This window comes from Methylomonas sp. Uni0011, assembly GCF_056850255.1.
The window spans coordinates 1-461,373 of record NZ_JBVVNO010000001.1 but is presented as its reverse complement, the minus strand read 5'-3'; the positions used below and the strand labels follow the sequence as shown (position 1 = coordinate 461,373).

The following is a 461,373-nucleotide window of genomic DNA, read 5'->3' as shown; positions in this document are numbered from 1 at the left end:
GAAATTCAGGCTGCTGTTTAAATCCCAACGCGCCGTCAATTCCAACTGTTGGCCGACCGAATCGCCGCTGCGGCCGGTTTTGTCCTGCAAGCCGGTGCCGGCCCAACTGTCAGTCGGCGAGGCCAGCCAGAACAAGCGATGGGAAACCGATGCTTGCAGGTCGCTTCGCGGCGAAAATGTGATGCGGGCGCCGGGCGAGTTGATGTTGGTGCGGGCAAACGCGCCGTAGATGCCGGTGGCGCCGAACTCGAAGCGGCGGGCGCCGTATAAGGTATCGAACCTCTGGTCTTTATTGTCGTGGGGATTGTCGTCGCCGCTAGCATAATCGTATTCCAGTGTCAGATGCGGGGACCAGGCTGTGTCAAAGCTATAACCGATGTCGGCATGTTGGTACCAAGCCGAGTGGTTCTGGTCAAGTCCGTCTCGACTGCCGCTGCTGGCTCTTACGGTGCCGAACTGGCCGATAGTTTCCAGTTGAAAGTCGAACTGCGACTTGGCCGGTTTGATAAACCAGCGGGCGCCGGGCGTAAAGTAGCGCCGGTTGCGAGTCTGATTGCGGATGCTGTCGCCTTCGTCCAGATGGTACAAATAAACTTCGGCGCTGGTGTGCCAGGCTAAATTGTAAAGTTCAAAAAAGCCTCCGGAAAACCAAGTGTGGCTGTCTTCCTCGTCGAATTCATGAGTTTCCGCCAGCAAATCGATCGCTGCCGTCGGGTAGCGGTTGACCGGCATTGTCACAAATCCGGTGAATTGCCAGGTGTCGTAATCTAACAAGCGCAATTTGATACCGGTAAAGCTGTTGATGGTATTGCGCATGGCGTTGCGAGCAATCAGGCGTCGGCTGCCCAAATTCAGCGTTTGCCGACCGGCGACCATTTCAAAGCCGAGTCCGCTGTAGAACATATTCTGCCTGGCCCAGGCCAGATAGCCTTGGAGAAAGTCTGCCTGGTCGGCGAGGGTATTGTTGATGCCGGAACCGCCGTCGGCAGCCAAGGCTCTGGCATCCAGAAATTCCGCGCCGAGGCGAAAGGCGTTGAAACTGGCTTGTAGCCAAAGATCGCTTTGCAGCGCAATTTGCTGGTCGCTGCCTTTGCCGTTGGCTTTGAAGGCATTGTCCAAGGTTTCGTAGCGTGTGCGCTGTTCCAAGCCGATTGCCAGCCATTTCGGTAATCCAAGGCTATCGTGCAAATTCCAAACCGGCTTTTCGTATTTATCGTTTCCCAGCAAGGCATCGGGCATTTGACTGGAAAACGGAGCGAATGGCGGCCGGCTGTAGGTTTTCTGTTCCGCAGCTCCGACTGCAGTTGCCGCGCTGGCCAAGTAAAGACTGCCGGCCGCCAATGTTGTCAGTGGGTTACAGGTGGGTAGTGGTTTCATCTTTAAACCTTATTCATCGAAGTTGATCCGTTGCCCGATCAAGCGTACGTCTAAGTCCATTTGTTTCGGGCGCCCTGTTTGTGGCTCTGGTTTGGTTAAGTACGGTATTAGCTTACTCATCGTTATATCTTTGCGTAAATAACGAAGAATGAGAATAGTATGTTTCCGGCTTGGTAATAATCACCGCCGGATCAAAGAAATCGGGCCCGAGGCCGCGGTTAGGCGAGATAGTCGTTGCGGCGGCGTCATCGGTCGTTTGGGAGGGGCTCATTATTTTGATATTCCATGTTGGAACAGCTGCCGACCGGGCTAGACCCCGCAGGCAGGAATCAAGAAGTTGCCGTCACAGTGTCGGTAATCGAAGCCGAGTAAACGACATCAAGCTGGCCGGGCCCAGGCTGTTGCCGCAGCGGTTTCATGCAAAACCTGGTCGCAAACCTTACATAAACTTCGGCAAAGGTTCTGGTGTGATGTCGTGTTTGCGACAATGTCGGTCATAGGCCGGCTGAATTGGCTTGTTTTTCCGCTGCAGAAATGCGGCTGTCTTTGAATAATCCTAAGAATGATAAGGATTTGGCAAGCTGGCAAGCCTCTTGCTTTGCAGCACAGTAATACGATTTCATTCATCCGACAGGAGACTTTCCCGATGTTACTCGAGAGCTACGACAGCCAAGGCCTTTTGACTATTACTTCCGTGCTCGGCAAAACCAGTACGGCCGGAGTATCCGCCTGGCGCGGCGATCTGGTGTTGGTAGAAGGCGCTATGCGCGAAGGCGCCACCAATCCTAACGATCGTAATCCGCCGAAGTTGTTGATTCATCAAGCGGCGATGCTGGCTGATAACGAGAAGATCTTGTTCGTCAACGGCGTGGTTTATAAGCTCGACTCACTGCAAGTGTTCGTAGAAAAGTACAAAGCGGGTTTGACTCCTGAAACCCTGGCTTTGGTGTACGTCGAAAATATTGGCAGCAATTTGGAAGTCGAAATCGGCGGTGTCAAATTCAAATTAGTGCCCTACAGCGAAGGCATGGTCTGGAACGAAACCATGGAATTGCTGTACATCGAAAAGGCCGACCTGAAAGGTCAATCTGCCGAAGACAAGGTGGTGACGGTATATGAAGCCGCCAAAGATTTTAAATTTAAGGCGGAGACGGTGGACTACCAAACGGCTTTAAGCAAAACCATCGAAGTCAAGCGCGAAGCCAGCTACGGACCGGTGTAAACCGGCTTTATCCAGGTCGGGAGCGAGCATGAAAAACTTTAAAACGGTTTCGGTTGCCGAATCGGAACATTTGATAGCCGAACAGCAACCGATGATTTTAGATTGCCGCGATCTGAAGGATTACCGGGCCGGTCATATCGACAACGCCATGCATGTACACGAACAATTGCGCGATTCCCTGCTCAGAAAGGGCGATAAGACCAAGCCCTTGCTGATTTACTGCTATTACGGCCACGCCAGCGAACATTTGGCGGAAATGTTCGGCGATTTCGGCTTTCAAGCGGTTTACAGTCTGGCCGGCGGTTACGCCGACTGGAAAGAGCAGCACAAACTATAAAGGTAAGGCTATGGAACAATTATCACGAGATTTGGCGTTGCGGATTGCGTTGGCGTCGCGGGTGCTGCCTGGAGTCGATATCGCAACGCTAATCGGCATCTTGCACGAAAAGGCCGGCTCGCCGCTGTCGGACGAGAAATTGAAGACGATCACCGTCACCAATTTAAAGACCGGAATCGGCAGCCACGACGGCGAGGAGGACGGCGAGGACATCGATATCGGCTTGGCCAATATCAAACTGGCCGTGCGTTATCTTTGGGGCGAAGAAGATGGTGACGAGGGCTTGCCGGAAATTCAACCGTACAAAGACGGTGATTTGCCGGAGTCGATTCGGGTCGCGATTGCTTCCAACAGCGGCGCTTCATTGAACGGCCATTTCGGCTCCTGCATCCGCTTCCTGGTATACCAATTGTCGCGCGACGATATGCGCTTGGTCGATATCCGTTCCACCGTCGATGCCGACGCGGCCGAGGATAAAAACCTGTTTCGCGCCGAACTGATCAAGGATTGCCACGTGCTGTTCGTGCAATCGATCGGTGGTCCGGCAGCGGCTAAAGTGATCCGCGCCGACATTTACCCGATCAAGATTCCGGACGTGATCGAAGCGACCGATCAATTGCGCGAGTTTCAGAAAGTGTTCGACGCGCCGCCGCCTTGGATGGCTAAGGCATTGGGCAAAACTGCCGAAGAACGCAAACGCTTCGTATTGCAGGAATAATCAAGCAAACCGGCCGGCAATCAGCTTACTTGGGCAGTTGCCGGTTCAGTCGGATCAGGAAGGTGGTGCCTTGGCCGGCTGCGCTGACGAAACTCAGCGAGCCGCCGTGCTGCTGATTTATGATGCGGTGAGCGATATACAAACCTTGGCCGCTGCCTTTGCCGACATCTTTGGTCGTAAAAAACGGATCGAATATTCGGTCTTGAAGCGGCTCAGGAATGCCAGGCCCGTTATCCGCGATCCGGATTTCGACGCCATCGGTGACGCTTGCAGTGCTGATCCGAATCCGGCCGTGGCCTGTTTCGCCATCCTCGATCGCTTGAGCCGCGTTGATAACGATGTTCAAAAACACCTGGTTTAGTTCGCCGGGGAAGCATTCTATATTCGGCACCTCGGCAAAATCGGTTTCGATCTCGGCGATATATTTGTAGCTGTTGCGGGCGATCAGCAACGTATTCTCCAGCGCCAGATTGACGTTAATCCAGCCGGCATTACTTTGGCCGCTGTGGGAAAAACCTTTCATCGCTTGGACGATACGGACGATTTGCGATATCCCCTCCAATGATTGTTCGATGGCTAACGGTGCGTCTTCCAGAATAAACGCCAGATCTTCTTTACGCTCCAGGGCGTCGATCAGTGGGCTGTTATCTGCCTGGGCCGATAATAGTTTGCGGTACTGTTCCAGCAGACGGGTAATGCTGCCGAAAAAGTCGCCGATGGCTTTGATGTTGTCGCCGACGTATTGGGCCGGCGTGTTGATTTCATGGGCGATGCCGGCGGCAAGCTGGCCTACCGCCGCCAGTTTTTCGGCTTGCAGCAGGTTTTTGTTGGCTTGCTCGATCGCTTGGGTGCGCAGCTCGATTTGTTGGTCCATGTAGCGCATGATGTGTTGCGATTGCCGGTTCAATTGCCACTTGCGTAACACGGCGTGAACTATCTGGCGCAACTCCAGCGCACTGAACGGTTTTTCCAAGATCAATAACTGGTCGCTTTCGCCGAGTTTGGCGACCACTTGCTGCCAATTCAAGGTTGGTCCGCTGCTACAGAGTACCGCGTGCAAATTGGGATCGATTAGCCACAGACGGCGGATTAACTCGATGCCTTCGCCATCCGGCAATTCGTTTTCGACAAAGATCAATTGGTAAGGCTTGTCCGATTCCAGGCCGAGACAAATATCCGCTTCAGCCGCGGTTCCGCCGGTACGGCCCTGAAAAATGTAGCTCAGGGTTTCGGTAGCGTTCTGCAGCGACGCGGCCGTGTCGCCATTGAACATCAAGTCGAGCTCGTCGCGTAAAGCAGGATCGGGGTCCACGATCAAAATTCTGGAATGGTCTTCGGTTTCGATAAACATACTTAAAATCCGAATTGGCTTAGATTCAGTTTAATCCACAATGCGGCCGGCAGGCGCTATCGGTCGTTAGCGGGTCAGTGCCCGTTGGATGCTTGGCAGATGGATGTCAACCATCGATATGTCATCGGTTTGCGACTGTTGCTGGCGATGTAGGTGCAAGCGTTCGGCTACATGGTCGATCCGGCGCATGCCGGGCGGGGTGTCCGTCAATGCCTGTTGCAGCCTGTCGGCACCGAACAAACTCAGATCGTTGCCGATTTGGTCGGTGACCCCGTCGCTGTAGGCAAAAATCGATTCGATTCCGCTGATATCGTATTCGGAGATGTTGTCGGTCAAGCCGCTGCCGGAGACAATGCCGAGCGGCAGATTGGCGGAATGCAAGTTTTCTATGAGCTTGCCGTAGCTGTCGAACAGGAAGATATCGGGCATGCCGCCATTCCATACCCGAAACCGGCCGGTTGCCAAATCCAGTTTAATCAGCGATGCCGCGCAGAATAAACCGGTCGGCAATTTGCGGCACATTTTCCGGTTAATGATACCGACGAGTTCTTCCAATGGCGGATGATCCAAACATTGCTGGTCGAAAATCTCGGTGACCAGCAAACCGCCCAGGGCCGATTGCAGACCGTGGCCGGTCAAATCGCCCAGCATCAGGTAAAAAGCCTGGCCGTCGCGGCTGACGGCGTTCAAGATAAAATCGCCGCCGACCCCGTCTTTGGCCGATAGAAAAAACTCCAATCCGTCCGGTACTTGGTAGCCGTATTTACCGAACTTGCTGCAGACGATTTTGGCTGCTTCCAGTTCGTGTTCCAGCAGCGCCTGTTTTTCCGCCAATTCGGCATTTCGTTGCTGCAATTCCTGATTTTTCTGCTCGAGTTGAATGCTTAACTGGCGTCTGGAAATGACCAGATTGTATTGTGCAATTGCGTCGCCGATGACCTTTCTAGTCACTTCCAGCGGGCAGGGTTTCGGTAAGTAGCGAAAGACATGGGTGTCGTTAATCGCTTTGATCGCGATGTCGAGTTCGATATTACCGGTCAGTATGATTTGCACGCTGTCGGGCGACAATTCCCCGGCCTGCTTCAGAAAATCCAAACCGTTGATTCCGGGCATGGCGTAATCCGACATAATCACAGCGATATCGGATTCGCGGCGCAGTATCGCCAAAGCTTCTGTGGCCGAGCTGGCGGTATATAAGTCGAACTGGCGGCCCAAAGTGCGTTTAAACAATTGGAGCATGTTGTTTTCGTCGTCGACGCACAGAATTTTTTCCGGTGTATTGTCCGCCATTGCTCGCTCCTATTTTTTTTCGAAGAACGCGGTTACTTTTTCGGCCAGCGTCTGCCAATCGGCGAGGCGATGCAGTCGGCCGATTCGCTGCAGGTAGCTTTCGTCCAACTGCATCTCGAACAAGCGGTCGTTGCCCGGCCGTTCTGTCGGATTTGCCAGGCAAGCTGCAACATGCACTGCGGTTAACTCATTGACCGTCTGGTATTCGGATTCGCTCGGCGCGTTTTGCCACAAGATCGATTCCACGATCAGGGCAGGAATTTTCCATAAACTCAAGACGTAAGCTGCCGCAGCTGAGCGGGTAAAACCGAAAATCTCAGTTTCCAGTGCGGCCACGGGGGTGTTGCTGCGGGTGGTTTGCTCCCGGAGCATTTTGAATTTGTCCCCGCCGCGCGACATGAAAATAAGCAAACCCATGTTGTGCAATAACCCGCCGACATAGGCCTGATCCGGCTTGTCACCGGTTTGCTGTTCCGATAGTGAGATCAGCCTTGCCAGTTCTGCAACCCGGCTGGCGTCTTGCCACAGGTATTCCATGTAGCGCTCCATTTCCGGGTCGCTGACGGGGAAGGCGGTCTTGATATGGACCGATAACACCAGGCTGTTGAGTTTTTTCAGGCCGATCAGATTAATTGCGTCGGTCAGATTCGATACGGTGCGTTGCAGACCGAAATACGGCGAATTGACCAGATGCAGCAGCTTGGCGGAAAGCACCATGTCCTTGGCGAAGATTTCGGCGATTTGCAAGTTGGTGACGCGTTCGTCGGCAATAGCGGCGTTCAGGTCGTGGTAGATTTTCGGCAAACTCGGTAAATGGCTGGCTTCGCCGACTTCCGCCGCGATCCGCGGGTTATTGACGTAATCCTGGGTTTTGAAAACTTGGGTGATTGCTTCCCGCAATACTTCGGCACTACAGGGTTTGGTCAAATACTGGTGAGCCACTTCCAGGCCACGACTCAACGTTTCTTCGTCGGCGTAGCCGCTAAGGATCATACGCACCGTAGCAGGGTAGATGTCGGCCACCCGTTTCAACAACACGTCGCCGCGCATTTCCGGCATCATCATGTCGCTGACGATCAAATCGATGGGTTGATGCTGCATGATCTCCAAGGCTTGTTTGCCGCAGGTGGCGAAATACACGCTCCATTGTTCGCGGTAAGGTCGCAGTTGACGTTGAATGCCGCTAATCACATTTTCGTTGTCATCGACAAATAGGATGTGTTTTTTGGCGTCCACGCGTTTTCCTTAAGTCGGCCCAGTGCTTCCGCTCGCAGCCGGGTGTCGCGGACAGTGCAAGCGATAATCGGTCTGGCGTTTCGGAATGAAAGGCATCGGTCGGGGCGAGTCAGCAGTCAGGAGCGCTAAGTTTAGATAAGAGCGGCCACTTTGTCTGACGCCGATCGGCTGGAAATCGACGCTGCCGCCAAAAATGCGGCCCACCGCCGGTTCTGTCGGGTGTCGGCGAGGATTTAGCGACATTGACAAGGTTTTGGGCAACTGATAGCTTTGCTGCTGGCACTCGGCAATGTGGAGTGCTAACGAATTTTGAAGGTATCGAATGTGGCTGGCGGACAGGATTTAAACGAACGATCGCTTTATTTGCTAAAAACCCTGGTGGAGCGTTATATCCAAGACGGCCAACCGGTCGGCTCGCGCTTGCTCTCCAAGGACCCGAATTTGAAATTGAGTCCGGCCAGCATCCGCAACGTGATGGCGGATTTGGAAGAGATGGGCTTGATCCATTCGCCGCATACCTCCGCCGGGCGGGTGCCGACGGTCAGCGGCTACCGTCTGTTCGTCGACAGTCTGCTGACTGTCAGACCTTTGGCTTCCAACGAACTCGACCAGTTACAGGCTGGGTTGCATAGCGAGACCGAGACGGCCAGCGATCTATTGGGCAAGGCCTCCAAGCTGTTGTCCGACGTCACCAAAATGGCCGGGGTGGTCACTTTGCCGCGCCGCGACAGCGTTTCGTTACGGCACATCGAATTTTTGCCGATGTCCAGCACCCGGATTCTGGTGATTTTTGTCACCGACACCGAAGAAGTTCATAACAAGATCATCCACACCGAAAAACAATTCTCTGCGGCCGAATTGCAGCAGGCTGCCAATTATTTGAACTCGGTTTTCTCCGGCCGCAGTCTGGCCAAGATTCGGGAATTAGTGGTGAAGGACCTGGAAAAAGATCGGCATTCGGTCAACCAGGGCATGATCGATGCGGTGAATATGGCGCAATTGGCCTTCGCGCAGCAGCCCAACGACGATTATGTGTTGAGCGGCGAAACCAATTTGATGGGTTTTTCCGAGCTGTCAGACATGGAGCGGCTCAAACAGTTATTCGAAGCCTTCAGCCAAAAACACGGGGTAATCCATTTGTTGGACCAATGTCTGCAGGCCGACGGCGTTCAGATTTTTATCGGCGAAGAGTCCGGCTATAGCGTGTTCGAGCGTTGCAGCCTGGTGACCGCGCCGTATTCGGTCAACGACGAAGTGGTCGGCGTGCTCGGCGTGATCGGCCCGACCCGGATGGCTTACGAAAAGGTGATTCCGTTCGTCGACGTAACCGCAAAATTATTGGGCGCGGCCTTGAATCCGAAATAAAAGCCCTTATCGTTAGCCCAACTCAAAAAATTAGAACCATGGAGAAACTATGAGTCACCAGCAATCGAGTCACGAACAGCAACCCGATAGCGAATTGATCGCCGAGGTATTGGAGCAAACCAAGCCTGCCTTCGAAGAAGCGGCGGCAGAAGAAACGGCAGGCGAAGAGACGGTCGGTATCGAGTCCTTACGCCAGCAATTGGAACAAGCTCAACAACAGGCGGCGGCTAATCTGGATAAAGCGTTGCGGACCCAAGCCGAAATGGAGAATTTGAAAAAACGGGTACAAAAGGATTTGGACGACGAACGTAAATACGGCTTGGCCAAATTCGCTAAAGAATTGCTCAGTGTGCTGGACAGTCTGGAATTGGGCATTCAGGCCGCCAGCGGCGACAGCCCGGAAGTGGTCAAGTTGCGCGAGGGCAGCTTGCTGACCGTCAAACAATTCGAATCGGTGTTTGCCAAGTTCAATATCGAAACCATCGATCCGTTGGGCCAGCCGTTCAATCCTGAATTCCATCAGGCCATGGTGATGCAGCCCAGCGAAACGGCCGAACCGAATTCGGTATTGAACGTATTTCAAAAAGGTTACGTTTTAAACGGCCGGTTGCTACGCCCGGCCATGGTGGTGGTGGCCAAGGCCGCCGACAAACCCGCCGATAGTGCAAAAATCGATGAGCAGGCTTGAAAATCCAACGATCAACCGCATATCGCTAACAACTTTTTAACTTACCTCTTATTCAAGTCTGGAGAATTTCAATGGGCAAAATGATCGGTATCGATTTAGGAACCACCAACTCCTGCGTCGCCGTACTGGAAAACGGCACCGCGCGGGTCATCGAAAATAGCGAGGGCGCCCGCACCACGCCTTCCATTATCGCCTTTACCAACGATAACGAAGTCTTGGTCGGCCAATCCGCCAAGCGTCAGGCGGTCACCAATCCGGAAAACACCTTGTTTGCGATCAAGCGTTTGATCGGTCGTCGTTTCAAAGAAGACGCGGTGCAAAAAGACATCAAAATGGTGCCTTACAAAATCATGGAAGCCAACAATGGCGACGCCTGGGTGGAATGCCACGGTAAAAAAATGGCGCCGCCGGAAGTGTCTTCCCGGGTGTTGATGAAACTGAAAAAAGACGCCGAAGCCTTTTTGGGTGAAGAAGTCACCGAAGCGGTCATCACCGTACCGGCGTATTTCAACGACTCGCAACGTCAAGCCACCAAAGACGCCGGCCGCATCGCCGGTCTGGACGTCAAACGCATCATCAACGAGCCGACTGCGGCAGCGTTGGCGTTCGGTATGGACAAACCGAAAGGCGACACCACCATCGCGGTCTATGACTTGGGCGGCGGTACTTTCGATATTTCCATCATCGAGATCGCCGAAATCGAAGGCGAGCACCAATTCGAAGTATTGGCGACCAACGGCGACACCTTCCTGGGCGGCGAAGACTTCGACTTGCGCATCATCGATTTCCTGGCCGGCGAGTTCAAAAAAGACACCGGCATCGATTTGCACAACGATCCTTTGGCTTTGCAACGGCTGAAAGAAGCAGCGGAAAAAGCCAAAATCGAATTGTCTTCGGCTGAACAAACCGACATCAATCTGCCGTACATCACCGCCGATGCCTCCGGTCCGAAACACTTGAACGTCAAACTGACCCGCGCCAAACTGGAATCGCTGGTCGACGATCTGATCGAGCGCACCAAGGGCCCATGTCTGCAGGCGATTAAAGACGCCGGCATTTCCACAGCAAAAATCAACGACGTGATTCTGGTCGGCGGTCAAACCCGGATGCCGAAAGTGCAAGCTTTCGTTAAGGAATTGTTCGGCAAAGAACCGCGCAAAGACGTCAACCCTGACGAAGCCGTGGCGTTGGGTGCAGCAATTCAGGCCGGCGTATTGGGCGGCGACGTTAAAGACGTGTTGCTGCTGGACGTGACTCCGTTGTCGCTGGGTATCGAAACCCTGGGCGGCGTAATGACCAAATTGATCGAGAAGAACACCACGATCCCGACTAACGCTTCGCAAACCTTCTCGACGGCGGACGACAATCAAACCGCGGTCACCGTGCATGTGTTGCAAGGCGAGCGGGAAATGGCATCCGGCAATAAATCGTTGGGCCGGTTCGACTTGCAGGACATTCCGCCGGCACCGCGCGGCATCCCACAAATCGAAGTGTCGTTCGACATCGACGCCAACGGTATCTTGAACGTCTCGGCCAAAGACAAAGCCACCGGCAAAAAACAATCCATCGTGATTAAAGCCTCCAGCGGTTTGTCGGACGACGAAGTCGAACGCATGATCAAGGACGCCGAAGCCCACGCCGACGAAGACCGTAAGCTGAAAGAACTGGTCTCGGCCCGCAACTCGGCGGAAGGCATGATTCACGCCACCGAAAAATCGCTGAAAGAATTGGGCGACCAAGTCAGCAGCGATGAAAAATCGGCGATCGAAGCGGCGATCAAAGACCTGAATGCGGTACTGAGAACCGATGACAAAGACGCCATCGAAGCCAAAACCAACGCCTTGACCGAGCTATCGGGTAAACTGGCCGAACGCGTCTACGCCCAAAAAGGCGGCGCCGAAGCGGCTGCCGCCGGTGCTCACGAACACGCGACCGGCGGCCAACAAGCCGAGCCCGATCACAATGTGGTCGATGCTGAGTTTGAGGAAGTTAAGGACGATAAGAAGTAAGGTGTAGGGCGGATCGCAAAAGCCGATCCGCCTAAAGTCTTGAACAATGGCAACAGATTGACTCAAGGATAATTTTAAATGCCGGAATTAGAAAAAGAAGCTATAGCGCTGCTTGTTTTTTGCTTCCAGGTTTCGTTTCCGCTTGGGTCCTTTATGGCTTGACTTCTCAAGTCAAGCCATCTCAATTTGAGCGGATTATTCAAGCACTTATCTTTACGTTTGTTGTTCAGGCACTGATTCCACCAGCAAAGTCAGCACTTTGTTTTTTTGGTAAATTCGTTCAATTAGGCGTATGGGATCGATCTGCTGAAAATTTTGTGAGGCTCGTAATTGCGATAATTATTGGCGTTTTGCTTGCCTATTATATAAACACTGATTCTTTTCATAAAAAGCTTAGGCGGGTTGGATTTACAACCAGAACCTCTTTTCCGTCGGAGTGGGTTGGTGTTTTTTCAGAACATATTGCTTATATTGTTCTCCATTTTAAAGATGGTCGGCGATTATATGGGTGGCCCAAAGAATGGCCAACGCAATATGATAAAGGACACTTTTACATCATGCAGCCGATATGGTTGGGAGATGATGGCTCTACAATAGAGCTGAAAAACGTGGATGGAATACTCGTAAATGTCGCTGACATTAAGTGGGTTGAGTTTATGAATAATATCGACGGAGAAGTAACATGAGAAAAGGTTCAAATCCGCCTCCGCCTCCGCCTCCAGTTCAGACTGGAGATGGTCAGGTTGAAACAAAAAATAGTAATCCTCATGCACCTAAACTGAGGCCTGCGCCGCCGCCGCCGCCGCCGCCTGCAACGGGTGGGTAAGCTAGCTAGCCCGCGTAGGTCCGATTACGCTAACGCTCATCGGAGCTACATTGTTGAATAAATAGGCGAGATGAAAAATGCCAAAACTCTACGAATATTTTGGCCTGATCATCATGTTTTACGCCAATGAACATGAACCGGTGCATGTCCATGGCAAATGCCAAGGCCGATAGGCTAAAGCGGAAATTATTTTGACCGATGGGCAAATTGATAGTATCCGTTATTTGCAAGTGACCGGTCGTGAAATGTTGTCCGAACGCGAGTTGCAATATTTTCGCGAAATTGTCAGTGCGAGAGCGGTTGAAATAGTACAGAAATGGATAGACTATTTCGTTTGGCATAAATCGATTCACTCCGAACGTATTTGCAGGCGGCTAAAATGAATCAAACTATTAACATAAGCTCTGCTACTTTTTTGGGCGATTATCGTATCAGTCTGCAATTTGATGACGGAAAGCAACAGACTGTCGATTTTAAAAACTTTCTGGTGCGATCAAAACATCCAGATATACGTGCTTATCTTGATGTTGCCAAGTTTTCAGACTTTCATATCGAATATGGCGAATTGGTTTGGGGTGATTATGACTTGTGTTTTCCAGTGATCGATTTGTACTTAAATCGACTTGAACACAACGGATATATCGAGTCTGCGGCATAGCTATGAAAGATGCCCTTGATGAAGCATCGCGACGAGCTAAAGAAATAGATGATGGCTTGGTTGAATGTATTTCCGCGGAAATTGTGGCGATAAAAGCGCGCGAGTTATTAAGCGATCAGTCAAAATACAGTCAGTACGTAGTTAATTAAGATTCAAAGAAGCCTACAGCGTGTAGAAACCTAAGGCTGTGTTTCGCACCAAGAGGTGGAAAAACGTTTCGAGAGATGGCTCAATCAAGATGATGCCTAATATTCCTGGATAATTAGTTTTAGATTATCCGGTTAGAACAATTAAAAAAGCAATTCGTATTTAATATAAAAATGGCCGCAAAAGAAGATTTTTACAAACTGCTGGAAGTGGATCGCAACGCCAGCGAAGCCGAAATTAAAAAAAGCTATCGCAAGATGGCGATGAAATACCATCCGGACCGCAACAAGGATAATCCGGACGAGGCCGAGAAAAAATTCAAGCTGATCAAGGAAGCTTACGAGGTGTTGTCGGACTCGAAAAAACGCTCGGCTTACGACCAATTCGGCCATGCCGGTGTCGATCCATCAATGGGCGGCGGTCGTGGCGGTTTTACCGGGGCCGAGAGTTTCAGCGATATTTTCGGCGATGTCTTCGGCGATATTTTCGGCGGCGGCCGTCAGCAGCGCAGCAGCGTACAGCGCGGTGCCGACTTGCGTTATAACCTGGAATTGACGTTGGAAGAAGCAGTCGGCGGTACCGAAGCCACCGTTAAGGTACCGGTGCTGGTCGCGTGCGGCGAATGTAACGGTAGCGGCGCCAAGAAGGGCAGCAGTCCTGTCACTTGTACTACTTGCCACGGCCACGGCCAGGTGCGGATGCAGCAAGGCTTTTTCTCGGTGCAGCAAACCTGTCCGACCTGCCGGGGCACCGGCAAGCAAATCAAGGACCCGTGCCCGAAATGCTACGGCCAGGGTCGGGTGCAGGAAACCAAAACCCTCAATGTCAAGGTGCCGCCTGGCGTGGATACCGGCGACCGCATCCGTTTGGCGGGCGAGGGCGAGGCCGGCCTGAACGGCGGCCCATCCGGCGATTTGTACGTGCAAGTTCAGGTCAAGGACCATCCGATTTTCACCCGCGACGGCGCCAACTTGTATTGCGAAGTGCCGATCAGTTTCCCGATGGCCTGTCTGGGCGGCGATTTGGAAGTACCGACCCTGGACGGCAAGGTCATGCTGAAAATTCCGCCGGAAACTCAAACCGGCCGCATGTTCCGCTTGCGCGGCAAGGGGGTCAAGCCGGTCAGAGGCGGCGCAGTCGGCGATTTGCTGTGCAAAGTGCAGCTGGAAACCCCGGTGCACTTGACCAAGGACCAGAAAGCCTTGATCGAAAAACTCGGCGAATCCTTGTCCGGCGGCGGCAAACACCACAGTCCGCAAGAACACAGCTGGATGGACGGTGTGAAAAACTTCTTCGACAAACTGACAGGATAAGCCATGCAAAGAATCGCGGTTGCCGGCGCTTCCGGGCGCATGGGCTTATGTTTGATCAAAGCGGCACTGGCCGCCCAGCAGGCCGAATTGACCGTTGCGGTATCGCGGCCGGGCAGTCTGGCCGTCGGCCGGGATGCCGGCGAATTGGCCGGTCTGGCGCCGGCTGGGGTAAGCGTTACCGACGATTTGGCGGCGGTTGCCGACCGCTTCGACGTGTTGATCGATTTTACCCGGCCCGACGCGTCGATGAATTACATCGAAATTTGCCGCCAGGCCGGGAAAAAAGTGGTGATCGGTACCACCGGTTATTCCGACGCGCAGAAAGCGGCCATAGTGGCCGCGGCTGACGACGTGGCGATGGTGATTGCGCCTAACTTCAGCGTCGGCGTCAATCTCTCGCTCAAATTGTTGGAAATGACCGCGAAAGTGATGGGCGATTACACCGATATCGAGGTGATCGAAGCCCACCACCGCCATAAAGTCGATGCGCCGTCCGGCACCGCATTGCGGATGGGCGAAGTCGTCGCGGCGGCGTTGGGGCGCGCTCTGAAAGACTGCGCGATCTACGGTCGGGAAGGTGAAACCGGCGCCCGCGACCGCAAAACCATCGGTTTTTCGACGATTCGTGCCGGCGATATCGTCGGCGAGCATACGGTAATGTTTGCCGACGAAGGCGAGCGGGTCGAAATTACTCACAAGGCCAGCAGCCGGATGACGTTTGCCAACGGTGCGGTTCGCGCGGCAATTTGGTTGGCGGACAAACCCAAAGGCCTGTTCGATATGCAGGACGTGCTGGGCTTGAAAACTTGAGCCTGGCACGGTAACGGCCGGGTTCGAGCCCGGCCTCAACGTCTTAAAATCAGCAATATCTTATATTCGCAGCGGCGTTACTGCGCCGGCCAGTTTATAATGCCGGTAGTCGGCGATAACCTGGGCGTGATCGAAAGCCAGAACGGCCGGCAAACTGTCGAATGTAAACAATCCGCAATTTTTCGCATCGTCCGCCGCCAACGGTTCGCCGTGGGCCGTTGCCAAATATACGGCAGTGACGGTGTGGTTACGCGGATCCCGGGCCGGGTTGGAATAAAGCCCGAGCAATGCGGTCAGTTCGACGTCCAATCCGGTTTCCTCCTTCGCTTCCCGAATCGCCGCATGTTCGACGGTCTCGCCGACGTCGACGAAGCCGCCGGGTACCGCCCAACCATAAGGCGGATATTTGCGTTCGATCAATACGAACGGGCGTTGCGGATGGTCGATCAATTCGATCAGGATGTCGGCGGCAAGTAGCGGTGTAATCGGTTTCGGCATAGCGGTCACGAGGCTGAGTTAAACGTTAGAATATCGATTGGCGTTAGTTTATACCGGTTTATACCGGTAGCCGAAATGTGCGTGGCTCAGCAAAACGGCGTTTTCGGTTTGGCATGTCTGCCGGCCGGACTATAGTGCTATCGGGGAACCGACCGATGGCTCGAGTCTGTGCCGACTGGAAATTAAATAAAAAAGAAATACATGAACGAATTTATTCCCGGCCAACGCTGGATCAGTAACACCGAATCGGAACTGGGTTTGGGCATGGTCGTCGAGGCCGAAGCCAATCGCGTCACCGTCTTGTTTTTAGCCACCGGCGACCGGCGGGTCTATGCCAAGGACAATGCGCCGCTGACGCGGGTCCAGTTCAGCGCAGGCGACGTTATCGAATCGGTGGAATACGCCAAGATCACGGTGCAGCAGGTACAGCAACACGCCGGCCTGCTGACCTATATCGGCTTGGATGAAGACGGTCAGTTGCAGCAAGTCGACGAAATGGAATTGAACCACCATATTCAATTCAACAAGCCGCAAGATCGCTTGTTTACCGGCCAATTCGACCCGACCGCCTGGTTTTTGCTGCGTTACGAGACCTGGCGCCGGCAACAGCAACATCAACAATCCGCCGTTAAAGGCTTGCAGGGTGCCCGCGCTGCGCTGATTCCGCACCAGTTGTACATCGCCCACCAGGCCGCAAACCGCTCCGAGCCCCGCATCATGCTGGCCGACGAGGTCGGTTTGGGCAAAACCATCGAAGCCGGCTTGATCATTCAGCACCGCTTGATCAACGGACTGAGCCGGCGGGTCTTGATTCTGGTGCCGGAAAGCCTGATGTACCAATGGCTGGTGGAAATGCTGCGCCGCTTCAATTTGCGTTTCAGCCTGTTCGACGAGTCGCGCTGCATGTCGTTTGCCGACGAAGGCAATCCGTTTCTGCATGAGCAATTGATTCTGTGCAGCCAGCAGTTCTTCGCCGACTTTCCCGAGCGGCGCGAGCAGGCGCTGGATGCCGGCTGGGATTTGGTCGTGGTCGACGAGGCCCACCATCTGGAATGGAGCGCGGAGGCGCCGAGCGAAGAATATCTGTTCGTCGAGCAACTGGCCGCGGCGGCGCCGGGCTTGGTGTTACTGACCGCTACCCCGGAGCAATTGGGCAAGGAAAGTCATTTCGCCCGCCTGCGCCTGTTGGATCCGGACCGTTTTTACGATTTTCAGCAATTTCTGGCTGAGGAAAGCCAGTTCGAGCCGGTCGCCCGCCTGGCGAATCTGTTGATAGCCGGCGAAAGATTGGATGCCGAGCAGCAAGCGCTGTTGCAAAAGTTGCTGCAGCACGACAATGTCGACAACTGGTTGCAGCAAGTCAACGCAGAAGACGGTGGCGCGCGCGAAGAGTTGATCAAGCTGTTGTTGGATCACCACGGTACCGGGCGGATTTTGTATCGCAATTCGCGGCATACCGTACAGGGCTTTCCCGACCGGCAACGCCACGCCTATCCGTTGCAGGGCGAGGATAGCGCCGATTTGGCCAACAGTCCGTACTTGCATTGGCTGGTTGCTAAATTAAAAGCGTTGGGTGACGAAAAAGCCTTGCTGATTTGCAAACGGGCCGACACTGCAATCCAATTGGAACAGTTGCTACGGCACCATGTCGGTCATACTGCGGCGGTGTTTCACGAAGGCATGAGCATCGTCGAGCGCGACCGCGCCGCCGCGTTTTTCGCCGACGAAGAGAGCAGAGCGCAGTTGTTGGTGTGTTCGGAAATCGGCAGCGAAGGCCGCAATTTCCAATTCGTGAGGCATTTGATTCTGTTCGACTTGCCGGAAAATCCGGATTTACTGCAACAACGCATCGGCCGCCTGGACCGGATCGGGCAGAAGCACGTGATTCAGATCCATATCCCTTATCTGGTCGGCAGCGCCCAGCATGTGCTCTACCGCTGGTACGAGGAAGGCTTGGATGCGTTCAGACATAATTGTTCCGGGGCCGCACAAGTGTTGAAATTGCTCGGCAGCGAATTGGACCAGGTATTGCACGGGCGCGAACCGGCCGCCATCGAGATGTTGCTTGCCAAAACCCGCGACTTGAACAGCCGGGTGGAAGAAGAACTGCACAAGGGCCGCGATTTATTGCTGGAACTTAATTCCTGCCGGCCGCAGGAGGCTGCGCATTTGGTGGAAACGATCTATCAGAACGAGCGGGACGGCAGTTTGTGGCCTTACATGGAGGCGATGTTCGATTGTTATGGGGTCGATGTCGAGGACCATTCCCGGGATTGCTACATCTTATGGCCCAGCGAAAACCTGCGCATCGCCCATTTCCCGATGCTGCAGGACGACGGCCTGACCGTCACGGTCGACCGCGACATCGCCTTGGCCCGTGAGGACATGCAGTTTCTGACGGCTGAGCATCCGATGGTTTTGTCGGCGATGGATTTGGTTTTGTCCAGCGAGACCGGTAACGCGGCGGTAAGCGTGGTCAAACATCCGCAGTTGAAAGCCGGGCAATTTTTGTTGGAGCTATTGTTCGTGGCCGAATGCAGTGCACCGGCCGAATTGCAGCTCGGTCGGTTTTTGCCGCACACGCCGATCCGCATCCTGGTCGACCAAAACAAACAAGATCTGACGGCGGCCGTCGGCCACGATAGTCTGACCGAGACCGGTGACAGCTTCGATAAACTGCAGGTAGCCCAGTTTTTGCACAGCCAGCGCCAGCACATTCAGGACATGATCCTGGTGGCCGAGCGGCTGGCTGCGGCACAGATGCAAAGGTTGGTTACCGAGAGCGGCAATCGGATGATCGCGGCCTTGACCGGCGAGATCAAGCGGCTGGTGCGCTTGAAAAAGATCAATCCGGGTATCAAACCGCAAGAAATCGAACAACTGAAACAGAAAACCATGCTGTCTCACGAATGCATCCAGGATACCCAGTTACGGCTGGATGCGGTGCGGTTCGTGATTACCAGTTAGCGGTCAATGCGTCTTGATAAATACGGTGGAGTTATCCAGCTCGATGCATTCGAACATCACATCGTCAATAGAGCCGTCGATGTGATCCACGTAATGCACGCCGCATTCGGAGTCGTTTTGTTGGTGTTTCAGGATGCCGTGGACGCTGAAGCAGGTACCGGATTCGGGCAGCGTCATCGTAATTTTGATATGGCCGATGATTTCTGCCGCGATCGGTTGTTTCAGTCTGACGCGAATTCCGCTGTAACTGATGTCCAGAATATCGGCGTCCAGTGCGATTTCCTGTTCAGCGGAGTAAAAGCGCAGGCCGGCTTGCAGGCCTTTGGGTTGTAATCTTGGGTGATTACGTTTCTCGGTCATCGGGCGCCTCCTTAGAAAGATTAACTTGCCTGTTAGGGTGGTTATTTTAGATAAAAAAGTCGGGTTTTGCCGATTTTTGGTTGGCAAAGCGGTGCTGGATATTTTGGATTCGCGTCCGGATTGGCGGGCGCCATGTTATAGGTTGATTCATGCTATTTTCAGAGTTGGGCTTATCCGAGCAACTGCTGCGAGCGGTTGCCGAGCAAGGCTATCAGACGCCAACGCCGATTCAGGCGCAGGCGATACCGGTTATTTTGCAAGGGCGTGACGTGTTGGCCGGGGCGCAGACCGGCACCGGCAAGACGGCTGGCTTCACGTTGCCGTTACTGCACATCCTGCAGCAACAGCCGATTCCGCAAAAGCCGCGGCCGGTCAGGGTGTTGGTGTTGACGCCGACCCGCGAACTGACCCTGCAGGTCTATGAAAGCGTCAGAACGTACGGCAGGCATTTGCCCTTGTTTGCCGAGGCGATCTTCGGTGGCGTCAGTATCAATCCGCAGATTCAGAAAATCCGCCGCGGCACCGATATCGTTGTCGCGACGCCGGGGCGCTTGCTGGATTTGATTCAGCAGCAGCATTTGGATCTGTCCAGTGTCGAGCATTTCGTGTTGGACGAGGCCGACCGCATGCTGGATATGGGCTTCATCCGCGATATTCGCAAAATCATCGCGCTGTTGCCGGAAAAACGCCAAAACCTGTTGTTTTCGGCGACGTATGCCCCGGAGATCAGCGCACTTGCCGAGCAATTGCTGAACGACCCGGTCGAGATCGCCGTGGCCAAACGCAATGCGGCCGCAGATACTGTTTCGCAATTGGTTTACGGCATTCAGCGCGAGTACAAACGCGAACTGTTGTCGTATTTGATCGGTCACGGCCATTGGCAACAAGTGTTGGTTTTCGTCCGTACCAAACACGGTGCGGACCGCTTATGTAAGCAATTGATCAAAGACGGCATTCGCTGCGCGGCCTTGCACGGCGACAAGAGCCAGGGCGCCCGGGTTCGGGCTTTGGACGATTTCAAGAAAGGCACGATTACCGCGTTGATCGCGACCGACATTGCTGCGCGCGGCCTGGATATCGATCAATTGCCGCATGTGGTCAACTTCGATTTGCCGCAGGTTGCCGAAGATTACGTCCATCGCATCGGCCGTACCGGACGCGCCGGTGCCGAAGGGCAGGCTATTTCGTTGGTGGATCCGGAAGAGGCGCATCTGCTTGCGGCAATCGAAAAGTTATTGAAACGGCAGATTCCGCGCATCGCCGATACCGGTTATCCGCGAGTGTCGCTGGAGTCTGGCAACGCAAAGCCGGTGGCGGCGCGGTCCAAACCGCAGCAAACCGGGCGCCGCGCCCAATCCGGTACCGAAAAGTCCGAACCGGGCAAACGCAGCCAGCCGCGCAAACCGCGCCGCGGCAACACTAACGCCGCTAAGCCTCGTTAGCGGCGGCAGCGCCGATGTGGATAGCCAGCCAGACTGTATCCTGGTCCGGGCTGGTCCAATCGACCCGGTGCTGGCAATGCGCCGGGATCATCACATAGTCTCCGGAAGACATCTCTAGCGCTGGCGCCGTTTTAAAACTCAGCCGCGCAGCGCCTTGCAGTACCATGACCCATTCGTCCCAGGCCTGATCGTACCAGGCATCCGTTTCTGTGAAATGCCCGCGCGAGACGATGCGCTCGATGCGCAGATTGGGCGCGGCGAGCAAGGTTTGGCATAATTCATCTGGCAACTGAACTGGAATGCCTGTAAAAATAGACGAACTGCTGATGCGCATAAGGCAGATAAAAATAAAAAATTTGGGGGAGGTTACGAATGAATACTACGCCGTTTAACACACTAATTCAGACTTTCATCGGCAATATACCCGACGCGATGCGGCTGTCCAGCCGCTTATGCGACAAAGCCAAAGCCTTGGATTTTCTGGCACCGCTGCTGATCCGCTTGTATTTGGCCCCGGTGTTCTGGATGGCCGGGACCAAGAAATTCGCCAATTTTTCCGATACGGCCGAATGGTTCGGCAATGGCGATTGGGGCTTAGGTTTGCCCGCGCCTTACGTGCTGGTGTTTTTGGTGGCGCTGTTCGAACTGGTCGGAGCGTTATGTATGTTATTGGGTTTTGCGACCCGGCCGATTTGCCTACCGTTGATGGTGATCATGGCGGTTGCCGCCGTCACCGCGCATTTGCAAAACGGTTGGCTGGCGATCGCCACCGGCAGCGGAATTTTTGCCACCGACCGGACGGTCGGCGCGATCGAACGCCTGGAGCGGGCCAAGGAAATTTTGCAGTCGCAAGGCGACTACGACTGGATCACCGAACACGGTGCCTTGGTCGTTTTGAATAACGGCATCGAATTTGCCGCAACTTATTTGGTGATGCTGCTGGCTCTATTTTTCTTGGGCGGTGGCCGTTTTGTCAGCGCCGATTATTGGTTGCGCCGCCGGTACGGAATTGACTGATAGTATCGCCACGCCGGCAAACTCTTGCTTGGGTGCAAGGTATCCATCGGTAACGCTTCAGTTGCGATAATTCTGTACCAGCACCCAAGGTTTGACTACCACGGCCCAGACCGAGCTGTCGGCGGCGACCCAGGCAGAAGCTTGGGCGTCGGAAACGTGGCCGACTTGTCCGGCATTCAGCCAAGCCTCGACCTGGCGTTTGTTATCCAACGCAAATTGGCTGGCGACCTCGATTAAATCCAATTCGTCGGCAACGGCTATTGCCAGGCCGGCGGCAAAAAAACGCTGCAATTCCGACCAGGGAATAGTCGACGTTTCCAGATTCATCTTGGCTTTTTCCAGATCGGCTACGGTCTCGCTCATTTACATTTTCCGGTTGTGGCGGGATGTTGTAGTATGCTGCGCTATTTTATCGCAACCCGGTTTTAAAACAGAAATGAGGAATTTTCATGTCGTTGTTGAGTTCATTTAAGAAGCGTTCGACCTTGGATGCCGCCATCAAACAAGTCGCTCAAGCCCGCAAAAGCGAAGGCAGCAAGGCCGAGCAACTGTATAAAGGCGCCTACCAAGGCTTCGCTAGCGTTATCGCCGACCATTTGATTGTATCCGAAGCACTTTATCACTGGGGATTTGGGCTGTTACACGAAGCCAGAAGTCTGGATGCACAACAAGCGATCGAAATCTACGAAGACGCGATTTCAAAATTTTCGTTTTGCTTGCTGACCGCACCGCATTATCTGGGAGCGGCCATCGACGGCGGCGTCGCCTTCATGGAACTGGCTCGCATCAGTCCGGATTCGGCAAAGCCGGAGTTGTACAAATTCGCCGAGGACTTTTTCGAAAAGGCCGGAGCAATTCAAAAAGGCAGTGCGGCTTACAATTTGGCTTGCATTCACGCGTTACGCGGCGACCACGATGCTTGCCTTAAAGCGTTGCAAACCGCTCGCGAATTCGGCAGTTTGCCGGACGAGCAGAACATTTTGCAGGACGCCGACATGGTCGCGGTAATCGATAGTCAGTGGTTCAAGGATTTTCTAGAGGAGCTGCGCAAACAACCGGAGCCGGCAACGGCGGACGAGACCAAAGATCAGCCGGTAGACGTTGAGCCGCGTTTTAAATTGGAAAAGAAAGAAGATTTCGATTACTACTCGAAATAGTCTTTGCTAGTCGGCGGCAGTCGCCTGCCGGTGCGGTCAAACCCCGCGAGCGCACCGCCGGGCGGGGTTTGTTGAGTAAGGATTTATTGCTTGGCGCCAGCTAACATGGTCGCCAGTTCACCTTTGTTGTACAAATCGGTGACGATGTCGCAACCGCCTACCAATTGGCCGTCGATATACAGTTGCGGGTAAGTCGGCCAATTCGAATATTCCTTCAGCGCTTCCCTTAATTCCTGGTCTTCGAAAATATTGAAGTGGTTGTATTCGGCGTTACAGGCATCCAATATTTGCACCACCCGGCTGGAAAACCCGCATTGTGGAAATTCAGGCGTGCCTTTCATGTACAACAATACGCGGTTTTCGGATAACTGATTTTGAATTTTTTCAATAATACTCATGGTTGATCTCGGTTGCTAAACGTTATTCGGATTCTATCGATCGCCATTGCGGATTAGAAGTTCAACTTCAAAACCATGGCTGGAGACTACAAACATACCGGTAAAACCGAGCATGCGGTAATGACTCTGCCTAACTGAAGCAATATCGGTGCCAGCAATGCTTAAGTCGAACAGGTTCAGATTCAGCCCGCATCGGCGGCAGGCGAGGGTAGCGAAAAGCGTTCGCTAAAGCCGCTCCTATCGGATTTCGGAGCGGCCTGCCGATCAAGCTTATTTGGCTTTGGCCAATTCCGCGCGCATTTCGTCGATCACGGCTTTGTAGTCCGGTTTGCCGAAGATCGCGGAACCCGCGACGAAAGTATCGGCGCCGGCTTCTTTGATCTCGCGGATGTTGTCCACTTTAACGCCGCCGTCGATCTCCAGGCGAATATCGAAGCCGCTGTCGTCAATGATCTTTCTGACCTGACGCAGCTTGTCCAGCGCCGACGGAATGAAGGATTGGCCGCCGAAGCCGGGGTTGACCGACATCAACAGGATCATGTCGCATTTATCCAGCACGTGGTCCAGAAAAGACAACGGTGTGGCCGGGTTGAACACCAGACCGGATTTGCAGCCGTGGTCGCGGATCATTTGCAGGCTGCGGTCGATGTGGCGCGAGGCTTCCGGATGGAAGGTAATGTAACTGGCGCCGGCTTTGGCGAAATCCGGAATGATGCGGTCGACCGGTTCGACCATCAAATGGACGTCGATCGGCGCGGTGACGCCGTGCTTGCGCAGCGCTTCGCAGACCAGCGGACCGATAGTCAAATTAGGCACAAAATGGTTGTCCATCACATCGAAATGCACGATATCCGCACCGGCATTTAAAACATTAACGACTTCTTCGCCCAAGCGCGCGAAGTCTGCGGAAAGAATGGAAGGTGCAATCAGATTGTCAGCCATCTTTTGATCCTTATAGGTCGGGTTAAAAAGCGGCATTATAACTTTTTTCCGCAGTTTGGCTAAAACCGGGATGGGCAGCGGCCGACTATGATGCCGTTTCCAGCCGTTCCTGGCGGTATGTGGCTAAAAATGCCGCAAATTCCGCCGCACTCAGTGGGGCGCTGGTCAAAAATCCTTGGTATAAATCGCATTGCCGACTTTTTAAAAACGCCAGCTGCTCGGCAGTCTCGACGCCCTCGGCGATGACCCGCATGCGCAGGTTTTTGGCCATGGCGATGATTGTCGCGGTGATTTCCATGTCGTCGCTATGGTGCGGAATATCCTCGATAAAACTCCGGTCGATCTTCAACACGTCCAGCGGCAGCGATTTCAGATTGGCCAGCGACGAATAACCGGTACCGAAATCGTCGATCGCCAGGTGCACCCCTAAATCGTGTAAATTGTGCAGAATTTGGATCGCCTCCTTTTCACGCTTCATCAACGCGCTTTCCGTCAATTCCAGTTCCAGCAGATGAGCCGGGAAGCCGGTTTCCTGTAAGGTTTTGGTGACCACACTGCGGATATCGCTGTGCAGGAATTGTTGCGGCGACAGATTGACCGCCAACCGCAACGGAGGCAAGCCGGCGTCCAACCATTCCCGGCCTTGACGGCAAGTCTCGCGTAACACCCAATTGCCGATCACAGTGATTAATCCGGATTCTTCGGCGATCGGAATGAAGTGAGCCGGTGAAATCAAGTCTCCCGCTACGGTCAGCCAACGCACCAGCGCCTCCGCGGCGAGAATCTCGCCGGATTCGACATCGATTTGCGGTTGGAAAAATACCCGTAATTCGCCGTGCTCTACCGCTTGGCGCAGGCGGATTTCGATATCGATACGTTCGCGGGCGGCGCGGGTCAATGCTTCGGAAAAGTACTTGAACCGGTTGCGGCCTTCGTTTTTAGCTTGGTAGAGTGCGGTGTCGGCGTGCTGGATCAACTCGTCCGGGCTGGTACCGTGCTCCGGAAACAGCGAAATTCCGACGCTGACGCCGATGCGCACCTCGTTGCCACCGGGCAGACGCCAGGTTTGGCTCAAGGTCTTGATGATTTGGATGGCGACGTGGGCTGCGGCTTCCGGGTGGCCGATGTCTTCCAGTAAGATCACAAATTCGTCGCCGCCCAGGCGACATACGGTATCGGAGCTGCGCAGGCGTGCAGTCAATTGCTGGGCGACCATTTGCAGCAAATTGTCGCCGGCCAAATGGCCGAAGCTGTCGTTGACATCCTTGAAACGGTCAAGGTCCAGCATTAGCACCGCCATTTGCGCCGATTGGCGCCGAGTTTTTTCGATCGTATGCTGCAGGCGAGACAGAAACAGCATTCGGTTCGGCAGCTTGGTCAGCGGGTCGTGATGGGCCAGAAATTCCAGTTCCTTTTCCGAAGCCTTAAGTTTGGTGATGTCGGCAAACACGCCGACATAGTGGCTGACCGCGCCGTCTCCACTCCGCACGGTACTGATACTCAATAGCTCCGGATAAATGTCACCGTGTTTCCGGCGATTCCAGATTTCGCCCTGCCAGTGGTCGGTCGTGTCGATGCTACTCCACATCTCCCGGTAAAACTCGCTATCGTGCCGGCCGGAACTGAGCAGGCGCGGACTGTTGCCGATCACTTCTTCCGCGCTGTATCCGGTAATGGTGGTGAACGCCTTATTCACCATCATGATGCGGCGGTCGGCGTCGGTGACCATGACGCCCTCGCGGGTACTTTCGAAAACCGCTGCGGCCTGACCGAGCGTTTCTTCGTTGGCTTTGATTTCGGAAATATCGGTAATCGTGCCGACGTAGCCCAGCAAATTGCCGGTCTCGTCCAATTCCGGCTCCGCCCGGCCTATCACCCAGCGGATTTGGCCGTCGAGGTGTTGAAACCGGTATTGCAGGGTAAAGGGCTTGGCCGCGGCTATGCACGTGGCCCACTCGGCTTTGACGCGCTCCAGATCGTCGATGAAAATAGCGGCAGCCCAGCCGTTGCCGTGCGCCTGATGGTGGCTCAGGCCGGAAATTTCGCACCAGCGCTGGTTTACATAGTCGCAGCTTCCATCGCGGTCGGTACGAAAAATACCGACCGGGGCGATCTTCGACAAGGTGTGGAACAACAGTTCGCTTTCCTGTAACGCGATTTCGGCTTGCTTGCGGGCGGTAATGTCGCGCAGAGCAATCACAAAAGCCGGGGCCGCATCCCATTCCAATGGGGTGGAACGCATTTCGGCCCAGGCGATGCCGCTGGGTCGGATCAGATTGATATCGTGGTGAACGGCTTGGTCGATGGTCACCGGGATTGCCAGTGTCTGGCCGGTCAGCGGACCGCGTTCCAGCAGTTGCTCGGCGGCTTGATTGGCGTAAAGAACGATGCCTTGCGGGTCGACCACCATCACGCCGTCGGTGATGGTGTTTAACATCAGCTTCAGTTGTTTGAGAGTCTGCGGCATCGGTTAGAGTCTGGATTAGCTTTTGGCTCTGACGGTCAGGACGACGGCACCCTGCGTTTGGGGCGTGCTTGCCGCGACTATTGGATACATCCGCGACAAGTTGCCGAGCAGTTTCTGATACAAGCCATTATCCAGAGTAAAAGAGCTTGCGAAGGTTTTTATATCCGACGTTTTATCCGGCATGTCCTGGGTCGGGCGGGTTTGTTCTAGCAGGCGCCGGGCGTCAGGATGCGGCGATGCTCCAAAGCGCGTCAAGCACGAATTGAACGCGCTGGGTTCAGCCGGACTCTCGTTAACCAACAAGATGGTGTTTACCATGAGATAGTTCTTTGAACGTCGAGAATGAGGATCGTGGAAATTTTAACCGGATGCTGTAACCCGGGCCGCGCTAGTCTCCAAAGTCTTAGTTCTGCAAAAACGCCAAGAATACCTCCTCGATTGCGCCAATTGCTCAAGGGGCGATGCCTGTGAAAGTTTCCTGGACAAGCACTTGTTCTATAATCGCAAGCTTTTGTCTTTCCGCCAAGGAGAACTTATGGCCGCCACCGCTTCCGCGATGTTGCCGCTCGGTACCGTCGCTCCCGATTTCCGCTTGCCCGACACCGTGACCGGTCGCGAATTCGCGTTGCAGGATTTACGCGGCGAGCGGGCGACGCTGATCATGTTCATCTGCAACCATTGCCCCTACGTTTTGCACGTCAAGCAACAGCTGATCGCGATCGCCCGCGATTATGCCGACGCCGGCGTCGCAACCATCGCCATCAGCGCGAACGATGTCGCCAATTTTCCGGAGGATGCGCCGGACCGGATGAAAGCGATGATGGCCGAGTGGGGTAATCCGTTTGCCGCCTACCTGTACGACGAAACCCAGGCGGTGGCCAAGGCTTATCAGGCTGCCTGCACGCCGGACATCTATCTGTTCGATGCCGATTTGGCCTGCGTTTATCGCGGCCGGCTGGATGCGGCGACGCCAAAGAATGCCGAGCCGGTGACCGGCGCCGATTTGCGCAACGCCTTGGACGATCTGCTTGCCGGCCGGCCGGTCAGTGCCGAACAGATTCCGAGCATAGGTTGCAATATCAAATGGAAGCCGGCGCAATAGGCCCGGTGAGTTACCCATAGGCCAGGAGCGCGCCGGCTTTTGCTGCCGATATTTTTGCCAGCTTGAGGACATGCACTATGCTTGATCCGATCATTTCACCGGGAGGCACCCATGGCAGAACAACAGGCTCAGCCGCTGCATTTCAGCGGTAGCGGCGGCGAGTATTTTCGACTTTGGATAGTCAACGTTTGTTTGAGTATCGTGACATTCGGGGTTTATTCGGCCTGGGCCAAAGTGCGGCGCAACCAGTACTTTTACCGGCATACTCGTCTGGCCGGAGCCGGTTTTGATTATCACGGCGACCCCAAAGCCATCTTGAAGGGCCGCCTGATTGCCTTTGCCCTGTTCGCCGCGTACACGCTGACTAGCGGTTTCTCGCCCGCGGCCGCGACGATGATTCTGATTCTGATCATGGCCTTGGCGCCTTGGTTACTAGTGCGGTCGCTGCGTTTCAGATTGCACAATACCAGCTACCGCGGCTTGCGCTTTGGGTTTCGCGGCCAGACCGGGCCGGCTTATCTGGCGTTTTTGCTGTGGCCGCTACTGGCCGGTTTCAGCTTGGGTTTGTTATGGCCGTTTGCCCAGCAACGCATGGCTGCCTACACCCGCAACCACAGCGCGTACGGCAGTGCCGAGTTCCGTTTTTCGGCGACGGCCGCCGCGTATTACGGAATTTACCTGATGACGCTGATGTTGGGTGTGGTTCTGTTCGCCGGTTTGACGGTATTGACCAGTGTGCTGGGAAGCAACGGTTGGTTCGCCGTGGAAGAAGGCCAGTTGACGGCAATGAGCTTGTTGCTGGCGGCGTTCGGTACCTATCTGGGGCTGCTGTTATTTGCGTATCCCTACGTCACCGCGCGTTTGCAGAATCTGGTTTGGGCGACGACGACGCTGGGCGAACACCGTTTCGTAGCCAATGTCAGCGCTTACCAGTTGCTCGGTCTGATGTTGAGTAACGTCGTGTTGGTGATACTGACGCTGGGATTGTATAAGCCGTTTGCCGATATTAGGCTGGCGCGTTACCGGATCGAACATCTGCAAGTACTGGTGGCCGGCAGTATCGACGATTTCGTGGCCGGACTGCAGGCCAACGCTTCGGCTGCTGGCGACGAAATGGCCGAGATGTTCGATTTCGATATCGGCTTGTAAATGCGGGTAGCAGCGGTTTATTACGACGGCCGTAGCGCTAAGGCTCATCCGGTCACGTTATGCCTGGAGGGCGATAAACTGTTGTTGCAGGGCAAGGAAGTGGTTCGCCGCGAGGTGTTGACGGGCCTGGAGATTCAGCCGCCGCTCGCGAGCACGCCACGGGTGATAATGTTTGCTGACGGTGCTCGTTGCGAGGTGGCGGATAGCCGCGGCTTTGCCGAGTTGTTTCCCGGCACCGACAGCCGGGTGGCTGCGTTGGAAAATAGTTGGCGCTGGTCGGGATTGGCACTGCTACTGGTTCTGGTGGTGGCCGGCGCCGGGTACGTGTGGGGCTTGCCTTATGCCGCGCAACGGCTGGCGGAACGTATTCCGGTCGAGCTGGCCCAGAGCCTGGACCGGCAGGTTCTGGCCGATCTGGACCGGCACCTGTTGCAACCCAGCCGGTTAAGCCCTGAGCGCCAGGGGCAAATCAATGCCAAGCTCGGGAATTTGGTTTTAGCCGATGAGGCCGGCCGGCCGGCCGGATTGGAGTTCCGGGCCAGTGCGGAATTAGGTGCCAATGCCTTTGCCTTGCCGGGCGGCAATGTGGTTGTGTTGGACGCTCTGATCGAATTGGCGGATGATGACGAACAGATCGTCGCGGTTTTGCTTCACGAGATGGGACACGTGGCCGGAAGGCATGCCTTGCGGCAGTTGTTGCAGGCGTCCGCGGTCGGTTTGGCGCTGGCGTGGTACGTCGGCGATTTCAGTCAAGTGCTGGCCGCGGCGCCGGCCTTATTGCTGGAAGCCCGCTATTCGCGCGAATTCGAACGCGATGCCGATCAATTTGCCGCCGATGCGCTAAAGGCCAACGCCATTCCGCCCGGCCGTCTGGCGGATATGCTGCAGAAATTGGAAGCGGCCCGGCAAGGCAACTACAACCGGAAGTTTGCCGACGGTTTGGATTATCTATCCAGTCACCCGAGTAGCGAAGAGCGCATCAACCGTCTGCGCAGTCAATGAGTCGCTGCCGATTTTTCAAGATCAAGAGTGAGCAAATGATTAAATCCTGCTACGGCTTTGTGCTGGCGGCGTGGTTCGCGGCCGGTTGTGCCCAGCCGGTGCAACCGCAGGCCGCACCGGATACGGCTCGATTACACCATTTGGCGATCGTCTGGCTCAAACAGCCGGGCAATGACCAATTGCGTCGGCAATATATAGAGGCCAGCCGGCCGCTGGCCGGCTTGCCTGGAGTAGTGGCCTACGAAGCCGGCACCCCGGCCGCAGTTCAGCGCAGCCGGCCCAACGCGGCGCTGGACGAAAGTTATGATGTGGCGATTTACGGCGTGTTCGAGAGTCGGCAAGCGTACGAACAGTTTCTGAAAAACCCGGAATATTTGCGCGTCGCCCAGCAAGTGTTGCGGCCGTTGGTGGATAAGTACAAGCTTTACGAGTTCGCGGAGCCGGACTGGCCGAAACTGCCTTAACCGTTATCGGTTAAGGTGATCGGAACGGTCTCCGCGATTAATCAGAGCGGGTGGTTGCGGTGTTATTGTTTTAAAGCCGAAGCCACTGCGGCGCGGCGAGTGATTTCGGCCCAATCGCCGGCGTCGACCAGATCGGCCGGCGCCATCCAAGAGCCGCCCACACAGGCCACGTTATTCAGCGCCAAATACTCCGGCGCGTTTTTCGGATTGACGCCGCCGGTCGGGCAGAATGTGACTTGCGGTAGCGGGCCGCCGAGCGATTTCAGCATAGGAATGCCGCCGGCGGCTTCGGCCGGGAAGAATTTCATCGCGGTGATGCCTTTGTCCAGCAAACGCATCACTTCGCTTGGCGTAATGACGCCCGGCAGCAACGGCACGCTGGTCTCCAATGCCGCATCCAACAGGCTCTCGGTGACGCCGGGGCTGACGATGAACTGGGCGCCGGCGTCGAGAGCATGGTGCAGAGTCTGAACGTTGATGATGGTACCGGCGCCGACGATCGCGCCGGGCACCTCGGCTTTGATCTGGCGGATCGCGTCCAGGGCCACTGGCGTGCGCAAGGTTATTTCCAGCACTTTCAAGCCGCCGTCGACCAGGGCTTTCGCCAGCGGGACGGCGTTTTCCAGATTATTGATCACCATAACCGGCATTACCGGCGAGGTGGTCATGACTTGTTTGATGGTTACGGTCATAGCTTATGTTTCTCTCTGTTGGCGGTGCTGCGCCCGCGGGCGGACGCGGTGGCCCGGCTGAGGGACTTGATCGAGTATTCCCTGTGCCGGGCTTGGGTTGTAGTTATTGTTAATCCACGTAAAACAAGTTGGTGGCTCCGGTTTCCGCCGACGAGGCGTGGGCGCGGAAGCCGCCGAACAATTCCCGGCCCATGCCGAAATGATGGCCTTTGGCGCTATTGGCTGCCACGGTGCGGGCTTCGAATTCGGCCGAATCGACTTGGACGTTGACTTCGCCGGTCTGCGTGTTCAGCGCGATGATGTCGCCGTCGCGAACCTTGGCCAACGGGCCGCCGTCCAGACATTCCGGACACATGTGAATCGCCGACGGCACTTTGCCGGAGGCGCCGGACATGCGGCCGTCGGTAATCAATGCTACTTTGAATCCTCTATCCTGCAATACGCCGAGCGGTGGCGTCAGTTTGTGCAGTTCCGGCATGCCATTCGCTTTCGGGCCCTGAAAACGGAGCACGACGATGCAGTCCTTTTCCAGCTCGCCGCGCTTGAAGGCGGCAACCACGTCGTCCTGATCGTCGAATACCACCGCCGGAGCAGTGACGACTTGGTGTTGCTCGGCGACCGCGGAAATTTTCGATACGCCGCGGCCCAGGTTGCCGTGCATCACGGTGAGGCCGCCGGTGGGTTGGAACGGTTTGCTTACCGAGCTGATCACCGTTTCGTCTTGGCTGGCACTAGGGCCCTCCGCCCAATGCAGCCCGCCGTCGGTCAGTTTCGGCTCCCGGCTGTATTGTCCCATGCCGCGTTCGTCGCCGATGGTCAAAATGTCGCCGTGCAGCAGGCCGTTGCGTAGCAATTCGGCTATCAAGACGCCCATGCCGCCGGCCGCTTGGAAGTGGTTGACGTCGGCCGAACCGTTCGGGTAAATCTTGGCCAGTAGCGGTACGATTTTCGACAATTTGTCGAAGTCGTCCCAGTTGATGATGACGCCGGCGGCGCGGGCGATTGCGATCAGATGGATGGTGTGGTTGGTCGAGCCGCCGGTGGCCAGTAAGCCGATGATGGCGTTGATGATGGCTTTTTCGTCGATGGCATGGCCGATAGGACGAAAATCGTCACCCAACGCGGTGAATTTCAAAATTTGCCGAGCGGCCGCTTTGGTCAGCTCGTCGCGTAGCGGCGTATAGGGGTTGACAAAGGAACTGCCGGGCAGATGCAGGCCCATGATTTCGACCATCATCTGGTTGCTGTTGGCCGTGCCGTAGAAAGTGCAGGTGCCTGGGCTGTGGTAAGACTGGGATTCCGACTCCAGCAACTCCTTGCGGCCGACCTTGCCTTCGGCGTACAACTGGCGTATGCGAACCTTTTCTTTGTTAGGCAGGCCGCTCGGCATCGGGCCGGCCGGGACGAATACTGCCGGCAAATGGCCGAAGCTCAAGGCGCCGATCAGCAGGCCAGGTACAATTTTGTCGCAGACGCCTAAATATAAGGCGGCGTCGAACATATTGTGGCTGAGGCCGATCGCAGTCGCCATCGCGATTACGTCGCGGCTGAACAGTGACAACTCCATACCGGGCTGGCCTTGAGTGACGCCGTCGCACATTGCCGGCACGCCGCCAGCGAATTGCGCCACGCCGCCGGCTTCGCGCACGGCTTGTTTGATCAGGCTCGGGAAGTCCTTGTAAGGTTCATGGGCCGACAACATGTCGTTGTAGGCGGAGATGATTGCAATATTGGCTTTTTGCGCGCCGGCCAGATCGTCTTTTTCGTCGCTGGCGCAAGCGGCAAAGCCGTGGGCCAGGTTACCGCAAGCCAGTTTGGCGCGGTGCGGGCCTTTTTCGACGGCGGCGTCGATGCGGGCAAGATAAGCCGCACGAGTTTCGCGGCTGCGTTTCACCACGTCTGCGGTGACTTTTTCTAAAGAGGGATGCATAAATTATCCTGATGCTTGACTTGGTGGCCTACATGGAAAACAAGGTTCCCCATGCTAGGGTGGTTCGTTTGGCTAATGCGTATTCGGCTTTTTTTCCAATATGATCCAAAAGCTCAACCAGCTCAATAAGTCGCGGCTCACCGACCTGAACTCCGATGCCAATTTGGGCATGATGCGATCTATCTGCTCGGCGCCGAGCTGGTCGATCGGCGTCAACTGCGTAATCTCCAGACCCGCTTTGCCCGCGGCTTCGACGTATTTGTTTGCGCGCCAACGGTTAGGGAAGCCTTTGTGGGAGTACATCAATCGGTACAGCGGTCGCGGCCAGGTTAAAAAGTCGAACGCTTGGTAACGGTCCAAGCCGTGGCTTTTCAGATCGACCTTGTGAATCGATTTTCCGTCCGGTTTTAACGCTGCGTCAATATCGGCAAACGTGGCATCGATATCGTCGACATGTTCCAGCACCGCCCGGGAAATAATCAAGTCGTAAGCCAGGCTTTCGCCCGACAATCCGTTTGGGGTGACCGCGTAGTTGACGGTGCCGGCGCTGAATCCGCTTTCCGGATCTCCGGTGCTGTTGAAGGCAGCCATCGCCCTGGATTTCTCGTCGCCGGTCAAGCCCTCGCAGAGGGCTTTATAGATCGCGGCGTTTTTGGCATTGATTTTATTCAGCGGAAATCGGTCGACGCAGCGAACCTGTGCCGCGCCGTAGGCGTATAACAGCAATGCGACCCCGAGCACGTCGCCAGGCCCGTATTCCAAAATAGTCTTGCCGGCCAGAAACGTTTTGAATTCCGCCGGTTCCAGACCCAATTGCCGGCGGTAATCTTCCACGCACTCGAAAAAATAGCCGGCAACGTCTGCAGAGCTGCCTTCATCGCCGCCGCGCCCGGTTTGGCCGGTAAGGCGGACATAAAGGCCAGGCGAGAATCGGGCGATTTGATTGGTGGCAACAGCCTTCGAAAAAAGGAGGATGTCTTTGCAAATGTTCTCGGTGTACAAAAGCGGCTCCTTTTCAGCGTTATTTATGATGTTGCCAGCCCGGGATCAGGGAGCCCAATACAACTCGACCGGCGCCTGCTCCTGATTCAACAGCGCCCGGATCGGCATGTCTTCCACCGGGCCGGGCTGTTGGGCTTTACCGAATACGGCCAGTTTGTCCTCGCCGGTGAACAGGATCACGATGCGCTCCGAGTTCAGCAGGCCGTTGCGGGTCAAGCTCAGGCGTTCGGTATTGGCACCGGTGACCTCGCTCTGCACCGCATTGATCGCCGCGGTCAGTTGGGTGTTGTTTTCGCTCAGCGCCTCGGTCAGACCGGAGGCGTGCGGAAACAACGACGCGGTGTGGCCGTCGATGCCCATGCCGACGATGCTCAATGTAAACGGTTGCGGTAAGGCCTGGTAACGGCCTTCGGTTTCGGCCTGGCCGGCAGCGGCGGTCGCGGCGGCGGTTTTCATGCCGACGAACTCGACGTTTCTAGCGTTGTTGATCAACAGGCTGCGGCGGATCAGGGCTTCGTTGCTGGCACTGTGCTCAGCGTCCACCCAGCGTTCGTCGACCAGCGCGACTTTGATTTTTTTCCAGTTCAGATCGGATTTGGAAAGTGCTTCATACAGCGGCGCCGGTGTGGTGCCGCCGGAAACCAGTAGCACGGCATGGCCGTGCTTGCTGATCGCTTCCGACAACACGTCGTGGCATTCCGCTACCAATGCGGTGAACAAGTGGTTTCGCTGTTCGAAAAAAAATTCTCTAACCATAATCGTTGTACTCGTGATGGATTTAGATGGTTACTCTTCCCACGCGCGGCCGTCGCGGGCCAAAAGCGCTACCGAGGCGATCGGGCCCCAGCTGCCGGCCGGATAGGATTTGGGCGCGCTGTGGCTGTGTGCCCAGGCGTCCTGGATCGAATCGACCCAAGTCCAGGCCTGTTCGATTTCCTCGCGGCTCAAAAACAGCGTCGGATTGCCGCGCAGGGCTTCCAGGATCAGTTTTTCGTAGCCGCCGAAGATGCTGTTTTTCTTGAAGGTCTCCGAGAAACTCAAGTCGAGCTTGGTTTGCTGCAGTTTGATGTTGCCGTCGATGCCGGGCACTTTGTTCAGCATCACCACCTCGACGCCCTCGTTGGGTTGCAGGTGGATCACCAGTTTGTTGGCGGGCAGGTCGCGGAAACTGTCTTTAAAGATGTTGTGCGGCAACTGTTTGAAATTGACCACAATCTCGGTGCGCTTGTTCGGCATGCGTTTGCCGGTGCGCATATAAAACGGCACGCCGGCCCAGCGCCAGTTGTCGATGTCGACCCGGATCGCGACAAAACTTTCGGTGGTGCTTTCCTTGTTGGCGCCTTCCTCTTCCAGATAGCCCGGCACAGCCTGGCCTTTGATGAAGCCGGCGGTGTACTGGCCGCGCACGGTTTTCTCTTCGACGTTGCGCGCCGTGATCGGCCGCAGCGCTTTCAGAACCTTGATTTTTTCCATGTGGATGCTTTCCGCTTCCAGGTCGGCCGGCGGTTCCATCGCGACGAAGGTCAGAATTTGCAACAGGTGGTTTTGCAACATGTCGCGTAACTGGCCGGTCTTGTCGAAATAGTCCCAGCGGCCTTCGATGCCGATGTCTTCGCCGACCGTGATCTGGATGTGGTCTATCGTATTGTGGTTCCAGTTGGTGGTGAAAATCGAATTGGCGAAGCGCAAGGCCAACAGGTTCAACACGGTTTCCTTGCCCAGATAGTGGTCGATCCGGTAGACCTGGTCTTCGTGAAAGGCGTCGGCGACGGCGTCGTTGATTTCTTTTGACGACTTCAAATCGTGGCCGATCGGCTTTTCCATCACCATCCGCGATTCCGGTGTCAACACGCCGCAGCTTTGCAGGCCCTGGCAAATGCTTTTGAACAAAAACGGTGCGACGGCGAAATAATTGACCATGACCCGTTTGTCCGGCTCCACGGCGGTGTTCAGCCGCAGGTATTGCTCAGGCTGAGTCAGGTCTATTTTCAAATAAGACAGGCGCTTGGAAAAACGTTGCCAGATTTCTTCGTTGATGGTGTTGTTCAAAAACGCCTCGAGACTGGCGCGGGCGATTTTGACGAAACCTTCGCTGGTCTCGTCGAGCCGGTCGACGCCGACGATGCGGGTGTCGGGTTCGAGTAATTCGGACTTTTCCAAGCGATATAACGAAATCAACAGTTTGCGCTTGGACAAATCACCCAGCGCGCCGTAAATCACCAAGTCGCAGGGTTTGTAAGTGTGGTTTTTCATTCAATGGTACCCAAATACGCTGAAATCCGTTCGGTGCCGGCGGCTGTTCCGGACGGTGGCAAAATCCGGCGGGCCGAAATTAGCCGAAAATGCCGCCATTATACCGTTCCAAGAGCTTTTCGAACAAGAAAAAAGCCTGGAAGCCTTGATTTTACTGGGTTGTGCAGGAGGAACGGCTCAGCCGAAGCTTTCCGTGGTATAGCGGAAAAATCGCAGGCTGTCCGACCAATAAGCGGCCGGCAGGCCGGCTTTTTGTTTCAGGTGGGTCAGGAAACGGGCCGGTTCGGGCAGGTCGTCCCAAACCGCCGGTAGAAACGTCGCCCGCCGGCCGCCTTCCTGCAGAATCAAGCCATCCACGCCGGGGCGAAGCTGCTGCAGCAAGTCGGCTTCCGACTTGACCGGCAGCGGTTCCGCCGGCGCCAGCACCGAGATATGCAGATCGAGTCCGGCCAGCTCGCTGTCCCGCAGCGGCGGGAAGCGCGGATCGCGGAAGGCGGCGGCGAAGGCGTTTTCGGCCACGTCTTCGGCCAAAGGCCGCTGCGCTTCGAGCATGCCGATACAACCGCGCAACTGGCCGGCGCGTTCCAGCGTGACGAAGGTGGCGCGGCGGGCGGATAATTCGCCGGGATACTGCGCCGGATCGACGCTTGACGGCCGGCCGGTTTCCAGGCCGTGGCTAATCGATTGCCGGGCCAGCGCCAACAGCCGTTGGCGTTGGTCGTCAGTCAACGACATAGGCACCGTAGCCCACCACTTGCTGCTTGTCGCCGGCGGTGTCTCCGGAGTTGCGCAGGTCTATGGTTTTGATCGACAGGCCTTTTTCTTCGAGTAATTTTAATAGGCCGTTCACCGCCACCTTGCCGCAGGCGTCCTCGCCGCCGATGTCCTGGTAGCGCAATTGTTCGATCAGTTGGCTGGTATTGCGGTCCATGCGTTGCGCGGTGGCGTAAGGGTGGTAGTGGCTTAGGTCGGAGCTGACCACCAGCAAGGTTTCCGGGCCGTCCCACAGCAGATCCAGCACTTGACTGACTTGGTCCGGGCTGGCGTCTCCGGCCACGATCGGCACCAGGCTGAAGTCCCGCAAGACTTCCTGCAGAAACGGCACATGGACTTCCAGGCTGTGTTCCAGGGTATGAGCCTGCTCGATATATTCGACAAACGGTAGTTGCAATAAAGTTTCCACCGCGGCCCGGTCCACCAGGACGTCACCGAGCGGCGTGGTGTAAGCGTGGGTTCTGCTGACCGCCAGACCGCGGAACGCCACCCGGTGCGAGGGTCCGATCAATACCACGCGCTTGATAGAGCCGGCTGCCGGCTTCAAGCGTACATAAGCGCTGGCCGCGATCGGCCCCGAATAGATATAGCCGGCGTGCGGGGCAATAATGGCTTTGGGAACTTGGTCCGCCGGTTCGGCCTGCTGCAGAAAGCCGACGATTTCGGCGTGGAGTTGTTGGGGTTGCGCCGGGTAGAAGCGGCCGGCGACCGCTGGTTTTCTGTTCATGCGCTGATCCTTATTAGAGTTGTAATCGATCAGTAAGCCTGGGCCGGCTGCGGCTGTCGAAATAACTACAGTTCGCGCCTGCTCCGGCGTTATTCTACTGCTAACTGCATCGGTAACGACCGGATTTTTTCGGCGAGGTTCAAGGAGCAACACCATGGCTACATTACTCAGTTCCGACACTGCTGCCACCCGCTATTGGCACGTCCTGGCCGACGGCAAAGTGCAATGCGATTTGTGCCCGCGCTTTTGCAAACTTCACGAAGGCCAGCGCGGCTTGTGCTTTGTCCGGCAGAATCTGGGGCAGAAAATCGTCATGACCAGCTACGGCCGTTCCAGCGGCTTTGCGGTCGACCCGATCGAAAAGAAACCGCTGAACCATTTTTTGCCCGGTACGCCTATCCTGTCGTTCGGCACCGCCGGTTGCAATCTGGCCTGCAAGTTTTGCCAGAACTGGGATATCAGCAAATCGCGGGAAATGGATACTTTGATGAGTCGGGCCAGCCCGGAAGCGATCGCCAAGGCGGCATTGGAGCAGGGCTGCAGCAGCGTGGCTTATACCTACAACGATCCCGTGGTGTTTCATGAATATGCTATCGATACCGCCCAGGCCTGCCGTGAACTCGGGTTGAAGTCGGTGGCGGTGACCGCCGGTTACGTTTGTGCCGACCCGCGCGCCGAGTTTTACCGCAACATGGATGCGGCGAATGTCGATCTGAAAGCGTTTTCCGAGGATTTTTACCACAAAATCACCGGCGGCCATTTGCAGTCGGTGTTGGAAACGTTGGTGTATCTGAAGCGGGAAACTCAGGTTTGGTTTGAGCTGACCACCTTGCTGATTCCGGGCGAAAACGATTCCGAAGCCGAATTGCAGGCGATGACGCAGTGGGTGGTCGAGAATCTGGGGCCGGAGGTGCCGATGCATTTCACCGCCTTTCATCCGGACTGGAAAATGACGGATAAACCGCATACGCCGGCCGCGTCGCTGCTGATGGCCCGCAAAATCGCGCTGGAAAACGGCGTGCGTTACGCCTACGTCGGCAACGTGCACGACAAGGCAGCGGAGAGTACTTACTGTCACCACTGTGGCGAACTATTGATCGGCAGAGACTGGTACGTGTTATCGGACTGGAACCTGGATGCTGCAGGCAATTGCCGCTTTTGCGGTACGCGTTGCGCCGGCCTGTTTCAAGCCCAACCCGGCGCTTGGGGAGCAAAGCGGCGGGCGGTAAGTTTTTGAAAATTCGGACTATGCTTGATTTTGCGAAGAGGTTCTCAATATTTTGCGGATTGTGAAAAATTAAATATGATGTGGCTTTAACGGAAGCGACCTACTTTAGCCGTGGTTTGCCGATATATGCGACGGTTCGCCCCGTCGTCTGCACCAATAGATACCGAGTTGTTTTAACAGTCCGGGAGCACGAATGAAAAAAAAGCGCAATCTCGACCGCGACGGGTTGGACGGTATACTGCCTGATTTAAGGAAGGGCGTGGCCGCACCAGCGTCCGCCTCGTCGCGAGAGGCGACAGCGGCCAAACCGCGCCGGGCGAAGGTGATACCGCTGTTTACCGCACTGGGCGTGTTGGTGGCGGCGGCGTTGTGGTTGGATCGCTATGTGCCGAGCCTGCCTGTGGCAGGAACCGATTCTTTGGCTTCGGCGGCAGGCGGCGGAGCCGGAACCGACTCGAAACAATCAGCGATTTTGGCCCCATCGCCAGCGATAGCCGATGGCGGGAAAGCGGAGCCAGTTGCTGCCGCCAGTCCGAATCAAGCCGGGCAGACGATTGACGCCCACCCCCCTGCGGAGGACATTTTGGCGCAATTGCCGATCGAACCCACTGCAGCTGGTATTCCCAAAACAACCGCGGGAAGCGGGACGGATGTCAATGCGCCGGCCGGCCTACGGTTTACCGTTTATTTTAAATTCGACTCCAGCCAGCTGACGTCGCAATCGAGTGCCGCTGTGGGCGAATTACTGGCGGCGGCGCAAAGCTGTTCCGGGAAAATCCGCTTGCTCGGACATACTTGCAATTTAGGGACCGACGCCGGCAACCGCTGGCTCGGGCAGATCAGGGCGAATACCGTCAAAAAGATGCTGGTTGCCCGCGGTGTTCCAACGCAAAACATCGTTACCGCCTCGGATGGCATGGCGCAGCCGGCGGCGCCCAACGACACCAAAGCCGGCCAGGCGTTGAACCGCAGGGTGGAACTGCATTGCCTGGACCAATAACCGAACGAGGAGAGTATAGGCCATGTTACAAAATACCAAATCAGATTATCAGATCGCCCAGCAGCAAATTCTCGACGGCATTATTTCCGGCCAGTTCGAAATCGAAAACCGCAACGATTTGGGGCCCTTGATCCCGATTCGCCTGTTTCAAGCCTTGCGGATGGTGGCGCTGGGGTCCAACGTCGAGGACATCCTGGGCCAGGGCGCGCCGTCGCTGGTTTACCATTCCGGGCAAAGCCTGGGTTTGGCCATGGGTCAGATCGCCGTGGCCAACATCGATAAAGACCTGGAGACTTACGTCGGCAAGATCAAAATGCTGTGTCGGCAATTGAGCATCGGCCTGGTGGTGCCGGATAAAGTCGATTTGTCTGCCGGGGTGCTGGAGTTGCGCGTCGACGAGTGCGTGTCCTGCGCCGGCATTCACAATGTCTCGGCGCCGATCTGCCATTTCGAGGCCGGTATGGTGGGCGGTATCGTCAAGACTTTTTTCAAGCGCAACGTCAAGGCAACCGAGACCAAGTGCAACGCGTTGGGCGACAAGACCTGTCTGATCCGCGTCGATTTGCTGTAGGCAGGCCTATATAAAACGATAATCAGGAGTACGGCATGAGTAGTAACGTCCAATTTCTCGATCCGCGGAAATCTCAAAACAACGAGATCGATTCGATTTTGCGCAACCTGATGAGTATCCAGGGAGTATCGGCGGCGGCGATTGTCGATAGCGACGGTTTTGTCACCCATATTCATCGCGATTTCGAAATCAACACCGACGCCATCGGCGCCTCGGTGCAGGTGGTGTTCGGTGCGGCCGCCAAAGCCGCGCAGCATGTCGGCCACCATTCCACCAACATGGTGATTTGCGAAAATTCCGAGGGCTATATTTTGTCGACGCCGATCGAGGCCGGTTTCATGCTGGCTTTGGTGACGCAACGCGAGGCGCTGCTGGGTCGGGTGCGCTTTGAGTTGAAAGAAACCATTCCGGTGTTGAAACGGCTGTTTAGCAGTTATCTGGCTAATTAAGACGCATTGAAGTGACAGATATGCATTGGTTTGAATCCCAGTTGGCCGAATTGGATCGGCTCGCTGCAGATTATCTCGCCGCGCAACGCCAATCGGGCGGCGATATCGTCAATGTCAGCGAATCCGCCAGGACCAAGCGCGCGGCTTTTATCGACGCTGTACAGGCGCTGGTGGACAAGGTGGTCAAAATCAAAGGGATAGCCGCTTGCGCGGCGTACCACGACGGCCTGATTCTGGCGCAATCGGCCGAGGCGCCGCATATCGACGCTTTCGGCGCGGTGATTCAGGAAACCATTCGTGCCGCTCAGCACGGTCAGGTCTCGTTGAGTCTTGGAGCTATCGAACAGATCGTTATCGTCGGCGTCGACCATAAACTGGCCATGCTTAGCGTCGGCCCTATCATTTTGTGCATTTACAGCCCGAAACAGGTCAATCTGGCTTCGGTGTTGAGCCGGCAGGCTTAAGTTATTGCTTTCGCCGCCGGTGCGGCGTCACAGCTCGGCGAGGTTGTCGGCAGGCGCGTTATTGTGCGCCAAGTCGCTAATCGGCGAGTTTTGGAGCGCTTCCAACTCGCTTAATTTCTTCCAGCGGTTAATAATCAGGCAAAACAATTGCGCGGTCTGCTCGGCATCGTACAACGCCGAATGGGCACGGGAGTTATCCCAGTCCAGTCCTGCCGCTTGCGCGATTTTGGCCAGTACGGTCTGGCCGTAGACCAGGCCGCCCAGGGTAGCGGTATCGAAGCTGCTGAACGGGTGAAACGGGCTGCGCTTATGGTTGGTCCGGTCGATCGCGGCATTCAGGAAGTTGATGTCGAATGCGGGGTTGTGGCCGACTAAGATCGCCCGTTTGCAATGGTTGCGTTTAACGGCGGCCTTGATTGGCGTAAACAACTTGTTCAATGCCTCTTTTTCTTCGATTGCCATGCGGAACGGGTGGTAGGGATCGATACCGTTGAACTTCAAGGCTGCTTCGTCGAGTTCGGAATTTTTGAACGGGATGATATTGCAATGGTGTTTTTCGGTAACCCGCAGCAGGCCGTCCGCATCGGGTTCGACGATTACCGCGGCGATTTCCAGCAACGGGTTTTTTTTGGCATTGAAACCGGCGGTTTCGATATCGACAATGACTGGCAAATAGCCTCTGAAACGATCGCCTAACGGGTTGAAAGTGCTTTGCATCGAGCTGCGGGTTGGTAAAAAAAATGGGTTATATGCTATGTTACGTGAGTTTTGGATAGGTATAAACAATATTCAATTTGATGAGGTTTGTTATGCAAAATAGAAATACCACTTGGCTGGTCGCAGGGTTGTTGGCTTTGGCCAATGGTTGCGCGACGGTACACACCGTCGATCCTAAGGATCCCTGGCAGAGTTGGAACCGAAGCGTACAGTCGTTCAACGACGGCGTCGACGACTACGTGATGAAGCCGGTGGCTAAAGGCTACCGCTGGGTGACGCCGGACGTCGTCGACCAGGGCGTGACCAATTTTTTCAGTAACATCGACGATATCGGCGTTTGTGCCAACGACGCGCTACAAGGCAAATTCGGCCAGTCCGGAGCCGACGGCGCCCGGTTTCTGGTCAATACCACGGCCGGTGTAGCCGGTTTGATCGATGTCGGTAGCATGATAGGCTTGGCCAAACACAATGAAGATTTCGACCAAACTCTGGGTTACTGGGGGGTTCCGACCGGTCCGTATTTGGTGTTGCCGTTCTTCGGACCCAGTTCGCCGCGCGGCGTATTCGGGTTGGTCGGCGACGCGGCGATGAATCCGTTTACTTATGCCGGCATCTACTTGAACCCGGGTTGGGTAGGCGCCGCCGCATCGATCGGGCCGGGTGCGTTGAAAGTGATCGATGCCCGTGCCGATTTGTTGGGTCTGGAAAAAGTCGCGACCGAAGCGGCGTTGGATCGGTACGAATTTTTCAAGAACGCCTATCTGTCCAGACGCAACTACCTGATCCACGACGGCAACGTGCCGGAAGACGACGTGCTGAAATTCGACGAAATGAAAGACCAGGGTTACGGGCCGTGGGATCCTAACCCGTATTAAGTTTTTTCCGATACTAAACCAAGGCCGCTGGGCATAAGCCTCGCGGCCTTTTTTATTCGGCGAGGCTGGTGTTGACTAAGTCTGCCGCCACCGACTCCAGCCGGGCCGGCACAATCAAGTTTTCCAGAGATCGGCCGGTCGGGACGTTGCAGGCCACCCGTAAATAATTCGGGGTATAGCCGAAATAGCGCAGATCGCCGTTTGCCAACGTTTCGGTCTGGCCTTCCCACAGCACCGGCACCACGCATCCGAGGTTGCTTTCGGTAAATGCCTGTTTCATTGTTTCGGCCAGCGCGTGCAATTCCCGGCTGCGTTGCCGTTTCAGGTCCGGCGAGATTTGATCGGGTAGCCCGGCGGCTTTGGTGCCCTCGCGCGGCGAATAGCTGAAGATGTGGATATGGCCGAAGCCGACGCGCTGGATGTATTCGACGCTTTCCCGCCATTCTTGCTCGGTTTCGCCGGGGAAGCCGACGATGATGTCGGTGGTGACGTTGAAATGCGGAATCGTGCTGCGGGCTTGGTTCACCAATTCGGCGAACTCTGCGGTTTTGCAGCGCCGCGCCATGCGCCGCAACACGCTGTCGCTGCCGCTCTGTAACGGTAGATGCAGATGCGGCATCAGCCGCGGGTTTTTGAATAGCTCGAAGAAACCGTCCGGCAACTCCCAAGGCTCCAACGAGCCCATGCGCAGACGCGGAATCTCGGTCCGCGCCAAAATGGCTTGCACCAGTTCGGCCAGATTGCTGCCGATATCGCTGCCGTACCCGCCCAGGTGCACGCCGGTGATAATGGCTTCGTTGATGCCTTGCGCATGCAGTGCATTGATTTCGGCGACGACCTCGTCGACGCTGCGGCTGCGTTCCTCGCCACGGGCGACGGTGACGATGCAAAACGTGCAGCGGTAACGGCAACCGTCTTGAACTTTGACGAAGGCGCGTTGGCGGCCGCGGCTAAACAACGACACCTCGCCGGGTTCGGTCGACATTGCCGGCATGCTGTCCATGTTCAGTTCGCTCAAAGTGCGTTCGACCAACTGGTTTTTGTCGTTATTGCCGACTATCAGATCGACGCCCATCAATTGTGCGGCTTCGCTTTCGTTCAAGGTGGCATAACACCCGCTGACTACCAGTTTGGCTTGCGGATTGTCGCGGTGCACGCGCCGAATCAATTGTTTGGATTTTTTCACTGCATCCTGCGTCACCGCGCAGGAGTTGATCACGACCAATTGCGCGTCGTTGACGTTGCGGGTGATGGCATGGCCTTTGGCTTGAAAGGCCTGGGCCCAGGTTTCCAGTTCCGCCTCGTTCAGACGGCAACCGAGGGTTTTTAAATGTATCTGCATTTGTGCTTCGTTTCCAAATTTTGCGGCGAATCGAGCCGCCGGTTCGGCGATTAGCCAAAAAACCAATAAGTCACCAAAATCGCGGCAACGATGCCGCCGATGTCGGCAATGATGCCGCAGGCCGCGGCATGGCGGATGCGTTTGATGTTAACCGCGCCGAAATACACCGCCAGCACGTAGAACGTGGTTTCGGTGCTGCCTTGCACCACCGAAGCCAGCCGGCCGGCAAACGAATCGGCGCCGTGGGCCTGCATTGTATCTATCATCATCGCCCGCGCGCCGCTGCCGCTGAACGGCTTCATCAATGCAGTCGGCAGACCGTCGATAAAGCGGTTGTCGATACCGCAATAATCCACAAGCCAGCGCACGCCGTCGGTGATAAAACTCAACGCGCCGCTGGCCCGGAATACACCGAACGCCACCAGCATCGCCACCAAATACGGAATGATGCCGATCGCGGTTTGAAAGCCTTGCTTGGCGCCGTCAATGAACAATTCGTAGGCGTTGAGGCCTTTGCTTACGGCGGCGGCGATGAACGCGACCACCAACCCGAGCAAAATAACGTGGCTGGCCAGCGACGACTGCGCCAGCATCTGCGCTTGGCCCAAGCCGGAGAAATAGCTCAATATTCCGGCCAGCAATGTGCTGATGCCGCCCAAATAGGCCAATACCACTTTGTCTAACAGGTTGATCTTTTGCACCCAGGCCACCGCCAGTAAGCCGGTTAAGGTCGACACATAGGTTGCGATCAAAATCGGCAGGAACACGTCGGTCGGATTGGCGGCGCCGAGCTGGGCCCGGTAGGCGAAAATCGTCACCGGAAACAATGTCACCGACGAGGTGTTGATCACCAAAAACAGAATTTGCGCGTCGCTGGCTTGCTCCGGCCGCGGGTTCAGCGTTTGCATTTCCTGCATGGCTTTGATGCCCATCGGCGTAGCGGCGTTGTCCAGGCCCAACATATTGGCGGCGATGTTCATCGTAATCGCTCCCAGCGCCGGGTGGCCCTGCGGAATTTCCGGCATCAACCGGCTAAACAGCGGGTTCAGCGCGCGGGTCAGTAATTCGATGAAACCGCTGTGTTCGCCGATTTTCATGATGCCCATCCACAACGCCAAGATGCCGCCCAGACCCAACGAAATTTCGAACGCGGCTTTCGCCAGACTGAACATCGCCGCGACCATTTCCGAAAATACTCGAGTGTCGCCCAGCAGCAAGAGCTTGAAACTGGCGACGGCGAAGGCCGACAGGAAAAAAAAGACCCAGATCAGGTTGAGCACAAGGAAAGGCGATTTGGATTGGCAACGGCAAAATTAGCGCTATTTTAGCAATTTAGCTTCGTCGGCGGCGCGGAAAATAGTAATTCGTGCAAGCGCTCTGACACTGCGGTTCAGCCCACGTAACGAAACGGCAAATAGTGTGGATGCCATTGGTTGGCAGCAATAAAGTCGGCCAAATTTGCCGGATCCAGATCGGTTCGGCTAGCCGAGCCGTCGGCGATGGCTTTGGCTAGCACCCGTTCCGCGACGTAGCTGCTGATTTTCTGCAAATCGGCAATAGGCGGGTAGATCGCGCCGGCGTCGGGTTCGAATTCGGCGATGTAGTCGGCTAGGGCATAAGCCGATTCCAGCACCATCGCGTCGCTGATACAGCGACACTCGCCGAGCATAGCCGCCAAGCCCAGGCCGGGAAAGATGAAGGCGTTGTTACCTTGGCCGATTTTGTGGCGGGTGCCGCGGTATTCGATATCGGCGAACGGACTGCCGGTGGCGACGATGGCGCGGCCCTCGCTCCAGGCGATGATGTCCGCCGGCGTCGCCTCGCAATTGGCGGTCGGATTGGACAGCGGCATCACGATCGGGTTGAGGCAGTTGCCGGTCATGGTACGGATCAGCTCTTCGCCGAACAAGCCGGCGGCGCCGGTTAGTCCGATCAAGACGCTAGGTTTGGCGTGGCTGACCACTTCGAATAACGAGGGCTGGCTATGCTCAGGAATACCCCAGGATTGGCCGATCGTTGCCGGTTGGGCGATGCCGTGTTTGTAGTGCTCCAGTTCCCGGTCTGCGACGACCAGGCCGGATATGTCGACCACGTGCAGGCGTTGCCGGGCTTGGGCCTCGCTCAATCCGGCATCCATCAGGCCGGCCTTGATCACGCTGGCGACGCCAATACCGGCGGCGCCGGCGCCGGCAATGACAATGGTCTGTTCGGTCAGCGTTTGGCCAAGCCGGCGGCAGGCGGCCAATATTCCGGCCAGCGCCATTGCGCCGGTACCCTGGATGTCGTCGTTGAAGCAGGGCACTTTGTCCCGGTAGCGGGCCAGCACGTCGAAGGCCACGTCCTTGGTAAAGTCCTCCCACTGAATGATGGCTTTGGGCCAGATCCGATGGGCGGCGGCGACGAATTTATCCACCATCGCAAAATAGGCCTCCCGCCCCAAGCGTTTGGCGCGCACGCCCAAATAGTGCGGGTCGTCCAGCAATTCGTCGCGGTTGGTGCCGACGTCCAGGTTGATCGGCAAGGTTTGGAACGGGCAGACGCCGCCGCCGACCGTATAGAGCGCCAGTTTGCCGATGCAGATCGACAGGCCGCCCATGCCTTGGTCGCCGATGCCCAGAATCGCCGAAGCGTCGGTGACCACGATCATGCGGATGTCGTGCCAGGGGTAGTTTTTTAAAATCGCATCGGCGCGGTCGATGTTGTTCGGCGACAGCGTCAAGCCGCGGGCGGTGCGGTAGAGCGAGCTGAACTTCTGCACCGCGAGGCCAATGGTCGGGGTATAGACGATGGGGACCATCTCTTCCAGATGCCGCTCCAGTATTGCGTAAAACAAGATTTCGGAGCGGTCCTGGATCGCTCGCAGAAATTGGTATTTGGAAATATCGTCGGCCTGCTGCCGGTAACTGAAATACAAACGCTCGATTTGTTGTTCCAGCGTCGTGATTTGCGGCGGCAATAAGCCGTCCAAACCCAGATCAATGCGCTCCTGCTCGGTGAAAGCGGTGCCTTTATTGCTGGCCGGCAACTTCAGCAAGGTCATGCCGCGGATAGACACCGCCAAGTAAGAGTTGCCGTCCTGGTCTTGGCGGTATTCGAAGTAGTCGCTGAGTCTGGTCATCGGGTGAGTGTAGTTATTCCCAAACAGCCGTGCAGTCTATCCGAGCCGGCAGGCGTTTGCTGGTTTGATTATTGGTATCAGCTACAAGCAAATGCGGTGCCAGGGCCAGCCCGATTGCGCGACTTGGCCGGCGGATCGGCTTAACTCGGCTGCGATTTCGGTTGGACTTTGCATTTGAGGCGCGATTATGCGGGTATCGGGCCTGTTTTAGAGTTTTAGCTTACAGAATATGGTGGAATGAGTTGCGGTAAAGCTTGTTTGGCCCAAGTCGCGATTGATGTAATCTCGATATCGCGACCCGCGACGAGGAATGGTCGCACCAATAACGGACTCAACCGATCCCGGCGCACTGAAATAGTTCGGTGGTGCCGGTGCTCCCTGGCGAAGCGGCCGGTCGCTTCGCCAGGGAGCAGGGCTATCAGATTTTCTTTGCCAACGCGGTGGCGTAGCCGGTGTAGCTGTGCGGGGTCAAGGCCAACAGTTCGGCTTTGGCGTCGGTCGGAATCTCCAGTTTTTCGACGAAAGCGCGCATGCCGTCGCCGGTGACGCGCTGGCCGCGGGTCAGTTCCTTCAATTTTTCGTAAGGCTTTTCGATACCGTAACGCCGCATCACGGTCTGGATCGGTTCGGCCAACACTTCCCAGTTCATATCCAAATCTTGATCCAGTGCCGCCGGATTCAATTCCAGCTTGGAGATGCCTTTCAAGGTCGATTGAATGGCGATGCTGGTGTGGGCGATACCGACGCCGATGTTGCGCAACACGGTCGAATCGGTCAGGTCGCGCTGCCAGCGTGATACCGGTAGTTTGTCGGCCAGAAAGCCGAAAATCGCGTTCGCCAAACCCAGGTTGCCTTCCGAATTCTCGAAGTCGATCGGATTGACTTTGTGCGGCATGGTCGACGAGCCGACTTCGCCGGCGATGGTTTTTTGCTTGAAATAACCTAGCGAGATATAGCCCCAGACGTCGCGGTCGAAATCCAGCAAAATGGTGTTGAAGCGCGACAGGGCGTGGAAAAACTCAGCCATGTAGTCGTGCGGCTCGATCTGGATCGTGTATGGGTTGAAAGTCAGGCCCAGCGACTCGACGAAGTGTTGCGCGAACTGCGGCCAATCCACTTCCGGATAGGCGACGCTGTGGGCGTTGTAATTGCCGACCGCGCCGTTGATTTTGCCCAGCAATTCGACCTTCGCCAATTGCTCCCGTTGGCGTTGCATGCGGGCGACGACGTTGGCCATTTCCTTGCCGACCGTGGTCGGTGTGGCCGACTGGCCGTGGGTGCGCGACAGCATCGGTTGCTCGGCACTGGCCAGGGCCAATTGCTTGATCGCTGCTATCGTGGCGTCGATCTCGGCCAGAACCAGACCGCGGCCTTCTTTCAACATCAAGGCATAAGACAGGTTGTTGATGTCTTCCGAAGTACAGGCGAAATGGAAGAACTCGTTGATTGCGTGCAGCTCGGCGTTGCCTTTGACTTTTTCCTTCAAGAAGTACTCGACGGCTTTGACGTCGTGGTTGGTCGTCTTCTCGATGTCTTTGACGGCCTGGGCGTCGGCTTCGGAAAAATCGCTGACAATATTATCGAGCACGCGGTTCGCTTCTGCGGACAAGGCCGGTACTTCGGATATCTTGGCTTCGGCGGCCAGGGCTTGCAGCCAGCGCACCTCGACTTCGACCCGGTAACGAATCAAGCCGTATTCGCTGAAAATGGGGCGCAAGGCGTCGACTTTACTGGCGTAGCGGCCGTCGATGGGGGAGATGGCTGTTAAGTTAGTGTCAGTCATATTCTGTAAAAGATTTTTCAAGAAAAGTGGTAAATGGGATGGCGATTCAATTATTTGACTGGTTTGATGCCGCCTCTTCTTCCCAAGCCATAACCGACTCGATATACATCCGGTAAATTGATACGGCCATCGCGCATGACTTCGAATATACCTAAATCGACTAAATCTTGTTTGATGCCTTCTGGGCCTTGATTTAAGCGGCTGGGAGGTAGTCTTACCGTTTCGCTGTCAATGTTGTTTAGTTTGCTGATAATATTCTGTTTGTTCCATATATCTTCAATCATATTAAAAGGACAAGGGACACTAATTCCTTTCAATGGGCTGATCAAAAGTTGCACCCAAGGGTAGTCTTCCTTTAATTCATTGACTCGGATATTGGATGCTTTTTGTACACCCTTATTAATAGCCTGATAGTGGAGTGCAAATTTTTGATCTTTAACTAAGTTGTCTGTGGCGGCTTCTCTCAAAGCGGCTAGAAAGCTTCTTGGGCTAACTTTGCCACGACTATCACCCAAATGATTGGGTAGCCATGTATAAGGAAATCCTCTTCGCGCGTCGGTCCCCATCCACTCGCCAGCAAGTGCATGGAAAATATTCCGTTGTACTGTTTCGTTTTTTTGCATTTCTTCTGGAATAATCCAGACGTCGAATGCAGAATGCTTATTCCAGTGTTGTTGAAAGAGTTGTGAACATCCGTTTCGAAATTCCTCGCCGCCGTCAGGAGCATTGCCTAAATATTGCCAGAGCAAATTAAATAGCTCTAATTTGTTCCATTCCAATTTAGCAGGATTGTTGATGAGCTTTGAGCTATCAGGAAAGTCGGTTACATAAGGATCTTCCAGCATATCCGGTCGGGCAAAGATCTTTAGACGAATAGCACGAAAAGAACGGAATTCTAAAGCGACTTGTAATAAACCTTTTAACAACTCTTTTAACGACCGCCAGTCATCGGCTGTGCGGTCAAGTGCATCGAATAAAACAATAGATTTTTTATTTTCACTGGCTAGCCGAGTGTCGAATTTAAGCAGTTGATTACCTAGGATTTCAAAATTAGATTTATAGTGTTCTACTCGTTCTGACCATAAAGATTGGTCTGATATACCAAATTTCTCAGGGCCAAGAATTGCCCAAGCAATAACTGTACTCCAAATGTCTTGGGCAGATATATTTTTTTTTAATAAACTGGCCAATACCTTTTTTGTAGGATAGTGCGGGGATGGCGTTTGGCCAAATCCGGTATAGCATTCAATATTGGCAAGCTCTGAACGAGGAGATAAGTCGGATACCAATTGGCGGCGATCCGGGTCTTGCAATTCCAGCCACCATTCGCTTTTTCCTGCGCCTCGAATCCCTTCAACTAGCATATTGTCGGGGTGTAGAGCTTTGGTATGAATGGGGGGGACATAAAAAAAACGCATGTCGATAACCTTGTCACCTGATTGCTGTTGCTGTTCAGGTAGGGCTAAAAATGCTTTGCGAAGAGTTTCGATTGGAAAAGCTTTCATGCGAAATATTCACCTAAGGCAAGGCGGCTGGCAGTTTGTAAAAAATTACCATAACAAGCAATTATTTGCTTGTCATTGCTGCGGAAATATTCTTTCGATTGCGGGTTAAACTCCTGAAACGTTATATTCCATAATATTTCAACAGGGAAATGAGGGGCACCATCGTCGCTTAACGAAAAGTTGAATTTATCATATTCATTCGCATCTGCTTCCTCATAGATTGTATCTAAGAATAGGGTGTAAGCAGATTCTTGACAACGAATGATATAGTCTTCCCTGCCTAGTTCAGGCACCATTCCGGCGACTATCTTTAGATTTTCCCTGAATTTAGTTAAATTCACATTCCATTTTTCCCAATGACTAAATAAGTAACGGTAAGCCTGCCAGGTTTGCGGTGTGTTGACCGCAAACAAAAAGGCCAAGTCCGTCAAGCGGGTAATGGCAATGGCGGCAATATCGTGAATACCGGCGCGGCTATCCAATAAAACTATGTCTGGTTTTTCCTGGGCTTCCAGTGCTTGCAATAATTCGGAGAGCCGGTGAGCGAAATCTAGTACTTTTCCGTCCCGGTTGATGTCGATATAAACGCGGGACAGTTTGGCAATATAATCCTGCTCCTTGCTTCCTGTGGCGGATACTACCCGTATCGTTCCTTCGGTCGATTCCGCTAGGGGACTGGTGGCGACCATGTCGCGCAACAGCCATTCGTCGGCTTGGCCGACGGCTTGTTCCACCAACCAATCGACCACGCCAAAATCCGCCACTCTTTGTTGTGGCAATAAAATCTGGCCTATGCCGGGCGATTCCAAGTCCAGGTCGATAACCAAGACTTTTTTGCCTTGTTTGGCCAAATACCATGACCAAATCGCAAGCGCAGTCGAACGGCCGACTCCGCCTTTGATACCGAACAAGGTAACTCTAGGCGGATGCGGTTGTTCTTTAATGGGTTGGCGCAGCCAGTCTTGGCCGGTGATTTGTCTATCCAGCAAGTAGATAGGTCGATCCGTGCCGTGAATGAGTATCTTATCCGGTGACTCGATAATACTTCGACTATCGAAAATGTCTTGCTGATATAAAAAAATGGCGTCTGGAGTATAAGAAAAATTGCCCAATAATGTGCTGAGCTCTTTTGCCAATATTTTATGTTGGTCAGTTTGATTTGATTGCAAAAACAAGCGGACTTTGCCGAACAAATCGCGAATCAATATCGGGTCGTGATCTAAAGCGTTATAGTGTTCTTCAGTAAAAGCGATAGCTTTAGTTAAGGCATCCTGAAATCTGACAGTATTGTTCATTGAATAACTCCGTCAGTAAATAATTGTTGCAATAAGTTCTGTAGGCTTATGGTTATCGAACGATGAGCGGCAGTCCGTTGTTGATCGATGCAATTATCATGAACATAGCGTTGAAAAATGTCCCAATCACTAAATTCATTGTTATTCGGTAATGGGTGATTTGCCGCTAATCGTCCGGCAAAGTTTATAGAGAAATAATTCCATAAATCTTTGGTAACGTCTTGGTCGAAATGTTTTCGATGGCTCTTTGTTTTAAAGTCGCCAGTTGATGAGTCGACGCTGGCTGGATCGAGGCCGGAAATAATTCGCTTTAAAACACATTCAGACGATAAACCGTAAAGTTGGTCTGCATTAGCCCATCGCGAGTTGCTGTAGAGTAACTCTGCATCGAGATAATGGCGCTGAGCGGCATTTTTGAAATCGACCTTCATCAGCTCTCGTTTGCCTTAGACTCAATAATCCCACCACCCAAACAAACCTCGCCCCGATAAAACACCACCGACTGCCCAGGCGTGATCGCGCGTTGCGGCTGGTCGAAGCGGACTTTGACGCGGCTGCCACTGTCAATCGGTTCGACGACGCAATCCTGGTCAGGTTGGCGGTAGCGGGTTTTGGCGGCGCAACGGATGGTTTCGGTCAGGGGTTGGCTGGCGCACCAATCCAGTTGGCCGGCTTCCAGGGTATTGTGCAGCATCAGCGGATGGTCGTGGCCCTGGCCGACGATCAGCACGTTCTTATCCAGGTCTTTGTCCAGCACGAACCACGGTTCGTCCGGTGCGTCTTTGACGCCGCCGATACCCAGGCCCTGGCGTTGGCCCAGGGTGTAATACATCAAGCCGTGGTGTTTGCCGATATATTTGCCTTCCGGGGTGCGCATTTCGCCAGGTTGATGGGGCAGGTAGCGTTCCAGGAATTCCCTGAACTTACGTTCGCCGATGAAGCAGATCCCGGTGCTGTCTTTTTTACGGCTGTTGGCGAAGCCGGCTTTATCGGCCAGCGCCCGAATTTCGGTTTTGTGTAGATGGCCGATCGGGAACAGCGTTTTCGATAGCGCTTTCTGGCCCATCGCATACAAAAAATAGCTTTGTTCCTTGGCCGGGTCCAGACCTTTCAAAAGTTCGAATTCGCCGTCCCGTTCGCGGACGCGGGCGTAGTGGCCGGTGGCGATGAATTCGGCGCCGAGGTCTTCGATGGCGTAGTTCAGAAACGCGTTGAATTTGACGTGTTTGTTACACAAAATGTCGGGATTGGGGGTGCGGCCGGCCTTGAATTCCGACAAAAACACTTCGAATACTTCGTCCCAGTATTCGGCGGCGAAGTTGACGGTCTTTAATTCGATACCCAATTTGTCGGCGACTTGCTGGGCGTCGGCCAAATCCTGCATCGCGGTGCAGTATTCGGTGCCGTCGTCTTCTTCCCAGTTTTTCATGAACAAACCGGTAACTTTGTGGCCTTGTTCTTGCAGCGCTAATGCGGTGACGGAAGAATCGACGCCGCCGGACATGCCGACGATGATGTGTTTGCTCATGCGTGGTCTAAAAAAGTTTGTAACAGGCTGAGCGGGTAACGCTGGCCTTTCAGGTATTCGTCGATGGTAGTCAGCACCAACGGGCTGCGCAATTGGTCGCGGCGGGTGCAAATCTCGTTGCGGCTGAGCCAATGAGTGCCGATAATGCCATCGTCGAGCGCTTGCGCCGGATTGTGATTGTCGACGGTGCCGGCGAAGCAGAAGCGCAAAAAACTGGGCATTTCCGGGTTTCTCCGCCATAGTTGGGTCGTGATCAGGGCTTCGGGCTGAAACTCCCAGGCGGTTTCTTCCCGCACTTCCCGGATGACGGCGGCGATTAAGTCTTCGCCTTCTTCCAAATGTCCGGCCGGTTGATTGAACGCAATGCCATGTGCCGTTGTCTCTTCGACCACTAGAAAACGCCCGTTTTTTTCGATTACAGCGGCGACGGTAACGTGGGGTTTCCAGACCATATTGTCGACATAAAACGTTAAAAGGCGCGCATTTTACTAGAAATGTTTTTTATATGGGTAAAGATTGAAATTTAATGTCTAAGGCGCTATTTTTAAGAACACAGCGATTTTGCACCACAGAAGTTTATGTCCGATTTTGAACCCTTTAAAGACGTTGACGGCACCACTGCGCTGCAAGAAGCCAAGCCGCAGTTGAAACGGCCACCGTTGTATAAAGTCATTTTGCTCAACGACGATTTCACACCAATGGATTTTGTCGTGGAGATCTTGACCGACTTTTTCAACATGAGCCAAGAGCGGGCTACGCAGGTGATGTTGCAAGTGCATACCCAGGGTGTTGGGGTATGCGGCACCTACACCAAGGACGTTGCCGAAACCAAAGTACACATCGTTAACGAATACTCCCGTGAACATCATCACCCGCTGATGTGCACGATGGAAGAGGCGTGAGAGGTAAGCCATGCTAAGTAAAGAACTGGAAGTGACACTGAACGCCGCTTTTACCGGGGCTCATGCCAAGCGCCACGAGTTCATCACCGTCGAGCATTTGCTGTTGGCTTTGCTGGATAACGTGACGACGATCCCGATCCTGATCGCCTGCGGCTGCAACGTCAATGCGTTGCGCGCCGAACTCACCCGCTTCATCGACGAGACCATTTCGCTGATCCCGGAAGGCATCCAGCGCGAAACCCAACCGACTTTGGGCTTTCAGCGCGTGTTGCAGCGGGCGGTATTTCACGTCCAGGCGTCCGACAAAAAAGAAGTGACCGGTGCCAACCTGTTTGTCGCGCTGTTCAGTGAGCAGGATTCGCATGCGGTTTATCTGTTGAACAAACAAGACATCACGCGGTTGGATGTGGTGAATTATCTGGCGCACGGAGTTTCCAAAATCGAGCAGTTCAGAAAAGAGAGCAGCGAGGAACCGGAAGGCGAGCGCGGCAACAACGAGAATTTGACCAGCCCGCTGGAAAAATATGCCACCAACCTGAATGAAGAGGCCCTAAAAGGTAATATCGATCCGTTGATCGGCCGCGAATTGGAAGTGGAACGCACCATCCAGGTGTTGTGCCGGCGGCGTAAAAACAACCCGCTGCTGGTCGGCGAAGCCGGGGTCGGTAAAACGGCAATCGCCGAGGGTTTGGCGAAGCGGATTGTCGAAGAACAGGTACCCGATATTTTGATGAACAGCACAATTTATTCGTTAGATATGGGGGCCTTGGTTGCGGGTACCAAATACCGCGGCGATTTCGAAAAACGTTTAAAAGCCTTGATCAACCAATTGAAAAAAGAGCCGGATTCGATTTTGTTCATCGACGAAATTCATACCATCATCGGCGCCGGCTCGGCGTCCGGCGGGGTAATGGACGCGTCCAATTTGATCAAACCGGTGTTGGCTTCCGGCCAATTGCGCTGCATCGGTTCGACGACTTATCAGGAGTACCGCGGCATCTTCGAAAAAGACCATGCTTTGGCGCGGCGCTTCCAAAAAATCGACGTGGTCGAACCGTCCATCGAAGATACGGTATTGATTCTGAAAGGTTTGAAATCGCGGTTTGAGGAGCATCATGGCCTGAAATACACCCAGGAAGCTTTGCGGATGGCGGTGGAATTATCGGCGCGCTATATCACCGATCGGCATTTGCCGGACAAGGCTATTGATGTGATCGACGAAGCCGGCGCCAGACAGCGCTTGTTCACGGCTGGGGAGCGTAAAGAGACCATCGACACCGCCGAGATTGAGGAGATCGTGGCCAAGATCGCCCGGGTGCCGGCGCAATCGGTGTCGTCCAACGATATCGACAAGCTTTCCAATCTGGAAAAGAACCTGAAAATGCTGGTGTTCGGTCAGGATGAAGCGATTTCTGAACTGGCTGCCGCGATCAAATTATCGCGGGCCGGGCTGCGTGACACTACCAAAACCATCGGTTCCTTCTTGTTCGCCGGCCCGACCGGCGTCGGCAAAACCGAAGTGACCCGCCAGTTGGCCAAGGTGCTGGGCATCGAATTGATCCGCTTCGACATGTCGGAATATATGGAACGGCATACCGTCTCGCGTCTGATCGGCGCTCCTCCGGGTTACGTCGGTTTCGATCAGGGAGGTCTATTGACCGAAGCAGTGACCAAACATCCGCATGCGGTGTTATTGCTCGACGAGTTGGAGAAAGCCCATCCGGATGTGTTCAATTTGTTGCTGCAGGTCATGGACCACGGCACCTTGACCGACAACAACGGCCGCAAAGCCGATTTCAGAAACATCATTCTGATCATGACCACCAATGCCGGTGCCGAGGAAAGCAGCCGGGCCTCGATCGGTTTTACCTTGCAAAATCATGCGTCGGACAGCATGAAAGTGATCGAACGCGGTTTCTCGCCCGAATTCAGAAACCGTCTGGATGCGATTGTTCAGTTCAAGCCGCTGGATTTGGCGGTGGTTGGTAGCGTCGTCGACAAGTTTATCTTCGAGTTGGAAGCGGTATTGGCCGACAAGAATGTGACGTTGACCTTGGAGCCTGATGCAAGGGCATGGCTGGCCGAGCACGGCTGCGATCCGAAAATGGGGGCAAGGCCGATGGCGCGTTTGATCCAGGAAAAAATCAAGAAGCCGTTAGCCGAAGACTTGTTGTTCGGGCGCTTGGCGAATGGCGGTCATGTAAGGATACATGTCGAGAACGATGAATTGGCATTTGCCATTGAAGGCAAACAGCTAGTCGTTTCCGAATTGAATCAAGTGATGTAGAGCGGAGAGGGAAGCGCTAGCCCGGAGCGGGTTAGCGGTTCCGGAACGTGATGCGGCCTTTGGTCAGGTCGTAAGGTGTCATTTCTACGCGAACTTTGTCTCCGGTCAGGATGCGGATGTAATGTTTGCGCATTTTGCCGGAGATATGCGCGGTCACGATGTGGCCGTTTTCCAATTCGACGCGAAACATCGTGTTCGGTAGGGTGTCGATGACCTTGCCGTCCATTTCAATTTGATCTTCTTTTGCCATAGTAAAAGCCCATAAAGTTAAAACGGCTATGTTAGCATGAATCCTCCGCCGGGCTTCTAAAAATGTCGGCAACAGCCATGCGCCGACGCCGTTAAACTTTCCGCTTCACTTCGATGATATTGGGCAAGTGACTGATCCGGGTCAACACCGAGCTGAGTTGCGCCGTATTCTCGATCTGTATCGTCATGTGCAAAATCGCCGACAAATCCTCGTGCGTTTTTAGCGACGCATTGCTGATATGGATTTTCGCGGTCGCCAAAACTTGCGATACATCGTTCAACAGGTTTTGGGCATTGAACGCATGGATCACGATCGGTACGCTGTGGTGTACCGACTTTTGCCCGCTCCATTCCGCTTTGACTAACTGCAATTGCTTTTCCGCCGACAAATGGCGAATGTTCTCGCAATCCTTGCGGTGTATCGTGATACCGCGTTTATGCGAGATAAAGCCGATGATATCGTCGCCCTTCACCGGCGAGCAGCAGTGCGCCAGCGTGGTGACGACATTGTCGATATCGTCGATGGTCACCACCGATTGCGCCGTGGATTGGCTTGGCACCAACTTGACCGGGGTCGGTTCCAATTCCGGAATTTTCAGCGCATTCGCCAATTGCCGATTATTGATGCCGCCGTGCCCCAAAGCTTCGTATAGATGCTCGGCGTCCGCTATTTTGAAGTATTTCAACAACTCGGCGATATCGACGGTTTTCAAACCCAGGCGTTTGCTTTCCTTGTCCAGAATTTGCTTGCCTGCAGCAATGTTTTCGGCTTGCTGCTGCTGTTTGAACCAGCTTTTGACCTTGCTGATCGCCCGCGGCGTTTTCAGATAACCCAGGTTCGGATTCAGCCAATTGTGATTCGGGTGGCCATTTTTGACGGTAATAATTTCGACTTGTTCGCCGGAGCTGAGTTTGTAAGTCAGCGGCTTGATCTGACCGTTGACCTTGGCGCCGCGGCAACTGTGGCCGATTTCGGTATGAATCGCATAGGCAAAGTCCAATGGTGTGGCGCCTTTGACCAAATCGATTAGTTTGCCGGCAGGTGTCAACACGAATACCCGGTCGGAAAACAATTCGGTATGAAAATTTTCCAATAGATTGTCGCTAGTGTCCTTGTCTTCCAACAATTGTCGGAGCGAGGCGATATTTTTCTCGGTCGCAGCATTGAATTTGCTGCCTTCCTTGTAACGCCAATGTGCGGCGACACCCAGTTCGGCGAATTCGTGCATGGCTTTGGTGCGGATCTGGATTTCGATCCGGTTGCCGAGAGGGTCCAGCACGACGGTGTGTAGCGATTGATAACCGTTTTCCTTCGGATTGGCGATGTAATCGTCGAATTCGCGCGGAATATGCTGCCATTGGGCGTGCGCCAAACCCAGCACCATGTAACAGCTGGGAAGCGATTCGACCACCACTCGCACCGCCAGTAGATCGTAAAGATCGGAAAGCGCCAATTGTTTTCTGCGCATCTTGTTCCAGATGCTGTAAATATGTTTGGGCCGGCCGTAAACCTTAGCCGCCACGCCGTGTTCTGCCAGCAGCGCTTTCAGCTCTTGCAGGAACCGATCGATACTGGCTTGGCGCTGTTCGCGGTTTTCCGCCAGCGAGGCGCTAATAAAACGGTAATTGTCCGGATCCAGATAACGGAAGGCTAAGTCCTCCAATTCCCATTTGAACTGGCTGATCCCGAGCCGATTGGCTAATGGCGCATAGATATCCAGCGTTTCGCGGGCGATGAAATGACGGATTTGCTCCTGTTCCAGATGCAAGCCGCGCAAACGCTGTATCCTCAGCGCCAGTTTGATCAACACCGCCCGCACGTCGTGGGTCATTGCCAATAGCATGCGGCGCAGGATCTCGGCCTGATTGGGTTGGTTGGCCATTTCCGGCGTGTAAATACTGACCTTGTTCAGCCAGTCCACGTCTCTAAACAAATCGGCCACCGTCGCGCCGAATCGCTCGCGCACCTGGTTTTCGTCGATCCGATCAGCGATGCGGGAATCGCTCAGCAAAGTCGCCAGAATGGTTTCCAGATCGATATGCACACCCATCAGGATGGCCGCAACATCGATGCCCTTCGGCCGCTGCGATTCGATGCGGTTGGCGCCCAATTCGTCGATCCAGGCCAGGGCTGCGTCGATTGTAGCGCGGTCGGTTGCCGAGAAACTGGGAAATAGCGCGCTGGCGCGGGACTCGTGATTTGTCATGCGGATATTCTAAACGCGGTTCTGTACGGCAAAATAAAAAACACGTCGAAAAAGTTGGCAAGCAGCCCAGTGCAGAAAAAAATGTAATTTGATCTGGGCGCACTGTGGATGGGGGCTGGTCAGGGCCCGGTTAGAAGACGGTCGGAGCCGTTTTTGCCAGCTGAAAATCGTAATACCGTACTAGTTTCGGATTTGACCGGCAGGCATTGACTAACCATCGGCCAAGCTAGTGGTATTCAGATGGTAATGCTGTCTCGATAGCTGGCGCCAAGTCGGTTTGGGCTACCCCAATTGCCGGCTGGATCGCTGAGCCACAGCGGCTGTCCGGCAATTGCAGAGTAGTGTTAACCTGGATTCATCACGTCTTGGCTGCAAGCGCCTTCATCTGAACCCGAACCTGGCGAAAATCCGACTAATGGCGTTCTTTGGATGTGATCGCGCCTTTGTCGTTGACCGCTACCCGCCATTTGCCGCTAGGGGCGCTAACGATCAATTCATACTCTTCACCGACACCGTTCGGGTTTACCACCAACTCGGCTTTTTCGATGCGGGCGTCCGGGAAATTGGCTTTAACGGCATCGGTCACCATAGGTGGCACTTGCTGCGGATTTTCCAATACCAGCTCACCGGTAAACAGCGCGCCGTTGGCACGGAACAATTCGTGCAGAACTTGGCCTTCAGCATCCTTGAAACTGACTTCCAGCAACTGTTGGCCGAAGTGGGTTTCCATGGTGCCAACCATATCGGTTGCCTGCGGATGACGTTTCAAAACGCTGGTTCTGACTTTGTCCGAAACGGCGGCTTCTTCGGCGAAAGCCTGACCCAAGGCGGCGCTTAAGGCAACTGTCAGCATTACAATTGGAAATTTACGCATGTATCCTCCTGTCGAATTATTATTGTGCGGGCCAAAAACGGCCAATATTTCCGAGCGCGAAAAAGTCGCGCCTAGCGCAACATTAATGCCATGATTGACGGATAAAGTCACTAGGCGGATTCGTGAGTTTGGCTGTAAACCTCGCTGGGGCGGCCCATGCACAATCTGACGAAGACGCGGGCGGCGGCGATGCCGTTGACGACAAAGGCCAGCGTAATGGGCAGGGCAAACCAAGGATGCAGCCCGGTGGCGTCGGCCAATAGCAGGTCTTCGCCCAGAAATGCCGGCGTGATCGGGAATCCTACCAAACCCAGAAAGCTCAGAAACAACAGCAGCGAAGCTCGCGGCCGGGTTTCGGCCATGGCCCGGTAGCGGAACGGCTCCTCGGCGAAGTTTTCCTGCGCCAGCATTCGGCGTAGCACGCCTATACCCAATAGCCAGGAGGGCAGCACGCCGCTCAAAAACAGCAGCACGTCCGCATAAGCCGCGGGATCCATCATCCACACAGCAATGCCGGCCAAGCCGCAACTGGTTGCGATCGCGTTCCAGACTTTGAACGGACTGTGTTTTTGGCTGAACGCGCTCAGTGAGGCTACTACCATTGCCAGGGAGATCGGGATCGATAAATAACCGCGATCGAACCAGGTTTCGTTTTCGCCGAGGATGATCAATCCGATCAGACCGACGCTGCTGAAATACCGGATCGCAGGCCTGACCTGGTTCATGCGGGCGCCGATTTGCTTCAGCGGGTCCCACAAGGTCGAACGTACCAAGCGTTCCAAATTACCTTCCTGCAACGCGAACACGTATAGGGTGTTTTGCAGTACCGCCGGCAAGGTGTCGCGGATGGAATTGGGCAGAAATTCCCGCATCGCGCTGGGTTTGATGACGAAGTCGGTATCGACCGAGCCTTCCACCCGCAGCAAATGGGCGACGATAGACGGCGAGACCAGCAACTGGTAGCAACGCAGGAAGGCGTTGCCGAGGAAATGCACCAGAACCAAGGTTTCCAGGCCCAGCGACAATTCCATGAACATGAAGCCAACCTGGGTGATCGAGGCGTAGGCGACCTGGCCTTTGATATTGGATTGGGTTTTTTCCGACAGATTGGCGATTACGACGGTCAGCAAGCCGATCACCAACACCATGGTGCGCGGCAAGTAATGGTAGGTCCAGATCGGCATGGTGCGTAACAATAGAAACACGCCCAAATGGATCGATAACGCACCGTAAAAAATGGCGCTGGACGGCGTCGGCCCCTCCATCGCCCGCGGCAACCAGAAGCAGAACGGGAATTGCGCCGATTTGCCGGAGGCGGCGATCACGATCAGCCAGGACAATATCAGCAGCGACGCATAACCGGCCGGCGGCATTGCAGCGTGTTGGAACAAATTGGCCAGTTGGCTGAAATGCTGGCTTTCGTGAAACAGCAAATGGCTCATCCAGGCCCCGAGCAGCAAGCCGACGTCGCAGAAGCGGTAAATGCTGTAAGCGCGCAAGGCGTTGCGGATGGGTTGCGGCCGGTGCCGGTAAAAGGCGATCAACAAAAACGACGAGACGCCCACTATTTCCCAGCCGGCGAATAGCATATCGATCGAACCGGACAGAATCACCAGATTCAAACCGAATGCAAAGCCGAAGATTGTCAGGAAGAAACGCTGGTAGCCGGTTTCGCGGTGCAGATAGACCCGGCAATAACGCACGATAATCGAGAAAATCACCCAGGCGCAGAATAAATAGACCGCGCTGATCCGGTCCAAATAAAACAGAATCGGAAAGCGGTATTCGCCTTGTGTGTAAAGATCGAACCAAGCGAATTCGTGAGCCGGAAAACCGGCAACAGCCCAGACCGCCAACAAGCCCAATACGCTGGCGCCTTTCGCGCGGCTGGTCCACAGGCTGATCGTGGAAATGCGTTGCTCGCTGCTGCCGAACAGCAGGATCACTAGCATGCCGAGCAGCGGAAATGCCAAACAGGCCAACATCAAGCCGTTCATGCGTGTCTCCCTTGTAACTGATGTACCGGTATCGTTGCGGTCTTGCCGAGGATGATTTTTTCCGAGTGGGGGGCGGCCGGAGTTTGCAAGGTATCCGGCAGTTCGATGTTTTCCCAGCGGTGTTTGGCGTATAGCTGCAATTCGTGGCTGGCGGGGTCGCAGCTGACCAATCTGATCCATTCGCCGTCCAGCCATTCCTGCAAACCGCCGATGCCGGCCAAGGCTTTATCCATAATAGCGGTGGTTTGTTCCACCACCATCAGCAGTCGGGCCGGTTCGTGAACTTCGATCATTTGCGAGGGCAAACCGGTACGCAGATCGCCTTCGACGCCGTTGGCGACGCCCAGCAAGCCGATTACGTTGTGCGGTAGCTTGGTGCCGGCGCCGTACACCGAGTTGTCGATCCGGGAGAACAAATATTCCAGGTTGATACCGCCGCAGACCGGAATGATCGCAGACAGAATCTTGGCCATGATCTCGCCGTTGGGATCGCTGGCCGGATCGTAGGAATGCAGAAACGAGCGCCGGTCCAGAAATAATTGCCGGCTCAATTGGCGGCGGCCGACCAGGCAATACAGGTTGTTGGAATGGTTGTATTCCGGGCGCGGTTCGAAAATCGACGAGGCGCGGGCGACGACGTGTTGATGCGCTGCTTTATTGGAATGCGATTGCGGGCCCAATTCGAACCAGCGGCAACGTTCGCGCGCGTTGCGTAACAGGGCGTGGTGCATGTCGTGCTTGAAGGCGTGCAGCACTTTATGGTCGCGGTGCAAATAGGAATTCGGATCGAAATAAGTGATTTCGTCGCGGCTGGTGTTATGCAGCGCCGGTACGAAATAAGTGGCGGCCGGAATGTCGATACCGCGTTCACGCAGGATTTCCCGTACCGCGTCCTGATTCGCCATCCAGGCGAAGGCGCGGGCATTCGGCGCGCCGGGTTTGCCGGCGCAGGCGCCGCAGTCGTAGGCGGCAAAATGCGGATTGTTCACGCTGCTGGAGCCGTGGGCGACAATGACTACCAAAGGTGCGAAATCCTGGGTCAAGCCGATATTGCGCAACAAGCCGCCGACGCGGTCGGCCATTTCCGGAAAGGAAAAGCCCAGTAAATAGCCTTCCGGCGTGGGTTCGTCGGTTTCGCGCAGCAGGTGCAAGTGGCTGTGAGCCTTGACCTCGCTGAGCTGTTCGATATTAAGCAGGCCGGCGCCGGGGCGGAATACGTTCCAGGCCAGGCGCGCCGCGTAACCCAAGCCCAAAGTTTGGGTAAACAGCCAACCGCGCAGCATCGAATGCGCCGTGAAGTGCAGGCTGGAAAACTTACCGGTTTTTTGTTTTGTTTCGGCTTGGTCTTCCGCCGCTTCGACGATCAAATGTTTAGGCTCAATCGCGGTCGGGCATTGCGCCACCGGATAGACGTCGTCCAGGCCCTGGTACAGGAAATCGATGCCGAAGAAACCGGCGGCGCCGAAGGTTTGGATTGCCGGATTGATTTCTTCCAAATGCCGGCGTAACGAGCATTCCCGGTCGTCGATGCAAAACAGTGCCTGCGCTTGCACCGCCGGCTTGGCGGTTGGCGACCGGCCCGGAACCGGCTGGTTTTTCAAAGCCTGCAACAATTCGCTATGCAGGGACCATTCCATGGCTTCGTGCCAGACTTTCAGCCTTAACGGAACCTGAGTTTGCATCGCGCCGCCGTTGAAGCGCGGCACCGAATCCAGCTGTTTCAAGGCGGCAATATTGCCGAAATTGGCACCGCGTTTTTTCTGCAGCAAGGCTAGTTCACAGGCCAGTTCGAATGCGATCAATTGCTGCAACGAAATATCGCGGCGGGCCAGCAAGGTTTGCGGATTCAGTTCGATCAGTCTGACCATGCCGGACCAGCCCGGATGGCCGAGCAGCATTTCCAGAATGTACTGTTCGTACCAGGTTTCGAGGCCGACCATGCGTTGCAAACAATGCAGAATGACTTGATCCGGGCCGAGGTTGAGCAGGTCGCGTACGCTTTTTTCTTGAAACGGATATAGCGGTATGAGGCTGTTTTGGGTTAAGCGCAACACGCAATCCCAAAAACTCTCGTTTGCCTTCGGTAAGCTCCAGCGGCTGATACCCTGATCCAGAAAGTTGGCCAGTAGACGGAATAACACCGGATGCGCCAGCGCATTCAAATCCACTTCCAATTCGTTTAGCCAACGGGTACGTATGCCGTGATTGGCTAGGGAAGTCGGCGGGTAATGGCTTTGCTTGTCTGTGCTGAACAGGCTGTCGCGCAGCGCCCGGCGCTGGTTGTCGTTCAAGTCGGCACGTTGCAAAGCCCAGTCGATGGCATGGTCGCTGATCCGGCCTTCACGGTAGCGATTTTGGTAATCGGAGAGCGGCAAATAGCTGCGCGCGCCGAATATTTTTGCCGCCAGCGCGACGCCTTCGTGAAACGGCAAGTGCTGTACCGCATGTAAGGTATTGTGGTGGATGAAGTCTTTTAGAGGGCCTTGCGTCGGCAGCCAGTGCGAGACGTTGTCAATGGCGCGATTCAGGTCGAAACCGCTATCTCGGCGGTCGGAGTGGCTGTCATTCGACTCCGCCGAATGATAAGTATAGCTAACCGGTTCCATGTACTAAACCTCGTTGGTCAAAAGAGCTCTCGCCGGTTGCCGGGTGGTTCTGCGCATCCTGGCGGCAGCCGATGAAGTGAAGACCGGCCGGTATGGCGCTCAGCTTTATGGCACAGAGGCTATTACAGGCCGAAGCCGGGCCGTAATCGGACCAATCCGGGCGGGGATGTCAATCAAGGCTAAGCATGGCGCGTGCCAATTTTATCTATTTGAATTGCAATGGTTTTATTTGTTGAGGGTGCGTGGCTGGTGCAAAAAACGTTGACGGGCGGTTGATTTAAACCAATCGGTACGGCCTTGCAGGGTTTCCGGCTCCGGTCGCCGCGTCGGGCTTGCGTAGCGTTTTGATAGCGGCCGACACCGACGGTTTTGCTACGCGGGCCGGCCGGGCAGCGCGGCTCCGTCGCAACGGCTTTCGGTTACTTGGGTGGCTGCGCTGGACCAGTGGGCGTCGGCCGGAGGAGGCGCAGATTGGTGCGCTTCGCTCGCTGCCGCGCTCGGATCGATGCACAGCGCCTGCGAATGATACCGGCGAGCGGTCGGGCAAAGGTTGATTTCAACCAGTAAGCCGGGTTTTTATAAACCATTCCGCTGCAGGACAAGCACTATTCGCTGCTGCGGATGCCTTTCGGCGCCGGGGTCGGCCGAGAAAACCGGCGCTTGGCCGCTGTTGGTTGGAACTGGCATATTTCTTGTTTGAAACTGGTTTTTCAATATCGAACGAGCGCTATTTATGTCCCCCGTATCTCAGCTTGTGTTGCCGAAAACCGGTATTGCCGGCCTGTTCGAAAACTGGCGCAGCGATTTGCTCTCCGGCTTTCTGGTGTTTTTGATTGCATTGCCGCTATGTCTCGGTATCGCGATGGCATCCGGTTTTCCGCCGATGTCGGGCATCATCACCGCCATCATCGGCGGGGTGGTCGTCTCCCGCATCAGCGGCTCGTATGTCACGATCAACGGTCCGGCGGCCGGTCTGATTGTGGTCATCGTCGATGCGGTGCAGTCGCTGGGGCAGGGCGATGCGATGGCCGGTTACCGTTACACCTTGGCGGCGATTGTTGTCGCCAGTGTGTTGCAGATATTGCTCGGCGTGTTCAAAGCCGGCAAGCTGAGCGCTTTTTTCCCCAGCTCCGTCGTGCACGGCATGTTGGCCGCGATCGGCATCATCATCATGGCCAAGCAGGTTCATACCTTGTTAGGGGTGAAACCCGAAGCCAAAACCCTGCTCGGTACGATTGCCGAAATTCCGCATTCGATCATCGAAATGAATCCGGAAGTGTCGTTGATCGGTTTATGCGGACTGGCCTTGCTGGTGGTTTGGTCCTTGATCAAACAACCGACCCTGAAGATGATTCCGGCACCGCTGCTGGTGGTTATGCTCGGCTTGGCTTTGGGCCAATACTTCGATCTGGACCATATCCACCAATACCTGTTTTTACCCGAAGCCGAAATTTTGCCGCACCACCAATACACCATAGGCCCGACCTTTTTGGTGGCGGTGCCGGAGAATTTCATGTCCGGCTTTTACTTTCCGGATTTTTCCAAAATCGCCACCGCCGAATTTTGGGTGGCTGTCGTGACGATTTGGCTGGTCGGCAGCCTGGAAAGTCTGTTGAGCGCATCGGCCGTGGACAAACTCGATCCGTACAAGCGCAACTCCAATTTAAATCGGGATCTGGCCGCGGTCGGCGTCGGCAATTTGATCGCCGGCATGGTCGGCGGCCTTCCGATGATTGCCGAAATCGTGCGTAGCTCGGCCAATATCAACAACGGCGCCAAAACCGGTTGGGCCAATTTCTTCCACGGTATGCTGCTACTGATTTTCGTAGCGCTGTTTCCGCGCTTGATTCACGAAATTCCGCTGTCTTCGTTGGCGGCATTGCTGGTCTTCACCGGCTTCAGGCTGGCTTCGCCGAAAGAGTTCGCCAAAACCTTGTCGGTCGGTTTGGATCATTTCGTGGTGTTCGTGATCACCATTATCGGCGTCATCGCCACCGATTTGCTGGTCGGCGTCGCGATCGGCATCGTCGCCGAGTTGCTGATCCACATGACCCGCGGCTTAAAACCGGGCAATGTGTTTTCGCTGGCCTACCACGTCAACCAGACCGATCCGCGCACCTACCATATCTCGGTCAGCGGTGCGGCGGTGTTCTCCAACTTCATCAGCTTGAAAAGCTTGTTGGCGGATTTTCCGCAAGGCGAGAACGTGTTCTTCGACCTGACCGACGCTGACTTGATCGACCATACCGTGATGGAGTTTATCCACCACTATGCGGAAGAGTATCGCCACGCCGGGGGCAAATGCGAAATCGTCGGCCTCGACGAACATCACAGCTACTCCGACCACCATCTGGCTGCACGCCGCAAGCTCAGCGTTTGACGCGCTAACAGGCCGGCACCGTCCGTGTTTCGGGCGGTGCCGGAGCATCATCGGCCCACCGGGCCAAACCGCAATCACCGCAGACAATACTCCAATGTTGACCCCGGAGCGGTCGGCTACGCCCGAGTTTTGCCTGCAATCACTGGAATTCGATCTGGAGCAAAGCGATGGCCGAACACTCATATCCTCTCAATCGGTTGAAAATCATCTTGTTTATGTTCACAGCGGCCGGTGCGGCTTTGGCGCATGCCGGCGAATTGGCGGAAGATACCGGCGCTTGGCTGCAAATCGTCGGCGAGGGCAGTCTGCAATCGGTCGATCCGTCGTTGGCGAAAGGCCGCATCTGGCTGGAAGGGCAGTCGCGTTTCGACGGCAACTGGGGCCATTGGTACCAGGGCATGGTGCGTTCCGCGGTCGGTTACTCGTTGAGCGACCGGGCGACGATCTGGGCCGGTTATACCTGGCTGCCGACGCAGAACATCGGCAAGCCTTATATCGCGCAACAGGATATTTGGCCGGCGTTTCGCTACATCCTGCCCACCGACATCGGCACCTTCACCTTCCGCACCATGTGGGAAACCAATTTCCTGCGCGGCGACCAAGTCCGCGAGCGGCCGCGGCAGATGATCAAATTCATGCATCCGTTCGATTTCGAACCGCGCCTGAGCTTCATCGCCTGGGACGAAGCGTTTTACCGGGTTAACACCACCGCCTGGGGCGGCAAATCCGGCTTCGACCAAAACCGGGCCTTCAGCGGCCTCGGCTGGAATTTCAACAAAAACGTTCGGGCCGAACTGGGTTACTTGAACCAGTACCTCGACGACGCCAACCACCGCGATGCCAAGATGCACCATTTGGGCATGGCGTCGTTGTTCGTCAACTTCTAGTAACAAATCCGACTGACTGGGGAACGATGAATGTCGATCCGATCCGGAACCAATTGATCGGTTAGTTGGTGGACTTTTTGTTCGGTTTGGCTGATGCACAACACCGAGAAAAACGCAGACAATGTAGCTGTTAAACTGCGACAGACCCAGAGGCTGTTGTCGGGCCGCTGCCAAAAACACCGGCTTTTTTGCGGAGCCGGATTTCAATTTCAATGGACCGAATTTAAATGCCAAAACCTTATGCCCGTTTCAAAGACATTTCCGTCAGCGAAAGAATTTTGAATACCGTGTTTCTGTTGACTATCGGTCTAGGCTACATCGTGGCGCTGATCAATATGTACTACACCCACCAGGGCCGCGACGGCAAGCCGGGTTTGTCGATCGAAGACATTGTCATTATGTACCACGGCTCCAATAACCAGACGCGGCTCGGCTCGGCCATCAACGGCATCATGGAGCCGAATCTGAAGTACCAAAGCGACAAGGAAGTCATCATGAAATGGATACACGACGGCGCCGAACAAAACGGTTACGAAAAGGACGTCGCCCCGATTCTGAACCGCGATTGCGTGCATTGCCACAATCCGGCGGTGAATCCGTCCTTACCCAATTTGACTAACTTTGCCGGTGTCTTGGAAGTGGCGCATTCCGGCGGCGCTTCGGTGCCGGTATTGGTCAGGGTGTCGCATATCCATTTGTTTGGTATTGCCTTCATCCTGTTTTTTATCGGCAAGATCTTTTTGCTGTGCGACATCAACATTTACGTCAAACGGGTAGCGGTGGTGATTCCGTTTGCGGCGATGTTGCTGGACGTGCTGTCGTGGTTCATCACCAAATCGATCTCCAGTTTCGCCTACGTGGTCGTGTTGAGCGGCGCGCTGATGGGGCTGTCGATGGGGGTGCAAATTTTACTGAGCATCTACCAGATGTGGTTTTTCCGTAAAGACGTGGCTGCTTGAGACCGAGCGCCGGACTAAGATTGCGCCGCTTTGCTGTGCGGCGGGCTTCGATACCAACTTGAAAAAAATTTTATAAATATTCAAAGCTATTGAACTTTATCGATCGAGCCCCATCTTAAACAGCGATCGGGTTATCGCGTTGGCTTGCGTCGATTCGATCTGTTTCTTCCTTAGAACCTCGTGGCTCCTGCCTGGATCGGTACCCAATGGGCTACCGGTCCTTTTTTTTGTCTGACGTACTATTGCTGCGACCGGGCACCGTGGTGATAAAGCGCTTGTCCGCTGGCGCCGTGGGTCCGGGCCGGATCAGGATTGCGGTACTTGCGCCGAGCCGCTGTGAACCGAATTGAGTTGTGGGAAGAGCGGCCGGGGGAAAGCGCCGCTTAGCGCTTTCTCCGGCCGAGGAATGGATTACTTATCGCATTTATGGCCACTGCCGCAGCAGTCTGCCATGTTACCGCCGTGTTTTTGGCAATGTTCGGCACCGCATTCATGGGCGGCTGCGCCTTTGTGGTGGGCGCAATGGCCGGCGTCGCAATGTTTGGCCGCGTCGGCTTCGTGGTGCGCACAGTGCTCGCTGCCGCATTCGTGAGGTTTGGCGTTGGCATCGCCCGCGCAATGTTTGGCGCAGACCGCGTCTTTGGCGTGCGGATGGTCGGCGCAATGTTTTGCGCAATCGTGGTCGGCCAAGGCTTTGTCGGCGCAGTGTTTCAGACAGGCTTTATCTTTTTTGCCTTTACTTTTTTTGCAATGCGCTTCGCAGTCGTGCGACGCATCGGCTTTGTGTTTGGCGCAATGGTCGGGATTTACTGCCGGCACCGGCGCGGCGGCAGGAACCGGAGCAGGCGTCGGCGCTACTGCGGCAGGGGCCACTTCGGCGGGCTGGGCATTGGTCTCGTCGACCGGTTTCGCCGATTCGCAGCCGCTGAGGGCAAACAACGCAGGCAGTATCATGGCCAGCAATAAATGACGATTCTTCATGAGTATCTCTCTATGGTGGGTTAAGGTGACAGGATTTTAGTAGTAAGCAGGCTGTGCGGCAAATTAAATTGCGTTATTTAACATAGTTTATTTTTTGCAGCATAAATCGCCCCGCGTTTGCAGTCATTCGAATAGCGGCGAAGTTTATTGACCCACGTAAACTTGGGTCGCTGGAAATTCCGCCTGGATTCCCGGGGTTTAGCGGGCTTTATCCTGGCAACGCAGGGTAAAAGTCACCGGGCCGTCGTTGACCAACGAGACTTTCATGTCGGCGCCGAAGCGGCCGAATTGGCAACCGGGGTAGATCGCCGCGGCGCGTTGCCGGGCGTATTCGAACAATTCCCGGCCCATCTCCGGCGGCGCGGCCGTCGCAAAGCTGGGGCGGTTGCCGCTGTCGGTGTCGGCGGCCAGCGTGAATTGCGGCACCAACAGCAGGCCGCCGTTGATATCGCGCAAGCTCAGATTCATCTTGTCGTCGGCATCGGCGAATATCCGGTAATTCAGAATTCGCTCCAGCAGGCGATCGGCTTGCTTAGGGGTGTCGGCTTTTTCCACGGCCAATAAAGCCATGATGCCGGAGCCGATAGCCCCGATATCGATGCCGTCGACCGTGACTTTGGCTTGGGTGACGCGTTGGATGACGCTGATCATGCCTGTTCCTGAAATTGAAGAAAATAATCGCCGCCGGCGATGGCGCGCAAGCCGGCGGTCGGCCGATTGTATAGGTAAACCCAGGCCGACAAAACCCGCCGGCCGGCCAAACGCACCGGACGCCGCACCCGGCGGTATTCGTGCGGCGGCGGAAAATGCCGCGTGCATTCTTCGTAGCGGTCCAGTGCTGCCAGCGCGCGCCGGCCGTTGCGCAGACGGTAGACTTCGCCGTGGACCCGGCCGCAGCCGGCGTCGACTGCGCCCGGATAGCCGTCCAGCCGGTAAAGTCGGCCAGCCAGCGTCGCCCGGCCGACCCATTCGCAGCCGGCCAGCAGCGGGTGGTTGCTGCAAGCTCCCGGTTTTCGGCGCAGGCTGCCGTAGACGAACAGGTAATCGCGGATCGGGTTCAAGGGGGCGTTGGTTAGAAAATCAGGTTGATCGGGCCGGCTTCGGCCGCCGAAAAAGCGGTCCGCCGAGCCGGTAGGCGACCCGGATGCCAAGCAGTATCGCCAAAACCGAGGCGAAGGCAAGCGGATTGCTCAAGTCTTTTTTCACCAGCCACCAATAATGAACGACACCGCCGATTGCGCAAGGGTAGACCAAGCTGTGCAAGCGCAGCCAATTTTTTCCGCCCAGCCGGCGCAGCATTTGATCGGTGGAAGTCACCGCCAACGGAACCATCAAAACAAACGCCGGAAAACCCACGGTGATATAAGGCCGCTTGGCGATGTCCTGGACGATGGCCTCCCAATCGAAGAACTGGTCCAGTACCAAATAAGCCAGCAGATGCAGGCTACCGTAGCCGAACGCGAACAAGCCGAGCATGCGCCGCAGCCGGATCGGCCAGGTCCAGCCCGACAGCCGGCGCAGCGGCGTCACCGCCAAGGTCACCATCAGCAAAGTCAGGGTCCAGAAACCGGTAACGTGGGTGATTTTTTCGATCGGATTGGCGCCCAAATTGTCCAGATAGGCGTTGACGCCTAATTTTCCCAGCGGCAGCAAAGCCAGGCAAAACGCCAAGATTTTTATGCCGGTGAGGGCTTTGCCGTTCAGCGATACCTCAGCCATAGGTCAAAAGTAGCGAGCCAGGTCCATGCCGGCGTATAGCGGCGCGACCTGTTCGGCGTAGCCGTTGAACATCAAGGTTTTGCGTTTCAGGAATTCGCCGATGCGGCGTTCCTTGGCTTGGCTCCAGCGCGGATGGTCCACCTCCGGATTGACGTTGGCGTAAAATCCGTATTCCCTGGGGCCGGCCTGCATCCAACTGGTGGTGGGCTGTTGTTCCAGGAAGCGGATCGCGACTATCGATTTGGCGCTTTTGAAACCGTACTTCCACGGCACCACGATCCGCACCGGTGCGCCGTTTTGCGGCGGCAGCACCTCGCCGTACAAACCGACAGTCAATAGGGTTAGCGGATGCATGGCTTCGTCCAGGCGCAGGCCTTCGCGGTAGGGCCATTCCAATACCGCCGATTTTTGGCCGGGCATCTGCTGCGGATCGTGCAGGCTGACGAACTCGACGTATTTGGCCTTGCCGGTCGGTTCCGCGCGTTTGATCAGTTCGGCCAGCGGAAAACCGACCCACGGTATCACCATCGACCAGGCTTCGACGCAACGCAGGCGGTAAATTCGTTCCTCCAGTGGCGCCATTTTCAAGATTTGGTCGATATCGAAGGTGATGGGTTTCTTGACTTCGCCTTCGATGCTGACAGTCCAGGGCCGGGTTTTTAAAGTGCCGGCGCGGGCGGCCGGATCGTCCTTGCCGGTGCCGAATTCGTAAAAATTGTTATAGCTGGTGACCGACTGCAACGGCGTCAAAGATTCGTCGGCATTGAATTCCGACTTTTTGATCTCGCCGAAGCCGCCCGCGGCCCATAGCGGTTGCGGTAATAGCGCCGCTAACGCCGCGCCGCCCGCCGTTTGCAAGAATTTGCGGCGGGCTTGAAATAAGTGCTTAGGCGTGATTTCGGCGGCCGGGATTTTGGGATAGTCGTAATTTTTCATGGATGCCTTCTGGTCCGGAAATTAAATTGCAAACGGCTTGCGTTGTTCAGTGATAAGGATTTTGCCGCCAAGTTCCGATTAGGTTTGGCTGGCGCCGCCCGTCGGGGCCAAAAACACCGCAACGGCGTCGTAACTCAGTGCTAGTACCGGCGGATCGGTTGAGCCCAAAGCCGCCGATAGCGCTACGGCGTGCGAACCGGCGCCGACCACAAGATCCGGTTGACCCCAATAGGCCAGCAGCACATCGCACAGGCTGCGTAACTCGCCCGGAACCGTAATATCGGCCCGAAACGCCATGGCTTGGCCGCCGCGGTTGCGGATGCGTTCCGCCAGCCGTTCCGCGGCGTCGCGCCGATCCGGGTAATTCAACATGACTCTGGCGCCGGCCAGAGCCAGCGCTTCAGCGGCGGCCGCGCCTGCGGCGCAAGTCGCGTCGATCACCAGCACAGTTTTGCCGTGCAGAGGCAAATGGGCGTTTGAAGTCGACATGCATCAATCCGGCCGGCGGTGCAACTGCGCCAGCCAGGCATCCACCGACCAACGGCCGGGACCGTGCGCCATCAGCGCCAGCAACAGCAACCCCCAAGTCCGGTGTTGTTCCAGGCCGGCCGCGCCCAGTTGCGGATAAGACACCACCGCGACGATATTGAAACCGAACAGTAATGCCGCCGCCGAGCGGGCGTAAAGGCCCAGAAACAAACCCAGCGGCCCGAGCAGTTCGATGGCGGTGGCCAGCACGGCTGCCGCCGGGCTCGGTAACAGCGGCACCGCATATTCGAATTGGAACAGATATAAGGTGCTGTCCCAACTGTTCAACTTGAGCCAACCGGAAATCCAGAACGCGTAGCCGACCCAAGCGCGCAGCACCAAGTCGGCGAGCGGCGTCAGCTGGTGGCGCAATCTTAGGAAAAATGTGTTTACGGCTTTGCCCGGCACGGCCGGACCAGGATTCGCGATACGCGTATTCATGGAGTTAACCTCGGTTACAGTAAAACGATATCGGCCAGCAGACCGCTGCGTAGCCCGGCCAAGAGCCAGGACTCGACGGCGAAATCCGGATCGCATGCCAAAGCGGCGCCGACGGCAGCGGTTAAGTTTGCTCTGCCGGCTAAGGCCGTTAAACAACGGTATTCCGCTAATGCCAACGGCCGAATCTCCACTTCCCACTGCGGCCGGAATACCAGTAGCCGGCAACCGCCCGCATCCAGATTGACGTGCGGATCGCCGAGATAATCGGCTTGGTTGCTGAGCCAGATCGGCAGCAGCGGATAGCCGGATTCGATCAAACCGGCGCTGGGATGCAATTTTGCCGTCAACTCGCCGCAATCGATTTGGCTGAAATCATGCAATGCCGTTAACGTCGGCGCGGGGGATTCGGCGGCATGGTAGGCCCGGTGGTAAAGCCATTCCAGACTAGCCACGTCGGCCAGATAGGGCAGGCTGGCGGCAGCGGCAAAGCCGGCAATCAGCTCGGCGAAATTCGCGCCGAATTCAATCAGACAAGCCGCGGCTGGCGGATATTCGGCGATATACGCTCGCGCCAGCCGGTCGAAGAAGCCGGCGCCGACCAGGCGGTATACTACCGGGTAAGTGTCGCCCAAGGCCTGGCTCAAACCGGTTTGGGTGTTGTTGCGGTAAACGGCCATCCGCCGTTCCGGGGCGATGCCGTTAGTGACAATACCGGCCGGAATCCGGGCGGAGTCGCCAAACACGAAACCGGTAAAATCGCGTTGCAGCTCATGCAGCCTGGACATAATTTTGCTCCATATAGCGATCGGCACGCGTGGCCTGATCGATAAGGGTGTGCCAATCGGGCAAATCCGCATCCCACTCGATCAACGTCGGTCGGTTGCCGAACAGTTTTAAAACCATGCGGAACAACTGCCATACCGGCTCGGCGACCGGGCCGTCGTGGCTGTCGATCAGGATTACGTCAGCGCCGATTTGGTTGCGGCGGTGGCCGGCCAAATGGAATTCGGCCACGTGGTGGGCATCGAGTGCGAGCAGGTAATCCAGCGCATCCCAACCGTGGTTGTGGCAAGAGACGTAAAGGTTGTTGACGTCCAGCAGCAGGCCGCAGCCGCTGCGGCGGGCCAATTGGCTCAGGAATTCGGCTTCGCTGTAGTCGGCATAGTCGAACTGCAGATAACTGGACGGGTTTTCCAGCAAGATTGGCCGGCCGAGGAAGTCCTGCACCTGCGCCACCCGTTGTACCCATGCGGCGAGGGCCGATTCGGTATAGGCAATCGGCGCCAGATCGTTGAAATAGCGGCCGCCGAACGCACTCCAAGACAAATGTTCGGACACCAGAGCCGGCTCGATGCGTTCGATCAACTGCTGCAACTGGCGTAAATGGCGCCCGTCCTGGGCGTCTACCGAGCCCAGCGACATGCCGACGCCGTGCAGGCTGAGCGGATAGTCCCGCCGCAGGCTTTCCAGCATCCGTAGCGCCGGGCCGCCGGCAGCGAAATAGTTTTCGCTGTGCACTTCCAGCCAGGCCGGTTTGGCCGGGCTATGCAAGGCATCGCGGTAGTGCGGCGAACGCAGCCCGATTCCGGCCGCAGCCGGAATCGAAGCGTTAACGGCGCCGAAGGATAGGGTATTGCGTGACTGCGCCATGGCCGATCCGGATTACATGCCGGCCGGAGCTTGCAGGCTGCCGCCGCTGATGCGTTCGCAGGTGCCGGCCGGCAACGCGATGAAGGCATCTTTCTGGTTATCGCTGATTGCGTGGCCGGCGCACGCGTTGGACAAGGTTTTGCAATCGTTCTTGCCGGCTTTGGCGACGCCGTAGCATTTCTCCATATCGTTTTTGTCGGCGGCCGCGGCTGTGGCTGGCAATCCCATCGCGCTCATGGCCAGGATGGAAGCCAAAGCGGTGCTGACGACGGTAGTTGGGTTTTTCATGGATAGTCTCCGTTAAGTTAGATTAGTGAAGTGTCGGCAGCCTGCGCCGCCCGACACAGCGAATATCGCAAGCGCCGTGCCAGGTCCTGTTGTGGAAAATTAGTTAAATTTAATCAATGGTTTGTAAAAACTTGGCGCTATCGCTGGTCAAGTTTGCGCTGAAGAGTGCCGCGATATTTCGCGGCGGCCGCCAAATATGGTGGCCTTGGCTTGGCGGCCGCGGCTAGAATGTGGCGGCGTTTTGCGGCATCAATTGTTTTCGGCCACTCTTTTGTAAATATGGACCCAAGCGATCCCAACGATTTTTCGATTTTGAGGGCGGTGGTCGAAGGCACCGCTCAAGCTACCGGCGGCGACTTCATGCGTTCGTTGGTGCGCAACTTATGCCTGGCGACCGGCGTGGCGAACGGTTTCGTCGCCGAGTTCGCCGAGGCCAAGACCCGGGTGCGCTGCTTGGCGTTCTGGACCGACGGCGAATTTCTGGACGATCAGGAATGGGATTTGCCCGGTACGCCGTGCGAAGACGTGTTGCGCGGCAATTTCTGCCATTACCCGTCCGGCGTGTCGCAGATGTTTCCGGACGAGCAGGGGGTGGAAAGTTATTTGGGCGTGCCGCTGCGCGACGGCGAAGGCGAAATACTCGGCCACTTGGCGTTGTTCGATACGCGAGCGATGCCGGAGCGGGACAATCTGTTCTATGTCTTCAAAATCTTCGCCGCCCGCGCTGGGGCGGAATTGAACCGGCTGCGCATCGAGCAGCAACTGCGGCTCAGCGAACAGCGCTTTCGCGAATTGTTCGACGAAGCGCCGATCGCCTATGTGCACGAGGATGTGGAAACCCGGTTTCTCCAAGCCAACCAGGCGGCATTGCGAATTTTGGGTTTGACTCCGGAGCAGGTAAGCACCACGCGCGGCATTTCCCTGGTGCCGGAGACGCCGGAAGCCCAGGACCGGTTGCAACAGGCGTTCGCATCGGTCGAAAAAGGCACGGATAGCGCCGGCGTGGTGCTGGAATTGCGGCGCAAAGACGATGGCCGGCCGGTCTGGATTCGCTGGTGGTCGAAAACCGATCCCAGCGGCTGTTTTCTGCGGACGATGTTCATCGACATCACCGCCCAAGTCTTGATGGAACAGGAGCAAGCCAAGTTGGAGGCGCAAAACCGCTACCTGCAGGAAGAAATCAAGGCCGAGCACAATTTCGAGGAAATCGTCGGCCGCAGCCCGGGGCTGCGCTCGTTGCTGCACCAGGTGCAGCGTGTGGCGCAGACCGACGCTTCGGTGCTGATTCAAGGCGAATCCGGCACCGGCAAGGAACTCGTGGCGCGCGCCATCCACTCCGCCAGCAAACGCAAACAGCGGCCGCTGATTAAAGTCAATTGCGCGGCGTTGCCGTCCAGCCTGATCGAAAGCGAATTGTTCGGCCACGAAAAAGGCGCTTTTACCGGTGCGATCAGCAAACGTATCGGCCGTTTCGAACTGGCCGAAGGCGGCACGCTGTTCCTGGACGAAGTCGGCGAAATTCCGCTGGACGTGCAGGTCAAATTATTGCGGGTGATCCAAGAACGCGAATTCGAACGCGTCGGCGGCCAGACCCCGATCAAAATGGATGTACGGGTCATCACCGCCACCAACCGCGACTTGTTGCAGGAGGTGGCGAACAAAAATTTTCGCGAGGACTTGTTCTACCGGCTGAACGTGTTTCCGCTGACTACGCCGCCGCTACGGGAGCGGCTGGAAGACATTCCGCTGTTGGCCGATTTTCTGATCGGCAAATTCGCGCCGAAAATCGGCAAAAAAATCAACGGCGTCGGCGCCGAATCGATGCGACGTTTGCAGAACTACCGCTGGCCCGGCAACATCCGCGAACTGGAAAACATCATCGAGCGCGCCATCATCCTGGCCGACGGGCCGTGGCTGGAGATCGGCGCCGAGCAATTGCCGGGCAGTGCGACGGATATTTCAACCGCGCCGCTGCAGATCGGCGACGCCAGTCTGGATGCTGTCGCCCGCGAACATATCCTGCAGGTGCTGGAGCAAACCCGCTGGGTCATAGAAGGCCCGCAAGGCGCGGCGCAGCGCTTGCAGGTCAAGCCCAGCACGTTGCGCTATCGGATGCGGAAATTGGATATTCGTAAGCCGCGATGACAGCCCGCATCGAATTCATTGATTGCATTGCGAAATCGGCGGCGCCGGATTACGTCAGGCCGGCGGTCGACACCAGTCCAAGCGGCGAATGGTTCGGCCAACCGGAGCTGAGATGAGCAATCATCCCGAAACCGTAAGCTACGATCCGCTCGCGCTCTGCGCCGCGCTGGGAATTGCGGTCGAAGCGGTCGAAGCCCGCGGCCTGCGTCTGTATCCCGCCGCAAAACGCTTGGCCGTCGCCGATGTCGACCATAAGGGCAGGGCGTTTCTAATGACCCCGGCCGCCGGCCGCGCCTGGCAGGCGATGAAGGCCGCCGCAGCGGCCGACGGCATCGAGATTTACCTGATCTCGGCCTACCGCAGCGTGGAACGCCAGGCCGAGATCATCCGCGCCAAGCTCGACGCCGGCGCGGCAATTGCCGAGATCCTGACCGTGCTGGCGCCGCCCGGCTACAGCGAACACCACACCGGCCGCGCCGTGGATTTGACCTGCCCGGATGCGCCGGCGGTGCAACAGGGCTTCGAACTGACCGCTGCTTTCGCCTGGTTGCAGGTCAACGCCAATCGCTTCGGTTTCGTCATGTCCTATCCGCCGGACAACGCCTCGGGTTATCGCTACGAGCCTTGGCATTGGTGTTATCAAGATATTTCTTAAGATTTGCGGCCGGCGCTATCGCTAAGGTCGCATTTTTTAAATCCGGCCGTTGCCGGCTAAGGGCCTTTCCGGGCGAGTCGGGTCGGCGGGTTTGGTTAAAGCCGGCGGCTGGTATAAAATCTTGCGGTGTTCAATCACGTCCTTGCCGGTCAAGCCGGCCCTGCATCCGCGTTTAATGCTTCTAGCCAAACCCACTAAACATCCGCTGCCGTATTTTCCGGACAGCGCGCAATTATTCGCCCCTATTGCCCATCTGCCGTGGGCGGTGTTCCTGGATAGCGCCCAACCTCACAGTCGTCAGGACCGTTACGATATTCTGGCTTATGCGCCCGTAACCACTCTGCAAACCTACGGCAACCTGACCAGGATCGAACGCGACGGGCAGGTCGTCGAAAGCGCTGCGGACCCGTTCGAATTGTTGAAGCAGCAACTGGGACAGGTATTGCCGGCAATCGACGGTTTGCCGTTCTGCGGCGGGGCGATCGGTTACTTTGCCTACGACTTGGCCCGGCGTATCGAAAAATTACCTGCCATCGCCGCGGACGCCGAGGGCATTGCCGACATGGCGGTCGGCATTTACCGTTGGGCGGTGGTCGTCGATCATCAGCAACAGCAAAGCTGGCTGGTCGGTTACGGTTTGACCGATGAACTGCTACAACGCTTAATCGCCGAGTTCAGCCAACGATCGCCACAGGGTCCGACTGCAGCTTTCCGGGTGTTGCAGGCGCCTGCCGCCAACATGGACAAGCGCCAATATGCGGCGGCCTTCAACAAAATCAAAGATTATTTGAAAGAAGGCGATTGCTACCAGATCAATCTGACCCAGCGTTTCAGCAGCGCCTGCGTCGGCGAGCCGTGGCAGGCCTTCGAGGTGCTGCGGCGGATCAATGCCGCGCCGTTCAGCGCCTATTTGAATCTGCCGGACGTCCAGGTATTGAGTTCGTCGCCCGAGCGTTTTTTGAAAGTGACCGACGGCGCGGTCGAAACCAAGCCGATCAAGGGTACCCGCCCGCGCCGTGCGGACCCGGAACAGGATCAAGCCCAGATCGAAGACTTGGTGGCTAGCGCCAAGGACAGGGCGGAAAACGTGATGATCGTCGATTTGCTGCGTAACGACTTGGGCAAGTGTTGCCGGAAAGGTTCGGTCTGGGTGCCGAATTTGTTCGCAGTGGAAAGCTACGCCACCGTGCATCACTTGGTCAGTACCGTCACCGGCCAGTTGGCGCCCGGCCAGCATGCGCTGGATTTGTTGCGCAGTTGTTTTCCGGGCGGCTCAATCACCGGCGCGCCGAAAATCCGGGCCATGGAAATCATCGAGGAATTGGAACCGCATCGGCGCGGAGTTTATTGCGGTGCGATCGGCTACGTCGGCTTCGACGGCAATATGGACACCAATATCGCGATCCGGACCCTGGTGCACAACCGCGGCACGATTCGCTTCTGGGCCGGCGGCGGCATCGTCAATGATTCGGTACTGGACGCAGAATATCAGGAATGCTTCGATAAAGCGGCGGCACTGTTGCAGGTGTTGGCGCAATTTAGCGAATGATTTGCGTCGTCAAACTAGGCGGCAGCTTGTTGGAAACGGCGGCATTGCCGGCTTGTTTGGCGGCGGTGGCGCGGCGGCCGGGACTTAAAGTCATCGTTCCGGGCGGCGGCCGGTTTGCCGACCAGGTTCGCGCCGCGCAACGCGATTATCGGTTCGACGAAGTCGCGGCGCACCGGATGGCCTTACTGGCGATGCAGCAGATGGCCGAATTGATGCGCGGGCTGCTGCCCGAGCTGGAAATCCTGGTAGCTACCGACTCGCTTGCAGCCGGGGCGGCGGCCAAAACCTGGGTCTGGGCGCCGCAAGTCGCCGAATTGGATGCGGCCGGAGTTCCGGCTAGTTGGGACGTCACCTCGGACAGTCTGGCCGCCTGGCTGGCCGGGCGGATTGCGGCCGACGAATTGGTGGTGGTCAAGTCGGCGCCGGTCGCGGCCGGGACCGACTGGCCGGAATTGCAGCGGCAAGGCATCCTTGATCCGGCTTTTGCCCGTTTCGCTGACGCCGCTTCCTGTAAAATCAGCGTGGTCAATAAAGACGACTTCGTGTTCCATCATGATTAATTTCCTGAAAGCCCTTCTGAACCGGCGCTTGCGCAAAGCGTATTACCAGAGCCGGGAGTCCCTGCTCGGCCACCATAAACGCGACATCGTCGTGATGCAGGTCGACCAGGCCTGTCATAGCCTGAAAGATAGCCGCGACCAATTCGTCGAGGCGCTGGATAAATTCAAAACCCTGGTGCATTTGCCGGAGAGTTCGTTGGAACAACGCTACCAGCAATTGAAGCGGCGCTACGATGTCTGCCGCAGCAAGGCCGACACCGTCAGCCAAAAGATACAGGCGGTGGAGGAGGTCAGCGAGGCCTTGTTTGCCGAATGGGAAGCGGAGCTGGATTTGTACAGCAATCGGGCTTTGCGTGCCCGCAGCCAGCAGCAATTGAAAAAATCCCGCCAGCAATATGCGCGTTTACTCAAGGCGCTGCAAACTGCGGAAAATCGGATGGTGCCGGTATTGGCGGCGTTTCAGGACCAGGTGCTGTTTTTGAAGCACAACCTCAATGCCCATGCCATTGCAGCGTTGCGGCACGAGTTCGTCGAGATTGGCGTGGATATTTCGAAGTTGATCGAGGTGATGGAGAAAACCATTACCGAGGCCAGCCTGTTCGTTGCCGTCCTTGCGGATCAGAAGCAACTGCCGGCCCCGGTGGCCGTACGCAAGTAATTACATCGCGTGCATTTTGTAATCGACCCGTGCCGGCGGGTTTTTATCGCGGGCGTCAGGCGTTTTCTTGCGGTTTTGGTCGATGCGCTCTTGCGAATACTGGGTAATCATTTGGTCCCAGGATTCGTATTGAGCGTACTCTTTGTTGCCGGACGACTTGCGTTTGGCGAACAATTCCTTGCCGGTTTCTATCAACTGTTCGGGGGTTTTGCCGTCAATTGCGTCCAGGAACTCCTGGTTGCTGCGGATCTCGTCGCGCAGAGTCCAGAACGACACTTCGAATTCGATGCGTTGGTCCAGCGGCAATTTTTCCTTGATATGGCTGATCGACCTGTTGACGGTTTTCATGCTGCTGCCGTTGATCTGGTTGCTTTTATTGCAACCGACCATCACCGAACAGAGCAGTAAAACCAATACCGTTGACGCTTTTTTCATAGTGCAGCCCCCCAGTGGCTAAATAAACAAACCCGATTTTTGTATTTATAATGGTTGTAATGCGGGTCACCCAACAAACCAAATTACTCGGTAATTAAAAACACAAGCTTACCACATGCTGGATTTTATCCAACTTCTCAAACAGCGTTACGAAATTGTGCTACAGCAGTTGGATCGAAAACATTCCCGCTTCGGGGAATACCAGCAACGCATAGAACAGTTACTCCACGCCGAAGCCTTCATCCGCAAAGGCCAGCTGCTGGAAAACCAGCCGGGCTTGCCTTTGCAGATTGCCGTGATCGGCCCGACCCAGGCCGGGAAAAGTTCGGTCGTCAATTTGTTGTTGAATAGCGATAGCGCGGGCGTCAGCCCTTTGGCCGGCTATACGGTCCATGCCCAGGGCTTCTGTCATCGAGTGGCAGCGGAGGCTTGCGACGGCCTGCAGCATTATTTCGGCCGTTTCCAGCAGCTGGGGCGCGACGCGTTACGGCCGGGGCGTTACGATTGTTATTCGCTGAGTCCCTGCGGCAACGTTTCCGCCTGGCTACCCGACTGTGTACTGTGGGATACCCCGGATTTCGACTCGATCGACTCCGCCGATTACCGGGAGGGCGTGGTCCGCACCATCGCCTTGGCCGACGCGGTGATTTTGGTGGTCAGCAAGGAAAAATACGCCGACCAATCGGTTTGGGAGTTGATGAAATTCATCGAGGCTTACCAACAGCCGACCCTGATTTGCGTCAATAAGCTTATGGAAGGCAGCGAGGCGGTCATTTTGGAATCGTTGCGCGACAAATGGCGGCAAACCCGGGCCGATCCGCCGCCGCCGATGCTGGGGATCTTGTTCCAGAAAGCCCCGGCCCAGCCGCAATGGCCGGCCCGCGCGGGTAGCGCGGTCGCCGAGCTGACGCAGAAAGTCATCAGGAACAAGCATTCGGTCAAGCAGCAACAGCTTGTCAGCCGCTATTGGCTGCCTTGGCTAGAGCCGGTATTCAGCGAGCACCACGCCCAACGCCATTGGCAGACCCTGGTGGACCAATGTCTGGCCGACGCGTTGAACGACTACCGGCGCGATTATTTAAATCACCCCCATCACTACCAGACCTTCCAGAATGCATTGTTGAATCTGCTGACGCTGTTGGAGATTCCCGGCTTGGCGCGGGTATTGGGCAAGACCCGACGGGCCATGACTTGGCCGTTTCGCAAATTGCTGGATTGGGGCAATGCCAAATCGGCGGCCAATCCCAGCCACGAACTGGCGGTGTTGCAGCAATTGGGCGAGCATTTGCTGATCCGGCTGGCCGACCGGGTGCTGGAGAAGACCGAAACCGAGCCGGCCGACAGCTATTGGTGGCGGGAAAACGCGATGGCCCTGCGCCAACGCCGCGGCGAAATTTTGCTGGCCTACCAACGCGCGGTCGATAGTTACCACCAAGATTTCCAGCAGGACGTCGAAGCCGCCGCGCAACGCTTGTACCGCAAATTGCAGGATCAGCCGCTGATTCTGAACAGTCTGCGCGCGACCCGCGCCACCACCGACGCCGGCGCGATGCTGCTGGCGATTCAGGCCGGCGGCATCGGCGTGCAAGATTTGGTGATTACGCCGCTGATCTTGACCATCACCTCGCTGCTGGCGGAAAGCGCCATCGGCAGTTACATGCATCGGGTCGAAGCCGAATTGAAACAGCACCAATTCACTACCGTGAAAAATACCTTATTCGACGACTGTCTGGGGCAGCGTTTGTACCAACTGCCGCTTGCCGTGCATAGCCAGACCCGGTTCAACATCTCCGAACAACAATGCCATGCCGCAGAGCTGGCGCTGAAAGAGAAGAAACATGGCTTGCGCATACTCTGAATTGGTGGCCGATGCCCAACGCTGGGCGACAAACGCCGCTGCCCACGGCCGGATAAGCGCGGAACAGGCCGGACTGTTCGACAACCTGGATCAAGCCGGCTCGGGGCCATTGTTTAAGCCCGACAGCGGTCAAACCGACATGCCGCTGATCGTCGCCTTCATGGGCGGGACCGGCGTCGGCAAGAGCAGCCTGTTAAACCGCCTGGCCGGCCAGGCCATCGCCAGGGCCGGCATCGAACGGCCGACCTCGCGGGAAGTGACGCTCTACCATCACCAGAGCCTGAGCATCGATAAACTGCCGGAGGGTTTGCCGCTGGACAGCATCAAAATCAGCCGTCACCACGATGAGAGCAATAGCCATATCGTCTGGATCGACATGCCGGATTTCGATAGCGTCGAACTCGGCAACAAACGCTTGGTGCTGGAATGGCTGCCGCATATCGACGTATTACTGTACGTGGTCAGTCCGGAACGTTATCGCGACAATAAGGCTTGGCAATTGCTGCTGGCGGAGGGCGCCAAACACGCCTGGTTGTTCGTCATGAACCAATGGGACCGCGGCCTGGCCGTGCAATACGACGACTTCAAACAGCAGCTGGCCAAGGCCGGCTTCGCCGACCCCTTGCTGTTCCGTACCAGTTGCAGCGAACCGGATGGCGACGAATTCGGTCTGTTGCTGGAGCAATTGCGACAGTTGTCCGGCCGGCATAACGTTGCCCGCTTGGAACGCCGCAATCAGCAACTGCGGCTTAGACGCCTGCAGCAAACCTTGCAACAGCTGGCCGCCGAGATCGACGGCCGCGATTTTGGCGCCTTACAGACTAATCTCGACGCGCTATGGCCGCAAACGGAAGCGAATTTGCATCAGGGGTTGGCCTGGGCCATGCAGCAGCTTGCCAAGTGTTGGGCGGACAAGCTTGGCCAGAACGCCGAGATTTCGTTATGGGACGAATGGGCGCAAAACCGGCTGAACGATATGCTCGACGAACTGATTCTGCAGGCGGCGCAAGCCAATTTGCCGACCAAACCGCTGAAGTCCGCGCTGCAGACTATCCGCGAGAACGCCGGTAAGACCCTGGCCGCCCAAACCGAACTGGCCGGGCGCCAAGCGATGTTGAATCCCGGCAACGGCGCCCAGCGTCTGCTGATGAAGGCCGCGGCTGTCGGCGAAACCTTACTGCCGCTGGCGGCAATGGGAGTGGTCGGCTATCAGGTTTTTTCCGGCTACTACCACAGTGCCGCCGAAAACAGCGCCTACCTCGGTACCGACTTTGCCGTGCACAGCGTGCTGCTGATCGGTTTGAGTTGGCTGATTCCGTTTTTCTTGCACAAGAAAATTCAGCCTTCGTTGTATAACGCGGCATTAAAGGGCTTGCACAAGGGGTTGCAATCGGCCTTGGCGGCGGTGTCGGCCGATATCCGCCAAATACTGGCTTCGGAACAACAGGGTAACCAAGCGCTGCGTGCCGAGTTGCAGGGGCTGATCGCGCGTTGCGCGGTGGCGCCGGAGGCGGCGATCGAAACCCAGAGTCTATTGGGCCGGGTATTGTTGGCCGATGGCGGTTAACCGATTTCGCAACGGGTACCGTTGATATTCGCTGCCTGCCACAATCACTGGAACCGGCCGAATGCCGCCTTGCCGCCAAACCGGCTGGCTTGGCCGGTTTACTCCACCAGCGGCAGAATCAAATAGTCGGTCCATTTCCGCTCGCCGTCGGCCTGGTCTGCGGTCGGCAGCAGGGTTTCGTTCCAGCCGCCGCCGAGGGCTTTGACCAGTTGTACCGCCGCCGACAGGCGCTGCCCCAATAACTGCACGGCGGTTTGTTGATTGGCCAGCGCGGCGGTTTGCGCGGTCATCACGTTCAAATAACTGACGGTGCCGGCTTGGTATTGGTTGTTGGTCAAGGCCAGCGCTTGTTTGGCGTTGGCAACCGCTTTGTCCTGGACTTGGCTTTCCTGTTCCAGTATCCGTAACGCGGCCAAATTATCCTCCACTTCCTGAAAGCCGGTCAGCACGGTCTGCCGGTAAGCGGCGACGCTGGCGTCGTAGGCGGCGATGGCCTGTTTGTATTGGGCGTTCGTCACGCCGCCGTCGAATAGGGTCAGGGCCAGCCCCGCCGGACCCAATGACCAGTAGCGCCGGGCCATCGTAAACAGATTGCCGGGGTCGCCGGATTGGAAGCCGTTGGTGCCGGCCAGATTCAACGTCGGGTAATAGGCGGCTTTGGCGACGCCGATTTGGGCGTTGGCGGCGGCGATCTGGCGCTCCGCAGCGGCGATGTCCGGCCGGCGCTCCAGCAACTCCGACGGCAGGCTGACCGGAATACCGGGCGGTTGCGCGTTCAGCGGCGCCGGGTCCAAAGCCAATTCGGCCGGTGTTTTACCGATCAATACTGCGATTGCGTGCTCCAGTTTAGCGCGTTGCACCCCCAGGTCGATGGCTTGGGCGCGCACCGTTTCCAACTGGGTTTCGGCCTGGACCACGTCGGCTTTGGCGGCGACGCCGACCGCATAGCGGTTTTTGGTGATTTCCAGGGTCTTGGTAAACGCGGCGATGGTTTCATCCAGCAGCGCCTTCTGCGCGTCCAATGTCTTCAATTGAAAGTAATTGTCGGCTAACGTGGCTTGGCTGGACAGAATCAAGCCGTGCAAGGTGGCGGCGCTGGCTTGGGCGCTGTCGGTATTGGCTTCCAGTTGGCGGCGGACCCGGCCCCATAAATCCGGCTCCCAGGCGATACCCACCGCCTGACCGAATAGATTGCGTACGCCGGCAACGGCGACGTTTTGGCCGGTCGCGGCTTTGAAACGATTGAAGCTGCCGGTCAATGTAGCCACCGGCAACAGCGACGATTGCGCCGATTGCACCAGATGCTGGGCTTGGCGGTATTGGGCCTCGGCTTGAATCACGGACTGGTTGGCGCCGGCGACCTGTTCTTCCAGGCTGTTTAACAGCGGGTCGCCGAAAATTTCCCACCATTTGCCCGGCAATCCGCTGTCGCGCGGCTGAGCCGGCTTCCAGCCTTTGGCTTCCTTGAATTCGTCGCTGATCGTGGCTTGCGGGCGCATGTAATCGGGACCGACCGTGCAGGCGGCCAATGGTAGAACCAGTAAGCAACAGACTGCGGCAGTTTTTTGTCGTGGACGCATGAAATTACAGTGGCTGGGAATTCGCCGCCGGACGGGCGGTCGGGTTGCTGAAACGGCCGTTGAGCCAGAGTCGGAAACGGTCCAGGTAAAGATACACCACCGGCGTGGTATACAAGGTCAGCAGTTGGCTGAAAACCAGACCGCCGATAATCGCTATGCCCAACGGCTGCCGCAATTCCGCGCCGTAACCGCTGCCCAAGGCCAGAGGCAGTGCACCGAACAAGGCGGCCAAGGTCGTCATCAGAATCGGCCGGAACCGTAGCAGGCAGGCTTCGAAAATGGCGTCGTGCGAGTTCAGGCCGTGTTCGCGTTCGGCCTGCAAAGCAAAATCGATCATCATGATGGCGTTTTTCTTGACGATGCCGATCAGCAGGATCACGCCGATCAAGGCAATGATGCTGAATTCCTTGCCGCAGGCCATCAACGCCAGCAGGGCACCGACGCCGGCTGATGGCAAGGTCGAAAGAATGGTGAACGGATGCGTCAGGCTCTCGTAGAGGATGCCGAGCACGATGTAAATGCTCAGCAGCGCCGCCAACACCAGCCAGGGTTGATTGCGGAGCGCCTCCTGAAAGGCCTTGCCCGAGCCTTGAAAGCCGGCAGTGATGTTGGCCGGCAGGCCGATGTCGCGTAATGTCTGCTCGATCGCGGCGCTGGCGGTCGACATGGATACGCCGGGTTTCAGGTTGAACGATAATTCGCCGACGGCAAACTGGCCCTGATGGCGCACCGTTAACGGCGTATTGCTCGGCGCAAAACTGGCCAGCGCGGACAACGGAATTTGCTTGGCTTGGTTGGGTCCGCCGCTGCCGGCTTGGCCGGGCGCACTGATATAGAGTTGTTTCAAGGTCTCGGTCGACTGCCAGTATTGCGGCGCTACTTCCATGATCACCCGATACTGGTTTAACGGGTTGTAGATCACCGACACCTGACGCTGGCCGAAGGCGCTGTTCAGGCTATTGTCGATCAAGGCCTGGCTGACGCCGTAGCGCGCCGCCAGATCGCGGTTGACGGTCAGGCCGATCTGTTCGCCTTTATCCTGCTGGCTGGTACTGACGTCGCTCAATTCCGGCAATTTGGCAAAGGCGGACTGTACCTTGGGCGTCCATTCCCGGAGCAGTTGCAGATCGTCGGCTTGCAGCGCGTAATCGATCAGGCCGAACGACGGCCGGCCGCCGATGCGCAATTCTTGCGACGGCGATATGTGCAGATTGGCGCCGGGTATCCGCCCGGCCGCTTTGCGTAGTCGCTCCATGACGATGTCGATCCCGTCGCGCTGTTGGTGCGGTTTCAAGGTGATGAATATCCGGGCACTGTTCGCGCTTTGCGAGCTGCCGGCGAAGCCGGCGACGTTGGCCACCGCCGGGTCTTTCAGCAGGATGTCCGAGATCTGCCCGAACTGCTTTTGCAAGGTTTGGAACGAGGTGTTCTGATCGGTTTGAATTTCGCCCAGCAGTCGGCCGCCGTCCTGGGTCGGAAAAAAGCCTTTGTCGATATGGATATAAAGATAAACGTTCAGGCCTATCGTCGCCAGCAGCAACACCAGTATGAATCGGCCGTGGCGCAAGGTCCAAGCCAGGCTGGTGCGGTAAAGATGTTGCAGCCGGTCGAAGCCGGCGCCGATTGCGTAATAGAGGCGGCCGTGTTGCCCGCCGTCGCGACCCAGCCAGCGCGCGCACAGCATCGGCGTCGTCGTCAATGAAACCAGCAGCGATACCAATACCGCCGCCGACAGGGTTACGCCGAATTCGCGGAACAAACGGCCCGGCACGCCGCCCATCAGCAGGATGGGCAGGAATACCGCCACCAACGATACGCTCATCGACAATACGGTGAAACCGACTTCGTTGGCCGCCAGCAGCGCGGCCCGGAACGGTGGCACCCCTTGTTCGATATGGCGGTTGCTGTTCTCGACCACGACGATGGCATCGTCGACCACGAAGCCGGTGGCAACGGTCAGCGCCATCAGGGTCAGATTGTTGAGGCTGAACCCGCACAAATACATCACACCGCAGGCGCCGAGCAGGGAGGCGGGTACCGCGACGATGGGCACCAGCGCCGAGCGCGGGTTACGCAGAAACACCAACACCACCAGGATCACCAGCGCTACCGCAACGAACAGGCCGTGTTCGACTTCCCGGATCGAGGCCCGGATCGACAGCGAGCGGTCGACCACCACCGACAGCTCGATATTGCTGGGCAGCGCGGCCTTTAATTGCGGCAACACCGCCAGCACTTCGTCGACGGTCTGGATCACATTGGCCAACGCTTGCTTGCGGATGATCAACAATACCGACGGCTTGCCGTTATGCAGGCCGGTGTTGCGCAGGTCTTCGACCGAATCGACCGCCTGACCCAGGTCGGAAATCCGCACCGGCGCACCGTTGCGGTAAGCCACAATCAAGGGCAGATACTCTGCGGCCTTACGCGCCTGGTCGTTGGCCTGAATCTGCCAGCGGGTGTCGGCGTTTTCCAACACTCCTTTCGGCCGGGTGACGTTAGTCTGGGCGATGGTGGTGCGGACGTCGTCCAAGCCTATGCCGTAATGGCTGAGGGCGTTGGGATTCAATTCCACCCGCACCGCCGGCAAGGCCGCGCCGCCGATCTGCACTTGGCCGATACCGGGAATTTGGGAAATTTTTTGCAACAACAGCGTCGAGGCGGCATCGTACATCTGGCCGCGAGGAATGCTGTCCGAGGTCAACGCCAGAATCAGGATCGGCGAGTCGGACGGATTGTCGCGCCGGTAGCTGGGCCGATTCGGCATGTTACTGGGCAGCATGCTGGCGGCCGCGTTGATCGCGGCTTGCACGTCGCGGCAGGCGCCGTCGATGTCGCGATTCAAATCGAATTGCAGCGTAATCGAGGTGGAGCCTTGCGAACTGTTGGAGGTCATTTCGCTGACCCCGGCGATGCGGCCCAACGCCCGCTCCAGCGGTGTGGCGACGGTAGTGGCCATGGTTTCGGCGTCGGCGCCGGGCAATTGCGCCTGCACCGACACGGTCGGGAAATCCACCTGCGGCAACGACGACACCGGCAAACTCAAAAACGCTAGTATCCCGCACAGCGAAATCGCCACGGTCAGCAGCGTGGTGGCGACCGGGCGGCGGATGAACAATGCCGACAGATTCATCGCGACTCGCCGTTGGCTTCGGCCGAATCGTCGCCGTCCAATCCCAATGCCGTTTTCACCCGCCGCGCCAGATGATCCATCGCCAGATAAATCACCGGCGTGGTGTACAAGGTCAGCAGTTGGCTGAGCAACAGGCCGCCGACCATCGTGATACCCAGCGGATGACGCAGTTCTGCACCGACGCCGTTGCCCAGCATTAACGGCAGGGCGCCGAGCAGCGCGGCCAGCGTGGTCATCACAATCGGCCGGAACCGCAGCAGACAGGCCTGAAAAATCGCCTGTTCCGGCGGCAGGCCTTGCTGGCGTTCGGCGTCCAGCGCAAAGTCGATCATCATGATCGCGTTCTTCTTGACGATGCCGATCAACAAAATAATGCCGATGATACCGATGATGCCCAGATCGTTATTCGATAGTTGTAAGGCCAGCAGCGCGCCGACGCCGGCCGAAGGCAGGGTGGACAGGATCGTCAGCGGGTGGATATAGCTTTCGTAGAGTACGCCGAGGACGATATAGACCGTGACGATCGCCGCCAGAATCAGCCATAGGGTATGGGTTAACGAGGCGGTGAAGGCTTGGGCCGCGCCCTGGTACTGGCTGCGGATCGACAACGGCAATTCGATATGCTGCTTGGCCGCTTCGACCGCGGCAATCGCGTCGCCCAAGGCGTAACCGGGCGCCAGATTGAAGGATACGGTGCTGACCGGATACTGGTCGAGATGGTTGATCGCCAAGGTGGTCGGCCGCTCGGATAGGTGGGCAATCGCCGATAGCGGCACCTGGCTGCCGTTGGTGGAGGGCACCCGCAATTCGTTCAGCGCCGTCGGACTGGTTTGCTCGGCCGGATCGACTTCCAACACCACCCGGTATTGGTTGGCCTGGGTAAAGATGGTCGAGACCAGACGCTGGCCGTAGGCGTTGTACAAGGCATTGTCGACCGCCGCCGTGCTGACGCCGAGCCGGCTGGCCGTTGCCCGGTCTATTTCGACGAACACTTGCCGGCCTTGATCCAGCACGTCGCTGACCGCGTCGCTGAATTCGGGCTTAGCGCGCAGCTCATCCACTAATTTGCCGGTCCAGCGGTTCAGTTCGTCCCGATCGGCGCCTTCCAGGGTAAATTGATACTGGGTGCGGGTGACGCGGTTTTCCATCGTCAAATCCTGCACCGGTTGCAGATATAACTCGATTCCCGTCAGTCCCGTCACTTGTTGCTGCAACGACGCGATGACTGCGGATGCCGGCGGCCGCTGCCCGTGCGGTTTCAAGTTAATCAGGAAGCGGCCGCTGTTTGGGGTCGGGTTGATACTGTCGACGCCGATGAAGGAAGACAGGCTTGCCACCGCCGGGTTGGCCAGGATGACAGCGGCCAACTTTTGCTGCTGCTCGGCCAGCGCCTGAAACGACACGGTCTGCGGTGCTTCGGAAAAGCCTTGAATGATGCCGGTATCCTGGCTGGGGAAAAAGCCTTTCGGAATCCACAGGTACATCGCCACCGTCAATGCCACGGTCGCAAAGAATACCAACAGCGTGGCGGTTTGCCGGCGCATCACCCATTCCAGCGTGCGGCCGTAAACCGCGATTAATCGGCCGAACCAGCCGGTTTCAGGCTCGGCCCCGGCCTGGCTGCTGCGCAATAATTTGGCGCACATCATCGGCGTCAAGGTCAGCGAGACCACCGCCGAAATCAGAATCGCCACCGCCAAGGTGATTGCGAATTCCCGAAACAAGCGGCCGACCACGTCGGACATGAACAGCAGCGGGATCAACACCGCGACCAGCGAAAACGTCAGTGAAATAATGGTAAAGCCGATTTGCTCGGAGCCTTTCAACGCGGCTTGCAGCGGCGATTCGCCGCGCTCGATGTAGCGGGAGATGTTTTCGATGACCACAATCGCATCGTCCACCACAAAGCCGGTGGCGATGGTCAGCGCCATCAAGGTCAGGTTGTTGATGCTGAATTCGGCCAGATACATCGCCGCGAAAGTGCCGACCAAGGACAGCGGCACCGCGACGCCGGGGATAATGGTCGCCGGAATATTGCGTAAAAACAGGAAGATCACCATCACCACCAGCGCCACCGCCAGCAGCAGTTCGAATTGGACGTCGTGGACCGAGGCGCGGATGGTGACGGTGCGGTCGGTCAAGGCCGAGACTTCGATACCGCCGGGCAGCGAGGCCTGCAATTTGGGGAGTAATTCTTTGATGCGGTCGACGACTTCGATCACGTTGGCGCCGGGTTGGCGCTGAATGTTGACGATGACCGCCGCGGTGTCGTTAGCCCAAGCGGCCAAGCGGATGTTTTCGGCAGCGTCGACCACGTTGGCGACGTTGGCTAACTTGACCGGGGCGCCGTTTTTGTAGGTCACGATCAACTCGCGGTATTCGGCGGCCGAGCGTAATTGGTCGTTGCTGTCTATCGCCGCCGCTCGAGCCGGGCCGTTGATCGAGCCCTTGGGCTGAGCCACGTTGGCGGCTGCGATCGCGGCGCGGACGTCTTCCAGGCTGATGCCGTAAGCCGCCAAGGCTTTGTGGTTGGCCTGTATCCGCACCGCCGGCCGCTGGCCGCCGCTGATGCTGACCATGCCCACGCCGGGCAACTGGGCGATTTTCTGGGCGATGCGGGTATCGACCAGGTCTTCGACTTTGAACAGCGGCAGCGTCTTCGAGCTGACCGCCAAGGTCATGATCGGCGTGTCGGCCGGGTTAACCTTGCTGTAAATCGGCGCCTGCGGCAAGTCGTTGGGCAGGAAATTGGCGGCGGCATTAATCGCAGCCTGCACGGTTTGCTCGGCAACGTCCAAGTCCAGGTTTAGGTTGAACTGCAAAGTGATGACCGACGCCCCGCCGGAGCTGGTCGAAGTCATTTGGGTCAAGCCCGGCATTTGCCCGAATTGGCGCTCCAACGGCGCGGTGACGATCGCGGTCATCACTTCCGGGCTGGCGCCGGGGTAGAGCGTGGTGACCTGGATGGTCGGATAATCGACCTGCGGCAGCGCCGATACCGGCAACAAGCGGTAGGCCAGCACGCCGACCAGCAATAGCGCGAACATCAGCAGCGAGGTTGCTACCGGCCGCAGGATGAATAGCTTGGACGGATTGAAACCGGCCTTGCCCGGTTCGCTGAAACTCATGCATTATCCCCGTCGCCGACGTTTGCCTGCTTCGCCTTCCGCCGGGTTTGGGTTGGCCGGGGCGGCAACGGCCTGGCCGTCCCTTTCGGCAACATCGACTTTGCTGCCGTCCTTGACCCGGTCGCTGCCGTTGACGATCAGAGCCTCTCCGGCCGCCAGTGCTGCCGGCACCGCGATCTTTTCGTCGTTGCTCGGGCCCGGTTCGATCCGGCGCAGATGAGCGACGTTTTCGCCGTCGACGATAAAGACGAAGGGGCCTTGGGCGTCGTGTTGCAGTGCCGCGGCCGGAATTTGGGTAACCCCGCGCAGCGTGTCCAGGTGCATTTTGACGTTAACGAACTGGTTGGCGAACAGGGTTTGTTCGCGGTTGTCGAATTGGGCTTTGAGTTTGATGGTGCCGGTAGTCGGGTCGATCTGGTTGTCCAGCGCCATCAGTTTGCCGTCGGCGAGCTTGGTTTTGCCGCTGCGGTCATAGGCTTCGACGCCAATGTCTTTGCCTGACCGGTAGTGTTTCGCCACCTCCGGCAATTGGTCTTCCGCCAAGGTGAACACGATGTTGATCGGCTGGGTTTGGGTGATTACGACCAAGCCGGCGGCGTCGCTGGCGCGGACGATATTGCCCTGGTCGATTTGCCGTAAGCCGACTCGGCCGGCAATCGGCGCGGTCACTTTGGCGTAACTTAGTTGTAATTTGGCGTTGTCGACCTGGGCCTTATCCATTTCCACGCTGCCGCGGTATTGTTTAACCAAGGATTCTTGAGTCACGGTTTGCTGGGCGGCGATCGAATCCTGTTCCAGCAGGGTTTGGTAGCGGGCTTGGTCCAGCTCGGCGTTTTTCAACAGCGCTTCGTCGCGTTGCAATTGGCCTTGAGCCTGTTGTAACTGTACTTGAAACGGCCGCGGGTCGATTTCGGCCAGCAGGTCGCCGGCCTTGACCGGCTGGCCTTCGCTGAAATAAACCTTGACCAGTTCGCCGTCTACCCGCGGTTTGACTGTGACGGTGCGGAGCGCGGTGACGGTGCCGAGTGCGTTCAGATATACCGGGAAATCGCCGCTGCGCGCGGTCGCGACCGATACCACCGCCGGTGCGTCGTCGTCCTGGCCAAAGCGTTTGCTTTTAGCGCCGCGCTCGGCTTTTTTGTCCGGAGCGGTTGTCCCTTGAAGGAAATAAATGCCGGTGCCGGCTGCACTGAGCGTCAGCAGGATTGCCAGCCAAAGCCGGATTCGGCTTTGGCCGCGTGTCGGCGGAGTCGTTGCTTGATTTGTCATACGGTTGTGCAATTTAACTGTACTCAGTGAGCGGGAGGCGGCTGGCGGCGGTTGGTTGCCGGACCGGCTTGCGGGCGGATTCGGTATTGGGCGTTGTCATGCGCGCTGCTGTTGGGCCCTTAACAAACTGGGCATTTGAAATGGCCGATTGGTTTTGAAATAAACATTTAGCATTTTGCAGTGTGATTGGCTGCTGCCAGCGGACTCAAATCGTATGGCTTTGCTGAATCATATCGGAGTGTTTGCATTGCCGCGCTATTTTTAGGTCGGCTGTCGTGTGCCGAGCGAGCGGATATTGTGACGTAATTGCGGCCGACGCGTTCCGGCGGGAATTGTAAAATCCGGTAAAATCCGGCGCCGCAGCGGTTGGCGGGGCGAAACCGGCGGGACGTTTAGAACGCCAAGTACAGGTATGCGGTGATTGCGGTGGCGCTAATGCCGACGATTTTCAATTTGTCCAGACCGCTTTGCTGCTCCCAGAAATAGCCGTAACTGGATTTTTTCCGCAACGCGAATAGCAGCAGTTTGTTCAGCCAACGTTTGCCGGCTGCCGGAATCCTGCGGCCGACGAAATATGCTACCACGGAAGCGAGCGTGACAATGGTATAGAACACGATGACCTGGGTTTCGTGAGTACCGGTATGCAGTAAATGTTCGACTACGTGGTCCAGGCCCATTTCCAGGTATTCGAACAGCAGATGGGCGACATGCAGCGCGATTTCCCACAGATGGTGCAGTAACCCGAGCAGCAGCGCCCAGGCCAGATCCGGCATCGCCAGCGCCGTTAGCAACAACGCGGCGGTTAAGGCTTTGATCGTCATTTCTTGTTTGTTGCGGCGGTCGACATGGCGCCGCAGCAATGCGCCGTCGGCTTCGCTCAAGTTGACGAAGCGGATCCCTACCGTATGCGGATAGCGGTTGTCTTCGTAGGGGTTGCTGGGTTTGCAATACACCACCTGGCCGCAAGTACTGATCGTGGTCATGCTCGACAACAACAGAATTCTGAGGAGTAAATAGTCGCCGGTTAGCATGCGCTCTTTCGCGGTGAACGACATACCGTTGGCGCTGATATTGGCTTGCAAGGTATCGTTTTCGACACTGCTCGACGGCGGCAGGACTCGTCCGGCCCGGCCTGTGGTGTGGGCGGACAATTCGCCGTCGGGTATCGCTTGGTAGAAAAGGTTGACCTGTTCGTAGATGCGTAGCGCCAACCTGCGGTTGTGGTGTTGGGTCTGGGTTGCGGTCAAGCTCATCGAAGCCCTCGTTACTCAAGCGGATTACTGTCTGATAATAGCCAATACCGCCGATTTCTCAATCTGCCGGTCCACTAGTCCGTTTGCGGCAAGCGCCGGTCGAAACGCGGTACACTACGCGGCGCGCGGCCCACGCCGCATTTTGACCCTTTCGCCGCGACTCGACATGCATCTGCCCGCTTATTTCAATACCGCCTTCATCAAATTACTCAGTTTCCGCTTGTTGATCGTGTTGGCCTACCAGATGATGGCTATCGTCGTCGGTTGGCATATTTACGAATTAACCCATGACGCGTTGGCATTGGGGCTAATCGGTCTGGCCGAGGTGATTCCTTATTTCTGTTGCGCGTTGTTCGCCGGTTACGCGGTGGACCACTATTCCCGGCGCTGGTTCGGTCTTGGCGCCAGCCTGCTGGTGGCCTTGAACGGCCTGATGTTGGTCGCGGTATCCGAAGCCTGGATCGCCAACCGGCCGCTGGTATGGATTTACGCGGCGATTGCCTTGACCGGTATTGCCAGAGCTTTCATCGGCCCCAGCTACAGCGCGCTGTTCGCCTTGGTCCTGCCGCGCGAACAATACGCCCGTGCCGCGGGCATCGGCAGTTCGGCATTCCAATTCGGACTGGTGGCCGGACCGGCCATCGGTGGTTTGATTGTCGCTTGGGCCGGTAAGACCGCGGCTTACGAAACCGCGACCGGGTTGTGCGTGCTCGCCACGCTGGCATTGTTGTCGTTACGGGTGGCGGAGCCGCAGCCGGCGGAAAGCGCGCCGATTTTTACCAGTATCGGCGAAGGCCTGCGTTTCGTGTTCGGCAATCAAATCGTGCTGGGCGCGCAGTCGCTGGACATGTTTGCGGTATTGTTCGGCGGGGCCGTGGCGATGTTGCCGGCTTTTATCCACGAAATTTACCATTACGGGCCGGAAGGTTTGGGCATTCTGCGCGCGGCGCCGGCGGTCGGGGCGGTGATGATGGGTTTATTTCTGGCCCGGTTTCCGATCGATCGCCACGCCGGGCGCTGGCTGTTGGCGGCCGTCGCCGGCTTTGGCGTCTGTATGATCGGCTTCGCCCTGGCGCGAAATTTCTGGTTGGGCGGCGCGTTTTTGTTGTTGTCCGGTCTGTTCGACGGCGTCTCGGTGGTGATGCGCACCACGATTTTGCAATTGGCGACGCCGGATCCGATGCGCGGCCGGGTGTCGGCCATCAACGGCATCTTTATCGGCTCGTCCAACGAATTGGGCGCATTCGAGTCCGGCGTCGCGGCGCGATTGATGGGTTTGGTGCCGTCGGTCGTGTTCGGCGGCGTGATGACCTTACTGGTCGTGGCCGGCACCGCAAAACTGGCGCCGCAATTGCGCCGTTTGCAATTGCGGCAATTGCATTGATCGGCATTCTCAGGCTTCCCGAAACGAGGCGGGCAAAACCATGGCGACACCGTTGATTACCCGGCAGGGTTACGAAAAATTGCAACAGGAATTGGATCATCTTTGGCGGGTGGAACGGCCGGAGGTGACCAAACTGGTGACTTGGGCCGCCAGCTTGGGCGACCGCAGCGAAAACGCCGACTACCAATACAACAAGAAGCGCTTGCGCGAGATCGACCGCCGGGTGCGATATCTGCAAAAGCGGCTGGATTGCTTGAAGGTGGTCGATTATCACCCGGAGCAGGAGGGCAGGGTGTTTTTCGGCGCCTGGGTCGAGATCGAGAACGACGAGGGCGAAAAAAAGCGGTTTCGGATTGCCGGCTACGACGAGATTTTCGATCGGAAAGATTACATTTCGGTCGATTCGCCGATGGCGCGGGCCTTGTTGAAAAAGCAGGTGGATGACGATGCCGTGGTCAAAACCGATGCCGGCGTGTTCACCTGGTATATCAACTCGATCGAGTACCAGAAATAGGCGCGCCGGGCGGCAAAAGGGCTTATCATGTCGGCTTTTTTCACCGGTAAAGACGCCTTATGCAAATTTCAGACAAAACCGCCGTTTCCATCCATTACACCTTGACCAACGGCAGCGGCGAGCAGTTGGATAGTTCCAGAGGCGAAGCTCCGCTGGTTTACCTGCACGGTGCCGGCAATATCATCGCCGGCTTGGAAGCGGCTTTGACCGGCAAGCAGGCCGGAGACAAGTTCAACGTGACGATTCCGGCCGACCAAGCCTATGGCGAAGTGTCGGAAGAGATGATTCAGGTTGTTTCCAGAAATATGTTCGATGGGATGGATATCGAAGTCGGCATGCAATTTCACGCCGAAGTCAGCTACGGCCCCGGCATTATTACCATCACCCAAATCGATGGCGACGACATTACGATAGACGGCAATCACCCGCTGGCCGGGGAAGATTTGACCTTCGACGTCGAAGTGGTCGAAGTCCGCCCAGCCAGCGCCGACGAGATTGCCCACGGCCACATCCACGGTGCCGGCTGCCATCATTGATCTTGCTGTGACACCGGCCAGGGAGGGCCGGCTTCGGCAAGGGTTTTTGCCAAACCTCCATCTTCCAAGCCATCGATTTGAAATCCCGCCCGCCGCAGCTAATCTTTGTAGTTAAACGGTGACGGGAAGTCTTTTGAATTTGCCGTTTCCAGGAAAGGCGTAAAGCCGCGGCGCCCACTTTTTTCCGGCTGCAATGCTTGTGAGACCGGAGTTCCCGATCGGCGCAAGCCTTGCAATTCTATCCTTAACAAACCGCCGGATGGCTTTGCCTTACGGATTGAATGCTTGGATATCAATGAATGGCTACTGCTAACCGCTCCGTGTCGACGTTATCGCCGCATATTCTGGCGTTGGTCGAGTTCGCCGCCGCCCTATATCGACCGGGAGAGTTCTCCGTGAACCGAGAGGCAGGTGTTTTGTTGCGCAACCCGGTCTGGTCAAGATCGCGCATCAGACGCCGCCGCAACAATTGCTGCCTGCCGCCGGGCTGCGTCGCGGGGCGGCCGTGAAACGGACATTCGCCTTGCGCCTGAGTACAAGCTTGCCGGCGTTGGTGATCGCGTATTGCGGTTTGCAGCTGTGGTACCAGCATGACGGGCTATCGAGCGCTAGCCAAACCGGCGAGCTACAGCAGATCCGTCATGTGGCGGCTGATGCCGCGCAGGATATCGAAGCCTTGTTCCGGCGCGGCCAGCCGGAATTGATTGCCGGACGCATGGCCGCTTTGGTCGTGGACGTTAAACGCGATAGCGCCGCGTTGTTCGACGACAACGGCATGGTGTTGCAGGCGACGCGTTCGGAATGGTTGGGCAAAAGTGCTGCCGAATTGTTACCTGAGCTGGGGGCCGCGGAGTTTGTCCGACTGCGTGCGGAGCGGCAAGTGTCAATCCGTTTCCTCCCCGACCGGCAGCAGGCGACGGTCTATCAAGCGGTGACAATGGTTTCCGGTGCCGACCGGCTGGGTCCCGATCCGGTCGGATTGTTGGTGTTGCAATTCGGTCTGTCGCGCGACAGAGAGGCCAACGGGGCCGCGTTCGGCCATGCAATTGCCCCGGCCTGGGTTTTCGCTGTTTCGTTACCGGTTATGATCGTTTTAGCGGTTTCGCTGGGGCTGATGCGGCCGCTACGGCATCTGCTCGATGTGCTGCGGCGTTTTGCCGGCGGCGACTACCTGGCGCGCGCGCAATTGACCGGCGGCGGAGAGATGGCGTTGTTGGGCGAGGCTTTTAACCGAATGGCGGCCGAATTGGCGGCTACCGTCGCCGGACTGGCGGAGAGCAACGATCATTTGACGGCGATGCTGTCGGCGATCGGCGATGCCTTTATCGCTACCGATGCGCAAGGCCGGATCCGTTTCATGAACTGCAGCGCGCACCAATTGACCGGTTGGCAAACGGCTGACGTTGCTGGCCAGCCGCTGGAGCGGGTGTTCCGTAGCCTCGATCCCGATAGCCCTCCGGTCCTTGAAGCGTTGGCGGCCGGCAGTCGTACTGCACTGGCCGACTGGCTGGTTCTGCTGGCTAAAGACGGCACGGAATACCCTGTCGCCGGCTGCGCAGCGCCGATCTTCAGCCCCGACGGAGCCAGGATCGGCTGGCTATTGAGGTTTCGCGATGCCGGCTCGGCGCGGGCTGCGCAAGATTCGCTTGAGCAGGAACAGTCTCTATTGCGCAGTCTGATTGACGCAGTGCCGGACCAGATGTTTTTGAAAGACCGCGATGGGGTTTATCGCGGATGCAATAAGGCATTCGAGAGCTATGCCGGCATCGGCGCAGCGGAATTGGTCGGCAAGTCGGATTTCGATATTTTCGACGGCGAAACCGCTGATTGCTTTCGCGAACACGACATGCGGGTTTTGCAGACTGGCCGATCCGTCCGTTTCGAGCGCCGGCTCGCGCTCCCGGCTGGCGGGCAGGTTTGCTTGGAAACGGTCGAAACCCCGGTGTTCGGTCCGAACGGCGAGCCAACGGCTTTGGTCGGAATCAGCCGCGACGTGACCGAGCGGATCGAAGCCGAAGACCGTTTGGAATTGTCGGCGCGGGTATTTCAGGACGCGCACGAAGCCATCATGATTACCGATGTCGGCGGCACCATCGTCGACGTCAACCCGAGTTTCTGTAAAATCACGGGCTACTCGCGGGACCAGGCGATAGGCCAAAATCCGCGGATGCTCAATTCCGGCCGGCATCCGCCGGAGTTTTTCGCCGATATGTGGCAAGCCGTTCGCGAGCAGGGTTATTGGCGGGGCGAGATCTGGAACCGGAAACGCAACGGCGAATTGCACGCCGGGTTGCTGAGTATCTCGACCTTGTCGGCGAGCGGCGGCGAAGTCAGACACTATATCGGGCTGTTTTCGGATATCACCGAGAAAAAGTTGTCGGAAGAGCAGATTTGGCGTCAGGCCAATTTCGATAGCTTGACCGCGTTGCCCAACCGGCGCATGTTTCTCGATCGTTTGGCGCGCGAGATCAAAAAAGCTCACCGCCACGGCAGCGTAGTGGCGCTGTTGTTTCTGGATCTGGACCGGTTCAAGGAAATCAACGACATTTTGGGTCATATCCAGGGCGACAGCCTGTTGCAGATTGCCGCCGAACGGCTGGTCGGTTGCGTCCGCGATACCGATACCGTCTCGCGCCTGGGGGGCGACGAATTCACCATTATTCTGCCCGACTTGGAAAACGGCGAAAGCGCCGAACGCGTGGCCCAGAATATTCTGCGTACCATGGCGGAGCCGTTCCCGCTCAACGGCAAACTGAATTACCTCACTGTCAGCATCGGTATCACGCTATATCCGCACGATTCCTTGGATCAGGAACAGTTGATCAAAAACGCCGACCAGGCGATGTACGCCGCCAAGGAAAGAGGGCGCAATGGTTACAGTTTTTTCACGGCGTCGATGCAGCAAACCGCTCAGTTCCGCTTGGGTATGGTCACCGATTTGCGCAGCGCGTTGGCCAACCGCGAATTCGAGGTGTATTACCAGCCGATTGTCGAATTGCCGGGCGAAGCGGTGACCAAGGCCGAAGCCTTACTGCGTTGGCGTCATCCGCACCGCGGTATGGTCAGTCCGGCCCAATTCATACCTTTGGCGGAAGAAAGCGGTTTGATCCACGAGATCGGTGATTGGGTGTTTCGGCAAGCCGCGTTGCAAGCCAAGTGTCTGCGCGAACGCTATCGAACCGATTTCCAAATCAGCGTGAATAAATCGCCGGTGCAATTCCGCCAGCGTTCGGGCGCCGAATTTGCCTGGCTCGATTACCTGAAGAGTTTGGAACTGGACGGCACGGCAGTCGTGGTGGAGATTACCGAGGGCTTGTTATTGGATGCCCAAACCGTGACTAAAGCCAGGTTGCTGGATTTTCGCGACGCCGGAGTGCAAGTCGCCATCGACGATTTCGGAACCGGCTACTCGTCGTTGTCCTACATCAAAAAATTCGACATCGATTACATCAAAATCGACCGCACGTTTATCAACAACTTGAGCCCGGGGTCGCAGGACGAAGCTTTGTGCGAAGCGATTATCGTCATGGCGCACAAATTGGGTTTAAAAGTGGTCGCCGAAGGCGTGGCGACCTTACCGCAACGCGATTGGCTGATCGCAGCCGGTTGCGATTATGCGCAGGGCTACCTGTTCGCCGAACCGTTAGCCGGGCCGAAACTGCTGGAGCTGTTGGTTGGCGGGGTTCAGAACTGAGCGCCGCCAGCCTAATGTTTGCCGAATCAGGGTTGGCGCAGGAGTTGTTCGCACTGCGGCGGCAGGGGCGGCGGCGGTTGCGGGGCACTTTTGCCGGGCGCTTTGGCTTCGTCGGAAAACCACCAGGCCAGACTGGCGTCGCAGCCGTCGCCGGCGGGTAGCGGCTCTTGCGCTTGGCACAACGCGTTATGCGGCGGGCATTTCAGGCGGACATGGAAATGATCGTCGTGCTTCCACCAAGGCCTGATTTTACGCAGCCAGTCAGTCGCGCCCGGCGATTTGCGGCTGCACAGCTCTTGCTTAATGCTGGGATTGACGAAGATACGATCCACTTCCGGCTGCCGGGCGGCGGCTTCCAGGACGCGGGCGTGTGCCGCGTTCCAGGATCGGCGATCGACGGCATCGGCACGGCTATCGACTACGGAAATCGCGTTCTTGGTTTCGCGTTCCGCCTCGCTCAAGATGCGCGGCTCGGCCGGATTCAATAGCAAAAACCAGATGTCGACGTCCAGCCCGGTTTGGTGGCTGCGGTGTCCACTCGGCGTCGGGCCGCCGCGCGCTTGGCCGAGGTCGCCGATCAACAGCGTCCCGAGATTGTCCCGCGCCGATATCAGGCCCAGTTGTTGGATGAAGTTGATCAATGACGGGTGGCCGAAATAGCGTTTGCGCGACAGGCGCATCACCTGGTAACCGGGGCCGTCCAGCGGTAGCGCCCCCGCGCCGGCAATGCAGCCTCCGTTATAGGTACCTATGCTTTGTCCGGCATCGCTGCTGGGGCTGGTAACCGCCGCCCAGTCGGCAGCGGTGGTGTCGGCGCCGGCGGATTGAACGTAGGCGAGGAGGCTGAGGCAAAACCAGATCAAGCCAAAGCGGGATTGGGGCGCAATTAGGGATTTCATGAGTTAGGCGGCAATACGGAAGATATGGGTGGCGGCGTCAAACTGCGGTGCGGGCGCAGGGCTTCGGCAAGCCGTCTGCCCAGCACCATGCTGGGTATTTCCAAGACATGATAAAACACCAGGGACAATCCTTGCACGGTAATGATGGTTCCCAACCAGCCGCCGAACCACAGCAGCAATCTATTCTGGCTGATATGTTCCAGAGCAATCAGTAAATGCGGCGTCAGGTTTATCAGCACTGCCATGTGCGTCAGATAAGCACTGTAAGACACTTTACCGATTTGGCGCAACGCGGCGATCGATAACAGTTTTTGCCAGCGCGGCGACGCGGCGAACACCGCCAAAATCAGGCCGGCACCCAGGCCGGTGCCGAGCCACAGCGTGTTTTCGCCGACCGACTTTGCGGTAAACAGCGTATCCGAGGTGTATAACAGCAGGCCGCATAGCAGTAACAGATAGCGCAAAGGGCGCCTGCCGCGCAAACGGGTTTCCAGCGCCTGGTGGTATCTCGCCAAGGTCAGGCCAAGCACGAAATGCCACAGGAAGAGCGACACACCCAGCAGGCCGGTGGCGAGGGTGCTGAAAAACAACAGCCAGGCCGTACCTCGCTGGCTCAACAGCAAGCCCAGCGGTAGCAATAAGGACAACACCAACTCAATGCTGAGCGTCCAGGCTTGCGGTAACAATACAATCAGTTCCGGCAGTTTTGGCAAAAAAGCTTCGCGCAGCATTGCCGGGAAGTCCAAGGGGTAACGGTGCCACATGTCAACGATCCATGCGCTTGGCGCCAAGCGGCTAGACAATGGCGGGCGGTCGAAGTGTAGTGCGAACAAGCCGGCGCTTATGGCTAGCACCAGTAAGTAAGGCAGCCAGATTCGACATACGCGGCCGATCAGAAAACGATCGAGTTCGAAACGGCCGATATCGGGCGATTGACCGGCCGGAAAGTATTTGAGCGACAACACGAAGCCGCTCAGTACGAAAAACATCGAGACTGCGGCGGTGCCGTCCCACCAGATATGTGCCGGCGAAAAGTCCAGGATGCGCTCGCAGAGCGCCGACTGGCAGGGTAGGCCGTAAGCGATGACGAAGTGTTCGCTGATCACGGCGAGTGCAGCCAGGCCGCGGATGGTGTCCAAATAACTGATGTGGGTTGTCGTTGCCAAGCTGAGTGCTTCCAAACAGGATTGAGGTTTTTTACCCAGCTAGATATAGCAGGGCTTGCCGATTTAGCCATTCGTGGTTAGGTTTAATTCCGCGGGTCGGCTATATTTTTCGAGCGACCGGATGGGCAAGGCTAGGGCCGGTGTCGGGTAAATTTCCCGGCGAGGGAAGCGGCCGTAGGTCCGGGAACTACTTCTCCAGGGGGTGTCGCGCCGAAGCCGAGCCGATGTGCAACCGGTTCCGGCTAAGGCACTGATAAATAAAAGCGAGTAAAAAAAGGCCGTTCGGGTAAAATGCTGCCTCCAATTTAGGCCCGCGCCTGTTGTGCGCCGGCCCTATCCAACCTTCATTTCCGTTGAAACGTTTCTAATGAGCATGCACCTAATTGCCGGGATATTTTTTGCAATCGCCTGCTGGATGGCCGGGCCATTGCAGGCCGCCGATTCCGCCAATTCCAGTTTCATCGTGTTGAATTACCACGATATTCTGGAGGAAGAAGAAAGAGTCCCGCCGTTCGACCGGATGGCGGTGAATAAGGATCACTTGAACAACCACTTCGCCTGGCTGAAGAATAACGGCTATCGGGTGATCAGCATCCAGGATTTGCTGGACAGCATGCAAGGCAAAAAACCGTTGCCGAACAAGGCCGTGTTATTGACCTTCGACGACGGCTACCAAAGCTTCTACAGCCGGGCGATGCCGCTGCTGAAAAAATACAAATACCCGGCCACGCTGGCCGTGGTCGGCAGTTGGTTGGAGCAGCACAGTCATGCCGGCACCAATAAACCGCTGATGACGCCGGCCCAAATTCGCGAAGTGGCGGCTAGTGGTTTGGTCGAAATCGCCTCCCACAGTTTCAACGCCCATCATGGTATCGTCGCCAATCCGCAGGGCAACGAACAAAGTACGATCACGACCCGGCTCTACAGCAGCGAATACGAGGAATACGAAAAAGACGAGGATTACCGGAAGCGGATTTTTCAGGAGCTGGAGAAAAGTTCTGAACAATTGCTGCAGACTCTGGGCCAGCGGCCGCGGGTGATGGTCTGGCCTTACGGCGAATATAACGCGATCGCGTTGGAAGCGGCGAAAAGCGCCGGCATGCCGCTGACCATGGGCCTGAACGACGGTGCCAATACGCTGGCGGACGCGGCGGTGATGAAGCGGATGATCATGACCGACGACCCTAATGCCGAACGCTTCGCCACCATCGTCACCAAATTGCGCACCGGTCGCGAGTTGCGGGTGGCGCACGTTGATATGGATTACATTTACGACGAGGACGAAGCGCAGACCGAGAAAAACCTGTCAGCGGTGGTCGAGCGGATCAAGGCCAGCGGCGCCAATACGGTTTACCTGCAAGCCTTTTCCGACCCGGATGGCGACGGCAATGCCGACAAACTATACTTTCCTAACCGGCACCTGCCGATGCGGCGGGATTTATTCAACTACGTGTCGCTAAGGCTGAGAAAGGGCGCTGACGTCAAAGTCTACGCCTGGATGCCGATGATGGCCTATAAAGCCGACGTGCCGTTGAAATGGTATGTCAAGGAATGGCGCGACGGCGAGCCGCAGTTGTCCCGTCACATTTATACCCGCCTGTCGCCGTTCAATCCGGAGGCTCGTCAATTCGTCGGCGAGATTTATGAAGATCTGGCCAAATACTGCGACTTCAACGGCATCCTGTTCCACGACGACGGTATCTTGTCGGATTATGAGGACGTATCGCCGCTGGCGATGGAATTCACCAGTAAGGTCTGGGGCTTGCCGGCCGAGTTCGATACCATCCACTCTTCCAGCCAGTTGCGCCTGCGCTGGGCTCAGCACAAGAACGAGCTGATGGGCCAATTCACCGACTATCTGACCAATAAAGTCCGTTTTTATCGGCCGTATATCAAAACCGCGCGTAATTTTTATTCGTTGCCGTTGTTGAAGCCGTATAGCGAAGAGTGGTACGCCCAATCGCTGAGCAGCTTTATGAAGCATTACGATTACGTGGCGATCGAGGCGATGCCGTTTATGGAGGAAGCAGAAAATCCGAAGCAGTGGCTGGCGGAATTGGTCGAGAAGACCAATCAGTATCCAGGGGCATTGGACAAAATGGTGTTCGAGTTGCAGGCCGTGAACTGGAAAACGCAACAGGACGTCCCGATGCCGGTATTCACCGAGCAGTTCCTACTCTTGAAAAAACTGGGCGCCAAGCATATCGGTTATTACCCGGATAACGTTTTTCACGACCAGCCCAAATTGGCGGAGTTGAAAAAGTATTTTCCTGTAGAGATCAAGGATTGAGTCGACCGTGGACCAACTTTTAGCGCAACCCTGGGTGCAACATCTGATCGATCTGTGGCTGATCGGGCGCGAACGGCTGGAAGAGGTGCCCTGGTGGCAATTCAACGAATGGCTGTCGCGTTTCGTGTTTTATTACCCGCTGTTGATGGCTTACGTCTGGATGCTGGGCGGCATCGTCTATTACATTCGCTGGGAGCGTAACCGCGGCAATGTGTTGGCGGATTTGCCGGTGTTGGCTGACTATCCGCCGGTGTCGATTCTGGTCCCGTGTTATAACGAGGGCGAGAACGTTCGCGAAACTATTGAATATTTGTTGCACCAACAGTATCCGAATTACGAAATCATCGCCGTTAACGACGGCAGCAAGGACAACACGCTGGAAATCCTGCACGAACTGGCCGACCGGCATCCGCAAATCCGCGTCGTCAATCTGGCCAGCAACCAGGGCAAGGCCGTCGGTCTGCGCACGGCGGCGCTGCTGGCCAACAGCGAGATATTGATCGGCATCGACGGCGACGCCTTGTTGGCGCCGAACGCAACGGCGTGGATCGTCAAACATTTTCTGGAAGATCCGCACGTCGGCGCCGTGACCGGCAATCCGCGCATCCGCAACCGGTCGACCTTGTTGGGCAAGATTCAGGTCGGCGAATTTTCGGCCATCGTCGGCATGATCAAACGCGCCCAGCGCTCCTACGGGCATGTGTTCACGATATCCGGCGTGATTGCCGGTTTTCGCAAGACCGCCTTGCACGACGTTGGTTACTGGAGCCCGGATATGGTGACAGAAGATATCGATATTAGCTGGAAAATGCAGTTGGCCGGCTGGGCGATCCGCTTCGAGCCCAATGCGCTGTGCTGGGTGTTGATGCCGGAAACGCTGAAAGGTTTGTGGAAACAACGCAGCCGCTGGGCGCAAGGCGGGGTCGAGGTGTTGTTGCGCTATTTCCGGCCGTTGCTGCGTTGGCGTTCGCGCGGCATGTGGCCTTTGTATTTGGAATGTTGCGTCAGTTTGAGTTGGGCATTTTTGGTGGTGGCGATGCTGGCCTTGGTGCCGTTGGACTGGTTCAGCAGCGAACCGCAGGAAGCCTTGGAAGACTTATCGCCGCACTGGACCAGCATGCTGCTGTGCGTGACCTGTCTGATCCAGTTTGCAGTCAGTTTGACGATAGACTCGGTCTACGAAAAGAAAAGCGGCGGCTCGGCTCAGCATTACTATTGGATGATCTGGTATCCGATCGTGTACTGGTTGATCAACGTCGGCACCACAATCAACGGCTGCATCAAGGCTTTAAGGAAAAAGCGCGGCCAGCGCGCGGTTTGGGTGACTTTGGATCGAGGGTTGCGGCAAAAATGAAAGAGATCATCATCAACCAGCCGCATTTGCAAAGTTTTCAGCAAAAATGCGCGTCGGTCTTCATGGCTTTCATGAGTTGGGCGTTGTGGCTGTATTTTTTGTGGCCATTGTTCACTTTGGCGGCTTGGCTGATGGGCTTGAAAAGCTTGTCGGACGAGATCCGTTGGTTCGGCGGATATAAAACCTTGCTGGAACTGCTCGAGCTCTACGGCCAGATCGTGCTGGCGATAGCGCTGTTCTGGCTGTGTTGGACTGTGTTGCTGTCCTGGCGGCATTCGGTGGTGGCGCCGAAACGCACCGCACCCGTCACCGATCAGCAATTGGCGGTTGCGTTTAAAGTCGATTTGGCCGGACTGGGTAAAGCTCGGACGGGTAACAAATTGACGGTACATTTCGACGAACATGCCGGAATAACCGCGATTCGCCACGACTGACGCGGTTACCATTTCGTAACTGCGTTTTTCTAGCGGTTGGTGTTAAACTGCATGGAGCGTATTTATGGACTTGGGATTATGCAACTGGCAATTACCGTATTGGGAGAAAAGTCGAACGGTTTTCTTGGGGAAATATTGTCGGCGCTGAGTGCTTGCCAATGCAGCGTGCTGGAGCTGCGCACCTCCAATCTGACCGAGCTTACCGCCGCCTATCTGTTGATCGACGGCAATTGGAACCATATCGCCAAGCTGGAAGGCATGCTGGATGCGATCAAAACCCGTCTGGAAATCCAGATGAACTTCCTGCGGCCGAGCCAGGAGCCGCAAGCGATCGAAGGCGTACCGTACACGCTGGAAACCATCTCCGTCGACAAAAGCGACATCCTGTTTGCCGTGACCTCCTTCCTGTTGGATCGCGGTATCTGTATCGAGGAAATCTCGGCTAGCCGGCACAACGCGGCTTTTTTCAATACCGCGGTATTTTCGACCAAATTCATCCTGTTGGTACCGCCGTCGGTGCGGATTCTATCCTTGCGCGAAGAATTTCTGGATTTTTGCGACAGCTTGAACATCGATGCCATTCTCGAACCCGTTAAAAGGTGATTTCATGACCGCCATAGCTATCGGCACTGCCGTCCCCGATTTCGAAGTAGCCGCCACCGGCGACAAATCCGTCAAACTCAGCGATTATCGCGGTAAAAAAATCGTGCTGTATTTTTACCCGAAAGACAACACGCCGGGCTGCACCCAGGAGGGCCAGGCCTTTCGGGACAATATCGGCCAATTCGAAGCGCTGAATACGGTGGTGTTGGGCGTATCGCGCGATAGCGTCAAGGTCCACGAAGGCTTTAAATGCAAACAAGCGTTTCCGTTCGATTTGTTGTCCGACCAGGACGAAAGCCTGTGCGGTTTGTTCGACGTGATTAAAATCAAGAATATGTACGGCAAGCAAGTGCAAGGTATTGAGCGCAGCACGTTTCTGATCGACGAGAACGGCGTGCTGGTCAAAGAATGGCGTAAGGTGCAGGTCAAAGTCCACGTAGCCGAGGTGCTGGATTTTCTCCAATCGCTTTGACCTCAATGGTGGCTCTTTGCAAGCCGTGCGTTGCCATTTTTTCTGCTACCGGTGTCAGTCTAGGTCATCTTTTTTGTCTAACGCACGCGCTATCGGTTTTTTGTTTTTCGAAGCCATGGCCTTAAACCCTTCAATCCGCTCAGGATTGTGAACTCCGGCTTATTTGGGCGATAATGCCCAAGCTAATTAATCATTTGGACCACGTTTATGAACGAAATGCTGTCTTCGGGTATTGAGTTGATGCTAATCGGCATGGGGATGGTTTATGCCTTTTTGGCGATGCTGGTGGTTGCGATCAATACCATGAGTAATCTGGTCCGGCGCTATTTTCCGGAGGTTCCGTCCAAATTTCCCGAACAGCCGGTTGTCGCCGGTAACGATAAAGCGGTGGTTGCCGCGATCACCGCCGCAGTTCTGCAGTACCGCAAAAAGCATAAAAACGGATAGTTACCCACAAGGTAAGATCTGTTACGACCCAAAAAAGTCATTAGGAGAGTAAAGAGTGGAAAAGGTAAACAAGCCCCTGGGAATTACTGAGGTGGTATTACGCGACGCCCATCAGTCAATTCTGGCGACCAGGCTGCGTATCGAAGACATGCTACCGATTTGCGAGCAGCTCGATCAGATCGGTTATTGGTCGATCGAATCCTGGGGTGGCGCGACCTTCGACGCTTGCATTCGCTACTTGGGCGAGGATCCTTGGGAACGGTTGCGTTTACTGAAGCAAGCCATGCCCAATACGCCGCAGCAAATGCTGTTTCGCGGCCAAAATATCCTGGGGTACCGCCATTACGCCGACGATGTGGTCGATAAATTCGTCGAGCGTTGCGTGGTCAACGGTATTGACGTATTCCGGATTTTCGATGCGATGAACGATATGCGCAACATCGAGAGAGCCATCAAGGCGGTGCTGAATACCGATGCCCATGCCCAAGGTACGATTTCCTACACCACCAGCCCGGTGCATACCATCAAAAAGTGGGTAGAGCAGGGCAAGCTGATCGAGGATATGGGGGCGCATTCGATCTGCATTAAAGACATGGCCGGTTTGCTGACCCCATACGACGCCTACGACCTGATCGGCAAATTGAAGAAGGCTGTGGCGATCCCGGTACATCTGCATTGCCACGCCACCACCGGATTGAGCGTTGCGACCTGTATCAAGGCTGTGGAAGCCGGCGTCGATAATGTCGACACCGCAATCTCTTCGCTGAGTATGACTTACGGCCATACGCCGACCGAAACCATCGTCGCGGCATTGGCCGGACAGAAACGCGACACCGGTCTGGATTTGGCCAGGCTGGAAAAAGTCGCGGCTTATTTCCGCGAAGTGCGGAAAAAATATGCGCAGTTCGAAGGCAGCCTGAAAGGGGTCGATAGCCGTATTTTGGTATCGCAAGTACCGGGCGGCATGCTGACCAATATGGAAAGCCAGTTGAAGGAGCAGGGCGCGGCCGACCGTTTCGATGCGGTACTGCAGGAAATCCCGTTGGTACGCAAAGATTTGGGTTACATCCCGCTGGTGACGCCGACTTCGCAAATCGTCGGCACCCAGGCCGTATTGAATGTTCTGGCCGGCGAGCGTTACAAAACCATCAGCAAAGAGACGGCCGGCGTGTTACGCGGCGAGTATGGTGCGACTCCGGCACCAGTGGATAAAGAGTTGCAGGTACGAGTGTTGAACGGTGCCGAACCGATCGATTGCCGGCCGGCGGATTTGTTGGAGCCGGAAATGGCTAAGCTGGTAGCGGAAGTCAAGGCGAAAGCACAGGCCGAAGGCGTCAAGTTGGCCGACAATGTCGAAGAAGATGCGCTGATCGATGGCCTGTTTGCGCAAGTGGGCTGGAAATTTATTCAGAATCGGGGCAATCCGACCGCATTCGAGCCGGCACCTGGAGCGGAGCCGGCCTCTGTTACCGTGCCGGCTGCCGCAAAATCGGCGGGCGAAGCCGAAACTTACACTGTGAATGTGGATGGCAAAAATTACCATGTCGCAATCGCACCGGGCAACGGCGAAATTGTGGTGAAGCCGTCCTCGGCATTGGAAAACGGTCCGATGTTGGCCTCGACCGCGCCGATCGTCAGCGGCAGCGGCGTCGTCGAGTCGCCCTTGGCTGGTGTGGTATTGAAAGTGAATGTCAACGTCGGCTCCCATCTGTCCGAAGGCGACGTCGTGTTAATCATGGAAGCCATGAAAATGGAAACCGAAATTCGCGCCAAAGTCGCCGGTATCGTTAGCGCCGTCAACGTGCGCCAAGGTGACTCGGTAGCGGTGGGCGACGTCCTGGTCACGTTATAAACGCCTAAGATTTAACTTGCTCCGGCCGTCCGCAGTGCGGGCGGCTAAAGCCCAATTTAAACTCGACGGCATGTCGCAATGGTGTCGTCAGCCAACCAAATCGAATAAATCAAGCCATGGAAAATCTCCGACTCTTGTGGGAAAGCACCGGTATTTACAACATTACCCAACCGCAGATCATCATGATGGCGGTGGGATTCCTGTTGTTATACCTGGCGATTAAAAAAGGCTTCGAACCGCTATTGTTGTTACCGATCGGTTTCGGCGCGGTACTGAGCAATATTCCGGTGGCGGGCATGGTCGACGAGGGCGGTATTCTTTATTACATGTATGGAGGTATCAAGGCCGGTGTATTTCCGCTGTTGATATTCATGGGCGTCGGGGCGATGACCGATTTCGGGCCGATGCTGGCGAATCCGAAGACACTATTTCTGGGTGCGGCGGCCCAGTTCGGTATTTTTGCCACGTTGTTCGGCGCGCTGGCTTTGAATGCGGTGCCGGGTATGGCGTTCAGTTTGAAGGAAGCGGCAGCGATTGCGATTATCGGTGGTGCCGACGGCCCGACTGCAATCTATGTTGCCTCCAAACTGGCGCCCGAGTTATTGGGTGCAATTGCCGTCGCCGCATACTCCTATATGGCGTTGGTACCGTTGATCCAGCCGCCGATCATGCGGGCATTGACTAGCGAGGAGGAACGCCGCATTGAGATGCAACAACTCCGCACTGTCGGAAAGGCCGAGAAAGTCGTGTTTCCGTTGATGCTGCTGATTTTAACGGCGCTGTTGCTGCCGTCTGCAGCGCCGTTGGTCGGCATGTTTTGCTTGGGTAACCTGATGAACGCGACCGGCGTGGTGGATCGGCTGAGCAAAACCGCGCAGAATGAATTGATCAACATTGTTACGATTTTCCTGGGCTTGTCGGTCGGTTCCAAGCTTAGCGCCGAGGCGTTTTTGAAAGTACAAACCTTGGGCATCCTGGGCTTGGGCGCCGTCGCCTTTGCGATCGGTACCGCCAGCGGCGTCATCATGGCTAAAATCATGAATCGTTTCAGCAGCACGCCGATCAATCCCTTAATCGGCGCGGCAGGCGTTTCCGCGGTGCCGATGGCGGCCCGCGTCGCCAACAAAATCGGTCTGGAAAGCAATCCGCACAACTTCCTGCTGATGCATGCTATGGGGCCCAACGTAGCCGGCGTGATCGGTTCCGCAGTGGCGGCCGGGGTTTTGTTGAGTTTGGTACGTTAGTTAATCGAAATTTAGGGAAAATTTGGCGTTTTACGATGAGTGTAGGATCATCGAAAACGAAACGCTTCAAAGTACTTTGGCTCACTTCGAGCTATCCACGGAATGAAGACGATAGCTCCTCCATATTTCTGCGGTATTTGGCGGAGGCCCTGGCAACACGTCAGATCGATATACAAATTCTTTCCCCGGATCATCCGGAAATTCAAAACACAGAACAAGCAAGTGGCATAACCAGTCGCCACTTTACTTATTTCTTTCCGCGCAAGCTGCAAAAACTGGCCTATGGTTCAGGCATTTTGCCTAACTTGCGTGCTGCACCATGGTTACTGTTGCAAGTGCCGTTTTTTATCATTTCGATGTTAGTAACCGCTGCTGGGCTAATATTTAGAGATCGACCCGTTTTGATACATGCTCACTGGATTTTTCCGCAAGGAACGGTGGCGGTAGTATTAGGTAAGATATTCAGAATCCCGACAATCGTCACAGCGCACGGCGGTGACGCCTTTGCATTGCAGGGGCTTTTTATCGGAGCTATAAAACGATGGACTATTAAAAGTTGCTCGGCTTGGACTAGCAATACACGTGCAACTGCCGTTGCCGTAGGTTCTGATCTGCCTACGCCATGCATAATTCCGATGGGTATAAACTGCAAGAAATTTCTAGACTTAGATACTGAAAAAATACCACTCCGACCGGACCCGGAAAAACTAGTACTGTTGTTCGTCGGGCGTTTAGTCGAAAAAAAAGGTGTAGCAGATTTATTGAGGGCTTATGCCCTATTACCAGAGGTCTTGCGAAAACAAACTGAGTTGTGGATTATTGGCGACGGATCAGAGCGTAAAAAACTCGAAATGTTGGCGATTGACATGGAGTACATCAATTCGATTCGTTTTTGGGGCCGTATTCCAAATCAGAAGTTGCCCGGCTATTATGCATCCGCAGATCTTTTTATTGCGCCGTCCATTAAGGATATGCACGGAGATACTGAAGGTCAAGGAGTAATGCTTTTAGAAGCAATGGCAAGCCGTTTACCGATCATTACAACTAATGTCGGTGGAATTGGCTCTGTGATAACTCACGAAGAAACCGGTCTATTGGTAAATCCAGGCAAACCTAAAGAAATTTCCATGGCCATTGAACGGCTACTTAACGATAATAAATTACGAGCGAGACTTAGTCTAAAGGCATTTGAAGCCGTACAAGATTACGATTGGTTAACAATATCTGAAAAATTCATTAGTTTATACAGAGAGTCAAAAATCGGTGCAAAAAATGAGTTTTGAAGTAAACGAAAGAGCCGAAGTTGAGATGGCCTGCGTAATAGTTACCTACAATCCAGATAGAAATATATTGTGTTCCGTACTTTCACAATTGTTGAAGTCACCCGTAGCAATCTATATTGTGGACAATTGGTATTCAAATGAGTCTACTGGTTATATAAAGGAATTGTACGCGCAGTATTCTGATAGGATCAGATTGATTTGTTTGGAAAAAAATTACGGTATTGCAAAGGCGTTAAATGTTGGCGTCGATCAAGTGATAAAGGACAAACATGAATATGCGCTTTTGTTAGATCAGGATAGCATCCCTCAGGATGGATTGCTTGAGGAAATGTTACGCGCAGCAAAACTGCTTTCGAAGACTGACACGCAAACGGTTGCAATTGGTCCACGCTTGTACGACCCGAGATCAAATAACTGTATCAAGTTTGCCTCACTTAAATGGGGGATTTGGAAAAGAGTTGGCTGTGAAGGAAATAATGGAAATTTAATTAAATGTGAGTTTCTCAATTCGTCAGGTAGTCTTATTTTTTTGAAACACTGGGATACTATTGGTCAGTTTTGTGAAGAGTTTTTTATAGATCACGTGGAAACAGAATGGTATATGAGGGTGAGATATTTAGGATTCAAATGCTACGGACTGTGTAGTAAAAACTATCTCATACATTATATGGGCGACAAAATATGCCGCTATTGGTTTTTCGGCTGGCGTCATATGCCGCATAGGTCGCCAGATCGACACTACACAATAGTAAGAAATGCTATTTGGCTATGGAAGTTAGAGCACGCACCATTTGCTTGGATTCTTAATGCCTCAGTAAAAATTGTTTTTACTTTGCTATATTTTTCCGTTTTTGATGAAAGCGGAAAAAATCAAGCTTTGTATATATTGAAAGGGATTAAAGATGGGGTGAGCCAGAAACCATCTTTTAGTTAATGCGCTTGTTCAGTATAGACAATCAAATATATCCGTTATTGTCGTATTTTTCATTTAATTGATGGTCGGTTTTAAAAGGGCTGTTTTTAAAGTAATGAGCTGAGTCGGAGGTAAACGCGGAATTGTCAATTATTTCTTCCTGATTGGTTTTTTGAGCTACAACCAGAATATGTAAGGGTTCAATAGCTTCAACTGCTCTAATTTTCAATTGCATGTAGTCAATAAGTTTAACGGCAAGACGGGTGTCAAAAACATGGTGATGAAAACAGCGGTTTTCAAAGTTCCGCTCAGAACGGGCCTTAAAGCAGTCCATGTCTCCGGCTTGTTTATCGAGTTCTAGGTCATGTAATGCAAGAATTTCAGGCATATGTGTAAGGTCATCTTCTCCTGTATTGTTTATAAAGTCAGAAATAAGATGTTCCATTGTGGTTACTGGTCGACGATGGTCGAAAGTGCCATCTTTGTGGGGAAGCAATATTACTAATAATCCATCCTGTTTTAATATTCTTATCCATTCAGATAATGCGAGAATAGGATTCGCAGAATGTTCAAGCATGTGTGACGATAATAGAAAGTCATAAGAGTTTGAGGCAATATTTGTTAAGTTGGTTGCTTCAAAAAAGAATTGCCACCCTGGTTTTTTCTTGGGATTAAAATAAAAAGTTTTTCCATTCTCAATCTTACCTTCCCAGGTTGTATCGTTGTTAAAGTTGCAGTTATCAATTCGATATGGAATAGAATAAACCGGGAAAACGTTCCTTTTCATAAATACTGAGCTCGGTCCCCCAATTTCCATGCCTATTTTACCTTTGAACAAATGTTGTGTCTTTGAAAAACATTTGGCTTGGTATGGGGATATGTTTATAAGATAAAAATACGTGGATTTTACCAGTTCAAAAAATCCTTTTTTTAGTAAAACAGCTTTAGCTTTTCTAATAATATTGTAGGGCATAAGTAATAGTTTAAAAAATAATCAACAACTGAGCGAAAATACGTCGTCGAGCCTAACTTTAACCAATCGCTTCTGGAAATAATCATATTTTGTATAAAAAATTACAGAGAATTAGTGCCTTGTCAAGCAGATTGTAATAAATCGTCAAAAATGCCCGCATGGGTGGGAGGGATGGGGTTCTTGTTAGAGGTTTTTCAAGATTCAAAATGGTTTTAAATGGGGGTAAATATGTATCTATGGCATTGTGAAGTGAATATTTATAGAAAACTTCCTCTTGGGCATGTTTTATTATTGAAGTTGTTTTTATCTTGTCAAGAAGTACGCTCTCTATGGCTAAAAACCACGATTTAGGGTTATTGTTAACTAGAATTCCATTTAAGCCGTTATCTATACATGAGCGATATGGTGTGATATCGCTATAAATTCCAGGAATACCTGCTGCAGAATATTCGAGCCATTTTATATTGCTTTTACATTGATTAAATTTGGTGTCTTTCAATGGTACTAAAGCAATATGTATGTCTAAGCTTTTCAAGTAAGAGGCATAATCTTTATAGTTTGGTTTGAAGTCAATGCTGCTAACCGATGGATGGTTGCGAAATGCCTTAGGTGCATCCCCGAAGAAAATTACATTAACTCGGTCTTTATATGCTTTTAAGATATCAAAAACAGGTTCCTCTATGATGGACCAATCTTCTTGATGTGTGGGTGTTCCCGATATTAATATGTTGAATATATCGTGGCGGGGTTTTGGTTGTTCAATGAATAAATTATGGTTTAACAGGTTTTGGGTTACATAAATCGGACGCTGAGTATGAGGGGTTAGTTCATTTTTTAATGCTATAGTGGAAACAGTGATTAAATCAACTTCTTTTATTAGCCATTTAATATAGGGTGATACTGTTTTGAAATAAAAAAAACGAGGATGTTCTGGCTGGTTATCGAGAAGCAAGTCATCCAGATCATAAACAATTGGGATCCCCATGTTTAACAGCGACAATAATAGTTTTGCGGTTTTTTTACTTGGAAAGTCTCGTTGAATAATTATTAAGTCTGAGTTTTTAGTTGGATGAATATCGAAGTCCTTGTTTAAGCAACTTTTCCGGGTGTTCCAGATGATTTCCCAGTTAAGCCAGGACAAAGGATAAAAAAGTCTGATAGCCGAACAAGCGTCGGTTGTGCAGCCTTTTGAATAAATGGAAACAGTTACGTTTTTTTTTTGTTTAACTTCTTTCATCTGGCTAAGAGTGCTTCATAAATGTTGCCTATTCTTCAATAGAAAAAGGTCAAAATTTAGTTACAGTAACGAAAATATTTTCTTATGATGGGTTAAATGCTTGTCCCGGTATGCAATGTGCTAAATTAATCTTTTTTTTAATAAACGGCCTGATAGGTAAAAAGCCATGACTTTTATTGGATTTAATTGAAATGATTTTCGCATTTCTTTATGAAATTTTTTACCATTTTTATTGAAATATTCTCTTGTTCTATTAGGGTTGGTAATAGGTATTGTCTTGTATTTTTAGCATAATCGATATCGTCGAACCCGTACGCAATACCGTAACGCTTGCTTTCTTGTATTCTCCATTGATCTTTGCTTAATCCTTCTTCGGGGATAACAATACTTGTGCACCCGCATAGGACGGCGTATTCAGAATACATGGTATGTAAATCATACGAAATACACGTTTCTGCAGAATTAAAAACATCTGCAATTTCCTGGTGTTGCAAGTCGTCAATTAATATTGAATTAGTAAGGTCGTGTACTATTTTTCTGCCACGGCCTTTTCTGAGAATGTAACAAGTACCGTTTCTTTTGCCAAAATTGCGCTGATAATAAATGTCGTTGAGCAAGAAAATTATTTGCAATAAATTATCTTCATCTTGATTAAGGTTTTTGTCATTGAATGCTAGTTGATAAAAAAAATATAGCTCGTTTTCGAGATAGTTTATTGTTCCGGTATGAAATCCAGGTTTGTGTAAAAACCAGCGGACAATTTTCTTTGCAAACAGTGGATTCCCGTCAATTATTTCAGGGTAAATTACAATGGCATCTTTTAGGTCGGAGTAATTTGCGGTAGGTGTGATAAGGTCTCTCGATACCTTGTATTCTAATTCTCCATATTTTAATCGATGCCGTAATGCGCAAATGCTTTTTATTGGTTGTGGATATACCCAATTCGGTTTTTCAAAAGGCCACATTAACGCAGTTTGTCCTTCCAGATTTAAAAAATGACAAAGTCGGTGTAATGCAATAGAGCCGCCTATGTTTTCATTGAACTCAGGTGAATAAATAATGAATTTATTTTTCATTGACGTGAATTTTTAGCGTTAATAAAATTAGTTCTTTTAAATAGATGTATCCATCTGTTTTAATTAAGTTATTAGCTAAAATATAAAAAACGGTGAAAATCAGCGATTCTACCGCGAAAAAATGTGGGAATTGTTCTGAAAATATATTTGATGAAAATATAGAAATAGCTAAGGATATAGTGGAGATCAGCATCTGGACTATAATTGGCTTTGCGATTCTGATGTAGGATATTTCTATTTCTTTGGTTGCAAATAGAATGTTTAATAGAAGCATGGGAAAGGTGCTTACAATCATACAATACAAGTATGCTTTTACACCGGATATGTATAGAGCTATAATGTTTATGCTTGTTATCATCGCTTTATATATTTCCAGTCGGAAGAAGGATTTAGAATTGCCGCGACAACTTAGGGTGCTTACTAAAACAGCGTTAATGGGGTAGCTATATCCGGTTAGAATGAATAACTTGAAGAATTCACTAGATGACGACCATTTTTCTGAGAATAGAATAATTATTATCTCATCTGAAGTTAAGTATAAATTACCAGTTATCAGAAATGAAATGAAGCTTGTTATTCCGATTGTTTTTATTATGACTTTCTGAAGCCTTGGTAGGTTGTTTTGAATTGTACTTAAAGTTGGGAATAATGTATCTATGAGGCTTCCCGATGAGTATTGTATTAATATGGTATTTAGGGATTTAGCTCGCTCAAAATATCCTAGCGTAGTAGATGTAACTAGCTTTCCAATGGCTAATATGTCTACTCTTTCAAGTATCGATGAAAGTATTGCTGATAAAAACATTCTAAAGCCAAAGCTCCATAATTGAGCTAGTGCTTTCCAAGAAAAACTCCAAATAGGTCTCCATTTTGCGACCTTCCAAATAATAATATTGTAAATTAAGCTCATTGATAATGCTTGGGCTGCAAGGCTCCATATGCCCGCATTATTTAATGCCAGTATAATGCCTAAAAATCCACTCATTAATGTGGTTAACAGGCTATATTTTGTTAATAATGCGAAGCTTAATTCTTTGCGTAGTTTTATTATGCTAACGCTGCCAAAGGCGTTTAAGACGAATGAAGGGGATATAGTCCTTATCACTGCGGCTAGTTTTTCATTTTCATAAAAAAAACCAATCCAATCGGCTGATAAGAATGTTATGAATGTTAAGATGAGTCCGGTTGCCAGATTGAAATAAAAAACAGACGAATAATGTATTTGCAGTATTTTTCTTTTTTGGATGAGCGCGCTACTCAATCCGAAATCGCTGAAGATGCTTGTGATTCCAATAATAACCATAACTAGCGCCATTATGCCAAAGTCTGTTGGTTCTAATGTGCGTGTAAGGATTATTGATGTAATAAATCCAATTATTTGTCTTATGGTTTTTCCTGAGAAATCCCAAAAAAATGCCTTTATTCCCTTTGATTCTATATTTTGCAATGATTTTACGCTTAGATAATGTTGTTCAGGGATGGGGTTAATATCTTTGATGATTATGTGTTCTTGGTTGTATTGTAGTTTGTAATTTAAGATAAAAGTATTGGTACGAGCTTGAGCTAACTTGATGAAGACTTATTGCTATTCACCTTTTTATGTCGTAAGCGAAAGCAAGGTAAAAGCAATATAAAATCAAGAGCGAGAGCACAAGAAATTTCATGAATTCAATGCGATAATCTATATGTTTTTAACTAAAGATATTGATAATTTATTATTTGAGAGTTGATATGTAAAATGTTTTTGCGTATTTTTGTTAATTCCGGGCAAGATGAAAGTCCTTATTTATCTTCTTGTGTTTTATAGTAATATTAACCCTGTTAATTCTGTAGGACTAATATTGAATTCAGGTTGTTTGGGTTGTATTTGGCCAGGAATTCGGTATTGGCGTATCGAAATCTATGGCTTCTTCGAAATCTAGATTTGGTGAAAACTCTCCGGCTTTATAAGAGCAATTAATTATTATTGGATATCCGTTTTCATTGAATTTTATTCGTTTCTCCTCCCACCATCTCAATACTTGTAATAACATTTTGCATTGTTGAACGAAAATAATATGTCTATTTTCTGCGATGCTTTTTTCTGGGTTAAACGGAATTACCGACTGAATAATTGGATAACCGGTATCTATCCCTTCGTCAATCAAATGAATTGTTGCGCCAATAAACTTTGATCCTGAGTTTATTGTGTCCCCAAATCCGTCTAGTCCTCTGCATGCTGGTAGAATTGATGGGTGAAGATTAATTACCCTATTCTTTGAGGCTATCAAAAATTCACCTTTAAAGATTTTTGTATAGAAAGATATATATAAGTCTGGTGGATTTAATCTATATTCGTCTAACAAAAAATTGGAAAAACTTCTTCCACTTTTTGTTTCAAAAATCTTGGTCGGTATGCCAAAATCTTGTGCTATCTCAATCGCCCTACATCTGCGATCTGAGACTACATTTATTACGCGATCTCTAAAGTATTTTTTTTCCAAAAGTTTGCTAAGAACTCCTCCGTTGGTGGAAGAAATAATCACGGCTTTAATCATTATGGTATTTTATTTTTACTAGATATGAAATCGGCAGAATTTAAGTGGTTCTTAATCTCAATTAGGCCTGCCTCCATCAACACATCAATTATTGAAAGAGATGAGGTAAAGCTTGGTGATCGCTGTTTGTAAGTGATTGGTTTCATAAAAATGATTTTTAATTCAATATCTGCGGCGCTAAATGCTTTTGTATCATATAAATCTTGACCACCTTGCAAATTAATATAGGTTGTGGCGTCTTCACGCTTGCATATGTCAATGATTCGCTCTTGGCCAGATAATAAGGTGTTTTTATAGGCGACACTTGATAGCTTGAACTCGGTATTAATTGATAAAAGTGACGCAAGGGTTTCCAATTGGTTTTTAAGATAATCTGATAGGCTATCTGTTTTGTAGCGAATTATCCTGTCTATCGTAGGAAATACTTCTTCGAAAAATGGAGATCTTTTATAAGTTATCTCAATGGATTTCAATATTTTATTTTGCCAGTTTGATGCTAGCATTTTTATTTCGCAAATATGCTTGTTTTGTGAGGCGTGATTTAGTGGAATCGTAATATATTTAGGGCTTCCGTTAATTAATATGCGATTGCGATTGATCCAGCCTCGATTAATATAATTTACGTCATCATATATAACAAATCGATCTGCTGCGTGCATTAGCTGCCAATAGCCAATATATGGAAAGAAATAAGGTTGCATGATAGCTAACCGGGTCATTCACTTTCCTTTTTGATTACTTCTAGGATAAAATCAATCTGATCGTATTGCAAATCCGGATAAATTGGTAAACAAATTACTTCAGTTGCAACCTTGCTTGCTATTGGCAAGTTCGATTTGTTAGCTGAGGGCAATCCTCTATACATTGGAAATTCACTAATTAGCGGGTGGAAGTAACGACGAGCATAAATGCCGTTGTTTCTCAGTTTTTGGAATAACTCATCACGGCTAAGCCGATACTCTGGGCTCACTAGAATAGGAAAATAGGCGTAGTTCGCTACTTTTTCGTAAGTGAGAGATAAACAATGAATACCCTTTATGGATCGCAATTCTTTACGGTAATGGGCGTCCAGAGCTTTACGTTTATTTAGTGCTTGATCAATGCTTTTGAGTTGTAACAAGCCAAGAGCGGCATTAAACTCATTCATTTTGCCATTAATACCTGGCGCAACAACAGTTACTTCATCTACAAAGCCAAAGTTTTTAAGGTGGTCGATCCGCTGTTTGGTTTTTGCATCTGGACAGACGATTGCTCCACCTTCAAAAGTATTAAATACTTTGGTTGCATGGAAACTTAACACGGATAGGTCTCCATGCCTTAGAATACTACCCCCATCATCTTTTACGCCGAAAGCGTGAGCGGCGTCGTATATAATCTTGAGGTTGTAATTATCGGCAATATTTTGAATGGTTTCGACGTCGCAAGGATGACCATAGCAATGAACTGGCATTATCGCTGTTGTTTGTGGGGTGATTGCCGATTCTATTTTTGCAGGATCTAGATTGAGTGTGTTGGAAGCAATATCTACAAAAACCGGTTTTATCCCATTCCATAGTAAGGCGTGTGATGTTGCTACGAAAGAATAAGGCGTTGTGATAACCTCTCCGGTAATACGTAATGATTGCAATGCCGTAACAAGCGCTAAGGTACCATTAGCGAATAATGAAATATATTTAATCCCTAAATAATCGCAAAGTGCTTGTTCAAATTGTTGATGAAAAGGCCCACCATTGGTCAGTATTTTACTGTCCCAAATTTGTTGTAAATACGGAATAAATTCGTCAAGAGGTGGTAATGACGGTTGTGTTACATATATTTGGTTGTTCACATGAGACCTTTTCAATGGGATCGTAAAAACATGATGCCAAGTGTAGTCATGTAGTAGCCATTCTCATAGTGATCTATCCAGTGTTTCACTGACAAATTGTTGAGAGACTTGTTTAAGTTCAAAGGTATCAGAACGTTGAATGAAACCGTTTCCGATTGTAATGCACTTTGATGCACTCAAAGATAGGCTGTTGCCAGATCGCCTATCCAGCCACTCCAATCTTCCAGCTTGCCGGCCACCAAATGCAACACACCGTCTTCCTGCTGGATCGTGCCGGTCACCGACAGCAGGCGGGCTTTGAGTAAGGGTTTGCGCTGGGCCATTGCCGTGGCCGGCCAAACCACCAGATTGACTTGGCCGGTCTCGTCTTCCAGGGTCACGAATGTGACGCCGGACGCGGTCATCGGCCGTTGTCGGCAGATCACCAGGCCGGCGACCTGGGCGATGCTGCCGTTGCGGCGTTGCCATAGTGACGCCGCTGTCGTTACGCCCCGGCGGCGCAGGCGGGCCCGCAACAAGGCTAGCGGATGGCTGCGTAATGTCAGTCGGGTGCTGGCGTAATCGGCGGTGACGTCCTGGCCGAGGCTGGGCGGTTTCAATAGCGGCGTGGCTTCGGCAATGGCCGGTACGCCAAATACCGAGGTTGGCGGTTCGATGCCGCCGGCCGCCCAAAAGGCTTGGTGGCGGTTGCCGGCCAGGGCCTGCAAGGCATCGGCGGCGGCCAGAAATTCCAAATCCTGCCGCTTGAGGCCGGCGCGCGCCGCGAGATCGGCGACGTTGGCAAACCGGCCTTGCAGCCGGGCCTGGACGATGGCATTGGCAGTGGCTGGCGCCAGGCCTTTGACCTGGTTAAAGCCCAGCCGCAAGGCCGGCGCCACATCGGGTATCAATTCCAAGCTACATTCAAACACACTGGTCTGCACGTCCACCGGCCGTACCTCGACGCCGTGGCGCCGGGCGTCCTGCACCAGTTGCGACGGGCCGTAAAAGCCCATCGGCTGGCTGTTCAGCAGTGCGCAACAAAACGCCGCCGGATGGTGGCATTTGAACCAGGCCGAGACATAAGCCAGCAAGGCAAAGCTGGCGGAATGCGATTCCGGGAAGCCGTAGTCGCCGAAACCTTTGATTTGCTGAAATATGCGCTGGGCAAACTCGGCGCTGTAGCCGCGTGCGCGCATGCCTTCCAACAGTTTGCGCTCAAACGGCTCCAAGCCGCCCTTGCGTTTCCAGGCCGCCATCGCCCGGCGCAACTGGTCGGCTTCGTCGGCGCTAAAGCCGGCTGCCACCATGGATAGTTGCATCACTTGTTCCTGAAAAATCGGGATACCCAGGGTACGTTCCAGCACCGCTTTCACTTCCGGACTGGGATAAACGATCGGTTCCAGCCCCTGGCGCCGGGCCAGATAGGGATGCACCATTTCGCCCTGAATCGGCCCGGGCCGGACGATGGCGATTTCGATGACCAGATCGTAAAAATTTGCCGGTTGCAAACGCGGCAGCATCGTCATTTGCGCGCGCGACTCGACTTGGAATACGCCGATGCTGTCGGCTTGTTGCAGCATGCGGTAAACCGCCGGGTCTTCGGCCGGGATGTCGGCCAAGGTCCAGGCTGCGCCGGTTTGCGAACCGGGCGGACGACTATAGTGGTCCAGATAACTCAGGGCACGGCGGATTGCGCTGAGCATGCCCAGCGCCAGAATGTCGACTTTCAGCAGCCCCATCGCTTCCAGGTCGTCCTTTTCCCACTGAATCACGGTGCGGTCGGCCATGCTGGCGTTTTCCACCGGCACCAGCCGCGACAGGTTGTCGCGGGCGATGACGAAGCCGCCGACGTGTTGCGACAAATGCCGCGGAAAGCCTTTGATTTGTTCGACCAGGGCAACCAAACGTTGCACGGTCGGGCTGGTTGGATCGAAGCCGCATTCTTGCAACGCCTCCGGCATCAATTTATAGCCGTCCCAGCGGTCCACCGTGCCGGCCAGGCGTTCGATCTGCGCTGCATTCAAACCCAGAGCCTTGCCGACGTCGCGCACCGCGCTGCGAGAGCGGTAAGTAATCACCGTCGCTGCCAGCGCCGCGCGGTGGCGGCCGTATTTTTGGTAGATGTATTGAATGACTTGCTCGCGGCGTTCGTGTTCGAAATCGACGTCGATATCCGGCGGCTCGTTGCGCTCCCGCGACAGAAAGCGCTCGAATAACAAATTCATCCGGCTAGGGTCGACCTCGGTAATCCCCAGGCAAAAACACACGGCCGAATTGGCGGCCGAACCGCGGCCCTGGCAGAGGATGCCTTGCTCGCGGGCGAAGCGGACGATGTCGTGCACGGTCAAAAAATAAGGCTCGTAAGCCAGATCGGCGATCAACGCCAATTCGTGTTCGATTTGCTGGCGGACTTTGTTGGGTTCGCCAGTCGGCCAACGTTTGCGAATCCCTGTCTCGGTCAAATGTCGCAGCCAGGTTGCCGGCGTATAACCGTTCGGTACCAGTTCGCGCGGATATTCGTAGCGCAATTCGCTCAGCGAGAACTTGCAGCGTGTGGCGATCGCCAACGATTGTTGTAGCCATTCCTCCGGATAAAGTTGGGCCAGCCGGGGCAGGGAGCGCAGATGGCGTTCGCCGTTGGCGAATAAGGCATAACCTAATTCCGGCAGCGGCCGGCCGAGGCGGATCGCGGTCAAGGTGTCCTGCAACGCTTGCCGCGAGCGGCGATGCATATGCACGTCGTTGCAAGCCACGACCGGGATGCCGACGTTGTTCGCCAATTGCCGGCATTCGGCCAGCCAGACCTCATCGTTGCCGGTCAGGAAACGGCCGGCGCCCAGCCATAGGTCGCTGCCGAACAGCTGCTGCAGCCAAGCGCCGTCGGCCGCCGGAGAACCGGTGCTGGGCAGCCAGATCGCCAGACAACCATGTGGTAAATGAGCAGCGAGATCGGCCCGGCTCAAGCGGTAGCGGCCTTTATCGGCCTGGCGCCGGGCCAGCGTAATTAATGCCGACAGGTTGCCGTAACTATCGCGGTCGGTGGCGAGCAACAATAGCTTCAAACCGTCGTCCAGACTGAATTCGCTGCCGACGATCAACTGGATGTTGTGTTGGAGCGCGGCCAGATGGGCGCGCACCACGCCGGCCAGAGAGCATTCGTCGGTCAGTGCCAATGCTTGGTAGCCTAGCGTGGCAGCCGTCTCGACGAGTTCTTCCGGGTGCGAGGCGCCACGCAGAAAACTGAAATTGGATAAACAATGCAGTTCGGCGAAGCCGGTGGCCGCCGCGTTGCCGTCAGCCGAACAAGCCATGTAGATACCAGCCCCGGTTGCCGGCGAGTTCGCGGAACAGCCATAGTTTGCGGCCCAGACGGTCCTGGCCGATAAAGTAGTCGCGGCGTAGCGCTTGATTGTCCCACCAGCCGGATTCGATGCGTTCGGCCGGCGACAGTAGCGTGAAACTGTCGGCGCATAACGGTTCGGGCGCGTGAAGTAGCCAAAGCGGGCGGGGCGATGCCACGGTCAGCATTGCCGCTTGGGTTGTATCGTGATGGTGCGCGCGTTCCGGCCGGTGGTCGGCGGCGACGGCGAAGCGTTGTAAGGCATGGTGGCCGAGCCGGTTCTGCACTTGGTCCAGCATCGCTTGCCAGTCGCTGTTGGCTTCCGTGGTCGGCTCTTCAGCGAACAGCGAACTGATCGCCGGCTGACATGGGGCGATTTCGCTACAGAGTAGCTCGACGCCGAGGACCGGCGCCGGTAGCGGGCTGCGTTCCAGTTTTTCCCGCAGCAAGGCCAGACAATGGCCGGCATCGCGGTTGCCGTGGCGAAAACGTAATTCCAGCCGGGTCGACGGCCGGCGGTGGTGGTGCAGGTCTAGCGCTACCGCCAGCGCCACCGCGTCGCGCTGTCTCAGGAATTCCTCCCAAGCCTCGACCAATTGTGCGATGGCCGGGAAAAAATGGTCCAGCCGGGTCAAATCGATCGGCAATTCCCGGCGAGCGGCAAAGGCCGGCGGTTTGTGAAAGGCGTTGAGAACCGTAGGTTGCAGACCGAGCAAGCTATCCAGGCGTTGCAATAAACCGTTGCCGTAACGCCGGGCCAAGCCGTCGCGCGGTAAGCGCCACAGGTCGACCAAGCGGCGGATGCCGGCATTGCCCAGGCGGGTCAAGGTTTTGCCCTCCAATCCCAAGGCTGCGATCGGCAACGGACCCAAGGCAGAACGCAGTTGGGCGGGCTCCGTAATTTGCATTTCCAAACCCAGGCCGGCCAACAATTCTGCAGCGGCGGCGGTTGGCGCAATCGCTATGGCCGGGGTGTGGCCGGCCGCCAGACAAGCGTCGCGTAGTTTTTGCCTGAGGTGGTCGGCGCCGCCGAACAAAGTTAGACAACTGCCGATTTCGAGTAGTACGCAATCGGGTCGGTCCAGGCTGACCCAGGGGCTGAAATGTAAGCCGATGTCGGCCAGTCGTTTGAGTGCCGCCTTTTCGGCCGCGGGGTCACGCGGCAGTAAAGTCAGTGTCGGGCATAAGGCTTGGGCGGCGTTTTGGCTCATGCCCGGTTCGACGCCGGCCTGGCGCGCTACCGCCGAAACGGCGTAAAGGCCAGGCCGGCCGTTGAGGGTGGCAATGGCGGCGATCGCTTGCGTGGTATCGATTTTCAGCGCCTCCAAGGCCAATGCCGGAAAGTGCGCGCATAGCCAGAGCTTGGCGGACGCAGCCGGGGCTTTGGCAATAGTTGTCGAACGCGGTAGCGATTGCGGCGAGCGGGCAAGGGCGGTGGCGGCCATTGGCGGTTCAAAACCTTATGGTCAGCCTGCTGCGGCGCAAGCTGCCGCGGGCCTTGATGATGTTTAAAGTCAGACCGGTTGCGCTTGGGCATACACCGATGCGCAAGGCAGCGCCGGGGTAGCTTTGGCCGGGTAGCACGAACAGGACGGCCAAGGCCGAGCCGGTTTCGGCGGCCAATTGCAGCCGGCGGATTTGCCGGTTGTCGAGTCGGCGCGGCCACAGTAAGGCCATGCCGCAGCCGCCGCTGCGTAGCAGTTTTTCCCCACTCCATGGTATATCGTCCGCGGTATCGACGTTGACGGCCAGCAGTTGCGGCAAGGCCAAGCCAGCCTGGAGTAGACCCGGTGCATAAGGTTGATAGGGCGGCGCAATCCAGACGATGTGGCGCCCGGCCCGGCTCAAGCTGGCCATCGCCGGCAATAGCAGGCGCAATTCGCCGCAGCCCACGGCAGGGATGGCGATTTCCGCTAGCGTACCGAGTGGCCAACCGCCGCCGGGCAATACCGCATCCAATTCCGGAAAACCGCTGCCGACCACGGGCCAGGCGGCGTGGTCGCTGTGCAGGCCGCGCCAGATCCCGGCCCGGCTACGCAGCAAATCTTCCAAGGCCTGATTCATAATGGTTCCCGGCGAATCACGCCGACTACGATACCCTCGATGGCTAATGCCTCCTGGCGTAAATCGATGCGGAGGGTTTTGAAATCCGGATTGGCCGGTTCCAGATAAGCGATATCGCCCTCCAGCCGCAGCCGTTTCACGGTGGCCTCGTCGCCGATCCGCGCCACCACCAGTTGTCCGCTGCGCGCGTCGGGCCGGCGTTGCACGGCCAATAAATCGCCGTCCAGGATGCCGGCATCGCGCATGCTCAGGCCGTGTACCCGCAATAAATAATCGGCCCGCTGCTGGAATAATTCGGGGCCGAGCTGGCAGTAGCCTTCGATATGTTGTTCAGCCAGGATCGGCTGGCCGGCCGCGACCCGGCCGATCAACGGTAAGCCTGGATCGGTGCCGGGTTTTAGCAGGCGAATGCCGCGCGAGGCGCCCGGCGTCAGTTGAATCGCGCCTTTCTTGGCCAGTGCCTGCAAGTGGCCGCGAATAGCGTTGCCGGACCCCATGCCGAAAGCCGCGGTGATTTCGGCGATGGTCGGCGGAAAGCCTTCCCGCACCAGGGTTTGCTCGATAAAGTCCAGAATTTGCTGCTGGCGGTGGGTGAGGGGTTTCATGCTGTCTTTATAAATACTGATTTTATAAGCAGTATATTTCGATTGGGGGAGGGATTCAAGGAAAACCCAAGCCAGCATGGCGCGGCCGCCAAGTAGGTTTATTAGAGTGGATGGTCTTTTAAATCAATCGCTTATAAATATGGCGCCGGTTGGGTGCTTGTATAGTTTGGCATTTAGTGTAGTTTTTAGGCGTCGATCATTTTATAAACCCGCGCTAACCCAGGACAAAAGCCCGAATTTATGCTTTTCAACTCCTACACCTTCATCCTGGCTTTTTTGCCGATAACATTAGGCCTGTTTTTTTTCTTGGGCCGTTATGCCGGCCGGAGAGTGGCGATTAGCTGGCTGGTTGCCGCCTCGCTGTTTTTTTATGGCTGGTGGAATCCGGCTTACCTGGGCCTGATTATCGCGTCGATCTTTTTCAATTATGCCATCGGCACGCTGCTGGGCGACGAGCGACGCGCGCTGTCTACCCGGCAGCGAATCTTTGCCCTGGCCGTCTCGGCCAATCTGGCGGTACTGGGTTATTACAAATACGCCAATTTTTTTCTGGAAAACCTCAATGCGGCCCTGGGTACCGGCTACGCGCACGCCGAAATCATTTTGCCGCTGGGTATTTCATTTTTTACCTTCACGCAGATTGCCTTTTTGGTCGACGCCTACCGCGGTGAGGTGAGGGAATACAATTTTCTGCACTATGCGCTGTTCGTGACCTACTTCCCGCACCTGATTGCCGGCCCGGTCTTGCATCACCGGGAAATGATGCCCCAGTTTGGCAGACCCAGCATATTTCGCTTCGACTCGCTGAATTTTGCCGCCGGCCTGAGTTATTTTGTCCTGGGCTTATTCAAAAAGGTGGTGATCGCCGACAGTCTCGCCGGTCTGGGCGCGCCGATATTTGCCGCTGCCGCCAAAGGCCAGCAATTGATGCATTTAGATGCCTGGGGCGGGGCTTTGTCTTATACCTTTCAACTCTATTTCGATTTTTCCGGCTATTCGGATATGGCCATCGGCTTGGCGTTGATGATGGGGGTGCGGCTGCCGTTGAATTTCAATTCACCGTATAAAGCCGTCAATATCATCGAATTCTGGCGGCGTTGGCATATGACGCTGTCGCGCTTTTTACGCGACTATCTGTACATTGCGCTCGGCGGAAATAAAAAGGGTCCGCTTCGCCGCTACGCCAACCTGTTGATTACCATGTTACTTGGCGGACTGTGGCATGGCGCCGGCTGGACTTTTATCATCTGGGGGGCTCTGCACGGCTGCTACCTGATCGTCAATCATGGTTGGCACGCAGTGCGCCGTTCTCTGGGGCACGATCTGGCATCGTCAAGCCGATTGGGTCGGGTATCGGGCAATTTGCTGACATTCCTGGCTGTGGTCGTCGGCTGGGTGTATTTCCGCGCCAACGATGTCGATACTGCGCATCGGATTTTAGCCAGCATGCTAGCGTTGCCGCAGCTTCAGCTGTCGCCGTTTTACTCGGCCGTGGTGCAACAGTCGGCGTTGGGAGCCTGGGTGGCTGTTACCGGTGTTAGCGTCAGTGCGGAAGCCATTTTGCTGGCGGTATTATCGGTTGCGGTGAGCATTACTTTTCTCGCACCGAATACCCAGCAAATCATGGGGCGCTTTTATTTGGCGCCGCGCGGAGCGGAGGAGTCGGCTGTTTTAATCGATAACGGGATCTGGTCGCCAAACCTGCGCTGGGCCGGTCTGATCGGTTTGGCCGCGGTTTGGGCCTTACTGGGCCTGACCCAAATCAGCGAATTCTTGTATTTCCAGTTTTAACCGATGACTATCACGAAACAAGCGAACAAGTATCTGTTGTGCTGGGCGAGTTGCGTCTTGGGAGCCCTGGCGCTGATTGCCTGGTTGAATTGGTTTATTAATCCCTTCAGCATTTTCGACGCGCCCGCCGTCGCCGGCATTAACGCCAATAAACCCAACTATGTGGCCCACCTGCGGTTGACGCACCCCTACCGGATCGAGAACCTGCAGCCGGAATGTACTATTTTCGGTACTTCGCGGGCCGGACGCGGCTTGGCACCCGATCAGCCGGCGTTGGCCGGTTTGGGCTGTTACAACGTGGCCGTGCCGTCGGTAAGCATGTACGAGATCAGACGTTACTTTCAACATGTACAAGCGATCAAGCCGCAGAAATTGGTGATTTTGTCTCTCGATTTAAGGGTGTTTCATCCTGAACCGGATACCAGTGGCGCTTTTTCCGAATCACGTTTAGCGGTAACCGCTGATGGTCAAAACCAATTCAATTTATTTTCGGCCAAACTACCGGACTTAGCCTCATCGCTGCTTTCGGTATCCGGGTTACAAGCCAGTTTGAGTACGGTGCGCAAGCAGTCCTGGGGCAAAGACACCTTGGCTGCCAACGGTTTCTGGCAGCCCTTGACCGACGATTTTGACCATATCAAAACTTTTCGGTTTTACACGCGTAGCTATGTGCAGCAGTTTAAGGAAATGCAGCAAAACATCGACGGTTTTCGCAAAAGTCTGGACGATTTTCGCCAACTACTCAGGCAAGCGTATGCCGAAGGCGTTGAGGTCAAGTTGATTATCCACCCGGCTCACGCTTGGTATTGGCAAACGTTATGGTTGTCGGATTTGTGGCCGCGTTTCGAGGCGATGCAACAGGAAATTGTGAACATCAATGCCGAAGAGGCGCTACGTGCCGGTCGCCAGCCGAATCAGATCTGGGATTTCAGCGGCAGTTACGGGCCGGCCTTGGAAGCAGTGCCTGCCCAGCCAAGTCAACTGATGCATTGGTTTTGGGAGCCGGCGCATTACAAGAAAACCTTGGGGTACTTGGTAATGGACAGAGTGATGGACGTCCGGTCTGGTAATGCCGAATTCGCCGATTTCGGCGCCCGTCTGGACAGCGGTGGTCTGCCAGAGTATCAGGCTAAATTACGCGGCTTGCAGGAGTCTTACGCGACAAACTATCCCGCAGACGCTGCGGCGATTGGAACAATCGTGAAGCAAGCGGCTACGGAAATGGACCGTACTGCGGCTAAAGTCGATCCTTTAGTGCCATGAAGCTGCGATTGATTCTAACCCTGGCTTTGGTTGCCGCTTGCTCGTATGTGGCGGGGGCAAAGACCTATGCCACGGTCTACCAGTGGCTGCATGGAACTGGCGCCGACAAACCCTTTAAATGGCCGGAAGGCTTCGGCATTCGGGATATTCCAAGCAGCGTCGACGGCAAGTTGCAAAAAGCTTATTTTTACTCCGCCCCGACTAGCTCGAAGCGGCCTTTGCTGATCAGTTTGCATTATTGGGCGGGCAACTACGCCACGCCCGATGCCTTGGCGGCCTTAGCCAAACTGAACGATTGGAACTACATTCATCCCGACTTCCGCGGACCGGCGGTCGCTACCGAGAACTGTTTAAGCGATCAGGTTATTGCCGATTTGGAAGATGCGGTGAGCTTTGCCTTAACTAACGCAAATGTCGACTTGCAAAATATTTATGTGGTCGGTTTTTCCGGCGGGGCCTATACCGCATTGGGCTGGTACGCCAGAACCCGACATCCGGTCAAGGCTTGGCTGGCCTGGGCGCCGATTAGCGATTTGGCCGAATGGCAGTTACAAACCAAACATAGCGGCAGAGCCGATTTAAGCGATTATGTGCTGGCTTGCACCGGCAGCGGCGCGGCAATCGATGCCGGCGCGGCGCGGGCACGCTCTCCCTTGTACTGGCCCTTACCAACGAGTCCCCGGGGGCGAGTCGAACTGTATGCCGGGATTAAGGATGGTCACAAGGGAACCGTGCCGATTGCGCATTCGCTTGCTTACTTCAATCGTCTGGTCGATCTATATGCCAAACCCGAGGCTGCCGTCGAGCCCGGTCTGGCGATGCGCTTGTTAACGCAAGGGGAAGCTGCGGGCTCAACCCGTATCGGCGACAGAGTCGTTTTTTTGCAGCGGGACGTCGGGTTTGCGTCTCTGACGGTCTACGATGGCGGCCACGAGTTGCTGGCCGATTACTGTTTCGACCGGCTGTTGCAGCTGGCGAGATGATTCGAGTATTGCGGCCTTAAGCTTGATTTAGTTTGAAAACGACGATATCGGGTGCTTAATCTTCCGGTTCCAATACCCGGTACAACATTTCCTTGACCGTCTGTGGATTGAACGGTTTGTCGCAGATGCCGGAGACTCCGGCCTTATGCACGTTGGCCAGCCGGGTTTCGTTGTCTTCGCTGGTGACCATCAGAATAGGGATGATCGAGTTGCCCAGATCCTGGCGGATCGCGCGGATTAATTGCTGACCATCCATGATCGGCATGTTGTAGTCGGTCACGATCAAGTCGAAGGCGTTTTGATTTAAGCTGAACAGATCCAGCCCCGCCTTGCCGTCATGCGCTTCGGTGATTTTCTCGATCCCCATATTGTTCAGTACCCGGCTGATATGTTTCCGGGCCAGTTTACTGTCGTCCACCACCAAAACTCTCACGTTCTCGATATCGTAATGTTCCAGACTGATCTCTTGCGGGTCAATGAATTCGATGGTGGAACGGAGCGCGTGTTTCAAGTCTTCGTGGGCGAAGGGCTTGGGCAATATCGCCACGACGCCGGCCTGACGGATGTTATCCAGTACGTCGAAGCTGGATTCGCTGGAAATCAGCATGAACGGGATATGGTTCAGCACTTCGTCTTCCCTGAGTTGCTCGATCAACTCCGTTGCCATCATGTCCGGCAAATACAGGCTGCTGATAATCAAATCCGGTTGATGGCTATGCAAACTTTCCATCGCCGCCGCGCCGCTGGAGACGCCTTCTACCTTGGCGATACCTTCGCCGCGTAAGTGCTGCAGAATGACTTTAAGTTGCGTCGGCGACGGTTCTATCAACAAAATCGACAGGTCGGCAATATGGATAGCATGCATAGGACGTTACTCTGTTTTCTATCGGAAACGGTGGTTGCGGGCAAAAAAAACACCTGATCGCTGCCGGCAAGATTAAAATTATCGATTGTTCCGCCGCTTGTCCGGCGAAATTTACGACTCAGGATAGACCTAAACCCACATGATTCAAGAAACCTTGGTAACCACCGTCAATCCGCAAGGCGAGGTTCATATTGCCCCAATGGGTGTGCATGTCGATGGCGATTGGCGGATTATTCTGCCGTTTCGGCCATCCGCAACGCTGGAAAACCTCTTGCTGAGCAAAACGGCAGTCATCAATTTTTGCGACGACGTCCGAATTTTTGCCGGTTGTCTGAGCGGGCGCCGGGATTGGCCTTTATTGCCGGCCGAGCGCGTGGCCGGTTTTTATCTGGCCGATAGCTTGGCGCACGCCGAGCTGCAGCTGGTGCGGGTCGAAGACGATGAACTGCGACCTAAATTGTTTTGTAAGGTAACTCATACCGTTAACCACCGGCCGTTTCAAGGTTTTAACCGGGCGCAGTACGCGGTACTGGAAGCCGCCATTCTGGTCAGCCGGCTCCATATGTTGCCGCCGGCAAAAATCCAGGCCGAGTTGGATTATTTACGGATCGGATTGGAAAAAACGGCTGGCGAAAAAGAACGCGAAGCCTGGGCCTGGTTAATGGACGTTATCGCACAACATCAATCCGGAGCGCAGGCATGACCGGCATGTTAGCCAGCGTGAATAGCCTGGAGGAAGCCCGGTTGGTGCAACAGGCCGCTGTCGATATCATTGATTTGAAACAACCGGAACAGGGCGCTTTGGGCGCGTTGCCGGTGGCAGCGGTGACAGAAATCGTCAATGCGCTTCCGCAGGCCCGGATCAGTGCGACGATAGGCGACTTGCCGATGCGACCCGAACAGATCCTGCCGGCGGTTCGGAACATGGCGGCTACGGGTGTCGATTACGTCAAAATCGGGTTTTTCCCGGATGGCGATTGGCTTGCCTGTGTCGATGCCTTGCAAGCGGTCGCTGGACAGGATATTGCATTGATTGCGGTGTTGTTTGCCGACACTCGCCCGGATTTCGGCATCATTGCCCAATTGCGCCGCGCCGGTTTTCGCGGCGTCATGCTGGATACGATGGACAAGCGCTGCGGCTCGCTGACCCAATTGCTGAGCGGCGCCGAATTGGACGCGTTCGTCGCTGCGGCGCGCGCGCAAGGAATGTTGACCGGGCTGGCCGGTTCTTTGCGTCTGGAAGACGTACCCGATCTGCTGGAGTTGGCGCCGGATTATCTGGGTTTTAGAGGAGCTTTGTGCCAGGAATATCGCCGAACCGCGCAGCTGGATTTGGCGCGCATTCGCCGCATCCGCGCATCGTGGCCGGCCGAGGCTAACCGAGCGGTTGATGCCTGAGTTTTATTCCGGCGCATAAATCGCTGGTGGATGAATTGGGGGAGCTGTCGCGCTGCGGCGCTCGCAAGGCGTGTGGTCGGTGCCGGCGGCCCGGTTGCAATCGTCCAAGCGGTAGCGGTAACAAATTGCGCACCGGTTCAGCCGGCGCTGGTAGCGGGCGTAGGCCAGGATCAGCAGGCGATCGAAGCGCTCGTGACCTTGGTTCTGGGTATGGCGTTTGATTAGCAGCAGGGCGTAGAGCCGACGCGCCTGATCGATCAGAGTATCGTTGTCCATGCCAGCCGCCTGCAGGGTCTGCGGGAAAAAATATCCATGACCGGTTAAGCGTAGCTCGGAACAGTGCGCTGCGATGCTCAGCCGGCTTGGTCTCATTGTCCTAGGTCTCACGTTTGAACGCAATCGCCGGTCGCGAATTTACGGACGGCATTCTCGAAACTGTAGTTGAGTTGAAGGCCGCTTAAATCTCTCTGCTATCCTAGCCGTATGTCCTAAATTCGTTGGCAATACCATGGCAAATTCATTCGGTCCTACGCTCAAATCAATCGATTCCGGCTCTGTTTACGGTTTAACGGTGGGCCTGGGATTGGCTGGCGGTTTATTGGCGGTCGTACTGGCGGACTTCAGTATGATTAGCGTGCTGGGCGGAGTGGCGTTAGTGTTGGCCGGTGCCTTGGCCGGCTCGGCGTTGGTCAACAGGCAGCAAGCGGTTTTGCATGAACTGAACCGGACTTGGCGCGGCGATGAAGAAGCAAAGCTAAAAGATTTGGAAACCTACGTAGTCGAATTGGAGCGTATGTTCCTGCAGATAGTCCCGATCCTAGTGCGGCAAGTACAAACCTCGCGTACCCACACTGAGCAGGAAATCACCGTGTTGACAGATCGCTTTGCGGCGATGGTCAACCAATTGGAGCGATTGATCGCCGGCGGTCGCCAAAGTCGCCAAGATCGCGGCGTCGACGTATTGTTCGCCGAGACCCGCGAAGCCCTGACCACGGTGTTAAAAGTGTTGAGCCAAATTCAGGACGTCGAGCACGCGGTGGTCGACGAGGTCAGAAAACTATCGACTCACACCAAGCAACTGGATTCGATGGCTCAGGAGGTGCGCAAGGTGGCGGAACAGATCAATTTGTTGGCTTTGAATGCCGCGATAGAAGCCGCCCGCGCTGGAGAAAACGGCCGCGGCTTTGCGGTCGTGGCCGACGAAGTGCGGAAATTGGCCGGTTTCTCGTCGGCTACGGGCGAAAAGATCAGTCGGGCGATCGAAGGTATCAATTTGGCAATGTCCTCCACCTTGAAAATGTCCGAGGCATCCGGGACTTCCGACGACAAAGCCATTCGCGACGCCGAGCTGGCGATTGGCAGAGCGCTCGACGATCTGCACAAAGCCTTGGAAATGTTCAAAGGCGACGCCGACAATTTGCGCAGTAACAGTGCGCAAATTCGCGACGAGATCTATAGCGTACTGACGGCATTTCAATTTCAGGACCGCGTCAGCCAGATGCTGACTCATGTCGAGCACAATCTGGCCAGTTTGCAGAGCGCTGTCGGCGGGATACGGAATGTCGGGGTTCGCCATGCCGATAGCCTGAATGTCGGCGAGACCCTATCCCGGATGGAGCTGAGCTACACCATGCCTGAGGAATTGCTTAACCACACCGCTGCCTCGGCCGTCGGCCACCAGAGTTCTTCGAGTAGTAGCGATGAAATAACCTTTTTCTAGAGTCTTGCGGGGCGGTCTGGCTAAATGCGGCATCGCGATATGCATGGCGGTTGCTATTCCTTTAGCGATGCGGCTTACCGTGTGTGAAATTACGGCCTGAAGCTGCTTTGACAAATGACCGCTTGATGTCCATCACAACGGATTCGGATTCATTACGTGGCGCAGATGCGCCACCGCGGCGGCCGGTGCGCAATCGCCGGCATCGATTTCTGCGTCGTCGACCGCGCTCGGCAATAACTCGTTAAAATCCCGGTAAACCAAACCCCAGTCGGCGGCAAGCTGTTTTATCAGGAAACGGCCGACGCCGGCGCCCAGCAATACGCAACCTTGTGGTTGCTTAGCCGAATTCAGTATTTTGCGGCAGGCTTCGCCGAGTTTTTGTTGCTGGCTGTGTTTCAGATAGGCGGCAAATGCCAGCCAAAGCGGCCAGTCGGCGGCGTCGAATTCGTAACCGGTTAAACGCGACAGGCGCCGGGCGCTGGCCAATGCGGTTTTTTCGGCGCCGTCGGCGGTCTCAGACTGATCGTGGACAGCATTCAAGTCGCCGGTCAGCCGGTAGACATCGGCCATTGTGGCGAATAGTTCGGCCATCAGCCCCATTTGCCGGCCATTGAACTCGGCCTGCTGGGCAACCGCCATCACCGGTGTTCTGACCACGCCGGTATAGACTAACTCTCCCGATACCAAGCGCTGGTAATCGGTAAAGCCTTGTATCCGGGGCTGCGATCGTTCGATCAGCACAATATCCGTGGTCGTGCTGCCGATGTCGACAAACAGCGCATCCGGTACCTGTTTGGCGGCCAGCATAACGCTTGCCAGCCAATTGGCGGACGCGATGTCCATGCAATCCGCCGAGCTTACCCGGCCAGCCGGCACAAAACCGCGTAAACCGGCAAAGACGTCGATAGTTTCCGCGCCGTAATGGCGACACATCGCGTCGATAATCGCGGCGACGCCCTGTTCCCGGCCGCTAAAACAGTCCACTAGTTCGCCGGTCATCGTCAGCGCGTGGCGGCAGCCGCGCAAATCCAGGTCGGCAGTCAATTCGGCGAGAGCGTCATGCAAGTAATCGAGGCCTTTCCACAACGGGCAAGCGGCTTGGCCGACTCCGACGATTTCGCCGGCGGCGTTCAGCAAAGCCAATTTCAGGTGGGCGCCGCCGACATCCCAACCGGCTATCCGAGAGGCTGGCGCTGATCTCATATCGCAACCTCTACGCATTGTTGTCGGGTTGGGACCAAGGATGGTGCATCGTCCCGTAGCCGTAACACTTGTGCCGCCACGTTAATGCCTGTGGCCCGACCTATGCCGACATAAGAGCTGGTCAGGCGCGGATTGATTTCGAGTACCTGGGCCCCGGATTCGGCGGTTTCGATCAAATCGACACCCGCATACCCCCATAAGCCGGGTAAGGCCGCGGCGATCCGGTCGACCAAGTTGCGATAATGCTCGCTGCATTCGTTGTCGATATTGACCAAACAGCCGCGTAAACGGAATCGCTGTTGTTCCAAGACGATTTGTTGTTGGTTGCAGGTCAAAAAATAGCCCTTGCCGTTGTTGAATAAGGCCGACAGGCTGATGGCTCGGCCTTCGACGAGGGGTTGTACGACATAGCGTTGCGGTGCGTTTAAAGCTGCAAGTGCCGCTGGCAACGCTGTGGCGTCGGCAACCAATGTGTCCTGGCAACCGGCGCCGTCAGCGACTTTTATCACGACGCGTCCGGCGAAGTCCGGATGGTGGTGGGCAGGGTAGGTCGCGACTGCCGGTATCGAGTGCGCTGCAAGATGACGGTATGTCGCTAATTTGTCGGCGCACAGCGTCAATGTCGCGGCGTCGGACAATAGGGTTTCGATACCGTTATTGCGGGCCAAATCGGCCAGGCTCTGCAGGATGCCGCCGGTTTCCGGGGCGATCGGCCAAAACAGGTCGGCTTGCTCCAGTAACACGGGGAGCTGGGTCATGATGTCCTGGCCGGCACCGATTCGGACCCATTCGGTTGTCTCCGAATCCATCTCCAACTCGCAGCGTTCGTCTAATGGAACCTTTATCCGTATTTGCGGAATACGCTTCAGTTCGTGCAACAAAGCCTGTAACATCATGCGGCCTTCCGCAAGCAAAGATGTCGGCAGAGCCTCGCCGGCCAGGCCGCCGCCGCTAATGTATTCGAATACCAGAATCGTCAGTTGTTTCACTCAGTCACTCCATGCAAATTATTCCAGTCATTGATTTAAAAGACGGCTTGGTGGTACACGCCAGTGGCGGGGACCGCAGCCATTACCGGCCGGTGCATCTGAATTCGCAGCTCGTTACCGGCAGTTCGATAGCTGAAGTGGTTTCCGGCTTCTTGAGTTTGTATGCGTTTCCGGTGTTTTACATCGCCGATCTGAATGCCATTGCCGATAACGGCAATCATCGCCAAATTCTCGAGCCGTTAATCCGGCGCTATCCGAATATCGAGTTTTGGGTCGATAGCGGCCTACCGCAACCCGGCTTGGGCTCCGCACAACCGCATAACCTTAAACCTGTGATCGGCACCGAAACTCGGTTGTCGCCATACGATTTAAGCAACTCTGCGGCGGTTTTGTCGCTGGACTTCAAACACGACTTAGCTCTGGGCGATGCGCGTTGGTTGGAATTGCCGCAGTATTGGCCGCAGACGGTAATTGCAATGACGCTGGATAAAGTCGGCGCCGATTCCGGGCCGGATTTTGCCAGACTCGATAGTCTGAGGCACAGGCACCCCGATACCCGTTTGATAGCCGCCGGTGGAGTGCGCGGTGTCGATGATCTGCGCCGGCTGGAAGCGGTCGGAATGTCCGGGGTACTGATTGCCAGTGCATTGCACCACCGCCGTATCGGTGTGGCTGAAATTAGCAAATTTTAGACAAAAAAATACCCCGGCGAGCCGGGGTATTTTGTACAACCTTCGATACTAAAAAATTAAACGTTGTTAGCAGCGAACGGGTGTTTGGCGTCTTTTCTGGCAGCCAATACTTCTTTAGCAGTCGGAGTGCCGGCTACAGCACGAGCGATCGCTTCTTTGGTTGCTTTGTAGTTGAATTCTTCGATTTTCGCGTCGTCGTCAGCCAACCAGTGGATGAATACGCCAACGGAAACGAACAAATCGTCAGCTTCGTCAGCAGGAATGGTACCGTCTTCAACAGAGTCAGCAACCGCTTGAGCAACGGCGCGTTGTGCAGGTCCGAACATTTGAACGGCTTGTTTTGAACCTTTGATGGTTACTTTGTTGAACAGGATGGTAGCTGGTTTAACCAACAGGTTAGGCGCAACTACAGCCAACAGGGTAGAGAAACCGTCTTTGTTGTTGGTCAAAGCATTTGCAAACGCGGTTTCTGCCGCTGAGCCACGTGGGCCCAAGATCAGGTCGATATGGGCAATTTCGTTGCCGTCACCAACCAAAGACTCGCCAACGCGCATGTTTGTAATTTTTGCCATTTTAAATTTATCCCCTAAAGATAAGATTGAACCAAAAAATAGACACAATAATGTCCCAAAATATAGTTTCTGCGAAGTTCCCTCTATAACTTACCAACCATTTCCTGGCCGATAAGCTGTTCCAGAAGCACCACCAGTACTGTCGCTACAGTCATGTCAGCTGTCGTACCCGGATTGATTCTTTGTGCCTTAAAAGCTTTGTCCAGTCCGTAAAGCACCGGAAAAAGCTCTTCAGGCTCAATGGCGAGCTGCATCGCCTGATCGAGCGATTCCATCTCTACCTTGATCCACTCTGAATACCGCTTTCCATACTTCCGCTCGATATGGCTATCGGGATAGTGCGCCAACATTGCGGCGAAAACCGCTAGCGCAGCCCATCCAGAATCGCCAGACAAAACGAAAGCACGATTATATCGTAAAACTGAGAAATCAAAAATGTCTTTAAAATTGGTGGCGTATTGTAAGGCGATTCGATCTTTGTCTGCGGCAAAGCGCATCGCTTCCATTAAAGTGACAGCGGCTTTTTCCTGAACGTCGTGTTGCTCGGATTCGCCGAGTCCGGCCGGTGCGGCTAACACAATGGCCTCGAATACCCAGTCGGCATCTGCTTGGGTAGTAGCTTGCAATACACACTCGAGCGCTTGGCGCCAGGATTGCCCCGGCTTCAAGCTCGCTGCCGCCTGAATTAACGGTGCGCAGAGTAAAACGATACCCAGATTGGTGTTGCAGGCCACGGCTTCTCGAGTGGCTTTGATGGCGTAATAAATTTTTTCGCCCAGGCTAAGTTTCGGGTCGGTAAGCGGCCCGCTACTGACTTGCGCACTGAGCCGAAAATCGTCGACCGTCATATCGTGTGCCGGACTGTAAATACTGACGTTGCCCGGCTTGAACGCCTGCAATTCGATTTCACACGCTTGGCGATAAGCGTCGATGAGTTGTTGCCGGTTCAGCATGGCTCGCTCAAGTAACGGCTCAGTAAGTCGGCGACCAAAATTTGGGCGATATTCGACTCGCAAACGCCTTGCAAACCCCGCCAGGCCGGAACGCTGTTAACCTCAATGATTCGGTAAGTGCCGTCCCGGTCTTTGATCAAATCGACGCCGGCGTAATCCATTCGTAAGGTTTCGACTGCTGCTACAGCCAAATCGGCTAACTCGGGCTCCATGCCGATGGCCTCGCAACTGGCGCCGCGGGCAACGTTATTCAGCCAGGAAATGCCGCGCCGCCGCATGGCGGCTACTGCTTTGCCGTTCACTACGAATACCCGAACGTCGGAGTAACCGTCGCCGTCACATTCGACGAAACGCTGCAGATAGTAAATACCGCGGCTGCCGGTCAGCCATAACAAATCGGTGGATTTTTCGATGCGGCGAATTCCTTCGCCTTGTGAGCCGAACAACGGTTTGCTGATCAAAAAATTGCCGAGTTGCAACTCGCGTTCGGCGATTATCAGGGCTTGTTCGCGGTCGCGCACGACCCAGGTGGCTGCCGATGGCAGCCCGGCCCGATGCAATAGAAAGCTGGTCATGCCTTTATCGACGCTGCGTTCTATGGCGCCGGCGTCGTTATAAACCGGAACGCCGAGCAGTTTCAAAGCGTGAAGTATATCCAGATAAAAAACCACCTCTTCCAACGATCCGCCCGGTACTCCACGGACGAAAATCGCAGCGGGCAGGCGGTCCGCGAAGCCGGGGATGACTATCGGCAGATCGTTATCGTGAATCTGTATCCGGCAGTCGGTCAGGGAAGCGTATGCGGCGTCAAAGCCACGATCGGCAAAAGCCTGACACAACTGTTTGCCGTGCCAGCCGGGATCGTCGGTAAAAATTGCAATTCGGCGCAATGGAAAAGATGCGGTAAAAGTTAGTCGCAGGGCGGCGGATCTGACTGGGCAAATTCCGCCGCCGGGAGGGAAGGTCGGCGAGAGTTACGCGCCGAACGACTGGTTTAACAGTGCATTGTCCAATTTGCCGGCACGGAAGCTTTTGCCGGATTCGACGGCGGTGACGATCACCACGGCCGGGCTGAACAACATTGCGTCGATTTTGAAGAAGTCGTATTCGTAGGCTTTAAAAATCTCGGCGAACGGTTTTCCGTAATCTTTGGAAGTCGAGCTCGGCAATTCTTTGGCCAATTTCTCGGCGGCCGCGTCGTCGCCTTTAACGAACAAATGCACCTGTCCGGCGAACAAAATCGCGTCGTTAGTCCGGCCCATGGCCTTGACGAAATTAGGGTGTGGCGGGCAGATCGGCGCGCTACCGGAGCCGTCGATGATGTTTTCCAACGGAAAGTGCAGGGCATGGGCCTTGTGCATCGCTACCTCCAGTACCCGTCCGACGACTTGTACGCCGCCGGCCAGACTGCTGGTCGGGGTTACGATGATCGTCAGTTTTTCCGGAGCTACGCCGCAGGCGGCCGCGACTTTTTCGACAATTTCTAGCGGCGGCACAGCATCGTTTTCGATCACCAGCACGGTCTGTTCGGCGCTGTCGCGGTATTCCAGTTCTTTATAAAGCTCCTCAACCGGCTCTACCGATCCATCCTTGACCTTGGTAGCCATCGCTCGGGCCGGGCCGGAACCCAGCGCATAATATTTGCCGTGCGACAAGCTCCAGCCGGCATATTGGCTACCGAGGCAGGACAATACCGGATTGGTGGCATGCACATTGATGGTCAGCGGCCAGCTCTCGGTGTAAGTGCTTTGCGAAATGGTCGCCGTGCCCATGCCACCCATGCAGATTTCGGTAATGATACGGCCTGCTTCCAATCCGCCGGGCACCTTAATACCTGCGTCGATGATGGTGCAACCGTTTTCGAGTTTCTCAATGCCCAATCTTAATTTGTCAGCGTTATCCAGCAGCTCCTGCACTAAGGGCTGTGAAAGTTGATTGACGCTCGCCTGATATTGCATGAATTAATAACCTGATTCTAAGAGAGTTTGAAGGATGGCCTGCCGTTGCCCCAATTGCTCGGCAACCTGCCGCGAATTTTTTCCGCCGGCAATAATACTGCATATCGGCTGGCCCACGCCAACAATCGAGCCTGCGACCGGCCGATCTACGGCCCAATCCGGCCAAATCACATGCGATTCGATCTTTTGTGCTTTAGTGGCGTAAATGGTTTGGTAAGCACGCGGTTCGGTGCTGATCTTGCCGGCGCAGATATCCGCAGACTCAAATACGGTCGCCAAGTGCCTCAGCAGTAACTCCTTGCCATAAAGCTGGGCGCTGGCGGAAATGCGCGGATTGATCTCCAATAGATGAATGCCTTTGGCGTCGAGCATGAAATCCAAAGTGTTGAGTCCGCGTAATCGGTATGCGGCTGCAAGTTTATTTGCTGCTTCAGTCACTTGATGACGGGTAGTGGCGGGCAGTTCTGCTTGGCTGCTGATGCCGCCAAAAACGAAACCATGTCCGGGGCTTGGCTCGACGCACCATTGGCGATTGAATCCGATCACTTCAATGTATTGGGCATGAGCTACAAATAGCACCGACATTGCCTGGCCGTCGATAAAACGTTGCCAATAGCCGTCCACGCCGGCTGAAGCCTGGTTGCGGCTTATTCCAATCCCACCGTAGCTGTGCCAGGGTTTAAAAATCCAGCCGTCGCCGGGGGATTTTGCTGCAAAGTCGACTGCCGGGTATGAGATGCCCAGTTTGTCCAACATTTCAAAGAAATAAGGTTTGTTTTGCGTGTTTTGGAACACCTCTGCGGAATTGCCAAATACGCGCTTATGTCCTTGCAAATGCGTTAACGTTTCCGGATGGGCTTCAAAGCCGCTGCCGTAAATCACCCCGTCTATGGCATGTTCTCTGAGTGCAGCGTGTACCGCTTCGCTAACGTGATTCCAAGCCAGGGAGGTGGTCTGGTATACCTGTCTTGCCATATCCAGTGTGTCTGCGTCGGCGTAACAATCGATGGCTACGACGTCGCAGCCGATGTCGGTGCACATCCTGGTCAGCATTCGCGCGGATTTTGCAATTGCCAACAAACACTTAGGGAAAATAGAGCGGGGCATGGTATCAGCTTGTTCGAGTCTGTCGTAAAAAATACTAGATTCCGCCGAAACTTTCTGAAATAATGCACGGCTATTGGAGAGCTGGCTGAGCGGTCGAAAGCGGCGGTCTTGAAAACCGTTGACGGCTTATACCCGTCCTGGGGTTCGAATCCCTAGCTCTCCGCCATTATTGAAAGGCCTTTGAATTTCAAAGGCCTTTTTCGTTTATAGCGCTATTAAATGGCGTTTCCTAAGTCCGTCTTGATTTGGCTGCGTTGGATATTTAGCGCGGTTCGGCTTGTTCAAACCATATCAAATTGGTGATTCAGTCGGCTCAAGATGCGTTTCATGTAATACCTGCTGATTTTCTGCCAAGAGACGTCGTTATCCACAAAGTTTAATTTGCGGGCCAGCAGGCTCGGGCTGTCGCCGGAATAAACGGTGATGCGTTTGATTAGAAGCGGGTTGCTATCGGGTTCTCGCCATCCGGGTTGTGTAGTGCATGCCAGCTTGTATCCCGCAAGCTTGGCTGCTGCTAACGAATCAGCGTTGAAGCGGCCGAAGGGGTAGGCCAGGCTGTTCACGGGCGCGGTCAAAAGTTGCTCCAGCAAGGTTTTGGCTTGGTCGAATTCTGCAAGTTGCTGGTCATGGTTAAGTAACGAAAGATCCGGGTGTGAGTGGGTGTGCGACGCGATTTCCATTCCCGCAGAATGCATTTCCAGCAATTGGCCCGGGTCGAGCATCCGGGTTTGCTGGGACTGTCCGCCCAGCCAATGCGCGTGGCCGCCGATACAGTCGGTAGTAATGAACCAAGATGCTTTCATGTCTCGTTCGACTAGGGGTAAAAAAGCCCCCTCGTAGTTGTCTTTATAACCGTCATCGAAGGTCAGAACTACGCTTTTCTCCGGCAGTAAATGCGGCTTATCCAGGTCTCTGAACAGAACGGTATTCCAACCGTTTTGCTTCAAGTATTTCAGGTGCTTGGCGAACAGGCTCGCCTCAATCGAATATACCGACTCCGGTTTTTCGCTCGGGGTGCCGTGGTACATCAACACGATGGGGCTGCGAATGTGGGGCATGGTTGAGGCTGTAAGAGGTCCAGGTTTTGGGGGGATGGATAAACGTGTCTTGCAAGCCTGCAAGTATAACAGGGAAGGCCGGCTTGGAAGTTTGCCGGCACCGTCACCGCGGGCGGGTTTCGATCCTTGTTGGGGGGAAAATTGCGCGCAAATAACCAAGCGCTTTACTTGGTTATTAAATAAGACTAAAATGGTCCCCATTGTGGAGGGTGCGGATGTTGCGATTGAGCAAGCTGACTGATTATGCAACGGTAATCCTGAGTCATATGGCTCGGGAATCGGGTCGTTTGCACGGAACGTTCGAATTGGCCGAGGTTACCGGCATCGCTCAGCCGACCGTCAGTAAGATATTGAAAACACTAATGAAGGCTCAAGTCGTGGTTTCGGTGCGCGGAGCTAAAGGCGGATACGCCTTGGCGCGAGAGCCGGACAGAATTACCGTTGCTGCCATTATCGGCGCACTGGAGGGGCCGATAGCTTTGACCGAGTGCAGTGCTTCACATAAGGGCTGCGACCAAGCCAGCGGTTGCCGAATACAAGGCAACTGGCATTTGATAAATCAAAAAATCGCCAATGCGTTGGAATCGATTACGCTGGCAGACATGGTGTTGCCGTTTAAACCGCCGGAAGAAGTGTATATTCCGGTCAATCAACTGTTTCGATAAAAGTACTAAAGCCTATGTCCACCTCCGCTAAAGAAATCGAAAACCTGATCAGCCAGGAATACAAACAAGGCTTCGTCACCGAGTTGGAAGCCGATACCTTTCCGCCGGGATTGGACGAAGACGTTATCCGTCGTCTGTCCAAAGTTAAAAACGAACCGGAATTCATGCTTGAATACCGGCTAAAGGCGTTTCGCCATTGGCAAACCATGAGCGAACCGGACTGGGCACAACTAAAGATCGATCCGATCGACTACCAAGCCATCAGCTATTACTCGGCGCCTAAGTCCAAAAAAGATAAGCCCAAAAGTCTGGACGAAGTCGATCCGGAATTGCTGGAAACTTACAAAAAACTTGGGATTCCGCTGGATGAACAAGAGCGGCTGGCCGGAATCGCGGTTGACGCGGTGTTCGACAGCGTATCGGTCGCCACCACCTTTAAAGGCAAGCTCAAAGAGGCCGGGGTGATTTTTTGCCCGATTTCCGAAGCGCTACAGGAGCACCCTGAACTGGTCAAACAATACCTCGGTAGCGTCGTACCGGTTGGCGATAACTTTTTCGCCGCATTGAACTCGGCAGTGTTTACCGACGGTTCCTTCGTTTACATCCCCAAAGGTGTGCGTTGTCCGATGGAATTATCGACCTATTTCCGCATCAACGCCGCCAACACCGGCCAGTTCGAACGCACCTTAATCATTGCCGACGAAGGCTCGCACGTGTCCTATCTGGAAGGCTGCACCGCGCCGATGCGCGATGAAAACCAGTTGCATGCTGCCGTGGTGGAATTGGTCGCGTTGGACAACGCCCAGATCAAATATTCCACTGTACAAAACTGGTATCCCGGCGACAAAGACGGCGTCGGCGGTATCTACAACTTCGTCACCAAGCGCGCCGAATGTCGGGGTCGTAACTCCAAGGTATCGTGGACCCAGGTGGAAACCGGCTCGGCGATCACCTGGAAGTACCCGAGCTGCGTGTTGTTGGGCGACGATTCGGTCGGGGAGTTTTACTCGGTAGCCTTGACCAACAATCTCCAACAGGCCGACACCGGCACCAAGATGATCCATATCGGCAAAAACACCCGCAGCACCATCGTGTCCAAGGGTATTTCCGCCGGCAAAGCGCAGAACACCTATCGCGGTTTGGTCAAGGTCGCCAAATCCGCCGAAAACGCCCGCAACCATACTCAGTGCGATTCGCTGCTGGTCGGCGATAAATGCGGCGCGCATACCTTTCCGTATGTCGAGGTCAAACAACCGTCGGCCCAGATCGAACACGAAGCGACCACCTCGAAAATCAGCGAAGACCAATTGTTCTTTTGTCAGCAGCGCGGCTTGTCGGCGGAAGACGCGGTGTCGATGATCGTGAATGGGTTTTGTAAGGAAGTGTTTAAGGAATTGCCGATGGAGTTTGCGGTGGAGGCGCAGGCGTTGTTGGGGATTAGTCTGGAAGGGGCGGTTGGTTAAAAGGTTTTTCGTTCCATCTCCCTCAGGGAGAGGGCTAGGGTGAGGGCGATTTTAAGGTGTCGCTATCGCGACGGTTTGTTTTAGAGTCGGGTCTCGGCCCGACGGCCGAGTAACTTTTCTTTGTTTGGCCAAAGAAAAGTCACCAAAATAAAAGCCACCCGGAATTCCGCCTTAATCCTACGCGTCTCGTTTTTGGCGAGGGTTTTCGAAAGGGCCATCCTTGGCCCTCCGAAAACGAGCGGCATCCCTGCCGCTCCCCTGCGGGCCGATCTCGCCAAAAGCTGCGATGCTCGGGGCGGAATAACGGGAACAACCCCCTCGTGAGATTGAAAGTATTTGGATGAATTGGATGTAAGATGTTTTTAGCGATATAGGAGTTTATCGTGATTGTATTTTTAGAAAATAATTGGCTTTCAATTGTTTCTATTTTGATCGGTATTATTGTTTCGTATGTTTTTTATAAGTTTCAAAAAAATGATTCGATATCTGCATCTGTCGAGAGAAAACGACATGCCACTGATGAGTTAATTGATCTGGTCGAAAGTTACATAATTAATAAACAACAATTCTCTGAAGACATTATTGAAAATCTCATTGCGGCAGCTGAACGTAGCTATTCAGTAAACTTGAGAGCTAGCTGCACTGCGATTTCTATTCTTCAAGATGTGGCTTTTAGACTTCAGCGTAGTCGGCATTTGGATTTGAAACAAAAGGCCGAGTATTCGGAGAAAATTAATCAGTCAATTTTAGAAATCAGAGAACAATCTAAGCCGATTCATTCAGTCATGTTTGATTTTGAAATTAAAGATAAATTTTTTGAGCTAGCGCGTTATCTGGAGCCGGGAAGTGAGACAGAGGCAAACGAATTGTTTGAGCAGATAATGGAGCTTGTTGATAAGCATGTGGCTACCTCATTAGACAGTTATCAAACGGATGCCAGTTTCAAGCGTCTACGGGTAATTACCTCGGTGTTAATGGGTTCTGTTGTGTCCCTCGTTGCTTTTGGTATTGGAATTAAATTGGTGCCAGATTTAAATGCCTTAGATAGTATAAAAAGATTTATATCAGTTTTTGTTCCGGCGGTTCTATTAGCTGGTGGAGTATCACTAGCTATTGAGGCGATTGGTTTTTATCGTAAGAGAAGGAGTAAATCGCTTAGGTCTGAGTAGCAAAGCATAATCGGACCTAATCAGATTTTTGAAATTTTAAATACGGGGATGTTTTTCCCCGTATGCCGCGCCGAGCACCGGAGCTTTTGAACGGATCAGTCCGTAGGGGCGCCGCAAGGATGCGGCGCGTTGCCGAAGGGGCAGGAAGCCCCTTTCGGCAACCCCGTTCAAAAGCGAGGAGCGCAGGGAATAAGCGGCATCCGGGTGTCTTTTCTTTTGGATACTTTTCTTTGGACAAGCAAAGAAAAGTATCTCGCCTGTCGGTGCGAGAACCGACTTACAAAACGCCGTCGCGTCAGCGACACAAATTAAAGATTTAAATGCTGGGTTTCGCGTTGCTCTACCCAGCCTACATTTTAAAAACTTAGGTAAAAAACGTATGCTCAGCATAAAAAATCTCCACGTCACCATCAACGACAAACCCATATTAAAAGGTCTAACCCTGGACATAAACCCAGGGGAAGTTCACGCCATCATGGGCCCTAACGGCGCCGGCAAGAGCACCTTGTCGCACGTGCTGTCAGGCAAACCCGGTTACAGCGTCACTGAAGGCAGCGTGACTTACGACGGGAAGGATTTGCTGGATATGGACCCGGAAATCCGCGCCCGCGAAGGGGTGTTTTTAGCGTTCCAATATCCGGTCGAGATTCCCGGCGTCAGCAATATTTATCTATTGAAGGCGGCCCTGAATGCGATGCGCAAGCACAAGGGCCTGCCGGAAGTCGATGCGATGGATTTTCTGACCATCGTCAAAAGCAAGGTCAAGTTGTTGCAGATGGACGAGAAATTTTTGTACCGCGCGGTCAACGAAGGTTTTTCCGGCGGCGAGAAGAAGCGTAACGAGATTTTGCAGGCAGCAGTGCTGGAGCCGAGATTGTGCATCCTCGACGAGACCGATTCCGGCCTGGACATTGACGCGTTGCGGATTGTGTCCGACGGCGTCAATTCGCTACGTGCCGCCGAGCGCTCGTTCTTGATGATCACCCATTATCAACGCCTGCTGGATTACATCAAACCCGACGTGGTGCACGTCCTTGCCGACGGCAAGATCGTCAAGTCCGGCGGGCCGGAGCTGGCGTTGGAGCTGGAAGAAAAAGGTTACAGCTGGCTGGAAGGGCAAGCCGCATGATCGCCGCCGAACAATCAGCTTATTCTTATTTGGCGGCCTATCAAGACTTGGCACCGTCGTTGCCGGGTGTCGATCTGCCATGGTTGCAGCAACTGCGTGCCGAAGGTTTGGCTGCGTTTGCCGAGCGCGGTTTTCCCAATATTCGCGAGGAAGAATGGCGCTACACCAATCTGTCGGCGTTGAACAAAACCGTGTTCGCGCCGGTTGCTGAACAGGGCATTGACGAGGCTTGGTTACAGTCATACCGCCTGAAAGACGCTTATAGCGTGGTGTTGGTTAACGGTCGCTATGTTGCCGGTTTGTCGGCTTTGTCCGGTTTGAACGACGGCGTCAGCGTGCGCAGTTTGGCCGAGGTGCTATTTCAAAATCCGGATTTGGTCGCCGGCAAATTGGGTCAAGCGGTTGCCGCTAGCGAACACAATCTGGTCGCGTTCAACACCGCCTGGTTCGCCGATGGTGTCGTGATCGAGGTTGCCGCCAAGCAGCAATTGGATAAACCGTTGCAGATTCTGCACGTGGTGACCGAGGCCAACGCGCTGGCCGTCAGCCGCAATCTGTTCCTCGTCAACGACCAGGCCGAAGCGGAAATCATCGAAACTTACGTCGGCAGTGCCGACAGCTATTTCACGGTGTCCGTCAACGAATGTCTGTTGGGCCGCAACGCCGGTTTGACTTTGTACAAAGCGCAATTGGAAGCCGCCAAGGCGCAGCACTTTGGCGGTACTTACGTCAAACAAGCGCCGGATAGCCGTTTTGCTCACCACAATTTTGCACTCGGCAGTTTGCTGGCGCGTAGCGATATTCATAGCGATCTGGACAAAGCGTCGGAATGCAGCTTGAACGGCTTGTTCGTCGCCAGCGGCCGCCAGCATTTGGACAATCACACGCGCATCAATCATTTGCAGCCGCACGGTATCAGCCGCGAGTTTTATAAAGGTGTGCTGGATAACAAGGCGCGTGGTGTGTTTCAGGGTCGGGTAGTCGTTGCGGAAGGCGCGCAACACACCGATTCGGAAATGAATAACCGCAATTTGTTGCTATCGGCCGATGCTGAGGTCGATACCAAACCGCAACTGGAAATTTACAACGACGATGTCAAATGCTCGCACGGCGTCACTGTCGGCCAGTTGGAAGAAAAGTCGGTGTTTTATCTGCAATCGCGCGGCGTCGATGCGGAAACCGCACGAAACATTTTGACCTTCGCTTTTGCCAATGAAATGGCGGATAAGGTGGAGAATGCCGAGTTGAAGGGCTTGCTATTGCAGGAGTTATTGGCGCGGTTTCCGGCGATGAGTTTGTAGGACCAACGTCTATAAGATGTCGGCGACCCGAACCTGAATCTCCGGCAGAGCAACCAGATTGACAGTGTCTGCCTTGGCTAACGTCGTTTGCTCCTGGTAATCGCCATCGTCGGGTTGCCGGTAGATTTCCAGGCAGTTGTCGATCAGATTGACGATCCAATACTCGGGGATTTGGTGGGTGGCGTACAAACGGCGTTTTTGCTCGCGGTCGAAACGTAGCGTGCTGTCGGAAACTTCGATCAGCAATAGCACATCGCCAGCCTTGGGGTGTCGGGTGGTGTAAAAATCGGGGTCGGGTTTTAGCAATAAAAAATCCGGTTCCGGTTCGGACAGGTCGCCAAGTTGAACGGGATTTTGCGAATTGACAATGGCTCGGCCTTGAACGCGCAGCGTTAAGGCATGAATGAGTCGGGCAACATGCCCGGCATGATTAAAGCCAATCGGTGCCATATGCAAAATTTCTCCTTCGATCAGTTCCAGGCGCGCTTCAGGCGGAAAAATCCCGGCCTCGCCCATGCGATGCCACTCGGCGATGTCGGTGAGGTGTTTTTGCGGGAAAACGGCGACCATAGTTTTATCCAATGAACGAATCGACTGAATCGATTCTAGTGTTTAGAAAAGACGAAATCAATTAAACCAAACAGTTAGCGATGAGCACATTTCCAATCGAACACATCCGCGCCGACTTCCCCATCCTCGGTGAAAAGATCCGCAATAAACCCCTGGTTTATCTGGACAATGCCGCAAGCTGCCAAAAGCCGCAAGCGGTGATCGATGCCATCGTGCATACCTATAGCCACGAGTACGCCAACATCCATCGCGGTGTGCACACGCTCAGCGTCAAGGCCACGGATCGCTTCGAGGCGGCGCGGGAAAAAGTCAGGGCGTTCCTCAACGCCAACAGCGAAAAAGAAATCATCTTCGTGCGCGGTGCCACCGAAGCGATCAATCTGGTTGCGCAGAGTTACGGCAAGTCGCATCTGAAAGCCGGCGACGAAATCGTGATTAGTGCGATGGAACATCACGCCAACATCGTGCCTTGGCAGATGCTGTGCCAGCAGATCGGCAGCGTTTTAAGAGTCGTGCCGATCAATCAGCAAGGCGAATTGCTGTTCGATGAGTTCGAGAAGCTATTGAACGCCAACACTAAGTTGGTCGCCATCACTCACATGTCCAACGCGCTGGGTAGTATCAATCCGGTCGAGAAAATCATCGCAGCCGCCCACGCCAAAGATATTCCGGTGTTGCTGGACGGCGCTCAGGCGATTCCGCATATGCCGGTTGATGTCCAGGCGCTGGATTGCGATTTTTACGTATTTTCCGGCCACAAACTCTACGGCCCGTCCGGCACCGGCGTGTTGTACGGCAAGCAAGCCCTGCTGGAAGCAATGCCGCCGTATCAAGGCGGTGGCGACATGATTCGGCAAGTGACCTTCGAAAAGACTACCTACGCCGGACTGCCGCACAAGTTCGAAGCCGGTACCCCGGCGATTGCCGAAATCATCGGGCTGGGTGCCGCGATTGACTACGTCAGCGCGATTGGCATGGACAACATTGCCGCTTACGAGGCTGAATTGCTGGATTACGCCACCGAGCAAGCCCGGCAAATCAAAGGCCTGAATATCATCGGCCAGGCCGAGCATAAGGGCGGCATCCTGTCGTTCACGCTGGACCACATCCACCCGCACGACATAGGCACCATGCTGGACAGCTTGGGTATCGCCGTGCGCGCCGGTCATCATTGCGCGATGCCGGTCATGGATTTTTACGGCGTGCCGGCCACGGCGCGCGCGTCATTTGCCATGTACAATACCCGGCAAGAAATCGATATTTTGATGCAAGGCATCAAGTCCCTAATTGAGGTGTTTGGCTAATGTTTGACGAATTACGCGACCTATACCAAGAGGTCATCTTCGACCACAACCGCAACCCGCGCAATTTCCGCATCATGGACGATGCTAATCGGCGGGTGGACGGTTTTAATCCGCTGTGCGGCGACAAGCTCACCTTGTTTTTGAAAATCGGCGGCGACCACGTGATCCAGGATGCCAGTTTCCAAGGCTCCGGCTGCGCGATTTCCACCGCGTCGGTGTCGCTGATGACCGAAATTATCAAGGGCATGAGCGAAGCCGAAGCCGAAGCCTTGTTCAAGCAGTTCCACGAAATGACCACCGGCAAGACCGAGGACATCAACCTGGAAGCGATCGGCAAGCTGGCGGTATTGGCCGGCGTGCGCGAATATCCGGCGAGGGTCAAATGTGCGACCTTGGCCTGGCATACGCTGGATGCGGCGTTGAAGAATCAACAGGAAGCCGTTTCCACGGAATAGTGTCTGGGCACAAACTCGCCGTATTGCGCGGCGACGCGCTCCGCGACGCCAGGCTGGCGCAGCATTTGGCTGTCGACCTGGTGGACTTGGAACAAGCGTTGGCCGGTGATGGCGATATTTTTTTGGCTTACCGAGACGGTTGTCTAAAACTGCTGGACCGACAAAACCTGAAAAAAGGTGGGCTGGCGGTCGAAGTCGATCCCCGCCCCGGCGAACAGCATTCCTATCCCGCCCCGAAAAAAGATTTGCTGGCGCAGGCGGTTGGTAAGAAAAGCCATACCGTGGTCGATGCTACCTGCGGTTGGGCCCAAGACAGTCTGGTCTTGTTTCGGATGGGTTATCAAGTCACCTGCATCGAGCGTTCGCCAGTAATGGCGGCGTTGATTGCAGATGGTTTCGAACGCTTGGCGCAAAAGGATTGGGTGCTGCGCCGCGAATTGCAACCACCGCTACTGCTAGTCGGAAACGCCATCGAGTTAATGGCGAACCTGCCGGAAGCGCCGGACTGCATTTATCTGGATCCGATGTTCCCGGTGAAGCGCAAGCAATCGGCGGCGACCCGCAAGTCAATGGCTATGCTGCGCGATATTCTCGGCGATGATCTGGATCGGCAACAATTGTTCGATGCGGCCTGGGCCGCGACCGGCAAACGGGTGGTCGTCAAAAGTCCGGATTACGCCGAGTCGCTGGGCGGCAAACCAAACGAGAGTTTGCAGGGCAAACTGCTCCGTTACGATGTGTATTTGAAATAGACGAAAGTCGTTTTACCCAACAAGCGAGAACAGCATGGCAGAGTGGATCGATGTACTGGCGGCCTCGGCGCTGGCCGATGGCGAACATGTGGTGGTGGATGTCGACGGCGACGATGTTGCCGTGTTCAACATCGGCGGCGAGTTTTACGCCATTGCCGATGTCTGCACCCACGACGGCGCCGAGATCGCCAGCGGCGAACTGGACGGCGACGAAATCGTCTGTCCGCGTCACGGCGCCCGGTTTTGCGTCAAGACCGGCCAGGTTAAATGCGCGCCGGCTTACGAGGATGTCGCCACGTTTCCGGTGCGGGTCGAGGCCGGTCGGCTCCAGGTCGCCGCGCCGGAATGAGGCGAGCCGAAATGGCTGGTTGTCAAACCAACATATAGCCGACGCTACCGGCCAAAAAGGCGAATTCCACCGCCAACAACTGCGTTTTCTGCAACACCGGCAACATCTCCCAGTAGCTTTGCCAGCGTTCCCGCAAGCGCACGTAGCATTCTATGCAGTAGCGTTTGGCCCGCTTCAACCAGATCGGCAAATGCCGGACGATCCGGTACAAAATGCCGGCAGCGATGGCGCAACTGCTGTAAAACACGATCATTTGCGCCTGGAACTTGCTGAAACCGAAAACGTGCGTCAACAACTCTTCAATGGCAAAGGCTAAGCTTTCGTAAACGGTATGAACCGCCACGCCGAAAAAGTGCAAAGTTTCGACAGGGAATTTGACGCAGACGATTAACCCGCCGACCAACACCAAAGTCTTAACTACCGTTGTTCTAGAAAAATCGGCTCTATCAAACTTTCTAATCATACTCATCACCTCATTGTGAGTAATCCAAAGGTGCGGCGACCGCGGCCTGAAAGTCGGCATGGGCCTTGAACAGGCTGGCTGCCGCATCGGCGGCTTGCAGCGTCGCGTCGCCGCTGGCTATTTCACGTAGATTGACAAATAACAAAGTCGTTTCACCCCATTCGAAGCGAGTGCGTTCCCCTTCCTCCAACTGACGGGCCGCTTGCCGCTGCTGTTCGCTCAGCGTTAGCCGTTGGCGGGCGGCGTTCAAGGCTGACAGCACATCCTTCACTTCAGCATTGATCCTGTCCTCGGTGCCGGTACGCTCCCAGCGCAGACGCTTTAAATTCGCCGCTGCCGTTTGCGCCCGACCGCCGGCGACCCGTTGTTGTAGCGGTATATCGACATTCAAACCCAGATAGAGTTCGTCGCGGTTCAATTTTTCTTTGGCATAACCGATATCGCTGGCGCCCATCACCGAGAAATCCACGGCCGGATTGCGCTGGTTGTTTTGCAAAGCCAGTTCGGTCTCGGTCTGCTGACTCTGCAATTCCAAACGTTTCAATTCCGGCCGTTGGCTGCGGGCCAAATGAGCGGCGTTTTCGAAATCCGCTTCAATTTTCGGCTCGCGTTCCGGAAAGCCGCTCGGCAGCAACTCGTCGGTGGGCAATTGCGGTTGGCCGTCGGCGTCGCGCCAATACAAAGACAATTGAATCGCGCTTTGCTCCAGCATACGTTTGGCGGCAACCAGTCGCTCGCGGCGCTCGATGATGGCCCGCTGGTTGTCTAGCGCTTCGAAATCCGGAATATCGCCGGCAGCGACTCGCTGCAGAATGCCGTCGTTACGCTGTTCGGCAATTTGCAGCAGTTGCGCCGCGGTGCGGGCGCGCAGACCGGCCAAGACCCAGTCCCAATAGCGGTGGCTGGCCTGGCGGCGCACTTCCAATAAAACCTGATCGAACTCGTGGTTGGCGATCAATTTGCCGAGTTCGGCCTGTTGCAAACTGGCGCGGCGGCGGTCGATCTCGCGGTTGCGCCACAACGGGATGTTGACGCCGATTCGCGCCTCACCGTCGTCGGCAGTCTGGCTTTTGCCTTCGTAGACCGGATATTGGCCGGTGCCGCGCCGCCAGCCGCCGAAAAAAGTCGCGCCCCAAAGGGGCGTCGGTTGTTCGATCACCACATCGTAATTGCGACTCTCGTACATGCCGGCCACCGACCAGCGGTTTTGCGATTTCAATAAGGTATCGAAGCCGCCTTCTGCGGTTTGCAGCTCGCCGTCGGCGACTTGCTTACGCTGCTCCGCCGCCAGTAAGCCTGGAAACGCCCGCAAAGCCGCGTCCAACACTTCCGCCAAAGCCAGCGGCCGCGGTGCGGGCGCTGGCTCCGCCGAGGCCAGCAGCGGCAACCAGACTAAGATCAGAATCGCTGCTCTGGTTTTCATTCTTTTTTCTCGCCACTATCGGCTTTCTTGTCATCGCCTTTACCGGCGTCCTTGACTTCGGGCTCCGGCAATACCAGCGGCGGGAAGCCGTTGAAGATCCGCCACAATTCGTAGCCCAGCGTGACTTGGCCGAGCAAGACCCAACCGTTGACCCTTACGCCTTGGCGGAGAAAGCGCACTTCCGGCCAAGGAATGTCGTCCGGATCGGGTTGCACCAGGATCCGAAAATGCCCCTTGCCGTCGTCGGTGGCGTCGATCAGCACTACCTGGCCGCCAAACGAACCGATCGAAAATTCGGGCCAGCCACCGAACTGGATGGCGGGATAACCTTCAAATTGCAGCCGTACCTTGCTGCCGGAGACGATCAGCGGCAGGTCGTTGCCGTCGACCCATAATTCCACTGCACGCTGGTCGGTGTCCGGCACCAGGATCGCCAGCGGCTGGCCGGCCTTGACCATTTCCGCATTCGGGTTGGCCAGCAAGCGCAATACCGTACCGTCGCGCGGTGCGGTGATGGTTTGGGTTTGCTGACGAGCCAGGCGGGTTTCCACCTTGAGTAAGTCGGCGCGCAAATAATTTTGGTCTTCGATGGCCTTATTCAGCTCGGCGCGGGCTTTTTCGACGCTGGCCGTGGTGTCGGCGGTCAATTTGCGCAGATCGGCGCCCACCGCGTCGACTTCGCTCTTGGATGCCGCCAGTGCAGCGTGGGCGCGGTCGAGATCGGCGCTACGTTGTGCCATTTCCAGTTGCGCCAGCTCCAGTGTCCGCCGCGAGGCCAGACCTTTGTCTTGCAATGTCTGTTGGCGGGTCAAATTCAACGACGATGTCAAGCGGGCTGCACTGGCGGCTTCGGCGCCTTGCGCGGCTTGGCGTTGGCGTTGGCGAGCCATTTCCAGTCGCGATTCGGCTGCGGCCAGGGCTTGGGGTCGAGCCTGTTCGGCCATGCGCAATTGTTCCCGAAAGGTTTCCACCCGGTTGTCGATCGCGGTTTGCCGGCCGAGCAAGGCCTGGCGTTCGCTCTCCAGCCGTTGCAGCAGCAGCGGGTCGTTGTCGCGTAACTCGGCGAGCACTTCGCCGGCCTTGACCCTGCTGCCTTCCTTGACCAGCCAGCGCGAGATGCGGCCTTCCACCGGAGCGCCTACGGTTTGTTGGCGGTCGCCGGGGATATAGGCGACGACGCGGCCGATACCGCGTACGTTCTGCTGCCACGGCGTCAGTAGCAGCAGGATCAGCAGCACGAGTAGCAGCAACAACAAGGAACGGGCGATTTTGCCGGCGATCGGCGCGGTGATCGCGTCGCGCAAATCGCCCAATCCGGTGTTGGCTAGCCAGTCATCGGTGTTGCTGTGCATATCATTCTCCCTTGGTATCGTTTTCGACCAAACGGCCATCGGCCAGCATGACTTGGCGCCGAAAGTGCGCCAACACCAGCGGCTCGTGGCTGACGACCAGTAAAGTCCATGGCGCATTGGGCGCCGTTAATGCTTCGAGCAGAACCGGCAGATAACGAGTGTCGATGCGGTCCAGAGCCTTGTCGATCAACAACAAGTTAGGGTTGCCGGCGATGGCCCGTGCCAGGGTCAGTCGTAATGCTTGTTCGTCGTTCAGCGGGCCGCCTTGCGGACAAAGTTCGGTCTGCATGCCCTCGGGCAGCGCCGAAACCGTCTCCAGCAGGCCGACTTGTTCCAGGGCTTGGCGAAGCTTTACCAACGGTAAATCACGTCCCAGGCTCAGGTTCTCGGCAATTGTCGCTTCTACCAGCTCGGTATGGCGAACCAGAGAGACGTGGTCGCGTAATTGGCCCAGGTTCAAATCCCGTAAGTCATGGCCGTTCAACAAGATCTGGCCGGCGCTCGGAGTGCGCAGGCCGCAGATGGTATCCAGCAAGCTACCGCGTTCGGCGCCGGTGCTTATCGCCAGTTTGTCGCCGGCAGCTAAAAGCAAATCCAGACCGTTGGCGCCGTCGCAGTAAGGGCTGTCCGGCAAACAGAGTTGGCGGATTTCCAGCCGGTAGGCAGACTCGGTAATTTCCGGTTGTCCGTCTTGCGCCGTTTCTTGTGGTAGATCCAGCAAATAGCCGATCTTGTCGACGCTGGCGACCAGTTCATAGAAGTTATCCAGGTTTTTGCCGAGTCGGGTCAGGCCGTAGACCATGGCGTTGACCACCAACTCGGCGGCAATCAACTGGCCCAGGCTGAGCTGGCGTTCGATCACCATCCAGCCGCCCATGCCCAATAAGGCGGTGTTGGCCAGGGTATGCAACACCAGAGCGCCTATGTTCTGCCTGGACAGAATTCGGAAGTGAGCAACGCAGGCTTCGAGGTAGTGGTGGGCGAACTTTTCGGTTTGCTGGTCGACGAACTCGGCGCCAGCCCGGCTTTTGCCGAGCAAGGGATTGGCGGCGATATTTTCCAGCCAGGCGGCGGCCGCGTATTTGGCTTTGGATTGTTCGATCGCGGTCGGAATCCCGCGTTTGCCCATCACGAACAGAATCAAGTACAGGGCTGCGACCAGGAATAAATCGAAGGCCAGTAGCAAAGGGTGGTAAAACGCCAGCAATATCATGCCGATCAGCGTTTGCAGCAGATAACCTAGGGTTTCCAGCAGCAAGGATGCGGCGGTCTTTTGCAGCGAGACCACGTCGAAGAAGCGATTGGCCAGCTCCGGCAAGTACTGGTGGTCGCGCACCGACATCACAGCGTTGCGTAAGCGTTGGGCCGATGTACCGAATAAGCGTACGAACAGCCGCCGCTGTAGCATCTCCACGACGTAAAACTGTAGCGCCACCAGAGTATTGCTGAATGACAGCAATACCAGCAGGATTAGCGTCAATACCACCAGGGGTTGCAACAGCGCGCCGAAGGCGATGGTGTTTACCAGTGCCTGTACCGCGATCGGCGTGGCCAGCGACATCAAACCGATACCGACGCCGTAGGCCAGCAACGAGCCAATGTCCTCGCGTTCGGCCAGCATGAGCTGTTTCAGGCGGTGTAGCGGATTTGATGTAGCCATAGTGTTCTCCGTAACGGACTAGCAAGATTAGCCGGTATTGCGCATACCGGCCGCGATAGCGTTGATGGTACGTAGCAATGGCTTCATCGCGGCTATTTCTTCGCCATTGTCTTCCGTTTGTCTGACCGCCTTGAGCAGATCGGCCTGCAAAAAGTTCAAGGGACCCAGATAATCGTTGCGCCGATGTAAAGAAGCAGCCAGCTCCGGATTATCGGCCAGCAGTTTGTCGCTTTCGGCAATTTCCAGAATCCAGTCCACGCAACGGCGGTGCTCGGCGGCGATCAAGCCATGGATACGCTTGCCGACTTCCGGATCGGCGCACAAGGCGGCGTACTCGCGGGCGATGTCCATATCCGATTTGCTTAATGCCATCTGCGCGTTGCTCAGCAGATTCCGGAAGAACGGCCAGGTGCAGTATAACTCGCTCAGAGTTTTCAGCCGCTCCGGTTTGCCGGCGCACCAATTTTCCAGGCTGGAGCCGATACCGTACCAGGCCGGGAAGGTCTGCCGGGATTGGGCCCAGGCGAAGACCCAGGCGATGGCCCGCACCGATTTTTTCGAGCGATCCTGCTTTTTCCGGTGCGACGGCCGCGAGCCGATGTTGAGTTGACCGATTTCGGTGACCGGCGTGGTTTCGTAAAAATAGTCCAGGAAACCGGGCGTATGTTCGGTCAATTGCCGATAGCCGCGCTCGCCCAGGGCAGCCAGTTCGCTCATGATCGCCAGCGATTCGGCCCGGTCCGGGGCGACCGGCTGCACCAGGCTGACGCTGGCTTTCATCAAGCCGGTGATGCCCATGGTCAGTTCGTAGACCGCGGTTTCCATATTGTTGTAGCGGTAGAATAACACTTCGCCTTGCTCGGTGAATTTAATCTGGCCGCGCACGGTAGCCGGCGGTTGCGCAAGAATCGCCTGGTGGGTGGGGCCGCCGCCGCGGCCGACGGTGCCGCCGCGGCCGTGGAATAAACGACAGGGGATGCCTTCGCTGTCGCTGATTTCCATGACCAGTTGCTGAGCCCGGTAGAGGCCCCAGGCCGAGGCTAGAATGCCGCCGTCCTTGCAGGAATCGGAATAGCCCAACATCACTTCCTGACGCTGGCCGTAAGCCTGTTGCAACGCGCGGTAGACCGGCTGCGCCAGTAAGGTGCGCAAAACTGTGTCGATATGGCTTAAATCTTCGATAGTCTCGAATAAGGGTGACACGCCGACATGGCAATACCAACGGCCGCCGATGCGGCCGGCCAGGCCGGTTTGTGCGGCTAACAGCAAGACCTCCATGATGTGGCTGGCCGAGTGGGTCATCGAAATCACGTAGCGGCTGAAACAGTCGGCGCCGATTTCCCGGCGCATGTCGGCCATGACTTGAAACACTTCCAGCGTTTCCCGTGTGGCGTCGCTCACCAGCCGATTGTCGTAGCTCAAGCTGCCGGGCGCGGCGATCGCTTCGCCCAACAATTGCAAGCGTTCCGATTCTTGCAGGCTGTGGTAGTCGATTTGCAACGCCAGGGTAAATATTTCCGCCACCGCATCGCTATGCCGAGTCGATTCCTGGCGCACGTCAAGCTGCATCAGATGGAAGCCGAAGGTCTCGACCAGCCGGATCAAGTCCAGCAGCTCCAGGTCGGCTACCGCTTGATCGCCGTGGCTGATCAATGACTCGCGGATCAGCCGCAAATCGGCTAAGAATTGCGGGGCGCCGGCGTAGGCGTGAATATCGCTGGCGCCCGACGTTTGCTCGATGCGCTGTTCGACCCGGTTCAATGCCGCTTCCAGCCGGTATTTCATTAAGCTTAATTTGTGGCGGTAGGGTTCTTGGCGGCAGCTGAGTTCCAATGGAATTGCAACGTCGCCCAGCAGCTCGCGTTCGTGTTGCAGGCTTTGCAAAAACGCTGCAGTGGGTTGGCACAAGCCGTACGAATAAGACAGTTGTTCGCGTAGCGCGGCGACCCGGGCGATGTAGGCTTGCAAGACGGTGCGGGTCTGCATCCGCAAAGCCAGCGCGGTGGTTTCCGGTTTGACGTTAGGGTTGCCGTCGCGGTCGCCGCCGATCCAGGAACCAAAGCTGAGGAAATTGGGGATTTTGACCGCGGCCGCGTCGGCGCCGTAGACGTCATGCAGGGCGCGCTGGAAATTGCGGTACACCCGGGCGGTGGCTTCGAACAACGACAGCGGAAAGTAATACAAGCCGGCGTCGATCTCGTCGACTACGCCCATGCCGCGGGCGCGTACCTCGTCGGTCTTCCACAGCAATTGGATCTGGCTGTGCAGCCGCTCCAGCACTTCGGCCCGGAAATAACCTTTCAACCGCGGGTCGTCGAGTTTCTCGTGGCTCAGAAAGATGTTGCGTAATGCGCCGCGAACCGCCCGCCGCTTGGCTTCGGTCGGATGCGCGGTCATCACCGGCATATAGCTCAAATTATCGAGTAAACATTGCAATTGGCCGACATCGACGCCGGCCTGACGCAAATTCAGTAAGGTATCGTGGAACGAGCCCGGCCAAAAGTGCTTGTCGTTTTCGGCCAGGCGCCGGCGCTGGTGCAAGTTGGCTGATTCCTCAGCGATGTTGAGCAGACTGAAGAACATGCTGAAGGCGCGGATCACTTCGGTTTGCGCCTCGGGCGGCAGCTTGTTCAGCGTGTCCGATAACTGTCGGCGGCGGCTGGCGCTATTGTCGCGCTGTAACGCAGCGAATTGGCGTTGCAGTTGCTCGACCATGCCGGAGATGTTGGGGCCGGCTTCGGTCTTAAGTACTTGCGCCAGAATTTGTTTCAGTAAGCGGAAGTTGCTGCGCAGGGCTTTGTCGTCGTATGTCTGGGCGGTGGTCATGGGTAGTCTCGCAAAAAATTTGTCTTGACCAAAAGATATGCCTTGTTAAAAAAATAGTAAAATCGGATAAATAAATTTATTTCATAGAAAATAACGATGTATTAAGGCCGTGGATCGAATCAATTACCAGCATCTTTACTATTTTTGGGTCGTTGCTAAACATGGCAGCATCAGTGCCGCCTGCGAGGTATTGCATTTGGCCCAGCCTACCATCAGCGGCCAATTGGCGATATTCGAACAGGCCGTAGGCTGCCAATTGTTCGTCAAACAGGGGCGGAAATTGGTATTGAGCGATACCGGGCGTGCGGTATTTCACTATGCGGAGGAGATATTCAGTCTGGGGCGCGAGTTGACGCACATGCTGAAAGGCGGCGGCGGCCGCGGCATGCGCCTGAATCTGGGTATCAGCGATGCATTGCCTAAATTGTTGTCTTACTGTTTGGTCGAGCCTTTATTGCGGATGGCCGAGCCGGTTCAGATCCATTGTCTGGAGGACAAGACCGAGCGTCTGCTGGCGGAGCTGGCCCTGCACGGCGTGGATCTGGTGTTGTGCGACGTACCGGCCACGCCGGCCAGCGGTGCCCGAGTATTCAACCATTTTCTGGGCGAGTCGCAGGTGGCGATTTTCGCCGCTCCGGCGCTGGCCGAACGTTACCGCCGCGACTTTCCGCGTTGTCTGAACGGCGCGCCGTTTCTGTTGCCGACGGCTAATACCGCATTGCGCCGCTCGTTGGACCAATGGTTCGATGTCAATCAAATCAGTCCGACGGTGCAGGTCGAGGTCGAAGACAGCGGCTTGTTGAAGACCTTCGGCGCCGGCGGCAGCGGCTTGTTTTTCTCGCCGCTGGCGGTGGCGGAGGCGATCGAGAACCAATACGGAGTGCGCACGTTGGGCATCGCCGACGGCGTGGTCGAGCGGTTTTATGCAGTGACCGCACAGCGGCGGCTGAAGCATCCGTTGGTGAATACGATTTTGGAGCAGGCGCAAAAAGGCTTGTTCGGCTTGTTGTCCGATACTGCGCCCGTTTCGGACTCGGCCACTGTTAGCCGCGCTTAGGCGGCTTCGCTGAGGCTCGGTTCGGGGCGGCCGATTTGCCCCGGTTTTTGTAACCTAGTAACCTTTAACGATCTCAACCAAGCGCGTCACTGTCATGGAACACTTGATCTGGAATATCGATCCGATTCTGGTCGATTTCGGTTTTTTAAAAATTCGCTGGTATGGTTTGTTGTTTGCCTGCGGTTTCGTCGGCAGCTTTTTGACCATGCAATGGATTTACCAGCGCGAAGGCAAGAACGTCGAGGAACTGGATACCTTGCTCTGGTATATGGTGATCGCGACCATCCTCGGCGCCAGGCTTGGGCACACGCTGATTTACGATCCGGGTTATTACCTGTCGCACCCGCTGAAAATCCTGGCGGTATGGGAGGGCGGCTTGGCCAGCCACGGTGCCACCCTGGGCATCATTCTGGCGTTGTATCTATATCGGCGCAAATACGGCGATAGCTATTTCTGGTTGCTGGACCGGGTCAGCATTCCGACTGCATTGGCCGGCGCCTTGATCAGAATCGGCAATTTTTTCAATTCCGAAATTCTGGGTATCCCGACTGCGCAGCCGTGGGGTGTGGTGTTTTCTCGTGTCGACCACTTGCCGCGCCATCCGGTGCAGCTTTACGAAGCGTTTTGCTATCTGCTGGTTTATGTCGTTTCATTGCGAATTTATACCAAGCGCGGCGGCCAGCCCGGCTTCGTATTCGGCAGCTTTATTGCGATGCTGTTCAGCGTCCGTTTCGTACTGGAGTACTTTAAAACCGAGCAAGCCATGTACGACAACGGTATGGCGATCACCACCGGCCAGTTGTTGAGCGTGCCGTTTGTATTGGCCGGAATCGGTTGTATCGTCTGGTCGTTCCGCACGCGGGAATCCAAACCGGTCGGCTAATCGTTTATAATCACCGGTTTTTTATCTGCGCCGGGTTCTTTGCCCGGCGTTTTGTTTGAGCATAGGTTCATGCAAGAAATTAATCCGATTAAATACAAGATTGCCGATCTGCGCGAGCGTAGCGCCGGGTTGAAGAACTATCTCGATTTCGACAGCAAAAGCGAACGGTTGGTGGAAGTTTTGCGCGAACTGGAAGATCCGGCGATCTGGAACAAACCGGAACAGGCGCAGGCGATGGGTAAGGAACGGGCGATGCTGGAAGGTATCGTCAATACCATCAAGGATCTGGAGCAAGGCCTGAATGATGCCGAGGAGTTGTTGGCAATGGCGGTCGAGGAAAACGACGCCGATACGGTCGATACCGTCGCCAGCGATCTGGAAGGCTACGAGAAACAGGTTGCCAATCTGGAATTCCAGCGCATGTTCAGTGGCGAAATGGACCCCAACAACGCGTTTCTGGATATCCAGGCCGGTTCCGGCGGCACCGAGGCGCAGGATTGGGCATCGATGATAGAGCGCATGTATTTGCGCTGGGGCGAGGCCAAGGGCTTTAAAACCGAACTGATCGAAGAATCGCCGGGCGATGTGGCCGGCATCAAGAGTGCGACGATTAAATTCGAAGGTCCGTATGCCTTTGGTTGGCTGCGTACCGAAACCGGCGTGCACCGCTTGGTGCGCAAATCGCCGTTCGATTCCGGCAACCGCCGCCATACTTCGTTCGCGTCGGTTTTCGTCTCGCCGGAAATCGACGATGATATCGAAATCGACATCAACCCGGCCGATTTGCGGATCGACGTGTATCGCGCCAGCGGCGCCGGCGGCCAGCACGTCAATAGAACCGAATCGGCGGTGCGGATTACCCACGCGCCCAGCGGCATCGTCACCCAATGCCAAAGCGACCGCTCGCAGCACAAGAACAAAGACACGGCGATGAAGCAGCTCAAGGCCAAGCTGTACGAGATGGAAATGCTGAAACGCAGCGAAGGCTTGCAGGCGATTGAAGACTCCAAATCCGACATCGGCTGGGGCAGCCAGATTCGCTCCTACGTGCTGGACCAATCGCGGATCAAGGACCTGCGCACCAACGTCGAAACCGGCAATACCCAGGCAGTATTGGACGGGGCGTTGGATCAGTTTATTGAGGCGAGCTTGAAGAGCGGGTTGTAAAACGAACCTTACCTGAACCGGAGGGAGTAATGAAAAATTTTCAACGGATTACTTTCGACCAGAATCTAATGGGTGGGAAACCTTGCATACGCAGCCTTAGGGTCACCGTTGGTACTGTGGTCGGTTTGGTTGCCAGCGGTTATTCGGTGCAGCAGATTCTCGATTTATACCCTTATTTGGAGGCTGACGATATCACCGAGGCGTTGCGCTTTGCGGCTTGGCGAGCCGAGGAAATCGAATTGCCTTTGCACGCGGCGTGAAACTATTGCTGGATATGAACTTGTCGCCGGCCTGGGTGCCGGTGTTGGTTGGCGCGGGGTTCGAGGCGGTGCATTGGTCAGAAATAGGCGCAGCAAATGCCGCTGATCACGTGTTGTTTGGATGGGCGCGTGAGAATGGCGCCGTGGTTTTTACCCATGATCTGGACTTCGGGACTTTGTTGGCGCTGACGGGGGCTGAATCGCCCAGTGTGTTTCAAATTCGCACTCAAAACATCGCACCGCAAGCGTTGGGGCCGCGGGCAATCGAGTTGTTGCGCCGTTTTCATACCGAACTCGAGAACGGCGCTCTGGTCGTTGCCGACGAGTTACGCGAACGGGTGCGCTTGCTGCCTCTGGACCGATAGTTAATTTTTATTTTTGCTTTAGTTTTTAAAAACATGTCAGAACTCGAACACGACGAACAGGAACAGATTAAACAACGCCGGGAAAAACTGAATGCCATCCGCGAGGAAGGCATCGCGTTTCCGACAGATTTTCGCCGCAACGTGGTGGCCGGAGAATTGCTCGCGGAATATGGCGAAAAATCCGAAGAGGAATTGTTGGCCGAGCCGATCAGGGTCAAGATTGCCGGTCGGATGATGACGCGCCGCATCATGGGCAAGGCCAGTTTTTGCCATTTGCAGGACATGTCCGGCCAGATTCAGGTTTACGTCGCGCGCGATAACCTGCCGGAGGGCGTCTATAACGACCAGTTCAAGAAGTGGGACATCGGTGACATCCTCGGCGCCGAAGGTACCTTGTTCAAAACCAAGGTCGGCGAGCTCAGCGTCAAGGTCGACGACATTCGCCTGCTGACCAAAGCCTTGCGGCCCCTGCCGGAAAAATTCCACGGCATCGCCGATCAGGAGATCAAATACCGCCAGCGTTACCTGGACTTGATCATGAGCGACGAGGCGCGCAAGACTTTTGTCATGCGTTCGAAAATCGTCAATTACATTCGCGACTTTCTGGTCGCTCGCGACTTCTTGGAAGTGGAAACGCCGATGATGCAGGTGATTCCGGGCGGCGCGACGGCGCGGCCGTTCACGACTTTTCACAATGCGTTGGATATGGAATTGTATCTGCGCATTGCGCCTGAATTGTATTTGAAACGCCTGGTAGTCGGCGGCTTCGAACGCGTGTTCGAAATCAACCGCAATTTCCGTAATGAGGGCCTGTCGACCCGGCATAATCCGGAATTCACGATGCTGGAGTTCTATCAGGCCTACGCCGAATACGGCGACTTGATGGATTTGACCGAAGCCATGCTGCGCGGTATTGCTGAAGATATCGTCGGTAACACTCAAATCGAGTACCAAGGTGAAACTTACGATTTCGGTAAGCCGTTTGCGCGGATGACCGTGCTGGAATCCATCCTGCATTTCAATCCCGATTTGACGCTGGCCGATTTGACCAGCCGCGAAGCGGCGGTCAAGGTTGCCGAAAATCTGAAAATCCCGGTCAAGGACAGTTACGGCCTGGGCAAGGTGCAGATCGAGATTTTCGAGAAAACCGTCGAGTACCGTTTGATGAACCCGACCTTCATCACCGCCTATCCGGTGGAAGTGTCGCCGCTGGCGCGGCGCAACGACAATGATCCGCACGTCACCGACCGTTTCGAGTTCTTCGTCGGCGGCCGCGAGATTGCCAACGGCTTCACCGAGTTGAACGACGCCGAAGACCAGGCCGAGCGTTTCCGCAAGCAGGTCGAGGAAAAAGAGGCCGGCGATAACGAAGCCATGCATTACGACGCCGATTACATCACCGCGCTGGAACACGGCATGCCACCGACGGCCGGCGAGGGCATCGGTATCGACCGGTTGGTGATGTTGTTCACCAACTCGCCGAGTATCCGCGACGTGTTGCTGTTCCCGCATATGCGGCCTAAACATTGACGGAATAATTGGCGTAACACCGGCTACGGCCGCGCCGTTGCCGGTTTTGTGCGGCCGCCAATCGCGAAAATTAATCTTACGGGAAGTGAATTATCATGGGTGTCGAAGCCAAACAATTCAAAAATGCGCTGAAATTATGGGCCAGCGGCGTCACGGTGGTAACCACCCTGAGCCGGGAAAACCAGCCTAAGGGCATGACCGCGACCGCCTTCAGCAGCGTATCGCTGGAGCCGCCGCAAATTCTGGTGTGCCTGAATCAGGCGACCGATACCGGCGCCGCGCTGTTGGAGAGTCGCCGCTTTGCGGTCAATATCCTCGGCGAAAGCCAGGAAGACGTCTCCAACCAGTTTGCCGGCAGTACCACGCAGGAGCAGCGGTTCGCTGCCGTACCCTGGCAAGCCGGAGAAAACGGTGCGCCGGTCTTGGACGAAGCGCTGGCGGCTTTGGAATGTCGGGTGGTGCAGCAAATCCAGGCCGGAAGCCATTGGGTGGTGATCGGCGAAGTCGACCGCGTTGTCTGCCGCGATGGTGATCCGTTGCTTTACTACCATTCCGCGTATCGGCGGGTGGCTGCGACCGACTAATTGGCGGGCGGTTTGCTGATTTGTCGCATTGTTGGGTTTGCGACAAATTTACCAAGATTTGTAAGGGAAAATATTTAACCCGGTTAGCGGGTCCCGTTAAAGCGCCGCGAAAGCAGCGGTATTTCCGATTTCACAACTGGCAGAAATTTTGCTTCCGTGTAAATGGATTCTATCCATTTTTAGTGTTATCACGGAGTTAACAATGTCAGTAAAGGTTATCAAAGAATTTTCCGAGAAAGCCAAAGCCGATGAGGCTTTGAAAGAAAAGCTCAAAGCTTGCTTGAAAATCAAAGAGTTGATTTTACTGGGCAAGGAATACGGTTTTGAGATCGATGAGGTCTCGTTATATCCGCCAAATGAACCGCAATTCGTTGAGGAACAGCTGTCGGAGAGACTGGTCAAGGCCTTGCTCAGGGCTTAAGCGAGCCCGACCGCCTCTCGCCGCTTGGCGCGGGGCGGTTTCCCAACCGGCTGTTGCGGCCGGTAACCCCAAAACGACTCCAAGGCGGTAAACTATCCGGCTGTCTTCGAGGAGCTTTTCCACATGTTCAATCCCACCGCCAGGCCCCAGTTGATGGGGATACTCAATGTGACTCCGGATAGTTTTTCCGACGGCGGCAAGTTTACCGGTGTGGCGGCAGCCGTGAGCCAAGCCGAGAAAATGATCGCCGAGGGTGCCGACATCATTGACGTCGGCGGCGAGTCGACCCGGCCCGGCTCCGATCCGGTCACCGCGGAAGAGCAAATTCGCCGGGTAGTACCGGCTATTCGTGCAATTCGCCAACTCGATCCGACGCTCAGAATCAGCATCGATACCATGTCCAGCCAAGTGGCGGCGGCCGCTCGCGATGCCGGTGCCGATATCATCAACGACGTATCGGCCGGGCAGGGCGATAGTGATATGTTGGCTTTCGCCGCCCGCAGCGGCATGCCCATCATTCTGATGCACATGCAAGGCGCGCCGAAAACCATGCAGGAGAACCCTTACTACGAGAATGTCGTCGAGGAGGTGGCGGCAGCCTTGCAACAACGCATCGATGCGGCTTTGAATGCCGGGATTGCGGCGCAGAATATCGCCATCGATCCCGGTATCGGTTTCGGCAAGCGTAAGCAGGATAATTTGCAGCTATTGGCGCATCTGCAGCGGTTTGTTGCGATGGGGTATCCGGTGCTGTTGGGCGCCAGCCGTAAGCGCTTCATGGGCAACATCTGCAATGTCGAACAGCCCGCCGAGCTAGTCACCGCCACGGCGGTAACCACGGCGCTGGGCGTGATGGCCGGCGTGCGGATGTTTAGAGTGCACGACGTCAAAGCCAATCGCCAAGCCATCGATGTGGTCTGGGCGATCAAAACGGCGTAGTGAGCGGCTTACATCCGCGGCTGCAAGCCTTTCAAACTCAATTGCAGCCGTCGCCGTTGACGCGGGTCGACGATCCGATCGTATCCGGGCGCGGCATCCAGCTTTGGTTGAAACGCGACGATCTGCTGCACCCCATCGTGTCCGGCAATAAATGGCGCAAACTCAAATACAGCCTGAACGATGCGTTGTATCGGGGCGCCGATACCGTACTCAGCATGGGCGGAGCCTATTCCAACCATTTGCATGCCTTGGCCTTCGCCGGCCGTGCTTTGGGCTTAAACACGGTGGGCTACATTCGCGGCGAGCGGCCGCCGGAACTGAATCCAACGTTGCAGGATTTGGTGGCCTGGGGCATGGAGCTGCGTTTTCTGTCGCGCCAGCACTATCGGCAATTGCGCGCCTTTAGGACCCCCGACAGCCTGCCGGGCCTTAAACCGGGAGAATATTGGCTGCCTGAAGGCGGAGCGCTGGATTTGGCGTTGCAGGGCGTCGCCGAATCGGTCGCCGAAATCGATATCGGCTTCGATACTCTGGCCGTTGCCTGCGGCACCGGCACCACGTTGGCGGGTTTGATCGGCGCTACGCCGGCCGGCACCGAATTGATCGGCGTCGCCGCGCTGAAAGGCGGCGAATTCCTGATCGAAGATATCCAGTCCTTGTTGGATGCTGCTGGCGCTGCCAACGATGCCGCATGGCGGATTCTGACTGATTACCACTGCGGCGGCTTCGCCAAGACCACCCCGCAATTGCTCGATTTCATCGTAGATTTTCAAAACCGGCACGCTATCGAGCTGGAACCGGTTTACACCGGTAAATTGCTATATGCGCTATACGACTTGATCGCGCGCGGCTATTTTCCGGCCGGGCATCGTATCGTTGCGATGCATACCGGCGGCTTGCAAGGCAAGCGCGGTAACGCTTAACCGCCAGAAAAACCAAGCGTATTGAGTCGCGGGGCAAAATAGCGATAATAACGGCTGCCCAAAATAATAACGATAGGTGGCACCGTGGCGACAGTAAGCCTGACCAACCCCCAACCCGACATAGCCCGGCCGATGGCGGTGTCGTTCCGTTTTCTGCTCGGTTTGTACGCCATCGTACCGCTGAGTTTGGTGCTGGTGTGGCTGGACAGCGCCGGATTCGACCACGCTTTGCGCGAAGCCTTGCCGACCAGTCCCAGCCATTTCCTGTTGTTCCAAGTCTTGTTCGGCACGCCGCATATCATCGCCAGTAATTTACTGCTGGCCAGCCACACCGAGTATCTGGCGACTTACAAAAACAAGCTGATCGGCATGACCGGCTTTATCGTGCTGTTTTTCGGGGTCGGCAGCCTGTTTATTCCGTACCGGGTGTTGTACCTGATCAGCGCCTGCTGGACGGTTTACCATGTGTTGAAACAACAGCACGGCGTCGCCAAGGCCGTGTGCCGTTTGCCGAACCGGTTGTTTTATCTGCAATTGTGGCTCAGCGTAAGCGCCGGAATCTTTACCTATATCGGCATCTTCATGCACAACAGCCTGGAGCCGGAACAAGCCGCCCGGGTGTTGCAGGTTGCGGTATTGCTGACTGCGGCCTTGTGTATTTCTACGCTGGTGTGCCAACGCTACGTGTCGAACCGTTTGGGCTGGTATTTTTTGTGGGCGAATACCTTGTTGGTGGTCGCCAGTTGTTACGTCTACAGCCAGCAGTATTATTTTTTGGCAATTTTGATGCCGCGCCTGGTGCATGACATTACCGCCTATAGTTTTTACGTGACCCACGACGTCAACCGCCATGGTATTCGCCCGGAAAACGGATTGTTTCGCTTGGCCGCAAACTGCCGGATTCCGGCGGCGGTGGTATTGCCGCTGTTATCGTTTATGTTGACTTACCTGTTGCAGGCTTACGGCGACGGCTTGGTCAATCTGTTGCTACAAACCCTGTTCGCGACGCAGGTCTACAAAGCGGTCACCTTGGGGCTGATCGGTTATCTGGCCTTGATGCACTACTACACCGAAGCCTTCGTCTGGACTGCCGGTTCACCGTTGCGGCGCTACATTCGGTTTAGCGGTGTCTAGCCCGTCGCCGAGAGTCGCCCGGGACGGCTATGGCATCGGCTATGCCGTCGGCAGTTGTTGTTTGGGTGCCGTGCTGGTCGCCGGCGGGGCAGGCGGTGTCTGTGCCATCGGGCGGTTCGCAGCGACGGCAAACTGGCTGGTTCCCGCTGGGGAATCGAACGCAAAGCCGAGTTGTTGAAACGCGAGCGCGAGGCTTTGACCGCCCGCCGTTAGGCGACGCTTAAACGCCGATGTCTTCGTTCCAGAGTTCGGGCCGGGCGGCAATGAAATCCCGCATTAATTCGATGCAGCGCTGGTCTTGGATTATTTCCAGCCTTACGCCGCGTTGGCGCAGTAATTCTTCTTCGCCGACGAAGGTTTGGTTCTCGCCGATTACGACGCGCGGGATGCCGTATAGCAAAATCGCGCCGCTGCACATCGCGCAAGGCGACAAGGTGGTGTAGAGCACGCTGTCGCGGTAGACCTGGGCCGGTAAGCGGCCGGCATGTTCCAGCGCATCCATTTCGCCGTGCAGAATGGCGCTGCCCTGTTGCACCCGGCGGTTATGGCCGCGGCCGATGATACGATTCTGATAAGCCAGCACCGAGCCGATCGGGATGCCGCCTTCCGCCAAACCGGCTTCGGCTTCGGCGATCGCGGCTTGCAGAAAGGCGTCCATAACCGGCGCTTTAGTCCAGCGTGTAACCGACTTTGATCGTGACTTGCCAGTGGGCGATTTTGCCGTCGGCGATATGGCCGCGGGTTTCGATTACTTCGAACCAGCGCATATTGGCCACCGATTCGCCGGCCTTGACCACGGCGTTTTCCACCGCGTTTTCGATGCTGACAGTGGACGAGCCGGTTAATTCGATTTTTTGGTAGACATGGTCTGGCATGGCAGCCTCCGCAAAAATTAAAACAATGCCTGGAAACGGCGCGCGGCTGCGAACGGGTCGCCGTCGAATACGCCGCCGATGACGGCGAGTAAGTCTGCACCGGCTGCCAATAGCTGTCCAGCGTTTTCCGGCAATATGCCGCCGATCGCGACGATAGGGACTTGCAAGCTGCGCTTGGCTATTTCTAGCGTGCCGATTTCGGCCGGCGCGGCCAATGGCTTGGAGCCGGAGGGGAAAAAGCGGCCGAAGGCCACGTAATCGGCGCCGGCGGCGACGGCCGCAGTCGCTCTGCCGATGTCGTTGTAGCAGGAGACGCCGATGATCGCGTCGGGCCCCAATGCGGCCCTGGCGGCCGCCAGGTCGCCGTCGTCGCGGCCCAAATGCACGCCGTCGGCATCGACCGCCAGCGCCAATTCGACGCTGTCGTTGATCAATAGCGGCACCCGGTAAGCGTGGCAAACGGCCAACAGCTCGGCGGCCAGTTTGCCGGCATCCAGCGGATTTTTGTCGCGGTATTGAATGACGGCGGCACCGCCGCGTAACGCCGCTTCAACGTCTGCGACGACTTGAGCAATGGATTTGCCGTCCGGTTGGGTGATGGCGTATAGGCCTTTGCCGGGAAACTTCATGCCTCCACCCAAAATAGCCGGTCCGGATGATGTTGGCCTTTTCCGGGCAGGTAGGCCGCAGCCAGGGATTGCCAGGTAAATTCCTGGGCTTCGCTGACGGCGGTGAACATGTCCAGGCCTTGCGCCAGCAACGCGGCAATCGTGCTGGCCAGCGTGCAGCCGGAGCCGTGGTAGTGGTAGGGCAGGCGTTCCCAATTGAAGGTTTGGTTGAGGCCGTCGGGCATGTATAAACGGTTGTGTACCAGCTCGGAGTTTTCGTGGGTACCGGTGATTAGCACGTACTCGGCTCCGCGCTGTTGCAGCCAGTGCGCGCAGTCGGCCAGATCGGTTTGACCGGAGAGGCGGCGGGCTTCATCGCTGTTGGGGGTGAGTAAGGTGGTGAGCGGGAGTAGTTCGGAGACGATGACGTCTATCAACTGCCGGCCGGCCAACTCGGTGCCGCCGCCGGCAGCCAGCACCGGGTCCAGTACCACCGGAACGGTTGGATATTGCCGCAATACCTGGGCAATCGCTCTGGCGACTTCGGCGTCGCCGATCAGGCCGATTTTGCAGGCGGCAACTATGAAGTCGTTTAACAGCGTTTCGGCTTGGCTGAGAATATCCTCCGCGCGCTGCGGAATCAGCTTTTTGACGTTGCGGCTGTCTTGTTCGGTCAGTGCCGTGACGATGCTGGCGGCGTGGCAGCGGTGGCTGGCGATGGCTTCGATATCGGCTTGAATCCCGGCGCCGCCGCTGGGGTCGTGGCCGGAAAAACACAATACGATCGGCCGGCTCATGCTGCGTCTCCGCTCAGCAAGGCCAGAAATTCCTGCTCGCTGATTACCGTGACGCCCTTTTCGCGGGCGGCGTTGGTTTTGTTGGCGCCGACATTGTCGCCGGCCACCAAATAGTCGGTCTTGGCCGATACCGAACTACCGACTTTGGCGCCCTTGGCTTTGGCTTGTTTGCTAAGCTCGTCGCGGCTGCCGCTGTGCAAAGTGCCGGTAAATACCAAAGCTTTGCCGGCCAACGGGTGTGCGTTTTCGTCGGGTTGCGCTTGACTGGCCTGTAAGTTAAATCCCAAAGCCATTAAATTATCGAACAAGGGTTTGATATTGGCGAAGCCTTCGGTAATCACGGCGGCGGTTTTTTCGGCAAAACCTTCGATCGCGACGATATCGGCTTCGCTCAATTCGAAGATAGCTTGCAGGGGGTAGTGGGCCAGCAAACGTTCGCAGTTGCCCAAGCCCATGCGGAACACGCCGAACGCGGCCAGGAAGCGCCAGTCTTCGACCGCTTCGCGCCGGCTGCGCAACAACTGGTCGACCAGATTTTGCGACTGTTTCGGGCCGAAGCCCATGCTTTCGAATTGCTCGGCGTTGAGGGCGTAGATTTGGTCGACGCGGCGGATACCATGTTCGTACAGGCGTTTGATGCTGGCGGCGCCGAAACCGTCGTTGTTTTTCAATACCCTGAAGAAATGCTCCATGCTGTTGCTGATTTGTGCCGGACAAGCCAGATTGTTCGGGCAAAGCAGGTAGTCGTTATCCCAAATCAAAGCGTGGCCGCAACTGGGACAGGCCTCGGGGATGTCGGGTTCGGCCGGGCGGATGACCGCCTCGATTTTCGGAATCACCTCGCCGGAACGTGCCAGGCGGATCAGCGCGCCGGGTCCGATGCCCTTGTCCAGCACCATTTTGTAATGGTGGGCCGTCGCCCGCGACAGCAGGGCGCCGCTGAGTCGGGTTGGTTCCAGCTCGGCGACCGGCGTAATCCGGCCCGAGCGCGAGGTTTGCGGCACGATATGCAAAATTCTGACTTCGGCGGTTTCCAAATTTTCCTTGTACGCCAACTGCCAGCGGTGGTGGTGGCGGGTCGCGCCTAAATACGTTTTCAATCCCTCGTCGGCGATTTCCAGAATCACGCCGTCGACGTCGTAGTCGACTTTATGCCAGATGGTTTTGACGTGGCTCTCGAAGTCGGCGATCAATTCGGCCCAGGCGCCGGTCCAGGCCGGCAGTAACGCAAACGGATAAAATACCGCGGCATGGTCGTTGATGGCTTGTTGGGCGTGTTCGTCCAGCTCTTTTTCCTTGATCACGCTGGCCTGAAAATTCCGCGGGTTGTCGAAAAAGTCGGCCAAGTTCCGATCGAAATAACTGCGGCTGACCACGATTTCACCGGCGCCCAGCCCGCGCTGGCCTTGGTTGGCAACTTGCAGGCCGCGCTCGAACACGCGGCTGATGTCCTGGCCTTTGCGGCCGTCACCGCGGGTATACAGCATGCGGCCGTCGTCGTAGGCGGCGTAACCGTCCAGTTTTGGCGTGATCTTGAATTGCAGCTCGGCAAAGTTCTGGCCCAGTTCTTCCGCCGCTTTTTCGATGCGGGCCGCCCAGCGTTCGACTTCGTCGCGGCTGTAGGCCTTGTCGGTCGATAGCATCATCACCGGCAGATCGACGGTTTTACCGGCGAAGGCCGGTTCCGGCTCCACTTCGTGCAGCAATGGATGTTCGGGCTGGCGCTTTTTCAGTTCGGCCAGAAACACGAAATCGTAGTCGCTGTCGCTGATCGCCGGTTCGCCGCCGCGGTAGAGGGCGTTGGCGACTTTCAAAAAGGCGATCAACTCGTTATCGGCGGTGGATTCGATTTGCTGCGGATGGCGACACAGCTCGCAAAAGCGGTGTTCGCCGATGTCCTGCAACTCGTCTCCGGTTTGTTGGAGCAGGCGTTTTTGGCTGTCGCTGAGCATGCGGGTGGTTTGGAGTGGGTAGGGCGGCGATTATAGGAGGATCGCACGGCAAAAAAAAGGCGGGAGAGTAAACTCGCCCGCCAGGCATCTATCTTTCAAGAGGATCATGTCGACGGTAGGAAAGCGTTCGACATGGCTGCAGTTTAGGGCTTTAGCCGATAAAAGCATTGACCCAGGTCAATGTTTGTCGGCTTTTTCTGACGCGGAGGTCTAAGCAGGTTTACAGGATTTACACAATCCGTGTATCTCGATGGTTTTCCGTTGCGGGATGAAGTTGGCAGTGGTCAATTCCACCGCCAGCGCGCTCAGTACGTTTGGGGCGGCGCGCTCTTCTACGGTATGGCAGGCGGTGCAGATCAGCAAGAGTTGGTCGTGTTGGGTGCCGGAGCAATGGCAGCCGACGAAAGCATTCAGACTTTCCACTCGGTGAATCAGGCCTTGTTCCAGTAAAAAATCCAGCGCCCGGTAGACGGTCGAGGGTTTGGCGGCATCGTTGACCGGGCGGATTTGGTCGAGCAGATCGTAAGCTTTAACCGCCTTGTGGCTGTTCCAAATCAACTCCAGAATTTTGTGCCGGATCGGGGTTAACTGCACGCCGCGTGACAAGCAAAGCTGTTCCGCTACACTTATCGCTTTTCGAATGCATTGGTTGTGGTCGTGTTCCGCGTGGCTGATACGTTCTGATTCTGTCATTTGCTGGAAGAGTGATAAGGTTCATTCATTTGGGCGTCCGGCTTGTTTATAGTGCCAGCATCAACAGGCCATTTCAATTCATATCGAAGTTGTCTGCTGATATGATGTGACAGCGCTTCCACGGGCGCCATAGTATGGTTGTTGGATACGCGGCCGGTGAGGAGCACGGCGTGGTGGCAAGTATTTTTTGAGGCAATTGATGAGACGGATTACGTTCCTGGTTTATGCGGTTCTGTGGCTAATGCTGCTTAGCCTGAACCTATACCAGCAAGTAATGGACACCAAACAGTACGCGCAAAATATCGCCACCCGTCAGGCCGAAATGTTTTTCGATCACATTGTGCTGGTCAGAAAGTGGAATGCCTCGCACGGCGGCGTGTACGTTCCGATCGATCCAGGCACGCAACCCAATCCTTATTTGAAAGTGCCCAACCGCGATGTCGAAACCAAGGAAGGCGTCAAGCTGACTTTGATCAATCCGGCATTCATGACCCGGCAGTTGGCGGAAATGAGCCAGAGTCAAAGCGGTATCAACTTCCATATCACCAGTACCGAACCGTTGCGGCCGGAGAACAAACCGGATAGTTGGGAGGCCGGAGCGATGGCTGCGTTCAAGCAAGGCCAAAAAAGCTTCAGCGGGTCCGGCATGATCGACGGTAAACCGTTTTACCGCTATATGGCGCCGTTGCTGGTCGAACCGGAATGCCTGAAATGCCACGATCAGGACGGATACAAGCTGGGCGACGTGCGTGGCGGCGTCAGCGTGAATATACCGGCCTCCAGCCTGGATAGTTTCGTCAACGAGCGGGTGGAGCATTTGGTGATCACGCATGCTATCGTCGCGCTGATCGGTTTGATTGTGTTGTTGTTGTCGTATTTGGCGCAAGCCCGGCTGAGCAAACGACTGGACAAAGCCCAGAGCCGGCTGCAATTGGCCTATTTGGATTCGCTGACATTACTGCCGAATCGTCGCTACTACGACGCTTTCGTCAAGCGCGAGTGGAAACGGGCGTTAAGGCATCAATACCCATTGTCGATGATTATGATCGACATCGATTTTTTCAAATCCTACAACGACAATCTGGGGCATTTGGAAGGCGACCAGTGTTTGCGGCAGGTGGCAAGAACCTTGAAACGGTTTTTTCGCCGGCCCGGCGATTTGATCGCCCGTTATGGCGGCGAAGAGTTTTGTGTGGTGGCGGCATGCGACGCCGACCAAATCCTGGTGTTGGCGGAAATCCTGCGGAAAGCGGTAGAAAACATGCGGATGCCGCATCCGGATTCGAAGATTTCCGAGTTTGTAACGATCAGTCTCGGCGTGGCGACCATCATTCCGGGCCACGATCAAGCCTTCGATAGCTTGCTGTATCGTGCCGACCAAGCCTTGTACGACGCCAAGGCTTCGGGTCGGAACCGGGTCGGACGTTACCGGGAATAAACAGCGAAGCGGCCAGCGCCTGGTTTTGGCGCGCCGGCTGCGTCGGCTTATATTGGCTTATTTTCCAGCAGTTTGGCGTGGGCAGCCGCCAGCCGGGCCACCGGAATTCGCGGCGCGGAGCAGGAGACGTAGTTCAAGCCCAAGTTATGGACGAAACGGATCGAACGTGGATGACCGCCGTGTTCGCCGCAAATGCCGATTTTCAACTCCGGGCGTTGTTGCCGGCCCAAATCCACCGCCATTTTCATCAGTTTGCCGAGGCCCTCGATATCCAGCGTTTCAAACGGGTTGTCTTCCAACAAGCCGGATTCTTCGTATAAGGGCAGGAATTTGTTTTCGGCGTCTTCCCGCGAGAAGGAGAAGGTGGCCTGGGTCAAGTCGTTGGTGCCGAACGAGAAGAAGCTGGCCGTCGCCGCCAAGCGGTCGGCACGGGTGCAGGCTCTGACCGTTTCGATCATCGTGCCGAATTTGAAATTCAGTTTGATCTTGTACTGGCTTTCGACCTCGTTCTGGATTTCGTCGACGTAGCCTTTCACCTTTTTCAGTTCTTGCGCCGTGATAACTTGCGGCACCATGATTTCCGGCTCAACCGGAATCCGTTGTTTGATGCAACGCGCCGCCGCCTCCAGAATCGAGCGGATCTGCATCTTGTAGATTTCCGGATAGCTCATGCCCAGGCGAACGCCGCGGTGGCCCAGCATCGGATTGACTTCGTACAGTTCCAACACCTTGTCCAACATCATCTGCTTCTTGGCGATCGCTTCCAGAATCACGTCTTCGTTCAGCCGGTTGAAGGGCGCCGGCAGGTCGCCGGCATTGGTCAAGGTGTCCAGCGTCACCCGTTGGCCCTTGACGATGGTCAGGTAATGTTTCAGCGCGTCCAGTTCGTCGGTCAATTGGTGTTCGTTGGGTAGGAACTCGTGCATCGGCGGGTCCAGCAAGCGGACGGTAACCGGGTGCGGCGACATCGCTTCGAACAATTGTTCGAAATCGTCGCGCTGAATCGGGAACAGTTTGGCCAGCGCCGCTTCCCGCTCTTCGGTGTTGTGGGCCAGGATCATGTCGACTACCAGCGGCAACCGGTCGGCGGCGTTGAACATGCGTTCTGTGCGGCACAGGCCAATGCCTTTGGCGCCGTAACTGACCGCCAGACGCGCGGTTTCCGGCGTGTCGACGTTGGCGTGGACCCGCAGCCGGGCGACTTCGTCGGCCCAGCCGAGTAAGATTTTCAGTTCATCGGAGAATCGCGGGGCGATGGTCGGAATCCGGCCCAGATATATATTGCCGTTACTGCCGTCGATCGTGATCAGATCGCCTTCCTTGATGTGGATGTCGCCGACAATGGCTAGCCGCGCCCGCACATCGACCTTGATGTCTTCGGCGCCGGCGACGCAGGCCTTGCCCATGCCCCGCGCCACTACCGCGGCGTGCGAAGTTTTGCCGCCGCGGCTGGTCAAAACGCCTTGGGCGGCGAAGAAACCGTGGATGTCCTCCGGTTTGGTTTCTTCCCGCAACAGGATTAAATCCTGACCGGTTTTAGCCAGGCGGACGGCGGTATCGGCGTCGAATACGCAATGGCCGCAGGCCGCCCCCGGTGAAGCCGGCAGGCCGGTGGCGATCGGTTTGTTGGTGTGATCCGGCGCCAGTTGCGGATGCAGTAACTGTTCCAATAACTCCGGATTGATCCGCAATAAGGCTTGCTCCTTGCTGATCAGGCCTTCGGCGACCATGTCGATCGAGGTCTTGACCATCGCCGCCGCATTCATTTTGCCGTTGCGGGTTTGCAGGCAGTACAACACGCCGCGTTCGATGGTGTATTCGTAGTCCTGGACTTCGTGGTAATGCGCTTCCAGTTTGTTGCGCAATTCCACCAATTGCCGGTATTGCTCCGGCATTTCCTTGGCCATTTCGTGCACCGGTTTTGGGGTGCGGATGCCGGCCACGACATCTTCGCCTTGGGCATTGACCAAATATTCGCCGTACATCTCGTTTTCGCCGGTGCCGGGGTTGCGGGTGAAGCCGACGCCGGTAGCGCAATCGTCGCCCATGTTGCCGAACACCATGGTCACAATATTGACTGCGGTGCCGTTGGCGATATCCGGGGTGATGTGGAATTCTTTGCGGTAGTCGACCGCCCGTTTGCCCATCCAGGAATTGAATACGGCGCAGATCGCAATTTCCAATTGCTGGTAAACGTCTTCCGGAAACCGCCGGCCGGTTTCTTCATGCACGACCATTAAGAACAATTCGCTGATTTCTTGTAACTGGTCCGCGCTCAATGCGACGTCGGCCTTGATGCCGGCGGCGCGTTTGACGTTGTTGAAATGGGTGTCGAATTTCTCGTCTTCAATCCCGAGTGCGACCTTGCCGAACAGTTGAATGAAGCGCCGGTAAGCGTCGTAAGCGAAACGCGGGTCGGAAGTTTCCTCGATCAGGCCGGCCAGGGTCTGTTTGTTCAGGCCCAGGTTCAAGATGGTGTCCATCATGCCCGGCATCGAAATCGCCGAGCCGGACCGCACCGAGACCAGCAGCGGGTCGTTGGCGCCGCCGAAATGTTTGCCGGTCACCCGCTCGATCTCTGAAATTTGTGCGCGCACTTCGTCCATCAAACCGTCCGGCAAGCGTTTCTGTTCCAGGTAGCTGAGACAGGTTTGGGTAGTGATGACAAAGCCCGGCGGCACGTTAAAACCCATTTGGGTCATTTCGCACAGATTGGCGCCTTTACCGCCTAATAAGGCCTTGTTTTTACCATCGCCGGTGTTGAATGAGTAGCTGTATTGTGCAGTCATTGTCGCTCTTGTCGAAGTGGTGAGAATTGAGGGCTCGCAAGCCGACGGAGCGTTGCCGGGAGCAGCGCCGCGGCCTGCGGAGAAATGCGGTTAGAATACCCTCACTTTTTACCGATTTTTTTACGCTATTACAAGTTGCTCGGAATGGATAATTCGAACGTGATTATTATTGGCGCTGGTGCATCCGGGTTAATGTGCGCCATCGAGGCCGGCAAACGCGGCCGTAAAGTCCGGGTGCTGGATCATGCTAACCGGGCGGGCAAGAAAATATTGATGTCGGGCGGAGGTCGCTGCAATTTCACCAATTACACGGTGGAGGCGGCAAATTACATTTCGCACAATCCGCATTTTTGCAAATCGGCGTTAAGCCGCTTCACGCAATGGGATTTCATCGATTTCGTTCACCGGCATCGAATACCCTACCACGAGCGTTTGCACGGCCAATTGTTCTGCGACGACAGTGCCAAGGATATTCTGAACGCGTTGCTGGCGGAATGTCGGCAATATGGCGTGGTCATCGAGTTGAATTGCCGGATCGATAAGTTGCAACAGACAGAAAACGGCGGCTTCGTCTTAGACACCAGCCTCGGCGAGCGCGGCTCGGACAGCCTGGTGATCGCTAGCGGCGGTTTGTCGATTCCGAAGATGGGCGCCACGCCGTTCGGCTATCGGGTCGCCGAGCAATTTGGCATCAAGGTTTGGCCGACTCGGGCCGGCCTGGTGCCGTTGACTTGGCAGGATGACGATGGTCGGCGCCTTGCGCCGCTATCCGGAATTGCCGTGGCTTGTCGGGCTAGTTGCGGCGAGCGGACTTTTCGGGAAAACCTGCTGTTCACCCATAGAGGTTTGAGCGGCCCGGCGATTTTACAAATCTCGTCTTATTGGCGCCCCGGCGAGACCTTATCGATCGATTTGTTGCCCGAATTCGATCTGGTCGAACGCTTGAAAGCCGCGCGTAGTAATGGCAACAATACCAAATTGCAAAATTTACTCGCAGAGTATCTGCCCAAACGACTGTTGCAAGCCTTGCTCGACGACAATTACCTGCTGGCTGCGGCGGCAAATTGCTCCGACAAGCAAATAGATGCGGTGGCTGCACGCCTCCACACCTGGACCGTCAAACCAAACGGCAGCGAAGGCTACCGAACCGCAGAGGTTACAGTAGGTGGAGTCGATTGCGACAGTCTTTCGTCAAAGACCATGCAGTGTTTGCAGGTACCGGGTTTATATTTCATTGGCGAGGTGGTGGACGTGACCGGATGGCTGGGCGGCTACAACTTTCAATGGGCTTGGGCGTCGGGCTGGTGCGCCGGACAGTACGTTTAACCGACGACCTCAAAGCGCCAATTCGCCGGCTGGTAGCGAATACCGGACTTCGACGCGGCTAGCCAGCCATACCGGCCCATCCTTCCGAGCCGAGCTGCGGATTTAGGGTTGGTCGATCAATCATGCTGTGTGATAATCGGTCTGCCTGCTAAGCTTCTGCTAACAGAATACTGAGGAAACCATGTCAAACGAGACTTTAACGGTTAGGCATAATGCCACCGGGAAAGAAGTGGAATATCCGTTGTTGAAGGGGTCTTTAGGTGCAGATACTGCGGATATGCGCTCCTTGAACAAGGATTTGGGTTGTTTCACTTACGATCCGGGCTTTATCGCGACCGCCAGCTGTAAAAGCAAAATTACCTATATCGACGGCGACAAGGGTATCTTGTTGTACCGCGGTTATCCGATAGAGCAGTTGGCCGAGAACTGCGAATTCACCGAAGTGGCTTACTTGCTGATGAATGGCGAGTTGCCGGATCAGACCCAGTTGCGCGACTTCAACGAGGAAATCAGCGACCGCGCCACTATCCACGAATCGCTGCGCAAATTCTTCGACGGTTTTCATTACGACGCCCATCCGATGGCAATGCTGGTTGGAGTGGTCGGTTCCTTGTCGGCGTTCTACCATAGCGATTTGAATATCAAGGATCCCGACAGCCGGCGCATCTGCGCGGCAAGGCTGCTGGGCAAGATGCCGACTATCGCTGCCGCGTCTTACCGGCACTCGGTCGGTAGGCCCTTCGTCTATCCGCGCATGGATTTGAGCTATTGCGAAAACTTTCTGAACATGATGTTTTCGCGCTCTTCGCAGAACTACATCGACCAGAACCACTACATCGATCCCAATCTGGTCAAGGCATTGAACCTGCTGTTCATTCTGCATGCCGACCACGAGCAAAACGCCAGTACCTCGACGGTAAGGATGGCCGGCAGCACCGGCGCCAATCCTTATGCCTGCGTCGCGGCCGGGATTGCCGCTTTGTGGGGACCGGCGCACGGCGGCGCCAACGAGGCGGTGTTGAACATGCTGGCGCAGATCGGCAGTGTCGAAAACGTACCGAACTACATTGCCAAGGCCAAAGACCCGAACGATCCATTCCGCCTGATGGGGTTTGGTCATCGGGTTTACAAAAACTTCGATCCGCGGGCGACCATCATTCGCAAAACCTGCTACGAGGTCTTAGAGCGCACCCATACCAACGACCCACTATTCGAATTGGCGTTGGCTTTGGAAGAATTTGCCCTGAAAGACGATTACTTCATCGAGAAAAAACTCTATCCCAACGTCGATTTTTATTCGGGCATCATCTACAAGGCACTGCATATTCCGGTGGATATGTTTACCGTGATGTTCGCTATCGCCAGGACCGCGGGCTGGGTCGCGCACTGGCTGGAAATGATGGAAGAAACCGCCACACCGATTAGCCGGCCACGGCAGCTTTACGTGGGGCCGCCGCGCCGGGATTTTGTGGCAATTGTCGATCGCCAGCCTATTGTCAAATCGATATGACACCATCGAACGTTAGCGACGAAAAAGTGACTGCTGAGGAGACGGCGGCATTAAAGCCGGCTTCAGCCGAACCAACCCCGGCCAAGCCGGAAGAGTTCAACGGTCCGAAAGGACCGGAACCCACTCGCTTCGGCGATTGGGAGCGCAAGGGACGATGCGTCGATTTTTGACGCCGCAATTACTTCAAACTCAACATAGGGTCATTTATGTCTGCCAATCGACCGCTTTCCCCCCATTTGCAGGTGTACCGCTTACCGTTGACCGGGTTGGTATCCATCAGCCACCGGATGACCGGCGTGTTTTTGTCTATGGGCCTGGTGTTGTTCGTGTACGTGCTGTTTGCCATTGCCGCCGGCGAAAGCGCCTATCTGGCGATGCAGGCGTTTATGGCGTATTGGTTGTTCAAACTGGTGTATTGGGGCTTTATTTACGCGCTATTTTTTCATCTGGTCCATGGTATCCGGCATTTGATCTGGGATGTCGGTAAGACCTTCGAGCGGGCGACGCTGGATAAATTTGCAATTTACGAACTGGCGTGTTCGGCGTCGTTGACGCTATTAACGTTTATCGTTTCCTGATTAGGGAGGATGGTTATGGATTACAAAGCCTGCGTGGAAAAAGCGGCCGATTTTTTCTCGGTCCACAGCGGATCCGGCCACTTTTGGTACCAGCGGGTGACTGCAGTTGCTTTGGTGCCTCTATCGGTTTGGTTGTTGATACTGTTGCACAAGGCCTTGAATGCGCCATACGCCGATACTGTGACATGGTTGTCGTCGCCGCTTAATACGCTGGCTATCATCGCTTGGACAGTTGCGGTGGTTTACCACGCCGCTTTGGGGGTACAGGTGGTGATCGAGGACTACGTATCGACGATGCCGGTAAGGCATTTGGCGATTCGGGCTACCAATCTGACTTTTTTGGTTTTGGGCATCGCCGCGTTAATGGCGATCGTCATCATTCTTCTGGCAAGGTAAATCATGGCCTCAGCATATAACATCATTGAACACCAGCACGATGTGGTGGTGGTTGGCGCCGGCGGTGCCGGCTTGCGAGCGACTTTCGGCATGGTGGAGAAAGGGCTGAAAACCGCTTGTATCAGCAAGGTGTTTCCGACCCGCAGTCATACGGTGGCGGCGCAGGGCGGTATCAGTGCGGCATTGGGTAACATGGGCGAAGACGACTGGCGGTTCCATATGTACGATACCGTCAAAGGTTCGGATTGGCTGGGCGACCAGGACGCCATCGAATACATGTGCCGCGAGGCAATTCCGGCCATCATCGAACTGGAGCACTATGGCGTACCGTTTTCGCGGACAGCGGAAGGTAAAATTTACCAGCGCGCGTTCGGCGGCATGTCCACCCATTACGGTAAGGCGCAGGCGCAACGCACTTGCGCGGCAGCCGACGTTACCGGCCATGCCATTCTGCACACGCTGTATCAACAAGCTTTAAAGCACAACGCCGAGTTTTTCGTCGAATACATCGCGCTGGATCTGATCATGGAAGACGGCGAATGCCGCGGCGTGCTGGCGTGGTGTCTGGATGACGGTTCGATTCATCTGTTTCGCGGCCATCAAACCGTGCTGGCGACCGGCGGTTACGGCCGGGCGTTTTTCTCCTGTACCTCGGCGCACACGGTGACCGGCGACGGTAACGGCATGGTCCTGCGGGCCGGTTTGCCGCTACAGGACATGGAGTTCGTCCAGTTCCATCCGACCGGTATTTACGGCTCAGGTTGTCTGATCACCGAAGGCGCGAGAGGCGAGGGCGGTTACCTGACCAATTCGGAAGGCGAACGGTTCATGCCCAATTACGCGCCCAACGCGAAAGACTTGGCGTCGCGCGATGTGGTCAGTCGGGCGATCACGATGGAAGTTAACGCCGGCCGCGGCGTCGGTCCGAAACAAGACCACGCATTGCTGCACCTGGAACACCTCGATCCGGCCATCATTCACGAACGCCTGCCCGGTATCGCCGAAACGGCGCGCATCTTTGCCGGCGTCGATGTCACCAAACAGCCGATTCCGGTGATTCCAACCGTGCATTACAACATGGGCGGTATTCCGACCAACTATAAAGCCGAAGTCGTGACCTTGAAGGACGGCGATCCCGACAGCGTGGTGCCGGGTCTGATGGCGATCGGGGAAACGGCTTGCGTCTCGGTTCACGGCGCCAACCGGTTGGGATCCAATTCTTTGCTGGACTTGGTCGTATTCGGCCGTGCCGCCGCGATTCGTGCCACCGAATTGATCAAGCCGGGCATGCCGCACAAACCGTTGGCCAAAGACGCCTGCGACAAAGCCTTGTCGCGGTTCGACACTATCCGCCATGCCGACGGCAGCAGAAAGACCGCTGAGATTCGCTTGGACATGCAAACCACGATGCAGGCCAAGGCGGCGGTATTTCGTACCGCCGAGACTTTACGGGAAGGCGTGGAACGCATCGGAGAGATTGCCGCATCGTTCGGTGATGTCAAAGTCGGCGATAAATCGTTGATCTGGAATACCGATTTGGTGGAAACCCTGGAGCTGGATAATCTGTTGGGCCAAGCCCAAGTCACGATTGCCGCCGCCGCCAACCGGCAAGAAAGCCGCGGCGGCCACGCCCGCGAGGATTTTCCGCAGCGTGACGACAAAAACTGGCTGAAACACACATTGACTTGGCGTCAGGATAATCAAGTAACTATCGATTATCGTCCTGTTCATTTATATACGCTGACTGACGAAGTGGAAGTCGTGGCGCCGAAAGAGAGGGTCTACTAATGGTTGAATTTACTTTACCCAGAAACTCCGTCGTCAAGAAAGGCAAGCTGTACAAAGCTGACGGGGCCACGAATATCCGTCTGGTTCAAGTCTACCGCTGGGACCCGGATTCCGGCGAGAATCCGCGGATCGATAGTTACGAGATCGATATGGATCACTGCGGGCCGATGGTGCTGGATGCGATTTTGAAGATCAAGAACGAAATCGATAGCAGCTTGACCTTTCGCCGCTCCTGTCGAGAAGGGGTCTGCGGTTCGTGCGCAATGAACATCAACGGCAAAAACACCTTGGCCTGCACCAAAGCCATCAGCGATTACCAAGGCACCATCAAGATATTCCCGCTGCCGCATATGTCGGTAATCAAGGATTTGGTGGCCGACATGAGCCATTTTTTCGAACAGTATGCATCGATCAAACCTTGGCTGACGGCTTCAGCTGAAGCGCCGGCCGATAGCGAACGGCTGCAAAGTCGGGAAGATCGGGCTAAATTGGACGGTCTCTACGAATGTGTGCTGTGCGCCTGCTGTTCGACCAGTTGCCCGAGTTATTGGTGGAACAGCGATAAGTACCTAGGGCCGGCGATTTTGTTGCAAGCCTACCGCTGGTTGGCGGATAGCCGCGACGACAACGATAAGGAACGCTTAGACGAATTGGACGAATCGTTCAAGCTCTACCGCTGCCATACCATCATGAATTGTACCGACACTTGTCCGAAAGGTCTGAATCCGGCCGAGGCCATTGCCGAAATCAAGAAGCGGCTGGTAGAACGCGACCACTTGTGAGCGAATTGAATAAACTGCGCTGGCGTTGCCGGCGCGGCACCTTGGAACTGGATTTATTATTGCTCCGCTATTTAGAACACGCGTATTTGTCCGCCCCCCCAGAACGGCAACATGCCTTTCTACGCGTATTGGATATGGAAGACGTCGAACTGATGCCGTATTTGATGAGCGACCGGTTACCGGCAGACGCTAGTTTGGCAGAGCTGGTTATTGCCATCCGCTCATTACCTGCCATACAGCAAACGGACGAATCGTCCACTACCCCCGACGACATATCGAATTAAGCCGGTTTTTTGTTTGCCCATCTATTCTCGGTTCGGTAGCCACCGGACGCCTTATCGTTACCCAATCTTATGATGAAAAAGAGCGACTTCAATTACCGCTTGCCGGAAGAGTTAATTGCCCAATATCCCTTGCCGCAGCGTAGCGCCAGCCGCCTGTTACACCTGGATAAGTCAAGCAGTGTAGTGTTTGACCGCCAGTTTACTGATTTGGTCGACTTGTTGTCGCCTGATGATTTATTAGTATTCAATGATACTAAAGTGATTCCAGCCCGTATTTTCGGTCGTAAAGCCAGCGGCGGTAAGGTCGAGATTTTGATCGAACGCATCGAAAGCCAGCAGCAGGCTTTGGCTCATATCAGAGCCAGCAAGTCGCCGAAGCCGGGCGCCAGGATTCAGTTGGAAAACGGCTCTTGTCTGGAAGTCGTCGAGCGGGAGGCGGATTTATTCCGTCTACGTTTTTCTGGGGCTGATGGTGTCCTGGCGTTGTTGGACGAAGTTGGACATATTCCGCTGCCGCCGTATATCAATCGCGATGATGAAAATAGCGATCTGGAACGCTATCAGACCGTATTCGCGGAGCAGGCCGGCGCCGTCGCGGCGCCGACCGCCGGTCTACATTTCGACCAAGCGATGTTGGATAGGCTGGACCGCAAAGGGGTGAAACGGGCGTTTGTGACCTTACATGTCGGTAGCGGTACCTTCAGGCCGGTGCGAGTGGAAGACCTGAGCCAGCACACCATGCATAAAGAGTTTTACAGCGTGTCGCAAAGCGTTGTCGCTGCAGTCGAAGCTGCGCGGTTGCGGGGAGGGCGGGTGGTCGCGATAGGGACGACTGCGGTCAGGGCGTTGGAGTCGGCGTCAGCTGGCGGTCAGCTGGCGGCGGGAGTCGGCGATACCGATTTGTTTATTACGCCAGGTTACCGTTTTAAATCGATCGACGCGTTATTCACCAACTTTCATTTGCCGGAGTCGACATTACTCATGTTGGTTTCCGCATTTGCCGGTTACGACGCGGTAATGGCCGCCTACCGCCATGCCATAGACCAACGTTACCGTTTTTTCAGTTACGGCGATGCGATGTTGATAATTTGATGCCGATTTCCTATGTCCGGCTAAATCCAGGCTATTCGATTTCTGAACATAAACCTGTTTATTTGGCCCAGCAGGTGGTGGCGTCCAAACTGCCACCCGACACGCTTTTCGTTCCCAAGTTATTAATGATCAGCGTGCCGCATTTGTCCGAGGTCTGCCTGCCGGTCGGTGAGGCTTGAATTGTGTAAGAATTCTGAGTTGCAGCAAAAATCGTTAAATTGTAAGTGGCGGTTCCACCATCAATGGGTACCTGTGTGGCATAAATCGACGGCGAGCCCGTGTCATTCGAATTAGTTCCGCAAGCATCTGCTCCGCCTGCTCCTCCGGCGTCGCAGTAAGAATTGGTGGCGGTGAATTGCCGCTCCAACGCGTTTGCCAGCCCCAGTAATGCGCCTTTGGCGTCGCTACGCCGTGCACGCATGACATAATCCTGATAACTGGGAATGGCTATTGCGGCCAAAATGCCGATGATGGCTACGGTAATCATCAGTTCGATCAAGGTGAATCCCATCTGTCTCTTCATGTGCTTACGTTCCGATTTACACCTGCGTTGTAGTTTTGGACTGTCCCGTACGGCCGTCGCCTGTCTTTATTGAATTTGAATCCAATATTCCCGTTTTACCGTACCTGAACTCCCTGTTCCTGAGCCGCTGCCGCAGTTATTGGCGATCGTCATGATTTCTCCGCTACTGCCGGACATTTCTTTGAACGCAACACACTTAGTGCTGTCGTTGGACTCTAGCCATATCGGAGCTTTTGCGATGCCGACTGTGGACTGCAACCCAGTGACCGAAAACAGGACACCGTTGATTTTAACTTTGTCACTATCATCGAATTTCTTGTCGTTATTCAAATCGAAAGACGAAGCAGTGGGTGCTCCTCCAGTGATTAAATCGATTTCGTTCAACCACGTCGTGCCTCCGGACTCGCAGGGATCCGATTTAGGTATGGTGGTCGCGAATATCACTCTGCCATACCTGATTAGCGGTGCAGAGTTTACCCGCTCGCCGACACTGAGATCGAGATACCATCCTCTTTTCGAAGACCAGTCGACGGTATTGCTTGTGGTCAAGCGGATGTCAGAACCGAATGCAGTCGTCGTGGTCACGATGGTTTGCGATTGTAATGCCGAACGCGAAACAGTGCCGGAGGTGCTGGGTTTGTCCCAGATACCGTAAAACGTTTGCCCGTCAGTGTTGGAGGCATCGGTGGTTGTTATGTAACTTCCGGTGCCGAAATACACTAAAAACCCGCCGTCGGGGTGGCCGCCGGTTAGTGGTTGCGATGTAATGGGTTGTCTTTGATTTGCACTATTTACTGCCGTAAATAGCGCGGCACCGCCGTTGCCCAAACCCCAGGCCGTAGAATTTTCGCCACTTAAATCGAATTTCCATAAATTTCCCTGTAAGTCGCCAGCATAGACTGCATCGATAACTTTGTCACCATCGGCGTCCAGGAGATACGGTGTCGATAACCCGTTGCTAGTTTCGCTATTAGTCTCGATCTTTTTGATCAGATCGCCATTGGACAAATTGACGATGAATAAGAATGCTCTGCCGGATGAACTGTTATAACCGTTGCCAAAAATCGCCGCCCAGATAACGTTGGTACCGTTTCGAAGTAGGCCGATTTGCGGCTGGCTGTAGGTGTAACCTAAGTCGGTCGCAATGGTGGAATCCTTCTCTAAATTCGCATTGTTCGGAAACTCCCACATCACATTGGTTTGACTGAAATTTGTCGGATCGGTGACATCTAAAGCATAAATAGTCTTGCCGCCTTTGCCTAAACCGCCGACCAAAACTGTTTTCCATGAGCCAGACAAGTAGGCGTCGCTGGCTAGGGGGCCGGAGTCCACAAAGTAGCGGTGATTATAATCCGGGCTGGTTAGGGCACTTAACTGACCGTAAACCCCGGCCGGAATATAGGCAAATATTTCTTTGCCGGAATTGGTCTGGCCTGTGTCGGCTTGGAAACCATGCAACATGCCGTCGTTGGCCCCAACGTATACCATGGGAGTTCGATCAATATTGTCTGCGATATAAGTAGCGTAGGTGGATTGTCCAGCGGTACCTGAAGGCAATGCGGTAAAACCGAAATCAGTGTTTTTCACAAAGTAGGGGTCGGAGTTTACTATGTCGCCAAGAAGGGTGTTTTTACGTTTACGGAAGTCGCTGATTGTGTAGCCGCGGAGCCAATTCAGTCTGTTTGTGCAACTATTGTCGGTGCCATTCAAAGCCGACTGTTGTGAAGAATTAAGCGTTGAACAACTGTCAAATAAAATTCCATTAGTGCCATTGTAAGTGAATATGTGTTGTTTCCTAACATCAGGATCGGGAATCAGTGTTGCTGCATCCCATACGCTGTCTAAGGGCAGACCTGTCGTTGGATTGATTGGTCTGGCGTAGAAATGCCCAGACCAATCCGACGGGTCGAATTGCGCCTGATAGAGCAACGTTGTCGTTTGCAAACCGGTGGAGTTGGCTGCCAGCGCGGCAGCGGTCATACTTTCATCAGCCACCTCGTGCAGGATGCTGTTGAATGCGTCGACCAAGTCAGCCGCACTTTCGGTGCCGAAAAATTTGCCTCTGCCGCTGATTGCCGCATGCCATAAGTCGTAAATTTTGCTTGGCGTGGAAGCTACATAACCTGCACAGCTTTCCCCGTTTGCAGTATAAGGCCAGCAAGACTGGGATGGAGAACTGGAACTCGTTGTACTGGTGGGGCAGGAGGTGCCCGCCACCAGCTTGTCATAATCGCCAGTGTAAGTATTACCGCCCCAGTTCGGATAAGGACTGACCAAGCTGCCGCTTAATCCCAGACCAACCGAGTACGTGTTCAAATGTTGCCAGGTTGCCGGATCATTTTTGGGATTAAACCATTCTTCCGATTTTTTTGCGGCCAAGTCGGTGTTGGTCGACGCTTCCCGAATCAACGGACTCAGTTTGTTGTCGATGCCGGTTTGCAGATCCTGCGCCCAATAGTAAAAGGCGACGTCGGAAAGATTGGTGGCCTGTTTGTCCCGGAATGGGAAACTGGGTGTCCAACTATAGTTGCTGCTGCCGTCCGGGCCCAGCGGAACGCTGGTCGCGGTACTATTGGTGTCGCCAATACCGGCGTAGTCGGAAGCGGCATCGCCGCACCAACTGCCGTCGGTCATCATCAAGTGGACGCTACGGCGGCAGGCATAATGGTTGCCGTCCAAAATTTGTGGATCTTCCGCGTAAGGGTGATTGATATTCACGGTGCCCTGGAAATATTTGCCAGCATTGTTTGCCGCTTTTAGCAAGTAAGTACCGCCGGACGCTGGGAATCTTGACAGCCAGTTGAACAGATCTTCTTTGTGAGTCACGTCCCTGGTTTCATAAACGGTAGTGGTGACTGTTTCGTTCCAGGAAATTACTACGTTGGAGATATTTGAAGAATCGCTGGCGATGCTGTTGGGAACATTTATTCGGTATACGCCGCTGTTAATGGATGTTCCAGTGGTGTAATAGTTCTTACAGTAAGTAACGTTGCTGCAACTGGCCGTTACAAGGCCTAGAGTCGCATTGGCAGGCGAACCTTGGCCGGATGTAGGCGGAAAACCTGTCCCCGCAACGGGTGAAGTTTGGGTGCAGCTACTCAGTTCGATACGATCCCCGGAATTGCTACTATTAAATTTAGCAGTACATGTATAACTATAATGTGTTGTTGTCGTGTTGCTACTGAGTATTGTGTTGGTTGTTTCGGTGTGAGTAACCGCGTTCAATCGACGTATACGGTTGTCGATACTTTGCCCAGGACTGCCCCAGCCGTTGCAACTGGTGCCGAAACTGTTACAAGAATTGATGGCCTGCCAAGCGACCCGAATGCTACCACTCAGACCGGCAAAACCATTCATCGCTGCCGATACAGTCGCCAAGTTGCGTGTCCGGTAATAAGAATACCAGTTAGCGAAATTTTGTTGCGCAGTGGCCGACAGTGTTGTGACATCGTAGTAATCGTAGCAATCTTCATCGGATTTAGTTCCGTCGCAGCTAGCGTTTGTACTATCAAACAAATAATAAAAAGCGCGGCCGCCGGAAGATGGAGAAGACGCAAAAGTCTGCGAACTATTGTTTGGGTTATATTCGAGTGTCACACGGTAATTGCTCGATAAGTTCACTGTGCCGCGACTGGTATCGAAACCGTTAATCGGTGCGTCGGTGAAGCTAACGTTCGGGTAACAGGTCGAAGGATTGGTATTATCCAACTTACAGTTACCGCCGTTGTATTTGGGAGGAGGGGTATAAGTTACAGTTGGATTGTAATAGATCGCGTTGAAATTGGCGGCTTTGAAGCGTTTTGTGCCTTGATTGGTATCCAAACCATCCGGAACGTAGCCCCAAGCCATACTGCCAGAATCGTCCAGTGTCAGCAGAACGTTAGGAGGCATGCTCGCGGTCACGAACAACGGCAGATCGGCGATGTCGAGGTCTGTCGCATGCGCAACAGGCGCTTGTATTGTAGCGACCAGTGCTACCGCTAAATACGCAAATATGTTGATTGAACTCGGCTTCATGGGCGACTCCCTAACCGTAATTGGCTGGATCATGGACTTGGGGTATAGCTGAAAGCAGCTTGCAGAATCACTACGGCACTGGTGTCTCCCCCTACCGCACGCGTAGTCACGCGGTAATGTTCAACAGTACCGACATTGGGCAGTTTTTCTATGATGTAGCGCGGATTTTCCGCAACACCGGTGACGGTATAGGATTTATAACTCGCCCAGTTGGCAATATTGCCCCAATAGCTGCTGTCGTTGGCGTGAGATGGATTGTTGACTAGGCCGGCAGGGACGGCACCGGTCCAGGGACCGACTCGCCAAGTGGTCAGTGTATTGCCGGCGTTTTTTAAAGCGGCTTCTGCGGCTTGAAATGCCATGTCCCGGTTCCTGGTATTCCCAGCCATCCTTTCTTCTAAGCCGCTGTTTTGTACTGCGTTGTTGCCAATCAGCATTAACGCCACTAAAAAGATCAAAGCGGTAAAAAGCACCACGCCGCGTTGTTTTGAAGGGAAGTTGTTGTAGCGCGAGAGTTTCATTAAAGCCTCACAGGCGATTTCTGATCGCTATCGTGGTGGTGAAGACTTTACGCAACAGGTTGTCCGCAGCAGTCGTGCTGGTTCCGTTGTAAGTATAGGTTTGGGCCTGTGAGGTAATTCCTTGCTCGTCCTGGCGGGATACCATCAGTAAGCTGATACGCAAACCCAGCACTTTGGACCAATCCGTGACGTTGCTGGCCGTAACGTAACTGTCGACGGTTTGGTCAGCCGGAACCGTAGTGTCAATACCGTAAGTAACTTGCATGTCTTCTACGCCATCAATCAACTCCTCCGCAATGGTATTCGCTGTAGGCGTACCCCCTACCGTCGCGGACCGCAATCTTTCTCGGTACAAAGCAGGTTCCCCGGCGGCGTTTGTTCGGATGTAGTAGGTGTTGGCGCTTAATTCCAGTACTCCACTGTTTGCTGCAAAGGTCACGGTGGATCCTGGATTAGCGCAGTTAACGGGTGTGGGGATCGCCCCCAACTCTGAGGTACAGTTGCCGGGCGATATTCCGGTCTCGCCATGTGTGATCGTGGTGCTAGTTACGGCGCTAGCTTGAAATATCGCGGTGTTGGTTGTGCCGCTGATCACTAGAATGTCACCGGCACTGAAATTATGGGCGGCGCTTAGAGTTATTGTCGGGGGTACATGGCTACTGACGATCATTTCGGTGGCTTTGTCTGCCCGAATTGCACTGAATGAGTCTCCGCGAAGCCGATCACCAGCACTCATGTCAGCCGGCAAGCTATCCTCATAGCCCCGGAGCGGTTGAGTCAGTAGTTTTTTGCTCCACCAAGTTGCTGATGTGTTTGTGACGTCATTGCACTCTGAAGATGTGCAGGCCACATAACCGGAGAATCCGACCATTCGGGTGTCTCGGTCTATTGCTTCGAAAGCGAAACGAGCGTTTTCTTGCATGCGCGACATCACTTCCTGTACCCGAAAGCTTTGCCGGCTAGCCAAAAAAATACTGCCGATCGCACCAATGATGATCAAGCCAATCGTCAAGGCCACCATCAGTTCGATGAGTGTCACTCCTCGGTTAGCGGAGGCAGGGCTAGAGTGTCGATACGCGTTTGAATGACGGGTCATATCACACTGCGAGTTGAAAAACTGGTCACTACGCCATCTCCGTCTTCATCCCATTGCACGTTAATGACTGCGGTTCCACTGCTGTTGACCGAGAGGCTGGCGTCGCCAACAGGTAGGGCGGCACTTACAGTGTTTTTCCAATCGCCGAGGTCTGAGCGCAGCGCCGCGGCGCAATTGGTTAGTGCATTGGGTGGGGTTGGCGGTGCTGCACCGAATGCCACGTTACAATTGCCTGTAATTGCCGAAGTGCGATTGAGCCTGAGTCGCTCCAACACGTCGTTTGCCAAGAATGTGGCTTGGCTGCGCAAAAACGCTGAATTATTGTTTTTCACCGTGGTGGCCAACAAACCGGCGTAACCCAATAGACCGATTGCCACGATCAACATCGTGATTAAAACCTCTATCAAACCGCTGCCGGTCTGCTTGAAACTTGGAGACGCAGACTGTTTGGCTGGGTAGTTCATTAAGGGCTGGTGCATGACGTCAGTTCGCTGGCTAAGTCGCTTTTTTCCGGAATGCCGTCACGGTCGCTATCGCGACCTTGACCAACACGCCCGGTGGGACCGACCACAACCAGGCGCGAAGTTCTGGATTCAGGGAGATTGTTGCCGTCGTGGTTGTCGCATATCGCGAACGTCCCCTGGGTGTTGCTGTCACCAGTCGGCTTGTAGTGGATAAAGGATGTAAATGTATTAGAACGCAATGTGAAGTTTTCCGGCAGACCTTCGTAAATCCTTAGCACGCAATCTTCGCCCGATTCGCAAAGATTGTTGTCACCATCGTCGTTAAATACGTTAGTGACTGCGTTGGTTGAGCGATCGATGTCGATAAATACTTGCCATCCGTTTTCCCATTGGGCTCCTGTTCTGGCTGCAACGACGATTTGGCCGCGCTTTATCGCTTCGTTGCGGGTGTAGTTTAGAGCGGTAACGAGCTGGTTGGCGGCAGAGGTAAGGCGGCTGCTGCGCACTGCGGCTGTAAAGCTTGGAATCGCGACAGCGGCCAGAATACCGACGATGGCGACGACTACAATTAACTCCACCAAGGTAAAGCCGAGCAATTGCGCCGATTTAAGTTTCATTCTTCGGGAAAGCTCCAGGTTGATCGAAAGGTTGTTCTTCGAGAACTAATAACCGGACCTGAAGATAGCACAGGATCAAACAAAGTTATGAGAGCTGAAACAAAATTCGGCGCGACCTCGCAAGATCGGATTTCAGTAACTACACTCTTGTAGGAGCTTGACTACACTTCCTGCGTCTAGGAATTGGAGTAACGCTCGGCGGAGCCAAAACGGCAATTTCGACTAGGTTTTTTACTGTGACTTAAAACTGGAGGAAATAATTGTGGCGACGATTCTTGCCGTAGACGATTCGGCATCGATGAGACAAATGGTGGCGTTTACTCTGAAGGGGGCCGGCTACAGCGTAGTGGAAGCGGTCGATGGTGTGGATGCTTTGAACAAAGCCAAAGGGCAGGCTTTCGATTGTGTGGTGACCGATGTCAACATGCCCAACAAGGATGGAATCCAATTGATCAGAGAACTGCGGGCGCTGCCCAACTACAAGTTCACGCCGATGTTGATGTTGACGACTGAAGCGGGGTCAGACAAAAAGCAACAGGGTAAGGATGCCGGAGCAACCGGCTGGATCGTGAAGCCGTTCAATCCTGATCAGTTACTGAAAACAATCAAGAAAGTGATGGGCTGAAGTCCAACGGCATCTTGACAGTCATTTTTGGGTGGTTGTATGGCAATCGATATGGCGCAATTTCATCAAGTGTTCTTCGAAGAAAGTTTCGAAGGATTGGATGCGATGGAATCCGGCTTGCTGAACATGGATACCGGCGATGTTGATGCCGAAGAGATCAATACTATCTTCCGTGCAGCCCACTCCATAAAAGGCGGTAGCGGCACATTCGGCTTTAACGCGGTGTCCGATTTCACCCACGTGATGGAGACATTGCTCGACGAAATGCGCGACGGTCGGCGTAAAGTGACGCAACCGGCCGTAGATGTTTTACTGGGTTCGGTCGATTGCTTGCGCGATATGTTGCAATCGATCCAGATCGGCGCCGAAATCGATCAGGCGACGGTCTCGGCCCACAAGCAAGCCTTGGATAACGAGTTGCGCAATGCCGGGCAGCCGGCCGGCGACCCTAGGGGCGTAATCGCTCAGCCGATCCTACAGCAACCCGCTCCGCAGCAAAGTGATACGGCGGAACTGAGCGGTTGGTCGATCGCGTTCAGCCCGCATCTGAACTTACTCAAAACCGGCAACGAACCGGTAAGGATGTTCAGAGAATTAGCCGCTCTGGGAGAATTAAAGACAACGGTTGATTTACAAGGCGTACCCAGTCTTTACGATCTGGATCCTGAAGAATGCCATTTGTCTTGGAAATTGCACGTCGCGGGAAACATCCCGGCCGGCGAAATCGACGAAATTTTCGATTGGGTGGAAGACCACTGCGATTTGGCCAAGCAGCCCATCCATCAGTCAGACGCGGTGCACGTTGAGCAACCGGTTGATATTCCGGCAGTGACTGCCAGCGTGGCGGCGGTCGAAGCCAGGCCTGAGGCGGAGCCGGGAAACGAAACCGGCGCGCAAGCGGCAGATGCGAAATCGGCCAAAAAAGACGATGCGAAAGTTGCCGGCAAAGGCTCAAGCTCGATTCGGGTCGATACCGGTAAGATCGATACCTTGATTAATATGGTTGGCGAACTGGTCATCACTCAATCGATGTTGAGTTTGTTGGGCGAGCACTTTGAAATCAACAAGCTTGATCAGCTAAAAAACGGCTTATCGCAATTGGAGCGTCACACGCGCGAATTGCAGGAAAGCGTAATGAATATTCGGATGCTGCCAATCAGCTTCGTATTCAGCCGGTTTCCGCGTTTGGCGCATGACATCAGCAGTAAGCTGGGTAAAAAAATCGAGCTTCGATTGGTCGGCGAAAATACCGAAGTGGATAAAACCGTCGTCGAGTTGCTGAGCGATCCTCTGGTACATCTGGTCCGCAACAGTCTGGATCACGGTATCGAAATGCCCGAAGTGCGCGTTGCGGCCGGCAAACCCGAAACCGGCACGGTCACCCTTGAGGCGTACCACCGCGGCGGAAATATCGTGATTGAAGTTTCGGACGACGGCAAAGGTTTGGACAAAGAAAAGTTGCGCGCCAAAGCGGTCGAAAAAGGCTTGATTGATGCCGATGCCGTACTGAGCGAAAAACAGACATACGAGTTGATCTTCATGCCTGGTTTTTCGACGGCGGAAAAATTGACAGACATCTCCGGCCGCGGCGTCGGTATGGATGTGGTGAGGCGTAATATTCAAGCCTTGGGCGGCGATATCGAAATCTTGTCGGAGTTGGGTAAGGGCTCGACTATCTCCATCCATTTGCCGCTGACCTTGGCGATTTTGGACGGCCAATCGATCGCGGTGGGCGACGAGACCTACATTTTACCGTTGGGCTCGATTATTGAATCCCTGCACGTCAGAGAAGAGTTTATTAACCGGGTGGCCGGGAAGGGCGAGACCTTTTTGCTGCGGGGCCAATATCTGCCGGTGATCCGCATTCACGAGATCTTTAAAGTACCCAGCGCCAAAAATACCAAATTGACCGAAGGATTAATCGTTGTGGTTGAAGGGCAAGGCGCACGCTGCGGATTGTTTGTTGACGACTTGCTAGGCCAACAGCAAGTCGTGATTAAGTCGCTCGAAGCCAATTATCGGCGGATCGAAGGCGTCTCGGGGGCGACCATCCTCGGCGACGGCTCGGTTGCGTTAATTTTGGATATTCCAGGATTGGTCCGATTATCAAATCAATAATTGCTGCGAATTAAATATGACTCATAACGCCGAAACGATTACCTCCGAACAGGCGGAAGCCATCAATCAGGAACATCTGTTGCAGTTTTTGAGTTTTACCCTGGGCCGGGAAGAATACGGAGTCGATATTTTAAGGGTTCAGGAAATCAGGAGCTGGGAACCCGTGTCGCGTATTCCGAACGTCCCCGCTTACGAAAAAGGCGTCGTTAATCTGCGCGGTGCGATCGTACCCATCATCGACTTACGAGAGCGGTTTCAACTCGGACGCTGCGAATATACCGCGCTTACGGTGGTGGTGGTGCTACAGGCTAAAGTTGCAGACCGGACTAGAATTATGGGCGTGGTGGTCGATGCGGTTTCCGACGTAGTGGACGTCAATAAAAAACAGATTCAAACCGCACCCGATTTTGGGGCCAAGGTCAGTACCGAGTTCATAACCGGTCTGGCTTCAGTGGGCGGCCGGATGGTTATGCTGTTGGACGTCGATAAACTACTCAGTCTCGATGGTGTAAATGATGAAAATGACAATTCGAACAAATAAAGCAAGAAAATTAGCGGCTAAGGAGCGTTCAAAATGAAGATAAACCATCCGGTAACCGACCGTGAAGTGTTGATGAAAGAAGGCACCATCCTGGTTACTAAGACCGATTTAAAAGGTCGGATTGTCGACGTTAACGAAGCCTTTGTCGAAATCAGCGGATTTTCGAGAGAGGAATTGCTTGGCCAGAACCACAATATCGTTCGCCACCCGGATATGCCGCCGGAAGCGTTCGCCGACTTGTGGAGTACGATTTCCAAAGGTAAACCTTGGCGGAATTTAGTGAAAAATCGTTGTAAATCAGGCGATTACTATTGGGTGGAAGCAAACGTTTCGCCTGTTTTCGAGCAAGGCAAGGTCACCGGCTACGTCTCCGCCCGCTATGCACCGAGTCGGGAGCAAATCCGTGCGGCAGAGCTTTTGTACGACAGTGTCCGTAATAAGAAGAGCCAGATCAGATCGGATCGGTTTGTCGATAAGATCAATTTCGTCAATCGGCTGAACATAACCGCCAAACTGGTGCTATTCGCGCTGCTGTTGCTGCTGCCCGGCGCGGTTTTGCTGGGGATGGTCAACCAAGACAAAAACGCCGACATCGAATTCGCCAGAAAAGAAATCCGCGGCGTAGATTATCTAAAATCGTTGAAACATTTGCTTGTCCAATTGACCGAACATCGAGGAGCAAGCTATCTGGCCTTGTCTGCGGCCGGTAATCGCGACTCCGCCGCATTGGGCCAATCTGCCAAACGGGTTGCCGATGCGATAAAAGCGGCTGATGCGGTGGATGCCGAGTTTGGCGCTGAATTCAACAGCACCGAAGCGTGGCAAAAAATCAAAAGTGATTGGGCGCTACTCGAGCCGCAAAACGCAGCGCAGCTGACTGCGCAAGCCAGTTTGGCTAAGCACAGCGAGTTGGTTGAGAACGTTACCAAGCTGATGATTCATGTTAGCGACCAGTCGAATTTGACGCTCGATCCCGAGGTAGGCTCCTATTATGTGATGAACGTTGTCTCGATACGGCTACCGGAATTAATCGACCATGTCAGCGAGCACATGGCGAATGCGGTTGTATTGGCAAAAGCCGGGACTAGTCTGGACCCGCAAGCCAAAATCGAAATGGCCGTGGTCGACCAGCATATCGGCGAAAGGCTTGGAGAAACCGAACATGATTTGGCGGTGGCGTATGCCGCCGATGCCGAAGCGAAAACGGCGCTGGCCGACAAACAGGAGATACTGTTTGGCGACACGGCAAAGTTTTCCGATTTGATCAAACAAAATTTATATCTGGCGTCGGCGGTGAACGTTTCGCCGGACCGCATCGCGGTTTCCGGTGCGTCGGCCTTGCAAGCGGTGAATGCCTTATACGATGCCGCAAGTCCGTTATTGAGAAGCATGTTGCAGAAACGGGTCGATGGACTGGAGCAGGAAAAATATCGTCAGTTCGCAGCGGTAAGCGGATTGATAGTGATCGTAGCGCTGATCGGGTTCGCGATTGTCCGCCACATCACTTCGAATCTGCGTACTGTGAAAGGGGTATTTGCCAAAATCACGGAGGGTAATTTCCGTAGCACCATTCACTTGGACGGGCACGACGAACTGGGCGATTTACTACGCAGCTTGCAAATGATGCAAGTCAATCTGAATGTCGACATTTCCGACACACGGGAACGAGCCATAAAAGCCACTCGCGTCGAACGGGCCTTGGATAACGTCAGTTCGTGCGTGATGTTGGCGAATAGTAACTTGGAAATTATCTACATGAACAGAGCGGTAGCGGAGTTGTTCAAAAACGCCGAGCAGGATATTCGGCAGCAGTTACCTCGCTTCGATTCGTCCAAATTGATGGGGGCAAATATCGACCAATTTCATAAAAATCCGAGCCATCAGCGCGGTATGTTGGCCAAATTGGAATCGACTTACAAATCAGGCCTGGAAATCGGTAGCCGCCATATGAATATTATCGCCAATCCGGTCATAGACGCAGAAGGCAACCGGATCGGCACCGTAGTCGAGTGGCTCGATAGAACCCACGAAGTGAAGATCGAACGCGAAATAGCTGAAATCGTCGAGGCGGTAAAAGTTGGAGAGCTCTCCAGTCGAATCGAGTTGGGCAACAAGCAAGGCTTTTTTGCCTCGCTCAGTGCAGGCATTAACGAATTGACCGACGTCATCGAAAACGTATTCAGCGATATCGGCAGCACAATGCAGAGTATGGCGGAAGGTGATTTGACCAATCGTATCGATCGCGATTACCGGGGCACCTATTTGAAATGCAAGAACGACATCAACAGCACGATAGACAAATTGAACGAGATATTCGGCCAAGTCAGCGAGTCGGCGCATTTTATCAATAACTCCTCGCAAGAAATTGCGAGTGGAAACAATAACTTGTCGCACCGAGCCGAGCAGCAGGCGGCCAATCTGGAGCAAACGGCTGCCAGCATGGAGCAACTGACCAGTACGGTGAAAAACAATGCCGATAATGCTCAGCAAGCCAACTTGGTAGCCAATAATGCCAAAGATCTGGCTGAGAAAGGCGGAAACGTGGTTAAGGCTGCAGTCGCGGCGATGCAAGAGATCAACGAGAGCAGCAATAAAATTGCCGACATCATCGGTGTCATCGACGAAATTGCATTCCAGACCAATTTGTTGGCATTGAACGCATCGGTGGAAGCCGCCAGGGCCGGTGAACAAGGACGCGGTTTCTCGGTGGTGGCGACCGAGGTCAGAAATCTGGCGCAGCGCAGTGCGACGGCAGCCAGGGAAAGTAAAGAACTGATTCAAAACAGCGTGCAAAAAGTTCGAGCCGGAACCGAGTTCGTCAATGAAACCGGCAAGGCGCTCACCGAAATCGTTGCCGGCGTCAAAAAAGTGGGCGACATTGTGGCCCAGATAGCGGACGCCAGTGTCGAACAGTCTGCCGGTATCGGCCAGGTCAACCAAGCCGTGGCGCAGATGGATGAGATAACCCAGCAAAATGCTGCATTAGCCGAAGAAGCCTCGGCGGCAAGCGTATCGATGAGCGATTTGTCTACCAATATGGTCGAGATGCTCGCTTTCTTTAAAACCGACAAAAACATTGGTCAACAACCTGTTGCGCAGCGTGGACATAGCCCCACGGTCGCCCGGACGGAGGTTGTGCGTAGCGCTCCTGTTGCGGTTCCAGCCGCAAATACGCAGCCTGCCTTTGCCTCTAAATCGAACGATGCGGATGACGAATGGCAGGATTTTTGAGGGTGTTGCAAACATTATCGAGCGATCGGCGAGGACGATGAGCCATGGCAACCAATAAGCAGGTTGAACAATTTCTGACGTTCGAACTGGCGGGAGACGCTTACGGTATCGATATCTTGAAAGTCCAGGAAATCCGGGGTTGGGAACCGATCCGTAAGATTCCGAATACACCGGCTTTCGTCAAAGGTGCGCTGAATCTGCGCGGGACCATTGTGCCGATTATCGATTTGCGCGAGCGGTTTCAGATGGAAAAAGTCGAATACACGCCGGTGACGGTGGTGATTGTCATGAGTATCCAAACCGCAGCCGGAACCACTGTGATGGGGGTCGTTGCCGATACCGTGTCCGACGTGTTGGATATTAATCCGGCGGATATTAAAAACGCGCCGAATTTGGGGACTAAAATCAATACCGAATATATGCGAGGCATGTATGTCGGCAAAAAACACATGGTGATGCTGTTGGATGTCGACAAATTGCTGAATCCGGAAGAGTTCATCAATATCGCCAATTTGCAATGAAGGCGAAAGTCATAGCCGTACTGAATCAGAAGGGCGGTGTTGGCAAAACCACGACTTCGGTCAATTTGACCCATGCTTTGGCCAGATCCGGAAAGGCGGTAACTGTGATCGATCTCGATCCGCAGAGTCACTTGGCGGTGTCGCTGGGAATCGTCGGGCCGCAGCCGCAAGGGGGGATCGATGAAGTCATGCTGAATTGCGGTTCGTTACAGAGTCGATGCATTCCGGCCAGAAAAAATTTGAATCTGGTGGTGTCCGGCCCACGCCTTCAAGAAATCGAGCAACTAAGCGACGGCGATTCCTGCCGCGGCGATTTACTGCGTAAGGCTTTGGAATATTCGGATCCGGATCAGGACTTTATTTTTATCGATTGTCCGCCGTCTTCGGGCGTGCTGGTCGCGAATGCCTTGTTCGCCGCCGACGAGATTTTGATTCCGATGACCAGCGATTATCTCGTTCTCCAAGGCTTGTCGCATTTGATGGGGACCATCAAGAAATTCGAGGCGGCGTTGCAACGGCAGTACCGTTTTTCGTTGGTAATGTCGCGTTACATACCGACGCGGCGGTTATCCGCAGATGTATTGGATCTGGTTAAAAACTATTTCCCCGGCAAAATTTTGGCGACACCGATCAGGGAGACGGCGTTGCTGGCCGAGTGCCCGAGTTTTGGTAAGACTATTTTTGAGTATCGTCCAGGCTGCCGTTCGGCACGGGATTTTGCCGAATTGGCCAAAGACTTTTTGGAAAATAGGGTGATGTAATGGCTGAAAATGGCGAAAACAGTTTGATTGGCTACGATCCGTTAGCCTGGATGCGAACCTTGGATCCTGAGGAGCAAGCCGCTGAGGCGATGCCAGCGGCTGAACCCGCCGATGGCGAGGACACCGTGACATCGGTAACGGAAGCCGCCGATGCCATCGTCTCCGATACGGCGTCAACCGACGAATTATCGGAATCCGTGCCGCAAACGTCCGCTAAAGGTAGCTTGGCGTTGGAACCGTTGTTGAATATACAGGGCGTCGCCGATTTGCATCAAAATTTGATGCAAATGTTAAGCCGGTACGATGCGATCGACATAGACGCCTCGGCGGTGGCCAGCATCGACACGTCGACTCTTCAATTGCTGGTGATTCTGAAACGGACGGCCGCCGGGTTGCAGAAAGTCGTGGCGATCGATTTTCCTTCGGATAAGTTTATCGAGGCGGCGGAGCTGTTAGGTGTCTCCGAAATGCTGGAGGTCGATACCGCTGCCTCCGGTTTTTTTTAAACCTCTCCGGTTCGCTATCGAATGGCTACAGGCAATATGGCAAGCAGTATTCGCGAATTCGAATATACTCACGCGGATTTCGATGTTCTTCGAAAAATTTCCCGCCAGTATTCCGGCATATTAGTGCCGGACGACAAGTTCGACATGTTTTATTCCCGGCTAGCGAAGCGGATTCGTCTGTTGGGTCTGAGCAGCTTTAAAGAATATTGTCACTATCTCACCGACCATCCCGACACCGAGTTTACCGAGTTCATCAATGCGGTTACGACCAACCTGACTGCGTTTTTTCGGGAAAACCACCATTTCGAATATTTGAGTACTACCGTGGTGCCTGAGCTTTTGAAAAAAAAAGCCGGGACCAAACAGGTCAAAATTTGGTCGGCCGGGTGTTCTACCGGTGAAGAGCCCTATTCATTGGCGATAACCTTAAAAGAAAGGTTGCCGGCCGATTGGGATATAAAGATTCTGGCGACCGATCTCGATACCAATGTGTTGGCCACTGCCGCCAGCGGGGTTTATAGCGAAGAGCGCGTCACCGGTATTGCCGAGCAGCGACTAAAGCGCTGGTTTCAAAAAGGCAGCGGCCGGCAGGCGAACAAAGTGCGCGTCAGAGCCGAATTGCGTCAATTGATAACCTTCCGGCAATTGAACTTGATGCAGGAATGGCCGATGCGCGGCGGTTTCGACGCTATTTTTTGCCGAAACGTATTGATTTATTTCGACCGCGAAACCAAAGCCATGCTCGCAGAACGCTATGCCGGTTTGCTCGATACCGGCGGTTGTCTGTTTATAGGCCATTCGGAATCGTTGCATCAGCTCGATACCGCCTTCGATCCGATTGGAAACACTATTTACAGGAAAGCGCGCAAGTGACCCGTCATACAGTCGAAAAACCACCGATCGCCGGCTTCGAGGGCATAAACCGCTACTGGGATCAGGAAAACCAAATTATTGCCGCGAAATTGATGCCCGGCGACTACTATGTCACCGGTGCCGATGAAATGATCACCACTGTGCTGGGGTCTTGTGTGTCGGCATGTATTCGCGATTGCGAATCCGGAATCGGCGGTATGAACCACTTCATGTTGCCGGAGACCAGCCAAAATCGTTTGAACGCGCGCGACGAAGCCGTGGTGGGCAATGCCTTGCGTTACGGCAATTACGCCATGGAGCATCTGATCAACACCATATTGCAACATGGCGGGAAACGAAAGAATTTGGAAGTCAAGTTATTCGGCGGCGGCAAAATTATTGCTTCGCTGAGTGACGTCGGCGCTCGCAACGTGCAATTTGTGTTGGATTATGTCGATACGGAAGCGTTGAAGTTGGTTTCTCAAGACTTGGGCGATATCTACCCGCGTAAAGTCAATTTCTTTCCGCGTACCGGACGCGTCAGAATGAAAAAAATCAAAGACTTGCATAACCAGACCATTTTCCTGCGCGAGAAACAATACAGTTTCAGCATCAAAGACGCACCGGTTGAAGGCAGCGTCGAGTTGTTCTAGAGGCGAACATGGCAAAAATAAAGCTACTGATCGTCGACGACTCGGCCTTGATCCGGCAGATGCTGACGCAAATTTTTAACGAGGCCGGCGACATAGAGGTCGTGGGCACGGCCAGCGATCCGTTGATCGCTCGCGATAAAATCAAAGCGTTAAACCCCGATGTGCTGACGCTGGATGTGGAAATGCCGCGTATGGACGGTCTGACGTTTCTGAAGAATCTGATGCGTTTGCGGCCGATGCCGGTGGTGATGATTTCGACCTTGACCGAAAAAGGCGCCGAAGTCACCTTGGAGGCTTTGGCTTTGGGTGCCGTCGATTTTGTCGCCAAGCCCAAAGTTGACGTATCGCAAGGCTTACGGGCTTATGCCGACGAAATCGTTAGTAAAATCCGGGTGGCGGCACAGGCCAGGGTAAAGGCTTTGGAAACGCCTAATCCCCGCGTAATTCCCAGCCATACCGACGGCTTGGCAAACACCGTGATGAAAAAACATTTCAAGACTACGCACAAAATCGTCGCATTAGGCTCCTCCACCGGCGGAACCGAGGCGGTCAAACACTTGGTGAGGACTTTGCCGCGGACCGCCCCCGCGATCGTGATTGCCCAGCACCTCCCGCTAGCCTTTAGCGCTTCGTTCGCCAAGCACGTCAATGATGCTACCGACATGACAGTGGGCTTGGCCGAGGATGGGCAGCCGATAATGCCAGGGCATGTCTACATTGCCCCCGGCGATCGCCACTTGCTGGTTGCCCGCGACGGTGCCCGCTACATTTGCCGCTTGGACGACGGTCCGCCAGTGAATCGGCATAGACCGTCGGTTGAAGTTTTGTTTCGTTCGGTAGCGCAAAACGTGGGCGGTAACGCCATCGGCGTGATGTTGACCGGAATGGGGGCGGACGGCGCCAAAGCCATGCTGGAGATGCGCGAGGCCGGGGCGATCAATATCGTGCAGGACGAGGCTTCCAGCGTAGTCTGGGGTATGCCTGGGGAGGCCTTCAAACTGGGTGCCGCGCATCATGTGCTATCCTTGAACCGAATAGCGGAAAAACTTTTAGCCTTGGCGGAATAGATTATATGGTGCAGTTTTTTAAGGATAACGGTGTTTTGATTGGCTTGACCGCTGTGGTGTTAGTGCTGCCGTTATTGATTGCCGATACCCGGGTGTATTGGGCTGCAACCGGATTGCTCAGTCTGCTGTGGATGTTCCGCACGTTTCGTATACAGTCAGCCGGCATGCTCCGGCAAGCCGCTCAAGGCGAGCAAAATGAAACGGACATATCCAGGGCGGTTGACAGTTATCTGATTCACCTGAGCGATTGTATCGAACAGGAAAGCAGCACTTTTCGCAGTGAGCTTAACCAATTGAAGGCGATGTTGGCGGATGCGGTCAGCACCATGTCCAATAGCTTCAACAATTTACATGCCTTGACCAGCGGCCAGTCAACGGTGGTTTGCTCGCTGGTATCGGATTTGGAAGATAGTGTTGAGCGGGACAGTGCGCATATCAATTTCACCAGTTTTACCCACGAAACCGATAAAGTCTTGCAATTTTTTATCGACCACATCGTGCAAATCAGTAAGCAAAGCGTGGAAATGGTCGCCGTGATCAACGACGTCGGCGACCACATGGCCCATGTCGAAAAATTACTGGGCGATGTGCAGAAAATCGCCGACCAAACCAATCTGTTGGCGTTGAACGCGGCCATCGAAGCGGCGCGGGCAGGCGAGGCGGGGAGAGGGTTCGCCGTCGTGGCCGGCGAGGTCCGCAATTTATCGAAAAACTCTGATAAGTTCAGCGAAGAAATCAAGGCGGTTGTCAAAGCGTCCAAAGATAACATCCGCAATGCACGCGATATGATCGAAGTGATGGCGTCGAAGGACATGAACCTTGCGTTAAGTTCCAAAGCCAATATCGACAAGATGATGTTCGATATCAGCACGATCAATGCAAACGTCGCCCGAAACGTGGACGAGATTTCCCAACTGACCGGGAAGATAGAAGTCAGCGTGGGCAACGCCGTCAGAGGGCTGCAGTTCGAAGACATGGCCCGCCAATTGATCGAACAGATGCAGGCTAACCTGGACCATTTCGCCGCATTGAAAGACGAAGTTGCCATCGGTATGGCGACGTTCAAAGCGGGAAACCGCAAGGAGTGGCAGTTGGAATTGGGGCAGGGATCGGATCGTTTAAGGCAGATGAAACAACAATGGCAGGCCGGTAACTACCGCGTGGTATCGCAATCGTCTATGGACGAAGGCGATGTGGATTTGTTCTGAGTTTGCCGTTCGGGCAATTTTGCGATAAGGAGAAGCTATGGGTATTGAGGCAAGAGCCGATTCTGGCGTATTACACATTAAGGTCAGCGGAAAATTCGATTTCGGTTTGCATAACGAGTTTCGCGAAGCCACCAAACTGGCTGAGAGCGGCGTGAAACAGATTGATGTCGATTTGTCCGGCACTGACTACATGGACAGCTCAGCGCTGGGGATGTTGTTGGTGTTGCGCGATAAGGTCGGCGGCGACAAGTCGGCGATCCGGATAAAGAACGCTCGCGCCGAAGTAAAAAAAATACTGGAAATCGCCAATTTCGATAAACTATTCTCTTTGGTTTAACGCCTTTCCTTTTTCCCGTCCGGTAGTTGGGTGCCGGCTCTTGCCGGACCTTCGTCAGCGCTCCATGAACCAGTACAGCAATAATTCCAGTCACGGCATCGTGCGCCTTTTTTTACGGCGTTTCTTACCCAATTCGCAGGTGGCCGGGTTGGCGATAATACTGTTGGGCGGTTTCCTGCTGATATACAGTCTGTTGGGGCTGTTGATGCCGGTATTCGTTGCCGTGGTACTCGCGTATCTGCTGGAGGGCCTGGTCGTCAAATTGGAGTTGCGCGGCGTGGCGCGGCTACTCGCGGTGCATCTGGTGTTTTTTGCCTTTACGGCGGTGCTGGGTTTCGTGCTGTTCGTGTTGGTACCGATGGTATCGGAACAGACCGTACAATTGGTTCAGCACATCCCGGAAATCGTGTCCAGAACCCAAGCCGAGATCATGCGCTTTCCGGAGCGCCATCCGGAGTTGATTTCGGAAACCCGGATTCGGGAAATCATGTTCTCGATCCAACAGGATTTGCTCAAATACGGCCAGGACCTGATATCGGGCTCCGCCCAATCCTTCGTCGGCTTGGTGGCCGTAATCATTTACCTGTTTCTGGTGCCGTTAATGGTGTTTTTCTTTTTGAAAGACAAACAGGTGCTGCTGGGGTGGATGTTACAGTTCCTGCCCGCCGACACCAGCTTGAGCCTGCGAGTCTGGCAGGAAGTCGACAAACAGATCTCCAACTACGTGCGCGGCAAGTTTGTCGAAGTCTTCATCTTGTGGGCAATAAGTTATCTGGTGTTTTGGTGGCTGGGTTTGAATTACGCAATGTTGCTGGCAGTATTGATGGGATTGTCCGTGGTGATTCCCTACGTCGGCGCAACCTTGGTCACCTTTCCGGTGCTGGGCGTGGCTTATGTACAATGGGGAGTCGGCGGCGGCGACCAGTTCATGTACGTGTTCGTCGCCTATTCGGTGATCCAAGCCTTGGACGGCGTAATTTTGGTGCCGCTGCTGTTCTCGGAGGCGGTCAATTTGCATCCGGTGGCGATCATCGTTGCCATTTTGTTCTTCGGCGGCTTGTGGGGATTTTGGGGCGTATTTTTCGCAATCCCATTGGCCACGCTGGTTAAGGCTGTGTTAACGGCGTGGCCGCGCTGGGAAGCCAACGGCACGTTGGCGGGCTAGCTTACAAATTGTCCGAGGCAAAATCGGCCAAACGCGAGCGTTCGCCGCGGCGCAAGGTGATGTGAGCGCTATTGGGCCAGTTTTTGAAGCGGTCCACCACGTAGGTCAGACCGGAACTGGTCGCGGTCAGGTAGGGCGTATCGATCTGCGCCAGATTGCCGATGCAGATGATTTTGGTACCCGGTCCGGCCCGGGTGATCAGGGTTTTCAGTTGCTTCGGCGTCAGGTTTTGCGCTTCGTCGATAATTAGATAGCGGTTGAGGAAGGTGCGGCCGCGCATGAAATTCAGCGAGCGGATTTTTACCCGGTTCATCACGACGTTTTGCGACGCGCCTTGCTCCCATTCGGTATTGCCGGCCCGGCTGCCGAGCAGTTCCAGATTGTCCATCAGTGCGCCCATCCACGGCGCCATCTTTTCTTCCTCGCTACCCGGCAAAAAGCCGATGTCCTGACCGACCGGCATGGTTTCGCGGGTCATGATGATTTCCTGATACAGCTTCCGCTCCAACGTCAGCGACAGGCCGGCCGCCAACGCCAGCAGGGTTTTGCCGGTACCGGCCGAGCCGATCAGGGTTACGAAATCCACTTCCGGATCCATCAAGGCATTCAACGCAAAATTTTGCTCCCGGTTTTTGGCGAAAATGCCCCAGATATTATTGTGTTTAGTCCGGAAGTCCCGCGCCAATTGCAGCACCGCGGTCTCGCCGTCGCAGCTTTTTACGATCGCCTCGAAGCTGTCCTCGCCCTCCATGTAAAGGTACTGGTTCGGATACCACTCCCTGACCGCCGGCCCGTTGATCCGGTAGTAGGTGTTGTTGTTTTCCTGCCAGGATTCCATCTTGCCGCCGTTTTCGTCCCAGAAATCGGCATCCAGCGCCAGGCTGCCGCTGTAAAGCAGGTCGATGTCTTCGATGGTCTGGTCGTTGTGGTAATCCTCGGCGTTGATTTGCAGCGCGGCAGCTTTGATGCGCATATTGATGTCTTTCGACACCAAAATCACGTTGACGTCCGGATATTCCTTGCTCAAAGCCAGCACGATGCTGAGGATGGAGTTGTCGGCGATTTGGCCCGGCAGATCGGCCGGTAACAGATGCGACAATTGCCGGGTTTGAAAAAACAGGCGACCGTCGAATTCGCGCTCGCCGGCCAGCCCGTGCTCGATCCGGGACAGCGGCAGGCCGTCTTTGATCGATTGCTGGTCGGCGTCGCGGATCAACTCGTCCAGAAACCGGCTGACTTGGCGGACGTTACGCGATACGTCGGATAGGCCTTTCTTGGCGTGGTCCAGCTCTTCCAATACCACCATCGGGATGAATACGTTGTGCTCCTGAAACCGGAAGATTGACGTCGGATCGTGCATCAAGACGTTAGTGTCCAGGACGAACAATTTTTTACCGGCGGATTGTATATTCATGGGTTCCTTTTCAAGATCGGTTGCGGCGTTGGCAAGCATGGAGGCGTGCCACTGTTTGTCTTTCTACTCCATCCCGCGCGCCATCGTCAACCGGGCGGGATTTCGGCTTAAATTCCGCTAAAGCGGCGGCTGCCGGACGGAATCAAAAAAGCGGCTGGCAAGCGCGCTGAAATCGGCGAATTTTCTATACTTAAGCCGACGCCATGCCGAAGCGCATAGTCGGTTACAATACCCGCGCTGGCCGTCGATCTCGAATCGATACATTTACTTCCAGGATTGCTTTATGAATTATTCAGTATCAAACCAGCCCGACTTGGATTGGAGCCAAATCAGGGAGACGATCAAGCTGTTGACGGTCTCGGTGGCCCAAGTTGAGAGCAGCATTAAAGACGGCGACGAATCGGTTAACGCATTGGCCAGTACGTTTACCCATATGGTCGACGATATGCAGAAAATTCACGAGTTTCTAGCCTTGGTCGCCCCGAACGACTCGTCCGCTGCGGCTTTGGGCTATTGCGAGTCGATGCAGGACAAGATCAATCAGGCGATCGTGGCGTTTCAATTCTACGATCGCATGCAGCAATGCCTGCAGCACGTCTCGAACAACCTGAAGGGCTTGTCCGAGATCATCGAGACGCCGCACCGGCTATACAATCCGCTGGAGTGGCACAAATTTCAGGAAAGTATTCGCAGCCGCTACACGATGGAGTCGGAAAAAGTCATGTTCGACGCCATCCATCAAGGTAAGAGCATCGAAGAGGCGCTATTGTTGTTTGCTCAGGCAAGTGCACAGAGCCGTCCGGACGAGATCGAACTGTTTTAACTTTTTATCTGTTTGAATTGGCATCACTAATGAAAAATAAATGTTTGTTGGCCCTGGTCCCGTTTTTGCTTCTCGGAGCAGGTTGTAGCAGCGTAGCCGAACCACCGGTGTCAGGCAGCTCGCCGACGAAAAAGATTGCGAAAAAGCCGGCGGCAAAAGCGCCGGCAACAGCCGTCGCCCCAAAAAAACCGGCCGCAGGTCCCAACCCGACCGCAACTTATGCCATTGACAGCGGCCCCGGCAGCGTGAAAGTCGAGCCCAATTTGCCGGCCTTCCGCGCCGAACCGTTGATGCCGCCGGCCGACGTACCGCCGGCACAGCCCGGCGCGGCGGCTCCGGTAGTTCCGGTCAATCCGACTACGCCGCTGGCTACCGTGCCGGCGCCGAGATATGCGGTGGAAGACGCCGCGATTCCGAGCGGGACGCCACCTGCCGTGCTGGCGCTACTCAGCGAAGCCGACCGTAGCCGCAACAGCGGCGATCTGGATGCCGCTGTCGTCGTGATGGAACGCGCGCTGCGCATCGACGCTCGTAACCCGACCTTGACCTACAAACTGGCCCAATTGCGCCTGAAACAGAACAAGCCGCAACTGGCCGAGGAACTGGCCGGCAAGGCGGCTCTGCTCGCAGGAAGCAACCTGGATTTGAAACGTAAAAGCTGGATGTTGATTGCCGAAGCGCGCAACATGCAGCAAAACCCGCAAGGCGCCAAACAAGCCAAAGCTAAAGCCGAAAGCTTTTTCGGTCATTAAACCGGCTGAAGTTGCAGCGGAGTCAGTGTTAGCGTGAGTAAACTGGATGAAGTGTTCGCTAGCGATGGCGCTTTGGCCGGCATCATCGCCGGTTACTCGCCGCGCGCGGCCCAGATCGAGATGGCGGAAAAAATCGCCTACGCCATCGAATCGCAACAAAACTTGATCGCCGAGGCCGGCACCGGCACCGGCAAGACCTTCGCCTACTTGATTCCGGCCATCCTGTCCGGCAAACGCGTGATCGTGTCGACCGGCACCAAAAACCTGCAAGACCAGTTGTTCAATAAAGATCTGCCGCTGATACGCAAAGCGTTGGCGAAACGGCCTTTTAAAGCCGGTTTGTTGAAAGGGCGGGCCAATTATTTGTGCACCTACCGCTTGGAACAGGCGCTGAATTCCGCCTTCGGCTATAGCCGGGAAGAGGCGTCGGCGCTGGCGCAAATCAAGGCCTGGTCGAAACGGACCAAAACCGGAGACGTCTCGGAAGCGGCCGATGTCCACGACGGCGACCCGGTCTGGTTTCACGCCACGTCGACCACCGACAACTGTCTGGGTCAGAATTGCCCGGACTACGCCGATTGCTTCCTGACCAAAGCCCGCAAACAGGCGCAAGAGTCGGATATCGTCGTGGTCAACCATCATTTGCTGTGCGCGGACTGGTCGATTCGCGAGACCGGATTCGGCGAGTTGCTGCCCGATGCCGATGTCGTCGTCATCGACGAAGCGCATCAATTGGCCGACACCGCCTCCAATTTTCTGGGCGTGACCATCAGCGGCAAACAGCTGACCGATCTGGCCGACGATGCCCTGGCCGAATATTTTACCGATGCCAAGGACATGCCGGACCTGCGCACGGCTTGCGAGGATTTGCAGCACGAAGTCAAGGACATGCGTTTGGCCTTTGGCTTGGAGCTGAGGCGTGGCGACTGGCAGGAGATCGAAAGTAATCCGAAAATCGCCGGCGCCTTGGAGTCCCTGCAAAAGCAGTTGGCCCGTTTGACCGACCAATTGGAGCGGGCTTCGGTGCGCAGCAAAGGCCTGGAGTCCTGCTTCGACCGGGCCGAGGCGTTGGATGCGCAACTGGATACCTTGATTAGCGACAAGGACGGCCAATGGATCAAATGGTACGAAACCTACAGCAAGTCGTTCACGCTGAGCCGGACTCCGCTGGATATCGCCAAGGAATTCCGCGGTTTCATGGCTCGCCATAAGGCCACCTGGATATTTACCTCGGCAACGCTCAGCGTCGCCAACAATTTCGTGCATTTCTCCAAGAGCTTGGGTTTGAGCGGCGCGTTGAGCCAAAGCTGGGACAGCCCATTCGATTATCCGAATCAAGCTTTGTTTTACCACCCCAAGGGCCTGCCGCAACCGAACGATCCGGACTTTACCGACAAAATCGTCGATTTTGCGTTGCCGGTGTTGGAAGCCAGCCGGGGCAGGGCATTTTTTCTGTTCACCAGCCACCGGGCCTTGCAGCGCGCCGCGCAATTGCTGGAAGGCAAACTCGACCACCCCTTGCTGGTGCAAGGTACCAAGTCCAAAGGTGTGTTGCTGGATCAGTTCAAGGAACTCGGCAATGCGGTGCTGTTGGCCACCGCCAGCTTTTGGGAGGGCGTCGACGTGCGCGGCGATGCCTTGTCCTGCGTGATTATCGACAAGCTGCCGTTTGCATCGCCGGGCGATCCGGTATTGAAGGCGCGGATGAACGCAATGGAGAAGCAGGGGCGCAACCCGTTTTTCGAACACCAATTGCCCTCTGCCATCATCATGCTGCGCCAGGGCGTGGGCCGCTTGATCCGCGACGTCAACGACCGCGGCGTGTTGATGGTTTGCGATCCGCGCTTGTTGAAACGCTCCTACGGCCAGATGTTTCTGGATAGCGTGCCGGCCATGAAACGCAGCCGGGATATCGCCGACGTCCGCCAATTTTTTGCATAACGAAGGAAAGGCTTTGAAGTTACTAGCGGTAGAAACCTCGACCGACGCCTGTTCGGCGGCATTGTTCATCAACGGCGAAATCCGGGAAGAGTTTGCCATCGCGCCGCGCGAGCACACCAAGTTGATTCTGCCGATGATCGACCGTCTGATGGCCGAAGCGCAACTGCGGCCGCAACAGTTGGATGCCATCGCCGTCAGCCGTGGTCCCGGCTCGTTTACCGGCGTTCGCATCGCCGGCGGCGTGGTACAGGGTATCGCCTACGGTGCCGATTTGCCGGTGGCGCCGGTATCGACCCTGGCCGCGATTGCTCAAGATTTCTTCAATAAGCGCAGCGATCCCGAAATTGCATTTACCGCGATGGATGCGCGGATGGGCGAGATCTTTTGGGGCGTTTATCGGCGCAGCGACTTGGGCTTGGCCGAATTGCTCGGCGCCGAAGCGGTTACGCCCGCCGCGGATATTCAGGTCGGCGATGAAACCGGCTATGGCGTTGGCTCCGGCTGGACCGAGTACGCCGAGCTGCTGGCGCAGCGATTAGGTCAGCGGCTGTTGTCCGTCGAAGCCGAAGCAATATGGCCGCGCGCCGCCTGTATCGCCCAACTCGGCGCATTTCTGTGCGCCAACGGCGGTGCGGTGCCGGTGGAGCAGGCCATGCCGGTCTATTTGCGTGACAAGGTCGCGAAAAAGCAGTCGGAGAGGTAATAAATTAACGGATTCAGCAAGTTAAGTTGTGGCCGTTAGCCGGCAAGGCAAATGTCCGGCAAGGTTTTCCGCCGCTTGTGCGGTACAATGACCTTCTTTAAGCCGACTTTCTAGCCCATGGCGCAATATTTCGAAATCCACCCGAAGAATCCGCAGCCGCGGCTGATTCAACAAGCCCTGAATATTCTGCGCGACGGCGGCGTGATTGCCTATCCGACCGATACCTCATACGCGTTGGGCTGCCAGATCGGCGACAAGGCGGCGATGGATACCATCCGCGCGATTCGCCGGCTGGACGATAATCACAATTTCACATTGATTTGTACCGATTTATCGCAGGTATCGACCTTTACCAAAATGGGTAACGATGCCCATCGGCTGATCAAAAAACTGACGCCGGGGCCGTTCACGTTTTTGCTGGATGCGACGCGGGAAGTGCCGCGCCGGCTGCAACACCCGAAAAAGAAAACTATCGGCGTGCGGATACCGGATCACGTCATTGCCAGAACCTTGGTCGAGCAGTTGGGCGAGCCGTTGCTGACCACTACCCTGATCATGCCAGGCGAAACCGATGCGCTGGCCGATCCTTACGAAATCAGGCAGCGCCTGGAAAAAGAGCTGGCTCTGGTCATTGACGGCGGCGTGATCGAGCACCAATCGACCACGGTAATCGCCTGCGGCGATAAAACCATCGAAATAGTCAGGCAAGGTATCGGTATCGCGCCGATGTTGGAGTAAAAACGATGATGGACGAATTAACTCTGGTGCAGCGCATCGTGGTCTGGATCTTACCGGTGATTTTTGCGATTACCGTGCATGAAGTGGCTCACGGCTGGGTTGCCAAACTATTGGGCGACAATACCGCGGCGTCGCAAGGCCGGTTGACGGTGAATCCGCTCAAGCATATCGATATCTTGGGAACCCTGATTATTCCCGGCTTGTTGCTGCTGACTTTCACCGGGTTCGTATTCGGTTGGGCCAAGCCGGTGCCGGTCGATCCGCGTAACTTCAAGAAACCGTTGCAGGGTATGGCCTGGGTGGCCTTGGCCGGACCGGTGTCCAACCTGTTGATGGCCGCGGCCTGGGCGTTGATCGCCAGGCTGGGGGTGATGCTGGAAATCGAATTTATTTCAATGCCTTTTATCTACAGCGGCGTGGCCGGCATCAGCATCAACCTGGTATTGGCCTTGATCAATATGTTGCCGATCCCACCACTGGACGGCAGCCGGATATTGTCCGGTATGCTGCCGCATTACTGGGCTTGGCAATATAACCGCCTGGAACGTTTCGGCTTTGTGATTTTGCTGATTCTGTTGGCGACCGATGTCTTGAAATACGTCCTGGCCTACCCGTTGTATTACGCCCAGCAATTGTTTTTCAGTCTGGCGGGAATTTAGGTTTGAACGAAACCGCATTAGCCGTCGAGCCGGTTGCGGCGCCGTTGGCCCTGGTCCAAGGCCAGCCGTTCCAGGAACTGCCGGAAGACCTCTACATTCCGCCCGATGCGCTGGAAGTGTTTCTCGACGCCTTCGAGGGGCCGCTGGACTTGCTGCTGTATTTGATCCGCCGCCAGAATCTGGATATTCTCGACATTCCGATCGCGCAGATCACCCGGCAGTACATCGCCTATATCGAAATGATGGAAAACCTGCGCCTGGAACTGGCCGCCGAATATTTGGTGATGGCGGCCTTGCTGGCCGAAATCAAATCGCGGATGTTGTTGCCGCGTCAGCCGGAGAGCGAGGAAGAGGAAGAAGATCCCAGGGCGTTTTTGATCCGTAAATTGCAGGAATACGAGGCGATCAAGAAAGTCGCCGAAGAGATCGATCTGTTGCCCAGAAACGAGCGCGACACCTTCGAATTCGGCGTCGACACCTCGACTGTCAACGTTCGGCAGATTCTGCCGGACGTGGAACTCAAGGAATTATTGCTGGCCTTTCAGGACGTGTTGAAGCGCGCCGAACGGCTCAGCCACCACCACATAACCAAAGAGCCTCTATCAGTCCGTGAACGAATGGCAGCCATTTTGGAAAAACTTAACCGAGCAGATATCCTCCCTTTCCCAGCGTGTTTTACCCGATGTGAAGGAAAAAACGGGGTGGTTGTCGCGTTTCTTGCCATCCTTGAACTCTCCAAGGAACGAGTCATCGACATCTTTCAGCCCGAGCCCTACGCCGGCATCCACGTCCGTTTCCGCGCCAACACCGGCACAGGCGATTGAGCCGCCGCCAACCGCCAGCCTTGTCGACCATGTTAGCCCGCCAACCAAGCCTCGCGCCCCGCGCAAGCCGCGGATCAAACCCGAGCCGGTCAAAATTTTGGTTCCGGTCAAGCGTCGGGCAGTACGGTTTCCACCCGGCTGGAGCGGCGAATCTCGCGTCCAACCGGAGCCGCGCGAAGCGCCGGCACTCCTTGCCGAGCCTGCGGGCCGGCGTGCAGTACGTTTGCGGCCTAATTGGCAAAGCGATTGGCGTAAACCTGAAATCGAGCAAAAATCCGAGACTATTGCTATCCGCCGCCGCTCGACCCGCCTGCCGCCGCAATGGGCTGCCGTCATCCGCGCCAGCGAACACCAGGCTATCATCGTCGAACGCCATTTGCCGGCGCCGGAACGGGTTAAAGACTGCGACATGAACACCAAGCGCATCGTCGAAGCCATCTTGTTTGCCGCCAATCGGCCGATGACCATCCGTCAGATTCAGGAGGCCTTTCCGGAACTGGAACAGCCGGACACACTGACGATTCAGATGGCCCTGGAAGACATCGCCCGCGATTACGCCGACCGGCCGATCGGCCTCCGGCAACTGGCCAGCGGTTACCGGTTTCAGGTGCGTGAAGGCCTGTCGCCTTATGTGACCCGGCTATTCGAGGAAAAACCGGCCCGCTACTCGCGCGCATTGTTGGAAACTCTGGCCATTATCGCCTACCGCCAGCCGGTGACCCGTGGCGAAATCGAGGACATTCGCGGCGTCAGCGTCAGCAGTTCCATCATCCAGACTTTGCTGGAACGGGAGTGGATTCGGGTGATCGCCCATAAAGAGGTGCCGGGCCGGCCGGCCTTGTTCGGCACCACCAAACTATTTCTGGATTATTTCAATTTAACTTCGTTGAACGACTTACCGACCTTGCAAGAAATCGCCGATTTCGATTTCGGTAATCCGCCGCAACCGCAGACCGAGCAGGACCACAGTGAAAGATCGCAAACCGTCGAAACCGCAACAACCCTCAACCCGTCCGGAGCACCGGAAGCCGATGGAACCGAACCGCAAACCGAAGTCGGCGCCAATGCGCAAGCCGAAACCGGCGCCGACGGCGAAAAAGGCGTCACCCTCCACTGACAACGTAAGCACGGGCGGCGAACGGATTCAAAAATTGCTGGCCCGCGCCGGTTTGGGTTCGCGGCGCGAAATCGAGCGCTGGATCAGCGAAGGCAAGCTGTTGGTCAACGGCAACCCGGTGCAGTTGGGCTACCACCTGAAACCGGATGACCATTTGCAGATCAACGGCCGCATCGTCAAATGGGAGAAATACGCCGAACAGCCGACCCGGGTGTTGGTGTACCACAAACCGGTCGGCGAATTGGTGACGCGGCGCGATCCGGAAGGCCGGCCGGTGATATTTACCCAACTGCCGCGGCTGCAGGTCGGACGCTGGATCGCGGTCGGCCGATTGGATATCAACACCTCCGGCTTGATTCTGGTCACCAACAACGGCGAATTGGCCAACCGCTTGATGCATCCGTCGCGGGAAGTGGAGCGCGAGTACGCGGTGCGGATCCTGGGCGAAGTCGACGATGCCATGCTGGAGCGCTTGAAAACCGGGGTTGAGCTGGACGACGGCCCGGCCCATTTCGAAGACGTCAGTTTCTACGCCGGCGAGGGCGCCAACAAATGGTACTACGCCACGGTGAAACAGGGCCGCAACCGCTTGGTAAGGCGGCTATGGGAATCGCAAGGCGTCAAAGTCAGCCGCCTGATCCGGGTCCGCTACGGCGACGTCACGCTGCCGGAGCGGGTCAGGGCGCATTCGTTTTATGAATTGGAACCCAAGGAATTGCAGGGGTTGATGGAGTTTGTGGGGTTGTAGTCTGAGGAATTCCGCGTTTCCTGAGCTCGCGCGGGATAGTCTGTAACAGCTTCAGTTCCCGGATCGTTGATAAAGCTGTTCCATCCTTCGACTGCCCAAGTGCAAGAGTTTTACAGGGCCAACTGTTTTTAAGATCAACAGTAGCTGGCTACCGCTCAGCTTGATCGATTACCGGTTTGCGAAAGCGTAAAGTCATGCGGTCGCTTTCGCCGATGGCGGCGTATTTCGCCCGGTTTTTCGCGCCGAGGCTGAAGCTGGGCGGTAAATTCCAGACTCCGCTCTCATGGTCTTTGCTATCTGCCGGATTGGCGTTGATTTCGCTGGCGGCTTCCAGCTCAAATCCGGCCTGTTCGGCCCAGACAATCACTTGATTTTGCGTGGTGTAACCGGCGCTGCCGCCGTTGGCTGCATCCGGATTGGCCCGATGTTCGACGACGCCTAAAATGCCGCCGGGCTTCAATACGTCGAAACAGCCGCGAAACATCGCTTCTGCAGTACCGTTTTCCCGCCAATTATGCACGTTGCGAAAGGTCAGTACCCTGTCGGCCGAGCCGGGAGGGCCGAATCGGGGGTGGCCTTCGTCGAAGCGGCGGATTTCCGGTCTGCCGTAAATGCGGGGTAAACGCGCCAGTTTGATTTTCAGGGTTTTGAGTTGCCGATCGTAATAGTGCTGCGAACTTGGGTTAACGGCACTGTCCGGGTCGATCACTGCCGCGACGTAATGGCCGTTGTCCCTTAGCAAAGGGGCCAGAATTTCGGTGTACCAACCGCCGCCGGGGATGATTTCGATCACGGTTTGATCGGGATAGATTTCAAAAAAGCTTAAAGTTTGTGCCGGATGCCGCCAGATGTCGCGGGCGACGTTGGCCGGCTCGCGCCAGTGTCCGGCGATCGCGGCTTCCAGGGTAGAGCTTGCCGGCGCGGAAGTTTCGTTGGGCGGAGTACAGGCCGCCAAAGCGGTAAGGATGCATAAATGAATGCTTCTTGCCATCGGTTCCGGCCTTGTTTCCGGGAGGGGAGTCGGCTCGAGGCCTGGGCGTTCAATATAACGTGTTCGCGGCCATCGTCAACCCAGCCAAACCGGAGGGTAGGTGCCGATCTTTGTCATCTCGACCTTCCAGCCTAATCCGGGCGAATCGAGATACCTTGTGCTCAATTGATTTCGTTTAGCACGTCTTCCTCGGCGTAGAATCGGTTTTCGGTGATGACGTCGGCGGCGATGCGATTGTTGAGCAGGTTGTCGACGTCGTCCAGCACGCGGTCGACGATGTTCGGGATTTCGGCGCGTTCGGCCGATTTTTGCAACGCGTTACCCCATATGCCGACGTGCCGGGTCGTGATGCGGCGCACGCTATTGTCTTTGGCCCATTCCGCGGCGATGGCGATGCCCAATCGGCGCAGTTTGGCTTCTATTTCGCGTTTGACGCCGGGGTCTGTAATTTTGCCGGCCAAATCCCGGCTGATTTGGTTCCAGCCGGTCGGATACAGGTCCCAGCCCTGGTAAAAACGTTCGACCCAGGCCAGGTATTGGTCCAGGCTTTGCAGCTCGGCATTGCGGCGGTCTTGCAAGTAAAACGCGGCAAACCCGGCTTGCGCCGGCAAGCTGGCCGGCCATGCCGCGTGCCGGTCGGCGCTGGTCGCACAGCCACCCAGCCAGCCCATCGCCAACAAAATCAGAATACGGATTGTCATGGCACGTGTCCGGAGCCGAGAATAAAACCTCGATTTTAGGGCGCGGCCGTGACAGGACGGTTAAGGTCCGGTTACGGTTATTTGACGCAAGCCAAACGCCTCCGGCTCAAAACAATTCGAAGCGGGCCAGGTAACCGAAGTGGTCGGATACGGCCGGATAAAACTCGTCGTTGAAAATCGGCGTCATTTCGCGGACCCGCAACGGCTGGCCCTTACGTTTGAAGATGTAATCGATGCGCCGCGGCGGACTGTGGCGCCAGCCGTCGATCTGGCATCGGAAAGTCGGTTCGTAAAACCGCTGCGGGTGCAGTTCGTGGTATTGGTCGACGTATTCGCTGTTGCCGACGATTTGATGGTAGGCCTGCTCGCCGGCTGGAGCATTGAAATCGCCGACCATCAAATCGCCGCGGACGCCGAAATGGTAACGCGACCCGATCAGCCATTTCAGCCGTTCGTATTCCTGATGGAAGCCGTGGTGGGCCCAGCTCAAATGCACGTTGGCCAAGTGCAGCAGGCCGAAGTGGGGGATGTCGATGCAGCTCAGCGTGACATTGCGCGACATGTAATTGTCTTTGCCGGAATCGTGCGAGACGTAGGCGGAATAGTTGTGCCGCAGCGGATGGCGGCTGAGGATCGCGGTGCCTTCCCGCCAACGCTGAAAACCGATATGGCTCCAATCCTGGTGGATGTGGAACCAATGCCCCCATTCCCGCAAGCGCCGGCAAATCCGGAATGCCATGTTCGACGGCGCCTCACCATAAGGCTGAGTAATAGGATCGTACCGGTATTCGCCGACTTCCTGAAAGCAGATCGCGTCTATGCCTTGTTGGGCAACGGCTTCGGCGATGATGTGCACCTCGCGTTCGTGCAGGTGCATGGTTTCGAAGCAGTTGTGGCGGGAGTGTTGCTGGTAGGTATGCAGATTCAGCGTCAGTAGCGAAAACACCGGCGCTCCAGCCGAAAACGGTTTAACCCAATTTGGCGAATTCGGTTTGCAGCGTGGTCAGAAAGGTTTCCCGCGCGACCTGGGCTATGCCCAATTGTTGTTGCAGCCGCTGAATCTCGGCGTCGACGATTTGCAGATTGGCCAGTTGCGCTTTGGCAAGCTCGCTAAGGCTGTCGATCGGGTGGGTTTTGTCGCCTATGGTCAGGGTTGGAGAAGTGGTGTTGGTGTCAGTCATCGAATAAATCCGGAAGTGGTCAAGTAAGCCGGCCCGACTGCCGGGCCGAATCTTATTTCAGTTTAATCGGGAAATATTACAAATTTGTTAGCGTTGGCAGCATGCCGGAAATGGCCGCTGTCATAAATCGGTCATCTGGCCGACGTATCCTCGATCGGTATCTTCAACTTCCGGCCGCGGCCGCTCGACCATGCAATACTCGGCAACCGTACACGGCAGAAGCGTCCGTTTCGCCGATCTGCGTACCTTGATGGCCAAGGCCTCGCCCAGACGGGCGGCCGACGAATTGGCCGGATTGGCGGCAGAATCGGAATTCGAGCGTGCCGTCGCCCAGCAAATTCTGGCCGATGTGCCGTTGCGCGAATTTCTGGAGCAACCCTTGATTCCGCCGGAACGCGACGAGGTCAGCCGATTGATTCTGGAACGTCACGATCCGGCGGCCTTTGCACCGGTGGCGGCGTTGTCGGTCGGCGAATTCCGCGACTGGCTGTTGGCCGATACCGGCGACCTGACGGCTTTGGCCGCCGGCTTGACGCCGGAAATGGTGGCGGCGGTCAGCAAGATCATGCGCAATCAGGATTTGATCGCGGTAGCGCGCCGCCTTCGCGTGGTCAGCCGGTTTCGCAACACGCTGGGTTTGGCCGGGCGCCTATCGACCCGCTTGCAACCCAACCACCAGACCGACGACCCGCGCGGCATCGCCGCCAGCATCATCGACGGTTTGCTGTACGGCAGCGGCGACGCGGTGATCGGCATCAATCCGGCCACCGACAATCTGCACAACGTGCGCACCTTACTGGAATTGCTCGACGACGCAATCGGCCGTTACCAAATTCCGACCCAGTCCTGCGTACTGTGCCACGTGACGACGGCAATGGAGTTGATGCAACGCGGTGCAGCCGTCGACCTGGTGTTCCAATCCATCGCCGGCACCGAAGCGGCCAACCGTAGTTTCGGTATCGATCTGGCGCTGTTGGGTGAGGCCAAAGCGATGGCCGAAGCGCTGAACCGGGGCGATGTCGGCAATCAGGTGATGTATTTCGAAACCGGCCAAGGCAGCGCGTTGTCCGCTAACGCCCATCACGGTGTCGACGCCCAAACCTGCGAGGCGCGGGCTTATGCCGTGGCGCGCGAGTTCGCGCCGTTGCTGGTCAATACCGTGGTCGGCTTCATCGGCCCGGAATATCTGTACGACGGCAAACAAATTATCCGCGCCGGCTTGGAAGACCACTTCTGCGGCAAATTGCTCGGCCTGCCGATGGGCTGCGACGTGTGCTACACCAACCACGCCGAAGCCGACCAGAACGATATGGACAACTTATTGACCCTGCTCGGCGTCGCTGGCTGCAATTTCATCATGGGCATACCCGGCGCCGACGACGTGATGCTGGCTTACCAGAGCACCTCGTTTCACGATGCCTTATATCTGCGCCAAGTGCTGGGCTTGCGGCCGGCGCCGGAATTCGAAGCCTGGCTGGAGCGGATGGGCATTTTCGACGGCGAGAACCGTCTGTCGGACTTGCGTGCCAAAGCCCCGTTGTTGAGCCGGTTCGCGGCCTTGCTCGAATAATGTCCGCGCCCGACCCCTGGTTCGAACTCCGGCGTTACACTCAGGCCCGCATCGGCCAGGGCCGGGCCGGCTGCGCCACGCCGACTGCGGCGCAGCTTGAATTCCAACTGGCCCACGCGCTGGCGCGGGACGCAGTGCATCAGCCCTGGCAAGTCGGCGATTTTGCCGAGGCGCTGGCGGCAAACGGTTGGCAAACCTTGCGCTTGGCAACGCCGATCCACAGTCGGCAGCATTATCTGCAGCGGCCCGATCTCGGCCGCGTCCTGGATCAAACTAGCCGCGACCGTTTGCAAAAACTGGACTTGCCGGCCGCCGATGTGGCGCTGGTCGTAACCAACGGCTTGTCCTCAGCCGCCGTCGAACAGCACGGCCTAGCGCTATTGGCGGCGATAGTCGCAGCTTACGCCAAGTGTTCGCTGAGCCTGGGTCCGATTTGCCTGGTGCCGGACGCGCGGGTCGCGGTCGCCGACGAAATCGGCGCTTTGCTGGGGGCGAAACTGGCGGTGATTCTCGTCGGCGAACGGCCCGGCCTGAGTGCGGCGGACAGTCTGGGCATTTACTTGACCTACGCCCCGCAACCGGGTCGCACCGACGCCGAACGCAATTGTCTTTCCAATATTCGCCCACCCGCAGGCATGAGCTACACCGCGGCGGCGGCCAAATTGGCGTATCTGAGCTGCCAAGCCTTACAGCGGCAACTGTCCGGCGTGGCGTTGAAAGACGATACTGACGATATCGCTATTGCGGCCGCTCCGGGTCGCGCCAACCTCAAGCCCTTGAGTTAATTTTCAGTCCGGTTGTAGATATCCGGCCTTACTGTTTTACCGATCAAGGTCCATCGCACCGGGCCTGCGCTGACCACCAGATGGCAAATCAGAGTCGGCAAATCGTTTGGCGTAGGGGCGTTTTGCTCCGGATTTGTGCCACCTGAGCCGTTCGAGTTTTTCAGGTAAAAAATCGCCCGTGTTTTTGCTGCTCAGAAATCAGCGCTTGCTTCTCCAATAGGCCTTCCTGCGCATGAGCTTCGCACCTTCCTCCCTCCGCAATGCTTTCCGGATTCATCGCTAAAGCCGATTAGCCACCGTTCCATTGCATAAGGTTCGGAAACAGCGATAAATATTTCGATGCGGTGCTTGCCAAATAGAGTTTGTTCGGAAATAATAAAAACGAAACGTTTCATTTTTATTTACCGGAGCAGACGATGGCAGCGGAAACGACGAACAAACCTAAAGTGGGTAGGCCGAAAGCCGGTACCGAAGCCGAGCGCAACGATCATTTGCTGGATCAGGCACTGGTGTTGTTCATGCGCGAGGGCTATGCCGCCGCCAGCATCGCCAAAATCGCGGTGGCGGCCGGGGTTTCGACACGGACCATTTACGAACGCTATAAAAACAAGGCGGAATTAATGCTGGCGTCGGTGGATAGGCTGGTCGAAACCGACATTTCCGAAATGCAAGGTATCGAAAATTTGGAGCATCTGTCGTGCCGCGACGGCCTGATCGCGCTCGGCGAAAAGCTGCTGGGCAAAGTCATGCAGCCCGATATGATCTCGTTTTACCGGATGGGCGTCGCCGAAGCCTGCCGGTTTCCGGAACTGAGCGATTTGATCAAGAACACCGGTCCCAAGCGCATTCAAGAGATGATCGCCGCTTACCTGCACCGGCACGCCGCGGAAACCGCACTGTCGGTAGCGGAGTTCGAGCCGGCGGCGGCCCTGTTTTTGGAAATGTTGATTGCCGAGCCGCGAAACAAAGCCTTGTTCGGCATTCTGGAAACAGATTGGGATGCTCGCGCCCACGTCGAATTCGTAGTGCAGGTGTTTTTATACGGTATCGCCGGCCGGAGGCCGTCATGAAGGCCGCGATCATGACCATACTGGCCGGCGGCGCGCTGGCCGGCTGCAGCGTGTTTCCCGATTACGTTCGACCGGCCGTCGACACGCCGGCGCAATGGCAAGTTCGACGCACCGAGGCCGACGGCGCGGCGGAACGGCTGGACTGGTGGCGCCAGTTCAACGATCCGGTGTTGACCCGCTTGCTACAGGCCGCCGAACAGGATAATCCGACGCTGGATCAAGCCGTAGCGAGCATCGCTTCGGCGCGAGCCAGTCTGGCCGGGGCGGAGGCGGGCGGCATGCCCGGCCTGACGGCAAATGGCGCGTTCAGTCGTTCCAAGGGCGGCACGTCCAACGGTATCAACGGCCAAGCCAGCGGTGCTATCGGCACTGGGTTCAACAGCGGGATTACCCAACTTCTGTCCGGCAGTCTGGATGCCAGTTGGGAACTGGATTTGTTCGGCAAATTCGCCTTCGGTCGCCAAGCCGAGCAGGCCCGGCTGGATGCGGCTGAATTGGCATTGCACAACGCTAAAGTGAGTTTGGCGGCGGAAGTGGCGAGCGATTACGTCAGTTACCGGGCCTGCCAACTGACCGCGGCGGCCTATCAAAACGCAATTGACTCAAAGCAGGATACTGCCCGCCTGACCGGCACTCTGGCTCATGCAGGCTTTTCGTCACCGGCCGACGCGGTCTTGGCCGAGGCCAGCCTGCACGCCAGCGAATCCAGTCTGATCGCCCAACGCGTCGAGTGCGACAACACGGTTAAAGCCTTGGTGGCGTTGACCGGCCTGGCCGAGACCGAGTTGCGCGCTTGGTTGGGCAGTGGCAGCGGCCTACCGGTCCCGACTCAATTCCGGGTGGATAGCGTGCCGGCCGATCTGTTGACGCAACGTCCTGATCTGGCAGCCGACGAGCGCAAGCTGGCGGCGGCCAGCGCCGACATCGGCAACGCGGTCGCCAAGCGCTATCCCAGCGTCAGCCTGACCGGTTCGATCGGCAAGCGCAAAACCGAAACCACCGGCTTGACCCTGAGCAGCAACACCTGGTCGATCGGCCCGACCGTGACCTTGCCGATCTTCGACGGCGGCGAATTACGCTCCAAGGTCGATAGCGCCGAAGCCGCCTATGCCGGCGCGCTGGCCACGTACCGGAGCGACATTCGCGACGCGGTCAAGGAGGTCGAGCAAGCCTTGGTCAATCTGAGCGGCGCCGAGCAACGCGAAAGCGTCGAAGCCCGTAGCGCCGAACAATATCGTCGGTATTTTCAAGCGTCCGAGCAGAACTGGCGGGCCGGCGGCTTGAGTCTGCTGTCGTTGGAAGATGCGCGCGGGCAGATGATCGCGCAGGAAATCAGCCTTATCACTCAACAACAAAATCGCGTGCAGTACTGGATCGCACTTTACAAGGCTCTGGGTGGCGGATGGCGCGCCCAGGATACGCAAATGAGCGTCGGCGACGCCCGGCACGAGGAACAATTATGAAGATACGGCAAACGCTACACCTTAAAACCTGGTTTGTCGGCCTGACGCTGGCCGGCCTGAGCATCGCCGTGCTGGCATTCGCCGTCAAACCGGCGCCGGCTGAGGTTGCCGCCAAAACCAAGGCGGTGCTGGCAGTGGAAACGCTGACGCCGAGCCGGCAAGACTGGCCGACCACGATCAAGGTCAACGGCGCGGTAGCGGCTTGGCAGGAAGCCAAAATCGGCGCCGAAATCGGCAGTTTGCGCATCAAACAAGTCTTGGTCGATGTTGGCGACCGGGTCAAGCGCGGCCAGGATTTGGCGGTGTTGGCCGACGACACCGTCGTTGCCGAACTGCACAAGCAACAAGCCAGTGTCGATAAAAGCCGGGCGAATTTGGCCAAGGCCCGCGCCGACGCCGCCCGCGCCCGCGAAATTCAAGACAGCGGCGCGCTATCGTCGCAGAAAATCGACGAATACGTGATCGCCGAACAAACCGCCCGCGCCGATCTGGCCTTGGCGGAAGCCGAGTTGGAAAACCAGCGCATTCGCTTGCGCCAGACCCACATCGTTGCCTCGGATGATGGCGTGATTTCGGCGCGTAGCGCCGGCCTGGGCGATGTGGTGACGGCGGGCACCGAGTTGTTCCGGCTGGTGCGGCAGGGACGGGTTGAGTGGCGGGCCGAGGTCAACGCCCAGCAGCTCGCCCAAATTCGGCCCGGCCAAACCGTTGAATTGAGCTTGGCGGACGGCGGCCGGGTGAGCGGCACTGTGCGGATGACCGCGCCAACCGTGGACGACGCTACCCGCAACGCGCTGGTTTACGTCGATATTCCCAATGCCGCCGCCAAACCGGGCATGTATTTGCAAGGCAGCATCGCCGTCGGCGAACAGGCTGCCTTGGTCGTGCCGCAGACCGCGCTGGTGTTGCGGGATGGCCGCGATTATTTGTTCGAAGTCGCCGAATCCTCGGTCGCCACCGGGACTCAAACGGTGATACAGCGCAACGTGGTGACCGGCCGCCGGGTCGGCGACTGGGTGGAAATCCGCGAGGGCATTGCCGGCGATGCCCATTTGGTTGCCGGCGGCGGCGCATTTTTAAAGGACGGCGACATCGTCAACGTTACGCCCAAGATCTAAACCGGGTCTAAGCCATCCGTCGGTTAAAGCGCCGGCGGGCACCTGCCAACGGCAGCTTTTTCAACCACGATGCCGAACGCATCACCATTTATCAGCGCCCAAGCGCCGGGTCGAGCGGTTTCGGGCGCGGGAGTAAAATCATGAATTTTTCCGCATGGGCCATCCGTACGCCGGTGCCCAGTATATTGTTGTTCGTGGTGTTATCGATTTTGGGCGGCATGGGTCTCAAGCAATTAGGCAAACAAAACTTTCCGGACATCGAAGTGCCGACCATCACCGTCGCCGCTACTCTGGAAGGCGCGGCGCCGGCGCAATTGGAAACCGAAGTGGCGCGCAAGATCGAAGACAAGATCGCCGCGATCGGCGGCGTCGAGCACGTGCGCACCACGATCACCGACGGTTCGGTTTCGATCAAGGTCGAGTTCAACATCGATAAAAATTCCGAGGAGGCGCTGAATCAGGTGCGCAACGCGGTGGACGGTGCCCGCTCGGAATTGCCGTCGGCGATGGCGGCGCCCATCGTCTCTAAGACCACGACCGCCGGCGGCGCGATTTTGACCTACGTGGTCAGCGCCGAAAACATGGACGAAGCGGCCTTGTCGTGGTTCGTCGATAACGACATCAGCAAGCGCTTGTTGGCGGTGACCGGCGTCGGCAAGGTCACCCGCACCGGCGGCGTCGATCGCGAGGTGCACGTTGACCTGGACCCGGTGCGGATGGCGGGCTTGGGCGCGCTGGTCAGCGAGGTGGCGACGCAACTGAAAAAAGTACAGCAGGACGCGTCCGGCGGCCGCGGCGACATCGGCGGCGGCGTGCAAGCGGTGCGCACCCTGGGCAGGGTGGCGACGGCCGGCGAGCTGCGCAACCTGGACATTCCGCTGGCCAACGGCAGCCACATCAAACTGGACCAAATCGCCGACATCAGCGACACCATCGCCGAGCGTTCCACCTACGCGACCTTGGACGGCCGGCCGGTGATCGGCTTCGACATCGTCCGCAACAAAGGCACCAGCGAAGTCACCGTGGCCGAAGCGGTGCGCGCGGCGCTGGCCGAGTTTGCCGCCGCGCATCCGCAAGTGCAAATCCGCGAGGCCTTCGACACCGTGCAGCCGGTCGAAGACAACTTTACCGGCTCTATGCATTTGCTCTACGAAGGCGCCTTCCTGGCTGTCATTGTGGTCTGGTGGTTTTTGCGGGATTGGCGGGCGACTCTGGTCGCGGCGGTCGCCTTGCCCTTGTCGATTTTGCCGACCTTCGCGGCGATGTGGTATTTCGGCTTCAGCCTGAACATTCTGTCGCTGTTGGCCCTGGCCTTGGTGGTGGGGATTTTGGTGGACGACGCCATCGTCGAAATCGAAAACATCGTCCGCCACTTGCGGATGGGCAAGACGCCGTTGCAAGCGGCGATGGACGCCGCCGACGAAATCGGCTTCGCGGTGATCGCCACCACGTTTACCTTGGTCGCGGTGTTCTTGCCGACCGCGTTCATGGGCGGCGTAGCGGGCAAATTCTTTCGCCAATTCGGCGTGACCGCCGCCGCCGCGGTACTGGCGTCGTTGTTGGTGGCGCGCTTGCTGACGCCGATGATGGCGGCCTATTTACTGAAGCCGCATCCGGAACGCGATAGCGGCGACAGCGCGGTGATGCGCATTTATCTGCGGGCGGTCGAGTGGTGTCTGAGCCATCGAATCACGGTCGGCGTCGGCGTGGTGGTGTTCGTGGTGGGTTCCTTGAGCTTGATGCCCTTGTTGCCCAAGGGGTTCGTGCCGGCGGCGGATAACAGTCAAACCAAGGTTGCGTTGGAATTGCCGCCGGGCAGTTCGCTGGCGCAAACCCGGCGCATCGCCGTCGAGGCCGAACGCCGCTTGCGCGAATTGCCCGACGTCACCCAGGTGTTCACCGCGGCCGGCGTCTCCAGTAGCGGTGGCGGCGGCGCGGATGCCGCGACCACCAACTACGAAGTGCGCAAGGCCACCTTGACCTTGAGTCTGCGCGACCGCGCCGAGCGCCCGTATAAACAAGCGGCGGTCGAGGCGGCGATTCGCGAGAAATTGGCCGATCTGCCCGGCGTGCGGGTGGCCGTCGGTGCCGGCGGCAGCGGCGAGAAATTGCAATTGACGCTGGCCAGCGACGATCCGCAAGCCTTGCGCCGGGCCGCCGATGCGGTCGAGCTTGAGTTGCGCCAACTGCGCGGTCTCGGGAACATTACCTCCAGCGCCAGCCTGCAACGCCCGGAGATTCAAATCACTCCGGATTTCGGCAAGGCCGCCGAATTGGGCGTCACGGTCGAGGCCTTGGCCGACGTGGTGAGGGTCGCCAGTTACGGCGATTACTCGAACGTGATGGCCAAGCTGAATCTGCCGCAACGGCAAATTCCGATTCGGGTGCGGCTGGCCGAATCCGTCCGCCGGAGTCTGGACGAAATCGGCCAACTGCGGGTGGCCGGACGCGGCGGCAGCGTCAGTTTGGCCACCCTGGCCGATATTCGCCTGGCCGGCGGCTTGCAGCAAATCGACCGGCTGGACCGGATGCGCAATACCACCTTCGACATCGAGTTGGGCGAGCGGGCGGTCGGCGACGTGTTGGCCGAGGCCATGCAATTGCCGACGCTGCAAAATCTGCCGGCCGGCGTGCGCACGATAGAATCGGGCGATGCGCAACGGATGAACGAGTTGTTCGGCAGTTTCGGCGGGGCGATGGCCATTGGCGTGTTGTGCATTTACGTGGTGCTGGTATTGTTGTTCGGCGACTTCAGCCAGCCGGTGACCATTCTCGGCGCGCTGCCCTTATCCCTGGGCGGGGCTTTTCTGGCCTTGCTGATGACCGGCGGCAGCTTCGCGATGCCGAGTGTGATCGGGCTGTTGATGCTGATGGGCGTCGTCACCAAAAACTCGATCCTGCTGGTCGAATACGCGATGATTGCCCGCCGGGAGCACGGCCTGAGCCGGCTGGACGCGGTGATCGACAGTTGCCGCAAGCGGGTGCAACCGATCCTGATGACGACGATCGCGATGGGCGCCGGCATGCTGCCGATCGCGCTCGGCCTGGGCGCGGACCCGAGTTTCCGGGCACCGATGGCGATTACCGTGATCGGCGGCTTGCTGACATCGACCGCGTTGAGTCTGGTGGTGATTCCGGTAGCCTACACCGCGATCGACGACCTGTTGAGTTTCGCCCGCCGTCTTTTTGCTTCGGTTCGACCCGGAAACGATGGTCGCGATGCAAGATACGGATTGGCCGAATAACCGGTTTAACGAGTTGGAGACCAAACTTGAGTAGGCGCTGAGGGGAGAGCAATCATGCCGCTCTCCCAAATCTCCGGGGGTGACTTGAAGGGGTGGGGCTAGGCGACTGCGCCGGCAGGCTGTTTAACTGCGGCAATAGGCCCCCGGATACTTTCCCCGATCCGGGGGCGCAGGAATCAGGCAATCTCGGCGCTGCTGATCCACAAATCGTGCTTGTTGCACAAACTCAGGGCGTAAAGCGTGCCGACATAGCCGTCCAAACTAAAGGTCGAAACCGGCACCGGGTCTTTACTTGGGTCCAACATGTGTTCGGCCAGGAATTTGTAGTCCTTGTCCAGCAGCACGTGTTTGACGATGTAATGCTCGTATCCTTTCATTTCGTGCGGGGTGGTGACTTTTATGCTGATTTTGCCGCCGTCTTTGGTCGCCTCGATCACCGGCAAGTGGGTGGCAGCCTTTCCGGCCCAGCGGCCCTGAGCGTCCTTGGTGTAGAACAGGTCCCCCGGCGGTGTCGGTACCGCGCCGGCTGCCGCCGAAGCAGCGTGGGGAAGGGCCAGGCCGGCTACCGCGCCGGCCGCGCTGAATTTAATAAAATCGCGACGTTCCATAATAATTTTCCTGGGTTGTGATGGCTGGATGTGGGCGATTAGGCCCGGTAGCTAACGATAATGGATAAATCCGGCCGGGTAAACCGCTTAGACTTGCCGGAGCTGGGATAACACGGAATCCGGGCGGCCAATTAATCGTCGGCGTAGACGCGGTTAACCAGTTCTTTAAACCAGCGCGGCCGGAAAATAACCACGTATAAGCCCAGTGTGCTGGTGATCGGAATCGGTCCGACGCTAAAAATCATGAACACTAAAAACACGGCAGCGCATTTGAATCGGGTCGCGGAGGAGGCTTTCATTGTGGTTCTCCGCTAATGCGGGCATCGCCGGCTGGCTGCGGCTTGCCGCTCGGTTTCGGCCAGTACGGTAGCGCCAGAATCAGGATGCAGACCAGCCAAGCCAGCAATTGCCGGTTCTGCAAGGTATAGCCTAGCGCGACCGGCAGGCCCTCGCCGATGCTGGGGTGGGCCTGGATAAAGTCGTAGGCCGACATGAAAGAATAGGTTTCGCCGGCGACCACGCCGAATATGCCCAAGCCCAACAAAAATGCCAGGCGGCCGCTGTATTTGCCGGCCTGGGCCCGGCTATTCGTCGTCAAGTCGCCTAGCCGGCGGCATACGGCTAGCGCAGCGATCCCCACGGCCGGAATCGTGAATTGCTCGACCGGAAAACTCAAATAGCGGCCGTCGAACGCCAGTAGATAGGTTTTTGCGACGGCCAACGCCATGAACAGCAAGTACCCGGTTTGCAGCGCTGCGCGGCAGGGTGCCGGAACGGCTCGCTCGGTTACTGCGGCGTAAACCTGGATCAGCAGCAGGCCGGCGAGTGCCGCATTGCCGCATATCATGATCAGCGTGTAGGCCTGTTGCCAGACGCTGTAACTGGTCTCCCAGGATAAGTCGGCCAGATGCACCAGGCATCCGCTGAATACCTGGATCAGCAGCAGATACGCCGTTAGCTTCGGCCAGGCCAAATGTTGTAAAGCCCGCCGGCCGATGCCGGCCGCGGCCAGACTCAGCGCCGCGCCCCAGCCGAACTGCTGCAGCCAGTCCGGATTTTCTTGTACCGGTCCGGTCAGTGGAAACACCGGTTCGCGGTCTATGTCCAGTAAGCCCCAATTGGCGCCGACCACGCCTTCGTTGTGGCTTTTCCAGGGCTGGTTGAAAGCTTCGACGATGTTGTAATCGAAACCGTGGCGGTTGGCGACCTGAATCAAATCGCGGATATAACGCGCCGAGTTGACCACGCCGGGTACTGCGGCGCCGCGCTGCCTGCCGACCGAGGGCCAGCCGGATTCGCCGATCAGAATCGGTTTGTCGACGCCCATGCTGCGGGCCTTTTCTTCGATCTGGCGCACGATTTTTTCGACGTGGTCCGCTGCGTGTTCGATCGCGACCGGTTCGTCTTCCCAATACGGCAGGATATGCACGGTGATGAAATCCACTTCCTGGAACAGCTGCGGATATTGCATGTAACTGGACCAGACGTCGGCATAGGTCACCGGTTGTTTGACCGCTTGCTTCACCTGGCGGATGTAAGCGATCAGCGTGTCGATATCCATGTCCTTGCGCAATAACACTTCATTACCGACGATGACCCGGGTTACGACGTCCTGGTGCTGGTTGGCGGCTTGAATCAGGCTCTGGATTTCGACTTTGTTTTCCGGGTGGCCGTCGCCGAGCCAGGCGCCCATCATCATATTTAAACCGTATTGGCGGGCGTATTCCGGTGTCGGTTGCATGCCGCCGCGCACGGAATAGGTGCGAATGGTGTACGTTTTGTCGGCGATCAGCCGGGCGTCGGTGTCGATATGCTCCGGCAACGGAAATTTTTGGGCGATCGGGCTAAAGCCGGCGTGGTAAGGCGCAAACGACAGGCTGCGCAATTTGCCGGACGGCACGTCCGGGCCGGCCGCTTGCGGTTGGTTGCGATACCAAGCGATGGAGCCGTGGGCGACGAAAACGAGTAGCAGGCAGAGCAGGACTTTGAGCGAAGACATGCGGATGAGGGAAGCCGATAATGAATTCGGCGATTATACACCGGCCGTTGCGGTGCCGATGTCCGCGGCTGCAATAGTGATGACGGCAACGGCCGTGCGAATCTATTGCCGATGAAGGAATTTTAAACTGTGCCAAAATTATCGAAATAGACGGGCGCGCATCAGCTCCTGGCAAGCGATCCCATTATCCGGACCATTCGAACATTTTGGCATGGCGAGAAACCGATTTATTTTGTTTGCAACGACGGCCTACCTGATACTCGGTTTGGCCTGGATATTTTTATCCGACACCTTGTTGGCTCACATTACCGACACCGAATCTGTGGTCTGGTTTTCGACCGCAAAAGGGGTGTTGTTCGTCGTTGCCACTACCGGTTTTCTGTTTTTTGCATTGAATTCGGTCGCGACCGTTTCGGCAGCCGATCAGGCCCAATCCCATCTGACTTCGGCGGTAACCGGTTTTCTCGATAAGCCGCGGCGTTGGCCCATGTACCTGTTTGCCGTCTGCATTACGCTGGCGACGATGTGGGTCAGGCAAGAGTTCGCCATGCCGTTCGGTCAGCGGCCGATGCTGGTGCTATTCATGATCCCGGTCGTGTTCAGCGCCTTGCTTGGCGGCAACGGGCCAGGGTTTACCGCGACGCTGCTGTCGACGGGTTTCGTCTGCTATCGGCTCCTGCTGCCGCTGGACAGTTTCGTGGTGATATCGGCGGTGGAAAGTTTGCAATTGGCGATTTTTCTGCTGTCGGGGATTACCTTGTCCTCTCTGAGCGGGCGCTTGCAGCGTTCGTTGGTGGAAGCGCAAGCCACCCGCTACCTGCTGCAAGCCATCGTCGACGGTACCCCGGATGCGGTATTCGCCAAGGATGCGCTAGGCCGATACGTGCTGGCCAACGCCGCCACCTGTGAATTCGTCGGCAAACCGCTCGCGGAAATCATCGGCAAAGACGACTTGGCCTTGTTTCCGGTGGAGGTCGGGATGGCCTTCATGGCCAACGATAGGGCGGCAATGCTGAGCGGCAAACCTATCATGCTGGACGAACATCTGGAAAACCGGGACGGTCTGATTCTGGAGTTTTCGACCATCAAAGGGCCGGTCGTCGGCCGCAACGGATTGCCGATCGGCATGTTCGCCGTTGCCCGCAACGTGACCGAGCGCAAACGCTTGATGGATACTATCGAGCAACAGCGAATAGCGTTGGCGGCCAGCGAAGCCCGCTTTCGCCAGATGTACGAGCAGTCGCCCGTGGCCTTTTCCACCAGCAACCGCGATGGCGCCTTCGTCTCGATGAACCGCGAATTCGTCAATCTGTTCGGCTATGGGCCGGACGAATTGCCCAGCATAGAAGATTGGCGGGACAAGGTGATCGCCGATCCCGAATCGAGTCTGCAGCAATCCGAGCTTTGCCGGCAGCGGTGGGCCGAACTGGCGGAAGCCGAGTTAACCCAATCCGAGTTATCGGTGCAGTGCAAGGACGGCAGCAGCAAAACCGTGCTGCTCGGCCGGGTCCGGTTGGGCGACGAAATGTTGTTGTCGGTGTTGGATATTACTCAGCGCAAACGGGCCGAAGACGCCTTGGCCGACAGCGAAGAGCGGTTGCGGATATTGATCGAACATGCGCCGGCGGCATTGGCGATGTTCGACCGGGACATGCGTTACCTGGCGGCCAGCAAACGCTGGCGCGAGGATTACCGCTTGGGCGACACCGCATTGTACGGCGTATCGCATTATGCCGTGTTTCCGGAGATCGGCGACGACTGGAAAGCTGTTCATCGCCGCGGCCTGGCCGGGGAGGTGATCCGCAAAGACGAGGATTGTTTCCGGCGTAGCGACGGCAGCGTGCAATGGTTGAAATGGGAGGTACGGCCATGGCCGGCGCGAGATGGTTCGGTCGGCGGCGTTGTTTTCTTCTCCGAAGACATTACCGAACGCAAGGCCGCGGAGAGCGAACGCTACCGCCTGTCGGAGGCCTTGCGTCAATCCGCGGCTCCCAATGTAATCGCCGCTGCCGACGGCACCATTGAATTTGTCAATCCGGCGTTTTTGCAATTATTCGGCTATGCCGAGCATGAGGTCTGCGGCCGCCACCCGAGTTTTTTGGTGCCGGACGACCCGGACAGCAGAGTCGAACAACTGGACATATTGCGGCAGGCTTTCGAGCAGGGCGGTTGCGCGCGGGAAGTTGTGCGGCAAGCCAAAGACGGTAGTGCCGTGCCGGTGTTTCTGACCGTGTCCAGTATCCGCGATGCCCAAGGCAATTTTCTCGGTCTGATGACAACGATTTTCGATCTGCGGGCGCTCAAGGCCAAAGAAGCGGAACTGGCGGTGCGGGAAGTTTTTTACCGTACCATCCTCGATAATGTCCCGGCCATGATCGGGTACTGGGATAAAGATTTGGTCAATCGCTTCGGCAACGCCGCTTACGCGGATTGGTTCGGCATCGATCCCGCAGTGATGCGGGGTAGACACATGGGCCAAGTGTTGCCGGAGGGGGTTTATCCGAGCAATCTGCCTCGGGTTGCAGCGGTGTTGCGCGGCGAAAAACAGGTATTCGATACCGAATACCCGGCGCTTAACGACCGCCCGGCGCGGCATGCCATGGTGCAATAAATTCCCGATATCAGGGACCACGAGGTCAGGGGATTTTATGCAATCGTTTCCGATGTGACTCATCTGAAGCAGGCCGAAGCCGAACTGGAAAAACACCGGTTTCATCTGGAGCGCCTGGTCGAAGCCCGAACCGGGGAAGCCAGGCAAGCGGAACAACGCTACCGGCAAGTGGTCGAGTCGGCTGCGGAAGGCATATTCGAACTCGATGCCCAAGGTTTGGTGCGGATGGCGAATCCGGCGGCGGCGCAATTGTTGGGCTATGCGGTCGAAGACATATTGGGCCGCAACGTGCACGATGTGATTCATTACCGGCGGGCCGACGGCCGGCGTTGTGCTGCCGAAGCCTGTCCTTTGTTCCATGCGGTTGTCGCCGGAAAGGAATTGAGGCTGGACGGCGAGGTGTTCTGGTGTGCCGACGGCCGTGCGCTGCAAGTTTCCGTCGCCACGCAGCCGGTTTGGAACGGTGACGGCTTGTCCGGCGCGGTGATGAGCTTCTATGACAATACCGAACGTTATTTGGCGGATCAGGCCAGGGAAGATGCGCGCCGGGCCGCCGAGCAATTGGCGAGGATGAAAAGCGAGTTTTTGGCCAATATGTCGCATGAGATCCGTACGCCGCTTAACGGCGTGCTCGGTCTGGCCCAGATCGGTTACCGCGACAGTGTGGGCCGGGGCGAAACCCAGGAGATATTTTCCCGTATTCTCGATTCCGGCAAATTGTTGCTGACCATCATCAACGATATTCTGGATTTTTCCAAAATCGAAGCCGGCAAGCTGGAAATCGAAAGCGTGCCGCTCGATCCCGGCTATTTGGCCGACACCGCCTTGCAAACCTTTGCCGAGGCCGGCGCCGCTAAGAATCTGAAATTGCTTGTCCAAAACGACGCATTGCCCAAGGCCTGCCTGGGCGATCCGGTCAGAATTTCCCAGATCCTGATCAACCTGATTGCCAACGCCATCAAATTTACCCAGACCGGCGAAATCTGCCTAAGCGGCAGCTGCGAGGGCGGCGAGTTGGTGTTTCGCGTCCGCGATACCGGCATCGGTATTGCCGAATCCAATTTGGCTCGATTGTTCGAGGCGTTCGAACAGGCCGACAGCGCCACCACCCGCAAATTCGGCGGCACCGGCCTGGGCCTGGCGATTAGCCGGCGTCTGGCGCTAATGATGGGCGGTACGCTCGAGGTCGACAGCAGACTGGGTGTGGGTAGCACCTTTACTCTGCGCCTACCGCTGCGGCTGATCGATCACTGCGACAATCCGGTTGCAATCACCCGCACTACCGGCGAAAGGCGTCTGGCCGGCCTGCGGATACTGGCCGCCGAGGACAATGCGATCAATCAGCTGGTGCTGGAGGATTTTCTGCGCCAGGAAGGCGCCGAGGTGCAGATGGTCGCTAACGGGCGTTTGGCCGTCGAAGCAGTGCAACACGCGCCGCAGAACTTCGATCTGGTGTTGATGGATGTACAGATGCCGGAGATGGACGGGCTCGAAGCAACCCGGCTCATCAGGCAAATTGCGCCGGCGCTGCCGGTGATCGGCCAGACCGCTCACGCCCTGAAAGAAGAACATATGCGCTGTTTGGCGGCAGGAATGGCGGCGACTTTGACCAAACCGCTCGATATCGAAACCCTGGTGTCGGCCTTGCGCGATCAGATTGGCAATGCCGGTGCCAATCCGGGCTTGGCGCCGTTGAGTTTAGGCCAAGCGGAGCCGACGCCATTGCCGCCAGTCGATTGGCCGGCGCTTGCCAAAAAGTTTCCGAATCAAACCGATTTCGTCGACCGTTTGATTCGTATGGCGGCCGAGCACCACGCAGGCGATGCCGAACTATTGCGCCAAGCGCTAGCAAGCCGGGATTTAGAGGTACTCAAGGAGATGGCGCACAATTTAAAAGGCATGGCCGGCAATGTCTGCGCGCCGGAGTTGGAAGCGGTTGCGATTCGGGTGTTGCGTTCGGTCCGGCTTGGCGACGAGCATGCGTTGCGCCAAGCCGAAGAGTTGATCGAGGCCTTGCAGCGGGCCATCGCCGAGTTGAATCGAGGCCGTCCCGGTTGATGCCCTGCGGCCGGATGCTTGAACCGGCCGCAACCAACTAGAGCTTATGCGCTGGCCGGCGCGGTAAACCGGAGGCGGCGACACAGCGCTAACCAGCCGGCGGCGAACAACCAGCCGGCAGCCGGCAACGGTACCTGGCTGACCATGGCGTTGGCGACCAGCGCATGCATCGCCGCCGTCGGATGGAAATCATCCCAAAACACATGATTATTCGGATCGGCGCAGGCGTCGGGTAAGCTGACGCAGGCGCTGACCGCGTCGCCGAAGCCGAATCCGGCCGGATTGGCGACGATGGCATTGAATAAACCGAACGAGTCGAATTCGACGATGTCGGTGGCGGCGAACTGGTTGTCGACCAGACCCAATAAACTGGCCAGGGTTTGGTTGAAGGTCAACGAATATTCGCGCGCCGGGTCGATCACGCCCTGGCCTTGGCTGGTGACGAACGGCGTCAAGCCCAAATCGGGCAAGTTGGGCACCAGGATGGTTTCTGCGCCGAAAGCCGCCAACGCACCGACGTAACCGGCGATGTTGGTTGCGGCGGTTTGTGCCGCGTTTTTGGCGACTGCTCTGGGGTCGAGGCCGGATTGAGTTGCCAGCGGGATATAGACGTCGGTCAGATAGTCGTTGGCACCGCCCCAGACGAAGTGCAGGGCATTGGCGGTCGGGGCGGCGGTGTTCAGATAAAAACCGATTTGTTGGGCGATGCCCGGTAGAGCGAAACCGCCGGGGACCGACTGCGAGCCGCCGTCGCCGAAGTTACCGATGCCGCTGGTGGCGCCGGAAACCGAGTAATTGAAAAAATTGCCGGCGTTGGCGCCACCGGGCAAAACCGCATTCGCCACCCGCTCCACGGCGGCAGGGCCGTTGGAATAGCGGCCTTCAAAATAGGGCGGGCAGGGATGGTTGGAATCGCAATTGCCGTTGGGATTGATAGGTCCCGGATAGCCATTTAAAAAATTGTAAATGCTCCAGACCGACGAGGCGCTTTTGCCGCTGTCGGACAGCGAGTCGCCGAAGGCATAAACGCTGGAAAAATTTGCCGCCTCGCTTCGGCCGGCGGCAGTTGCCGCGATCAGAATCAGGGCGGCGACGGATAGTTTGTGGTTCATGGGATGCTCCCTTTTGGCAGTTTAAGTTAGGCCTTCCCGGCGGATTTTGCTCCTGAATTCGTGCGTTTTACCTCGCCGAAACGGCTGCGCTTTGATCGGCGTCAAACCTTCGCAATACACGGCTTTACCGATCCCAGCCGTCCAGCAATTCTATCCAGTGCACCACCGGCAGTTGCGCCGTTTCCCGTAAGTGCAACAGGCAGCCGATGTTGGCGCTGGCGATCAATTCCGGTTGCCCAGCTTGCAGTGCGGTAAGTTTGGCCTGGCGCAGGCGGCCGGACAATTCCGGTTGCAACAACGAATAGCTGCCGGCCGAGCCACAGCACAAGCCGGCATCTGCCACCGCCGCGAGCTCGAAACCCAGGCCGGTCAGCAGACTTTCGACGACGCCGGACAATGGCTGGCCGTGTTGCAGACTGCAAGGCGCCTGAAACGCAATTTTGCGCGGGTTCACCGCCAACTTGGCGATATCCTCGGCCTGAATGATTTCGGCAATGTCCTTGGCCGCGGCCGCGACTTGCGCCGCCTTTGCGGCATAGTCCGGGTCGTCGCGCAGCAGATAGCCGTAATCTTTGACCATGGTGCCGCAGCCGCTGGCGGTGATGACGATGGCTTCCGCCCCGGCCTGCAATGCCGGCCACCAGGCGTCGATTCGGCGCCGGATCGTGTCCAGCGCCGCTTCGCGCTCGTCCAGATGGTGCGCCAGCGCGCCGCAACACGCGCTTGGGCCTTGAATCACGCTGATGCCGAGACGGTCCAGCACCCGCGCCGTGGCGGCGTTGATGCGCGGCGCCAGCGCCGGCTGCACGCAACCTTCCAGGATCAGCATCCGCCGCCGGTGGCTTAGCGGCGGCCAGGTTTCCGGCGCCGGTTTGGCCGGTACCTTGGCCCGTAACGCGGCCGGTAGCAACGGTTTCGCCAGCCGCGCCAGTGTGGCCAGCGGCGTCAGCCGGCGCGGGTAGGGCAGTATCGCCAGCAAGGCCCGGCGCAGCCAGCGCTGCCGCCACGGCCGCGCAATCCGGCCGGCGGCGATTTCCCGGCCCACATCGAGCAAGCGGCCGTATTCGACGCCGGACGGGCAGGCCGATTCGCAGGCGCGGCAGCCCAGACAGCGGTCCAGATGGTGTTGGCTGGAGGCGCTGGCGTTCTGGCCCTCCAGCAATTGTTTGATCAGATAAATCCGGCCGCGCGGCCCGTCCAGTTCATCGCCTTGTAAACGGTAGGTCGGGCAGGCGGCATTGCAAAAGCCGCAATGGACGCAGCGCTGCAACGCCGCTTGAGCGGCGTCGATACCGGGGTGGCCGGCCAGGCTTGGATCGATTCGGGTTTGCATGGGCTTAATCCGGGAGGGGGACGAACAGGCCGAGCGGATCGAAGGCCTGGCGCACGCGGCGCTGCAGCGCGGCCAATTCCGGCGCGATGCGCTGCCGATCCGAACCGGCCTCGCCGCGAAACAGCCGTGCCTGGACTCCGGCAGCGGCGCAGGCCCGATGCACCGCTGCGGCCGATTCGCCGGTTTTCAGCCAACGCTGGGCGCCGCCCCAATCCAGCAACCAATCGCCGGCCAATTGGGGTTGCGGTGCGGCCGGCGCCATCGCGATCCGCCACAAATTGCCCGGCTGCTGGAAAAACGGCAAACGTTGTTCGCGCAAGTCCTGCCAGAACGCGTCGCCGTCGGCGTCGATATCGCCGCCGATCTTGGTTGCGGCGGCGCTCACCGCCTCTGCGGCGCCGGACAGCCTGGCCCGGACCCGGCCGCCGGCGTAAGCCAGCGCCGACAGCGGCCAGGGCCGGCCGGCCAGACGGTTCATGAACTCGATCGCGGCGGCTGCTTCGGCCGGCGCGAATGCCACGGTCGTCTCGGTTTCCGGCCTGGGCAGTACCCGTAACGAGCTCTGCAACAACAGACCCAGGCTGCCCAGCGCGCCGACCATCAGCCGCGACACGTCGAAACCGGCCACGTTTTTGATGACCTGGCCGCCGAAATTCAGCTCCTCGCCGCGGCCGTTGACGATCTGGCAACCCAACACGAAATCGCGGGCGCTGCCGGCGAATGGCCGGCGCGGGCCGGAAAAGCCGCAGGCCAGAGTGCCGCCGATGGTGGCGTCGGCGCCGAAATAAGGTGGCTCGAAGCCCAACATCTGACCATGTCCGGCCAGCGCGGCTTCCAGTTCGGCGAGGCGGGTGCCGGCGCGGACCGTCACCACCAGTTCGCTGGGTTCGTAACCGACGATGCCGGTGTGTCCGGCTACTTCCAATAGATCGACGCCTGCTACCGGTCCGGTATAAAAGGCTTTGCTGTTGCCGCCGACGATGCGCAGCGGCGTGTTGGTCGCCGCGGCCCGTTCGATGTAGTCGCGCAATTCGGCGCTCCTATCGCCGGCCATCAGAATCGCTCCAGATCCGGATGCGGCAGTTCGCCGCGATGGACGTGCATCCGTCCGAGTTCGGCGCAGCGGTGCAAGGTCGGCACCGCCTTGCCCGGATTCAACAGAGCGTAAGGGTCGAAGGCGCGTTTCAAGCGCTGGAATTGTTCCAATTCGCCGCTGCCGAACTGCACGCACATATAGGGAATTTTTTCGCTGCCGACGCCGTGTTCGCCGGTGATGGTGCCGCCGACCGCGACGCACAGTTCCAGTATTTTGCCGCCGAAGGCCTCGGCTTTGGCAAATTCGCCGTCGACGCCGTTGTCGTACAAAATCAAAGGATGCAAATTGCCGTCGCCGGCGTGGAATACGTTGACTACCGCCAGGCCGAATTCCGCCGTCATCTCGGAAATTCGGCGCAATACCTCGGCCAGGTGTTTACGCGGAATCGTGCCGTCCATGCAGTAGTAATCGCTGGCGATGCGACCGACCGCCGGAAACGCGGCCTTGCGGCCGGCCCAGAAGCGTTTGCGTTGCGCTTCGTCGTCGGCGCTGCGGATTTCGCTGGCCCCGGCCGCCGTCAGCACCGCGATGGCGCGTTCGCTGTCGGCCGCCACCTGTTCCGGCAAACCGTCCAGTTCGCACAGTAACAATGCCGCGGCATCGAGCGGATAGCCGGCGTGGACGAAGGCTTCGGTGGCGCGGATGGCCGGGTTGTCCATCAGCTCCAGGCCGGCCGGCAGCAAGCCGGAGCTGATCACGGCTGCCACCGCCGCGCCGGCTTGCTCGACGCTGGGAAAAGCCGACAACAGCACCCGCGTCGCCGGCGGCAACGGCAGCAGCCGGACGGTGGCTTCGACCACGATACCCAGCAAACCCTCCGAGCCTATCGCCAACGCCAGCAGGTCGTAGCCCGGCGCATCGAGGCCGGGGCCGCCCAGGGTCAGCAGTTCGCCGTCTATCGTCGCCAATTTGATCTGCAACACGTTGTGCACGGTCAAGCCGTATTTCAGGCAGTGCACGCCGCCGGCATTTTCGGCGATGTTGCCGCCGATGCTGCAGGCGATTTGCGACGAAGGGTCCGGTGCGTAAAACAAGCCGTGCGCTTTGGCGGCTTCGGAAATGGCCAGGTTTCTGACGCCGGGCTGGACCGTGGCGGTGCGGTTCAGCGGATCGAGCGCCACGATGCGGTTCATCTTGCTCAAACCAATGACGATGCCGCCGGCCACCGGCATCGCGCCGGCAGCCAGACCAGTGCCGGCGCCACGCGGCACCACCGGCACCCGCTGCTCGCGGCATAAGCGCATCAACGCCAGGACTTGCTCGGCGGTTTCCGGCAGCGCCACCAGCTCCGGCAGGGTGCGGTAGGCGGACAGGCCGTCGCATTCGTAAACCCGCAAGCGCTCGGGCTCGGTGACGACGTTGGCGGCACCGAGCAAGTCGAGGCATTGGCGGGTAAAGGCGGCAGATAAAGGCATGGCCGATTATAACCACAACTCGGCGACCGGCGGCCAGGGTATGAATACCGAGCTGAGGTTAAGACCGGTACTGCCTTTAATTTTACGGCTGAGTGCATTCTAAGGTTGGATAGCCCAACGTCCATCCGAAGCGATAATTGCCCGCGTTGTGCAATACGTGGTTGACACAATATCTGATTTGCAAGATCTATTTCGTGCGAACTGCGGTTCGAATTCAGCTAGGGCAGTATTGGTCGAACTCGCGCACTTGGCTCAGCCGATGGGATGGCATGCCAGCTTTTGCCATGGCGAATGAGTAAAACCGACCCCAAGCCGACTTTCGGCTGCAATTTTTGTATGACTGCAAATGAGCACAAAGCCGTCATCCCATTTCCAGATTTAGAAAAGCCAATGTGTCTTTTATAATCAGCCGAGTTAGTACAAATGTACTGGTACAAATGTAATATTGCTTAATAGTGAAATTTATTTAACAATCCGCACAAGACTTGGGTTTAGTTGAAGTGTGCTATCCACCCATTTTTGACGGTCGCGTTGCTTCAAAGCAGTCACTCAGCTAAATACAGGTAATGCAAACTGGCGGACCACAAAGCAGCCGTTGGCAACCTAAACCAAGAACCATGAGCAGCCTGCTAAAAAAATTTCCAAGGAATCTATGTAAATTGAGTTAAGTAATATTTAACTTTTTTCAAGATTTAAACTGATTAACATCTGAAGCGTTAAGGCTCAGCAGCTGATTCGTGCTGACTTAAAATAAAAACAAAAAAGCTAAACAACTTAATATCTTGTGAGGTTGCATGAGTGGGGCAAGTAGAGGATCAGCTGATGCAATTACTATCTACATACCGGCAGAGTGCTTGCTTGCCTTAGTGAATACATTTCCGTTAATCCGACTACGTACACTTGTACCGTTTCTATGTCCTCAGCCCATAAAGCTCTGCTTTGGATCCCATCTTTCACTTTATTATGTTACATGTCCTGACAATGAATCGTATGGTCTAGGTTGGCAGTTTTCTTTACCCATGATTTCTCCAAAACGAACATGGGTAATTTCGTTATGAGTTGCATTTTTACTTCACACAAAACGGTAAGTGAAAAGGCTAAATCCGTCCTATTTTTGGAAATGTTCTGTTTCAAATGCTTTAGATATATTAAATTTTTATATGTTTTATTGATATTAACTTTTCCATTAAAAGCATCTGCCGATGAATGTAGTTTAAGCTTTACATTAAATCCAGCTTCAAGTTCAAAATCAACGCAACTTGCTGTTCTGTACGAAACATTGATCAATTCGAATTCAGATGTTTTTTTAAAAAAATCTACAAAAATAGAATTTAGCGAAGAAAATAATTGGAATGTTTTGATCAATAAAAAACTGTGGCCGGATGACTTTTACCTGGAAAAGAGAGTCACTGAAGCGTTTAAATTTGTAGAAGAAGGTAAATTATACCTTCTTCTACCGAATATAGAAATTGAATACATTGATTATAAGGATGCTAACAATAGGATTATTCCAATTTTGCGTGTTACTCTATTGAACAAGGCCGACAAACAGTTACTTGATGAATTAGTTGAAGAGGTTTTAAAAAAACATAAAGACCAAATCAATCTAGGAACTCAAGGAATTGTCGGCACAGTCATTTGTCCCAGAAGAGATGGCTCTATCTTGGGATTAACGCCTGAAATAGTAGAAAACAAAATAACCTTAACTGATACAAAATCAATTGAAAATGCCTGGATTTCACCTATAAAATTTCCAAGCGTACTGATCGATAATGATATTCAAACCATAAGTCCTGACGGACTTATGGTTGGAGATGATCGAAGACGTGATGTTCTAAAAACTTCTGATATTAACTATAACCAAGGGAATAGTCTTTATCATCCATTTATTGACGGTTCCTTGGAGTCTTCTAAAGTATTATCTCTATGCCAATTACCGCCAAGACAACTTGGTGACGCAGATATATGGCAGCATGCTCTAAATGTTCTAGGTGTGTCGATTGGGAATTCAGCTACTTGTCAAAATCGAAAAGTAGAACGATTATTAGCTCCAGGAAACTCATCAGGATTTATATCTACACTATATCTAGACAAGCCTAACGAATATCATGGCCATGATGGATTGACATTTATCTTACCTTTTTCTAACTGGAAAATAAGTAGTGAAAATCAGAATAATATAAGAAATATAATAAAAGAATATCAGAGGTTTTTAATAAGCGATGGTATCGCCGTAGTTTCAGCACCTCAAAGACGATCTGACAGTCCAAGAGATTTTCCTCCTTATCAACTCAATCCATTTGATCAAAGACAGTGGCTTTCAAGTTCTACTATTAGTGAATGTAATGAGTACCCAGCATGTCTAGGTTTCTATGACTTAGCATTAACCGTTGCCGCAAGTCTTGGTAACGAAACGAAACTCTTTGATGAGGAAAAATATATACTTGGGTCAGGAGTAATATGGATTGCTGCCCCAGGTAAAGATATATTAACAGCATCCTTAAATAATAATGAGTTTGGTCAGAAGATTCCTGAATTTTCTTTAGCATCTGGTTCATCTTCTGCCGCTGGAGTTGCTGGGTCAGTAATTGCTGCTTTACGACAAGCACCTTTCAATATTCAGATTGCTTGGAAAGCATTGGCGATTATATCTTCAGGCGTAGAAATTGACGAAGACGGAGATAAAGTTAGATTCGGCTATCTTAATGAAAAGGCCATTGACCGTATATTTAGACTTGCAATTAATAAAAATCTTAAAGATTTGGTTGAAACAGGCGGCAATCTGAGAGAGGCCAAATTAAGAGCAAAGAAATATGACCCAAAAGTATGTCCAAATGCAAATAGGAAATACGGGTGTATTCGACTTTTTGAAAGTAACATTCAATATAATAAATCTTTAAATCCAACTGCACCCTTGCCTCAAATTATTCCATTCAATTATGTGTTAAGGCTAATACTTGAGCCTTCTAAATATCATGGCATCGACGGAGCTCCAATGTTTACTGTTGTTTACTTGGCAGCACTACCACCCCTTGAAAATTACAGAAAAACTGTTTATTTGCCAGTAATACGACGTCATGTTCTACTTGCACCAGACATATCAGGTGTAGCGCCTGAGTGTAATATTCAAGGAAAGGAGTCAGATAACTCTTGTATATATGAAGAGGGAGCAGAAGGGATTTTTGGGATAAATCTATTAAAATCGAGTGTATATTTATCGCCATTGAGAGGACAAGACTAATGAAGGTGTTTTTATTTTTTTTAGTTATTTTCCATTTTACCAATTACGCTCACTCAGAAGTTATTGGAGAAATTGATCCCAGAAATATTGATATTGAATCTGATACTCCATTAGTTTCATTTAATGAAGCAAAATTGCCGGTCAGGCTTCGCTTCGAGTTCTACGAAGGAATTCTTGCCAATAAAGGAATTGAGATTCTTGCTGGAGGTAAGACGATTGGCAAGTTAAGGGAATCAAATAACATCATAGAGCTAGATGATAAAACCATTGAAATTGAGATCCCGTTAACAACTCCAGGAGATGTTGTATTCCATGGTGATATATCTGGAAAAGCAGTATGGAGCGCGTTAATTAGACTGCAATCTCGGGTAAAAGTTGAACATATACAACATGAAGCTCATATCGATTTAGTTTCTGGTATAAATGGCGATGTAATCAGTAAGGGTTTCGACGCAATTGTTGGAATACAAGCGGATACCCCAGACGGGAAAAATCTTGTAACATGCTCTGGATTCCAATTCGCTAAAGGTATAGTTCTAACTGCAAGGCATTGTTTTGGTGATTCGAACACAAAACTGAAAGGTTTACCCGTAGTGGTACGATTTGGACTTTACTATGATACCAAATTAAGAGAAAACTCTGTTATTGGAAAGGTACTTGAAGATAGCCCAGTGAATGAGTTGGATTATGTAGTAATTAAACTTGATTCAATACAGCCTAATAGAGGAATCCTTAAACTATCAGCTAATGATATTATTTTGAATAATACAAAATTAAAACTTATTGGATTTTGGACTGGTGGATACTACGAAGAAGATAAAGCAGGAATTTATACAAACTCTGATGAAGACTGCCAAATTACAGATGACGGACTTAAATCCATATCTAGCGCATGCTCTTATCCAAGATTTAAACATAGATGTGATGCTGAAGAAGGGACTAGCGGAAGCCCATTGGCTGAAGAATTTGAAGAGGAAGTTATAGGTATCCATGTCGCTGGGTTAGGTGGGGCAAACTGTGCAGTCAGAAGCTCTTCTATAATTGCGGATTTAAAAAGTAAAAATGAATGGGATTCTGATTGGTAATTTTTTCAATATAAATAAATATAAATCTATGATACACAATAAAACTAACAAGCTAATCGTTAAATGCATTTGTCTGGTTTCTTTGCTTTTTTTATTAACTAGTTGTGCACCTAGAAGTAGTTATCTTGGGGATGTAAAACAATTATCTGAAGCCAACAAAGCACTTGGAGAGCGTATAAAAAAAGAAGAATTGACTCTAAGAACTAATCTAAGACTGCAAATGTTGAGGTGGGCTCAAAAACAAGCAGTTATAAATGGTAGTTTGGGCAATGATCCAGACTTTAAGCTTTTTTTGTGCGATCCCATTCGACGTAATGCTGGCATATCACGAAAACAAGGTCACCTTGATGCAACTGCTAGCGGTTTAGAACTTGTAGCAGCGCCACCAGAAAAAGATTTTAATAAATTATTATCTTCGCTTGGAAACGATTACGAAATAATTGGGAAACCTGGAGAAGAAGGTCTTTCTAAAGATAGACAATGTAAAGGAGATATTGATCAATACTTAAAAACTGTCTTACCAGATGATGCGCTTCCAACAAATGTTGAATTTCTCCAGTTTGTAGCAGCAGGACAAGCAATTTACGAAGTGTGGCAGAACGTTGGGAAGCCTATAGCAACTGAAATACTTCTGCAAATTGACGAGGGCCGTAGAGCTGATGCGTTAAAAGAATATTTAAGTAATAAAGACAATATTAAAGCACTTCGAAATGCTGTTGATGGAGGGAAGATTATGATTAATTATCAGGAAACTACCCGAAGACATCTTAAAGTAAAACTCGTAAAAGACGCGTTTGACGATTGGAAAGCATCTGTAAATAAAGCCATGCCAGCAAAACAATGTATAGGCCAGACTACTTATGACAAACTTTACCCATGTGTTAAAACTATTTGGAATAATACCGAATCACAGAGTGAAAAATTAATTAGTGCTGCCGCAGAGTATGATATTGAAATTGATGAAAACGTTGGAGATGCTCCTGACCGACTCCTTAAAGCCGTTAAAAGCCTTGAGGATACCGCTAATGGCGAGTTTACTATTGATATCGCAAATGAAATTTTTTCAAGCCTTGCAAAAATGGTGGATAGTGGAAAAACAATTTCAAATACTTTATCTAACGATGAAAATAAGGAAAAAATTTGTTTGATGGTTGTTCAGGTAAATAAAGCATTCGGAAATAATAATAATGATGAAAGTCGCTGCAAAAAGTCGGCAAAATAATATCAACCATAATTTCACGTCGGGATTCTGCTTTAAACACTGATGGACATAAGGATATACCTAATCGCAATTTGGGGATTAACGCAACAGTTATTCCGAGATTTTCTACGTATGGCAACCGTCGCATGATAATAAAAGCTCTTGTTGTGGGCTGAGTTGTTTGTCGGCGGTTTTGCTAAACGTCTAAATCTGGCGGTTATTATGTACTGGTAAAGAAAATCTGTTTGCCTTATATCGGCCAATCAACTGGATCGCTGGTTACCTAATTGTTGAGATTGAATTTCGGCCTCGACGGTCAGGTATTGGCCGAACTAGCTCTGTCATATTTGAAAGGGTAAAACAGACCCATTGTTGTCTATTGCCAAGCGTGATTCAATGGCGACAATTGGCCGGAAGGAGCCTAACGGCTGTAGATCCAACCAACCCCAGGAAAGTCATTAGCGCCAAATTCCGATCGATTTTAACCAAGCATGTTTTCACCGGCTACCGGCACTTAAAACCGTTTTGAAATCACTCCCAACCTCAAAATGCACGTAGCCAATTTTACGTTTTCAGATTAGCAGAACGATCGTCATGTCGGCCGTGCGAGCAGACCAACTCGCTTACCAGAGCTAAGCCGATACCAGTTGCCTCGTAGCTGCGCGCACAAGTCTGGTACCCGATGGAAGCGTACGAACACGTGGTTAAGTTGGTCAGCCGCCATACCGGCATCTTTGTCGCGCACGTCTAGATCAACCCATTGTCCGCATTTACGCATCGAAACCTGAATTTCGCCGACAAAGGTATGTTTGATGGCGTTGCTCAGCAGAGTAAATAGCCCCCGACAACCGCCGGGGGCTTTATAAAATGAACCGCTCAAAGCGGTAACGGGGACGCTAACGCGGCCCGAGCAATTCCGGCTACAGAGCGTTGGGGTTTAACCGGGTGCGCCTTACCGGTGCACAATGCAAAGCCGACAAATTGTCGTGTCCGAACCTGCAAAACACGGCGGGTGCGGGCCATTATCGGGCTGCCAATGCCAGTTTTGCGCTAAGGATGATGGCTAAATCCTTGTTTTTAAAAATATCCTGAAAACGGCAATCCCGCTGCCCGGCTAACCGAGAATTGGCCGCGAATTTGCTTGCAGTGTCGATGTCCGGGAATGCCGTTGCCCGCCTTCCCGTAGGTTTCGTTCAACTGTAATTGGAGAAAGGCAATATGTTCGAGCACAAAGCATTAGATGGCCAATGGAACCGGGTGGTGCCGGCGACCGAGAGTTTCGTTAACGGCGAGATTCTGGAATGCCGCGACAACGTCGGCGACGAACCGGGAAAAATCAGCCGGCGCCAGTATGCGGTGATCGGCGACCGTCTGGTGGAGCGCTGCCTGCCGCCGGAAGCGATCGGCGATTTTTGGAGTCACGATGTTGCCCAATTGTCGTGGTGGGGATCGGTCATGAATCCGCCGCATTGCGGACTGCTGGCCGATTTCAACACCCAGTATGGCGGCTTGCACCGCAGGGATCTCGATGTCGGTCACAACGTGGTCGCTTACGCCGCCGCCGGCGAGGAAATCACCTTGGGCAAAGCCGGTTATGCGGTAAAGCGCGCCAGCGATAACGCCGAGTTGGTTGCGGCGTCTATGCTGGAATTACGCAAGCTGTATTACGCCTGAGGCAGCGGCCGCCAGGGCCGGCGTTGCCGATCCGGTTACCGGTCAGCGGACAAAACTCGGCATTCGCCGCAGACAACCCAGGATTCAGCATAGTGGTTGCAAAACTGGGCTAAAGAATCGCAAAGGCCAAGCAGCCTTTGCGCCCAGCTTCAAGTAAATGCAATGTTTGGGGGAGCGGCGGTTTTTGGCGTCGCCGCGAAGTCTTACGAATAGCGGGATTATCTGGACTTAGGCTGATTTTGGTTTGCAGCCGACGTTTTGCTATGTCGCAAACCCCGCAACTCACGGGGATATGTAGGATCTGCAATGCGGCTTGTGTCGGACCGGCAGTAGCGGGAAGCAATCTGCGTATACTGCAAACGGATTTAGGCGATTGATTTTATTTAAAATATTTTTCAGTCGGCGGTTGCGGTCCGGGCCGGTCGCGGCCCTTGCAAACTGGTCCGTATCTTGTTTGTCAGTTCGGTAAACTCGGAACGGATCGCACCATGGATACCCAATTGAACGCCAGGCTTTTGCAAGACTTCGCTTGTTTTATCGCCGAAGCCAAACCTCTCTTGCAGCGCCAATATCTACAACGCTTGGCTGCCGATTTGGCGAGCCAACAGTGGCAGGGTTGCTTCCAGCGGAATCTGGTGGCGGTGCTGGCGGCATTTTATCCACAGGCCTTGCAACAGCTGAAAGCGCTGCCGTTCGACACCAGCCAGGTCGGGGTCGAAAACGGTATGAGCGAACTCACCGGCCAAGTCTTGACCGCATTTGCCGGATTTAGCGACGAGTTGATTTTGTTCGCGGTCGATAAACACCGCACTTCCTGCGCGCTGTCGAATTTTGCGGAAGAACATAAACCGGACCGGGATTACCTGAATGCGACGCGTCGGGAGATTGCCGGTTTATGGAAAACTTTCGCGCTCGATTTGAACCGGCATTTTCTGGAGGGCCGATGCTGAAACTTTATATGACGCCCGGTTCCTGTTCGACCGGCATCCATATTTTGCTGGAAGAACTGGACTTGGTGTTCGAAGCGCAAATCGTCAATCTGCTGGCCGGAGACCAGCACAAGCCCGAGTTTTTGGCGATTAACCCGAAAGCGACGATCCCGGTTTTGGTTAAAGACGACGGTTCGGCCATCACCGAGTTCCAGGCCATCGCCTATTGGCTGGCGCGAACTTACCCCAAAGCAGGGCTATTGGCGACCGATCCGGATCAGGCCGCGCAAGCGATCGAATTGATGGATTATGTGGTTGCTACGATTCACGGCCAGGGGTTCCAGCGCTTATTCGTGCCGGAGAAATTTGCGATCGATTCTGCCCAGTACGACCAAGTCAAACGGCAGGGGACGGCTATCGTCAATCAGGCTCTGGCTTTGGTGGCGCGGGCTTTGCCGGAGCAGGGCTATGCCTTGGGCGGTTTCGGCATTGCCGATGCCGCGCTGTTTTATGTGGAATTCTGGGCCGACCGATCGGATATCGAGTTGCCGGTGCGTTGTCGGCAGCATTATCAGCTGATGTTGTCTCGCCCGGCCGTCAGGCGGGTTTTGATGGAAGAAGGGTACCGTCCCGGCTGAAGCGCCGCAGGTTGCTGCCGAGTTCGGCCGGGCGCAAAAAAAGCCTCTATCAGGCAGCGATAGAGGCCGTAGAGTGCGCGGTGCAGGAGTTCACCGCTGTGAGCGAGGGAACGTTAGCGGGATTGGCCCGGTGCGGCTGGTGCCGTTTCGAACCGAATTGCGCTAACGACGGTTTCACTATAGCCCGGCTGGATCAATTTACAATATGTGCTTGAATGCATTGTTTATTTCGTGAGAGAAAACAATTCTGGGCTGGAATTCGCCGGGCTTTGTTGTTTTAATTGCGAGATTAAGTGACTTGTCGGCTTCCTAAAGCGCCAAGGCGCGGAACTCGCTGCAAATCCGCGCCCTTTGCCATACCCGTTCGAATTCCTCGCTCAATTGCCGGTTTTGTGCCGGTAAATTCGGGCTCCAGTGTCCGTCGTAGCGGTCGCTCTGCAATTGAAACAAATAACCGCCGTTGTCGTTGGCGATGAATGCCGGCCTAAAATTCAAATCCTCGGCTTCGACCGCTGCCCTGATCGCAATATAAGACGGCAAACGTTGCGCCAAATCGATTAAAGGAAGTTGTTGGCCGCGAATCGCTTCCGGTTCCTGAACGATGATGCGGACTTCGGCGCCGCGCTGGTTACGCAACGCGAATTGTTTCAAGGCTTCTACCAGCGGTTTTTGGCTGTAGAGCCGCGAATCCAGGTTGCGGCTGTAGATGCAGAGCAGGCGGCGGGCTTGCTGGACCAAAGCCAAGGCTGCTTCCGCCGCCGCTTCCGGCGTTTGCAGGCGTATGGCGGGTACGCTTGGTTCAGGAGCGTCGTCACTCTGGCGGGACATCGGCGCCGGCGCGGCAACGGTCAGACGGATTGCGGTATGCGGAATCCCGGCTTCAAGGAACTCGGCGCCGACGGTTTGGAAACCGTAGCGCCGGTAAAACCCCAGCGCTGCGGTTTGGGCGTGGGCGGTGACTTCGCTCAGCCCCAAATTGCCGGCCAGTTCGATCAAGCCGCGCAATAGCGATTCGCCAACCTTTTGCCGGCGCCATGCCGGCAGTACCGCCATTCGGCCGATTCTGCCGGTCGGCGACAGGCGGCCGCAACCGATGGGCCGCCGCTCGGCGTCGCGGGCAATCAGATGCCGGCAATCCCGGTCCAAATCGTCGAATTCGATTTCCGGCGCAATACCTTGCTCGACGACGAACACTTCGGTTCTGAGGTAATGCAGGTCGGGAAAGTCAGCGGCATAATTGGCGGGTTCCAGATAGAAACTCGGGATGTTCATCATGTGAATCGATATTTGCGGTTGGACTGGTGGCTGCGCCGTTCAAGCCGGCAGTTGGTAATGCTTTTCTTGGAACAGAGTCAGACAGGCATCGACCGCAGCGGCGTCGTAGAGCGTGTTGCGGTGCTCGGCAATCTCCCGTAAAGCGGCGGCTATGCCCAGGCCGGGCCGGTAAGGGCGGTGGGAAATCATCGCTTCGACCACGTCGGCGATAGCCAGAATCTTCGCTTCCGGCAGAATGTCCGCCCCGACTTTGCCTTGCGGATAGCCCGATCCGTCCAGCCGTTCGTGGTGTTGCAATACGGTCTGGGCGATCGGCCAGGGAAAATCGATCGATTTCAGGATTTCGTAACCGGTTTGCGGGTGGAGTTTGATCAGACCGTATTCCAGTTCGTCCAGCTTTCCCGGTTTGCATAAAATTTCGGCCGGCACTTTGATTTTACCGATGTCGTGAACCACCCCGGCCAGGCTCAGGCCTTCGATTAAATCCGGGCCGAGTCGCATTTGTTGGGCGATTGCCGACGCCAGATGAGCCGTGCGGCGTTGATGGCCGGCCGTGTATGGATCGCGCATTTCCACCGTCGATGCGATCGCGGTGACGAACGACAGCATATTGGCTTTCAATTCCGCGGTGCGTTCGTTGACCAGAGATTCCAGGCCGTTTCGCAAGCGCGCCATTTCCAGATGGGTGCGGACCCGGACCAACAACTCCTCCCGCTGGTAGGGTTTGGTAATAAAATCGACGGCGCCCAATTTAAAGCCGTCGACTTTTTCGTTGATCTCCGATAACGCCGTAACGAAGATGACCGGCACGCTGCGGGTTTGCGGGTAGGCTTTCAAGCGGCGGCATACCTCGAAGCCGTCCATGTCCGGCATGCGCACGTCGAGCAGGATCAATTCCGGCGGATTGAGCAACGCCGACTGCAAAGCCAGTTCGCCATTGATGGCCGAGCGGATCTCGTAGCCCTCCGACTGCAACAGTTGGGTCAACAATTTTAGGGAGTCCGGGGTGTCGTCGACGGCGAGGATTTTTCCGTTCACTGGCGTAGTTGTCCAGAGCAGCTTTACAGATATTTAAGAATAGCTGGATAGTCGAAGTTGTCGACCAGTAGCGCCAGGGTTTTTTGTAGCGGCCGATCTACGCCGCCGATGCGTTCCAAGACTTCGGCTATGCGCGCTTGTTCCAGGCTTTCCAGTGCCGTTTTCAAGTCTTTCCGCAATGGTTCCGGCAGGGCGGCAATCATCGCCGGGTCCAAGCTTGCGTCCTGGGCAGCGGCGGTTTCCGTCCGGTAAACGAATTCGACGCCGAGGTGTTTGGCCAGACAGGCGTAAATTTCTTCGGCCCGGTAGGGTTTGCGGATGAAGTCGTCCATACCGGCTTGCAGCATTTCCTCGCGCTGCTCCATAAAGGCGGAGGCGGTGACCGCGACAATCTTGACCCGATCGCCGCCTGGCAACTGCCGGATGGCTTGGGTGGCTTGCATGCCGTCCATGTGCGGCATACGCCGATCCATCCAGATCAAGTGCGGTTGCCAGGATTCGAACACTGCCACGCCTTGCGCGCCGTCTTTGGCTACCTGGATTTGCATGCCGATATCGGTCATCAGCCGGCCGAGTAGCAGCTGATTTTCCAGTTGATCCTCGACGATCAAAATCCGATATTGCGGTTGGCCGGGGGCCAGTCCGGTCACTTCGCCGAGGCTATCCGCCGCGCTGGCACGGACTTCCGGCTCCGCCAACTCCGGCAGCGGTAAATCGATGCGGAACAACGAACCCTTGCCGACGCTACTTTCCAGCGTCAGCTGTCCGCCCATCAGTTGCACGAACTGGCGGGTAATGGTCAAGCCCAAGCCGGTACCTTTACTGTCGCCCTGGTCGCCGAGTTGCACGAAGGGCTCGAAGATGTGCTCCCGCTCACTGTCGGCGATACCGGGACCGGTGTCTTCCACTTCGATCCTTAGATGGCTGTGGTTGTTTTGTTGTGTGCCCAGACGCAGTGTGACGCCGCCTTGCTGGGTAAATTTCAAGGCGTTACCGAGCAGATTGATCAACACTTGGCGCAGACGCGCCTCGTCGCCGCAAACGAAGCGCGGAAATTCCGAAGTTTGGTCGATTAACAATTGCAAACCCTTGTCGCGCGCCCGCATCGACATCATGTCGCTGACGTCGCGGATCATGGCGCCGAGATCGAAGCGGCTACGTTCCAATTGCAGCCGGCCGGACTCGATTTTTGCCATTTCCAGTACGTCGTTGATCAAGCTCAACAAATGTTCGCCGCTGCGGTTGATGATGGCCAGATTGTGGTGTTGGCTGGCCGGGAGCTGCGGATCTTTTTGCATCAGGCTGGAAAAACCGAGAATGGCATTCAGCGGTGTGCGCAGTTCGTGGCTCATGTTAGCCAAAAACACGCTTTTGGCTTTGTTGGCGGCTTCGGCCTGATCGCGGGCGCGCTGCAATTCCGCCGGGCTTGGCAATTTCAGCGCGCGCGGTATGACCCACCAGATCGCGAAAGAGGTGGCGATGCCCACCAGGGCGGATACGGCTTTGACATAGGCATCCAGCCAGTAAAGCGGAATCCAGACCGTCACCACCGATAACAGATGGGTGGCGGCGCAGGTCAGAATGAAGGTGATAAAAAAGCCGAGGTACAGCCAACGGTAGGACAAGTCTTTCCGTTTCCAAACGAAGTAGGCGATGCCGATCGGATAGGTAAAATAGGCCAAAGCCATAATCGCATCGGAAGTCACCATCAGCCAGAGCAGGCCCGGACTCCAGGCCAGGCAGTACCCGTGCGGCATAAAATCCTTGGTCCCGAAAAATTCGGCAATGCTTTGCATGATGACGACCTCCTCTGGCGAAAGCGGGTTTGTGCTGGAGTCCGTGGTTGGCGGACTGGAGTGGCAGAATATTGCCTAATCAATTATAAAGACAGCGAGTTACTGGTGTCGCGGTGTTCCTGGCGGCCCGGCTTATAAGCTAGAGCCAAAAATGCCCTATAGGGCGTGGAAGCTGTTGTTTTCGAACGGGTCGGTGCCGGGCTCAACGGCAAGCGCTTGGCGGTCGTAAAATTTACGCGGGTTTGTAACAATATAACGCTGTATTGGACCGTCGAAATCTAGTAACTTAGTATTAAAGCCTGCGGCTCGCCGCATGGAAAGCGGAATCCGTCCCGTGTCTATTGCGCACGGACTCCGATCGGTCTTCAGTTCAAGGTGAGAATGAAATCCCGCGACGTTAGCTCTGCCGATTCCGGCACTCAATTCATCGATTCCTTCCTCCAACTTTTAGTCGAGCAGGACGTGCTTGACGGCGCCAAATTGAAATATGCGCAACGCGTGCAGGGCAAGCTGGAATCGCCCAAGCCGATTCTGGTGGTGTTGTGCGATTTGGGTTACGTCACCCATGCGCAGTTGGTCGAGGTGTTCCGCAGTCATCCGTTAAAAGTCAAATTGGGCTTGTTTCTGGTCGAATTCGGTTTTATCAGCGATAGTGATTTGCAACTGGCTTTGGCCCAGCAACAGCAGGCAGGCGGAGGCAAACGCCTGGGCGAAATCCTGGTCGAGCGCAATCTGATTTCCGAATCGAGAATGCTGGAGGTTCTGGCCGATCTGATGGGTATATCCGTGATCGACCTCAGCCTCGCCAACGTCGATCAGAGTCTGATGACCAAACCGATGCTGAAATCGGCGAACAAACACTGCTTTCTGCCGATCGAAAAACAAGTCGACGGCGTGTTGGTCGCGTTCGGCGACCCCATGGATCAAACCGCGATCGCAACGGCACGACACGTGCTTGGTGCCGAAGTGATTCCGGCAGTGGGCCGTTATTCCCAGATCATGCGTTTTTTGCTGAATTACGAACGCAATGCCCGGGAGGAGAAAGCCGCCTTCGGAGAACAGTCTGCCGTTGCCTCGGTTAATGAAATTTTCGAGGATGCAATCCGCCAAGCGGCCAGCGATATCCACATCGAGCCGTTGGAGCATAAGTTGCGCGTCCGTTTCCGGATCGACGGCCTGATGGTGCATTATCGGGATTTTCCGGTCGCAATGGCCCAGGCCATGATCAGCCGGATCAAGGTCATGGCCGGCGCCGATATCGCCGAAAAGCGCCGGCATCAGGATGGCCGGGTATTGTTCGAGCAGGTCGCCACCCATCATGTAATCGATATGCGGGCATCGTTTTTCAGTACCATCAACGGCGAGAAGATCGTACTGCGCTTGTTGAACCGCAAAACCGAATTGCTGGATATTCATGAAGTCGGGATGGCGCCGCTGATGTTGGAGCGGTTCCTGCTGGATTCGCTGGATGTCCCGACCGGCGTGATTATCATTACCGGGCCGACCGGTTCGGGCAAAACCACAACGCTATACAGTGCGGTCGACTATTTGAACGGTCCGGAAGTCAGTATCGTTTCGGCCGAAGACCCGGTGGAATACGTGATCGATGGCGTTGCCCAGTGCTCGATCAACCCGAAAATCAATTTGACCTACGAAGAAACCCTGCGCCATATCGTGCGCCAGGATCCGGATATCATCGTACTCGGCGAGATCCGCGACCGATTCTCCGCCGATACGGCAATTCAGGCCGCGCTGACCGGCCACAAGGTATTGACCACATTCCATACCGAGGACAGTATCGGCGGCCTGTTGCGTCTGTTGAACATGGAGATCGAGGCGTTTCTGATCTCGTCGACCGTGGTGTCGGTGGTTGCCCAGCGTTTGTTGCGCCGAGTCTGTAAGCATTGCGCAGAACCGTTCCAGCCCGATCCGGCCCTGCTCCGACGGCTGAATTTGACGGCGGACGACGTGATCGGCGCCCATTTTCTGTTGGGCAAGGGCTGCGATAAATGCCGTTTTACCGGTTACTCCGGGCGGGTTTGCGTGTTCGAGTTGTTGTCGATGAATGAGTCGGTCAAGGATGCGATCTTACAACGCAAGACGTCCTACGAAATCCGCCGCGTCAGTCTGGAGACCGCCGGTTTGGTGACTTTAGTCGAAGACGGGCTGGTCAAGGCCGCGGCCGGAATTACTTCACTGCAAGAAGTGATCCGCAACCTGCCGCGCTTCGGCAAGCCCCGTCCCCTTTACGAGCTGCGCCGTTTGCTGGGCAGTCGCTGATTTAATCAACTAACTAACATGAGCGAAAAATCATTAACGGATATGATCGATGAATCCATCGCCAGCGGCGCCGGTGCGCTGCCGGTGTTCCCGCGGGCGGTAACGGAATTGCGGCAGGCCTTGCAAGACGAAAACCGTTCGCTGGATAACATCGCCAAACAACTGGCGATGGACGCCAGCTTGGCCAGCCAGATCCTGCGGGTAGCGAATTCGTCGTTTTATGCCGGCCTGAGTTCGGTCAACACCGTCAAAGACGCAGTCGTGCGTCTGGGCTTGCCGCGTATCGTCCAGATTGCGACCTTGGTAATGCAAAAGGGCATGTTCAGCGCGCGGGACTCTGCGACTGAAAAATACATGGCCAAGCTGTGGCAGCATAGCGTGGCGGTGGCGTTGGGCGCGGAATGGTTGGCGAAACGGCTGTCCTTCCATGCGATCGCCGAAGAGGCCTTCATGGCCGGCCTGTTTCACGACATCGGCGAATTGCTGCTATTGCGCTGCCTGGATGATTTGCGGGCTCAGGATCCCAAACTGAATTTGCCGGAGGATTTGCAGCTCGAATTGCTGATTCGCCAGCACGAAGCCAGAGGCGCCTGGCTGCTGCGGTCCTGGAATCTGCCCGAAACCTATTGTAACGTCGCCGAGTCCCATCATCGGCCGGTTACCGAGGATACCGGTACCGTCGAATTGGTGGTGCGGGTAGCCGACATGGTGGCGTACAAGCTGGGTATTGCCTCCCAACCCCAACCGGACTTGGTGGTCTCCAGCAGCGAAGAAGCGGCCCGGCTCGGTTTGTCCGAAATCGCACTGGCCGAGCTGGAAATTGCTTTGGAAGATTCGTTGGCCTTGTCGGCCTGAGCTGTCGATACGGTCGCTAATTGCGGCGGCTTTGCATTAGAATGCGCGACAGGCCGCGTGCTTGGGCGCGGACTTCCTTTCTCTACCAACCCGTAGGAACAATGACCATCGAATTTCTGATTAATTTTGCGATTCAGTTGCTGGGCGCCGCGGCAGCCGCGGTGCTGGCCTACCGTTCGTTTCAAAAGCGCCGGATCCAGCTTGGCGCGGAACCGACTCTGCCGCAATACTTCATTCGCCGCAGCACCTACTGGACCGGAATCGGTTTGTACTGTGCCTTGATGGCGGCGTTGTTTTGTTTGTTGACCTGGCAATGGCTGCCGCTGGAGCCGTTGGTGACCTTGGTCGTCAGCCACCTGCGGGCCGGCAGCCTGGTCGAGCTGTTGTACGGTTTGGACGGCAACAAGTTGCTGCCGCTGATCGCCGCCGGTGTCGTGCTGTTTTTGATCGGTTGGGAAAGCGCGTTCAATCCGCTGCTGATTTTGCGCGATAGCATACACGATGCGTTCGCGATCCCGACCAAAGCGGTCGAGGTCTACAACGCCTTGATCAAATCCCGCCTGTCGGCGGTGGACGACAAAATCAAAGGTCAAATCGCCGACCGCCTGTTGGTGCAAAGCATCGACGCCGGCGATTTCGACAAAGCCGGTGCCACGGTCGAGTACAAATGGGCCCATAACAGCCTGTTGTTCGACCGAATTCAGCATTATGCCGACCAATCGTCTTACCGGCGGCTGTTCAGCGAACCGTCGCTGAAATGGGGCGAAATCTGCATTTCCTATAACGCGATGTCGGAAAAGGTCGCGGTATGGAAGGAGGCCGAGCCGCACTACACCAAGACCGTCAATCTATTGAAGGAACTGGACCGGCTCAGTGGGCTGCTGTGCCGGTTGCTGGCGGCGCTGGTTGTGTTCGGCAGCGCCAATGAGAACGAAATCTGGGCCACCGTGAAGGAACTGGGCGGTAACGTCCATGAGGCGCGGCTGAAGCATACCTATAAATACCTGCTGATTTTTGCAGCCGCGACCACTTTCGGCGTGATTTTGGGGCGCGAGGTCTCGGTAGCGTTGCACAACGTGTTTTTGTTTCCGGACAAGCCGCTATCCCACTTCAGTTACACCACGTTACGCTGGATTGCCTATTCGATTGCGATTTACGTGTTGCCGATCGCCCTGGTGTTCGTATTGCGTAGCGTCGCTTTCCGCCACCAGCAGGAGCCGGCCGACCGCTACTACGGCTTTTATATGGCGATGATGTTCGTCGGTTTCGTGGTCAGCACCTCGATATCCACTTTCATCCTGGAGCTGACGTTCTACCATCGCGGCGACTTCAATTTCCTGGACAGTTTCCTCGACCATGCCCGGTGGGGGATCATGCCGGCGTTGATCAGCGGCTTCGTCGCCTACCGGATGGATGCGCCGGCCAGCGACGCCGAAACCTTGAGCCAAGCCGCCATAGCTGCCGGATTGCGCTTTCTGGCCTGGGGCGGTATTGCCGTGATCTTCATGCTCTATGCGACCGACGATTTGGCGTTGGAAAAACTGAATCTGCGCTTCACCTTGGTCGGCACAGCCTTCTTCGTCACCGGCTTGCTGGGCGCCGCGACCCGATTCAAGACGGCAAGCGACTAATCAGCAAAAAGGGCCGGAATTCCGGCCCTTTTCATTTACGCATTGCTGAGCTCGGCAGCCCGGCGAACGCTAAAGTTGGCGCTGCGGGAAACGACACGTCCCGCAGCGGTTACAGGGCTTATGCCGGCACGATCAAGCTCGGGTCGTAATCTTCCGGCGCTTCGTAGCCCAGCAGATTCAACACCGTCGCGGCGATGTTGGACAGGCCCGGCGCCGCCAAGTCGTCGCGTAGCTTGTAGGCCGGATCGGCTTCGCCGGAGACCAGTACCAACGGCACCGGGTTCAGCGTGTGCGAGGTTTTGGCCTTGGTGCGGCCTTCGGCGTCGCGGGTGACGTTGCCTTTCTTGTCCAGTTCGTACATTTCGTCGGCGTTGCCATGGTCGGCAGTAATCAATGCTACGCCGCCGGCCTGCAGAATTACCGGAATCAAGCGCGCCAGTTGCAGATCCAGGCCTTGCATCGCGGTCACCGCTGCTTCGAAGTTGCCGGTGTGGCCGACCATGTCGCCGTTGGCATAATTGACGCGCAGGTATTTGTATTGGCCGCCTTGAATGGCTTCGATCAGCGCATCGGTAATCTCCGCGCATTTCATCCAGGGACGTTGCTCGAACGGCACTACGTCGCTGAGGATCTCGACGTAAGTTTCCAGTGCATCGTCGAACTTGCCGGAGCGGTTGCCGTTCCAGAAATAGGTGACGTGGCCGTATTTTTGCGTCTCGCTGATCGCGTATTGAGACACGCCGTTTTTGGCCAGGTATTCGCCCATGGTTCTATCGATGGCCGGCGGCTCGACCAAAAAGCGCGGCGGCAATTTGGTGTCGCCGTCGTATTGCATCATGCCGGCGTAAGTGACTTTCGGCAGCGGGCCGCGATGGAACGGCGCGAAGTTCTCTTCGGTGAAGGCGCGGGAAATCTCGATGGCGCGGTCGCCGCGGAAGTTGTAGAACACCACGGCGTCGCCGTCGACGATTTTGCCCAGCGGCTGGCCGTCTTTGGCAATCACGAAACCCGGCAAGTCCTGGTCGATGACTTTCAGTTCGTTGCGATAGGTTTCGATCGCTTCATGGGCGCTGGCAAACTGGCGGCCTTCGCCTTTGACGTGGATGTCCCAGCCGCGTTGCACCATGCTCCAGTCGGCTTCGTAGCGGTCCATCGTGATTTTCATGCGGCCGCCGCCGGAAGCGATGGCAACGTCGAAATTAGCGTCGCTTAAGTCCTCCAGATACGCTTCGAACGGATCGACGTAATCCAGCGCAGAGGTTTCGCCGACGTCGCGGCCGTCCAGCAGAATGTGCAGCCGCACTTTAGACACGCCTTCCTGTTTGGCGCGATCGATCATCGCTTTTAAATGGTCGATATGCGAGTGTACGTTGCCGTCGGAAAACAAGCCCAAAAAGTGCAGGGTGCCGCCTTGCTTTGCGGCGGCAACCACTTCGTGCCAGGCGTGGCCTTGCCACAGGTGGCCGCTGGCGATCGACTCGGCCACCAGTTTGGCGCCTTGGGCGAACACCCGGCCGGCGCCGATGGCATTATGGCCGACCTCGCTATTGCCCATGTCCTCGTCGCTGGGCATGCCGACAGCCTTGCCGTGCGCCAGCAATTTGGTCATCGGAAAGTTGGCCATCAGCTGGTCCAGCATCGGTGTGCGCGCGGCTTTGACGGCATCGCCGTCGTCGCGCGGCGAAATGCCGACGCCGTCCAGAACGATCGTAACGACCGGGCCTTGGCAAGGGGAGAAGCGGGAAGATTTTGCTAGTTTCATACTGTTGTCGGATCGATGGAAAAAAGAAACCGTTGGAATAGGGCACCCGACTGTCTGCCGGATCAACCCGTCGCTGAACGATACGGCTCGCCAGCAAATAAGCCGGATATGTTAACTCCGATGACAGCATCAAGGAAATCGGGATGGCGGTAAAGACCAAAGGTCTGATCGGTTGGCGTGGATGCGGATTAGGGGCGGTGGTGAGAATGTAACCCGTGTGGTGCTGATGTCGCTGAGGTGTTTGACGTTTTCGACCCGTTGCGGTCTATCAGCTAACATGATTCAATGGCAGCAATTGGATCATTACCAGACATAATTTTTTCGTCACCGATGATATACAGAAGGGACAATTATATGCATATCAATAAATTATCGCTTCAACGAGTATTTTTGGTAAATATACGGAAACCATCCAATTACTAGTTAGCGATATCTATGTGTCGCCTTCAATATTTAGTAGTTGCGTTGCTAATCGTATTTGCTGCGAGTAATGGCTTCGCCGACTGGGCAATTGTTGGTGCCACATATAACTGTAACGGCGAATCGCTTACGCTTGAGGGGATCGTAGATAGTTCTAGCGGGAGTATCAAGCCCAAGCCAGGAACGACGAAATTGGTTAAGAGCAAGAATATTATTCGTTGCTCAGTAGGCGATTCCGCTGTTGAAGCACGTGTGTTCGCAACGCCTCCATCAGATCATGGCGAATGCGGTAGCGCTGGAACCGTGTGGTTAGCTTCAATTCGAATCAACGACGAAGACTACCTAACCGAGCCTGGGTACATAAATAATTACTGCACGATGCAACCGAGTTATAGCAAAGTTGTAGTTAAAAAAATGCGCAAATCCATCGTCCTAAGTACCTGTCGCGCAATCTGGGATTGGGGAAATGAATTTGAAAATGAAAAATGCGATGAAATCAATATCGCTAACCCGGCAGTCAACACGGACGCTACGCGATAAATCCGCGTAGCGCAGGTTACTTCTTCGGGTTAATTAAAAGAGCAGTATCCAGCATCAACCGGTCATTCAGAAATCCACCTCGATAGACTGCTTTTGGCCGAAAACGACCTATTTGGTGCCCTCAAAAAATCACGAGTAGCCGCTATTTACCAAACAACTCCGCCATCGAAATCACATTCTTCGCCATTTCGCCGATCGGCATGTTGCGGTCCATCGCCAGCTTGCGCAGGGCGTGGTAGGCCTGGTCTTCGGTATAGCCTTGCGATTTGATCAAGATGGCTTTGGCCCGGTCCAGCAATTTGCGGTCTTCTAGCTGGGTTTTGGTTTTTTTCAGTTCTTCTTTCAAGGCATGCTGCTCCTTGAAGCGGGCGATGGCGATATCGACGATGGCCTTGATCCGTTTCGGCTCCAGGCCATCGACGATGTAGGCGCTGACGCCGGCTTTGATGACTTTGTTGATGGTGTCGGTTTGCTGGTCTTCGGCGAACATCACCACCGGTAACGAAAAACTCTGGTTGATTTCGACGATGGTCTGCAGGACCTCATCGGTTGGGGTATACAGGTTTAATACCACCACGTCGGGATGCAGGGTTTGCACGATCTGCAGCATGTTCAGCTCTTTTAGCCTGAGCGTGACCACCTCGCAGCCGTGTTGGCGTAACGCCGCTTCCAACAGGCGCTCGCTATCGAATTCGTCGACGACTAAAACGTTCAATCCGGCCATGGTTAATCCAATGCGATTTTCAGCAACGAGCCGTCAGGCATGATTTCGGTAATGTAGTTTTTCGGTTCTTCCAGGTAGTAGATCAGACCGAGTAGTAACAGGCAGCAGGCGCTAAGAATCAGGAAGAAGGCGGTCGCCGAGACGAAGGTCAGCAAAATCAAGAACACGATGGCGCCGGCATTGCCGTAAGCGCCGACGATGCCCGCCACCTCACCGGTGATCGCGCGTTTGACCAAGGGCACAAAGGCAAAAATTGCGCCTTCGGCCGCTTGCATGAAGATCGAACACACCAAGGTGACGACCACGGTAACGGCAATCGACCATTGCGGCGAAATGAAGGCCATCAGGAGGTAGCCGCCGGCCAAGCCGGCTGAAAATAGCGTTAGCGATAATTTACGACCGATCTTGTCGCTAAGCCAGCCGCCTGCGGGGCGGGCAATCACGTTGGTCACGACGAAACTGGAAGCCAGCAGGCCGGCATCCAGCATGCCCAGGCCTTGGGTTTGGTTGAAGGTTTTGTAAAAAAATATCGGCAGCATCGACAGTACCGCCAGTTTGGAACCGAAGGTCACCAAATAGGCAATGGCCAGGATGAAGACCTGTTTGTAGCGGTAATGGTGGATGCTGGCGATCGGCTGGCTGAGACGGTCGGCGTTGTTGTTGACCAATTGGTAGCAGTGAATCAGGAACAGCAGCCAAACCACGCTATGTAACATCAAGGTGTAACCGGGGCTGATGACGGCGATTTCCGGCGTCGACAGCTTCCAGGCCAGCAGCGACATTGTGGTGTACAGCGGCGCCAGACTTAACATGTACAAAAACAAGTCGCGAATGCTGGTGACTTCCATTGTTGCCGAGCGCCGGGTTTTCAAGGCGGCGATTTCGGGCGGGAAGTTTTCGACGCTAAAGTAGTAAATAACCGAATAGACCAGGGCGATGCCGCCGGTCAAAGCAATCGCCGTGCGCCAGCCGTGGTCGGCGCCGAAGTAAAATGCCAGTCCGGGCAGGAAGATCGCGGCGAACGCCGAGCCAAAATTGCCCCAGCCGGCGTAAATTCCTTCTGCGGTACCGACCTGGCTGGCCGGGAACCAGTCGCCGATGATCCGCACCCCAACCACAAAACCGGCACCGATGAAACCAAGCAGGAAACGCGACCAAGCCAATTCGGCGAAATTCTCGGCGCTAGCGAACATGAAACAAGGGATGCTACATACCGCCAATAACACGCTATAGCTGATTTTGGCGCCGAACCGGTCTACCAGCATGCCGGTGATGACACGCGCCGGAATAGTCAACGCCACGTTCAGCAACAGCAGGATTTCGGCTTCAGTCTCGCTGATCCCGACATCTTGCTGAATCAAGACCAGCAGCGAGGCGTGGTTGAACCAGATGACGAAGCTGATGAAAAAAGCGATCCAACTCATATGCAGGACTTTAGCTTTGCCCTGCATACTCAGCAGTTTAAACGGGGTAAATGACATGCGAATTCCGGGGTTGTCGATTCGGTAACTGTTAGCAGCTAGTATGCCAGCCCTGGCGGATAGCTGGAGCGGCCGTTTTGATCGGCTGATTGCTTCAATTTGGTGCAAAACCGTGCCAAGCTCGCCTTATTTGGGTGCAATGTTTAGGGGTTTGCGCTAGATAAGATCAAGTAGTGCCATTTTATCAATGCTTTATGAGTTGGCATGTATTTTGTTTTCCAATTCGCAAGTCTTGTCTACAGGCTTACCCCCCGTGTTAAATACTGGACAAAGGCGTCCTGCTCGAACGAGTGTACTCGTTTCGTCAGGACGCCTTTTTTTTTGGCCGGAAGTTTGGGTGCCGGGACAAGTTGCGAACCCTTTCGCCGAGTAGCCACAGAATGGTTAACTCGGCGCCTACGGATTAATCTGAATCGACAGAGGCCTGAGATGAGTAACAAACAAACCCTGGTTGTGATTGGCAACGGCATGGTTGGCCAGCATTTTTTGAGTAGTTTGGCGGGCAGTGCGGCGCTTGCAAACTACCGGGTAGTCACGTTCTGTGAAGAACCGCGCCCTGCATACGATCGCGTGCACTTGTCGGAATATTTTGCCGGCAAAACCGCGGCAGACCTGTCTCTGGTCGAGTCCGGTTTTTTTGCCGAGCACGGCATCGAAATTCATTTGGGGGACAAAGCCGTCGAGATCGATCGCGCCGCCAAGCAAGTCACGTCGGCGAAAGGCTTGACGATAGCGTACGACAAGTTGGTATTGGCGACCGGCTCCTACCCGTTTGTGCCGCCGGTGCCTGGCCACGAGCGGCCACAGTGTCTGGTATACCGCACCATAGAAGATCTGGACGCGATACAAGCGGCGGCGGCGCAATCCAAGGTCGGTGCCGTGGTCGGCGGCGGCTTGCTGGGGCTGGAAGCTGCTAAGGCCTTGAAAGACTTGGGATTGGAAACTCACGTGGTCGAATTCGCCCCGCGCTTGATGGCGGTGCAATTGGACGAAGGCGGCGGCGCGATGCTGAAACACAAAATCGAAGCCCTCGGCGTCAACGTTCATTTGAACAAAAACACCACCTTGATCGACGACGGCATGCACTGCCGGCACAAAATGAATTTTGCCGACGGCCAAGTGCTGGAAACCGACATCGTGTTGTTCTCGGCCGGGATTCGGCCGCGCGACGAGATCGCCCGCCAATGCGGGCTGGAAGTCGGCCCCCGCGGCGGCATCGTCATCGACAATCAATGCCGAACCTCTGATCCGGACATTTACGCTATCGGCGAATGCGCACTGTGGAACGGCCAGATTTTCGGTCTGGTCGCGCCGGGTTATACCATGGCCAGAACTGTCGTCGCCGCATTAAACGACGACGCGGCCAGCTTTACCGGTGCCGACATGAGCACCAAACTGAAGCTGATGGGGGTCGATGTTGCCAGCATCGGCGACGCTCACGCCAAGACGCCGGGAGCATTGGTTTACACCTACCAGAACGGTTCGGCCGAAATCTACAAACGCTTGGTGGTCAGCCAGGATCAAAAGCACCTGCTCGGCGCAGTGTTGGTCGGCGATGCCGCCGGCTACGGCACCTTGTTGCAATACTGCCTGAACGGTATCGAGTTGCCGGAAAATCCGGATTCGTTGATTTTGCCGCAGCGCTCCGACCAATCGGTGGGACTGGGGCCCGACGCGCTGCCGGCGTCGGCACAAATCTGCTCCTGCCACGACGTCAGTAAAGGCCAGGTCTGCGGCGCGATCGAAGCCGGTTGTCTGACGTTGGGCGATTTAAAAGCGCAGACCAAAGCCGCCACCGGTTGCGGCGGTTGTTCGGCGCTGTTGAAGTCGGTATTGGACTGCGAATTAGGCAAGATGGGCGTCGCGGTCAGCACCGACCTGTGCGAACACTTTGCCTACACCCGCCAGGATTTGTACAACCTGATTATGGTCGGCCAGATCAAAACCTTCGACGAATTACTGGATAAACACGGCAAGGGCTTGGGCTGCGAGGTTTGTAAGCAAGCCGTCGGCTCGATCTTGGCTTCTTACTGGAACGACTACATTTTGGAAAAACCGCATATCGGTCTGCAGGATACCAACGACACCTTCCTGGCCAATATGCAGAAAGACGGCACTTATTCGGTGGTGCCGCGGATCGCCGGCGGCGAAATCACCCCGGATATGTTGATCGTGCTGGGACAGGTCGGCAAAAAATACAATTTGTACACCAAAATCACCGGCGGCCAGCGCGTCGACTTTTTCGGTGCCCGGCTGGAGCAATTGCCGGCGATCTGGCAGGAACTGACCGATGCCGGTTTCGAATCCGGCCACGCCTATGGCAAGTCGCTGCGCACCGTCAAGTCCTGCGTCGGCAGTACTTGGTGCCGCTACGGTGTCGACGACAGCGTCGGTTTGGCGATCGAACTGGAAAATCGCTACAAGGGCTTACGGGCGCCGCACAAAATCAAATTCGCCGTGTCGGGTTGCACCCGGGAGTGCGCAGAGGCCCAGGGCAAGGATATCGGCGTCATCGCCACCGAGAACGGCTGGAATCTGTACGTTTGCGGCAACGGCGGCATGAAACCGCGCCATGCCGATTTGTTCGCCACCAACCTGGACAAGGAAACCCTGATCAAATACATCGACCGGGTATTGATCTTTTATGTGCGTACCGCGGCCCGGCTGCAACGCACTTCGGTCTGGATGGAAAACATGGAAGGCGGTCTGGACTATTTGAAGTCGGTGGTGATCGACGACAAGCTCGGGATTGGCGGCGATCTGGAGCAGCAGATGCAGCGTGTCATCGACACCTATCAATGCGAGTGGAAAACCACCTTGCAGGACGAACAACGCCTGAAACGGTTCCGCCATTTCGTCAACAGCGACCAAGCCGACGACAACGTGGTGTTTGTCGAGGAGCGCGGCCAGATTCGGCCGGCCAACGATTTCGAGCGCAAACATTTTAAACTGGTTGAGGAGGCCGCCTAATGAACAATTGGATCGATGTCTGCAGTATCGACGATTTGCAGCCGGATTCCGGTATTTGCGCTCTGGTCGGCGGTCAACAAGTGGCGATTTTTTATCTGCCGCGACGGCAAGCGGTTTACGCGGTCGGTAATTTCGACCCGTTCAGTCGCGCGAATGTGTTGTCGCGTGGCATGATAGGCGACATCGGCGGTGAGCCGATGGTGGCGTCGCCGATGTATAAGCAGCATTTTCATTTACATACCGGCGTCTGTTTCGAAGATCCCAGCGTCGCAACGCCTGCATACCGGGTCAGAATCGATCGCGGCAGGGTAGCGGTGCAGTTGCCGGAGTAAACCGATGAAATACCGCTATTACATTGCCGACGTATTTACCCGGCAAATCTTTAATGGTGCCCAGATTGCGGTGTTGCCGCAGAGTAACGGTCTAAATACCGAAACGATGGTTGCCATCGCCAAGGAATTGAACCTGCCAGAAACCGTGTTCTTGTTTCCAGGCCAGGGTGCGGGTAGCGGTCGGCGAATGCGTATCTTTTCTCCGTTAGGGGAGATTCAGTTTGGCGGTCAGTCCATTGTGGCCGCGGCCTATGTGATGGCCGCTTGCGGCGATATTGCGTTGGCCGACCCGGTGACGCCATTGTTGCTGGAACAAAACGTTGGCGTGATCGAAGCCAATATCTCCAGCGCCGGCGGTAAGCCGACGTTGGTGCAGTTTAGCCGGAGCATTAGCGCCGTCGTCGACCGTTTTGCCCCGAGCGATGAAGAGCTGGCCCAATTCCTCGGTTTGCAAATCGCCGACTTGGACCATAAGAAATATTCGCCGCGCCTGGTTTCCTGCGGATTTCCGTATCTGGTGGTGCCGGTGTGGAGTTACGAATCGGTGCGCAAGGCCCGATTTAATTATTCGGCGTGGAGCCAGTCCAGCGCCCCGCAAACCGCCGCCCAGGAAATTTTGCTGTTCGCGCCGAAATCGCCGAACCCGGAAGCCGATTTCACCTTGCGTTTGTTGGGACCGAACATCGGTATGCATGAAGACCCGCCGGTCGGCAGTGCAACGCCGGCTTTTTGCAGCTATCTGTGTTCCTTCGAACACACGCGTAAGGGTACCCATGTGTTCGCCGTCGAGCGCGGCCACCACGCCGGTCGCCGCAGTTTGATACAGTTGGAAATGGACAACAAGCAGCAGGAGTATCTGACGGTCCGGGTTGGCGGACAGGCGGCAATATTTGCCGAAGGTACTATCGATTTGTCGGATTGAACCGACGTTTTACAGCCGGCGCGTGCCCGCAGCCGGCTGCATTTGCCGGCTTATTCCCGGCTTTTAGCGCGTTTTGAGGTTGAGCCGACGCGTTTTTTGCTTTTGTCTTTCTTGACCAAAGCGGCGTCGAAACGGGAAATGTTCAACGGCTTGCCGGCCACGCGCACTTTTTTCAAAGCTTGAAATAAGTCTTTCGGCATGCCGGCCGGTAACTCCACGGTGCTGTAGTGTTCCTCGATTTTGATACGGGCGATGTGGTCGCCGTCGATGCCGGTTTCGTTGGCAATGGCGCCGACGATGTTGCCGGGCTTGACGCCGTCGGCGCGGCCGACTTCAATGCGGAACATTTCCATTTCCACCGCGCCGACGCGGCCTTTTTCCCGGCGCGGGCCACGTTCGCCCCGCTCGGTTTGCGGTTTGCTATCGGCATCTTTGCGCGGTTTTTTGCCGCTGTCTTTGAGCAGCAACGGTGTGTCGCCCTGCAACAGTCTGGCCAGGGCCGCGGCGATGTCCATCGCCGGAACGTTATGTTCCACCTGGTATTGGTTGATCAGCTGCGTATAAAAACTCAGTTCTTCGCCGGCCAGCGTGTCGGTGATGCGCTGTTTGAATTTGTTGATCCTGGCGTTGTTGATGAATTCGGTCGACGGCAGCTGCATTTCCTCGACTTTCTGTTTGGTGGCCTGTTCGATATTGGCCAGCAGGCGTTTTTCACGTGGCGAGACGAACAGGATCGCGTCGCCGGTGCGGCCGGCGCGGCCGGTGCGGCCGATACGGTGAATATAGGACTCGGTATCGTAAGGAATGTCGTAGTTGACGACGTGGGTGATACGGTCGACGTCCAGGCCGCGGGCGGCAACGTCGGTGGCGATCAGAATATCCAGCTTGCCGCTTTTCAGGTTGTCGATGGCGCGTTCGCGCAGTGCCTGCGACATGTCGCCGTTGATTGCCGATGCGGAAAAACCGCGCGCCTCCAATTTTTCGGCCACTTCGATGGTCGCGGTTTTGGTGCGGACGAAAATGATCATGCCGTCGAAATTTTCCGCTTCCAGAATCCGGGTCAAGGCGTCCATTTTGTGCAGACCGCTGACGAACCAGTAACGTTGGCGGATGTTGGCTGCCGTGGCGGTTTTGACCTTGATCGTGACTTGTTCCGGGTTGTTCAGGTATTGCTGGGCGATTTTGCGGATCTCGCTTGGCATCGTTGCCGAGAACAATGCGGTTTGCCGGGTCGGCGGAGTTTGTTCCAGGATCCATTCCACGTCGTCGATGAAGCCCATCCGCAGCATTTCGTCGGCTTCGTCCAGCACCAGGGTTTGCAACTGGTCCAGTTTCAAGGTGCCGCGGCGCATGTGGTCCATGACACGGCCCGGTGTACCGACGATGACATGCGCGCCCCGGTTCAGTTGGCGCAATTGGCTGGTGTAGTCCTGGCCGCCGTATATCGGCAGCACATGGAAGCCTTTGATGTGAGCGGCGTAGCATTGGAAGGCTTCGGCCACCTGGATTGCCAGTTCGCGGGTCGGCGCCAGCACCAGGGCTTGCGGGTCTTTTTGCTTGATGTCGATGCGGTTCAGGATGGGCAGGGCGAAGGCGGCGGTTTTACCGGTACCGGTTTGGGCCTGGCCCAACACATCTCGGCCGGCCATGACGAACGGTATGATTTGAGCCTGAATCGGCGAAGGGGTTTCGTAACCGACGCTTTCCAGCGCTTTGAGTATGGGATCGGCGAGGTTGAGATCTTTGAAGGAAGGCGCGGTTGCGGAGGGCGTATCGGACATTAAAAATACCTGTAGATGAAAAGAGATCGGCCGGCTAGGAGCACAGTCATAGCCGGCATTGTAACGCAGTTCGGTTGAATCTTGCTTAACTTATTGATAATTACAGAAAAATATCGATACGCTATGCTGCCCGGTTTGCCGAATAGCTCAGGCAAATAAACAGAAAAAATTGGGCGCCGAAAATCAGGTTCGCCATCAGCAAATGCACCGGTTGTGCAAACGCCGGGAAGCCTAAACGGTCCAATGTGACACCGGCCAGAATAGCCGTCACGATTAAGCCCGCCAGGACATAGCCTAGCCGCAACAACAGGTTGCCGGCGGCCGCTTGCTCGCGGATTTTCCAAACCAGCCACAGGTTGGTAAACAGAATAATCGATGAAAACGAGCGGTGGACGTAGAAGATGATTGGAAAACTGTCGCGCCAATATTGGCGGTCAATGTAACTGTGTTCGTGAGCGATGTAATCGACTGCTTCCCGTACCTGGGTGCCCATCGCGATTTGCAGTAAGGTCATGCCCATGGCTACTTTCAAAACCGTCGCGAAACGCGGCGTCAGCCAATGTGTGTCTATCGCCTGGAGCAGAGGTTTCTGCGAGCGGGCGATGGCATAAATCAACAGTGCGACGATGCCCAGGGCCAGCAGCATGTGCAGCGTAATCATCAGCGGTTTCAGGTTGCTGGCTACCACGGCCGAACCGAGCCAGCCTTGAAAACCGACCAACAAGAACACCGACAGCGCCAAATAAAAAATAGTCTTGTCGGCTTTCAGATAAATGCGCGAGGACCAGGCCGTCAGGAAAATCAAGAAACCTATCGTCACGCCGACCAGGCGGTTGGTGTATTCGGTCCAGGTCTTCACCGGATTGAAGGCCGTATTCTCGTAACCGCGCGCAGCATATATTTCGTGGTAATTCGCCGGAAGCTGCGATTCGTCGGTGGGTGGGACCCATTGGCCGAAGCAGGTCGGCCAGTCGGGGCAACCCATGCCGGCGCCGGAGGCGCGGACGATGCCACCCACCAGAATCACAAAATACACGGCGAATATTGTCAGCGCGCCTAGGCGACGGAAGCGGGCGGCAGCCTGATCGTCTATCATGGTGTGGCGGGGTTATAAAAACATGGACTGGGCCAATTCGATCTCTTCGGAAACCCCTTCGATTTCCAAAATTTCGGCATCGGCTTGCAGGCCCAATTTGGCAAAAGCCGGCACCGTACTCCAATCGACCCGGCAGGCGGGGTGATCGGTACCGGCGATGCTTTGTAAGAAGGCAACTTGTACCAAGTCCACATAGTCGGCTTGCGGACCGGAGTCCCGCTGAAAATCGACGTATTCAGACGGCACCCGCTTCAATTCTTCCGGAAAATTCCAGGTATTCATGATGAGTTTACCGACGTGCGGATGGGCCTTTTCCAATAGTTTGTCGAGTCGGGAGGGGCTGTCGCGGAATTCCGGAATTTTTTCCACCAAGGTCAGTATCGGCAGTTTGCCGATTTGGTGGATCAGGCCCGCCAGCATGGCTTCGTCGGCGTTCAAGTGTGGAACGAAAGAACTCAGGGCGCGGGCGATCGCCGAGACGTTCACGCCCTGTTCCCAGGTGCTGCGGAAGTAGCTTTCCAACAATGCGCTGGCAGGCGTAAACATCTGCTGCATGATCAGGCTGGTGATCAGAGTCCGGATCGTGTTGTTGCCGAGCCGGGTTACCGCCATTTGAATGTTTTTGATTTCAACGGTGCCCCGGTACAAAGGGCTATTGGAAACCTGAATCAGACGTGCCGAAATTGCCGCGTCGGTGGCGATGATTTCAGCCAGACTTTGTGCGGTGGCGTCGCCTTTGCTAACAGCTTCTCGGACTTTGATGGCAACGTCCGGCAGCGTCGGCAATACCAGACGATTGGCGTCCAATTCCGCTTGTACGTGGACCAGAAAGTCTTGAACTGATTTGAATTGCATGAATGAATTTCCGTTATTGGACCGAAATCAGCGTCAGTTGCGCGTTGTTATCGCCGTCAAGTATAAGGTGTTTTGGCATACCATCAACTATTTGCAGGACCAACAATAGGCGCGTGCTGTTTTCCCAGGTGGCGGCAGTGAGGACGCTTCCGACCGTTTGTGTGTCGCCGTCCAAAACGGCGGCGCCAGGCTGCGGTTGGCTGGCGCCTGAGCAGGCTGCCACGAACAACGCGCGTTTAACTTTACCGAGGTAATGAGTCCGCGCCACAATTTCCTGGCCGGTATAACAGCCTTTGTTGAAACTGATACCGCCGAGTCGGTCGATATTCAGCATTTGCGGGATGTGCTGCTCGGACTGCTCCGGACCGAACCACGGTAAACCTGACGCTATATCGTGGTAGCGCCATTCCGCCGGGCTCCCGTGGGTAAAACCGGGCTGACCAGTCAATTTTTCTACTTGGCTAGCGACTTCGTGTTCCGGCACCAGCCACAAAAACCGTTCGCTGCCGGGTAGCTTGAGCAAGAGCTCCGGGCCGGTAGACACTGCAAAATCGGCCTGAAGCAACGTTCGGTCGTTGAAGTTGCTGGCGCAACCGGTGATCCCGAATATTTTCAGCCGGTCGTCCATCGTCAATTCCACTTTGGAACGCAGCACATACATGCGTAGTTTGCGGTAAACGCTGTCCCTTAGCGCGAGCGGCAGAATCAATAAGAATCCTGGTGGCGTTTTGACCACTAACAGCGTACTAATGACCCGGCCCTTGGCGTTACAAAATGCCGCGATGCTGGCTTGCGATTCGCTCAGGTCGAGCACGTTGCAGGTGAGTTGGCCTTGCAAAAAGCCGGCGGCATCAACACCGTTGACGCCGATGGCAGCCAACCCGGTGTCGGCGTATAGTTTTTGGGGAAGTTTCGCTGGTTCTGCCGCTACGGCCGGAGTAGGGTCTACAATCATAAGGCTGTTAAAACCGAGAATAATTTGATTAGTTTACCTTAGGTAAGGCCGGGTGAAGGTTTTGTGACCAAAAATCTCGAGCAAAGCGTGGATTTTAACTTTGGCGTTTCCCGACAGCGCCGGATATGTGTTAGCGTCTTGCACAGCTTGGCGTTGGCCGGTTGTTGGCTGAATGGGTTACCGGCGGGTTGCCGGGTAAGTCTGGCGGCGTTGGTGGTTTTGAGCTGGGCCAAAGCAATTGTGGCCGAAAAGGTCGGGCCAATCCAGTTACGCTTCCATTTGAGCCGAGGCTGGTCGGTACGAGAAGGGCGAGGCGAATTTCTCCCGATTCGCTTGCTGCCCAGCTCCGTTGTTAGCCGGGTGGTGGTGGCGGTGCATTGGCGCGACGGGAGTGGAGTCCGCAACTCACTCGCGGTGTTCCCTGACATGTTGCGACGCGACCAGTTCCGCAGGTTGTTGGTGTGCCTGAAAATTTCCCAAATTGACCAAACCAAATGAACGCTACTTCTCGAACCATCGCGTTAGAAATAGGTGCATTGAAAAACCTGCCGGCCTTACCTGAGGCCAGTGTCAGAATACTTGCTGCCGTGAATACGCCGGATATTTCGATAGATAGGCTGAGCTCGGTGTTGGCGTTGTCACCAGCGCTGGTAGCCAGACTGTTGGGATTGGCCAATTCTGCCTATTTTTCCCGCGGTGGTGTTGTCAGTGATTTGCGTACCGCGATTTTCCAGGTTTTGGGTATGGACTTGGTCAAGTCGTTGGCGTTAGGGATTGTGTTCAACGCCCAATTCGATACCACTAAGTGCCAACATTTCGATAGCGAGCGCTTCTGGAGCGAGTCGCTATTGATTGCGATTGCGGCGCAAAAATTGGCGACGGAAAGCCGCCATTTACATGGTTTCTCGGTATCGACGGTTTATACCAGCGGTTTATTGTTGAATATCGGTTTGCTGGCGCTCGGATTTTTGCTGCCGGAGCAGCTGAACGCGATCCTGGAAAAATGCAAAACGTCCGGGGAAGCGGTCGGTGACGAAATTGTCCGGGAATTTGGGCTTAGCCATTACCAATTCGGCTACGTGTTATTGAATAGATGGCAATTGCCGGTGGTGTATCAGACCGTACTGGCGAACTTCCGGCAACCCAATTTTAGCGGCCCGGAACGGCCTTTGCTGGTATTGCTCGGTTTGTCCCGCCAGTTAAGCGCCCGCATTTATAGCGGAACGGCGGTAAATAGCGGCGTGGTGGATGCGGCTTGTCGCGAAATCGAATTATCGGAACTAGCTATCGAAAACCTGGTGGATTGGCTAGCTCAAAACAAGCAGGCTTTAGATAGCTTGGCCGGCGTGATGGGGGCGCGATGAATTCGCAATCCGAAGGTTCAAATCCTAGTCAAACCAGCGGCATTCATGACTTGGTGATGGATTTATTCAACGCCTTGTCGGCGATTAAGCAGTTGTCGGAACTCGACTGCCAGATCGACGACGAAGCCCTGCTGGTAAAACAAGCGCTCACCGGCTTGATTCAGTATCAGGACATGGAGCGCTGCTCGTTTTTTATGCTGGATGATTTGGGATGCCTGACCAATTTAGCCGGAACTAGCATTCAAGAGTCACTGCAGGTGGTAGAGTCGGTACCGGACACGCCGCTAACCTTCAAAATCGGCGAGGGGATAATCGGTGCGGCTGCCGCGACCGGTGAGTTGCAGTATTGCCGAAATTGCCCGGAAGACCCGCGTTTCGAAAGAACGGCGGATGCTACGCCGCCGGGTTCGCTGATCAGCGTACCGGTGTTCACCTTGAATCGGCAGCTGATCGGCGTGTTGAACGTGTCGCATCCGCAGCCGTTTTACTTCAACGATTGGCACATCCGCTTGCTGGAAATCTACAAAAATATCCTCGGTCAATTGATTACTAGCCAACGTTTGTTGCGGCAAATGGAGCGACGAATCGCGTCGCGGACGGCCGAATTGGAAAGTCTGGTCGCTGAAACCAATCAGCTCAAAGAACATTTCGCCAGTATGTCAATGCACGATCAGTTGACTGGCCTGCATAATCGGCGATTTTTTTACGATCAGGTCGAAATTGTTGTCGCCCAGCATATGCGTTATCGCAACAGCTTGTGTTTGTTGGTGCTCGATATCGATCATTTCAAAGTTGTTAACGACCGCTTTGGCCACTTATTCGGTGACCAGATACTGGTCGGTGTCGCTTCCGCATTAAAACGCCAAGTCCGCAGTACCGATATATTGGTGCGTTTCGGCGGCGAAGAATTTGTATTGATTTTTACCAATACGGCGAGCGAGAGCGGTAAGGTTTTCGGCGAGCGGATTCGGCAGGAAATCAGTAAATTGGAATGGAAATTGGGCGGTCAGAGGGTAAACGTGACACTGAGTATCGGCCTGTTTTGCTTGGCAGCCGACAGCTATTCGGATAACTTGGCGCCGGACATCGACGAGATGATTAACTGTGCCGATGCGGCGCTTTACCAGGCCAAAGCCAATGGCCGCAACCAATTAGTAGTATTCGACGACCACATAGTGCGCGGCGATTAACGTTGTCGGCTCAAATCGGTTGTTCGGCGGCATTATCGATTCTAAAATCGGCGCGATTGTCATCAAAACGGAGAACGGCGTTGTGTTCTCTTGGTATCTGGGAGGAGATCGAATGAAACAAATGTTACCGCAGTGCGTTTTATCGCTGGGATTGATATTAGCAAGTTGGGTGGTGCAGGCCGATCAAGCCAGCGACATGCAAAAAATGCTCAACGATCAGGTTATGGCCAAACCCTTCAGCGTTGAGGACGAAGCCAAACTCAACAGCTACATCGAAGAAGCGACGAAAAGAGGTACGCCACCGAAGTCCGAGCCCAGTAAATACTGGCGCCGCGGTTACACCTGCAACGATTTACGGCGTTACTCTTGGAACGATTACCGGGATTGCAGTTATTACTACCGTTATTACGGCTATTATTGGCCTTACTAAATTGCAATTTTATTTTTGGATCAATTCATTTGGAGATATAGATGGCTATTGCTCGAAACACATTCATGAAACTTGCCGGTGCGGCGGCTGTGGCCGCAATGTTGGGCGGGTGTGCCGCCGTACACACATCGATTGCCAAAAAGGACCTGGACGTCCAAACCAAGATGAGCGACACGATATTTCTCGATCCGGTCGGGCCGGAACAGCGCACCATCTTTCTCGATGTGCGCAATACCTCGGACAAAGCCAATTTCGACGTGATGTTACCGGTGAAACAAGCTCTGCAGTCCAAAGGTTACATCATTTCCACCGATCCGGAAGCGTCGCATTATTGGTTGAGAGCGAATGTGCTCAGTGTCGATAAAGCCAGTCCCACCGCGGCGGAATCGGCGTTGCATTCCGGCTACGGCGGTTCGTTGGCGGGCGCAGCGGCCGGTGCGGCAATCGGCGGCGGCCTCGGCGGTTGGTCGGGAGCCGGTATTGGCGGTTTGGCCGGTGTCGCGGTTGGCGGCGCCATCGAAACCATCGCCGATGCTGCAGTCAAGGACGTAACCTACATGGTGGTCACCGACATCGAAATCGCGGAAAAGGCCAAAAGCGGTGTTGTCGTCAGGCAGGACAGCCAACAGGACGCCAAGCAAGGCATCGGCGGTTCGCGCCGGCAAACATCTTCGGAAGTCAGCGACCGAAAAAAATACCGCACGCGGATCGTCAGCACTGCCAATCAGGCCAATTTGGAATATGAGGCGGCGGCGCCAAGCTTAACCTCCGGTTTGGTCAGATCGATCTCCGGTTTGTTCTAAAACGCTTTTGCTTCTATCCGATACCTTTGCTGCGCCAGCTGTCCAGGCGAGGGTATCGGTTCTCAATTCGTAAAATCGCTGTATAATCCGCCGCCTCTCCAACCCGGCCATGTTGTGCCGGACATTCCTGTCAAATTTCGAAATTATTGCTATGGCACTTCATTGTGGAATCGTCGGCTTGCCCAACGTCGGCAAATCAACCCTGTTCAACGCGCTGACTAAAGCGACCATCGCTGCCGAGAACTATCCTTTCTGCACCATCGATCCGAATGTCGGAGTGGTTCCGGTACCCGATCCGAGGATGGATAAACTGGCTGAAATCGTCAACCCGGAGCGGGTATTGCCTACAACCATCGAGTTTGTCGACATCGCCGGACTTGTGGCTGGCGCCTCGAAGGGCGAAGGTTTGGGAAACCAGTTTCTCGGCAATATCAGAGAAACCGATGCGATCGTGCATGTGGTGCGCTGTTTTCATGACGATAACGTGATTCACGTTGCCGGTAAGGTCGACCCGGTCAACGATATTGAAGTCATCAATACCGAATTGGCCTTGGCCGACATGGCTTCGGTGGAAAAAGCCTTACAGAAATCGGCCAAGGCTTCCAAATCAGGTAACAAAGACGAGTTGGCCAGAAAGCAGGTGTTGGAACGGGTCCTGGAACACCTGAACGCCGGTGAACCGGTCCGCACCTTGGGGCTGAGCGAAGACGAAGCTAAATTAATTAAGGAATTGTGTTTGATCACGATCAAGCCCACCTTATATGTGGCGAACGTGCAGGACGACGGCTTCGAAAATAATCCGTTGTTGGATAAGGTAAAAAGCTTTGCCGACGGCGAAGGCTCTAAAGTGGTGCCGGTATGTGCTGCGATCGAGGCCGAAATCGTACAGTTGGACGACGCGGAAAAGGTCGAGTTTCTCGCGGATTTAGGTTTGGAAGAGCCCGGCTTGAACCGGGTGGTGCGAGCGGCTTACGAGTTGTTAAATCTTTCAACCTACTTCACGGCAGGGGTCAAAGAAGTCAGAGCATGGACGATTCCGGTCAATGCGCTGGCGCCGCAAGCAGCCGGCGTGATTCATTCGGATTTTGAAAAAGGCTTTATCCGGGCCGAAGTAATTTCGTATCAAGATTTTGTCAATTACAAAGGCGAACAAGGTGCGAAAGATGCCGGCAAATGGCGTCTGGAAGGTAAGGAATATAAAGTGCAGGACGGCGATGTGATGCATTTTAGGTTCAACGTTTGACAAGGTTTTGACGCGTCAGTATAATGATTGCTTGTTTCGTTGAACAAGATTTGTGGCGACATAGCTCAACCGGTTAGAGCGCGGGATTCATAACCCCGAGGTTCCAGGTTCGATTCCCGGTGTCGCCACCATTTAAAGCAAGGGCTTGAGATTTTCTCAAGCCCTTTTTTTATGCGCGTTCGTCGTCCCGCCCGTGGGTAAGGCTTTGTCAGGGTTGGTCGATTATTGGTTGGTCTGTTCGGGGGTTAGTACCGTGTTAGTCGGGACGCGGCTGTTGTCCGGAGCCGGGTAGTCCTTGGTGTAATGCAGACCGCGGCTTTCCTTGCGTTGCTGTGCGCAGCGAATGATCAGTTCGGCAACAATTACCAAGTTGCGAAGCTCTAGGAGGTCGCTGGTAATGCGGAATTGGCCGTAGTATTCGGCGATTTCGTCTTTCAGCAACACCAGTCGATTCATTGCCCGTTCCAGACGCTTGTTAGTCCGGACGATACCCACGTAGTCCCACATAAAGCGGCGTAATTCGTCCCAGTTGTGGGCTATCACTACTTCCTCGTCCGAGTCGCTGACTTTGGATTCATCCCAGTCGGGCAATGCTATCGGTTCCGGCAGTTGGTCGAAAATCCGCCGGATATCCTGGTTAGCTTGTTCGGCGAAAACCAGGCATTCCAATAACGAGTTGCTGGCCATGCGGTTGGCGCCGTGCAAACCGGTGCAGGCAACTTCGCCGATGGCGTATAAACCCGGAATGTCGGTACGGGCATTCGCGTCCGTAACGACGCCGCCGCAAGTATAATGAGCGGCCGGAACCACTGGAATGGGTTGCTGGCTGATGTCGATGTCCAATTCCAGACACTGCATGTAGATGGTCGGGAAGTGCTTTTGAATGAACTCTCGGGATTTGTGGCTGATATCGAGATACACGCATTCGATACCGTGCTTCTTGATTTCGCTGTCTATGGCACGGGCGACGATGTCGCGCGGCGCTAATTCCATACGTTCGTCGTAGCGGCGCATGAAGCGTTCGCCGTCCGGTAAAATCAAATGACCGCCTTCGCCGCGTACCGCCTCGCTGATCAAGAAAGAACGGGCAGTGGGATGATAGAGGCAGGTCGGATGAAACTGCATGAATTCCATGTTTGCCACTTTACAGCCCGCCCGCCAGGCTAGCGCGATACCGTCGCCGGTGGAAATGTGCGGATTGGTCGAATATAAATAGACCTTGTTGGCGCCGCCCGTGGCAAGTACCACGATTTTTGCCGCTATCGTCTTGATTTTTCCGGTTTTGCTGTCCAGAACGTAGGCGCCGCATATTCGCTGTTGCTCAGCCCCCAGCTTGGTCGCGGTGATTAATTCCACGACATTGTGGTATTCCAGCAAATTGATGTTGGGATGAGCTTTGGCCCGGTCGATCAAAGACAGCGATACGGCTTTGCCGGTAGCGTCGTCACTGTGTACGATACGCCGGTGGGAGTGTCCGCCTTCCCGGTTAAGATGCAACTGTTTTACACCGTCGGCGTCGTGTTCTTCGGTAAAGTTGACGCCTTGAGAGCGGAGCCATTCTATACTTTGCCGGCCTTGGGCGACGGTGAGGCGGACTATGTTAGGGTCACACAGCCCGGCGCCGGCGATTAAAGTATCCTCGATATGCGATTCGATGGAGTCGTGACGGTCGTCGAATACCGCTGAGATCCCGCCTTGGGCGTAGTAAGTGCTGCATTCGGTCAGCGCAAATTTCGCCAGCACTGCGACTCTAAACCGATCCGCCAAATGTAGTGCCAAGCTCAGTCCGGCGCCACCGCTGCCGGCAATCAAGACGTCGTAGTGAAGGTTTGCGTTTGGGACGGTATTGCTATGGGTCAAGGTCGTCAAGTTGATCAGCGAAGGAAAAAGTTCAAACCGGCCGGGAATAATATCTTGTTTTATCTGGCCGGCAATTTTTTTTGTATTGCCAGAACTAATAAGGTTTAATTCTGTCCATCTCATCAGAAAAATAGAGCAGTGAACGAACAAATTAGCAACACCGAAGATGTCGATCAGAGCTTGGTGCGGAGGGTGCAGCAAGGTGATAAATCCGCCTTCGATCTTTTGGTTTTAAAGTATCAGCATAAGATCGTCCACTTGGTGAATCGTTACGTTAAAGATCCCAGTGAAGCGCAGGATGTGGCACAAGACACCTTTATCAAAGCCTACCGGGCTCTGGGCGATTTCCGCGGAGAGAGTGCCTTTTACACCTGGCTTTACCGGATCGCGATAAATACAGCTAAGAATTATCTTTTGTCGCGCTCCCGTCGCCACTCCGATTATGAGATCGACGTTCAAGATGCGGAGCAGGTGGAAAACGCGCCGCAATTGAAAGATATAGAAACGCCCGAGCATCAACTGATGAACGAGCAAATTGTCGCTGTAATACGAGCGGCTATTGAAAATTTACCGGAAGAAATGCGAATAGCAATTACTCTCCGAGAATTCGAAGGGATGAGCTATGAAGAAATAGCCGAGGCTATGGATTGCCCTATCGGCACCGTGCGTTCGCGGATTTTTAGAGCCCGCGAAGCCATTGACCAAAAATTAAACCCATTGCTCGACTAAAGGTGTATCGATGCAGGAACAACTTAACGAAAAACTATCGCAATTCATAGACGACGAACTGGATGGCGCGCAATCGCTGGAGTTGCTGACGGCCGTTAGCGAAGACGACGCCCTGAAAGACAAGCTAAGGCGCTATCAAATTGCCAGTCAAGTGTTGAAAAGTAGTGAGTATTCGCTGGTGAGTAGCGATTTTGCCGACAAAATCCATCAGCAATTACGTCATGAACCGATTTATTTCATGCCGCGACAGAAAGCGGCGATAAAGTGGCAAAAAGCCGGGCTTGCGATCGCTGCATCTGCAGTCCTCGCCGTTGTCTGGCTAGCCAGTAAAGTCGAGCCTAGGCAAGCTAATCCGTTCAGTGCCGTCGGCGTGGTGGCGCATAGCGGTTCGGAGTCAACTGAAATGCACGCCCGTTTTAAGGACTATTTGCAGGCTCACGACAACACGCTTTACGTAAACACGGTGCAGGCGGCGCAACCTTATGCGCGGGTGGTGGGATATTCGCAGGAATAAGGACGTGAGATTATTACTGGTTGTTTTGATCGGCTTGATCGCCGAAACCGCTGCCGGCGACAATCTTACGGCGGTGCAATGGTTGGATAAAATGAATCTGGCGATGAAAACCCTCAATTACGAGGGTACCGTAATTTTCATGAAAAACGGCCAGATCGAAACCATGAAATATCGACATAGCGTCGATAACGGTGTCTCGCAGGAACGCTTATCTTCCTTGAACTCGCCGATGAGGGAGGTGACGCGCAAATCCAACGAAGTCACTTGTGTGTTCAAGGAAACCAGCGAAAAGGTGATTAACCACCATCCGTTGGACAGTTCTTTTATCATTAACATGCCGAGTAGTGCGGCGATGTTACAAAAGTCCTACAACTTGGAACTGGCTGGTCAGGAATCCGTCGCGATGTTGCCGGCGCAAATCGTTGCGGCGCAGCCGAAAGACCAACTGCGTTACCCGAGAAAAATTTGGATCAACACCCAAACCTTTCTGCCGTTGAAAATTGAAGTTTATGGCTTGGAAGGGCATGCTCTGGAACAAGTCATGTTCACCGACTTGAACACGCAGGCTGGAGCAGAACCCCTCAACGGCAATAACGTTGACGATAAGTTCCACACTAAACACATCCACAGCGCACAAGCCGAGCCTTTGGACAGCGCTACATTCGTTTTGAAAAATTGGCCTCAGGGTTTCGAGCCAGTCTTTTTTATCCGCAACTCGATCCAACAGTCGCAGAAAGCCGTAGACCATCTGTTGGTCAGCGACGGCTTTTCCACCGTTTCGGTTTACCTCGAAGCTAAGGAAGCCGATGGCATCAACGGTTTGCATAGTTTGGGAACTGTCAACTCTTTCAGCAAAGTGATAGACAATACCCAGATTACCGTGCTCGGCGAAGTTCCTGCGGAAACAGTCGAACTGATTGCCGGCGGCATCGCGTTTCGGCAATAAACGTCTTCTTATATTTCATTCGTACGTTTGGAGATTACATGCTTAATAAGCTGTTTTATGGATTTCTTATAATGCTTTTGGCGATCAACTCCGGTTACGCCCAACTGCCTGACTTTACCGAAATGGTGAAGACCAACGGCGATGCCGTGGTGAATATCAGCACCACCCAGAAAGCGACCGATTCGCAAGCCGGGGCCGACCCTCAGCAAATGCCGCAAGACATGCCGCCGGAGATGGAGGAGTTCTTCCGCCATTTCTTCCAGGGGCCGGGCCGAGGCTACACGCCACGGGAAACCAATTCGCTGGGTTCCGGCTTCGTCATCTCGCGCGACGGCTATATCCTGACCAATCATCACGTGGTGAATAATGCATCGGAAATCGTGGTCAAATTAAAAGACCGCCGGGAATTGATCGCCAAATTGATCGGTTCCGACGAAAGTACCGATGTGGCTTTATTGAAAGTCGACGCTAAAGACCTGCCGGTGGTGGAAATCGGCGCACCCGACCAATTGCAAGTCGGCGAATGGGTATTGGCGATCGGCACCCCGTTCGGTTTCGACCAGTCGGTCACCGCCGGTATCGTCAGTGCCAAGGGTCGCAGTTTGCCGGACGGCAACTATGTGCCTTTCATTCAGACCGACGTGGCGATCAACCCCGGCAACTCGGGCGGCCCGCTGTTCAACATGCAGGGCAAGGTGGTCGGCATCAACTCGCAGATCTATAGCCGCTCAGGCGGTTACATGGGATTGTCGTTTGCGATACCGATAGACGTGGCGATGAACGTGGTCGACCAAATCAAAAGTAAGGGCAAGGTTTCGCGCGGTTGGTTAGGCGTGCAAATTCAAGACGTTACTCGGCAATTGGCGGAGTCGTTTGGCATGGACCGTCCGCACGGCGCGTTGGTATCAAAAGTGATTCCCGGCGGTCCGGCCGAGAAAGCCGGCATCCAGATTGGCGACATCATTGTCGAATTTAACGGCCAAGTCATCGAAACCTCAGGCGAATTGCCGCCGCGGGTAGGCATGACGCCAGTCGATGAAAAAGCTAAAGTCAAAATCATTCGCCAGGGCGACAAGCAAGACATTACGGTAAAAATCGGCTTGTTGCCGGCGCAGCAAAGCATGGCGGCTGCCGGACCGTCGGCGGCTCCGGAGACTGCGGTGAACCGATTGGGGCTGGCGGTGGCTGATCTGACTGCTGAACAACGCCAACAGTTGCAGGTGGAAAAGAATGGGGTCCTGGTCCAGAAAGTCGGTAAAGGGATTGCCTTGGATGCAGGGATTCAGCCGGGCGATGTGATTTTGCGGATTCAAAACACCGTGGTGCGCGATGCCGCTGAATTCAACAGCATCGTCGCCAAATTACCGGTTGAAAAATCTATTGCGCTTTTGGTACAACGTAACGGCAGTCCGGTGTTCTTGGCTTTCAAAATCGAAAAATGATTGAGGTGACTCAATGCCTGCCGCCAGTAATGTAACTCAATTGATCGGCAACACGCCGTTGGTCAAATTGCAGAAAGTCGTCGAGGAAAACTCGGCGACGGTATTGGTCAAGCTTGAGTCGAGAAATCCCGGTGGCTCTGTAAAGGATCGCATCGGTTTAGCCATGGTGCAGGCGGCGGAAAAAAGTGGTCAACTGCGAGGTGGCGGGATCATTGTCGAACCCACCTCGGGCAACACCGGGATTGCTTTGGCGATGGTGGCCGCAGCGCGCGGCTACCGTTGTATTTTGACGATGCCGGAGACCATGTCGGTCGAGCGGCGGCAATTGTTGGCGCTTTACGGAGCGGAAATCGTTCTGACGCCCGGTGCGGACGGCATGAAAGGCGCAATTGCCAAGGCGCAGGAGATCGTCGCCAACCATCCCGGTGCATTTATGCCGCACCAGTTCGAAAATCCGGCCAATCCTGAGGTGCATCGACAGACCACCGCTCAGGAAATTTGGTCAGCCACCGACGGTCAAGTCGATGCGTTCGTCTGCGGGGTCGGTACCGGCGGCACCATTTCCGGCGTGGCTGATGTTATAAAAAACCGGAATCCGCAATTCAAAGTGATTGCAGTGGAACCGGCAGAGTCGCCGGTCATTTCCGGCGGTAGCCATTCTCCGCACAAAATTCAGGGGATCGGCGCCGGTTTCGTGCCGAAGAATCTGGAAGTCGATTTGCTCGACGGCATCGAACTGGTCAGCACCGAACAAGCTTTTTCGATGCGCAAACGCTTAATCGAAGAAGAAGGCATCATGGTCGGCATTTCCTCCGGGGCCAGCGTTTGCGGCGCGGTCAGGGTGGCCGCGCAAATGGGGCCAGGCAAGACCGTTGTCACCATCGTCCACGACACCGGCGAACGTTATCTCAGCATGAGTTGAACCCGAGTTCGGGTTTTACGCTGGTCATTAGAACAATAATTATGAACGACACCAGCAACAAGCACCGGCCCGGCGGGCCCGGCTATTTTCTGAATCGGATACAGACCCTATTCGTCAGCATGCTGCGCATCTGGACGATACCCATCGTTCTTATGTTGAGCGTTTCCTCCGGTTTTACCACTTATTACGGTCTGTCGCATTTCATCACCCCGTGGATCGCGCTGGTGATCACCGTCGCCATTCAATCCATCATCGTGATTTGCTCGCTGGAGATGGCCGGGATTCATTGGACAGCCAACCGGATTCGATATTTCTCGGTGGTGGCGTCGTTGACCGTGGCGATCGCCGCCTCGATCACTTTTTCTTATTTCAAGTTTTACGAAATATCCGAGCGCGAAACTCTGCACATCAACCGTCTGAATCAATTGCGCCAGCAGAGCAAGGACTATCTGGACGCCGTGCTGCAGATCAAGAGCCGAATCTCGCTCCAGCAAAAACAGGATTTGGATAAAGCCTCACTCGACGCCAGCCAAGCCTATTTCGGCACTCATAATCAGATCGGTCCCGGCTACAAGAATCAGGTCGGCGAAGGCCCGTTCTGGCGGCATTACAACCAGATTTACCAGGAAAAAAAACAGGCGTTGCAACAGCAGGAGCAAACCTTCCGCGAGCTGGACGAGCACATCCGCCAATTACACATAAATTTGAATCAGCTGGATGTCAGCAGCGACGAAGCTACCTACGCCCAATTTTTGAAGCACTACCAGGATATCCAACTGGGCGTGAACCAATTGGCCAGCAGTATGGGCGTGAGTCCGCCGGATGCGCCGTTGCCGATGACCTACAAACAATTCGTCGAGGACGTGAAACCGTCGTTTGCGATGTGGCGCGGATTTTCCTGGTTTGCTTTCGTCTGCGCGGCCATGGTGGATTTTTTTACCGTGCTGCTGTCGTACCGATTGGAGTTCACCGCGCCTGGGCCATTGACGGTGCAGGAGGAAGAATTGGTATTCGAATGCCTGCGCCAGTTCACCGAGTTTCGCATCAACCAGAATGACGAGCTGGAAATGGTGATCGAAAAATCCGATCTGGAAAAGGCCCGGCGCTATTCGGATTGGACCCGGATGTTTGTGGTCGGCCTTCTCCTTAGCCGCGGATTTTTGCGCAAAGTGGACCACCGTACTGTGGAGTTCGCGCCCAACCTGTATCCGTTGGTTGCCGAGAAAATGTCGGATAAAATCGCGGCTCTGAAACAAAAGGCGCTCACTGCGCCGGCCGGCCATGAATAGCTCAGTATCGGAACTGGATGCTTGGCTCACCGGCAGCGATCTGCAGGATGATTTAGGTGCCGATGACAGCTACTGGTTGGCCGGTTTCGATGCCGACCGCCAAGTAGTGCTGGTTAAGTTGGGGCCTTATCAAAAGCTGTATTTGCGGCCGAAGCAATTCATCAAGCGTTTTTACCACACGCTTTATCCGCTACCGGTGGAGTCCTGGCCTTACCGCCGGCAGATAATGCTGTTCGAAGGGTTTTGCACGCTGGACTTGGCGCTGGATTTGCGGTTTCAGGCGACATTCGATTACGCACAGAAAAATACCGAATTGTTGCCGGATATCAACGCCCATATCCGTAATGTCTACGCCGCTATGGTCGAGGATGCCGTCAATCTGGAATTGCAGACTCTGGCAGACGGCAACTGGGTCAATACCGGTCTGGCCGATGCCGAAAAACGCATCGCCCAACGCATCAACGAATTATTGGCGCAACAGCAGATTCAGTCTTTGGCGGTTTGCAGGTTGAACGCCGGTTTTGCCGAATTTCCCGATGTCCAGTTGGGGCGCGACGCCGTTTACGTCAACGTACTGAAAAAAACCTTCGAATTGAACCAGACCAAAAATCTGGAGTTGTCGCGACAACAGCGCTTGCTCGAAGAAGAGGAAATTCACGAAAAACGCCAGCAACTGGAACATTTGCGGCGGATGATCGATCTGGAACAACAGATGCAGGCGCTCGAAGCCGAAAAACAGCGGCGTTTGGCTGAAGACAAATTCGAGCAATTGACCCAGCAACTGGCAATCGAAAAACGGCTGCATGCCGAACAACTGCGGCACGATACCGAGTTACAGGAAATGCGCTTCGAAGCCGAATTGCTCAGCCAGGAAAAACGCCAGGTCCGGCAACGTAGTGCCGAGAACCGGCAATTGACCGACCAATTGGCGCACCGGGCGGGATTGCACGAGCAAGAAGTCTTGGCCGAACTTCGTATGCAGCAGCGGGCGCGAACTTTGATGCAGGAACACGATTTGGCAGAGCCAACAGGAGGCGAGCATGGAGAGGCTTAATTCGACGCTATTGATCGTCGTATTCGGCGTATTGATGGCAATGTTGAGTGGTTGTAGTGTTAATTCGACGCTACAGTTCCGTACCGAAATCGATGCTTTGGCCGCGCCCGGCGCAACGATCGGCAACCGTTTTCTGGTATTGCCGGGCAATCCGGGCGGTAACGAGCAGGATTTGCAATTCATCGAATTCAAAGGCTATATCGAAAAGGTACTGGCTAACCGCGGCTTCGTCAAAGCGGCAACAGCTCAGGACAGCGATCTGGTGGTGTTTCTCGGCTACGGCGTCGGCCAGCCGGAAGTGCACCAATACGCTTACGACGTGCCGATGTGGAACGATTGGGGCTACTTTTACCCGTACCGAAGATCATTTTATTACCGCGGGTTTTATCCGGGTTTTGCCGGCACCGGATATACCCAACGCATCGACACGTACACCACTTTTCGCCGCTATCTGACCTTGGAAGCCTGCGAAACCGGGCCTTATTTGACGCAGCAGCAACGCAAACAACTGTGGAAAACCAGCGTGCAGAGCAGCGGTGTTAGTAACGATTTGCGCTTGGTGTTTCCTTACATGGCTGCCGCGATGCAAGGCTATATTGGCGCCAATACCGGCCATATGGTGACGGTGGATATCGACGAAACCGATCCGTTGGCGCGCAGTTTATTGGGGCCGCTCCCGGCCGCCACACCGCTGCCGCCCCGGTAAAACACAATAATCACAGTCAGGAGCTCGCCATGAACAGATCGAACCTTTGCCGATACGGATTGGCCGTCGCTATCGGCCTGCTGAGCCAAACCGCATTTGCCGCCAAATACAATTTGGAACCGGGTGATGCGGTGCTGACCAATTGCCGCGACATTTACACCAAAGGCGAAATCAAGGCCAAAGTCGACGACGGCTACACCGTGCATTTTCCGAAGCACAGCGGACCTATCCATTGTCCGCCGTTTCGCTGGCATGCGGAGTTTGTACTACCGTTCCAGTCGGTGCCGGAGTACCGGCTGCAATTTCTGGGCGGACTGAAGCGGGATATCGTGTTCAAGCTCGGCGAACCGGTGACGTTTCGGGTGGAAACCGACAAGCGCGTCGTCAAAAACAGGAATTCGATCGATATTGACGCCCAAATCACCGATATCAGCGCCAACGGTGCGATTGCGGTCAAATTGCTCAGTACCGACCCGGAAGCGGCCGCGACTTTCTGGCAATGGATAGGCGGCAATTACGTCGATTTGCGCCACAAATACTTGGAACCGGAGCGGGCCAAGCGTTCTCGCTAAGGCGTCGGTTCGCTTTGCCACCGTTGCAACAGCGCGCGGTGGGCTGCCTTATCGGGTAAGCCGGGGCGGGCGCCCAAGCGGGTGCAACATAACGCGCCGGCGGCACTCGCATAACGCAGCAACTCGGGCCAGGCCAAACCGGCCGCCAAACCGGCGGCGAAGGCGCCGTGAAACGCGTCTCCGGCCCCGGTGGTATCGATCGCCGTGACCGGCGGCGCGGCCAAACGGCCTGCTTCCTGACCGGCCCGCCAAACCAGGCCGCGTTCTCCCAGCGTGACCACCACCCAGGGTGCAATTTCCGCCAACCCCGACAGCGCCGCGTCAATGCCTCCGGAATGCTGAAGCGCAAATTTTTCCGAACACACCAAGTAGTTTATTTTGTTCAGCAAGGCTTCGGTGCCGGAATGTAACGATCCGGCATCCAGAACGGTCGGAATCTTTTCGGCGGCGCAGCGCTCCAGCAAGCGCGCTGAAATATGCGGCTCGTGGCCGTCGCACAACACCACTTTGGGCCGGATCACCCCGAAGTCCACACTGTCTGCCGGTAGCGCTCGCGTGTCGCCTTTGTAACTAATCAACGCGCGCTTGCCGTCGGGCTTGACCAGTACTGCCGACAATGGCGTCGGCGAGTCGCCGCGGACGATGCAGCAGGTATCGACCCCATGGCTTAGCAATTCGCTTAAATGGCTATCGCCGTAGACGTCGTTGCCCAAATAGCCGCTGAATCCTGCGCGGTAACCCAGTTTCGCCACGGCGACCGCGGCGTTTGCCGCCGGGCCGCCGCCGCAGCCGAGCAATGCGTCGGCCACCGTTTTTTCGTCGGCTGCGGGATGGTGCGGTACGCTGAACACCAAGTCGTAGCTGGCATGGCCGACGCAAAGTACATCCAAATCAATCAAGTCCGGTTCCATATGCAGGTGCGGTTAGCGTTTAATCCAGGCCTTTGCTGCGGTTTTCCATCCGCCGCAACAATTCGCCGATGATGGCTCGGTACAATTCTTCGCCCAAATATTTGTCTTCGACGCCGCTGTCGATGCTGGGGTTGTCGTTGACTTCGATCACATAGCCTTTGCCGTTGATTTCCTTGACGTCAACGCCGTAGAGGCCGTTGCCGATAGGCTGGGTGGCTTTCAACGCCGCGTCCAGCACCGGCTTCGGTACTTCGAAGGTCGGCAGCGTGGCGAAATTGCCGCTGTCGGTGCGGTTGGTGCCGTGGCGGTAAATTTGCCAATGGTTTTTCACCATGAAATAGCGGCAGGCATACAGCGCTTTGTGGTTGAAAATGCCGATCCGCCAATCGAAATCGGTATAAAGAAACTCCTGCGCCAGCAATAAAGCGGATTGTTCGAACAATTCGGCGACCTTGGTTTCCAGTTCGGCCCGGTTATTGACTTTGACGATGCCGCGCGAAAAAGAGCCGTCCGGCACTTTAATAACGACCGGAAAGCCGGCGATGGCTTCCAGCTTGTCCAGGTGTTCGGTGTTGCCTTTATGCAGAATCCAGGTTTTCGGCGACGGCACTTTGTGGGTGCGGAACAGATCGGCCAGATAGACCTTGTTGGCGCAGCGTAGAATCGAGGTCGGGTCGTCGATCACCACCAAGCCCTCCGCTTCGGCCTTTTTCGCGAAACGGTAGGTATGGTGGTCTATTGCTGTGGTTTCGCGGATGAACAGGCCGTCGAACTCGGGCAGGCGGCCGTAGTGGTTGTGGGTGATCAATTCCACGTCGACACCCATTTGCCGGCCCACCGCGATGAACTTCTTCAGCGCGCCGCGGTTGCTGGGCGGCAGGGCTTCCGCCGGATTGATCAAGATCGCCAGATCGAAGCGCGCATTCTTGCGGGCCCGGCTTTTACGCCAGACTTTTTTGCTGAAGCGGTCCAGAGCCTCGGCAAACAGGGTTTGCATCGTGTCGTCCAACTGGCTGGGCGAAACCGCTTTCAAATCGGTGATTTGCCACTGTTGTTCCAGGCTCAGCGTGATTTCCAGAATCGGGCAGGCGAAACGTTCGAACAACAAGCGGGCCAGTTCCTGAAATGCCGGTTCCGGCGTCGTGCCGAAATAACTGTACAGCCGGTATTCGCCGGTCTGGTGCTGGTGCTTGAGGGCGCGGGCCAAGGGCTGGTTCAAATCCTCCAGCTGCAGTCGGTACAACGCATTTTTGCCCAGATCGTTGATGATCTTCACCGAGGGAATCACGTGGTGATTACGGGCTTCGGCCAGCAACGAGCAATAGTAACCGTCAGACAGATAGCTGTAGCTGCTGCACAGATTGATAACCCGCACCCGTTGGTCGGGGTCGGTCTGTTCCATGGCCAGATAGGTTTCGAAACTGACGACCTGCTCGCTGGGATAATAAGGGTTCCAGTCGGAAAGATTGTCGACGACCAGCAGCGTACTTGCCATGTTGCTCAAACTCGGTGGGTTGGGGAGGCTGAATTTTGAAACCAGACAGGTTTTTAAACAAGGAGTAATATTTCTGCTTTATCCGACCGAGGCTGCTTGCTGCGAAATGTCCTATTCCTATGCCGATATCGATGCCAGCGTTTTTCCTGCCAGTTATGCCGAAGCCAGGCAACAGTGGTTACAACGGGTGGCCGCACTCGATTGCCCGATGCAATTACAGGCGTTTCCCTGTTCCGGCCTCGGGCCGGACGGCGAAGCGCTGGTAACCGATAGCGTCTGGTTGGGCGATGCCGATGCCGCCAACGTCGTGGTGGTATTGGCTGCCACTCACGGCATCGAAGGATTTGTCGGTAGTGCCGGCCAAATCGATTTGCTCGATTCGTTGCGGGCCGGGCGGGTAGTCATGCCACAGACAAGCGCGGTTTTGTTGGTACACGCGTTGACACCCTGGGGTTACGCCTGGCTGCGGCGTTGCGACCGGGATGGCGTCGATTTGAACCGGAACGCGGTGGACTTTTCGGCGCCGTTGCCGGAAAACCCGGATTACAAGCGGCTGCGAGAGGCCATATTTCAGCCCGACGCCGAGCAACGCCGCCAGGCCTTCGCCGATTATGCAGCGCAATACGGCCGGGTCGCGTTGGAGCAGGGCATCAGCGGCGGCCAATACACCGATCCGGAAGGCCCGTTCTACGGCGGCCGGGCTCCGGCACACGGCCGCTTGGTGTGCGAAGCATTGATCAGCAAATATGCGCTGCAGCAGCGGCGGTTGGCGGTCATCGACTTGCACAGCGGGCTGGGGCCTTACGGTTACGGCGAAATCATTTGCGACCACGCGCCGGACAGTCCCGGTGCGGCAGTGGCCAAGCGTTGGTATGGCGATTCGGTGACCTTGCCGCTGGCCGGTACCTCGAGTTCGGTGCCGAAGCTGGGCCTGTTGGATTATCTGTGGCACGCGGCGATGACGCCGGAAAGCTGCTATGTCACTTTGGAGTTCGGCACCTTCAGCACCGACCGTTTGTTCGAAACCCTGCTGCGCGACCACTTGATCTGGGCCCAGGACGGGAACGGCGCCGAACGGCAGGTGCACGCCCAGCTCATGCTGGCTCACTTTTGCCCGGCGGCAACGGCCTGGAGAGAAATGGTGTTGTTCCGCATCCGCCAAGTGATCGGTCAGGCTTTGCCGGGAGTCTCGGTTTGAATATCGGCTTGCGGCCGGCGCAAAACGCCGATCTGGCGGCCTTGGTCGCTCTGGAAAACGCCAGTTTCAATACCGATAAATTGAGCCGGCGCAGCTTCAAACACTGGTTGGCCAGCGAGCACCGGGCGTTGTTACTGGCTGAATACGATGGTCAAACGGCCGGCTATATCCTGATCATTTACCATCCCGGTACCCGGCTGGCGCGGATTTATTCGTTGGCCGTGGCGCCGCAATTGCGCGGAAACGGTATTGCCAAGGCCTTGATGCTGGCCGGCGAGCAAGCGGCCGAAGCCGACGGCCGCCTGTATTTGCGGCTGGAAGTCAGCGTCGATAATTTGCCGGCAATCGGACTTTACGAGACCTTGGGATACAAAAAATTCGGCCTGTACCGCGACTATTATCAAGATCATAAAGATGCCTTGCGCTACCAAAAGCGCATTCGCCGTTACCACGACCAGCCGCAGCAGCGACCGGTACATTGGCTGCGGCAAACCACGCCGTTTACCTGTGGGCCGGCCTCTTTGATGATGGCGCTGCACGCGTTAAACAAGCAGTATTTGCCGTCGCGGGAAGAGGAAATCGAAATCTGGCGCGAAGCGACGACGATTTTTATGACCTCGGGCCACGGCGGCTGCCATCCGTTGGGGCTGGCATTGGCCGCAAAACGCCGGCAATTCGCCGTCGAGGTTTGGATCAACCAAAGCGGACCGCTGTTTATCGACAGCGTGCGCAGCGAGGATAAGAAACAGGTGGTCGAATTGGTCGACAACCGCTTCAAACACCTGGCGGCCGAGCAGGGGGTCGCCGTGATTTACGCCAATATCACCCAGAACGATTTGACCGCCGCCTTCGAGGCCGGAGCGATTCCGTTGATTTTGATCAGCACCTTCGCGATGGATCGCAAGAAAACCCCGCATTGGGTGGTCATGAGCGGTTTCGATAAAGACTGCCTGTACATGCACGATCCTGATCCGGAAGAGGGCCGGCAAAGCGAGCTGGACTGCCAATTCATTCCGATCGCGCGTGAGGATTTCGACCGGATGTGCTGTTTCGGCAAGAGCCGTTTGCGTACCGCGGTGATTGTCAAAGCCGGTTGACCCGTGTCAGGCCGCGCCTAACAATTTCGCAGCGCATTCTCTTCCGCCGCGGCAGCGGCTAAAATACGCCACTTTCAGCCAGCGGAACCGAAACCGAAATGCATCCCTCTGATCGAGACGAACACAAAAAAGTGAAAAACATTGCCGCCATCGTTTACCTGTTGGTGTTGGGGTTTCTGGTCGGCGGTTCTTATCTGCACCAGCAACGCACGGAAACGGCGGCGGCTAGTCCGGAACTTGCGGCGAAACCTCAGCCGCAATAAACCCTGAATCCCGGATATTGCCCGGCGAATTGACATCGCCAGGCAACAACAGTAACTTAGCCGGCTTTCTCAAAAAAGCCGTTCGCAAAATCTGACCAACAAGAGCCGTTAATGGAAGAATTTCACCGCATCAGCCGTCTGCCGCCTTACGTATTCAACATCGTCAACGAACTGAAAGCCAAAGCGCGCGCCGCGGGCGACGATATCATCGACTTCGGCATGGGCAATCCCGACCAACCGACGCCGAAGCACATCCTGGACAAGATGGTGGAAGTGGCGCAACGCGGAGACACCCACCGTTATTCGGTGTCGAAGGGCATTCCGCGCTTACGCAAGGCCATTTGCGGCTGGTACAAAAAGCGTTTCGACGTCGATCTCGACCCCAATACCGAAGCCATCGTCACCATCGGCTCGAAAGAAGGTTTGTCGCATCTGGCATTGGCAACTCTGGGCCCTGGCGATGTGGTATTGGTGCCGAATCCGGCTTATCCGATCCATCCCTACGGTGTCGTAGTCGCCGGTGCCGACATTCGCCACGTGCCGCTGACTCCCGGCGTCGATTTCTTCGCCGAATTGCAGAAAGGCATCGACGAGTGCTGGCCGAAGCCGAAAATGCTGATTTTGAATTTTCCGGGCAACCCGACCTGCCAATGCGTGGAATTGGACTTTTTCGAAAAAGTCGTCGCCATCTGCAAGGAACATAACATCTGGATCGTGCACGACATCGCCTATGCCGATATCGTGTTCGACGGCTATGTCGCGCCGTCGATTCTACAGGTGCCGGGTGCCAAGGACATTGCTGTCGAGTTTTTCACCCTGTCCAAAAGCTACAACATGCCGGGCTGGCGGATCGGTTTCATGTGCGGCAATCCGACCTTGGTCTCGGCATTGACCCGGATCAAGTCGTATATGGATTACGGCGCATTCACGCCGATCCAGGTGGCGGCGATCACCGCGCTGGAAGGCCCGCAGGATTGCGTGCAGGAAATCTGCGACATGTACAAATCGCGCCGCGATGTGTTGTGCGACGGCCTGAACGCGATGGGCTGGCTGGTCGAAAAACCGAAGGCGACCATGTTTGTCTGGGCCAAAATCCCGGAAGCCTACCGCGAGATGGGCTCGATCGAATTTGCCAAAAAACTGATCATTGATGCCAAAGTCGCGGTATCGCCCGGCATCGGCTTCGGCCAATTCGGCGACGACCATATCCGTTTCAGTCTGATCGAAAACGAGCAACGCACCCGCCAAGCCTTGCGCAGCATCCGTAATATGCTGAAAAAAGACAACGTTGTATAATCGCCCGCCGTTTTGGGTAAACAAAAGGAGTCGGATTTGAAGCCGGTTAGAGTTGGAGTATTGGGGCTGGGCACCGTCGGCGGCGGTACCGTCAACGTGTTGAAACGCAATGCCGAAGAAATCGCCCGCCGTGCCGGCCGCGAAATCGTCGTGACGCGGGCGTCGGCACGTGAGTTGAATCGCGCCCGCATCTGCGATACTCAAGGCATTGCCTTGACCACCGATCCATTCGAAATCGTCAACGACCCGGAGATCGACGTCGTCGTCGAGCTGATCGGCGGCTACGACCTGGCGAAACAACTGGTGTTGACCGCGATCGCCAACGGCAAACACGTCGTCACCGCCAACAAGGCGCTGATCGCATTGCACGGCAACGAGGTGTTCGCCGAAGCCAGCAAACAAGGCGTGATGGTATTGTTCGAAGCGGCCGTGGCCGGCGGTATCCCGATCATCAAAGCCATCCGCGAAGGCTTGGCCGGCAACCGGATCAAATGGCTGGCCGGCATCATCAACGGCACTGGGAACTTCATTCTGACCGAAATGCGCGACAAAGGCCGCGATTTCGACGACGTGCTGAAAGAGGCGCAAGCCCTGGGTTACGCCGAAGCCGACCCGACTTTCGACGTCGAAGGCATCGATGCCGGCCACAAGCTAACGATTCTGGCTTCGATCGCGTTCGGCATTCCGCTGCAATTCGACAAAGTCTTCACCGAAGGCATTACCAAGATCACCCGGCTCGACGTGGAATATGCCGAGGCCCTGGGCTACCGGATCAAAAACCTGGGCATCGCCCGCAAAACCGACGACGGTATCGAGTTGCGGGTGCATCCGACCTTGATTCCGAAACGGCGCCTGATCGCCAATGTCGACGGCGTCATGAACGCGGTGCTGGTATGCGGCGATGCGGTCGGCCCGACTTTGTATTACGGCGCCGGGGCCGGTGCGGAACCGACAGCATCGGCAGTCGTCGCCGATTTGGTCGACGTCGTCAGAGCGATGACCAGTGACCCGGAAAACCGGGTGCCGCATCTGGCGTTTCAAGCGGACGCCATCGCCGACATTCCGGTGCTGCCGGCCGACGCGATCAAAACCGCCTATTACCTGCGGTTGACCGCCGAGGACAAACCCGGCGTGTTGGCCGATGTCAGCCGCATTCTGGCGGCGCACCACATCAGCATCGAAGCCCTGATTCAAAAGGAGCCGCCGGCAGGCGAAACCTCGGTACCAATCATCATGCTGACTCAGCAGACGCTGGAATGTGAAATGAACGCGGCGATTGCCGACATCGAAGCCCTGGCCACCGTCAGCGGCAAAGTCGCGCGCATTCGCCTGGAAACCTTAGGATAAACAATGGCAAAACCCACACGCTACACCGGCCTGATCGATCGTTACCGCGACCGTTTGCCGGTCTCCGACGATACCCGGATCATTAGTCTTTGCGAAGGCGACACTCCGCTGATCCAACTGCAAAACATCCCGCGCCTGATCGGCAAGGATGTCGATATTTACGTCAAGTTCGAAGGCCTGAACCCGACCGGTTCCTTCAAGGACCGTGGCATGACCATGGCCGTGACCAAAGCGGTGGAAGAGGGTAGCCAAGCCATTATCTGCGCCTCGACCGGCAATACCTCGGCCGCGGCCGCGGCCTATGCCGTGCGCGCCGGCATTCGCGCCTTCGTGCTGATTCCGGAGGGCAAGATTGCGTTGGGCAAATTGGCGCAGACCATGATGTACGGCGCCAAGATCATTCAGATCAAAGGCAACTTCGATGCCGGTATGGCGATAGTCAAGGAAATCGCCGACCATGCGCCAGTGACCATCGTCAATTCGATCAATCCCTATCGGCTGGAAGGTCAAAAAACCGCGGCGTTCGAAATTGTCGACGCCCTGGGCGATGCGCCGGATTTCCACTGCTTACCCGTGGGCAATGCCGGTAACATCACCGCCTACTGGAAGGGTTATAAAGAATATTCTAGCGACAGTGCGACGCACAAAGCCGTGACCAAAAAACGTCCGGTAATGTGCGGTTATCAAGCCGCCGGTGCCGCGCCGTTTCTGGCCGGCCACCCGATCGAACACCCCGAGACCGTCGCCACGGCGATACGGATCGGCAATCCGCAATCCTGGGACGGCGCCTGGACCGCACAGAAACAATCCGGCGGCTGGTTTGCCTCTTTCACCGACGAACAAATCCTGGCAGCGCAAAAAATGCTGTCTGCTTACGAGGGCATCTTCTGTGAACCGGCTTCAGCGACTTCGTTGGCCGGGGCCTTGTTCGACATCGGCAACGGGAACATTCCGGAAGGCAGCACCATCGTTTGCACCCTGACCGGCAACGGTATCAAGGACCCGGATACCGCGATCGCCCAATGCCGGGACGACCAGCCGGTGACGGTCGAAGCTACCCTGGACGCAGTGAAAAGAGCGATTCTGGATAACATGTGATCCTGGCATTGTTCCCGCAAAAGCCGGCTGCAGCCGGCTTTTTTATTGGCTGATATGTATCTGCAAAGCGTAAAAAAAGTCATCGTTCCCCGCCCGGAGCAGGTTAAAAATCCGCATTTCGGCGAGATGGATCCGGTGTTGCAACGGATTTTCAACAGCCGCGGCATTCAAAATGCGGAGCAACTCGACCGCGGCTTGGCGCGTTTGCCGTCGCCCTGGTTGTTGTCCGGCATGAAAGCCATGGCCGAACACTTGCTTGCCGCCTTGGAGCGGCAAAGCAAAATCACTGTGGTGGCCGACTTCGATGCTGACGGTGCCACCAGTTGCGCGTTGGCATTGAAGGGTTTGGCCTCGTTGGGGGCGGAAAACCTGGATTTCGTGGTCCCCAACCGTTTCGAATACGGTTACGGTTTGACACCGGAAATCGTTGAGCTGGTAAAACGGCAGAGTCCCGATGTCATTCTTACCGTCGATAACGGCATTTCCAGTATCGACGGCGTCAAAGCCGCGAAAGCCGCCGGCTTCACGGTACTGATCACCGACCACCATTTGCCCGGCGCAGAGCTGCCGGCAGCCGACGCCATCGTCAATCCGAATCTGCCCGACGATAAGTTTCCCAGCCGCAATATCGCCGGCGTCGGCGTCATGTTTTATATCCTGATGGCGTTGCGCATTCGTCTGCGGGAAACCCATTGGTTCGAAAAACGCCGAATTGCCGAACCCAATCTGGCCCAACTACTCGATTATGCCGCTTTAGGTACTGTGGCCGACGTGGTGGCGTTGGATCAGGTTAACCGGATTCTGGTGCATCAGGGCCTGTTGCGGATTCGTTCCGGCCAATGCCAGCCCGGCATCAAGGCTTTGGTGGAAGTGGCCGGGAAGTCGCTGTCCGCCATTCACGCCAGCGATTTGGGTTTTGCCGTTGCACCGCGGCTGAACGCTGCCGGGCGGATGGACGACATGACCCTGGGCATCCAGTGCCTGTTGACCAACGACGCCGGCTTGGCACGGGATATCGCCGAACAATTGCATGTGCTGAACCAGGACCGCAAGGAAGTGGAAGGGCAGATGAAAACCGAAGCCATGGCTTTATTGGCCGAGATGAAGGCTTTAGACGAGCAGCATGTTCCAGCCGGGGTTTGCCTGTTCGACGCCAATTGGCACCAGGGAGTGATTGGAATTCTGGCAGCGCGGATCAAGGACCGCGTGCACCGGCCGGTGATTGCGTTCGCCCCGGCCGAGAACGGCGATATCAAAGGCTCGGCCCGGTCGATTGCCGGCGTGCACGTGCGCGATGTGCTCAGCGACATCGCCGCCAAGCATCCGCAGATTTTGACTAAATTCGGCGGCCACGCGATGGCGGCCGGCTTGACCATAAAGCTGCACGATTATCCGCATTTTGCGCTGGCCTTCGCCGAAACGGTGGCGGGCAAACTGGCAAACGTTGACTTGCAGCAGAAGGTTTATTCCGACGGCGAACTCGACGAACGCCATCTGAGCTTGGAATTCGCCGAAACCTTGCGCCAGGCCGCGGTGTGGGGGCAGGCGTTCCCGGAGCCGGAATTTCATGGCGTGTTCGACGTGATCCAATGCCGTATCGTCGGCCAGCAACACCTGAAATTTGTGCTGCGATTACCGTTCGGCGGGCAACTATTGGATGCGATTGCCTTTTTCGCCGATCATCCGGAAAAATGGCTCGGCTGCCGCAAAATCAACGCGGCGTACAAATTGGACATCAACGAATTTCGCGGTCAACGCAGCCTGCAACTGTTACTGCACTACTTGGAAAAATGGGAGTGAGTTGGCCGATGACTGAAAAAGTTTTGCGCTGGATCGAGACCTACCCGGTTGCCCTAATTCTGACGGCTTTGGCGGTGCGCGCCATATTTTTGTTGGCAAACGGGCTGGATTTGATCGGCGACGAAGCGTATTACTGGGACTGGTCGCGGCGGCCGGACTGGTGTTACTACAGCAAACCGCCGATGGTGGCTTGGCTGATCGGCCTGTCTACCTGGTTACTGGGCGATTACACCGTTGCGGTGCGAATGCCGACCTTGGTGTTGGGGACGGTATTTCTCTGGTTTTTTTATGCGACGGCACGCGCTTTTTACGGCGGCCGCGGCGGGGCCTTGGCCTTGTTGTTGATTTTGGCGACGCCGATCAATGTGCTGGCTAATTTTTTGATGACGATCGATCCCCCGCTGTACTGCTTTTGGATCATCGCGATTTACCATTTGCGCCGCGCCCTATTCGATGGCCAAGCGCGGGCCTGGTTATGGGCCGGCTGCGCCAGCGCAGCGGCTTTGCTCAGCAAACAGGCGGCATTGGCCTTGCCGGCGATGTTGCTGATCTTTCTGGTCACCGATAGCCAACGCCGCCATCTGCTGAAAAGGGAATTTCTGTTGTATTTATTGCCGATTTTAGTCGCTGCAGTGCCGATCCTGTGGTGGAACCAGCAGCACGATTGGGTCATGTTCGGCCACAGTCGCAGCCACTTCGGCAATCATGAGCCGGTCCCGATTGGCAAGCACGTGCAATGGGCGCGGGATTTTCTGCTGTACCAAATCCTGTTGATATCTCCGGGGATTTTCGTATTGCTGCTGCTGAGCAGCCTGCAGGCCGTGTTCAAGTTCGGTGAACTTGGTGCCGAGCAGCGCTTTCTGCTGCTGATGGGGCCGGCGTTATTATTGGGTGTGTTGCTGTTGAGTTTTCTGCAAAAGGCTCAGGGCAACTGGCCGATGCCGTTCTATTTTACCGGACTGATACTATTGGCCGGCGAACGCGCCGCCGGTTACTGGCGGCGCAGCTTCAAATACGCGCTGGCTTTCGGTTATTTGATGGTGATTACCACCTACGCTTTACCGATTCTGTTGCAGGCGTTCAATCTGCAAAACACGGCGCTGGATCCAACCAAACGCTTCAAAAGCTGGCGGGAATTGGCGATCGATGTTCATTTTGAGCGATTGATTAGTGTGCCGAGTGTTGAGGACACGTTTTTGCTGGCGCTAGGCCACCGTTATCTTGCCAGCGAACTGGCATTTTATCTGCCGGACCATCCCCGGACTTACCGCTTCGAAACCAGCGGCGAGGTCAGTAGCCAATATGAGGTATGGCCAGGACCGGTTGAGTACATCGGCAAAAATGGTTTTGTCATCGCCGAACAAACTCGCGACTCGTTGCCGCCGGTGTTGACGACGGCATTTGAGCGGTTTCGGTTCTTGGCGGAAATAGCAAATCCGGATCGGCCGGGGGCGAAATACTATTTGTACCTCGGCGAAAACTTGAAATTCTGGCCGGACCCGGTCAGCCCTGGATTAACTCACAAGGATGCCCATGTTACATCGGACAATTAGGCGCGCCCGGCGCGAACTGGCGATATTGCTAATACTGGCGGGACTCACCACATTGCCGTTTTGGTTTAGTGATTTGGATCTACGTCTGGCCGGATTGTTTTACCGGCCCGACAGCATCGGCGATGTTTGGCCATACCAGCATTGGGGGCTGTGGGAAGTTTTGTACGACTACGCGTTTCCGTTCACGGTATGTGCCGGCACCATTGCGCTGATTGTTTATATCGCCAGCCATTTTCATGCTTATACCCGCAGGTTCCGCTTGCGAGCGTTATATATTCTGTTGGTGATTGCCATCGGTCCCGGATTGGTGGTCAATTTGATCTTCAAAGACCATTGGGGGCGAGCCCGGCCGGTGCATGTCACCCAATTCGGCGGCGAGCATCAATACACGCCGCCGTTGAAATTCGGTCATACCCCGGATAAATCCTTCGTCTGCGGCCATTGTTCGGTCGGATACAGCTTCTTCGTGCTGTATTTTTTATCGCAAAACCATAAGCTGCTGTATTTTGGATTGACACTGACGTTGGCTTGGACGCTGGGCTTTACCCGAATGACCTCGGGAGGGCATTTCGTGTCCGATATTTTATGGTCGGGTTACTTGGTGTTTCTGGTGGCTTATGCCTTGTACTACGGCTGGTATGTGCGGGTTGCCAAATTGCATCTACGCCCCGAGCGTTGACTGTAGCGCCCTTCGCTGCCAACTTGTTTGCCGGCCGGGCCGATTTAACAGGCTGAGTTTTCAAGGCCGGCTTGATATAATGCGTCGGTTTTAGTTCACCTTAACGAGAGATTTGCATGATTCAAGGTAGTATCGTTGCGCTGATTACCCCGATGATGGAAGACGGTGCGGTGGATGAAGCCAGCTTAAAAAAACTGGTTGAATTTCATATAGAGCAGGGCAGCGACGCACTGGTGGCGGTCGGCACCACCGGCGAATCGGCAACTCTTGACGAAGACGAACACTGCGCGGTAATCAAATTCGTGGTTGATTGCGTAGCCGGCCGGATACCGGTGATCGCCGGTACCGGTGCCAATTGCACCCGCGAAGCGATCCGTTTGACTGATCGGGCCAGACAAGCCGGAGCGGACGCCTGCTTGCTGGTGACGCCGTATTACAACAAGCCGACTCAGGAAGGTTTGTACCTGCATTACAAGGCTATCGCCGAGGCAGTGGACATTCCGCAAATTCTGTACAACGTGCCCGGCCGCACCGGTTGCGATTTATTGCCGGAAACGGTAGGCAGGCTGGCCAAGATCGCCAACATCGTCGGCGTTAAAGAAGCCACCGGCAAACTGGAACGCGTCAAACAAATCCGGGATTTAACCGACGCATCGTTTGCGCTTTACACCGGCGACGATGCCACCAGCTGCGAATTTTGCCTGATCGGCGGTAACGGCAGTATCACCGTGACCGGCAACGTGGCGCCCAAGCTGGTGCACCAAATGTTGGCGGCGGCAATGCGGGGCGATAGAGTCGAAGCCGAAGCGATTGACGCCCACCTTACCGGTCTGCACCAGGCCTTATTCATCCAGTCAAATCCAATTCCGGTGAAATGGGCTGTTGCGGAAATGGGTTTGATCGGCAAGGGTATTCGCCTGCCGCTAACCTGGCTCAGCGCGGAATGTTTCGACACCGTGAGAGCTGCGATGCGGCAAGCTGGCGTTTTGCCCTCATGAAATCGACGAATTTTCTACGGTTGGTATTTACCGGCGCTTTGGTCAGCCTTATGCCGGCCTGTAGTTATGTCAAAAGCTGGTTTCCCGACAAAGAGCGCGATTACCAATTCACGACCGAAATTCCCGAATTGGTGATCCCGGACGATCTCAAACGCAAAACCCTGGCTGCGCCGCCCGCTGCTGCGGTGGTGGCGAAGGCGGAACCGGTTGCCGCTGTATCCCCGCAACCGGTTCCCACGAAATCGGAAGAGGCGGTTGCCCAGGCTAGGCCGCCGACCGAGTCGGTTCGGCCTGCCGAAACCTCGGTACCTGCGCCGCGTCCGGCAGCCACAGCCAATGTCAGCAGCTTGCAAATCGACCAATCCGCGCAGCAAGCCTGGTGGCTGGTAGGCAAGGCCTTGAGCCGGCAAAAACTGGAGGTCGTCGAACGCAATGTCGATAAACGCTATTTCTTCGTTAAATACGACCCGAACGCCATCAAGCCGGACGACGGATCGTTTCTGGATGAAATCAATTTCCTGTTCGGCGACGATCCGAGCCGTGAACAAGAATACAGAATAAGCGTCAACGAGTTGGATGCCCAATCGGCCGAAGTCACCGTGCAAGACGAAGCGGGCACCACGCTGTCCAACGACGTCGCCACCTCTTTACTCAGATTAATTACCGACGGTATCAAGCAGGATATGTCGGCGGAACCCACGGAAGCGCCGGCGGAGAAATAGCCGTTTGCGCTAAGTTCGCGTTTGGCGGCTACGCCGGCGCGGCAAGCACATCTCTTTTGCGTTACAGACCTTCGAATTTATTATGTTGATCCTTCCCGGCACCTCCGCATTGTCCCGTTTCCGTATCGAAAAATTGCTCGGCGATTTACAGGCTATCGAAGCCGGCATCGTCGGTTTCGATGCGCGCTTTCAACATTTCATACAACTCGACGACCAACTAAATCCGGCGGACCAGGCCATGCTGGCGCGCTTACTCGACTACGGCGATGCCGCCGACCGCGCGCCAACTGCCGGCGTTGACCAGGAACCGGCCGGAACCCTGTGGGTGGTGCCGCGTCTGGGTACGATTTCGCCATGGTCGAGCAAGGCCTCGGAAATCGCCGAGCGTTGCGGCTTGACTGCAGTTAAACGCATCGAACGCGGTATCGAGTACCGTTTTTTTGCCGACGCGCCGTTGGCCGATGCGGTTAAACAGCGTTTGGCGGTGGTGTTGCACGACCGGATGACTCAGCAGGTTGTGTCCGACACCGACGGATTGGACTTGTTTGTCAGCCACGCGCCGAAGCCCTTACAAACCGTCGCCATCATCGAACGCGGCCGCGCCGCGTTGGAACAAGCCAACACCGAACTGGGCCTGGCTTTGTCGGCCGACGAGATCGATTATCTGACCGATAGCTTCAGCCAGTTGGGCCGCAATCCGACCGACGTGGAACTGATGATGTTTGCTCAGGCCAATTCCGAGCATTGCCGCCATAAAATCTTTAACGCCAGTTGGACTATCGACGGCGAGGAACAGGCCAAATCGCTGTTCGCGATGATCCGCAATACCCATAACCTAAACCCGCAAGGGGTGTTGTCGGCATATAAGGACAACGCTTCGGTGCTGGCAGGCCCGACTGCGCAGGTTTTCATCCGCGACGCCGATAGCCATCGCTACGGTTACGTCGAGGAAGCCGCGCACATTTTGATGAAGGTCGAGACTCACAACCATCCCACCGCGATCTCGCCGCATCCCGGCGCCGCGACTGGTTCCGGCGGCGAGATTCGCGACGAAGGTGCCACCGGCCGCGGTTCCGCGCCCAAGGCCGGTTTGACCGGCTTCAGCGTGTCGCATCTGAAAATCCCCGGTTTTTCGCAGCCCTGGGAAGCCGACAACGGCAAGCCGGAACGCATCGCCTCGGCTTTGGACATCATGCTGGAAGGCCCGATCGGCGGCGCGGCGTTCAACAACGAGTTCGGCCGGCCCAATCTGGCCGGCTATTTCCGCAGCTTCGAGCAGCCCGCCGAAAACGGCGAAGCCAATCAATTCCGCGGCTACCACAAGCCGATCATGATCGCCGGCGGCCTTGGCAACATCCGGCCGATGCTGGTCGAGAAACAGCCGATTCCGGCCGGGGCGTTGATCGTGATTTTGGGCGGCCCGGCGATGCTGATCGGCCTGGGCGGCGGCGCGGCCTCGTCGCAAACCTCCGGCGCCAGCGCGGCGGAACTGGATTTTGCGTCGGTGCAACGCGAAAACCCGGAAATGCAGCGTCGTTGCCAGGAGGTGATCAACCACTGCAACTCGCTGGGCGATAACACACCGATTGTGTCGATTCACGACATCGGCGCCGGCGGCTTATCCAATGCGGTGCCGGAAATCATTCACGATTGCGATCGCGGCGGCCGCTTCGAATTGCGCAAGGTGCAAAACGCCGACAAGGGCATGTCGCCGATGCAAATCTGGTGTAACGAAGCGCAAGAGCGCTACGTGGTCGCGATCAAGCCTGAATCCCTGGCACTGTTTCAAAGCTTCTGCGAGCGCGAACACTGCCTGTACGCGGTGATCGGCCATGCCACCGACGAGGAACACTTGACCCTGAGCGACGAATGGTTTGGGCAGTCGTCTCCGATTGATTTACCGATGTCGGTATTGTTCGGCAAGCCGCCGAAAATGCACCGCGACGTGCAACGGCTGCACAAAACCTTGCCGGATTTGGCTTTAGATCAAGTCGAGCTGGCCGAAGCAATTAGACGGGTATTGGCGTTTCCGGCCGTTGCCGACAAGAGCTTCCTGATCCACATCGGTGACCGTTCCGTCACCGGTCTGGTCGCTCGCGACCAGATGGTCGGGCCGTGGCAAGTACCGGTGGCTGACGTTGCGGTCACCGCGTCCGGCTTTCAGGCCTACACCGGCGAAGCGATGGCGATGGGCGAGCGCACGCCGCTGGCCTTGATCGACGCGCCGGCATCGGGTCGCATGGCTATCGGCGAAGCCTTGACCAATTTGGCCGCTGCCCGCATCGGTCAACTGAACGACGTCAAGCTGTCCGCCAACTGGATGGCGGCCTGCGGCAGCCCCGGCGAAGACGCGGCCCTGTTCGATACCGTCAAAGCGGTTGGTATGGATCTCTGCCCGGAATTGGGCATCGCGATACCGGTCGGCAAAGACTCATTGTCGATGAAAACCGTCTGGCAGGACGATCAGGGCAACAAAACCATGACCTCGCCGCTGTCGTTGATCATCACCGCCTTCGCGCCGGTACAAGACGTGCGCGACACGCTGACGCCGGAATTGAAGAACGAGGACAGTGTATTGCTGTTGATCGACCTGGGCCAAGGCAAAAACCGCCTCGGCGGCTCGGTATTGGCGCAAGTTTACAATCAGCTCGGCAATCAAGCGCCGGACTTGGACAACGCCGACCTATTCAAACGTTTCTTCGACGCCGTCCAAACCCTAAGCCAGCAAGGCCTGATCCTGGCCTACCACGACCGCGCCGACGGCGGGTTGCTGGCCACGGTTGCGGAAATGCTGTTCGCCGGCCGTAAGGGAGTCGATCTGGACTTGTCCGATTTGTCCGGCGACGCTCTGGCGGCGCTGTTCAACGAGGAGTTGGGCGCGGTGCTGCAAATCAAAAACAGCGACTTGAACCAAGTCGCCCGTCTGCTGGATCACGCCGGCTTGGACGACTGCAGCCACGTGGTCGGCCGCGTGGTGGCGGGCCAGCAGTTGCGGATTTTTAAATCCGGCCAGCAACTCTACAGCGCTACGCGCGCCGAGTTGCAGCAAATCTGGTCGGAAGTCAGTTACCGGATGCAGGCACTGCGCGACAACCCGGATTGCGCCAAGCAACAGTTCGAGCGCATCGCTGACGATAAGGACCCCGGTCTGACGGCGCAATTGACGTTCGATCCGAACGACGACATCGCCGCCGGTTTTGGCGGGCAAGTAAAACCGAAAGTTGCGATCCTGCGCGAGCAGGGCGTCAACGGCCACGTGGAAATGGCGGCGGCCTTCGACCGCGCCGGCTTCGATGCCATCGACGTACACATGACCGACATCATCGGCGGCCGGGTCAGCCTGAGCGAATTCAAAGGCCTGGTGGCCTGCGGCGGTTTTTCCTACGGCGACGTGCTCGGCGCCGGCGGCGGCTGGGCCAAATCGATTCTGTTTAACGCCAAGGCCCGTGACGAATTCGCCGCTTTCTTTGCCCGCCCGGATACCTTCGGTCTGGGCGTCTGCAACGGTTGCCAGATGATGTCCGGCTTGAAGGACATTATTCCCGGCGCCGAACACTGGCCGGCCTTCAAACGCAATCTGTCCGAGCAATTCGAAGCGCGGGTGGCGATGGTCAAGATTCAGGACTCGCCGTCGATTTTCTTTACCGGCATGGCGGGTTCGCTGCTGCCGGTGGTGGTCGCGCACGGCGAGGGCCGGGCGGAGTTCGGCAGCTTGAATCCGGCCGACGCGCTAGCGGCAGTCGGCTACGTCGATAACTACGGCAATGTCGCCGAGACTTTCCCGGCCAACCCGAACGGCTCGCCGAACGGCATTACCGGCCTGACCACGGCTGACGGCCGTTTCACTATCATGATGCCGCATCCCGAGCGCTGCTTCCGGGCATTACAAAACTCCTGGCATCCGGCGGACTGGGCCGAAGATGGCGCTTGGTTGCGGATGTTCAGAAATGCGAGAGTCTGGGTCGGTTAGGGCTTTGCGGGGAGAATGCGCTTAGCTCGGGTCGAGGTCCGAGATGGGCCTTTTGCCGAGGCTGACCACATCGTCCTGCAGGTAACCCAGGTTTCGGTAAAACGCCAGCGCGGCGTCGTTGCCGACCCGAACTTGCAAATTGCAGCTGCGCTTGGTTAGTTCCGATTCTGCAGCGTGCATCAACTGCCTCCCCAACGCCGACCGGCGTTTGTCCGGCGCCACGACAAGGTAGTTGATCCAGCCGCGGCGGCCGGTGTAACTGGCCATTGCGTTGCCGATAATGTTGGCGTCGGCATCGACGCCAACCAGGAACAATTCCGGCTGCACACTTAGTTTGGGTTGGATATCCAGATACGGATCGTTCCAGCGGCGCAGCAGACCGCATGCCTGCGATAATTGGATCACCGCCGCTTGCTCAGTACCGGTAGGAGCGAATCTTCATGTCGAACTTTGGCTCCGGCTGTCGAATGTCGGCGACGTAAACGATGGCGAATAGGCCGGCTATCAGGCACAACCCAGAAAGTGAATTTTTCCTGTGGCTGCATTTGGAACCACACCGGATAATACCCGGTTTTGAGTGTCACTGTGCAATGAGTCTTCGCTACCAGATTATCCTTCGTGTGTTGTTGTCGTCGCTCTGCATTTTGCTGTTGGGCGGGGCGATTGCAATATGGCAAGCCCGGCAGGCAGTGGCAAAAGAGGTCGACGCGTCGATTCATTTGGCGTTGCAACTGATTACACTGGGCATAGCCGACACTCCTGTGTTTCAACAAAGCAGCGATTTATCCCGCTTCAGTGCGCTGCGTCAGACCCGCCACTTGACCATCCAACTGCAAAAGCCGGACGGCCAACTGATTCATTTTGCCGGCGAAACCTTGCCTAGCTCTCCCGAGGAAATGCCCCCCGCTTGGTTCATCGGCTTGGTGAAAAGCGATTATCCGCAAGTCGAACATCAGTTGAAAACCGAACAGGGACAGGAGTTGAAGCTGATCATTCAGGCGCAACCGCTGGACGAAATTACCGAAGTATGGGGCGAAAGCGTCGGTTTTTTAGCGTCGATTTCGCTGCTGACCTTGTTGACTTTTTTGGCTGTCAATCTGGTGTTTAATAAGTCGCTGCAGTCGATTGCCGTTATTGTCGATGCTTTACGGATTATCGAAACCGGCCAGTACCGACTCAAGTTGCCGCCGTTTTCCACCAAAGAATTCGACGATATTGCCAATGCAATCAATCACATGACCACTGAGTTGGAAAAAGCTCGCCAGGAAAACCGAGCGCTGACCCAACATTCGCTGGCAATCCAGGAAGAAGAACGCCGGCGCTTGTCTCAGGAATTACATGACGAATTTGGCCAATCCCTGACGGCGATTAAGGTGATGGCCGTCACAGCCGGCCACCAAAAAGCCGATACGGTTAAGATCAGCGCGTCGATCAGCGAAATTTGCGATCATTTGATGACGGTGGTGCGTTCGATGATGCAACAGTTGCATCCGCTAGTGCTCAGTGAGTTGGGATTGAAAGCGACATTGGAAGAAATGGTCAACCATTGGTCGGAGCGGAATGCCGGCTTGCAATTGAATATCCGCTGCAGCGATGCAGTCGACGACCTGGATAAAAATCTGACGGTTCAGATATTCCGGGTGATTCAGGAATGTCTGACCAATGTGGTGCGGCACGCCGGGGCCGGGCGTGTGGCCATCGATCTGGAACGGATGGAATCGCCTGCGGCCTGTCTTCATCTTAAAGTGCAGGACGACGGCCAGGGTTGCGATTTGCAGGCGGTAAAGCGCGGTTTCGGACTATTGGGGATTAAGGAGCGCATCAAATCGTTGGACGGCGAACTGAAAGTGGTTTCCAGTCCCGGTGCAGGAATGGTTGTCGATGCCAGGATTCCGTTATGACGACGAAAATCAAGATATTGTTGGTTGACGACCACTTAGTGGTACGGGCCGGATTTAAGATGCTGTTGGCTGCAGGCGATGCGATCGAAGTGATAGGCGAGGCCGAACGCGGCGAACAGGCGATTCAACTTTACCAGGAACTGCAACCGGATATGTTGGTGATGGATTTATCCATGCCGGGTATTGGCGGGTTGGAAACCATCCGCCGAATTATGCAGCGCGATCCGGCCGCGAAGACTTTGGTATTCAGCGTGCACCACGAACAGGTTTATGTCGGCCGGGCACTGAACGCCGGTGCGAAAGGCTATATTACCAAAAACAGCGCGCCCGGCATTCTGGCCGAAGCTATTGCTGCGATCATGGACGGCGGCGAGTACGTAGAACAGGGTTTGATCAAAAGCCTGAATCAAACCGATACGCCGCGTTCCGATCATCAGGCCGCTATCGCCGGTTTTTCGCCGCGGGAATTCGATGTGTTCAGTTTGTTGGCCCAAGGTATGACGGTGCATAAAATCGCCGACCAACTGTGCCTTGGGCATAAAACCGTGGCGAACTACGCCACGCAAATCAAGAAAAAATTGCAGGTGGATACCACGACCGAATTAGCGCATATTGCCGTCAATTTGGGATTGACGCTGCGTTGAGTCAACGCCAATCCGGGTTTGATTCAGTCTAATAGCCCGTCGAGTTCGGATTTTTGTAGTAGAACCGCAGGCATCTTTTCGTTCAGCAGATCTGCCTGGAATCCAAGCGGACCGGTGATTTGTTCCGGAAGATTGGCCAGAATTTCCGCCGGTTCCATGCCTCGGTCCTGCCGTTCGCTGATCCAACCGGCCAGGCAGACGGCGCAACTTAATTTATTTGGCTGCTCCGATAACCAGGGCTCTGCAGACTGTTCTAACGTCTCAATCAGGATTTCGGCGAAACGCCAGCGTCGGCAAAGTTCGGCGCAAACCTGCTGACTGGTAAAGCCAAGACGGTTTTTCTCGATGTCCAACCGCTCCGCGCCGCCGGCTTTGACGTGTTGATCTATTTCATTGGCTTCGCTTGGGCAGGCAATGTGAATCAACACGTTACCCAGATTGGATAGCAGGCCGGCGGTGTATGCGATATCGGCAGCGACTCCCGCCTGTTCCGCCAACCATTTACTGTATGCAGCAGTGCGAAAACTGTTCTGCCAACTTCGTTTGACATCGAAGTTTTTTATCTCGGGCATGGCGCCAATCATTCCGGACGCGATGACCAAGGTTTTCAGTTGATTTAATCCCAACATGGCAACCGCTTCGTTGATAGAGCCAATTTTTCGCGACAAGCCGAAATGCGCCGAATTGACCAATCGCAAAATTTTTAGCGCGATGACCTGTTCCTTCTCAACATCACGTGCGATGTTGAGCATGTCCGCATTCGGATTGTTCAGTTGGTTGATGATGGATCTGACTACCTCAGGTACTTGAGGGATCTTATGAATTTGATCGAACAACTGGTTAATGGAAGTGGGCATGTCCTATTTCCTAAAAGTGCGTTAGTGGATGTGCACCTTAAGTATAGCCGCCAGTTGTGGGTTTACTGGGGATTTGGAAGCCGAACTACAGCCGTAGCGGCCGGTCCGGCTTCCGTTTGAGGGTTATGTTAGGTTTTGAAGTTGCCGACCATCGAACGCAATTGATCGGCCAGAGCCATCAGTTCGTGGCAGGCTTCCGCGGTGTTTTTTGCCCCAATCGAGGTTTCTTCCGATACCCGGCTGATATTGGTAATGTTACGGTTGATTTCCTCAGCCACCGCGGTTTGCTCCTCGGCGGCGCTGGCGATCTGATTGTTCATATCATTGATCGTATCAATACGTTCGCTGATCGAGGTAATCGAGCCGCCGGCGGAAGCGGCCTGTTCAACGCTCGATGTGGCTCGGCTTCTGCCGTTTTCCATCACGTTTACCGCTTGTTTTGCCCGGTCTTGTAGGCGTTCTATGGTTTTTTGAATTTCCAAGGTCGAGTTTTGGGTCCGGCTGGCCAAGGTTCTGACCTCGTCGGCTACGACGGCAAAACCGCGGCCTTGTTCGCCGGCACGAGCCGCTTCGATGGCTGCGTTTAGTGCCAATAGATTGGTTTGTTCGGCAATGCCCTGGATAACGCCCAATACTTCACCGATGCTATTGCTATCGTTTTCCAGCTCGTGGATCACGTTGGACGCGTTTTCCACTTCGGAGGCCAGGTTATTGATGCCGTTTACGGCGTCTTTGACGATATTTTTGCCGGAGGACGCTTCTCGATCAGCAATTTCTGCAGCCTCCGACGCGCGGACTGCGTTTCGGGCCACTTCCTGCACGGTAGCAGTCATTTGTTTCATGGCGTTGGCAACCAGCGTGGTTTCGTGCAATTGCCGCTCGACGCCCGATTGGGTGGACTGAGTAATATTGGCTAATTTGTGCGAAGCGCTGGCGAGTTTTTCGCTGGTCACGCTGATTTGGTCGATGGTTTTGGCAATTTTACGGACGAACGAATTGAAGCTGGATGCGATCCAGGCAAACTCGGATTTGCCGCTAGCGTCTAGGCGGGCGCGCAAATCGCCGTCGCCGCTACCGATGTCCTGCAGCTTCAGCGCCAGAGCCGTCAACGGTCCGATGATGATTTTGTTCATCATGAAGTATCCGGTGAAGCCGATGATAATCAAGGTGATGATCAGGAAGCCGATGGCGTAATAGACGTGCTGTTTCAACTCGTTTAAAGCCACGCTGAACGGCGTAATGATCTCGAATGCGCCATGTAATTCGCCGGCTCGGCGGTTTTCCATCGGGTAACCCAGCAAATCGACCCCTTTATCGTTTTTCCATAAGGTCTGGGACATTTTCGGATCGCCATGGCACAGTTCGCACTGTTTGACCATTTTTACCGGACGCAGGTAGCGTATTTCTTCTTTATCTTCGTCGACATAGCTGTAATCGCTGGCCGAAGGGTTGTTTCTGAAATACTCCAATGCTGTGCGTTCGATATCGTCCGCGGCGTTTCGCGGATTGCGTGGATTCAGGCTAGGCGCTTTGAAACGAAAGCCGTGGCCTTTGGCTTCGGTTTCCACCACATCCCAAGCGTTGGCGGTCGGTACCGTCGCGATCACCAATTCGCGGGCTTTGGCTTGTCCGAACTGTTCAATTAAACCCATCAACTGTTCCGGAGAATAAACGCCGGATTCCCATTTCTTAACCACGTTGTCGCGAACTGATTCAGAAAGGATCAACAGTTGGCGAGAAGAGGCTATTTGACTGTCGATCAGTTTTTGTTTTTCGGCACTCGAATACACGATCAATATCGCTACGCCGACTAGTGTGAGGACGGACATGGTAATTGCTACCACTTTCACCCCCACAGAATGCCAGTTCATCATTAACATCCTAAAGCTCCCGAAACATGTTGTATTTTTTAGCTAGATCAGCTCGTATTAGACGGCTTGGTCCGCAAGACAGACGGGCTGAGTATAGCTTACAATTTAGCGTCAACAATTCGGAAAACTTAAACAACAATGCGGAAAATTAAGGTTTTGTTTGTATGCATGGGCAATATTTGTCGATCTCCGACGGCCGAAGGTGTTTTTGCCCACTTGGTGGCCGAAAAGAACTTAGCTGAACGGTTTCAGATCGATTCGGCCGGCACTCACGCTTACCACATTGGCGATGCGCCGGACTTGCGGGCGCAGAAAGCGGCTCGGGAACGCGGTATCGAATTGAAGCATATCCGAGCGCGTAAAGTAGTAGCCGAGGATTTCGAGAATTTCGACCATATCCTGGCCATGGATGACGATAACCATGCGATATTGAGCGAGGTTTGTCCGCAAGATCAGGCTCACAAGATTCGGCGTTTTCTCGAGTATGCGCCGCACCTGAATCAAAGGGATGTGCCTGATCCTTACTATGGCGGTAGCTATGGTTTCGAACGGGTTTTGGATTTGGTCGAACAAGCCTCCGAGGGATTTTTGCAAGCACTTCAGGCTAAAGGCGATTTGCAACTTTAAAGACGTTGGTCGGGGAGCGCTTATGGCGATTGTGTCGAATACCGTAGGTTATTTGGATGGCGACGTGGCTCTGGAAGGCTTTTTTGCCTACGACGACGCGATCGCCGGCCCACGCCCGGTTGTACTGATTCACCATGCGTGGGGCGGACGGGACGGTTTTGTTGCCGAAAAGGCAAAGCTATTGGCTGAATTGGGTTATTTGGGTTTTGCCGCCGACGCATACGGTCGTGGTGTTCTTGGCAAGAATCCGGAAGAAAATGCCGGCCTGATGCAACCTTTTATGGCCGACCGGGCGCAATTGCAGAGACGGTTGCATGCCGCATTATCGGCCGCGAAATTGCTGCCTTGGGCCGATAACGCCAAGATCGCCGCTATCGGCTTTTGTTTCGGCGGATTATGCGCGCTGGATTTGGCCCGCTCCGGCGCCGACCTTCGCGGCGTGGTATCGTTTCACGGCTTGTTGCTGCCGCCGGACAATATCCCGGAGCCACGGATCAAAGCCAAAGTATTGGTGCTGCACGGCCACGACGATCCGATGGCGCCGCCGGCGCAGGTGCAGGCGCTGCAGGCCGAGTTGACCCGGGCCGGTGCCGATTGGCAAGTTCATAGTTACGGCAACACGATGCACGCATTTACTAATCCGGTTGCCAATAACCCCGGCTTCGGCACAGTTTACCAACCGCTGGCCGACCGCCGCTCCTGGCAAGCGCTGCAAAACTTCTTGGCCGAGATTTTTGCCTGACGGCAGAGGGTGGCGTTTGCTATAATTCGGCGCTTTATAATCCGGCCAGCACTGAGTAAACGGAATTGATGCATCGGGCTGTCCTGTCGAACGGGTAACCGTTAGGCCGCACTAGAATCACGGATCCATGTCAGACTTCGCTAAAGAAATTATCCCGGTCAATCTCGAAGACGAGATGAAACAATCCTACCTCGATTACGCCATGAGCGTGATCGTCGGTAGAGCGCTTCCCGACGTGCGGGACGGTCTGAAACCGGTTCACCGCCGCGTGTTGTACGCGATGAGCGAACTCGGTAACGATTGGAACAAACCCTATAAAAAGTCGGCCCGCGTGGTCGGTGACGTGATCGGTAAATACCACCCGCACGGCGACACCGCGGTTTACGACACTATCGTCCGCATGGCGCAGCCATTCTCGTTACGCTACATGCTGATCGACGGCCAAGGCAACTTCGGCTCGGTCGACGGCGATTCGCCGGCGGCGATGCGGTATACAGAAGTCCGTATGGCCAAAATCGCCCATGAACTTCTGGCCGATCTGGACAAGGAAACCGTCGATTTCGTCCCCAACTACGACGAATCCGAATCCGAACCCAGAGTGCTGCCGACCCGGGTGCCGAACCTGCTGGTCAACGGCTCCGCCGGCATTGCGGTCGGGATGGCCACCAATATCCCGCCGCATAACCTGGGCGAAATCGTTAGCGCCTGTCTAGCTCTGATCGAAAATTCCGATTTGTCGATTTCCGAATTGATGCAAATCGTCCCCGGTCCGGATTTTCCGACTGCCGGCATCATTAACGGCGCATCCGGTATTTACGAAGCCTATGCCACCGGTCGCGGCCGGATCTATCTGCGCGCGCGCTGCCATTTCGAAGATATTGGCGACAGCGGCCGTCAGGCCATCATCGCCACCGAATTGCCTTACCAAGTCAACAAAGCGCGGCTGTTGGAAAAAATCGCGGAGTTGGTTAAGGAAGGCAAGCTGGAAGGCATCTCGGGACTGCGCGACGAATCCGACAAGGACGGCATGCGCATGGTCATCGAGTTGCGCCGCGGCGAAGTGCCGGATGTGGTGCTGAACAACCTGTACAAACAGACCCAGCTGCAAACCGTGTTCGGCATCAATATGGTGGCGCTGTACGACGGCCGGCCGCATTGCATGAATTTGAAGGACATTTTGCTGGCCTTCATCGACCACCGTCGAGAGATTGTTACCCGCAGAACCATTTACAACCTGCGCAAGGCGCGCGAACGGGCGCACATCTTGGAAGGTTTGGCGGTAGCTCTCGCCAACATCGACGAGATGATCGAGCTGATCAAAACCTCGCCGAATCCGCAGGAAGCCAAAGCCGGCTTGTTAGCCAGAACCTGGAATGCCGGTCTGGTAGCTTCTTTGCTGGACCGGGCCGATGCCGACCGTTCCCGCCCTGAAGATTTAGGGCCTGAATTTGGTTTGGCGGAAGGCGTTTACCGCTTGTCCGAGAATCAGGCTCAAGCGATTCTGGATTTGCGCCTGCATCGCCTGACCGGATTGGAGCAGGAAAAAATCGTCAATGAGTACCGGGAGTTGCTGGCGTTGATCGACGAATATCTGCATATCCTCGGCAGCGACGTGCGCCTGATGGAAGTGATCCGCGAGGAGTTGGAGGAGATCCGTAACCAGTATGCCGACCAACGTCGCACCGAAATAGTCCAGGATTACTCCGACCTGTCGGCAGAGGATCTGATCACCGAAGAAGACATGGTGGTGACCATGTCACACGAAGGCTATGTCAAAACTCAACCACTCAACGATTACAAGGCCCAGCGCCGTGGCGGCCGCGGCAAATCGGCGACCGCCACCAAGGAAAACGATTTCGTCGAGAAACTGATCATCGCCAATACCCACGACACGATTCTGTGTTTCTCGTCGGCCGGTAAAGTCTACTGGCTGCGGGTATTCAACCTGCCGGTCGCCAGCCGGGCCTCGCGCGGCAAGCCCTTCGTCAATCTGTTGCCGCTGGAAGAGGGCGAAAAAATCAATGCGATGCTGCCGGTGCGCGAATACAGTGCCGATAAATACATTTTCATGGCCACTTCGTCCGGTACCGTCAAGAAAACGCCGCTACCCGAATTCGAACGCCAACGCAGCAACGGCAAGATCGCGATCGATTTGAGCGAAAACGATACCTTAGTCGGCGTCGCGATTACCGACGGCCAGCAGAACGTCTTGCTATTCAGTAGCGACGGCAAGGCGGTTTGTTTTAACGAGACCGACGTGCGCTCGATGGGCAGAACCGCGGCCGGTGTGCGCGGCATCCGCTTGCAGGACGGTCAAAAAGTGATCTCGTTGATCGTTTCCAGCGAGGGTACGGTCTTGAACATCACCGAGAACGGCTACGGCAAACGCACCCGGTTGGAAGAATTCACCCAACACCGCCGCGGCGGCCAGGGCTTGATCGCAATTCAAACCTCGGAACGTAACGGCGCCGTGGTCGGCGCGGTATTGGTCAACGATACCGACGAAATCATGCTGATCACCGATGGCGGCACGCTGGTGCGGACCCGGGTCAAAGAGATTTCGGTCGTCGGCAGAAATACTCAGGGCGTTACCGTGATTCGGCTGGACAAAGGCGAGAAAGTGGTTGGCGTGGACCGCATTGATGGCCTTGGCGATGAAGACGGCGACGAAATCGGCGATCAGGAATTCGAGGACGGCACCCCGTCCGCTGCGGGAGAGGAAGAGTAATGGCAAGAATTTACAATTTTAGCGCCGGCCCGTCGATGCTCCCGGAAGCCGTGCTGTTGCAAGCCCAGCAAGAAATACTGGACTGGCAGGGCAGCGGCATGTCGGTGATGGAGATGAGCCATCGCGGCAAACATTTCATGGCGATTGCCGAGCAAATGAAGGCGGACCTGATCGAATTGCTAGCGGTTCCGGCCGGTTATCAGGTGTTGTTTCTGCAAGGCGGTGCCACCGCGCAATTTGCGATGATTCCGCAAAATATTCTGAACGGCAAAACCAAGGCCTGTTACGTCAATACCGGCGCTTGGTCCACTGCTGCGATCAAGGAAGCCGGCAAGTATTGCGAAGTGCAACTCGCCGCCAGCGGCGAAGCCGGCTCGTTTACCACGATTCCGGCTTACGCCGAGTGGCAGATCGATTCCGGCGCCGCCTATCTGCATTACACCTCCAACGAAACCATCCACGGCGTCGAATTCAACGACGTGCCCGAGGTAGGTGAGCTGCCGCTGGTTTGCGACATGTCGTCCAATATTTTGTCGCGGCCGGTCGACGTTAGCCGCTACGGCATCATTTACGCCGGCACTCAGAAAAACATGGGGCCGTCCGGCGTAACCGTCGTTATCGTGCGCGACGACCTGGTCGGATTGGAGGCGAAAAATACGCCGGCGGTATTCAGTTACGCCCAACAAGCCAAAGCTGATTCGATGCTGAACACGCCCGCCACCTACAACTGGTATTTGTTGGGCTTGACTCTGCAATGGCTGAAAGGCGAGGGCGGCGTCGGCGCGATCGAGCAGCGCAATATCCGCAAAGCTGGGAAGCTGTACGATGCGATCGACAATTCCAGCTTATATCGAAACCCGGTCGACAAGGCTTACCGTTCGCGGATGAATGTGCCGTTCGTGTTGAACGACCCGGCGCTGGACAAGGAGTTTTTGGCTCTAGCCGAGCGCAACGGTTTGAGCACTTTGGCCGGCCACCGGTCGGTCGGCGGCATGCGTGCCAGCATTTACAATGCAATGCCGGAAGCCGGCATTGATGCGTTGATAGCCTTCATGGCCGAATTCGAGCGTACCCACTAAGGCTTTATGACACCGATTATTCCGTTGTCCGAACTGCGCGATCGTATCGACGCGATAGACCAACAGATTCTGGAACTGGTGAACCGGCGCGCGGAATGCGCGCTTGAAGTGGCCCGCACCAAACAGGCCGAAGGCGAGACCGGCAGTTTTTATCGCCCGGATCGGGAGGCGCAGGTATTACGGCGGATCAAGGAACTCAACCCGGGACCGTTAGGCGACGATGCCGCCGCACATTTGTTTCGGGAGCTGATGTCGGCCTGTCTGGCGCTGGAAAAACCGCTGGAAGTGGCGTTTCTCGGCCCTGCCGGTACCTTTTCTCAGCAAGCCACCTTCAAACATTTTGGTCATGCGGTCAAAGACATTCCGGTACCGACCATTCATGAAATCTTTCAGGCGGTCGAGACCGGCCATTGCCAGTTCGGCGTGGTGCCGGTGGAAAATTCCACAGAAGGTGTGATTGCCCACACGTTGGACCGCTTCATGGACAGTCCGCTGCAGATTTGCGGCGAAGTCGAGATTCGGGTGCACCAGAACCTGCTCGGCAAGATGGATGGCTTGGTCGGCATTAGCGAAGTGTTCTCACACCAGCAATCGTTGGCCCAGTGTCGGCAATGGCTGACTGCGAATCTACCCGGCGTACCGTGTACTGCGGTGAGCAGCAACGCCGAGGCCGCCCGCCTGGCTTCGCTGGACCATAGCAAGGCTGCAATCGCCGGTTTGACCGCTGCGGAGTTGTACGAGTTGAACGTCATCGAAAAACACATCGAGGACGAAGCCAACAACACCACCCGTTTTATCGTCATCGGCCGTTTGCAACCGGTTTCGACCGGCCTGGACAAGACGTCCATTCTGGTGTCCACCGGCAACCAGCCCGGTGCGTTACACCGTATTCTGCAGCCGTTCGCACAATATGGGATCAGTATGACCCACATCGAGTCGCGCCCTTCGCGGCAAGGTTTGTGGGAGTACGTATTCTTTATCGACATCGAAGGTCATCGCGAAGACGAAGAAGTGGCCAAAGCGTTGAAAACATTGGAAAACAACGTCAAGATGTTGAAAGTATTGGGTTCCTATCCTAAAGCTGTCATTTAATCCGTTTGCTTCATGAATCAATTTTTACAACTTGCCCTGGAAGGCGTTCAGCAATTGATGCCTTACGTGCCGGGTAAACCGGCCGAAGAATTGCAGCGCGAGCTGGGTTTGAGCGAAGTCATCAAACTGGCGTCCAACGAAAACCCGCTCGGCACCGGCCGCAAGGTCGCCGAAGCGATTCAAAATACCTTGCCGGAAATCGCCCGTTATCCTGACGGTAGTGGTTACGCCTTGAAAACAGCGATCTCTGCCCGCTGGGGTGTGGATTTAGCACAGATCACGCTGGGTAATGGTTCCAGCGAGATTCTGGAACTGGTCATGCGCACCTTCGTCGCGCCGGAGCATGAAGTGGTGTTCGCTCAACATGCCTTCGCTTTGTACCCGATTCTGACTCAAGCGGTCGGGGCCAAGGCCGTGGTTGTGCCAGCCAAGGATTATGGTCACGATCTGGACGCAATGCGCGCGGCAGTGACAGCTAAAACCCGGGTGGTATTTATCGCCAATCCGAACAATCCGACCGGAACTTTGCTGGCTTCGCAAGCGGTGGAAGATTTTATCGCTTCGTTGCCCAAATCCGTGCTGTGCGTGCTGGACGAAGCCTATTACGAGTTCGTCGAGCCGGCCGTGCGCACCGAGTCGATGCAATGGCCGATCAAATATCCGAATCTGGTGATTGCCCGCACTTTTTCCAAAGCTTACGGTTTGGCCGGCTTGCGCATCGGCTTCGGTGTGTCTTCGCCGGAAGTGGCGGATTTGCTGAATCGGGTACGGCAACCGTTCAACGGCAATATATTGGCCTTGGCTGCGTCGGAAGCGGCGATGACCGACGCTGAATACTTGGCCGAGACCGTGGCGGTCAACAACGCCGGCATGGCCCAATTGACGGCTGCATTCAAAGCGTTGGATTTGCCGTGGATTCCTTCGTCCGGGAATTTCGTGTCGGTGGATATGAAACAACCGGCGTTGCCGCTATACCAGGCCTTGCTGCAAAAAGGCGTCATCGTCCGCCCGGTGGCCAATTACGAAATGCCTAACCATTTGCGGGTCAGTATCGGCACCGAACGGGAAAACCGAATTTTCATCGATGCGTTAAGCCAGGTGTTACAAGGTGTTTGATCGCCTGTGCATCATCGGCATTGGCCTGATCGGCGGCTCTATCGCCAAGGCCGCTCGTGCCGAAGGTTTGTGCCAGCAGGTGGTCGCTTTGGGGCGGGAAAAAAATCTGCCCAATATGCAACGCGCTCTGGAATTGGGCGTGGTCGATGCGTTTTACACCGATACCGCGCAGGCGATGGCCGGCACCGATTGCGTAATCATTTGTACGCCGGTCGGCAGCATGCAGGCCATCTTCGAACAGCTGAAACCGCATTGGAACTCACAAACGCTGTATAGCGACGCCGGCAGTACCAAAGGCAGTGTGATCGAGGCGGCGCGGGCAGTGTTCGGTGACGTGCCGAGCAATTTCGTACCCGCGCATCCGATTGCCGGCGCCGAGCGTAGCGGCGTTGAGGCGGCAAAGGTCGATTTATACAAGAATCGCCGCGTGATTCTGACACCTTTGTCTTCAACCGACACCGGAGCCGTCGATAAACTCGGTGAGTTCTGGCGGCGCATCGGTTCCAGCGTATCGGTGATGACGGTCGAGCATCACGACACGGTGTTGGCGGCCACCAGCCATCTGCCGCATATTCTGGCCTTTGCCTTGGTCGGCATGCTGGGGCGCAAGGACGAGCAGCGCGAGATTTTCAAATACGCCGCCGGCGGCTTCAAGGATTTTAGTCGCATCGCCTCCAGCGATCCGACCATGTGGCAGGATATTTGTCTGGCCAACAAACAGGAAATCATTCCGCTGATTCAACAATTTCAAGCCGAGCTTGGCCAAATCGAACGTCTGTTGCAAAACGATGAGGCATCATCATTGTTTGACACTTTTAGTTACGCCAAGCAAGCCCGGCAACGTTTTCTCGAAACTTTTGACGATCCCACTTAACCATTATGTCTTCATCCACTAACGTCATTTTCCAAGTCCAACCCGGCGGCAGCCTGAACGGCGAAATTCGCGTACCCGGCGATAAATCCATGTCCCACCGCTCGATCATGCTCGGCTCTTTGGCCGAGGGTGTCACCCATGTCACCGGTTTTTTGAATGCCGAAGACGCCATTTCCACGTTGGAAGCGTTTCGGGCGATGGGCGTTAAGATCGAAGGTCCGGTCAACGGCGAGGTGACGATCCACGGCGTCGGCAAGCATGGCTTGAAAGCGCCGGACAAGCCGCTGTATCTGGGAAATTCCGGCACCTCGATGCGCCTGTTGTCAGGCTTACTGGCCGGCCAAGCGTTCGACACCGTATTGACCGGCGACAAGTCGCTGGAGTCGCGGCCGATGAAACGCGTCACCGTGCCGCTGGCACAAATGGGCGCCGAAATCGAAACCCAACCCAACGGCACCGCGCCGCTGCATATCAAAGGCAAGGCCGGCAAATTGCAAGGCATGCATTACGACATGCCGATCGCCAGTGCTCAGGTCAAATCCTGTTTGTTGCTGGCCGGCATGTACGCCGAAGGTGAGACTAGCGTCACCGAACCGGCGCCGACCCGCGACCATACCGAGCGCATGCTGGCCGGTTTCGGCTACCCGGTCACCCGCGACGGCGCCACCGCGAAAATCAGCAGCGAAGGCAAGTTGACCGCAACCAATATCGACGTACCGAGCGACATTTCTTCGGCGGCATTTTTCCTGGTCGGCGGCAGCATTGCGCCGAATTCCGATGTGACTTTGAAGCACGTCGGCATCAACCCGACCCGTACCGGCGTGATCGACATTCTGCGCCTGATGGGTGCCAACATCGAAGTCTTGAACGAGCGTGAAGTCGGCGGCGAGCCGGTGGCCGATTTGCGCGTGCGTTCGGCGCAGCTGAAAGGCATCAATATTCCCGAGCATCTGGTGCCGCTGGCGATCGACGAGTTTCCGGTGTTGTTCGTCGCCGCGTCCTGCGCCGAGGGTCAAACCGTGTTGACTGGCGCTGAGGAATTGCGGGTCAAGGAATCCGACCGGATTCAGGTGATGGCGGACGGCTTGCAAATCCTCGGCATCGACGCGCAACCGACCAAAGACGGCATGGTCATCAATGGCGGCCAATTGGGTAGCGGCGAAGTCGATTCCCACGGCGATCACCGCATCGCCATGTCGTTCTCGATTGCCGGCCTGCGCGCCAGCGGCCCGATCACAATTAACGATTGCGCCAACGTCAATACCTCGTTTAAAGAGTTTCCGGCGTTAGCGACCCAATTGGGTTTGAATTTGGGCACGATGTAAGTTATGTCAGTTCCGGTCTTAACGATTGATGGCCCCAGCGGGGCTGGTAAAGGCACGGTTAGTCGCGCTGTGGCAAGGCTTCTGGGTTGGAATTATCTGGATAGCGGCTCGATATACCGCTCGCTGGCGATCGCCTGCTTGCAGGCAGAACTGGATTTAACTGATATCGATGCGGTTTGCGATATTGCGGAAAGCATGACGCTGAGTTTTGATTGTGGCGACAATTTACGGGTACTTTTAAACGGTCAAGACATAACCGATTTGCTAGGCACTGAAACTACCGGCAATGCGGCGTCCATCATTGCCGCCTATCCGCCTGTACGGGCATTGTTGCTGCAAAAACAAAAGGATTTTCAACAGCTTCCAGGTCTGGTCGCCGACGGGCGCGACATGGGTAGCGTGGTGTTTCCGGATGCCCAGTTTAAAGTTTACTTGACCGCCAGTGCCGAAGAAAGGGCGTTGCGCAGATATAAACAGTTGATTGAAAAGGGAATTGATGCTAACCTTCCGCAAATCACTCGGGAGATAGAGGAGCGCGATCATCGCGATACTCAGCGGGCTTCGGCGCCGCTCACCGTGCCGGAAGGTGCGCATTTTATCGATTCATCCAGCTTGTCTATTCAACAGGTGATTGATCAGGTAGTAAATCTAGTCGAATGAGACTTTTGGCAGTTATCGGCGTTAGCCGGTAGCTTTTATTAATTTTTTGATAATTGTTAAAACTTGCTGGTGTTGTGGCAAGTTTGGGAAAGTAAAGATGGGCGAAAGCTTTGCAGAGTTGTTTGAAGAGAGTTATGCCAAGACCGAAATGCGTCCTGGCGCGATGTTGATTGGTACCGTTGTCGACATCGAAAACGAATTTGTCATCGTCAGTACACAGGCGAAATCAGAAGGTGTCATTCCGAAATGGCAATTCCTGAATGCCGACGGCGACTTGGAAGTCAATATCGGTGACGAGATCGAAGTTGCTCTCGATCTGTTTGAAGACGGCCTGGGCGCCACGCTTCTTTCCCGTGACAAAGCCAAGAAAAGCAAGGCGTGGGCTGAATTGGAAAAAGCCTTCGAAACTCAAGAAACTGTTATCGGCCGTATCAACGGCAAAGTTCGCGGCGGTTTCACCGTGGCGGTTGGCGCATTGCGTGCCTTCTTGCCTGGCTCTCTGGTTGACGTGCGTCCGATTCGCGACACCGCATTCCTGGAAAACCGCGATCTGGAATTCAAAGTCATCAAAATCGACCAAAAACGTAACAACGTCGTGTTGTCGCGTCGTGCTGTCGTCGAAAGCGAATACAGCGCAGAGCGCGAAGAATTGGTTAAAACGCTGCAAGACGGCGCGATTGTTACCGGTATCGTCAAAAACCTCACCGATTACGGTGCGTTTATCGACCTGGGCGGCGTCGACGGCTTGTTGCACATTACCGATATGGCATGGCGTCGCGTTCGCCATCCGTCCGAGTGCGTAGAGATCGGCCAGGAAGTTAAAGTCAAGGTCCTGAAATTCGACAAAGACAAAACCCGCGTATCCTTGGGTATGAAGCAAATGGATGAAGATCCATGGCAAAACATTGCTCGTCGTTACCCAGCCGGCACTCGCGTGTTCGGTAAGGTCAACAATCTGACCGACTACGGTTGCTTCGTCGAAATCGAAGAAGGCGTCGAAGGTTTGGTGCACGTTTCCGAAATGGATTGGACCAACAAAAACGTCAACCCGTCCAAAGTGGTTCAGTTGGGCGACGAAGTTGAAGTCATGGTTCTGGAAATCGACGAAGAACGCCGCCGTATTTCTTTGGGCATGAAACAATGCAAATCCAATCCTTGGGATGAATTTGCAGCGACTCATAACAAAGGCGACAAAATCTCCGGCAAAATTAAATCGATCACTGATTTCGGTATCTTCATCGGCCTGGAAGGCGGCATCGACGGTTTGGTGCACATGTCCGATATTTCCTGGAACGAGAACGACGAAGAAGCGATTCGCAACTACAAGAAAGGCGACGAAGTTGAAACTGTTATCTTGGCAGTGGATTCCGAGCGCGAGCGTATCTCTCTCGGCATCAAACAACTGGAACAAGACCCTTTCCAAAACTACATCGCTTTGCATGAGAAAGGTAGCTTAGTCAAAGGCATCATCAAAGAAGTCGATGCCAAAGGCGCCGTCGTCACTCTGGCCGACAATGTCGAAGGTTATTTGAGAGCTTCCGAAATTCAGCGCGACCGTGTCGAAGACGCCAGCAAGTTGCTGAAAGCCGGCGACGAAATCGAAGCCAAATTCGTCGGTGTCGATAAAAAGACCAAGTCTATTTCGTTGTCTATTAAAGCGAAGGATGCCGAAGAAGAATCCAACGCCATAAAAGATTATTCCCAGCAAAATGCAGGTACTGCAACGTTGGGCGATATCTTTAAACAAATGGACAAGTAATAAAACCATCTTCGAGGGTGGCATGGGTGCACTCATGCCACCCTTTTTTGATTATTCAGGGCTGGATGTGACGAAATCAGAATTGATAGAGATGCTGGCGCGTAAGCAGCCGCACCTCGCGCTTAAAGATGTGGAATTGGCGGTCAGATGTGTAGTCGATCACTTGAGCGATACATTGGCCAGTGGCGAACGAATCGAAATCAGAGGCTTTGGCAGTTTTTCATTACACCACCGTTCCGCCCGTCTGGGCCGGAATCCGAAAACCGGGGATTCGGTGTCGTTGACAGAAAAGCATGTGCCGCATTTCAAGCCTGGAAAGGAGCTGCGGGATATGGTCGACGCTTCCAGGGAAAAATACAAAATCGTTGATTAAGCCGTAATCGGAACGGGGTGCTTGGCTTCGTTCCCTCATTTCACGCTTCTAACGTGACGGCAGTAGCCATCACCATTCATCTCATCCCGTTTGTGGATCGCCAATCCAAATTACAGTAATCGTCAGTGAGTTTATTTCATCACAACTACAGTTACGATCCTGGATATGGTCTTAACCTTAGCGATTTACTGACAGTCCCCGCGCCGGAGCAGCCGCTCGATTTTTGCAATTTCTGGCAGGAAAAATACCAACGAACCGTCGATATCGCAGCGGATTATTCGCTTGAATACCAGTCTACTCGTGCTGGTTACCGGGTCTACGATTTGCATTACCGTTCTACCGACGATTTCAAGATCGGCGGCTGGTTGCTGGAGCCCGAGAATCAGGCCATAACCCAAGCCATCGTGGTCGGCCATGGTTACGGCGGCAGGGATCAACCGGATTATCATCTGCAAATCGCCGGCGCCGCGTTGTTGTTTCCTTGCATGCGCGGTATTTCGCGCAGTCGCAACGGACATTTGCCGGAACAGCCTAACCAACACGTGTTGCATGCGATAGACGATCGGAATCGGTACGTGATTGGCGGTTGCGTCGAGGATATCTGGCTGGCGGTGACGGTTCTGGCGGCTATATATCCACAATGTGTAGAGCGTATCGGCTATATGGGAATCAGCTTCGGCGGCGGCCTCGGTGCGTTGGCTGCACCGTGGGACCACAGGATCAAACGTGTGCATTTGAACGTACCGACGTTCGGTAATCAGCCTTTGCGCTTGAGTTTGCCCAGCAGCGGCAGTGCCGCTGCGCTGAAGGCGCACAGCCAATACCATCCTCATATTTTTGACACATTAGCCTATTACGATGCCGCGGTTGCCGCGCGCCATGCCAATCAGCCGTTACATGCGGCAGTTGCGTTGTTCGATCCGGTTGTGGCTCCGCCCGGACAATTTGCAATTTACAACGCCTGGTCCGGCGAGAAGCGTTTATTTTTACTGGAGGCCGGGCATTTCGAATACCCCCGCCAACATGAACAGGATCGGCAATTGGTTGCCGAATTGCAGCAATTTTTCGGAGTATCGCCGGCATAGGTTATGAACCGCGAATACCACCACTGGTACAGCCCGCGATTGGGTAGAGACATGGAGTTTTTGGTGTTCGGCCACGCCGGCGCCAAAGTCCTGGTTTTCCCGACGCGCGACGGCCGCTTCTTCGAATACGAAAACCTGGGCATCGTCGAACGGCTGCGTAACAAAATAGAGGCTGGCTACATACAGCTTTATTGCGTCGATAGTATCGACCACGAGACCTTTTACTGTTTTTGGCGTAAACCGCAAGACCGTATTCAGCGGCACATAGACTTCGAAGACTATGTGTTGAACGAGATCATGCCGTTCATGGCACTGAAAAATCCGCACCCTTGTGTGATTGCGCACGGTTGTAGCTTGGGGGCTTTTCATGCCGCCAACATTGCATTTCGCCATCCGCACTTGTTCAGGAAATTAGTGGCATTTTCCGGTCGATTTGATTTGACGCTGGAAGTCGAATGTTTCAAAAACCTGTTCGACGGCTATTACGACGAAAATATTTATTTCCACACGCCGAGCCATTTTTTGCCTAATCTGGCCTGCGAGGCGCAATTGTCGGCTATCCGGCGGATGGAAATTACCTTGGTGATCGGTAAACAGGATCCGTTCTTGGCCAATAACCACGCATTGAGCCGGGTCTTGGCCGAAAAAAGCGTGCCGCACGCGTTATACGAATGGGAAGGGCGGGCACACCAAGGCCATTATTGGCGGCGCATGGCGCCGCTGTATCTGTGAGCTCCGGGCGAGTCTGGTTCCGACACTTCGGCTCAAATCGCATGGTCTCCATCGATTCGGTTGCCAAAAACAATTACTTCGGCTGACAGCCGACCGGCGGCAGGCAACTGCTCAGGAATCGTCGGCGGCAGCGGCCAGATCGGCCAACTGTTGCAAGCCGGCGCGGTAAGCGGCTTCCGAGTCGGTGCGTATGGTAGCGTGCGCCACTTTGCGACCCTTGCGCGGCGCTTTGTCGTACAAATGCAGGTGGGCGTTGGCGATGCCCAGCACTTGGCCGTCGTCGGCGAGGCCGCCGATGAAATTGACCATGGCGGCGTAACCGCGCGGTGCGGTCGAACCCAACGGCAGGTTTAAAATTGCACGTAAATGGTTTTCGAATTGGCTGGTTTCGCTGCCTTCGATGGTCCAATGGCCGGAATTGTGCACCCTGGGCGCGAATTCGTTGGCCAGCAATGCATCGCCGGCATCGAACAATTCGAGCGCAACGACGCCGACATAATCGAGTTTTTCCAACAGGCGCCTGACGTAGTCTTCGGCCAGCGATTGCGCCGGATCTTTGTCGCGACATTCGGCGATGCGCAAAATTCCACCGCGGTGTCGGTTTTCCGAGAGCGGGTAATAAGCGATTTCGCCGGACGGACTGCGGGCGGCAATGATCGAGACTTCGCGTTGGAAATCGACGAAGCCTTCGACAATAGCAGCGGCACCCTGCATGCTGTCCCAGGCAGGAGCCAGATCGGCTTCCGACCGCAATACGGCCTGGCCTTTGCCGTCATAGCCCATGCGCCGGCTTTTCAAAATAGCCGGATAGCCGATTTCCGCCATCGCCGCTTGCAAGTCGGTTAGGCTATCGATCGCGGCAAACGGCGCGGTGCCGATACCCAATTCGCGGAAGAAGTTTTTTTCCAGCAAACGGTCTTGCGCCACGGCCAAGGCGCCGGCCGGCGGATAGACTAGCGTGTGGCTGGACAAGAATTCGGCAACGTGGGCCGGCACGTTCTCGAATTCATAGGTCACCACATCGGCTTTTTCGGCCAATTCGGCCAATAGAGCAGGGTCGTCGTAAGCGCCGAGCAAATGCTCGCTCAAGCCGCCGGCTCCGGCGTTGGCATCGGGATCGAGGACGATGAACTTCAGGCCCAGCGGATAGCCGGCCAGCGCAATCATCCTGGCGAGTTGGCCGCCACCCAGAATGCCAACCTTCATCCGGCCACCTGACGCGGGTCGGGAGTCGCGATGACGCTGTCGGTTTGTTGTTGGCGGTAGGCATCCAACGCGGCCCGGTATTGCGGGTGCTTGTTGCTGATAATGGCAGCGGCCAGCAGCGCGGCATTGATGGCGCCGGCCTTGCCGATGGCCAGGGTGCCGACCGGAATCCCTGCCGGCATTTGCACGATGGACAATAGTGAATCCATGCCGTTTAAAGCTTTGGACTGGACCGGCACTCCCAACACCGGCAATGCGGTTTTAGCCGCAGTCATACCCGGCAAATGCGCCGCGCCGCCAGCGCCGGCAATGATGACTTCCAGACCTTTGCTCTCGGCGGTTTCGGCGTAGCGAAACAGTTTGTCGGGGGTCCGGTGCGCCGATACCACTTCCACTTCGTGGGGAATGTCCAGATGCTCCAAGGTCTGCGCAGCATGCTGCATGGTTTCCCAGTCGGATGTGGAACCCATGATGATACCTATCAATGCGGTCATGCAAAATCTCCGGTGTTTGCCATAAATCGTATCCGGCCGATTATCGCATAATTAGCGCGATTTTCTCGGTCGCCAAGTTGGGAAGCGGGCGGCGGTTAGTGTTAAGATAGCGCCCCTCTTATGACTCGAACCACCGAACCTAGGGACAGTAGAATGGAAAACGTGCAACATGCGACGCTGGAAGTCAGGGATTTATCCTGCTTTCGCGACGAACGCTTGCTGTTTTCGGCATTGAATTTCGAGGTGCAGGCCGGGCAGTCGCTGTTACTGGAGGGCGCCAACGGCAGCGGCAAGACCACGCTGCTGCGCATCCTGTGCGGATTGCGCGAAGCCGATTCCGGCCGGATCATCTGGTGTGGCCAGCCGGTAGAGCAAAGCTCTTATTTCCGGGATATGGCCTACGTCGGCCATGCCGACGGCACCAAAAAGGAATTGACGGTATTGGAAAATCTCAAATTCGCGTTGGCATTGGGTAGTCCTGGCAAGTACCAAATCGACCACGCGCTGGACAAAGTCAAACTGGCCGGTTTCGACGACAATCCGGTGCACACGCTGTCCGCCGGGCAAAAACGGCGCCTGTCTTTGGCTCGCTTGTTGATCACCCAAAATGTGTTGTGGATACTCGATGAACCGTTCACTTCACTGGATAAACAGGGTATCGCCTTGATCGAGTCGCTGATCGCCGACCACATCAGCCACGGCGGTATGGCGGTACTGACCTCGCACCACGATCTGCGCATGGCGGACCTGAATCTGAAACGTATCCGCCTACAAGCATGCCATTGATCCGCGCCTTTATGGCCATCATCCGCCGCGATTTGCTGCTGGCGTTCCGCCGCCGCGCCGAAATGGCCAATCCGCTGTTTTTCTTTGTGCTGGTGGTGACCTTGTTTCCGCTGGCGATCGGCGCCCAACCCAATTTGTTGCAAGCCATGGCGCCGGGCGTGATTTGGGTGTCGGCCTTGCTGGCGACCTTGCTGTCGCTGGATAGCCTGTTCCGCAGCGATTTCGAAGACGGCTCGTTGGAGCAAATGCTGCTTAGCCCGCATGCCTTGTCGGTGTTGGTGTTGGGCAAAATCGTCGCCCATTGGCTGGTCAGCGGGCTGCCGCTGTTGCTGGTCGCGCCGCTGCTGGCCTTGTTCTTGGGGCTTCCCGAGCAGGCGATGGGAACTTTATGGCTGACATTGATCTTAGCAACTCCGTTATTGAGCCTGATCGGGGCTATCGGCGTGGCCTTGACGGTCGGTCTGCGCCGCGGCGGTATGTTGTTGTCTTTGCTGGTGTTGCCGTTATACGTGCCGGTGTTGATATTCGCCAGCGGCGCGGTCGATCGTGCCGCCGGCGGATTGCCGGTCGGCGCCCAGTTGAATATTTTGTTGGCGATGTTGCTGGCGGCGCTGGCCCTGGCGCCGTTGCCGACTTCCATTGCGTTAAAAATGAGTGTTAATTGATGTCCTGGATACCCGCGCCGGTCAGCCGGTTTTTTCACCGTACTTCTTCGCCGCCGCATTTTTACGCGCTGGCCGACCGTTTCATCCCTTGGCTGACGGCCGTTTTTCTGCTGCTGCTCGGCGCCGGCCTGTATGGCGGCTTGTATCTGGCACCCACCGACTACCAACAGGGCGACAGCTACCGGATCATTTACATCCATGTGCCGGCGGCCTGGATGTCCTTGTTCGTCTACGTAATGATGGCGGTAATGGGCGGCATTGCTCTGATTTGGCGGATGAAACTGGCCGAGGTAATGCTGATCAGCAGCGCCCCGATCGGCGCCGGCTTTACCTTCGTCGCGCTGGTTACCGGATCGCTGTGGGGCAAGCCGATGTGGGGCACTTGGTGGGTTTGGGATGCGAGGCTCACCTCGGAGCTGATCCTGCTGTTCCTGTATCTGGGCGTGATCAGTTTGTACGGCGCGATCGAGGACAAACGCAGCGCCGCCCGAGCGGTGTCTATCCTGGCTTTGGTCGGCGTGGTCAATATTCCGATCATCCACTATTCGGTGGAATGGTGGAATACGCTGCATCAGCCGGCGACGGTCAGCAAACTGGATAAACCGTCGATTCACATTACGATGCTGGTGCCGCTGTTGCTGATGGCGATCGCGTTCAAGTTTTACTACCTGATTGCGGTATTGCAGGCGGCCAAGCTGGAATTGCTGAAACGGGAAACCTCGTCGCAATGGGTGAAAAACATGTTGGAGAAACAGGCATGAGTTGGGACAGCTTTTGGTACATGGGCGGTTACGCCGCTTATGTCTGGCCGGCATACGGCGTCACGGCGCTGGTGTTGGTCGCGAACCTGGTGTGGCCGGTCTGGCAACGCAAACAATTATTTCGGCAACTGGCCATCAAACAAAAACGTGCGCAGTCCAAATGAAACCGATCCGCAAACAGCGCCTGCTGTTAATCCTGTTAATGTTGGCCGGCCTGGGCTTGGCGGCTTTTTTTGCGTTGAAGGCATTCAACGAAAATCTGATGTATTTCTTTTCGACCAGTGACGTCGTCGCCGGTAAGGCACCGAACAATGCGGTATTCCGGCTGGGCGGCATGGTCGTCAAAGGCAGCGTGCAGCGGCCCAACGCCGACTTGCTGGTGCGTTTCAAACTAAGCGATTTCAGCCAGGAGGTCGCGGTGGAGTATTCCGGCATCTTGCCGGACTTGTTCCGCGAGGGGCAGGGCATCGTCGCCAAAGGCCGACTGGATAGCCGCGGCGTATTCGTCGCCGAGGAAGTCCTGGCCAAACACGACGAGAATTACATGCCGCCGGAAGTGGCGGGTAGTCTGAAGAAACCGGCGGAGCAACCATGATCCCGGAAATCGGCCATTTCGCGCTGATCCTGGCGCTATGCATGGCGCTGGTTCAAGGCACGCTGCCCATATTCGGGGCCGGCAAGGCGGTTAGCGGCTGGGTCCATGTCGCCCGGCCGGCCGCATTCGGTCAGTTGGCGTTCATGGCGTTGGCCTACGGCTGTTTGACCTATGCCTTTATCAGCCACGACTTTTCGGTGGCCTATGTCGCCCAAAACTCCAATACCGAACTGCCGTTTTTGTACCTGATCTCCGGCGTTTGGGGCGCACACGAAGGCTCCTTGCTGCTGTGGGCATTGGCCTTGTCGATCTGGACCGGCTTGGTCGCCGCCTTCAGCGCCCGGATTCCCGATCCCACCCGGGCTCGGGTGCTGGGTGTGATGGGCTTGGTCAGCGTCGGCTTCATATTGTTTTTGCTGTTGACTTCCAATCCGTTCGAACGCCTGTTTCCGGCACCGGCCGAAGGCCGAGACCTGAATCCGTTGTTGCAGGATCCCGGCTTGGCGATTCATCCGCCGATGCTCTACATGGGCTATGTCGGCTTTTCAGTAGCCTTCGCTTTTTCGATTGCCGCGCTGCTGGAGGGACGCCTGGATTCGGCCTGGGCGCGCTGGTCGCGGCCCTGGACCAATGTGGCCTGGATGTTTTTGACGCTGGGTATCACGCTAGGCAGTTGGTGGGCTTACTACGAACTGGGCTGGGGCGGCTGGTGGTTTTGGGATCCGGTCGAGAACGCCTCGTTCATGCCCTGGTTGGTCGGTACTGCATTGATCCATTCCTTGGCCGCCACCGAAAAACGCGGCGCGTTCAAGACCTGGACCGTGCTGCTGGCGATTTTCGCCTTCTCGTTGAGTCTGCTGGGTACCTTTTTGGTGCGCTCCGGCGTGTTGACCTCGGTACATGCTTTCGCCAGTGATCCGGCCCGCGGTTTGTTCATCCTGATTTTTCTGGGTGTGGTGGTCGGCGGTTCGTTGCTGCTTTACGCGATCCGCGCGCCGCAGGTCAAAAGCTACGCCCGCTTCGAACTGGTTTCGAAAGAGTCGGTATTGCTGGTCAATAACGTTTTGCTGGTCGTAACCGCCGCCAGCATTCTGCTCGGCACGCTGTATCCGCTGGTGGTCGATGCATTGGGCCTGGGTAAATTGTCGGTCGGTCCGCCGTATTTCAATGCCGTGTTCATCCCGTTGATGGCGCCGCTGGCTTTGGTGGTCGGGATCGGCGTCTTGCTGCGCTGGAAGAGCGACGATATCAAAGCGTTAGGCGCGCGCCTGCGCGGTTTGATTGCCGGCTGCATCGGCATCGCGTTGCTGGCACCGTTGGCGATGCCGTTTTATTCGTGGGGCGCCGCGTTGGGCGTGGCCTTGGCCTTGTGGACTCTGGCGGTCAGCGCTTTTGCCTTAAAACAACGCCTGCAAAGCTGGTCCTGGCAACGCTTGAAGCAAATTCCGGCCGGCTTTTACGGCATGACCTTGGCGCATATCGGCATCGCGGTGTTCGTCATCGGCATCAGCTTCACGTCGGTCTACAGCATCGAACGCGACGTGCGTCTGGCGCCGGAGGAAACGCTGGATCTATTCGGTTACGTGTTCCAGTTTCACGGCGTCACCGCCAGTGAAGGCCCGAACTACCGCGCCGAACAAGGCCATTTGAGCGTCAGTCATAACGGAGAAATCGTCGCCGAGTTGGCGCCGCAAAAACGCGTGTACCGGGTGCAAACCATGCCGATGACCGAAGCGGCGATCGACGCCGCCCTGTTTCGGGATTTGTTCGTAGCCCTCGGCGAACCCTTGGGAGAGCAGGGCGCCTGGAGTTTGCGAGTCTATTATAAAGCCTTCATCCGGTGGATCTGGCTGGGCGGCGTGTTCATGGCATTGGGCGGGTTGCTGGCTGCCTGCGATCGCCGCTATCGGTTGCCGAGTAAACAAACCGCTGAAAATCGATGAAATATTTATTGCCGCTACTACTGTTTATCGCCTTGTCGGTATTTCTGGCGATAGGCTTGAAATTGAACCCGCGGGAAATCCCGTCGCCGTTGATCGACAAACCGGCGCCGGCTTTCACGTTGCCGATTCTGGCAACGCCGGAGCGGAGCCTGAGTCAGGCCGACTTGAAAGGCAAAGTCTGGCTGCTCAACGTCTGGGCCTCCTGGTGCGTGTCGTGCCGGGAAGAGCATCCGCTGTTGAACCAGTTGGCCAAACTGAACAAAGTCACGCTGGTCGGTCTGAATTATAAAGATCAGGCCGACGCTGCCCAGGGCTGGCTGGCAAGGCAGGGCAACCCCTACACGGTCAGCGTCATGGATAGCGAAGGTCGTACCGGCATCGATTACGGCGTTTACGGCGTGCCGGAGACTTTTGTTATCGATAAGCGCGGTGTGGTGCGTTACAAACATACCGGACCGATTCAAGCCGGCGATCTGGAAAAACTGTTTTTACCGCTGATTCAACAACTAGAGGCGGAAAGCGCATGAAATATTGGCTGATCCTGATGTTGTCGTTGCACCTGGTTCAGGCCAGGGCCGACATCGAATACCGCGACTTCAAGCAACCGGAACAGGAGCAGGCCTACCAGAGCCTGATCAATGAGCTGCGCTGTCTGGTCTGCCAGAACCAGACCATCGCCGACTCCAACGCCGACCTGGCCAAGGACCTGCGCCGCCAAGTCTACGAAATGCTGCAACAAGGCAAATCGCAGCAGGACGTGGTCAATTTCATGACCGAGCGTTACGGCGATTTCGTCATGTATAAACCGGCGTTCAAACTGAAAACATTTTTGCTCTGGCTGGGGCCGGTGTTGTTCCTGGTCTTGGGTCTGGCCGTGGTGTGGACTTTGCGCGCCAAAGGCGCCAGTGCGGATAAGGAATTGTCGGCTGCCGAGCGGGAGAAATTGAAAAAAATTCTGGAACAGGGTGACGACGCGTGACTATCGAGTTTTGGCTGGCGATAGCCGGATTAGTGGCCGTGGCTTTGGCCATTTTGTTGCCGCCCTTATTTAAAACTGCGCCCTTGCATGACGCCGACGGCGAAACCCGCAATAAAGCCATCGCCCGGCAGCAATTGGCCGAATTGAAACAGCAACTGCAAGACGGCGTATTGACCCAAAGCCAGTTCGATGCTCAGTACCAGGAATTGCAACTGGCTTTATTGGATGAAATCCAGCAAGACGCACCGGCTCAGGCTGCGCTCAGGCCCGGAACCGGGCGCTGGGTGATTCCGCTGCTTGGCCTGGCGGTGCCTGTATTGAGCTTGTTTCTCTACCTGACGCTGGGCGAGCCGCAAGCGCTTGCCAAGGCTGAACTGGCGCAAAATCAGGCTAAAGCAGCCGATAATGTGCAGAATATGGTCGCCGCGTTGGCACAGCGCCTGCAACAACAACCGGACGATCTTGAGGGCTGGATGATGTTGGGGCGGGCCTATTTGTACATGCAACAATACGATAGCGCCGCCCAAGCGTTCGCCGAATTGAACCGGCGTAAACCGAACGAACCGGCGGTGATGCTGCACTATGCCGACGCATTGTCGATGGCGCGTAACGGCCAGATGCGCGGCGAACCGGCCGCATTGGTCTATCAGGCATTGAAACTGGTGCCGGAAGACCAAACCGCGCTGTGGCTGGGCGGTATGGCCAAGGCCGAGGAAGGCGACTTTGCCCAAGCCATCGCCTATTGGCAAAAACTGTCGGCCATGTTGCCGGAGCAAGACGAAACCCGGCAGCAATTGCAGAAAATGATTGCGATGGCGGAGGCTGAAACCCAGCAGGGCGCCGGCGCTGCGGCTGCCACGGCCCCGGTCGAAATTAAAATCGATGCCGCCCTGGCTGACGAGCTGAAAACCAAGGCAAAACCGGACGACACGCTATTCGTTTACGCCCAGGCCCTGAGCGGTCCGAAAATGCCGTTGGCTATCGTCAAGCAACAGGTAAAAGACCTGCCGCTGCAAGCCGTACTCAACGACAGCATGGCCATGCAGCCGCAAACCCATCTGGCCGATTTCAAACAACTGCGTATCGTTGCCCGCATATCCAAATCCGGTAACGCGATGCCGCAACCGGGCGATCTGGTCGGCAGCGCCGAAGTCAATCTGGATGGATCGCCGACGGCGGCCGTCAGCGTGACTATCGATCAGGAACTGAAATAATGGATCAATCGATAAAATTCGATCTGGACTTGATCAAACGCTACGACAAGTCCGGCCCGCGCTATACCTCGTATCCGACCGCATTGGAGTTGCACGAAGGCTTCGGCGAGGTCGAATACCGGCGGCATATCGAAAAATCCAATGCCGCCGGCGGGCCGCTGTCGCTGTACTTCCATATTCCGTTCTGCGACACCGTCTGTTTTTATTGCGCCTGCAACAAGATCGTCACCAAAAACCGCGCCCATGCGCTGCCGTATCTGGACAATCTGTGCCAGGAGATCGAGATGCAGGGGGCGCTGTTCGATCGGAGCCGGCCGGTCAACCAATTGCATTGGGGCGGCGGAACGCCGACCTTTTTGAACGCCGAGCAAATGCGGCGGTTGATGGACACGACTCGGGCCAATTTCAATCTGCACAGTGACGATAGCGGCGAGTATTCGATCGAAGTCGACCCGCGCGAAACCGACCACCGCACCATCGCCGAGCTAAGAGCCTTGGGATTCAATCGCATCAGCCTCGGTTTGCAGGACTTCGATCCGGACGTGCAAAAAGCCGTCAACCGGCTGCAAAGCAAGGAACAAACCTTCGCGGTGCTGGCAGCGGCGCGTAAGGAAGGCTTCCGCTCCACCAATATCGATCTGATTTACGGCTTGCCGTTACAAACCGTGCGCAGCTTTGCCGATACCCTGGATCAGGTGTTGGCCTATGCCCCGGACCGGTTTTCGATTTTCAATTACGCCCACATGCCCAGCCGTTTCAAAACTCAGCGCCAAATCGACGAAGCGGCCTTGCCGTCGCCGGCGGCGAAACTGGAGATTTTGCAAATGGTCGGCCAAAAACTGACCGATGCTGGTTATGTCTACATCGGCATGGACCATTTCGCCAAACCGGACGACGAGTTGGCCGTGGCCCAACGCGAGGGCAAGCTTTACCGCAACTTCCAGGGCTACTCCACCCATTCCGACTGCGATTTGGTCGGCTTGGGCGTGACCTCGATCGGTCGGGTCGGCGACGCCTACATGCAAAATTACAAGGAACTGGACGAATACGACGCAGCCATCGCGCAAGGTAAATTGCCGGTGTTTCGTGGCGTGGATCTGGACGACGACGACAAACTGCGCCGGGCCGTGATTACCCAACTGATTTGCCATTTCGAGCTGAGTTTCGAACACATCGAACGGGAATTCGGTATCGTCTTTAACGACTATTTCGCCGCCGAATTGGCAAACCTGCAGCCGATGAAAACGGACGGTTTGTTGGATTTAACCGCCGCCGGCATTCAAGTATCCAGCGCCGGCCGCCTGCTGATCCGCAATATCTGCATGGTGTTTGACAAGTATCTGGTGCAGAAACAACCACAATTCTCCCGAGTCATTTGACTCGTTTCGATTCCAACGTTGCGGATTTTTCGGTCAAGGCTGTGCCGAAAATCTTCCGCAATGATTGCCCATCTCCGGTCCGGAAACCGATTTTCATCGGATCTTAATGCTTTATGTAGGTTTTCTTTCACTTTTCATCTGTAAATTCGATAGCTTTTTGAGCTGACCCCTCAAAGCGAGATGGTTTGTATCTGCCTGCCAAAAGGCTCGAAAACTATCCGACTTTGCCCATGGCCATATCAGGCCACAGGGACTCGCATGCTGCCGATTCTATAAAGTAAATCAGGAAATCTCATGTCACTAACCGCTTCCCTAATCGCCGCCAATCTTTTAACTGTGCCGCTTTATTTTCCAAGCCGCGAAGCGGCGGAACAAACGCTAGCCGGCTATAACTATGGCTTGAAGCAGCTCAGCGATGGCCGTTACCAAGCTTTCGTGTCGGGATTGAACGGTTCCGGGCAACAAAGCGCGATTGGGACTGAAACGGCTGACGCGCTGGCCCAAAATCAGATTGGGGCAGGTAGTACCGATGCTACTGAAATGCCGTTTCCCAAACTTACGCTTAAGGAAAAAGTCAACGGCCAGGCTGCGATCGAAGCTTTAGGCGATCAATTACCTGGGGTTGCCGAACACTACGGCATGTCGGCAGAGCGTTTGCAATCGATCTTACGTACCGACTCTAGCGCTTGGATCGACCAAAGCGGCCACTTGTTGTACATCGATGCCGCGCATGAGCCGACCCCTTTGCCGGAGAGCCGGATTGCCGGTGTCACCGGCGCTTACGCTACCACTGCCGCCGGAACCGATACGTTCAACGCAACGGCAGCGGCGAGTGCGGATCCATTTACGCTCCATAGTAAACCCGGATCGAACCGCACCATATATCTGGATTTTAACGGCTACCAGGCCAGCAACAGCGCTTGGTACAACGGTACGTTGAATGCCAAGGCCTATGATACCGATGGTAATCCATCCGGTTTTAGCAGTGCGGAACAGAACAATATTCGCGAAATTTGGCAGCGGGTGGCGGAGGATTACGCGCCTTTCGATGTGGATGTGACGACGCAGGAACCGGCGGCCGCAGCGCTGCAGCGCACCAGTAGTTCGGACGCCGTGTATGGTATTCGTGCCGCGATCACGCAATCGATGCCCGAGCTTTGCAGCCAAGCCTGCGGCGGTGTTGCCTACATCAATGTGTTTTCCTATTATTCGTCGAGCAGTCCCGACTATTACAACCCAGTCTGGGTGTTTTTCGATAAGTTGGGCGGCGGCAATCCGAGATATGTAGCCGATGCCGTTTCGCACGAAGTGGGCCACGCTCTGAATTTGACTCACGACGGTACCTCCACCAGCAGTTACTATGCGGGCCAGGGCAGCGGGGCCACCGGTTGGGCGCCAATTATGGGGGTCGGCTATTACCAACCGGTGACTCAATGGAGCAAGGGCGAATATCCGGACGCCAATAACCAGCAAGACGATATTGCTGTGATCGCGGCGGCCGGTGCGCCGCAACGCGCCGACGATTTCGGCGGAACGCCAGCCACTGCGGCGCCGCTGTCCGGCAGCGCTGGCGCGGTATTGCAAATTGGCACTATCGAGAGCCGTACCGATCTCGATGTATTCAGTTTCTCTACCGATGGCGGCAATGTGCAATTCAACGCCGCCTCCGGGGCGGTATCAGCCAATCTGGATATTTCGCTAAAGTTGATGACCAGTTCCGGCGCCGTCCTGACTAGCGCAAACCCGGCGGATAGCTTGTCGGCTTCATTGGCGGCGACCCTGGCGCCGGGCCAGTATTTTCTGCAAATTGACGGCATCGGCTACGGCGACTTGACTACCGGGTACTCTGACTATGCCAGTGTCGGCCAATACCTGATTACCGGTACTTATCCGAAAAGCAGTGCCACAACGATAGCACCGACTGCCGTGATTTCGGCTTTGCCGACCAGCGGTAGTGCGCCGCTGACCGTGAGTTTGAATGGTACCGGCTCGGTCGATCAGGATGGCGCGATCACCGCTTACGCCTGGAATTTCGGTGACGGTACGCCAAACAGCAATTCCGCCAGCGTCAGCCATGTCTACAACACGCCCGGAACTTACAATGCGACCTTGACGGTGACCGACAACAGCGGCTTGAAAGGCAGTGCCAGTCAAGTCATCTCGGTAGCTCAAGCACCAGTGGCGCTCAGCATGAAAGCCGCCAGCACCAAAGTGACACGGCGGCTGGTGGGGAAAAACAAGGCGCAATGCGTGGCGACGGTGACGATCAATGACGGTGTTTCTGCCGTTTCCGGCGCAACCCTCTACGGAAACTGGAGCGGGTCGGTGAAAACCGGCAGCGGCTCGACTACGGTAACCGGTGTTACCTCGGCTACCACCGGTACGACCGGTACCGCCAGTCTCAGTAGTGTGAACTTACCGGTGAATTCGTCCGGAACCTGTGCGTTTACCGTGACCAAGGTCGTTAAGGGTGGTTATAGCTACGACGGCAGCGGCCAAGTGTCCGCTAGTTTTAGCTGGTAGGCCGGAAACCAAGTCCGCAACAGCAAAAGGCGCCGCGATCACGGCGCCTTTTTTTCGTCAAGGTGTCAACAAATCCGGGCGCCAATTCCGGCGCATAGTCTGTGGCCGGCAGCAGCAACCGATCAGGACGGTCAATCCCTAACCCAATTCTCCACCAACCGGCTCGGTATATGCGGCGATTCGCTGGATTGCGGGTAGGGCTGGCCGCTGGTTACCCGGTAGATCACGCGCAGCATGTCGGCCAGCAGCAGCCAGGTGATCAGCATGAACAGGCAGGTCAGGCCGGCGTTCAGGTAATCGTTGAAAATCAATTGCGGGGCGCTTTTCAGTTGTGCGGCCGGCAGCGAACCGCTGGCGATTTTTGCGGACAAATCGGCGGCGTGCGCCAGAAAACCGATGCGTAAATCCTCGGCGAACAATTTCTGCCAGGCCGCGCTGCTGGTGACGATAATCAGCCAAGACAGCGGCAGGGCGGTCACCCAGGCGTACCTGAGCTTGCCGGATTTGACCAGAATCGTCGTCGCCACGCACAGCGCGATCGCCGCCAGCATTTGGTTGGCAATGCCGAACAGCGGCCACAGGCTGTTGATGCCGCCCAACGGATCGATCGCGCCCATGTACAGGAAGTAACCCCAGGCGCCGACCACGGCGGCGCTGGTCAGTAAGATGCTGGCGTAACCGCCGCTGCTGCCGCGGCCGATATTGAAGTTACCGAGGATGTCCTGCAGCATGAAGCGGGCGACGCGGGTACCGGCGTCCAGCGTGGTCAGGATGAACAAGGCTTCGAACATGATCGCGAAATGGTACCAGGCGGCCAGCAGATGTTGGCCGAACACTTGGGCGAACAAGCTGGCCATGCCGACCGCCAGCGACGGCGCGCCGCCGGTGCGGGCGAACAAGGTCGATTCGCCCATGGTCTGCGCCAGTTGCTGCATTTGCTCGACGGCCACCGGAAAGCCCCAGCTGCTGATTTTCGCCACCGCTTCCGCCGCTTCCTTGCCGACCACGCCGGCCGGGCTGTTGATGGCGAAATAAACTCCCGGCTCCAACACCGACGCCGCGATCATCGCCATGATCGCGACAAAGGATTCCATCATCATCGCGCCGTAGCCGATAAAACGGGCGTCGGTTTCGTTAGCCAGCAATTTGGGCGTGGTGCCCGACGAAATCAGCGCATGAAAGCCGGAAATTGCGCCGCAGGCGATGGTGATGAACACGAACGGGAACAATTTGCCGCCGAAGATCGGGCCGCTGCCGTCGATAAACTGGGTCAAGGCCGGCATTTTCAGCTCGGGTCGCAAGATCAGGATCGCCACGGCCAGCGCGGCAATGGTGCCCAGTTTCATGAAGGTGGACAGGTAGTCGCGCGGCGCCAGCAGCAGCCAGACCGGCAACACCGCGGCGGCGAAGCCGTAACCGATCACCATCAACGCCAGTTCCGGCGCGTCGTAATCGAACCAGCCGCGGATGGCCGGATTTTCGTCGATCCAGCCGCCGCCGACCACAGCAAACACCAGTAAGGACACGCCGATCAGCGTCGCTTCCAGCACCCGCCCCGGCCGCAAATGGTTCAGATACATGCCCATCAACATCGCGATCGGTATCGTCGCGGCGACGGTGGCGGTCGCCCAGGGACTGTGTTTCATCGCATTGACCACTACCAGGCCCAGTACCGCGATCAGGATCACCATAATCGTCATCACGCCCAGCATCGCTGCGCCGCCGCCGATGTTGCCCAATTCGTCCTTGGCCATCTGCCCCAGCGAGCGGCCGTCGCGCCTGACCGAAAAGAACAGGGTGACGAAATCCTGCACGCAGCCGCCCAGCACCGCACCGATCAGGATCCACAAGGTGCCCGGCAGATAGCCGAACTGCGCCGCCAGAGTCGGGCCGATCAACGGGCCGGGACCGGCGATGGCGGCGAAATGGTGGCCGAACACCACCCATTTGTGGGTGGGCATGAAGTCGCGGCCGTCGTCGAAGCGTTCGGCCGGCGTGGCCCGGCTGGCATCGAGCACCAGGACTTTGGCGGCGACGAAGGCGCTGTAAAAACGGTAGCCGAGCGCGTAAACGCAGACTGCGGCGACGATCAGCCACATGCTGCTGATGGTTTCGCCGCGCTGCAAAGCAATACCGGCGATGGCGCCGGCCGCGGCCAGAGCGACGAGGCCCCAGTATAGGTTGATGGGAAGCGAGTGCTTGTTGCCTGACATGACGATTCCTGTCTGAAAGTCGGATTGGGATGCGATGGATTTCGCAAAATGGTAGCACGCCGCCGGCGTTCGCGGCAGGCGCTTTATCCCTAAAACCCTGCCGTTCGAAACCGAGTGCAGCCGGTCCGGCCGCATCGCGCTTGCCCGTCGGCAAGATCGCGGTGTTGTGTACCGACCGGGACCGGAGCCGCCAACGCTAAAATTGCGAGAAGCGCTGCCGCAGCGCGAGCAGAACTGCCAGCATCGATGCCGCCGAGAGCGCCTGCAAGCCGATCAGGCCGTTGAGTTCGGCAATGTCGAAGGACTCGTCGAAATCGAAGCCCGGCACTGCTGCTTGCTGCGCTTCGTTCCAGGCGGCGCGGGCCATTATGGATGGCACGAAGTAAGCCCGCCACCGATCTTCGAAATCGTTGACGGCAGCGACGAAGCTGGCGTGCCGGGGTGCGTCCAGCCCGGATAAACGATCCGCCATCAACGCCACGGCCAAGGCCGGCGAAGTCCAGGACCAGCGCTGCATGAATCCGAATTGTTCGGCACGGTGGGTTTCGAATTGCATCATCAGCGGGCGAATTTGGTTGTCCAGTTGCAGGGCGGCCGGCAGGCCGCCGACTTCCCGCGGCAGTTTGGCGAGCGGCGTGTCGCCCAGCAGCTCGGGATGGGCCTTAAACCAGTCCGCCAGCAAATTGTGCCGCTGCTGGTTGGAGAGTTCCTGCAACCGGCGGATTTCGATAATGGCGGCCATGCGCGACGGTTTCGGCCGGGTCTGGTCGGCGGCCCAATGCAGCGCGGCCGGCACGCCGAAGGTCAATATCAGCCAACTGCCGAGTAAGCCTATCGCCGCCGCGCCGGAAGAAATCGGCAGCAACAGGAACAAGCCGGCCAGACTGAACCAGAACAGCACGTAGCTCAGGCTGATCAAACACCAGTAAGCCAGCGCCGACAGCTCCGAGCCGCTATCCAGTAGAAACGCCAGCAGCGAACTGGAGCAAGCGACCAGTGCCACCAGCAGCAAACGCCAGCCCAGGCTGCACAACACCAATTGCCACGGCCGCGCGGTTTGGGTGCAGACCAGGCGCCAGACCCCGCTTTCGCGTTCCTCCTGCACCAAGCCGTAGCTCAAGGCGATGACGACCAGCGGCGTCAACAGCGCGAACACGCTGGCAAAGTCCAGCAAACCGAATTCGTAACTCAACGGATTGAACAATTGGTCGCTGTTGCGGCCGTCGGTATGGCGGCTGCGACTGGAGACTTTAATGGACGTGCCGACCAAATCGGCTTGGCTGACGTTCAGCACCAAACCGCCCAGCAGCGGCAATTGCAGTGGCGCCCGGTCGTTGCTGGCGGCGTAGGCCCCATCGCCGCCGTCATGCGCGTCCGCCTTCGGCGCGTCGTGCATTTCCGCGGCATTGGCGGCCGATGCCGCGATTTGCGGCGCCGCCGCGGCAGCGCGAATCTCGCTGGCCCTGAGTCCGGACCAGACGGCACTGAGCCCCATCAAGACCGCAAAAATCAGCAATATCGCCGCGTTCAGCGGATTGCGCCGGATTCTGATCCATTCCACTTTGACGATAGCCATCATGGTGCCAACCTCCGTGCCGAATGGGCCAACAGCCACAGTGCCGCGCCCAACCAGGCGCCCAGCACCGCTAGCGGCAGCAGGCTGGCTTTTAGCGAAAATCCGACCGTGGGAACGGCGTAAGCAAAGTCTCGCACGCTGCGCCAATCGGTTTCCGCGCCTTTGGCGGAGCGTTCGGTGCCGCGACTGCGTTCGCGGTCCCAGTCTTCGGTCAGATCGATGAAATAACGCCGATATCTCTCGGCGGCGTCTTCGAAATCGCGTTGGTGCGCCAAATCGGTGCCGGCTACGGCCATCGACAACGAACGCAGCGCCAGGCTGGGCCCCAGCCAACCGGCCAGATGCGCCAGTTGCTGTTGAGTGGCGAAGTTGGCGCGCAGGCGATCGAAATGCAACTGGTGGACTTTGCTGGAATAAACGTCGTTATATTGCCGATTCAGCGAGACAAAACCCACCGGTAGCTGCTCTTTGCTGGCAACGCCGTATTGGGCCAGCACTTGGGCTTCGAAGGCCGTTTCGCGTTGTTGCTTGGAGCCGTCACCGGGCAGGCCTTGGGCGATATCGGTCTTGATCGCATCCCAAAATTGGCTGGCACTGGGGTTGGGCGCAAGCACATCGCCGATCGCGGCGCCCAGCCGCGGGGCGACGAACACGCTGCCCATCCAGAATCCCAGCAGGCAAAACAAGGTGTTGCGGCTGGTGCGAAAGTAGGCGGAGGCGGCAATCGACAAGGCGGCGAACACCGTGTAATACGCCAGCAGGCCGGCCAGCAGTAAACTCAAACGCAGCAGGTCGTCGATAGCCAGCTCGAATTGGCCGGCCAGCGTCAGCGCCGCCAGTAACACGGCGGGCGACATCACCAGCCAGAACGCCGTCAACAGCCCGAGCAACTTGCCGAACAACAAGGCCCGCGGCGCCACTCCTAAACTATGCAACATGCGCAAGGTGCCGCGTTCGCGCTCTTGCGACACCGAATTGAAACTGAGCGCGACGATCAACAGCGGCAACAAGGCATAAAGCACGAAGCTGCTGCTGGCCTGTCCGAATCGATTGGCCAATACGTCGTCGGCACTCGGATTGAAACGGGTCAGGTTGCGTTTGTGCGGCTCCAGCCACAGCGACTGACCGGTAAACGGCGTCAAGCCAGGATCTATCGCCGCGCTGGGCAAATCCGGCTTGAACACGTAAATACCGTAGTGCGCGGCGGCATGGGGATTCTTGACGCTCTGCGAATTCCACTGTTCCTTGGCCGTCGCGCCGACGCGCTGTTTTTCCTGGCGCTGTGCCTGCAACTGGTAACTGGAAAACAGAAAAAAGCCGGCGAACAAAACAAACAGCGACAGGCCCAGCACCAGCAAACGGCCGTCGCGCAACGTAGTGGCCAGCTCCTTGCGCATGACAATGGCGATCATGCCAACCCCCGGGCATGCGCCAGATATTTGCTTTCCAATTCGTCGTGTTGCACGCTGTGGGCATCGAACTCCTCGACCAGCCGGCCTTGCTTCATGATGCCGATGCGATCCGCGACTTGCTTGGCGTTGAACAAATCGTGGGTCGCCATCAATACCGCCATGCCGGCGTCCGCCGCGGCGCGGATGCGTTGGGCAAAGTCGTTGGCCGCGCTCGGGTCGAGGCCGGAGGTGGGCTCGTCCAGCAACATGGCTTTGGCGTGTTTGGCGCTGGCGATCGCCAGACCGACCTTTTGCCGCATGCCTTTGGAATAGTGGCCGACCCGCTTGTCGTGGGCGTCTGCCTGCAAGCCGCTGTCGTTCAACAAGCGGCCGGTCTGCTCCCGGCTCAATTCGATTCCGGCCAGCGCACAGAAAAACCGCAGGTTTTCCGCGCCGCTGAGCAGGTCGTACAAGGCCACGTTTTCCGGCAGATAGGCCAACTCGGACTTGACCAGCTCCGGTTGGTTCTGCAGCGAGCGGCCGCCGATCAAGACCTGGCCGCTGCTGGGACGGTTAAATCCCAAGAAGGTGCTGATCGTCGTGGTTTTGCCGGCGCCGTTGCCGCCCAGCAAGGCGTAAACGCAGCCGGCAGGTACCGCTAAATTCAGTTGGTCGATCGCCCGATGCTGTTGGTATTCCACCACCAGATTGCGGGTTTCGAGAATGTGGGTTGTCGTCATGGCTGAACAGTTGGGTTTAGTACTTAACGGATAAGCTGACATAGTAGGTGCGTTGCGCCAGCGGATTATTTTCGTAGACATCCTGGTCCAGAATATTATCGATACCGGCCGACATTGTGCTTTTCAGATTGTGGTATGTCGGCAGCCTGTAGTTGGTTTTGAAGTCCACCAGCGTGTATTCGTCGGAGCCGTTGAATACGTTGGCTTCGGTATCGACGTTGGTAATTTGGTGGAACATGTCGCTACGGTAGCGGACCGATGGCGTGACATCCCATTCCGGCAGTATATGGTAAGTCGCCTGAACATTGGCCTGCAAACGAGGCGTCCGCGGCCACTCGTTACCGGCCAGCCCCGGCGCCTGGGGATTATTGACGATTTGCTTGTTCAGGAAAATGGTATTGGCTGCAAAATCCAGCGGCAGGCCGAACAAACCGTATTTCTGATACGTCAAATCGACACCGATCGATTCGGTTTGTCCGATGGCCAGATAGGTGTTCGGCCCGTTGCCGCCCGCCAGCAGCGGGTTATAGGAAAATATTTCATCGTTGATTTGGTCGTAAAAAAAGTTGGCCCTGACCAAGCCCTGGTGCAGGTCGTACTGAACCATGAAGTTATGAAAATAACCATTTTCCGGCCCCAGGTTTGGATCGGCGAATGTGGTTCCGGCGACGGTATTCTTGCTGGCAAATAATTCTTCAGCCACCGGAAAACGATAGGCTTTGGAGAACGAATAACGCAAAGTCCAATTATCCGGCGAATACTCGATCGCGGCTTTAGGCGAGATCCGGGCCTGGCTGCGGTCTTCGTAATTCTGGATGCGCCTGACGTCGGTAGCGCTACGGTTGTAGTTGTAAAAATGGCCGCCTATCGTCTGAAAATGATCGTAGCGCAAGCCGGCCATTACGCTCCAATCCGGCAGGAAACGCCATTCGACCTGCGAAAACAAGCTGTTGGTCTGGGTTTGTCCGCCCGAGTCGCTGATTTCGTTACCGCGCATGCCGCTCGCATAAACGCTGCTGTCATAGACCCGGTTATTATTGTTGCCGTGCACCAACTGGTAGCCGCCCATAAAGGATAAATCGTCGCGGCCGAATAACTGGTCGGTGGCGAGTTTCAGGTCGTAAGTCGCCCACCAGGTACTGACATCGGTGATTTGTCCCGGCAACTGGCCAGCGACCAGGGCGTTGGGGTCCAGTTGGGCACCCCTGGATTGCAGGCTGGTATCCTTAAAGGCGTCGTAAAAGCTGGCCGTGGTGTCGATGTGCCAGCGCTCGCTGATCTTGCCTTTCAGGCTCAAGCCGTAATTCAAGGCTTGGCGGTTCTGTTCCTGCAAACGGAAGCCATTCAACGGCACCGTGAAGTTATAGCCGTCTTGCGTATAGTAATTGGTAAAACGGCCGTTGTTGTTGGTGCTATTGCTAAACAGGGTTTGCCCGGTGGCAGAGCTTTTGGACAGGGCCAGCGGATCGTTGTTGTATCTATTGCGTTCTTCGTAGGCAATAGTAAATCGAGCCTGCAAGTCATCCGTCAGGTCGTAAGAGGTTTTCAGTTTAAACAAATCGGTTTCGGCCCGATCGATGCCCGAGTCGCCGAAAATAAAATTCCGGCCGCCGGTCGGGCTCGGAATCAGTTGTGCCCCGGTGACCGGGATGGCCGTGGCGCCGGCGGCCAGATTGCTCGGTAAACCGCGCGAGGCGGCTGATGTGCCGATCGGATCCATCGGTTGGCCTTGGTTTTCCATGTGGTTGTATGAGAGGTACACCCGAAATTTATCGATACGGTCGCCGCCGGAAACGAAGGTACGAAACCCCTGCAATACCTGATCGCGGCCGCCGCGGTGCATGTCCTGAAAGATGCCGGTGGCGCTCATTTCCGCTTCGAATTTATCCGGCATGCGGGTGTTGAAATTGACCACGCCGCCGAAAGAGTGGCCGTCGTACTGGCTGGAAAATGGCCCGAACAGTACGTCGACCGATTCGATTTCGTTCGGCGCAACCATCGACCAACGCGGTGCGGCGGTGTGGCCGGCGTTAACCATGTTGTAAATCGGCATGCCGTCCGCGAATACCATGGTATGGGCAGACTGGGTGATATTCGAACCGCGCATCGCGATCGGTGCGTTCGCATCGCCCGGGTAGCGGCGACGGACGTTGACGCCGGGAAGGTAGCGCAACGCGTCCTCGATGGTAACTTCGTTGACTTTGGTTTCGATATCCGCCCGGTTTACCGTCAAACTTGGCGTGGCTTTAGCGGTGTTGGGAAACTTGGGTTTGCCGGTTTCGGAATCGACGACCACTTCGCTCAACGTTTGCGCCGAATCCTGGGCTTTGTCTTTAGCGGGCGCGGTAGTAGCGCGCGGGTCTGCTTTAACGCTCGGTCCGACGACGGAAGCGATGGTAAACGCCAATACGGTTTTGGCGAGTTGCTCTGGAATTTTCATGGGTATGCGAGCCTTGATTGCTGAATAAAATCGGGAAAGTACCCACTAGCGGCGGGTAGCATTGGCGATATCGCCGGAAGTTGCCGTTGCGCGGCAGCGGAGAAACTGGTGCAAACGCACTGAAAGCCGGGAAGGCTGAAAGCGGGGGATGGAGCAGGGGCCCATGCCGTCGATGGCTGGGGCGCGAGCAGTATGGCGGACGAGGTTGTCGATACGGTAATGAAAGGCAATCGCGGCGGCGAGGTGCGACCGACGCCGTTACTGGTCATGCTCAAACCCGGTGAGTGGTTAATCTCAGGAAATAGCCGTCTGAAGCGGCAAGCAACCGCGGCTGGCGGCGCCGATTCGATTTGGGGCGGGAAGTATCCGGCGTCGGCAGGGGCCGTTTGCCTGAACCGCGCTTGAACCCGCTCCACGGCTTCGGTCTGCATCCGCTTGGAAACGGCGAGCAGCGCGTCCGGAATATTCGCCTTTACCGCACCGATTGCAGGGGGTTGCGCCAGCGTCATCGAAAAAAAACAGCCGACCGCCAATATCACGCCTTTGGTGAAGACGATCCCGGCGCCGTGCAATAGCAAGGTTGCCGATACGAAACCGCACACGTACGAAATCAAACCGGCGGAAGCTGAAATCTCCTGGCCGTGGGCAAAGCCGTGGCAAAAACCGAACAATGCAACGATCGCCAAGTTGGTATTGGTGCTGAAGCGCAGGTTGCGCACGATCAATACGCCGAATACGGCGCATGACAGCAGCACAATCGTTTCGATCTGCGGCAGGTAGCAGCCGAGCGCTCCGGCCAGACCGCCCAGGCTCATGACGCCGACGAACGTGGCCGGCAGCATCCAAATCGCATGCCCGCGTAATTGGGCGGCCCAGATGCCAACCGCCAACATCGTGATCAAATGATCGTTACCGGCAAACGGATGGGCGAAACCGCTGCTCAAACCGCTGCGTTCGACATTCGCCAACAAAAACCAGCCAGCCACCGCGATCAGCGCGACCAGCACCCATAGCCGGCGGCTATCGGCTGCTGGAATCACCGGGCTTGAGGAATGGAAGGTATGGCGCATCGTTGAGTTTATGAAGTTTGAGATTAACTTCACATTCTAAACAGCCGTTTAGGGATGGCGCAAGTTGCATAAGCCAACAAAACCATTCCCGCGGGCTAAGAGTCCGTCCCATTTGGGACCACGGGGAAAGACGCTGCTGTTGAACGAAACGATCGCTCCGGCAGGCATTACCGGAGCGATAGGGCACCAAGCGAATCTGCATCGCAGCGGCGTTATGTCAAGGATGGTAGGAGCAGGCCATGCCCGCGATCAAGCTCTTAACGACATTGAGGGCGGCTGGCTGAAGAAATACTGGCCGGGCTTTGCGGTTTTGTATTGGTCGCCGCCCTATGGAGCCGTTACAATCCGCGCCGCTGGTTTACATGACTATTAACGGAGGGTGTATGTACAAAACGATTTCCGGCGGCCGGCTGCTGGCCGCCGCTTTGATTTTGGTTGCCAATGGCGTTGCCGCCGAAACCGTGCCGGCGGCGAAACCGGAGCACGGCGAATATCGGGATTGGCGGCTGTTGGGCGTGTCGCTGCGCCACGAAAAGAACAGCATGCGGGCGATCGTCGGCAACGATGTTGCCATCAATGCCGCGCGGGCCGGCAAGACCAAGCCCTGGCCTGACGGCAGCATCATCGCCAAGATCAAATGGGCCGAGCGCAAGCATCCGAATTGGGAACACGCCTCGGTGCCCGGCGAATTTACCGCCGCCGAAGCGATGGTCAAAGACAGCAAGAAATACGCTGAGACCGGCGGTTGGGGTTTCGGTATCTGGGAAGGCAAGACTTTAAAAATGTACGACAAGGAGCAATCAGCCCCTTGCTTCGCCTGCCACGCGCCGATGAAGGACGCCGACTACGTCTATACCCTGCCGAATCTGCAATAACAACGGATGGAAAGAGGGCGGTCAAACGCCCTCGTTGCCCAAGCCCATCAAAGCCGCCACATGCGCGGCGACGCTGTTTGCCAGGGCCCGCAAATTGTAGCCGCCCTCCAGCACCGAAATCAGACGCCCCTGGCAATACTCCTCGGCGATCGCTCGCAATTGTTCGGTCAGCCAATGGTAGTCTGCTTCCGTCAAGCGCAACGAGGCGAGCGGGTCGTCTTTGTGCGCGTCGAATCCGGCCGAAACCAAAACCAACTGCGGTGCAAATTTGCGCAGGGCGGGGAATACCGTATCGCGATATTTGGCCCGAATCACCTCGCCGTCGCTGCCGGTCGCCAACGCCAGATTGAGGATATTGCCGGCACCGTGTTCCGAAGGATGGCCGCTGCCGGGGTAATGCGGCCATTGGTGGCTGGATATGTAGAGCACTTGCGGCTGGTCGTAAAACGCGGCCTGGGTGCCGTTGCCGTGGTGCACGTCGAAATCGACGATCGCGATCCGCTCCAGGCCGTAACTCTTGCGGGCATACTCGGCGGCTATCGCCACGTTGTTGAACAGACAAAAACCCATCGGGTAGTCGGGCATGGCATGGTGTCCGGGTGGACGCACCGCGCAGAAGGCATTGTCGGCTGCGCCGCCGCAGACTTTATCCACTGCATCGCATACCGCCGCGACGGCCAGTAGCGCCGCCTGGCGCGAACCCGGCGAAACCACTGTGTCGGCATCCAGGTTGGTCAGGTCGTGTTCCGGTATCTCGGCCAGCAGTTTGGCGATCATGGCCCGACCGTGAACCAACCCGATTTTGTCTTCAATGTCGTCCGGCAATGCCGCTTGTACATGCGTCAGTGCGGCGAACTTCGGTGCCGCGAGCGCTTCGGCGATGACTCGCAACCGCTCGGGGCATTCCGGATGGGCCAGCCCGGTATCGTGGGCCAGAAAATCCGGATGGCTGTAATACAGTGTGCGCATAAACATACTCCCGCGAAACGTGCTTCAAGGTATTCGGTTCCGGTTTGGGTTCGCCTGGCTGCAGTTTATCTTAAAGTCGCACGAAAACTCTATGGATATTAATTGTTTACAATGTTCGAGCCGGCCGGCGCCGCGATTGGCGCGGAATCGGCCCGGCCGTGGCTGAGGAATTCGGTTTATCGTTGCCATCAACTCGCCTGAGTCCGATAATTCGGCTTAAAATACAACAAAATGTTTAACATCAATATCTTGTAAAACATTCTTGAAGTGAATTACGGGATAAACTTAATGCTGGCTAAAGTGCTTTGTTACGAGTTTCCCGTGAAACTTAAAGCCATCAAAAGCGTTCCGAAATCAACCGCGCACGTTACGGATGGGGGCTGGTGCAACCGCGGCGGCCGGCGAATGCCGATAAGGGTTTCACTGGCTTGCTTCGGCATTGACCGGCAGTTCAATGCGCAAGGTGGTGCCTTCGCCGACTCGGCTGCGCGCGCTGATTTCGCCGCTGTGTTTTTTGACGATGCCGTAGGAAATTGTCAAGCCCAGCCCGGTCCCTTTACCGACCGGTTTAGTGGTGTAAAAGGCATCGAAAATCCGGTTCAGTTGCTCGTCGGCAATCCCGCAGCCGGTGTCGGAAATTTCTAGCCAGACCCGGCCTTCGCCGCTGCCGGTGGCAATGGTGATGACGCCCCGCTTGTCAATGGCGTATGCGGCGTTGACCAGCAAGTTGACGAAGACCTGATTCAGTTGGCCAGCCAAGCAATTGACCAAAGGCAGCTCGCCATAGTGTTTGACGATGTCCGCTTTGTATTTGAGTTCGTTGTAAACAATGTTCAACGCGCTATCCAGGTTGGCGTTGAGATCGGCCCACTGCCAGGCGTCGCCGTCGTGTTGCGGATGGGAAAAGTCCTTCAAGTCCTGAACGATTTTGGCAACCCGGTTAATACCGTCCAGCGAATCGTTGAGCAAATCCGGCGCGTCGTCTCGCAAGTAGTCGAAGTCGATCCGGCGTTTGACCGAGTCGATTTCGGCACGCAGGACCGGGTCGGCCAGCGCTGCCTCGGCCTGTTCGTAAGTCTCGGCCAGAGCTAATAAGTCTTCGGTATATCCCTTCAGAGTATTTAGATTGGATTTGACGAATCCGATCGGATTGTTGATTTCGTGGGCAACGCCCGCAGCCAATTGACCGATTGAAGACATTTTCTCCGATTGCAGCAACTGCGCCTGCATGTCCTGCAACTTGTGGTTGGTCGCGTCGAGCCGTTGGTTCTGCATCACGATAAATTGCATGACGTCTTGGGTTTGCTTCACCAATTGCCATTGCCTGACCATAGCATGGACCACTTGGCGGACGACCAAGTCGCAAACCGGTTGCTGTAAAATCAGCAACTGATCGCTCTCGCCCAGCGTTTCGGCGATCTGTGGCCAGTCAAGTCCCGGATCGGCATTGCAAAGCACCGCGTTCAAACCGGAATCCAATTCCCACAGGTGTTTTATCAAGGCCACGCCGCTGGCTTGCGGCAAAGGATGCAGCACAAAAACCAAATTAAACGGGGCGTTTGCGGCTAAGCCGTCGGCAATCGCCTGAGCCGCATGCGCTGCATTGCCGGACCAATGTACGGCGTAGCTCGGTTTTCCGGAAATTTGGCTGCTATCGGCCACTGCCGCCCGATTGAACAACCGGTTGAGGCGGGTTGCCAATTCCGGATCGCTGCCGACAACCAAAATCGCCGGCCTGTCGCTGTCGATCACCAGAATTTTCGATAAGTTCTCGTCGTCGCTCATCTCGCCGCCTTTGTATACTCCAGCCAGTTACCATGTTGCACTGATTATAGTAAAAAGCCGGCCGCGGCCAGTTGCCGGTGCCGTTCGGGACAGATGAGTCTAGTCACCTACCACGGTATCCACCAATAAAATTCGCTCATTGTCCAGGCGTAGCGCCAGGGTCTTGCATAGCAGGCTGGTTTCGAAATCGCGATAGCGTTCGGAGGTGACGATGCGGTTGCGATCGCCGCAGTTTTCCAGCGCCAGCAACTGAAAGAAGTACGGCCGCCAGGACCAGTTGAAGCCGATCTTGCGCGGATCGGTAAACCATTGGTTTTCGCTGAAATTGAAATCCGGCGAAATCTGGTCGCCCTGATTGTTGCAGAGGTAAAACCGGATCACGCCGCTTTGGCTGAAATTCCAGCTGACCAGTTCGTTCAGGTTGAAATCGTCCTGTAGTGCTTGGGCCAAGCGGTAAATCAAAGCCTTGATGGCGTTGATCGCGTTGATTTCTTTTTGTACCCGCGGCAGCGTGTTTTTGACGAACTTGCTGCGTAGCGAGGCCGCGTGCTGTTCGAAACTGTTGATGGGCAGGAAATCGGCTTCGGCTTTGGCGAACAAAAAGCCCTGCATGAATTGGGCGCCGCAGTTCAAGCCGAATAAAAATTCCTCGTCGCTTTCCACGCCTTCGCAGACGATGCGGGCGCCGGTGCGCTGGCCCAGGCGCGACATCAGATGCACGATGTCGGTAGCGATGCTGCTGCCGCGGGCGGCACGCTTGAACAAACGCATATCGATTTTGATGATGTCGGGCTGGATTGCGATCACCCGTTCCAGTTGCGAGGAACCGGCGCCGAAGTCGCCGATCGCCACCCGCAGGCCGTGTTTGCGGTAACGCTGCACGATCTGTTTCAATTTGTGCGGATCGACGTGAGCATCGGAGATTTCGACCACGATGCGCTGGCGGTCGATATTCAACTCTTCCAGCATGCGCAGGGTCGGCAAGGCATTGAGTTGGCGCAGATTCTCGATCCAGGCCGCCGAAATGTTCAGCGCCAGATAGGTTTGGCTATCGGCTTGCTGCGAGAATTTTTCCAGGGCTTGCCAGCGTACCTGTCGATCCAGTTCGGTACGCTGTTTGATGTCCACATCGGCGGAGGAGAACAGGGCGCCGGCAGAAACCACATTGCCCTTGGCATCGTATTGGCGGGCCAAGGCTTCGTAACCGACGATTTTGCTGCTGGCTATCGCAATGATGGGCTGAAAATAGGGAAATAGCGTTGATTTTTCTGGCATGGTCCTTGTGCGCGTCGAGTTAACCGGGCTGAGGCAAAAACTCCTTCAATTCGGCGACGCAGGAACCGCAGCCGCTGCCCGCGCCGAGGCAGGCGCTGATATCCGCCACGCTTTGTAACTTATGGGTTTGCACCGCTTGTTGAATGGTTTTCTCGCCGACATTGAAACACGAACAGACGATTCGGCCAATATCGGCTTCGCCTTTCGGCGGCTGGCCGCTGAGCAAGGCCAAACGTTCGCTGCGACTCAATTCCGGTTTCGGGAACAAACTGCATAGCCAGCCCGGCTCCGGCAACTCGAAATCCGGTCCGACCAACAGACAGACTTGGAGTCGATTGTCGCTGACGTAGGCGCAACGGTAATAACCGGCCTGCAGATCGCTGTATTCCAGCCAGTCGCCCGCACCGGCCATGCCGTGCTCGGCAAACAATTCCCGGCTCCACTGGCGCCAGTCTTTACCGGCGCCGCTGCCGGCCAACTCGTAACGGAAAAACTGGTCGCCACGGATTTTGACTTGATATTCGCAATCCCCGATCGCCAACGGTTGCCGGGCCAGAATCGTCGCGTACCAAGTCGCCGGCCAGGCTGAGATCCTGACCGGAGTCTGCTTGCTTTCCGGCTGGCCGGAGTAGGGGTCCACCACCGGGTTGACCAAAGCCCCCATCCGGCCGTGGCTGCTCAGTTGCGCCGTCCAATGCATCGGGACGAACAAGCTGCCCTGGCGTTGGCCGGCGCCGATTTCGACCCGCGCCAGCATTTGCCCCCAACGGCTTTCGATGTGGGCCAGACTGCGGTGCTTCAGTTGTAAGCGCTCGGCGTCGACGGGATGTATTTCGACGAAGGGCTCCGGCCGATGCGCGTTCAATTTTGCGGCCAAGCCGGTGCGGGTCATGGTGTGCCATTGATCGCGCAAGCGGCCGGTGTTCAACGTGAACGGGTAGTCGGCGTCGACGCTATGGCGCGGCCCGTGCGGCGCGACCGGAATGAATCTGGCCTTGCGGTCGGCAGTATAAAAAAGCTTGTCATCGAACAGCTGCGGCCGGCCTTGCGGTCGGTCGCGGCTTACCGGCCACTGTACCGGTTGCAGAGCATCGAATTCGGTCTGATCGATCGCGGTAAACGCCGACAAATCGAAGTCGCGTAATTGATGTTCGGCGTCGTTCTCGAAGGCCGACAGCGCCGCATGTTCGCGAAAGATTTCGGCGCTGGATTGGTAAGCGAAGGCCTCGGCAAAGCCCATGCGTTGCGCCACCCGGCTAATGATCCACCAGTCGTGGCGGGCTTCGCCGGAAGCCGGGAACAACGGCCGTTGCCGCGAGATGCGCCGCTCCAGATTGGTCACGGTGCCGTCCTTTTCGCTCCAGCCGGTGGCCGGCAACAACACGTGTGCGAGTTGGGCGGTGTCGGTCTCGGCGATGCAATCCGATACCACGACGAACTCGCAGCCTTGCAGCGCTTGCTTCACCCGGTCCGCGTCCGGCATCGACACCACCGGATTGGTGGCCATGATCCAGACCGCCTTGACCCGGCCGGCGGCGACGGCCTCGAACATGTCCACGGCTTTCAGTCCGGCTTTGTTCGCCACGTGTTCGCTGTGCCAAAACCGGCCGACGCGGTCGACATGCACCGGATTGTCCAGGTCCATGTGCGCTGCCAGCATGTTGGCGAGACCGCCGACCTCGCGGCCGCCCATCGCATTGGGTTGGCCGGTGAACGAAAACGGCCCCATGCCGGGTTTGCCCAGCCGGCCGGTCGCCAGATGGCAGTTGATGATGGCGTTGCATTTGTCCGATCCGGAGCTGGATTGGTTGATGCCTTGCGAATACACCGTGACGCTGCGTTCGGTTGCTGCGAACCAAGCGAAAAATTGGGCGACATCGGCCGGATCCAGCTCGCAGCCGGCGGCGACCGCGGCCACCGAACCGGCGCCGGCCTCGGCTTGGCGTAGCGCCTCGGCGAAACCGTTGGTGAAATTGGCGACGTAGTCGTGGTCGATGCGGCCATCGCGCTGCAGGTGGCATAACAGGCCATTGAACAGTAGCGCGTCCATGCCCGGCTTCAACGGCAGATGCAGGTCGGCGATATCGCAACTGGCGGTGCGGCGCGGATCGACGACGACGACTTTTAACTGCGGATTGCTTTCCTTGGCTTTGCGGATGCGTTGAAACGCAATCGGGTGGCACCAGGCGGCGTTGGAACCGACCAGCACGATCAAATCGGCCAATTCCAGGTCGGCGTAACTGCAGGGCACGGTATCGGCGCCGAAGGCGCGTTTGTAGCCGACCACAGCCGACGACATGCACAAACGGGAATTGGTATCGATGTTGGCCGAGCCGATGAAACCTTTCATCAGCTTGTTGGCGACATAATAGTCTTCGGTCAGCAATTGGCCCGACACATAAAACGCGACGGCGTCCGGTCCGTGTTCGGCGATGATCTGCCGGAAGCGGCCGGCGACGTGGTCCAGCGCACTATCCCAATCGCAACGTTGGCCGTTGACGGCAGGGTAGAGCAAGCGGTTTTCCAGTGTGACGGTATCGCCCAGCGTGGCGCCCTTCGAACAGAGTTTGCCGAAGTTGGACGGATGTTCCGGATCGCCTTTGATGGTGACCCGATGCGCGGCGGGATCTTCGACCGTGGCTTCGATGCCGCAGCCGACGCCGCAATAGGGGCAGGTGGTTTTAACGGTTGCTGGAGTCATGGCTTAACTGTTAAGCGGCGGCGGCCAACGGCGTCTGGCCGAACATCAGGCGATCGCGGATCGCAGCAATCGGGGTTTTGTCCTTGACCAGGTTCAAATACCAGGCGCTGTCGCTGGTGTCGCCGTACAAGATCACGCCGATCACGATATCGCCGCGCAATACGATTTTTTTGTAGACGCCGAGGCCGTGGTCGATCAATTGCAGAATTTGGCAGTCGGGGTCGCCCTCGAAATCGCCGACCGAAAACAAGTCAATGCCGGTCACTTTTAGCATCGTCGCCGACGACAAGGTTTGATAAATGCTGCCGTCATGACCCGACAATTGGCGGGCGCAGACTTTGGCTTGTTCGTAAACCGGCGCCACCAGACCGAACAATTCGCCGCGGTGCTGGACGCATTCGCCGACCGAGAACACCCGCGGATCGCTGGTTTGCATCAGGTCGTCGACGATGACGCCGCGCTCGCATTGCAAGCCGATGCGCTCGGCCAAGGCGATGTTCGGTTTGATACCGGTCGACATCACCAGCAAATCGGCCGGCAGTATTTCGCCGTTACTGAGCTGCACCTGTTGAATATGGTCGTCGTCGCCGAGGATGCGATCGATGGTACAGCCCAAATGAAATTTTATGCCCTTGTCTGCTAATTGCTGTTGCAAAAAGCCGGCCGCCTGCCTATCCAGTTGTTTGTTCAATAAATGCCCGGCGCGGTTGATGACACTGACCTGCATACCGCGTTGCAACAGGCCGTTAGCCGCTTCCAGGCCCAGCAAGCCGCCACCGAGAATCACGGCGTGCGTCTTACTCGCCGCAGCGGCAATCATGCTCTGCACGTCGGCGATATCGCGAAAACCCAACACGCCGCGCAAGTCGCGGCCGGGAATATCCAGCATCAACGGCAGGGAACCGGTGGCCAGCAATAAATAATCGTATTCCGCTTCGGTGCCGTCCTGAGCCACAACCCGACGCCGGTGACGGTCGACGCCGACTACTGCTTTATCGGTACCGCAGTACAAGGTGATGTCGTGTTTGCGGTACCAGTCGAAATCGTGAATCATGATCTCGGCGATGCTTTTGGCGCCGAACAATACCGGAGTCAACATGATCCGGTTGTAATTGCCGTGCGGCTCGGCGCCGAACACGGTGATTTGATAGCGTTCGGGCGCCAACTGCAGCAATTCGTCGACGGTACGCATCCCCGCCATGCCATTGCCGATGACTACCAGTTTCAGTTTCATGACTATATCTAACAACTGTGGAATCGATGCCGGCCGGGCATTTGCCGCCCGGCCGGCGGGGACTTAGAAGCTGACGTTGGCTTGCAGCCAGATTCTTTGGGTGTCGGTATATGCAGTGTTCTCGGTATTGAAGTTGGCGTACTTGGCTAACAAGGAGTAGTGCTTGCCGAATTTCTTCAAGATCGAGAAATCCCATTCGCTACCGTACTCGATGCCGCCGGTATCGTCGTAGAAGTCGTGGTACACCCCGGTGACGATCAGGCTGTCGTTCATCATTTTGTACGTGGCGGTGGCGAACACGTCGCGAATACCGGCGGCGGGCGTGGTCAGGAACAAATCCGCCCAACCCTGGAAGGCGTGGTTGGTACCCAACGGGGTCTGGAATGATTTGTAGGTGGTGCCGTTGGTGGTAACGCGGTTGCCGGTGTAGCCGTAACCGTTGAGCTGCTCGATGGCGCCTTGCAGACTCAGGTTGAAGGCGCTGACACCGCCCATGAAATTGAAGCGGTCGGCTTGGTAGTCGTTGGGGTTGTCGCCGTAGTCGAGCTGGTTGCTCCATTCGGCGGTATACAGAAAATTCACCCGATCGAAAAACTGCGGCGACTTACCGTCAAAACGCAGGCCGTAGGTTTGCGACGATTTGTGATAGTTCTCGCGTTGCCGATAGTCCAGCCAGTAGCCGTAACCGATCAGATTGCCCCAGTCGTTGACCTTGTAGTTCAGATTCAGGATCGGGGCGTTGATGGTTTCGGTTTCGCCGAAGATGTTTTGAATGTGGTCGAGATAGCCGGCGTTGACGGTCAGGCCGAAAATGGTCTGATTGTTGTGTGTCAGCAGTATCGAGTCGTAAGTCATCTCCATTTGCCGCCAACCAACGTTACCGATGAAGCGGTCGTCGTCTAACTTGATCCGTTGCCGGCCGACTTTGATCAAGGTGTCGGGGATGCCTTTGTAACTGAGCCAGAATTGATTCAATTCGCTGCGGTCGGGGTCGGCTATCAGCGAATAGTCGCGGTGGCGGTTAGTGGTGGTACCGCCTTGGTCATAGTCTTCCTGCAAGGCATAGTTACCTTCATATTCGGCATAGGCCTGGAAGTCGTAGAACGTCGGCGACAGCAAACCCAGCCGCAGGCGGGCGGTGTTGGCGTTACCGGTTTCGACCCGGCGCGGTGCCTTGCCCGGAATGACCGGACCTTGGTCCTGGTCGAGGTTTTCCCAGCGATAGTTCAAATCCATTTTTACCGCGCCGTTGCTGCCGTAATGGTAAAAATTCAGCGCATCTTCCACTTCCTTGGTCAGGTCAGCGGATGCGGTGGTACTGGCGATTGCCATCGACAGTAGCGTGGCGGTAGGTAGTTGATGTTTCGGTAATGGCATATAGATCCCCTAAGCAAATGAAATACAGAGAAGCGAAATCAGTGGGTATGGTCGCATTCGGACAAGAAGGTCAGCAGGCTCTCCCGGTATTTGTAATAGTCGGGGTGTTCGAGCAAGGCCTTGCGGCTGCGCGGGCGGGGCAGGTCGATCTCCTGGATTTTGCCGATTTTGGCGTGGGGGCCGTTGGTCATCATCACCACCCGGTCGGCCAATAAAATGGCTTCGTCGACGTCGTGGGTGACGACGATGGCGGTGACGTGTGTGCGTTCCCAGACTTCCATCAGAACTTCCTGCAATTCCCAGCGGGTCAACGAATCGAGCATACCGAACGGCTCGTCGAGCAATAACAGTTTAGGCGACAAGGCAAAAGCGCGGGCGATACCCACCCGTTGGCGCATGCCGTTGGACATGTCGGCCGCTTTTTTGAACATGCTGTCGGCCAAGCCGACCCGGGTCAGGTAATACTCGACGATGTCCTCGCGCTCGTCCTGGCTGGCATGGGGATAAACTTTATCGACACCGAGCATGACATTGTCGAATGCCGTCAACCACGGAAACAGACTCGGCGCCTGGAACACCACGCCGCGGTCCGGGCCGGCGCCGTCGATTTCGCGGTTGTCGAGCACGATACCGCCTTCGGAGATCTCGTTCAGACCGGCGGTCATCGATAACACCGTCGATTTGCCGCAGCCGGAGTGGCCGATAATCGAGATGAACTCGCCCTTCTTCATTTTCAGATCAAAACCGTCGACTACTTTTACGGTGCCGTTGCCGTCGGGGGTCGGGTAGATTTTCGACAGGTTGGCAAACTCCAGATAGCGGGCCTTGCCCAGGTCGCGTTGGTCCGGCTTCAGGGCCGAGGTATCCAGTTTCCAGTCGTTGCTGGTGTTGGGACGCACATCCGGCAATTTCAGCTTGTCACCGATTTCAGCCTGGGCTTTTTGCATGCCGATGTCCATCAGGTAGCGGGTGATGTCGGCGCGCAGGCGTTTGAACTCCGGGTCGTGGTTCAAGGCGGTACGGTTGCGCGGGCGTTCCAGGTCGATGACGAAATCCGGGCCGAAAGTGGCGTCCGGACCGGGGTTTAACGGAATCACCCTGTCGGCCATGTAGATGGCTTCGTCGACATCGTTGGTGATCAGAATCACCGTTTTCCGGTCCTGCTCCCAGATTTGCAGGATTTCGTCCTGCAGATTGCCGCGGGTCAACGCATCCAGCGCGCTGAGCGGTTCGTCCAGCAGCAGGATGTCCGGGTTGGCCGCCAAAGCGCGCGCGACGTTGACCCGCTGCCGCATACCGCCGGACAATTCCGACGGTTTTTTATCCATCGCCCGGCCCAGATTGACCATGTTGACGTATTTCTCGGTGTGGGCCCGACGTTGCTCTGGGGTCCAGTCCTTGAAGATCGCATCCACCGCCAGCGCCACGTTTTCGTAAACGGTCAACCAAGGCATCAACGAATAGTTTTGAAACACCACGCCGCGATCCGGCCCTGGTTCGCCGATGGTCTGGCCGTTTTTTAACAGTTCGCCGCTATCGGGATAGATCAAGCCGGCGATCAGCGACACCAAGGTGGTTTTGCCGCTGCCGGAAAAGCCGACTATGGCAATGAATTCGCCTTCCTTAATATCCAGATTGATGTCTTTCAATATCGAAGTCCGGCTTTTGCCCTCGCCGTAGGATTTGCAGACGTTTTTTAGTTCCACCAACGGTTTGCTGGAGTCGTTGGCCGGGGAGGCGCTCGTATGTTTATGCATGGATAGGTCGATGATTTTGGCGGCAGCGGTCATGGCGGCACCTTAAATTTTTTGGAACGAGAACAGGTTTTGCAGCGAATGCATGATGCGATCCAGCACGAAGCCGATGATGCCGATCGTGAACACTGCCACCATGATCCGGCTCAGCGAGTTGGAACTGCCGTTTTGGAACTCGTCCCAGACGAATTTGCCCAGACCGGGGTTTTGCGCCAGCATCTCCGCAGCGATCAATACCATCCAGCCCACGCCCAGCGACAAGCGCATGCCGGTAAAGATGAAGGGCAGGGCAGACGGCAGGATGATGCGTTTGATCTGGGTTGGCCAATCCAGTCGTAATACCTTGCCGACGTTGACCAGATCGCGATCGATCGACGACACGCCTACCGCGGTGTTGATCAGCGTTGGCCACAGCGAGCATAGCGTTACGGTGATGGCCGAGGTGATGAAAGACTTTTCGAACCAAGAGTCTTCGCTGGTGACGTAGAGCGCACTGACCACCAGCGTCACGATCGGCAGCCAAGCCAGCGGCGACACCGGTTTGAAGATTTGGATCAGGGGGTTGAACGCGGTATTGAGCACCGGGCTCATGCCGCACAGGATACCGAGCGGCACCGCCACCAAGGTCGCAATCACAAAGCCGGCGAACACGGTGCGCAGGCTGGTCAGAATTTTATCGAGGTAAGTCGGTTTGCCGGTGTAGGGGCGAATCTTGATTTCCGCGTTTGGATCTTCGGCCAGTTTTTCCTTGTTGCGTTGTTCCTGACGTTGGTAAAACTCGGCTTTTTTGGTGCGTTCGGAAATGTGCTCGTCGATCAAGCCACCGACCTCGTCCCAAACCGCAACCGGTCCCGGAATCGCACCCAAACTGGTTTTTACGCCGGATGCAGAGACGCTCCACATGCCCAGGAAAATAGCGAAGGCGATGATGGGCACGCCCATGATCAGAAACAATTGGCGCATTTGTTGGGCCGGGTTCTCGCCGGCCGCCATTTTCACCAAAGGTACGAACCAGGTCAGGCCCGTAATATTGAAGAATTTGATCAATTTGTTACTCATAAAATGTTCCTCTTCAGGAAATCAAGGTACGCGACGAGTACCCCATGTTGCTTGTTCAGGCTGCTCGAATACGCCTGAAGATCCAGTCCGTTAATTCTTTAAAAAAGATGTGCTTCCCTGCACCAAACAACGTCCCTGTTAGAGCACCCACCAGAGTTTGTTACTCGACAATCTTGCCGCCGGAGACGGTTTGTTTGCCTTTCAAGCCAATCGGGAATTTGGCCAGATAATCGTTAGGTTTGTTGGCATCGAACGGAATTTTGTCGATGAAGAAGTTTTGCGACGGCTTGATGCTGGTATCTGCCGGGAAATCTTCGGCTTTGGCTTTGCCTTCGGCGATCAATTCTTTCGCTGCAGCCAGATAAATGTCAGGGCGATAGACTTTTTTCGCGGTTTCCATGTACCAGTTGTCAGGTTTGTACTCGTTGATCATGCCCCAGCGCCGTAATTGGGTTAAATACCAGATCGCGCTGCTGTAAGACGGATAGCTGGCGCCGTGACGGAAGAAGGTGTTGAAGTCGGGCAGCGAACGCTTGTCGCCTTTTTCGTATTCAAAGGTGCCGTTCATACTGGCCGCCAATACCTCGACGTCTGCACCCACGTATTGTTTTTGCGAGAGCATTTCGATGGCTTCCTTGCGGTTTTTGTTGTTTTCCGCATCCAGCCACATCGAGGCGCGAATCAGCGCTTTGGTGACGGCTAAATAAGTGTTGGGATATTTTTCGGCCCAGGCTTGGGTCACGCCGAACACTTTTTCCGGGGTGTCCTTCCAGAGTTCTTCGTCGGTGATGACTGGCACGCCGATGCCTTTAAATACGGCTTGCTGGTTCCAGGGTTCGCCGACGCAATAGCCGAAGATGGTGCCGGATTCCAGGGTAGCCGGCATTTGCGGCGGCGGTGTCACCGCCAATAAGGCGTCTGCACTGATTTGGCCGGACGTGTCTTGCGGCGGCGCGTAAAAACCGGGGTTGATGCCGCCGGCGGCCAGCCAGTAGCGCAGTTTGATGTTATGGCTACCCGGCGGGAAGGTCATCGCCATATTGAAGGGTTTGCCTTCGGCTTTGAATTTGTCCACCACTGGCTTCAAAGCGTCGGCTTTAATCGGATGCACGGGTTTGCCGCCTTCCATTGGCACATTCGGTTTCATCTGTTTCCAGATGTCGTTGGACACCGTAATCGCGTTACCGTTGAAACCCATGCTAAAGGGCACGACTATATCGGCTTTGGTACCGTAGCCGGCGCTGTAGCCCAACGGTGCGGCTGCCAGCATGTGCGAGCCGTCTAACTCGCCGTTCACAACCCGGTCCATCACCACTTTCCAGTTGGCTTGGGCTTCCAATTGCACGAACAGGCCTTCGTCCTCGAAAAAGCCTTTCTCTGCGGCAACGGCCAGCGGGGCCATGTCGGTCAGTTTAATAAAGCCGAATTTCAAATCTTCTTTCTCGGGTTTGGCGCCGGCCTGCACGGCTGTCGAAAAACTCAATCCGGCAACCGCTATGGCGGCAGCGACGGCGACAAACAGTTTTTTGGGGGCGGGTTTCTTGGCTGGTTTCATGTCGTTTCCTGTTAGCGATAAAAGTCTGGGCCAAAAAAAAAGCGCCTGCAGCCCGATTCCTAATCGAATCGGGTGCAGGACGCCTTTGTCCGGTTTGCTCAACATTGAGCGGTTAAAACAGTAACCCTGCTTTGGGTGTTATTAAGACTTAAGCAAACGAGGTGCCACTTTTGATTTTTATGGGGAAAATATAAAATAGTTTTGTTAAAACAAAGTGTTGAAAATTTATTATCCGGTTTTGGCCGGAAAACCCGAATTGTGTCGAAGGTGAAAGGCGGGTGGGATTGATAACAGTTTGGGCGAATCGCACATCTATGGTGCGAACAAATATGGTCAAACTGGTGCAAATCAGACTTGCTTGCCGACCATGCTGGGGCATGGTTTAACGAAACGGAGACTGCTTGAACATGGCCTGCCAAGAACGCGCGGCGTGCGGGCCTGCCGTGGAATCGGGTAATTCGGCTCGGGCCTGGATTATATTGGGGCTGTATTGTGCGTGCTGGAGCCAACCAACGGCAGTTTGATGTCAGTCGCTGATAACGGCGGCGAATAAAAATAACCCTGGCCGAGTTGGCAACCCAATTGCGTCAGTAATTGGGCTTGATCGGCATTCTCAATGCCTTCCGCCAGGATCAGCAGGTCCATGTTCTTGCCAATATCAATGATCGACTTGATCAGCGCATTATCTTGCTCTGCACCCAATTCATGCACAAAGGACTGATCGATTTTTAGGATATTGAGCGGGAATTTCTTCAGGTACGCCAGTGAAGAATAACCGGTGCCAAAATCGTCCAGGCTCAACAAAATGCCGAGTTCGCGCAATTCGTGCATCACCCGAATGCTCTCGCCGATGTTTTGCATGGCGGTGGATTCGGTGATTTCCAGGATCAGTTGGGCGCCAGCCAAGTGGCAGTTGGTCAACAATGTTTGAATGTCCCGGCACAAACCGGGCTGCAGAAATTGGCGAGGAGACAGATTGATACTAATTTTGAGCGGTATATCGGGCCATTGCCCGCGCCAAACCGATGCTTGCTGACAGGCATTCCTGATTACCCAGTCGCCGATCGAGTTGATCATGCCATTGTCTTCGGCGATAGCCAGAAAGCTGTCGGGTTTCAACTCGCCCCGTTGCGGATGCTGCCAACGCAGCAACGCTTCATAGCCATAGACCCGGTGATCGGCCAAATTGACCAGTGGCTGGTAAACCAAATGGAATTGATGTTCCCAATCGGCCATCTGCAATTCAAACTCCATACTGCTGCGGGCTATGGCTTGCTGACGCATCTGATCGTTGTAGAAACGGTAGCTGTTACGCCCCGCGGCCTTGGCGGCATACATCGCGGTATCGGCATTTTTGATCAGCTCCGGCGCCGTGGTGCCGTGTGCAGGGAACAGAGCAACACCAATACTGACGGAAGCGATAAATTGGACGCTGCCGATTTCGTGGGGGAGGGACAATTCGTGGAGCAGCTTTTGCAGGATATGTTCGGTGGTGGAGTGGCAATGCTCGAGATCTTTGAAGTGGGTCAACAACACCACGAATTCGTCTCCGGCAAACCGCGATACGCTATCGGTTTCTCTGATACAGGCAAGCAGACGACTGGCGACGTTTTGTAGCAGCACGTCGCCTGCCAGATGGCCGCAGGTGTCGTTCAACAGTTTGAATCGGTCCAGGTCGAGAAACAGAACACTCAGCGACTCGCGCGAGCGGCTGGCGTGCAAGATGGCATTGTTCAGCAGTTCGTTGAAGTAACTGCGATTGGGTAATTTGGTCAGAATGTCGTAATGCGCCAAAAATTCGATCTTGCTGTCGTTCAATTTTTTTTGCGTGACATCGGAAAACATCACAATGCAGTTTTTGATTTTTCTGAATGCATCGTGGCTGCAACTGACGGTCAACGAGGCCGTGAAAGCAGTGCCGTTGCGGCGATAAAGCTCCACTTCTCCCTTCCATCGGTCGTGGCTGATCAATTTTGACCAGATCACCTCGAATAGTTTGAGGTGATGACCTGCAAACAGCACGGAAACCACCGACTTGCCGATCACTTCGGAACGCTGATAGTCGGTAATATCGATGAACGATTGGTTGACGCTGAGAATCTGTTTGTGGTCGTTGGTGATCAGGATCGCCTCTTCGCTGGTTTCAAATACCTTGGCGGCCAGTGCTTTCTCCTCTGCCAGACGATGCCGGTCAGTGACATCCACCGCGATCACCAACAACGATTGCCGCCCTTGGCCGCTCTCGTCGAGTTCGCTTATCTGGCGCGCATTGAACTGAACCTGCACGGGTATGCTTTGCCGCGGGTTTTTCAGTAGCCGCAATTCGATGGTTTTATGCTCGGGCTTACTGAAAAACGCCGGGTAGCGCGCACTGAAGATGATGGCGTCATCCGGGTGAATGAAGCGGCTGAGGTGATGGCCTTCAACATCCTGCTGTCTGACCTCCAACATGTCGAGTAGTGTCTGATTGGCCTTGAGAATGCGCCCCTGCTGGTCCATCTTCAAATACCCTGCAGGAGCTTGATCAAACAACAGACTGAAATTATTTTTGGCTTGGAGTAACGCCTGATAAGTTTCCCGCAACGTCTGGTTTTGCATCTCCAACTGCATTTGATGCACGTTCAATTCGTGGATCAAAGCTTTGACGTCATCCAACTGACCAGCGTACAGGCCTTTGGGTAAGTCGTTCAGAAGCGCTTCTGCTCGGCGACGTAAGGTTTCGGGATCCAGTTGCGGCATTCCGGTCTCCGGCTGTTAAACCGGTTTTTCCGTGGTGACCACCAGCATGGTATCGCCGTTTTGGTAGCCGAGAACCGACGCGATCATGGTGATGTCGAGCACTTGTTTGTTTTTGGTCAGGCGTTGGATCTGGGTAACCTGATAGCTCGATTTTCCGGAAATGATGCTTTGAAACATGTTACGTGCTTCGTCGCGCAGATTGGTCGGAATCAAGCTCTCGAACTTCATGCCCATCGCTTCCGATTGGGACCATCCGTAAAGGGATTCCGCTCCCTTGTTCCAGGCGACGATACGCCCCTCGAAATCGATGATAATGATGGCTTCACTGACATCCATCAACATGGACGCCAGCTTTTGAATGCAACTGATGCAATGACGTTTGTCGATCAACAAGTGGCTTCTCAGATCCCGCTCGGTCAACGCAAAGATTTGTCCGCTATCGTTTTGAGAAGAGAGCAAGGTGGCAGATACTGAAACATCAATGACTTCTCCTCTCCGATTTAAACGCTTGCTGTCGAATTGCGCAACTTGTTCGCCCTGTTTGAGTTTTTCAAATACCCGACGCATCCTTGGTCGTTCGTCCAGGGTTACCAGGTTTTCAAAGTGCATTTGTAGCGCCTCTTGCTCGCTCCAACCGTACAGTATTTCCGCGCCACGATTCCAGGTGATAAATTTGCCGGATTCGTCCATAAGGGTAATCGCATCCTGCGAATAATTGACAAAGCTAGCCAGACGCTGGGTTTCCAATTCGGCCCGTTGTTGCAGACTTTGCTGGGTTTGTTTCAGCAGATCGATATTGACGAACGTCAGGATCACCCCGGAATAGATCCGGTCCGAAACGGCGTAGGGAATGATCCGCATAAAGAACCAATTGCCAGACTGGTTTTGCACTTCCGATTCCAAAATGACCTTTTTTGCCACCACTTGGCTGATCAGATTCTCAAGGTCGATGTCGCGAATCGAATGAGTCAAATGAAAGAATGGTCGGCCTATATCGTTTTCAACGATATGAAACAAACTCTGCAATTTATGAGTGAAGCGGCGGATATCCAGATTCTCGTCCAGGAACAAGATACCGATATTGGTGCTATTGAACAGGTTGTCGAGGTCGTTGTTGAGAATCGTCAACTCGGTTATTTTGCTCTGGTGTTCGGCGTTGACGGTATACAACTCTTCGTTTACCGATTGCAATTCCTCGTTGGTGCTCTGCAATTCTTCGTTACTGGCTAATAATTCTTCGTTGGTGGCTTGCAATTCCTCGTTGGAGGTTTCCAGTTCTTCCACCGTGGCTTGCAGGTTTTCCCGGGTGAGTTGCAGTTCCTGTTCCAGATCGTTGATGCGTTGCGCGGCGTCCTGATTGATATCGAAATTATCGGCGACGAAGCCGATGTCCTGGGTGGCGTGATGATCGGCCTCGAAAATCAGAATCGCAATCAGGGTTTCTTGGCTCTTGCGACCGGGCAACAACCTGATGTGAATGTTCAGGGTCCGCGCCTTGTCCTTTTCGCGCAGTTTAATGTTGGACATACTGATGTTTTCCCCGCTTTTCAGGGCTTTTCGCACGCCGGTAGCGATCGGAATGGCCAAGTCCTTGCTTACCAGTTTGGTAATGTCGGTTACCAATTTTCCGCTGGGATAGGTCAGGTAACGCTGCGCATCGCCGAAGATATGCGATATCTCCAAGTTCTCATTCACGATCATGGTGAACGGCAGCAGATCTTTGGTCAACGCGTTAAAAAAGCGTTCCAGAATTTTGTCGTCCTGATAACGGCCGGCAAAGTGACGACTGGATTGCGGCGACGTATTGCTGAAGGACGTTATCAATGTCGGGGTCGGATCGATACTGCTAATACCCAGGCTGCGGTATTTGCCCCGAGCCCGGTAAATCTTGCCTTTGGGGCTGACCATGTCGAAATAGTCGACCATCTCGCCAATCGATTCGCTGGTGCCCAGCATCAACAGGCCGTCTTTCACCAACGAAAAATTGAATAGTTCAAGTATCTTTCTTTGCAGGATGGGCTGTAAATAAATCAATAAATTTCGACAGCTCAATAAATGAATGTTGGTAAAAGGCGGGTCCTTAATCAGGTTGTGCTGGGCGAACACCACCATCTCGCGGATGGATTGCGATATTTGAAAACTGTCTTCCCGGCGTGAAAAATATTTCACCAGCAAATGCGAGGGTATATCGGCGGCGATACTCTCCGGATACAGGCCGGAGCTGGCTTTCTCCACGGCTTTGGCATCGACATCGGTGGCAAATAATTTCATCCGGAAAAAATTGCCGGAATATTCCCGATATTCCGCGAGCATGATTGCCAGCGAATAGGCTTCCTCTCCGGTGGAGCAGCCGGCAATCCATACCCTGATTTCGTTGTTGCTGATCGACTTCACCAACTGGGGCAGCCATTTACTCCGGATCTCTTCGAACACCGTGTCGTCGCGGAAGAAACTGGTGACACCGATCAATAACTCCTGAAACAAGGTTGATACTTCTTGGGGATTTTCTTCCAGCAGGTTGCGGTATTCTTTAAGGTCGCGGCATTGATTGATCGTAATACGACGTTCGATACGGCGGACGATGGTGTTGGGCTTGTAAAACGTGAAATCGACTTTGTGTTTGTCGCGCAACAGGGCAAATATGCGGGTGAGATCGCTGTCCTCGGAATTGATGCTGGCATCCTGAAAGGCGTATGGATGCTTGACGAATGCCATCAACTGTTTGGGCATGTCTTCCGGCGGCAGTATGAAGTCGACCAGGCCGGTCGCAATCGCATTTCGAGGCATGCCGTCGAACTTGGCGCTTTCTTCATCCTGGACCATGACCATGCCACCATGCTCCTTGATGGCGCGAATTCCGCGCGTGCCGTCGCTGCCAGTACCGGAAAGGACGATGCCAACCGCGAATTCACCGACATCTTCCGCTAATGAGCGCATGAAAATATCGATAGGCAAATTAAGTTCGTTGCTATGGTTCTGATTGTTCAACAGCAGATGGCCGTGAAAAATCGTCAGGTTTTTACGTGGCGGTATCAGGTAGACATGATTAGGTTCTACTTTCATGCCTTCTTCGATTCGCAACACCGGCATGAGAGTGTGCTTGGATAGTAGTTCGACCATCAAGCTTTTGTAGTCAGGCGATAGATGCTGAACCACAATAAAGGCCATCCCCGTATCCGCCGGCATTTTTTTGAAGAAACTTTCTATCGCTTCCAAACCTCCGGCAGAGGCACCGATACCCACTACGTATCGCTGGTCATTTTCTTTGTCGAGTTTTTTCATCGGTTCGCGGAGGGTCTATTCGGCTGCATTGAACACATTGTAGATAGATTGTTCATGTCAAACTCGCCACGTTCGACAGTCTCAACCATGAACCAAATTACTGTTACACGTCAAAATACCCTTAATTCGCCTATCTCCCAAGCATCGAAAACCGTATCTGATTGAATGCCGGAGCCACCTTCGACACCGTGGGAACCCAACTTGGCGTTATCAGTGGGCTTAGTTACCAAATCCGTTTTCGCAGACATTCGAAGTTTGCCGACCGGTTCAACAGGTAAGTCGGACCGGACGTTACAGATCATCGAGATCCGTTACGGTAATGATCAAAGCTTGCCCGGGAGTATGCGTAGGTGCAGATGTTTCGTTTTCGCCAATTTTCTTGCCCGACATTTTGGTTTTTAGCGGCATGTTTTTTTTGGCTTTCAGGCTCAGTGAAATTGATTTCCCTTCGGGGTTCTTGAAAAAACTGTCGAAGCGCGAATTGAACAACACCTTATCCTCATCGACTATCACCGAAGACAAGTGCTTTTTGACCAGCTGACCTTTCGAGACACCGAGCCATTCCAATAGCGTTTCGTTAACCTGCTCGACAAAACCGTTCGCACCCACAATGACGATACCCACCGGCAGTTGGTGGAACAGATAGTGGTAGTTGTTTCGTGAGCGGGTGAGTTCTTCCTGAGCGCTAATCAATTCCTGATTCTGCATCTTCAACTCGATCTGATGAATCTGCAGATCGTAAAAAATCCGTTGAATTTCATCCGGGGTGATCTGGCTGATTTCTTCCGGCGTGAAATCAATGATGTTTTCGGTCAGACCTTTAATTTTGTGCAGATATTCCGCCATTGCAACGCTCCTAGTTTAATGAAACACACTTTCCAGTGTGTGATTGTTCAGGAAGCTTACCAGATTGCCCAAATCTTACAATCGAGCCCGGATAAGAGTGCCGAATCGTCTGATTGTTCCGCGCAGCTCGGTAGGCTGCGGTTGGCGGATTGGCTCGGCTACCAGTTTTCACGAAAGCCAATGCCGCGGTGACTGAGATCGGCAGGGCTTATTGAAAAAATAGCGGCCTCGGCCAGGTGAAGCGGGTGCGCTCGGTTACCTTTTAACGAATTTGTAGAACCTTGGTTGATCCTCTCTCTGGCGCGGTCGCACAAGCATAAAGGGTGATGCTAGAACAATATCTGGATAAGCCTTGGAAATACAGCAAACGCATAGATATCTGAAGTCGTAAACGGAAGCGATGAGCCGAGATCTGGCCAAGACTGAAGAAGAGTGCCCATTTGGCAGAGTACTCCAGAAAAATGGCGGTTGAAGAACGCGATCAGCCGTTTTATTTGATGAGAGCAGGCGCGGCCTGCCTGATTTGGCTCGGGCTTTACCAATAAATGCAGTGAAAGATAGCAGTTGCATAACTGCTATCTTCAATTGTTTAGCGTATCGGAAAGTCTTAGCTGGCTTGGCCGGCGGCAGTGGCTTCCGGTACTTCAAGCAATCGTCCGGTTTTGACGTCGTAGACGTAGCCGTAAACCGGAATATCGCTCGGCACCAGGGAGTGGGCCTTGATACGTTTGACGTCTTCCAGCACGCTGTCGGCCTGGTTCTTGATGGTCAGCCAATTAATGTATTTACCGTCGGTCGAGCCGGGACCGTCACCGCTATCGTGCCAGCCGCTGGCGTCGACGCTGGCGGTTTTCAGGCTGCTGGCCAGCAAATCGCTCATGATGTCGTTGGTAAAGGTTTCCATGCCGCAATCGGTATGGTGAATCACGAACCATTCCTTGGTACCGAGCAATTTATAGGAAATGACCAGGGAGCGGATGGCGTCGTCGCTGGCGCGACCGCCGGCGTTGCGGATCACGTGGGCGTCGCCTTCGGCTAAACCCGCGTATTTGGCCGGGTCCAGGCGGGCATCCATACAGGTCAGAATGGCGAATTGGCGGGCGGGCGGCATCGCCAAGCCGCCTTTATCGAAACTGGACGCGTATTCGCGATTGGCTAGGAGTACTTCGTTGTGAATTTTGCTCATAAAAACCTCGGTGGGTGAAAAAACGTCTGGCCGAAACTGCCGAACCAGACGGTGTAACAACTATCTCCGGGGTAAATTTTAACGAAGCCGGAATATGGTTTAAAGACGCAGAAAAGTTTATAAAATATAAACCTCAGGTTTATAAAAAGCAGGGCGATGGATAAATTCAATAATATGCGGGTGTTCTGCCGTATCGTCGAATTGGGCACGTTTTCCGCGGTTGCCAAAGAACTGAAACTGTCGACGATGATGGTCAGCAAATATATCGCCCAGTTAGAGGCCTCGTTGGGCGTGGTGCTCTTGCATCGCACTACCCGCAGCATGAGTTTGACCAGCGCCGGAGAGGCCTATTACCACCGCAGCAAACAGTTGCTGGAGGATTTGGCCGATCTGGAGTCGTCGACGGCCCAGTTGGGGGAGCGGGTAAAAGGCACCATCAAAATCAGTGCGCCTATCGATTTCGGCGGCATGTACATGGTGCCGGCCATTGAGGCTTACTTAAAAAAATATCCGGAAGTCAAAATTCTGATGTCCTTGGATAACAAGCCGCCCAACTTGCGGGTCGGTAGCGTCGATATCTCGTTACTCGTCACCGACACCCTGGACCCGGGAGTGGTGGCGCGGAAGATCGCCGAAACCGAATTGGGGACTTATGCCTCGCCCGGCTATCTGGCTGAAAAAGGCTGTCCGCAAACTATAGATGAACTGAGCGGCCATCAATGCTTGCAATATGTCGATACCCCACACGGCGATTATTGGTTGTTCAACGTCAACGGCGAGCTGAAACGGATCAAATCCGATTGGATGCTGGCTTCCAACAACGGCCGGGCCTTGTGCCAGGCGGCGGCCATGGGGATGGGTGTCGTCCAGGCGCCGCGCTTATCGGTCGCGCCGCATTTGCAAAACGGGGAGTTGGTTGAAATTCTGCGTGAATACCGGCGGCCGGAGTTGGCTATTTACGCCACCTATCTACAGCGCAGGTTCTACCCGGCCAAGTTGACTACTTTCATCAATTTTCTGTTGGCTTATTTTGGGCAATAGGCTTTATCTGTACTTTCGGACAATGTGGCAACTTGTCGCGTGACAATATGCCGCATTCCTAATATAAGAGATCGCTGATAGTATGTGCGCCATTGCAGAGATGTTCAGTGCAATAACTTCCTCCTCTCAAATCCGGCTTACAGCCGGATTTTTTTTGCCTGCCGGTTATTGTTTTAGGTGACAGTTGCGCCGGGCTTTGTAACTCCGGCGCGCAAGCCCGCTATTACTAACAGAACCAGTCCGCTCCATAACAGGCCCGGCATCAGATGGAAATGGCGTTGGTAAAACGTGCTGGCCGGTTGTTTCGAGAACGGCACATGATAGCTGCCGGCCCAACTCGTATCGAGTGGCGAAAGCGGCAACACCGTACCATCGGCTAACGACACTGTGGATATGCCGGTGTTGGTGGCGCGCAATACCGGCCGCCTGAATTCCACGCCGCGCGCCAGCGTCATATATAAATGTTGGTAAGGCTCTTGCCAGCTGCCGTACCAGGAATCGTTAGTGACGTTGACGATGAACTGCGCTCCCAGATCGGCCAGCCCCTTGGAAAATTCCGGGAATAGACTTTCGTAGCAGACTTGCGGCCCCATATCGAAACCGTTCAAGCGCAGCAACAAGGTCGGTCCCGGTCCGCGCCCGAATTGGCTGACCATAGGCAATGCGGTTTTCAGCCAGGGAAACACGTCTGCGAACGGAATGTATTCGCCCAAAGCCAATAAGATCGTTTTGCTGTAGTGCGGCTCGGTGACCTTGCCGGTTTCGTCGATCACAAACAAGGAATTGGTGATGGCATTATGCTCGTCCTTGGCGTACGCCCCGGTCAGTAAAGCCAATTGCCGGTTGCGCACAAACTGTTGTAACAGATCGGCGTACTGCGATTGGTTGTATTCGCCGCCCAACAGGGCAGGGAAGGCGGTTTCCGACCACATCACGAAGTCGACGTCCGGGTTGTCGGCCAAACCGGCATCGGTGGCCTGAAAATATTGGGTCAAAATTTCCGCGCGATAGCCTTTGCCGTGTTCCATGGACTGTTTTTGCAGGTTGCCGATGTTGGCTTGCACCAGCAGCACGTCCAACGCATCGTCGGCGGCCGGCAACCGGTTTTTCAGCCATAGTCCGCCGGCATTCAACCCGGCAAAGCCGAGCACGATCGCAACGGCTGCGGTTTTGCCCGCGCGTTGCCCGCGCTGCTGCCAGGCATACAGCGCCGCCAAATTGGCGAGTACGGTCAGCATGCTCAAACCGGCGAAACCGACGATTTCCGCCCATTGGTACAGCGGCAAGCCGGCGCCGTACCAGCTATACCCGAAATTCCATTTGAATAGCATCGGCACGTAAAATTCGGCCAAGGCGGTCAGAACCGCCATCAAAGCCAACGATATCCCGCGACTGGCGCCCAGGCTGCGGCGAACGTAGAACCAGGCCAAGCCGGCGATCGGGACGAACAAATGGCCGAACGCCGCGAAAATCAGCATACCGATAGCGGCCACCAGCCAATTGACGTTGGCGAATTCGTGCAGGGTGTATGTCACCCAGTTGAAGCCGATCATCGTATAGATAAAGCTGGTCAATATCCCGCTTAGCAGGACTGGTCGCAGCCTGTCCTGACTTTGCCAGAATTGCCACAGCGGGACGAAACAGAACAACGAAGCCCAAGGCGGGAAGGGGATGTAGCTGGTACCGATGAAAACGCCGGATAACACCGGCAGCCACCATGGCGATCGAAAAGCCTGCCTCATATCTATGCCGTTTGCCGCTAAAAAGCGTCGATTGTAACCGATAGCGGTTAGCAGTCCGCTCGGTTTGCGGGAAGAGAGGCGCGGGCCGGATTGAGCTCGCTCGCCGTATTCTTGCGTAAATTAGCGGGAAGCCTTAACGGTTCGATGGCGGCCGGGTTCATGTAAAAGTAGCCGTCGCATGGCTGATGACGCACTGGTAAGGCAGATGGTCCAGCTGGGGCGAGATCGACGATGGCGTGGGTTTTGTTCAGGCTGTAGACGACGTCGCCTTCGCGCAAAGCCGCCCGCTGCCGGATAAGATAGGATGCCTGCAGCTTGTCTCGCACCGTTTCGGCGTTGTAGGCGCAATCGGTTTGCAGTGCCGCGTCGATCAGCCGCAGTTTTACATTTGCGCCCAACAACATAATTGCCTCAGCCGGAACATTGCCGGAACTCGATCAACTTTGCACGGCCAGAATAACGGCACCGGCCTTGAATATCGCCGTGGCCGGCTGGCCTATAGTTAGTCCTAGCGTTTCGACGCTTTCGTTGGTCACCGTCGCCGCGACGACTTCGCCGCCGCCGAGTTCGATGTCAACCTCGGAATTGACCGCGCCGGGTTTGACGGCCACCACGGTTCCGGCGAGCTGATTACGCGCGGAAACTTTATAGCCGCCGAAATCGGTGACAACGATGATCTGCGGGGCTTTCACCAAAGCGATGGCTTCTACCCCGACTTCGATTCCGAGCGTTGCCACCGACTCTTTGGTAATCGACGCGACGATGGTGGCGCCGCCTTTCGAGCTCAGGTAAATCTCGGCATTGACTGCGCCGATCAACACTTGTTCGACTTTGCCGCTAAATTGGTTACGTGCACTGGTTTTCATAATGAGTCCTGGTTTAAGTTGTTAGCTAAGAGGGGGAGGGCGTCATGGCTGCTGCGGTAACGAGTAACCATATTTTTCGATAATTGCTCGCGCGGGAGCGGTTTTAAGGAACTCCAACAAGGCTTTTGCAGCCGGATTATCGCGGCCGTTGTTTAGTAAAACGGCATCTTGCAATATTGGTTTGTAAAGATTGGTCGGAACGGTCCAGCCCGAACCGGAGCCGATCTTGCCGTTTTCCATAACTTGGGAAAGGGCAACGAATCCCAATTCAGCATTGCCGCTACTGACGAATTGGTATGTCTGGGCAATATTCTCGCCATGCACGAACGTGGGTTGCAGCTTATCCAACAGTCCGAGGTTTGTTAAAGTGTCTATCGCCGCGGCACCGTAAGGTGCCAACTTAGGGTCGGCCAGTGCTATATGTTTAAAATTGCCCGAGGTCAAAACTTGACCTTGGGAATCCACAAAATCCACCGTTGCCGACCACAACACCAACTTGCCTACAGCATAAGTGAACCGGCTGCCGGACACGGCTAGCCCGGATTCCTCGAGTTTCAGCGGGCTCTTGTCGTCAGCGGACAAGAAAACTTCAAATGGTGCGCCATTCTCGAATTGTGCGACAAATTTCCCCGACGACCCGAATGACAATTTTGCTGTGTGCCCGCTGATTTTTTCGAATACTTGGGCAATTTCGTTCATTGGTTTAGTGAAGTTTGCCGCAACGGCCACTAAAGCCGTTTCGGCCTGTGCGGTTGTGTTGATAACCAATAGACCAGCTAAAGTCGTAAGTCTTCTATTTACAGAAAAAAACATGTCAAATCTCCTTATTCCCGAACATGTTTTGTAGTGTATACCGTTATATACAATTGTAAATAACGAATGATTGGTCTCCTGTTCGAATGACAATACCGTTGAAGCTTTTGCAAAGACGAGAATTAACTACATCCTATGTTTTTCTACGTAAATTCCACTATATACAGGAAGGCGGAGTGCCGAGATTAAATGAACCGTTGATAACTTGTTTCTTAACCCAAAACAATCAAACGAGGGTCAACTCAGATTGCCAAGTGCGCTGCTCAAATTGAGCACGTCATGGGCTTTCGGCAGTTCTCACCACGAGGCTTGCTGGTAACTCCATGTTATTTTACATAATATACATTATGCGAAATATTGTCTCGCCGTGGCACGCCCCCGCGATGCTCGTCGAACATGTAAATTTGCCGTATTGATTTGTTGATATGCTATAGTGCTTATTAATGAGAACAATTATTAATTAGCCTGCATGCAGACAAATTTTAAAGCGCTGGCGGCTGGCGATACTGGCCGCATCTTAGGGTTTGACCAATCCGGCGGAGTTTATCGGAAAAAACTGTTGGCAATGGGTTTGACTCCGGGAACTGAATTTACCGTGACGCGTTTCGCGCCTATGGGCGATCCGGTCGAGATTAAGATTCGCGGCTTTTCCTTGTCGCTCCGCAAAAACGAAGCGTCGGTGTTACTCGTAGAAAAAGTATGAAAGACGCCGTTTATACCGTTGGCGTTGTCGGTAACCCCAATTGCGGCAAAACCACGTTGTTCAACGCTCTGACCGGTTCCAAACAACACGTTGGCAACTGGCCCGGTGTCACGGTAGAACAAAAAACCGGTGAGTATATATACAAAGGAAAGCAGATCGACGTGGTCGATTTGCCCGGCACTTATTCGCTGGAAGCCGATGACGACAGCATTTCGCTGGACGAAAAAGTTGCGCGCGATTACGTCGCCTCGCGCCAAGCCGATTTAATCATCAACATCGTCGATGCATCCAACATCGAACGCAATCTCTACCTGACCTCGCAATTGCTCGAGATGCGGGTGCCGATGATTCTGGTTCTGAACATGATGGATGCCGTAAAAAAGCGCGGCATCCGCATTGATACCGAATTGTTGGCCAAACATCTCGGTTGCCCGGTGGTGCCGGTAACCGCGGCGACCGGCCAAGGCATCAAGGACTTGCTCGAAATCATCAGCAAAGCCTGCGCCGACAAGCCGGTTCCCCAGCTTCAAGTCGCTTATCAAGCGGAGATCGAAGCGGCCGTCGATGAGTTGAGACCGCTATTGTCAGATATCTCCGGCCGCAACCGTTGCGATAGCCGCTGGCTGGCCTTGCGGCTGCTGGAGAACGATACCTTGGCTAAGCAGATGGCCGGGCCGGAACTCACCGAAACGGTCACTCGCCTGCGGGGCCAAATCGAAGATCAGAGTGGCGACGAAATCGACATCCTGGCCGCCGACGCCCGCTACGGTCTGGTTAACCGGCTGGTGCAGGCCTCGGTATGTAAATTAAACGAAGTCTCGCGCAATACCACCGACAAAATCGACGCCATCGTGCTGAACCGGTTTTTGGGCATCCCGATATTTCTGCTGGTGATGTACGCCATGTTCATGTTTACGATCAACGTTGGCAGCGCATTCGTCGACTTTTTCGACAAAGCCGTGGGTGCGTTATTGGTAGACGGCCTTAGTGTATGGCTGACGGCAATGAACTGGCCGGATTGGCTGGTAGTTTTAACCAGTAGCGGTATCGGCGGCGGTGTTCAGGTCGTGTCCACTTTCATTCCGATCGTTGGCTTTTTGTTCATCTTCCTGTCCATGTTGGAAGACTCGGGATACATGTCGCGTGCCGCTTTCGTGATGGATCGCTTCATGTGCATGATCGGCCTACCGGGCAAATCCTTCGTGCCCATGATCGTTGGTTTTGGTTGCAACGTCCCCGCCATCATCGCCACTCGCACACTGGACAACCAGCGCGACCGGATATTGACCAACATGATGAATCCGTTCATGTCCTGCGGCGCCCGCCTCCCGGTCTACGCCTTGTTCGCCGCCGCCTTCTTTCCGGTTGGCGGCCAAAATCTGGTGTTCGGCCTGTATCTGTTCGGTATCGTTGTTGCGGTTTTGACCGGCCTGATCATGCGTTACACCCTGCTGCGCGGCTCCCCTACTCCTTTTTTGATGGAATTGCCCGCCTACCACTTACCGACGCTACGCGGGGTTTACACCAAGACCTGGGAGCGCCTGAAAACCTTCATCGTCAACGCCGGCAAAGTCATCGTGCCGATGGTGCTGGTATTGAACGTGCTGAATTCGGTCGGAGTCGACGGCAGCTTCGGCCAAGAAAACAGCGACAAATCGGTACTCAGCGAAATCGGCCGGCAATTGACTCCGGCATTTCAACCGATGGGCATCGCCCGGGACAACTGGCCGGCTACGGTAGGCATTTTTACCGGCGTACTGGCTAAAGAGGCCGTGGTGGGTACGCTGGATGCGCTTTACAGCCAGATGGCGACCAGCGACGCTGATGTCGAGGATAAAAGTTTCGATTTGGCTGCAGCCTTATCCGAAGCCTGTCAAACCGTGCCGGACAATCTGATCGCGATCGCCGACAAATTACTCGATCCGCTGGGTATCGGCATTGCCAATGTCGCCGACCAAACCAGCGCTGCCGAAAAACAACAAGTCAAATTGGATACGTTTGCGGTGATGCAGGCGCATTTCGACGGCCGGGTCGGCGCATTTGCCTATCTGCTGTTTATTCTGCTCTACGCGCCATGCGTGGCAGCCACCGCTGCCATCTACAAGGAAACCAGCGGCGGCTGGGCCCTGTTCGTGGTGTGTTGGACCACATTCGTCGCTTATCTGACCGCGACGTTGTTCTATCAAGGCATGACCTTCAGTCAGCATCCGCAAACGGCAATAGGCTGGATTTTCGGTCTCACGCTGTTGTTTGCCGGCGTGCTGCTGGTGTTGCGCTTTTACGGCGCCCGTCAATTCCGTGGAGTAACGCCATGATATTGTCTGACTTGCGCGGCTATTTGCAGGACAAACGCCGGGCTACGCTGCACGATTTGGTCCTGCATTTTCACATGGACGCCGACGCCTTGAGAGGCATGCTCGGCAAATGGATCAGCAAAGGTAAGGTCAAGCAAACTGCGGCCGGCAGCGCTTGCGGCAGCGGCGGTTGTTGCAAATGCGATCCGCTGTTGACCGAAATTTACGAATGGGTGGATTGAACGGTTAGCGGGAGATTGTCCCGCCAACCGGAGGCTTACTTACTCTCTGCAAGCCAGCCCTGCAAAGCTTCAATTAATTCCTGAGCCTGCTTTTCACTGGAAATATTGAATTTGGATTTTTGTTGATATTCGCCGTTGCGTTTTTGGTAACGGCGGATGCTGAAACGGTCCTGGCTGTATTGATTTTTGGCCGGTTCCCAGTCCTGATAACGGAAAATCACGGTGGCCCAGGCGCCTTTGCTCAGGATCTTCTTGTCCAATTCCTTGACGGTCTCGACGCCGCCATCTTCGTAACGAATAGTTAAATCTTCGACGTTTTCAGTCATAAAGTTCTCAACGAGTTTTAAAGCCGGCGCGCAGTCTACCACCGCAATGGTGCCGCCTGCAAAATACCGTCGGCTATCAATGCGTAATGAACTCGCCGAAAGCGCGACTGCCCTCCCCCGTATTGATGGTATCCACCACTTGCAGGGTTTTGGCGTCGATGACCGAGACATTGTTATCGAACCAATTGGCGACATAAATATGCCTGTCGTCCGGGTGCGCGCTAATGCCTTCCGGCTTGTCGCCGACCGGAATCACGGCAACTTGTTTCAAGGTCGCGGTATCGACGACCGAGACGGTGCTGTCGTCCTGATTAGTCACGAACAACAAACCGTCGCTATTGGCCAGCGCCACAGCGTAAGGTCGGGCGCCAACTTTAACCGTGGCCAGCCGTTTCAGGCTGCGCGCATCCAACACGGTAACATCGTCGCTTTCCACGTTGGCCGAATACAAGCGCTTGCCTTGGCTATCCACTGCAATCCCGAACGGATGAGCGCCGACTTTGGTGGTGTTGCGGATGCTCAGTTTGCGCAAATCGATTTGGGAAATGGAATCGTCTATCCGGTTGGCGACGTACAGCCAGCGGTTGTCGGGGCTGACGGTCATGCCCGACGGCGATTTACCCACAGTAATGGTTTTTAACCGGCTGAAATCCTTGCTATCGAACACGGCCACCGAATTTTCATACCAATCGGCAACAAAAATTTGTTGGCCCTTGCGGTCAGTTGTGATGCCCAACGACGCGCCGCCGACTTTGACATTTCGCAACTTGGTCAGTTTGTCGCCGTCCAGCACGGCAAAGCCACCGCCCTCCGGCGTGCTGACGTAAATTTGTTTCAATAGCGGGTTTATCGCCACACCGGCCGGCTTGCCTTCGACTTTGATCGTTTCGATGACGCTACGGTTTTGGGTATCGATCACCGAGACCGAATTATCCAGTTGATTGGTAATAAAGGCACGCGGATTGGCGTGAACCGGCATCGCGGCGATAGCAAATAAGCAAACAGCCTTAAACCTGAATCTGGACATGAACAAAATGGGGGCGGGAGGAAAATGGTTCCCGGCTCAAGGCCGGGAACGGGGATAAAGCCGATTAACGCTTGATATCGATTTCGACGTGTCCAGCCGCGGAGCCGGCTTTTTTGGACAAGGCTTCCAGGCCGGTTTTCAACACGTTGCTGACCGCTTTGTCGGCGGCTTCTTCGTTTAACTCTGCCGGCGGGTTGTTGTTGACGTAAGCGCGGTAGTAAGTGGCAACCCACTCGACTTCGGTCTTGCCGCCTTTGTCAGTGACTTGTAATTCGGCCGCATAGTTACCGACCGGCAATACGGGCAACGGCTCGTCCTGGCCCGCATGTTTGATGGTGCCGGTGTTGCTCATTTCGGTGATTTTGTATTTGTAGCTCATTTTGGCGGCATCGTAGGCTTTCAATTCCTCGGTGATGGTGCCGCCGTTAGCCAAAGTCAGCGTGCGCACCGCGCCTTTGTCGTTGCTACCGCTACCTTTCACGCTTTTGATGCTCGGATGCCAGGACATGTCGTCGTAGTTTTTGATCAAATCCCATACTTTCGCCGCGGGTGCGTCTACGGTCACGGTAGCGGTCATTTTCGCTCTGACGGGGCCGTGCGCATTGGCTAAGCCGGCGAACATCAGCAAAACGGATGAAACGAGTAGCGAGGTTTTTTTCATAACACTTTCCTATGAAGGTCACATAAAATGGAGCGGGCGATTATAGAATAATTTTCCGCCGCCAGTATCCGCAAAAGCGCGTTTGCGGAAATTTTCCCGACCGCCCTCCTCCCGGTTCCAGTCATGACTTCAACCACATTTTTCTGGCACGACTACGAAACTTTCGGCGCCGATCCGCAACGCGACCGGCCGTGCCAATTTGCCGGAGTCCGCACCGATACCGACTTCAACCTCGTCGGCGACCCGATCATGCTTTACTGTCGGCCGGCCGACGATTATCTGCCGCATCCGGAAGCTTGCCTGATCACCGGCATCACGCCGCAACTGGCCGCGGCGCAGGGTGTCTGCGAGGCGGCATTCGCCGAGACGATTCACGAGGCCTTGTCCCAGCCCGGCACCTGCGGTGTCGGCTACAACAGCATCCGCTTCGACGACGAAGTCACCCGCAATCTGCTCTACCGCAACTTCTTCGATCCCTATGCCAGAGAGTGGCAAAACGGAAATTCGCGCTGGGATTTGATCGACGTGGTCCGCGCCGCCAGAGCCTTGCGCCCGGAAGGCATCGAGTGGCCGGACAAGGAAGATGGCCTGCCCAGTTTTCGTTTGGAAGACCTGACCCAAGCCAACGGCTTGTTGCACGACGCCGCGCACGATGCCTTGTCGGACGTGTACGCGACGATCGCGATTGCGAAGCTGGTCAAACAAAAGCAGCCCAAGCTGTTCGAATACCTGATCAACCACCGCCATAAAAGCCAAGTGTCGAATCTGCTGCGGCTCGGCAGTTTTACGCCGCTGGTACATATTTCCGGCCGCTTGCCGTCGCGCAACCACTGCCTGGCGGTGGTATTGCCGCTGGCGCAGCATCCGACCAATAGCAACGAAGTCATCGTTTACGACCTTGCCGCCGATCCGGAACCGTTATTGGCGCTATCCGCGGAAGAGATCAAACAGCGCTTGTTTGTGGCTAACACCGACTTGCCGGAGGGAACGGTGCGGATTCCGTTGAAAACTGTCCACATCAACAAATGTCCGGTGTTGGCGCCGATCTCCGTGCTGAAACCGGCCGACCGGGAGCGCTTGCAACTGGATTTGGCCGGGCATGATCGGCACTTAAAACAAATTCAGGCAGCGCCGGCCCTGGACGCCAAATTAGCCGAGGTGTTCAGCCGCCGCAACGACGACACGAAACCCAGCGATCCGGATTTGATGATTTATAGCGGCGGCTTTTTCAGCCAGCGCGACAAGTCTCTGTGCCAACGGCTGCGACAAACCGCCCCCGCGAGCTTGGCCGATTTCGAATCCGAATTCGAAGACCTGCGTCTGCCGGAAATGCTGTTTCGCTACCGCGCCAGAAATTACCCGGACACATTGACCCAGGAAGAGCGCCGGCAATGGTCGGCGTTTTGCCGCGACCGGCTGGAACGGGAAAGCGCCGGTTACATGGGCTTGGCGCAGTTCCGGGAAAAAATCAACGCCTTGCGCGCCGATAGCGGCCAGAATCACACGCTACTGGACGCTCTGGAAAATTATGCCGACCAGTTGGCCGCAAAACACCATGTTTGATGCCGGCTTATACCGTATAATGCCGACCATTTGAGTAAATTTCGACCGAGGAATCATGAGCATCACACTGTCCGACCGAGTTAAAGCGGTTAAACCCTCCCCTACCCTGGCCATCACCGCCAGAGCCGCCGCGATGCGCGCTGCCGGTAAGGACATTATCGGCCTGGGCGCCGGCGAACCCGATTTCGATACGCCGGACCACATCAAAAACGCCGCGATCAAGGCCATTAACTCCGGATTTACCAAATACACCGCCGTGGACGGTACCGCCGGCCTGAAAAAAGCCATTATCGCCAAGTTCAAACGCGACAATGGCTTGGAATACCAAGCCAAACAAATCTTGGTATCTTGCGGCGGCAAACAGAGCTTCTTCAACCTGGCGCAAGCCCTGCTCAATCCCGGCGACGAAGTCATCATTCCTGCGCCGTATTGGGTCTCGTATCCGGACATGGTGTTGCTCGCCGACGGCGTACCTGTGATTATTGAAACCGGCCAAAGCCAGGGTTTCAAAATCACGCCGGACCAATTGCGCGCGGCGATCACCCCGAAAACTCGCCTGCTGGTCATCAACAGCCCGTCCAACCCGACCGGCGCGGCTTATAGTCTGGACGAATTAAAAGCCTTGGGCGACGTATTGCGCGACTATCCCGAGATTTTGATCGCCACCGACGACATGTACGAGTTGATCCTGTGGAATAAAGGCCAATTCGTCAACATACTCAACGCCCACCCGGACTTTTACGACCGCACTATCGTTTTAAACGGTGTTTCCAAAGCCTATTCCATGACCGGCTGGCGCATCGGTTATGCCGCCGGCCCGGCCGACTTGATCGACGCGATGTGCATCATCCAGTCGCAAAGCACCTCCAACCCGACCTCGATTTCGCAAGTCGCCGCCGAAGAAGCCTTGAACGGCGACCAAGGCTGCATCGATACCATGATGGTCGAATTCAAGAAACGCCACGATTATGTCGTCGCCGAATTAAACAGCATCGACGGCATTGAATGCTTGTCGACCGACGGCACCTTTTACGTTTTTCCCAACGTCGAAAAACTGTTGGCGCGTCTGGACGGCATCAACGACGACCTGGAGTTTGCCGAATTTTTGATCGAAAAAGCCGGCGTTGCCCTCGTGCCAGGCTCTGCGTTTGGCTGCCCCGGCCATATCCGGATTTCCATCGCCACCAGCATGGCCAATCTGGAAAACGCACTGGCCCGGATCAAGCAAGCGATTTAAGCCGATACCGCATCTGGCGCCGGGCTTGCCAAGTTTCGATTGACAATTCCCGGCATTGCTTTAGAATTCGCGGCCTTCCAACACATGTTCGGAAAGCCTCGGTGGCGAAATAGGTAGACGCACGAGACTTAAAATCTCGCGACCGAAAGGTCGTACCGGTTCGATTCCGGTCTGAGGCACCAAATCCAAGAACCCGCAAGCTGTAAAGGCTTAGCGGGTTTTTTGTTGCGCCGCAATTTCCTCGGTATAGCCCAACAAGTTACCCCAAGTTCTTTTCTTGCCAGGGTCCACCAACCGTTGCCAATCACTTTGCGGTAGCGATTATCGATGGTCTACACTTCGCTCCATCTAACTAGAAAACTACAGCGATGAGTGACGAAAAACGCCTTTCCACCACCCAATTAGCCAAGCTGCGAGGGGTCACGCAGGAGCAAATGTTCGGGCAACTGAGCGCTTTGGGTTTGATCGAAAAACAAGACGACAAATGGCAACTGACCAACGCCGGGGTTGCCGCCGGCGGCGTTTATCTGACCGGGAAATACGGCCAATACGTGGCCTGGCCGGAAGACTTTCAGTTACCCAACATACCGAGCAAGCCGGACGCGCCAAAATTGCTGACCGCCACCGTGCTGGGGCAGCAATTCGAACTCGCGGCCAATAAAATGAATTACATCCTGTCCGAACTGGGCTGGATCAAAAAAGGCTTGAAAGGCTGGCTGGTCACCGAGCAAGGCTTGGCGATGGGTGCCGAGCAAGGCGAAGACAGCCGCTCCGGCATTCCTTACGTGCGCTGGCCGGAAAAAATCGTTCGCAACCGCGCGTTGAAAGACAACGTCGATAACATCAAGGGCGTCGACAAACCCAAAACCGACGCCGACAAAATGGACAGCTTCCGCCACAAATTCGAAGCCACCCATCGCACCACCGACGGCCACTTCGTCCGCTCCAAAGCGGAAATGTTGATCGACAACTGGCTGTACATGGCCGAAATCGTTCACGCCTACGAACGCAAACTGCCGATCGAAGAAGAAATGTACTGCGATTTTTACATCCCCACCGGTAAGGTTTATATCGAATTCTGGGGTTACGAAAACGACGCCAAATACCAGACCCGCAAACAGGAAAAACTCGCCATTTACCAGAAATATAATTTCAATCTGATTGAGTTGACCGATAAAGACGTGTTGAATTTGGATGATATTCTGCCGAGGTTATTGTTGAAGTTTGGGGTGCAGGCGTACTGATTTTAACTCAGTCGCTTAAAAAAATAATTGGAAGCGTAGGCTGGGTTGAGCGCCAGCGATACCCAGCATAAAATATCGTCAATGCTGGGTTTCATTGTATTCAACCCAGCCTACGGTCCTACTGCGACTTTTACATCCCTACCGGTAAGGTCTATATCGAATTCTGGGGCTACGAAAACGACGCCAAATACCAAGCCAGAAAACAGGAAAAACTCGCGATTTATCAGAAATATAATTTTAATTTGATTGAATTGACCGACAAAGATGTGTTGAATTTGGATGGTATTTTGCCGAGGTTGTTGTTGAAGTTTGGGGTGCAGGCGTATTGATTTTAACTCAGTCGCTTAAAAAATAATTGGAAGCGTAGGCTGGGTTGAGCGCCAGCGATACCCAGCATAAAATATCGTCAATGCTGGGTTTCATTGTATTCAACCCAGCCTACGGTCCTGTTTATAAAGGAACAATAATGAGTCATCTTTTAATTGATAAATCATTTAAATATAGGATCCTCCCTCAAAGCGAAAGCTTACTTATCGATTACTATTACGACGAAACAAAAGGTTATTGGCTAAATAAGCACAATGGACGCCCATTAATGCGCCAAGACAGTCAGTTTAAACCGCGTACTAAAAAGGAGGATGTCGAAACAGGAGAAGACAGAAAGGGCGAATAAGACTGTTTTTGTTAAAATAATATTGTAATAAAAATTGAAGCATCAGTAGTCTTCGATTGGATAAGCTATCGATGTATAATGGGAAAAATAATGAGCCATTTATTAATAGAAAAGTCATTTCAATATAATATTCCCTGTCGAGAGGAATCTTTGGTTAAAAATTATTCCTACGACGAAACAAAAGGCTATTGGTTAAGTAAGCATAATGGACGACCACTAATGCACGAAGATAGCCGGTTTAAACCTCGAACTAAGAAGTGCGATGTTGAAAGTGGGGAAGATAGAAAAGGTGAATAAGATTAATTTTCTTATATTGTCTGATTCAAAAGACTTTACAACTGACTATGTTACATTAGAGCTGGAAAAAAGGAAGGCTAATTATCTTAGGTTAGATAGAGACCTTCTATCTAATTGTAAAATTACATGGGATATATGCAATCTACGCCTATGGGTAGAAAGAAGTGGTAATAAACATCTGATTGATGAAGATTCTTTACATGGAATTTATTATCGCGCGCCAACCTATCTAAGAGAAACATTTTCCAGAAATAAGAGCGTAGAAGAACAGCTCCAGCAATCGCAGTGGATGTCATTCTATAGAAACTTACTTTGCTTTAACAAAGCCAAGTGGATGAATAGTCCATCTGCGACATTTTATGCCGAAAATAAAATGATACAACTTAAAGCGGCCCAACAAACTGGATTTAAAATACCGCAGACATTTGTAGCAAACAATGCCGATCACCTTTCACTTATAGATGACACATTAATAATAAAGTCTTTAGATACTGTAATATTTAATTTTGGCGATTCGGAAGCGTTTGTTTATACAAATACAATAAATCATGAATCGCTAAAGAACTCAGAACTATCCATTGCACCTATTATTATTCAGAATAACTTGTCTCCCAAAATAGACTACAGAGTAACTGTTGTCGGGAAAAATGTTTTTTCTGTAAAAATAGTGATAGGGGATGAAGGGGTAATAGGGGATTGGAGAAAAGAAAAGGATAACGTTAGTTTTATACCTGCTGAATTACCTGAGAATGTAAGTCGCATGTGCGTTCAAGTTGTCGACACTTTAGGGTTGTCATTTGGAGCAATTGACCTTGTCTATTGTAATGATGAATTCTATTTCATAGAAGTAAACCCAACTGGTGAATGGGCGTGGCTTGTAGACTCAGCAAATCAGAGGATATATGAGGCAATATGCAATTACTTGATCGATTAAAAAATATTGCACAACAATTATTTCCTTGGCTTTATTTGTCGGAAGCTAACAAAAGAATCTATAAAAAAATAGAAGAAATAGAGCAAGGTAATTTTAATAATTATATTGACTACATGAAAGGGTACGACAAATTAAGCTACGAGCAAGTGAAAGAATTCTATGATGAAACATTAAATGTAAAAAAATCATTAGAAGACAAACTCAAAACATCATTATTTTCGGTAACTGTTGGCATAACAGTGATGAGTTCAACAAGTACATTTTTATTAAATGATGGCATATCATCTTTAATTTTCATCTATAAATTGGTATTGTTTGCTACAGGACTTGTAGCATTCATTTATATGATAGCTGCTGGAGTGGCCTCTATTAAAACCATTAGTGGGCACATATCTATATATCAACTATTCCCAGAAGATATTGTAAATATTGGAAGGCGTGAAAAGAAAAAAAAGACTGCGATATGTGCAGAGTTAAATTCTTTATCTAATATAATTAGACAGAACTTAATGAATACCAGTTTTCGCTGTATTATTAATTCATTAGTTGTTATAACAATATTTTTCATTTTGATTGGTATTAGCTCATGCATTGAAAGGCGGCAAATAAAGGAGCCATTAAAGGTTGACATTGTCTCACAACAAAATCAAACCGATATTGACATGATAAAATCACAAATATTTAAACAAGATGTCGACAATAAAAATAAAATCGATTCATTAATGCTTGAAATTGAGCTTCATGACAAGAGTTTCTCAGAAATTAGCAGCAGACTTGAAGAGATAAAGAAATCAATAAAAACCAATAACTCTGCAACAAAGGCAAATAAAGACTATCAAGTAGCATCTCCCCGCAAATCTTTACGTTCAATACGAATTGTTCCGTTAACTCAACATAGGAAAACTCAGCCATGCATGCCCTAAAAGCCCGCGTAGGGCGTATTAGCGATAGCGTAATACGCCGGATGTGAAACTGTTTCATTCGGCGCAATACGGCTTCGCCTATTGTCGCCCTACCGGTTATCTCGCGCCTTGAAGGCAAATGATTTTCCATTGTTCCCACGCTCCACGTGGGAACGCCGCCCAGGACACTCCAGCGTCCATCACCAAACAATCATCTCCACCAACCCCGCCAAGCCTTGATAGTTGGCGGCACTGGAATAACGCCAATGCTGCGGTAAGTTCACGTAACCGCGTTTAACTGGGTTGGCACCGCATCAGGCTGCGATCGCTCCGCCCGGACGGAATATCAATATCGGCACGCCCTCTTTTCAGAACGGGTACTCGCGATCCCGTTTATGCCGGGCTTTGGCAAAATGCAGACTTGCTGCAAGCGTTGCCCTGTTTCTTGTTAACGCCATGCGCCCGAAGAGGGCTTACTTTGCTTGGGGCGAACGGTATTCAAGGGCCGGGTTAACCGATTCCAAAACCCGCAAGGAGCCCGGCGGGTTTTGGCTTGTCCTACTTTCGCCAAAAAAACTGCTGACATACTCGCAAACCGGCTACATCGGCAGTGACACCGACTAACGCGGGCTGCACAGTGTCAAAAATTTTTGCTGCTTCAGAATGGCGTCGAAACCGACTGTGAAGGCGGCGGATCTTGCCGCGATTGCTGCAGACCGATCGATGCTCCGGTTTCACCCGCTTCCCCGCCACCACTGCAACAGCTTTTTCTGAAATGGATGGATCGATTTGGCGGCTAGGTTTAGCCAATCCTTTAGCCCTGGCGGCTGTTAACACCTAACCGAGGTTCGGTTTTAAACCGAGCCTGCACTCATTTCAGAACGGGGTCGCTGACGCGGAAATCCAAGTTCCGTCCGGCGTACGTATCTATTATCGCAAAGGCTAGACGGCCTGTTTTCTCATGGGTATTCGGTAAACATAGCGATGAACCAGAACAATCAGGATTTTGAGGCGCTGCAACTGCAGATCGAATCGCTAAAACTGGCAAATGCCGCATTACAAAAACAATTGCTGGAGGAAGCCGAACACGCCGACGCGATGCTGCGGGAAGTGGAGCGTCAGCGTAACGAATTAAGCGCCGCCAATCGGCTGCAACAGGATCTGGCGAATCGCAGTCAACGTGTGATCGATGCCGTTTCCAGCCTGGTCTATCGGCTTGACCCCTATGGCCGTATCGTGCAGGCCAATCAACAAGGTTTGCAATTTTTGGGTTTGGCGGCGTTAGATGCTGCAACCCCGTTTTATTTGGACGATTGGTTATCCGCAGACGACATTCGCCTGCTGAAAGAGCAAACGCCGCCACGCCCGTGGCAGATTTATTCCTGTCTGTTGGAGCGGATTCGGTTAGAGGGCAATTACACCGCGCACCATAGTTTGCGCAATAGCCTGGGCCAATATCGCCAGTTCATGTTGGATGCAACCATGATCTACGACCGGCAAGGTAAGGAAGACGGCACGGTGGTCTGCGCCGCCGATATCACCGAACTGAAACGGTTGGAGCAGGATCTCAGACAAGCCAATAGCAAAGCGGAATCTGCCGCCCGTTCGAAAAGCGAATTCCTGGCCAATATGAGTCACGAAATACGGACCCCGATGAACGCGATCGTCGGTTTGTCGCAACTTGCCATGAATCGGGATGTATCGCCGCAGATTCGGGATTATCTGGAAAAAATCAAAGGTTCTTCCGATCATTTGCTCAGCATCATCAATGACATTCTCGATTTTTCTAAAATCGAAGCCGGCGGCATGACCATAGAAGCCCATCCGTTCGGCATTGCCCGGCTGGTCGCGGATATTGAGGGGCTATTTCGATTTCCGGCAGAACAAAAAGGTTTGGAGCTGCAATTGCGGATCGGAAACGATGTGCCTGCGATGGTTGTGGGCGACAAATTGCGGATTCAACAGATCTTAACCAATTTGATCTCCAATGCACTCAAATTCACGACGCAAGGCCGAGTGCGTTTGACGATCGAGCTGGTTTCCCGCGAGGAGCAACGGGTAAATTTGGCGTTCGCCATTGCAGACCAAGGCATTGGGATTGCCCCGGCCGACCAGGAAAAGTTATTTCAACCCTTCAGCCAGGCCGACAGTTCCATCTCCCGTCGATTCGGCGGGACCGGCCTCGGTTTGGCTATCAGCCGTAAATTGCTACTGATGATGGGCAGCGATTTTCATGTCGCGAGTGCCGTAAACCAAGGCAGTACTTTTACCTTCACTTTGTCGCTGGGATTGGCGACCGAACAAGAAACCCAGCTTTGCCAGGAGCAACCTATTCACAGCAGCGCGGGCGGTCTAACTGACCGTATGCAAACCTATGCCGCGGTGTTGACCGGCATGGAAGTACTGATCGCCGAAGATAATCCGTTAAATCGACAGGTTGTGCGCGAGTTTTTACAACTGGCCGGCATCATGACCACGTTTGCGACCAACGGTCGGGAGGCGCTGGAATGCTTGGCGTTAAACCCCGGCTTTGCCGCAATATTGATGGATGTGAACATGCCGGAGATGGGCGGAATCGAGGCAACCCAATTAATTCGGCAACAACCCGCACACGCTCGGCTGCCGATTATCGCTCTGACGGCCGGCGTAACCTACGAGGAAAAGGAACATTGCCTGGCCTCGGGGATGACCGATTTCGTATCCAAACCGATCGAGCCGGTGCATTTGTTAAACACCCTGTTAAATTGGACCAAGCCGGAATTGTCCAGGACCGATGCCGACGCTATCGGCATGCTAACCGCTCCCCAAAGGCCGCGCCTGAAGTTGCCTGGGTTCGATCTGTCCAACCTCAATTTAATGCTGGGAGGCAACGAGGAAGATATGTTCGAATTGCTGCAAGGTTTTGCGCGTAGCCTGGCAACGGTGGAAGCGCGGCTGAACGCCTATTTCGCGGCCGACGATAGCGCCGCAATAATGGCCCTTGCCCACGAGATCAAAGGTTCGGCCGGAAATTTTGGCGCAAAAGCCTTATTCGGCGCGGCATCAATCCTGGAATGGGCGGCGAAACAACGGCAAGTGACCCGTGCCCTATTGGACGAATGCTGCCACCAGTGTCGAGAAGCGGCATCGGTATTGCAGACGGCGGATAAAACCACCGCGACTGACGCGGCTTCGCCTTCGGTTTCCGGCCAAATCGGGCAAGCGGCTCAAGCGCTGGCGGGTAAGCGCATTTTGGTAGTGGAAGACAACAGGATCAATCAGCGGGTGGTTGCGGAATTTTTGCAGTTGGCCGGAATGGAAGTGGATGCGGTCAACAATGGCCTGGAAGCGCTCGCGCAAATCGATGCGGTGTTCTACGATGCCATTTTAATGGACATCCAAATGCCGGAGCTGGACGGCATAAGCACGACCCAAGCGATTAGAAACAAGGACTGCCATCGGTCGCTGCCGGTCATTGCCTTGAGCGCCAGCATTTCCGTCGCAGAACATAAGGCCTGCCTCGAATCCGGCTTCAATGACTTTCTGACCAAGCCCGTCGATCCCGAGGGATTGATCGCCAAGCTGAACCAATGGTTATTGCCGACTGCGGCCCAGGCCACGCTCGTCAATCCGCCTCCCGACGCTGAACCCGAAAACGCAGCCGATCCGCTTTGGCCAACAATCGCCGGGATCGATACCAAGCAAGCCGCGTTGATTTTGGGTGGAAGCTTATCGTTATTCGCTGAACTGGCAGCGCTATTCGTTAGCGAGAATTCGAGTTTGATGGCGAAATTGACGGACCATCTCGCGCACAACCGGTTTGACGAGGCAGCAAAATTTGCGCATAAGTTGAGAGGGCAAGCGGCAAGTCTGGCGGCAATTGAGCTGGCGGAAAGCGCCGAACTGTTGGAAAATGCCTTGGCTAAACGTAGCGATCACATCCTTGGCAGTCAACATGAACTGCTGGCAGCCAATCGGCGTTTAATAGCTGCAATCCGCGACTGGCTTGAAGAATGAAGCAGTAACCGTTAGAGAACACCATGAAAAAACTCCTTGTCGTCGATGACGACGCGATGTTTCGGCACGTGATGAAACATCATCTTTCCCAACTTGGTTTTACCGCCATCGAAAACGATTCGGCGCTGCACCTGTATCAACAAATCCGCGAAGAATCTCCAGCGGCCTGCTTCATCGATATCGTGATGGAAGGTAAAGACGGGATCGAAACCATATTGGAACTGAAAGAAAAGAGCCAATGCCCGAAATTGATTGCAGTGTCCAGTAACGTCATGTATCTGGATTGGGTCAGCGAATTCGGTGTCGATGCCATATTGATCAAGCCGGTTTCGCTGCAAGCGGTGAAACAAGTCCTGGACAAGTTAGAGATCCACGCCGTTTAGCGGGGCTATCCGGCCGCGATTCGGGGAACTCGACACCCAATCGGTTTAGCCATCAGTTTTGCGAAACACCAACAACCGGTTATTGGCCGGCATTTCATAGTCTGAACGTAATTCCAGCCCGGCTTGGGCTGCCAGTTCGACAATATTCTCGAAATGTTTGATACCGCTCAGCGGATCGCGCTGCTTTAACCACTCGTCGAATCGGGCATTGCTGTCGCTGGTGTAACTGCCGGCGTAGTTAAACGGGCCGTAGAAGCAAACGGGAGCCGCGGCGTTCAGGTATTCGCCTAAGCCGGCAAAACAGGCTTCGACCTGGGTTTGGCTCATGATGTGCAGGGTATTGGCGCTAAACAAGGCCTGGATTCGTGAACAAGGCCAGGGGGCGTGCTCAACGTCCAGGCACAGCGGCGGATGCAGGTTGGGCAAGCCGGCTGCGATTCGCCACTGCTCGATACCGGCCAGGTTTTCGGCGCGGTCGGTGGGTTGCCAGGCCAGATGCGGCAATTGTTCGGCAAAGTAGCAAGCGTGCTGGCCGGTGCCGCTGCCGATTTCCCAGACCGTGGTCGGATCGGTGAATACGGTTTCGATCACCCGCAAGATAGGCTGTTTGTTATTTTCGCAGGATTGGGAAAACGGTTTTTGCGTCGTCATAAGCCAATTATCGGTGGTATCTTGTGGCTTTCAACTGTAATGGTTTTAGCCATGGACGTCACCCAAATTAGCGGTTTCGCCGACTTTGGAGATAAGGAATGGCGCAGTTTGGCCGATGATCGTTATCCCTTTTTCGACTATGCCTTCCTTAGCGCGTTGGAGCGCAGCGGAGCCGTCTCCGCCGAGAACGGCTGGCAACCCGCGCATTTGCGCTGCACCGATAACGGCGAATTGGTCGCCGCCCTGCCCTTGTATCGAAAAAGCCACTCTTGGGGCGAATACGTGTTCGATCAGCGCTGGGCTCAGGCTTATGCCGAACAAGGTATGGCGTACTATCCGAAGTGGCTGAATGCGATTCCGTTCACGCCCTGCCCCGGACCGCGGCTTGCGTTGCGGCAGGGCGTGAGTCCGGACCAGGTAGTCGATACCCTATGCGGTTTTCTGGCTGACAGCGCCGCTGCCCAGGGTATTTCGTCGCTGCACTGCCTGTTCCCGGAACCGGAAATGGCCGAGATTATGGCTGCGCGCGGGTTTAACATCCGCGAAGGCGTTCAATTTCAATGGTTCAACCGCGGTTACCGGGACTTTGCCGATTTCCTGGCGACGCTGAGTTCCAGTAAGCGCAAGATGGTCAAACGCGAACGGCGGCGGGTGGAGGAGCAAGGCATTAGCATGTTGCGCTTGAGCGGCCGCGATATCGGCGACGAGTATTGGCGAGCGTTCTATGATTTTTATGCGCTAACGTATCTAAAACGCCAATCCCAACCTTACCTGAATCCGGAGTTTTTCAGGCTGCTCGCCGCCGAAATCCCGGAGCGCTTATTGATGGTCGTCGCATTGAAACAGCGGCAGCCGGTTGCCGCAGCCCTGAGCTTTGTTGGCGCCGACACGCTGTATGGCCGCTATTGGGGATGTTACGAAGAATACAACGCTTTGCATTTCGAGGCCTGTTATTACCAGGGATTGGAATATTGCATCGAGCACGGTTTGCAGCGTTTCGATTCCGGTGCCCAGGGCGAGCATAAAATCGCCCGCGGTTTCGAGCCGGTCACGACCTATTCCGCCCATTGGCTGCGCGATCCCGGTTTCGCCGCCGCGGTGGCACGCTTCGTCGCTCGGGAACGGCAACTGATCGCAGAGTACAAACTGGATGCCGCACAATATCTGCCTTTCCGGCAAAGCGACGCCTGAGCGGGTTATTTACCGGCTTTTTCCAGGCTGGTTTGGCAGGGCAAACAGTATTTGCAGGGAATTGCCGCGCGCCGCGCTTCCGGAATCGGCTCGCCGCATTCTTCGCAGTGGGTGGCGGATTCCCCGGTGTATATCGCTTTTCGGGTTTCGGCGACGAACAGTTCCGTCATTTTTTCCATGCGTTCCGCTATCGCATCGGCCCCGCCGGCCCAAGCTGTAGACATCGTCTTTCTATTCCTTCGCGAGTAAATGGCAAATTTAGTGATTGTGGCTGCTTTGCTGCAACCAAGTATTGAATTCGTGGAATGGCTTGGGCTTGCTAAACCAGTAGCCCTGGGCGATATCGCAACGGTAACTGGCCAGTCGGTCCAGCACCTCGCCGGTTTCGACACCCTCGGCAACGACCTGCAAACCCAGGTTGTGCGCCAGATTGATTGTGGCTTTGACGATTACGGCGTCGTTGTCGCTTTTTAATAAATCGTAGACAAAGGATTTGTCGATCTTTAATTCGCTGAGCGGCATCTTTTTCAAATACGCGAGCGAGGAATACCCGGTACCGAAGTCGTCGATCGACAATTTATACCCCATCTCATGCAGGCGCAAAATGGTTTCCATGGCCCGCTCCGGATCGTTCATGATCGAGCTTTCGGTGATCTCCAGCATCATCCAGGCCGGCTTGATGTTGGCCGCCGCGGCGACGCCGGCCATCACGTCCGGCAAATCCGGATCGTGCAAATCCTTGGTCGACAGGTTGACCGACACCACCAGCTCCAGACCTTGCCGCCGCCATTCCGCGCAATCCCTGAACGCACGTTTCAACATCCACAAGGTCAGGTGTTTGATGACGCGAGTTCTTTCCGCCATCGGGATAAACTCGTCCGGCGCGATAAAGCCATGTTTGGGATGGGCCCACCTTACCAAGCCTTCGACGCCGTAGATTTTGCCGGTCTGAATCGACACTTTGGGCTGGTAATAAATCATCAGTTGTTCTTTTTCGATGGCCTGGCGCAATTCGCTCATCAGCGTCAATCGGCGCGGGCTGTGGTCGTCGTACGACGGCGCGTAAATCGTATAACCCTCGTGCGATTTGGCGGCCATGAACAAGGCCACGCCGGCTTTTTGCACCAATGTGTCGACGTCGTCGCCGTGTTCCGGAAAATTGACGATGCCGATGTTGGTGTGGATGGCCAGATTCAAACGCTCGACTTTGAATGCGGGATCCAAGGCCGCCTGAATGTTCTTGGCCAGATTCAGCGATGCGTCTTCGCTTTCGGTGGCGGGCAGCAGCAAACTGAAAATATTGCTGTCGATCCGAGCCACGCTGTCGCTCCCCATCACCACGCTTTGCAGGCGGGTGGCGATTTGGCGCAAGATCATGTCGCTGCTGTTACGGCCCAGCGTGTCGTAAACTTCCTTGAAGTTGGCGACCTCGACCAACAGCACCGATAACATTTTGCCCTGGTTGCTGGCCGCATGTAGCGCTTGCTCTACCCGATCGTAAAACAAAACCCGGTTGGGCAAGTCGGTCACCGCATCGTGGGTGGACGAGTAACTGACTTGTTTCTCCAAGGTTTCGGCCCGGTTGCGCAACTCCTGAGTCTGGTCGAATATCATGGCGCCAGCCTGATACGCAATCACCGAACTCGAATATTGGCCCCAAAATCCGAACAGAAACGGTAGCGCCTCCAACACCCACAAGCCGTAGTTTTCGGTTTGGGCGCGGATGATGCCCGCGAACGAGATTTCGCCGGTGTAATAAAAACTCAAAGCCAACAGTGCACAGACGATCGCCAGCAGGGCGATGGCCACGCCTTGGTAAGTGGTTTTGGAGACCTCGCTTTTCAGGATTCTGACGTTATCGGTAAGCAAGTGTTTGGCGGCAATCATGTTTTTGGACTTCAAATTCGAACCGTTCCTAGCAATGTTTCGGCGCCGCGCTAGCCATGTCGACTTTAACGCGGAGCGAGATGTAACGACGTTTTACCCCAGGCGCGGTCGCTTTGTTTCAACTCAGTTCAAAGTTTAGACGATGGTAATCATTTGTCTGCCACCGCCGGTGTCCGCTCAAACCGCCATCTCTGCCTGCAACAGTTTGATTTGATCCCTGACCCGGGCGGCGTCCTCGAATTCCAGATTCTTGGCATGCTGATACATCTTTTCTTCCAATTGCTTGAGGGTCTTGGCGGCCTGCTTCGGCGTCAATGCTTTGTAATTGCCGGCCGGTTCCGCCACTTTGGCACGGGCGGTACTGATCGAACCGCCGGAACCGGGAATCGCCAACTCCAGGATGTCGGTGACCGATTTGAACACGGTGCGGGGCTGGATATTATGCTGCTTGTTGAATTCGATCTGTTTCGCCCGCCGCCGTTCGGTTTCGTCGATCGCCTGCTGCATTGAGCCGGTGATTTTGTCGCCGTACAGAATCACTTTACCGTTGGCGTTGCGCGCCGCGCGGCCGATGGTCTGGATCAACGAGGTCAACGAGCGCAAAAAGCCTTCCTTATCGGCATCCAGAATCGCCACCAGCGAGACTTCCGGGATGTCCAGACCCTCACGCAACAGGTTGATGCCGACCAATACGTCGAACACCCCCAACCGCAAATCGCGGATGATTTCCACCCGTTCCACCGTCTCGATATCAGAATGCAGATACCTGACCTTAATGCCGTGTTCCATCAGGTAATCGGTCAAATCTTCCGACATGCGCTTGGTCAACGTCGTCACCAACACCCGTTCCTGCACCGCAATCCGCTTGTTGATTTCCGACAGCAAATCGTCGACCTGACTGGTGGCCGGCCGCACTTCCACGATCGGATCGACCAAGCCGGTCGGACGCACCACTTGCTCGACCACGGCGCCGGCGTGTTCCTTCTCGTAACCGCCCGGCGTGGCCGACACGTAAATCCGCTGCCCGCAAATGCGCTCGAACTCTTCGAAACGTAGCGGCCGGTTATCCAGCGCCGACGGTAGTCTGAATCCGTATTCGACCAAGGTTTCCTTACGCGAACGGTCGCCTTTGTACATCGCCCCGATCTGCGGCACCGTGACGTGGCTTTCGTCGATGATGACCAACGCATCTTTCGGTAGATAGTCGAACATGGTCGGCGGCGACTCGCCTTCGGTGCGATTGGACAAATGCCGCGAGTAGTTTTCGATGCCGGAGCAGTAGCCGACTTCCATAATCATTTCGATGTCGAACAACGTGCGCTGCTCCAACCGCTGGGCTTCGACTAACTTATGGTCTTCGCGCAACTGCGCCAGCCGTTCGACCAATTCCAACTTGATTTTTTCGACCGCACTGAGCAACTGGTCGCGCGGCGTGACGTAATGGCTTTTCGGATAGAGCGTGAACCGGGCCAGACGCTGGGTGACCTCGCCGGTCAACGGGTCGAACATCGACAGACGTTCGATCTCGTCGTCGAACAGTTCGATCCGTAGCGCCTGTTCTTCCGATTCGGCCGGAAACACGTCGATCACATCGCCACGCACCCGGTAAGTGGCGCGGCGCAGCTCGGTATCGTTGCGGGTGTACTGCATTTCCGCCAACCGGCGCAGAATGTCGCGCTGCTTGATCATATCGCCGCGCACCAGATGCAACACCATCTGGAAATAGGATTCCGGCTCGCCCAAGCCGTAGATCGCCGACACGGTGGCGACGACGATGGTATCGCGCCGTTCCAGCAAGGCTTTGGTCGCCGACAAGCGCATTTGCTCGATGTGTTCGTTCAGCGAAGCGTCCTTGTCGATGAAGGTATCGGAAGCCGGAATGTAGGCTTCCGGCTGGTAATAGTCGTAATAGGAGACGAAGTACTCGACGCTGTTTTCCGGAAAAAACTCCTTCATCTCGCCGTAAAGCTGGGCTGCCAGGGTTTTGTTCGGCGCCATGATCATCGCCGGCCGTTGCGTCTGCTGTATCACGTTGGCGATGGTGAAGGTTTTGCCGGAACCGGTTACCCCAAGCAGGGTTTGGTGAACTTCGCCGTCGTTAATGCCTTCCACTAATTGTCGAATCGCTGTGGGCTGGTCGCCGGCCGGTTGGTAACGGCTTTGAATTTTGAACGGCTTTGGCTGGAAGCCTTTGCCCTTGACTGAGGGCTCTTCCACTGCCAGTACGCCGGATATCGCCGACTGGCTGATCTCCATCCGCCGCTTGTCACTCATGCCGACTTCCTTGCCGAATTGATCCCATTTGTCGAAACCATGATTATTTACAGCCCGTTTCCGGCTGGTCGAAGCCCAGCGTATCGAGTTCGGTTTTCGGGTGCAAAAAACCCTCGATCGGCGCCACTGCCACCAGCGAGCGCGGCGCGGCCAACAGGATGGGTTGCCGTAACTGGCCGTCCCATTTGCGGAACGACAGCGGCATGCCTTTATAACCTTGCAAGGCAAAGGCATCGGACAACAGATAATCCTTCAACGCCGGCATCTGGTTGGATTTGGTCCGGATACTAGCCTCGCCGATGGCTCTGACCGCCAGGTACGCGGCGTAGTCCTGCTCTTCCATCCAACGCCCCGATGCAACCTTGAAACGGTTCTGCAATTGCACCGCCCCCCACTGTTCGTGGCTCCGGTGCCAGGCGGTGGCGGTTAGGCCTTGGGTGCCGATCACCGGCCGCGGTTTCCAGGTGCGGTAATCCAGATATTCGCCGAACAGGCCCTGCTCGTCGGCAATTACCAGCACATCGTAATCGTCGACCTGGGTGAAGGTCGGCACGTCGGCTTGGGCCGTGCGGCGGGCGTCGTAATCCTGGTTCCATTCTTTCTCGGCGACGAGCTTCATACCGAAGCGCTTGGCCGCGCGTTTGATCGCGGCCGCGTAGAGTTTGTCTTCCGGCGCCGGGCCTACGACTAAAAACCAATTCTGCCAGCGCTTTTTCAACATGTATTGCGCCAAGGCGTCGGCGCGCATCGCGCGGCTCGGCAAGATGTGCAAGACGTTATGCCGGCAATCCGCGTTGCGCAACTCGTCGCTGCTATTGGCGACATCGAACAGCAGTTTGGTTTTGGCGATCGGCCGATCGGCCAGTTTATTCAATTGGTCGGCTGCGACATTAAGCAACACCAGTTCGGCGTCGATGCCATCGAATAGGGGTTGCGGATCGGCGCCGGCCGGGACCAGGATTTTTTTCAGTTCGTATTGCTGGCCGGTAAATTGGCCGGTGGTATTGTTGTCGCTAATCGCCAACTCGGCGCCGAGCTCACCTTTGTTTGGAATGAACGGGTCCAAGTTGGACAAAGCCGGCGGCGCGACCTGTTCCTGCGCGAAGTACACGATCTTGACGATTTGCTTCGGCGTTTGCTGGGCCGGCGCGGGGGCTGGTTTGGTTTGAGGCTTGGCGGCGGCCGTAGTCGGTTTGGCCTTGGCCGCGGCCGGTAGCGGCACACTGCAACAGAATGGAATCAATAGGCCGGCGGCTAAGCGTTGGAGTTTTTTCATGTTTTGCGGCTATCCGTAAAGATCCCTGCATTTTATCGATAAATTGCCAGCAAGCCTAACCGATAATCGTGTGGCTTCTATTGAATTTTACCGGTTTAGGTTCAATACTTAACCACTCCTTGCTTGTGGCATTCGCTATGTCTGATTCGGATTTTTCCATGGATTTTCTCGATCAAGAAATCGATCTTGATAGCGAATGGTCCAACAAACGCACTGCCGTGCGCTATCTGCGCAACGACATCAAAGCGGCCGTAAAAATACACAGCCTTTGGTTTCCGCGTCTGTTTCCGGTATTGTTGCGCGACATCAGCAGCCGCGGCGCCGCGGTCATCACCAGCAAAAAAATTAAAAAAAAAAGCCGGGTTAGCCTGTTTCTGCTATTCGGCGACGGTCGACGGTTCCAGATCGAAGCCACCGTCGTCCACCATGACGCCGACCAAAACCGCTACGGCATCAAATTCGACAGTCTGAATAGCGAATTGGCCGAACATCTACTTCATACCCAAACCGACTTGAATTTCAGCTAAAGCAAAAATCCATGCCGACACTCAGCCGAATCTATGTCTACCCGGTCAAATCCTTGTCCGGATTCCAGGTTACGCAATGGCCGGTCGATGAAAAAGGCCTGCTGTACGACCGCAAATGGATGCTCGTCGACCGCGACCGTCAATTTCTCAGCCAACGGCGTTTACCGCAAATGGCCCTGGTAAAAACCCGGATCGATGCCGACCGCTTGATTCTGTCGGCCCCTGGCAGAAGGGATCTGATATTGCCGTTAACCGCCAGCAGCAGCGAATCCATCGAGGTTACTGTCTGGCACGACCAATGCCGAGCGGAAACCTGCGGTGCCGAAGCCGACGCTTGGCTCAGCGAGTTTTTGCAAACCGATTGTCGCCTGGTATACCAAGCCGCCGGGGACCGCCGCCAAGTCGACCTCAACTATGCGACGGTCGCCGACCAAACGGCGTTCTCCGACGGCTTTCCGTTTTTGCTGGTATCCGAGGGTTCGTTGACGGCCTTGAATCAAGCCATGCAATTGGACTACGACATGGTCCGTTTCCGGCCCAATCTGGTGGTTTCCGGCTGCGACAGTTATGCCGAAGACCGATGGCGGCGGGTCAGCGTTAACGGTATCGGCTTCCGCCTGCCCAAACCCTGCTCGCGCTGCCCGGTACCGACAATCGACCCGGAAACCGCGATTGCCGGCAAAGAACCTTTGGCGACCTTAAGTCGGTTACGCAAATGGCAGAACAAAGTGTATTTCGGGCAAAATGCGTTGCATGACAAATCGGGCAGCCTAGCCGTGGGACAGAGCGTACAGATCGACGAAATTGGGGAGCCTCAGCCGCCTTTGCCTTAACCGGTAACTCACCCGGCAATGGTCGCCGCCGATTTTAAGAACGATTTAAGAAAACGACGTTTAAATTTCCGGCAACCGACGGCATGCCAAATTGGCGTCGACGATTTTTGCATCACAACCAGGACCAAGACTATGTATAAGAAATTACTTGCCATTTCCATCAGCGCCGCGCTGCTGAGCGCTTGTGCCACCAACCCGTATACCGGCCAGTCCGGCATGAGCAATCTGGGCAAAGGCGCCGGCATCGGCGCCGCGGTCGGTGCCGGCGCCGGTACCCTGTTCGGCGGCAACGATTGGAAAAACGCCGGCTTGGGCGCTTTGGCCGGTGCCGCAGTCGGTGCCGGTATCGGTTATTACATGGATAAACAGCAGGAAGAGATGCAGCAATCGCTGCAAGGCACCGGTATCGAAGTGCAGCGTACGGCCGAAAACCAATTGGTATTGAACATGCCCAGCACCAGCGACGTCACCTTCGCCTTCGGTAAATCGGATTTGACGCCGGAGGCGCAACATGCGCTGGATCCGGTCGCCCGGGTACTGAACAACTATCCCGATTCGACGCTTTCGGTCACCGGCCACACCGACGATGTCGGCTCGGATGCCGACAACCAGCGTCTGTCCGAAGCCCGCGCCACCAGCGTCGCCAATTTTCTATCGTCCCGCGGCGTGAACCGGATGCGCATCTCGCAACAGGGCATGGGCGAAAGTTCGCCGAAAGTGCCGAACACCAGCGACGCCAACCGGGCCATCAACCGCCGGGTGGAGTTGTCGATCAACGCCAACCAGAACGCCGGCGCCGCCCAGCAAAACCAACAATATCCGCAGCAGAACCAGCCTTACCAACAGCAAGGCTATCCGCAGCAGCAACAGGGTTATCCGCAACAAAATCAGCCGTACCAACAGTATCCGCAGCAAAACCAACCCTACCAGCAACAATACCCGCAGCAGGGCTACCCACAACAACCGTACCAGCAAGGCTATCCGCAACAGCAGCAATACCAGCAGCCTTACTACCGGCAATAATTCCGCCACGCTGGAGCGTAGTTACGAATAAGGCCGGAATTCCGGCCTTATTTTTTATTTAGGGCAGAAAAGTTACCGATTAGACTTCGCCGGCGCGAACATCGAATTCGATTTTCCAGCGCTGCTGGTCGCGTCGCGAGACGGCGCGCAATTCCAGCGTCCCGACTTCGGTTACCGCGGCCGATAAATGCACCGGTACGATTTCACCGGCTTGACGGCCATCTTCCACCGGCAAGGTAATTTCGATTTCGTCCAACTCTTCCAATTCGTCGTCGCTCCATTCGTCGAGACGATCGCCAACCTTGTCTTCGCGCCGGGTTTTGGAACCAAAGAAACGGAAGCGTACCGGCTCGCCGATGACCAAGCCGAATTCGTCGTGCGGCAATTCCTGTTCGCTGCCCTCTTCCATGCCGAACGGTGCGATACACAACGCCTCTATCGCCGGCGGCAAACCGGGTACCGCCAGCATTGCACTCTCGATGCCGACGTAGTAGGCGGCGGCAGTACCGCCTTTGATCCGCACGCCTTTACCTTGGCGCACGAAACCGTAATATGCCGCACCGCGGGCGACCGCCAAATCCAGATCAGCCCCATGCAGCAAGCGGGCTGGAGCGGCCTGTTCGGTCTGCAACCAATTGTTCAATACCGCCATCAGCCGTTCGGCCAACACGCCGGCCTTCAATACACCGCCGTTGAACAACAGCGCGGTCGGGTGCAGGAAGCTGGCGTGTTCGGGCAGTGCGATTGAACTGAACTCGTCGGTTGCCTGGCGCTGTCTGGACAGAAAGGCCGCCAGATGCCGGGTAATGCCGGCATCCTGCGCATACGGCAGGCCGACGCTGCGCAGACCGCTGCGTGGCCGCGATACCGGTTTGTCGCTGGCTTGAGCATGCGGCAAAAAGCCGTCCACCAGGATCCGGTTCAATTCGTCCCGAGTCAGTTCGCTGCGCAAAGTGCCGCCGATCAGCGACGACCCGCGCCCGGCAACCGCAAGCGGCATAGCAGCCAAATCGGGTTGGTTAAACAGTTTTTCTTTGGCTTCGCGGCAGGCATGGGTCAAGGCCTGCAATTGCCAGGGCTCCAATTTTTTGCCGCCGTCGGTTTCCAGCTTGGCCTTAACCGTATACGCCAGCGCCAAATCCATGTTATCGCCGCCGAGCAGAATATGATCGCCGACCGCCACCCGGGTCAATTGCAAATTGCCGTCTTGTTCGGTTACGGCAATCAACGACAAGTCGGTGGTGCCGCCGCCGATATCGACGACTAAAATCACATCGCCGACTTTGACCTGATTGCGCCAGTCGCCGGCGCTTTTTTCGATCCAACTGTACAAAGCCGCCTGCGGTTCCTCGAGCAACACGGCTTGGCCAAGACCTACTTCGCGCGCGGCTTCCACGGTCAATTCCCGAGCGGCCGGATCGAACGACGCCGGCACCGTGATGGTCAAGTCCTGCTGTTGCAACGGCTGTTCCGGGAAACGATGATTCCAGGCGTCGCGCAAATGCTGCAAATAGGCTTTGCTGGCGGCGAACGGTGAAATCTTGGCCACGTCTTCCGGCGCGTCGACCGGCAGAATCGCCTGCTTGCAGTCGACGCCGGCATGGCACAACCAGCTCTTGGCGCTGGAAACCAGCCGAATCGGCGTCTTGCCGCCCAGGCTACGGGCGATTTCGCCGACCAGATGCTCGGGTTTGGCGGTCCACGGCAAAGCCGAGGCTCCCTCGGCAATTTCCGCCGGATGAGCGATGTAGGCGAACGAGGCCAGTTGGGCTTTATCTTCAATCACGCCCGGCGAAACCAGTTGCGGCGTATAAAACACTTCCAGTGCCGGACTATCGTCGCCCGCCGCCAAATCGACATAAGACATTACACAATGCGTGGTACCCAAATCGATACCGACCGAATAGCGCGCCGTCATAATTCAACCTCGGCCGCAGCGATGATTTTGGCATTGTGGCCTTCGGTCAGTTTCGGCAAATGCAGCTCGGTGACCTGCCAGCCTTTATGGACCAACACGCCGGAGAACGGGGCTTCGCCGACAATATTGCCGGTCAAACGAAATGCAGCGGCGTCGAAGCCTTTGTTCAGGGTCACGCGGCTACCTTCGGCATCCTGACTGACCGGCGCCAACTTGAAGTGCTCGTTGATCACTTTACTGCAGCCTTGATGCACGACGCGCGCCGCGGCGCCTATTTCAGCATCGGCAAACGCACTGACGTCTTCTTTGACGAAATCGAGGAAACGGGCTTCCTTCTGCAACAAACTTAATAACTGTAAAGCCGCATCCGGCGTGGCTTCTTTGAGCACCACCGGTTCCGGGGCAGGTGCCTGAACGATTTTTTCGACTTCGACGATCTTTTCCACCACTTTGATTTGGGGTTCGGGTGCCGCGATCGGCATGTCCGGTTGCCGGGTCGATTTACAGCGGCGTAAGCCCAGCAATACCGATACCAGCACCGCGATCAAAATGAAAGCCAACACAGCCGCGGTTCCGGCTAAGCAAACGTGCCACAAATCGAATGTAGTCGGACGTAACGATAAGTCTATGGTGTAAGTGTTCATGAAAAATGGATATTGGGGGAATACAAAGCGGCAAGCGCAGAACGGCCGAGCCGGCGACCAGATTGCCGGTCGGCTCGGCTAAATCACTGAGGCATGCCGGATTTTTTTGCGGCCTCGGCGTACATCAGTTCCTGCAACAAATTGCGGGTAACTTTGATGCGCATGGTTTTCAAGTGGCGGTCGGCGATGACGCCCGGCACCTGCGCGTCGACATAAACCTGGCGCATTTCGGCTAGCGTCGGTTCGCACAATTTAATGATGGCATCGGTCGCGTTGCGGCTTTCCAGCTTGGCAAAATCCGGTTTTTGCATCGTGTCGACTACGCACTTTTTATAATTGAATTGCGCTTTTTGAATTTTTTCGATGGATTCATTGCTTAAGCTGGTTTCGTTCCATTCTTCTTTAGCCTCTTCGGCATTGGCCAAGCCGGCGGCGAGCATCAGCAAAGCAAACAAACGGTATTTCATGATTTCTTCTCCAATACGGACATGATGGCGAAAGGCGATTTTACGCGATGCCGGCGGAGTTGAACAACGACATGGGCGAATCGCCTGCCTGCGGCCGCCGGCACCGTCTGCTTCGCCGGACTAAGGATGTATCGAGTTATCGCAAATATGGCGAGCTTTGCCGCTTTCCGAGTAGGATTCTGCCGCGACCAGATCCGGTGTCAACCCGGCCAAGCCTTCGCTACACTTTTTGGTCAATTGCATGGCTTTGTTTGCGGCGATTTCCTGACCGAACCCGATCGCCCGTTGTTGAGCTTCGTCGCGCTTGCCCGCGGCGCACAACTGCTTGACGTCGCTACTCAATTGTTTGGCCTGCGATTCCAAAGCTTGCAGCTCGGCTTTGTCGACGTCTTTCATGCAGTTTTGCATCGCTTGAATTTTTTCCAACATCTGCTGCATTTTCGGGTTCGCAGCAGGCTGGGAGACACTCCGGCTATCGGCGGCATTGGCTGCCGCAAGCGCCGGCGCCATCAATACCAGGATCGGCAATAGTCTGTTCATAACGAAGCCTCGGAATAGTGGTTTTGGGGGCCTCCACTGTAGGGCGATAACCCTAAGACCGCAAGTGTCGAGCGCACAAACGGCAATCCGTCTACTCGCACTGCCGCCGCCAGCTCCGGTTTTATCAGGAATCAGAAGACAAGCAGCGGATTTTCAAGGAAAATAGCGCCGTCTTTTCCGTTTGCCGCACTGCATGTACAAATACGAAGGCCTAGTCGTCCACCAAAGCCATGACGACGAGGGTGTGATCGAAGTCGTCGATAACAACGGCGAACGCGCTCTGCATTTCGGCTCGCCTGCCCGGCAAAGCAGTATGTTGATGGCCGATCCGAACCGTCTGCATTCCTTCTACGCTCGGGCGATGATGGCGCTGCTGCTGTTCAACGACGACCCGCGTGATGTGCTGATGATAGGCCTCGGCGGCGGCACTATCGCCAAATTTATGCTGCACCAGTTCCCGGAATGCCGGCTGAAAGTCGTCGAATTCCGCAGCAGCGTGTTAAATGTGGCCCGTAGCCACTTCGGCCTGCCGTTCAATTCGCGCCTGAAAGTCAAAATCGGTTGCGGCGCCGAGCATGTTCGCCGTCAAAGTCAGGAACTGTCGGAGATTCACGACGTGATCATGATCGATGCGTACGGCGAGAACGGCATGGCGCCTGAAGTCGGCAGCCAACGTTTTTTCGACGATTGCCGCAGTCTGCTGAAACCGGACGGGGTGTTGGTGATCAATTTATGGGGTACCGATAAGGCCATGTTTCAGCAAGTTTCCTGGCATATGGGCAGGATTTTCAGTTGGCGCATGCTGTTTCTGCCGGTGCGGAACCGCGGCAATGTCATCGGCTTTGCCTTCGGCGAAAACTTTCCGAAACTGCAGTTCAAAACCCTGATAATCAAAGCCAAAGCGCTCGAGCTGCAATATCAACTGGAATTCCCAGTGTTCATGCAAGACTTTAAACGCAATAATCCCAGCCTCCTGCATCGAGTTCTGAAACCATGATCCACAACGCCCCCAACATCTTCGGTTACAAAAAATACTGGGCCCACCGCTTCGGTCCGGCACCGGAATTACCGATGAGCCGCGCCGAAATGGACGCGCTGGGCTGGGACGCCTGCGACATCGTTCTGGTAACCGGCGACGCCTACGTCGACCATCCCAGTTTCGGCATGGCGGTGATCGGCCGGGTGCTGGAGGCGCAGGGTTTTCGAGTCGGCATCATTTCCCAACCCGATTGGCAAAGCGCCGACGATTTTAGAAAACTAGGCCAGCCCAAGCTGTTCTTCGGCGTTACCGGCGGCAATATGGATTCGATGGTCAACCGCTATACCTCGGACAAGAAAATCCGCTCCAACGACGCTTACACCGCCAACGGCGAGGCCGGCAAGCGCCCGGACCGTGCGGTCAACGTCTACTCGCACCGCTGCCGGGAAGCCTTTAAAAACGTGCCGATCGTCATCGGCGGCATTGAGGCCAGCCTGCGCCGCATCGCCCATTACGATTATTGGTCGGATAAGGTACGCAAGTCGATCTTGCTGGATTCGAAGGCGGATTTGCTGGTGTACGGCAACGCCGAGCGCCAAGTCGTCGAGATTGCGCATCGACTGGCGAAGGGCGAGAGCATTCACGATTTGAAAGGCATCCGCGGCACCGTCCACTTCGTCAAACAAGTGCCGCAAGGCTGGATCGAAAAGGATTCGACCCATTTCGATCAGCCCGGCGCAGCCATCGTGCACCAGAATCCGTATCAGGAAATGCCCAGTTGCGAATCGGCGCCGACATCGGCCGACACTGGGTTGGCGGATAACGAAAAAGTCATCCAATTCAAACCCATCGCCAATAAAAACCGCGCCCAAACCGTGATTCGGCTACCGGATTACGACGCGGTCAAGGACGATCCGATTTTGTACGCCCACGCTTCGCGGGTGATGCACGGCGAAACCAACCCCGGCAACGCCCGCGCCCTGATCCAGCGCCACGATAACCGCGAGGTTTGGATCAACCCGCCGCCGCTGCCGCTGACCACGCCGGAAATGGACGGCGTGTTCGACCTGCCCTATTCGCGCTTGCCGCACCATGCTTACGGCAAGGCCAATATCCCGGCCTTCGAAATGATCCAACATTCGGTGCTGATCATGCGCGGCTGTTTCGGCGGTTGCAGCTTTTGTTCGATTACCGAGCACGAAGGCCGCATCATTCAAAACCGTTCGGAAGATTCGATTATCCGCGAGATCGAAGCCATCCGCGATACCTCGCCCAACTTCACCGGCAATATTTCCGACCTGGGCGGGCCCACCGCCAACATGTGGCGCTTGGCCTGCAAGGATCCGAAAATCGAGGCATCCTGCCGCAAGCCGTCCTGCGTTTATCCCGGCATCTGCCAAAACCTGAACACCGACCAAACCCCGCTGGTCAAGCTCTACCGCCGCGCCCGCGCCTTACCCGGCATCAAAAAAATCTTCATCGCCTCCGGCCTGCGTTACGACATTGCCGTCGAGACGCCGGAATATGTGAAAGAACTGGTCAGCCACCATGTCGGCGGCTACCTGAAAATCGCCCCGGAACACACCGAACAAGGCCCTTTGTCGAAGATGATGAAACCGGGTATGGGCACTTACGACCGCTTCAAGCAGATGTTCGATAAGTACTCGAAAGAAGCCGGCAAGGAACAGTACCTGATCCCGTACTTCATCGCCGCTCACCCCGGCACCGAAGACAAAGACATGTTGAATCTGGCGCTATGGTTGAAACGCAACGGCTTCCGCGCCGATCAGGTGCAGGCATTCTTGCCGTCGCCGATGTCGATTGCCACTGCCATGTACCATTCCGGCAAGGATACCCTGCACAAAGTCGGCCGTAACGTCCCGGACATTCCGATTCCGCGCAGCATGAAACAGCGCAAGCTGCACAAGGCCTTTCTACGCTACCACGACCCGAAAAACTGGCCGCTATTACGGGAAGCGTTGAAGGAAATGGGACGGGCGGACTTGATCGGCAATGGCAAGCAACATTTGGTGCCGAGTTTTCAACCGAAAACCGACGCCGAACCGGTGAACAAACCGGCCAAAACACAGACCTTTAAGACCAAGCACACCGGCTTCGATAACGCGAATAACAAACACGAGCAGCGCCGAAAGCATACTCCGCGCAGCAATCAAAGCGGCCAGGGTGTGCCGAAGCGCTCCGAAAAGCGGCGTTAGCGCTTCAATGCCGGTTTGTGGCGTCGCAAAAACGAATGCCAAACAAGCCCACCAAGCAAACGCTTACAGGCAGCGCTACAATCATCAGAATTTAGGTTGAAGCTACACTCCTATGTCCAACGCATACCCGCCGCAAGACCTGTTACGTTTTGTCTACAGGCTTACCGCCGAAGATTGCACTTGCGCGGAATTTCTCGTCGAAATCCACAAACCGACCATGACCTTAGTTCCGGCGGCTGAGGCACCCTACCCGTACTGGACCGAATTGAGCTACCACCAATGCCAAAACTGCCCGCTGCACGCCGCTGAAACGCCGCATTGCCCGGTAGCAGTCAATCTGGCGCCGCTATTGGAGTTGTGCGGCCATTTGGTGTCGCATAAACCGATGAGCGTCGAAGTCATCACCGACCGACGCACGATTTACTGCAAAACCACGGCGCAACACATTGCCAGTTCGATTCTGGGTTTGATCATGGCCACCAGCCCCTGCCCGCACACCGAATATCTAAAGCCTATGGCGCGCTTTCATCTGCCTTTGGCCGACCAGGACGAAACCATTTATCGAGTGACTGCTACCTTTTTGTTAGCACAATATTTTCGCCGCCAGGACGGTTTGCCCTATTCGCTGGAGCTCGACGAGTTACTGAAAATCTATCGAAACCTACAAGTCGTCAACCAGCACCTGACTCAGCGTCTGAAAGCCGGAATCAGCGAAGACGCCGCCGTCAACGGCGTGATTTTGCTGGATTTGCTGTCCAAAACGGTTTCCTGGTCGATAGAAGACGGCCTGGAGGAAATCAGCTATCTCTTCGACAGTTACCGCAAACCGCTGCAACCGCCACCGGAAACCTGAGCAGAATCATGTCCAAAATTCTGGATCTATCCGCCCTGCTGCTGTATTGCGCACTGATTTTCTGGCTTTCCGACCAAACCAAACTGCCCGACCACGCGCTGGTCGAGAACCAGGACAAGCTCGACCATTTCCTGGCCTATTTCGCGATGGCAGCGTTTGCTTGGCGCTACTTCGCCCATTTCTCGGTGCCGCGCCACTGGCACTTCGTCATCGGCACGATATTTTGCAGCTTATACGGCCTGTCCGACGAATGGCACCAATCCTTTGTCGTCGGCCGCGAATCGAGCGCGCTGGATTGGCTGGCCGATTCGTTGGGCGGCTTGTGCGGCAGCCTAACCTGCTATTGGTATGTTCAGCGTCACGCCCGTCGGCGTTCGCCAGGCTGATTCTACGGGTCGGCGGACCTAGCCGACCAACACATCTTTGCTTTACCTGGCAAGCGTCCAGCGCCGCGGCCGCTTACGTTATAATGCCGGTTTGATCTTTAATTGCGTCATTTCAGTTCGGACGCAACATTTACCGCGAAACCTATCAGAATCTCCATGGAAGTCCCAGAATATAAGCGCCGCAGAACCTTTGCCATCATCTCGCATCCCGACGCCGGTAAAACCACCATCACCGAAAAACTGCTGCTGTTCGGCGGCGCGATTCAGTTGGCCGGCTCGGTCAAGGGCCGGAAGGCGGCGCGCCACGCCACCTCCGACTGGATGGAAATGGAAAAGGAACGCGGGATTTCGGTCACCACGTCTGTGATGCAGTTCGAGCACAACGGCGCGATTGTCAACCTGCTTGACACACCGGGCCACGAAGATTTTTCGGAAGACACCTACCGCACGCTGACCGCGGTCGACTCCGCATTGATGGTGATCGACGTTGCCAAGGGCGTTGAGGACAGGACCATCAAATTGATGGAAGTCTGCCGCCTGCGTGACACGCCGATCCTGACCTTCATCAACAAACTGGACCGCGAAGGCCGCGAGCCTATCGAACTGCTGGACGAAGTGGAAAGCGTGCTGAAAATCGAATGCGCGCCGATGACTTGGCCGATCGGTATGGGCAAGCGCTTCAAAGGCGTCTACCAGTTATACAAGGACGAGATTTTGCTGTTCAACCCGCAGCACGGCGGCAAAATTGCGGAATCTACCCTAATCAAGGGCTTGAACAACCCGCAACTCGATCAGCTCCTCGGTTTGCAGGCTGACGAATTGCGCGAGGAAATCGACTTGGTAAAGGGCGCCAGCCACGAATTCGATCTGGACAAATATCTGCGGGGTGAACAAACTCCGGTGTTTTTCGGTTCGGCGATCAACAACTTCGGCATCGTCGAGTTGCTCGACGCCTTCGCCGAGTTCGCGCCGCCGCCGCGTCCGCGCCAGGCCGAGCAACGCTTGGTGGAACCGAGCGAAGACAAATTCACCGGCTTCGTATTCAAGATCCAGGCCAACATGGACCCGGCTCACCGCGACCGCGTCGCCTTCATGCGCATCAGTTCCGGTAAATTCGACAAGGGCATGAAGATGCACCACGTCCGCATCGGCAAGAGCATCCAGGTGGCCAACGCGATTACGTTTCAGGCCGACAGCCGCAAGAACGTCGAGGAAGCCTATCCCGGCGACATCATCGGCCTGCACAATCATGGCACGATCCAGGTCGGCGACACCTTCACCCAAGGCGAGAACCTGAAATTCGGCGGCATCCCTTACTTCGCGCCGGAATTGTTCCGCCGCGTGGTATTGAAAGACCCGCTGCGCGCCAAGGCGCTGCAAAAAGGCTTGGTGCAATTGACCGAGGAAGGCGCCACTCAGCTGTTCAAACCGCTGAAAAACAACGACTTGATTCTGGGCGCGGTGGGTATTCTGCAGTTCGATGTCACTGCCCACCGCTTGAAGCACGAATACAACGTCGAATGCGTTTACGACGCCTCGCCGATCAATACCGTGCGCTGGGTCAGCTCGGCCAATCCGGCCAAACTGGAAGAGTTCAGGAACAAGGCCTTCGAAAATCTGGCCGAGGACGGCGGCGGTTATCTGGTGTATCTGGCCACCAGCCGGGTCAACCTGCAATTGACGGAAGAACGCTGGCCGGACATCCACTTCAGCGCCACCCGGGAACTGTAAACCGCCGGACACAAAAAAGGGGCCAAAAGGCCCCTTTTTCTTATCCGTGAAAACTTATTTCGCGGCTTCGGCAATTTTATTGAACGCCTCTACCCGTTGTTTGCCCAAGTTGGCCAGTTCAATACCGTTTTCGACGATCATTTGAATCAAACCCGGCGTGTTGTAAACGATTTTGCCCAGGTAAGCCACGGCAGGTACCGCAATGATTGCGCCGAACACAGTACCGAAACCCAGCACGCTCAAGGCTTTGGTAATCAATACCACGATATCCAGCGGCAATAGAATCATGGTGCCGAAATAAACCAGCACGATGAATGTAAACAAGGCAAACACCACGAATTGCAGCAGCCTGACCAGCACAACATTTAGGTTTTTCATGATCAATATTTCTCGATTGAATGGGGATTCTTTTGCACTTATAAGCAACGGCCTTGATTTCTATCGTATTTTCCACCGCTTGCTAACATCGGCATTATAAAATAAAACCCCTAGCGTTTTCTCTACTTTTTGCCCGCAACCGGCGCTATTCGGCGCTCAAATCCTGTTGTGCCGGCTTATTCTCGATGAATAGCGGATGCAACAGGGCCCCGGCCGCAAAACCGCCCAGATGCGACCACCAGGCCGAGTCCACTGCGACGTTGTCGAACACCGCCGCGGTGAAAGCGTCGCCCAATTGCACGATCACCCAAAACCCGAGAAAGGCAATCGCCGGTACCTGAAAAAACAGCGGATAAAATAGGATCGGCACCAGAATCACCACCGTCGCGTAAGGGAAGCGCACAAAATAGGCGCCCAATACCCCGGCAATCGCCCCGGAAGCGCCAACCACCGGCACCGCCATGGTCGGATAAAAGTACCATTGGGTGTAAGTAGCGATCAGCCCGCACAAGATGTAAAACCCCACAAAGCGTTTATGCCCCATCAAATCTTCGATGTTGTCGGCGAAGATCCACAAAAACACCATGTTCATCAACAGGTGCAAAAAGCCGCCGTGTAAAAACAAGCTGGTCAGAAACGACAAATAGTGGTCCGGTGGCAGACCGAAGGCATAAGCCCAATCCGGGTTGGAATAGCGAATCGGCACCATGCCGTACATGTAAGCGAAGTGCTGGCCGACTTCGTCCGGCATCAGCAACATCATCAAATACACCGCGACGCACAAGGCCATTACGCCCCAAGTGACGTAAGGCTTAGTCTGGCAAGGTATCGAATCGCGAATCGGTATCATCGTTTGCCCTCTTGGTTTTGGTTTATCCAGCGCCGCTGTTAATAGCTGTCGCTCCACTGCTTTTCCAGGCGCTGCACCGAGACCGGAAATGCCGTTTTCAATTGTTGGGCGAATATAGACACCCGCAGTTCCTCCAGCGCCCAGCGAAAAGTTTCCCGCTCCGGCGTTGGCGTGACGGTCTTGCTCTGCTTCGCTATGTATTGCCAGTAGCGTTGGTTCAACCGTTGCAAGCCCTGTACCTCGGCCGAGTCCGGTTTTTGCTTGTCCAAACGACATTCCACCGCTTTCAAATAGCGGGAGACGGACTGCAATTGCCCCGCCGGCGTGTACCGCAAAAAGCCTTTGTGTACCAGCAAGCTTAGTTGTTGCTCGATCTCTTCGCGCAAGCCCGGCGCCACAGCCGGTTGCTGCAGGCGCCTGCTCAATGCTTGATAGTGTGCCAGGATTTCGCCGATCTGCTTGCCGGCCTGCGTCATGGTCGACATTAATGTCGACTTTTTCGTCGCCAGAATAGACTCGAATTGCTGTTGCGTGCGAATCGTCTGGCCTTCGACGAACGCCGCGGCAAAGATTGCATACAACACATCCTCCTTGAAATCGCCGCCGACGCGGTCTTTCAACAGCGGATGCGCCGGAAGTTGGTTATAGGCCAGTTGCAAGGCCGGCGATACGCCGTGATTTTTTAAAATGTATTGCGCGTCTTTTTTGCAGACCAATTGATACAGCTTGACCAAGCCGTCAAAGTGGGCCAGCTCGGCCTTGTGCTGGGTTTCCAGAATCTTCACCCCAACCGTCTGACCTTCATCCAAAATCGCCGGAAAGCCGATGAAGCTCTGGCCTTTTTGCATGAACTGCCAGGTCTCCGGCAAGTCGTCGAAGGCCCAGGCGATGCAACCGGTATGGTTCATTTCCTCCTGCGCCAGCTTGTCGAAACTATCGCCGGCCTTGGTCGCGAATTGGGCCTGTAACTTGGCCAGATTGCGGCCGTAACCGATGGCGCGGCCGGCATCGTCGACCACCCGAAAGTTCATCTGCAAATGTTCCGGCAAGGCGTCCGGCTGCCATTCGTTGAGCGGAATCGCCTCGCCGGTCAATTTGCGCAAGCGGTTACTCAGCCATTCGTACAGCGAACCTTTGAAATCCGGCTCGATTTCCAGGCAGGCCTTGGCAGTGTTCGGCACCGGCACGAAGTGTTTGCGCAGATGCTTAGGGAGGCCCTTGATCAATGCCACGACCTTTTCCTCCAGCATACCCGGCACCAGCCAGTCGAACGGGGTTTGCCGAATTTGGTTGAGCTGATGCACCGGCACGATCGCGGTAACGCCGTCCTCGTCGTGGCCCGGTTCGAAGCGGTAATGCAGTTCGATGGTTAAATCGCCGACTTTTTTGCTGTCCGGAAAATCCCAATCGTTGATCTGATTGTCGTCGGTGCGGGTCAGGTCTTCCTTGGTCAGGAACAGGATTTTGGGATTGTCGCGCTCGACTTGCTTGCGCCACTGGTCCAAGGTAATGCCGCTGACGATCTCGGCCGGCAGTTTCTTGTCGTAAAACTGGTACAGCCATTCCTCATCCTCGATCAAATCGACGCGGCGGCCCTTGTGCTGGATATAACCCACCTCCTCCAGCAGTTTTTCGTTAGCTTTAAAAAACGGCGCGTTGGAGTGGTAATCCTGATTGACCAGCGCATGGCGGATGAACATCTCCCGCGCCGCCTTGGGATCGACGTTTTCGTAAGGCACTTTGCGCTTGGCGGTCAAGGTCAAGCCGTATAGTAAAGTCCGCTCATAAACGCCGCAACGGCCGGCGTTTTTCTCCCAATGCGGGTCGTAGTAATTGCGTTTGACCAAGTGCTGAGCGCAAGCCTCTATCCATTCCGGCTCGATCTTGGCGACGGTACGCGCATAGACCTTGCTGGTCTCGACCTGCTCGGCGGCCATGATCCACTTCGGCCGCGCCTTGTGTTGGCCGGAACCGGGGAAGATGAAAAACTTGAGGCCGCGCGCGCCCAGGTATTCATATTGCTCATGCCTGAAGCCAATGTTGGACAACAAACCCGGCAGCAGCGCCATATGGATTTGCTCGTAGTTGGCCGGATTGCCGGCGGTCTTCAGACCCAAATCGCCGCGCGCCACCTGCATGATTTGAGTATGAATGTCGTGCCATTCGCGCATGCGGATGTAGGACAGAAAGTTGTCCTGGCAGTATTTGCGCAGCTTGCTGTTGGTCAAATGCTTTTTCTGTTCCTCGAAAGTATTCCACAGGTTCAACAGCGTCAAAAAGTCCGAATCCTCGGCTTTGAATTGGGCGTGTTTGGCTTCGGCTTGGGGCAATTTATCGGCCGGCTTGTCGCGCGGGTCCTGAATGCTCAAGGCCGAAACGATGATCGCCACTTCGTGCAACGAACCCAATTGCGCCGCGGCCAACAGCATCCGCGCCAGTTTCGGGTCGGTGGGAATCTTCGCCAATTGCCGGCCGGTGTCGGTCAGATTGCCTTGCTTGTCCAAGGCATCGACTTCGAACAACGAAGTCTTGCCGTCGCGGACCATCTTCTCGTCGGGCGGCTCGACGAACGGAAACTCCTCGATGTCGCCCAGCTTCAAGGCCGCCATCTGCAAGATCACCGACGACAGATTGGTACGCAATATCTCGGGATCGGTAAATTCCGGCCGCGCCAGATAATCTTCCTTGGAATACAGCCGGATGCAGATACCTTCCGCGACCCGGCCGCAACGCCCTGCCCGTTGGTTGGCACTGGCTTGGGAGATGCGCTCGATCGGCAAACGTTGGATCTTGCTGCGGGCGCTGTAGCGGCTGATGCGGGCGTGGCCGGAATCGATCACGCAGCGGATGCCCGGTACGGTCAGCGAAGTCTCGGCGACGTTGGTCGCCAACACGATTCTTGGTTTATTGCCGGAAGGCTTGAACACTCGCTCCTGCTCGGCGACGCTGAGCTTGGAATACAGTGGCAACACCTCGTAGCGGCCGTTGTTATGCGACTTGCGCAAGGATTCGGTGGTCTCGCGGATTTCGTGCTCGCCGCTCAGGAAAATCAAAATGTCGCCGCGCAAATCCCGGTACAGCTCGTCCACCGCATCCAGAATCGCTTGCTGCAAGTCGGCCGAAGTTTCGTCGTCTTCCTCGATCAACTCGATCGGTCGGTAGCGAATGTCCACCGGATAAGTGCGGCCGGAGACGTTGACGATGGGCGCGCCGTTAAAATGCTTGGCGAATCGCTCCGGGTCGATCGTCGCCGAAGTAATCACCACCTTCAAATCCGGCCGCTTCGGCAATAACCAGCGCAGATAACCCAGCAAAAAGTCGATGTTCAGACTGCGCTCGTGGGCCTCGTCGATGATCAGCGTGTCGTATTGGTTTAAGTAGCGGTCGTTCTGGGTCTCGGCCAGCAAAATACCGTCGGTCATCAACTTGACCAGCGAATTCGGCGCGGTCTGGTCATGGAAGCGCACCTTGTAACCGACGGTGTTGCCGATGGCCTGGCCCAACTCCTCGGCGATGCGGTCGGCAACGGTGCGCGCCGCAATCCTTCTGGGCTGGGTGTGGCCGATCATGCCGGTCACGCCGCGGCCAATTTCCAGACAAATCTTCGGCAGCTGAGTGGTCTTGCCCGAGCCGGTCTCGCCGCAGACTATCGTTACTTGATTGCTCTTAATCAGCTCTGCAATCTCGTCCTTCTTGCCGCTGACCGGTAAATCCGGATACTGGATAACCGGAACCGACGCCCGCCGCTGGTTACAACGACCTACGGAACGTTCGATCTTGTCGGCCAGTTGCTGGAGTTGCCCGCCTACTTCCTTGCCTTTGCCCACCTCGTTGCGCAAGCGGTCAAGCTGGCGTTTGAGCGAATGCCTGTCGGCACTCATTGCGCCGGATAATTGCTGTGCCAGAAGTTTAATTTGTGGCTGAACGGACATGATTCGACAAGAAGATAAAAGGCGGGAATTATACGTGGCCGGCGCTCAAAGACGCCAAATCAAACCAAACGTACCGGCCCGGGATACTGGGCAACCGTACTATCGGCTGTCAGCAGCAAAAAACCCTCGACACTGGCCTGAGCCACCAACATGCGGTCGAACGGATCTTTATGAATGGCGGGCAAACTGTCGATAAACACTGCGTGTTCGCTTTTGATCGGTAATTCGTTGTAACCGTTATCCAGCAATCCGCGCCGCAATAAGCGCGCGTCAACCAGAAAATCGCTCCGCCCCAAGCCGCGCTTGATCCCAATTTCCCATAAACTGGCGGCACTGAAAACCAATTCGTGCTCTGGATTTTCCAGCCATTGCCGCGCTGCCGGGCTCAGTTTGTTCGGCATCCCTGCAGTCCACAACAGCAGATGGGTATCAAGCAGCAGTTTCATCGCTGCTACCGAACAAGCCGGCAATCTCGTCGCTGCCCATGGTGTCGAAATCCTCCGGCACTTGAATCTGGCCGACCATGAAACCTGTCCGCCGGACTTGTCCGGCTTGCGGGCTATCCAGCGCACAGACTCTGACCATGGGTTTGCCGGCCTTGGCAATCACAAACGATTCGCCGCTTGCGGCCTGATCGACCAAGCGCGATAAATGGGTTTTAGCTTCATGAATATTGACGGTAGCCATCTTCACCCCTAATAGACTAAGTTAACTTAGTCTACACACTGCAACAGCGTTTTTAAATCGTCGATTGCAATTTGTCTTGTATTGTTCCCACTTGTCGTACGGGAACAATGTCAATATGACAACGCTTGCCTGTTAATTGGCAACTACCGCCCGTCCCGACCGCGGCTACTCCGCAACGCCGCTGTCCGTAAGGGCTCAGCTTGATTGACCCGGCTCCGCCGCCGGCCTGAGCTCAGCATGACCTAGGGCAAGACGGAAACCGATGCCGTCGCCGCGATAATTGGGCCGGTAGTGGCCGCGGACGGCGGAGCGCAAATCCCCGCCGCCGCCGTACCACGAGCCGCCGCGCAACACGCGGGCGCCGCCCGTGTCTTCGTCCGCCTGTGTCAGCGGATCGACCACCGCTGCCGTACCGAGGTCTGTTTGCCACACATCCTGACACCATTCCCACACATTGCCGTGCATTTCGTAAAAACCCCACGGGTTGGCCGGCAGCGATTTTACCGGCACAGTCTTTTCACGATACAGGCCTTTTTCGCCGTCAGCATACGGATAGTTGCCATCGTAGTTGACCTGCTTCGGCGTGATATTAGCCCCAAATGAAAACGGTGTGGTCGTGCCGGCCCGGCAGGCATATTCCCATTGTGCTTCGTTGGGCAATTGCGCCGTCAAGCCGGGAATCAGCTGATTCAACTTTTCGATGAAGCGTTGAACATCAGCCCAACTGACTTGCTCGACCGGATGTTCCAGGCTGTCCTCAAAGCCGCTGGGATTGTCGCCGCCCATCACGGCCAGCCAGAAGGCCCTGGAGCCGGGAGCGTTTCGCGGCAACGGACGCCGACAGCGTAGCGCCGATTACCCACCCCATTTACGGTCAGCGCTGGCTGCAACTAAACCTGTGGAACGATAAGTTATATTTTTCCGGCAGCGAAACAGCCGTCGACCAGGGCGGTTATCTTGAAGGCGCTTTAATTGCGGCAGATCGGGTTTATGCGGGACTCCACAATCCCGGTACATAAATACACTCGCAGCCCACCCAAACCGAATTTCGTGCCGCTCGATAAAACGCCAGGTCTTGGCGCAGACAGCCAAGCTAAACACAATTTTTTAGTACTATTCGGAATCGAATGTGAAAATCTGCGGTAGGTTGCACGGTTTGGCGGGAAACCGTTCGCCAAAAACTCGAAATCTGGCAATCTAGTCGCATTTTGAGTATCTGCTAACCCTTACACCATTGAGCTTCAACTACTGTTACCCAAATTGATATCCCGCGCTAGCAGACACTCGAGTCAATGAATTCATCAAGAATCGATCTTTACACTCAATGCGTAAACTGATTGCGGCGTCATTCTTCGCCTCGACGGCCTTCGCCAATGAAGCGACCCGTGAAGATTTCACCAATCTGTCGATCGAAGAATTATTGAAACTTGACATCATCAGTGCGTCGCGTCTTGGCGAAAAAACTAGTCAGGCTCCCACGTCAATTTCGATCTTGACCGCAAAAGACATCCGCACCTTCGGCTGGCGCACCCTGGCGGAAGCGCTAAACAGCCTGCGCGGGCTGTTCACCAGTAACGACCGTAACTATAGTTTTCTTGGTGCGCGCGGTTTCATGCGTAGCGGCGACTACAATTCGCGGATTTTGCTGATGATCGACGGCCAGCGAATGAACGAAAACATCTACGACGGCGGCTACATCGCGCAGGAGTTCATGCTGGACCTGGACTTGGTGGATCACATCGAATATGTGCCGGGTTCGGGTTCTTCTATCTATGGCGCCAATGCGTTTTTGGGCATGATCAACGTCGTCACCAAAAAAGGCCAAGCCATTAACGGAGCTCAAGTGGCCGGGGAAATCGGCACTTTCGACACCTACAAGGGCCGAGTCAGTTACGGCAAGACGCTGGACAACGGTGCCGACCTGCTGTTTTCGGCGTCGCATTTTGATAGCGCCGGTGTGGAAAACTTGTATTTTCCGGGATTTGATGCCCCCGCGACCAACTATGGTGTCGCCCACAATATGGACGACGAACGCGCCGACCGTATGTTCGGTAAGTTCACCTTCGAAGAATTCACGTTGAGCGGCGGTTATGTCAATCGTTTTAAACGGGTACCGACAGCATCATTCGATGCCGTATTCAACGACCAGCAATACTTCACTGAAGACAGACAGTTTTTTACCAATCTCAAATACGAAAAAAACCTCAGCGACACAGGCAAGATCCAACTCAAGGGCTACTACCAGGGTTACGATTACAATGCCGACCAAGCCTATCTGCTGGACGGCGCCCGTACCATCAACCACGATATTGCCAGCGGACGCTGGTGGGGCGGCGAAGCGCAATTGACCTTTTCGCCGATCGACGGCCACCGCGTCATCATGGGGTTGGAATACCAATACGATCAACGTCAGTCGCTGATCAACTACGACATCGATCCTTACTTCTCCTACGTCCAAAGCCGGCGTAGCGGCCATCGGCTGGAGGCGTATCTGCAGGACGATATCCAGATCCTGGACGATCTGATTTTCAGCGCCGGCGCCCGCCTCGACTACCACCACATGCTGAACAGTATGCAGGCCAACCCGCGGCTCGGCTTGATTTGGAGCCCTTTGGACAACACCCAGTTTAAACTGCTTTACAGTTCGACCTTTCGGGCGCCCAACTCCTGGGAACGCGACTACAATGCGTTTGGGTTCGTTGCCAACCCTTACATGCGCGAGGAGCAGATCAAAAGCTACGAAGCCGTCGCCGAATGGCGCGGCAACAGCGGGTTGCGGCTGCTAAGCTCGCTGTTTTACAACGATATCTCGCAATTGCTGCAGGGCCGGCCGGTCACCGACGACATCAACGGCGACTATTCGGTACAAAATTACGGTCGCTACCACGCTTACGGCATCGAGTTGGAAGCGGAAAAACGTTGGAACAATGGCCGGTTGCTAAAAGCCTCTTATACCTACAATCTCCTGACCAACGAGAACCTGCAGGGTACTTGGGCCACCTACTCGCCGCAAAACCTGTTTAAATTGCATTACGCTGAATCTTTTTTTAACGACAATCTAACGCTGGGGATCGAAAACATCTTTATCGACCGGCGCAAACTGGATTATGCCGGCAGCTTTGCCGACGCTTACAATCTGGTGAACGTGAACCTGAGTTCGGATAAAATCATCCGAGGCCTGGACACCTCTTTCGGCATCTATAATCTGTTCGATATTCACCCGCAGATGCCGGGGGTCAGCGACCAAGTAGACATCATCCGCATGAACGGCAGGGAGCTTCGTTTGAAATTCCAATTGACTTTCTGAGCTCCCGACCATGTTAAGTAAGGCATACCACCCCTTGACTCCGGCGACGTTGGCCCTGGTAATGGCCTGGTCGGCCGCCACTCAGTTCGCCGAAGCGGCCAACCAATCGCCGGACGACGAAAATCTGCCGGATTTGACAGCGCTGAGCGTCGAGCAGTTGTTGAATCTGGACGTGACGTCTGTGATGAAAACGTCGACCGACCTCAGCCATGTGCCGGCAGCGATTTACGTGCTGAGCAACGAAGACATCCGCCGCAGCGGAGCCACTACGATTCCCGAAGCGTTGCGGGTGGTCCCCGGCTTGAACGTAGCCAAAGTCGACGGCAACAAATGGGCGGTTTCGGTGCGCGGCTTCAATACCCAGTTTGCCAATAAATTGCTGGTGCTGGTAGACGGCCGCAGTGTTTACAACCCGTTGTTCTCCGGCGTCTGGTGGGACCAGCAGGACGTGATGATGGAGGACATCGAACGTATCGAAGTGATTCGCGGTCCCGGCGCCAGTCTATGGGGCGCCAACGCGGTAAACGGCGTAATCAATATCATCACCAAAACCGCAAAAAACACTCAGGGTACTTTGTTGAGCGGCCAAGTCGGCACTCAGCGCTACGGCGGCGGAGTCCGTTACGGGGCCGATCTAGGCGACGAGGCCTATTTAAAAGTCTACGCCCGCCACTCGGATTACGGCGACTCCAGAACCCGGGAATCGTCTCGTCAGGCCGGCGACGAAGGCGATCTGAGCAAAGTCGGCTTTCGCTACGACAAAGCGTTCGATATTGCCAATAAGCTGAGTATCCAGGGAGACGCATTCATCGGCGACAGTAACGGCGCACCGGTTGAGTTTCCGGCACTTACGGCCAATCTGACACCGGTGATGGCGCCGCCCTACTCCCAGCTGCTACCCGCCAACCAACAATTCTCCGGGCATTATTTACAAGGCCGTTGGGAGCACCACCAGGGTACAGATTCTACTACCGTCGTGCGGATGTATTGGGACCGGCATAGCCGAAAATCGCCGTTTCTGAACTCTCAATACCAGATCGATAGTTTTGATATCGACTTTCAGCACAACTACAAACTGGACGATCGCCACCTGCTGTTGTGGGGGACCGGTTTACGCTTCAACCTCAATGACTTCGAGAACAGTCCGCAAATTTCAATGAGCGCGCCGCAACGGACTGATCGAATTTATAGTTTCTTTGCCCAAGACGAAATCAGCCTAGTCCCGGACCGCTGGCGTTTGACCTTAGGCGGCAAAGTCGAACACAACCCGGTCACCGATTTCGAAGTTCAGCCCAACGCCCGCCTGTTATGGACGCCGGACGACCGTAATTCTTTCTGGGCGTCGGTATCGCGTTCGGTCAGAACACCGAACTGGGTGGAACAAAATATCTCGTACAGCCTGAATTTGCGTCCTCCGCAGCCCGGTTTGCCGGTACCCATGATCACCGGCTTGGTCGGTAATCCCAACCTTGAAGCCGAAAAAATGCTCGGCTTCGAACTGGGTTGGCGCGGCCAACTCATGCCGCAACTCAGCACCGACGTCGCCCTATACCATTACAACTACGATGACTTCACCAGTTATTCGGTTAGTAACAGTTTCAAAATCGTGCCGCCGGCGGGTTACGTATTGGTGAGTACCGGCTTGAGCAATTTGGGCCTTGCCGAAGTCTACGGCGGCGAAGTCAGTCTGGATTGGCAAGTTTCCGACAAGTGGAAGCTAAAAGCCAACTACAGCCACGAGGAAGACCGCGTCCGTTCGGGCAACGGCGTGCCGGCCAATGTCGTCGTCAATGACGGCAGCAGCTATCCGGTGCACAAAGCCATGCTGTGGTCGATGTACGATCTGACACCGCAATTGAAACTGGATTTGAATTGGCGCTTCGTCAGTTCCACCGTCACCAACCGGAGCTTTACTCGAGGCTATCAGGATCTTGACGCACGTTTAGCATGGGATCTGGGCTCGGGCTTGGAATTGGCGCTGGTCGGGCGCAATCTGCTCGACAGTTATCATTTCGAATACGGTTCCGATCTATTTTCCACCGCAACCGCCGTGCAACGCGAGGTCTACGGCACCTTGCGCTGGCAATTTTAACCGGGACGGCGGAACTCGATGATCTTGCAAACCCGACAAAAAATAGCTCGCAGCATGCAACCGGCCGTTCAGCGCCGCGGCTGTCGCTGGCGCCGGAATTTGGCCATGTCGGCACGCTGGGCGGGCACGATGCTGGTGCTGCCGCTGATATTTGTCCACAGCGCCTTTGCTGCAGAAACCGCTAACGAAGCCGCGGTAAAAGTCGCGTTTCTATACAACTTCTTCAAATTTATCGAATGGCCCGATGCCGCCAGCCAGAACAAATTTAACTTGTGCTTGGTAAGCCCGCACAACCTTGGCGACAATCTGCTGGCACTGGAAGGCAAAACCGTCAACGGCAAACCGTTGGCCGTCCTGCAAGATGTCGCGAGCAAAGATTTGAAAGCCTGCCATCTGGTATATATCGCCAAATCGGCTACCGGCGCCGGAGAGATTGCGCGGGATTTGAGGGGCGCACCGGTGGTCACTGTCAGCGACAAACCGGGCTTTTTAGAACAGAACGGTACCATTGGGCTGGTTCAGGACGGTAACCGACTGAACTTCGAGGTAAACCTGGACAATGCCAATGCCGCCAACATCCGCATCAGCGCCCAATTGCTGAAACTCGCTAGAAATCTGAACCTGAACAAATGATTCTGGAGCCGATATCGTCATGATCCGGGACAAGCTGGTCGACTTGCCGATGACCTATAAACTGCAGCGTTTGCAGGCAGTTACCTTGGCGTTGGCGTTGGCATTGACCTTGGCGATCGTCAGCGTTACCCAGGTTTGGCAGGAAAAAAACGAAATGCTCAACGAAATTCGCTCGTTAGGCAAGATGATCGGATTCAGCGCCGGGGCCGCGCTATTGTTCGGCGATGCCAAAACCGGTTCCGACATACTCGCCACCTTACGCGGCAAACCGGAAATTCTGTCCGCGCAACTTTACGGCCGCGACGGCGAGATTTTCGCCCACTATCCGACACAGGCTTTACAGCACAGCTTTCCGCCGAATCTGTTAAAAGCCCAGGAACAACAGATCGGCCAAAGGATGCGGTTGCTGAATCTGATAACGCTTAACCCCTTGCCGGACGATAATGGGGAAGTGGTCGGCTACCTGAGGATAATGATCGATTTACGTCCGTTGTGGCGCTCGGTCGGCATCAACTTGGGGCAAATTCTGCTCTCGATGCTCGTCGCCTTTATGTTTGCCGCCTGGTTCGGCCGGCGTCTGGCCGCATCCATCGCCGCACCGCTGACCCGATTGTCGCAACTGGCCAGACAGGTATCGGTCGATAACAATTACATGGTGCGGGCTCAAGGCGAAAGCCGGGACGAAATCGGCCAATTAGTGAAAAGCTTCAACCAGATGATCGAACGCATTCAACAACGCGACGCCGAGTTGGAAAACCAGCGCGGTTGCCTGGAGCGGGAAGTCGACCTGCGTACTGCCGACCTGCGCCAGGCCGTTATCGATGCGCAGGCCGCAAGTATCGCCAAATCCCAATTTCTGGCGACGATGAGCCACGAAATCCGCACGCCGATGAATGGCGTCCTGGGCATGACCGAACTATTGCTAGGTTCCGAATTGAAACCGACCCAGCGCCAATATGCAGAGACCGTGTTCAGCTCTGCGGATTCGCTGTTGACCATCATTAACGACATTCTGGATTTCTCCAAAATCGAGGCCGGCAAACTGGAACTGGAGGAAACCGATTTCAGCTTGAGCAATTTGGTCGACCAGCTCGGTGCCTTGTTCTTCGAGCGCGCCAGTAGCAAGAACATTCGGTTGTTGTGCGAAATCGACCCGGCAACGCCGAAAGAAGTCCGCGGCGACCCTTACCGTTTGCGGCAAATCCTGACCAATCTGTTGTCGAATGCCGTCAAGTTCACCGAGGCCGGCGAAGTCAAACTACAGGTTCGCAACCGGGAATCGACGCTGTGCACGTCGGGCAGCGGCCTGTGCCTGGAGTTCAAGATCAGCGATACTGGCATCGGCATGAATCCGGAGGCCTTATCCCGGTTGTTTCAGGCCTTCAGCCAAGCCGACGGCTCCACCACCCGCAAATACGGCGGCACCGGTTTGGGCCTGGTCATCAGCAAGGAGCTTTGCGAGTTGATGGGCGGCACGATCCGGGTGGAGAGCCAACCCCAGGTCGGCTCGGTTTTCAGCGTTTACTTGCCGTTGCGCGAAGCTCTGGCGCCGTTGCCGGTCAAAACTGCCGCGCAGGGCAATCTAACCGGAAAGCACGTGCTGGTCGTTGAAGACAACGCCACTAACGCCAGAATCCTGGAAAATCATCTGGCCGAATTCGGTATGCATTTCCGGGTTGCAAAAAACGGCGGCCATGCCCTGGAAATTTTGGATCAAAGAGCGCAATCCGGGCAGAGTTTCGATGTTGCATTGCTGGATATGAGAATGGACGGCATCAGCGGTACCGAACTGACCAGACGTATCCGCGGCGACGCCCGTTTTGCCGGGTTACGCATCGTGATTATTTCATCCAGTGCCGACGAAACCGAGATGGCCGAAATCCGCCACTGCGGTTGCGACGTGCATTTACCGAAACCGGTTTACCGCCGTACCTTGCAAGATACCCTGTTACGCTTGCTACCGGCGGACGTCGCGGTCGACGCCAAACCGGCTGCGCCTGCTTCCAGCGTGCGTATCCTGCTGGCGGAAGATAATCCGGTGAACCAGAAAATCTGCAGCGCCATGCTGCGGCAATTGGGTTACACCCTGATTTGCGCCAGCAACGGCCAGGAAGTGTTGAACTTGTTCCAAACCGAACCGGCCGATTTAATCTTGATGGATTGCATGATGCCGGTGATGGACGGCTACACCGCGACCCAGCAGATCCGCGAACTGGAACGGACAAATGCTACCAAGCGGACGCCGATTATCGCCCTGACCGCCAATGCGATGGAGGGCGACCGTGAAAAATGCCTGCGGGTTGGTATGGACGACTATTTGAGTAAACCGTTTTTGCAAAAAACCTTGCATGACAAAATCCGCGCGTTAATCGGCGACACCCGCCCGAACCTGGTTTCGGCGGTATCCGCTGCAGTTGCCGACATCGACCGCGGCCAACAGGCCGAATTCGATTCTGCTGAACTGCGCTCGCTACGCCAAATTGGTGGCGACCAGTTAGTGGCCGAGGTGTTAAGGCTGTTTCGGGAAAATGCCGCGCAGCAAATCAGCGCGATCGCGTTTGCGATCGAGCATCAACAGAGTGCAGAGGTGAGGCAAGCGGCGCATAGTCTGAAATCGACCGCAGCGAATATCGGGGCGAATCATCTGGCGGAATTGGCCCGCAATGTAGAACATGCCGCCCGCGATAACACGCTTGAGTTCGATAGTCGTATTGCCGAATCTTTGCAAACCGCCTATAAAACTATCGTGCAACAACTTCCCGCCACCGCTTCGTAGATGCAACGACCACACGCAACCAATCTGATCCTGGCCATCGACGATGACGACATGGTGCGTCTGATGTTGCAGGATATCTTGCAGCGCGAAGGCTTCGACGTGGTCTGTGCCGGTAGCGGTCGGCAAGGGCTGGAGTTTTGTACCAACCGGAAACCCGATCTGGTGCTGCTGGACGTGATGCTGCCCGATCTGAACGGCTTCGATTGCTTGCAAGCCATTCGCCAAATGCCGGGCAACGCCATATTGCCGATCGTGATGCTGACCGGCGTGGACGATCTGGAATCGGTGAACCACGCATTCGAATTGGGTGCCACCGATTTTATCGCCAAACCGATCAATTGGCCGACCTTGCCGCACCGGTTGCGCTATCTGCTACGCTCTGTAGCCACCATGTCGGCGTTGGCCAAGAGCGAGTTGGAATTACGCAAAGCGCAAAAAATTGCCCAACTCGGCAGTTGGGATTGGCAGGTTAGCAGCGACACACTGCAATGTTCGGATGAGATTTTCAATATTCTGGACATCGATCCGCCGCGTCATTCTTTCAAAATGCTGGATCTGCTCAACCGCGTGGACGCTTCAGAGGCCGCCAAATTGCAGCAGGCCATAGACTTGTGCCTGAAGAACAAGCTGAGTTTCCGCATCGAATTGCCGGTGACGCATCGCGACGGCAGCAGCCGGGTACTTCACATTCAGGGCGAACCAATTGTCGAGCACGATGCGGTGGAGCATATCCGCGGCGCGATTCAGGATATTACCGAACGTCGCCACATCGAAGAGCGGGTGCGGTTTTTATCCTATTACGACCCGTTGACCGGGCTGCCCAACCGCACCCTGTTCAAAGAAATTTTGGGCCAGGCCATGGCTGCTTGCGACCGTTACGGCACCGCGCTTTCGACCTTGTTCATCAGTATCGCCCGCTTCAAACGCATCAATGAAACCTTGGGGCCTAAAATCGGCGACCACGTGCTGAAAATGTTTGCCGATCGCTTGGTCGCCGAAGTCAGGGAATGCGATTACGTCTCGGCCAATTCGGACGTCGATCTGGCGGATATGACGGTATCCCGGCTAGGCGGCAGCACGTTTACCGTTTTGTTGAACCGGGTACAAGACGCCCGCGACAGCGTCAAAGTCGCCAAGCGGATTTTTCATATCATGCAGCAATCGTTTCCGGTCGAGGCCACCGAGCTGTTTTTAGGCATCAATATCGGCATTGCCGTATACCCCGGCGATGGCATGGATGAAGATAGCTTCATCAAAAACGGCGAATTTGCAATGAACCACGCCGGCGAATACGGCCACAACAACTACCAGTTCTTCAGCAAATCGCTGAATGTTGCTGCCTTCCATAAACTGGCGATGGAAAACAGCCTGCGCCGGGCCATCGAACGCGACGAACTGGAACTGTATTACCAGGCAAAAATCGACATTCGCCGCCATCGGGTAGTCGGTTGCGAAGCCTTGATTCGTTGGCGCCACCCGGAATTGGGTTTGATAGGTCCGTCACAATTCATCCCGATCGCCGAAGATTCCGGTCTGATCGCACAGATCAGCAATTGGGTTCTAGAGAACGCCTGTCGTCAGGTGCTGAGTTGGCGACGGCAAGGCGCTTGCCCTGAATTGGTGATGTCCGTCAACGTCTCCGCCAACCAATTCCGCCAACGCGGATTCTGCGGCCATGTCCGCGAGGTATTGGCGCAAATCGGCCTGGAGCCGCGCTATTTGAAACTGGAGTTGACCGAAACCATTCTGCTGCACAATGTCGAAGAGGCATTGGTTACGCTACGCGAGTTGCAGGCTTTGGGTGTCAGGATCAGCATCGACGATTTCGGCACCGGCTATTCGTCGTTGTCCTACCTGAAGAAACTGCCGATATCGGAGTTGAAGGTGGACCACAGTTTCGTTCGCGACTTGCCGCACAACGAAGACGACATGGCGATTACCTCGGCGATTTTGGCACTGGCCGAGGCCTTGTCCTTGGAAGTGGTTGCCGAGGGCGTAGAAAACCAGGATCAGGCTAACTTTTTGCTGGACAATGGCTGCGACATCGTACAAGGGTTTCTGTTCCAGCGGCCGATGCCGGCTGCCGAATTCGCCGAGTTTGCCAGAGTGTTCGATAGCCAATCCGTCGTTGCCCCGATTTCGCCGTGACCATCGATCCCAAAATTCTGATTGTCGACGACGACGCCATGGTCAGATTGTTGGTGGGCCAAGTATTACGCGCCAACCAATACCAAACCGTGGAAGCCGAAAACGGGCGCGAAGGCTTGCGCTTGTTTTGCCAGGAACAGCCGGATCTGGTGTTATTGGACGTGATGATGCCGGAACTGGATGGCTTCGCCTGTCTGCGGCAAATCCGGTCGCTGCCGCACTGTAACACGCCTATCGTCATGATGACGGCTATCGAAGACACTCACGCGGTTAACGAAGCCTTCGAGCTGGGCGCCACCGATTTTATCGGCAAACCGGTGCAATGGCCTCTGTTGCCGCACCGGATCGAGTACGTATTGCGCGCCCATCGCACGACGCAAAACTTGTTGGAGCAGCAAAATCTGTTGCGACACAGCGAGCAGCGCTTTCGCGAGCTGGTCGAAAGTCTGAGTTCCGAATATTTTCTGTTCTCTTTGAATCCGCAAGGTGAGTTCAGTTACCTGGGGCCATCGGTAGAACAGATTCTCGGTTATCCGGCCGACCGGTTATTGGGCGATTGTTTTGCTTTGGCGACGGAAAATCCCCTCAACCAAGCCGCCCGCGCCCATACTCAAGCCTGTTTGAACGGTATCAAGCCGCCCAATTACGAGTTGGAATTGCGCTGCCGAAACGGCGGCAGCCGGTTGCTAAGCCTAAACGCCACCCCCATTTTCGACGACCAGGACCGGGTGATTGCAGTCAACGGCCTGGCCCACGATATCACCGAAATTCGCCGGACCCAACAAGCACTCAGCGATAGCGAAGAACGCCTGCGTTTGTCGATGCAGGCCGCCAAACTCGGCTTTTTCGACTTGAATCCGCAGACCGGCGCAACCGTTGTCAATCGCGAATATTCGACAATGCTTGGTTACGAGGCGACCGCTTTTTCGGCCGACTTCGACGCCTGGGCCGAAAGGCTGCATCCCGACGACCGTCAGGCAACGCTGGAGCGCTATCGAGCCTATATCGGCGGCGCTCTCGGCGAGTACCGGCTTGAATATCGTGTGCGTTGCGCCGACGGCAGTTGGAAATGGATTCAGTCGATCGGCAGTATTGTCGAACGCGACGCCGACGGCCGACCGCTGCGAATGCTTGGCACCCACGCGGACATCACTGAGAGTAAAATCGCCGCCGAACGCTTGAAATTGCTCGCCAAGGTGTTCGAAAACAGCGGGGAAGCCATATTTTTATGCGCGCCGGACCTCACTATCGTCTCCAGCAACCAAGCCTACACCAATATTACCGGTTACCGGGCCGAGGAAGTGTTCGGCAAGAAGCCGGCGATGCTCGATTCTGAACATAACGACAGCGGCCATTTCCGCCGTATCCGCCAAGCATTGAAGGATAACGGCTATTGGCAAGGCGAAATATGGGACACCCGTAAAAATGGCGAACCCTATCCGGCCTGGCTCGGTATCTCGACAATAGGCGATACATACGGTGCGGTCAGCCACTACATCGGCATTTTCTCGGACATCACGGCCCGCAAAGCCGCTGAAGCCCAGATTGAATATTTGGCCCGGCACGACCCGCTGACCAACCTGCCGAACCGGACTTTGCTGCGCGACCGTTTCGACCAAGCCATGGCTCATGCTTTACGCAATAACACGCTGGTTGGCCTGCTGTTTCTGGATCTGGATCATTTCAAGAACATCAACGACACGATGGGTCACGACGTCGGCGACCGTCTGTTGCAGGGCATTGCCGAACGCCTGTGCCAATGCGTCCGCGAAGTGGATACGGTGTGCCGCCAAGGCGGGGACGAATTCATCATCATTCTGACCGACATTCCGGAGGTGGACACCATCGCCCAAATCTCGCTGAAAATTCTCGATCAGTTAAACCAGCCGTTTCAAATCGAGGGCATCACCGTGTGCACCTCATTCAGCATCGGTATCAGCCTCTATCCCAACGACGGTTTGAGTTTCCACGGCCTGTTGAACAAAGCCGACACCGCGATGTACGCGGCCAAAAACGAAGGCCGCAATACTTTCCGTTTCTTTTCCCATGACATGAACCTGGCCTCTATCGAGCGCATGAATATCGAGAACGGCCTGCGTGCGGCATTGAAACAAAACGAATTCCGCCTGCACTATCAGCCCCAATATTCGATTCGCGATAACAAAATCATCGGCGCCGAAGCCTTGTTGCGCTGGCAACCGGCCAGCGGCCCGATGATTCCGCCGGCCAAGTTCATTCCGATTGCGGAAGACAATGGCCTGATCGTACCGATCGGCGACTGGGTGTTGCGGGAAGCCTGCCGGCAGAACCGGATTTGGCGCGATGCCGGTTACGAATTGTTAGTGACGGTGAATATTTCTGCGCTGCAATTCAAACGCGGTAATCTACTGGAGTCGGTACGCTCCGCCTTGGCCGAGTCGGGCCTGGAGCCGGAATATTTGGAATTGGAACTGACCGAATCGGTGTTGATGTACGACACCGCGACGGTCATTCAGAATATTGCCGACCTGAGAGCACTGGGGGTCAGCTTTGCGATCGACGATTTCGGCACCGGCTATTCCTCGCTCAGCTATCTAAAGCGTTTCGCGGTCAACAAACTGAAGATCGATCAATCCTTCATTCAGGATTTAAACTCCGGTAAGGCCGAAGACGCGGCGATTGTCGAGGCCATCGTACAACTGGGAGACACGTTGGGCTTGTTGACGTTGGCCGAAGGCGTCGAGACTCAAGAACAAGCGGAACGTTTACACCAGCTCGGTTGCCATAAAGCCCAAGGTTTTTATTGGAATCAACCGTTGCCGCCGGACGAGTTCGGCGCGTTGTTCGACGCCGACTAAGCTGTAGCGTCAGAACAAATCCCAAACCGGATTGGCGCCGGCCGGCATCGCCGCCAACCGGCCCAATTCCAGGTACTGGTTACCCGGCGCGTGAAAATCCGAGCCTTGCGAAGCATACAACTGATGTTTGAGCGCAAAGCCGTAACTTAAGCGAATGTCATCGATACTGGCTCTGCCGGTAACCACCTCGATCCCCTGCCCGCCCGCGGCCTTGAACTGGCCCAGGGCCTTGTCCAACCATTTCGTGCTGAGCTTGTAACGTAAGGGATGCGCCAGCACCGCCACCCCGCCGGCCTGCCTGATCAAAGCCACGCATTCGGCCAGCGGCGCCCAGGCAGTCGGCACGTAGCCGGGTTTGCCTTTACTAAAATAACGGTCGAAAGCGTCCTGCTGAGTCTCGACATAACCGTGCTTGACCAGGAAATCGGCGAAATGCAGCCGGGTGATTTCGCCGTTGCCGGCCGCGCCGCGCAGTTCCGGATAAGCGTCCGGAATGCCTTTCTTGACCAACTTTTGGGCGATTTTTTGCGCCCGCTCCTCGCGCGTGATCTGCTGCCGACCAATTCCTTCCAACAACTGGCCGTTAGTCGGATCGATATTCAGACCGACGATATGCAGGCAATGGCTCTCAAAGCCGGCCGACAATTCGATACCTTGAATCAGCCGCATGCCGCAATCCTGCGCCGCTTGGCGGGCTTCGGCCAAACCGGCCACAGTGTCGTGGTCGGTCAGCGCCAGGACGTCGACGCCTTGTCGTTTGGCACGGCCGACCAGTTCGGCCGGCGGCAAGGCACCGTCCGACGCGGTCGAATGGCAGTGTAAGTCGTAAATCGGATCGGTCATTGGTAGTCGCCGTAAAGTTTGGCGTATAAGCCGTTCTGCTGAATCAGCACTTCGTGCTTGCCTTGCTCGCAAATTTGGCCCTGTTCGAACACGTAGACGTGGTCGGCCTGTTTCACCGCGCTCAAACGATGGGCGATGATGATGGTGGTGCGTCCTGCCAAAAATCCGTTTAAGGCCTGGTGCAGCTTGTACTCGGTTTCGCTGTCCAATGCCGAGGTGGCTTCGTCCAGAATCACGACCGCCGGTTGGCTGACGATCATCCGCGCGATCGCCATGCGCTGGCGTTGGCCGCCGGACAAACGCATGCCTTGGCGGCCGACCACCGTATCCAATCCGGCCGGCAAGTCTTTAACGACGTGTTTTAACTGCGCGATTTCCAGCGCCTGCCACAAAGCCGCGTCGGCAATATCTCGGCCCAAGGTCAGATTGGCGCGTATGGTATCGTTCAGCAGTGCCGGATGCTGCAGTACCGTCGCCACGTGTTCGCGCACCACGTCCAGCCCGATGCGGTCCAGCGGCACGCCGTCGAAATAAATCATGCCGCTACCCGGCGGATAGAGCCCGATCAGGGTTTGCGCCAATGTCGATTTGCCGCCGCCGCTGGCGCCGACCAGTGCTATCTTTTCCCCGGCCCGGATCGACAAATTGATGCCGTTCAGCACCGGTTCGTCCTTGTAACTGAAATGCAAGTGTTTGACGCTGACCGAAACCGTTTTCTTGCCCTGGAACGGATTGGCCAAATGCGGATAGTAAGGCTCGCGTTCTAGTCTGGCCAGCTGATTTACCCGCGTCAAAGCGGCTTTGGCGGCATAAAACGATTGCTGGATGCTCAAAATTTCCTGGACCGGCGCCATCATGAACCACAAATAACCGAACACCGCCAACATTTCGCCGATACTGAGGTTGGAATACAGCACCATCAGCATCGCAGTGGCGCGGAAGATATCGAAACCGAACAAAAAGGTCAGGAAACTCAGCCGTACCGTCGCATCGCTTTTCCAGGCGTAGATCGTGGAATGGTTTTTCACCGCCAGCGCGCTGTTGACCAATTGCCGACAGTAATGCTCCTCGCGGTTACTGGCACGGATCTGATGTATCGCTTCCAACGTTTCGCTCAAGGCCTGCTGGAAGATTGCGTAAGCTTTGTTTTCGTTGGCTTTCAACTCCTTGACCCGGGAGCCGACCGCCTTGGCCAGGTAAATCACCAAGGGGTTAAGGAAGATGATGAACAGGCCCAATTGCCAATGCATCCATAACAAGATCAGTGCAGTACCGAATACCGTCAACACCGCGACCAGCAACTTGCTGATCGTGGAGCCGATGAAGTTGTCCAGAGTATCCAGATCGGTCACCATGTGCGAACTGACGGTACCGCTGCCCAGACTTTCGTATTCCGACATCGAGATACGCTGCAAATGCGCCACCAGGCTGGCCCGGATTCGAAACACCACATCCTTGGCGATGTTAGAAAACTGTCGGGTCTGACTGATATTCAAGGCCAATGCGAATAGTCGCAACAACAAGCTCGCCAACAAAATCGCGCCGATATAGACCACAGGCGTACGCCATTCCGCCGGCAACCAGGGATTAAGCGTCGCCAACACGACACCGGGATGGTGTAACAGTACTTCATCTACCAGCAAAGGCATCAACAGCGGCACCGGCACGCTGGCCACTGTCGCCAGGATCGCCATCATATGTCCGGCCAACAATTGCTTTTTGTGTTGGAGAGCAATACCGTAAATGTAACGCCAGGAGTATTCAGTGTGGCTTGCAGCTTGATTGGTTTTCAACGTCTGTAAACGAATTCTATTGAGTTTAGCCATTATAATGGTCCGATGGCCGCGGCAAAACAGCTTGCCGGGCCGAATGGTCCGATTATCGGGGAAGTGCCATGTCGTTAATCCAAAATCTGATGCTCGCCGCAATCGTCAGCCTATTGCCGGCGTGGGCGACGGCCGGAGATTCCGAAATCGGCGATCTGCGCCAACGTTTTCTGCAGGCGGAACAAGCTATCGCAGCGCACCGCGAATCCGACTACCGTCAGCTCGCCGCCACTTTGAAAACTTACCCGTTGTATCCGTATTTGCAATACCAATGGTTGAAAAGCCGTTTGTCCGCCGACGATGAGATACGCGCGTTCCTGACAGAAAACGGGTCCAGCCGCTATGCCGGCTTGCTCAAGCCGAAATGGTTGGCTTACCTTGGCGAACAAAAACGTTGGCCGGACTTTTTAAGATATTACCAAGCCAGCGACGACAGTGCTTTGCAATGTTACGCCGGCCTGGCCTACGTCGAAACCGGCCAAACACCCGAGGCGTTCGTTCTCGCCCGCGCACTTTGGCTGAGCGGTAAATCGCAACCGAACAACTGTGACGGCCTGTTCGCGGCCTACCAAGCATCGCCTTACTTTAATCACGATCTAGTCTGGCAACGTTTCCATGCCGCCTTGAAACGCGATAATCCGGCGCTGGCCGAGTATCTCGCCCGTTTCCTGGCCGCTGATGAACTGCCGCGCGCCGAACTTTGGTTGAAACTACATCGGCAACCGGAAGCCATACAGACCGAAACCGGTTGGCGCAATCAACCGGCAGATGCACCGGAAATGCTGGGCCATGCCGTCGAGCGTTGGCTGGAGCGCGATCCTGGAGCGGCGGCACGATATTGGGATCAGGAAAAAGCGCAGCAGCCCATCGCGCCGGATCGCGCCGCCTTTATCGAAAGACAACTGGCCCTGGCCTTGGCATTGAAACACGATGCCCAAGCCTATCCGCGCTTGTCGCGTTTGGAAACCGACGACGAATCGAGCCGGGAATGGCGGGTGCGGGCGGCATTGAATAGCCAGGATTGGCCGAACGTGCTCACCGCCATCGCCCGCTTGAACAGCGAAGAGAAAAATCGGGACAAGTGGCGTTATTGGCAGGCGCGGGCTTTGGCGGCAGTCGGCCAAGGCGAAGCCGCTAACCGCCAATTCGTAGAGTTGGCGAAAAATCGCAGCTTTTACGGATTTATGGCCGCCGCTAAATCCGGCCAAGCGATCGACTTGGCGCACCGACCGTTACAAGTTGCCGAATCCGAGTTGCAAGCGCTAAGCAACCGAGCCGATTTTCAGGCGGCAAACGAACTGCTGGTATTGAATCGGCCGGCAGAAGCCAGGCGCCAATGGCAGTTCGCCGTTGCCAAATTGGAACCTAACCTATTGCCGGTTGCGGCTAAACTGGCACAACGCTGGCGTGCGCCGGCTTTAGCCATCGCTACCGTCGCCAAAGCCAATCATTGGGATGACGTCGAGTTGCGCTTTCCGCTGGAATACAGTCGGGAAATCGGGCAAATCGCGCAGGAAAGGCAGTTGGATCCCGCCATCATCTACGGTTTGATTCGTCAGGAAAGCGCCTTCGACAGTCAGGCCGATTCGCCCGCCGGCGCCAAAGGTTTGATGCAAGTGATGCCGCAAACCGGCCGGCAAATCGCTGCCGATCTGCACGACAGCTGGGGCGACGACGACAGTCTGTTTCGTCCGGAACTAAACCTAAAGTACGGCGCATTTTATTTCAAGAAACTGTTGCACCAGTTCGGCGGCCACTACGCTTTAGCTGCCGCGGCCTACAACGCCGGCGCCAACAAAATTAAGCGTTGGCTGCCCGGAAGCCAAGCGCTACCGGCCGATATCTGGATCGAAAACATACCGTACAAAGAAACCCGCGGCTACGTCGCGTCGGTCCTGATGTACGCTTTGATTTACCAGCAACGCTTGCAACGCGACTCATTGAAGCTTGACGACTTGCTGCGCGAGGTGATGCCGGGATAAAAATTGAGCTGATTTTTTAAGCCGATTATTGGATAATGGTGGATGTTTTTGAACCCACGAATCAGGTAATTATTGGATGGAGAAGCAGAACAGTTTCACGCGCGAAGAGTTGTTGATGTCCGGCCGGGGCGAGCTTTACGGTCCGGAAAACGCGCAGTTACCGCTTCCCAATATGCTGATGATGGACCGCATCGTCCATATTTCCGATGAAGGCGGTAAATACGGCAAGGGCGAGATTATTGCCGAACTGGATATCAATCCCGACTTGTGGTTTTTTGCCTGCCATTTTCAGGGAGACCCGGTCATGCCCGGCTGTCTGGGGCTGGATGCCATGTGGCAATTGATCGGTTTTTACTTGTGCTGGCTCGGCGGTCCCGGCAAAGGCCGAGCTCTGGGTTGCGGCGAGGTGAAATTCACCGGCCAGGTGCTGCCGACCGCTAAAAAAGTCACCTATAAAATCGACTTGAAGCGCGTGATCATGCGCAAACTGGTGATGGGTATCGCCGATGCAGTCATGGAAGTAGACGGCAAACAAATCTACGAAGCCACCGATTTACGGGTCGGCTTATTTACTTCCACTCAGGATTTCTAAGGAAACCAACATGAGACGCGCGGTTGTAACAGGCTTGGGGATCGTTTCCAGCATCGGTAATAACCGGAACGAAGTCGTCGCTTCGCTACGGAGCGGCCGTTCCGGCATCGTGCACGCCCCGGTTTACCAGGAGCTGGGCTTCAGAAGCCACGTCCACGGCCCGGTTAACATCGATCTGGACGAAGCGATAGACCGCAAGATCAAACGTTTCATGGGCGACGGTGCCGCCTTCAATTACTTGGCAATGGAACAGGCCATTGCCGATTCCGGCCTGGACGAAAGCGATATTTCCAATATCCGCACCGGCCTGGTAATGGGTTCCGGCGGGCCGTCGACCTCCAATCTGGTCGATTCCGCCGACATTCTGCGCTCCAAAGGTGTCAAGAAAGTCGGGCCTTATATGGTGACGCGGGCCATGTCCAGCACCAACACCGCCTGCCTGGCCACACCGTTCAAAATCAAGGGCGTCAACTATTCGATCAGTTCGGCTTGCGCGACCAGCGCCCACTGTATCGGCCACGCCCAGGAACTGATCCAACTCGGCAAGCAGGATATCGTATTTGCCGGCGGCGGCGAAGAACTGCACTGGACCATGTCGGTCATGTTCGACGCCATGGGCGCCTTGTCGTCCAAATATAACGACAGCCCTGATACCGCGTCTCGCCCTTACGACGAGACCCGCGACGGTTTCGTGATCTCCGGTGGCGGCGGCGTTTTGGTGATCGAGGAGCTCGAGCACGCCAAAGCCCGCGGCGCCAAAATCTATGCCGAGCTGGTCGGCTACGGCGCCACCTCGGACGGTTACGACATGGTGCAACCCTCCGGCGAAGGCGCGGTACGTTGCATGCAAATGGCGCTGGCGACGGTAAACGACCCGATCGACTACATCAACGCCCATGGTACCAGTACGCCGGTCGGCGATACCCGCGAATTGGAAGCGATGCGCGCGGTATTCGGCGCCGATACGGTGCCCAGAGTCAGCTCGACCAAATCCCTGACCGGCCACGCCCTCGGTGCTGCCGGTGTCAACGAAGCGATTTATTCGCTGCTGATGATGGAAGAAAACTTCTTGAGCGCGTCGGCCAACATCAGCCAACTCGACCCCGGTGCCGCCGGCATCCCCATCGTCCGCGAATATCAGGACAACGTGACCTTGAATACGGTGATGTCAAACAGCTTCGGTTTCGGCGGTACCAACGCCACGCTGATCTTCCAACGTTACAACGGTTAACTGCCAAGCGGTCTGCACCTTTAGCCAGGCCGCCTCTCTTCCCACCATGTCCGATCCCAGCCAAAAATCTCGTACCCAGTTCAACAAACTGCAAAAGCGCCTGAGGCGCAGCGTCGGCGAGGCCATCGCCGATTACAACATGATCGAACCGGACGACAAGGTCATGGTTTGTCTATCCGGCGGCAAGGATTCGTACACCATGCTGGACATTCTGCTGAATTTGCAGAAAACCGCGCCGGTGAATTTCGAAATCATCGCCGTCAATTTGGACCAGAAACAGCCCGGCTTTCCCGAACACGTGTTGCCGGAATACCTGACATCGATCGGCGTACCGTTCCACATCATCGAACACGATACTTACAGCATCGTCAAACGCATCATTCCGGAAGGCCAGACCACCTGCAGCCTGTGCTCGCGGCTCCGGCGCGGCACGCTGTACGGCTTTGCCAGAGAACACAAAATCACCAAAATCGCGCTGGGCCACCACCGCGACGACATCATCGAGACCTTTTTTCTGAACCTGTTCTACGCCGGCAAACTGAAAGCAATGCCGCCGAAACTGCTCAGCGACGATAAACAGAATATCGTGATCCGGCCGCTGGCCTATTGCCGCGAAAAGGACATCAACCGCTTTGCCGCCTTCAAGCAGTTTCCGATCATTCCCTGCAATCTGTGCGGATCGCAGGAGAATTTGCAACGCAAGGCGATGAAGCAGATGTTGAACGCTTGGGACAAACAATTCCCCGGCCGGATCGAAACCATCTTCGCCGGCTTGCAAAACATCGCCCCGTCGCAAATGCTCGATACCGGCTTGTTCGACTTTGCCGGCCTGCGTCGCGATCCGAATTCAACCCTGGCCCGCGTCGTCTCCGACGAGCCGGGACTGGACATACTCGAACGCTAAACAGGGAACGGAAATATGGCTCAAACCATCCTAGTGACGGGCGGTACCGGCTACATCGGTAGCCATACCTGTGTGGAATTGCTGAATAACGGTTTCGATATCGTTATCGTCGACAATCTCAGCAACAGTAAAGTCGAGGCGCTCCGCCGCATCGAAACCATCACCGGCAAGGCGCCGGTGTTTTACCAAGCCGATATTACCGACGCCGCGGCCCTTGGCCGCATCTTCCACAACCACAGTGTCGACGCCGTCGTCCATTTTGCCGGCTTGAAAGCGGTCGGCGAATCCTGTCAGCAACCGCTCAGCTACTACCGCAACAACATTTACGGCACCCAGGTCTTGCTGGAAACGATGGCGGCAGCCGACGTCAAACGGCTGGTGTTCAGTTCGTCGGCGACCGTTTACGGCGACCCGCACACGGTGCCTATTTTGGAGAGTTTTCCGCTGCAAGCGACCAATCCCTACGGCCGCACCAAACTGTTCATCGAGGAAATTCTGCGCGACGCCAGCGTGGCGGATGGCTTGAACCAGACAGCCTATCCATGGCAAACCGTCGTCCTGCGTTACTTCAACCCGATCGGCGCCCACAGTAGCGGCCTGATCGGCGAGGACCCGAACGGCATCCCGAATAATCTGATGCCCTACTTGTCGCAGGTTGCGATCGGCAAATTGCCGATGCTGTCGATATTCGGCGACGACTATCCCACCGTCGACGGCACCGGAGTGAGGGATTACATCCACGTGGTCGATCTGGCCCAAGGTCACATCAAAGCCTTGCAATACCTGCTGAGCCAGCCGGCAGACGCCCCGGTCTGCGATGCCGTCAATCTGGGCACGGGTAACGGTTACAGCGTCTTGCAGATGGTCAACACCTTTATCCAGGTTACCGGACAGGACGTACCATATAAAATCGCGCCGCGCCGGGCCGGCGACGTCGCCGCCTGCTATGCCGATCCGAGTCTGGCCGCACAGAAACTGGGTTGGACAGCCGAACGCGATTTAACCCAAATGATCGCCGATACCTGGCGTTGGCAAAGCCAGAATCCGAACGGCTACCACTAAGCCGCATCCATCCTTAGCACCAGACCGCCGTTTTCGACTCGGTTACGGCCGTTGCGCTTGGCTTCGTAGAGCGCGGCATCGGCGGTCTGGATTAATTGCAGCGCAATCTCGGCTACCGGCTTTTTCAGGGCGAAAGCCGGTTGGTAAGTAGCGGCACCCAGCGAAATCGTCACCGGAATGGTTTGCTCGGCAAAGGTGATCCGCAAATCGGCGATACTGCCGCGAATCCGCTCAGCAATCTCGACCGTATGTTTGTTATCGCTTTGCGATAACAGCGCCACGAACTCCTCGCCGCCGTATCGGGCCAACACATCGTTGTTACGCAATTGTTTTTTGATCACCGTCGCCACGGCAGCCAACACGTGATCGCCGGCCTGATGGCCGTAGCCGTCATTGATGCGTTTGAAATAATCGATATCCATAAACAGACAGGATAGCGGATCACGAGTACGTTGGCTGCGGTCCAGTTCTTCTTCGATCCGCTGCTCCAAAAAACGCCGGTTATTGACGCCGGTTAACGGATCGATCAGGCTGGTGCGGCGTATGGTCTCCACGTTCAGGTTGTTTTCCAGGCAGATGCTGATCACCGACGCAATATGCTCGATGAAATCCGTAGCCATGCCCTGCACAAAACGGTCGCTACGGTAACTACCTAAATTCAAGGAACCGAGGTATTTATCGCGGCGCACCAAGGGGGCGATCACAACCGATGCCGGCTTTTTAGGCTGCGCTGCCGGAAAGAAACGCTCGCAGTCGTGATCGCGGTAACTGCCAAGCACCGGCTGCTTGCTGCCGACAAAGCCGGTATACAGCGGAGCCTCCTGATTCAGAAGCAGCAAGCCCTCGCGCCGCCGGTAATCGTAATGGTCACTGTCCAAATAGGCCGCGATTTCGTTCTTCGGATCGACCAACCACAAATTGACGACATCCAGACCGAACAGAATTTTGGTTTCGGCCAAAATGAATTCGATCATCTCTGCCAAAGTATTCATCGCCAATAGCCGCATTTCAAAGCTTTGCAGGCGTTTCAACGTCAGGCTGTTATGCTGCACGCGACTTAACATGCCGTCTAAATGACTCTCCAGTACGCGCAGTTCTGTAGTGATATCGTCTTCCAATGTCGGCCTCATCGGCATTTTCAAGCGCTTAAGACTAGCAGTTTTCGTAAAAAATGTACGCCGCGACAGCAATGGCAATTGCCTCGAAATGACCGCCGCACGGACTATCGTCGACTTGCCTTTACCGGCCCAACAGCGTTTTCTTGGCCTGATTGATTTGTGCGGCCAAATAATCCGATCCGCCCCGATCGGGATGCATGCGGGATATCAAAATGCGATGAGCGTTGACAATTTCGGCCTCGGTGGCGTCGGGCTGCAAACCGAGAATTTGCAACGCCTGCTCCCGGGTCATATCCGTTGCGGACTTAGGCCGCGAATGGTCTTGGCCGACATCCGACCTATCCTGGAACAGCCGCCAGACTCTGTGCAACTGCGGCGCATAATTTAGGATGAACGGAATTGCTCTGACCATAAACGCCAACAGTACGCCTATCAGAGCCACCAAACCGTTCAACCTTCCAGTCAACAACAGCGCAGCCACTATGCAAACCGCCGAAACCCAAAGAATACGACGGAATTGACGCCTGGCCGCCTGCGACGGCGTTGTGATGTACCAGCGATAGGCTAAAACGCCAATTATCAGCACCAAAACTATTCCGATCCTTACCATTCTCGACGGGTCCTTTCTTAACACCGGTTTGCATAATAACTTAGAATACCTCGGCTTGGATTAACGACGTTTTTTCTAATGACCCATTGTGCACCCCCGGTTTTGGGCTTTGCGGCCTACAGCGGCACCGGCAAAACCACGCTGTTGACCAAATTGATTCCGTTGCTGAAGGCAAAGTCGCTACAAATCGGCCTAATCAAACACAGCCACCATGATTTCGAAATCGACAAACCCGGTAAAGATAGCTACGAGCTGCGCAAATCCGGCGCAAATCCGGTGCTGCTGGTTTCGAAATACCGCCGAGCCATCGTCGAGGAACTCCCGCAAGATGAGGTAAAGCTGACTGATCAACTGGCCGCATTATCCGCTGTCGAGCTGGATCTGATTTTGGTCGAGGGATTCCGACACGAGGCGTTTCCAAAAATTGAACTGCACCGGCCAACGCTGGGCAAACCCTTACTCCAACCGAGCGACCCTTGGATCATCGCCGTAGCCAGCGACTCGCCGCTAGCGACGCCACCGGATTGCCCTTGGTTGGATCTGAACGACACCGATTCCATAGCCGACTTTATTCTGTACCAATTTTTGAGCCGCTCTCAGTGAACGATATCTGCTTCCCCCCCCAAAACACCCTCCTGTCCGCCGAGCAAGCGCTGTCGCGGATTCAACAAACCCTTGCCCCGATTGCCACCATAGAGTCGGTCGAGTTGAGTAGCGCATTGGGCCGAATCCTGGCCACGGACGTGTTCGCTTCAATCGACATGCCGCCGCAGCCGAATGCGGCGATGGACGGCTACGCCTTTGCCGCCGCCGGACTCTGCGGAGACGCCGAATTCAGCCTGCGCGTAGTCGGCACTGCCTGGGCCGGCAAACCTTTTACCGGTTCGCTGGCTAATGGCGAGTGCGTGCGCATATTTACCGGCGCGGTGGTGCCGGAAACGGCCGACAGCGTCGTGGCCCAAGAACAAACGCGCGTCGAAGCGGACCGCGTCTACTTTGCCGCGCCGTGTTTGTTTCAAAAAAACATTCGATTAGCCGGCAGCGATTTTAAGCGCCAAGAGAGGCTGATCGCGGCGCCGAAAAAGCTCAGTCCGCGCGACATTAGTTTGCTGGCGGCGGCTGGCATCAGTACCGTCGAAGTCAAAAGCCGTTTGCGAATCGGTTATTTTTCCACCGGCGACGAGCTGGCGCCGCTCGGTTCTGCATTGGCTATCGGCCAAATCTACGATAGTAACCGCTATTTGCTGGCGGCCTTGCTCGAAGACCCAAACTTCATGGCGAACGATTTGGGGGTGGTAAAAGACGATCCGGTCGCCTTGGAAGCCATGCTGGTTCAAGCGGCCGCGCAACACGACGCGCTGATTTCGACCGGCGGCGCGTCGGTAGGCGACGCCGACTACGTCAAACAGATTCTGGAGAAATGCGGGCAAGTGCATTTTTGGAAACTCGCGATCAAACCCGGCAAGCCATTGGCATTCGGCAAGATAAGCGACTGCTGGTTTTTCGGTCTGCCCGGCAATCCGATAGCGGTGCTGGTCACTTATAACAAATTCGTAAAACCCGGTCTTGATCGGCTTCTCGGCGCCAGCCCTGCCAAGACGCTGCAGATAAGCGCCCGTAGCGACAGCGATCTGCGAAAAGTTCCGGGCCGCAGCGAATACCAACGCGGCGTGCTGCGGCAATTGGACAACGGCGAATTCGCGGTGACGGCCGCCGGCACCCAAGACTCGCATCAACTTAAGGTGGCCAGCGTAGCCAACTGTTTTATCGTGCTGTCCGCCGAATGCGATGGCGTTAAACGCGGCGACCGGGTGTTGGTGGAACCGTTCTCGCTCGATTTGTGATAGCGAAGCCGAACGCGAATATCCGCAATCCGGCTCGCCGCAGCCCAGCTTAAGCGTTCGCCGTGGCCAATTCGCCTAGATAGCCGTGTTTGCGGGCCAGATAGTCGTCGACGAAGGCTTGCATCGGTTCGGCTTCGTAATCGCGCAGGCCGCTGACGGCCAGCTTCTTGAATCCGGAACCAACCACTTCGCCATTCGCTTGGATTTGAAAATGCAAATAAGCGGTAGCCCGCTTACCGTTGACTTCCATTGTCGGCTCCAGCATTTCCAGCTTGGGCTTGGCAAAATCCAGCCGGCTTAAATTCAAGGTCATGCTCTCGTATATGACCAACGGCCGGTCTATGTTGAACATCACTTGTTCCTTGGCCAATAACGGCACCAACACGTACGGGAAGTTCTGCCCGGAAAACGCCACATAATCCCGAATCAGAGTTTCAATTAGCTCCGGATCGCGAGTCAGGCTGCCGGAACGCTGGATTTGCAGGTAAGTTTTACCCTGATTATCGGTAACATCGATCTGTTCGGAATCGGTGTCGGGAAAGTTAAGCAGCACGCCGTGGCCGACCATTCCGGAAAACGTGAAATGCATATTGCTGCTCAAACCGTATTTTTCCAACACCAGGGAAAACAGCAAATCGCCCGGTACGCAAAAACGCTTGGCGTCTTCATCGTGCAGCGGATTGAAGTCGTGCGCGACTTCTTTGGCGAACATACTGGCTTGCGCAGCGCTAATCGCGACACAGCCATCCTGAATTGCATAGAATTCTTTTAAAAACATAGATTTATTGTTTATTAATAGCGAGGAACCGAAGAGTCGCAGATTAGCGACCAAGCATCGATACCGCCGCGTAAATTGATCAAACGTTCAAAGCCGGCATGTTGCAGATAATTACACGCTTGTTGGCTACGCATGCCATGGTGGCAAATCACCACGATATCCCGGTCGGTCGGTATCTCGTCCAGCCGTTGCGGGATTTGTTGCAATGGAATCAATACGCTACCGGCAATTTTGGCATAGGCAAACTCGTGCGGCTCGCGCACGTCGAGCAACAGCGGCGGCGCTTCTTCCTGCAAACGCTGGCGAAGTTGTTCGGGCGTATATTGGCTTATCGGCATATGAATCGTTCCAGTCTGGTGAGAGCGGCGGCCATTCTATCGATTGAGGCGGTATATGCAAACCGAATATGGCGATTGGCCAGATGTTCGCCGAAATCTTTGCCGGGGGTTACGGCTACGCCCTCGGTTTCCAATAGACCTCTGGCAAAATCGAAACTGTCGCTGCAAAACTCGCTGCAATCGGCGTAAATGTAAAAAGCCCCTTGCGGCTTACAGGCAATTTTAAACCCCAAACTCAGCAGGTTATCGTAAAGAAAGTCGCGCCGCGCCGCAAACTCGTCGCGCCGTCGGCGCAATTCGTCCATGTTCTCCGGGCTGAAGGACGCCAGCGCCGCATATTGCGAGTGAGTCGGCGTGGCGATAAAAATATTTTGCGCCAACTTTTCCACCGCGTCGATGAAATTCTCCGGCACTATCAGCCAGCCCACCCGCCAGCCGGTCATCCCGAAAAACTTGGAAAAACTGTTGATGACAAAGACTTCGTCGCTAAACCGCAAGGCGGTTTCAGCGGCAGCGCCATATACCAAGCCATGATAAATCTCATCGGAATAAAAACATCCGTCCAACGCCCTGACTTCCGCCACCGCAGCTCGCAAATCGGCATGACTGATCAGGGTGCCGGTAGGATTGGACGGCGAGGCGATCAGCGCACCTTTGCATTGCGGCTGCCAGTGGCGCTGAATCAGCTCAGCGTTCAACTGGTAGCCGGTTTCGGCTCCGACCGGCACGAAATGCGTGCTTGCGTCGAACAGCCTGACAAAATTATCGTTGCACGGATAACAGGGATCGGCCATCAGCAGTTTATCGCCAGGATTCAGGCTGGTGGCAAACGCCAACAGGAAAGCGCCGGACGCTCCAGGCGTTATGAATACCCGGCGCGGGTCCAGATCGACGCCGTACTGGGTACGGTAAAAATCGGCCACTGCAGCGCGCAATTCGGGCAAGCCGGCTGCAGCGGTGTATTTGACTTCGCCTTTGCTGAGAAAACGGTTACCGGCCTCCAGCACCAACGGCGGGCTGGCAAAATCCGGTTCGCCGATTTCCATGTGAATGATATCCCGGCCCTGCCGCTCCAGTTCCTTGGCGCGCTGTAATAATTCCATCACATAAAACGAACTGATACCGCGCATCCTGTCGGCGACGTGCTGTTTCATAATCCAGTATCCGGGTAGAGGTAAAGCTTTGGCATGATAACAAACTTCTTGCTTGCCCCCGGCTATTCTGATAAAAAGCCCCGATTTTTTAGACCGCCAGGAGTCATTGGATGAACAATTCTAACCCTGCAGCAGCGGAATTTACTTTTAAGCCTTATGAGGAAAAAGAAGGCGAAGAGTACATGAACGAAGCGCAGTTAAAACACTTTTCCGCCATCTTGAACAAATGGAAATCCGAACTGATGATGGAGGTGGACCGGACGGTTCACCACATGCAGGACGAAGCGGCAAACTTTCCGGATCCTAACGATCGCGCCACGCAAGAATCCGAATTCAGTCTTGAACTGCGCACTCGCGACCGCGAGCGCAAATTGATCAAAAAAATCGATGAAGCGCTGAAAGAAATCGAGTCCGGCAATTACGGCTACTGCGAAACCTGCGGTATCGAAATCGGCATTCGCCGCCTGGAAGCCAGACCGACCGCAACCTTGTGCATCGATTGCAAGACATTGGACGAAATCAGGGAAAAGCAATTAGGCTAGAACCAGCCCCACCTCTCCCCTATATCGGCCGGTTTGCGCCCTCGCCTACCGGCCCGCTTCACCTTGGCTCCCTTTACACCGCGCTGGCCAGCTATCTCGATGCCCGCCACCAAAACGGCTTATGGCTGCTGCGTATCGACGACGCCGACACTCCGCGCAACATGCCCGGCGCAGCGGAGCGGATTTTAGATTGTCTGGCGGCATTCGGGCTGCATTGGGACAAAGAGGCCGATTATCAAAGCCGGCATTTAAGCCAATACCAACAAGCGCTCGCCGAATTGCGGCAGCAAGATGCCGTGTATCCCTGTACTTGTAGCCGGAGTACGTTAGCCGCGGACGGGCCGATTTACCCCGGCCACTGCCGGCTAAGGCCGCAGCAAACCGACCATCCGGCGGCATTGCGAGTCAAAGCAATGCCGGTATGCGTCGAATTTTGCGACGGTTTGCAAGGCGCTATCCGCGAGAATATCGCTGAGCAACAAGGCGACTTTGTCGTGCTGCGCAAGGACGGCATCGTCGCCTACCAGTTGGCTGTCGTGGTGGACGACCAGCGCCAAGCTATCACGCACATCGTCCGCGGCTGCGACTTACTCGAGTCCACACCGAAACAAATATACTTGCAAAAACTGCTCGGCTTCCCGGAACCGAACTACCTGCATGTGCCGGTCATCGTCGATCGTGCCGGGCAAAAACTCAGCAAACAAACCCGAGCCGAAGCAGTGACCGCAACATCGCCGCGCCAAACCTTGTTCATGCTGTTAAGCTTACTCGGCCAAAATCCGCCGCCAACGCTGAAACAGGCCCAAATTCCGGCAATATTAGACTGGGCCGTTGCTCACTGGTCGCCGGAGCCTTTACGCGGCGTCCGCAGCGTCAGCCTGGACTCGCCGCCCAGTAACCAGACTTAGCACAAGGAGTAAAACATGTCAGATCAAAAAACCTATCCGGTACCCCCCGAAGTCGCGGCCAACGCGCATATCGATGCAGCGGCATACCAGCAGCTATATCGGCAATCGGTCGAACAACCGGAGGTTTTTTGGGCAGAACAAGCCGAGCGGTTTCTGGACTGGCAAACACCTTGGCACACAGTGCTGCAATACGACTACCCCAAAGGTGAGATTGCATGGTTCGTCGGCGGCAAATTGAATGTCACCGTCAACTGTCTGGACCGCCATTTGCCGCACCGCGCCGACCAGATCGCGATTATTTGGGAAGGCGACGATCCGGCCGACAGCCGCACGCTGACTTATCGAGAGTTGCACGAACAGGTCTGTAAATTCGCCAATGTCCTGAAAAGTCACGGCGTCGGCAAGGGCGACCGAGTCTGCATCTACTTGCCTATGATCGCCGAAGCGGCGGTGGTGATTCTGGCCTGTGCCAGGATCGGCGCGGTCCATTCCATCGTCTTCGGCGGCTTTTCGGCCGATGCCTTGCGCGATCGGGTGATCGACGCCGATTGCCGGATACTGATCTGCGCTGACGAAAGTTTCCGCGGCGGCAAAATCGTCCATTCCAAGCTGAATGTCGACAAAGCTGCGGATCAGTGCCCGAATTTGAGTAAAGTCATCGTCATCAAACATACCGGCCACGACATTCCCTGGCACGATCAGCGCGATATCTGTTACCACACCGAAATGGCAACCGCTGTCGCCACTTGCCCGGCGGAAATGATGGACGCGGAAGACCCGTTGTTCATCCTCTATACGTCCGGCTCGACCGGCCAACCGAAAGGCGTGTTGCACAGCACCGGCGGTTACTTGCTGTATGCGGCAATGACCCACAAGTACGTGTTCGATTACCAGGAAGGCGAAGTCTATTGGTGTACCGCCGATATCGGCTGGATCACCGGCCATTCCTACGTGCTTTACGGGCCGTTGTGCAACGGCGCCACCACGTTGATGTTCGAAGGCGTACCGACCCATCCGCATCCAGACCGGTTTTGGCAAGTCATCGACAAACACCGGGTCAATATCTTTTACACGGCACCGACCGCGATCCGGGCGCTGATGGCGCAGGGCGACGAATTCGTCAACCGTACCCAACGCACTTCGTTGCGTATTCTGGGCAGCGTCGGCGAACCGATAAACCCGGAAGCCTGGGAATGGTATTACCACGTAGTCGGCAACAAGCGCTGTCCGTTGGTCGATACCTGGTGGCAAACCGAAACCGGCGGCATCCTGATCACACCGCTACCCGGCGCCACAACCTTGAAGCCGGGCTCGGCTACTTTGCCCTTTTTCGGCGTACAGCCGGCCATTCTCGACCAGGACGGTCATGAACTGGAAGGAGAAGCCGAAGGCATTCTGGTGTTGACTCAGCCCTGGCCGGGCCAGGCGCGGACGGTCTATGGCGATCACCAACGTTTCGTCGATACCTACTTCAGCAAATTCCCCGGCTATTATTTTGCCGGCGACGGCGCCCGCCGCGACCAGGATGGCTACTACTGGATCACCGGCCGCATTGACGACGTGTTGAACGTATGCGGCCACCGCTTGGGAACTGCCGAAATCGAAAGCGCCCTGGTGTTGCACGATCTGGTGGCCGAAGCGGCCGTGGTCGGCTTTCCGCATCCGATCAAAGGCCAGGGCATCTATGCCTACGTCACGTTGAACGTTGGCGTCGAAGGCAGCAGCAGCCTGAAAGGCGAGTTGAAAGATTTGGTCAGAGAGGAAATCAGTGCCATCGCCCTGCCCGATCTGATTCAGTGGGCGCCCAGCCTGCCGAAGACTCGCTCCGGTAAAATCATGCGCCGGATTTTGCGCAAGATTGCCGCTAACGAATTTCACGATTTGGGCGACACCTCGACCCTGGCCGATCCGTCGGTGGTCGAGCAATTGATCGCCAACCGCTTGAAACTGCCTTAAGTTGAATATTCGCCTCGGTCTGGCCTATATCGGCGTGGTGTTGATCTGGACCACGACGCCGCTGGCCATCCAATGGAGCAGCGTAGGCGCCGGCTTCGTATTCGCGGCCACGGCGCGGATGAGCATCGGCCTGAGTTGCCTGTTATTGCTGTGCTTGGTGGCGCGTCGCCGGATACCGCTGCGCCGGCCGGCCTTGACCAGCTACTTCGCCGTGGCGGTACAACTCTACGGCAGCATGCTGGTGACCTATTGGTCCGCTCGATTCGTCCCCTCCGGCTGGATATCAGTCATATTCGGCCTCAGCCCATTCATGACCGCATTCATGGCCGCTGCCTACTTGAAAGAACGCAGCCTGGGTTGGGGCAAGCTGTTCGCTTACAGCCTGGGCGTTTGCGGCCTGCTGATCATGTTCAATTCGGCGCTGGAACTGAACGAGCAAGCAATAACCGGTCTGATCGGGGTGTTGGTCGCCACCTTTATCCACGCCGCCAGCGCGGTCTGGGTCAAACAAATCGATGCCGGTCTTGGGGCGTTGCCGTTGGTCACCGGCGGCTTGTCGATCGCGGTCCCGCTGTACCTGGCGACCTGGTATGGCATGGAAGGCTTGGCATTCCCGCAAGACATCGAGCCGAAGGCGCTGTATTCGATTATTTACCTTGGAGTCATCGCCACCACGCTGGGTTTTGCGCTGTATTACTTCGTGCTGAACAACATGCCGGCCACCAACGTGGCGATGATGAATCTGCTGACGCCGGTGATGTCCTTGTTTTTGGGTTACAGCGTGAATCAAGAACCGATCACGCCGACCACGCTGGCCGGCACGGCGCTGATTATGCTGGCTCTATTGATTTACGAAACGGTAAACCGACGGCAAGCCCGGAACGGCGGCGGTTAGCCGTTCCGGACGCTACAATCAGATTTTAGCGGCGCGCTGTTTCAGGTATTGGCCGAACTCTTGGTTGATTTCCTGGTGCAGCAAGCCGTATTCGACGTTGGCCAACAGGAAACCGAATTTGGAACCGCAGTCGTAACGGTTACCTTCGAATTCGTAAGACAGGACTTGTTCGTCTTTCATCAACGCTGCGATCGCGTCGGTCAATTGAATTTCGCCGCCGGCGCCGCGGCCGGTGCTCTCGATTTTCTCGAAGATCGCCGGGGTCAGAATATAGCGACCGACAACGGCGATGTTGGAAGGCGCTACTTCCGGCTTCGGTTTTTCGACAATCGAGCTGAGCTTGCCGACCCGCGGCGCGGTTTCGCTGTGTTCGACGATGCCGTATTTATGGGTTTCGGTCGGATCGACCCGCTCTACCCCCAGGATACTGCTTTGCTCTTTTTCGAACAGATCCACCATTTGCTTCAGACAGCCGCGGCTGCCGTCTTCGATCAGGTCGTCCGGCAAAATCACCGCGAACGGCTCGTTACCGACCACCGGTTTGGCGCAATGTACGGCGTGACCCAGACCCAAGGCTTCGGCCTGGCGCACGAACACGCAGGACACGTGCGGCGGCAGCAAGTCACGCAACATGTTCAGCAAGCCGGTCTTGCCGCTTTTCTCCAGCTCTTTTTCCAACTCGTAAGATTTGTCGAAATGGTTGGCGATCGACTCCTTGTTACGGCCGATGACGAACACCATGGTGTCGATGCCGGCCGCGACCGCTTCCTCAACCGCGTATTGGATCAGCGGTTTATCCACGATCGGCAGCATTTCCTTGGCGACGGCCTTGGTGGCAGGCAAGGAACGGGTTCCAAGCCCGGCGGCTGGAAAAACGACTTTAGTGATTTTCTGACTCATAGTGACTCTTTTCAGGTTTCAGTTTGGTTTTGACGGATAAATAATGTGTGCCTAACCTTATGGCACTCTTAGTGAATTAAACACTGTCGCCGGGCTATTTTAGGCGATAATGATTATTTATTTTTACCCGTCCGCACGAGATATAGCAATGACAAGAACGTTATGCACGCTTTTGGTGGCGTTAATCCCGGTTAAGTTGGCTTTCAGCCAGGATTTGCTGGAGACCTTCCAATTGGCAAAAGCCAACGATCCCGATTTCAAAAGTTCGGATATCAACAAACTGGCGACGGCCGAAATCAAATCGCAAAGCATTGCACAGATGTTGCCTAAGCTCTCGTTCAACGCCAACAGCAGCCGTAATCGGCTGGAAAGTACCAGCTTCCTGGGTACCACCTTGCAGCATTATTGGGATAGCAAGTTGGGCTTCAACTTAACACAACCGGTCTTTCACTGGGAACATTGGGTGCAATTGGACCAGGCCGATAACAAAATCGCCCAGGCCGAAGCCCAATTTCAGGCCAAATACCAGAACTTGATGCGACGCACCGCGGAAGCTTATTTCAACATTCTGGCGGCGCAAGACAATCTGGAATTTGCCGTCGCCGAGAAAAAAGCCATCGAAAAGCAGTTAGAACAAGCCAAGCAACGGTTCGACGTCGGCATCATCGCCATCACCGACGTTTACGAAGCTCAAGCCGGCTACGATCGGGCGCTGGCCAGCGAAATCGAAGCGCAAAACCTGCTCGACAACAGTAAGGAAGCGCTACGGGAGATCGTCGGCGACAACGCTGCCGATTTGGAGGGTCTGCAACCGGAAATTCCGCTGTCGCCGCCGGCGCCGGAGGATTTGTCGTCCTGGGCCAATTCCGCCGAGAGCAATAATTTTTCGATCGTCGCTCAAATCAACCAGACTGAATACATCAGAAAGAACATCGATTTACAGGAATCCAAGCACATGCCGACCCTGGATATCGTCGCTCAATACAACGAAATGGATACCGGCAACCAATACGGCCTGCGCGGCGACAGTCAAAGCTTCGGGCTGCAATTGAATCTGCCGCTGTACGAAGGCGGCGGCGTCTCGTCGCGGGTGCGCCAAGCCGAGCACGAGTACCAAGCGGCCAAGGAAGACCTGACCAAGGTCAAGCGCAGCGTCAACCGCGGCGTCAAGGACGCCTTTCGCGGCGTGGTTTCCAGCGTCAGCCGGGTCAAGGCGCTAGATGCCACCAGCAAATCGGCCGACATGGCGGTACAAGCCGCCGAAGCCGGCTTCGAAGTCGGCACCCGGACCATGGTCGACGTGTTGACCGAGCAACGCAATCTGTACAAAGCCAAAAGCGATTACGCCAGAAGCCGTTACGACTACCTCATCAATGGCATCAAATTGAAGGAAGCGGCCGGCAGTTTGAGTGAAGTGGATTTGGAAGTGGTCAACCAATATCTGCGCCATGCGGCGGGCGCGGAAAAATCCGGTTCCCGTTGAGCCACCGCATCAGCTGGATGCAATCCCTGCCGCATTTAGCCGAATAAAGCCAAAGCTTTCTTGACCGTGGACCAGACGCCCCAGGCCAGCGGCAGCAACACGTAAAGCCAAAACAAGGCCACGAGCAGCGGACTGGACGGTTGGTGATTTTGCGGATTGTTCATAATTGGTCTCGGTTCAGTGATCGGTCTCGTCGGCCGGATAAATACCGTCCAGTTCGTCGAAATCATCGTGTTTCATATGGTGTTTTTCATGCACCGGCCGAATCGCCAGATTGGCGGCAAATCCAACCAGCAACAGCCCGGCCATGATATACATCGTCATGTTATAGGCTTCAGCTTTCGCTACCCCTTGGCCAATCTGATATTCGCGCAGATAGTTGACCAACACCGGACCCAACACGCCGGCCGTGGACCAGGCCGTCAGCAGCCGGCCGTGGATGCCGCCGACGAAACGGGTACCGAATATATCGGCCAGATAAGCCGGGATGGTCGAGAATCCGCCGCCATACATGCTCATGATCAATGCATACAGCAGCACGAACATCGCCATATTGCCGGCCATGCCCATAGTCGGAATCGTTGCATACAGCACCGCGCCGACCGCGAAGAAAATCATGTAGGTATGCTTGCGGCCCAGATAATCCGACGCCGACGACCAGAAAAAGCGGCCGCCCATGTTGAACAAACTTAGCAAGCCGACGAAACCGGCCGCGGCGGCCGGCGTTACCGAGCCCTTGAACATTTCCTGAATCATCACCGAAGCCTGGCCCAACACGCCGATACCGGCGCTGACGTTCAGGCACAACACCAGCCACAATAAGTAAAACTGCGGCGTTTTCAGCGCCTGATCGATATGCACGTGTTTGTCGGTAATCATTTTGTTGGCGACGACCGGCGGCGTCCAGCCCTCGGGCAGCCAATCAGCGGGCGGAATCCGGATCGCCAATGCCCCGATCAACATCGAGCAAAAATACACGGCACCCATCACCAAAAACGCTTCGCTCACCCCGACCGACGTTGCCGATTTGAATTGGTCCATCAACCACACCGATAACGGCGCACCGATCATCGCGCCGCCGCCGAAACCCATGATAGCCATGCCGGTAGCCATGCCGCGTCGGTCCGGAAACCATTTGATCAAGGTCGATACCGGCGACACGTAACCCAAGCCCAGGCCGATGCCGCCGATCACACCATAACCCAGATAAAGCAACCCGATCTGATGCAGTTTGACGCCGAGCGCGGCGATAAAAAATCCGCCGCCGAAGCAACAGGCCGCAACGAACATGGTCAGCCGCGGGCCGACTTTTTCCAACCACTTGCCGCCGAATGCGGCGGACAAGCCTAGAAAGACGATGGCTAAACTGAAGATCCAACCCAGCTCGGTTAATTTCCAATCGTCGGGAGCCGAAGCGCCAATGCCGATGACACGGGTCAGCGGATCGTTGAATACGCTGAACGCATAGGCCTGGCCAATGCATAGATGTACCGACAGTGCGGCTGGCGGGGCCAGCCAACGGCTATAGCCTGACCGGGCGATAATACGCGGCTTCGAGAAAAATCCTGCCATTTGCTGAGTCCTTAACCGATTTCAGAAATTCCGAACGCCGAATGTCCGGCCAAGCCGCCATTTTAACAAGACCCAAGGCTGCAACGAAAATCGATTACTTACGGCATATCCCCTAGCTACGCCGGATTATAAAACATAGTTTAATTGACTCGTGCCTCCGCAGGCCAGAGCCGGCGCCGGCTGCGGAACTGGTCCGTTACTTGCGTTTCCGAGCCCTGGTATTACGCATACTTCTATCCCATTTCAAAACGTAACCGATTCGGCAACCATGACAAAACACTACCCGGCCCCCGGGCGCCAATTCGCAGTACTCATCAACATGTCCATTTTGGCTTGCGGCATCAACGCCGCACTTGCCGCCGACGGCAGCGCTGCAGAAGAGGAGCAGAAGCAACCCGCAAAACAAGAAAAACAAGCAAAACCGGCGACACCGAAAGCCGCCACACAGACCCTGGAAGCAATGACGGTGGTCGGCACTGTCCCGTTGAATCCACCCAACCAAAAACCGCAATTGGATAGCGAAGCGGTCACCGGTAGCCGTCTGGGCTTGACGCCGCGGGAAACGCCGGCCTCGATCACGATCATCGACCGCGCCACCTTCGAAAAACGCGGCGCGCAAACCACGCAGGAAGCCCTGGAGAGAGCGCCGGGCATCATCGTGTCGTCGCAACCCGGCTCTGCCGGTTCGGTATCGATGCGCGGTTTCAGCGGAGCGCAAATCACCCAGTTATTCAACGGCATCACGGTACAGTACGATGTGGTTGCGGCCAGGCCGCTGGACAGTTGGCTGATCGAGCGGGAAGAAGTATTGGGCGGGCCGTCCACCTTTCTCTATGGGCAAGGTGCCGTTGGCGGTTCGATCAATTACGTCAGCAAAATCGCCCAACGCGGCCCGGACCGCCATAGCGCGCTGGTTTCGCTCGGCGAATATCTGAACCGGCGGGCTTCTTACGGATTTAACGGTCGGCTCGGCAACACCGATAACTGGTTGCAGGCCGATATCAGTTACCTCGGCTCCGAAGGTTATATCGATCGGACCGAGGCCAATTCCGGTGCCATGTCGTTTTCGTTGTTGAGCGACATCACCTCCAAGCTGTCCCACACCATCGCCTTCGAGCACCAATTGGAAGACCGCGATTCCTATTGGGGTACGCCGGTACTGAATCCGACGGTTGGCGGTCGGATCGTCCCGTGGGGTACCCCTGGTCTGGGCCCAATCGAAGGCCAGATCGATCCGAACACCCGTTTCAGAAATTACAACGCCGCCAGTCCGACCTTCGACCAACAGGTGTTCTGGCTACGCGACATCGTCGATTACCAGTTGTCGGAAAATACTCAGTTCAAAAACACGTTTTATTACTACAAGGCCGACCGGCAATGGTTGAACGTCGAAGGCTACGACTGGAACGCCAGCAACACCCAAATCATTCGCAACCGCTCGTTTGCGGTCAACCACGACCAAGCCCTAGTGGGCAACCGTTTCGAAATTGTCCACAGCGACCGCTGGTTTAACTTGCCGTCGAAATTCTCGGCCGGTATCGACGTCGCCTACAACAAACAAACCCGGGCGCCCAGTATGGAGAGCGCAACCGGCACAGTCAGTACCGTCCATCCTTACAATTTCAGCGTAGGCAGCTACTACGATTATCCGGCTGCTACCGGTCCGGTGCCGAACGCTCGCAACGAGCTGTATACCGTCGCCGGCTACGCCGAAAACCGGCTGACGCTGGTACCTGATTTGAATCTGATCACCGGCTTGCGGGTGGACGATATCCGGCTGGATGCGGTCAACCTGCGCACAGGAATCGTACCGCCCACCGCGACTACGCCGGCCGCGTTCGGTCGCCGCTGGACCGCGGTGACTTGGCGCGCGGCGCTGATGTACGACATCACCTCCACCTTCAACGTGTATGCCCAATACAGCACTGCCGCCGATCCGCCTTCCGGCATCCTGACCACCGGCACCTTCGCCGCCTTGCGCGATTTCGACCTGACCACCGGCCGTCAGGCGGAAATCGGTACCAAATTCGATTTCTGGGACGGTAAAGGTTCGGCAACCTTGGCCGGTTATTACATCGAACGTAAAAACCTGTCGATGACCGACCCGTCCGACCGTAACCGGGTGTTGCCGATCGGGGCACAATCCTCCGCCGGTATGGAAGCGAATATCGGCGTGCAATTAACCCCGGAATGGAGCATGCAGGGCAATATGGCTTATGTCGACGCCCAATACGACAAGTTTCTGGAAACCGTCAATAACACCACCATCGTTTCCCGAAAGGGCAACCGGCCGACCAACGTTGCCAAATGGGTCGCGAACGCCTGGCTGACCTGGGATTTCGACCCGGACTGGCAATGGAACTTCGGCTCCCGTTATGTCGGCGACCGCTTCGTCGATACCAGCAACATTATCAAGGCCCCGGCATTCGCGGTATTCGATACCCAGTTGGCCTGGAAATTCAACCCGCACGCGACCGTTACCGCCCGCGTAAAAAATCTGTCCGACGAACAATATGTGGAATGGGGCAGCGGCGGCAACGCACCGTTATTTTTCATTGCCGCGCCGCGCACCTTCATGATGGAATTGAAACTGGATTTCTGAACCCTCGCCGTCCCTGCCGCCGCTACGCACAACACCATCGTCGGCGTAGCGGTAACGGGTGGCGGCGAACAGCGCCGGCAATGCTTCTTTTTCAGCGCCAGCAATGCTAAATTCCCGGCTTAACTTTTTTAGCGGCCTGATTATGATCGGATTCATTGCCTGTAGCATTGCCCTCGCAGTTTTAGTGCAAAACCAAACCGCGCTCCTGGATTACCTGGTGTCGCCGCTGGCGACCGCTGTCGGCGTCACGGCGATGGCCGCCAGCGTCGCCGGCGGCTATCTGAAAAAGCTCCCTACCTCGCTATGGCACGATGGCTTTGCCACTGCCGGATTGTTCGTCTGGTATTCCTACTGGCAACCTCAGTTCGGCGCCGAAGCGCCGATGTTTTTCTTGTTTCCGATCTATTACGCGTTATTGACCGCGACCTTGACCCTGGCCTTGATCAATAAAGCGCCTTACTTCGATCCGGACTCGGTACAACACTTGCGTTACCTGGAAAAAATCAGCCGATTCGACTTCAACATGATTCTCGGCCTGGTCGCCGCCAGCTTACTAATTACCCGGCATTACGCGCTGTATCCGATGGCGATGACCTTTTTCGTGGTGCGTCATACCATGCTGGTATGCCTGGAGATTATCGACGCCGAGTCCTGATCATTGCGCCGGCGCCGCATGATGTTGCTGATGTCCGGGGACTGCCGCCGCACCGTGAGCTTGGGTTTGGGCATCGAACCATTCGTGCAACGCCTGCACCAATTGCGGGTATTCGCTGCTGTAATGGATCTGGCCGCCGTTCGGTAAAGCCCGGTACTCGTAACGAATCTCGTCCGGTTTCGCGTTTTTCAGCCTTGCCAAGCCCGGCATGGCGGCACCGTGCATCCGTTCGCTAGCGGAAAAATCGCCGCTGGTCAAAGCACCCGCCAACTGCCGCAGATGGGCCTGGATGGCAGCGATCACCTTGGCGTCGGCACCGGGCTTGGCGACCACGTGCTGCACGCCGCCGTGCACGGTTTTGCTGAAAGTTTGCAGCGTGTTATCCGGCGAATACGCTGCGGACACCGGACTTGGGGCTGGTTTGATTTCGCCAAACGCCGTGGTGGCAAAAGCGGTAGTGATTAAAAAAATAGCGATGGCGACGAAGTTGGAATTTGTCATGGTGGCTCTCCTGAAAGTATTGATTAGCCACTTCCCCGTTGTGGGTTATCGTCCTAATCCGATCAGACAAGCAAATTCAAGTACTGGTTCAGCCCTTTCGCAGCACCTTGCTAATACCAGAACCGGAAACCGGCAACGGCTCTGACGCTATGCTGATGTTCGCGCAGCGACTGCTCTTCGACGTAATCGACCCCCAGATAAGGCGCAAACTCGCGTTCGATTTCGTAGCGCAGCCGTAAACCGGCCTCGAATTCGGTCACCCCGGCTTTGACACCGCGCGATTGCAAGTCTTCCGCCGCCACATTCAAACCGATGCGCGGCTGCAGGATCAGGCGCTGGCTCAGCAACAGCTCATAACTGACAGTCAATCGACCCAGTACATTGCCCTTCTCGGTGACGAACAGCGCGCTGTCCACTTCAAAAAAATACGGCGCCAAGCCCTGAAACCCGATCACCGCGTCGAAAGTGCGCTCCGGCTCGAACGCGCGGCGGGCGCCGATTTGAAAATCCCAGAAACTATCGACGTTGCGGCTGTACAGCACCTGTAAATCGGCCCGGCCGAAAATGTCCTGATCGGCCGAATAGTCGCCTTCCGTTTTCAGCCAAAGCTTGTGGTCGTCGTTGCCGAACCAATTCTGTATATCCCATTTCGCCAGATGCAGTCCGCCGTTACTTTCGTATTCCAGGCGTTCGGCCAGGAAGCGGTTGAACAGCATGTGGCCGTCATCGGCTCGGCAGTTCAGCCACAGCAGGCCGATGATTGTGGCTATCGCTCTGCGCCGCTCAATCATGATTCGGCTCGACGATCAATTTACGAAACATGCCGGTATCCATGTGGTACAGCAAATGGCAATGAAACGCCCATTCGCCTACCGCATCGGCCGGAACGTCTACCACCGCGGTGGTCCCCGGCCTGACGTTGATAACGTGCTTTTTCGGATTGTATGCGCCGGCGCCGATATCCAGGTATTGCCACAAACCGTGGATATGGATCGGATGGTTCATCATGGTCTGATTGACGTAACGAAAGCGGACCACTTCGCCTAATTTGACCCGAATCGGTTCGGCATCGGCGTATTTGACGTCGTTAAACGACCAGATGTAGCGCCGCATGTCGCCGGTCAGCCGCAACTCGATTTCCCGGTCCGGCTTGCGCAGCGGCGTGGCGTTTTGGGCGCGCAAATCGCGGTAATCGAGCGTCTGGTACGACGGAATTTCCGGCGACATTGCGGCGTGATGGTGGCCGGCATGGGCGGTATGTTCTGTTGCCTGGCCGGCCTCGGGACTGTCGGTAGCCTGCTGCGCATGGCCTGTGTGCTCGGTGTGTTCGGCATGTTCGGCATGTTCGGCATGTTCGAGATGATTATCGCCCTGCATTGCGTGTCCGGCGTGGGCGCCGCCCATATCCGCCAGCGTCAACAAGGTCCGCGGCGTCGGCGGCGGCACCGGCGCCAGCCAATCCGCCTGCGGCGACAGGCTGGCGTGAGCGTAACCGCTGCGATCCATCGCCTCGGCGAAAATACTGTAGGCTTGTTCGGCGTTGGGTTGCACCACGACGTCATAGGTTTCCGCAACCGCAATCCGGAAGGCGTTGACATTCAAAGGCTGCAGGTTTTGGCCGTCGGCGGCTACGACCTGCATCGCCAAACCCGGAATCCGCACATCGAAATACGTCATCGCCGAGGCATTGATGAAACGCAGCCGCACTCTTTCTCCGGGTTTGAACAAAAAATGCGATTGCATTTGCGGGGTGCGGCCGTTAATCAGGAAATGGTAGGTCGAACCGTTGACGTCGGCCAGATCGGTCGGGTCCATCCGCATCGCTCCCCAGGCCAAACGGTCGCTGACGGTTTCCGCAAACCCGAGCCGTTCGATATCGGCAAACAAATCGGCAAGCGTGCGTTTCTGAAAATTGTAGTAATCGCTCTGCTTTTTCAGCCGAGCCAGCGTGCGGTAAGGGTCGGCCTGCGGCCAATCCGACAGTATCACCACGTAATCGCGATCGGTTGGCGGCTGCGGCTGCGCCGGATCGATGATCAACGCCCCGAACAAGCCCTGCTGTTCCTGCATGCCGGAATGGCCGTGGTACCAATAGGTGCCGCTCTGCTTGACCGGGAACTGGTAAGTAAAGCGGCTACCGGGCGCGATACCCTCGAAGCTGATACCCGGCACGCCGTCCATCCGATACGGCAACTCGAGGCCGTGCCAATGGATCGAAGTCGGTTCCGACAGCCGGTTTTCGACATGCAACACCACCTGTTCGCCTTCCCGCCAATGCAAGGTCGGTCCCGGCAAACCGTCGTCCGCCAGGATCGCGGTTTGCGGCTGGCCGATGATATCGACTCGCTTCTCGGCAATCGTCAAATGGTATTCCCCGGCTAAAGCCTGTCCGGCCAGCGCCATGACCAAGCCGATACCGCGGACACGATTCGGCACAGGCTTCCCCACAGAGCCGCTAAGCAAACAGCGGCTAACCGATAACCGATGCTTTCGCCCGCGCTTAACGCGCATCTTCCGGCATCTCCGGCGCCTGCCACTCGCCGCGCTGGCGCGCCTCGTCGACGGTTTTCCAGCCGGCGGCGACTTCCTGTTGCGTAATCCCCAGCCGCTGCAACAACGAGTCCAGCAACGAATCGGAGCTAGCCGGCGCCGAAATCGGCGCGGATTTACCGGCGGACTTGGCGGCCGGCAGTTCGGTAATCACCAATGCACCGTTGATCGGTTTGACTTCGCCTTTGGCGCATTTTTTGGCGTCGTCGGTATACAACGTCTTGCCTGCCACCACGCATTTGACCGGTTCGGCCGACAGCGGTGCGGCTGCCGCCAGCATCACGGCCGCACTCAGTGTTTTGACGAGCTGCATCGCTGCCTCCGAAAGATTAGGGTTTCTGCCCGGCAATCGCGCGTGGGCCAAGCCGCTAGCGCCGAAAATCGGCCTTGGAACTTTTCGCAATCGCGCCCAATCCTCCTAGCGCTGCCGAGCCAAGTTACCGGTTCGGCATGCCGGAGGACGAGATGAAATTAATCCTCGGACTGATGATAGCCGCAATTGCCTACTCGGCACTACGCTTTATCGCCGAAGTGGCCGGAGAACTCGCCGAATTCGCCGTCGAGGCCTGGCGACATGGGCATACGGAAAAGTAAGGCCCGTTTCAAGACGGCCGGTTGGTAGGCAGTTACGCTCCCGGTGATCCGGATGGCGTTGGCTTTAGCGCTTACCCGCGCTGTCCGATCTGGGGCCGAAGGATTCCCTGGCTTGCGGTTTTCGAGCCAAGCGAGGAATCGTCGATGGGAGAGTTATTTGAGGTTACTTCGATGAGCGCTGTTTGTAAGCCCCCATGCCCCTTTATACGAAACAATGAATCAGTTTTGTTTTTAAAGATAGCTATCGGCCAAATGAGAACGACCTTCTGGATTTTTGATCGTCCGGTAAATTGCTTGCAGATGTAGATACCGTCTTAAACCCGCTCATGCAAGGGAAAAATTAGGATCAAAAGGTTTACCGGATTTCAAGATAGCGAAAGCCAGATGAATGAGCTTACGCATGGCGGCGCAGACGATGAGCTTGCCGTT

At 55.3% G+C, this 461,373-nt stretch carries 411 protein-coding genes, 3 tRNA genes and 1 pseudogene (1 of these 415 only partly in view); 234 read left to right on the top strand and 181 right to left on the bottom strand.

What is annotated here, in order from left to right; all coding sequences use genetic code 11:
* Window positions 1-1,377 carry the 5' portion of an alginate export family protein gene (locus tag AC0IM9_RS02075; RefSeq protein ID WP_482802869.1) on the bottom strand. It extends 111 nt beyond the left edge of the window, so only the first 1,377 of its 1,488 coding nucleotides appear in the window; its start codon is at window positions 1,375-1,377; its stop codon lies beyond the left edge, outside the window.
* Between the two features lie 646 nt (window positions 1,378-2,023).
* On the opposite strand from AC0IM9_RS02075, the gene AC0IM9_RS02070 reads away from it, so the two are divergent.
* From AC0IM9_RS02070 to AC0IM9_RS02060, 3 genes are read left to right on the top strand one after another with little or no spacing between them, the layout of a single operon-like run.
* Entirely contained in the window at window positions 2,024-2,599 is a 576-nt protein-coding gene (locus tag AC0IM9_RS02070) for a hypothetical protein (protein WP_278212330.1), read from the top strand.
* A 28-nt stretch (window positions 2,600-2,627) separates the two neighbouring features.
* The gene (locus AC0IM9_RS02065; protein WP_140913278.1) at window positions 2,628-2,936 is read left to right on the top strand and encodes a rhodanese-like domain-containing protein; all 309 of its coding nucleotides are present in this window, start codon (window positions 2,628-2,630) and stop codon (window positions 2,934-2,936) included.
* A 10-nt stretch (window positions 2,937-2,946) separates the two neighbouring features.
* Window positions 2,947-3,654 (top strand): dinitrogenase iron-molybdenum cofactor biosynthesis protein, encoded by a 708-nt coding sequence (locus tag AC0IM9_RS02060; protein ID WP_140913279.1) that lies wholly within the window; start codon window positions 2,947-2,949, stop codon window positions 3,652-3,654.
* A 25-nt stretch (window positions 3,655-3,679) separates the two neighbouring features.
* Here the strand turns inward: AC0IM9_RS02060 and AC0IM9_RS02055 are convergent, their stop codons facing one another.
* The 3 genes from AC0IM9_RS02055 to AC0IM9_RS02045 all read right to left on the bottom strand — a co-directional run bounded on the left by AC0IM9_RS02055 (window position 3,680) and on the right by AC0IM9_RS02045 (window position 7,531).
* Window positions 3,680-5,005, bottom strand: coding sequence for a sensor histidine kinase (locus AC0IM9_RS02055; RefSeq protein WP_482802868.1), 1,326 nt, complete (start codon window positions 5,003-5,005; stop codon window positions 3,680-3,682).
* Between the two features lie 66 nt (window positions 5,006-5,071).
* Window positions 5,072-6,295 carry a SpoIIE family protein phosphatase gene (locus tag AC0IM9_RS02050; RefSeq protein ID WP_482802867.1) on the bottom strand — a complete coding sequence of 408 codons (1,224 nt, stop codon included), beginning with the start codon at window positions 6,293-6,295 and terminating at the stop codon, window positions 5,072-5,074.
* Window positions 6,296-6,304: 9 nt separating this feature from the next.
* Complete coding sequence (locus AC0IM9_RS02045) at window positions 6,305-7,531, bottom strand: HDOD domain-containing protein (RefSeq protein ID WP_482802866.1); 1,227 nt, start codon at window positions 7,529-7,531, stop codon at window positions 6,305-6,307.
* A gap of 324 nt (window positions 7,532-7,855) precedes the next feature.
* On the opposite strand from AC0IM9_RS02045, the gene hrcA reads away from it, so the two are divergent.
* The 9 genes from hrcA to dapB all read left to right on the top strand — a co-directional run bounded on the left by hrcA (window position 7,856) and on the right by dapB (window position 15,347).
* Window positions 7,856-8,896, top strand: coding sequence for a heat-inducible transcriptional repressor HrcA (gene hrcA / locus AC0IM9_RS02040; RefSeq protein ID WP_278212859.1), 1,041 nt, complete (start codon window positions 7,856-7,858; stop codon window positions 8,894-8,896).
* Between the two features lie 49 nt (window positions 8,897-8,945).
* Window positions 8,946-9,584 (top strand): nucleotide exchange factor GrpE, encoded by a 639-nt coding sequence (gene grpE / locus AC0IM9_RS02035; RefSeq protein ID WP_140913283.1) that lies wholly within the window; start codon window positions 8,946-8,948, stop codon window positions 9,582-9,584.
* A gap of 71 nt (window positions 9,585-9,655) precedes the next feature.
* Window positions 9,656-11,593, top strand: coding sequence for a molecular chaperone DnaK (gene dnaK / locus AC0IM9_RS02030; RefSeq protein WP_482802865.1), 1,938 nt, complete (start codon window positions 9,656-9,658; stop codon window positions 11,591-11,593).
* Between the two features lie 119 nt (window positions 11,594-11,712).
* Window positions 11,713-12,279 (top strand): DUF6338 family protein, encoded by a 567-nt coding sequence (locus tag AC0IM9_RS02025; RefSeq protein WP_482802864.1) that lies wholly within the window; start codon window positions 11,713-11,715, stop codon window positions 12,277-12,279.
* A 217-nt stretch (window positions 12,280-12,496) separates the two neighbouring features.
* Complete coding sequence (locus tag AC0IM9_RS02020; RefSeq protein ID WP_482802863.1) at window positions 12,497-12,592, top strand: DUF4160 domain-containing protein; 96 nt, start codon at window positions 12,497-12,499, stop codon at window positions 12,590-12,592.
* A 206-nt stretch (window positions 12,593-12,798) separates the two neighbouring features.
* On the top strand, window positions 12,799-13,077 hold the full coding sequence (locus AC0IM9_RS02015) for a DUF2442 domain-containing protein (RefSeq protein ID WP_482802862.1): 279 nt from the start codon (window positions 12,799-12,801) through the stop codon (window positions 13,075-13,077).
* A 2-nt stretch (window positions 13,078-13,079) separates the two neighbouring features.
* Window positions 13,080-13,226 (top strand): hypothetical protein, encoded by a 147-nt coding sequence (locus AC0IM9_RS02010; RefSeq protein WP_482802861.1) that lies wholly within the window; start codon window positions 13,080-13,082, stop codon window positions 13,224-13,226.
* A gap of 171 nt (window positions 13,227-13,397) precedes the next feature.
* Window positions 13,398-14,537, top strand: coding sequence for a molecular chaperone DnaJ (gene dnaJ / locus AC0IM9_RS02005; protein WP_482802860.1), 1,140 nt, complete (start codon window positions 13,398-13,400; stop codon window positions 14,535-14,537).
* A 3-nt stretch (window positions 14,538-14,540) separates the two neighbouring features.
* Entirely contained in the window at window positions 14,541-15,347 is an 807-nt protein-coding gene (gene dapB / locus AC0IM9_RS02000) for a 4-hydroxy-tetrahydrodipicolinate reductase (RefSeq protein WP_482802859.1), read from the top strand.
* Between the two features lie 60 nt (window positions 15,348-15,407).
* Here dapB and AC0IM9_RS01995 read toward each other — a convergent pair whose 3' ends face one another.
* On the bottom strand, window positions 15,408-15,845 hold the full coding sequence (locus AC0IM9_RS01995; protein ID WP_278212324.1) for an NUDIX domain-containing protein: 438 nt from the start codon (window positions 15,843-15,845) through the stop codon (window positions 15,408-15,410).
* A 201-nt stretch (window positions 15,846-16,046) separates the two neighbouring features.
* Between AC0IM9_RS01995 and rapA the strand changes: the two genes are divergently transcribed.
* Window positions 16,047-18,812: an RNA polymerase-associated protein RapA gene (gene rapA, locus AC0IM9_RS01990; RefSeq protein ID WP_482802858.1), complete on the top strand. Its 2,766-nt coding sequence runs from the start codon at window positions 16,047-16,049 to the stop codon at window positions 18,810-18,812.
* 3 nt (window positions 18,813-18,815) lie between these two features.
* Here rapA and AC0IM9_RS01985 read toward each other — a convergent pair whose 3' ends face one another.
* Window positions 18,816-19,172 carry a PilZ domain-containing protein gene (locus AC0IM9_RS01985; protein WP_278212322.1) on the bottom strand — a complete coding sequence of 119 codons (357 nt, stop codon included), beginning with the start codon at window positions 19,170-19,172 and terminating at the stop codon, window positions 18,816-18,818.
* Between the two features lie 149 nt (window positions 19,173-19,321).
* Between AC0IM9_RS01985 and AC0IM9_RS01980 the strand changes: the two genes are divergently transcribed.
* Window positions 19,322-20,614: a DEAD/DEAH box helicase gene (locus tag AC0IM9_RS01980; RefSeq protein WP_482802857.1), complete on the top strand. Its 1,293-nt coding sequence runs from the start codon at window positions 19,322-19,324 to the stop codon at window positions 20,612-20,614.
* On the opposite strand, the gene AC0IM9_RS01975 is transcribed toward AC0IM9_RS01980, so the two are convergent.
* Window positions 20,601-20,903 carry a cupin domain-containing protein gene (locus AC0IM9_RS01975; RefSeq protein WP_347568942.1) on the bottom strand — a complete coding sequence of 101 codons (303 nt, stop codon included), beginning with the start codon at window positions 20,901-20,903 and terminating at the stop codon, window positions 20,601-20,603. The genes AC0IM9_RS01980 and AC0IM9_RS01975 overlap by 14 nt on opposite strands.
* A gap of 83 nt (window positions 20,904-20,986) precedes the next feature.
* On the opposite strand from AC0IM9_RS01975, the gene AC0IM9_RS01970 reads away from it, so the two are divergent.
* Entirely contained in the window at window positions 20,987-21,631 is a 645-nt protein-coding gene (locus tag AC0IM9_RS01970) for an HvfX family Cu-binding RiPP maturation protein (protein ID WP_445370314.1), read from the top strand.
* A 57-nt stretch (window positions 21,632-21,688) separates the two neighbouring features.
* On the opposite strand, the gene AC0IM9_RS01965 is transcribed toward AC0IM9_RS01970, so the two are convergent.
* Window positions 21,689-21,994 (bottom strand): DUF2288 domain-containing protein, encoded by a 306-nt coding sequence (locus AC0IM9_RS01965; protein ID WP_445370315.1) that lies wholly within the window; start codon window positions 21,992-21,994, stop codon window positions 21,689-21,691.
* Window positions 21,995-22,080: 86 nt separating this feature from the next.
* Between AC0IM9_RS01965 and AC0IM9_RS01960 the strand changes: the two genes are divergently transcribed.
* Complete coding sequence (locus AC0IM9_RS01960) at window positions 22,081-22,788, top strand: TPR end-of-group domain-containing protein (protein ID WP_140913293.1); 708 nt, start codon at window positions 22,081-22,083, stop codon at window positions 22,786-22,788.
* An 83-nt stretch (window positions 22,789-22,871) separates the two neighbouring features.
* On the opposite strand, the gene grxD is transcribed toward AC0IM9_RS01960, so the two are convergent.
* The 4 genes from grxD to AC0IM9_RS01940 form a co-directional block, all read right to left on the bottom strand.
* A complete protein-coding gene (grxD, locus tag AC0IM9_RS01955) occupies window positions 22,872-23,186 on the bottom strand; it encodes a Grx4 family monothiol glutaredoxin (protein ID WP_140913294.1) in 315 nt (104 codons plus the stop codon).
* A gap of 270 nt (window positions 23,187-23,456) precedes the next feature.
* The gene (gene rpe / locus AC0IM9_RS01950) at window positions 23,457-24,128 is read right to left on the bottom strand and encodes a ribulose-phosphate 3-epimerase (RefSeq protein WP_140913295.1); all 672 of its coding nucleotides are present in this window, start codon (window positions 24,126-24,128) and stop codon (window positions 23,457-23,459) included.
* An 85-nt stretch (window positions 24,129-24,213) separates the two neighbouring features.
* Window positions 24,214-26,595, bottom strand: coding sequence for a sensor domain-containing protein (locus AC0IM9_RS01945; RefSeq protein ID WP_482802856.1), 2,382 nt, complete (start codon window positions 26,593-26,595; stop codon window positions 24,214-24,216).
* Between the two features lie 15 nt (window positions 26,596-26,610).
* Window positions 26,611-26,913: a hypothetical protein gene (locus AC0IM9_RS01940; protein WP_482802855.1), complete on the bottom strand. Its 303-nt coding sequence runs from the start codon at window positions 26,911-26,913 to the stop codon at window positions 26,611-26,613.
* 217 nt (window positions 26,914-27,130) lie between these two features.
* Between AC0IM9_RS01940 and AC0IM9_RS01935 the strand changes: the two genes are divergently transcribed.
* The 4 genes from AC0IM9_RS01935 (at window position 27,131) to AC0IM9_RS01920 (ending at window position 30,312) form a co-directional block, all read left to right on the top strand.
* Window positions 27,131-27,697, top strand: a complete 567-nt coding sequence (locus AC0IM9_RS01935; protein WP_445370318.1) for a thioredoxin family protein — start codon at window positions 27,131-27,133, stop codon at window positions 27,695-27,697.
* A 111-nt stretch (window positions 27,698-27,808) separates the two neighbouring features.
* Window positions 27,809-28,846 (top strand): YjgN family protein, encoded by a 1,038-nt coding sequence (locus tag AC0IM9_RS01930; protein ID WP_482802854.1) that lies wholly within the window; start codon window positions 27,809-27,811, stop codon window positions 28,844-28,846.
* The gene (locus tag AC0IM9_RS01925; protein WP_482802853.1) at window positions 28,847-29,848 is read left to right on the top strand and encodes a M48 family metallopeptidase; all 1,002 of its coding nucleotides are present in this window, start codon (window positions 28,847-28,849) and stop codon (window positions 29,846-29,848) included. It abuts the gene before it with no gap.
* 35 nt (window positions 29,849-29,883) lie between these two features.
* On the top strand, window positions 29,884-30,312 hold the full coding sequence (locus AC0IM9_RS01920) for a Dabb family protein (protein WP_482802852.1): 429 nt from the start codon (window positions 29,884-29,886) through the stop codon (window positions 30,310-30,312).
* A 62-nt stretch (window positions 30,313-30,374) separates the two neighbouring features.
* Here AC0IM9_RS01920 and AC0IM9_RS01915 read toward each other — a convergent pair whose 3' ends face one another.
* The 7 genes from AC0IM9_RS01915 to amrB all read right to left on the bottom strand — a co-directional run bounded on the left by AC0IM9_RS01915 (window position 30,375) and on the right by amrB (window position 37,690).
* Entirely contained in the window at window positions 30,375-31,004 is a 630-nt protein-coding gene (locus AC0IM9_RS01915) for a bifunctional 4-hydroxy-2-oxoglutarate aldolase/2-dehydro-3-deoxy-phosphogluconate aldolase (RefSeq protein WP_140913302.1), read from the bottom strand.
* A gap of 109 nt (window positions 31,005-31,113) precedes the next feature.
* Window positions 31,114-32,934, bottom strand: coding sequence for a phosphogluconate dehydratase (gene edd / locus AC0IM9_RS01910; protein WP_482802851.1), 1,821 nt, complete (start codon window positions 32,932-32,934; stop codon window positions 31,114-31,116).
* A 72-nt stretch (window positions 32,935-33,006) separates the two neighbouring features.
* Window positions 33,007-33,936, bottom strand: coding sequence for a class I SAM-dependent methyltransferase (locus AC0IM9_RS01905; protein WP_482802850.1), 930 nt, complete (start codon window positions 33,934-33,936; stop codon window positions 33,007-33,009).
* Window positions 33,937-33,981: 45 nt separating this feature from the next.
* A complete protein-coding gene (pgl, locus tag AC0IM9_RS01900) occupies window positions 33,982-34,692 on the bottom strand; it encodes a 6-phosphogluconolactonase (protein ID WP_482802849.1) in 711 nt (236 codons plus the stop codon).
* 30 nt (window positions 34,693-34,722) lie between these two features.
* Complete coding sequence (zwf, locus tag AC0IM9_RS01895) at window positions 34,723-36,189, bottom strand: glucose-6-phosphate dehydrogenase (protein WP_482802848.1); 1,467 nt, start codon at window positions 36,187-36,189, stop codon at window positions 34,723-34,725.
* 177 nt (window positions 36,190-36,366) lie between these two features.
* Window positions 36,367-36,924 carry an AmmeMemoRadiSam system protein A gene (gene amrA / locus AC0IM9_RS01890; protein ID WP_482802847.1) on the bottom strand — a complete coding sequence of 186 codons (558 nt, stop codon included), beginning with the start codon at window positions 36,922-36,924 and terminating at the stop codon, window positions 36,367-36,369.
* Window positions 36,911-37,690: an AmmeMemoRadiSam system protein B gene (amrB, locus tag AC0IM9_RS01885; RefSeq protein WP_482802846.1), complete on the bottom strand. Its 780-nt coding sequence runs from the start codon at window positions 37,688-37,690 to the stop codon at window positions 36,911-36,913. The genes amrA and amrB overlap by 14 nt, the downstream gene beginning before the upstream one ends.
* A 154-nt stretch (window positions 37,691-37,844) precedes the next feature.
* On the opposite strand from amrB, the gene amrS reads away from it, so the two are divergent.
* The 5 genes from amrS (at window position 37,845) to AC0IM9_RS01860 (ending at window position 41,402) form a co-directional block, all read left to right on the top strand.
* Window positions 37,845-38,927 carry an AmmeMemoRadiSam system radical SAM enzyme gene (gene amrS / locus AC0IM9_RS01880; protein ID WP_482802845.1) on the top strand — a complete coding sequence of 361 codons (1,083 nt, stop codon included), beginning with the start codon at window positions 37,845-37,847 and terminating at the stop codon, window positions 38,925-38,927.
* A 184-nt stretch (window positions 38,928-39,111) separates the two neighbouring features.
* The gene (locus tag AC0IM9_RS01875) at window positions 39,112-39,918 is read left to right on the top strand and encodes an OmpA family protein (protein ID WP_482802844.1); all 807 of its coding nucleotides are present in this window, start codon (window positions 39,112-39,114) and stop codon (window positions 39,916-39,918) included.
* A gap of 22 nt (window positions 39,919-39,940) precedes the next feature.
* Window positions 39,941-40,489: a V4R domain-containing protein gene (locus AC0IM9_RS01870; protein WP_082877652.1), complete on the top strand. Its 549-nt coding sequence runs from the start codon at window positions 39,941-39,943 to the stop codon at window positions 40,487-40,489.
* A gap of 35 nt (window positions 40,490-40,524) precedes the next feature.
* The gene (locus tag AC0IM9_RS01865) at window positions 40,525-40,938 is read left to right on the top strand and encodes a roadblock/LC7 domain-containing protein (protein WP_140913311.1); all 414 of its coding nucleotides are present in this window, start codon (window positions 40,525-40,527) and stop codon (window positions 40,936-40,938) included.
* 20 nt (window positions 40,939-40,958) lie between these two features.
* The gene (locus tag AC0IM9_RS01860; protein ID WP_482802843.1) at window positions 40,959-41,402 is read left to right on the top strand and encodes a roadblock/LC7 domain-containing protein; all 444 of its coding nucleotides are present in this window, start codon (window positions 40,959-40,961) and stop codon (window positions 41,400-41,402) included.
* A 27-nt stretch (window positions 41,403-41,429) separates the two neighbouring features.
* Here the strand turns inward: AC0IM9_RS01860 and rnt are convergent, their stop codons facing one another.
* A complete protein-coding gene (gene rnt / locus AC0IM9_RS01855; protein ID WP_140913313.1) occupies window positions 41,430-42,119 on the bottom strand; it encodes a ribonuclease T in 690 nt (229 codons plus the stop codon).
* Window positions 42,120-42,211: 92 nt separating this feature from the next.
* Between rnt and AC0IM9_RS01850 the strand changes: the two genes are divergently transcribed.
* Window positions 42,212-42,994 carry an MlaA family lipoprotein gene (locus tag AC0IM9_RS01850; protein ID WP_482802842.1) on the top strand — a complete coding sequence of 261 codons (783 nt, stop codon included), beginning with the start codon at window positions 42,212-42,214 and terminating at the stop codon, window positions 42,992-42,994.
* Between the two features lie 52 nt (window positions 42,995-43,046).
* Here the strand turns inward: AC0IM9_RS01850 and mtaB are convergent, their stop codons facing one another.
* The 9 genes from mtaB to AC0IM9_RS01805 all read right to left on the bottom strand — a co-directional run bounded on the left by mtaB (window position 43,047) and on the right by AC0IM9_RS01805 (window position 54,017).
* Window positions 43,047-44,336 carry a tRNA (N(6)-L-threonylcarbamoyladenosine(37)-C(2))-methylthiotransferase MtaB gene (gene mtaB, locus AC0IM9_RS01845; RefSeq protein WP_482802841.1) on the bottom strand — a complete coding sequence of 430 codons (1,290 nt, stop codon included), beginning with the start codon at window positions 44,334-44,336 and terminating at the stop codon, window positions 43,047-43,049.
* A gap of 50 nt (window positions 44,337-44,386) precedes the next feature.
* Entirely contained in the window at window positions 44,387-45,616 is a 1,230-nt protein-coding gene (locus AC0IM9_RS01840; protein ID WP_482802840.1) for a spore maturation protein, read from the bottom strand.
* Between the two features lie 110 nt (window positions 45,617-45,726).
* Window positions 45,727-47,454, bottom strand: a complete 1,728-nt coding sequence (locus AC0IM9_RS01835; protein ID WP_482802839.1) for an NAD-dependent malic enzyme — start codon at window positions 47,452-47,454, stop codon at window positions 45,727-45,729.
* 418 nt (window positions 47,455-47,872) lie between these two features.
* Window positions 47,873-49,237: an adenylosuccinate lyase gene (gene purB / locus AC0IM9_RS01830; protein ID WP_482802838.1), complete on the bottom strand. Its 1,365-nt coding sequence runs from the start codon at window positions 49,235-49,237 to the stop codon at window positions 47,873-47,875.
* Between the two features lie 50 nt (window positions 49,238-49,287).
* Window positions 49,288-50,742, bottom strand: a complete 1,455-nt coding sequence (locus AC0IM9_RS01825) for a hypothetical protein (RefSeq protein WP_482802837.1) — start codon at window positions 50,740-50,742, stop codon at window positions 49,288-49,290.
* Complete coding sequence (locus AC0IM9_RS01820; protein ID WP_482802836.1) at window positions 50,739-52,037, bottom strand: KGGVGR-motif variant AAA ATPase; 1,299 nt, start codon at window positions 52,035-52,037, stop codon at window positions 50,739-50,741. The genes AC0IM9_RS01825 and AC0IM9_RS01820 overlap by 4 nt, the downstream gene beginning before the upstream one ends.
* Window positions 52,034-52,468, bottom strand: a complete 435-nt coding sequence (locus AC0IM9_RS01815; protein WP_482802835.1) for a hypothetical protein — start codon at window positions 52,466-52,468, stop codon at window positions 52,034-52,036. The genes AC0IM9_RS01820 and AC0IM9_RS01815 overlap by 4 nt, the downstream gene beginning before the upstream one ends.
* Window positions 52,468-53,565, bottom strand: coding sequence for a tRNA 2-thiouridine(34) synthase MnmA (gene mnmA / locus AC0IM9_RS01810; protein WP_482802834.1), 1,098 nt, complete (start codon window positions 53,563-53,565; stop codon window positions 52,468-52,470). Before mnmA ends, AC0IM9_RS01815 begins: the two co-directional genes overlap by 1 nt.
* Window positions 53,562-54,017, bottom strand: coding sequence for an NUDIX hydrolase (locus tag AC0IM9_RS01805; RefSeq protein WP_482802833.1), 456 nt, complete (start codon window positions 54,015-54,017; stop codon window positions 53,562-53,564). The genes mnmA and AC0IM9_RS01805 overlap by 4 nt, the downstream gene beginning before the upstream one ends.
* A gap of 126 nt (window positions 54,018-54,143) precedes the next feature.
* Here AC0IM9_RS01805 and clpS point away from each other — a divergent pair, with 126 nt between their 5' ends.
* Both clpS and clpA read left to right on the top strand, forming a co-directional pair.
* Window positions 54,144-54,467 carry an ATP-dependent Clp protease adapter ClpS gene (clpS, locus tag AC0IM9_RS01800; protein WP_054761148.1) on the top strand — a complete coding sequence of 108 codons (324 nt, stop codon included), beginning with the start codon at window positions 54,144-54,146 and terminating at the stop codon, window positions 54,465-54,467.
* A 10-nt stretch (window positions 54,468-54,477) separates the two neighbouring features.
* Complete coding sequence (clpA, locus tag AC0IM9_RS01795) at window positions 54,478-56,754, top strand: ATP-dependent Clp protease ATP-binding subunit ClpA (protein ID WP_140913323.1); 2,277 nt, start codon at window positions 54,478-54,480, stop codon at window positions 56,752-56,754.
* Between the two features lie 31 nt (window positions 56,755-56,785).
* Here clpA and infA read toward each other — a convergent pair whose 3' ends face one another.
* The 5 genes from infA to AC0IM9_RS01770 all read right to left on the bottom strand — a co-directional run bounded on the left by infA (window position 56,786) and on the right by AC0IM9_RS01770 (window position 64,687).
* Window positions 56,786-57,004, bottom strand: a complete 219-nt coding sequence (gene infA, locus AC0IM9_RS01790; protein ID WP_013819653.1) for a translation initiation factor IF-1 — start codon at window positions 57,002-57,004, stop codon at window positions 56,786-56,788.
* A gap of 91 nt (window positions 57,005-57,095) precedes the next feature.
* Window positions 57,096-59,210, bottom strand: a complete 2,115-nt coding sequence (locus AC0IM9_RS01785; RefSeq protein WP_482802832.1) for a RelA/SpoT family protein — start codon at window positions 59,208-59,210, stop codon at window positions 57,096-57,098.
* Window positions 59,211-59,622: 412 nt separating this feature from the next.
* Window positions 59,623-60,084, bottom strand: coding sequence for a hypothetical protein (locus tag AC0IM9_RS01780; protein WP_278212287.1), 462 nt, complete (start codon window positions 60,082-60,084; stop codon window positions 59,623-59,625).
* Between the two features lie 110 nt (window positions 60,085-60,194).
* Entirely contained in the window at window positions 60,195-62,081 is a 1,887-nt protein-coding gene (locus AC0IM9_RS01775) for a proton-conducting transporter transmembrane domain-containing protein (protein WP_482802831.1), read from the bottom strand.
* A complete protein-coding gene (locus AC0IM9_RS01770; protein WP_482802830.1) occupies window positions 62,078-64,687 on the bottom strand; it encodes a YbcC family protein in 2,610 nt (869 codons plus the stop codon). The genes AC0IM9_RS01775 and AC0IM9_RS01770 overlap by 4 nt, the downstream gene beginning before the upstream one ends.
* A 733-nt stretch (window positions 64,688-65,420) precedes the next feature.
* Here AC0IM9_RS01770 and AC0IM9_RS01765 point away from each other — a divergent pair.
* The 3 genes from AC0IM9_RS01765 to AC0IM9_RS01755 all read left to right on the top strand — a co-directional run bounded on the left by AC0IM9_RS01765 (window position 65,421) and on the right by AC0IM9_RS01755 (window position 68,913).
* Window positions 65,421-67,067, top strand: coding sequence for a SulP family inorganic anion transporter (locus AC0IM9_RS01765; RefSeq protein ID WP_482802829.1), 1,647 nt, complete (start codon window positions 65,421-65,423; stop codon window positions 67,065-67,067).
* A 167-nt stretch (window positions 67,068-67,234) separates the two neighbouring features.
* The gene (locus tag AC0IM9_RS01760; RefSeq protein WP_445370339.1) at window positions 67,235-67,954 is read left to right on the top strand and encodes a DUF2490 domain-containing protein; all 720 of its coding nucleotides are present in this window, start codon (window positions 67,235-67,237) and stop codon (window positions 67,952-67,954) included.
* A 227-nt stretch (window positions 67,955-68,181) separates the two neighbouring features.
* Window positions 68,182-68,913, top strand: a complete 732-nt coding sequence (locus tag AC0IM9_RS01755) for an Aq_1264-related membrane protein (RefSeq protein ID WP_482802828.1) — start codon at window positions 68,182-68,184, stop codon at window positions 68,911-68,913.
* A gap of 411 nt (window positions 68,914-69,324) precedes the next feature.
* Here AC0IM9_RS01755 and AC0IM9_RS01750 read toward each other — a convergent pair whose 3' ends face one another.
* From AC0IM9_RS01750 to AC0IM9_RS01705, 10 genes are all read right to left on the bottom strand, one after another.
* A complete protein-coding gene (locus AC0IM9_RS01750) occupies window positions 69,325-69,894 on the bottom strand; it encodes a hypothetical protein (RefSeq protein ID WP_278212278.1) in 570 nt (189 codons plus the stop codon).
* Window positions 69,895-70,092: 198 nt separating this feature from the next.
* Window positions 70,093-70,545 (bottom strand): D-aminoacyl-tRNA deacylase, encoded by a 453-nt coding sequence (gene dtd / locus AC0IM9_RS01745; RefSeq protein WP_482802827.1) that lies wholly within the window; start codon window positions 70,543-70,545, stop codon window positions 70,093-70,095.
* Complete coding sequence (locus AC0IM9_RS01740; RefSeq protein ID WP_482802826.1) at window positions 70,542-70,955, bottom strand: gamma-glutamylcyclotransferase family protein; 414 nt, start codon at window positions 70,953-70,955, stop codon at window positions 70,542-70,544. Before AC0IM9_RS01740 ends, dtd begins: the two co-directional genes overlap by 4 nt.
* Window positions 70,956-70,974: 19 nt before the next feature.
* Window positions 70,975-71,613: a protein-methionine-sulfoxide reductase heme-binding subunit MsrQ gene (msrQ, locus tag AC0IM9_RS01735; protein ID WP_482802825.1), complete on the bottom strand. Its 639-nt coding sequence runs from the start codon at window positions 71,611-71,613 to the stop codon at window positions 70,975-70,977.
* 3 nt (window positions 71,614-71,616) lie between these two features.
* A complete protein-coding gene (gene msrP, locus AC0IM9_RS01730) occupies window positions 71,617-72,549 on the bottom strand; it encodes a protein-methionine-sulfoxide reductase catalytic subunit MsrP (protein WP_482802824.1) in 933 nt (310 codons plus the stop codon).
* A 78-nt stretch (window positions 72,550-72,627) separates the two neighbouring features.
* Window positions 72,628-73,038: an SDR family oxidoreductase gene (locus AC0IM9_RS01725; protein ID WP_482802823.1), complete on the bottom strand. Its 411-nt coding sequence runs from the start codon at window positions 73,036-73,038 to the stop codon at window positions 72,628-72,630.
* A gap of 3 nt (window positions 73,039-73,041) precedes the next feature.
* Window positions 73,042-73,518 (bottom strand): DoxX family protein, encoded by a 477-nt coding sequence (locus AC0IM9_RS01720; RefSeq protein WP_482802822.1) that lies wholly within the window; start codon window positions 73,516-73,518, stop codon window positions 73,042-73,044.
* Window positions 73,519-73,532: 14 nt separating this feature from the next.
* Window positions 73,533-74,303: an HvfC/BufC family peptide modification chaperone gene (locus AC0IM9_RS01715; RefSeq protein WP_482802821.1), complete on the bottom strand. Its 771-nt coding sequence runs from the start codon at window positions 74,301-74,303 to the stop codon at window positions 73,533-73,535.
* On the bottom strand, window positions 74,287-75,168 hold the full coding sequence (gene bufB / locus AC0IM9_RS01710) for an MNIO family bufferin maturase (RefSeq protein ID WP_482802820.1): 882 nt from the start codon (window positions 75,166-75,168) through the stop codon (window positions 74,287-74,289). Before bufB ends, AC0IM9_RS01715 begins: the two co-directional genes overlap by 17 nt.
* A 12-nt stretch (window positions 75,169-75,180) precedes the next feature.
* Window positions 75,181-75,456 carry a BufA1 family periplasmic bufferin-type metallophore gene (locus tag AC0IM9_RS01705; protein ID WP_140913339.1) on the bottom strand — a complete coding sequence of 92 codons (276 nt, stop codon included), beginning with the start codon at window positions 75,454-75,456 and terminating at the stop codon, window positions 75,181-75,183.
* 279 nt (window positions 75,457-75,735) lie between these two features.
* On the opposite strand from AC0IM9_RS01705, the gene AC0IM9_RS01700 reads away from it, so the two are divergent.
* The 5 genes from AC0IM9_RS01700 (at window position 75,736) to AC0IM9_RS01680 (ending at window position 81,023) form a co-directional block, all read left to right on the top strand.
* Window positions 75,736-77,601, top strand: a complete 1,866-nt coding sequence (locus tag AC0IM9_RS01700) for a sigma-54 interaction domain-containing protein (RefSeq protein WP_482802819.1) — start codon at window positions 75,736-75,738, stop codon at window positions 77,599-77,601.
* Between the two features lie 112 nt (window positions 77,602-77,713).
* Window positions 77,714-78,256, top strand: coding sequence for a M15 family metallopeptidase (locus tag AC0IM9_RS01695; RefSeq protein ID WP_482802818.1), 543 nt, complete (start codon window positions 77,714-77,716; stop codon window positions 78,254-78,256).
* Between the two features lie 175 nt (window positions 78,257-78,431).
* Window positions 78,432-79,805, top strand: a complete 1,374-nt coding sequence (pabB, locus tag AC0IM9_RS01690; protein ID WP_482802817.1) for an aminodeoxychorismate synthase component I — start codon at window positions 78,432-78,434, stop codon at window positions 79,803-79,805.
* Window positions 79,802-80,365 carry an amino acid kinase family protein gene (locus AC0IM9_RS01685; protein ID WP_140913343.1) on the top strand — a complete coding sequence of 188 codons (564 nt, stop codon included), beginning with the start codon at window positions 79,802-79,804 and terminating at the stop codon, window positions 80,363-80,365. Before pabB ends, AC0IM9_RS01685 begins: the two co-directional genes overlap by 4 nt.
* Window positions 80,358-81,023 carry a DUF2959 domain-containing protein gene (locus tag AC0IM9_RS01680; protein WP_140913344.1) on the top strand — a complete coding sequence of 222 codons (666 nt, stop codon included), beginning with the start codon at window positions 80,358-80,360 and terminating at the stop codon, window positions 81,021-81,023. Before AC0IM9_RS01685 ends, AC0IM9_RS01680 begins: the two co-directional genes overlap by 8 nt.
* On the opposite strand, the gene AC0IM9_RS01675 is transcribed toward AC0IM9_RS01680, so the two are convergent.
* The gene (locus AC0IM9_RS01675; RefSeq protein WP_140913345.1) at window positions 81,024-81,458 is read right to left on the bottom strand and encodes a DUF6694 family lipoprotein; all 435 of its coding nucleotides are present in this window, start codon (window positions 81,456-81,458) and stop codon (window positions 81,024-81,026) included.
* Between the two features lie 115 nt (window positions 81,459-81,573).
* On the opposite strand from AC0IM9_RS01675, the gene AC0IM9_RS01670 reads away from it, so the two are divergent.
* Both AC0IM9_RS01670 and AC0IM9_RS01665 read left to right on the top strand, forming a co-directional pair.
* Entirely contained in the window at window positions 81,574-83,316 is a 1,743-nt protein-coding gene (locus AC0IM9_RS01670; protein ID WP_482802816.1) for a GTPase, read from the top strand.
* On the top strand, window positions 83,297-84,883 hold the full coding sequence (locus AC0IM9_RS01665) for a GTPase (RefSeq protein WP_140913347.1): 1,587 nt from the start codon (window positions 83,297-83,299) through the stop codon (window positions 84,881-84,883). The genes AC0IM9_RS01670 and AC0IM9_RS01665 overlap by 20 nt, the downstream gene beginning before the upstream one ends.
* 98 nt (window positions 84,884-84,981) lie before the next feature.
* Here the strand turns inward: AC0IM9_RS01665 and AC0IM9_RS01660 are convergent, their stop codons facing one another.
* From AC0IM9_RS01660 to AC0IM9_RS01640, 5 genes are all read right to left on the bottom strand, one after another.
* Window positions 84,982-86,463 (bottom strand): efflux transporter outer membrane subunit, encoded by a 1,482-nt coding sequence (locus tag AC0IM9_RS01660; RefSeq protein WP_482802815.1) that lies wholly within the window; start codon window positions 86,461-86,463, stop codon window positions 84,982-84,984.
* Window positions 86,464-86,467: 4 nt separating this feature from the next.
* Window positions 86,468-89,596 (bottom strand): efflux RND transporter permease subunit, encoded by a 3,129-nt coding sequence (locus tag AC0IM9_RS01655; protein WP_482802814.1) that lies wholly within the window; start codon window positions 89,594-89,596, stop codon window positions 86,468-86,470.
* The gene (locus AC0IM9_RS01650) at window positions 89,593-92,724 is read right to left on the bottom strand and encodes an MdtB/MuxB family multidrug efflux RND transporter permease subunit (protein WP_482802813.1); all 3,132 of its coding nucleotides are present in this window, start codon (window positions 92,722-92,724) and stop codon (window positions 89,593-89,595) included. Before AC0IM9_RS01650 ends, AC0IM9_RS01655 begins: the two co-directional genes overlap by 4 nt.
* 3 nt (window positions 92,725-92,727) lie before the next feature.
* On the bottom strand, window positions 92,728-93,993 hold the full coding sequence (locus tag AC0IM9_RS01645) for an MdtA/MuxA family multidrug efflux RND transporter periplasmic adaptor subunit (RefSeq protein ID WP_482802812.1): 1,266 nt from the start codon (window positions 93,991-93,993) through the stop codon (window positions 92,728-92,730).
* A 392-nt stretch (window positions 93,994-94,385) separates the two neighbouring features.
* Window positions 94,386-95,246 carry a PilZ domain-containing protein gene (locus AC0IM9_RS01640; protein ID WP_482802811.1) on the bottom strand — a complete coding sequence of 287 codons (861 nt, stop codon included), beginning with the start codon at window positions 95,244-95,246 and terminating at the stop codon, window positions 94,386-94,388.
* 166 nt (window positions 95,247-95,412) lie between these two features.
* On the opposite strand from AC0IM9_RS01640, the gene AC0IM9_RS01635 reads away from it, so the two are divergent.
* The 4 genes from AC0IM9_RS01635 (at window position 95,413) to AC0IM9_RS01620 (ending at window position 101,374) form a co-directional block, all read left to right on the top strand.
* A complete protein-coding gene (locus AC0IM9_RS01635) occupies window positions 95,413-96,630 on the top strand; it encodes an MFS transporter (RefSeq protein WP_482802810.1) in 1,218 nt (405 codons plus the stop codon).
* A 40-nt stretch (window positions 96,631-96,670) separates the two neighbouring features.
* On the top strand, window positions 96,671-97,144 hold the full coding sequence (gene greB, locus AC0IM9_RS01630; RefSeq protein WP_482802809.1) for a transcription elongation factor GreB: 474 nt from the start codon (window positions 96,671-96,673) through the stop codon (window positions 97,142-97,144).
* A 59-nt stretch (window positions 97,145-97,203) separates the two neighbouring features.
* Window positions 97,204-97,680, top strand: coding sequence for an FKBP-type peptidyl-prolyl cis-trans isomerase (locus AC0IM9_RS01625; RefSeq protein ID WP_140913355.1), 477 nt, complete (start codon window positions 97,204-97,206; stop codon window positions 97,678-97,680).
* 505 nt (window positions 97,681-98,185) lie between these two features.
* Entirely contained in the window at window positions 98,186-101,374 is a 3,189-nt protein-coding gene (locus tag AC0IM9_RS01620) for an EAL domain-containing protein (RefSeq protein WP_482802808.1), read from the top strand.
* A gap of 26 nt (window positions 101,375-101,400) precedes the next feature.
* Here AC0IM9_RS01620 and mepA read toward each other — a convergent pair whose 3' ends face one another.
* Both mepA and AC0IM9_RS01610 read right to left on the bottom strand, forming a co-directional pair.
* Complete coding sequence (gene mepA, locus AC0IM9_RS01615) at window positions 101,401-102,273, bottom strand: penicillin-insensitive murein endopeptidase (RefSeq protein WP_482802807.1); 873 nt, start codon at window positions 102,271-102,273, stop codon at window positions 101,401-101,403.
* Window positions 102,270-103,439: an acyltransferase family protein gene (locus AC0IM9_RS01610; protein WP_482802806.1), complete on the bottom strand. Its 1,170-nt coding sequence runs from the start codon at window positions 103,437-103,439 to the stop codon at window positions 102,270-102,272. The genes mepA and AC0IM9_RS01610 overlap by 4 nt, the downstream gene beginning before the upstream one ends.
* Before the next feature lie 367 nt (window positions 103,440-103,806).
* Between AC0IM9_RS01610 and pgaB the strand changes: the two genes are divergently transcribed.
* From pgaB to AC0IM9_RS01560, 10 genes are all read left to right on the top strand, one after another.
* Window positions 103,807-105,729 carry a poly-beta-1,6-N-acetyl-D-glucosamine N-deacetylase PgaB gene (pgaB, locus tag AC0IM9_RS01605; protein WP_482802805.1) on the top strand — a complete coding sequence of 641 codons (1,923 nt, stop codon included), beginning with the start codon at window positions 103,807-103,809 and terminating at the stop codon, window positions 105,727-105,729.
* A gap of 7 nt (window positions 105,730-105,736) precedes the next feature.
* Window positions 105,737-107,083 carry a poly-beta-1,6-N-acetyl-D-glucosamine synthase gene (pgaC, locus tag AC0IM9_RS01600; protein WP_278212237.1) on the top strand — a complete coding sequence of 449 codons (1,347 nt, stop codon included), beginning with the start codon at window positions 105,737-105,739 and terminating at the stop codon, window positions 107,081-107,083.
* The gene (gene pgaD / locus AC0IM9_RS01595; protein WP_278212235.1) at window positions 107,080-107,517 is read left to right on the top strand and encodes a poly-beta-1,6-N-acetyl-D-glucosamine biosynthesis protein PgaD; all 438 of its coding nucleotides are present in this window, start codon (window positions 107,080-107,082) and stop codon (window positions 107,515-107,517) included. Before pgaC ends, pgaD begins: the two co-directional genes overlap by 4 nt.
* Before the next feature lie 78 nt (window positions 107,518-107,595).
* Window positions 107,596-108,120 (top strand): glycine cleavage system transcriptional repressor, encoded by a 525-nt coding sequence (locus tag AC0IM9_RS01590; RefSeq protein ID WP_140913363.1) that lies wholly within the window; start codon window positions 107,596-107,598, stop codon window positions 108,118-108,120.
* Window positions 108,121-108,124: 4 nt separating this feature from the next.
* Window positions 108,125-108,592: a peroxiredoxin gene (locus AC0IM9_RS01585; RefSeq protein ID WP_140913364.1), complete on the top strand. Its 468-nt coding sequence runs from the start codon at window positions 108,125-108,127 to the stop codon at window positions 108,590-108,592.
* 207 nt (window positions 108,593-108,799) lie between these two features.
* Window positions 108,800-109,039, top strand: a complete 240-nt coding sequence (locus AC0IM9_RS01580) for an OadG family protein (RefSeq protein ID WP_054759093.1) — start codon at window positions 108,800-108,802, stop codon at window positions 109,037-109,039.
* A 55-nt stretch (window positions 109,040-109,094) separates the two neighbouring features.
* Window positions 109,095-110,891: a sodium-extruding oxaloacetate decarboxylase subunit alpha gene (gene oadA, locus AC0IM9_RS01575; RefSeq protein ID WP_482802804.1), complete on the top strand. Its 1,797-nt coding sequence runs from the start codon at window positions 109,095-109,097 to the stop codon at window positions 110,889-110,891.
* A gap of 116 nt (window positions 110,892-111,007) precedes the next feature.
* Window positions 111,008-112,135 carry a sodium ion-translocating decarboxylase subunit beta gene (locus AC0IM9_RS01570; protein ID WP_140913367.1) on the top strand — a complete coding sequence of 376 codons (1,128 nt, stop codon included), beginning with the start codon at window positions 111,008-111,010 and terminating at the stop codon, window positions 112,133-112,135.
* Between the two features lie 35 nt (window positions 112,136-112,170).
* Complete coding sequence (locus tag AC0IM9_RS01565) at window positions 112,171-113,418, top strand: glycosyltransferase (RefSeq protein WP_482802803.1); 1,248 nt, start codon at window positions 112,171-112,173, stop codon at window positions 113,416-113,418.
* On the top strand, window positions 113,408-114,352 hold the full coding sequence (locus tag AC0IM9_RS01560; RefSeq protein ID WP_482802802.1) for a glycosyltransferase family 2 protein: 945 nt from the start codon (window positions 113,408-113,410) through the stop codon (window positions 114,350-114,352). The genes AC0IM9_RS01565 and AC0IM9_RS01560 overlap by 11 nt, the downstream gene beginning before the upstream one ends.
* Before the next feature lie 22 nt (window positions 114,353-114,374).
* Here AC0IM9_RS01560 and AC0IM9_RS01555 read toward each other — a convergent pair whose 3' ends face one another.
* The 11 genes from AC0IM9_RS01555 to lexA form a co-directional block, all read right to left on the bottom strand.
* A complete protein-coding gene (locus AC0IM9_RS01555; RefSeq protein ID WP_482802801.1) occupies window positions 114,375-115,304 on the bottom strand; it encodes a methyltransferase domain-containing protein in 930 nt (309 codons plus the stop codon).
* Between the two features lie 82 nt (window positions 115,305-115,386).
* Complete coding sequence (locus tag AC0IM9_RS01550; protein WP_482802800.1) at window positions 115,387-116,541, bottom strand: glycosyltransferase; 1,155 nt, start codon at window positions 116,539-116,541, stop codon at window positions 115,387-115,389.
* Window positions 116,542-116,723: 182 nt separating this feature from the next.
* Window positions 116,724-117,617, bottom strand: a complete 894-nt coding sequence (locus AC0IM9_RS01545) for a hypothetical protein (protein ID WP_482802799.1) — start codon at window positions 117,615-117,617, stop codon at window positions 116,724-116,726.
* Window positions 117,607-119,064: a lipopolysaccharide biosynthesis protein gene (locus tag AC0IM9_RS01540; protein ID WP_482802798.1), complete on the bottom strand. Its 1,458-nt coding sequence runs from the start codon at window positions 119,062-119,064 to the stop codon at window positions 117,607-117,609. Before AC0IM9_RS01540 ends, AC0IM9_RS01545 begins: the two co-directional genes overlap by 11 nt.
* A gap of 400 nt (window positions 119,065-119,464) precedes the next feature.
* A complete protein-coding gene (purN, locus tag AC0IM9_RS01535; protein WP_482802797.1) occupies window positions 119,465-120,154 on the bottom strand; it encodes a phosphoribosylglycinamide formyltransferase in 690 nt (229 codons plus the stop codon).
* On the bottom strand, window positions 120,154-120,873 hold the full coding sequence (locus AC0IM9_RS01530) for a WbqC family protein (RefSeq protein ID WP_482802796.1): 720 nt from the start codon (window positions 120,871-120,873) through the stop codon (window positions 120,154-120,156). Before AC0IM9_RS01530 ends, purN begins: the two co-directional genes overlap by 1 nt.
* On the bottom strand, window positions 120,870-121,982 hold the full coding sequence (locus AC0IM9_RS01525; protein ID WP_482802795.1) for a DegT/DnrJ/EryC1/StrS family aminotransferase: 1,113 nt from the start codon (window positions 121,980-121,982) through the stop codon (window positions 120,870-120,872). Before AC0IM9_RS01525 ends, AC0IM9_RS01530 begins: the two co-directional genes overlap by 4 nt.
* A gap of 176 nt (window positions 121,983-122,158) precedes the next feature.
* Window positions 122,159-125,275, bottom strand: a complete 3,117-nt coding sequence (locus AC0IM9_RS01520) for an error-prone DNA polymerase (RefSeq protein ID WP_482802794.1) — start codon at window positions 125,273-125,275, stop codon at window positions 122,159-122,161.
* Window positions 125,259-126,749 (bottom strand): Y-family DNA polymerase, encoded by a 1,491-nt coding sequence (locus tag AC0IM9_RS01515; protein WP_482802793.1) that lies wholly within the window; start codon window positions 126,747-126,749, stop codon window positions 125,259-125,261. The genes AC0IM9_RS01520 and AC0IM9_RS01515 overlap by 17 nt, the downstream gene beginning before the upstream one ends.
* A gap of 7 nt (window positions 126,750-126,756) precedes the next feature.
* Window positions 126,757-127,368, bottom strand: a complete 612-nt coding sequence (gene imuA / locus AC0IM9_RS01510; RefSeq protein WP_482802792.1) for a translesion DNA synthesis-associated protein ImuA — start codon at window positions 127,366-127,368, stop codon at window positions 126,757-126,759.
* Window positions 127,365-127,973, bottom strand: coding sequence for a transcriptional repressor LexA (gene lexA, locus AC0IM9_RS01505; RefSeq protein ID WP_482802791.1), 609 nt, complete (start codon window positions 127,971-127,973; stop codon window positions 127,365-127,367). The genes imuA and lexA overlap by 4 nt, the downstream gene beginning before the upstream one ends.
* A gap of 240 nt (window positions 127,974-128,213) precedes the next feature.
* Between lexA and AC0IM9_RS01500 the strand changes: the two genes are divergently transcribed.
* Genes AC0IM9_RS01500 through AC0IM9_RS01490 form a run of 3 tightly spaced genes read left to right on the top strand, consistent with a single transcriptional unit; the run spans window position 128,214 to window position 132,010 of the window.
* Window positions 128,214-129,764 (top strand): MBOAT family O-acyltransferase, encoded by a 1,551-nt coding sequence (locus AC0IM9_RS01500; protein ID WP_482802790.1) that lies wholly within the window; start codon window positions 128,214-128,216, stop codon window positions 129,762-129,764.
* Window positions 129,765-129,767: 3 nt separating this feature from the next.
* Window positions 129,768-131,027 carry a hypothetical protein gene (locus AC0IM9_RS01495; protein WP_482802789.1) on the top strand — a complete coding sequence of 420 codons (1,260 nt, stop codon included), beginning with the start codon at window positions 129,768-129,770 and terminating at the stop codon, window positions 131,025-131,027.
* A complete protein-coding gene (locus tag AC0IM9_RS01490) occupies window positions 131,024-132,010 on the top strand; it encodes an alpha/beta hydrolase family protein (protein WP_482802788.1) in 987 nt (328 codons plus the stop codon). The genes AC0IM9_RS01495 and AC0IM9_RS01490 overlap by 4 nt, the downstream gene beginning before the upstream one ends.
* Before the next feature lie 55 nt (window positions 132,011-132,065).
* Here AC0IM9_RS01490 and AC0IM9_RS01485 read toward each other — a convergent pair whose 3' ends face one another.
* Window positions 132,066-132,875 (bottom strand): response regulator, encoded by an 810-nt coding sequence (locus AC0IM9_RS01485; protein ID WP_140913386.1) that lies wholly within the window; start codon window positions 132,873-132,875, stop codon window positions 132,066-132,068.
* A gap of 139 nt (window positions 132,876-133,014) precedes the next feature.
* Between AC0IM9_RS01485 and AC0IM9_RS01480 the strand changes: the two genes are divergently transcribed.
* Together AC0IM9_RS01480 and AC0IM9_RS01475 are read left to right on the top strand one after the other, a co-directional pair.
* Complete coding sequence (locus AC0IM9_RS01480; protein ID WP_140913387.1) at window positions 133,015-133,578, top strand: DUF447 domain-containing protein; 564 nt, start codon at window positions 133,015-133,017, stop codon at window positions 133,576-133,578.
* Window positions 133,575-134,273, top strand: a complete 699-nt coding sequence (locus AC0IM9_RS01475; RefSeq protein ID WP_482802787.1) for a (5-formylfuran-3-yl)methyl phosphate synthase — start codon at window positions 133,575-133,577, stop codon at window positions 134,271-134,273. The genes AC0IM9_RS01480 and AC0IM9_RS01475 overlap by 4 nt, the downstream gene beginning before the upstream one ends.
* Before the next feature lie 3 nt (window positions 134,274-134,276).
* Here the strand turns inward: AC0IM9_RS01475 and AC0IM9_RS01470 are convergent, their stop codons facing one another.
* Complete coding sequence (locus AC0IM9_RS01470; protein ID WP_482802786.1) at window positions 134,277-134,549, bottom strand: hypothetical protein; 273 nt, start codon at window positions 134,547-134,549, stop codon at window positions 134,277-134,279.
* A gap of 232 nt (window positions 134,550-134,781) precedes the next feature.
* Between AC0IM9_RS01470 and AC0IM9_RS01465 the strand changes: the two genes are divergently transcribed.
* Window positions 134,782-135,993 carry a methyl-accepting chemotaxis protein gene (locus AC0IM9_RS01465; protein WP_482802785.1) on the top strand — a complete coding sequence of 404 codons (1,212 nt, stop codon included), beginning with the start codon at window positions 134,782-134,784 and terminating at the stop codon, window positions 135,991-135,993.
* Between the two features lie 132 nt (window positions 135,994-136,125).
* Here the strand turns inward: AC0IM9_RS01465 and AC0IM9_RS01460 are convergent, their stop codons facing one another.
* The gene (locus AC0IM9_RS01460) at window positions 136,126-137,196 is read right to left on the bottom strand and encodes a hydantoinase/oxoprolinase family protein (protein WP_482802784.1); all 1,071 of its coding nucleotides are present in this window, start codon (window positions 137,194-137,196) and stop codon (window positions 136,126-136,128) included.
* On the bottom strand, window positions 137,193-138,185 hold the full coding sequence (locus AC0IM9_RS01455) for an ATP-grasp domain-containing protein (RefSeq protein ID WP_482802783.1): 993 nt from the start codon (window positions 138,183-138,185) through the stop codon (window positions 137,193-137,195). The genes AC0IM9_RS01460 and AC0IM9_RS01455 overlap by 4 nt, the downstream gene beginning before the upstream one ends.
* 11 nt (window positions 138,186-138,196) lie before the next feature.
* Here AC0IM9_RS01455 and AC0IM9_RS01450 point away from each other — a divergent pair, with 11 nt between their 5' ends.
* On the top strand, window positions 138,197-138,877 hold the full coding sequence (locus tag AC0IM9_RS01450; protein WP_482802782.1) for a HisA/HisF-related TIM barrel protein: 681 nt from the start codon (window positions 138,197-138,199) through the stop codon (window positions 138,875-138,877).
* A gap of 56 nt (window positions 138,878-138,933) precedes the next feature.
* Here AC0IM9_RS01450 and fae read toward each other — a convergent pair whose 3' ends face one another.
* The 5 genes from fae to AC0IM9_RS01425 all read right to left on the bottom strand — a co-directional run bounded on the left by fae (window position 138,934) and on the right by AC0IM9_RS01425 (window position 143,467).
* Entirely contained in the window at window positions 138,934-139,449 is a 516-nt protein-coding gene (gene fae, locus AC0IM9_RS01445) for a formaldehyde-activating enzyme (RefSeq protein ID WP_140913394.1), read from the bottom strand.
* Window positions 139,450-139,532: 83 nt separating this feature from the next.
* Window positions 139,533-140,402 (bottom strand): triphosphoribosyl-dephospho-CoA synthase, encoded by an 870-nt coding sequence (locus AC0IM9_RS01440; RefSeq protein WP_482802781.1) that lies wholly within the window; start codon window positions 140,400-140,402, stop codon window positions 139,533-139,535.
* Complete coding sequence (locus AC0IM9_RS01435; protein ID WP_482802780.1) at window positions 140,396-141,292, bottom strand: ATP-grasp domain-containing protein; 897 nt, start codon at window positions 141,290-141,292, stop codon at window positions 140,396-140,398. Before AC0IM9_RS01435 ends, AC0IM9_RS01440 begins: the two co-directional genes overlap by 7 nt.
* Window positions 141,293-141,376: 84 nt before the next feature.
* On the bottom strand, window positions 141,377-142,360 hold the full coding sequence (gene mch, locus AC0IM9_RS01430) for a methenyltetrahydromethanopterin cyclohydrolase (RefSeq protein ID WP_482802779.1): 984 nt from the start codon (window positions 142,358-142,360) through the stop codon (window positions 141,377-141,379).
* 3 nt (window positions 142,361-142,363) lie between these two features.
* A complete protein-coding gene (locus AC0IM9_RS01425) occupies window positions 142,364-143,467 on the bottom strand; it encodes an ATP-grasp domain-containing protein (protein ID WP_482802778.1) in 1,104 nt (367 codons plus the stop codon).
* Between the two features lie 75 nt (window positions 143,468-143,542).
* Here AC0IM9_RS01425 and AC0IM9_RS01420 point away from each other — a divergent pair.
* A tRNA-Ser gene (locus tag AC0IM9_RS01420) sits at window positions 143,543-143,633 on the top strand.
* Window positions 143,634-143,748: 115 nt separating this feature from the next.
* Here the strand turns inward: AC0IM9_RS01420 and AC0IM9_RS01415 are convergent.
* A complete protein-coding gene (locus AC0IM9_RS01415; protein ID WP_482802777.1) occupies window positions 143,749-144,726 on the bottom strand; it encodes a polysaccharide deacetylase family protein in 978 nt (325 codons plus the stop codon).
* Between the two features lie 14 nt (window positions 144,727-144,740).
* Here AC0IM9_RS01415 and AC0IM9_RS01410 point away from each other — a divergent pair, with 14 nt between their 5' ends.
* From AC0IM9_RS01410 to AC0IM9_RS01400, 3 genes are all read left to right on the top strand, one after another.
* On the top strand, window positions 144,741-145,190 hold the full coding sequence (locus AC0IM9_RS01410) for an SUF system Fe-S cluster assembly regulator (protein ID WP_140913401.1): 450 nt from the start codon (window positions 144,741-144,743) through the stop codon (window positions 145,188-145,190).
* 14 nt (window positions 145,191-145,204) lie between these two features.
* Window positions 145,205-146,653, top strand: a complete 1,449-nt coding sequence (sufB, locus tag AC0IM9_RS01405; protein ID WP_482802776.1) for a Fe-S cluster assembly protein SufB — start codon at window positions 145,205-145,207, stop codon at window positions 146,651-146,653.
* Window positions 146,654-147,036: 383 nt separating this feature from the next.
* Entirely contained in the window at window positions 147,037-147,822 is a 786-nt protein-coding gene (locus AC0IM9_RS01400; RefSeq protein WP_482802775.1) for a hypothetical protein, read from the top strand.
* Between the two features lie 36 nt (window positions 147,823-147,858).
* On the opposite strand, the gene AC0IM9_RS01395 is transcribed toward AC0IM9_RS01400, so the two are convergent.
* Window positions 147,859-148,212, bottom strand: coding sequence for a hypothetical protein (locus tag AC0IM9_RS01395; protein WP_482802774.1), 354 nt, complete (start codon window positions 148,210-148,212; stop codon window positions 147,859-147,861).
* Between AC0IM9_RS01395 and sufC the strand changes: the two genes are divergently transcribed.
* Both sufC and sufD read left to right on the top strand, forming a co-directional pair.
* The gene (gene sufC, locus AC0IM9_RS01390; RefSeq protein ID WP_482802773.1) at window positions 148,202-148,951 is read left to right on the top strand and encodes a Fe-S cluster assembly ATPase SufC; all 750 of its coding nucleotides are present in this window, start codon (window positions 148,202-148,204) and stop codon (window positions 148,949-148,951) included. The genes AC0IM9_RS01395 and sufC overlap by 11 nt on opposite strands.
* Complete coding sequence (gene sufD, locus AC0IM9_RS01385; RefSeq protein WP_482802772.1) at window positions 148,948-150,252, top strand: Fe-S cluster assembly protein SufD; 1,305 nt, start codon at window positions 148,948-148,950, stop codon at window positions 150,250-150,252. The genes sufC and sufD overlap by 4 nt, the downstream gene beginning before the upstream one ends.
* Window positions 150,253-150,261: 9 nt before the next feature.
* On the opposite strand, the gene AC0IM9_RS01380 is transcribed toward sufD, so the two are convergent.
* Window positions 150,262-150,822, bottom strand: a complete 561-nt coding sequence (locus AC0IM9_RS01380) for a Uma2 family endonuclease (RefSeq protein WP_482802771.1) — start codon at window positions 150,820-150,822, stop codon at window positions 150,262-150,264.
* An 80-nt stretch (window positions 150,823-150,902) separates the two neighbouring features.
* On the opposite strand from AC0IM9_RS01380, the gene AC0IM9_RS01375 reads away from it, so the two are divergent.
* Genes AC0IM9_RS01375 through AC0IM9_RS01360 form a run of 4 tightly spaced genes read left to right on the top strand, consistent with a single transcriptional unit; the run spans window position 150,903 to window position 153,682 of the window.
* Window positions 150,903-152,126, top strand: a complete 1,224-nt coding sequence (locus AC0IM9_RS01375; protein ID WP_482802770.1) for a SufS family cysteine desulfurase — start codon at window positions 150,903-150,905, stop codon at window positions 152,124-152,126.
* On the top strand, window positions 152,126-152,581 hold the full coding sequence (gene sufU, locus AC0IM9_RS01370; protein ID WP_278212192.1) for a Fe-S cluster assembly sulfur transfer protein SufU: 456 nt from the start codon (window positions 152,126-152,128) through the stop codon (window positions 152,579-152,581). Before AC0IM9_RS01375 ends, sufU begins: the two co-directional genes overlap by 1 nt.
* Complete coding sequence (locus AC0IM9_RS01365) at window positions 152,581-153,333, top strand: class I SAM-dependent methyltransferase (RefSeq protein ID WP_482802769.1); 753 nt, start codon at window positions 152,581-152,583, stop codon at window positions 153,331-153,333. Before sufU ends, AC0IM9_RS01365 begins: the two co-directional genes overlap by 1 nt.
* 34 nt (window positions 153,334-153,367) lie before the next feature.
* A complete protein-coding gene (locus tag AC0IM9_RS01360; protein WP_482802768.1) occupies window positions 153,368-153,682 on the top strand; it encodes a non-heme iron oxygenase ferredoxin subunit in 315 nt (104 codons plus the stop codon).
* A 22-nt stretch (window positions 153,683-153,704) separates the two neighbouring features.
* On the opposite strand, the gene AC0IM9_RS01355 is transcribed toward AC0IM9_RS01360, so the two are convergent.
* Genes AC0IM9_RS01355 through ppc form a run of 5 tightly spaced genes read right to left on the bottom strand, consistent with a single transcriptional unit; the run spans window position 153,705 to window position 161,406 of the window.
* Window positions 153,705-154,145, bottom strand: a complete 441-nt coding sequence (locus tag AC0IM9_RS01355) for a hypothetical protein (RefSeq protein WP_482802767.1) — start codon at window positions 154,143-154,145, stop codon at window positions 153,705-153,707.
* A 10-nt stretch (window positions 154,146-154,155) separates the two neighbouring features.
* Window positions 154,156-155,568, bottom strand: coding sequence for a TolC family protein (locus tag AC0IM9_RS01350; protein WP_482802766.1), 1,413 nt, complete (start codon window positions 155,566-155,568; stop codon window positions 154,156-154,158).
* A complete protein-coding gene (locus AC0IM9_RS01345) occupies window positions 155,565-156,920 on the bottom strand; it encodes an HlyD family secretion protein (protein ID WP_140913782.1) in 1,356 nt (451 codons plus the stop codon). The genes AC0IM9_RS01350 and AC0IM9_RS01345 overlap by 4 nt, the downstream gene beginning before the upstream one ends.
* A gap of 1 nt (window position 156,921) precedes the next feature.
* Window positions 156,922-158,580 carry an ATP-binding cassette domain-containing protein gene (locus tag AC0IM9_RS01340; protein WP_140913783.1) on the bottom strand — a complete coding sequence of 553 codons (1,659 nt, stop codon included), beginning with the start codon at window positions 158,578-158,580 and terminating at the stop codon, window positions 156,922-156,924.
* Window positions 158,581-158,607: 27 nt separating this feature from the next.
* Complete coding sequence (gene ppc, locus AC0IM9_RS01335) at window positions 158,608-161,406, bottom strand: phosphoenolpyruvate carboxylase (RefSeq protein ID WP_482802765.1); 2,799 nt, start codon at window positions 161,404-161,406, stop codon at window positions 158,608-158,610.
* A 109-nt stretch (window positions 161,407-161,515) separates the two neighbouring features.
* Between ppc and AC0IM9_RS01330 the strand changes: the two genes are divergently transcribed.
* The 12 genes from AC0IM9_RS01330 to AC0IM9_RS01275 all read left to right on the top strand — a co-directional run bounded on the left by AC0IM9_RS01330 (window position 161,516) and on the right by AC0IM9_RS01275 (window position 170,882).
* Window positions 161,516-162,463, top strand: coding sequence for a LysR family transcriptional regulator (locus AC0IM9_RS01330; RefSeq protein WP_482802764.1), 948 nt, complete (start codon window positions 161,516-161,518; stop codon window positions 162,461-162,463).
* A gap of 94 nt (window positions 162,464-162,557) precedes the next feature.
* Entirely contained in the window at window positions 162,558-163,346 is a 789-nt protein-coding gene (lgt, locus tag AC0IM9_RS01325) for a prolipoprotein diacylglyceryl transferase (protein ID WP_140913786.1), read from the top strand.
* Window positions 163,347-163,415: 69 nt separating this feature from the next.
* Complete coding sequence (gene prfB / locus AC0IM9_RS01320) at window positions 163,416-164,513, top strand: peptide chain release factor 2 (protein ID WP_140913788.1); 1,098 nt, start codon at window positions 163,416-163,418, stop codon at window positions 164,511-164,513.
* A gap of 29 nt (window positions 164,514-164,542) precedes the next feature.
* Complete coding sequence (locus tag AC0IM9_RS01315; RefSeq protein ID WP_278212183.1) at window positions 164,543-164,773, top strand: DUF433 domain-containing protein; 231 nt, start codon at window positions 164,543-164,545, stop codon at window positions 164,771-164,773.
* Window positions 164,770-165,138 (top strand): DUF5615 family PIN-like protein, encoded by a 369-nt coding sequence (locus AC0IM9_RS01310; protein ID WP_278212182.1) that lies wholly within the window; start codon window positions 164,770-164,772, stop codon window positions 165,136-165,138. The genes AC0IM9_RS01315 and AC0IM9_RS01310 overlap by 4 nt, the downstream gene beginning before the upstream one ends.
* Before the next feature lie 33 nt (window positions 165,139-165,171).
* A complete protein-coding gene (gene lysS / locus AC0IM9_RS01305) occupies window positions 165,172-166,668 on the top strand; it encodes a lysine--tRNA ligase (protein ID WP_482802763.1) in 1,497 nt (498 codons plus the stop codon).
* 95 nt (window positions 166,669-166,763) lie between these two features.
* Window positions 166,764-167,252: a flavin reductase family protein gene (locus AC0IM9_RS01300; protein ID WP_445370407.1), complete on the top strand. Its 489-nt coding sequence runs from the start codon at window positions 166,764-166,766 to the stop codon at window positions 167,250-167,252.
* Between the two features lie 202 nt (window positions 167,253-167,454).
* A complete protein-coding gene (locus AC0IM9_RS01295) occupies window positions 167,455-167,673 on the top strand; it encodes a Nif11-like leader peptide family natural product precursor (protein WP_140913794.1) in 219 nt (72 codons plus the stop codon).
* 123 nt (window positions 167,674-167,796) lie between these two features.
* Window positions 167,797-168,612, top strand: coding sequence for a dihydropteroate synthase (folP, locus tag AC0IM9_RS01290; RefSeq protein ID WP_140913795.1), 816 nt, complete (start codon window positions 167,797-167,799; stop codon window positions 168,610-168,612).
* Entirely contained in the window at window positions 168,612-169,535 is a 924-nt protein-coding gene (locus tag AC0IM9_RS01285) for a 1-aminocyclopropane-1-carboxylate deaminase/D-cysteine desulfhydrase (protein ID WP_482802762.1), read from the top strand. Before folP ends, AC0IM9_RS01285 begins: the two co-directional genes overlap by 1 nt.
* An 84-nt stretch (window positions 169,536-169,619) precedes the next feature.
* A complete protein-coding gene (locus AC0IM9_RS01280) occupies window positions 169,620-170,669 on the top strand; it encodes a hypothetical protein (RefSeq protein ID WP_505330931.1) in 1,050 nt (349 codons plus the stop codon).
* A 54-nt stretch (window positions 170,670-170,723) separates the two neighbouring features.
* A complete protein-coding gene (locus tag AC0IM9_RS01275; protein WP_482802761.1) occupies window positions 170,724-170,882 on the top strand; it encodes an MGMT family protein in 159 nt (52 codons plus the stop codon).
* 7 nt (window positions 170,883-170,889) lie between these two features.
* Here AC0IM9_RS01275 and AC0IM9_RS01270 read toward each other — a convergent pair whose 3' ends face one another.
* From AC0IM9_RS01270 to AC0IM9_RS01245, 6 genes are all read right to left on the bottom strand, one after another.
* A complete protein-coding gene (locus tag AC0IM9_RS01270; protein WP_445370411.1) occupies window positions 170,890-171,327 on the bottom strand; it encodes a nucleoside deaminase in 438 nt (145 codons plus the stop codon).
* A gap of 10 nt (window positions 171,328-171,337) precedes the next feature.
* Entirely contained in the window at window positions 171,338-171,544 is a 207-nt protein-coding gene (locus AC0IM9_RS01265; RefSeq protein WP_482802760.1) for a dodecin, read from the bottom strand.
* Between the two features lie 17 nt (window positions 171,545-171,561).
* Window positions 171,562-172,173 (bottom strand): thiamine phosphate synthase, encoded by a 612-nt coding sequence (gene thiE, locus AC0IM9_RS01260; RefSeq protein WP_482802759.1) that lies wholly within the window; start codon window positions 172,171-172,173, stop codon window positions 171,562-171,564.
* On the bottom strand, window positions 172,170-172,949 hold the full coding sequence (thiD, locus tag AC0IM9_RS01255) for a bifunctional hydroxymethylpyrimidine kinase/phosphomethylpyrimidine kinase (protein ID WP_482802758.1): 780 nt from the start codon (window positions 172,947-172,949) through the stop codon (window positions 172,170-172,172). Before thiD ends, thiE begins: the two co-directional genes overlap by 4 nt.
* Window positions 172,946-174,901, bottom strand: coding sequence for a BRCT domain-containing protein (locus AC0IM9_RS01250; protein ID WP_482802757.1), 1,956 nt, complete (start codon window positions 174,899-174,901; stop codon window positions 172,946-172,948). Before AC0IM9_RS01250 ends, thiD begins: the two co-directional genes overlap by 4 nt.
* A gap of 210 nt (window positions 174,902-175,111) precedes the next feature.
* Entirely contained in the window at window positions 175,112-175,594 is a 483-nt protein-coding gene (locus AC0IM9_RS01245; protein ID WP_140913802.1) for a transcriptional repressor, read from the bottom strand.
* A gap of 199 nt (window positions 175,595-175,793) precedes the next feature.
* On the opposite strand from AC0IM9_RS01245, the gene AC0IM9_RS01240 reads away from it, so the two are divergent.
* Complete coding sequence (locus AC0IM9_RS01240; protein WP_482802756.1) at window positions 175,794-177,032, top strand: diguanylate cyclase domain-containing protein; 1,239 nt, start codon at window positions 175,794-175,796, stop codon at window positions 177,030-177,032.
* A 47-nt stretch (window positions 177,033-177,079) separates the two neighbouring features.
* Here AC0IM9_RS01240 and ppdK read toward each other — a convergent pair whose 3' ends face one another.
* Window positions 177,080-179,821 (bottom strand): pyruvate, phosphate dikinase, encoded by a 2,742-nt coding sequence (gene ppdK / locus AC0IM9_RS01235; RefSeq protein ID WP_482802755.1) that lies wholly within the window; start codon window positions 179,819-179,821, stop codon window positions 177,080-177,082.
* 144 nt (window positions 179,822-179,965) lie between these two features.
* On the opposite strand from ppdK, the gene AC0IM9_RS01230 reads away from it, so the two are divergent.
* The 9 genes from AC0IM9_RS01230 to queA all read left to right on the top strand — a co-directional run bounded on the left by AC0IM9_RS01230 (window position 179,966) and on the right by queA (window position 187,577).
* A complete protein-coding gene (locus AC0IM9_RS01230; protein WP_482802754.1) occupies window positions 179,966-181,147 on the top strand; it encodes a BaiN/RdsA family NAD(P)/FAD-dependent oxidoreductase in 1,182 nt (393 codons plus the stop codon).
* 181 nt (window positions 181,148-181,328) lie between these two features.
* Window positions 181,329-182,657 (top strand): citrate synthase, encoded by a 1,329-nt coding sequence (locus tag AC0IM9_RS01225; RefSeq protein ID WP_278212170.1) that lies wholly within the window; start codon window positions 181,329-181,331, stop codon window positions 182,655-182,657.
* A complete protein-coding gene (locus AC0IM9_RS01220; RefSeq protein WP_140913807.1) occupies window positions 182,654-182,827 on the top strand; it encodes a DUF1674 domain-containing protein in 174 nt (57 codons plus the stop codon). Before AC0IM9_RS01225 ends, AC0IM9_RS01220 begins: the two co-directional genes overlap by 4 nt.
* Before the next feature lie 36 nt (window positions 182,828-182,863).
* Entirely contained in the window at window positions 182,864-183,235 is a 372-nt protein-coding gene (sdhC, locus tag AC0IM9_RS01215; RefSeq protein ID WP_482802753.1) for a succinate dehydrogenase, cytochrome b556 subunit, read from the top strand.
* A 15-nt stretch (window positions 183,236-183,250) separates the two neighbouring features.
* A complete protein-coding gene (gene sdhD / locus AC0IM9_RS01210) occupies window positions 183,251-183,631 on the top strand; it encodes a succinate dehydrogenase, hydrophobic membrane anchor protein (protein ID WP_482802752.1) in 381 nt (126 codons plus the stop codon).
* A 3-nt stretch (window positions 183,632-183,634) separates the two neighbouring features.
* A complete protein-coding gene (gene sdhA, locus AC0IM9_RS01205; protein ID WP_482802751.1) occupies window positions 183,635-185,419 on the top strand; it encodes a succinate dehydrogenase flavoprotein subunit in 1,785 nt (594 codons plus the stop codon).
* Window positions 185,419-186,201 (top strand): succinate dehydrogenase iron-sulfur subunit, encoded by a 783-nt coding sequence (locus tag AC0IM9_RS01200; protein WP_482802750.1) that lies wholly within the window; start codon window positions 185,419-185,421, stop codon window positions 186,199-186,201. The genes sdhA and AC0IM9_RS01200 overlap by 1 nt, the downstream gene beginning before the upstream one ends.
* Window positions 186,198-186,485 (top strand): FAD assembly factor SdhE, encoded by a 288-nt coding sequence (locus tag AC0IM9_RS01195; RefSeq protein WP_482802749.1) that lies wholly within the window; start codon window positions 186,198-186,200, stop codon window positions 186,483-186,485. Before AC0IM9_RS01200 ends, AC0IM9_RS01195 begins: the two co-directional genes overlap by 4 nt.
* 72 nt (window positions 186,486-186,557) lie before the next feature.
* A complete protein-coding gene (gene queA, locus AC0IM9_RS01190) occupies window positions 186,558-187,577 on the top strand; it encodes a tRNA preQ1(34) S-adenosylmethionine ribosyltransferase-isomerase QueA (RefSeq protein WP_482802964.1) in 1,020 nt (339 codons plus the stop codon).
* A gap of 58 nt (window positions 187,578-187,635) precedes the next feature.
* On the opposite strand, the gene AC0IM9_RS01185 is transcribed toward queA, so the two are convergent.
* The 6 genes from AC0IM9_RS01185 to AC0IM9_RS01160 form a co-directional block, all read right to left on the bottom strand.
* On the bottom strand, window positions 187,636-188,100 hold the full coding sequence (locus AC0IM9_RS01185) for a type IV pilin protein (protein ID WP_482802748.1): 465 nt from the start codon (window positions 188,098-188,100) through the stop codon (window positions 187,636-187,638).
* Window positions 188,101-188,166: 66 nt separating this feature from the next.
* A complete protein-coding gene (locus tag AC0IM9_RS01180; RefSeq protein WP_482802747.1) occupies window positions 188,167-192,117 on the bottom strand; it encodes a pilus assembly protein in 3,951 nt (1,316 codons plus the stop codon).
* Between the two features lie 29 nt (window positions 192,118-192,146).
* A complete protein-coding gene (locus AC0IM9_RS01175; protein WP_482802746.1) occupies window positions 192,147-192,638 on the bottom strand; it encodes a pilus assembly PilX family protein in 492 nt (163 codons plus the stop codon).
* Window positions 192,639-192,645: 7 nt separating this feature from the next.
* The gene (locus AC0IM9_RS01170) at window positions 192,646-193,734 is read right to left on the bottom strand and encodes a PilW family protein (protein WP_482802745.1); all 1,089 of its coding nucleotides are present in this window, start codon (window positions 193,732-193,734) and stop codon (window positions 192,646-192,648) included.
* On the bottom strand, window positions 193,731-194,198 hold the full coding sequence (gene pilV, locus AC0IM9_RS01165; protein WP_482802744.1) for a type IV pilus modification protein PilV: 468 nt from the start codon (window positions 194,196-194,198) through the stop codon (window positions 193,731-193,733). Before pilV ends, AC0IM9_RS01170 begins: the two co-directional genes overlap by 4 nt.
* Window positions 194,198-194,815: a GspH/FimT family pseudopilin gene (locus tag AC0IM9_RS01160; protein ID WP_445370426.1), complete on the bottom strand. Its 618-nt coding sequence runs from the start codon at window positions 194,813-194,815 to the stop codon at window positions 194,198-194,200. Before AC0IM9_RS01160 ends, pilV begins: the two co-directional genes overlap by 1 nt.
* Before the next feature lie 262 nt (window positions 194,816-195,077).
* Here AC0IM9_RS01160 and AC0IM9_RS01155 point away from each other — a divergent pair, with 262 nt between their 5' ends.
* From AC0IM9_RS01155 to AC0IM9_RS01095, 13 genes are all read left to right on the top strand, one after another.
* Window positions 195,078-195,440, top strand: coding sequence for a response regulator (locus AC0IM9_RS01155; RefSeq protein ID WP_140911594.1), 363 nt, complete (start codon window positions 195,078-195,080; stop codon window positions 195,438-195,440).
* 39 nt (window positions 195,441-195,479) lie between these two features.
* Window positions 195,480-197,558, top strand: coding sequence for a chemotaxis protein CheA (locus AC0IM9_RS01150; protein WP_482802743.1), 2,079 nt, complete (start codon window positions 195,480-195,482; stop codon window positions 197,556-197,558).
* Between the two features lie 16 nt (window positions 197,559-197,574).
* Window positions 197,575-198,099, top strand: a complete 525-nt coding sequence (locus tag AC0IM9_RS01145; RefSeq protein ID WP_278212160.1) for a chemotaxis protein CheW — start codon at window positions 197,575-197,577, stop codon at window positions 198,097-198,099.
* Window positions 198,100-198,132: 33 nt separating this feature from the next.
* Window positions 198,133-201,330 (top strand): methyl-accepting chemotaxis protein, encoded by a 3,198-nt coding sequence (locus AC0IM9_RS01140; protein ID WP_482802742.1) that lies wholly within the window; start codon window positions 198,133-198,135, stop codon window positions 201,328-201,330.
* 44 nt (window positions 201,331-201,374) lie between these two features.
* Entirely contained in the window at window positions 201,375-201,851 is a 477-nt protein-coding gene (locus AC0IM9_RS01135) for a chemotaxis protein CheW (RefSeq protein ID WP_140911591.1), read from the top strand.
* Complete coding sequence (locus tag AC0IM9_RS01130) at window positions 201,848-202,612, top strand: ParA family protein (protein ID WP_482802741.1); 765 nt, start codon at window positions 201,848-201,850, stop codon at window positions 202,610-202,612. Before AC0IM9_RS01135 ends, AC0IM9_RS01130 begins: the two co-directional genes overlap by 4 nt.
* The gene (locus AC0IM9_RS01125) at window positions 202,612-203,118 is read left to right on the top strand and encodes an STAS domain-containing protein (RefSeq protein ID WP_482802740.1); all 507 of its coding nucleotides are present in this window, start codon (window positions 202,612-202,614) and stop codon (window positions 203,116-203,118) included. The genes AC0IM9_RS01130 and AC0IM9_RS01125 overlap by 1 nt, the downstream gene beginning before the upstream one ends.
* A gap of 36 nt (window positions 203,119-203,154) precedes the next feature.
* Complete coding sequence (locus tag AC0IM9_RS01120) at window positions 203,155-203,991, top strand: CheR family methyltransferase (protein ID WP_482802739.1); 837 nt, start codon at window positions 203,155-203,157, stop codon at window positions 203,989-203,991.
* Window positions 203,988-204,623: a chemoreceptor glutamine deamidase CheD gene (gene cheD / locus AC0IM9_RS01115; RefSeq protein ID WP_140911587.1), complete on the top strand. Its 636-nt coding sequence runs from the start codon at window positions 203,988-203,990 to the stop codon at window positions 204,621-204,623. The genes AC0IM9_RS01120 and cheD overlap by 4 nt, the downstream gene beginning before the upstream one ends.
* Before the next feature lie 8 nt (window positions 204,624-204,631).
* Complete coding sequence (locus AC0IM9_RS01110; protein WP_140911586.1) at window positions 204,632-205,690, top strand: protein-glutamate methylesterase/protein-glutamine glutaminase; 1,059 nt, start codon at window positions 204,632-204,634, stop codon at window positions 205,688-205,690.
* 5 nt (window positions 205,691-205,695) lie between these two features.
* Window positions 205,696-206,898, top strand: a complete 1,203-nt coding sequence (locus AC0IM9_RS01105; RefSeq protein ID WP_482802738.1) for a methyl-accepting chemotaxis protein — start codon at window positions 205,696-205,698, stop codon at window positions 206,896-206,898.
* Window positions 206,899-206,935: 37 nt separating this feature from the next.
* The gene (locus tag AC0IM9_RS01100; RefSeq protein WP_140911584.1) at window positions 206,936-207,235 is read left to right on the top strand and encodes an STAS domain-containing protein; all 300 of its coding nucleotides are present in this window, start codon (window positions 206,936-206,938) and stop codon (window positions 207,233-207,235) included.
* Window positions 207,236-207,299: 64 nt separating this feature from the next.
* Window positions 207,300-208,400: an AI-2E family transporter gene (locus tag AC0IM9_RS01095; protein WP_278212154.1), complete on the top strand. Its 1,101-nt coding sequence runs from the start codon at window positions 207,300-207,302 to the stop codon at window positions 208,398-208,400.
* A gap of 1 nt (window position 208,401) precedes the next feature.
* On the opposite strand, the gene AC0IM9_RS01090 is transcribed toward AC0IM9_RS01095, so the two are convergent.
* The gene (locus AC0IM9_RS01090) at window positions 208,402-209,814 is read right to left on the bottom strand and encodes a PhoH family protein (protein WP_140911582.1); all 1,413 of its coding nucleotides are present in this window, start codon (window positions 209,812-209,814) and stop codon (window positions 208,402-208,404) included.
* 283 nt (window positions 209,815-210,097) lie between these two features.
* Between AC0IM9_RS01090 and AC0IM9_RS01085 the strand changes: the two genes are divergently transcribed.
* The 9 genes from AC0IM9_RS01085 to rluB all read left to right on the top strand — a co-directional run bounded on the left by AC0IM9_RS01085 (window position 210,098) and on the right by rluB (window position 218,119).
* Window positions 210,098-210,637 (top strand): hypothetical protein, encoded by a 540-nt coding sequence (locus tag AC0IM9_RS01085; protein ID WP_140911581.1) that lies wholly within the window; start codon window positions 210,098-210,100, stop codon window positions 210,635-210,637.
* Between the two features lie 245 nt (window positions 210,638-210,882).
* A complete protein-coding gene (locus tag AC0IM9_RS01080; protein ID WP_482802737.1) occupies window positions 210,883-211,389 on the top strand; it encodes a tetratricopeptide repeat protein in 507 nt (168 codons plus the stop codon).
* Window positions 211,390-211,422: 33 nt separating this feature from the next.
* On the top strand, window positions 211,423-213,330 hold the full coding sequence (gene yoaA, locus AC0IM9_RS01075) for a DNA repair helicase YoaA (protein WP_140911579.1): 1,908 nt from the start codon (window positions 211,423-211,425) through the stop codon (window positions 213,328-213,330).
* A gap of 13 nt (window positions 213,331-213,343) precedes the next feature.
* Window positions 213,344-214,033, top strand: coding sequence for a tRNA (adenosine(37)-N6)-threonylcarbamoyltransferase complex dimerization subunit type 1 TsaB (gene tsaB, locus AC0IM9_RS01070; RefSeq protein ID WP_140911578.1), 690 nt, complete (start codon window positions 213,344-213,346; stop codon window positions 214,031-214,033).
* A gap of 117 nt (window positions 214,034-214,150) precedes the next feature.
* On the top strand, window positions 214,151-214,771 hold the full coding sequence (locus AC0IM9_RS01065) for an L-threonylcarbamoyladenylate synthase (RefSeq protein ID WP_140911577.1): 621 nt from the start codon (window positions 214,151-214,153) through the stop codon (window positions 214,769-214,771).
* A 5-nt stretch (window positions 214,772-214,776) separates the two neighbouring features.
* The gene (locus tag AC0IM9_RS01060) at window positions 214,777-215,430 is read left to right on the top strand and encodes a site-2 protease family protein (RefSeq protein ID WP_445370436.1); all 654 of its coding nucleotides are present in this window, start codon (window positions 214,777-214,779) and stop codon (window positions 215,428-215,430) included.
* A 2-nt stretch (window positions 215,431-215,432) separates the two neighbouring features.
* Window positions 215,433-216,254: a segregation and condensation protein A gene (locus AC0IM9_RS01055; protein ID WP_482802736.1), complete on the top strand. Its 822-nt coding sequence runs from the start codon at window positions 215,433-215,435 to the stop codon at window positions 216,252-216,254.
* A 223-nt stretch (window positions 216,255-216,477) separates the two neighbouring features.
* A complete protein-coding gene (gene scpB, locus AC0IM9_RS01050) occupies window positions 216,478-217,371 on the top strand; it encodes an SMC-Scp complex subunit ScpB (RefSeq protein ID WP_482802735.1) in 894 nt (297 codons plus the stop codon).
* Window positions 217,319-218,119, top strand: a complete 801-nt coding sequence (rluB, locus tag AC0IM9_RS01045) for a 23S rRNA pseudouridine(2605) synthase RluB (protein WP_482802734.1) — start codon at window positions 217,319-217,321, stop codon at window positions 218,117-218,119. The genes scpB and rluB overlap by 53 nt, the downstream gene beginning before the upstream one ends.
* A 148-nt stretch (window positions 218,120-218,267) precedes the next feature.
* Here rluB and AC0IM9_RS01040 read toward each other — a convergent pair whose 3' ends face one another.
* The 4 genes from AC0IM9_RS01040 to AC0IM9_RS01025 form a co-directional block, all read right to left on the bottom strand.
* Complete coding sequence (locus tag AC0IM9_RS01040; protein ID WP_482802733.1) at window positions 218,268-219,110, bottom strand: class I SAM-dependent methyltransferase; 843 nt, start codon at window positions 219,108-219,110, stop codon at window positions 218,268-218,270.
* Window positions 219,111-219,271: 161 nt separating this feature from the next.
* Window positions 219,272-219,811 carry a hypothetical protein gene (locus AC0IM9_RS01035; protein WP_278212147.1) on the bottom strand — a complete coding sequence of 180 codons (540 nt, stop codon included), beginning with the start codon at window positions 219,809-219,811 and terminating at the stop codon, window positions 219,272-219,274.
* A 106-nt stretch (window positions 219,812-219,917) separates the two neighbouring features.
* The gene (locus AC0IM9_RS01030; protein ID WP_482802732.1) at window positions 219,918-220,757 is read right to left on the bottom strand and encodes an endonuclease/exonuclease/phosphatase family protein; all 840 of its coding nucleotides are present in this window, start codon (window positions 220,755-220,757) and stop codon (window positions 219,918-219,920) included.
* Between the two features lie 22 nt (window positions 220,758-220,779).
* Window positions 220,780-220,992 carry a DUF6447 family protein gene (locus AC0IM9_RS01025; RefSeq protein ID WP_140911573.1) on the bottom strand — a complete coding sequence of 71 codons (213 nt, stop codon included), beginning with the start codon at window positions 220,990-220,992 and terminating at the stop codon, window positions 220,780-220,782.
* Window positions 220,993-221,182: 190 nt separating this feature from the next.
* Here AC0IM9_RS01025 and AC0IM9_RS01020 point away from each other — a divergent pair, with 190 nt between their 5' ends.
* Window positions 221,183-222,562 (top strand): ethanolamine ammonia-lyase subunit EutB, encoded by a 1,380-nt coding sequence (locus AC0IM9_RS01020; RefSeq protein WP_445370443.1) that lies wholly within the window; start codon window positions 221,183-221,185, stop codon window positions 222,560-222,562.
* Window positions 222,562-223,347: an ethanolamine ammonia-lyase subunit EutC gene (eutC, locus tag AC0IM9_RS01015; RefSeq protein WP_445370444.1), complete on the top strand. Its 786-nt coding sequence runs from the start codon at window positions 222,562-222,564 to the stop codon at window positions 223,345-223,347. The genes AC0IM9_RS01020 and eutC overlap by 1 nt, the downstream gene beginning before the upstream one ends.
* A gap of 191 nt (window positions 223,348-223,538) precedes the next feature.
* Here eutC and AC0IM9_RS01010 read toward each other — a convergent pair whose 3' ends face one another.
* Entirely contained in the window at window positions 223,539-223,742 is a 204-nt protein-coding gene (locus tag AC0IM9_RS01010) for a hypothetical protein (RefSeq protein WP_445370445.1), read from the bottom strand.
* A gap of 21 nt (window positions 223,743-223,763) precedes the next feature.
* Between AC0IM9_RS01010 and AC0IM9_RS01005 the strand changes: the two genes are divergently transcribed.
* From AC0IM9_RS01005 to AC0IM9_RS00990, 4 genes are all read left to right on the top strand, one after another.
* Window positions 223,764-224,417 (top strand): TetR/AcrR family transcriptional regulator, encoded by a 654-nt coding sequence (locus tag AC0IM9_RS01005; RefSeq protein WP_445370446.1) that lies wholly within the window; start codon window positions 223,764-223,766, stop codon window positions 224,415-224,417.
* Window positions 224,414-225,880, top strand: coding sequence for an efflux transporter outer membrane subunit (locus AC0IM9_RS01000; protein WP_482802731.1), 1,467 nt, complete (start codon window positions 224,414-224,416; stop codon window positions 225,878-225,880). Before AC0IM9_RS01005 ends, AC0IM9_RS01000 begins: the two co-directional genes overlap by 4 nt.
* The gene (locus tag AC0IM9_RS00995) at window positions 225,877-226,998 is read left to right on the top strand and encodes an efflux RND transporter periplasmic adaptor subunit (RefSeq protein WP_445370448.1); all 1,122 of its coding nucleotides are present in this window, start codon (window positions 225,877-225,879) and stop codon (window positions 226,996-226,998) included. The genes AC0IM9_RS01000 and AC0IM9_RS00995 overlap by 4 nt, the downstream gene beginning before the upstream one ends.
* A 140-nt stretch (window positions 226,999-227,138) precedes the next feature.
* Entirely contained in the window at window positions 227,139-230,243 is a 3,105-nt protein-coding gene (locus AC0IM9_RS00990) for an efflux RND transporter permease subunit (RefSeq protein ID WP_482802730.1), read from the top strand.
* A gap of 176 nt (window positions 230,244-230,419) precedes the next feature.
* Here the strand turns inward: AC0IM9_RS00990 and AC0IM9_RS00985 are convergent, their stop codons facing one another.
* The 3 genes from AC0IM9_RS00985 to AC0IM9_RS00975 all read right to left on the bottom strand — a co-directional run bounded on the left by AC0IM9_RS00985 (window position 230,420) and on the right by AC0IM9_RS00975 (window position 232,850).
* Window positions 230,420-230,851: a desulfoferrodoxin family protein gene (locus AC0IM9_RS00985; protein WP_140911566.1), complete on the bottom strand. Its 432-nt coding sequence runs from the start codon at window positions 230,849-230,851 to the stop codon at window positions 230,420-230,422.
* Between the two features lie 131 nt (window positions 230,852-230,982).
* The gene (locus AC0IM9_RS00980; RefSeq protein WP_186289507.1) at window positions 230,983-231,150 is read right to left on the bottom strand and encodes a hypothetical protein; all 168 of its coding nucleotides are present in this window, start codon (window positions 231,148-231,150) and stop codon (window positions 230,983-230,985) included.
* The gene (locus AC0IM9_RS00975) at window positions 231,147-232,850 is read right to left on the bottom strand and encodes a glycoside hydrolase family 17 protein (protein WP_482802729.1); all 1,704 of its coding nucleotides are present in this window, start codon (window positions 232,848-232,850) and stop codon (window positions 231,147-231,149) included. Before AC0IM9_RS00975 ends, AC0IM9_RS00980 begins: the two co-directional genes overlap by 4 nt.
* A gap of 211 nt (window positions 232,851-233,061) precedes the next feature.
* Here AC0IM9_RS00975 and AC0IM9_RS00970 point away from each other — a divergent pair, with 211 nt between their 5' ends.
* Both AC0IM9_RS00970 and AC0IM9_RS00965 read left to right on the top strand, forming a co-directional pair.
* A complete protein-coding gene (locus AC0IM9_RS00970) occupies window positions 233,062-235,461 on the top strand; it encodes a PAS domain S-box protein (RefSeq protein WP_482802728.1) in 2,400 nt (799 codons plus the stop codon).
* Window positions 235,462-235,515: 54 nt separating this feature from the next.
* Window positions 235,516-237,519, top strand: a complete 2,004-nt coding sequence (locus tag AC0IM9_RS00965) for an ATP-binding protein (RefSeq protein ID WP_482802727.1) — start codon at window positions 235,516-235,518, stop codon at window positions 237,517-237,519.
* Window positions 237,520-237,563: 44 nt separating this feature from the next.
* Here AC0IM9_RS00965 and AC0IM9_RS00960 read toward each other — a convergent pair whose 3' ends face one another.
* The 4 genes from AC0IM9_RS00960 to AC0IM9_RS00945 all read right to left on the bottom strand — a co-directional run bounded on the left by AC0IM9_RS00960 (window position 237,564) and on the right by AC0IM9_RS00945 (window position 242,475).
* Window positions 237,564-238,631, bottom strand: a complete 1,068-nt coding sequence (locus tag AC0IM9_RS00960; RefSeq protein ID WP_482802726.1) for an SGNH/GDSL hydrolase family protein — start codon at window positions 238,629-238,631, stop codon at window positions 237,564-237,566.
* A 124-nt stretch (window positions 238,632-238,755) separates the two neighbouring features.
* The gene (gene glcF, locus AC0IM9_RS00955; RefSeq protein WP_482802725.1) at window positions 238,756-239,964 is read right to left on the bottom strand and encodes a glycolate oxidase subunit GlcF; all 1,209 of its coding nucleotides are present in this window, start codon (window positions 239,962-239,964) and stop codon (window positions 238,756-238,758) included.
* 4 nt (window positions 239,965-239,968) lie between these two features.
* Window positions 239,969-241,018, bottom strand: a complete 1,050-nt coding sequence (glcE, locus tag AC0IM9_RS00950; RefSeq protein ID WP_482802724.1) for a glycolate oxidase subunit GlcE — start codon at window positions 241,016-241,018, stop codon at window positions 239,969-239,971.
* Window positions 241,018-242,475: an FAD-linked oxidase C-terminal domain-containing protein gene (locus AC0IM9_RS00945; RefSeq protein WP_482802723.1), complete on the bottom strand. Its 1,458-nt coding sequence runs from the start codon at window positions 242,473-242,475 to the stop codon at window positions 241,018-241,020. Before AC0IM9_RS00945 ends, glcE begins: the two co-directional genes overlap by 1 nt.
* A gap of 1,039 nt (window positions 242,476-243,514) precedes the next feature.
* Between AC0IM9_RS00945 and AC0IM9_RS00940 the strand changes: the two genes are divergently transcribed.
* Genes AC0IM9_RS00940 through AC0IM9_RS00930 form a run of 3 tightly spaced genes read left to right on the top strand, consistent with a single transcriptional unit; the run spans window position 243,515 to window position 248,023 of the window.
* The gene (locus tag AC0IM9_RS00940; protein ID WP_482802722.1) at window positions 243,515-245,716 is read left to right on the top strand and encodes a hypothetical protein; all 2,202 of its coding nucleotides are present in this window, start codon (window positions 243,515-243,517) and stop codon (window positions 245,714-245,716) included.
* A complete protein-coding gene (locus AC0IM9_RS00935) occupies window positions 245,716-246,801 on the top strand; it encodes a trypsin-like serine peptidase (RefSeq protein WP_482802721.1) in 1,086 nt (361 codons plus the stop codon). Before AC0IM9_RS00940 ends, AC0IM9_RS00935 begins: the two co-directional genes overlap by 1 nt.
* Window positions 246,779-248,023, top strand: a complete 1,245-nt coding sequence (locus tag AC0IM9_RS00930; protein WP_482802720.1) for a hypothetical protein — start codon at window positions 246,779-246,781, stop codon at window positions 248,021-248,023. Before AC0IM9_RS00935 ends, AC0IM9_RS00930 begins: the two co-directional genes overlap by 23 nt.
* A 571-nt stretch (window positions 248,024-248,594) precedes the next feature.
* Here AC0IM9_RS00930 and AC0IM9_RS00925 read toward each other — a convergent pair.
* On the bottom strand, window positions 248,595-248,882 hold the full coding sequence (locus AC0IM9_RS00925; protein ID WP_482802719.1) for an ATP-binding protein: 288 nt from the start codon (window positions 248,880-248,882) through the stop codon (window positions 248,595-248,597).
* Window positions 248,883-249,220: 338 nt separating this feature from the next.
* On the opposite strand from AC0IM9_RS00925, the gene AC0IM9_RS00920 reads away from it, so the two are divergent.
* The 3 genes from AC0IM9_RS00920 to AC0IM9_RS00910 all read left to right on the top strand — a co-directional run bounded on the left by AC0IM9_RS00920 (window position 249,221) and on the right by AC0IM9_RS00910 (window position 251,243).
* Window positions 249,221-249,676: a hypothetical protein gene (locus AC0IM9_RS00920; RefSeq protein WP_482802718.1), complete on the top strand. Its 456-nt coding sequence runs from the start codon at window positions 249,221-249,223 to the stop codon at window positions 249,674-249,676.
* Between the two features lie 488 nt (window positions 249,677-250,164).
* Window positions 250,165-250,626: an amine oxidase gene (locus tag AC0IM9_RS00915; protein ID WP_482802717.1), complete on the top strand. Its 462-nt coding sequence runs from the start codon at window positions 250,165-250,167 to the stop codon at window positions 250,624-250,626.
* Window positions 250,623-251,243: a glutathione S-transferase family protein gene (locus AC0IM9_RS00910; protein WP_482802963.1), complete on the top strand. Its 621-nt coding sequence runs from the start codon at window positions 250,623-250,625 to the stop codon at window positions 251,241-251,243. The genes AC0IM9_RS00915 and AC0IM9_RS00910 overlap by 4 nt, the downstream gene beginning before the upstream one ends.
* 309 nt (window positions 251,244-251,552) lie before the next feature.
* Here the strand turns inward: AC0IM9_RS00910 and AC0IM9_RS00905 are convergent, their stop codons facing one another.
* From AC0IM9_RS00905 to AC0IM9_RS00895, 3 genes are read right to left on the bottom strand one after another with little or no spacing between them, the layout of a single operon-like run.
* A complete protein-coding gene (locus tag AC0IM9_RS00905) occupies window positions 251,553-252,518 on the bottom strand; it encodes a GNAT family N-acetyltransferase (protein ID WP_482802716.1) in 966 nt (321 codons plus the stop codon).
* Between the two features lie 39 nt (window positions 252,519-252,557).
* Complete coding sequence (locus AC0IM9_RS00900) at window positions 252,558-253,556, bottom strand: HD domain-containing phosphohydrolase (RefSeq protein WP_482802715.1); 999 nt, start codon at window positions 253,554-253,556, stop codon at window positions 252,558-252,560.
* A gap of 23 nt (window positions 253,557-253,579) precedes the next feature.
* Entirely contained in the window at window positions 253,580-255,352 is a 1,773-nt protein-coding gene (locus AC0IM9_RS00895) for an ATP-binding protein (protein ID WP_445370461.1), read from the bottom strand.
* Window positions 255,353-255,733: 381 nt separating this feature from the next.
* On the opposite strand from AC0IM9_RS00895, the gene AC0IM9_RS00890 reads away from it, so the two are divergent.
* From AC0IM9_RS00890 to AC0IM9_RS00880, 3 genes are all read left to right on the top strand, one after another.
* Window positions 255,734-257,632: a GspE/PulE family protein gene (locus AC0IM9_RS00890; RefSeq protein ID WP_482802714.1), complete on the top strand. Its 1,899-nt coding sequence runs from the start codon at window positions 255,734-255,736 to the stop codon at window positions 257,630-257,632.
* An 18-nt stretch (window positions 257,633-257,650) separates the two neighbouring features.
* A complete protein-coding gene (locus AC0IM9_RS00885) occupies window positions 257,651-258,487 on the top strand; it encodes an HDOD domain-containing protein (RefSeq protein ID WP_278212123.1) in 837 nt (278 codons plus the stop codon).
* A 101-nt stretch (window positions 258,488-258,588) separates the two neighbouring features.
* Window positions 258,589-260,118: a hypothetical protein gene (locus tag AC0IM9_RS00880; protein ID WP_140911550.1), complete on the top strand. Its 1,530-nt coding sequence runs from the start codon at window positions 258,589-258,591 to the stop codon at window positions 260,116-260,118.
* A gap of 118 nt (window positions 260,119-260,236) precedes the next feature.
* On the opposite strand, the gene gpmI is transcribed toward AC0IM9_RS00880, so the two are convergent.
* A complete protein-coding gene (gene gpmI / locus AC0IM9_RS00875; RefSeq protein ID WP_482802713.1) occupies window positions 260,237-261,880 on the bottom strand; it encodes a 2,3-bisphosphoglycerate-independent phosphoglycerate mutase in 1,644 nt (547 codons plus the stop codon).
* 435 nt (window positions 261,881-262,315) lie between these two features.
* Here gpmI and AC0IM9_RS00870 point away from each other — a divergent pair, with 435 nt between their 5' ends.
* The gene (locus AC0IM9_RS00870; protein ID WP_186289553.1) at window positions 262,316-262,840 is read left to right on the top strand and encodes a hypothetical protein; all 525 of its coding nucleotides are present in this window, start codon (window positions 262,316-262,318) and stop codon (window positions 262,838-262,840) included.
* 142 nt (window positions 262,841-262,982) lie between these two features.
* Here AC0IM9_RS00870 and AC0IM9_RS00865 read toward each other — a convergent pair whose 3' ends face one another.
* Together AC0IM9_RS00865 and AC0IM9_RS00860 are read right to left on the bottom strand one after the other, a co-directional pair.
* Window positions 262,983-263,564, bottom strand: coding sequence for an ANTAR domain-containing response regulator (locus AC0IM9_RS00865; protein ID WP_140911546.1), 582 nt, complete (start codon window positions 263,562-263,564; stop codon window positions 262,983-262,985).
* Window positions 263,565-263,566: 2 nt separating this feature from the next.
* The gene (locus AC0IM9_RS00860) at window positions 263,567-265,045 is read right to left on the bottom strand and encodes an MFS transporter (protein ID WP_482802712.1); all 1,479 of its coding nucleotides are present in this window, start codon (window positions 265,043-265,045) and stop codon (window positions 263,567-263,569) included.
* Window positions 265,046-265,474: 429 nt separating this feature from the next.
* Between AC0IM9_RS00860 and nirB the strand changes: the two genes are divergently transcribed.
* The 3 genes from nirB to AC0IM9_RS00845 are packed head-to-tail and all read left to right on the top strand — an operon-like array spanning window position 265,475 to window position 269,269.
* On the top strand, window positions 265,475-268,015 hold the full coding sequence (gene nirB / locus AC0IM9_RS00855; protein WP_482802711.1) for a nitrite reductase large subunit NirB: 2,541 nt from the start codon (window positions 265,475-265,477) through the stop codon (window positions 268,013-268,015).
* Window positions 268,015-268,347 (top strand): nitrite reductase small subunit NirD, encoded by a 333-nt coding sequence (gene nirD, locus AC0IM9_RS00850; protein ID WP_140911544.1) that lies wholly within the window; start codon window positions 268,015-268,017, stop codon window positions 268,345-268,347. Before nirB ends, nirD begins: the two co-directional genes overlap by 1 nt.
* A 4-nt stretch (window positions 268,348-268,351) precedes the next feature.
* Window positions 268,352-269,269 carry a PhzF family protein gene (locus tag AC0IM9_RS00845; protein WP_482802710.1) on the top strand — a complete coding sequence of 306 codons (918 nt, stop codon included), beginning with the start codon at window positions 268,352-268,354 and terminating at the stop codon, window positions 269,267-269,269.
* 50 nt (window positions 269,270-269,319) lie between these two features.
* On the opposite strand, the gene AC0IM9_RS00840 is transcribed toward AC0IM9_RS00845, so the two are convergent.
* The 4 genes from AC0IM9_RS00840 to ygfZ all read right to left on the bottom strand — a co-directional run bounded on the left by AC0IM9_RS00840 (window position 269,320) and on the right by ygfZ (window position 273,956).
* Window positions 269,320-271,050 (bottom strand): DEAD/DEAH box helicase, encoded by a 1,731-nt coding sequence (locus AC0IM9_RS00840; protein ID WP_278212114.1) that lies wholly within the window; start codon window positions 271,048-271,050, stop codon window positions 269,320-269,322.
* A 121-nt stretch (window positions 271,051-271,171) separates the two neighbouring features.
* Window positions 271,172-272,146 carry a COX15/CtaA family protein gene (locus tag AC0IM9_RS00835; RefSeq protein ID WP_140911541.1) on the bottom strand — a complete coding sequence of 325 codons (975 nt, stop codon included), beginning with the start codon at window positions 272,144-272,146 and terminating at the stop codon, window positions 271,172-271,174.
* 12 nt (window positions 272,147-272,158) lie between these two features.
* Entirely contained in the window at window positions 272,159-273,001 is an 843-nt protein-coding gene (locus AC0IM9_RS00830; protein WP_278212113.1) for an HDOD domain-containing protein, read from the bottom strand.
* Between the two features lie 13 nt (window positions 273,002-273,014).
* On the bottom strand, window positions 273,015-273,956 hold the full coding sequence (ygfZ, locus tag AC0IM9_RS00825; protein WP_482802709.1) for a CAF17-like 4Fe-4S cluster assembly/insertion protein YgfZ: 942 nt from the start codon (window positions 273,954-273,956) through the stop codon (window positions 273,015-273,017).
* A 63-nt stretch (window positions 273,957-274,019) separates the two neighbouring features.
* Here ygfZ and AC0IM9_RS00820 point away from each other — a divergent pair, with 63 nt between their 5' ends.
* From AC0IM9_RS00820 to AC0IM9_RS00790, 7 genes are all read left to right on the top strand, one after another.
* Window positions 274,020-274,454, top strand: a complete 435-nt coding sequence (locus AC0IM9_RS00820; protein WP_140911538.1) for a protein YgfX — start codon at window positions 274,020-274,022, stop codon at window positions 274,452-274,454.
* Window positions 274,451-275,320 (top strand): HDOD domain-containing protein, encoded by an 870-nt coding sequence (locus AC0IM9_RS00815; protein ID WP_482802708.1) that lies wholly within the window; start codon window positions 274,451-274,453, stop codon window positions 275,318-275,320. Before AC0IM9_RS00820 ends, AC0IM9_RS00815 begins: the two co-directional genes overlap by 4 nt.
* Entirely contained in the window at window positions 275,317-276,510 is a 1,194-nt protein-coding gene (locus AC0IM9_RS00810; RefSeq protein ID WP_482802707.1) for a sensor domain-containing diguanylate cyclase, read from the top strand. Before AC0IM9_RS00815 ends, AC0IM9_RS00810 begins: the two co-directional genes overlap by 4 nt.
* A gap of 112 nt (window positions 276,511-276,622) precedes the next feature.
* On the top strand, window positions 276,623-276,940 hold the full coding sequence (locus AC0IM9_RS00805) for a hypothetical protein (protein WP_482802706.1): 318 nt from the start codon (window positions 276,623-276,625) through the stop codon (window positions 276,938-276,940).
* Between the two features lie 41 nt (window positions 276,941-276,981).
* Window positions 276,982-277,743: a complement resistance protein TraT gene (locus AC0IM9_RS00800; protein ID WP_186289506.1), complete on the top strand. Its 762-nt coding sequence runs from the start codon at window positions 276,982-276,984 to the stop codon at window positions 277,741-277,743.
* Between the two features lie 151 nt (window positions 277,744-277,894).
* A complete protein-coding gene (ychF, locus tag AC0IM9_RS00795; protein WP_278212108.1) occupies window positions 277,895-278,986 on the top strand; it encodes a redox-regulated ATPase YchF in 1,092 nt (363 codons plus the stop codon).
* 54 nt (window positions 278,987-279,040) lie between these two features.
* Window positions 279,041-279,117: transfer RNA gene (locus tag AC0IM9_RS00790), tRNA-Met, on the top strand.
* A gap of 91 nt (window positions 279,118-279,208) precedes the next feature.
* Here AC0IM9_RS00790 and nadB read toward each other — a convergent pair.
* Window positions 279,209-280,855, bottom strand: a complete 1,647-nt coding sequence (gene nadB, locus AC0IM9_RS00785) for an L-aspartate oxidase (RefSeq protein WP_445370477.1) — start codon at window positions 280,853-280,855, stop codon at window positions 279,209-279,211.
* A 129-nt stretch (window positions 280,856-280,984) separates the two neighbouring features.
* Here nadB and rpoE point away from each other — a divergent pair, with 129 nt between their 5' ends.
* The 9 genes from rpoE to AC0IM9_RS00740 are packed head-to-tail and all read left to right on the top strand — an operon-like array spanning window position 280,985 to window position 289,020.
* Window positions 280,985-281,575, top strand: a complete 591-nt coding sequence (rpoE, locus tag AC0IM9_RS00780) for an RNA polymerase sigma factor RpoE (protein WP_140911532.1) — start codon at window positions 280,985-280,987, stop codon at window positions 281,573-281,575.
* A 10-nt stretch (window positions 281,576-281,585) separates the two neighbouring features.
* Complete coding sequence (locus tag AC0IM9_RS00775) at window positions 281,586-282,089, top strand: sigma-E factor negative regulatory protein (protein WP_445370478.1); 504 nt, start codon at window positions 281,586-281,588, stop codon at window positions 282,087-282,089.
* 4 nt (window positions 282,090-282,093) lie between these two features.
* Window positions 282,094-283,035: a MucB/RseB family sigma factor regulatory protein gene (locus AC0IM9_RS00770; RefSeq protein ID WP_140911530.1), complete on the top strand. Its 942-nt coding sequence runs from the start codon at window positions 282,094-282,096 to the stop codon at window positions 283,033-283,035.
* Window positions 283,036-283,073: 38 nt separating this feature from the next.
* Complete coding sequence (locus AC0IM9_RS00765) at window positions 283,074-284,477, top strand: DegQ family serine endoprotease (RefSeq protein WP_140911529.1); 1,404 nt, start codon at window positions 283,074-283,076, stop codon at window positions 284,475-284,477.
* Between the two features lie 13 nt (window positions 284,478-284,490).
* A complete protein-coding gene (cysK, locus tag AC0IM9_RS00760) occupies window positions 284,491-285,399 on the top strand; it encodes a cysteine synthase A (RefSeq protein ID WP_482802705.1) in 909 nt (302 codons plus the stop codon).
* Window positions 285,400-285,440: 41 nt separating this feature from the next.
* Window positions 285,441-286,688, top strand: a complete 1,248-nt coding sequence (locus AC0IM9_RS00755; RefSeq protein WP_482802704.1) for a hypothetical protein — start codon at window positions 285,441-285,443, stop codon at window positions 286,686-286,688.
* On the top strand, window positions 286,681-287,742 hold the full coding sequence (locus AC0IM9_RS00750) for a hypothetical protein (RefSeq protein WP_482802703.1): 1,062 nt from the start codon (window positions 286,681-286,683) through the stop codon (window positions 287,740-287,742). Before AC0IM9_RS00755 ends, AC0IM9_RS00750 begins: the two co-directional genes overlap by 8 nt.
* Window positions 287,729-288,448 (top strand): DUF4136 domain-containing protein, encoded by a 720-nt coding sequence (locus AC0IM9_RS00745; protein WP_482802702.1) that lies wholly within the window; start codon window positions 287,729-287,731, stop codon window positions 288,446-288,448. Before AC0IM9_RS00750 ends, AC0IM9_RS00745 begins: the two co-directional genes overlap by 14 nt.
* 29 nt (window positions 288,449-288,477) lie before the next feature.
* Window positions 288,478-289,020, top strand: coding sequence for a hypothetical protein (locus AC0IM9_RS00740; RefSeq protein WP_482802701.1), 543 nt, complete (start codon window positions 288,478-288,480; stop codon window positions 289,018-289,020).
* Here AC0IM9_RS00740 and AC0IM9_RS00735 read toward each other — a convergent pair.
* Both AC0IM9_RS00735 and AC0IM9_RS00730 read right to left on the bottom strand, forming a co-directional pair.
* A complete protein-coding gene (locus AC0IM9_RS00735) occupies window positions 289,017-289,931 on the bottom strand; it encodes a carbohydrate kinase family protein (RefSeq protein ID WP_482802700.1) in 915 nt (304 codons plus the stop codon). The two genes, AC0IM9_RS00740 and AC0IM9_RS00735, sit on opposite strands and share 4 nt — an antisense overlap.
* Window positions 289,932-289,950: 19 nt before the next feature.
* Window positions 289,951-291,426 (bottom strand): RimK family ATP-grasp domain-containing protein, encoded by a 1,476-nt coding sequence (locus AC0IM9_RS00730; RefSeq protein WP_482802699.1) that lies wholly within the window; start codon window positions 291,424-291,426, stop codon window positions 289,951-289,953.
* Window positions 291,427-291,532: 106 nt separating this feature from the next.
* On the opposite strand from AC0IM9_RS00730, the gene AC0IM9_RS00725 reads away from it, so the two are divergent.
* The 12 genes from AC0IM9_RS00725 to purL all read left to right on the top strand — a co-directional run bounded on the left by AC0IM9_RS00725 (window position 291,533) and on the right by purL (window position 307,447).
* Entirely contained in the window at window positions 291,533-292,624 is a 1,092-nt protein-coding gene (locus AC0IM9_RS00725) for a DUF2817 domain-containing protein (protein WP_482802698.1), read from the top strand.
* Complete coding sequence (locus AC0IM9_RS00720; RefSeq protein ID WP_445370489.1) at window positions 292,621-293,721, top strand: peptidase C39 family protein; 1,101 nt, start codon at window positions 292,621-292,623, stop codon at window positions 293,719-293,721. The genes AC0IM9_RS00725 and AC0IM9_RS00720 overlap by 4 nt, the downstream gene beginning before the upstream one ends.
* A gap of 98 nt (window positions 293,722-293,819) precedes the next feature.
* Complete coding sequence (locus AC0IM9_RS00715; RefSeq protein WP_482802697.1) at window positions 293,820-293,984, top strand: hypothetical protein; 165 nt, start codon at window positions 293,820-293,822, stop codon at window positions 293,982-293,984.
* Between the two features lie 111 nt (window positions 293,985-294,095).
* Window positions 294,096-295,280, top strand: a complete 1,185-nt coding sequence (gene alaC, locus AC0IM9_RS00710; RefSeq protein WP_482802696.1) for an alanine transaminase — start codon at window positions 294,096-294,098, stop codon at window positions 295,278-295,280.
* Window positions 295,281-295,316: 36 nt separating this feature from the next.
* Window positions 295,317-296,627 (top strand): homoserine dehydrogenase, encoded by a 1,311-nt coding sequence (locus tag AC0IM9_RS00705; protein WP_482802695.1) that lies wholly within the window; start codon window positions 295,317-295,319, stop codon window positions 296,625-296,627.
* A gap of 3 nt (window positions 296,628-296,630) precedes the next feature.
* On the top strand, window positions 296,631-297,725 hold the full coding sequence (thrC, locus tag AC0IM9_RS00700) for a threonine synthase (RefSeq protein ID WP_445370492.1): 1,095 nt from the start codon (window positions 296,631-296,633) through the stop codon (window positions 297,723-297,725).
* Window positions 297,726-297,779: 54 nt separating this feature from the next.
* On the top strand, window positions 297,780-299,525 hold the full coding sequence (gene recJ, locus AC0IM9_RS00695; protein ID WP_278212851.1) for a single-stranded-DNA-specific exonuclease RecJ: 1,746 nt from the start codon (window positions 297,780-297,782) through the stop codon (window positions 299,523-299,525).
* An 8-nt stretch (window positions 299,526-299,533) separates the two neighbouring features.
* Window positions 299,534-301,078: an ArnT family glycosyltransferase gene (locus tag AC0IM9_RS00690; RefSeq protein ID WP_140910503.1), complete on the top strand. Its 1,545-nt coding sequence runs from the start codon at window positions 299,534-299,536 to the stop codon at window positions 301,076-301,078.
* Window positions 301,059-301,757, top strand: a complete 699-nt coding sequence (locus AC0IM9_RS00685; protein ID WP_140910502.1) for a phosphatase PAP2 family protein — start codon at window positions 301,059-301,061, stop codon at window positions 301,755-301,757. Before AC0IM9_RS00690 ends, AC0IM9_RS00685 begins: the two co-directional genes overlap by 20 nt.
* Window positions 301,758-301,873: 116 nt before the next feature.
* On the top strand, window positions 301,874-302,755 hold the full coding sequence (dapA, locus tag AC0IM9_RS00680; protein ID WP_482802694.1) for a 4-hydroxy-tetrahydrodipicolinate synthase: 882 nt from the start codon (window positions 301,874-301,876) through the stop codon (window positions 302,753-302,755).
* Window positions 302,752-303,477, top strand: a complete 726-nt coding sequence (gene bamC, locus AC0IM9_RS00675; RefSeq protein ID WP_482802693.1) for an NlpB/DapX family lipoprotein — start codon at window positions 302,752-302,754, stop codon at window positions 303,475-303,477. Before dapA ends, bamC begins: the two co-directional genes overlap by 4 nt.
* A gap of 82 nt (window positions 303,478-303,559) precedes the next feature.
* The gene (purL, locus tag AC0IM9_RS00670) at window positions 303,560-307,447 is read left to right on the top strand and encodes a phosphoribosylformylglycinamidine synthase (RefSeq protein ID WP_482802692.1); all 3,888 of its coding nucleotides are present in this window, start codon (window positions 303,560-303,562) and stop codon (window positions 307,445-307,447) included.
* Window positions 307,448-307,468: 21 nt separating this feature from the next.
* On the opposite strand, the gene AC0IM9_RS00665 is transcribed toward purL, so the two are convergent.
* Window positions 307,469-307,852 (bottom strand): GNAT family N-acetyltransferase, encoded by a 384-nt coding sequence (locus AC0IM9_RS00665; protein ID WP_482802691.1) that lies wholly within the window; start codon window positions 307,850-307,852, stop codon window positions 307,469-307,471.
* Window positions 307,853-308,037: 185 nt separating this feature from the next.
* On the opposite strand from AC0IM9_RS00665, the gene AC0IM9_RS00660 reads away from it, so the two are divergent.
* Together AC0IM9_RS00660 and AC0IM9_RS00655 are read left to right on the top strand one after the other, a co-directional pair.
* Window positions 308,038-309,348, top strand: a complete 1,311-nt coding sequence (locus tag AC0IM9_RS00660) for a sensor histidine kinase (RefSeq protein ID WP_140910498.1) — start codon at window positions 308,038-308,040, stop codon at window positions 309,346-309,348.
* The gene (locus AC0IM9_RS00655; protein ID WP_482802690.1) at window positions 309,345-309,992 is read left to right on the top strand and encodes a response regulator transcription factor; all 648 of its coding nucleotides are present in this window, start codon (window positions 309,345-309,347) and stop codon (window positions 309,990-309,992) included. Before AC0IM9_RS00660 ends, AC0IM9_RS00655 begins: the two co-directional genes overlap by 4 nt.
* A 23-nt stretch (window positions 309,993-310,015) precedes the next feature.
* On the opposite strand, the gene AC0IM9_RS00650 is transcribed toward AC0IM9_RS00655, so the two are convergent.
* Window positions 310,016-310,849: an HDOD domain-containing protein gene (locus AC0IM9_RS00650; RefSeq protein ID WP_445370498.1), complete on the bottom strand. Its 834-nt coding sequence runs from the start codon at window positions 310,847-310,849 to the stop codon at window positions 310,016-310,018.
* Window positions 310,850-310,977: 128 nt separating this feature from the next.
* Window positions 310,978-312,678 (bottom strand): methyl-accepting chemotaxis protein, encoded by a 1,701-nt coding sequence (locus AC0IM9_RS00645; protein ID WP_260839143.1) that lies wholly within the window; start codon window positions 312,676-312,678, stop codon window positions 310,978-310,980.
* 180 nt (window positions 312,679-312,858) lie between these two features.
* On the opposite strand from AC0IM9_RS00645, the gene AC0IM9_RS00640 reads away from it, so the two are divergent.
* The 13 genes from AC0IM9_RS00640 (at window position 312,859) to AC0IM9_RS00580 (ending at window position 326,912) form a co-directional block, all read left to right on the top strand.
* Window positions 312,859-313,347: a low molecular weight protein-tyrosine-phosphatase gene (locus tag AC0IM9_RS00640; protein WP_140910494.1), complete on the top strand. Its 489-nt coding sequence runs from the start codon at window positions 312,859-312,861 to the stop codon at window positions 313,345-313,347.
* 22 nt (window positions 313,348-313,369) lie between these two features.
* Entirely contained in the window at window positions 313,370-314,089 is a 720-nt protein-coding gene (locus AC0IM9_RS00635; RefSeq protein ID WP_482802689.1) for a dienelactone hydrolase family protein, read from the top strand.
* Between the two features lie 127 nt (window positions 314,090-314,216).
* Window positions 314,217-316,817 (top strand): DNA gyrase subunit A, encoded by a 2,601-nt coding sequence (gene gyrA, locus AC0IM9_RS00630; protein ID WP_140910492.1) that lies wholly within the window; start codon window positions 314,217-314,219, stop codon window positions 316,815-316,817.
* Window positions 316,817-317,896: a 3-phosphoserine/phosphohydroxythreonine transaminase gene (gene serC / locus AC0IM9_RS00625; protein ID WP_482802688.1), complete on the top strand. Its 1,080-nt coding sequence runs from the start codon at window positions 316,817-316,819 to the stop codon at window positions 317,894-317,896. Before gyrA ends, serC begins: the two co-directional genes overlap by 1 nt.
* 6 nt (window positions 317,897-317,902) lie before the next feature.
* Complete coding sequence (gene pheA, locus AC0IM9_RS00620; RefSeq protein WP_482802687.1) at window positions 317,903-318,988, top strand: prephenate dehydratase; 1,086 nt, start codon at window positions 317,903-317,905, stop codon at window positions 318,986-318,988.
* A gap of 12 nt (window positions 318,989-319,000) precedes the next feature.
* Entirely contained in the window at window positions 319,001-320,104 is a 1,104-nt protein-coding gene (gene hisC / locus AC0IM9_RS00615) for a histidinol-phosphate transaminase (RefSeq protein ID WP_482802686.1), read from the top strand.
* On the top strand, window positions 320,097-320,978 hold the full coding sequence (locus AC0IM9_RS00610) for a prephenate dehydrogenase (protein ID WP_482802685.1): 882 nt from the start codon (window positions 320,097-320,099) through the stop codon (window positions 320,976-320,978). The genes hisC and AC0IM9_RS00610 overlap by 8 nt, the downstream gene beginning before the upstream one ends.
* Window positions 320,979-320,983: 5 nt before the next feature.
* Entirely contained in the window at window positions 320,984-322,303 is a 1,320-nt protein-coding gene (gene aroA, locus AC0IM9_RS00605) for a 3-phosphoshikimate 1-carboxyvinyltransferase (RefSeq protein ID WP_482802684.1), read from the top strand.
* Between the two features lie 3 nt (window positions 322,304-322,306).
* Window positions 322,307-322,963, top strand: a complete 657-nt coding sequence (gene cmk / locus AC0IM9_RS00600) for a (d)CMP kinase (RefSeq protein WP_482802683.1) — start codon at window positions 322,307-322,309, stop codon at window positions 322,961-322,963.
* 97 nt (window positions 322,964-323,060) lie between these two features.
* On the top strand, window positions 323,061-324,722 hold the full coding sequence (gene rpsA, locus AC0IM9_RS00595; protein WP_140910485.1) for a 30S ribosomal protein S1: 1,662 nt from the start codon (window positions 323,061-323,063) through the stop codon (window positions 324,720-324,722).
* Between the two features lie 67 nt (window positions 324,723-324,789).
* Window positions 324,790-325,095, top strand: coding sequence for an integration host factor subunit beta (locus AC0IM9_RS00590; RefSeq protein WP_054759678.1), 306 nt, complete (start codon window positions 324,790-324,792; stop codon window positions 325,093-325,095).
* Window positions 325,096-325,220: 125 nt separating this feature from the next.
* A complete protein-coding gene (locus AC0IM9_RS00585; RefSeq protein WP_482802682.1) occupies window positions 325,221-326,180 on the top strand; it encodes an acetylxylan esterase in 960 nt (319 codons plus the stop codon).
* A 3-nt stretch (window positions 326,181-326,183) separates the two neighbouring features.
* On the top strand, window positions 326,184-326,912 hold the full coding sequence (locus AC0IM9_RS00580; protein ID WP_445370508.1) for an esterase family protein: 729 nt from the start codon (window positions 326,184-326,186) through the stop codon (window positions 326,910-326,912).
* Between the two features lie 111 nt (window positions 326,913-327,023).
* Here the strand turns inward: AC0IM9_RS00580 and AC0IM9_RS00575 are convergent, their stop codons facing one another.
* Together AC0IM9_RS00575 and purE are read right to left on the bottom strand one after the other, a co-directional pair.
* The gene (locus AC0IM9_RS00575) at window positions 327,024-328,118 is read right to left on the bottom strand and encodes a 5-(carboxyamino)imidazole ribonucleotide synthase (RefSeq protein WP_482802681.1); all 1,095 of its coding nucleotides are present in this window, start codon (window positions 328,116-328,118) and stop codon (window positions 327,024-327,026) included.
* Window positions 328,115-328,612 (bottom strand): 5-(carboxyamino)imidazole ribonucleotide mutase, encoded by a 498-nt coding sequence (gene purE / locus AC0IM9_RS00570; protein ID WP_140910481.1) that lies wholly within the window; start codon window positions 328,610-328,612, stop codon window positions 328,115-328,117. Before purE ends, AC0IM9_RS00575 begins: the two co-directional genes overlap by 4 nt.
* A 153-nt stretch (window positions 328,613-328,765) precedes the next feature.
* On the opposite strand from purE, the gene ccmA reads away from it, so the two are divergent.
* From ccmA to AC0IM9_RS00515, 11 genes are all read left to right on the top strand, one after another.
* Window positions 328,766-329,398, top strand: coding sequence for a cytochrome c biogenesis heme-transporting ATPase CcmA (ccmA, locus tag AC0IM9_RS00565; protein WP_482802680.1), 633 nt, complete (start codon window positions 328,766-328,768; stop codon window positions 329,396-329,398).
* Window positions 329,389-330,063, top strand: a complete 675-nt coding sequence (gene ccmB, locus AC0IM9_RS00560; RefSeq protein ID WP_140910479.1) for a heme exporter protein CcmB — start codon at window positions 329,389-329,391, stop codon at window positions 330,061-330,063. The genes ccmA and ccmB overlap by 10 nt, the downstream gene beginning before the upstream one ends.
* On the top strand, window positions 330,063-330,824 hold the full coding sequence (locus AC0IM9_RS00555) for a heme ABC transporter permease (protein ID WP_140910478.1): 762 nt from the start codon (window positions 330,063-330,065) through the stop codon (window positions 330,822-330,824). Before ccmB ends, AC0IM9_RS00555 begins: the two co-directional genes overlap by 1 nt.
* Window positions 330,821-330,988 carry a heme exporter protein CcmD gene (gene ccmD / locus AC0IM9_RS00550; protein ID WP_482802679.1) on the top strand — a complete coding sequence of 56 codons (168 nt, stop codon included), beginning with the start codon at window positions 330,821-330,823 and terminating at the stop codon, window positions 330,986-330,988. The genes AC0IM9_RS00555 and ccmD overlap by 4 nt, the downstream gene beginning before the upstream one ends.
* The gene (gene ccmE, locus AC0IM9_RS00545; RefSeq protein WP_482802678.1) at window positions 330,985-331,419 is read left to right on the top strand and encodes a cytochrome c maturation protein CcmE; all 435 of its coding nucleotides are present in this window, start codon (window positions 330,985-330,987) and stop codon (window positions 331,417-331,419) included. The genes ccmD and ccmE overlap by 4 nt, the downstream gene beginning before the upstream one ends.
* Entirely contained in the window at window positions 331,416-333,362 is a 1,947-nt protein-coding gene (locus AC0IM9_RS00540) for a heme lyase CcmF/NrfE family subunit (RefSeq protein WP_482802677.1), read from the top strand. The genes ccmE and AC0IM9_RS00540 overlap by 4 nt, the downstream gene beginning before the upstream one ends.
* Window positions 333,359-333,889 (top strand): DsbE family thiol:disulfide interchange protein, encoded by a 531-nt coding sequence (locus tag AC0IM9_RS00535; protein WP_140910474.1) that lies wholly within the window; start codon window positions 333,359-333,361, stop codon window positions 333,887-333,889. The genes AC0IM9_RS00540 and AC0IM9_RS00535 overlap by 4 nt, the downstream gene beginning before the upstream one ends.
* Entirely contained in the window at window positions 333,886-334,341 is a 456-nt protein-coding gene (locus tag AC0IM9_RS00530; RefSeq protein WP_278212062.1) for a cytochrome c-type biogenesis protein, read from the top strand. The genes AC0IM9_RS00535 and AC0IM9_RS00530 overlap by 4 nt, the downstream gene beginning before the upstream one ends.
* The gene (gene ccmI / locus AC0IM9_RS00525) at window positions 334,338-335,555 is read left to right on the top strand and encodes a c-type cytochrome biogenesis protein CcmI (RefSeq protein WP_482802676.1); all 1,218 of its coding nucleotides are present in this window, start codon (window positions 334,338-334,340) and stop codon (window positions 335,553-335,555) included. Before AC0IM9_RS00530 ends, ccmI begins: the two co-directional genes overlap by 4 nt.
* Window positions 335,555-336,934, top strand: coding sequence for an oxygen-independent coproporphyrinogen III oxidase (hemN, locus tag AC0IM9_RS00520; protein WP_186289451.1), 1,380 nt, complete (start codon window positions 335,555-335,557; stop codon window positions 336,932-336,934). Before ccmI ends, hemN begins: the two co-directional genes overlap by 1 nt.
* Window positions 336,935-337,228: 294 nt before the next feature.
* On the top strand, window positions 337,229-339,457 hold the full coding sequence (locus AC0IM9_RS00515) for a PKD domain-containing protein (protein WP_482802675.1): 2,229 nt from the start codon (window positions 337,229-337,231) through the stop codon (window positions 339,455-339,457).
* A 131-nt stretch (window positions 339,458-339,588) separates the two neighbouring features.
* Here AC0IM9_RS00515 and AC0IM9_RS00510 read toward each other — a convergent pair whose 3' ends face one another.
* From AC0IM9_RS00510 to AC0IM9_RS00485, 6 genes are all read right to left on the bottom strand, one after another.
* Window positions 339,589-341,670: a carbon starvation CstA family protein gene (locus tag AC0IM9_RS00510; RefSeq protein WP_482802674.1), complete on the bottom strand. Its 2,082-nt coding sequence runs from the start codon at window positions 341,668-341,670 to the stop codon at window positions 339,589-339,591.
* A gap of 196 nt (window positions 341,671-341,866) precedes the next feature.
* Window positions 341,867-343,249 carry a DUF3526 domain-containing protein gene (locus AC0IM9_RS00505; RefSeq protein ID WP_482802673.1) on the bottom strand — a complete coding sequence of 461 codons (1,383 nt, stop codon included), beginning with the start codon at window positions 343,247-343,249 and terminating at the stop codon, window positions 341,867-341,869.
* Window positions 343,246-344,658 (bottom strand): DUF3526 domain-containing protein, encoded by a 1,413-nt coding sequence (locus AC0IM9_RS00500; protein WP_482802672.1) that lies wholly within the window; start codon window positions 344,656-344,658, stop codon window positions 343,246-343,248. The genes AC0IM9_RS00505 and AC0IM9_RS00500 overlap by 4 nt, the downstream gene beginning before the upstream one ends.
* Window positions 344,655-345,377: an ABC transporter ATP-binding protein gene (locus tag AC0IM9_RS00495; protein ID WP_482802671.1), complete on the bottom strand. Its 723-nt coding sequence runs from the start codon at window positions 345,375-345,377 to the stop codon at window positions 344,655-344,657. The genes AC0IM9_RS00500 and AC0IM9_RS00495 overlap by 4 nt, the downstream gene beginning before the upstream one ends.
* A gap of 16 nt (window positions 345,378-345,393) precedes the next feature.
* Window positions 345,394-347,817, bottom strand: a complete 2,424-nt coding sequence (locus AC0IM9_RS00490) for a TonB-dependent receptor (RefSeq protein ID WP_482802670.1) — start codon at window positions 347,815-347,817, stop codon at window positions 345,394-345,396.
* On the bottom strand, window positions 347,814-348,887 hold the full coding sequence (locus AC0IM9_RS00485) for a HupE/UreJ family protein (protein ID WP_482802669.1): 1,074 nt from the start codon (window positions 348,885-348,887) through the stop codon (window positions 347,814-347,816). The genes AC0IM9_RS00490 and AC0IM9_RS00485 overlap by 4 nt, the downstream gene beginning before the upstream one ends.
* Before the next feature lie 139 nt (window positions 348,888-349,026).
* Here AC0IM9_RS00485 and AC0IM9_RS00480 point away from each other — a divergent pair, with 139 nt between their 5' ends.
* Both AC0IM9_RS00480 and AC0IM9_RS00475 read left to right on the top strand, forming a co-directional pair.
* The gene (locus tag AC0IM9_RS00480; RefSeq protein ID WP_482802668.1) at window positions 349,027-349,260 is read left to right on the top strand and encodes a hypothetical protein; all 234 of its coding nucleotides are present in this window, start codon (window positions 349,027-349,029) and stop codon (window positions 349,258-349,260) included.
* A gap of 10 nt (window positions 349,261-349,270) precedes the next feature.
* Window positions 349,271-349,762 (top strand): cytochrome P460 family protein, encoded by a 492-nt coding sequence (locus AC0IM9_RS00475; protein WP_482802667.1) that lies wholly within the window; start codon window positions 349,271-349,273, stop codon window positions 349,760-349,762.
* 21 nt (window positions 349,763-349,783) lie between these two features.
* Here the strand turns inward: AC0IM9_RS00475 and AC0IM9_RS00470 are convergent, their stop codons facing one another.
* From AC0IM9_RS00470 to AC0IM9_RS00410, 13 genes are all read right to left on the bottom strand, one after another.
* On the bottom strand, window positions 349,784-350,731 hold the full coding sequence (locus AC0IM9_RS00470) for a histone deacetylase family protein (RefSeq protein ID WP_482802666.1): 948 nt from the start codon (window positions 350,729-350,731) through the stop codon (window positions 349,784-349,786).
* Window positions 350,732-351,151: 420 nt separating this feature from the next.
* Complete coding sequence (locus tag AC0IM9_RS00465) at window positions 351,152-352,516, bottom strand: ATP-binding protein (RefSeq protein ID WP_482802665.1); 1,365 nt, start codon at window positions 352,514-352,516, stop codon at window positions 351,152-351,154.
* Window positions 352,517-352,615: 99 nt separating this feature from the next.
* Window positions 352,616-353,791, bottom strand: coding sequence for an EAL domain-containing protein (locus tag AC0IM9_RS00460; protein ID WP_482802664.1), 1,176 nt, complete (start codon window positions 353,789-353,791; stop codon window positions 352,616-352,618).
* Window positions 353,792-353,810: 19 nt separating this feature from the next.
* Window positions 353,811-356,492, bottom strand: coding sequence for a molybdopterin-dependent oxidoreductase (locus tag AC0IM9_RS00455; RefSeq protein WP_482802663.1), 2,682 nt, complete (start codon window positions 356,490-356,492; stop codon window positions 353,811-353,813).
* Window positions 356,493-356,502: 10 nt separating this feature from the next.
* Window positions 356,503-357,726, bottom strand: coding sequence for an NAD(P)/FAD-dependent oxidoreductase (locus tag AC0IM9_RS00450; RefSeq protein ID WP_482802662.1), 1,224 nt, complete (start codon window positions 357,724-357,726; stop codon window positions 356,503-356,505).
* Between the two features lie 63 nt (window positions 357,727-357,789).
* Entirely contained in the window at window positions 357,790-359,103 is a 1,314-nt protein-coding gene (locus AC0IM9_RS00445; protein WP_482802661.1) for an alginate export family protein, read from the bottom strand.
* A 38-nt stretch (window positions 359,104-359,141) separates the two neighbouring features.
* Window positions 359,142-360,860, bottom strand: a complete 1,719-nt coding sequence (locus tag AC0IM9_RS00440) for an ABC transporter ATP-binding protein (protein WP_140910511.1) — start codon at window positions 360,858-360,860, stop codon at window positions 359,142-359,144.
* Between the two features lie 42 nt (window positions 360,861-360,902).
* Window positions 360,903-361,916 carry an ABC transporter permease gene (locus AC0IM9_RS00435; protein ID WP_140910454.1) on the bottom strand — a complete coding sequence of 338 codons (1,014 nt, stop codon included), beginning with the start codon at window positions 361,914-361,916 and terminating at the stop codon, window positions 360,903-360,905.
* Window positions 361,917-362,076: 160 nt separating this feature from the next.
* Window positions 362,077-363,471, bottom strand: a complete 1,395-nt coding sequence (locus AC0IM9_RS00430; RefSeq protein WP_482802660.1) for a CmpA/NrtA family ABC transporter substrate-binding protein — start codon at window positions 363,469-363,471, stop codon at window positions 362,077-362,079.
* Window positions 363,472-363,945: 474 nt separating this feature from the next.
* Entirely contained in the window at window positions 363,946-366,210 is a 2,265-nt protein-coding gene (locus tag AC0IM9_RS00425) for a putative bifunctional diguanylate cyclase/phosphodiesterase (protein ID WP_482802659.1), read from the bottom strand.
* 15 nt (window positions 366,211-366,225) lie between these two features.
* Entirely contained in the window at window positions 366,226-369,492 is a 3,267-nt protein-coding gene (locus tag AC0IM9_RS00420; protein ID WP_482802658.1) for a chemotaxis protein CheB, read from the bottom strand.
* Window positions 369,493-369,783: 291 nt separating this feature from the next.
* Complete coding sequence (locus AC0IM9_RS00415; RefSeq protein ID WP_482802657.1) at window positions 369,784-370,338, bottom strand: PAS domain S-box protein; 555 nt, start codon at window positions 370,336-370,338, stop codon at window positions 369,784-369,786.
* Between the two features lie 607 nt (window positions 370,339-370,945).
* Window positions 370,946-371,524, bottom strand: coding sequence for a beta-class carbonic anhydrase (locus AC0IM9_RS00410; RefSeq protein ID WP_140913977.1), 579 nt, complete (start codon window positions 371,522-371,524; stop codon window positions 370,946-370,948).
* 14 nt (window positions 371,525-371,538) lie between these two features.
* Here AC0IM9_RS00410 and AC0IM9_RS00405 point away from each other — a divergent pair, with 14 nt between their 5' ends.
* Entirely contained in the window at window positions 371,539-371,688 is a 150-nt protein-coding gene (locus tag AC0IM9_RS00405; RefSeq protein ID WP_186289667.1) for a hypothetical protein, read from the top strand.
* Window positions 371,681-372,565, top strand: a complete 885-nt coding sequence (locus AC0IM9_RS00400; RefSeq protein ID WP_482802656.1) for a LysR family transcriptional regulator — start codon at window positions 371,681-371,683, stop codon at window positions 372,563-372,565. Before AC0IM9_RS00405 ends, AC0IM9_RS00400 begins: the two co-directional genes overlap by 8 nt.
* 173 nt (window positions 372,566-372,738) lie before the next feature.
* Here AC0IM9_RS00400 and lnt read toward each other — a convergent pair whose 3' ends face one another.
* Genes lnt through modA form a run of 4 tightly spaced genes read right to left on the bottom strand, consistent with a single transcriptional unit; the run spans window position 372,739 to window position 375,986 of the window.
* Window positions 372,739-374,307, bottom strand: a complete 1,569-nt coding sequence (lnt, locus tag AC0IM9_RS00395; RefSeq protein ID WP_482802655.1) for an apolipoprotein N-acyltransferase — start codon at window positions 374,305-374,307, stop codon at window positions 372,739-372,741.
* 47 nt (window positions 374,308-374,354) lie between these two features.
* Complete coding sequence (locus AC0IM9_RS00390; protein ID WP_482802654.1) at window positions 374,355-374,711, bottom strand: hypothetical protein; 357 nt, start codon at window positions 374,709-374,711, stop codon at window positions 374,355-374,357.
* 33 nt (window positions 374,712-374,744) lie between these two features.
* Window positions 374,745-375,173 (bottom strand): TOBE domain-containing protein, encoded by a 429-nt coding sequence (locus AC0IM9_RS00385; protein ID WP_482802653.1) that lies wholly within the window; start codon window positions 375,171-375,173, stop codon window positions 374,745-374,747.
* Between the two features lie 42 nt (window positions 375,174-375,215).
* Window positions 375,216-375,986 carry a molybdate ABC transporter substrate-binding protein gene (gene modA / locus AC0IM9_RS00380; RefSeq protein ID WP_482802652.1) on the bottom strand — a complete coding sequence of 257 codons (771 nt, stop codon included), beginning with the start codon at window positions 375,984-375,986 and terminating at the stop codon, window positions 375,216-375,218.
* A gap of 469 nt (window positions 375,987-376,455) precedes the next feature.
* On the opposite strand from modA, the gene AC0IM9_RS00375 reads away from it, so the two are divergent.
* From AC0IM9_RS00375 to AC0IM9_RS00365, 3 genes are read left to right on the top strand one after another with little or no spacing between them, the layout of a single operon-like run.
* Window positions 376,456-376,689: a FeoA family protein gene (locus tag AC0IM9_RS00375; protein ID WP_140914294.1), complete on the top strand. Its 234-nt coding sequence runs from the start codon at window positions 376,456-376,458 to the stop codon at window positions 376,687-376,689.
* Window positions 376,686-379,004, top strand: coding sequence for a Fe(2+) transporter permease subunit FeoB (gene feoB / locus AC0IM9_RS00370; RefSeq protein ID WP_482802651.1), 2,319 nt, complete (start codon window positions 376,686-376,688; stop codon window positions 379,002-379,004). Before AC0IM9_RS00375 ends, feoB begins: the two co-directional genes overlap by 4 nt.
* Window positions 379,001-379,225 (top strand): FeoC-like transcriptional regulator, encoded by a 225-nt coding sequence (locus AC0IM9_RS00365; protein WP_140914292.1) that lies wholly within the window; start codon window positions 379,001-379,003, stop codon window positions 379,223-379,225. The genes feoB and AC0IM9_RS00365 overlap by 4 nt, the downstream gene beginning before the upstream one ends.
* Before the next feature lie 35 nt (window positions 379,226-379,260).
* On the opposite strand, the gene AC0IM9_RS00360 is transcribed toward AC0IM9_RS00365, so the two are convergent.
* The 3 genes from AC0IM9_RS00360 to AC0IM9_RS00350 all read right to left on the bottom strand — a co-directional run bounded on the left by AC0IM9_RS00360 (window position 379,261) and on the right by AC0IM9_RS00350 (window position 381,239).
* Complete coding sequence (locus AC0IM9_RS00360; RefSeq protein ID WP_140914291.1) at window positions 379,261-379,551, bottom strand: hypothetical protein; 291 nt, start codon at window positions 379,549-379,551, stop codon at window positions 379,261-379,263.
* A gap of 76 nt (window positions 379,552-379,627) precedes the next feature.
* Window positions 379,628-380,578 carry a YncE family protein gene (locus AC0IM9_RS00355; RefSeq protein ID WP_482802650.1) on the bottom strand — a complete coding sequence of 317 codons (951 nt, stop codon included), beginning with the start codon at window positions 380,576-380,578 and terminating at the stop codon, window positions 379,628-379,630.
* 64 nt (window positions 380,579-380,642) lie between these two features.
* Entirely contained in the window at window positions 380,643-381,239 is a 597-nt protein-coding gene (locus AC0IM9_RS00350; protein WP_482802649.1) for an SRPBCC family protein, read from the bottom strand.
* A gap of 123 nt (window positions 381,240-381,362) precedes the next feature.
* Here AC0IM9_RS00350 and sbcB point away from each other — a divergent pair, with 123 nt between their 5' ends.
* The 7 genes from sbcB to AC0IM9_RS00315 all read left to right on the top strand — a co-directional run bounded on the left by sbcB (window position 381,363) and on the right by AC0IM9_RS00315 (window position 388,110).
* Window positions 381,363-382,802 (top strand): exodeoxyribonuclease I, encoded by a 1,440-nt coding sequence (gene sbcB, locus AC0IM9_RS00345; protein WP_482802648.1) that lies wholly within the window; start codon window positions 381,363-381,365, stop codon window positions 382,800-382,802.
* Between the two features lie 55 nt (window positions 382,803-382,857).
* Window positions 382,858-384,039 carry a pyridoxal phosphate-dependent aminotransferase gene (locus AC0IM9_RS00340; protein ID WP_482802647.1) on the top strand — a complete coding sequence of 394 codons (1,182 nt, stop codon included), beginning with the start codon at window positions 382,858-382,860 and terminating at the stop codon, window positions 384,037-384,039.
* A 95-nt stretch (window positions 384,040-384,134) separates the two neighbouring features.
* Window positions 384,135-384,221 (top strand) — tRNA-Leu (locus AC0IM9_RS00335).
* A gap of 186 nt (window positions 384,222-384,407) precedes the next feature.
* Window positions 384,408-385,283 carry a glycerol kinase gene (locus tag AC0IM9_RS00330; RefSeq protein ID WP_482802646.1) on the top strand — a complete coding sequence of 292 codons (876 nt, stop codon included), beginning with the start codon at window positions 384,408-384,410 and terminating at the stop codon, window positions 385,281-385,283.
* Window positions 385,284-385,656: 373 nt separating this feature from the next.
* A complete protein-coding gene (locus AC0IM9_RS00325) occupies window positions 385,657-385,956 on the top strand; it encodes a hypothetical protein (RefSeq protein WP_482802645.1) in 300 nt (99 codons plus the stop codon).
* Between the two features lie 289 nt (window positions 385,957-386,245).
* A complete protein-coding gene (locus AC0IM9_RS00320) occupies window positions 386,246-387,187 on the top strand; it encodes a hypothetical protein (RefSeq protein ID WP_482802644.1) in 942 nt (313 codons plus the stop codon).
* Window positions 387,166-388,110 (top strand): hypothetical protein, encoded by a 945-nt coding sequence (locus AC0IM9_RS00315; RefSeq protein ID WP_482802643.1) that lies wholly within the window; start codon window positions 387,166-387,168, stop codon window positions 388,108-388,110. The genes AC0IM9_RS00320 and AC0IM9_RS00315 overlap by 22 nt, the downstream gene beginning before the upstream one ends.
* 179 nt (window positions 388,111-388,289) lie before the next feature.
* On the opposite strand, the pseudogene AC0IM9_RS00310 reads toward AC0IM9_RS00315, so the two are convergent.
* Window positions 388,290-388,394: pseudogene (locus AC0IM9_RS00310) on the bottom strand (REP-associated tyrosine transposase); the annotation flags it as partial.
* Between the two features lie 679 nt (window positions 388,395-389,073).
* Here AC0IM9_RS00310 and AC0IM9_RS00305 point away from each other — a divergent pair.
* Window positions 389,074-392,085 carry a response regulator gene (locus AC0IM9_RS00305; RefSeq protein ID WP_482802642.1) on the top strand — a complete coding sequence of 1,004 codons (3,012 nt, stop codon included), beginning with the start codon at window positions 389,074-389,076 and terminating at the stop codon, window positions 392,083-392,085.
* Window positions 392,086-392,108: 23 nt separating this feature from the next.
* Complete coding sequence (locus tag AC0IM9_RS00300; RefSeq protein WP_140911303.1) at window positions 392,109-392,468, top strand: response regulator; 360 nt, start codon at window positions 392,109-392,111, stop codon at window positions 392,466-392,468.
* 45 nt (window positions 392,469-392,513) lie between these two features.
* Here AC0IM9_RS00300 and AC0IM9_RS00295 read toward each other — a convergent pair whose 3' ends face one another.
* Window positions 392,514-393,119 carry a DUF938 domain-containing protein gene (locus tag AC0IM9_RS00295; protein ID WP_482802641.1) on the bottom strand — a complete coding sequence of 202 codons (606 nt, stop codon included), beginning with the start codon at window positions 393,117-393,119 and terminating at the stop codon, window positions 392,514-392,516.
* A gap of 51 nt (window positions 393,120-393,170) precedes the next feature.
* Here AC0IM9_RS00295 and AC0IM9_RS00290 point away from each other — a divergent pair, with 51 nt between their 5' ends.
* A complete protein-coding gene (locus AC0IM9_RS00290; protein WP_482802640.1) occupies window positions 393,171-394,310 on the top strand; it encodes a GNAT family N-acetyltransferase in 1,140 nt (379 codons plus the stop codon).
* A gap of 5 nt (window positions 394,311-394,315) precedes the next feature.
* On the opposite strand, the gene AC0IM9_RS00285 is transcribed toward AC0IM9_RS00290, so the two are convergent.
* From AC0IM9_RS00285 to pedA1, 4 genes are all read right to left on the bottom strand, one after another.
* Window positions 394,316-394,534: a TraR/DksA C4-type zinc finger protein gene (locus AC0IM9_RS00285; RefSeq protein ID WP_140911300.1), complete on the bottom strand. Its 219-nt coding sequence runs from the start codon at window positions 394,532-394,534 to the stop codon at window positions 394,316-394,318.
* Window positions 394,535-394,568: 34 nt separating this feature from the next.
* Window positions 394,569-396,212: a putative bifunctional diguanylate cyclase/phosphodiesterase gene (locus AC0IM9_RS00280; protein ID WP_445370553.1), complete on the bottom strand. Its 1,644-nt coding sequence runs from the start codon at window positions 396,210-396,212 to the stop codon at window positions 394,569-394,571.
* A gap of 162 nt (window positions 396,213-396,374) precedes the next feature.
* On the bottom strand, window positions 396,375-398,471 hold the full coding sequence (gene uvrB / locus AC0IM9_RS00275; RefSeq protein WP_482802639.1) for an excinuclease ABC subunit UvrB: 2,097 nt from the start codon (window positions 398,469-398,471) through the stop codon (window positions 396,375-396,377).
* A gap of 43 nt (window positions 398,472-398,514) precedes the next feature.
* Window positions 398,515-399,747: a lanthanide ABC transporter ABC transporter substrate-binding protein PedA1 gene (gene pedA1, locus AC0IM9_RS00270; RefSeq protein WP_482802638.1), complete on the bottom strand. Its 1,233-nt coding sequence runs from the start codon at window positions 399,745-399,747 to the stop codon at window positions 398,515-398,517.
* Window positions 399,748-399,884: 137 nt separating this feature from the next.
* Here pedA1 and AC0IM9_RS00265 point away from each other — a divergent pair, with 137 nt between their 5' ends.
* From AC0IM9_RS00265 to AC0IM9_RS00255, 3 genes are all read left to right on the top strand, one after another.
* Window positions 399,885-400,274 carry a PilZ domain-containing protein gene (locus AC0IM9_RS00265; RefSeq protein ID WP_140911298.1) on the top strand — a complete coding sequence of 130 codons (390 nt, stop codon included), beginning with the start codon at window positions 399,885-399,887 and terminating at the stop codon, window positions 400,272-400,274.
* Between the two features lie 11 nt (window positions 400,275-400,285).
* A complete protein-coding gene (locus tag AC0IM9_RS00260) occupies window positions 400,286-401,107 on the top strand; it encodes an MOSC domain-containing protein (protein ID WP_482802637.1) in 822 nt (273 codons plus the stop codon).
* Between the two features lie 132 nt (window positions 401,108-401,239).
* A complete protein-coding gene (locus tag AC0IM9_RS00255; protein WP_140911296.1) occupies window positions 401,240-402,130 on the top strand; it encodes a YiaD family glycine zipper/OmpA-like lipoprotein in 891 nt (296 codons plus the stop codon).
* 79 nt (window positions 402,131-402,209) lie between these two features.
* Here AC0IM9_RS00255 and AC0IM9_RS00250 read toward each other — a convergent pair whose 3' ends face one another.
* From AC0IM9_RS00250 to AC0IM9_RS00235, 4 genes are all read right to left on the bottom strand, one after another.
* Window positions 402,210-404,048 (bottom strand): Hsp70 family protein, encoded by a 1,839-nt coding sequence (locus AC0IM9_RS00250; RefSeq protein ID WP_482802636.1) that lies wholly within the window; start codon window positions 404,046-404,048, stop codon window positions 402,210-402,212.
* Complete coding sequence (locus AC0IM9_RS00245) at window positions 404,045-404,692, bottom strand: DUF2760 domain-containing protein (RefSeq protein WP_140911294.1); 648 nt, start codon at window positions 404,690-404,692, stop codon at window positions 404,045-404,047. Before AC0IM9_RS00245 ends, AC0IM9_RS00250 begins: the two co-directional genes overlap by 4 nt.
* Window positions 404,693-404,775: 83 nt before the next feature.
* Window positions 404,776-405,159: a hypothetical protein gene (locus tag AC0IM9_RS00240; protein ID WP_186289491.1), complete on the bottom strand. Its 384-nt coding sequence runs from the start codon at window positions 405,157-405,159 to the stop codon at window positions 404,776-404,778.
* 120 nt (window positions 405,160-405,279) lie between these two features.
* Entirely contained in the window at window positions 405,280-405,699 is a 420-nt protein-coding gene (locus AC0IM9_RS00235; RefSeq protein ID WP_140911293.1) for a hypothetical protein, read from the bottom strand.
* A gap of 193 nt (window positions 405,700-405,892) precedes the next feature.
* Between AC0IM9_RS00235 and AC0IM9_RS00230 the strand changes: the two genes are divergently transcribed.
* The 5 genes from AC0IM9_RS00230 (at window position 405,893) to AC0IM9_RS00210 (ending at window position 411,864) form a co-directional block, all read left to right on the top strand.
* Window positions 405,893-406,696 carry a spermine/spermidine synthase domain-containing protein gene (locus AC0IM9_RS00230; RefSeq protein WP_482802635.1) on the top strand — a complete coding sequence of 268 codons (804 nt, stop codon included), beginning with the start codon at window positions 405,893-405,895 and terminating at the stop codon, window positions 406,694-406,696.
* On the top strand, window positions 406,693-408,894 hold the full coding sequence (locus tag AC0IM9_RS00225; protein ID WP_482802634.1) for a YgiQ family radical SAM protein: 2,202 nt from the start codon (window positions 406,693-406,695) through the stop codon (window positions 408,892-408,894). The genes AC0IM9_RS00230 and AC0IM9_RS00225 overlap by 4 nt, the downstream gene beginning before the upstream one ends.
* A 112-nt stretch (window positions 408,895-409,006) precedes the next feature.
* Complete coding sequence (locus AC0IM9_RS00220; protein ID WP_482802633.1) at window positions 409,007-409,747, top strand: DUF6901 family protein; 741 nt, start codon at window positions 409,007-409,009, stop codon at window positions 409,745-409,747.
* Window positions 409,748-409,755: 8 nt separating this feature from the next.
* On the top strand, window positions 409,756-410,133 hold the full coding sequence (locus AC0IM9_RS00215; RefSeq protein ID WP_482802632.1) for a VanZ family protein: 378 nt from the start codon (window positions 409,756-409,758) through the stop codon (window positions 410,131-410,133).
* 156 nt (window positions 410,134-410,289) lie between these two features.
* The gene (locus AC0IM9_RS00210; protein ID WP_482802631.1) at window positions 410,290-411,864 is read left to right on the top strand and encodes a peptide chain release factor 3; all 1,575 of its coding nucleotides are present in this window, start codon (window positions 410,290-410,292) and stop codon (window positions 411,862-411,864) included.
* Window positions 411,865-411,918: 54 nt separating this feature from the next.
* On the opposite strand, the gene AC0IM9_RS00205 is transcribed toward AC0IM9_RS00210, so the two are convergent.
* From AC0IM9_RS00205 to AC0IM9_RS00180, 6 genes are all read right to left on the bottom strand, one after another.
* On the bottom strand, window positions 411,919-412,242 hold the full coding sequence (locus AC0IM9_RS00205) for a hypothetical protein (protein ID WP_482802630.1): 324 nt from the start codon (window positions 412,240-412,242) through the stop codon (window positions 411,919-411,921).
* A 145-nt stretch (window positions 412,243-412,387) separates the two neighbouring features.
* Window positions 412,388-413,092 carry a rhomboid family intramembrane serine protease gene (locus tag AC0IM9_RS00200; protein ID WP_482802629.1) on the bottom strand — a complete coding sequence of 235 codons (705 nt, stop codon included), beginning with the start codon at window positions 413,090-413,092 and terminating at the stop codon, window positions 412,388-412,390.
* A 38-nt stretch (window positions 413,093-413,130) separates the two neighbouring features.
* Window positions 413,131-417,024, bottom strand: coding sequence for an ATP-dependent RNA helicase HrpA (hrpA, locus tag AC0IM9_RS00195; RefSeq protein WP_482802628.1), 3,894 nt, complete (start codon window positions 417,022-417,024; stop codon window positions 413,131-413,133).
* 59 nt (window positions 417,025-417,083) lie between these two features.
* Entirely contained in the window at window positions 417,084-417,470 is a 387-nt protein-coding gene (locus tag AC0IM9_RS00190) for a type II toxin-antitoxin system VapC family toxin (RefSeq protein ID WP_140911286.1), read from the bottom strand.
* Window positions 417,454-417,711 carry a type II toxin-antitoxin system Phd/YefM family antitoxin gene (locus AC0IM9_RS00185; RefSeq protein WP_140911285.1) on the bottom strand — a complete coding sequence of 86 codons (258 nt, stop codon included), beginning with the start codon at window positions 417,709-417,711 and terminating at the stop codon, window positions 417,454-417,456. The genes AC0IM9_RS00190 and AC0IM9_RS00185 overlap by 17 nt, the downstream gene beginning before the upstream one ends.
* A 195-nt stretch (window positions 417,712-417,906) precedes the next feature.
* Window positions 417,907-418,542, bottom strand: a complete 636-nt coding sequence (locus AC0IM9_RS00180) for a formylglycine-generating enzyme family protein (RefSeq protein ID WP_482802627.1) — start codon at window positions 418,540-418,542, stop codon at window positions 417,907-417,909.
* A 493-nt stretch (window positions 418,543-419,035) separates the two neighbouring features.
* Between AC0IM9_RS00180 and AC0IM9_RS00175 the strand changes: the two genes are divergently transcribed.
* The 6 genes from AC0IM9_RS00175 (at window position 419,036) to AC0IM9_RS00150 (ending at window position 431,504) form a co-directional block, all read left to right on the top strand.
* Window positions 419,036-421,018: a TonB-dependent receptor plug domain-containing protein gene (locus AC0IM9_RS00175; protein WP_482802626.1), complete on the top strand. Its 1,983-nt coding sequence runs from the start codon at window positions 419,036-419,038 to the stop codon at window positions 421,016-421,018.
* Between the two features lie 10 nt (window positions 421,019-421,028).
* The gene (locus tag AC0IM9_RS00170; RefSeq protein WP_482802625.1) at window positions 421,029-423,110 is read left to right on the top strand and encodes a TonB-dependent receptor plug domain-containing protein; all 2,082 of its coding nucleotides are present in this window, start codon (window positions 421,029-421,031) and stop codon (window positions 423,108-423,110) included.
* 105 nt (window positions 423,111-423,215) lie between these two features.
* The gene (locus tag AC0IM9_RS00165; RefSeq protein WP_482802624.1) at window positions 423,216-423,743 is read left to right on the top strand and encodes a YfiR family protein; all 528 of its coding nucleotides are present in this window, start codon (window positions 423,216-423,218) and stop codon (window positions 423,741-423,743) included.
* Between the two features lie 19 nt (window positions 423,744-423,762).
* Entirely contained in the window at window positions 423,763-426,519 is a 2,757-nt protein-coding gene (locus AC0IM9_RS00160) for a response regulator (protein WP_482802623.1), read from the top strand.
* The gene (locus AC0IM9_RS00155; protein ID WP_482802622.1) at window positions 426,520-428,667 is read left to right on the top strand and encodes a putative bifunctional diguanylate cyclase/phosphodiesterase; all 2,148 of its coding nucleotides are present in this window, start codon (window positions 426,520-426,522) and stop codon (window positions 428,665-428,667) included.
* The gene (locus AC0IM9_RS00150; protein ID WP_482802621.1) at window positions 428,664-431,504 is read left to right on the top strand and encodes an EAL domain-containing protein; all 2,841 of its coding nucleotides are present in this window, start codon (window positions 428,664-428,666) and stop codon (window positions 431,502-431,504) included. Before AC0IM9_RS00155 ends, AC0IM9_RS00150 begins: the two co-directional genes overlap by 4 nt.
* A 9-nt stretch (window positions 431,505-431,513) precedes the next feature.
* Here the strand turns inward: AC0IM9_RS00150 and AC0IM9_RS00145 are convergent, their stop codons facing one another.
* Window positions 431,514-432,347, bottom strand: coding sequence for a PHP domain-containing protein (locus tag AC0IM9_RS00145; RefSeq protein WP_482802620.1), 834 nt, complete (start codon window positions 432,345-432,347; stop codon window positions 431,514-431,516).
* The gene (locus AC0IM9_RS00140; protein WP_482802619.1) at window positions 432,344-434,173 is read right to left on the bottom strand and encodes an ABC transporter ATP-binding protein; all 1,830 of its coding nucleotides are present in this window, start codon (window positions 434,171-434,173) and stop codon (window positions 432,344-432,346) included. The genes AC0IM9_RS00145 and AC0IM9_RS00140 overlap by 4 nt, the downstream gene beginning before the upstream one ends.
* 68 nt (window positions 434,174-434,241) lie before the next feature.
* Between AC0IM9_RS00140 and AC0IM9_RS00135 the strand changes: the two genes are divergently transcribed.
* From AC0IM9_RS00135 to galE, 5 genes are all read left to right on the top strand, one after another.
* Window positions 434,242-436,155, top strand: coding sequence for a transglycosylase SLT domain-containing protein (locus AC0IM9_RS00135; protein ID WP_278211937.1), 1,914 nt, complete (start codon window positions 434,242-434,244; stop codon window positions 436,153-436,155).
* 76 nt (window positions 436,156-436,231) lie between these two features.
* Window positions 436,232-436,747: a 3-hydroxyacyl-[acyl-carrier-protein] dehydratase FabA gene (fabA, locus tag AC0IM9_RS00130; RefSeq protein ID WP_140911277.1), complete on the top strand. Its 516-nt coding sequence runs from the start codon at window positions 436,232-436,234 to the stop codon at window positions 436,745-436,747.
* A 10-nt stretch (window positions 436,748-436,757) separates the two neighbouring features.
* The gene (fabB, locus tag AC0IM9_RS00125) at window positions 436,758-437,978 is read left to right on the top strand and encodes a beta-ketoacyl-ACP synthase I (RefSeq protein WP_482802618.1); all 1,221 of its coding nucleotides are present in this window, start codon (window positions 436,758-436,760) and stop codon (window positions 437,976-437,978) included.
* 46 nt (window positions 437,979-438,024) lie between these two features.
* Window positions 438,025-438,882, top strand: coding sequence for a tRNA 2-thiocytidine(32) synthetase TtcA (gene ttcA, locus AC0IM9_RS00120; RefSeq protein ID WP_140911275.1), 858 nt, complete (start codon window positions 438,025-438,027; stop codon window positions 438,880-438,882).
* Window positions 438,883-438,897: 15 nt separating this feature from the next.
* Window positions 438,898-439,944 carry a UDP-glucose 4-epimerase GalE gene (gene galE / locus AC0IM9_RS00115; protein ID WP_445370582.1) on the top strand — a complete coding sequence of 349 codons (1,047 nt, stop codon included), beginning with the start codon at window positions 438,898-438,900 and terminating at the stop codon, window positions 439,942-439,944.
* Here the strand turns inward: galE and AC0IM9_RS00110 are convergent.
* Complete coding sequence (locus tag AC0IM9_RS00110) at window positions 439,941-441,074, bottom strand: GGDEF domain-containing protein (RefSeq protein ID WP_445370583.1); 1,134 nt, start codon at window positions 441,072-441,074, stop codon at window positions 439,941-439,943. The genes galE and AC0IM9_RS00110 overlap by 4 nt on opposite strands.
* Window positions 441,075-441,183: 109 nt before the next feature.
* Entirely contained in the window at window positions 441,184-441,543 is a 360-nt protein-coding gene (locus AC0IM9_RS00105) for a J domain-containing protein (protein ID WP_482802617.1), read from the bottom strand.
* Between the two features lie 207 nt (window positions 441,544-441,750).
* Here AC0IM9_RS00105 and mobB point away from each other — a divergent pair, with 207 nt between their 5' ends.
* Together mobB and moeA are read left to right on the top strand one after the other, a co-directional pair.
* A complete protein-coding gene (gene mobB, locus AC0IM9_RS00100) occupies window positions 441,751-442,275 on the top strand; it encodes a molybdopterin-guanine dinucleotide biosynthesis protein B (RefSeq protein ID WP_482802616.1) in 525 nt (174 codons plus the stop codon).
* Window positions 442,272-443,516: a molybdopterin molybdotransferase MoeA gene (moeA, locus tag AC0IM9_RS00095; RefSeq protein WP_482802615.1), complete on the top strand. Its 1,245-nt coding sequence runs from the start codon at window positions 442,272-442,274 to the stop codon at window positions 443,514-443,516. Before mobB ends, moeA begins: the two co-directional genes overlap by 4 nt.
* Window positions 443,517-443,565: 49 nt before the next feature.
* Here the strand turns inward: moeA and AC0IM9_RS00090 are convergent, their stop codons facing one another.
* Genes AC0IM9_RS00090 through AC0IM9_RS00080 form a run of 3 tightly spaced genes read right to left on the bottom strand, consistent with a single transcriptional unit; the run spans window position 443,566 to window position 445,786 of the window.
* Window positions 443,566-444,294, bottom strand: coding sequence for a DUF3581 domain-containing protein (locus AC0IM9_RS00090; RefSeq protein WP_482802614.1), 729 nt, complete (start codon window positions 444,292-444,294; stop codon window positions 443,566-443,568).
* A gap of 14 nt (window positions 444,295-444,308) precedes the next feature.
* A complete protein-coding gene (locus AC0IM9_RS00085) occupies window positions 444,309-444,632 on the bottom strand; it encodes a rhodanese-like domain-containing protein (protein WP_482802613.1) in 324 nt (107 codons plus the stop codon).
* A complete protein-coding gene (locus tag AC0IM9_RS00080) occupies window positions 444,623-445,786 on the bottom strand; it encodes a pyridoxal phosphate-dependent aminotransferase (RefSeq protein WP_482802612.1) in 1,164 nt (387 codons plus the stop codon). The genes AC0IM9_RS00085 and AC0IM9_RS00080 overlap by 10 nt, the downstream gene beginning before the upstream one ends.
* A gap of 110 nt (window positions 445,787-445,896) precedes the next feature.
* Between AC0IM9_RS00080 and dksA the strand changes: the two genes are divergently transcribed.
* From dksA to AC0IM9_RS00060, 4 genes are read left to right on the top strand one after another with little or no spacing between them, the layout of a single operon-like run.
* Window positions 445,897-446,328 carry an RNA polymerase-binding protein DksA gene (gene dksA, locus AC0IM9_RS00075; protein ID WP_054761421.1) on the top strand — a complete coding sequence of 144 codons (432 nt, stop codon included), beginning with the start codon at window positions 445,897-445,899 and terminating at the stop codon, window positions 446,326-446,328.
* Window positions 446,277-447,236, top strand: a complete 960-nt coding sequence (gene gluQRS / locus AC0IM9_RS00070) for a tRNA glutamyl-Q(34) synthetase GluQRS (RefSeq protein WP_482802611.1) — start codon at window positions 446,277-446,279, stop codon at window positions 447,234-447,236. The genes dksA and gluQRS overlap by 52 nt, the downstream gene beginning before the upstream one ends.
* Before the next feature lie 15 nt (window positions 447,237-447,251).
* On the top strand, window positions 447,252-449,192 hold the full coding sequence (gene acs / locus AC0IM9_RS00065) for an acetate--CoA ligase (RefSeq protein ID WP_482802610.1): 1,941 nt from the start codon (window positions 447,252-447,254) through the stop codon (window positions 449,190-449,192).
* Between the two features lies 1 nt (window position 449,193).
* Window positions 449,194-450,087, top strand: coding sequence for a DMT family transporter (locus tag AC0IM9_RS00060; protein ID WP_482802609.1), 894 nt, complete (start codon window positions 449,194-449,196; stop codon window positions 450,085-450,087).
* An 18-nt stretch (window positions 450,088-450,105) separates the two neighbouring features.
* On the opposite strand, the gene galU is transcribed toward AC0IM9_RS00060, so the two are convergent.
* Entirely contained in the window at window positions 450,106-450,987 is an 882-nt protein-coding gene (gene galU, locus AC0IM9_RS00055) for a UTP--glucose-1-phosphate uridylyltransferase GalU (RefSeq protein WP_278211922.1), read from the bottom strand.
* Window positions 450,988-451,135: 148 nt separating this feature from the next.
* Between galU and AC0IM9_RS00050 the strand changes: the two genes are divergently transcribed.
* Window positions 451,136-452,470 (top strand): TolC family outer membrane protein, encoded by a 1,335-nt coding sequence (locus AC0IM9_RS00050; RefSeq protein WP_482802608.1) that lies wholly within the window; start codon window positions 451,136-451,138, stop codon window positions 452,468-452,470.
* A 35-nt stretch (window positions 452,471-452,505) separates the two neighbouring features.
* On the opposite strand, the gene AC0IM9_RS00045 is transcribed toward AC0IM9_RS00050, so the two are convergent.
* Window positions 452,506-452,634 (bottom strand): MFS transporter small subunit, encoded by a 129-nt coding sequence (locus AC0IM9_RS00045; protein ID WP_260839210.1) that lies wholly within the window; start codon window positions 452,632-452,634, stop codon window positions 452,506-452,508.
* 13 nt (window positions 452,635-452,647) lie between these two features.
* Window positions 452,648-454,042: an L-lactate MFS transporter gene (locus tag AC0IM9_RS00040; RefSeq protein WP_482802607.1), complete on the bottom strand. Its 1,395-nt coding sequence runs from the start codon at window positions 454,040-454,042 to the stop codon at window positions 452,648-452,650.
* A 319-nt stretch (window positions 454,043-454,361) separates the two neighbouring features.
* Here AC0IM9_RS00040 and AC0IM9_RS00035 point away from each other — a divergent pair, with 319 nt between their 5' ends.
* Both AC0IM9_RS00035 and AC0IM9_RS00030 read left to right on the top strand, forming a co-directional pair.
* Entirely contained in the window at window positions 454,362-456,644 is a 2,283-nt protein-coding gene (locus AC0IM9_RS00035; protein WP_482802606.1) for a TonB-dependent receptor, read from the top strand.
* A 184-nt stretch (window positions 456,645-456,828) separates the two neighbouring features.
* Window positions 456,829-457,299 carry a hypothetical protein gene (locus AC0IM9_RS00030; protein WP_482802605.1) on the top strand — a complete coding sequence of 157 codons (471 nt, stop codon included), beginning with the start codon at window positions 456,829-456,831 and terminating at the stop codon, window positions 457,297-457,299.
* Here the strand turns inward: AC0IM9_RS00030 and AC0IM9_RS00025 are convergent, their stop codons facing one another.
* The 4 genes from AC0IM9_RS00025 to AC0IM9_RS00010 all read right to left on the bottom strand — a co-directional run bounded on the left by AC0IM9_RS00025 (window position 457,300) and on the right by AC0IM9_RS00010 (window position 460,663).
* Window positions 457,300-457,800 (bottom strand): aspartate carbamoyltransferase, encoded by a 501-nt coding sequence (locus tag AC0IM9_RS00025; RefSeq protein WP_482802604.1) that lies wholly within the window; start codon window positions 457,798-457,800, stop codon window positions 457,300-457,302. It lies immediately after the preceding gene.
* A 110-nt stretch (window positions 457,801-457,910) separates the two neighbouring features.
* Window positions 457,911-458,591, bottom strand: a complete 681-nt coding sequence (locus AC0IM9_RS00020) for a copper resistance protein B (protein ID WP_445370598.1) — start codon at window positions 458,589-458,591, stop codon at window positions 457,911-457,913.
* On the bottom strand, window positions 458,584-460,236 hold the full coding sequence (locus tag AC0IM9_RS00015; protein WP_482802603.1) for a copper resistance system multicopper oxidase: 1,653 nt from the start codon (window positions 460,234-460,236) through the stop codon (window positions 458,584-458,586). The genes AC0IM9_RS00020 and AC0IM9_RS00015 overlap by 8 nt, the downstream gene beginning before the upstream one ends.
* A 64-nt stretch (window positions 460,237-460,300) precedes the next feature.
* The gene (locus AC0IM9_RS00010; protein ID WP_256611024.1) at window positions 460,301-460,663 is read right to left on the bottom strand and encodes a hypothetical protein; all 363 of its coding nucleotides are present in this window, start codon (window positions 460,661-460,663) and stop codon (window positions 460,301-460,303) included.
* Window positions 460,664-460,815: 152 nt separating this feature from the next.
* Here AC0IM9_RS00010 and AC0IM9_RS00005 point away from each other — a divergent pair, with 152 nt between their 5' ends.
* The gene (locus tag AC0IM9_RS00005; RefSeq protein WP_482802602.1) at window positions 460,816-460,944 is read left to right on the top strand and encodes a hypothetical protein; all 129 of its coding nucleotides are present in this window, start codon (window positions 460,816-460,818) and stop codon (window positions 460,942-460,944) included.
* Window positions 460,945-461,373 lie beyond the last annotated feature (429 nt).

Excerpts from the sequence above, each read along its gene's own strand:
- AC0IM9_RS02070 (WP_278212330.1), top strand. The coding sequence starts at position 2,024 with ATGTTACTCGAGAGCTACGACAGCCAAGGCCTTTTGACTATTACTTCC.
- AC0IM9_RS02065 (WP_140913278.1), top strand. The coding sequence starts at position 2,628 with ATGAAAAACTTTAAAACGGTTTCGGTTGCCGAATCGGAACATTTGATA.
- AC0IM9_RS02060 (WP_140913279.1), top strand. The coding sequence starts at position 2,947 with ATGGAACAATTATCACGAGATTTGGCGTTGCGGATTGCGTTGGCGTCG.
- AC0IM9_RS02055 (WP_482802868.1), bottom strand. The coding sequence starts at position 5,005 with ATGTTTATCGAAACCGAAGACCATTCCAGAATTTTGATCGTGGACCCC.
- AC0IM9_RS02050 (WP_482802867.1), bottom strand. The coding sequence starts at position 6,295 with ATGGCGGACAATACACCGGAAAAAATTCTGTGCGTCGACGACGAAAAC.
- grpE (WP_140913283.1), top strand. The coding sequence starts at position 8,946 with ATGAGTCACCAGCAATCGAGTCACGAACAGCAACCCGATAGCGAATTG.
- dnaK (WP_482802865.1), top strand. The coding sequence starts at position 9,656 with ATGGGCAAAATGATCGGTATCGATTTAGGAACCACCAACTCCTGCGTC.
- AC0IM9_RS02020 (WP_482802863.1), top strand. The coding sequence starts at position 12,497 with ATGCCAAAACTCTACGAATATTTTGGCCTGATCATCATGTTTTACGCC.
- AC0IM9_RS02015 (WP_482802862.1), top strand. The coding sequence starts at position 12,799 with ATGAATCAAACTATTAACATAAGCTCTGCTACTTTTTTGGGCGATTAT.
- AC0IM9_RS02010 (WP_482802861.1), top strand. The coding sequence starts at position 13,080 with ATGAAAGATGCCCTTGATGAAGCATCGCGACGAGCTAAAGAAATAGAT.
- dnaJ (WP_482802860.1), top strand. The coding sequence starts at position 13,398 with ATGGCCGCAAAAGAAGATTTTTACAAACTGCTGGAAGTGGATCGCAAC.
- dapB (WP_482802859.1), top strand. The coding sequence starts at position 14,541 with ATGCAAAGAATCGCGGTTGCCGGCGCTTCCGGGCGCATGGGCTTATGT.
- AC0IM9_RS01995 (WP_278212324.1), bottom strand. The coding sequence starts at position 15,845 with ATGCCGAAACCGATTACACCGCTACTTGCCGCCGACATCCTGATCGAA.
- rapA (WP_482802858.1), top strand. The coding sequence starts at position 16,047 with ATGAACGAATTTATTCCCGGCCAACGCTGGATCAGTAACACCGAATCG.
- AC0IM9_RS01985 (WP_278212322.1), bottom strand. The coding sequence starts at position 19,172 with ATGACCGAGAAACGTAATCACCCAAGATTACAACCCAAAGGCCTGCAA.
- AC0IM9_RS01980 (WP_482802857.1), top strand. The coding sequence starts at position 19,322 with ATGCTATTTTCAGAGTTGGGCTTATCCGAGCAACTGCTGCGAGCGGTT.
- AC0IM9_RS01970 (WP_445370314.1), top strand. The coding sequence starts at position 20,987 with ATGAATACTACGCCGTTTAACACACTAATTCAGACTTTCATCGGCAAT.
- AC0IM9_RS01965 (WP_445370315.1), bottom strand. The coding sequence starts at position 21,994 with ATGAGCGAGACCGTAGCCGATCTGGAAAAAGCCAAGATGAATCTGGAA.
- AC0IM9_RS01960 (WP_140913293.1), top strand. The coding sequence starts at position 22,081 with ATGTCGTTGTTGAGTTCATTTAAGAAGCGTTCGACCTTGGATGCCGCC.
- grxD (WP_140913294.1), bottom strand. The coding sequence starts at position 23,186 with ATGAGTATTATTGAAAAAATTCAAAATCAGTTATCCGAAAACCGCGTA.
- rpe (WP_140913295.1), bottom strand. The coding sequence starts at position 24,128 with ATGGCTGACAATCTGATTGCACCTTCCATTCTTTCCGCAGACTTCGCG.
- AC0IM9_RS01945 (WP_482802856.1), bottom strand. The coding sequence starts at position 26,595 with ATGCCGCAGACTCTCAAACAACTGAAGCTGATGTTAAACACCATCACC.
- AC0IM9_RS01940 (WP_482802855.1), bottom strand. The coding sequence starts at position 26,913 with ATGGTAAACACCATCTTGTTGGTTAACGAGAGTCCGGCTGAACCCAGC.
- AC0IM9_RS01935 (WP_445370318.1), top strand. The coding sequence starts at position 27,131 with ATGGCCGCCACCGCTTCCGCGATGTTGCCGCTCGGTACCGTCGCTCCC.
- AC0IM9_RS01930 (WP_482802854.1), top strand. The coding sequence starts at position 27,809 with ATGGCAGAACAACAGGCTCAGCCGCTGCATTTCAGCGGTAGCGGCGGC.
- AC0IM9_RS01925 (WP_482802853.1), top strand. The coding sequence starts at position 28,847 with ATGCGGGTAGCAGCGGTTTATTACGACGGCCGTAGCGCTAAGGCTCAT.
- AC0IM9_RS01920 (WP_482802852.1), top strand. The coding sequence starts at position 29,884 with ATGATTAAATCCTGCTACGGCTTTGTGCTGGCGGCGTGGTTCGCGGCC.
- AC0IM9_RS01915 (WP_140913302.1), bottom strand. The coding sequence starts at position 31,004 with ATGACCGTAACCATCAAACAAGTCATGACCACCTCGCCGGTAATGCCG.
- edd (WP_482802851.1), bottom strand. The coding sequence starts at position 32,934 with ATGCATCCCTCTTTAGAAAAAGTCACCGCAGACGTGGTGAAACGCAGC.
- pgl (WP_482802849.1), bottom strand. The coding sequence starts at position 34,692 with ATGGTTAGAGAATTTTTTTTCGAACAGCGAAACCACTTGTTCACCGCA.
- zwf (WP_482802848.1), bottom strand. The coding sequence starts at position 36,189 with ATGAAAAACCACACTTACAAACCCTGCGACTTGGTGATTTACGGCGCG.
- amrA (WP_482802847.1), bottom strand. The coding sequence starts at position 36,924 with ATGTCGTTGACTGACGACCAACGCCAACGGCTGTTGGCGCTGGCCCGG.
- amrB (WP_482802846.1), bottom strand. The coding sequence starts at position 37,690 with ATGAACAGAAAACCAGCGGTCGCCGGCCGCTTCTACCCGGCGCAACCC.
- amrS (WP_482802845.1), top strand. The coding sequence starts at position 37,845 with ATGGCTACATTACTCAGTTCCGACACTGCTGCCACCCGCTATTGGCAC.
- AC0IM9_RS01875 (WP_482802844.1), top strand. The coding sequence starts at position 39,112 with ATGAAAAAAAAGCGCAATCTCGACCGCGACGGGTTGGACGGTATACTG.
- AC0IM9_RS01870 (WP_082877652.1), top strand. The coding sequence starts at position 39,941 with ATGTTACAAAATACCAAATCAGATTATCAGATCGCCCAGCAGCAAATT.
- AC0IM9_RS01865 (WP_140913311.1), top strand. The coding sequence starts at position 40,525 with ATGAGTAGTAACGTCCAATTTCTCGATCCGCGGAAATCTCAAAACAAC.
- AC0IM9_RS01860 (WP_482802843.1), top strand. The coding sequence starts at position 40,959 with ATGCATTGGTTTGAATCCCAGTTGGCCGAATTGGATCGGCTCGCTGCA.
- rnt (WP_140913313.1), bottom strand. The coding sequence starts at position 42,119 with ATGCAAAGCACTTTCAACCCGTTAGGCGATCGTTTCAGAGGCTATTTG.
- AC0IM9_RS01850 (WP_482802842.1), top strand. The coding sequence starts at position 42,212 with ATGCAAAATAGAAATACCACTTGGCTGGTCGCAGGGTTGTTGGCTTTG.
- mtaB (WP_482802841.1), bottom strand. The coding sequence starts at position 44,336 with ATGCAGATACATTTAAAAACCCTCGGTTGCCGTCTGAACGAGGCGGAA.
- AC0IM9_RS01835 (WP_482802839.1), bottom strand. The coding sequence starts at position 47,454 with ATGACCAGACTCAGCGACTACTTCGAATACCGCCAAGACCAGGACGGC.
- purB (WP_482802838.1), bottom strand. The coding sequence starts at position 49,237 with ATGACTGACACTAACTTAACAGCCATCTCCCCCATCGACGGCCGCTAC.
- AC0IM9_RS01825 (WP_482802837.1), bottom strand. The coding sequence starts at position 50,742 with ATGAAAGCTTTTCCAATCGAAACTCTTCGCAAAGCATTTTTAGCCCTA.
- AC0IM9_RS01820 (WP_482802836.1), bottom strand. The coding sequence starts at position 52,037 with ATGAACAATACTGTCAGATTTCAGGATGCCTTAACTAAAGCTATCGCT.
- AC0IM9_RS01815 (WP_482802835.1), bottom strand. The coding sequence starts at position 52,468 with ATGAAGGTCGATTTCAAAAATGCCGCTCAGCGCCATTATCTCGATGCA.
- mnmA (WP_482802834.1), bottom strand. The coding sequence starts at position 53,565 with ATGAGCAAACACATCATCGTCGGCATGTCCGGCGGCGTCGATTCTTCC.
- AC0IM9_RS01805 (WP_482802833.1), bottom strand. The coding sequence starts at position 54,017 with ATGGTCTGGAAACCCCACGTTACCGTCGCCGCTGTAATCGAAAAAAAC.
- clpS (WP_054761148.1), top strand. The coding sequence starts at position 54,144 with ATGTCCGATTTTGAACCCTTTAAAGACGTTGACGGCACCACTGCGCTG.
- clpA (WP_140913323.1), top strand. The coding sequence starts at position 54,478 with ATGCTAAGTAAAGAACTGGAAGTGACACTGAACGCCGCTTTTACCGGG.
- infA (WP_013819653.1), bottom strand. The coding sequence starts at position 57,004 with ATGGCAAAAGAAGATCAAATTGAAATGGACGGCAAGGTCATCGACACC.
- AC0IM9_RS01785 (WP_482802832.1), bottom strand. The coding sequence starts at position 59,210 with ATGACAAATCACGAGTCCCGCGCCAGCGCGCTATTTCCCAGTTTCTCG.
- AC0IM9_RS01780 (WP_278212287.1), bottom strand. The coding sequence starts at position 60,084 with ATGCGTAAATTTCCAATTGTAATGCTGACAGTTGCCTTAAGCGCCGCC.
- AC0IM9_RS01775 (WP_482802831.1), bottom strand. The coding sequence starts at position 62,081 with ATGAACGGCTTGATGTTGGCCTGTTTGGCATTTCCGCTGCTCGGCATG.
- AC0IM9_RS01770 (WP_482802830.1), bottom strand. The coding sequence starts at position 64,687 with ATGGAACCGGTTAGCTATACTTATCATTCGGCGGAGTCGAATGACAGC.
- AC0IM9_RS01765 (WP_482802829.1), top strand. The coding sequence starts at position 65,421 with ATGTCCCCCGTATCTCAGCTTGTGTTGCCGAAAACCGGTATTGCCGGC.
- AC0IM9_RS01760 (WP_445370339.1), top strand. The coding sequence starts at position 67,235 with ATGGCCGAACACTCATATCCTCTCAATCGGTTGAAAATCATCTTGTTT.
- AC0IM9_RS01755 (WP_482802828.1), top strand. The coding sequence starts at position 68,182 with ATGCCAAAACCTTATGCCCGTTTCAAAGACATTTCCGTCAGCGAAAGA.
- AC0IM9_RS01750 (WP_278212278.1), bottom strand. The coding sequence starts at position 69,894 with ATGAAGAATCGTCATTTATTGCTGGCCATGATACTGCCTGCGTTGTTT.
- dtd (WP_482802827.1), bottom strand. The coding sequence starts at position 70,545 with ATGATCAGCGTCATCCAACGCGTCACCCAAGCCAAAGTCACGGTCGAC.
- msrQ (WP_482802825.1), bottom strand. The coding sequence starts at position 71,613 with ATGGCTGAGGTATCGCTGAACGGCAAAGCCCTCACCGGCATAAAAATC.
- msrP (WP_482802824.1), bottom strand. The coding sequence starts at position 72,549 with ATGAAAAATTACGACTATCCCAAAATCCCGGCCGCCGAAATCACGCCT.
- AC0IM9_RS01725 (WP_482802823.1), bottom strand. The coding sequence starts at position 73,038 with ATGTCGACTTCAAACGCCCATTTGCCTCTGCACGGCAAAACTGTGCTG.
- AC0IM9_RS01720 (WP_482802822.1), bottom strand. The coding sequence starts at position 73,518 with ATGAATACGCGTATCGCGAATCCTGGTCCGGCCGTGCCGGGCAAAGCC.
- AC0IM9_RS01715 (WP_482802821.1), bottom strand. The coding sequence starts at position 74,303 with ATGTCCAGGCTGCATGAGCTGCAACGCGATTTTACCGGTTTCGTGTTT.
- bufB (WP_482802820.1), bottom strand. The coding sequence starts at position 75,168 with ATGGCGCAGTCACGCAATACCCTATCCTTCGGCGCCGTTAACGCTTCG.
- AC0IM9_RS01705 (WP_140913339.1), bottom strand. The coding sequence starts at position 75,456 with ATGAAAAACCCAACTACCGTCGTCAGCACCGCTTTGGCTTCCATCCTG.
- AC0IM9_RS01700 (WP_482802819.1), top strand. The coding sequence starts at position 75,736 with ATGGACCCAAGCGATCCCAACGATTTTTCGATTTTGAGGGCGGTGGTC.
- AC0IM9_RS01695 (WP_482802818.1), top strand. The coding sequence starts at position 77,714 with ATGAGCAATCATCCCGAAACCGTAAGCTACGATCCGCTCGCGCTCTGC.
- pabB (WP_482802817.1), top strand. The coding sequence starts at position 78,432 with ATGCTTCTAGCCAAACCCACTAAACATCCGCTGCCGTATTTTCCGGAC.
- AC0IM9_RS01685 (WP_140913343.1), top strand. The coding sequence starts at position 79,802 with ATGATTTGCGTCGTCAAACTAGGCGGCAGCTTGTTGGAAACGGCGGCA.
- AC0IM9_RS01680 (WP_140913344.1), top strand. The coding sequence starts at position 80,358 with ATGATTAATTTCCTGAAAGCCCTTCTGAACCGGCGCTTGCGCAAAGCG.
- AC0IM9_RS01675 (WP_140913345.1), bottom strand. The coding sequence starts at position 81,458 with ATGAAAAAAGCGTCAACGGTATTGGTTTTACTGCTCTGTTCGGTGATG.
- AC0IM9_RS01670 (WP_482802816.1), top strand. The coding sequence starts at position 81,574 with ATGCTGGATTTTATCCAACTTCTCAAACAGCGTTACGAAATTGTGCTA.
- AC0IM9_RS01665 (WP_140913347.1), top strand. The coding sequence starts at position 83,297 with ATGGCTTGCGCATACTCTGAATTGGTGGCCGATGCCCAACGCTGGGCG.
- AC0IM9_RS01660 (WP_482802815.1), bottom strand. The coding sequence starts at position 86,463 with ATGCGTCCACGACAAAAAACTGCCGCAGTCTGTTGCTTACTGGTTCTA.
- AC0IM9_RS01655 (WP_482802814.1), bottom strand. The coding sequence starts at position 89,596 with ATGAATCTGTCGGCATTGTTCATCCGCCGCCCGGTCGCCACCACGCTG.
- AC0IM9_RS01650 (WP_482802813.1), bottom strand. The coding sequence starts at position 92,724 with ATGAGTTTCAGCGAACCGGGCAAGGCCGGTTTCAATCCGTCCAAGCTA.
- AC0IM9_RS01645 (WP_482802812.1), bottom strand. The coding sequence starts at position 93,993 with ATGACAAATCAAGCAACGACTCCGCCGACACGCGGCCAAAGCCGAATC.
- AC0IM9_RS01640 (WP_482802811.1), bottom strand. The coding sequence starts at position 95,246 with ATGAGCTTGACCGCAACCCAGACCCAACACCACAACCGCAGGTTGGCG.
- AC0IM9_RS01635 (WP_482802810.1), top strand. The coding sequence starts at position 95,413 with ATGCATCTGCCCGCTTATTTCAATACCGCCTTCATCAAATTACTCAGT.
- greB (WP_482802809.1), top strand. The coding sequence starts at position 96,671 with ATGGCGACACCGTTGATTACCCGGCAGGGTTACGAAAAATTGCAACAG.
- AC0IM9_RS01625 (WP_140913355.1), top strand. The coding sequence starts at position 97,204 with ATGCAAATTTCAGACAAAACCGCCGTTTCCATCCATTACACCTTGACC.
- mepA (WP_482802807.1), bottom strand. The coding sequence starts at position 102,273 with ATGAAATCCCTAATTGCGCCCCAATCCCGCTTTGGCTTGATCTGGTTT.
- pgaB (WP_482802805.1), top strand. The coding sequence starts at position 103,807 with ATGAGCATGCACCTAATTGCCGGGATATTTTTTGCAATCGCCTGCTGG.
- pgaD (WP_278212235.1), top strand. The coding sequence starts at position 107,080 with ATGAAAGAGATCATCATCAACCAGCCGCATTTGCAAAGTTTTCAGCAA.
- AC0IM9_RS01590 (WP_140913363.1), top strand. The coding sequence starts at position 107,596 with ATGCAACTGGCAATTACCGTATTGGGAGAAAAGTCGAACGGTTTTCTT.
- AC0IM9_RS01585 (WP_140913364.1), top strand. The coding sequence starts at position 108,125 with ATGACCGCCATAGCTATCGGCACTGCCGTCCCCGATTTCGAAGTAGCC.
- AC0IM9_RS01580 (WP_054759093.1), top strand. The coding sequence starts at position 108,800 with ATGAACGAAATGCTGTCTTCGGGTATTGAGTTGATGCTAATCGGCATG.
- AC0IM9_RS01570 (WP_140913367.1), top strand. The coding sequence starts at position 111,008 with ATGGAAAATCTCCGACTCTTGTGGGAAAGCACCGGTATTTACAACATT.
- AC0IM9_RS01565 (WP_482802803.1), top strand. The coding sequence starts at position 112,171 with ATGAGTGTAGGATCATCGAAAACGAAACGCTTCAAAGTACTTTGGCTC.
- AC0IM9_RS01560 (WP_482802802.1), top strand. The coding sequence starts at position 113,408 with ATGAGTTTTGAAGTAAACGAAAGAGCCGAAGTTGAGATGGCCTGCGTA.
- AC0IM9_RS01555 (WP_482802801.1), bottom strand. The coding sequence starts at position 115,304 with ATGCCCTACAATATTATTAGAAAAGCTAAAGCTGTTTTACTAAAAAAA.
- AC0IM9_RS01550 (WP_482802800.1), bottom strand. The coding sequence starts at position 116,541 with ATGAAAGAAGTTAAACAAAAAAAAAACGTAACTGTTTCCATTTATTCA.
- AC0IM9_RS01545 (WP_482802799.1), bottom strand. The coding sequence starts at position 117,617 with ATGAAAAATAAATTCATTATTTATTCACCTGAGTTCAATGAAAACATA.
- purN (WP_482802797.1), bottom strand. The coding sequence starts at position 120,154 with ATGATTAAAGCCGTGATTATTTCTTCCACCAACGGAGGAGTTCTTAGC.
- AC0IM9_RS01530 (WP_482802796.1), bottom strand. The coding sequence starts at position 120,873 with ATGACCCGGTTAGCTATCATGCAACCTTATTTCTTTCCATATATTGGC.
- AC0IM9_RS01520 (WP_482802794.1), bottom strand. The coding sequence starts at position 125,275 with ATGGCTTGTTCGGCTGACGGCAACGCGGCGGCCACCGGCTTCGCCGAA.
- AC0IM9_RS01515 (WP_482802793.1), bottom strand. The coding sequence starts at position 126,749 with ATGGCCGCCACCGCCCTTGCCCGCTCGCCGCAATCGCTACCGCGTTCG.
- imuA (WP_482802792.1), bottom strand. The coding sequence starts at position 127,368 with ATGAATCAGGCCTTGGAAGATTTGCTGCGTAGCCGGGCCGGGATCTGG.
- lexA (WP_482802791.1), bottom strand. The coding sequence starts at position 127,973 with ATGAAACCCCTCACCCACCGCCAGCAGCAAATTCTGGACTTTATCGAG.
- AC0IM9_RS01500 (WP_482802790.1), top strand. The coding sequence starts at position 128,214 with ATGCTTTTCAACTCCTACACCTTCATCCTGGCTTTTTTGCCGATAACA.
- AC0IM9_RS01495 (WP_482802789.1), top strand. The coding sequence starts at position 129,768 with ATGACTATCACGAAACAAGCGAACAAGTATCTGTTGTGCTGGGCGAGT.
- AC0IM9_RS01490 (WP_482802788.1), top strand. The coding sequence starts at position 131,024 with ATGAAGCTGCGATTGATTCTAACCCTGGCTTTGGTTGCCGCTTGCTCG.
- AC0IM9_RS01485 (WP_140913386.1), bottom strand. The coding sequence starts at position 132,875 with ATGCATGCTATCCATATTGCCGACCTGTCGATTTTGTTGATAGAACCG.
- AC0IM9_RS01480 (WP_140913387.1), top strand. The coding sequence starts at position 133,015 with ATGATTCAAGAAACCTTGGTAACCACCGTCAATCCGCAAGGCGAGGTT.
- AC0IM9_RS01475 (WP_482802787.1), top strand. The coding sequence starts at position 133,575 with ATGACCGGCATGTTAGCCAGCGTGAATAGCCTGGAGGAAGCCCGGTTG.
- AC0IM9_RS01470 (WP_482802786.1), bottom strand. The coding sequence starts at position 134,549 with ATGGACAACGATACTCTGATCGATCAGGCGCGTCGGCTCTACGCCCTG.
- AC0IM9_RS01465 (WP_482802785.1), top strand. The coding sequence starts at position 134,782 with ATGGCAAATTCATTCGGTCCTACGCTCAAATCAATCGATTCCGGCTCT.
- AC0IM9_RS01460 (WP_482802784.1), bottom strand. The coding sequence starts at position 137,196 with ATGAGATCAGCGCCAGCCTCTCGGATAGCCGGTTGGGATGTCGGCGGC.
- AC0IM9_RS01450 (WP_482802782.1), top strand. The coding sequence starts at position 138,197 with ATGCAAATTATTCCAGTCATTGATTTAAAAGACGGCTTGGTGGTACAC.
- fae (WP_140913394.1), bottom strand. The coding sequence starts at position 139,449 with ATGGCAAAAATTACAAACATGCGCGTTGGCGAGTCTTTGGTTGGTGAC.
- AC0IM9_RS01440 (WP_482802781.1), bottom strand. The coding sequence starts at position 140,402 with ATGCTGAACCGGCAACAACTCATCGACGCTTATCGCCAAGCGTGTGAA.
- mch (WP_482802779.1), bottom strand. The coding sequence starts at position 142,360 with ATGCAATATCAGGCGAGCGTCAATCAACTTTCACAGCCCTTAGTGCAG.
- AC0IM9_RS01425 (WP_482802778.1), bottom strand. The coding sequence starts at position 143,467 with ATGCCCCGCTCTATTTTCCCTAAGTGTTTGTTGGCAATTGCAAAATCC.
- AC0IM9_RS01415 (WP_482802777.1), bottom strand. The coding sequence starts at position 144,726 with ATGGGGACCATTTTAGTCTTATTTAATAACCAAGTAAAGCGCTTGGTT.
- AC0IM9_RS01410 (WP_140913401.1), top strand. The coding sequence starts at position 144,741 with ATGTTGCGATTGAGCAAGCTGACTGATTATGCAACGGTAATCCTGAGT.
- sufB (WP_482802776.1), top strand. The coding sequence starts at position 145,205 with ATGTCCACCTCCGCTAAAGAAATCGAAAACCTGATCAGCCAGGAATAC.
- sufC (WP_482802773.1), top strand. The coding sequence starts at position 148,202 with ATGCTCAGCATAAAAAATCTCCACGTCACCATCAACGACAAACCCATA.
- AC0IM9_RS01395 (WP_482802774.1), bottom strand. The coding sequence starts at position 148,212 with ATGCTGAGCATACGTTTTTTACCTAAGTTTTTAAAATGTAGGCTGGGT.
- sufD (WP_482802772.1), top strand. The coding sequence starts at position 148,948 with ATGATCGCCGCCGAACAATCAGCTTATTCTTATTTGGCGGCCTATCAA.
- AC0IM9_RS01380 (WP_482802771.1), bottom strand. The coding sequence starts at position 150,822 with ATGGTCGCCGTTTTCCCGCAAAAACACCTCACCGACATCGCCGAGTGG.
- AC0IM9_RS01375 (WP_482802770.1), top strand. The coding sequence starts at position 150,903 with ATGAGCACATTTCCAATCGAACACATCCGCGCCGACTTCCCCATCCTC.
- sufU (WP_278212192.1), top strand. The coding sequence starts at position 152,126 with ATGTTTGACGAATTACGCGACCTATACCAAGAGGTCATCTTCGACCAC.
- AC0IM9_RS01360 (WP_482802768.1), top strand. The coding sequence starts at position 153,368 with ATGGCAGAGTGGATCGATGTACTGGCGGCCTCGGCGCTGGCCGATGGC.
- AC0IM9_RS01355 (WP_482802767.1), bottom strand. The coding sequence starts at position 154,145 with ATGATTAGAAAGTTTGATAGAGCCGATTTTTCTAGAACAACGGTAGTT.
- AC0IM9_RS01350 (WP_482802766.1), bottom strand. The coding sequence starts at position 155,568 with ATGAAAACCAGAGCAGCGATTCTGATCTTAGTCTGGTTGCCGCTGCTG.
- AC0IM9_RS01345 (WP_140913782.1), bottom strand. The coding sequence starts at position 156,920 with ATGCACAGCAACACCGATGACTGGCTAGCCAACACCGGATTGGGCGAT.
- AC0IM9_RS01340 (WP_140913783.1), bottom strand. The coding sequence starts at position 158,580 with ATGGCTACATCAAATCCGCTACACCGCCTGAAACAGCTCATGCTGGCC.
- ppc (WP_482802765.1), bottom strand. The coding sequence starts at position 161,406 with ATGACCACCGCCCAGACATACGACGACAAAGCCCTGCGCAGCAACTTC.
- lgt (WP_140913786.1), top strand. The coding sequence starts at position 162,558 with ATGGAACACTTGATCTGGAATATCGATCCGATTCTGGTCGATTTCGGT.
- prfB (WP_140913788.1), top strand. The coding sequence starts at position 163,416 with ATGCAAGAAATTAATCCGATTAAATACAAGATTGCCGATCTGCGCGAG.
- AC0IM9_RS01315 (WP_278212183.1), top strand. The coding sequence starts at position 164,543 with ATGAAAAATTTTCAACGGATTACTTTCGACCAGAATCTAATGGGTGGG.
- lysS (WP_482802763.1), top strand. The coding sequence starts at position 165,172 with ATGTCAGAACTCGAACACGACGAACAGGAACAGATTAAACAACGCCGG.
- AC0IM9_RS01300 (WP_445370407.1), top strand. The coding sequence starts at position 166,764 with ATGGGTGTCGAAGCCAAACAATTCAAAAATGCGCTGAAATTATGGGCC.
- AC0IM9_RS01295 (WP_140913794.1), top strand. The coding sequence starts at position 167,455 with ATGTCAGTAAAGGTTATCAAAGAATTTTCCGAGAAAGCCAAAGCCGAT.
- folP (WP_140913795.1), top strand. The coding sequence starts at position 167,797 with ATGTTCAATCCCACCGCCAGGCCCCAGTTGATGGGGATACTCAATGTG.
- AC0IM9_RS01270 (WP_445370411.1), bottom strand. The coding sequence starts at position 171,327 with ATGGACGCCTTTCTGCAAGCCGCGATCGCCGAAGCCGAAGCCGGTTTG.
- AC0IM9_RS01265 (WP_482802760.1), bottom strand. The coding sequence starts at position 171,544 with ATGCCAGACCATGTCTACCAAAAAATCGAATTAACCGGCTCGTCCACT.
- thiE (WP_482802759.1), bottom strand. The coding sequence starts at position 172,173 with ATGAAGTTTCCCGGCAAAGGCCTATACGCCATCACCCAACCGGACGGC.
- thiD (WP_482802758.1), bottom strand. The coding sequence starts at position 172,949 with ATGAGCCGGCCGATCGTATTGTGTTTTTCCGGCCACGACCCCAGCGGC.
- AC0IM9_RS01250 (WP_482802757.1), bottom strand. The coding sequence starts at position 174,901 with ATGCTCAGCGACAGCCAAAAACGCCTGCTCCAACAAACCGGAGACGAG.
- AC0IM9_RS01245 (WP_140913802.1), bottom strand. The coding sequence starts at position 175,594 with ATGACAGAATCAGAACGTATCAGCCACGCGGAACACGACCACAACCAA.
- AC0IM9_RS01240 (WP_482802756.1), top strand. The coding sequence starts at position 175,794 with ATGAGACGGATTACGTTCCTGGTTTATGCGGTTCTGTGGCTAATGCTG.
- ppdK (WP_482802755.1), bottom strand. The coding sequence starts at position 179,821 with ATGACTGCACAATACAGCTACTCATTCAACACCGGCGATGGTAAAAAC.
- AC0IM9_RS01230 (WP_482802754.1), top strand. The coding sequence starts at position 179,966 with ATGGATAATTCGAACGTGATTATTATTGGCGCTGGTGCATCCGGGTTA.
- AC0IM9_RS01225 (WP_278212170.1), top strand. The coding sequence starts at position 181,329 with ATGTCAAACGAGACTTTAACGGTTAGGCATAATGCCACCGGGAAAGAA.
- AC0IM9_RS01220 (WP_140913807.1), top strand. The coding sequence starts at position 182,654 with ATGACACCATCGAACGTTAGCGACGAAAAAGTGACTGCTGAGGAGACG.
- sdhC (WP_482802753.1), top strand. The coding sequence starts at position 182,864 with ATGTCTGCCAATCGACCGCTTTCCCCCCATTTGCAGGTGTACCGCTTA.
- sdhD (WP_482802752.1), top strand. The coding sequence starts at position 183,251 with ATGGATTACAAAGCCTGCGTGGAAAAAGCGGCCGATTTTTTCTCGGTC.
- sdhA (WP_482802751.1), top strand. The coding sequence starts at position 183,635 with ATGGCCTCAGCATATAACATCATTGAACACCAGCACGATGTGGTGGTG.
- AC0IM9_RS01200 (WP_482802750.1), top strand. The coding sequence starts at position 185,419 with ATGGTTGAATTTACTTTACCCAGAAACTCCGTCGTCAAGAAAGGCAAG.
- queA (WP_482802964.1), top strand. The coding sequence starts at position 186,558 with ATGAAAAAGAGCGACTTCAATTACCGCTTGCCGGAAGAGTTAATTGCC.
- AC0IM9_RS01185 (WP_482802748.1), bottom strand. The coding sequence starts at position 188,100 with ATGAAGAGACAGATGGGATTCACCTTGATCGAACTGATGATTACCGTA.
- AC0IM9_RS01180 (WP_482802747.1), bottom strand. The coding sequence starts at position 192,117 with ATGAAGCCGAGTTCAATCAACATATTTGCGTATTTAGCGGTAGCACTG.
- AC0IM9_RS01175 (WP_482802746.1), bottom strand. The coding sequence starts at position 192,638 with ATGAAACTCTCGCGCTACAACAACTTCCCTTCAAAACAACGCGGCGTG.
- AC0IM9_RS01170 (WP_482802745.1), bottom strand. The coding sequence starts at position 193,734 with ATGACCCGTCATTCAAACGCGTATCGACACTCTAGCCCTGCCTCCGCT.
- pilV (WP_482802744.1), bottom strand. The coding sequence starts at position 194,198 with ATGAACTACCCAGCCAAACAGTCTGCGTCTCCAAGTTTCAAGCAGACC.
- AC0IM9_RS01160 (WP_445370426.1), bottom strand. The coding sequence starts at position 194,815 with ATGAAACTTAAATCGGCGCAATTGCTCGGCTTTACCTTGGTGGAGTTA.
- AC0IM9_RS01150 (WP_482802743.1), top strand. The coding sequence starts at position 195,480 with ATGGCAATCGATATGGCGCAATTTCATCAAGTGTTCTTCGAAGAAAGT.
- AC0IM9_RS01145 (WP_278212160.1), top strand. The coding sequence starts at position 197,575 with ATGACTCATAACGCCGAAACGATTACCTCCGAACAGGCGGAAGCCATC.
- AC0IM9_RS01140 (WP_482802742.1), top strand. The coding sequence starts at position 198,133 with ATGAAGATAAACCATCCGGTAACCGACCGTGAAGTGTTGATGAAAGAA.
- AC0IM9_RS01135 (WP_140911591.1), top strand. The coding sequence starts at position 201,375 with ATGGCAACCAATAAGCAGGTTGAACAATTTCTGACGTTCGAACTGGCG.
- AC0IM9_RS01130 (WP_482802741.1), top strand. The coding sequence starts at position 201,848 with ATGAAGGCGAAAGTCATAGCCGTACTGAATCAGAAGGGCGGTGTTGGC.
- AC0IM9_RS01125 (WP_482802740.1), top strand. The coding sequence starts at position 202,612 with ATGGCTGAAAATGGCGAAAACAGTTTGATTGGCTACGATCCGTTAGCC.
- AC0IM9_RS01120 (WP_482802739.1), top strand. The coding sequence starts at position 203,155 with ATGGCAAGCAGTATTCGCGAATTCGAATATACTCACGCGGATTTCGAT.
- AC0IM9_RS01110 (WP_140911586.1), top strand. The coding sequence starts at position 204,632 with ATGGCAAAAATAAAGCTACTGATCGTCGACGACTCGGCCTTGATCCGG.
- AC0IM9_RS01105 (WP_482802738.1), top strand. The coding sequence starts at position 205,696 with ATGGTGCAGTTTTTTAAGGATAACGGTGTTTTGATTGGCTTGACCGCT.
- AC0IM9_RS01100 (WP_140911584.1), top strand. The coding sequence starts at position 206,936 with ATGGGTATTGAGGCAAGAGCCGATTCTGGCGTATTACACATTAAGGTC.
- AC0IM9_RS01095 (WP_278212154.1), top strand. The coding sequence starts at position 207,300 with ATGAACCAGTACAGCAATAATTCCAGTCACGGCATCGTGCGCCTTTTT.
- AC0IM9_RS01090 (WP_140911582.1), bottom strand. The coding sequence starts at position 209,814 with ATGAATATACAATCCGCCGGTAAAAAATTGTTCGTCCTGGACACTAAC.
- AC0IM9_RS01085 (WP_140911581.1), top strand. The coding sequence starts at position 210,098 with ATGAATTATTCAGTATCAAACCAGCCCGACTTGGATTGGAGCCAAATC.
- AC0IM9_RS01065 (WP_140911577.1), top strand. The coding sequence starts at position 214,151 with ATGGCGCAATATTTCGAAATCCACCCGAAGAATCCGCAGCCGCGGCTG.
- AC0IM9_RS01060 (WP_445370436.1), top strand. The coding sequence starts at position 214,777 with ATGATGGACGAATTAACTCTGGTGCAGCGCATCGTGGTCTGGATCTTA.
- rluB (WP_482802734.1), top strand. The coding sequence starts at position 217,319 with ATGCGCAAGCCGAAACCGGCGCCGACGGCGAAAAAGGCGTCACCCTCC.
- AC0IM9_RS01040 (WP_482802733.1), bottom strand. The coding sequence starts at position 219,110 with ATGGCAAGAAGCATTCATTTATGCATCCTTACCGCTTTGGCGGCCTGT.
- AC0IM9_RS01035 (WP_278212147.1), bottom strand. The coding sequence starts at position 219,811 with ATGACAATCCGTATTCTGATTTTGTTGGCGATGGGCTGGCTGGGTGGC.
- AC0IM9_RS01025 (WP_140911573.1), bottom strand. The coding sequence starts at position 220,992 with ATGACTGACACCAACACCACTTCTCCAACCCTGACCATAGGCGACAAA.
- AC0IM9_RS01020 (WP_445370443.1), top strand. The coding sequence starts at position 221,183 with ATGCAATACTCGGCAACCGTACACGGCAGAAGCGTCCGTTTCGCCGAT.
- eutC (WP_445370444.1), top strand. The coding sequence starts at position 222,562 with ATGTCCGCGCCCGACCCCTGGTTCGAACTCCGGCGTTACACTCAGGCC.
- AC0IM9_RS01010 (WP_445370445.1), bottom strand. The coding sequence starts at position 223,742 with ATGAAACGTTTCGTTTTTATTATTTCCGAACAAACTCTATTTGGCAAG.
- AC0IM9_RS01005 (WP_445370446.1), top strand. The coding sequence starts at position 223,764 with ATGGCAGCGGAAACGACGAACAAACCTAAAGTGGGTAGGCCGAAAGCC.
- AC0IM9_RS01000 (WP_482802731.1), top strand. The coding sequence starts at position 224,414 with ATGAAGGCCGCGATCATGACCATACTGGCCGGCGGCGCGCTGGCCGGC.
- AC0IM9_RS00995 (WP_445370448.1), top strand. The coding sequence starts at position 225,877 with ATGAAGATACGGCAAACGCTACACCTTAAAACCTGGTTTGTCGGCCTG.
- AC0IM9_RS00990 (WP_482802730.1), top strand. The coding sequence starts at position 227,139 with ATGAATTTTTCCGCATGGGCCATCCGTACGCCGGTGCCCAGTATATTG.
- AC0IM9_RS00985 (WP_140911566.1), bottom strand. The coding sequence starts at position 230,851 with ATGGAACGTCGCGATTTTATTAAATTCAGCGCGGCCGGCGCGGTAGCC.
- AC0IM9_RS00980 (WP_186289507.1), bottom strand. The coding sequence starts at position 231,150 with ATGAAAGCCTCCTCCGCGACCCGATTCAAATGCGCTGCCGTGTTTTTA.
- AC0IM9_RS00975 (WP_482802729.1), bottom strand. The coding sequence starts at position 232,850 with ATGTCTTCGCTCAAAGTCCTGCTCTGCCTGCTACTCGTTTTCGTCGCC.
- AC0IM9_RS00970 (WP_482802728.1), top strand. The coding sequence starts at position 233,062 with ATGGCGAGAAACCGATTTATTTTGTTTGCAACGACGGCCTACCTGATA.
- AC0IM9_RS00960 (WP_482802726.1), bottom strand. The coding sequence starts at position 238,631 with ATGAACCACAAACTATCCGTCGCCGCCCTGATTCTGATCGCGGCAACT.
- glcF (WP_482802725.1), bottom strand. The coding sequence starts at position 239,964 with ATGCAAACCCGAATCGATCCAAGCCTGGCCGGCCACCCCGGTATCGAC.
- glcE (WP_482802724.1), bottom strand. The coding sequence starts at position 241,018 with ATGGCCGGCGATAGGAGCGCCGAATTGCGCGACTACATCGAACGGGCC.
- AC0IM9_RS00945 (WP_482802723.1), bottom strand. The coding sequence starts at position 242,475 with ATGCCTTTATCTGCCGCCTTTACCCGCCAATGCCTCGACTTGCTCGGT.
- AC0IM9_RS00940 (WP_482802722.1), top strand. The coding sequence starts at position 243,515 with ATGGGTAATTTCGTTATGAGTTGCATTTTTACTTCACACAAAACGGTA.
- AC0IM9_RS00935 (WP_482802721.1), top strand. The coding sequence starts at position 245,716 with ATGAAGGTGTTTTTATTTTTTTTAGTTATTTTCCATTTTACCAATTAC.
- AC0IM9_RS00930 (WP_482802720.1), top strand. The coding sequence starts at position 246,779 with ATGAATGGGATTCTGATTGGTAATTTTTTCAATATAAATAAATATAAA.
- AC0IM9_RS00920 (WP_482802718.1), top strand. The coding sequence starts at position 249,221 with ATGTTCGAGCACAAAGCATTAGATGGCCAATGGAACCGGGTGGTGCCG.
- AC0IM9_RS00915 (WP_482802717.1), top strand. The coding sequence starts at position 250,165 with ATGGATACCCAATTGAACGCCAGGCTTTTGCAAGACTTCGCTTGTTTT.
- AC0IM9_RS00905 (WP_482802716.1), bottom strand. The coding sequence starts at position 252,518 with ATGATGAACATCCCGAGTTTCTATCTGGAACCCGCCAATTATGCCGCT.
- AC0IM9_RS00895 (WP_445370461.1), bottom strand. The coding sequence starts at position 255,352 with ATGCAAAGCATTGCCGAATTTTTCGGGACCAAGGATTTTATGCCGCAC.
- AC0IM9_RS00890 (WP_482802714.1), top strand. The coding sequence starts at position 255,734 with ATGAAATCCCGCGACGTTAGCTCTGCCGATTCCGGCACTCAATTCATC.
- AC0IM9_RS00885 (WP_278212123.1), top strand. The coding sequence starts at position 257,651 with ATGAGCGAAAAATCATTAACGGATATGATCGATGAATCCATCGCCAGC.
- AC0IM9_RS00880 (WP_140911550.1), top strand. The coding sequence starts at position 258,589 with ATGACCATCGAATTTCTGATTAATTTTGCGATTCAGTTGCTGGGCGCC.
- gpmI (WP_482802713.1), bottom strand. The coding sequence starts at position 261,880 with ATGAAACTAGCAAAATCTTCCCGCTTCTCCCCTTGCCAAGGCCCGGTC.
- AC0IM9_RS00870 (WP_186289553.1), top strand. The coding sequence starts at position 262,316 with ATGTGTCGCCTTCAATATTTAGTAGTTGCGTTGCTAATCGTATTTGCT.
- AC0IM9_RS00865 (WP_140911546.1), bottom strand. The coding sequence starts at position 263,564 with ATGGCCGGATTGAACGTTTTAGTCGTCGACGAATTCGATAGCGAGCGC.
- AC0IM9_RS00860 (WP_482802712.1), bottom strand. The coding sequence starts at position 265,045 with ATGTCATTTACCCCGTTTAAACTGCTGAGTATGCAGGGCAAAGCTAAA.
- nirB (WP_482802711.1), top strand. The coding sequence starts at position 265,475 with ATGAGTAACAAACAAACCCTGGTTGTGATTGGCAACGGCATGGTTGGC.
- nirD (WP_140911544.1), top strand. The coding sequence starts at position 268,015 with ATGAACAATTGGATCGATGTCTGCAGTATCGACGATTTGCAGCCGGAT.
- AC0IM9_RS00845 (WP_482802710.1), top strand. The coding sequence starts at position 268,352 with ATGAAATACCGCTATTACATTGCCGACGTATTTACCCGGCAAATCTTT.
- AC0IM9_RS00840 (WP_278212114.1), bottom strand. The coding sequence starts at position 271,050 with ATGTCCGATACGCCCTCCGCAACCGCGCCTTCCTTCAAAGATCTCAAC.
- AC0IM9_RS00835 (WP_140911541.1), bottom strand. The coding sequence starts at position 272,146 with ATGATAGACGATCAGGCTGCCGCCCGCTTCCGTCGCCTAGGCGCGCTG.
- AC0IM9_RS00830 (WP_278212113.1), bottom strand. The coding sequence starts at position 273,001 with ATGCAATTCAAATCAGTTCAAGACTTTCTGGTCCACGTACAAGCGGAA.
- ygfZ (WP_482802709.1), bottom strand. The coding sequence starts at position 273,956 with ATGATTGTAGACCCTACTCCGGCCGTAGCGGCAGAACCAGCGAAACTT.
- AC0IM9_RS00815 (WP_482802708.1), top strand. The coding sequence starts at position 274,451 with ATGAACGCTACTTCTCGAACCATCGCGTTAGAAATAGGTGCATTGAAA.
- AC0IM9_RS00810 (WP_482802707.1), top strand. The coding sequence starts at position 275,317 with ATGAATTCGCAATCCGAAGGTTCAAATCCTAGTCAAACCAGCGGCATT.
- AC0IM9_RS00805 (WP_482802706.1), top strand. The coding sequence starts at position 276,623 with ATGAAACAAATGTTACCGCAGTGCGTTTTATCGCTGGGATTGATATTA.
- AC0IM9_RS00800 (WP_186289506.1), top strand. The coding sequence starts at position 276,982 with ATGGCTATTGCTCGAAACACATTCATGAAACTTGCCGGTGCGGCGGCT.
- ychF (WP_278212108.1), top strand. The coding sequence starts at position 277,895 with ATGGCACTTCATTGTGGAATCGTCGGCTTGCCCAACGTCGGCAAATCA.
- AC0IM9_RS00775 (WP_445370478.1), top strand. The coding sequence starts at position 281,586 with ATGCAGGAACAACTTAACGAAAAACTATCGCAATTCATAGACGACGAA.
- AC0IM9_RS00765 (WP_140911529.1), top strand. The coding sequence starts at position 283,074 with ATGCTTAATAAGCTGTTTTATGGATTTCTTATAATGCTTTTGGCGATC.
- cysK (WP_482802705.1), top strand. The coding sequence starts at position 284,491 with ATGCCTGCCGCCAGTAATGTAACTCAATTGATCGGCAACACGCCGTTG.
- AC0IM9_RS00755 (WP_482802704.1), top strand. The coding sequence starts at position 285,441 with ATGAACGACACCAGCAACAAGCACCGGCCCGGCGGGCCCGGCTATTTT.
- AC0IM9_RS00750 (WP_482802703.1), top strand. The coding sequence starts at position 286,681 with ATGAATAGCTCAGTATCGGAACTGGATGCTTGGCTCACCGGCAGCGAT.
- AC0IM9_RS00745 (WP_482802702.1), top strand. The coding sequence starts at position 287,729 with ATGGAGAGGCTTAATTCGACGCTATTGATCGTCGTATTCGGCGTATTG.
- AC0IM9_RS00740 (WP_482802701.1), top strand. The coding sequence starts at position 288,478 with ATGAACAGATCGAACCTTTGCCGATACGGATTGGCCGTCGCTATCGGC.
- AC0IM9_RS00735 (WP_482802700.1), bottom strand. The coding sequence starts at position 289,931 with ATGGAACCGGACTTGATTGATTTGGATGTACTTTGCGTCGGCCATGCC.
- AC0IM9_RS00730 (WP_482802699.1), bottom strand. The coding sequence starts at position 291,426 with ATGGCAAGTACGCTGCTGGTCGTCGACAATCTTTCCGACTGGAACCCT.
- AC0IM9_RS00725 (WP_482802698.1), top strand. The coding sequence starts at position 291,533 with ATGTCCTATTCCTATGCCGATATCGATGCCAGCGTTTTTCCTGCCAGT.
- AC0IM9_RS00715 (WP_482802697.1), top strand. The coding sequence starts at position 293,820 with ATGCATCCCTCTGATCGAGACGAACACAAAAAAGTGAAAAACATTGCC.
- alaC (WP_482802696.1), top strand. The coding sequence starts at position 294,096 with ATGGAAGAATTTCACCGCATCAGCCGTCTGCCGCCTTACGTATTCAAC.
- thrC (WP_445370492.1), top strand. The coding sequence starts at position 296,631 with ATGGCAAAACCCACACGCTACACCGGCCTGATCGATCGTTACCGCGAC.
- recJ (WP_278212851.1), top strand. The coding sequence starts at position 297,780 with ATGTATCTGCAAAGCGTAAAAAAAGTCATCGTTCCCCGCCCGGAGCAG.
- AC0IM9_RS00690 (WP_140910503.1), top strand. The coding sequence starts at position 299,534 with ATGACTGAAAAAGTTTTGCGCTGGATCGAGACCTACCCGGTTGCCCTA.
- AC0IM9_RS00685 (WP_140910502.1), top strand. The coding sequence starts at position 301,059 with ATGTTACATCGGACAATTAGGCGCGCCCGGCGCGAACTGGCGATATTG.
- dapA (WP_482802694.1), top strand. The coding sequence starts at position 301,874 with ATGATTCAAGGTAGTATCGTTGCGCTGATTACCCCGATGATGGAAGAC.
- bamC (WP_482802693.1), top strand. The coding sequence starts at position 302,752 with ATGAAATCGACGAATTTTCTACGGTTGGTATTTACCGGCGCTTTGGTC.
- purL (WP_482802692.1), top strand. The coding sequence starts at position 303,560 with ATGTTGATCCTTCCCGGCACCTCCGCATTGTCCCGTTTCCGTATCGAA.
- AC0IM9_RS00660 (WP_140910498.1), top strand. The coding sequence starts at position 308,038 with ATGAGTCTTCGCTACCAGATTATCCTTCGTGTGTTGTTGTCGTCGCTC.
- AC0IM9_RS00655 (WP_482802690.1), top strand. The coding sequence starts at position 309,345 with ATGACGACGAAAATCAAGATATTGTTGGTTGACGACCACTTAGTGGTA.
- AC0IM9_RS00650 (WP_445370498.1), bottom strand. The coding sequence starts at position 310,849 with ATGCCCACTTCCATTAACCAGTTGTTCGATCAAATTCATAAGATCCCT.
- AC0IM9_RS00645 (WP_260839143.1), bottom strand. The coding sequence starts at position 312,678 with ATGTCCGTCCTCACACTAGTCGGCGTAGCGATATTGATCGTGTATTCG.
- AC0IM9_RS00640 (WP_140910494.1), top strand. The coding sequence starts at position 312,859 with ATGCGGAAAATTAAGGTTTTGTTTGTATGCATGGGCAATATTTGTCGA.
- AC0IM9_RS00635 (WP_482802689.1), top strand. The coding sequence starts at position 313,370 with ATGGCGATTGTGTCGAATACCGTAGGTTATTTGGATGGCGACGTGGCT.
- gyrA (WP_140910492.1), top strand. The coding sequence starts at position 314,217 with ATGTCAGACTTCGCTAAAGAAATTATCCCGGTCAATCTCGAAGACGAG.
- serC (WP_482802688.1), top strand. The coding sequence starts at position 316,817 with ATGGCAAGAATTTACAATTTTAGCGCCGGCCCGTCGATGCTCCCGGAA.
- pheA (WP_482802687.1), top strand. The coding sequence starts at position 317,903 with ATGACACCGATTATTCCGTTGTCCGAACTGCGCGATCGTATCGACGCG.
- hisC (WP_482802686.1), top strand. The coding sequence starts at position 319,001 with ATGAATCAATTTTTACAACTTGCCCTGGAAGGCGTTCAGCAATTGATG.
- aroA (WP_482802684.1), top strand. The coding sequence starts at position 320,984 with ATGTCTTCATCCACTAACGTCATTTTCCAAGTCCAACCCGGCGGCAGC.
- cmk (WP_482802683.1), top strand. The coding sequence starts at position 322,307 with ATGTCAGTTCCGGTCTTAACGATTGATGGCCCCAGCGGGGCTGGTAAA.
- rpsA (WP_140910485.1), top strand. The coding sequence starts at position 323,061 with ATGGGCGAAAGCTTTGCAGAGTTGTTTGAAGAGAGTTATGCCAAGACC.
- AC0IM9_RS00580 (WP_445370508.1), top strand. The coding sequence starts at position 326,184 with ATGAACCGCGAATACCACCACTGGTACAGCCCGCGATTGGGTAGAGAC.
- AC0IM9_RS00575 (WP_482802681.1), bottom strand. The coding sequence starts at position 328,118 with ATGAAGGTTGGCATTCTGGGTGGCGGCCAACTCGCCAGGATGATTGCG.
- purE (WP_140910481.1), bottom strand. The coding sequence starts at position 328,612 with ATGACCGCATTGATAGGTATCATCATGGGTTCCACATCCGACTGGGAA.
- ccmA (WP_482802680.1), top strand. The coding sequence starts at position 328,766 with ATGGAAAACGTGCAACATGCGACGCTGGAAGTCAGGGATTTATCCTGC.
- ccmB (WP_140910479.1), top strand. The coding sequence starts at position 329,389 with ATGCCATTGATCCGCGCCTTTATGGCCATCATCCGCCGCGATTTGCTG.
- AC0IM9_RS00555 (WP_140910478.1), top strand. The coding sequence starts at position 330,063 with ATGTCCTGGATACCCGCGCCGGTCAGCCGGTTTTTTCACCGTACTTCT.
- ccmD (WP_482802679.1), top strand. The coding sequence starts at position 330,821 with ATGAGTTGGGACAGCTTTTGGTACATGGGCGGTTACGCCGCTTATGTC.
- ccmE (WP_482802678.1), top strand. The coding sequence starts at position 330,985 with ATGAAACCGATCCGCAAACAGCGCCTGCTGTTAATCCTGTTAATGTTG.
- AC0IM9_RS00540 (WP_482802677.1), top strand. The coding sequence starts at position 331,416 with ATGATCCCGGAAATCGGCCATTTCGCGCTGATCCTGGCGCTATGCATG.
- AC0IM9_RS00535 (WP_140910474.1), top strand. The coding sequence starts at position 333,359 with ATGAAATATTTATTGCCGCTACTACTGTTTATCGCCTTGTCGGTATTT.
- AC0IM9_RS00530 (WP_278212062.1), top strand. The coding sequence starts at position 333,886 with ATGAAATATTGGCTGATCCTGATGTTGTCGTTGCACCTGGTTCAGGCC.
- hemN (WP_186289451.1), top strand. The coding sequence starts at position 335,555 with ATGGATCAATCGATAAAATTCGATCTGGACTTGATCAAACGCTACGAC.
- AC0IM9_RS00515 (WP_482802675.1), top strand. The coding sequence starts at position 337,229 with ATGTCACTAACCGCTTCCCTAATCGCCGCCAATCTTTTAACTGTGCCG.
- AC0IM9_RS00510 (WP_482802674.1), bottom strand. The coding sequence starts at position 341,670 with ATGTCAGGCAACAAGCACTCGCTTCCCATCAACCTATACTGGGGCCTC.
- AC0IM9_RS00505 (WP_482802673.1), bottom strand. The coding sequence starts at position 343,249 with ATGATGGCTATCGTCAAAGTGGAATGGATCAGAATCCGGCGCAATCCG.
- AC0IM9_RS00500 (WP_482802672.1), bottom strand. The coding sequence starts at position 344,658 with ATGATCGCCATTGTCATGCGCAAGGAGCTGGCCACTACGTTGCGCGAC.
- AC0IM9_RS00495 (WP_482802671.1), bottom strand. The coding sequence starts at position 345,377 with ATGACGACAACCCACATTCTCGAAACCCGCAATCTGGTGGTGGAATAC.
- AC0IM9_RS00490 (WP_482802670.1), bottom strand. The coding sequence starts at position 347,817 with ATGAAAATTCCAGAGCAACTCGCCAAAACCGTATTGGCGTTTACCATC.
- AC0IM9_RS00485 (WP_482802669.1), bottom strand. The coding sequence starts at position 348,887 with ATGCGCCATACCTTCCATTCCTCAAGCCCGGTGATTCCAGCAGCCGAT.
- AC0IM9_RS00475 (WP_482802667.1), top strand. The coding sequence starts at position 349,271 with ATGTACAAAACGATTTCCGGCGGCCGGCTGCTGGCCGCCGCTTTGATT.
- AC0IM9_RS00470 (WP_482802666.1), bottom strand. The coding sequence starts at position 350,731 with ATGCGCACACTGTATTACAGCCATCCGGATTTTCTGGCCCACGATACC.
- AC0IM9_RS00465 (WP_482802665.1), bottom strand. The coding sequence starts at position 352,516 with ATGAGCGACGACGAGAACTTATCGAAAATTCTGGTGATCGACAGCGAC.
- AC0IM9_RS00460 (WP_482802664.1), bottom strand. The coding sequence starts at position 353,791 with ATGCCAGAAAAATCAACGCTATTTCCCTATTTTCAGCCCATCATTGCG.
- AC0IM9_RS00455 (WP_482802663.1), bottom strand. The coding sequence starts at position 356,492 with ATGACTCCAGCAACCGTTAAAACCACCTGCCCCTATTGCGGCGTCGGC.
- AC0IM9_RS00450 (WP_482802662.1), bottom strand. The coding sequence starts at position 357,726 with ATGAAACTGAAACTGGTAGTCATCGGCAATGGCATGGCGGGGATGCGT.
- AC0IM9_RS00445 (WP_482802661.1), bottom strand. The coding sequence starts at position 359,103 with ATGCCATTACCGAAACATCAACTACCTACCGCCACGCTACTGTCGATG.
- AC0IM9_RS00440 (WP_140910511.1), bottom strand. The coding sequence starts at position 360,860 with ATGCATAAACATACGAGCGCCTCCCCGGCCAACGACTCCAGCAAACCG.
- AC0IM9_RS00435 (WP_140910454.1), bottom strand. The coding sequence starts at position 361,916 with ATGAGTAACAAATTGATCAAATTCTTCAATATTACGGGCCTGACCTGG.
- AC0IM9_RS00430 (WP_482802660.1), bottom strand. The coding sequence starts at position 363,471 with ATGAAACCAGCCAAGAAACCCGCCCCCAAAAAACTGTTTGTCGCCGTC.
- AC0IM9_RS00425 (WP_482802659.1), bottom strand. The coding sequence starts at position 366,210 with ATGCCGCAACTGGATCCCGAAACCTTACGTCGCCGAGCAGAAGCGCTT.
- AC0IM9_RS00420 (WP_482802658.1), bottom strand. The coding sequence starts at position 369,492 with ATGAAAAAACTCGACAAAGAAAATGACCAGCGATACGTAGTGGGTATC.
- AC0IM9_RS00415 (WP_482802657.1), bottom strand. The coding sequence starts at position 370,338 with ATGGCGGAATATCTGCACAAAATTAAAGGTCTGACCGAAAACATCATT.
- AC0IM9_RS00410 (WP_140913977.1), bottom strand. The coding sequence starts at position 371,524 with ATGAGCAAAATTCACAACGAAGTACTCCTAGCCAATCGCGAATACGCG.
- AC0IM9_RS00400 (WP_482802656.1), top strand. The coding sequence starts at position 371,681 with ATGGATAAATTCAATAATATGCGGGTGTTCTGCCGTATCGTCGAATTG.
- lnt (WP_482802655.1), bottom strand. The coding sequence starts at position 374,307 with ATGAGGCAGGCTTTTCGATCGCCATGGTGGCTGCCGGTGTTATCCGGC.
- AC0IM9_RS00390 (WP_482802654.1), bottom strand. The coding sequence starts at position 374,711 with ATGTTGTTGGGCGCAAATGTAAAACTGCGGCTGATCGACGCGGCACTG.
- AC0IM9_RS00385 (WP_482802653.1), bottom strand. The coding sequence starts at position 375,173 with ATGAAAACCAGTGCACGTAACCAATTTAGCGGCAAAGTCGAACAAGTG.
- modA (WP_482802652.1), bottom strand. The coding sequence starts at position 375,986 with ATGTTTTTTTCTGTAAATAGAAGACTTACGACTTTAGCTGGTCTATTG.
- AC0IM9_RS00375 (WP_140914294.1), top strand. The coding sequence starts at position 376,456 with ATGCAGACAAATTTTAAAGCGCTGGCGGCTGGCGATACTGGCCGCATC.
- feoB (WP_482802651.1), top strand. The coding sequence starts at position 376,686 with ATGAAAGACGCCGTTTATACCGTTGGCGTTGTCGGTAACCCCAATTGC.
- AC0IM9_RS00365 (WP_140914292.1), top strand. The coding sequence starts at position 379,001 with ATGATATTGTCTGACTTGCGCGGCTATTTGCAGGACAAACGCCGGGCT.
- AC0IM9_RS00360 (WP_140914291.1), bottom strand. The coding sequence starts at position 379,551 with ATGACTGAAAACGTCGAAGATTTAACTATTCGTTACGAAGATGGCGGC.
- AC0IM9_RS00355 (WP_482802650.1), bottom strand. The coding sequence starts at position 380,578 with ATGTCCAGATTCAGGTTTAAGGCTGTTTGCTTATTTGCTATCGCCGCG.
- AC0IM9_RS00350 (WP_482802649.1), bottom strand. The coding sequence starts at position 381,239 with ATGAAAAAAACCTCGCTACTCGTTTCATCCGTTTTGCTGATGTTCGCC.
- sbcB (WP_482802648.1), top strand. The coding sequence starts at position 381,363 with ATGACTTCAACCACATTTTTCTGGCACGACTACGAAACTTTCGGCGCC.
- AC0IM9_RS00340 (WP_482802647.1), top strand. The coding sequence starts at position 382,858 with ATGAGCATCACACTGTCCGACCGAGTTAAAGCGGTTAAACCCTCCCCT.
- AC0IM9_RS00330 (WP_482802646.1), top strand. The coding sequence starts at position 384,408 with ATGAGTGACGAAAAACGCCTTTCCACCACCCAATTAGCCAAGCTGCGA.
- AC0IM9_RS00315 (WP_482802643.1), top strand. The coding sequence starts at position 387,166 with ATGCAATTACTTGATCGATTAAAAAATATTGCACAACAATTATTTCCT.
- AC0IM9_RS00305 (WP_482802642.1), top strand. The coding sequence starts at position 389,074 with ATGAACCAGAACAATCAGGATTTTGAGGCGCTGCAACTGCAGATCGAA.
- AC0IM9_RS00300 (WP_140911303.1), top strand. The coding sequence starts at position 392,109 with ATGAAAAAACTCCTTGTCGTCGATGACGACGCGATGTTTCGGCACGTG.
- AC0IM9_RS00295 (WP_482802641.1), bottom strand. The coding sequence starts at position 393,119 with ATGACGACGCAAAAACCGTTTTCCCAATCCTGCGAAAATAACAAACAG.
- AC0IM9_RS00290 (WP_482802640.1), top strand. The coding sequence starts at position 393,171 with ATGGACGTCACCCAAATTAGCGGTTTCGCCGACTTTGGAGATAAGGAA.
- AC0IM9_RS00285 (WP_140911300.1), bottom strand. The coding sequence starts at position 394,534 with ATGTCTACAGCTTGGGCCGGCGGGGCCGATGCGATAGCGGAACGCATG.
- uvrB (WP_482802639.1), bottom strand. The coding sequence starts at position 398,471 with ATGAGTGACAAGCGGCGGATGGAGATCAGCCAGTCGGCGATATCCGGC.
- pedA1 (WP_482802638.1), bottom strand. The coding sequence starts at position 399,747 with ATGAAAAAACTCCAACGCTTAGCCGCCGGCCTATTGATTCCATTCTGT.
- AC0IM9_RS00265 (WP_140911298.1), top strand. The coding sequence starts at position 399,885 with ATGTCTGATTCGGATTTTTCCATGGATTTTCTCGATCAAGAAATCGAT.
- AC0IM9_RS00260 (WP_482802637.1), top strand. The coding sequence starts at position 400,286 with ATGCCGACACTCAGCCGAATCTATGTCTACCCGGTCAAATCCTTGTCC.
- AC0IM9_RS00255 (WP_140911296.1), top strand. The coding sequence starts at position 401,240 with ATGTATAAGAAATTACTTGCCATTTCCATCAGCGCCGCGCTGCTGAGC.
- AC0IM9_RS00250 (WP_482802636.1), bottom strand. The coding sequence starts at position 404,048 with ATGACGGCGCGCTATTCGGTCGGTATCGATTTGGGTACCACGCATTGT.
- AC0IM9_RS00245 (WP_140911294.1), bottom strand. The coding sequence starts at position 404,692 with ATGAACACTTACACCATAGACTTATCGTTACGTCCGACTACATTCGAT.
- AC0IM9_RS00240 (WP_186289491.1), bottom strand. The coding sequence starts at position 405,159 with ATGAAATACCGTTTGTTTGCTTTGCTGATGCTCGCCGCCGGCTTGGCC.
- AC0IM9_RS00235 (WP_140911293.1), bottom strand. The coding sequence starts at position 405,699 with ATGAACAGACTATTGCCGATCCTGGTATTGATGGCGCCGGCGCTTGCG.
- AC0IM9_RS00230 (WP_482802635.1), top strand. The coding sequence starts at position 405,893 with ATGTACAAATACGAAGGCCTAGTCGTCCACCAAAGCCATGACGACGAG.
- AC0IM9_RS00225 (WP_482802634.1), top strand. The coding sequence starts at position 406,693 with ATGATCCACAACGCCCCCAACATCTTCGGTTACAAAAAATACTGGGCC.
- AC0IM9_RS00220 (WP_482802633.1), top strand. The coding sequence starts at position 409,007 with ATGTCCAACGCATACCCGCCGCAAGACCTGTTACGTTTTGTCTACAGG.
- AC0IM9_RS00215 (WP_482802632.1), top strand. The coding sequence starts at position 409,756 with ATGTCCAAAATTCTGGATCTATCCGCCCTGCTGCTGTATTGCGCACTG.
- AC0IM9_RS00210 (WP_482802631.1), top strand. The coding sequence starts at position 410,290 with ATGGAAGTCCCAGAATATAAGCGCCGCAGAACCTTTGCCATCATCTCG.
- AC0IM9_RS00205 (WP_482802630.1), bottom strand. The coding sequence starts at position 412,242 with ATGAAAAACCTAAATGTTGTGCTGGTCAGGCTGCTGCAATTCGTGGTG.
- AC0IM9_RS00200 (WP_482802629.1), bottom strand. The coding sequence starts at position 413,092 with ATGATACCGATTCGCGATTCGATACCTTGCCAGACTAAGCCTTACGTC.
- hrpA (WP_482802628.1), bottom strand. The coding sequence starts at position 417,024 with ATGTCCGTTCAGCCACAAATTAAACTTCTGGCACAGCAATTATCCGGC.
- AC0IM9_RS00190 (WP_140911286.1), bottom strand. The coding sequence starts at position 417,470 with ATGAAACTGCTGCTTGATACCCATCTGCTGTTGTGGACTGCAGGGATG.
- AC0IM9_RS00185 (WP_140911285.1), bottom strand. The coding sequence starts at position 417,711 with ATGGCTACCGTCAATATTCATGAAGCTAAAACCCATTTATCGCGCTTG.
- AC0IM9_RS00175 (WP_482802626.1), top strand. The coding sequence starts at position 419,036 with ATGCGTAAACTGATTGCGGCGTCATTCTTCGCCTCGACGGCCTTCGCC.
- AC0IM9_RS00170 (WP_482802625.1), top strand. The coding sequence starts at position 421,029 with ATGTTAAGTAAGGCATACCACCCCTTGACTCCGGCGACGTTGGCCCTG.
- AC0IM9_RS00165 (WP_482802624.1), top strand. The coding sequence starts at position 423,216 with ATGTCGGCACGCTGGGCGGGCACGATGCTGGTGCTGCCGCTGATATTT.
- AC0IM9_RS00160 (WP_482802623.1), top strand. The coding sequence starts at position 423,763 with ATGATCCGGGACAAGCTGGTCGACTTGCCGATGACCTATAAACTGCAG.
- AC0IM9_RS00155 (WP_482802622.1), top strand. The coding sequence starts at position 426,520 with ATGCAACGACCACACGCAACCAATCTGATCCTGGCCATCGACGATGAC.
- AC0IM9_RS00145 (WP_482802620.1), bottom strand. The coding sequence starts at position 432,347 with ATGACCGATCCGATTTACGACTTACACTGCCATTCGACCGCGTCGGAC.
- AC0IM9_RS00140 (WP_482802619.1), bottom strand. The coding sequence starts at position 434,173 with ATGGCTAAACTCAATAGAATTCGTTTACAGACGTTGAAAACCAATCAA.
- AC0IM9_RS00135 (WP_278211937.1), top strand. The coding sequence starts at position 434,242 with ATGTCGTTAATCCAAAATCTGATGCTCGCCGCAATCGTCAGCCTATTG.
- fabA (WP_140911277.1), top strand. The coding sequence starts at position 436,232 with ATGGAGAAGCAGAACAGTTTCACGCGCGAAGAGTTGTTGATGTCCGGC.
- fabB (WP_482802618.1), top strand. The coding sequence starts at position 436,758 with ATGAGACGCGCGGTTGTAACAGGCTTGGGGATCGTTTCCAGCATCGGT.
- ttcA (WP_140911275.1), top strand. The coding sequence starts at position 438,025 with ATGTCCGATCCCAGCCAAAAATCTCGTACCCAGTTCAACAAACTGCAA.
- galE (WP_445370582.1), top strand. The coding sequence starts at position 438,898 with ATGGCTCAAACCATCCTAGTGACGGGCGGTACCGGCTACATCGGTAGC.
- AC0IM9_RS00110 (WP_445370583.1), bottom strand. The coding sequence starts at position 441,074 with ATGAGGCCGACATTGGAAGACGATATCACTACAGAACTGCGCGTACTG.
- mobB (WP_482802616.1), top strand. The coding sequence starts at position 441,751 with ATGACCCATTGTGCACCCCCGGTTTTGGGCTTTGCGGCCTACAGCGGC.
- AC0IM9_RS00090 (WP_482802614.1), bottom strand. The coding sequence starts at position 444,294 with ATGTTTTTAAAAGAATTCTATGCAATTCAGGATGGCTGTGTCGCGATT.
- AC0IM9_RS00085 (WP_482802613.1), bottom strand. The coding sequence starts at position 444,632 with ATGCCGATAAGCCAATATACGCCCGAACAACTTCGCCAGCGTTTGCAG.
- AC0IM9_RS00080 (WP_482802612.1), bottom strand. The coding sequence starts at position 445,786 with ATGAAACAGCACGTCGCCGACAGGATGCGCGGTATCAGTTCGTTTTAT.
- dksA (WP_054761421.1), top strand. The coding sequence starts at position 445,897 with ATGAACAATTCTAACCCTGCAGCAGCGGAATTTACTTTTAAGCCTTAT.
- acs (WP_482802610.1), top strand. The coding sequence starts at position 447,252 with ATGTCAGATCAAAAAACCTATCCGGTACCCCCCGAAGTCGCGGCCAAC.
- galU (WP_278211922.1), bottom strand. The coding sequence starts at position 450,987 with ATGAGTCAGAAAATCACTAAAGTCGTTTTTCCAGCCGCCGGGCTTGGA.
- AC0IM9_RS00050 (WP_482802608.1), top strand. The coding sequence starts at position 451,136 with ATGACAAGAACGTTATGCACGCTTTTGGTGGCGTTAATCCCGGTTAAG.
- AC0IM9_RS00045 (WP_260839210.1), bottom strand. The coding sequence starts at position 452,634 with ATGAACAATCCGCAAAATCACCAACCGTCCAGTCCGCTGCTCGTGGCC.
- AC0IM9_RS00040 (WP_482802607.1), bottom strand. The coding sequence starts at position 454,042 with ATGGCAGGATTTTTCTCGAAGCCGCGTATTATCGCCCGGTCAGGCTAT.
- AC0IM9_RS00035 (WP_482802606.1), top strand. The coding sequence starts at position 454,362 with ATGTCCATTTTGGCTTGCGGCATCAACGCCGCACTTGCCGCCGACGGC.
- AC0IM9_RS00025 (WP_482802604.1), bottom strand. The coding sequence starts at position 457,800 with ATGACAAATTCCAACTTCGTCGCCATCGCTATTTTTTTAATCACTACC.
- AC0IM9_RS00020 (WP_445370598.1), bottom strand. The coding sequence starts at position 458,591 with ATGATTGAGCGGCGCAGAGCGATAGCCACAATCATCGGCCTGCTGTGG.
- AC0IM9_RS00010 (WP_256611024.1), bottom strand. The coding sequence starts at position 460,663 with ATGCAGCTCGTCAAAACACTGAGTGCGGCCGTGATGCTGGCGGCAGCC.
- AC0IM9_RS00005 (WP_482802602.1), top strand. The coding sequence starts at position 460,816 with ATGAAATTAATCCTCGGACTGATGATAGCCGCAATTGCCTACTCGGCA.